General features: G+C 50.6%; 402 protein-coding genes, 15 tRNA genes, 2 rRNA genes, 8 pseudogenes, 2 CRISPR repeat arrays and 2 riboswitches (1 of these 431 only partly in view). Of the genes and pseudogenes, 63 read left to right on the top strand and 364 right to left on the bottom strand.

The genetic code is table 11. The features are described 5' to 3' along the window. Positions 1–327: 327 nt before the first annotated feature. The 14 genes from GCWU000342_RS00010 to GCWU000342_RS00070 all read right to left on the bottom strand — a co-directional run bounded on the left by GCWU000342_RS00010 (position 328) and on the right by GCWU000342_RS00070 (position 14654). Positions 328–400: transfer RNA gene (locus GCWU000342_RS00010), tRNA-Ala, on the bottom strand. A gap of 91 nt (positions 401–491) precedes the next feature. After that, positions 492–565 (bottom strand) — tRNA-Ile (locus tag GCWU000342_RS00015). Between the two features lie 3 nt (positions 566–568). After that, positions 569–686: ribosomal RNA gene (rrf, locus tag GCWU000342_RS00020) — 5S ribosomal RNA — on the bottom strand. Between the two features lie 190 nt (positions 687–876). Beyond that, positions 877–2412, bottom strand: a 16S ribosomal RNA gene (locus tag GCWU000342_RS00025). A 370-nt stretch (positions 2413–2782) separates the two neighbouring features. Next, positions 2783–4168 (bottom strand): DUF4026 domain-containing protein, encoded by a 1386-nt coding sequence (locus GCWU000342_RS00030; protein WP_006905054.1) that lies wholly within the window; start codon positions 4166–4168, stop codon positions 2783–2785. A 187-nt stretch (positions 4169–4355) separates the two neighbouring features. Beyond that, the gene (locus GCWU000342_RS00035) at positions 4356–4907 is read right to left on the bottom strand and encodes a LemA family protein (RefSeq protein WP_006905056.1); all 552 of its coding nucleotides are present in this window, start codon (positions 4905–4907) and stop codon (positions 4356–4358) included. A 72-nt stretch (positions 4908–4979) separates the two neighbouring features. Further along, entirely contained in the window at positions 4980–5954 is a 975-nt protein-coding gene (locus GCWU000342_RS00040; RefSeq protein WP_242649952.1) for a DUF3137 domain-containing protein, read from the bottom strand. A gap of 129 nt (positions 5955–6083) precedes the next feature. After that, positions 6084–6293, bottom strand: a complete 210-nt coding sequence (locus GCWU000342_RS10065; RefSeq protein ID WP_083790693.1) for a hypothetical protein — start codon at positions 6291–6293, stop codon at positions 6084–6086. Continuing rightward, positions 6265–7887, bottom strand: a complete 1623-nt coding sequence (locus GCWU000342_RS00045; RefSeq protein ID WP_045000010.1) for a malolactic enzyme — start codon at positions 7885–7887, stop codon at positions 6265–6267. The genes GCWU000342_RS10065 and GCWU000342_RS00045 overlap by 29 nt, the downstream gene beginning before the upstream one ends. A gap of 56 nt (positions 7888–7943) precedes the next feature. After that, the gene (radA, locus tag GCWU000342_RS00050) at positions 7944–9323 is read right to left on the bottom strand and encodes a DNA repair protein RadA (protein WP_006905060.1); all 1380 of its coding nucleotides are present in this window, start codon (positions 9321–9323) and stop codon (positions 7944–7946) included. Between the two features lie 155 nt (positions 9324–9478). After that, positions 9479–9892: a hypothetical protein gene (locus GCWU000342_RS00055; protein WP_045000429.1), complete on the bottom strand. Its 414-nt coding sequence runs from the start codon at positions 9890–9892 to the stop codon at positions 9479–9481. 73 nt (positions 9893–9965) lie between these two features. After that, entirely contained in the window at positions 9966–12401 is a 2436-nt protein-coding gene (locus GCWU000342_RS00060; RefSeq protein ID WP_006905062.1) for an ATP-dependent Clp protease ATP-binding subunit, read from the bottom strand. Between the two features lie 60 nt (positions 12402–12461). After that, positions 12462–14282, bottom strand: coding sequence for a hypothetical protein (locus tag GCWU000342_RS00065; protein WP_006905063.1), 1821 nt, complete (start codon positions 14280–14282; stop codon positions 12462–12464). Between the two features lie 138 nt (positions 14283–14420). Then, the gene (locus GCWU000342_RS00070; protein WP_006905064.1) at positions 14421–14654 is read right to left on the bottom strand and encodes a hypothetical protein; all 234 of its coding nucleotides are present in this window, start codon (positions 14652–14654) and stop codon (positions 14421–14423) included. A gap of 153 nt (positions 14655–14807) precedes the next feature. Between GCWU000342_RS00070 and GCWU000342_RS00075 the strand changes: the two genes are divergently transcribed. Continuing rightward, positions 14808–16043 carry a 6-phosphofructokinase gene (locus tag GCWU000342_RS00075; protein WP_006905066.1) on the top strand — a complete coding sequence of 412 codons (1236 nt, stop codon included), beginning with the start codon at positions 14808–14810 and terminating at the stop codon, positions 16041–16043. A 4-nt stretch (positions 16044–16047) separates the two neighbouring features. Here GCWU000342_RS00075 and GCWU000342_RS00080 read toward each other — a convergent pair whose 3' ends face one another. The 14 genes from GCWU000342_RS00080 to GCWU000342_RS00150 form a co-directional block, all read right to left on the bottom strand. Then, positions 16048–17016, bottom strand: coding sequence for a DUF6320 domain-containing protein (locus tag GCWU000342_RS00080; protein ID WP_006905067.1), 969 nt, complete (start codon positions 17014–17016; stop codon positions 16048–16050). After that, positions 17013–18287, bottom strand: coding sequence for a hypothetical protein (locus tag GCWU000342_RS00085; protein ID WP_044961374.1), 1275 nt, complete (start codon positions 18285–18287; stop codon positions 17013–17015). The genes GCWU000342_RS00080 and GCWU000342_RS00085 overlap by 4 nt, the downstream gene beginning before the upstream one ends. A 220-nt stretch (positions 18288–18507) precedes the next feature. Then, positions 18508–19869 carry an NCS2 family permease gene (locus GCWU000342_RS00090; RefSeq protein ID WP_045000012.1) on the bottom strand — a complete coding sequence of 454 codons (1362 nt, stop codon included), beginning with the start codon at positions 19867–19869 and terminating at the stop codon, positions 18508–18510. Between the two features lie 401 nt (positions 19870–20270). Then, a complete protein-coding gene (locus tag GCWU000342_RS00100) occupies positions 20271–21878 on the bottom strand; it encodes a CTP synthase (protein ID WP_006905071.1) in 1608 nt (535 codons plus the stop codon). Positions 21879–21882: 4 nt separating this feature from the next. Further along, positions 21883–22248 carry a preprotein translocase subunit YajC gene (gene yajC, locus GCWU000342_RS00105; RefSeq protein WP_006905072.1) on the bottom strand — a complete coding sequence of 122 codons (366 nt, stop codon included), beginning with the start codon at positions 22246–22248 and terminating at the stop codon, positions 21883–21885. A 207-nt stretch (positions 22249–22455) separates the two neighbouring features. Beyond that, complete coding sequence (tgt, locus tag GCWU000342_RS00110; protein WP_006905073.1) at positions 22456–23592, bottom strand: tRNA guanosine(34) transglycosylase Tgt; 1137 nt, start codon at positions 23590–23592, stop codon at positions 22456–22458. A gap of 123 nt (positions 23593–23715) precedes the next feature. Further along, on the bottom strand, positions 23716–24813 hold the full coding sequence (aroC, locus tag GCWU000342_RS00115; protein ID WP_045000015.1) for a chorismate synthase: 1098 nt from the start codon (positions 24811–24813) through the stop codon (positions 23716–23718). Between the two features lie 173 nt (positions 24814–24986). Beyond that, complete coding sequence (locus tag GCWU000342_RS00120; protein WP_006905075.1) at positions 24987–26033, bottom strand: lactonase family protein; 1047 nt, start codon at positions 26031–26033, stop codon at positions 24987–24989. Beyond that, complete coding sequence (locus tag GCWU000342_RS00125) at positions 26030–27271, bottom strand: peptidase U32 family protein (RefSeq protein ID WP_006905076.1); 1242 nt, start codon at positions 27269–27271, stop codon at positions 26030–26032. The genes GCWU000342_RS00120 and GCWU000342_RS00125 overlap by 4 nt, the downstream gene beginning before the upstream one ends. A gap of 9 nt (positions 27272–27280) precedes the next feature. Next, positions 27281–27925, bottom strand: coding sequence for an O-methyltransferase (locus tag GCWU000342_RS00130; protein ID WP_006905077.1), 645 nt, complete (start codon positions 27923–27925; stop codon positions 27281–27283). Between the two features lie 4 nt (positions 27926–27929). Next, positions 27930–29645: a ribonuclease J gene (locus GCWU000342_RS00135; protein WP_044961371.1), complete on the bottom strand. Its 1716-nt coding sequence runs from the start codon at positions 29643–29645 to the stop codon at positions 27930–27932. Between the two features lie 302 nt (positions 29646–29947). Next, entirely contained in the window at positions 29948–30220 is a 273-nt protein-coding gene (locus GCWU000342_RS00140) for a DUF1292 domain-containing protein (RefSeq protein ID WP_006905079.1), read from the bottom strand. Positions 30221–30393: 173 nt separating this feature from the next. Beyond that, positions 30394–30837, bottom strand: a complete 444-nt coding sequence (gene ruvX / locus GCWU000342_RS00145; protein WP_006905080.1) for a Holliday junction resolvase RuvX — start codon at positions 30835–30837, stop codon at positions 30394–30396. Beyond that, positions 30830–31099, bottom strand: a complete 270-nt coding sequence (locus tag GCWU000342_RS00150) for an IreB family regulatory phosphoprotein (RefSeq protein ID WP_006905081.1) — start codon at positions 31097–31099, stop codon at positions 30830–30832. The genes ruvX and GCWU000342_RS00150 overlap by 8 nt, the downstream gene beginning before the upstream one ends. 278 nt (positions 31100–31377) lie before the next feature. Here GCWU000342_RS00150 and GCWU000342_RS00155 point away from each other — a divergent pair. Further along, positions 31378–31450: transfer RNA gene (locus GCWU000342_RS00155), tRNA-Ala, on the top strand. 166 nt (positions 31451–31616) lie between these two features. Here the strand turns inward: GCWU000342_RS00155 and GCWU000342_RS00160 are convergent. The 6 genes from GCWU000342_RS00160 to ftsH form a co-directional block, all read right to left on the bottom strand. After that, positions 31617–32252, bottom strand: a complete 636-nt coding sequence (locus GCWU000342_RS00160; protein WP_006905083.1) for a hypothetical protein — start codon at positions 32250–32252, stop codon at positions 31617–31619. A gap of 4 nt (positions 32253–32256) precedes the next feature. Further along, a complete protein-coding gene (locus GCWU000342_RS00165; protein WP_006905084.1) occupies positions 32257–33090 on the bottom strand; it encodes a metal ABC transporter permease in 834 nt (277 codons plus the stop codon). Continuing rightward, positions 33087–33797, bottom strand: coding sequence for a metal ABC transporter ATP-binding protein (locus GCWU000342_RS00170; RefSeq protein WP_006905085.1), 711 nt, complete (start codon positions 33795–33797; stop codon positions 33087–33089). Before GCWU000342_RS00170 ends, GCWU000342_RS00165 begins: the two co-directional genes overlap by 4 nt. Positions 33798–33857: 60 nt before the next feature. Continuing rightward, positions 33858–34868, bottom strand: coding sequence for a metal ABC transporter substrate-binding protein (locus tag GCWU000342_RS00175; RefSeq protein ID WP_006905086.1), 1011 nt, complete (start codon positions 34866–34868; stop codon positions 33858–33860). A 62-nt stretch (positions 34869–34930) separates the two neighbouring features. Continuing rightward, a complete protein-coding gene (locus GCWU000342_RS00180; protein WP_006905087.1) occupies positions 34931–35335 on the bottom strand; it encodes a Fur family transcriptional regulator in 405 nt (134 codons plus the stop codon). A gap of 142 nt (positions 35336–35477) precedes the next feature. After that, positions 35478–37490: an ATP-dependent zinc metalloprotease FtsH gene (gene ftsH, locus GCWU000342_RS00185; protein ID WP_083790695.1), complete on the bottom strand. Its 2013-nt coding sequence runs from the start codon at positions 37488–37490 to the stop codon at positions 35478–35480. Positions 37491–37814: 324 nt separating this feature from the next. Between ftsH and GCWU000342_RS00190 the strand changes: the two genes are divergently transcribed. After that, complete coding sequence (locus GCWU000342_RS00190) at positions 37815–38426, top strand: YdcF family protein (RefSeq protein ID WP_006905089.1); 612 nt, start codon at positions 37815–37817, stop codon at positions 38424–38426. Between the two features lie 96 nt (positions 38427–38522). Here GCWU000342_RS00190 and GCWU000342_RS00195 read toward each other — a convergent pair whose 3' ends face one another. The 11 genes from GCWU000342_RS00195 to GCWU000342_RS00245 form a co-directional block, all read right to left on the bottom strand. Then, complete coding sequence (locus GCWU000342_RS00195) at positions 38523–38852, bottom strand: hypothetical protein (protein WP_006905090.1); 330 nt, start codon at positions 38850–38852, stop codon at positions 38523–38525. A 229-nt stretch (positions 38853–39081) separates the two neighbouring features. Further along, positions 39082–40821: a RecQ family ATP-dependent DNA helicase gene (locus tag GCWU000342_RS00200; RefSeq protein ID WP_006905091.1), complete on the bottom strand. Its 1740-nt coding sequence runs from the start codon at positions 40819–40821 to the stop codon at positions 39082–39084. A 233-nt stretch (positions 40822–41054) separates the two neighbouring features. Next, positions 41055–41453, bottom strand: coding sequence for a hypothetical protein (locus tag GCWU000342_RS00205; RefSeq protein WP_156784447.1), 399 nt, complete (start codon positions 41451–41453; stop codon positions 41055–41057). A gap of 103 nt (positions 41454–41556) precedes the next feature. After that, a complete protein-coding gene (locus GCWU000342_RS00210; protein ID WP_006905093.1) occupies positions 41557–42927 on the bottom strand; it encodes a sodium-dependent transporter in 1371 nt (456 codons plus the stop codon). A gap of 4 nt (positions 42928–42931) precedes the next feature. After that, the gene (locus GCWU000342_RS09810; RefSeq protein ID WP_006905094.1) at positions 42932–44374 is read right to left on the bottom strand and encodes an AAA family ATPase; all 1443 of its coding nucleotides are present in this window, start codon (positions 44372–44374) and stop codon (positions 42932–42934) included. A gap of 49 nt (positions 44375–44423) precedes the next feature. Then, the gene (locus tag GCWU000342_RS00220) at positions 44424–45092 is read right to left on the bottom strand and encodes a nitroreductase family protein (protein ID WP_006905095.1); all 669 of its coding nucleotides are present in this window, start codon (positions 45090–45092) and stop codon (positions 44424–44426) included. Positions 45093–45240: 148 nt separating this feature from the next. Continuing rightward, on the bottom strand, positions 45241–47748 hold the full coding sequence (locus tag GCWU000342_RS00225) for a glycoside hydrolase family 3 protein (RefSeq protein ID WP_045000441.1): 2508 nt from the start codon (positions 47746–47748) through the stop codon (positions 45241–45243). A 41-nt stretch (positions 47749–47789) separates the two neighbouring features. Next, a complete protein-coding gene (locus tag GCWU000342_RS00230; protein ID WP_006905097.1) occupies positions 47790–48719 on the bottom strand; it encodes an alpha/beta hydrolase in 930 nt (309 codons plus the stop codon). Between the two features lie 5 nt (positions 48720–48724). After that, complete coding sequence (locus GCWU000342_RS00235) at positions 48725–49405, bottom strand: nuclear transport factor 2 family protein (RefSeq protein WP_006905098.1); 681 nt, start codon at positions 49403–49405, stop codon at positions 48725–48727. Positions 49406–49463: 58 nt separating this feature from the next. After that, a complete protein-coding gene (locus tag GCWU000342_RS09815) occupies positions 49464–53342 on the bottom strand; it encodes a DEAD/DEAH box helicase (protein WP_049921427.1) in 3879 nt (1292 codons plus the stop codon). A 164-nt stretch (positions 53343–53506) separates the two neighbouring features. Beyond that, positions 53507–53929 carry a flavodoxin gene (locus GCWU000342_RS00245; protein WP_006905100.1) on the bottom strand — a complete coding sequence of 141 codons (423 nt, stop codon included), beginning with the start codon at positions 53927–53929 and terminating at the stop codon, positions 53507–53509. A gap of 839 nt (positions 53930–54768) precedes the next feature. Between GCWU000342_RS00245 and GCWU000342_RS00250 the strand changes: the two genes are divergently transcribed. Continuing rightward, positions 54769–56304 (top strand): AAA family ATPase, encoded by a 1536-nt coding sequence (locus GCWU000342_RS00250; protein ID WP_045000445.1) that lies wholly within the window; start codon positions 54769–54771, stop codon positions 56302–56304. 50 nt (positions 56305–56354) lie between these two features. Here GCWU000342_RS00250 and dapB read toward each other — a convergent pair whose 3' ends face one another. The 3 genes from dapB to GCWU000342_RS00265 form a co-directional block, all read right to left on the bottom strand. After that, the gene (gene dapB / locus GCWU000342_RS00255; protein ID WP_006905102.1) at positions 56355–57116 is read right to left on the bottom strand and encodes a 4-hydroxy-tetrahydrodipicolinate reductase; all 762 of its coding nucleotides are present in this window, start codon (positions 57114–57116) and stop codon (positions 56355–56357) included. A 15-nt stretch (positions 57117–57131) separates the two neighbouring features. Then, positions 57132–58025: a 4-hydroxy-tetrahydrodipicolinate synthase gene (gene dapA, locus GCWU000342_RS00260; protein WP_006905103.1), complete on the bottom strand. Its 894-nt coding sequence runs from the start codon at positions 58023–58025 to the stop codon at positions 57132–57134. A gap of 211 nt (positions 58026–58236) precedes the next feature. After that, a riboswitch (Lysine riboswitch) is annotated at positions 58237–58408 on the bottom strand. A gap of 206 nt (positions 58409–58614) precedes the next feature. Continuing rightward, the gene (locus GCWU000342_RS00265) at positions 58615–59103 is read right to left on the bottom strand and encodes a cob(I)yrinic acid a,c-diamide adenosyltransferase (RefSeq protein ID WP_006905106.1); all 489 of its coding nucleotides are present in this window, start codon (positions 59101–59103) and stop codon (positions 58615–58617) included. 346 nt (positions 59104–59449) lie between these two features. On the opposite strand from GCWU000342_RS00265, the gene GCWU000342_RS00270 reads away from it, so the two are divergent. Both GCWU000342_RS00270 and typA read left to right on the top strand, forming a co-directional pair. Further along, positions 59450–59911, top strand: coding sequence for a flavodoxin (locus GCWU000342_RS00270; protein WP_045000020.1), 462 nt, complete (start codon positions 59450–59452; stop codon positions 59909–59911). A gap of 388 nt (positions 59912–60299) precedes the next feature. Continuing rightward, positions 60300–62132, top strand: a complete 1833-nt coding sequence (gene typA, locus GCWU000342_RS00275; RefSeq protein ID WP_006905109.1) for a translational GTPase TypA — start codon at positions 60300–60302, stop codon at positions 62130–62132. 211 nt (positions 62133–62343) lie between these two features. On the opposite strand, the gene GCWU000342_RS00280 is transcribed toward typA, so the two are convergent. After that, positions 62344–62703: an arsenate reductase family protein gene (locus GCWU000342_RS00280; RefSeq protein WP_045000022.1), complete on the bottom strand. Its 360-nt coding sequence runs from the start codon at positions 62701–62703 to the stop codon at positions 62344–62346. A gap of 298 nt (positions 62704–63001) precedes the next feature. Here GCWU000342_RS00280 and GCWU000342_RS00285 point away from each other — a divergent pair, with 298 nt between their 5' ends. The 3 genes and pseudogenes from GCWU000342_RS00285 (at position 63002) to GCWU000342_RS10815 (ending at position 65004) form a co-directional block, all read left to right on the top strand. Then, a complete protein-coding gene (locus GCWU000342_RS00285) occupies positions 63002–64105 on the top strand; it encodes a P-loop NTPase family protein (RefSeq protein WP_006905112.1) in 1104 nt (367 codons plus the stop codon). Positions 64106–64185: 80 nt separating this feature from the next. Further along, positions 64186–64635, top strand: a pseudogene (locus tag GCWU000342_RS10810) (alpha-L-rhamnosidase N-terminal domain-containing protein); the annotation flags it as partial. A 36-nt stretch (positions 64636–64671) separates the two neighbouring features. Next, positions 64672–65004 carry a family 78 glycoside hydrolase catalytic domain gene (locus GCWU000342_RS10815; protein WP_408640208.1) on the top strand — a complete coding sequence of 111 codons (333 nt, stop codon included), beginning with the start codon at positions 64672–64674 and terminating at the stop codon, positions 65002–65004. On the opposite strand, the gene GCWU000342_RS00295 is transcribed toward GCWU000342_RS10815, so the two are convergent. Beyond that, the gene (locus GCWU000342_RS00295) at positions 64985–67636 is read right to left on the bottom strand and encodes a cation-translocating P-type ATPase (protein WP_006905114.1); all 2652 of its coding nucleotides are present in this window, start codon (positions 67634–67636) and stop codon (positions 64985–64987) included. The two genes, GCWU000342_RS10815 and GCWU000342_RS00295, sit on opposite strands and share 20 nt — an antisense overlap. Before the next feature lie 245 nt (positions 67637–67881). Next, the gene (locus GCWU000342_RS10070) at positions 67882–68052 is read right to left on the bottom strand and encodes a hypothetical protein (RefSeq protein ID WP_207635015.1); all 171 of its coding nucleotides are present in this window, start codon (positions 68050–68052) and stop codon (positions 67882–67884) included. On the opposite strand from GCWU000342_RS10070, the gene GCWU000342_RS00300 reads away from it, so the two are divergent. The 6 genes from GCWU000342_RS00300 to GCWU000342_RS00325 all read left to right on the top strand — a co-directional run bounded on the left by GCWU000342_RS00300 (position 68045) and on the right by GCWU000342_RS00325 (position 73438). Then, positions 68045–68410, top strand: coding sequence for a helix-turn-helix transcriptional regulator (locus GCWU000342_RS00300; RefSeq protein ID WP_006905117.1), 366 nt, complete (start codon positions 68045–68047; stop codon positions 68408–68410). The genes GCWU000342_RS10070 and GCWU000342_RS00300 overlap by 8 nt on opposite strands. A 348-nt stretch (positions 68411–68758) precedes the next feature. Beyond that, positions 68759–69778: an anaerobic sulfite reductase subunit AsrA gene (asrA, locus tag GCWU000342_RS00305; protein WP_006905119.1), complete on the top strand. Its 1020-nt coding sequence runs from the start codon at positions 68759–68761 to the stop codon at positions 69776–69778. After that, positions 69779–70570, top strand: coding sequence for an anaerobic sulfite reductase subunit AsrB (asrB, locus tag GCWU000342_RS00310; protein ID WP_006905120.1), 792 nt, complete (start codon positions 69779–69781; stop codon positions 70568–70570). Positions 70571–70580: 10 nt separating this feature from the next. Next, positions 70581–71567, top strand: coding sequence for a sulfite reductase subunit C (asrC, locus tag GCWU000342_RS00315; protein WP_006905121.1), 987 nt, complete (start codon positions 70581–70583; stop codon positions 71565–71567). Positions 71568–71646: 79 nt separating this feature from the next. Further along, positions 71647–72660: a FecCD family ABC transporter permease gene (locus GCWU000342_RS00320; protein ID WP_006905122.1), complete on the top strand. Its 1014-nt coding sequence runs from the start codon at positions 71647–71649 to the stop codon at positions 72658–72660. Further along, on the top strand, positions 72653–73438 hold the full coding sequence (locus GCWU000342_RS00325) for an ABC transporter ATP-binding protein (RefSeq protein WP_006905123.1): 786 nt from the start codon (positions 72653–72655) through the stop codon (positions 73436–73438). Before GCWU000342_RS00320 ends, GCWU000342_RS00325 begins: the two co-directional genes overlap by 8 nt. Before the next feature lie 46 nt (positions 73439–73484). Here the strand turns inward: GCWU000342_RS00325 and GCWU000342_RS00330 are convergent, their stop codons facing one another. The 4 genes from GCWU000342_RS00330 to GCWU000342_RS00345 all read right to left on the bottom strand — a co-directional run bounded on the left by GCWU000342_RS00330 (position 73485) and on the right by GCWU000342_RS00345 (position 77334). After that, positions 73485–73889: a PIN domain-containing protein gene (locus tag GCWU000342_RS00330; RefSeq protein ID WP_006905124.1), complete on the bottom strand. Its 405-nt coding sequence runs from the start codon at positions 73887–73889 to the stop codon at positions 73485–73487. Then, complete coding sequence (locus GCWU000342_RS00335) at positions 73886–74128, bottom strand: type II toxin-antitoxin system Phd/YefM family antitoxin (RefSeq protein ID WP_006905125.1); 243 nt, start codon at positions 74126–74128, stop codon at positions 73886–73888. Before GCWU000342_RS00335 ends, GCWU000342_RS00330 begins: the two co-directional genes overlap by 4 nt. A gap of 138 nt (positions 74129–74266) precedes the next feature. Further along, positions 74267–75607, bottom strand: a complete 1341-nt coding sequence (locus tag GCWU000342_RS00340) for a sodium-dependent transporter (protein ID WP_006905126.1) — start codon at positions 75605–75607, stop codon at positions 74267–74269. Positions 75608–75681: 74 nt separating this feature from the next. Beyond that, complete coding sequence (locus GCWU000342_RS00345; protein ID WP_006905127.1) at positions 75682–77334, bottom strand: tryptophanase; 1653 nt, start codon at positions 77332–77334, stop codon at positions 75682–75684. 382 nt (positions 77335–77716) lie between these two features. On the opposite strand from GCWU000342_RS00345, the gene GCWU000342_RS00350 reads away from it, so the two are divergent. After that, positions 77717–78391 (top strand): helix-turn-helix transcriptional regulator, encoded by a 675-nt coding sequence (locus GCWU000342_RS00350; protein ID WP_044961277.1) that lies wholly within the window; start codon positions 77717–77719, stop codon positions 78389–78391. Positions 78392–78441: 50 nt separating this feature from the next. On the opposite strand, the gene GCWU000342_RS00355 is transcribed toward GCWU000342_RS00350, so the two are convergent. The 9 genes from GCWU000342_RS00355 to GCWU000342_RS00395 all read right to left on the bottom strand — a co-directional run bounded on the left by GCWU000342_RS00355 (position 78442) and on the right by GCWU000342_RS00395 (position 88744). Beyond that, positions 78442–78876 carry a hypothetical protein gene (locus tag GCWU000342_RS00355; RefSeq protein WP_006905130.1) on the bottom strand — a complete coding sequence of 145 codons (435 nt, stop codon included), beginning with the start codon at positions 78874–78876 and terminating at the stop codon, positions 78442–78444. A gap of 76 nt (positions 78877–78952) precedes the next feature. Next, positions 78953–79912 (bottom strand): ABC transporter substrate-binding protein, encoded by a 960-nt coding sequence (locus GCWU000342_RS00360; protein WP_006905131.1) that lies wholly within the window; start codon positions 79910–79912, stop codon positions 78953–78955. Between the two features lie 190 nt (positions 79913–80102). Continuing rightward, a complete protein-coding gene (locus tag GCWU000342_RS00365) occupies positions 80103–80690 on the bottom strand; it encodes a uracil-DNA glycosylase family protein (RefSeq protein ID WP_006905133.1) in 588 nt (195 codons plus the stop codon). 210 nt (positions 80691–80900) lie between these two features. Further along, positions 80901–82787, bottom strand: a complete 1887-nt coding sequence (locus GCWU000342_RS00370) for an alpha-amylase family glycosyl hydrolase (protein WP_006905134.1) — start codon at positions 82785–82787, stop codon at positions 80901–80903. A gap of 11 nt (positions 82788–82798) precedes the next feature. Next, positions 82799–83635, bottom strand: coding sequence for a carbohydrate ABC transporter permease (locus GCWU000342_RS00375; protein WP_045000026.1), 837 nt, complete (start codon positions 83633–83635; stop codon positions 82799–82801). Between the two features lie 5 nt (positions 83636–83640). Beyond that, entirely contained in the window at positions 83641–84528 is an 888-nt protein-coding gene (locus GCWU000342_RS00380; RefSeq protein WP_006905136.1) for a carbohydrate ABC transporter permease, read from the bottom strand. Between the two features lie 69 nt (positions 84529–84597). Next, the gene (locus GCWU000342_RS00385; RefSeq protein ID WP_006905137.1) at positions 84598–85872 is read right to left on the bottom strand and encodes an extracellular solute-binding protein; all 1275 of its coding nucleotides are present in this window, start codon (positions 85870–85872) and stop codon (positions 84598–84600) included. A 93-nt stretch (positions 85873–85965) separates the two neighbouring features. Further along, on the bottom strand, positions 85966–87714 hold the full coding sequence (locus tag GCWU000342_RS00390; RefSeq protein WP_006905138.1) for a glycoside hydrolase family 13 protein: 1749 nt from the start codon (positions 87712–87714) through the stop codon (positions 85966–85968). A 7-nt stretch (positions 87715–87721) separates the two neighbouring features. Next, entirely contained in the window at positions 87722–88744 is a 1023-nt protein-coding gene (locus tag GCWU000342_RS00395; protein WP_006905139.1) for a LacI family DNA-binding transcriptional regulator, read from the bottom strand. 400 nt (positions 88745–89144) lie between these two features. Between GCWU000342_RS00395 and GCWU000342_RS00400 the strand changes: the two genes are divergently transcribed. Continuing rightward, positions 89145–90362, top strand: coding sequence for an iron-containing alcohol dehydrogenase (locus GCWU000342_RS00400; protein WP_006905142.1), 1218 nt, complete (start codon positions 89145–89147; stop codon positions 90360–90362). A gap of 201 nt (positions 90363–90563) precedes the next feature. Here the strand turns inward: GCWU000342_RS00400 and GCWU000342_RS00405 are convergent, their stop codons facing one another. The 8 genes from GCWU000342_RS00405 to nudC form a co-directional block, all read right to left on the bottom strand. Continuing rightward, positions 90564–91970: a Sapep family Mn(2+)-dependent dipeptidase gene (locus GCWU000342_RS00405; protein WP_045000457.1), complete on the bottom strand. Its 1407-nt coding sequence runs from the start codon at positions 91968–91970 to the stop codon at positions 90564–90566. Positions 91971–92111: 141 nt separating this feature from the next. Then, the gene (locus tag GCWU000342_RS00410; protein WP_006905144.1) at positions 92112–93428 is read right to left on the bottom strand and encodes an ATP-binding protein; all 1317 of its coding nucleotides are present in this window, start codon (positions 93426–93428) and stop codon (positions 92112–92114) included. 250 nt (positions 93429–93678) lie between these two features. After that, positions 93679–94206 carry a folate family ECF transporter S component gene (locus GCWU000342_RS00415; RefSeq protein WP_006905145.1) on the bottom strand — a complete coding sequence of 176 codons (528 nt, stop codon included), beginning with the start codon at positions 94204–94206 and terminating at the stop codon, positions 93679–93681. Between the two features lie 67 nt (positions 94207–94273). After that, positions 94274–94372: riboswitch (THF riboswitch) on the bottom strand. 279 nt (positions 94373–94651) lie between these two features. Continuing rightward, the gene (locus GCWU000342_RS00420) at positions 94652–95239 is read right to left on the bottom strand and encodes a GNAT family N-acetyltransferase (RefSeq protein WP_006905147.1); all 588 of its coding nucleotides are present in this window, start codon (positions 95237–95239) and stop codon (positions 94652–94654) included. A gap of 48 nt (positions 95240–95287) precedes the next feature. Further along, positions 95288–95800, bottom strand: coding sequence for an NUDIX hydrolase (locus GCWU000342_RS00425; protein ID WP_156784449.1), 513 nt, complete (start codon positions 95798–95800; stop codon positions 95288–95290). A 35-nt stretch (positions 95801–95835) separates the two neighbouring features. Beyond that, complete coding sequence (locus tag GCWU000342_RS10330; RefSeq protein WP_156784450.1) at positions 95836–96006, bottom strand: hypothetical protein; 171 nt, start codon at positions 96004–96006, stop codon at positions 95836–95838. A gap of 159 nt (positions 96007–96165) precedes the next feature. Beyond that, entirely contained in the window at positions 96166–97524 is a 1359-nt protein-coding gene (locus GCWU000342_RS00430) for an MATE family efflux transporter (protein ID WP_006905151.1), read from the bottom strand. A gap of 177 nt (positions 97525–97701) precedes the next feature. Beyond that, on the bottom strand, positions 97702–98325 hold the full coding sequence (gene nudC / locus GCWU000342_RS00435; protein ID WP_330360256.1) for an NAD(+) diphosphatase: 624 nt from the start codon (positions 98323–98325) through the stop codon (positions 97702–97704). Between nudC and GCWU000342_RS10620 the strand changes: the two genes are divergently transcribed. Continuing rightward, the gene (locus tag GCWU000342_RS10620; RefSeq protein ID WP_169304650.1) at positions 98326–98664 is read left to right on the top strand and encodes a hypothetical protein; all 339 of its coding nucleotides are present in this window, start codon (positions 98326–98328) and stop codon (positions 98662–98664) included. Between the two features lie 93 nt (positions 98665–98757). Beyond that, on the top strand, positions 98758–99396 hold the full coding sequence (locus GCWU000342_RS00440; RefSeq protein WP_006905154.1) for an HAD family hydrolase: 639 nt from the start codon (positions 98758–98760) through the stop codon (positions 99394–99396). 12 nt (positions 99397–99408) lie between these two features. Here the strand turns inward: GCWU000342_RS00440 and GCWU000342_RS00445 are convergent, their stop codons facing one another. Then, entirely contained in the window at positions 99409–100686 is a 1278-nt protein-coding gene (locus tag GCWU000342_RS00445; RefSeq protein ID WP_006905155.1) for a dihydroorotase, read from the bottom strand. A gap of 288 nt (positions 100687–100974) precedes the next feature. Here GCWU000342_RS00445 and GCWU000342_RS00450 point away from each other — a divergent pair, with 288 nt between their 5' ends. From GCWU000342_RS00450 to GCWU000342_RS09820, 3 genes are all read left to right on the top strand, one after another. Continuing rightward, positions 100975–101226 (top strand): hypothetical protein, encoded by a 252-nt coding sequence (locus tag GCWU000342_RS00450; protein ID WP_006905156.1) that lies wholly within the window; start codon positions 100975–100977, stop codon positions 101224–101226. Beyond that, positions 101223–102299, top strand: a complete 1077-nt coding sequence (locus GCWU000342_RS00455) for an ABC transporter substrate-binding protein (protein WP_006905157.1) — start codon at positions 101223–101225, stop codon at positions 102297–102299. The genes GCWU000342_RS00450 and GCWU000342_RS00455 overlap by 4 nt, the downstream gene beginning before the upstream one ends. Before the next feature lie 308 nt (positions 102300–102607). Further along, positions 102608–103996 carry an ATP-binding cassette domain-containing protein gene (locus tag GCWU000342_RS09820; RefSeq protein ID WP_006905159.1) on the top strand — a complete coding sequence of 463 codons (1389 nt, stop codon included), beginning with the start codon at positions 102608–102610 and terminating at the stop codon, positions 103994–103996. 44 nt (positions 103997–104040) lie between these two features. On the opposite strand, the gene GCWU000342_RS10715 is transcribed toward GCWU000342_RS09820, so the two are convergent. Next, the gene (locus tag GCWU000342_RS10715; RefSeq protein WP_242649953.1) at positions 104041–104157 is read right to left on the bottom strand and encodes a manganese efflux pump MntP family protein; all 117 of its coding nucleotides are present in this window, start codon (positions 104155–104157) and stop codon (positions 104041–104043) included. Positions 104158–104276: 119 nt separating this feature from the next. Between GCWU000342_RS10715 and GCWU000342_RS00465 the strand changes: the two genes are divergently transcribed. The 3 genes and pseudogenes from GCWU000342_RS00465 to GCWU000342_RS10075 form a co-directional block, all read left to right on the top strand. Further along, positions 104277–105749 carry a 4Fe-4S dicluster domain-containing protein gene (locus GCWU000342_RS00465; RefSeq protein WP_006905160.1) on the top strand — a complete coding sequence of 491 codons (1473 nt, stop codon included), beginning with the start codon at positions 104277–104279 and terminating at the stop codon, positions 105747–105749. A 172-nt stretch (positions 105750–105921) separates the two neighbouring features. Beyond that, positions 105922–106257: an IS3 family transposase gene (locus GCWU000342_RS00470; RefSeq protein ID WP_049921432.1), complete on the top strand. Its 336-nt coding sequence runs from the start codon at positions 105922–105924 to the stop codon at positions 106255–106257. A gap of 279 nt (positions 106258–106536) precedes the next feature. Next, positions 106537–106800, top strand: a pseudogene (locus tag GCWU000342_RS10075) (IS256 family transposase); the annotation flags it as partial. Positions 106801–106906: 106 nt separating this feature from the next. Here the strand turns inward: GCWU000342_RS10075 and GCWU000342_RS00480 are convergent. The 27 genes and pseudogenes from GCWU000342_RS00480 to GCWU000342_RS10345 all read right to left on the bottom strand — a co-directional run bounded on the left by GCWU000342_RS00480 (position 106907) and on the right by GCWU000342_RS10345 (position 135200). Next, positions 106907–107533 (bottom strand): hypothetical protein, encoded by a 627-nt coding sequence (locus GCWU000342_RS00480; protein WP_045000030.1) that lies wholly within the window; start codon positions 107531–107533, stop codon positions 106907–106909. A gap of 52 nt (positions 107534–107585) precedes the next feature. Next, on the bottom strand, positions 107586–108617 hold the full coding sequence (locus GCWU000342_RS00485) for a carbohydrate kinase family protein (RefSeq protein WP_006905165.1): 1032 nt from the start codon (positions 108615–108617) through the stop codon (positions 107586–107588). A 124-nt stretch (positions 108618–108741) separates the two neighbouring features. Then, positions 108742–110994, bottom strand: coding sequence for an anaerobic ribonucleoside-triphosphate reductase (nrdD, locus tag GCWU000342_RS00490; RefSeq protein WP_242649954.1), 2253 nt, complete (start codon positions 110992–110994; stop codon positions 108742–108744). Between the two features lie 353 nt (positions 110995–111347). Continuing rightward, a tRNA-Leu gene (locus tag GCWU000342_RS00495) sits at positions 111348–111430 on the bottom strand. A 295-nt stretch (positions 111431–111725) separates the two neighbouring features. Further along, the gene (locus tag GCWU000342_RS00500; protein WP_006905168.1) at positions 111726–115253 is read right to left on the bottom strand and encodes a glycoside hydrolase family 2 TIM barrel-domain containing protein; all 3528 of its coding nucleotides are present in this window, start codon (positions 115251–115253) and stop codon (positions 111726–111728) included. Between the two features lie 157 nt (positions 115254–115410). Then, positions 115411–116238: a carbohydrate ABC transporter permease gene (locus GCWU000342_RS00505; RefSeq protein WP_006905169.1), complete on the bottom strand. Its 828-nt coding sequence runs from the start codon at positions 116236–116238 to the stop codon at positions 115411–115413. Beyond that, the gene (locus GCWU000342_RS00510) at positions 116231–117121 is read right to left on the bottom strand and encodes a carbohydrate ABC transporter permease (RefSeq protein WP_006905170.1); all 891 of its coding nucleotides are present in this window, start codon (positions 117119–117121) and stop codon (positions 116231–116233) included. The genes GCWU000342_RS00505 and GCWU000342_RS00510 overlap by 8 nt, the downstream gene beginning before the upstream one ends. 193 nt (positions 117122–117314) lie before the next feature. Then, the gene (locus GCWU000342_RS00515) at positions 117315–118661 is read right to left on the bottom strand and encodes an ABC transporter substrate-binding protein (protein ID WP_044960626.1); all 1347 of its coding nucleotides are present in this window, start codon (positions 118659–118661) and stop codon (positions 117315–117317) included. A gap of 131 nt (positions 118662–118792) precedes the next feature. Next, complete coding sequence (locus tag GCWU000342_RS00520) at positions 118793–119728, bottom strand: AraC family transcriptional regulator (RefSeq protein WP_006905173.1); 936 nt, start codon at positions 119726–119728, stop codon at positions 118793–118795. 385 nt (positions 119729–120113) lie between these two features. Beyond that, complete coding sequence (locus GCWU000342_RS00525) at positions 120114–121193, bottom strand: hypothetical protein (protein ID WP_006905176.1); 1080 nt, start codon at positions 121191–121193, stop codon at positions 120114–120116. 224 nt (positions 121194–121417) lie between these two features. Then, positions 121418–122893 (bottom strand): carbon starvation CstA family protein, encoded by a 1476-nt coding sequence (locus tag GCWU000342_RS00530; RefSeq protein ID WP_006905177.1) that lies wholly within the window; start codon positions 122891–122893, stop codon positions 121418–121420. Between the two features lie 240 nt (positions 122894–123133). Then, on the bottom strand, positions 123134–123979 hold the full coding sequence (locus GCWU000342_RS10935) for an HD domain-containing protein (protein WP_334290458.1): 846 nt from the start codon (positions 123977–123979) through the stop codon (positions 123134–123136). Next, positions 123968–124546, bottom strand: a pseudogene (locus tag GCWU000342_RS10940) (Maf family protein); the annotation flags it as partial. The gene GCWU000342_RS10935 and the pseudogene GCWU000342_RS10940, both read right to left, overlap by 12 nt. Before the next feature lie 213 nt (positions 124547–124759). Next, the gene (locus GCWU000342_RS00540) at positions 124760–125269 is read right to left on the bottom strand and encodes an NUDIX hydrolase (RefSeq protein WP_006905179.1); all 510 of its coding nucleotides are present in this window, start codon (positions 125267–125269) and stop codon (positions 124760–124762) included. A 143-nt stretch (positions 125270–125412) separates the two neighbouring features. Continuing rightward, positions 125413–126495 carry an iron-containing alcohol dehydrogenase family protein gene (locus GCWU000342_RS00545; RefSeq protein ID WP_045000472.1) on the bottom strand — a complete coding sequence of 361 codons (1083 nt, stop codon included), beginning with the start codon at positions 126493–126495 and terminating at the stop codon, positions 125413–125415. 89 nt (positions 126496–126584) lie between these two features. After that, positions 126585–127193, bottom strand: a complete 609-nt coding sequence (locus GCWU000342_RS00550) for an FKBP-type peptidyl-prolyl cis-trans isomerase (RefSeq protein ID WP_006905181.1) — start codon at positions 127191–127193, stop codon at positions 126585–126587. 27 nt (positions 127194–127220) lie between these two features. Continuing rightward, positions 127221–128309 carry a serine O-acetyltransferase gene (locus GCWU000342_RS00555; protein ID WP_006905182.1) on the bottom strand — a complete coding sequence of 363 codons (1089 nt, stop codon included), beginning with the start codon at positions 128307–128309 and terminating at the stop codon, positions 127221–127223. Between the two features lie 306 nt (positions 128310–128615). Beyond that, positions 128616–129335, bottom strand: a complete 720-nt coding sequence (locus tag GCWU000342_RS00560) for a sulfite exporter TauE/SafE family protein (protein WP_006905184.1) — start codon at positions 129333–129335, stop codon at positions 128616–128618. Between the two features lie 77 nt (positions 129336–129412). Continuing rightward, complete coding sequence (locus GCWU000342_RS00565) at positions 129413–130396, bottom strand: helix-turn-helix domain-containing protein (RefSeq protein ID WP_006905185.1); 984 nt, start codon at positions 130394–130396, stop codon at positions 129413–129415. Positions 130397–130713: 317 nt separating this feature from the next. Then, the gene (locus GCWU000342_RS00570; protein WP_006905187.1) at positions 130714–130905 is read right to left on the bottom strand and encodes a hypothetical protein; all 192 of its coding nucleotides are present in this window, start codon (positions 130903–130905) and stop codon (positions 130714–130716) included. Positions 130906–131215: 310 nt separating this feature from the next. Then, entirely contained in the window at positions 131216–131644 is a 429-nt protein-coding gene (locus tag GCWU000342_RS00580; protein WP_006905189.1) for a type II toxin-antitoxin system HicB family antitoxin, read from the bottom strand. A gap of 31 nt (positions 131645–131675) precedes the next feature. After that, complete coding sequence (locus tag GCWU000342_RS10945; RefSeq protein WP_045000032.1) at positions 131676–131849, bottom strand: type II toxin-antitoxin system HicA family toxin; 174 nt, start codon at positions 131847–131849, stop codon at positions 131676–131678. A gap of 430 nt (positions 131850–132279) precedes the next feature. Next, the gene (locus GCWU000342_RS00590; RefSeq protein ID WP_242649955.1) at positions 132280–132501 is read right to left on the bottom strand and encodes a hypothetical protein; all 222 of its coding nucleotides are present in this window, start codon (positions 132499–132501) and stop codon (positions 132280–132282) included. A 601-nt stretch (positions 132502–133102) separates the two neighbouring features. Then, entirely contained in the window at positions 133103–133363 is a 261-nt protein-coding gene (locus GCWU000342_RS00595) for a phage scaffolding protein (protein WP_006905193.1), read from the bottom strand. A gap of 143 nt (positions 133364–133506) precedes the next feature. After that, positions 133507–133650: a hypothetical protein gene (locus tag GCWU000342_RS10335; protein WP_156784452.1), complete on the bottom strand. Its 144-nt coding sequence runs from the start codon at positions 133648–133650 to the stop codon at positions 133507–133509. 857 nt (positions 133651–134507) lie between these two features. Further along, complete coding sequence (locus tag GCWU000342_RS10340) at positions 134508–134837, bottom strand: transposase (protein ID WP_006905198.1); 330 nt, start codon at positions 134835–134837, stop codon at positions 134508–134510. 162 nt (positions 134838–134999) lie between these two features. Continuing rightward, positions 135000–135200 carry a hypothetical protein gene (locus GCWU000342_RS10345; RefSeq protein WP_049921435.1) on the bottom strand — a complete coding sequence of 67 codons (201 nt, stop codon included), beginning with the start codon at positions 135198–135200 and terminating at the stop codon, positions 135000–135002. Positions 135201–135354: 154 nt separating this feature from the next. Further along, positions 135355–137055: direct repeats of the CRISPR family, unit length 33 nt; unit sequence ATTTCAATCCACGGGTCCCGTGAGGGACCCGAC. Positions 137056–137163: 108 nt separating this feature from the next. Between GCWU000342_RS10345 and GCWU000342_RS00610 the strand changes: the two genes are divergently transcribed. Both GCWU000342_RS00610 and GCWU000342_RS00615 read left to right on the top strand, forming a co-directional pair. After that, positions 137164–137502: a transposase gene (locus tag GCWU000342_RS00610; RefSeq protein WP_006905209.1), complete on the top strand. Its 339-nt coding sequence runs from the start codon at positions 137164–137166 to the stop codon at positions 137500–137502. A 29-nt stretch (positions 137503–137531) separates the two neighbouring features. Next, entirely contained in the window at positions 137532–138407 is an 876-nt protein-coding gene (locus GCWU000342_RS00615) for an IS3 family transposase (RefSeq protein WP_006905210.1), read from the top strand. 53 nt (positions 138408–138460) lie between these two features. Continuing rightward, a CRISPR array of direct repeats spans positions 138461–140031; the repeat unit is 33 nt; unit sequence ATTTCAATCCACGGGTCCCGTGAGGGACCCGAC. Positions 140032–140220: 189 nt separating this feature from the next. Here the strand turns inward: GCWU000342_RS00615 and cas2 are convergent. From cas2 to ybaK, 22 genes are all read right to left on the bottom strand, one after another. Beyond that, positions 140221–140511: a CRISPR-associated endonuclease Cas2 gene (gene cas2, locus GCWU000342_RS00620; protein ID WP_045000475.1), complete on the bottom strand. Its 291-nt coding sequence runs from the start codon at positions 140509–140511 to the stop codon at positions 140221–140223. Positions 140512–140516: 5 nt separating this feature from the next. After that, complete coding sequence (cas1c, locus tag GCWU000342_RS00625; protein ID WP_006905216.1) at positions 140517–141548, bottom strand: type I-C CRISPR-associated endonuclease Cas1c; 1032 nt, start codon at positions 141546–141548, stop codon at positions 140517–140519. A 1-nt stretch (position 141549) separates the two neighbouring features. After that, positions 141550–142209, bottom strand: a complete 660-nt coding sequence (gene cas4 / locus GCWU000342_RS00630; RefSeq protein ID WP_006905217.1) for a CRISPR-associated protein Cas4 — start codon at positions 142207–142209, stop codon at positions 141550–141552. Beyond that, entirely contained in the window at positions 142199–143056 is an 858-nt protein-coding gene (gene cas7c / locus GCWU000342_RS00635; RefSeq protein ID WP_045000048.1) for a type I-C CRISPR-associated protein Cas7/Csd2, read from the bottom strand. The genes cas4 and cas7c overlap by 11 nt, the downstream gene beginning before the upstream one ends. A 16-nt stretch (positions 143057–143072) precedes the next feature. Next, positions 143073–144887, bottom strand: coding sequence for a type I-C CRISPR-associated protein Cas8c/Csd1 (gene cas8c, locus GCWU000342_RS00640; protein WP_006905219.1), 1815 nt, complete (start codon positions 144885–144887; stop codon positions 143073–143075). Between the two features lie 7 nt (positions 144888–144894). Then, positions 144895–145611: a type I-C CRISPR-associated protein Cas5c gene (cas5c, locus tag GCWU000342_RS00645; protein WP_006905220.1), complete on the bottom strand. Its 717-nt coding sequence runs from the start codon at positions 145609–145611 to the stop codon at positions 144895–144897. Between the two features lie 3 nt (positions 145612–145614). Continuing rightward, positions 145615–146427, bottom strand: a complete 813-nt coding sequence (locus tag GCWU000342_RS00650; protein WP_156784454.1) for a hypothetical protein — start codon at positions 146425–146427, stop codon at positions 145615–145617. A gap of 37 nt (positions 146428–146464) precedes the next feature. Further along, the gene (locus GCWU000342_RS11030; RefSeq protein ID WP_006905222.1) at positions 146465–146617 is read right to left on the bottom strand and encodes an IS3 family transposase; all 153 of its coding nucleotides are present in this window, start codon (positions 146615–146617) and stop codon (positions 146465–146467) included. Continuing rightward, positions 146601–148070, bottom strand: a complete 1470-nt coding sequence (locus GCWU000342_RS10355) for an IS3 family transposase (RefSeq protein WP_169304652.1) — start codon at positions 148068–148070, stop codon at positions 146601–146603. Before GCWU000342_RS10355 ends, GCWU000342_RS11030 begins: the two co-directional genes overlap by 17 nt. 11 nt (positions 148071–148081) lie before the next feature. Beyond that, positions 148082–149791, bottom strand: coding sequence for a CRISPR-associated endonuclease Cas3'' (locus GCWU000342_RS00665; RefSeq protein WP_006905224.1), 1710 nt, complete (start codon positions 149789–149791; stop codon positions 148082–148084). A 201-nt stretch (positions 149792–149992) separates the two neighbouring features. Continuing rightward, positions 149993–150065 (bottom strand) — tRNA-Lys (locus tag GCWU000342_RS00670). 30 nt (positions 150066–150095) lie between these two features. Beyond that, positions 150096–150168: transfer RNA gene (locus GCWU000342_RS00675), tRNA-Gln, on the bottom strand. Positions 150169–150248: 80 nt separating this feature from the next. Then, positions 150249–150322, bottom strand: a tRNA-His gene (locus GCWU000342_RS00680). A gap of 32 nt (positions 150323–150354) precedes the next feature. Next, positions 150355–150428, bottom strand: a tRNA-Arg gene (locus GCWU000342_RS00685). A gap of 25 nt (positions 150429–150453) precedes the next feature. Continuing rightward, positions 150454–150524, bottom strand: a tRNA-Gly gene (locus GCWU000342_RS00690). Positions 150525–150549: 25 nt separating this feature from the next. Then, positions 150550–150624: transfer RNA gene (locus GCWU000342_RS00695), tRNA-Pro, on the bottom strand. Positions 150625–150731: 107 nt separating this feature from the next. Continuing rightward, positions 150732–151043 carry a rhodanese-like domain-containing protein gene (locus GCWU000342_RS00700; protein ID WP_045000055.1) on the bottom strand — a complete coding sequence of 104 codons (312 nt, stop codon included), beginning with the start codon at positions 151041–151043 and terminating at the stop codon, positions 150732–150734. An 83-nt stretch (positions 151044–151126) separates the two neighbouring features. Next, positions 151127–151603, bottom strand: a complete 477-nt coding sequence (locus GCWU000342_RS00705) for a metallophosphoesterase family protein (RefSeq protein ID WP_006905226.1) — start codon at positions 151601–151603, stop codon at positions 151127–151129. Continuing rightward, the gene (gene rdgB / locus GCWU000342_RS10360; RefSeq protein WP_045000057.1) at positions 151581–152189 is read right to left on the bottom strand and encodes an RdgB/HAM1 family non-canonical purine NTP pyrophosphatase; all 609 of its coding nucleotides are present in this window, start codon (positions 152187–152189) and stop codon (positions 151581–151583) included. Before rdgB ends, GCWU000342_RS00705 begins: the two co-directional genes overlap by 23 nt. 23 nt (positions 152190–152212) lie before the next feature. Continuing rightward, positions 152213–153910 (bottom strand): lectin like domain-containing protein, encoded by a 1698-nt coding sequence (locus tag GCWU000342_RS00715; protein WP_006905228.1) that lies wholly within the window; start codon positions 153908–153910, stop codon positions 152213–152215. Between the two features lies 1 nt (position 153911). Next, entirely contained in the window at positions 153912–155069 is a 1158-nt protein-coding gene (locus GCWU000342_RS00720) for a THUMP domain-containing class I SAM-dependent RNA methyltransferase (protein WP_006905229.1), read from the bottom strand. 135 nt (positions 155070–155204) lie between these two features. Next, a complete protein-coding gene (gene ybaK, locus GCWU000342_RS00725) occupies positions 155205–155690 on the bottom strand; it encodes a Cys-tRNA(Pro) deacylase (protein WP_006905230.1) in 486 nt (161 codons plus the stop codon). Positions 155691–155887: 197 nt separating this feature from the next. Here ybaK and GCWU000342_RS00730 point away from each other — a divergent pair. Further along, positions 155888–155961: transfer RNA gene (locus GCWU000342_RS00730), tRNA-Arg, on the top strand. Between the two features lie 290 nt (positions 155962–156251). Then, positions 156252–158165, top strand: coding sequence for an NAD(+) synthase (locus GCWU000342_RS00735; RefSeq protein ID WP_006905232.1), 1914 nt, complete (start codon positions 156252–156254; stop codon positions 158163–158165). A 135-nt stretch (positions 158166–158300) separates the two neighbouring features. Here GCWU000342_RS00735 and GCWU000342_RS00740 read toward each other — a convergent pair whose 3' ends face one another. Next, positions 158301–158678: a desulfoferrodoxin family protein gene (locus tag GCWU000342_RS00740; RefSeq protein WP_044960664.1), complete on the bottom strand. Its 378-nt coding sequence runs from the start codon at positions 158676–158678 to the stop codon at positions 158301–158303. 80 nt (positions 158679–158758) lie between these two features. After that, positions 158759–159298, bottom strand: a complete 540-nt coding sequence (gene rbr, locus GCWU000342_RS00745) for a rubrerythrin (RefSeq protein WP_198015606.1) — start codon at positions 159296–159298, stop codon at positions 158759–158761. A gap of 355 nt (positions 159299–159653) precedes the next feature. Between rbr and GCWU000342_RS00750 the strand changes: the two genes are divergently transcribed. After that, complete coding sequence (locus GCWU000342_RS00750; protein WP_006905235.1) at positions 159654–160085, top strand: DUF5684 domain-containing protein; 432 nt, start codon at positions 159654–159656, stop codon at positions 160083–160085. A 261-nt stretch (positions 160086–160346) separates the two neighbouring features. Here GCWU000342_RS00750 and GCWU000342_RS00755 read toward each other — a convergent pair whose 3' ends face one another. The 4 genes from GCWU000342_RS00755 to GCWU000342_RS10365 all read right to left on the bottom strand — a co-directional run bounded on the left by GCWU000342_RS00755 (position 160347) and on the right by GCWU000342_RS10365 (position 163605). Next, positions 160347–161891 carry a hypothetical protein gene (locus GCWU000342_RS00755; protein WP_045000059.1) on the bottom strand — a complete coding sequence of 515 codons (1545 nt, stop codon included), beginning with the start codon at positions 161889–161891 and terminating at the stop codon, positions 160347–160349. Between the two features lie 171 nt (positions 161892–162062). Further along, complete coding sequence (locus GCWU000342_RS00760; protein ID WP_006905238.1) at positions 162063–162896, bottom strand: exodeoxyribonuclease III; 834 nt, start codon at positions 162894–162896, stop codon at positions 162063–162065. Between the two features lie 17 nt (positions 162897–162913). Further along, positions 162914–163393 carry a methylglyoxal synthase gene (locus GCWU000342_RS00765; RefSeq protein WP_044960673.1) on the bottom strand — a complete coding sequence of 160 codons (480 nt, stop codon included), beginning with the start codon at positions 163391–163393 and terminating at the stop codon, positions 162914–162916. Between the two features lie 62 nt (positions 163394–163455). After that, a complete protein-coding gene (locus GCWU000342_RS10365) occupies positions 163456–163605 on the bottom strand; it encodes a hypothetical protein (RefSeq protein ID WP_006905240.1) in 150 nt (49 codons plus the stop codon). A gap of 206 nt (positions 163606–163811) precedes the next feature. On the opposite strand from GCWU000342_RS10365, the gene GCWU000342_RS09830 reads away from it, so the two are divergent. Then, on the top strand, positions 163812–164441 hold the full coding sequence (locus GCWU000342_RS09830) for a 4'-phosphopantetheinyl transferase family protein (protein ID WP_169304653.1): 630 nt from the start codon (positions 163812–163814) through the stop codon (positions 164439–164441). A 281-nt stretch (positions 164442–164722) separates the two neighbouring features. Here GCWU000342_RS09830 and asnB read toward each other — a convergent pair whose 3' ends face one another. The 21 genes from asnB to GCWU000342_RS00880 form a co-directional block, all read right to left on the bottom strand. Continuing rightward, entirely contained in the window at positions 164723–166606 is a 1884-nt protein-coding gene (asnB, locus tag GCWU000342_RS00775; RefSeq protein WP_006905242.1) for an asparagine synthase (glutamine-hydrolyzing), read from the bottom strand. 342 nt (positions 166607–166948) lie between these two features. Continuing rightward, positions 166949–168310, bottom strand: coding sequence for a CapA family protein (locus GCWU000342_RS00780; protein WP_006905243.1), 1362 nt, complete (start codon positions 168308–168310; stop codon positions 166949–166951). 191 nt (positions 168311–168501) lie between these two features. Further along, positions 168502–170778 carry a DEAD/DEAH box helicase gene (locus GCWU000342_RS00785; RefSeq protein ID WP_006905245.1) on the bottom strand — a complete coding sequence of 759 codons (2277 nt, stop codon included), beginning with the start codon at positions 170776–170778 and terminating at the stop codon, positions 168502–168504. Between the two features lie 232 nt (positions 170779–171010). Next, positions 171011–171592 carry a hypothetical protein gene (locus tag GCWU000342_RS00790; RefSeq protein WP_045000061.1) on the bottom strand — a complete coding sequence of 194 codons (582 nt, stop codon included), beginning with the start codon at positions 171590–171592 and terminating at the stop codon, positions 171011–171013. A gap of 36 nt (positions 171593–171628) precedes the next feature. After that, positions 171629–172189: a hypothetical protein gene (locus tag GCWU000342_RS00795; protein ID WP_156784457.1), complete on the bottom strand. Its 561-nt coding sequence runs from the start codon at positions 172187–172189 to the stop codon at positions 171629–171631. A 150-nt stretch (positions 172190–172339) separates the two neighbouring features. Then, complete coding sequence (gene nagA, locus GCWU000342_RS00800; RefSeq protein ID WP_006905249.1) at positions 172340–173533, bottom strand: N-acetylglucosamine-6-phosphate deacetylase; 1194 nt, start codon at positions 173531–173533, stop codon at positions 172340–172342. A 163-nt stretch (positions 173534–173696) separates the two neighbouring features. Then, the gene (locus GCWU000342_RS00805) at positions 173697–174518 is read right to left on the bottom strand and encodes a sugar phosphate isomerase family (RefSeq protein WP_045000066.1); all 822 of its coding nucleotides are present in this window, start codon (positions 174516–174518) and stop codon (positions 173697–173699) included. Between the two features lie 133 nt (positions 174519–174651). After that, complete coding sequence (locus GCWU000342_RS00810) at positions 174652–175317, bottom strand: response regulator transcription factor (protein WP_242649984.1); 666 nt, start codon at positions 175315–175317, stop codon at positions 174652–174654. Between the two features lie 37 nt (positions 175318–175354). Next, positions 175355–176893 carry a sensor histidine kinase gene (locus GCWU000342_RS00815; protein WP_006905252.1) on the bottom strand — a complete coding sequence of 513 codons (1539 nt, stop codon included), beginning with the start codon at positions 176891–176893 and terminating at the stop codon, positions 175355–175357. A 231-nt stretch (positions 176894–177124) separates the two neighbouring features. Continuing rightward, complete coding sequence (locus tag GCWU000342_RS00825; RefSeq protein WP_006905254.1) at positions 177125–178174, bottom strand: ABC transporter substrate-binding protein; 1050 nt, start codon at positions 178172–178174, stop codon at positions 177125–177127. Positions 178175–178221: 47 nt separating this feature from the next. Continuing rightward, positions 178222–179010 carry an ABC transporter ATP-binding protein gene (locus GCWU000342_RS00830; protein WP_006905255.1) on the bottom strand — a complete coding sequence of 263 codons (789 nt, stop codon included), beginning with the start codon at positions 179008–179010 and terminating at the stop codon, positions 178222–178224. Further along, complete coding sequence (locus tag GCWU000342_RS00835; protein WP_006905256.1) at positions 178989–179768, bottom strand: ABC transporter permease; 780 nt, start codon at positions 179766–179768, stop codon at positions 178989–178991. The genes GCWU000342_RS00830 and GCWU000342_RS00835 overlap by 22 nt, the downstream gene beginning before the upstream one ends. A 261-nt stretch (positions 179769–180029) precedes the next feature. After that, the gene (locus tag GCWU000342_RS00840) at positions 180030–180989 is read right to left on the bottom strand and encodes an aldose 1-epimerase family protein (RefSeq protein WP_006905258.1); all 960 of its coding nucleotides are present in this window, start codon (positions 180987–180989) and stop codon (positions 180030–180032) included. Between the two features lie 32 nt (positions 180990–181021). Next, the gene (locus GCWU000342_RS00845) at positions 181022–182590 is read right to left on the bottom strand and encodes a lactate racemase domain-containing protein (RefSeq protein ID WP_006905259.1); all 1569 of its coding nucleotides are present in this window, start codon (positions 182588–182590) and stop codon (positions 181022–181024) included. A gap of 33 nt (positions 182591–182623) precedes the next feature. Beyond that, positions 182624–183484 (bottom strand): triose-phosphate isomerase, encoded by an 861-nt coding sequence (locus GCWU000342_RS00850; protein WP_006905260.1) that lies wholly within the window; start codon positions 183482–183484, stop codon positions 182624–182626. A 56-nt stretch (positions 183485–183540) separates the two neighbouring features. Further along, positions 183541–184695 carry a class II fructose-bisphosphate aldolase gene (locus GCWU000342_RS00855; protein WP_006905261.1) on the bottom strand — a complete coding sequence of 385 codons (1155 nt, stop codon included), beginning with the start codon at positions 184693–184695 and terminating at the stop codon, positions 183541–183543. Positions 184696–184710: 15 nt separating this feature from the next. Continuing rightward, entirely contained in the window at positions 184711–185874 is a 1164-nt protein-coding gene (locus GCWU000342_RS00860; RefSeq protein WP_045000493.1) for a diphosphate--fructose-6-phosphate 1-phosphotransferase, read from the bottom strand. Positions 185875–185951: 77 nt separating this feature from the next. Next, a complete protein-coding gene (locus tag GCWU000342_RS00865) occupies positions 185952–187217 on the bottom strand; it encodes a glucose-6-phosphate isomerase (RefSeq protein ID WP_006905263.1) in 1266 nt (421 codons plus the stop codon). Between the two features lie 441 nt (positions 187218–187658). Then, positions 187659–188864, bottom strand: a complete 1206-nt coding sequence (locus GCWU000342_RS00870; protein ID WP_006905265.1) for an ROK family protein — start codon at positions 188862–188864, stop codon at positions 187659–187661. Between the two features lie 77 nt (positions 188865–188941). After that, positions 188942–189730, bottom strand: a complete 789-nt coding sequence (locus tag GCWU000342_RS00875) for a sulfite exporter TauE/SafE family protein (protein ID WP_006905266.1) — start codon at positions 189728–189730, stop codon at positions 188942–188944. A 10-nt stretch (positions 189731–189740) separates the two neighbouring features. After that, positions 189741–191027 (bottom strand): enhanced serine sensitivity protein SseB C-terminal domain-containing protein, encoded by a 1287-nt coding sequence (locus tag GCWU000342_RS00880; RefSeq protein ID WP_006905267.1) that lies wholly within the window; start codon positions 191025–191027, stop codon positions 189741–189743. Between the two features lie 388 nt (positions 191028–191415). Between GCWU000342_RS00880 and GCWU000342_RS00890 the strand changes: the two genes are divergently transcribed. Further along, the gene (locus GCWU000342_RS00890) at positions 191416–191796 is read left to right on the top strand and encodes a hypothetical protein (RefSeq protein WP_006905269.1); all 381 of its coding nucleotides are present in this window, start codon (positions 191416–191418) and stop codon (positions 191794–191796) included. A gap of 128 nt (positions 191797–191924) precedes the next feature. Here GCWU000342_RS00890 and GCWU000342_RS00895 read toward each other — a convergent pair whose 3' ends face one another. The 5 genes from GCWU000342_RS00895 to GCWU000342_RS00915 form a co-directional block, all read right to left on the bottom strand. Next, positions 191925–194582, bottom strand: a complete 2658-nt coding sequence (locus GCWU000342_RS00895) for an ABC transporter permease (protein ID WP_006905270.1) — start codon at positions 194580–194582, stop codon at positions 191925–191927. A 3-nt stretch (positions 194583–194585) separates the two neighbouring features. Further along, complete coding sequence (locus GCWU000342_RS00900) at positions 194586–195269, bottom strand: ABC transporter ATP-binding protein (protein ID WP_044960713.1); 684 nt, start codon at positions 195267–195269, stop codon at positions 194586–194588. 283 nt (positions 195270–195552) lie between these two features. After that, positions 195553–196629: a sensor histidine kinase gene (locus GCWU000342_RS00905; RefSeq protein WP_156784458.1), complete on the bottom strand. Its 1077-nt coding sequence runs from the start codon at positions 196627–196629 to the stop codon at positions 195553–195555. Next, the gene (locus GCWU000342_RS00910) at positions 196629–197324 is read right to left on the bottom strand and encodes a response regulator transcription factor (protein WP_045000070.1); all 696 of its coding nucleotides are present in this window, start codon (positions 197322–197324) and stop codon (positions 196629–196631) included. The genes GCWU000342_RS00905 and GCWU000342_RS00910 overlap by 1 nt, the downstream gene beginning before the upstream one ends. A gap of 53 nt (positions 197325–197377) precedes the next feature. Beyond that, positions 197378–197860, bottom strand: a complete 483-nt coding sequence (locus GCWU000342_RS00915; RefSeq protein ID WP_045000499.1) for a GNAT family N-acetyltransferase — start codon at positions 197858–197860, stop codon at positions 197378–197380. A gap of 261 nt (positions 197861–198121) precedes the next feature. Here GCWU000342_RS00915 and GCWU000342_RS00920 point away from each other — a divergent pair, with 261 nt between their 5' ends. Further along, positions 198122–198556, top strand: a complete 435-nt coding sequence (locus GCWU000342_RS00920; RefSeq protein WP_006905276.1) for a LytTR family DNA-binding domain-containing protein — start codon at positions 198122–198124, stop codon at positions 198554–198556. 59 nt (positions 198557–198615) lie between these two features. After that, a complete protein-coding gene (locus GCWU000342_RS00925) occupies positions 198616–199062 on the top strand; it encodes a DUF3021 domain-containing protein (protein WP_045000072.1) in 447 nt (148 codons plus the stop codon). Positions 199063–199194: 132 nt separating this feature from the next. Here the strand turns inward: GCWU000342_RS00925 and GCWU000342_RS00930 are convergent, their stop codons facing one another. The 31 genes and pseudogenes from GCWU000342_RS00930 to GCWU000342_RS01065 all read right to left on the bottom strand — a co-directional run bounded on the left by GCWU000342_RS00930 (position 199195) and on the right by GCWU000342_RS01065 (position 222522). Next, positions 199195–200160, bottom strand: a complete 966-nt coding sequence (locus tag GCWU000342_RS00930) for an ECF transporter S component (RefSeq protein WP_006905278.1) — start codon at positions 200158–200160, stop codon at positions 199195–199197. A 308-nt stretch (positions 200161–200468) separates the two neighbouring features. Continuing rightward, positions 200469–201335: an acyl-CoA thioester hydrolase/BAAT C-terminal domain-containing protein gene (locus GCWU000342_RS00935; RefSeq protein WP_006905281.1), complete on the bottom strand. Its 867-nt coding sequence runs from the start codon at positions 201333–201335 to the stop codon at positions 200469–200471. 122 nt (positions 201336–201457) lie between these two features. Then, positions 201458–202570, bottom strand: coding sequence for a DUF2804 domain-containing protein (locus GCWU000342_RS00940; protein WP_006905283.1), 1113 nt, complete (start codon positions 202568–202570; stop codon positions 201458–201460). A 154-nt stretch (positions 202571–202724) separates the two neighbouring features. After that, a complete protein-coding gene (locus GCWU000342_RS00945) occupies positions 202725–203510 on the bottom strand; it encodes a hypothetical protein (RefSeq protein WP_045000074.1) in 786 nt (261 codons plus the stop codon). 134 nt (positions 203511–203644) lie between these two features. Beyond that, positions 203645–204823: a DUF4241 domain-containing protein gene (locus GCWU000342_RS00950; RefSeq protein ID WP_083790741.1), complete on the bottom strand. Its 1179-nt coding sequence runs from the start codon at positions 204821–204823 to the stop codon at positions 203645–203647. A 628-nt stretch (positions 204824–205451) separates the two neighbouring features. Continuing rightward, positions 205452–206036: a hypothetical protein gene (locus GCWU000342_RS00955; protein ID WP_242649956.1), complete on the bottom strand. Its 585-nt coding sequence runs from the start codon at positions 206034–206036 to the stop codon at positions 205452–205454. Positions 206037–206325: 289 nt separating this feature from the next. Further along, positions 206326–206850, bottom strand: a complete 525-nt coding sequence (locus tag GCWU000342_RS00960; protein ID WP_006905287.1) for an IS3 family transposase — start codon at positions 206848–206850, stop codon at positions 206326–206328. Between the two features lie 72 nt (positions 206851–206922). Next, positions 206923–207108 (bottom strand): cupin domain-containing protein, encoded by a 186-nt coding sequence (locus GCWU000342_RS10950; RefSeq protein ID WP_334290459.1) that lies wholly within the window; start codon positions 207106–207108, stop codon positions 206923–206925. Continuing rightward, positions 207109–207276 carry a cupin domain-containing protein gene (locus GCWU000342_RS10725; RefSeq protein WP_006905288.1) on the bottom strand — a complete coding sequence of 56 codons (168 nt, stop codon included), beginning with the start codon at positions 207274–207276 and terminating at the stop codon, positions 207109–207111. 36 nt (positions 207277–207312) lie between these two features. Continuing rightward, on the bottom strand, positions 207313–208590 hold the full coding sequence (gene msrB / locus GCWU000342_RS00970; RefSeq protein ID WP_242649986.1) for a peptide-methionine (R)-S-oxide reductase MsrB: 1278 nt from the start codon (positions 208588–208590) through the stop codon (positions 207313–207315). A gap of 161 nt (positions 208591–208751) precedes the next feature. Then, positions 208752–209357 carry a class I SAM-dependent methyltransferase gene (locus GCWU000342_RS00975; RefSeq protein WP_006905290.1) on the bottom strand — a complete coding sequence of 202 codons (606 nt, stop codon included), beginning with the start codon at positions 209355–209357 and terminating at the stop codon, positions 208752–208754. A 90-nt stretch (positions 209358–209447) separates the two neighbouring features. Then, the gene (locus GCWU000342_RS00980; RefSeq protein WP_006905291.1) at positions 209448–210200 is read right to left on the bottom strand and encodes an alpha/beta fold hydrolase; all 753 of its coding nucleotides are present in this window, start codon (positions 210198–210200) and stop codon (positions 209448–209450) included. A 24-nt stretch (positions 210201–210224) separates the two neighbouring features. Beyond that, a complete protein-coding gene (locus tag GCWU000342_RS00985; RefSeq protein WP_006905292.1) occupies positions 210225–210917 on the bottom strand; it encodes an acyl-CoA thioester hydrolase/BAAT C-terminal domain-containing protein in 693 nt (230 codons plus the stop codon). Beyond that, a pseudogene (locus GCWU000342_RS10955) lies at positions 210914–211060 on the bottom strand (DNA-3-methyladenine glycosylase I); the annotation flags it as partial. The pseudogene GCWU000342_RS10955 and the gene GCWU000342_RS00985, both read right to left, overlap by 4 nt. 63 nt (positions 211061–211123) lie before the next feature. Next, the gene (locus tag GCWU000342_RS00990; RefSeq protein ID WP_006905294.1) at positions 211124–211540 is read right to left on the bottom strand and encodes a hypothetical protein; all 417 of its coding nucleotides are present in this window, start codon (positions 211538–211540) and stop codon (positions 211124–211126) included. Positions 211541–211633: 93 nt separating this feature from the next. Beyond that, positions 211634–211852 carry a hypothetical protein gene (locus tag GCWU000342_RS00995; RefSeq protein ID WP_006905295.1) on the bottom strand — a complete coding sequence of 73 codons (219 nt, stop codon included), beginning with the start codon at positions 211850–211852 and terminating at the stop codon, positions 211634–211636. 99 nt (positions 211853–211951) lie between these two features. Then, positions 211952–212233, bottom strand: a complete 282-nt coding sequence (locus tag GCWU000342_RS10675) for a hypothetical protein (protein WP_207635016.1) — start codon at positions 212231–212233, stop codon at positions 211952–211954. 204 nt (positions 212234–212437) lie between these two features. After that, positions 212438–212710, bottom strand: a complete 273-nt coding sequence (locus GCWU000342_RS01005; RefSeq protein ID WP_006905297.1) for a type II toxin-antitoxin system Phd/YefM family antitoxin — start codon at positions 212708–212710, stop codon at positions 212438–212440. Positions 212711–212723: 13 nt separating this feature from the next. After that, positions 212724–213218: an imm68 putative immunity domain-containing protein gene (locus tag GCWU000342_RS01010; RefSeq protein ID WP_006905298.1), complete on the bottom strand. Its 495-nt coding sequence runs from the start codon at positions 213216–213218 to the stop codon at positions 212724–212726. 243 nt (positions 213219–213461) lie between these two features. Then, entirely contained in the window at positions 213462–214052 is a 591-nt protein-coding gene (locus GCWU000342_RS01015; RefSeq protein ID WP_006905300.1) for a hypothetical protein, read from the bottom strand. Then, positions 214049–214906: a MerR family transcriptional regulator gene (locus GCWU000342_RS01020; protein ID WP_006905301.1), complete on the bottom strand. Its 858-nt coding sequence runs from the start codon at positions 214904–214906 to the stop codon at positions 214049–214051. The genes GCWU000342_RS01015 and GCWU000342_RS01020 overlap by 4 nt, the downstream gene beginning before the upstream one ends. A 518-nt stretch (positions 214907–215424) precedes the next feature. Then, the gene (locus tag GCWU000342_RS01025) at positions 215425–216267 is read right to left on the bottom strand and encodes a YwqG family protein (RefSeq protein WP_006905302.1); all 843 of its coding nucleotides are present in this window, start codon (positions 216265–216267) and stop codon (positions 215425–215427) included. 29 nt (positions 216268–216296) lie between these two features. Continuing rightward, the gene (locus GCWU000342_RS01030) at positions 216297–216701 is read right to left on the bottom strand and encodes a hypothetical protein (protein WP_006905303.1); all 405 of its coding nucleotides are present in this window, start codon (positions 216699–216701) and stop codon (positions 216297–216299) included. Positions 216702–216890: 189 nt separating this feature from the next. After that, positions 216891–217367, bottom strand: a complete 477-nt coding sequence (locus GCWU000342_RS01035; RefSeq protein ID WP_242649957.1) for a hypothetical protein — start codon at positions 217365–217367, stop codon at positions 216891–216893. A 117-nt stretch (positions 217368–217484) separates the two neighbouring features. Further along, positions 217485–217904, bottom strand: a complete 420-nt coding sequence (locus GCWU000342_RS01040; RefSeq protein ID WP_045000076.1) for a hypothetical protein — start codon at positions 217902–217904, stop codon at positions 217485–217487. Positions 217905–217960: 56 nt separating this feature from the next. Next, positions 217961–218233 (bottom strand): hypothetical protein, encoded by a 273-nt coding sequence (locus GCWU000342_RS01045; protein WP_006905306.1) that lies wholly within the window; start codon positions 218231–218233, stop codon positions 217961–217963. Between the two features lie 146 nt (positions 218234–218379). Beyond that, positions 218380–219639 carry an ATP-binding protein gene (locus GCWU000342_RS01050; protein WP_006905307.1) on the bottom strand — a complete coding sequence of 420 codons (1260 nt, stop codon included), beginning with the start codon at positions 219637–219639 and terminating at the stop codon, positions 218380–218382. Between the two features lie 317 nt (positions 219640–219956). Further along, a complete protein-coding gene (locus GCWU000342_RS01055; RefSeq protein ID WP_006905309.1) occupies positions 219957–220412 on the bottom strand; it encodes an SMI1/KNR4 family protein in 456 nt (151 codons plus the stop codon). A 40-nt stretch (positions 220413–220452) separates the two neighbouring features. After that, positions 220453–220629 (bottom strand): RhuM family protein, encoded by a 177-nt coding sequence (gene rhuM, locus GCWU000342_RS10105; RefSeq protein WP_330360271.1) that lies wholly within the window; start codon positions 220627–220629, stop codon positions 220453–220455. A gap of 252 nt (positions 220630–220881) precedes the next feature. After that, positions 220882–222072 (bottom strand): ATP-binding protein, encoded by a 1191-nt coding sequence (locus GCWU000342_RS01060; protein ID WP_006905311.1) that lies wholly within the window; start codon positions 222070–222072, stop codon positions 220882–220884. A gap of 75 nt (positions 222073–222147) precedes the next feature. Next, positions 222148–222522, bottom strand: a complete 375-nt coding sequence (locus GCWU000342_RS01065) for a recombinase family protein (protein ID WP_006905312.1) — start codon at positions 222520–222522, stop codon at positions 222148–222150. A gap of 181 nt (positions 222523–222703) precedes the next feature. Between GCWU000342_RS01065 and GCWU000342_RS01070 the strand changes: the two are divergent. Beyond that, positions 222704–223057 (top strand): annotated as a pseudogene (locus GCWU000342_RS01070) (transposase); the annotation flags it as partial. 238 nt (positions 223058–223295) lie between these two features. Here the strand turns inward: GCWU000342_RS01070 and GCWU000342_RS01075 are convergent. The 18 genes from GCWU000342_RS01075 to upp form a co-directional block, all read right to left on the bottom strand. Continuing rightward, positions 223296–224195: a DUF6630 family protein gene (locus GCWU000342_RS01075; protein ID WP_006905314.1), complete on the bottom strand. Its 900-nt coding sequence runs from the start codon at positions 224193–224195 to the stop codon at positions 223296–223298. 312 nt (positions 224196–224507) lie between these two features. After that, a complete protein-coding gene (locus GCWU000342_RS01085) occupies positions 224508–225023 on the bottom strand; it encodes a hypothetical protein (protein ID WP_045000078.1) in 516 nt (171 codons plus the stop codon). 70 nt (positions 225024–225093) lie between these two features. Beyond that, positions 225094–228477, bottom strand: a complete 3384-nt coding sequence (locus GCWU000342_RS01090; protein ID WP_006905317.1) for a hypothetical protein — start codon at positions 228475–228477, stop codon at positions 225094–225096. Continuing rightward, positions 228467–229816, bottom strand: a complete 1350-nt coding sequence (locus GCWU000342_RS01095) for an SWIM zinc finger family protein (RefSeq protein ID WP_006905318.1) — start codon at positions 229814–229816, stop codon at positions 228467–228469. The genes GCWU000342_RS01090 and GCWU000342_RS01095 overlap by 11 nt, the downstream gene beginning before the upstream one ends. A gap of 514 nt (positions 229817–230330) precedes the next feature. Next, a complete protein-coding gene (locus GCWU000342_RS01100) occupies positions 230331–230687 on the bottom strand; it encodes a hypothetical protein (protein WP_006905319.1) in 357 nt (118 codons plus the stop codon). 386 nt (positions 230688–231073) lie between these two features. Beyond that, positions 231074–231703 carry an acyl-CoA thioester hydrolase/BAAT C-terminal domain-containing protein gene (locus GCWU000342_RS01105; RefSeq protein ID WP_169304654.1) on the bottom strand — a complete coding sequence of 210 codons (630 nt, stop codon included), beginning with the start codon at positions 231701–231703 and terminating at the stop codon, positions 231074–231076. Between the two features lie 354 nt (positions 231704–232057). Next, the gene (locus tag GCWU000342_RS01110; protein WP_006905323.1) at positions 232058–232462 is read right to left on the bottom strand and encodes a hypothetical protein; all 405 of its coding nucleotides are present in this window, start codon (positions 232460–232462) and stop codon (positions 232058–232060) included. Positions 232463–232664: 202 nt separating this feature from the next. Beyond that, positions 232665–233072 (bottom strand): hypothetical protein, encoded by a 408-nt coding sequence (locus tag GCWU000342_RS01115; RefSeq protein ID WP_006905325.1) that lies wholly within the window; start codon positions 233070–233072, stop codon positions 232665–232667. 20 nt (positions 233073–233092) lie between these two features. Then, entirely contained in the window at positions 233093–233659 is a 567-nt protein-coding gene (locus GCWU000342_RS01120; RefSeq protein WP_006905326.1) for an SMI1/KNR4 family protein, read from the bottom strand. A 191-nt stretch (positions 233660–233850) separates the two neighbouring features. Beyond that, positions 233851–234693, bottom strand: a complete 843-nt coding sequence (locus GCWU000342_RS01125) for an AraC family transcriptional regulator (protein ID WP_006905327.1) — start codon at positions 234691–234693, stop codon at positions 233851–233853. A 246-nt stretch (positions 234694–234939) separates the two neighbouring features. Beyond that, positions 234940–235866 carry a cysteine peptidase family C39 domain-containing protein gene (locus GCWU000342_RS01130; protein ID WP_156784459.1) on the bottom strand — a complete coding sequence of 309 codons (927 nt, stop codon included), beginning with the start codon at positions 235864–235866 and terminating at the stop codon, positions 234940–234942. Between the two features lie 391 nt (positions 235867–236257). Next, complete coding sequence (locus GCWU000342_RS01135; protein ID WP_006905329.1) at positions 236258–237715, bottom strand: ATP-binding protein; 1458 nt, start codon at positions 237713–237715, stop codon at positions 236258–236260. Continuing rightward, positions 237693–237923 carry a helix-turn-helix domain-containing protein gene (locus GCWU000342_RS01140; protein ID WP_006905330.1) on the bottom strand — a complete coding sequence of 77 codons (231 nt, stop codon included), beginning with the start codon at positions 237921–237923 and terminating at the stop codon, positions 237693–237695. The genes GCWU000342_RS01135 and GCWU000342_RS01140 overlap by 23 nt, the downstream gene beginning before the upstream one ends. Positions 237924–238269: 346 nt before the next feature. Continuing rightward, the gene (gene guaA, locus GCWU000342_RS01145; protein WP_006905332.1) at positions 238270–239814 is read right to left on the bottom strand and encodes a glutamine-hydrolyzing GMP synthase; all 1545 of its coding nucleotides are present in this window, start codon (positions 239812–239814) and stop codon (positions 238270–238272) included. Between the two features lie 80 nt (positions 239815–239894). After that, positions 239895–241379, bottom strand: coding sequence for a TrkH family potassium uptake protein (locus tag GCWU000342_RS01150; protein ID WP_044958390.1), 1485 nt, complete (start codon positions 241377–241379; stop codon positions 239895–239897). Between the two features lie 14 nt (positions 241380–241393). Beyond that, complete coding sequence (gene trkA / locus GCWU000342_RS01155) at positions 241394–242794, bottom strand: Trk system potassium transporter TrkA (protein ID WP_006905334.1); 1401 nt, start codon at positions 242792–242794, stop codon at positions 241394–241396. An 8-nt stretch (positions 242795–242802) separates the two neighbouring features. Next, entirely contained in the window at positions 242803–243333 is a 531-nt protein-coding gene (locus tag GCWU000342_RS01160; RefSeq protein WP_006905335.1) for a shikimate kinase, read from the bottom strand. Next, positions 243333–243962, bottom strand: a complete 630-nt coding sequence (gene upp, locus GCWU000342_RS01165) for a uracil phosphoribosyltransferase (RefSeq protein WP_044958410.1) — start codon at positions 243960–243962, stop codon at positions 243333–243335. Before upp ends, GCWU000342_RS01160 begins: the two co-directional genes overlap by 1 nt. Positions 243963–244369: 407 nt before the next feature. Here upp and GCWU000342_RS01170 point away from each other — a divergent pair, with 407 nt between their 5' ends. Continuing rightward, positions 244370–245755, top strand: coding sequence for a uracil-xanthine permease family protein (locus GCWU000342_RS01170; protein WP_006905338.1), 1386 nt, complete (start codon positions 244370–244372; stop codon positions 245753–245755). Between the two features lie 18 nt (positions 245756–245773). On the opposite strand, the gene GCWU000342_RS09835 is transcribed toward GCWU000342_RS01170, so the two are convergent. Then, complete coding sequence (locus GCWU000342_RS09835; protein ID WP_006905339.1) at positions 245774–246721, bottom strand: hypothetical protein; 948 nt, start codon at positions 246719–246721, stop codon at positions 245774–245776. 149 nt (positions 246722–246870) lie between these two features. Between GCWU000342_RS09835 and GCWU000342_RS01180 the strand changes: the two genes are divergently transcribed. Further along, complete coding sequence (locus GCWU000342_RS01180; RefSeq protein ID WP_044958382.1) at positions 246871–247473, top strand: cytidylate kinase-like family protein; 603 nt, start codon at positions 246871–246873, stop codon at positions 247471–247473. Positions 247474–247485: 12 nt separating this feature from the next. Here GCWU000342_RS01180 and GCWU000342_RS09840 read toward each other — a convergent pair whose 3' ends face one another. The 13 genes from GCWU000342_RS09840 to GCWU000342_RS01245 form a co-directional block, all read right to left on the bottom strand. Then, on the bottom strand, positions 247486–248604 hold the full coding sequence (locus tag GCWU000342_RS09840) for an alpha/beta hydrolase (protein ID WP_006905341.1): 1119 nt from the start codon (positions 248602–248604) through the stop codon (positions 247486–247488). A gap of 27 nt (positions 248605–248631) precedes the next feature. Continuing rightward, on the bottom strand, positions 248632–250809 hold the full coding sequence (locus GCWU000342_RS09845) for a hypothetical protein (RefSeq protein ID WP_006905342.1): 2178 nt from the start codon (positions 250807–250809) through the stop codon (positions 248632–248634). Between the two features lie 370 nt (positions 250810–251179). Then, positions 251180–251989, bottom strand: coding sequence for an acetyl-CoA carboxylase carboxyl transferase subunit alpha (gene accA, locus GCWU000342_RS01195; RefSeq protein ID WP_006905344.1), 810 nt, complete (start codon positions 251987–251989; stop codon positions 251180–251182). 204 nt (positions 251990–252193) lie between these two features. Next, positions 252194–253096, bottom strand: coding sequence for an acetyl-CoA carboxylase, carboxyltransferase subunit beta (gene accD, locus GCWU000342_RS01200; protein WP_083790703.1), 903 nt, complete (start codon positions 253094–253096; stop codon positions 252194–252196). A gap of 158 nt (positions 253097–253254) precedes the next feature. Next, positions 253255–254562, bottom strand: a complete 1308-nt coding sequence (locus tag GCWU000342_RS01205; RefSeq protein WP_006905347.1) for an acetyl-CoA carboxylase biotin carboxylase subunit — start codon at positions 254560–254562, stop codon at positions 253255–253257. Next, positions 254562–254981, bottom strand: a complete 420-nt coding sequence (locus GCWU000342_RS01210; RefSeq protein WP_006905348.1) for a 3-hydroxyacyl-ACP dehydratase FabZ family protein — start codon at positions 254979–254981, stop codon at positions 254562–254564. Before GCWU000342_RS01210 ends, GCWU000342_RS01205 begins: the two co-directional genes overlap by 1 nt. 2 nt (positions 254982–254983) lie before the next feature. Further along, positions 254984–255430 carry an acetyl-CoA carboxylase biotin carboxyl carrier protein gene (gene accB / locus GCWU000342_RS01215; protein ID WP_006905349.1) on the bottom strand — a complete coding sequence of 149 codons (447 nt, stop codon included), beginning with the start codon at positions 255428–255430 and terminating at the stop codon, positions 254984–254986. Position 255431: 1 nt separating this feature from the next. Next, a complete protein-coding gene (fabF, locus tag GCWU000342_RS01220) occupies positions 255432–256673 on the bottom strand; it encodes a beta-ketoacyl-ACP synthase II (protein WP_045000084.1) in 1242 nt (413 codons plus the stop codon). 546 nt (positions 256674–257219) lie between these two features. Beyond that, positions 257220–257948: a beta-ketoacyl-ACP reductase gene (locus tag GCWU000342_RS01225; RefSeq protein ID WP_006905351.1), complete on the bottom strand. Its 729-nt coding sequence runs from the start codon at positions 257946–257948 to the stop codon at positions 257220–257222. Next, positions 257945–258844: an ACP S-malonyltransferase gene (locus GCWU000342_RS01230; RefSeq protein ID WP_006905352.1), complete on the bottom strand. Its 900-nt coding sequence runs from the start codon at positions 258842–258844 to the stop codon at positions 257945–257947. The genes GCWU000342_RS01225 and GCWU000342_RS01230 overlap by 4 nt, the downstream gene beginning before the upstream one ends. Continuing rightward, positions 258832–259776 (bottom strand): enoyl-[acyl-carrier-protein] reductase FabK, encoded by a 945-nt coding sequence (gene fabK / locus GCWU000342_RS01235; protein WP_006905353.1) that lies wholly within the window; start codon positions 259774–259776, stop codon positions 258832–258834. Before fabK ends, GCWU000342_RS01230 begins: the two co-directional genes overlap by 13 nt. Before the next feature lie 4 nt (positions 259777–259780). Then, positions 259781–260002, bottom strand: a complete 222-nt coding sequence (locus GCWU000342_RS01240; RefSeq protein ID WP_049906773.1) for an acyl carrier protein — start codon at positions 260000–260002, stop codon at positions 259781–259783. A 443-nt stretch (positions 260003–260445) separates the two neighbouring features. Continuing rightward, complete coding sequence (locus tag GCWU000342_RS01245) at positions 260446–261528, bottom strand: Cna B-type domain-containing protein (protein ID WP_044958364.1); 1083 nt, start codon at positions 261526–261528, stop codon at positions 260446–260448. Positions 261529–261767: 239 nt separating this feature from the next. Here GCWU000342_RS01245 and GCWU000342_RS01250 point away from each other — a divergent pair, with 239 nt between their 5' ends. The 4 genes from GCWU000342_RS01250 to GCWU000342_RS01265 all read left to right on the top strand — a co-directional run bounded on the left by GCWU000342_RS01250 (position 261768) and on the right by GCWU000342_RS01265 (position 266204). Further along, complete coding sequence (locus GCWU000342_RS01250; RefSeq protein WP_045000089.1) at positions 261768–263438, top strand: recombinase family protein; 1671 nt, start codon at positions 261768–261770, stop codon at positions 263436–263438. Between the two features lie 107 nt (positions 263439–263545). Next, positions 263546–263914, top strand: coding sequence for an EXLDI protein (locus GCWU000342_RS01255; RefSeq protein WP_006905357.1), 369 nt, complete (start codon positions 263546–263548; stop codon positions 263912–263914). 246 nt (positions 263915–264160) lie between these two features. Then, complete coding sequence (locus GCWU000342_RS01260; protein ID WP_045000091.1) at positions 264161–265156, top strand: IS30 family transposase; 996 nt, start codon at positions 264161–264163, stop codon at positions 265154–265156. Between the two features lie 31 nt (positions 265157–265187). Continuing rightward, positions 265188–266204 carry a site-specific integrase gene (locus GCWU000342_RS01265; RefSeq protein ID WP_006905359.1) on the top strand — a complete coding sequence of 339 codons (1017 nt, stop codon included), beginning with the start codon at positions 265188–265190 and terminating at the stop codon, positions 266202–266204. Between the two features lie 52 nt (positions 266205–266256). Here GCWU000342_RS01265 and GCWU000342_RS01270 read toward each other — a convergent pair. From GCWU000342_RS01270 to GCWU000342_RS01330, 13 genes are all read right to left on the bottom strand, one after another. Beyond that, positions 266257–266327: transfer RNA gene (locus GCWU000342_RS01270), tRNA-Gly, on the bottom strand. Between the two features lie 205 nt (positions 266328–266532). Beyond that, positions 266533–266775 (bottom strand): GlsB/YeaQ/YmgE family stress response membrane protein, encoded by a 243-nt coding sequence (locus GCWU000342_RS01275; protein ID WP_045000093.1) that lies wholly within the window; start codon positions 266773–266775, stop codon positions 266533–266535. Between the two features lie 237 nt (positions 266776–267012). Then, positions 267013–267627, bottom strand: coding sequence for an NUDIX hydrolase (locus tag GCWU000342_RS01280; protein ID WP_006905361.1), 615 nt, complete (start codon positions 267625–267627; stop codon positions 267013–267015). Between the two features lie 4 nt (positions 267628–267631). After that, entirely contained in the window at positions 267632–268672 is a 1041-nt protein-coding gene (locus GCWU000342_RS01285) for a 3-deoxy-7-phosphoheptulonate synthase (protein WP_006905362.1), read from the bottom strand. Between the two features lie 294 nt (positions 268673–268966). Beyond that, positions 268967–270883, bottom strand: coding sequence for a glycoside hydrolase family 2 protein (locus GCWU000342_RS01290; protein WP_045000095.1), 1917 nt, complete (start codon positions 270881–270883; stop codon positions 268967–268969). A gap of 141 nt (positions 270884–271024) precedes the next feature. Continuing rightward, positions 271025–272353, bottom strand: coding sequence for a carboxylesterase/lipase family protein (locus tag GCWU000342_RS01295; RefSeq protein WP_006905364.1), 1329 nt, complete (start codon positions 272351–272353; stop codon positions 271025–271027). Between the two features lie 9 nt (positions 272354–272362). Next, positions 272363–272812 (bottom strand): D-aminoacyl-tRNA deacylase, encoded by a 450-nt coding sequence (gene dtd / locus GCWU000342_RS01300; RefSeq protein ID WP_006905365.1) that lies wholly within the window; start codon positions 272810–272812, stop codon positions 272363–272365. A gap of 386 nt (positions 272813–273198) precedes the next feature. Then, complete coding sequence (locus tag GCWU000342_RS01305; protein ID WP_006905366.1) at positions 273199–273780, bottom strand: MptD family putative ECF transporter S component; 582 nt, start codon at positions 273778–273780, stop codon at positions 273199–273201. 17 nt (positions 273781–273797) lie between these two features. Continuing rightward, entirely contained in the window at positions 273798–274499 is a 702-nt protein-coding gene (locus GCWU000342_RS01310; protein ID WP_006905367.1) for an energy-coupling factor transporter transmembrane component T family protein, read from the bottom strand. Next, positions 274496–276004 carry an ABC transporter ATP-binding protein gene (locus GCWU000342_RS01315; RefSeq protein WP_006905368.1) on the bottom strand — a complete coding sequence of 503 codons (1509 nt, stop codon included), beginning with the start codon at positions 276002–276004 and terminating at the stop codon, positions 274496–274498. Before GCWU000342_RS01315 ends, GCWU000342_RS01310 begins: the two co-directional genes overlap by 4 nt. 8 nt (positions 276005–276012) lie before the next feature. Continuing rightward, a complete protein-coding gene (locus GCWU000342_RS01320) occupies positions 276013–277737 on the bottom strand; it encodes an ABC transporter ATP-binding protein (RefSeq protein WP_006905369.1) in 1725 nt (574 codons plus the stop codon). After that, positions 277738–279489: an ABC transporter ATP-binding protein gene (locus tag GCWU000342_RS01325; protein WP_045000097.1), complete on the bottom strand. Its 1752-nt coding sequence runs from the start codon at positions 279487–279489 to the stop codon at positions 277738–277740. A 58-nt stretch (positions 279490–279547) separates the two neighbouring features. Next, positions 279548–280189, bottom strand: coding sequence for a TetR/AcrR family transcriptional regulator (locus GCWU000342_RS01330; protein WP_006905371.1), 642 nt, complete (start codon positions 280187–280189; stop codon positions 279548–279550). A gap of 262 nt (positions 280190–280451) precedes the next feature. Here GCWU000342_RS01330 and GCWU000342_RS01335 point away from each other — a divergent pair, with 262 nt between their 5' ends. Together GCWU000342_RS01335 and GCWU000342_RS10960 are read left to right on the top strand one after the other, a co-directional pair. Then, positions 280452–281753, top strand: a complete 1302-nt coding sequence (locus GCWU000342_RS01335; RefSeq protein WP_006905372.1) for an IS30 family transposase — start codon at positions 280452–280454, stop codon at positions 281751–281753. Positions 281754–282006: 253 nt separating this feature from the next. After that, positions 282007–282402: a transposase gene (locus GCWU000342_RS10960; RefSeq protein WP_083790705.1), complete on the top strand. Its 396-nt coding sequence runs from the start codon at positions 282007–282009 to the stop codon at positions 282400–282402. Between the two features lie 552 nt (positions 282403–282954). Here GCWU000342_RS10960 and GCWU000342_RS01345 read toward each other — a convergent pair. Next, on the bottom strand, positions 282955–283740 hold the full coding sequence (locus GCWU000342_RS01345; RefSeq protein ID WP_156784460.1) for an endonuclease III domain-containing protein: 786 nt from the start codon (positions 283738–283740) through the stop codon (positions 282955–282957). Between the two features lie 113 nt (positions 283741–283853). Further along, a complete protein-coding gene (argC, locus tag GCWU000342_RS01350) occupies positions 283854–284789 on the bottom strand; it encodes an N-acetyl-gamma-glutamyl-phosphate reductase (RefSeq protein WP_006905375.1) in 936 nt (311 codons plus the stop codon). Positions 284790–285180: 391 nt separating this feature from the next. On the opposite strand from argC, the gene GCWU000342_RS01355 reads away from it, so the two are divergent. Then, on the top strand, positions 285181–286455 hold the full coding sequence (locus GCWU000342_RS01355; protein WP_045000099.1) for a chloride channel protein: 1275 nt from the start codon (positions 285181–285183) through the stop codon (positions 286453–286455). Between the two features lie 146 nt (positions 286456–286601). On the opposite strand, the gene GCWU000342_RS10380 is transcribed toward GCWU000342_RS01355, so the two are convergent. The 31 genes from GCWU000342_RS10380 to GCWU000342_RS10820 form a co-directional block, all read right to left on the bottom strand. Further along, the gene (locus tag GCWU000342_RS10380; protein ID WP_006905378.1) at positions 286602–286847 is read right to left on the bottom strand and encodes a hypothetical protein; all 246 of its coding nucleotides are present in this window, start codon (positions 286845–286847) and stop codon (positions 286602–286604) included. After that, positions 286828–287055, bottom strand: a complete 228-nt coding sequence (locus GCWU000342_RS01360) for a hypothetical protein (protein ID WP_006905379.1) — start codon at positions 287053–287055, stop codon at positions 286828–286830. Before GCWU000342_RS01360 ends, GCWU000342_RS10380 begins: the two co-directional genes overlap by 20 nt. Positions 287056–287489: 434 nt before the next feature. Continuing rightward, positions 287490–288284: an SDR family NAD(P)-dependent oxidoreductase gene (locus tag GCWU000342_RS01365; protein WP_006905382.1), complete on the bottom strand. Its 795-nt coding sequence runs from the start codon at positions 288282–288284 to the stop codon at positions 287490–287492. Positions 288285–288452: 168 nt separating this feature from the next. Further along, on the bottom strand, positions 288453–288785 hold the full coding sequence (locus GCWU000342_RS01370; RefSeq protein WP_006905383.1) for an AzlD domain-containing protein: 333 nt from the start codon (positions 288783–288785) through the stop codon (positions 288453–288455). After that, positions 288785–289585: an AzlC family ABC transporter permease gene (locus GCWU000342_RS01375; protein ID WP_006905384.1), complete on the bottom strand. Its 801-nt coding sequence runs from the start codon at positions 289583–289585 to the stop codon at positions 288785–288787. The genes GCWU000342_RS01370 and GCWU000342_RS01375 overlap by 1 nt, the downstream gene beginning before the upstream one ends. 31 nt (positions 289586–289616) lie before the next feature. Then, complete coding sequence (locus tag GCWU000342_RS01380) at positions 289617–290693, bottom strand: SseB family protein (protein ID WP_006905385.1); 1077 nt, start codon at positions 290691–290693, stop codon at positions 289617–289619. A 7-nt stretch (positions 290694–290700) separates the two neighbouring features. Then, entirely contained in the window at positions 290701–292092 is a 1392-nt protein-coding gene (gltA, locus tag GCWU000342_RS01385; RefSeq protein ID WP_006905386.1) for an NADPH-dependent glutamate synthase, read from the bottom strand. Then, positions 292092–292982, bottom strand: coding sequence for a sulfide/dihydroorotate dehydrogenase-like FAD/NAD-binding protein (locus GCWU000342_RS01390; RefSeq protein ID WP_006905387.1), 891 nt, complete (start codon positions 292980–292982; stop codon positions 292092–292094). The genes gltA and GCWU000342_RS01390 overlap by 1 nt, the downstream gene beginning before the upstream one ends. A gap of 266 nt (positions 292983–293248) precedes the next feature. Then, entirely contained in the window at positions 293249–294208 is a 960-nt protein-coding gene (locus GCWU000342_RS01395) for a TIGR03943 family putative permease subunit (protein WP_006905389.1), read from the bottom strand. A 98-nt stretch (positions 294209–294306) separates the two neighbouring features. After that, positions 294307–295482 carry a CobW family GTP-binding protein gene (locus GCWU000342_RS01400; protein ID WP_006905390.1) on the bottom strand — a complete coding sequence of 392 codons (1176 nt, stop codon included), beginning with the start codon at positions 295480–295482 and terminating at the stop codon, positions 294307–294309. A 188-nt stretch (positions 295483–295670) separates the two neighbouring features. Next, entirely contained in the window at positions 295671–297437 is a 1767-nt protein-coding gene (argS, locus tag GCWU000342_RS01405) for an arginine--tRNA ligase (protein ID WP_006905391.1), read from the bottom strand. A gap of 225 nt (positions 297438–297662) precedes the next feature. Then, positions 297663–298181 carry a QueT transporter family protein gene (locus GCWU000342_RS01410; RefSeq protein ID WP_006905392.1) on the bottom strand — a complete coding sequence of 173 codons (519 nt, stop codon included), beginning with the start codon at positions 298179–298181 and terminating at the stop codon, positions 297663–297665. Positions 298182–298237: 56 nt separating this feature from the next. Next, positions 298238–299842, bottom strand: coding sequence for an MBL fold metallo-hydrolase RNA specificity domain-containing protein (locus GCWU000342_RS01415; RefSeq protein WP_006905393.1), 1605 nt, complete (start codon positions 299840–299842; stop codon positions 298238–298240). Further along, the gene (locus tag GCWU000342_RS09850; protein WP_049921446.1) at positions 299839–300399 is read right to left on the bottom strand and encodes an HD domain-containing protein; all 561 of its coding nucleotides are present in this window, start codon (positions 300397–300399) and stop codon (positions 299839–299841) included. Before GCWU000342_RS09850 ends, GCWU000342_RS01415 begins: the two co-directional genes overlap by 4 nt. A gap of 106 nt (positions 300400–300505) precedes the next feature. Further along, positions 300506–302599, bottom strand: coding sequence for a DUF2207 domain-containing protein (locus GCWU000342_RS01425; protein WP_045000101.1), 2094 nt, complete (start codon positions 302597–302599; stop codon positions 300506–300508). A 13-nt stretch (positions 302600–302612) separates the two neighbouring features. After that, positions 302613–302951 (bottom strand): LemA family protein, encoded by a 339-nt coding sequence (locus GCWU000342_RS01430; protein WP_006905396.1) that lies wholly within the window; start codon positions 302949–302951, stop codon positions 302613–302615. Between the two features lie 105 nt (positions 302952–303056). Continuing rightward, a complete protein-coding gene (gene clpX / locus GCWU000342_RS10110) occupies positions 303057–304649 on the bottom strand; it encodes an ATP-dependent Clp protease ATP-binding subunit ClpX (RefSeq protein WP_156784502.1) in 1593 nt (530 codons plus the stop codon). Between the two features lie 270 nt (positions 304650–304919). Beyond that, positions 304920–305531 carry a ribosome biogenesis GTP-binding protein YihA/YsxC gene (gene yihA, locus GCWU000342_RS01440; protein WP_045000517.1) on the bottom strand — a complete coding sequence of 204 codons (612 nt, stop codon included), beginning with the start codon at positions 305529–305531 and terminating at the stop codon, positions 304920–304922. Further along, complete coding sequence (clpX, locus tag GCWU000342_RS01445; protein ID WP_045000103.1) at positions 305531–306778, bottom strand: ATP-dependent Clp protease ATP-binding subunit ClpX; 1248 nt, start codon at positions 306776–306778, stop codon at positions 305531–305533. Before clpX (GCWU000342_RS01445) ends, yihA begins: the two co-directional genes overlap by 1 nt. Positions 306779–306854: 76 nt before the next feature. Then, a complete protein-coding gene (gene clpP / locus GCWU000342_RS01450) occupies positions 306855–307436 on the bottom strand; it encodes an ATP-dependent Clp endopeptidase proteolytic subunit ClpP (RefSeq protein ID WP_045000105.1) in 582 nt (193 codons plus the stop codon). A gap of 77 nt (positions 307437–307513) precedes the next feature. Next, positions 307514–308842 carry a trigger factor gene (gene tig, locus GCWU000342_RS01455; RefSeq protein ID WP_045000107.1) on the bottom strand — a complete coding sequence of 443 codons (1329 nt, stop codon included), beginning with the start codon at positions 308840–308842 and terminating at the stop codon, positions 307514–307516. 108 nt (positions 308843–308950) lie between these two features. Next, positions 308951–310324: a phosphoglucosamine mutase gene (glmM, locus tag GCWU000342_RS01460; protein ID WP_006905402.1), complete on the bottom strand. Its 1374-nt coding sequence runs from the start codon at positions 310322–310324 to the stop codon at positions 308951–308953. A gap of 106 nt (positions 310325–310430) precedes the next feature. After that, positions 310431–312380, bottom strand: a complete 1950-nt coding sequence (locus GCWU000342_RS01465) for a TRAP transporter permease (RefSeq protein ID WP_006905403.1) — start codon at positions 312378–312380, stop codon at positions 310431–310433. 13 nt (positions 312381–312393) lie between these two features. Continuing rightward, a complete protein-coding gene (locus GCWU000342_RS01470; RefSeq protein WP_006905404.1) occupies positions 312394–313368 on the bottom strand; it encodes a TAXI family TRAP transporter solute-binding subunit in 975 nt (324 codons plus the stop codon). A 136-nt stretch (positions 313369–313504) separates the two neighbouring features. Next, positions 313505–314323, bottom strand: coding sequence for a sigma-70 RNA polymerase sigma factor region 4 domain-containing protein (locus GCWU000342_RS01475; RefSeq protein ID WP_006905405.1), 819 nt, complete (start codon positions 314321–314323; stop codon positions 313505–313507). A 134-nt stretch (positions 314324–314457) separates the two neighbouring features. Further along, the gene (locus GCWU000342_RS01480) at positions 314458–315345 is read right to left on the bottom strand and encodes a DNA/RNA non-specific endonuclease (RefSeq protein WP_006905406.1); all 888 of its coding nucleotides are present in this window, start codon (positions 315343–315345) and stop codon (positions 314458–314460) included. A gap of 172 nt (positions 315346–315517) precedes the next feature. After that, positions 315518–316714, bottom strand: coding sequence for an aspartate aminotransferase family protein (locus tag GCWU000342_RS01485; protein WP_045000112.1), 1197 nt, complete (start codon positions 316712–316714; stop codon positions 315518–315520). Positions 316715–316727: 13 nt separating this feature from the next. After that, positions 316728–317642, bottom strand: coding sequence for an acetylglutamate kinase (gene argB, locus GCWU000342_RS01490; protein WP_006905409.1), 915 nt, complete (start codon positions 317640–317642; stop codon positions 316728–316730). 35 nt (positions 317643–317677) lie between these two features. After that, complete coding sequence (gene argJ / locus GCWU000342_RS01495) at positions 317678–318904, bottom strand: bifunctional glutamate N-acetyltransferase/amino-acid acetyltransferase ArgJ (protein WP_006905410.1); 1227 nt, start codon at positions 318902–318904, stop codon at positions 317678–317680. Positions 318905–318941: 37 nt separating this feature from the next. Beyond that, positions 318942–319421, bottom strand: a complete 480-nt coding sequence (locus GCWU000342_RS01500; RefSeq protein ID WP_006905411.1) for a GNAT family N-acetyltransferase — start codon at positions 319419–319421, stop codon at positions 318942–318944. A gap of 12 nt (positions 319422–319433) precedes the next feature. Beyond that, positions 319434–319565, bottom strand: a complete 132-nt coding sequence (locus GCWU000342_RS10820; protein WP_006905412.1) for a hypothetical protein — start codon at positions 319563–319565, stop codon at positions 319434–319436. Between the two features lie 280 nt (positions 319566–319845). On the opposite strand from GCWU000342_RS10820, the gene GCWU000342_RS01505 reads away from it, so the two are divergent. The 3 genes from GCWU000342_RS01505 to GCWU000342_RS01515 all read left to right on the top strand — a co-directional run bounded on the left by GCWU000342_RS01505 (position 319846) and on the right by GCWU000342_RS01515 (position 323294). Beyond that, on the top strand, positions 319846–321078 hold the full coding sequence (locus GCWU000342_RS01505) for an argininosuccinate synthase (RefSeq protein ID WP_006905414.1): 1233 nt from the start codon (positions 319846–319848) through the stop codon (positions 321076–321078). A 234-nt stretch (positions 321079–321312) separates the two neighbouring features. Next, positions 321313–322020 (top strand): LytR/AlgR family response regulator transcription factor, encoded by a 708-nt coding sequence (locus tag GCWU000342_RS01510; RefSeq protein WP_006905416.1) that lies wholly within the window; start codon positions 321313–321315, stop codon positions 322018–322020. Between the two features lie 197 nt (positions 322021–322217). After that, positions 322218–323294 (top strand): GHKL domain-containing protein, encoded by a 1077-nt coding sequence (locus tag GCWU000342_RS01515; RefSeq protein WP_006905417.1) that lies wholly within the window; start codon positions 322218–322220, stop codon positions 323292–323294. A gap of 333 nt (positions 323295–323627) precedes the next feature. On the opposite strand, the gene GCWU000342_RS01520 is transcribed toward GCWU000342_RS01515, so the two are convergent. From GCWU000342_RS01520 to GCWU000342_RS01575, 14 genes are all read right to left on the bottom strand, one after another. Further along, complete coding sequence (locus GCWU000342_RS01520) at positions 323628–324806, bottom strand: ABC transporter permease (protein ID WP_006905420.1); 1179 nt, start codon at positions 324804–324806, stop codon at positions 323628–323630. Beyond that, complete coding sequence (locus GCWU000342_RS01525) at positions 324796–325572, bottom strand: ABC transporter ATP-binding protein (protein ID WP_006905421.1); 777 nt, start codon at positions 325570–325572, stop codon at positions 324796–324798. Before GCWU000342_RS01525 ends, GCWU000342_RS01520 begins: the two co-directional genes overlap by 11 nt. A 23-nt stretch (positions 325573–325595) precedes the next feature. After that, entirely contained in the window at positions 325596–325742 is a 147-nt protein-coding gene (locus tag GCWU000342_RS10390) for a hypothetical protein (protein WP_006905422.1), read from the bottom strand. 22 nt (positions 325743–325764) lie between these two features. Beyond that, positions 325765–326523 (bottom strand): SDR family NAD(P)-dependent oxidoreductase, encoded by a 759-nt coding sequence (locus GCWU000342_RS01530; RefSeq protein ID WP_006905423.1) that lies wholly within the window; start codon positions 326521–326523, stop codon positions 325765–325767. Between the two features lie 11 nt (positions 326524–326534). Beyond that, positions 326535–327833, bottom strand: a complete 1299-nt coding sequence (locus tag GCWU000342_RS01535) for an aminotransferase family protein (protein WP_045000113.1) — start codon at positions 327831–327833, stop codon at positions 326535–326537. Between the two features lie 2 nt (positions 327834–327835). Continuing rightward, entirely contained in the window at positions 327836–329278 is a 1443-nt protein-coding gene (locus tag GCWU000342_RS01540) for a hypothetical protein (RefSeq protein WP_006905425.1), read from the bottom strand. Continuing rightward, entirely contained in the window at positions 329265–330428 is a 1164-nt protein-coding gene (locus GCWU000342_RS01545; RefSeq protein WP_006905426.1) for a zinc metalloprotease, read from the bottom strand. The genes GCWU000342_RS01540 and GCWU000342_RS01545 overlap by 14 nt, the downstream gene beginning before the upstream one ends. After that, positions 330422–332269, bottom strand: a complete 1848-nt coding sequence (locus GCWU000342_RS01550; RefSeq protein WP_006905427.1) for a YcaO-like family protein — start codon at positions 332267–332269, stop codon at positions 330422–330424. The genes GCWU000342_RS01545 and GCWU000342_RS01550 overlap by 7 nt, the downstream gene beginning before the upstream one ends. Beyond that, on the bottom strand, positions 332266–333606 hold the full coding sequence (locus tag GCWU000342_RS09855; protein ID WP_006905428.1) for a HesA/MoeB/ThiF family protein: 1341 nt from the start codon (positions 333604–333606) through the stop codon (positions 332266–332268). The genes GCWU000342_RS01550 and GCWU000342_RS09855 overlap by 4 nt, the downstream gene beginning before the upstream one ends. 20 nt (positions 333607–333626) lie before the next feature. Beyond that, positions 333627–334712, bottom strand: a complete 1086-nt coding sequence (locus tag GCWU000342_RS01560) for a M50 family metallopeptidase (protein ID WP_006905429.1) — start codon at positions 334710–334712, stop codon at positions 333627–333629. A 377-nt stretch (positions 334713–335089) separates the two neighbouring features. After that, positions 335090–335230 carry a hypothetical protein gene (locus GCWU000342_RS10395; protein WP_156784462.1) on the bottom strand — a complete coding sequence of 47 codons (141 nt, stop codon included), beginning with the start codon at positions 335228–335230 and terminating at the stop codon, positions 335090–335092. After that, positions 335218–336033: a class I SAM-dependent methyltransferase gene (locus GCWU000342_RS09860; RefSeq protein WP_006905431.1), complete on the bottom strand. Its 816-nt coding sequence runs from the start codon at positions 336031–336033 to the stop codon at positions 335218–335220. Before GCWU000342_RS09860 ends, GCWU000342_RS10395 begins: the two co-directional genes overlap by 13 nt. 298 nt (positions 336034–336331) lie before the next feature. Next, positions 336332–338026: a glutamine--tRNA ligase/YqeY domain fusion protein gene (locus GCWU000342_RS01570; RefSeq protein ID WP_242649958.1), complete on the bottom strand. Its 1695-nt coding sequence runs from the start codon at positions 338024–338026 to the stop codon at positions 336332–336334. A gap of 124 nt (positions 338027–338150) precedes the next feature. Further along, on the bottom strand, positions 338151–339119 hold the full coding sequence (locus GCWU000342_RS01575) for a rhomboid family intramembrane serine protease (RefSeq protein ID WP_006905433.1): 969 nt from the start codon (positions 339117–339119) through the stop codon (positions 338151–338153). A gap of 357 nt (positions 339120–339476) precedes the next feature. On the opposite strand from GCWU000342_RS01575, the gene GCWU000342_RS01585 reads away from it, so the two are divergent. After that, positions 339477–343763 carry a 2-hydroxyacyl-CoA dehydratase gene (locus GCWU000342_RS01585; RefSeq protein WP_006905435.1) on the top strand — a complete coding sequence of 1429 codons (4287 nt, stop codon included), beginning with the start codon at positions 339477–339479 and terminating at the stop codon, positions 343761–343763. 120 nt (positions 343764–343883) lie between these two features. On the opposite strand, the gene GCWU000342_RS01590 is transcribed toward GCWU000342_RS01585, so the two are convergent. Continuing rightward, positions 343884–344915: a glycosyltransferase family A protein gene (locus tag GCWU000342_RS01590; RefSeq protein ID WP_169304655.1), complete on the bottom strand. Its 1032-nt coding sequence runs from the start codon at positions 344913–344915 to the stop codon at positions 343884–343886. Between the two features lie 392 nt (positions 344916–345307). Here GCWU000342_RS01590 and htpG point away from each other — a divergent pair, with 392 nt between their 5' ends. Further along, positions 345308–347482 carry a molecular chaperone HtpG gene (gene htpG, locus GCWU000342_RS01595; RefSeq protein WP_006905437.1) on the top strand — a complete coding sequence of 725 codons (2175 nt, stop codon included), beginning with the start codon at positions 345308–345310 and terminating at the stop codon, positions 347480–347482. Positions 347483–347711: 229 nt separating this feature from the next. On the opposite strand, the gene GCWU000342_RS01600 is transcribed toward htpG, so the two are convergent. The 3 genes from GCWU000342_RS01600 to GCWU000342_RS01610 all read right to left on the bottom strand — a co-directional run bounded on the left by GCWU000342_RS01600 (position 347712) and on the right by GCWU000342_RS01610 (position 349451). Beyond that, positions 347712–348341, bottom strand: coding sequence for a M48 family metallopeptidase (locus tag GCWU000342_RS01600; protein ID WP_156784464.1), 630 nt, complete (start codon positions 348339–348341; stop codon positions 347712–347714). Next, complete coding sequence (locus tag GCWU000342_RS01605) at positions 348328–349041, bottom strand: YoaK family protein (RefSeq protein ID WP_242649959.1); 714 nt, start codon at positions 349039–349041, stop codon at positions 348328–348330. Before GCWU000342_RS01605 ends, GCWU000342_RS01600 begins: the two co-directional genes overlap by 14 nt. Positions 349042–349184: 143 nt before the next feature. Then, on the bottom strand, positions 349185–349451 hold the full coding sequence (locus tag GCWU000342_RS01610; protein ID WP_242649960.1) for a glyoxalase: 267 nt from the start codon (positions 349449–349451) through the stop codon (positions 349185–349187). Positions 349452–349685: 234 nt separating this feature from the next. Between GCWU000342_RS01610 and GCWU000342_RS01615 the strand changes: the two genes are divergently transcribed. After that, positions 349686–350411: a helix-turn-helix transcriptional regulator gene (locus tag GCWU000342_RS01615; RefSeq protein WP_044960568.1), complete on the top strand. Its 726-nt coding sequence runs from the start codon at positions 349686–349688 to the stop codon at positions 350409–350411. Here the strand turns inward: GCWU000342_RS01615 and addA are convergent. From addA to GCWU000342_RS01670, 12 genes and pseudogenes are all read right to left on the bottom strand, one after another. Continuing rightward, positions 350372–354319: a helicase-exonuclease AddAB subunit AddA gene (addA, locus tag GCWU000342_RS01620; protein WP_006905444.1), complete on the bottom strand. Its 3948-nt coding sequence runs from the start codon at positions 354317–354319 to the stop codon at positions 350372–350374. The two genes, GCWU000342_RS01615 and addA, sit on opposite strands and share 40 nt — an antisense overlap. A 29-nt stretch (positions 354320–354348) precedes the next feature. After that, entirely contained in the window at positions 354349–357960 is a 3612-nt protein-coding gene (locus tag GCWU000342_RS01625) for a PD-(D/E)XK nuclease family protein (RefSeq protein WP_045000121.1), read from the bottom strand. Between the two features lie 4 nt (positions 357961–357964). Beyond that, the gene (locus GCWU000342_RS01630) at positions 357965–358933 is read right to left on the bottom strand and encodes a homoserine O-succinyltransferase (protein WP_006905446.1); all 969 of its coding nucleotides are present in this window, start codon (positions 358931–358933) and stop codon (positions 357965–357967) included. A gap of 43 nt (positions 358934–358976) precedes the next feature. Continuing rightward, positions 358977–361004 (bottom strand): NAD-dependent DNA ligase LigA, encoded by a 2028-nt coding sequence (gene ligA, locus GCWU000342_RS01635; protein ID WP_006905447.1) that lies wholly within the window; start codon positions 361002–361004, stop codon positions 358977–358979. Between the two features lie 78 nt (positions 361005–361082). Next, positions 361083–361880, bottom strand: a complete 798-nt coding sequence (locus GCWU000342_RS01640; protein WP_006905448.1) for a pseudouridine synthase — start codon at positions 361878–361880, stop codon at positions 361083–361085. Between the two features lie 31 nt (positions 361881–361911). Further along, positions 361912–362955, bottom strand: coding sequence for a YesL family protein (locus tag GCWU000342_RS01645; protein WP_006905449.1), 1044 nt, complete (start codon positions 362953–362955; stop codon positions 361912–361914). 203 nt (positions 362956–363158) lie between these two features. Next, a tRNA-Arg gene (locus tag GCWU000342_RS01650) sits at positions 363159–363232 on the bottom strand. A gap of 269 nt (positions 363233–363501) precedes the next feature. Then, positions 363502–363852 (bottom strand): annotated as a pseudogene (locus GCWU000342_RS10965) (IS3 family transposase); the annotation flags it as partial. A 2-nt stretch (positions 363853–363854) separates the two neighbouring features. Further along, positions 363855–364178: pseudogene (locus GCWU000342_RS10970) on the bottom strand (4Fe-4S binding protein); the annotation flags it as partial. Positions 364179–364188: 10 nt separating this feature from the next. Further along, positions 364189–364647 (bottom strand): hypothetical protein, encoded by a 459-nt coding sequence (locus GCWU000342_RS10735; protein ID WP_006905453.1) that lies wholly within the window; start codon positions 364645–364647, stop codon positions 364189–364191. 37 nt (positions 364648–364684) lie between these two features. Further along, positions 364685–366010: an MATE family efflux transporter gene (locus GCWU000342_RS01665; protein ID WP_242649961.1), complete on the bottom strand. Its 1326-nt coding sequence runs from the start codon at positions 366008–366010 to the stop codon at positions 364685–364687. Between the two features lie 260 nt (positions 366011–366270). Then, complete coding sequence (locus GCWU000342_RS01670; RefSeq protein WP_045000123.1) at positions 366271–366690, bottom strand: hypothetical protein; 420 nt, start codon at positions 366688–366690, stop codon at positions 366271–366273. A 60-nt stretch (positions 366691–366750) separates the two neighbouring features. On the opposite strand from GCWU000342_RS01670, the pseudogene GCWU000342_RS01675 reads away from it, so the two are divergent. Beyond that, positions 366751–367191: pseudogene (locus tag GCWU000342_RS01675) on the top strand (transposase); the annotation flags it as partial. Between the two features lie 77 nt (positions 367192–367268). On the opposite strand, the gene GCWU000342_RS01680 reads toward GCWU000342_RS01675, so the two are convergent. After that, positions 367269–368156, bottom strand: coding sequence for a nucleotidyl transferase AbiEii/AbiGii toxin family protein (locus GCWU000342_RS01680; RefSeq protein WP_006905457.1), 888 nt, complete (start codon positions 368154–368156; stop codon positions 367269–367271). Continuing rightward, entirely contained in the window at positions 368153–368740 is a 588-nt protein-coding gene (locus tag GCWU000342_RS01685; protein ID WP_006905458.1) for a type IV toxin-antitoxin system AbiEi family antitoxin domain-containing protein, read from the bottom strand. Before GCWU000342_RS01685 ends, GCWU000342_RS01680 begins: the two co-directional genes overlap by 4 nt. A gap of 250 nt (positions 368741–368990) precedes the next feature. Here GCWU000342_RS01685 and GCWU000342_RS01690 point away from each other — a divergent pair, with 250 nt between their 5' ends. Further along, positions 368991–369227 (top strand): type II toxin-antitoxin system PemK/MazF family toxin, encoded by a 237-nt coding sequence (locus GCWU000342_RS01690; RefSeq protein WP_006905460.1) that lies wholly within the window; start codon positions 368991–368993, stop codon positions 369225–369227. A gap of 63 nt (positions 369228–369290) precedes the next feature. Here GCWU000342_RS01690 and GCWU000342_RS01695 read toward each other — a convergent pair whose 3' ends face one another. The 5 genes from GCWU000342_RS01695 to aroD all read right to left on the bottom strand — a co-directional run bounded on the left by GCWU000342_RS01695 (position 369291) and on the right by aroD (position 372552). Then, the gene (locus GCWU000342_RS01695) at positions 369291–369497 is read right to left on the bottom strand and encodes a hypothetical protein (protein ID WP_006905461.1); all 207 of its coding nucleotides are present in this window, start codon (positions 369495–369497) and stop codon (positions 369291–369293) included. Positions 369498–369632: 135 nt separating this feature from the next. Beyond that, positions 369633–370154: an SMI1/KNR4 family protein gene (locus GCWU000342_RS01700; RefSeq protein ID WP_006905462.1), complete on the bottom strand. Its 522-nt coding sequence runs from the start codon at positions 370152–370154 to the stop codon at positions 369633–369635. Between the two features lie 607 nt (positions 370155–370761). Beyond that, positions 370762–370959: a hypothetical protein gene (locus tag GCWU000342_RS01705; protein WP_156784466.1), complete on the bottom strand. Its 198-nt coding sequence runs from the start codon at positions 370957–370959 to the stop codon at positions 370762–370764. Between the two features lie 68 nt (positions 370960–371027). Continuing rightward, positions 371028–371777: a shikimate kinase gene (locus GCWU000342_RS01710; protein WP_006905465.1), complete on the bottom strand. Its 750-nt coding sequence runs from the start codon at positions 371775–371777 to the stop codon at positions 371028–371030. Further along, positions 371770–372552, bottom strand: coding sequence for a type I 3-dehydroquinate dehydratase (gene aroD, locus GCWU000342_RS01715; protein WP_006905466.1), 783 nt, complete (start codon positions 372550–372552; stop codon positions 371770–371772). The genes GCWU000342_RS01710 and aroD overlap by 8 nt, the downstream gene beginning before the upstream one ends. Before the next feature lie 279 nt (positions 372553–372831). Between aroD and GCWU000342_RS01725 the strand changes: the two genes are divergently transcribed. After that, entirely contained in the window at positions 372832–373737 is a 906-nt protein-coding gene (locus tag GCWU000342_RS01725; protein WP_242649963.1) for a shikimate dehydrogenase family protein, read from the top strand. Between the two features lie 41 nt (positions 373738–373778). Here GCWU000342_RS01725 and thrH read toward each other — a convergent pair whose 3' ends face one another. Next, on the bottom strand, positions 373779–374378 hold the full coding sequence (gene thrH / locus GCWU000342_RS01730; RefSeq protein WP_006905469.1) for a bifunctional phosphoserine phosphatase/homoserine phosphotransferase ThrH: 600 nt from the start codon (positions 374376–374378) through the stop codon (positions 373779–373781). Positions 374379–374647: 269 nt separating this feature from the next. On the opposite strand from thrH, the gene GCWU000342_RS01735 reads away from it, so the two are divergent. The 4 genes from GCWU000342_RS01735 (at position 374648) to GCWU000342_RS01750 (ending at position 376545) form a co-directional block, all read left to right on the top strand. After that, complete coding sequence (locus tag GCWU000342_RS01735; protein ID WP_006905471.1) at positions 374648–375145, top strand: CYTH domain-containing protein; 498 nt, start codon at positions 374648–374650, stop codon at positions 375143–375145. A 99-nt stretch (positions 375146–375244) separates the two neighbouring features. After that, positions 375245–375328, top strand: a tRNA-Leu gene (locus GCWU000342_RS01740). 27 nt (positions 375329–375355) lie between these two features. Next, positions 375356–375439: transfer RNA gene (locus GCWU000342_RS01745), tRNA-Leu, on the top strand. Between the two features lie 236 nt (positions 375440–375675). Then, on the top strand, positions 375676–376545 hold the full coding sequence (locus GCWU000342_RS01750) for a nitroreductase family protein (protein WP_006905472.1): 870 nt from the start codon (positions 375676–375678) through the stop codon (positions 376543–376545). A 303-nt stretch (positions 376546–376848) separates the two neighbouring features. On the opposite strand, the gene GCWU000342_RS01755 is transcribed toward GCWU000342_RS01750, so the two are convergent. From GCWU000342_RS01755 to rd, 10 genes are all read right to left on the bottom strand, one after another. Next, positions 376849–378507: a TRM11 family methyltransferase gene (locus tag GCWU000342_RS01755; protein WP_169304657.1), complete on the bottom strand. Its 1659-nt coding sequence runs from the start codon at positions 378505–378507 to the stop codon at positions 376849–376851. A gap of 442 nt (positions 378508–378949) precedes the next feature. Next, positions 378950–379735 (bottom strand): YhfC family intramembrane metalloprotease, encoded by a 786-nt coding sequence (locus tag GCWU000342_RS01760; protein WP_169304658.1) that lies wholly within the window; start codon positions 379733–379735, stop codon positions 378950–378952. Positions 379736–379775: 40 nt separating this feature from the next. After that, entirely contained in the window at positions 379776–381089 is a 1314-nt protein-coding gene (locus tag GCWU000342_RS01765; protein ID WP_169304659.1) for a DUF5808 domain-containing protein, read from the bottom strand. Positions 381090–381160: 71 nt separating this feature from the next. Then, positions 381161–381535 carry a GntR family transcriptional regulator gene (locus tag GCWU000342_RS01770; RefSeq protein ID WP_006905476.1) on the bottom strand — a complete coding sequence of 125 codons (375 nt, stop codon included), beginning with the start codon at positions 381533–381535 and terminating at the stop codon, positions 381161–381163. 287 nt (positions 381536–381822) lie between these two features. Then, complete coding sequence (locus tag GCWU000342_RS01775) at positions 381823–382860, bottom strand: branched-chain amino acid aminotransferase (RefSeq protein WP_006905477.1); 1038 nt, start codon at positions 382858–382860, stop codon at positions 381823–381825. A 99-nt stretch (positions 382861–382959) separates the two neighbouring features. Beyond that, the gene (locus GCWU000342_RS01780) at positions 382960–384132 is read right to left on the bottom strand and encodes an endonuclease/exonuclease/phosphatase family protein (protein WP_006905478.1); all 1173 of its coding nucleotides are present in this window, start codon (positions 384130–384132) and stop codon (positions 382960–382962) included. Between the two features lie 497 nt (positions 384133–384629). Beyond that, the gene (aspS, locus tag GCWU000342_RS01785) at positions 384630–386438 is read right to left on the bottom strand and encodes an aspartate--tRNA ligase (RefSeq protein WP_006905479.1); all 1809 of its coding nucleotides are present in this window, start codon (positions 386436–386438) and stop codon (positions 384630–384632) included. Positions 386439–386539: 101 nt separating this feature from the next. Next, positions 386540–387820 carry a histidine--tRNA ligase gene (gene hisS / locus GCWU000342_RS01790; protein WP_006905480.1) on the bottom strand — a complete coding sequence of 427 codons (1281 nt, stop codon included), beginning with the start codon at positions 387818–387820 and terminating at the stop codon, positions 386540–386542. A gap of 293 nt (positions 387821–388113) precedes the next feature. Next, a complete protein-coding gene (locus tag GCWU000342_RS01795; RefSeq protein WP_156784467.1) occupies positions 388114–390651 on the bottom strand; it encodes a thioester domain-containing protein in 2538 nt (845 codons plus the stop codon). Between the two features lie 368 nt (positions 390652–391019). Continuing rightward, the gene (gene rd / locus GCWU000342_RS01800; RefSeq protein WP_006905483.1) at positions 391020–391181 is read right to left on the bottom strand and encodes a rubredoxin; all 162 of its coding nucleotides are present in this window, start codon (positions 391179–391181) and stop codon (positions 391020–391022) included. Positions 391182–391537: 356 nt separating this feature from the next. Between rd and GCWU000342_RS01805 the strand changes: the two genes are divergently transcribed. Further along, entirely contained in the window at positions 391538–392914 is a 1377-nt protein-coding gene (locus tag GCWU000342_RS01805) for an MATE family efflux transporter (RefSeq protein ID WP_006905484.1), read from the top strand. 115 nt (positions 392915–393029) lie between these two features. Then, positions 393030–394034 carry an aldo/keto reductase gene (locus GCWU000342_RS01810; protein ID WP_006905485.1) on the top strand — a complete coding sequence of 335 codons (1005 nt, stop codon included), beginning with the start codon at positions 393030–393032 and terminating at the stop codon, positions 394032–394034. Positions 394035–394183: 149 nt separating this feature from the next. Here the strand turns inward: GCWU000342_RS01810 and GCWU000342_RS01815 are convergent, their stop codons facing one another. From GCWU000342_RS01815 to GCWU000342_RS01845, 7 genes are all read right to left on the bottom strand, one after another. Further along, positions 394184–395905: an ABC transporter ATP-binding protein gene (locus tag GCWU000342_RS01815; protein ID WP_045000131.1), complete on the bottom strand. Its 1722-nt coding sequence runs from the start codon at positions 395903–395905 to the stop codon at positions 394184–394186. Further along, positions 395902–397632, bottom strand: a complete 1731-nt coding sequence (locus GCWU000342_RS01820; RefSeq protein ID WP_006905487.1) for an ABC transporter ATP-binding protein — start codon at positions 397630–397632, stop codon at positions 395902–395904. The genes GCWU000342_RS01815 and GCWU000342_RS01820 overlap by 4 nt, the downstream gene beginning before the upstream one ends. 290 nt (positions 397633–397922) lie before the next feature. Next, positions 397923–398609: a precorrin-2 C(20)-methyltransferase gene (gene cobI, locus GCWU000342_RS01825; protein ID WP_006905488.1), complete on the bottom strand. Its 687-nt coding sequence runs from the start codon at positions 398607–398609 to the stop codon at positions 397923–397925. A 164-nt stretch (positions 398610–398773) separates the two neighbouring features. Next, positions 398774–399286: a nitroreductase family protein gene (locus GCWU000342_RS01830; RefSeq protein ID WP_006905489.1), complete on the bottom strand. Its 513-nt coding sequence runs from the start codon at positions 399284–399286 to the stop codon at positions 398774–398776. A 127-nt stretch (positions 399287–399413) separates the two neighbouring features. Next, positions 399414–401549 (bottom strand): YhgE/Pip domain-containing protein, encoded by a 2136-nt coding sequence (locus GCWU000342_RS01835; RefSeq protein ID WP_006905490.1) that lies wholly within the window; start codon positions 401547–401549, stop codon positions 399414–399416. After that, on the bottom strand, positions 401542–402162 hold the full coding sequence (locus tag GCWU000342_RS09865) for a hypothetical protein (RefSeq protein WP_006905491.1): 621 nt from the start codon (positions 402160–402162) through the stop codon (positions 401542–401544). Before GCWU000342_RS09865 ends, GCWU000342_RS01835 begins: the two co-directional genes overlap by 8 nt. A gap of 56 nt (positions 402163–402218) precedes the next feature. After that, positions 402219–404357 (bottom strand): YhgE/Pip domain-containing protein, encoded by a 2139-nt coding sequence (locus GCWU000342_RS01845; protein WP_006905492.1) that lies wholly within the window; start codon positions 404355–404357, stop codon positions 402219–402221. A gap of 208 nt (positions 404358–404565) precedes the next feature. On the opposite strand from GCWU000342_RS01845, the gene GCWU000342_RS01850 reads away from it, so the two are divergent. Further along, positions 404566–405528 carry a DMT family transporter gene (locus GCWU000342_RS01850; protein ID WP_006905493.1) on the top strand — a complete coding sequence of 321 codons (963 nt, stop codon included), beginning with the start codon at positions 404566–404568 and terminating at the stop codon, positions 405526–405528. Positions 405529–405587: 59 nt separating this feature from the next. Here the strand turns inward: GCWU000342_RS01850 and udp are convergent, their stop codons facing one another. The 7 genes from udp to hisA all read right to left on the bottom strand — a co-directional run bounded on the left by udp (position 405588) and on the right by hisA (position 414569). Beyond that, positions 405588–406367, bottom strand: coding sequence for a uridine phosphorylase (gene udp, locus GCWU000342_RS01855; protein WP_045000540.1), 780 nt, complete (start codon positions 406365–406367; stop codon positions 405588–405590). 14 nt (positions 406368–406381) lie between these two features. Beyond that, complete coding sequence (gene hemZ / locus GCWU000342_RS01860) at positions 406382–408283, bottom strand: coproporphyrinogen dehydrogenase HemZ (RefSeq protein ID WP_006905495.1); 1902 nt, start codon at positions 408281–408283, stop codon at positions 406382–406384. A gap of 177 nt (positions 408284–408460) precedes the next feature. Next, complete coding sequence (locus GCWU000342_RS01865; RefSeq protein WP_006905496.1) at positions 408461–409093, bottom strand: MBL fold metallo-hydrolase; 633 nt, start codon at positions 409091–409093, stop codon at positions 408461–408463. Between the two features lie 10 nt (positions 409094–409103). Then, on the bottom strand, positions 409104–411476 hold the full coding sequence (locus GCWU000342_RS01870) for a RelA/SpoT family protein (RefSeq protein WP_006905497.1): 2373 nt from the start codon (positions 411474–411476) through the stop codon (positions 409104–409106). Between the two features lie 80 nt (positions 411477–411556). Continuing rightward, positions 411557–412483, bottom strand: a complete 927-nt coding sequence (locus GCWU000342_RS09870) for a GNAT family N-acetyltransferase (RefSeq protein WP_006905498.1) — start codon at positions 412481–412483, stop codon at positions 411557–411559. Beyond that, on the bottom strand, positions 412480–413697 hold the full coding sequence (locus GCWU000342_RS01880) for an LL-diaminopimelate aminotransferase (protein ID WP_006905499.1): 1218 nt from the start codon (positions 413695–413697) through the stop codon (positions 412480–412482). The genes GCWU000342_RS09870 and GCWU000342_RS01880 overlap by 4 nt, the downstream gene beginning before the upstream one ends. Positions 413698–413759: 62 nt before the next feature. Continuing rightward, positions 413760–414569, bottom strand: a complete 810-nt coding sequence (hisA, locus tag GCWU000342_RS01885) for a phosphoribosylformimino-5-aminoimidazole carboxamide ribotide isomerase (RefSeq protein ID WP_006905500.1) — start codon at positions 414567–414569, stop codon at positions 413760–413762. A 233-nt stretch (positions 414570–414802) separates the two neighbouring features. Between hisA and guaB the strand changes: the two genes are divergently transcribed. Further along, a complete protein-coding gene (gene guaB / locus GCWU000342_RS01890) occupies positions 414803–416275 on the top strand; it encodes an IMP dehydrogenase (RefSeq protein WP_006905501.1) in 1473 nt (490 codons plus the stop codon). A 270-nt stretch (positions 416276–416545) separates the two neighbouring features. Here the strand turns inward: guaB and GCWU000342_RS01895 are convergent, their stop codons facing one another. The 13 genes from GCWU000342_RS01895 to mtaB form a co-directional block, all read right to left on the bottom strand. Further along, positions 416546–417058: a phosphatase PAP2 family protein gene (locus GCWU000342_RS01895; RefSeq protein WP_006905503.1), complete on the bottom strand. Its 513-nt coding sequence runs from the start codon at positions 417056–417058 to the stop codon at positions 416546–416548. Further along, positions 417051–417749: a peptidoglycan recognition protein family protein gene (locus tag GCWU000342_RS01900; RefSeq protein ID WP_006905504.1), complete on the bottom strand. Its 699-nt coding sequence runs from the start codon at positions 417747–417749 to the stop codon at positions 417051–417053. Before GCWU000342_RS01900 ends, GCWU000342_RS01895 begins: the two co-directional genes overlap by 8 nt. A gap of 139 nt (positions 417750–417888) precedes the next feature. Continuing rightward, entirely contained in the window at positions 417889–418227 is a 339-nt protein-coding gene (locus tag GCWU000342_RS01905; RefSeq protein WP_006905505.1) for a DUF3837 family protein, read from the bottom strand. Positions 418228–418435: 208 nt separating this feature from the next. Continuing rightward, complete coding sequence (locus GCWU000342_RS01910; RefSeq protein ID WP_044961049.1) at positions 418436–418996, bottom strand: CarD family transcriptional regulator; 561 nt, start codon at positions 418994–418996, stop codon at positions 418436–418438. 413 nt (positions 418997–419409) lie between these two features. After that, positions 419410–420858: an aminoacyl-histidine dipeptidase gene (locus GCWU000342_RS01915; protein ID WP_006905509.1), complete on the bottom strand. Its 1449-nt coding sequence runs from the start codon at positions 420856–420858 to the stop codon at positions 419410–419412. A gap of 4 nt (positions 420859–420862) precedes the next feature. Further along, positions 420863–421219, bottom strand: a complete 357-nt coding sequence (locus GCWU000342_RS01920; protein WP_045000133.1) for a PqqD family protein — start codon at positions 421217–421219, stop codon at positions 420863–420865. 193 nt (positions 421220–421412) lie between these two features. Further along, positions 421413–423305 (bottom strand): OPT family oligopeptide transporter, encoded by a 1893-nt coding sequence (locus tag GCWU000342_RS01925; RefSeq protein WP_045000135.1) that lies wholly within the window; start codon positions 423303–423305, stop codon positions 421413–421415. Between the two features lie 307 nt (positions 423306–423612). Further along, positions 423613–424308 (bottom strand): tRNA (N6-threonylcarbamoyladenosine(37)-N6)-methyltransferase TrmO, encoded by a 696-nt coding sequence (gene tsaA, locus GCWU000342_RS01930; protein WP_045000546.1) that lies wholly within the window; start codon positions 424306–424308, stop codon positions 423613–423615. Between the two features lie 44 nt (positions 424309–424352). Further along, positions 424353–424880, bottom strand: coding sequence for an adenine phosphoribosyltransferase (locus tag GCWU000342_RS01935; protein WP_006905513.1), 528 nt, complete (start codon positions 424878–424880; stop codon positions 424353–424355). A gap of 118 nt (positions 424881–424998) precedes the next feature. Next, positions 424999–427263, bottom strand: coding sequence for a glycogen/starch/alpha-glucan phosphorylase (locus GCWU000342_RS01940; protein WP_334290460.1), 2265 nt, complete (start codon positions 427261–427263; stop codon positions 424999–425001). A gap of 24 nt (positions 427264–427287) precedes the next feature. Continuing rightward, a complete protein-coding gene (locus GCWU000342_RS01945; protein WP_006905515.1) occupies positions 427288–428370 on the bottom strand; it encodes a LacI family DNA-binding transcriptional regulator in 1083 nt (360 codons plus the stop codon). Continuing rightward, positions 428371–429885 (bottom strand): 4-alpha-glucanotransferase, encoded by a 1515-nt coding sequence (gene malQ, locus GCWU000342_RS01950; protein WP_045000136.1) that lies wholly within the window; start codon positions 429883–429885, stop codon positions 428371–428373. A gap of 132 nt (positions 429886–430017) precedes the next feature. Then, positions 430018–431370: a tRNA (N(6)-L-threonylcarbamoyladenosine(37)-C(2))-methylthiotransferase MtaB gene (gene mtaB / locus GCWU000342_RS01955; RefSeq protein ID WP_006905517.1), complete on the bottom strand. Its 1353-nt coding sequence runs from the start codon at positions 431368–431370 to the stop codon at positions 430018–430020. Between the two features lie 150 nt (positions 431371–431520). On the opposite strand from mtaB, the gene GCWU000342_RS01960 reads away from it, so the two are divergent. Continuing rightward, positions 431521–431757, top strand: coding sequence for an HPr family phosphocarrier protein (locus GCWU000342_RS01960; RefSeq protein WP_006905519.1), 237 nt, complete (start codon positions 431521–431523; stop codon positions 431755–431757). A 139-nt stretch (positions 431758–431896) separates the two neighbouring features. Here GCWU000342_RS01960 and thiI read toward each other — a convergent pair whose 3' ends face one another. The 17 genes from thiI to holA form a co-directional block, all read right to left on the bottom strand. Next, positions 431897–433102 carry a tRNA uracil 4-sulfurtransferase ThiI gene (thiI, locus tag GCWU000342_RS01965; protein WP_006905521.1) on the bottom strand — a complete coding sequence of 402 codons (1206 nt, stop codon included), beginning with the start codon at positions 433100–433102 and terminating at the stop codon, positions 431897–431899. Between the two features lie 114 nt (positions 433103–433216). Further along, entirely contained in the window at positions 433217–434371 is a 1155-nt protein-coding gene (locus GCWU000342_RS01970) for a cysteine desulfurase family protein (protein ID WP_006905522.1), read from the bottom strand. 8 nt (positions 434372–434379) lie between these two features. Continuing rightward, positions 434380–435120, bottom strand: a complete 741-nt coding sequence (locus tag GCWU000342_RS01975; RefSeq protein WP_006905523.1) for an RsmE family RNA methyltransferase — start codon at positions 435118–435120, stop codon at positions 434380–434382. 79 nt (positions 435121–435199) lie between these two features. After that, positions 435200–436156, bottom strand: coding sequence for a 50S ribosomal protein L11 methyltransferase (locus GCWU000342_RS01980; protein WP_006905524.1), 957 nt, complete (start codon positions 436154–436156; stop codon positions 435200–435202). A gap of 315 nt (positions 436157–436471) precedes the next feature. Then, positions 436472–437356, bottom strand: coding sequence for a sugar ABC transporter permease (locus GCWU000342_RS01985; RefSeq protein ID WP_006905525.1), 885 nt, complete (start codon positions 437354–437356; stop codon positions 436472–436474). Beyond that, entirely contained in the window at positions 437356–438699 is a 1344-nt protein-coding gene (locus GCWU000342_RS01990; protein ID WP_242649964.1) for a carbohydrate ABC transporter permease, read from the bottom strand. Before GCWU000342_RS01990 ends, GCWU000342_RS01985 begins: the two co-directional genes overlap by 1 nt. Positions 438700–438789: 90 nt before the next feature. Then, positions 438790–440028: an extracellular solute-binding protein gene (locus tag GCWU000342_RS01995; RefSeq protein WP_207635018.1), complete on the bottom strand. Its 1239-nt coding sequence runs from the start codon at positions 440026–440028 to the stop codon at positions 438790–438792. A 357-nt stretch (positions 440029–440385) separates the two neighbouring features. Continuing rightward, the gene (gene dnaJ / locus GCWU000342_RS02000) at positions 440386–441570 is read right to left on the bottom strand and encodes a molecular chaperone DnaJ (protein WP_006905530.1); all 1185 of its coding nucleotides are present in this window, start codon (positions 441568–441570) and stop codon (positions 440386–440388) included. 7 nt (positions 441571–441577) lie between these two features. After that, positions 441578–443452: a molecular chaperone DnaK gene (gene dnaK, locus GCWU000342_RS02005; protein ID WP_006905531.1), complete on the bottom strand. Its 1875-nt coding sequence runs from the start codon at positions 443450–443452 to the stop codon at positions 441578–441580. A gap of 61 nt (positions 443453–443513) precedes the next feature. Beyond that, entirely contained in the window at positions 443514–444230 is a 717-nt protein-coding gene (gene grpE, locus GCWU000342_RS02010) for a nucleotide exchange factor GrpE (protein ID WP_006905532.1), read from the bottom strand. Positions 444231–444602: 372 nt separating this feature from the next. Beyond that, positions 444603–445211 carry a DUF3267 domain-containing protein gene (locus tag GCWU000342_RS02015; RefSeq protein WP_006905534.1) on the bottom strand — a complete coding sequence of 203 codons (609 nt, stop codon included), beginning with the start codon at positions 445209–445211 and terminating at the stop codon, positions 444603–444605. Between the two features lie 13 nt (positions 445212–445224). Continuing rightward, positions 445225–445512: a GNAT family N-acetyltransferase gene (locus GCWU000342_RS10405; RefSeq protein WP_156784469.1), complete on the bottom strand. Its 288-nt coding sequence runs from the start codon at positions 445510–445512 to the stop codon at positions 445225–445227. Then, positions 445509–446579 (bottom strand): heat-inducible transcriptional repressor HrcA, encoded by a 1071-nt coding sequence (gene hrcA / locus GCWU000342_RS02020; RefSeq protein WP_006905536.1) that lies wholly within the window; start codon positions 446577–446579, stop codon positions 445509–445511. The genes GCWU000342_RS10405 and hrcA overlap by 4 nt, the downstream gene beginning before the upstream one ends. 212 nt (positions 446580–446791) lie before the next feature. Further along, a complete protein-coding gene (hemW, locus tag GCWU000342_RS02025) occupies positions 446792–448081 on the bottom strand; it encodes a radical SAM family heme chaperone HemW (RefSeq protein ID WP_083790714.1) in 1290 nt (429 codons plus the stop codon). Between the two features lie 174 nt (positions 448082–448255). Then, positions 448256–450070 carry a translation elongation factor 4 gene (gene lepA / locus GCWU000342_RS02030; RefSeq protein WP_044961070.1) on the bottom strand — a complete coding sequence of 605 codons (1815 nt, stop codon included), beginning with the start codon at positions 450068–450070 and terminating at the stop codon, positions 448256–448258. A 175-nt stretch (positions 450071–450245) separates the two neighbouring features. Beyond that, complete coding sequence (gene rpsT / locus GCWU000342_RS02035; RefSeq protein WP_006905540.1) at positions 450246–450509, bottom strand: 30S ribosomal protein S20; 264 nt, start codon at positions 450507–450509, stop codon at positions 450246–450248. A gap of 154 nt (positions 450510–450663) precedes the next feature. Next, the gene (gene holA / locus GCWU000342_RS02040; RefSeq protein WP_006905541.1) at positions 450664–451668 is read right to left on the bottom strand and encodes a DNA polymerase III subunit delta; all 1005 of its coding nucleotides are present in this window, start codon (positions 451666–451668) and stop codon (positions 450664–450666) included. Positions 451669–451825: 157 nt separating this feature from the next. On the opposite strand from holA, the gene GCWU000342_RS02045 reads away from it, so the two are divergent. Then, positions 451826–452248, top strand: a complete 423-nt coding sequence (locus GCWU000342_RS02045) for a hypothetical protein (protein WP_006905542.1) — start codon at positions 451826–451828, stop codon at positions 452246–452248. A 54-nt stretch (positions 452249–452302) separates the two neighbouring features. Here GCWU000342_RS02045 and GCWU000342_RS02050 read toward each other — a convergent pair whose 3' ends face one another. From GCWU000342_RS02050 to GCWU000342_RS02085, 8 genes are all read right to left on the bottom strand, one after another. Beyond that, on the bottom strand, positions 452303–454963 hold the full coding sequence (locus tag GCWU000342_RS02050) for a DNA internalization-related competence protein ComEC/Rec2 (RefSeq protein WP_006905543.1): 2661 nt from the start codon (positions 454961–454963) through the stop codon (positions 452303–452305). Positions 454964–454980: 17 nt separating this feature from the next. Further along, complete coding sequence (locus GCWU000342_RS02055; protein ID WP_006905544.1) at positions 454981–455907, bottom strand: GerMN domain-containing protein; 927 nt, start codon at positions 455905–455907, stop codon at positions 454981–454983. Then, the gene (locus GCWU000342_RS02060) at positions 455904–457403 is read right to left on the bottom strand and encodes a sensor histidine kinase (protein ID WP_006905545.1); all 1500 of its coding nucleotides are present in this window, start codon (positions 457401–457403) and stop codon (positions 455904–455906) included. The genes GCWU000342_RS02055 and GCWU000342_RS02060 overlap by 4 nt, the downstream gene beginning before the upstream one ends. Before the next feature lie 74 nt (positions 457404–457477). After that, positions 457478–458167 (bottom strand): response regulator transcription factor, encoded by a 690-nt coding sequence (locus tag GCWU000342_RS02065; RefSeq protein ID WP_006905546.1) that lies wholly within the window; start codon positions 458165–458167, stop codon positions 457478–457480. An 8-nt stretch (positions 458168–458175) separates the two neighbouring features. Then, positions 458176–458820, bottom strand: coding sequence for a helix-hairpin-helix domain-containing protein (locus GCWU000342_RS02070; RefSeq protein WP_006905547.1), 645 nt, complete (start codon positions 458818–458820; stop codon positions 458176–458178). A gap of 76 nt (positions 458821–458896) precedes the next feature. Then, complete coding sequence (locus GCWU000342_RS02075; RefSeq protein WP_083790717.1) at positions 458897–460378, bottom strand: bifunctional folylpolyglutamate synthase/dihydrofolate synthase; 1482 nt, start codon at positions 460376–460378, stop codon at positions 458897–458899. After that, complete coding sequence (locus GCWU000342_RS02080) at positions 460344–461183, bottom strand: DegV family protein (RefSeq protein ID WP_006905549.1); 840 nt, start codon at positions 461181–461183, stop codon at positions 460344–460346. The genes GCWU000342_RS02075 and GCWU000342_RS02080 overlap by 35 nt, the downstream gene beginning before the upstream one ends. Before the next feature lie 172 nt (positions 461184–461355). Next, a protein-coding gene (locus GCWU000342_RS02085) for a cold-shock protein (RefSeq protein WP_006905550.1) crosses the window boundary here: on the bottom strand, positions 461356–461373 show its 3' portion. Its footprint extends 186 nt past the window's final position; 18 of the gene's 204 nt are visible here — the last part of the coding sequence; its start codon lies off the right edge, out of view; its stop codon occupies positions 461356–461358.

Below are 461373 nucleotides of genomic sequence, written 5' to 3' on the forward strand. Positions count from 1 at the left end.
GGAGGTGATCCAGCCGCACCTTCCGATACGGCTACCTTGTTACGACTTCACCCCAGTTATCAGTCCTGCCTTCGGCAGCTCCCTCCTTGCGGTTGGGTCACTGACTTCGGGTATTACCAACTCCCATGGTGTGACGGGCGGTGTGTACGTTGGAACCGAAAGGGTTTGTTAATTCTCGGATGTCTTGATATTTGTCGACCCTTCTGTTGCAATCTCCATCTCATTCGCGAACAGGTCCGCTCATGATCTGCAGATCCAGAAGGTCTTTTTATCAATTCTTCTATCTGTATGAAGTTTTCAAGGTACCGTGACCGGAAAACCGGTCAGTGGAGATAAAGGGATTCGAACCCTTGACCCCCTGCTTGCAAGGCAGGTGCTCTCCCAACTGAGCTATACCCCCATGGGTACTTCTATGAAGCAACAGACGATTTCGCTATATGCTTTTTATCTTCTATTGCTATGTATCTCTTCAACGCTTTTCGCGTTGAGAATGGGCTTAAGTGGACTCGAACCACCGACCTCACGCTTATCAGGCGTGCGCTCTAACCAGCTGAGCTATAAGCCCATAATTCGGCAGCCACCTATCCTCCCGGGCCGTCTCCAGCCGAGTACTGTCGGCCGCCTGAGTCTTAACCATCGTGTTCGGGATGTTAACGGGTGTTCCCCTCAGGCGCATCGCCACCGAAAATATAAAGTTATCCTTGAGCCGCAATAACAATGAAATACGCTGCGTTGAATGCTTGCATTCATAAGCAGTGGTTTTTCATTGTTGTCGGGGCGAATGCCCCGGCTTGTGGACGAAGTCCACAAGGTGCGCTCAAACACTTGCGTGCCTGATAACTCAACAATGAAACAACTCTCTACTCGATCTCTTAGAAAGGAGGTGATCCAGCCGCACCTTCCGATACGGCTACCTTGTTACGACTTCACCCCAGTTATCAGTCCTGCCTTCGGCAGCTCCCTCCTTGCGGTTGGGTCACTGACTTCGGGTATTACCAACTCCCATGGTGTGACGGGCGGTGTGTACAAGACCCGGGAACGTATTCACCGCAGCATGCTGATCTGCGATTACTAGCGATTCCAGCTTCATGTAGTCGAGTTGCAGACTACAATCCGAACTGAGACGTTATTTTTGGGATTCGCTTGGCCTCACGGCTTCGCCTCCCTTTGTTTACGCCATTGTAGCACGTGTGTAGCCCAAGTCATAAGGGGCATGATGATTTGACGTCATCCCCACCTTCCTCCGGGTTCACCCCGGCAGTCTCCTTAGAGTGCCCAGCGTCACCTGCTGGCTACTAAGAACAAGGGTTGCGCTCGTTGCGGGACTTAACCCAACATCTCACGACACGAGCTGACGACAACCATGCACCACCTGTCTCCGATGCTCCGAAGAGAGACGACATTACATCGCTTGTCATCGGGATGTCAAGACTTGGTAAGGTTCTTCGCGTTGCTTCGAATTAAACCACATGCTCCACCGCTTGTGCGGGTCCCCGTCAATTCCTTTGAGTTTCATTCTTGCGAACGTACTCCCCAGGTGGAATACTTAATGCGTTTGCGACGGCACCGATACCCTTCGGGTACCGACACCTAGTATTCATCGTTTACAGCGTGGACTACCAGGGTATCTAATCCTGTTCGCTCCCCACGCTTTCGAGCCTCAGCGTCAGTAATCGTCCAGTAAGCCGCCTTCGCCTCCGGTGTTCTTCCTGATATCTACGCATTTCACCGCTACACCAGGAATTCCGCTTACCCCTCCGACACTCGAGCTGAACAGTTTCCAATGCACTACCGGGGTTGAGCCCCGGGCTTTCACATCAGACTTGCTCTGCCGCCTACGCTCCCTTTACACCCAGTAAATCCGGATAACGCTTGCTCCATACGTATTACCGCGGCTGCTGGCACGTATTTAGCCGGAGCTTCTTACTCAGGTACCGTCATTTCTTTCTTCCCTGCTGATAGAGCTTTACATACCGAAATACTTCCTCACTCACGCGGCGTCGCTGCATCAGGCTTTCGCCCATTGTGCAATATTCCCCACCTGCTGCCTCCCGTAGGAGTTTGGGCCGTGTCTCAGTCCCAATGTGGCCGGTCGCCCTCTCAGGTCGGCTAATGATCGTCGCTTTGGTGGGCCTTTACCCCGCCAACTGGCTAATCATACGCGAGCCCATCCTATACCACCGGAGTTTTTCACACAACAAGATGTCTTATCGTGCGCTTATGCGGTATTAACAGTCGTTTCCAACTGGTATCCCCCGGTACAGGGCAGGTTGCTCACGCGTTACTCACCCGTCCGCCACTCGAAATAAAACCGTCACTCCGAAGAGATCGTAATATCATTTCTCGTTCGACTTGCATGTGTTAAGCACGCCGCCAGCGTTCATCCTGAGCCAGGATCGAACTCTCATGTTAAAAGTTCTGCTTCTCTCACCTTGCGGTGACAGAAGACTTCTCCCAGAATGAATTAGCTTGGCTAATCCTTTACTGTTTTTAGGTCCTCAGATTGCTCTGAGATTCGCTTTGATTCTCTTAGAATCTTTCAAGGTTGTTTCATTGTTCAGTTATCAAAGAACTTGTCGCGCCAAGGCTCTTGCCCTTTTGCGACAGTGATGTAAATATAAGGCTTTCTCGCCGGATCGTCAAGGACTTTTTCCAAGTTTTCCGCTTTTTCCCCCTCTCTCCCCTTTACCTACAAGATCTTGTACCGGCTCTTGCCGCGCCCCTCTATTGATTCTCTCCCGGGTGCACAAGTGTATTCTCATTTGCCGGCCTGTTCCCGTCTCTATAAATCTAGAAGGTATGCCGTCTCCGGAGCGATGGAATGATCTTCCGTGTGAATCCTCCAATCACTCACAGACTCTAATGAATATACTCCCTCATCTCCCTCATGAAGATTCGGAATATTGTATGGTTCCTGCGTCAATCTGGCTCTGAAACAATCTCCCTCCATAGAGAGGGCCTCAAACCAAATATGTTCGCGATTCTCCTGATCCGGTTTGCCTTCGCTGTCCACTGTCTCAAGTCCCAGCTTGAGCAGGATGACAATGTCTTGTCTTTCTTCCTGTTTTTCCCGCAGCATCTTCACAACATAGGGAAACCGTTCTCTCGCCAAGGAGCTCATCCTCTCCGTCTCCTCATTGCTCACGAAAAAGATGGGGTTATTCTCTATTTTTTCGGTGAACTCTGATGGCCGTCTTAAGCGGTCCTCCTTTCGATCCTCTTCACTTCCATATAGGAAAATGATATTTGTCTTGGAATTATGGGATTCTCTTCTGTCATCAAGGCCTCCCAGAATAGTTTCCGGATAGTACCGCAAACCCTCGGTCCATTTTCTCGAGCTTACAAGGATTGACTCTCCATCACAAAAGCGTCCTATTTCCAGTACTTCTTTATTCCCTCCCTCTTCATGGTCATCATCCACTTCTCCTGCTTTTTCCCGATCGAGTAAGCTACATGCATAATTGGTTATTAATGAACCATGCGTCCTGTATTCATCCCGATTGGAACCGAGAATTTCCAGTTCATGGAGCCCACACCTGCACAATCCATGCGTATGAAGCCATACTTCTGTTTCATCGGAGACAGCTTGCACGGTATATAGACTGTCGGGGGACGGCAAGACCCTTGAAGCAGCTGCCAGCTCCACCCATCTCCTGTTCAAGAGTCTCTCGGCACTTTCATCAAAGAGAGCAATCATTGCCGGGGCCATTGCATAGACCAGCTTGAGCTGCAAGTGGTATGCCTTTTGGGGATCCCCCGCAAACTTCATAAATACGGTTAATACCCACCCTGCTTTTAGAATCTCCTCCTTCTCCCTCTCTGAAAAATACTGGACCTGCCATCGTATAAGGCCGTCCCGAGAGAAATCGCCCGGAAAAAATCCCACAGCAAAATCCAATCCCTGGTATGACACAAGGGCTTGTCCGGGGCCGTCTGCACCCGGTAAATTCCTATGCTTAAGCTCTATGCCCTCCAGGGCCTCAATATTTGCGAAAATGTCCTCAGTCAGTGCAGTCAGTACATCGTCTTCCGTCAGCAAAGCTGACATATAGGAATATTCTTCCCAGTAGGCGAGGGGAGCTTCTTGACGCGAATGCGCGGACCTTTCCGGGTCTGTCTCCTTGGTCTTTTGAGATAAGCCTTGGACCATTTTCTTGAAGTAACCCATACCGCCTCCTTGATATCTCGAATGAACGATTTCATATGCCTTCTGTCTCAGATTCTATCAATCTTTCCGATCGGCCACAATCCTGTCTGCAAAACCCGGATCGGCAATCAAAAAGCGGCACAGACCTCTGATCGAAGATCCATGCCGCAGGCCTAAGCCAATAGAAATGCTTCTTGCGAAGGCACCCCTAGTCGATGTTGTAGTCCAGATCCTTCAGATCCTTCTTCCCTTCCAGATCCTCCTCCAAGAAGTCGAACTTGCTCATCCCCTTGAAGCCGGCGACAAGAGAGGTCGGGAAGCTTACGATTGCCTGGTTCATTACCCGCACATTGCTGTTGACAATCCGCTTGGATGCGGCCAGCTCATCATTCTCACTGGCGATCTCCTTCTGCAGAGTCAAAAACTGCTGAGAGGACATCAGATCCGGATAGTTCTCCGCTACCGCGCGAATCTGACTCAGCACATCATTCTGATTTGCCATGGCGCGGTTCGTCTCCTGAATGCTGGCTGACTGACGCAGACCGACTAACTCCGTAAAGACCTTCTCCTCGTGCTTGGCATAGGCCTTAGCGACCTTCAGCATCTCAGAGATGGTGTCATAGCGCTTGGCAAGCGTGATATCAACCGTCTTCTTCGACTCCTCGATAGAGACAACATAGCGATTCAGCCGATTGCTCTGACCGATAAACCAGCCGATAATAATAACTGCTGCAAGGATAACGACAACTGCAAAAACCATTTTAAACTCCTTTCATACATCTGACACCGGCCAATGACCGATTCTCTTTCCCTTCGGCAGGACGGGCATCTGTCACTGAAAAATCGCCGTGAAGCTCTGGATAAAATCTATCTCGCCCCTCAGCTTCTTGTATTCCTCCATCAAAGAGAGATGGTCGATCTCCTCCAAAGTCCTGGGGAGAGGGAAAATATCACGGTCCGTATAGCGGGAAATATAGAGCTCATGATCCTCGATATAGATGGCCGTCTGGCTCTGGGATATATTCTTATCGAACCAGTCCAGCACAGTCGGATTGAGGAAATTTCGCGCCGCAAGTTCATCCGTGCAGTATATATTGTAATTCTCGTTGTGGCGAATATCCTCCGTGTCAATCTTCATCTCACCGGCACGGGTCCCGGGATAATCCTGCACTTCGCGTTTTAAAAAAGCGCTTGTCCTCGTCGGGACGACACGGATATGCCCGTCAAATGCTCCGGGAAAACGCATCTGATAGACCTGACCCCGAAAGTCCTGTACCGTCTCGGTCGTTCGGTGCTCCCCGTCGCTGCTGGTTCTCTCCTCCGTGTGATAGGCATAGACATTGGCCACGGCCAGGTCGCTCTCATTGTGAAAGGATATCTGGCGATAGCTCTTGTAAGTTCTGGAGCTCGGGATCACTGATCTGATCGAGTCAAGAGGAAAATCCGAGTTGACGCTGATCTCTCCCTCCGGGAAAATCTCCTTGACAATCGGATTGAGCATATTCTCAACATAGAGATGCTCGTTGTCCTCCTTATCTCCGCCGAAGAGCTCCTGGCGCTTCTTGTATCGGGGGTAGAGAACGAAAAAGGCGATGACGGCGGCGGCAATCAACCCTTGATAGCGAAACAGCATAAATAAAAAGACACCAATGACGACACAGATGATCGTATACATCTTCCACTGGAGATTGCTGTTCATCTTCTCCCGCAGCTGTTTCAGCTTCTCCTGATAGTCCGGCGATGCCTCCAGCCGTCGAATTCGCTCCAGCTCCTCTTCCCTGTCGGATTGCATAAATTCTGATGCCACACTTCCTCCAATCTCTCTGCGAGCATTCCACAATAGAATCATAGCATTTCTTCCATGGTTCAACAATTGCCGAAGGGCAAGACGATCTGTTTTGTCAACATTCGTCGCGAATTCAACATTGCCGTCTCCCTAATTGACCAAGATCGGCAGGACCGCCAGAGCCGGTGTTGCGGACTGGATCAGCTTGGACAGGTCATTGCCAAAGCTGTCCTGAAACCAGCCCCGCTTCTGAAGAATGCAGCCCAGCGCAATCAAGGCGATAATCGGAATGATCGACTCAATCGAAACAAGAATAACATCGCTGCTCCTCCTAGTATCTGGGCTCCCACTTGAACTCACGGACTGCCTTTTCCATATCCTTCTCCCTGGCGCGAGCCAGGCCCTGCTCCTGAGCCTTCTTAGCCACAGCCTCCGCCACCTTGGTGGAAACCTCAGGCACGTACTTAAAGGGAGGAAGTACAGGAGCGCCCTCCTGACGGATATCAGTAATCCCGCTGAGTGAGTGCGCCGCCGCTCCAATCATTTCATCCGTCAAAAGACTTGCTTCAGAGGCCAGCATCCCAAGTCCTAATCCCGGATAGATCAGAGCATTATTTGCCTGTCCGATGGTGTAGTCAACCCCCTGATAGCGCACATTGGCAGAGGGGATTCCGGTCGCGACAAAGGCTTTCCCCTCAGACCATTTGATCAGATTCTCCGCGCTTGCCTCTGCCAGCCTGGTCGGATTAGACAAGGGGAAAATAACCGGGCGATCTGTATTTGCGCACATTGCCCTGACAATTTCCTCCGTAAACCTGCCCGGCTGCGTCGATGTTCCGACCAGAATCGTCGCCTTAACCGTTTTGACTACCTGCAGCAGGTCAGTCATCTGATCGGCATTCTCGAAGTCACTGCGCTTTTTGGCAAAGGGGCGCTGCTCGGGAGTCAGATCCTCCATGTCATCAAAGAGAAGCCCCTGCTTGTCTACCATAAAAAAGTGCTGATAGGCCTCTTCCTCTGTCAGACCGTCGACCACCATCTCACGATGGACACGGGCGGCAATTCCAGCCCCGGCACTTCCCCCGCCAAAGCATACATATACCTGATCCGTCAGCTTCTGCCCGGAGATCTCCATTGCCGTGAAGATTCCTCCCAGCGTCACGATTCCGGTTCCCTGAATATCGTCATTAAAGGTCGGAATGACATTTTTGTACTTGTTCAGGATATTCGCGGCGCTGCCGCGGCCGAAATCCTCCCAGTGCAGGTAGAGCCTGGGGAAGAGTTTTTCTGCCGCTGTTACAAACTGATCGATAAAATTGTAGTAGCGATCCCCGCGAACGCGCTCGTGGCGGTTTCCGAGATAGTTGGGATTTTCCGCCAGTTCTCTGCGGTTGGTGCCCGCGTCAATCACAATGGGGAGAACGCTGGCCGGGTCGATGCCGGCGGCCCCTGTATAGACCATCAGCTTTCCGACAGAGATATCAACTCCGTTTGTCCCCCAGTCTCCGATGCCCAGGATTCCCTCCGCGTCAGTGACGACAATCAGGCGAATTTCACGATCGCCGGCGGCATAGCGCAGGGTGCTCTCAATATTCTCCGGATGGTTGATATCCAGATAAGCTGCGTACTGCGGATCCACAAAAAGATCGCTGTAGCCCTCGATGGTATCAGCGATGGTCGGGTCATAGACAATGGGGTTGAATTCTTCCAGGTGCTGTGAAAACAGATAATAAAACAGAGTGCGATTGGTGTTGAAGATTTCCATCAAAAAGAGGCGTTTCTCAAGATCTGTCCCCTTCGTCTGCATCTGCTGGTAGGTCTGTCGTGCCTGCTCTTCAATCGTCTGCACGCGCGGCGGCAATAAGCCGACCAGTCCCAGCTTACTGCGCTCCTCCTCTGTAAATGCCGTTCCCTTATTTAAAAAGGGATTGTTTAGGATTTCATGTGCCTTCATGGCTGCCTTCCTTTCTTGAACGCTGAAAAACATGTTCCCGACATTTTTTCTAACAGCTACATCATAGTAGATGGAAGAATCGCGCGCATGGCCTCCTGCACATTTTCGACTCCGACCAGGTCCAGCTGACTGTATTTCCCGCGAATTCCGCTCAGATTAACCTTTGGCATGATGATCCTGGAAAAGCCAAGTTTAGCCGCCTCGGCAATTCTCTGCTCTGCCAGGTTGACGGCACGGACTTCTCCGGACAGTCCCACCTCCCCAAAGCAGATGAGATCATCAGGAACAGGCATTTCCTTATAGGAGGAAATGATGGCCAGGACAATTCCCAGATCAACCGCCGGCTCATTCATGCGAATGCCCCCGGCGATATTGATATAGGCGTCGGACTCTGCCAACCGCAGCCCGGCCCTCTTCTCGATAACCGCCATCAGCAGATTGACCCGGTTGTAGTCGCATCCGGCGGCCGTGCGGCGGGGCATATTGAAGTTACTATGGCAGACCAGAGCCTGAATCTCCACCAGAATGGGTCTGGTTCCCTCAATGGAACAGGCCACCACAGAACCGGAGGCCCCCCTGGGCTTCCCATTCAGCATAAAGGCCGAGGGATTGGCTACCTCCTGCAGGCCGTTTTGGCACATTTCAAAGACTCCGATCTCATCTGTAGAGCCAAAGCGGTTTTTCACCCCGCGCAGGACGCGATAAGCCGCGTGGCGGTCTCCCTCAAAATACAGAACCGTATCCACCATATGCTCAAGAACACGGGGACCGGCCACAAGTCCCTCCTTGGTCACATGCCCTACAATGAAGACGGTGATGTTCATTCCCTTGGCGATCTGCATCAGAACTGCTGTGGATTCTCTGACCTGAGAAACCGATCCCGGCGCGGAGCCGACAGTCTCACTGTACATTGTCTGAATGGAGTCGATCACAAGCACCCTGGGGCGGCTGCGATCAACCACAGAGCGAATAATGTCCAGGTTGGTCTCACAGAGAAGGGAGAGCTGATCGTCAAATGTCCCCATGCGGTCGGCGCGGATCTTAATCTGCTGCAGGGATTCTTCCCCCGACACATAGAGGACATCCACCTTTCTGCTGCAGAGATTGCGGCAGACCTGCAATAGCAGGGTTGACTTTCCGATTCCCGGATCCCCTCCCACCAGAACCATGGACCCCTGGACAATACCGCCGCCAAGAACCCGATCCAACTCAGGCATCCCTGAAGAAATCCGTTTTTCATCCGAAGAAATAATCTCAGACAGATGTGTGGGTCTGACATCTCTTTTCTCTCTTTGGGCCCTGGATGAGGTCTTCTCAACAACCTCTTCGACGAAGCTGTTCCAGGCGCCGCAGACCGGACACTGTCCCAGCCACTTTGGAGACTCATTGCCGCACTCCTGGCAGAAATATACGGTTTTACTTCCCTTTGCAGCCATCTTTCACTCCTCATCATCAAAAGCAGGGGCTCGCTTAAGCTCTTTTTTATTTACGCAAGCGGGCATTCTCTTGTCATGAACAAACAGAGCACTGATCTTTTGTGGAGATCGGTGCTCTGCTCATCATCTTCTCACGGGAAGGCCTCTTGCTTGTCTTATGCCTTCCTGACTACTACCTCGACTTTGTCCTTAGCCTCAAGCTCTGCGGACAGGGTTAACTTCCCGCCCAGATTGGTCTTCATGGAACCGGCATCCTTGCCGTCGATCTGAATGTCATACTCGCATCCCGCTTCCAAACCCAAAGTGATCTCCGCGTCCTGGGGACCAGAGACCGTGAAGCTGACCTGGTCAGCGGCCACCCGCATATGCTCCACATTCGTGCCGGGAACAGACTCATAGGCAAACAGGCCATTGCGCTCCAGCTTGGTGATCTCTTCCCAGGTCTTCACCTTATAGACGTCGCCCTCTACCTTGAAATCATCCTGCTTGGACTTGACCTTCAAACCGGCATCTCCAAAACTGATGCTCCCATCCTCTTCCACTCGAATCAGTGTAGACATAATTTCCAGCCTTTCTCTAAATGTTTCTGATTTGATTATAGCCAAGCCCCGGACGAATTTCCAACGAATTCAAGGACTTTTCTCAGGCATTTTCAAATACAATCCGACCCTTTTTAGCCCTGATCACAACCGTCCCGGAGGGATCGATCTCCCCGGCCAGCAGAGCGTCTGCCAGCCTGTCCTCAATCTCCGTCTGTATCTTGCGGCGCAGAGGACGGGCGCCGTACTTGGGCTCATAGGCATTCTCGACAATATACTTTTTGACAGAGTCACGAACCTTCAATTCCAGATGCATCTGTTCCCTGCACTGTCTGGTCAGGTCTCCCATCATAATAGATACGATCTTCTTCATGTCTGTCTTCGTCAGCATCCGAAAGACGATGATCTCGTCGATTCGATTGAGAAATTCCGGCTTAAAGAGGCGCTTCAGCTCCTCCATGACGCCGGATTTCATATTCTCATAATCCTGCGCCTCCGACGCCTCCGCCCCGAAGCCCAGCTTCTTTGGGTCCACAATTCGCTGAGCTCCCGCATTGGAGGTCATAATGATAATGGTATTCTTGAAGTCCACCTTGCGTCCCTGGGAATCCGTCACATGACCATCATCCAAAATCTGCAGAAGAATGTTGAACACATCCGGGTGCGCCTTTTCAATCTCGTCGAAGAGGATGACCGAATAGGGGTTGCGGCGAACCTTCTCAGAGAGCTGTCCTCCCTCCTCATATCCCACGTAGCCCGGAGGAGAACCGATGATCTTGGCCACACTCTGTTTCTCCATATACTCGGTCATATCCACCCGGATCATGGCCTCTTCGGTCCCGAAGACCGCCTCCGCCAATGCCTTTGAGACCTCTGTCTTCCCGACTCCGGTCGGTCCTAAAAAGAGAAAGGATCCGATCGGCTTTCCGGGAGTCTTCAGACCCAGGCGGCCGCGTCGAACCGCCCTGGCAACCGCCTCCACCGCTTCTTCCTGGCCGATCACCCGCTTGTGGATGGTCGCTTCCAGTCTGCGCAGGCGGCTGGCCTCCGACTGGTTTAGCTTAGAGACCGGGATTTTCGTCCACTCCGCGACGACCTCAGCGACTGCGCTCTCCGTCAGGACTCGCTTTTTCCTGGCAGAGCTTCTCTTCTGGCGCTTCTGTGCCGCTTCCAACTTTGCCTTGACCTTCTCCGACTCTCCTCGTATCGCCCTGGCCCTCTCCATATCTCCTGCCTTTAAGGCCGCAAGGAGCTCTCTCTCCTGCTGCGCTAAAGCCTCCTCCATCTGATAGAGAAGAGGTCCTCTCTCATCCTCAGTCAAGCGCAGCCTGGCTGCCGCTTCATCCATCAGATCGATTGCCTTGTCCGGCAGGAAACGATCACTGATATAGCGGGAGGCCAGACGCACACAGGAGCGAACCGCTTCCTGACTGATGCTGACCTTGTGATGCTGCTCGTAGAGAGGACGGATTCCATCTAAGATTGCGATGGCCTCCTCCTCACTCGGCTCTTCAACCATCACCGGCTGAAAGCGGCGCTCTAAGGCCGTGTCCTTTTCAATGTGTCTGCGGTACTCCTCAATGGTCGTGGCGCCGATCAGCTGGATTTCTCCGCGGGCCATGGCCGGCTTCAACATATTGGAAGCGTCGATTGCCCCTTCCGCGCCGCCCGCGCCAATCAGGGTGTGGATCTCATCGATAAAGAGAATGATATTCCCGGCGCTGATCACCTCGGCGATAACCCCCTTGACCCTCTCCTCAAATTCGCCGCGGTACTTGGATCCTGCCACCATCCCGGATAAATCCAGAGAGAGGAGGCGCTTATGGCGAACACTGTCCGGAACTGATTCTGTGACAATACGCTGCGCCAGCCCCTCGACGATCGCAGTCTTGCCGACCCCCGGCTCCCCGATCAGGCAGGGATTATTCTTACTGCGTCGGCTCAATATCCGAATCAGACGGCGGATCTCCCCCTCTCTGCCGATCACCGGATCCAGCTGCCCCTGCGCCGCCATGGCTGTCAGGTCTCTGGAATATTTCTCCAGGACGGACTCCGCCTGCGCGCTCTCCGTATTCCCCCTGGCAACCAGCTCCTCCCGGTAGATCTCCCCGTCCTCTCCCATCGCGGTAATGATATCGGAAAAGAGCTTCTGCGGATCGATGTCTACAGCATTTAACAGGCGGGACGCCGCGCAGTCGGGCATGCGGATCATGGCGACAAGCAAATGCTCCGTCCCGATCTCCTCCACGCGGCTGGTATTCGCCTCCAGCTGGGCCTCCTCCAGGAGCTGATTCAGCTTGGGCGTATTGCCGTCCTGCTCTGCGAGAGCAGTTCCCTCTCCCCCGCCAAGCAATTCCTGCATGAGGCCGATCAGACGGTCCTCATCTACCTTCTGCTCCTGCAGGGCCATGGCGGACAGGGTCTTATCATGCAAAAGTCCTAAAAGCAGATGCTCCGTCCCGATGTAGTGATGTCCCAGGCGCTTTGAGATGCGCCTGGCATAATCCAGCGCGGCCTGAGCCTGTGGGGTAAATTTCATCTCAACCTCATTTCCTGTCAAAAGAGAGCGCGCTGATTGTAATCAGACACGCTCCTCAGATTAAAGATCATTTAAATCCATCAGCTGAAGTTCCGGTAAGCTCTCCTCTTTCTCATCTCTGCTCGCCGCCTCTTCTTTGGCCTGCTGCTCCGCCTTGCGCCTCGCATAGGCGACCGCTGCCTCAACCGCCTCTAAGACGCCGTCGTTAGAGCCTTTGTTCTCAGCGACCACAGAGATGCTGCCGGGATCTAAGTTGGTCGTATCCCCGATATCGAGCGGATCCCTGGCCTGCTCCTCCGGTTCATTCGCAGTATCGTCTTCCTCCTCAATATCCATATCATTTCCAAATCGGGCAGAGATCTTGGCGAGTCTGTCCTTGCGCTCCTGCTCTACCCTGGCAAAAAGAGCGGACTCTGACGCTTCCTCTGACAGCTTTTGGTCTGTTGCATCCGGGCCCGGCCCTGCTTCCTTCAGATTCTCTGCCTCCCCGGAATTTATGTCTTGTTTTGTCTCCGCCTGATTGACACCGTCTATTGCTGTCTTAGTCTGGCTGTCATCGCCCGGCTCTCTCTGGCTGTTATTATCCGGCTCTGTCTGGCTGGCATCGTGCCTGTCATCGTCTGACTTCGAGGCCGCCTTCTCCTCAGACACAGCCCCTGACCGATCCTCTGTCGAATCGGGATCCTCTGCCCCCTCTTCCGCGGGCTCATATACCAGAGTATCCTGGGCCAGGAGGCTCTCATTTTTTGCCCCTTCCCCTCCTTCTGGCCTTGTTGCCGCATTCTCGGCCGGGACAGTCTCACTTCCCTTCTTCTTATGCCGCAGGGCGGTCAGCAGAGAGGCCAAAAGCAAGAGCAAAAGAACAAGAGGTCCCGCGATCTTGGCAGCCAGGGGCAGTGCCCTGATATGGTCCGCGAGAGTATCCTTCGCGGCAGCCGCCTCCTCTGTCTTAGGAGCTTCTTCTTCCTGTGCCGCCGGCTTGATTGCGCTGTTGATATCCGCGACAGCGCTAAAACTTCCATTTCCCGGATCCAGACGGAACCATGAGCTGTTCCCCGTCTGATCCTTCCCGTAGACATATATGTTGCCGGAGGCGTCTGTGTAGGTGGGATAGGTGATCCCATTCAGGGTCAGAGTCGCGCTTGTCAGTCCGCTGACCCCTTCTGTCACCGTGAGAACCAGATACTGATTGGCGTCGCCCAGCTGATAGAAGGGCTCCACCGTCCCGTCCTGATGATAGATGAAGAAATGTCCGTCCTCATTCAGCTTGTCGGACTCCTTGAGATAGACCAGTGTCATCTGCAGGGTCGGATTGGTCAGGACCTTGTAATTATAATTATTGATGGTCTGACGGGTCTGACTGAAGCCAAAGGGCAGAGTCTGTCCCTGGAATTTCTCTGAAATCGTGTAGTTCTTACCATTATAGTTCAGATCGGGCTCCGACTGCTGCGTCTGCGCTTCCTGCTGACGCGTATTCTCCTGGCTCTTATCCTCCTGTTTTTTGGCTGTCACATGCACAAACATGCTGCACGCCGCAAGGGAGGGGTCTGCCGCAGTCACCTTGAGACCTGCGGCTCCCTGATCGACCGCGCGAAAGGTGATGGTTCCCGAGATCCCGTTGAAGCTGATCTTATTGCCCGCCCTGCTGTAGCCAGCGGCATTGATCTGCTGCGGATCCAGAAGCGTATTGTCATAGGTAAGAGTTAAGGTATCTGATTCAGAGGCACGCACCCGAACCGTAATCAAATCGCCGGCCTTGGGATTGGAATTGGATACATCGATATAGGTACTGCCCGCCGCATTCACAGGGATCCCCCCTGTGGACGCTACTGTGGCGCTGACAGCCAGCGCAATCGCGACTTGTGCGGCTCTTCCTCTCATGGTCTTCTCCTTATAAGCGATAGAATGCGCTCTTTTCCGGCATTCCACGGTCTGAAATCAAGGGCAAATCGCCCGGGCACCCGTGTGCCTTGTTCTAACAAATTATAAGGAAATGCCCCTGCATCGTCAAACGCACCCTCACCGGCCGCGAGCAGTCAAACAGACAAAAACCCCCATCTGCGTGAGCAAAAAGAGACTGACCAGCTGCCATATATCCATGCTGCTGATCCTCTGGTCAAAAACCCAGAGACCGACGCTGACGAGGACAAGTGACCAGAGAGCTGCCAGAAGTCCCAGAGCCGCGAGTCTGTCCCGGTTCCCTGTCAGCTTCTCTTCTTTTCTGTTTCCGTGGTTTCCTGTTTTCATATTCATATCTGCCTCATTTCGTATTTGCTGAGGCAAGTATAATATCTATCCTATACCATTAATGGGATATTTATCCCCCTTGTAAATGCCCTCCTCTTTTTTTATGATGAAAATCAGAGCAAGACGAATCCCTTCCACGGCCAAAAGAGAGGAAATCCTATGAGAAATTGCATCATCGCCCAATCCGGCGGACCTACTGTCGCCATCAATGCCAGCCTGGCGGGCTTGCTTGACGCCAACGCAAACCGGTCCTATTTCGGCCGCTGCTACGGCGCTCTAAATGGGATCACCGGCATCTTGGATGATCGTCTTTTAGATCTGTCCCGGATCATGTCAAAGACTCCCGATTTCACAGATCGTCTGATTCACACCCCGGCTATGTATCTGGGTTCCTGCCGATACAAGCTGCCGGATCCCGACAGCGAAGAAGGGGAAAGGATCTGCAAGCGAATCTTCCTCCTCTTTCAGAAATATGACATTGATTCCTTCTTCTATATCGGCGGAAACGACTCCATGGACACAGTCTTAAAGCTCTCCCGCTTCGCCGAAAAGAACCGCTCGTCGGTCAAAATTCTGGGGATCCCCAAGACCATCGACAACGACCTTGCGCATACGGATCACACGCCGGGCTTTGGCTCCGCCGCCAAATACATAGCGACCAGTCTCCGGGAAATCGCCTGCGACGCCTACATCTATGCCGTCAAGTCTGTCACCATCGTTGAGATTATGGGCCGCGACGCCGGCTGGCTGACCGCGGCCTCTGTCCTGGCTCGAACGGATAGCTCCCCCGCGCCTCAGCTGATCTATCTGCCGGAGGTTCCCTTCGATCTCGCAGCCTGCGTACGGGACACGAAGAGCTTGCTGGAACGGGAGAACAATATCATTATTGCCGTCTCTGAGGGGATCCGCGACGCCCAGGGGAACTATCTGAGCGCCAACCAGGCTGTCAGAGACAAATTCGGTCACGCCCAGCTGTCCGGCACCGGCAAGGCTCTGGAGACCGTCATGAGAGATCAGCTGCACGTCAAAACCCGTTCCATCGAACTCAATGTCCTGCAAAGAGCGGCTGCCCACTGCGCTTCCGAGACTGATCTGACCGAGTCCCACGACCAGGGCGCTTACGCGTTGACGGCCTCGATGGAGGGCAAAAGCGGACAGATGATGACGATCCATCGAATCGAGGGGACCAGCTATCAGACCAGAATTGCGTCCTCTCCCATCGATCAGATTGCCAATAAGGTCCGGTCTGTTCCCCTCGCCTGGATCAACGATGCCGGCAATGATGTCAGACAGGAGATGATCGATTATCTGGCCCCTTTGATCAGCGGCCAGCCCTCTCTTTTCTATAAGAACGGCCTGCCGGATTATCTGGACCTGTCACACCTGCGGGGATGATTCGTCATATATGAAATCTTCTCCGCAGCTCCGCCAGCGCCCTCCGGCCTCCCAGAAGCAGAGTTCCCAGGAATACCAGGATGGGAAAGAGAAGGGCGATCTCCGACAGGAGCTCCTCTTCCGCCAGACCGAGCCAGTAGAAGACCATACTGAGGAAGCCGAGGGGGAGCATGAGGATCTGAACGATCAGATAGCTCTCCCAGTTTCGGCGATTGACCAGCATCAGAATCAGCAGGGACAGCTCAATCAGCAGGACAGCAATGGGATAAGAATAGCTAAAGGACCACTGAAAGAGACCATATTGCAGGTCGATGAAGAAGAAACAGACCAGCCCTCCGAAAACGCCCCCGAAAATACGCCGCATATAGCCCAGGTCCTTGTAGAAAAGATAGAGCATCCATGCCATAAAGAGAAGGGACTCCAGGACGGTCAGACTCCAGCTGAAAGCATGATTGAAATAATGGTCGATCAGAAGCGACAGGGAGCTGACAAGCAGAGCGGCAAAGACAAGAGCCCGCAGGACGATTGCGTACTTCTTCTGGCGGATCACTACATTGGGATAGGCAAGCAATCCCCCCTCTCTTCTCTCCCGCCGCCGCTCCAGCTTGTGCTCAGCCAGGCGAAGCTGTCCCTTTGTCGTCAGCCTGCCCTCTCTGATCTGCTGTCTGAAGCGGTTTCGACTCTGTTTTATCTGCTTCCTGGCCTCTTTTGTACCGACCCTGTGGTCGGCCGCGTTCTCGCGAATCGCCTGTATCTCCCTGTCTCTTTGCCCGCAGGCAGCCTCAAACTCCTCCCTCTTTCCCCTTAACTCTTCCTCCCTGGCGTCAAGCCTCTTCTCGTCCTCCTTCAGCAGGCGGATACGGGCCGCGTCGAGCGGATCGAGCTCTTTTATGGGGCAAAGGGCGCTGCGGCAGAGCGGACAATACTCCAGTTCATCCAGAATTTTAATGTCGCACTTCTTACAGTATTTCATTCATTTCCCCCGTTGCACTCCAGGGCAAGTTCAATCCCGTCACGGGCGATCTGCCGGAAAATATCTCTCTGTATCCCCGTTCCCTCCCACCGGCTGCTGACCGAAAAGACCAGCGTATCCTGGTATGAGGTGATGGTCGCCTTTAACCCCTGCCCTCTGGAAAAGGCCAAAAAGCAGTGGAAGGCGCGAATATAGGAGCGATACTTATCTTCAACACTAATATTTCCAATGTTTGTAATCGTCGTGGTATTGGCCGCCGCCGTCCGATTATAGATGAAGCGCATGGCCAGATTTTTCAGGGGCAGAGGGACTGCGCGCGCTGCCAGATAGTCCTGGTTCGAGACATTGTAGGAGAAAATCGCCTCCAGATTCTCCCTGGTAATCTGACTGCGCAGGCTTTTATGAATCATCCCGGCAATTTCCGCGAAGCTGTAGTCCTCCTTCTGCGGGAGGAATTCCGCAGAGACCATAACGAAGAAATTCTTGGTGGTCTCAGACGCGAAAAAGGGCCGCAGATTCACCGGGACAGCGACACGAAGGGGTCTGCCGCTCCTGACCAGCCGGTGATAATCCTCCCGGTAAACCGCCCATACATATGCGGCAATCAGATACTCATTGATGGAAACCCCGTATCTGTTTCTGGCCACCTCCCTGATCTGGCCAAGAGACATATAGCCGTGAAAAACTCCCATGGCATCGGCCGGCAGCTTGCGCCCCCGGATCAGATAGGCCTTGCCCGACTTGTATTGATTCTTGTGCGCCCTGCGGTAATTGCGAAGGAAGGCGTCCTCACGATCCAAGGAGGTCTCCGGAGAGAGTCCGTCCCCCTCCCTTCGGAGTTCTTCATGAGCCAGACGCAAATACTGATAGACGATCTCTCTTAAAAATCCAATCGCGCCCACCCCGTCCGCCAGGGCATGAAAGACCTCCAGATTTATCCTGTCACGAAAATAGCTGACTCGAAAGAGATAGGAATTATTGCGGCTCGTATGGATCAGTCGGCAGGGATAGGCGTGTTCCTCCTTGACGCGCGGAGCCGGCTTGTGATTCTCCTCCAGATAATACCAGAAGACACCCCTCCGAAGGCGGACATGAAAGCCCGGGAATCTGGGTGTCACCAGGTCGACTGCCTCCTGCAGCGTCTCTGCGTCGACAAGCTCTTTAAGGCAGCAGGAAATCCGATAGGTATTGGTCATCTGGTCACTGGCAATCACCGGGAAAATATTTGCCGTATTGTCCAGTTTCTCCCAGGAGCGCTCTCTTTTTCCCATGCTTTCTTCCCCTTTTCCTCCTTCGGAACATAAGGTCACATTCCCGTCTAAGAGCAGGTTTTTTGCTGTAAAATCTTCTGCTGTCGCAAGCACCATTTTATCAGATATGGAAAGATCCCGCCCCCCAAAAAGGGGACGGGATCTGACAAACAAACTCTCGAAACAATTTCTTTACAGACTCTTCACCGAGGATCAAAGGGTCTTTCCCCGGGGCAAGCACTTACATAAATCCGTACTTGAGAATAAAGAGCAGGCAGAGAATATACATGAGGGGGGTGATCTTCTTGGCCTTGCCGCAGACCAGATTGATGATCACGTAAGAGATGACGCCGACAGCAATTCCCTCGGAAATGGAATACATCAGAGGCATAGCAATCATGCACAGATAAGCGGGCACTGCCTCGGTCAGGTCGCTGAAATCAATCTCCACCACAGACTCAATCATGAGGAAGCCGATATAGATCAGAGCCGGCGCGGTCGCGAAGCTGGGGATGGTCGTGAAAATGGGCGCAAAGACGATGGATACCAGGAAGAGAAGGGCGGTCACAACAGACGCCAGTCCGGTGCGGGCTCCCTCAGCGAAACCGGCAGAAGATTCAACGAAGGTCGTCGTGGTGGAAGTACCCAGAACAGCTCCGACAGAGGTCGCGATCGCGTCTGCGGTCAGAACCTGCTTAATGCGGGGGAGTTTCCCCTCCTTATCCAGCATGCCAGCCTTGTTGGCGCAGCCGACAACCGTTCCCAGCGTATCAAAGACATCGACAAAGAGGAAGGCAAAGATGACAACTGCGAAATCCAGCGGTTTAAAGCTTATTCCCTGCATGTCAAAGGCCTTGCCGAAAGTCAGGCCGATGGATGTGATATCAAAGCTGGAATAAGAGGGAATCAGAGAATAGAAGCCCTTGGCCGCGTCCACAGTGTAGGCCCCGATCAGCTGACAGATAATACCGATGATCCAGGTGGCAAAGATTCCGATCAGAAGAGAACCCTTTACCTTCTTAATGGCCAGGATGAAGATAATCATCAGGCCGATCAGGGTCAGAAGAGCCGAAATGCCAATTGTATGAAAATCAACATCATGAAAATTTACAATGCTTACCAGATTGGAATCATCATTGACAACAACCTTGCCGTTCTGGAAACCGATAAAGGCGATGAAGAGACCGATACCGGCAGATACTCCCTTCTTCAAGGTCACTGGAATGGCATTGAAGATAGCTTCCCGAATATTGGTCAAAGACAGGACAATAAAGATCAGGCCCTCAACGAAGACGGCCAGAAGGGCGAGGTGCCAGGAATATCCCATCTTACCGCATACAGTGTATGCGAAGTAGGCATTTAATCCCAGACCTGAGGCCAGCGCAAAGGGATAGTTGGCAAAAAGAGCCATAACCATGGTGCCAACAAAGGCAGACAGGGCAGTCGCCATCAAAACCGCGTTGGCATCCATGCCTGCCGCGGAGAGGATGGAGGGGTTGACGGCCAGGATATACGCCATGGTCATAAAGGTGGTAATTCCTCCCAGCACCTCCGTCCTCACTGTTGTGTGATTGTCCTTGAGCTTAAACAGTTTTTCTAACATCCTTTGATTCTCCTCCTTTGGATATACGGTGTCCCCGGCACTGTCCGGAGTTGCAGAGAGGGCTCCGATGTCAAGATCCCTGTCCACGTCATGGGAACAGGCCGGTCAGCACTCGCCTGCACAGCCTGTGTACACGCAACTGCCATGAATGAAGAAAGCACCTTATTCATAGCGAACAAGATGCCTTCGTAATGAACGAGTCTATTATATGCCATGGCTGGCTGACCCGACAAGGTAAATTTAATAAAAATTTTATATTTTGTTCGTCTCCTGCCGACACGCCGATTGGCCCGGCGCATTTCGGGAAATCCTCCGCCCGCAGGCCCCATCTGACAAAACCGCAGGATCCTTCTTTTGACCCGCAGGATCCCTTTTTGAAAGGAATCTGTCACCTGAACCTGTCAGTCTCCCAGACTCGCCTTGATAAAGCTGGCAAAGAGAGGATGCGGCTTATTGGGACGGGACTTGAACTCCGGGTGGAACTGCACGCCCACATGGAATCTCCTGCTCTCATCCTCAACCGCCTCAACGATCAGGCCATCCGGAGAGGTGCCGCATATGGTCAGCCCCGCCTCCTGCAGAATATCGCGATATTTATTGTTAAACTCAAACCTGTGGCGGTGGCGCTCCTGAATCAGATCCTGCCCGTAGGCTCTCTTGAGGACGCTTCCCTCCGCGATCTTACAGGGATAAGCCCCCAGGCGCATCGTGCCTCCCTTGCGGACAATGTGCATCTGCTCTTCCATCAGATCGATGACATTGTTCTTGCCATTCTCATTGAATTCTCCGGAATTGGCATCCGAAATCCCTGCCACATTTCTGGCATACTCGATGACACTGATCTGCATTCCCAGGCAAATGCCAAAGTAGGGAATATTGTTCTCGCGGGCATAACGGCAGGTCTGTACCATCCCTTCAATTCCCCGCTCGCCAAAACCGCCGGGCACCAGGATACCTGAAACGCCAGCGAAGATCTCGGCGGCGTTCTCCCTTGTCACTTCCTCCGTATTGATCCACTCGACCTCTACCTCGGCATTATTGGCATAGCCTCCATGATAGAGGGCCTCGCGAATCGACAGATAGGCATCGTGAAGCGCCACATACTTACCGGCGATCGCGATCCTCGTCGTCCTCTTGGGATGCTTCACCCGGTCAACCATCTGACTCCAGGCGAGCAGCTTCTCATTGTCCTCAGACAGGTCATTGCCAAGGCCCAACTGCCGGCAGACCGCCTGGTCCAGGCCATTGCGGTGCAGCATCAGGGGCGCCTCATAGAGACAGTCCATGGTGGAGTTCTCCACGACGCAATCCTTGGGGACATTGGAGAACATGGCGATCTTGCCGATGATGTCCTCTGTCATGGGCCGATCCGCGCGACAGACAATGACGTTGGGATTGATGCCGATCCCCCGCAATTCCTTGACAGAGTGCTGGGTGGGCTTGGACTTCAATTCATCCGACCCCGACAAAAAGGGAACCAGGGTCACATGAATAAAGAGACAGTTCTCAGGTCCCTTCTCTAAAGAGATCTGACGAATCGCCTCAAGGAAGGGCTGGGACTCAATATCGCCGATGGTTCCGCCGATCTCAGTAATCAGGACGTCCGCTTTGGTCGTCTCCGCGCCCATGTAGATGAAATTCTTGATCTCATCGGTGATATGGGGGATGATCTGCACCGTCTTCCCCAGATAACCGCCTTCTCGCTCCCGGTTCAAGACGTTCCAGTAGGTCCTTCCGGAAGTCAGATTGGAGTACTTGTTCAGATTCTCATCAATAAAGCGCTCATAGTGTCCCAGATCCAGATCCGTCTCCGCGCCGTCCTCGGTAACATAGACTTCCCCGTGCTGGAAAGGACTCATTGTGCCCGGATCTATATTCATATAGGGATCCAGCTTCTGAGATGCCACCTTATAGCCGCGCATCTTGAGCAGGCGTCCCAGAGAAGCCGCGGTAATTCCCTTGCCGAGACCGGAGACAACACCGCCTGTCACAAATACATGCTTGGTCATTCGATCAATCCTTCTTTCTGCCGAACAGTCCCTTCTTCTCAGGCTGCTCGATGGGATTTTTGCTCTCATCCGCCGCCCTGGCCGCATCCTCAGGCTTCTCTACCTGTGAAATTGCCGACTTTGACATGGGAATACGACAGTTCTTGTTGCTGCCGAACTCGACAATGACCGTCTCCTCGTCAATATCAATAACCACACCATAGAAACCGCTGGTCGTCATGACAGTATCTCCAACTGCCAGAGAACTGAGCATGGCCGTCTTCTGCTTCTGCTCCTTCTGCTGGGGACGGATCATCATAAAATACATAAAAGCGAAGATAATGACGATCCAGATGATCATGGTAATGGAACCACCGTTTGCTGCTAACATTCTGTTCTCCTCCTAACCAAAATATACTGCCATTGTATCGGAAGCATGGGCCTTTGACAAGGCAAGATCCGCTCGAATTCTCCTGATAAGCCCCGGTATAAGCCGCTCGAATTCACCTGGTTATAAGCCCCGGTATAAGCCGCTCAGATTCAGCCGATATAATTCCTGATATACCCTCACTCTCCTTACGCAGGCCTCCTCAATCAGTCACTTCCTCTCATTTCCATCCATATCGGCCAGCGTCTGCCTCTTGAATTCCGCGAAGCGGCCCTGATCCAGGGCATTTCTGATTTCCTCCATCAGATGGTTATAAAAATAGAGATTATGCATGACGCAGAGCCGCATGCCCAGCATCTCATTGGCCTTCATCAAGTGGCGGATATAGGCTCTGGAATAGGTCTGACAGGTTGGGCACCGGCAGCCCTCCTCAATGGGCTTCATGTCCTTCTCGTACCTCGCGTTTTTGATGTTGATCTTGCCCCGGTGAGTATAGAGCTGACCGTGGCGGGCATTTCTGCTGGGATAGACGCAGTCGAAGAAATCCACTCCCCTCTCGACCGCTTCTAAGATGTTCTGTGGTGTACCGACCCCCATCAGGTAAGTGGGCTTGTCCTGGGGCAGATAGGGAACCACCTCGTCCAGGATCCGGTACATCTGCTCATGGCTCTCTCCAACAGCCAGTCCTCCGATCGCATAGCCCGGGAGCTCGAGTTCAGCGATCCGCCTGGCGTGTTCGATGCGAATGTCCGGGAAAATTGCTCCCTGATTGATCCCAAAGAGGATCTGCTGGGGATTGACCCTCCCCTCCAGAGCGTTGAGCCGCGCCATCTCCTCCTTACAGCGAACCAGCCAGCGGTAGGTTCGATCGACGGACTTTTGCACGTAATCCCGCTCAGACAGGGCGTCCGGGCACTCGTCAAATGCCATGGCAATCGTAGAGCCCAGATTGGACTGAATCCGCATGCTCTCCTCAGGTCCCATGAAGATCCTGTGCCCGTCGATGTGACTGCGGAAAGTGACTCCCTCCTCCCGGATCCTGCGAAGACCGGCCAGGGAGAAGACCTGGAAGCCGCCCGAATCAGTCAGAATGGGCCGGTCCCAGACCATGAACCTGTGCAGGCCGCCCAGCTCACGGATGGTCTCATCTCCCGTTCTGACATGCAGGTGGTAGGTATTGGACAACTGAATCTGACAGCCCAGTTCCTTCAAATCCTCTGTGGAGACGGCTCCCTTGATGGCGCCGACCGTACCCACGTTCATAAAGAGAGGGGTCTCTACTGTCCCGTGCACCGTGGTGAATTTTGCACGCTTGGCCCGGCCCTCTGTCTTCAGCAATTGATACATATCTCTTCCTCACCACCGCATCGAAAAAGTCTCTGACAGCGAAACAATGGAATACAGGTCTCACGAGAATTCCATTGTCGTGAAGCATCCTTCGGATCCGACAAGATCCTCCGATTCCAAAGCTCACTTGTCCCGGTAGAAGCTCGCGATACGATCCATCCGAGCCGTCATGTTCGCAAAAAGCAGGTCGACCAGGGTAACGGCCGCCATGGACTCGACGACGACAACGGCTCTGGGAACGATGACCGGATCATGGCGTCCCACAATCTCCATGTCGATCTCCTCCCCCGCCTCGTTGACCGTCTCCTGTCTTTGGGCAATGGAAGGGGTCGGCTTTACGGCTGCCCGAAAGATGATCTCATCCCCGTCGGAGAAGCCTCCCAAGATACCTCCGGCGTGGTTGGTCTTCTTGATGACCCTCTGACCATCCATGGCAAAGGCGTCATTGTTGTCACTGCCCCTGGACCGGGCGACGGCAAATCCGTCTCCCACTTCAAATCCCTTGACCGCTCCGATGGAGCAGATGGCCCTGGCCAAAGAGGCGTCCAGCTTGTCGAATACAGGCTCTCCCACGCCGGCAGGTACCCCTTTGATGCGACACTCAACCACGCCGCCGGAGGAGTCCAGATTCCTCATGCAGTCGGCCAGATAGATCCCAGCCCTCTCTGCCGCCTCGTGATCCGGCATATAGAGCATGTTTTTATTGATCTCCTCCGCGTCGAAGCTCTGGCAGACGACCGGGCCAATGGCCTTGGTATAGGCGCAGACGAAGATGCCCAACTCAGCCAGGATCTTCTCCGCAATGGCGCCGGCGGCCACCCGGCCAATGGTCTCTCTTCCGGAGGACCTGCCTCCGCCCCGGTAGTCCCGGAAGCCATATTTGGCGAAAAAGCCCCAGTCGGCGTGTCCGGGCCGAAAGGCGTGCGCGATGTCGCTGTAGTCCCCGGAGTGCTGATCTTGATTGCGAACCAGAAGGGAAATGGGCGTCCCGGTGGTCTTTCCCTCGAAGACGCCGGAGAGAATCTCGATCTCATCGTCTTCTCTTCGCTTGCTTGTGAACGCAGACCGCCCGGGTCTGCGCCGATTCAAGAGGACCTGAATGTCCTCCGCGCTAAGGGAAAGCCCCGCGGGAACCCCGTCTACAACACAGCCCAGAGCCTGACCGTGAGACTCTCCCCAGGTCGTCACCCGAAAGTATTTGCCAAATGTAGATCCTGCCATACACATCTCTTTTCTTTGAGCCGCAAGAGCAGCCACTGGTGACCCGCTCTCCAGAAATATTTACTGGCACATTTTAAATTGGGCTGAATCCGAAACTCTCCGCAGTCATTTGATCGTCATGAGCAACGGAATAGGGGAACCGCAAAGCGGTTCCCCCTGAAGCCTTACCAAAATCACCTGATTTCATGGATCAGAATGCAGTTGGGAGTGGACAAGGCAATGGGTTTATTTTTCATCAGTCCGTAGTTCTTTTCGTGATTGAGATGAAAACTGCGGATCTCATCGCTGTCGTGGTTTAATACCAGATAGTAATCGCCCCCCGGCAGAAGGGCCAGCTCCTTGGGATAGTCCCCGGAGATATGGGTTGTGAAGATCCAGGTCAGCCTGCCCTTGTCATCAATCGCATTGCAGGCGACGGAATTTCTGGCGTCGACAGAGACATAGAGATACTTGCCGTCCGCGGAGAGCTCCAGGTCGGCACAGGCGGCGTTGCCCGCCTTGGTGAAGAGACGCAGCTCCTGGACCAGGTCAAACTGGGCCCCCCGGTCTTCTCTATAATCGAGAACCATCACCGTATTGGTCGTCTCGGTCAGGATATAAGCCTGCTTGCCATTGATACCGAAGGCCATGGTACGGGGAGCAGAATTCATGGGACAGCGGATGATGTTTTCGAGCTTTAACTTGCCCCTCTCGTAGTCCACCTCGTAGATCTTGACCTGATCGATGCCCTTGTCCACGGCGCAGAGATACTTCTCGTTCGGAGTCAGAACAACGCTGGTGACGTGGGGATCCTCTCTCTTCTCGACGGAGGAGAAGCCCAGTCGCTGATGGAAAATACCGTCGGCGATATCACCGACCGATCCGTCGGCATTGATCCGCATCATGGTCACGCGGCCATCGTGAAAACCGCCGACAAAAGCATAGCGCCTCTTGGAATCCAGGCAGAGGGAATGTCCCCGCATGCCTCCGATCCAGTTAGTATTGATGAATTCCAGGTCCCCGTTGCCATCTATATGGTAGGCGGACAGGCCCTGATCCACAGTCGCGTAGAGATACTGCCCGTCTGAGGAGATACGCACATCAGAGACATTGTCTGCCTTGACCTTGGACCGCTCCCTAAGAACCGCGCTGTCGGGATCCAGGTCATAGACATGAATCCCCATCGGATCCTTCTGCGTATAAATACCGACATAGGCCACATACTTCTTGCTTGTCATCATCCTTCTCGCGCCTCCTCCTGTCTCCGCAGGATATCGTATTGGTCGACTGTGCCTCCATCGACCCCAATCCATATCATCTGCCTGGGATGGGGGCAGGACTCCTGGGGCTTGCCCTCGCTGTCGGCGATCGATGTCACAGTCACCTCTACATTATCCCCATTCGGCTTCATGATTTCAATGCTGTCTCCAAGGCAGAACTTGTTCTTCTGTTCGATAAGAAAGGTCCCGTCCTCCCGAATTTTCTGCGCCTGTCCCAGATAGGTGGCCCCCCTGACATAGGAATTTTCCTCGTAGATCTGGTCCTCCTCGCTGGGCTTGCCGAAGAAAAAGCCCGTCGAGTACTGGCGATAGGTGCAGGAGCGGATCTGCTCCCGATACCAGTCCATGTGCTTTTGGTACAAACCCGGATCCTTAAGATAGTCGTCAATAGCCCTGCGGTAGGTGCGGGCTACCGTAGCTACATAGAGGGCGGTCTTCATGCGTCCCTCGATCTTAAGGGAGTCAATGCCCGCATCAATCATCTCCGGGATATGCTCGATCATGCACAGATCCTTGGAATTCATGATGTAGCTGCCGCGCGCGTCCTCCTCGATGGGCATATACTGACCGGGCCGCTTCTCCTCCACCAGGCTGTACTTCCAGCGGCAGGCGTGTGTACACTCGCCCTGGTTGGCATCCTTTCCCGTCATATAGTTAGAGAGCAGGCAACGGCCGGAATAGGCCATGCACATGGCCCCGTGAACAAAGGCCTCGATCTCAAGATTCGAATCAATATGATCCCGGATCTCCCTGATCTCCGCAAGGGAGAGCTCCCTGGCGGCAACGACGCGGGTCGCTCCCAGGGAATGCCAGAAGTTATAGGTTCCCCAATTGGTGTTATTGGCCTGGGTGGAGATGTGAATGTCGATCCCGGGGCAGACCTCCCGGGCGATCATAAAGACCGCCGGGTCCGCGATCAGGATGGCATCCGGCCTGATCTGATCCAGCTGCCTGAAATATTCCCTGACCCCGTCCAGATCCTCATTGTGGGCATAGATATTAGCGGTGACATAGACCTTGACCCCCCGCGCGTGGGCGAAGGCGATGCCATCCTCCATTTCCTTTAGGCTGAAGTTTCTGGCATTGGCTCGAAGGCCAAACGCCTCCCCGCCGATATAGACAGCATTTGCCCCGTAGATGACCGCCGTCTTTAAAACCTCAAGACTGGAAGCGGGACAGAGCAGTTCAATAGGTCTCATGAAAAGTCCTTACTGTTTGACGCGCACGCTGACCGAGAGACCGTCGCCGACATTGAGAATGTCGGTGACAAATCGCCCGTCGTGGGTCAGCTCCCACAGGTACTCTCGCATGCGCTTGTGTATGGTTCGATTGCGCCGGGTCACAGCAAAATGGGACTCGATGATATCCCCCTCCTGCAGGACATTATCCGTGACGATGACACTGCCAGGGCCGGACAGACGGATCAGCTGCGGCCAGTAATTGATGTACTGGCCCTTGGCCGCGTCCATGAAAATCAGGTCATAGGGGCCTTTTAATCCTGGCAGGACATCCCGGGCGTCTCCCTCCAGAAGGGTGATCTCCTCCTCTAATCCCATCCTGCGAAAGTTCTCTCTGGCGGCAGAAATTCTCGGCTGATAGTTCTCAATCGTAGTGATCCTGCAGGATACAGGATTATAGGTTGCCATAAAGGATGCCGAAAAACCGACCGCTGTCCCGACTTCAAGAATCCCAGCCGGACGACGCAGGGCGAGGAGGGTGCGAAGATACTGCTGGGTATCCCTGCGAATGACGGGCACATGGTCCGCCAGGGCCCTCTTTTCAACCACAGCCAGGTCAGCGGTCAGATCCGGGTAGAGAGAACTCAAATAGCCCTTCAGCCTTCTCTCATCCATCGTCTTACACTTCCATGATAATGGGCAGAATCATGGGACTCCTCTGGGTCTGCTTCCAGACAAAGGCGGAAAGAGCGTCCTTGATCTGATTCTTAATCTCTGCCCAGTCGGAAATGCCATCCTCCTCGCACTTTCTGACCGTCGCGTTGAGGACTGCCCGGGCGTCTTCCATCAGATCCTCCGCCCCGCGGACATAGACGAAACCGCGGGATACCAGATCCGGTCCGGCCACAATCTCACCGGAGGCGGAATCCATGGTCATGGCAACGATAATGATGCCATCCTCGGCCAGCTTCTGCCGGTCGCGCAGGACGATATTCCCGACGTCTCCGACACCGAGTCCATCGACCATAACCGCGCCGGTCTGAACCTTGCCGACCACCTTGTGGAAGTCCTCGTTGATCTCGAGAACATCGCCGGTCTGAATCATGAGAACATGATCCTTTGGAACCCCAACCGCCTGAGCCAAACGCCCCTGCGCCATGCGGTGCTTGATCTCCCCGTGAACCGGGACAGAATAGGTGGGCTTGACCAAAGAGTAGATCAGCTTGATATCCTCGGCGCAGGCATGACCTGAGACATGGACATCCTGGTTGACAATCTCAGCCCCCTTGGCGATCAGCTCGTTCATGATGCCGGAGACAGACTTCTCATTGCCGGGAATCGGATGGGAGGAGAAGACAACGACATCGTTTGGAGTAATCTGTACCTTGCGGTGAATCCCATTGGCCATACGGGACAGAGCCGCCATAGTCTCTCCCTGAGATCCGGTGGTGATCAGGCAGATCCTGTTGTCCGGATAATTGCGGATATCATTGACGTCGATCAGGGTATTATCCGGAATGTCCAGATAACCCAGGGAAGAGGCAATCCCAATGATATTGACCATGGATCTTCCCTCGACGACCACCTTGCGGCCGTACTTGTAGGCGGAATTGATGATCTGCTGCACACGGTCTACATTCGAGGCGAAGGTGGCGATGATCAGGCGCTGGGTCTTGTGCTCGGCGAAAATGGTGTCGATGGTGTGGCCAACCGTCTTCTCGGAGGCGGTAAAACCGCTCCGCTCGGCATTTGTGGAATCACAGAGCAGGGCTAAGACCCCCTTCTTTCCAAGCTCCGCAAAGCGCTGCAGATCTATGGGATCGCCAAAGACGGGTGTGTAGTCCACCTTGAAATCGCCGGTGTGCACAATGGTTCCCGCGGGGGAACTGATGGCGAGCGCTGCCGCGTCCTGAATGGAGTGATTGGTTTTAATGAACTCAACCTTGAACTGTCCGGCGGTAATTGTCGATCCGAATTTGACCACCTTGCGCTTGACCTTGGAGAGCATGTGCTTCTCCTCCAGCTTGTGCTCGATAATAGCCATCGTCAGCCTGGTGGCATAGATAGGGGCATTAATCTCATTTAGAACATAGGGAATGGCCCCGATGTGATCCTCATGTCCGTGGGTGATAAAGAAGCCCCGGATCTTGCTCTCGTTTTCCTTCAGATAGGTGATATCCGGAATCACCAGATCCACGCCGTACATATCGTCATCGGGGAAGGCCAGACCGCAGTCCACCACAATGATGTCGTTGCCGTACTCAAAGGCGGTGATATTCATGCCGATCTGTCCAAGACCGCCCAGAGGGATGATCTTTACCGTCGGTCCATTGGCTTTCTTACGTCCGCGTCCCCTTGCGCTCTTTACCTGGGGCAGGTCTGACTGGTCCTGCATCTCCGTTTTTCTGGGGCGCGTACTGCGTCTTGGCGCTGTTGTCCTGCTCTCTTTTTCCTGGCTGCTCTCGTTTTTCCCGCGGCCCCTTGCGCGGCTTCCCTGCTGCGTCTCCTGTCCCTGCTCGGCGCCCTCTCTGTGCGGCGCTCTGCGGCGATAAGGCCTGGCAGCCTGTTCCCTGCTGCTTTCCTTCTTCTTTTTCATCTCTTCTGTCATAATTTAATCCTTTCTTATCATCATTCGTCCTGTGTCACACCCGATTTGGACCGCTTGTCATAAATTTATGGGCGCGATATCAGGGCATCTTATTCTCTGATAAATTCCGTGTCATCCATCAGCTCTTCAAAGAGCCTGGCGATCGCCTGATATTCATCCTCATCCTCGACGGGACAATAGGTAAGGTCATCCGCATCCTCCCCCTCCTCGCGAAAGATAAAGGCATCCGCGTCTCCTGCCGGGTCCTCTGTCAGCAGAAGATATTTTCTGCCGGCCAGAACCGTCTCCTCTAAGACATAGAGCTCCTCTGTCTGTCCGGTCTCAAGATCTGTAAAAGTAATCGTGGGGATTTTGTCTTCCATACAGCCCTCTCTGTCCTAAATCGTCTCTTGTCCAATTCCCTGAAGAGATGGAGATCCTGCGTACTCTCCCGCAAGCTCTGTAAGGCAGACCATAAACCCATCCCAAACACACAAAAAAGAGTTCCGGGACGGAGCTCTGTGATCTCTATTCTATGCAGAAAGCAGAAAATCTGTCACTGGCGCAAATCTTCCAAATAGCGCTCCAAAATCAGCTGGGCGGAGAGCTCATCCAGGTGTCTCTTGCGTTTCCCGACAGGGACGCCGCTTTTTCCCAGGATCTCATCCGCTTCTATCGTAGAAAGCCTCTCATCATACATTTCGACGGCAATTCCGGTTCTCTGCGCGACCTGATCGGCGAAGTCTCTCGCCATCCCGGCCCTCTCGCCCTCACTGTCATCCATATTGACAGGAAGTCCCACCAGAATCAGACGAATCTCTCTGTCTCTGGCAATCTGATCTATTCTGGCCAGTGTCTTTCGCAGCTTGTTCTCGCGCTTTCGCCAGACAGTCTCCACCGCCTGCGCTGTCAGGCCGAGCGAATCCGTGCAGGCCACTCCAACCGTCTTGGCCCCGTAGTCTAAGGCCATGATATGATCTGCCAAACGAGGCTTAGTCATGATCCTTCAATTCACTGAGAATATAGGATCTGAGCAATTCCTCGACGATCTCGTCCCTCTCCACCTTCATGATGAGACTTCTGGCGCCCTTGTGGCTGGTAATGAAGGTGGGATCTCCAGACATAATATAACCGACGATCTGATTGGAGGGGCTGTACCCCTTCTCTACCAGAGCGTCATAAACAACCCGAAGGATCTCCTTCGTGCTCACCTCATTATCCTTTGTCAACTTGAAATACTGCGTATTTTCTAAATTCTGCATATGAATCACGCACCTTACTGCTTATGATCAAGCATCGTCCTGTCAATTCTAATACACCTGCCCCGAGATGTAAACCTTCCTCCGCGGCAGTTCCTGCCGGCCAGCCCCAGCCATCCTCAGGCTTTGCTCCCGCCAGGCCATCGCCAGAATTTACTCCGCCAAACCATCCAAAAAAATCTCGAAGAATTCGCCGGCCCATCTCAAAAATTCGCCCGGCCCACCCCAAAATTTAGCTTGTCGGATAGGGACGACTCTGTTATTCTAAGTGCATCCGATTCGGGGGCGTAGCTCAGTTGGGAGAGCGCTTGAATGGCATTCAAGAGGTCATGGGTTCAAGTCCCACCGTCTCCACTATGATTTTTAAGACTTTAGAGCGCCATTGATTTTTTTGAGACTTCACCAGCTTGTGGGGTCTTTTTTGTATGCTATTGTCGGCGGCTTGTAAACGTATTTTGATCTGACCGGTCATTGTCTTTGGACAAACGTCATAGGAGAAATCATTCCCCAACAGCTTCATCTACCAGCTCAGCTCCGCGTTTTTTAACCTGCAGTATTTATTTTGGCCCCCGTTTTCCTGATAGGTCTCAAAGACCCCGGTGACGCAGATCTGTGTATTTTCCCCGGGATACTCGTCCGGATACCGGTGACTTCCGTCTCCCCAGACAAACTCAATTCCATTCTGACAGCAACCCTGCGCGTCCTTAATAATACAGCAGTAGTAATTGTTCCCGTCCACGGAAACGACATTTAAAATTCCGGCAATTCGAATGCGCTTTCCCACAAATCTCTCCGGCTCCGTCATCATCTGAAAGACGTTGGCGTAGACCATGTCGGCTCCCATCGTTGTCAGGTCACAGTCCAGCTTTTCCCTGTCTGCGTTTGCCTGCGACTGATTGCCAGTGTCCCCGGACCCGGAGGACTCTGTGGTCTGACTTTTGCTCCCCGGCTCAGGGTCCTGAGCTTTTACCGTATCATCTGCCGCGTTTGAAGAGTCCTTTTCCTTTTGGATTTGCCCCTGGACAGTATCCTCCACCTTATTCCCGGTTTTCCCGCGGCTGACTGCCCGGTTGGCGCCACAGCCTGTAAGCAGAAAGAAGGCAGACAGGACTGCAATTATTTTTATCGTGAATTTACATTGATACCGATGCGTCATCCGATCAACCTCTGATCTTTCCCACGACAAGGTGTAAAAAGAAAACTCCCATATCAAACAGAACGATAGTTGCCCCAACCGGCGTAGAAGCCAGAATGGAGAAGACAATTCCAAACGCGGCTCCCAGCACAGATAAGACCGCCGCGTAGATCACCGATCCTCTGAAGCTGCGAAATACCTGCATGGCCGAGAGAGCCGGAAATACCAGGAGGGCCGTAATCAAAAGCGACCCGACCAGATCCATTGCCATGACGATAATCACCGCGATCAAAACCGCGATCATCGTCTGATAGGCCCCCACCCTGATCCCGGACGCGGCGGCAAAGTCCTCGTCAAAGGTCACCGCGAAGATCTTATGATAAAAGAGAACGAAGATCGTCACCGTGAGCAGGGACATCACGAGGCACATCTGCACCTGGGCCCGGGTCAGCGTCAGAATAGAGGTGGAACCGAAGAGGGTTGTGCAGACATCTCCTGAGACATTGGCGGAGACAGAAAAGACATTCATCAGCAGATAGCCTGCCGCCAGTGTTGAGACAGATACGATGGCGAGTGTCGCGTCGCCATGGATGCGCTCACTTGAGCCAAAGCGCAGAAGCACCAGGGCGCAGAGGATTGTAACCGGCATGACCAGAAGGCTGTAGTCCGACAGCTTTAAAATCGCAGCCACCGCCATCGCCCCAAAGGCCGCATGCGACAATCCGTCTCCGATATATGAAAACCCCCTGAGTACAAGAATCACCCCGAGAAGGGCGGAACACATGGCAATCAAAATCCCGGCAATCAGGGCGCGCTGCACAAATGGAAAATTCAGGTAATACATCAACATACCGATCATAAATCCATTGCCTCTTCTTCCCATGCCTGCAGTGTTTTCCAGTACAGGCTCTTCTGATAATCCTCCCTTGTTCCGAAGAAATGCTGTTTCCTCCCGACATGGAGCACATAACCTGCATACTCCATGGCCTTTAAATCATGTGTAATCATCATGATTGCGACTCCGGCCGCGTGAAGATCTCCCGTAATCTGGTACAGCTGGTTCCTTGCCGCCGGATCCAGTCCCGCAACCGGTTCGTCAAGAATCAGAACCTTAGACGCCGCGCATAGAGCTCTTGCCAGCAGGGTTCTCTGCTTTTGGCCGCCGGACAGATTACGATAACTGCTTTTGCGCATGTCCCACATACCCACTTGTCTGAGCCTTTCCTCGCACCGGTCTTTTGCCTCTCTCGAATAGAAGAGGCGGCGGTTCTTCACGGCGGTGCCGGACATAGCCACTTCCCACACGGTCGCTGGAAAATTCTTCTGGTGAGCGCTCTGCTGAGGCAGATACCCGATCTCCTCCGACTTGAGCCCGTCACCGATCTCGATTTCTCCGGATACCGGATCCAGTAAACCTAAAAGCGTCTTCATCAAGGTGCTTTTGCCGGCGCCATTCATCCCGACAAGACACAGGTAATCCCCTGGATTCAAGTCAAAGCTCAGATCCTTTGCGACAGCTTTTCCACCATATCCCACAGACAGGTGTCTGCATCTGATATACGACATCGATCGCCTTTCTCCTTTGCCTTACTCCTTTATCCTACCCCTTGTCCTCACTTCTCTGTTTTAATTGAGGGCCGCCTTTAAAACTTCCAAATTGTTTTCCATAGACTTCAGATAGGTCTTTCCCTTTTCAATATCATCTCTTGATACCGACTGCAGGGAGTCCATCGCCATAATCTTCTGGTTCTTCTCTCTCGTGTTCTCCCGGATGGTACTGGCAATCTTCTGATCAGACTTCTCGATGGTCAGAATGACCGGTAAATGAAGCTCATCCGCCTTTTTCGCCAGGAAGCTGATCGTCTGAAAGCTGGCCTCTGTCTCGGCGCTGCATCCGACAAAGGCAGCGTAATACTTGAGGCCGTAATCGTCAATCAGGTAGCGAAAGGGAAAGCGGTCTCCAAACAGGAGGACCTTATGTCCTGATTTCTTGATCTCGTTCTCATATCTTTCATCCAGTTCTCTGAGCTTATTCACATAATCCTGCGTATTTGCAGCGATCGCATCAGCGTCAGACGGATCTATTTTCTTCATTTTGTCTGAGATCAAAGTCACCAGAGTCTGGGCATTTTTCAGGGACAGCCAGACATGCTCATCATACTCCGGCTCCTTCTGCCCTTCCTCCTTCTCTTCTTCCTCTGTCTGCATCCCCTCTACGACCTCTTCTTCCTTCTTGCCGTCTCCGAGGGCCTCTAACATATTGACCGTCTCTATCGAGTGATTGGACCTGTCTTTCAGCGCGTCTTCCACCCATCCGTCGGACTCTCCGCCCACATAGATAAAGAGATTGGCCCCCTCGATCTTGGCCATGTCCGACGCGCTCGGCCGGTAACTGTGCAGATCGACGCCGCTCTCCATCAGATAGGATACATCAAATTTATCCTGAAGTTGACCCACCAGGTTCATCACCCAGTCATACTGCGGATATGTCGTACAGACGATCCGGTACTTTTCCTGCCCGGCTTCCGCGGATTTTTTCTCCCCATCTGTCCCCTTTGCCGCAGAAAACCCGCAGCCCGTAAATACAAGCATGGCCAAAACAGGCACAAGCAGCAGAGATACCATCTTTTTTTTCATTTGTCTTACAGATCCTTTCTATTTCCTCCATGTCGTTCCCAAAAATGTCGGCCAAGGTCTATCTACCCTCGGCAGTTCCTGCAATATCCGGACAGGCCGCTGTTGTCTATTGTCACCTCAAAACCGTAGGCCTCCTGAACCTGGCGCAGGAAGTCCTCCGCAAACAGGTCTTCCAGATGGATGACTCGTCCGCAGACTTTGCACCTGGCATGCAGATGGCGATGGCAGGACTCCCCCTCCGCGGCGCTCTGATAAAACAGACGATCTGTATCGTCCGGGCGAAAGGCAATCAGACGGCGATCTCGGGTCATCCGGTCCAGAGTTCGGTATATCGTAGCCCGGTCTACCGTCTTATCCTGTTCTCTCATATCCCTGAGCAGTGTCCCGACGTCAAAGGCCTGTTCCGGATGCCTCTGTATATAGTCTTCGATAACCTGAACTCCCTTGGAGTGATATCGTCTCTGCATAGCTCCTCATTTCGCGACTCATTTGCGTTTTTTTATCATAAAAAGCAGCCGCGCATTTGTCAAGGCGGGTCTGAAAAAAGGGCCTCTTCTCAGCTGAGAAGAGGCCCAGATACCTTGGATTCAAAAGATTTGCTTCCTTTTCTCACACTTCCTCCTCATCCGGAGTGCTGGAGGTTGTCCCATCCATGTCCACAGGCTCCTTCGTATCGACGGATTCCTTCTCTCTGTCGATGGAATCCTCTGCTGCGTCAACTGACTCTTTCGCTCCGTCGATGGAATCCTCTCCCGCATCAATTGGCTCCTTTGCCATGGGGATTCCCCTCCGCTTAGCCGGAGCATTGAGGATCTGCATGAACTCCTCTCCTGTGATGGTCTCACGGAAGTAGAGATACTCAGCCAGTTCATCCAGCTTGGCCTTATTGTCGGCGATCAGCTTGCGGGCCTTGTCATGCTGCTTTCGAACCAGTTCCACGACCCTGTGGTCGATCAGTGTCTGTGTCTCCGGAGAGCAGGCCAGAGAAGTATCTCCTCCCAGATATTGATTGGTCACGGTCTCCATGGCCACCATGCCGAATTCATCCGACATTCCGTAGCGGGTAATCATGGCCCTGGCCAATTTCGTCGCCTTCTCTATATCATTGGAAGCTCCGGTCGTCACGGAATGAAACTCGATCTCCTCGGCAGCTCTGCCCCCTGTTAAGGTGGCAATCTGGTTCTCCATCTCCTCCCTGCTCATCAGATAGTGATTTCCCTCATCCTCTACCTGCATGGTATAGCCCAGGGCTCCGGAGGTGCGGGGTACAATCGTGATCTTTGTCACAGGCGCGGAGTGAGACTGCAGGGCAGCGACCAGAGCATGGCCGATCTCGTGGTAGGAGACGATCAGCTTCTCCTTGTCGCTTAAAATGGCATTCTTCTTCTGATAACCCGCGATGACAACCTCAATGGACTCCTCCAGATCTTCTTCCGTCGCGAAAGAACGCCCGGCGCGGACAGCCCGAAGAGCGGCTTCATTGACCATATTGGCCAGCTCGGCCCCGGAGGCTCCGGCTGCCATACGAGCGACCTTATCGAAGTCGACATTGTCTCCGATCTTAACCTTCTTGGCATGCACCTTGAGAATATCAATTCTGCCCTGCAGATCCGGCAGTTCAACAGGAACTCGGCGGTCAAAACGTCCGGGACGGGTCAGGGCCGGATCAAGAGCCTCCGGCCGGTTGGTTGCCGCCAGAATAACAACGCCCAGATTATCCTCGAAGCCATCCATCTCCGTCAAAAGCTGGTTTAAGGTCTGTTCTCTCTCGTCATTGCCCCCGAAGTTGCCACCCTCTCTCTTCTTGCCAATAGCGTCAATCTCATCAATAAAGACGATACAGGGCGCTTTCTCCTTGGCCTGGCGGAAGAGGTCTCTGACCTTGGAAGCCCCCATGCCGACGAACATCTCCACGAATTCGGATCCGCTCATGGAAAAGAAGGGGACATTTGCCTCGCCGGCAACCGCCTTGGCCAGCATGGTCTTACCGGTTCCCGGAGGGCCCACAAGAAGAATTCCCTTGGGCATCTTGGCGCCGATAGCCGTATACTTATGGGGATCATGCAAGTACTCCACGATCTCCTGCAGGTTCTCCTTGGCCTCCTCCTCTCCGGCTACATCATCAAATCGTATGCCGTCAGAGCTCTTGACATAGATCTTGGCATTGGACTTTCCCATGCCGAAGCTGAGCGAATTACCGCCGAGCGCGCCTCCCATGCGATCCATCATCCTGCGGGAGAGAAGCTCTCCGATAACCCAGAAGATCATCAGAGGCAGGATAAAACTCAGAAGGAAACTCATCACCGGGCTGGTCTGTGTTCGAATCTGACCGGAGAACTTTGCTCCGGACTGATAGAGGCGGTCGGTCAGGCCCTGATCATTGACCAGACCGGTCGTGTATTTATTGCCGCTCTTATCCGTAAAGGTGATCTGATTACTGTCAATGTCAACCTGGTCAATCTGCTTGTCATTTGTCATCTGAATAAAGGTGGAGTAGTCCACATTCTTAATCTGCGAAGACGACAGCCTGGGCAATACCATGGTGTTAATGACAATCACAACCAAAAGGATCACCAGATAATAGACAGCCAGGGGCAGCTTTGGTTTCTTCACTTCGTTCATAGGCATTTCTCACTTTCTTCCGGACAGGTCACCTCCACAGGGAAACTTGCCTCGCCCGCAAAATATTGCATGACTTCCTGATAGATTTTGCTCCATGTCAACAATGAATAATATCCTCTGCGCATATCCATCGCTGTGAATCAAATTCCCGCGTAATAAATCCATTTCCCGCGGATCATGCATCGGCTATGATTAGCACTCTACTACTTTATCTGCTAATAATCTAGTCTTTGCGCGTAATTTATAGAAAGTTAAGAAATTATGATAAGATGAGTCAAAGCTCTGCTAAAGCTGTCATTCTCAAATTGTATTCTGGGAGAAAGCATGACCCTCTTAGCTATTTTCATCTATATCCTTTTTTCTCTGCTTGTCTTCGCCTTTGCCATTGCGACCGGCACCATGCTCTTCGCCGCCCGCAGACTGCAGCCCGACAGGATTACAGGCCATATTCCGGATACTCTGATTCTGCTGGGCTGTAAGATCAGAACCAGATCCATTGAGAGCCGTATCCGAACCGCGGCAGACTGGATGAAGGATCATCCCGACACCATCTGTATCTGTTCCGGCGGCCAGGGGAAAGACGAGGATATCTCCGAAGCCGAATACATGAAAGAGGGGCTGACAGCACAGGGCATCGACTGGAAGCGGCTTCCTATGGAACGCAATTCAACCAATACCAGGGAGAATCTGGCCCTCTCTCACCGGGTCATCGCCTCTCTTGGCCGAGGCGATTCCGCCATCATTATCACTTCCGCCTTCCACTGCTATCGGGCTGTCTTCCTCGGCCGCAGAGAGGGACTGCACTGTCTGGCTCTTCCCGCCCCCAATCCCAGGAAGAGTTTTCTCTTCTTCTATGCGCGGGAGGTCGTCGCCATCTGGGTCACGTGGCTGGGCGAATTCTTCTTCAGGAGCAACTACAGACGTCCAAAGTCATAACAGCCCTGAAACATAGCGCATTCTACGATCAACGCAAAAGAGGCCTGACATTTTGTCAAACCTCTTTGCGTCTTCTTGCATAACCTATTTCAGCATCTAGTTCTTTGGGGATAAAGTGCGGATCAAGTTGGCAAAGATGAGGCCAAGAACCGCAAAAGACACAACAGACAGATTCATAAAATGATAGAAATCAATCAGTATCCAAATAACGATCAATGCCGCGGTCAAAATCATAAATCCCTTCTTTTGCATCTTCCGCAAAGCCAGAGCGATGAGCAGAAAGGCAAGAAGAACTCCAACCGTATTCACTCCCAATTGCAAGGTTGCATGATAGGTTCGCGCCGCAATCGATTCCGCGGCCTTACTCCCCATATCATAAATAATGCATATCACTGGAATGATCATTCCTAATACAAAATCAACCATACTCCCTCCTGTCTACTGTCGGTCAACCCCATAGCACGATCCATACCACCCTCTCTCCTGGCTATTATTGCAGGCTGACTCAAGTCACCGTAGCTACCCAAAAGTTGATAGTTATCCGTCGGTATATGTCTTATATAAAGAATATTCTCAAATCCAGCGAAGTTCAATTCGCATTACAGATAAATTCCCCTCTCATTTCTTGTTGATAATGCTATATCACCTCTACTGATTACATGATCAGTTCCTGAAAGCGCCAGCCGAAATTCTCATACTTTGCCTTTGTCATGCCCGGAATCTGAAGCATCTCCTCCTGATTCCCCGGCTTCCTGCGGCAGATTTCCTTTAAGGTGCGCAGGTTACAAATCATATATGGGGCAACGCCGTTCTCCCTGGCAATCTTCTTGCGCATATGGTCCAACTGATCCAGGAGCTTTTGATCCTCACGGGAGAGGCCGTCGCCCCCGGGCGCCGGCCCATAAGCCTTGCCTCGCGCTAGGTAGCCATAGGCTCCGCGACGAGAGCCTTCCCGGCTGATATCCCAATCCGAGCCCTTCCTCCCGCGACCGGCAAGCTCCCCCTGATTACCGGCTCCCTCGAAGTCGTCAAAATCCGCCGCATACCTGGTCAGATCCTCCCAGTCCATACCGGCAAAATCCCGGCCGCTCTTGTATCTCCCCCCTTTTTTTCTCTCTTTTGTCCCAAAATCCGCAACTCTCTTTGCCAGAGCCTGATCTTCGTTCTCATAGAAGATATGGCGGCAGGAGGAGCATTTTTTGCAGTCGCCGGAAGGCTTCTCCCCAAAATAGCGGAGAATATAGGAGCGCAGACAGCCGGTCGTCCTGGTATAGCCCTCCATAGCCCGAAGCCTCTCCCGGTCCTGATCCTGAGCCATGAGAATATCCGCATCAGACATTCCCTCCGGATACTCCTTGTGTTCAAGCAGGTACCTGGCAATAACGTAGTCCTGGGCGTCTGCCAGGAGGATGGCTTCCGCCTCCTCCCCATCACGTCCGGCGCGCCCCGCCTCCTGATAGTAATTCTCCATGCTCTGGGGCATATTGTAGTGGATCACCCTGCGCACATCCGGCTTATCGATCCCCATGCCAAAGGCATTGGTCGCCACGATCATCTGAACCCGATCAGTAATAAAGTCCTCCTGGCTCTTAGCCCTCTCCTCCGGTTCCATACCGGCATGGTATCTGCCCACAGAAATGCCCTCCTGGCGCAGAGCCTCATAGACCTCCTCCACCTTCTTTCTGGTGGAGCAGTAGATGATAGCGCTCTCCTCCTTGTGTCGGGTCAGGTCCTCCACCAGCCAGGCCAGCTTATTTTCAGGATGACCCACAGCAAAGAAGAGATTAGGGCGGTCGAAGCCGGTCACCAGAAGCCTGGGCTCACGCAGTTGCAGGTTTTTTGCGATATCCTCCCGAACCCGCCTGGTGGCGGTCGCCGTGAAGGCGGCGACTACCGGTCGTCTAGGAAGACTGTTCGCGAAATCACGGATTCTCAGATAGCTGGGGCGAAAATCCTGCCCCCATTGCGAGATGCAGTGGGCTTCATCCACGGCGATCAGGGAAATCTCCGTCGTCACGGCAAAGGTCATAAACTCCGGGTGAAAGAGTCTCTCCGGCGCCACATAGACCAGGTCATAGCGCCCCTGGGACGCGTACTCTAAGGCCAGGGCTATCTGGTGTTCACTCAGAGCTGAATTGATATAGGCCGCGTGAATCCCGGCAGCGTTGAGCGCCCGCACCTGATCCACCATCAGAGAAATCAGAGGAGAAATGACAATGGTCACTCCGGGCAGTATGAGGGCGGGCAGCTGATAGCAGACGGACTTGCCGGCGCCGGTGGGCATGACGGCCAGGACATCTCTCCCCTCCAGGATAGCATTTACCATCTTCTCCTGGCCCGGGCGAAAGTCCTCATAACCCCAAAACCGCTTCAGTGTACGCTCCGCTTGATTCATACGACATCATCCTTCTCTCATCTTCTTTGCCTTTCCCATCTTCATACCGAAAGGGATCTCTTGCGCTGTCATTGAGTACTGTAGCACGCTCGCCTCACGAGCATATCATTGTTATGAACGATAGTATGTTCATGAATCAGAAAGTCCCAGCGGTAAACACCACCGGGACTCTCAAAGCTTTCAAAATAAGTGCCGTCAGATACCGGCAATCACGTCATCCGATACTTGCAAAATCAGGAAGTACTCCGTCCCCTGATATGCAGGCTGAGTCTGGTCAAGACAGCAGCATACGCGAAGTCAGGCGCAAAGCTGATGAACCCGAAAATGTAGGCGACCCGATTACTTCCGTCTGATGTCAGGTAGAAATAGATTGCGGCGCACACAAAGGTAATCGCCAGCAGCGAAAAAACCATCTTCCTCAGTTTCTTGATATGCTTTTCCAGAGGACCCGCAAGGCTTTCTGCCGTATAGATCAAGATCAATATGGAAAGCGTCATTTGCAGGCCAAGCAAAACACTGCCCAATTGATAAATCCTCTCCGCTCTCATGCCATTGAGAAAATAGAAGTAAACCAATGTATCAAAGAGGGAGAAGATAAAGACGGCCTTCGACATAATTTTAAAGTTTTTCAAAAAATCAATTTTCATATGCGCATACCCGGGCGAATGCTCATCGCAGGATCCCCCTGCCGCAATCGGATCCGAATCAGAGGCAGTCTCCTGACCAAAATCAAGTCTACTTCAAGAACACGCTGATTAATCCATACGCCAGAATCAGGCAGACGATCACCGGCAGGGCATAGGTCATATAGCCCCGCATCCAGCCGGCCACCTTGATTCCCTTTCCCTCATTGGCCTCAGCTGTGAACTTCTTCCAGCCCCAGCCGTAGCGGCTGACACAGAAGAGAATAAAGATGAGCGCGCCGCCGGGCAAAAGGATATTGGACACCAGAAAATCCTCAAGGTCCAGAATCGTCGTTCCCTTTCCCATCGGCTGAATGAAAGAGAGGATGTTGTAGCCCAGAGCGCATGGCAGAGAGAGAACTCCGACAATAATCATATTCACCATGCCGGCCTTCTGCCTGGACCAGCCGGTCAGATCCATGCAGCATGCCATGATATTCTCAAAGACGGCGAGAACCGTAGACATGGCCGCAAAGGACATAAACACAAAGAAGAAGCTTCCCCAGAGCCGCCCCAGAGCCATGTGATTAAAGACATTCGGCAGGGTGATGAAGATGAGACTGGGCCCCTGATCCGGCTGAATCCCATAGGCAAAGCAGGCCGGGAAAATGATCAGGCCGGAGGTGATCGCCACGAAGGTATCCAGAACTGCCACATTGACAGCTTCGCCCATCAAAGACCGCTTCTTGTCAATGTAGGAGCCAAAGATAGCCATGGATCCGATTCCAAGACTCAGAGTGAAGAAGGCCTGGTTCATGGCGCCGACAATTACATTGAAAATTCCCGCCTGCCTGATGTGCTCGGCAGAGGGCATCAGGTAGAACTTCAGTCCCTCTTCCGCGCCGGGCTGGAGGACAGAATTGACAGCTAAAACGATCATCACCAAAAGGAGGGCCAGCATCATCCACTTGGTCACCCGCTCCAGACCGCTCTGCAGACCTCCCATATTGACAACAAAGCCGAAGACCACGACCGCTAAGACGGCGATCACATTGGCTGCGGGATTGCCGAGCATGGAGGAAAAGGCATCTGCCGTTCCCTCCGCAGACAGGCCATCAAAGCGCCCCTGCGCCATATAGACAAAGTACTGGAGCATCCAGCCGGCCACTGTCGTGTAGTACATCATGAGCAGGTAGTTGCCCAGCATGGCGAATGTCCCGTGGATGTGCCATTTGCTTCCCGGCTTCTCCAGCTTCTGGTAGAGCCTGACCGGGCTCTTCTGCGCGGCCCGTCCCAGGGAGAACTCCATTGTCAGAACCGGCACTCCCAGGATGACCAGAAAGAGCAGATAGATGAGGACAAAAATCCCTCCCCCATACTGTCCGGCCATATAGGGAAACTTCCACACATTGCCGATACCGATGGCGCATCCCGCCGAAATCAAAATAAAGCCCAGGCGGCTTCCCAGTTTTTCTCTTTCCATTCCCTTACTCCCCTTTCAGCGTGCTCTCTGAATCCGGATCTTCAGTCTCTCTTTGACCATCCTCTTCTGTCATGACAGCCGGCGGATTCGACAGATCCATTTCCCCGGAGTCATCCGCTTCGGTCTCAGCAGTCTCCACTTCCCCGGAGTCATCCGCTCTGGTCTCAGCAGCCTCTACTTCCGCACCCGTCTTAGCTGTATCCTTTTTCTCACCCGGCTCATCCCTTAAGTCCTCCGGGAGGATCTGTCTCATCTCCTCCGCGCTCGGGTGCTCCATCCCCGCGATGCGGCGGGCCTGGTTGGTGATGACGGTCTCGAAGAGATTTCTGGCCTCTCTGGCATTGGCAAAATTCTGCAGATTCTGCGCCTTTTTCAAGAGCAGCAGGCTCTTAACCTCTTCTTTGGCCTCATCTGCGAGCACATACTCATACTTCCTGCAATTTCCCTCAAAGATGGTCAGAAGCTCCTCAATACTGTAATCCGGAAAATCGATGTACTTATTAAAGCGGCTCTTGAGTCCCGGGTTGGACTCCACAAAATGCCTCATGGGGCCTGTGTAACCGGCGACGATGACCACCAGATCATCCCTGTGATCCTCCATGGCCTTTAAGATGGTCTCGACCGCCTCCTGACCATAGTCATTGGTCCCGTCGCCAGGGGTCAGGGCGTAAGCCTCATCAATAAAGAGAACTCCTCCCAGTGCCGCCTGTATCTTTTCCTGGGTCTTTAAAGCCGTCTGTCCGACGAAACCGGCCACCAGACCGGACCTGTCGCACTCCACCAGCTGCCCCTTGGAGAGGACGCCGATCTGCTTGTAGAGGCGGGCAATGATGCGGGCAACCGTCGTCTTGCCGGTACCCGGATTCCCGGAGAAAACCAGGTGCAAGGAGACCGGAGCCACCTTCATCCCGGCATCTTTGCGCATCTTCTGCACCTTGACGAAGTCGTAGAGCTCCTTGACGTCGTGTTTGATGGATTCTAAACCGACCAGGGCGTCCAGATCCTCCATGGGGTCCGTCTCTTCTTCCTCCTGTTTGGCTTTCGCGCCCTCCATTTCCTTCGTCTTTTCCTGAGAAACGGCGTTTTTCTGCCCGGCGGCGCCGACAGCTTCTTCCCCCGGAGCATCCTGTTCCCCGCTTAAGACAGCTTCCGTCCCGGTCTCCCCCATCTGAAGCTGATACAAATGATCCGCATAGCTGGGTCCTATTGCGGTCTTTCCCAACGGATCCTGTCCCTGATCCAGCTTCCCGAAGCGATCCTGCACCTGTTTTAAGGCCTCCTGGGCCTGCCGCAGGGCCTCCTGCGACTGAACCAGGCGGTCGGCGGAGCTCAGCAGATCCCCCGCCTTTTTCTTCAGTCGGTTGGAAGGGCTGAAAAAATCGCTGTAGGTTGACTTGATCGAACGTCCGCTCTTTTTCTCTTCCTCTGAGCCAAAATGAAGTTCCATAACTCTCCTTGTTCTCATTTGAACTGGGAATAAACGCGCCCGACCGGGCTTATACCAGTGTCACCTCATGACCGCTGGCCGCCTCAAAGTGATAGCGGACAATCCCCTTGTCCAGTTTGGTGTAAAAGCCAAACTTCGTCGAGAGCCGGGCCATCTCTCCCGTCTGCTCAAAGACGAATTTCTGCTGATTCATGGCTGTCGGGGCCAGCAGCGCAGCTTCGACCCCTCTGACATACCAATCTGCCGCCTCCTGGCGCCTGGTCTTTGATACGGCGTCAAAGTCCTTGCTTTTGCTGGCCTTCCCCCGTGTCATTCCATATCCGATGGCGATCACGGCGTAGAGCTTCTGATCGGATCCCACCTTGGCCTTGCAGGCCTTGCGGTTAAAGGATCCGGCAACCCAGCAGGTATTCAGGCCCATCTTCTGCGCTGTGAGTACCAGCTCTTCTCCGATATAGCCCAGACGCTCCATTGCCCCGTCCTGCTTTTTTGCAACCAGGGCGATATAGTTCTGAACGCCGTCAAACCTGCCATTGCGATTCATAAAAGAATCAAAGCAGGCCGGATCCCCGTAGATGATCTGCACATGGGAAATTCCGTCCTCCTGATTCCTCTCCTCAATGACGCGCTCCAGCTCCGAGCGCACATCCTCAGGGATCGGTCTGCCGGAATACTGACGCACGGAGTGACGCACGCGAATTGCCTCTATTGTGTCCATAGCCTTCTCCTCGTCTCCTATCTTCCATCAGGTCTTTTGTCCTGCGAAAACAGTCAGGCAAATCCCTGTGATTTTGCAAAAGTTTCCTCACAACCTTACTGTTTCTCAGCAAAAAAAGCAAGATTACAGCCCGTCCTCCGCCTCGCTGTCAGCGCTCTTCGCGTCTGTGCGCGCGATCCTTCGCGCGATCGGCCTCCGATGTCAGCCTCTTTATCATGCGGATCAGGCGGGAGGCATCCCTGAGCAGGTCCTCTCTTCTCACACGCCCCTGAGCCAGCCCGGCCAGAGTCCTCTGATAGTCCTTCCTGCTGCCCGGCATAAAGAGGTCGTTGCCCGCCGCGGCGACCAGAGCCGGATCCGGAGACGGATACTTGCCCCTCTTGGGGGCCGTCCCCCTCTCAATGAGCCAGTCCGTCATAACAATGCCCTCAAAGCCAAACTCGGACCTTAAAATGTCTTCATTTAAGGCCCTGCTGCAGGAGGTATGAACCCCGTTGAGCAGGTTATACGATGTCATCAGCGCGCAGGGCTGGGATTCCCGAATACAGATGTCAAATCCCCTTAAGTAGATCTCCCGCATGGCCCGTTCAGAGACCATAGAATTGTTCCCATAGCGGTTGGTCTCCTGATTATTGGCCGCGAAATGCTTGATGGTTGTCCCGCAGCCCGGATTCTGCTGGACGCCCCTGGTAATGGCCGCTGCGAATTTGCCGGAGATCAGCGGATCCTCGGAGTAATACTCGAAGTTGCGTCCACAGCGGACATTTCTGTGGATATTCAAAGCCGGCGCCAACCAGAGATGAATCCCGAAGCGCTCCATCTCATCACCGACAATTGCCCCCCAGGAGACAGCTAATGGCAGATTCCAGGTCTGGGCGATTGCCGTCCCGATCGGGATTGCCGTTGCGAACTGATCATATACGGTCATTCCGGATTTGCGGATCCTGCGCATGGCCCGATTGGAGCTGCGCCGCATCCACCAGAGAACCACTTTGGGCAGCAAAAGCCCCATGCTGTCTATCATCGGATTTTGACCATAGCTGCTGACGGTTCCGCCCCTGTTAACCACATAGTGGGGGTTTAAGCGCAGACCGGCCGGCCCGTCCGCCATGATCAGAGATTTCAGTCCCTTCTTGCGCAGACGATTGCTTGTTTCGCCTGCCGCCCCGGACACATGCACAGAGGCCTCTCCGATTGCCGTGAGATAAAGGGTATTGGGGTTGAAGTCTCCCGTCGTCAGAAGGGCCAGCTCCTCGTTGCTCAGACTCTCAGCCAGAGGGTCCGTGTCCTTTTTTCTCTCATAGGAAATTGTCCGACAGGCAATCTCTCTTCCACTGATCTTAACAAGAGGAAGCTCCTTTGGCAAAGGCTCCCTGTCCGCCTTCTCAGGTTTCCAGTCAGTAAAGTCAACGGTTCCCAGCAGATTTTTCACCCTGCGGGTAATGCAGGTATGCTCCAGTTCCACTCCCATGATCAGGCGGGTATCCCGACTGTTTGTCCCCATGCGCAAGAGATACAGTCCCTTTTCCAGCAGATAGCACTCCCTCTCGCTGTCATAGCTCGCCAGGTCGGTCAGCTCAAACTCCAGGTGCAAAAGGGCCTCTCCTTTTGGAGGCAGCTCCCCGCTCTTGGCAAATGCCGCCAATTCCTGATAGGGCTTATCCAGCTTCCCGTCGGGCGAAGAGAGGTAGATCTGAACCGTCTCCTTCCCCGGGTAATCTCCCGTATTTTTCACCCTGACCTCAAGCGAGACATGACCGGTCGGATCCACAGAAACCCGCTCCTGTCCCAGACGAAACTCGCTGTAGCCAATTCCATAGCCAAAGGGAAAGAGAACCGGCTGCCCTGCCGTGTCATAGAAGCGGTAGCCGACATAAATCCCCTCCCGATAGCGGGTGTCATTCTTTTTGGCAAAATCTCCGATCTTTGGATCTCCTGCCTGACCTGCCCAGCTGGTTGTCAATTTTCCGGAGGGATAATCAATTCCCAGAAGAATCCGGGCACAGACCAGGCCGGTTACAGACCCCAACTGAGAGAGCAGAAGGATATTCTCCACCTGATCCGCAACAGGGCTTAAATCCACCGGCCCTCCGACATTCAAGACCAGCATAAAGTGCCGGTATTTGGCCTGACAGGCCAGAATATCCCGGATCTCAGTCTCGGTCAGAAGGAAGTCTCCGGGCAGGAATCTGCGGTCGCTCCCCTCCCCGGAGACCCGGCTCAAGACATAGACCGCCGTATCCCCCTTGCCTTCCAGCGAAAGATCATAGGTCGGCTCCGGCATAACGGCTCCCATGCCGTAAATCGCAAGAAACTGACGGGCCTCCCTGGCCTCTTTTCTCAGTCGCCTGATCCAGGGCGGGACTGCCTCTCTTCTCACCCGATCATAGGCATCTAGCCAGTCTTTGGTCGTAATGATAAAGCCGGCGCGCTTCAGCCCCTCCTCGATATTAACGTCAAAGCGGGAGTTGACGTCTCCGGAACCGGTCCCCCCCTTGATCGTTCTGCGGGCGCCGGAACCGTAGAGGGCAATCCTGCCGGGTTTCTCAAGGGGAAAATCGTCCTTCTTTTTCAACAGGACAGCGCACTCTGAGGCCTCCTCCAGAATGGACTCCAAATGGGCCTTCTCATAGTCATTCAAACGCAGTGCAGACATTCTCTTCTCCCTCATTTCCTCTTACCTGATCCGGCGCGGTCTCATTTCCTGTGGGGCCGCATGTCCTCTCCTATGACCTGTCCCAGAAAGGCCCCCACATAGCGGCGATAGCGCTCCGGGTCTTTGAGAACACTCTCGGCGTGACCCGCCCCCTCAAAGAGATGTACTTCGCAGAGTCCCCCGGTCGCCTCAGCCATTCGCTGACTGTTTTCGGGAGGAATAAAGCCATCCTCTTTCCCGTGAATAAAGAGGATGGGAATCTCATTTTTCTTCAGGCTGTCAATGGGCCTGGCTTTCTTTAAGTCAAAGCCAAAAAGCAGCCTCCCCATAGCCATGGCCGAATCAAGAACAAAGCCTGGGATACGGGCAGCGGACATGGCTTTCCTCAAGACATTTTCAATATCCGCAAAAGCGCAGTCGGCAACTGCGAAAGCGACCTCTGGCCCGGCATAGAGACTTGCGATCGTGGTCGCGCCGCCAAGAGACTCTCCGTGCAGGCCCAATATGATATCGTCCCCATAGCGCTTTTTGCTGTCCCTGATCAGGGCAAGCAGATCTTCCCTCTCCCGAATGGAATAGGAGCAGCGCGATGGCGCATTGATCCCGTGGCCGCGCAGGTCATAGATAATACAGTGAAAGCCCAGGCTCAGGTAGACGGGGATATACTTCAGATCCCCTATGCGATTGTCCGTGTGGCCGTGGGAGAGAATGACGTATTTCTTCGAGTCCGGATCTTTGGGATTGACCACAAACATCGCGTGAAGCAGATAATTTCTGAAGCCCCTGACCTCATATTCCGTCTTCTCCAGTTCATCCCAGAATGAGGTGTCATAGTGGTCATCCTGCCAGGCCTTGGCCTCCCGGAGCGACTGCCTCTTGATCCCTGTGATATAGAAGGCCAGGCCGGCGGACACAAGGCAGAAGGCCACCAAAACAATCGCGATAATCAGTGCAATGATCTGAAATAACATACGCTCTATTCTCCTATATAAATCCATCGCCCATTTTCACGCCGAAGCCTGGCGACAAAATGCCGATGGAAGTTTCCGCCCATACCGTATATTCTGGCTCTCTGCAGGCTGACCCCGGTCACTGTCGCATAGCAGTCATCTCCTCCGGGCGAATTTTCGGAATCCAGATCAGATTCCTCTGTTCTGTCGTCGATATCTTTGTCATCTTCATCTCTGTCGTCTGTATCCGTCTCCCCGGCTTTCGGTTCCCGGTCAAATACCAGATGCACCTGGACCTTCTGCAGATCGATTCTGGAGTAGGAGACGTCTCCTCTCTCCAATTCTCCCAGGAAATCATCCAGCTTCTGATCTCTGCCGTTGACCCCGCTCATGCGGACGTCCTTGTCCATCAGCTGGCGAAGAAGATCGATGTCCGCCTTACATAAGGCGTCCATCATGCGGCGATAGGCCCAATAGGCCTCCTCTTCGGTCGGAGTCAGCTCCTTAACGAAGCTGTCATGAAATGTCTTTTTTTTGGCCATTCCTCTCTCTTCACCTGCTCTTTCATCCATCGAAGCTCTTTCGATCCGCCTGATCGCAGCCGTCGCTTTCAGCTGGCGGCAGCCGGTAACCCTTGCATATTTTATCACACCCCGTGCGGCGCGGCTCTGCCCCGGCAGAGGCCGCCCGGTATTTTTCGTCTGCATACAAGGATCCGCTTTCCCTCTTCATCCGACAGATATCCCCCTCTTCACCCGCAAATCATCATCCCAGAAGCTCCAGCAGTTCCTCTTTGGACAGCTGTCCAAGGGATTCCGACTGGCCGCTTAAGATGGCGTCCGCCAGATCTTTCTTCTTCTCCTGCATCTCCAGGATACGGTCCTCGATCGTCCCCTTGGCGATCAGGCGAAAGACGGAGACGTCCTTTGTCTGGCCGATCCTGTGAGCCCGGTCCGTCGCCTGGTTCTGCGCGGCCAAGTTCCACCAGGGGTCATAGTGGATGACCAGGTCTGCCCCTGTCAGGTTTAATCCGGTCCCCCCTGCCTTTAAGGAGATGAGAAAGACCGGCGTCTCGTCGTCATTGAAGGCATGTACCAGGCGCAGGCGCTCCTCTTTGCCTGTCGCCCCCGTAATTTTATAAAAGGGGATTTTTGCTCTGGACAGATCCTCTTCCAAGAGGGCCAGCATGGAGGTGAACTGGGAGAACACCAGCATCTTATGTCCCCCGTCAATGGCCGAGCCAATCAGGTCCAGACAGGCCTTTCGCTTCGCCGACTTCCCCCTGTAGCCCTCTACGAAAATCGAGGGATCACAGCAGATCTGCCGGATCTTGGTCAGCTCCGCCAGTACCTGAATTTTGTTTCGATTGTAGGCCTCTCCCGCGCCGGCGATCATCGCCCGCATCCTGGCGACCTGGGCGTCGTAAAGCCTGCGCTGTTCTCCCTCCAGACGGGCGTAACGAACCTCCTCGATCTTAGCCGGAAGATCCTTTAAGACATCCCTCTTTAATCTGCGCAGGATAAAGGGTCCCGTCATCCGGCGAAGCCTGGCGATCACTTCCTGATCTTCTTCCCTGGCTATCGGCAGCTCGAAGTCTGTCCGAAAGTCCTCATAGCTGTAGAGAAAGCCGGGCATGAGAAAGTCAAAGATCGACCAGAGCTCCGACAGACGGTTTTCAATCGGTGTTCCGGTCAGCGCGAAGCGGTGCCTGCTCTTAATAATCTTGACCGCCTTGGAGACGGCCGCCTGGGGATTTTTGATATACTGCGCCTCATCCAGAACCTGGAAATCAAACTCAATCTTCTCATAGAGGGAGATATCCCTCTTGAGCAGGTCATAGGAAGTAATCAGAACATCCGCCTGACGACAGTCATCTAAGAGCTTCCTTCTCTGACCGGCGAAGCCGGTCACCGGCACGACTGCAAGCTCAGGGGCAAAGCGCGTGAATTCCTCCTGCCAGTTATAGACCAAAGAGGCCGGGCAGATCACCAGCGAGGGGCCGCCTGCCGAGAGATCTTTTGCCCTGTTGGGCGACTCTTTCTCAGCCGCCAGCACCGCGATCATCTGCAGGGTCTTGCCCAGACCCATGTCATCGGCCAGAATGCCGCCGAAATGATTGGCCGCCAGGGTGCGAATCCACTTATAGCCATAGGTCTGATACTTGCGAAGGACCTTTGACAAGCCCCGGGGCACTTCGAAATCCGATTCCTCCACCGTCTTGAATTCCTTGATCAACTCGCGGAAATTGCGGTCTCTGTCCGCGGCGACCGCGTCGTGGTCCTCCAGCATCTTATTGATATAGAGGGCGCGGTAGAGAGGCAGATGCATCTTTCCCTCCGTGAAATCCCCCGGTTCCATACCTGTATCCTCCATGAGCCGAGTCAGCATCTGCATGGAATCCTCCTGTTCCAGGCGAACAAAGGACCCGCTCTTCAGCTTGTGATAGGACTTCTTGCGGCGGTAGGCCTCCAGGAGCTCCAGCAGCTCTTCTGTCGTCAGTTCATCCGAAGAAATATCCAGATCCATGAGACTGGATCTGACAGAGACTCCGATTCGCACCTGCGGCATGCTGCGAATGGTTAATTTGCGAAAGGCCTCGGATCCCTCTACTCTTCCCAAGCGTTCCAGGCGGGCAAGGCCGGAATCGAGAAGTTCATAGACGGCGTCATCCGTCGCCTCTGTATAAAAAGCGGACCACCTGCTCTCATATTGTGGAAACTCGCTCTGCAAAAGGGCCAGAGCCCTCTCCTCCTGCTGCTGATCCCTGCCGCTGTCATAGGCCTCCCTGCGCTCTTTTGCCGGCAGCAGGGAAAAACTCCTGTCCCCGTATGAGACCTTGCCGTCTGCCAGCAAAAGACCGCCTTCAATATCCAGACGAAAGGAGAATTCGGCCTTCTCTGGCAGAATGCCCATGGCCGAGAAATCCGCCGATTCCTGAATGCTGATGCGGGGATTTTCCTCCAAATGAGGAAGTACCCGATAATAGAACTCCGCTAGATGCTTCTTTCCAAAACACAGGCGCAGATATCCCCCCTCCGCCGCGTTCATCAGGGGAGACAAAGATTCCTCATCCTCCCCGGCGAAGCGGACCATTGTCCCATCGTAAATCGCATAGGAAGCCTGTCTTCCCTGAATTCGCGTGGGCAGATTTCCTGTCAGAATCAGTCCCTGAACCTTCTCCGCGGTGACCTCCCCCTTGTCTTCGATCAGCTGATACAGGTCCTCCGGCCGAGCCCACTCCCTCAGCTCCTCACGCATCCCCGTCTGATCATCAGGCGTAAGATAGCTGACCTCGACATATATCCTCTCTTCCGGCGGCAAGGCGGCGAGATAGAGGCGGCTGATCTGCTTCTGATTTAATCGATTTAAATCCAGGAAGGGATCGATCCTCAAACGGATCTGGGGAAAATGCTTCCCCGCCTGCAGGCTTTTGGACCCGGGCCCCTGCATCCTGCCCCATATTTCCGCGGGCTGTCCTGTCTGCAGATAATCATAGAGGAAATCCGCCGCCTCCCCTTCCAGTCGAATTTCACGCGTCAGACAAAAAGAAGGAGTCTTATCGTAGGAATACGCTTTGCGCAGACGTTCCTCCAGACCTTCGTTGGCTTCTACCTGCCTTCGGATAAAGTCATAGACCCTGGCGGAAGCCTCTGTAAAGGTCTCCTGATGAAAATGCAGCGCGTCCTTCTTCCCCAGTGGCAGAGATCCGCCTGATGTATACTGATCCACCAGGTCTGTCAGATTCTTTACAACATAGAGTCTGCCGACCCCGATGCGAAAAGACAGAGCAAATCCTCTCTCATCCTCTGTCAGGCGCGGAAGCAGGCGGACCCTTGGGATCGCCTCTCTCCCCTCGTCTCTGCGAACAGCCGCGGAATCGGAAAAAGCGGACAGAAAGCGGTCTCCCTTCTCATCTGTGGCATCCCCGGGATTATATTGCCTGATATAATCCTGAAGCAGATAAACCGCCGCCATCTCATGGGGGCAGACGGACAGAGTCCAGTAGCTGAAGATGTGTCTGTGACAGCAGCCGCACTCCATATCCAGAAAATGATCTCTGGAAAAACGAAAGTAGACCTTGCGGGCTTCTGTGACCATCCTCCTTGCGTCAGCCGCTTTTTTGGGGGCTTTTATCCGGGGCTCATACAGGGTCTGAAACTCCGCCCACGCCGAATCCGCCTCCCCGTCCTTTCCGTAATGCATCCTGAAAAAGTCGACCCGCATGCTCCCCTCTTCGAGGATCTCATTGGCCTGACGCTTTACTTCCGGAGACACCTTGAGATCGGCTGTCATTTTGCGAAGGTGAAAGAAGGTCTCCTCATTTCCCTGCACCTCCTCCATCTCCACAAGCGCCGGGATCTGATCCGCATCGGGGGAATCGCCCTGCCTCTCCTGCCAGAGGAAGAGAACAGCCGCCATGTGGGCGCAATTTTCACCCGCCTGTGCTCTGGCGCAATTACAGCCCATAGAAAGCATTCCCTCTAGAAATCTCCGGATTGAGACATCATAGACGCGATCTCCCAGGACCCTGGCCATACAGCTGTCTTTGGTAGATGCAAAACCCTTGACCGCCTTCTTGCCATATAGAACTCTGCCCTGTTCCAACGCGTCTTTTGAGAAATACTCCTGCCAATTTGCCGTCATCGCGCACCTCAACTCTTTCTCGGCCCTCTTGGAATCTATTATTTTAGCATACTTTTCCTGACGCAAAAAACCTCACAGAGCCTGTATCAAAAGCTCTGTGAGGATTTTCACGCATTTCGTATTCCCTGGTTCTCCGGCCTAAAAAAGGCCATCTTAAAATCTCCTTATACCAGAGCCGCTCCAAGCGCCTGGCAGGCGGCCAGAGCCTCATCATCCGGAGCGTCGTTGCAGATGACAGGATCACAGGCCAGAGAAATACCGGCGCTCTCGGCATCGGCCTTCCAGTCATCCATCCAGATGCCGCCGCCCCAGCCCCAGGAGCCGAAGAGAGCGGCTTTCTTGGCGCCAAGCGCTCCCTTGACCTCATCCCACATGGGCTGGAATTCCGTCTCCTCCAGTACTTCCGCGCCCATGGAAGGACAGCCAAAAGCGAAAGCGTCATAAGAGGAGATCTGCGCCGGGCCAAAATCCGCCGCCGCGATGAGTTCCGCCTGCCCTCCGGCCTTCTGTACCCCATCGGAAACCGCCTGCGCCATCGCCTCTGTGTTCCCTGTTCCGGACCAATAAACAACTGCAACCTTACTCATGATACTTCCTCCATTCTGTAGACACTGATTGTCCGATCGGGATGCTTTCTGACAGGACCCTCTGCTCTTCTCCGCTCGTCGGATCAGAAAATCCTGGCCCTTTATTGTTAGCAATCCCTAACCTAAAATCATTATAGAACAGGGCGCGCAAAAATGTTAGCCTTAAATAACTTTTCAGGTACAAAATCAAGTACACAATCTGCTATGATGGGAGGCAGATTTGGAGGACAGCTATGAGCAATCTCTTCGATATGATACTGGAACGGGACGGTCTGCGCTTCAGCGACTTCCTGGATGATGACGGCAAGGATGAAATCCGCTCTTTCTGGGATGATATTGTTGGAGACCGAGGATCTGTAACCGACGCGGAGATCGACTCGGTCTTAAGCACCTATAAGGGGCTGGGCGTCATTGTCCCGGCCGACGGAATCAGCAGCGACCAGGAGAAGGAGCTTAAGGTACTTGACCGGACCTGGGAGGCCGGCGCCAGAGGGCATAAGCCGACCCGTTCTTCCATCGCCCACTGGCTCAACGGAGGCTATGACAGGCCCTCCATTGAGGACACCGAAGAAGCCGGTGAACTGGTAAATGGCTTCAAGAAGGGCCTGGTCGACAAGACTTCCGATATCGTCGGCGCGGGCAAGGAGGCTCTCCGTTCTGTCAACGATAAGGCGGATGACCTTCTGGAGGCACTGACCCAGAGCATACAGGCTTCCAGCGCCGCGGGCAAGGACAAAAAGGCCGGAGCGGCTCTGACCGGGGCCAAAGCAGTTCCAACCGTGAACAGGACACAGCCAGAGGAAGCCGGCAGTCATGCATCGACATCCCCCGATCCGACGATTCCGCAGATTCCCGAGTCAGCCGGCTCAAAGGGGGAAGTCTCTTATCAGCTTCTCTATCAGACCAACCGCCAGGCGGACGAGAGACATCCCATCATGATCCTGTCCGACCCCATGAAGCGCATTCCCCATCACCAGGTTGGGGCCTTCACAGACCCATCCCGCCAGACGGCATTTGAGATGGTCTACGAGGGATCCGCCTGTTCTGTCAAAATCCTGCAGTTAGACCGGCGCTTCGTCAACCTGCTCTTTTGGCTGGGGACAGGTCATATCGCTGTCAGGCTGTCCGGCCGCCACTTCACAGCCTCCCAAGAGACCCCTTTGCGTGACCGGCACGGGATGGCCCATGTCAGCGGCTATGCCGTCTACAAGATCACCGCTGTCGACCTCAATGCCAACAGCATCCTGCAGACCGCCAACAACGACTTCCTCCAGCTGGTCATCCGCCGCATGCTGGCCTCCAATCCAAAGGAGGCCCTGCCTAAGGAAGCCGCAGAAGAGATGGATCTGTCCGATCAGACCATGCTGATGACCGACATGCCGGCTATGACCGACTATATTAACTGCGCTCAGGACGCCCTGCCCTCCAATATCTTAAACTGGGCACGCCGCCAGATCGCCATGGTCAAGTCTGAATCTGTCAGCGCGGAGGAGCAGAAGCACGCCCAGCGCGCTCTCTCCATTATGCTCAATATCCAGTGGCAGGGGAGTTATTTTCCCCCCATCGACCCAACAGAGGCCAGGCAGATTCTGGATGAAGAGCTCTACGGGATGGAGCAGGTCAAGCAGCGTATCGTAGAGACCATCATCCAGATCAACCGCACCCACACGCTTCCTGCCTATGGTCTTCTCTTAATCGGCCCCGCGGGCACGGGCAAATCCCGGGTCGCCTATGCCGTGGCCCGCATCTTAAAGCTGCCCTGGACCTCCCTGGACATGAGCGCCATCCGGGACACGGAGGCTCTGACCGGATCCCCCCGTGTCTACACTAACGCCAAGCCGGGCAAGATCATGGAGGCCTTCCAACAGGCGGGCTCCTCCAATCTGGTCTTCATCATCAACGAACTGGACAAGGCCGGAATCAACGCGAGCAGCGGCAACCCCGCGGATGCTCTTTTGACCCTGTTAGACAACATCGGATTCACCGACAATTACATGGAGTGCATGATTCCGACCTCCGGCGTCTATCCCATCGCCACGGCAAATGACCGCGAGCTCATCTCCGCTCCGCTTCTGACCCGATTTGCCCAGATCGATATTCCCGACTACAGCCCCGCCGAGAAGAAAATCATCTTCCGCGACTACTCCCTGCGCAAGACAATGGATCGCATGGGTCTGTCCAAATCCGAGGTGGTCTTCACAGAGGATGCCATCGAGGCCATCATCGACCGCTATTCCAATGTCTCCGGCGTCCGCGACCTGGAGCAGGCCGCCGAACACCTGGTCGCCCATGCCCTCTACCTGCTTGAGACAGATTCCTCCGCGAATGACCGGGTCGTCTATCGGGCGGATGATGTGAGAGAATTACTCTTCTAGGGCCTGGCCGACTTTCTTTCTCTGACCGCAGGCCAATTTGGTATTTGCGCTCAGTCAGCCGCGATCACGTCCGCCATATCATAGTGACCTGCCCCCTTGCCAGCCAGGAACTTAGCCGCCTCAATCGCGCCCTTGCCGAAGACGGCCCTGGAATACGCTGTGTGACGGAAGGTGATCAGCTCATCCATCCCGGCGAAAATGACCTCGTGCTCTCCGACAATACTGCCGCCGCGAACGGCGGAGATGCCGATCTCTTTGTCATCTCTCGCCTGACGGCGCTGGCTCCTGTCATAGACATAGTGATAGACATTGCCCTGCGATTCATTGACCGCGTCCGCCAGGGCGATGGCCGTACCGGACGGCGCGTCCAGCTTTCTCCTGTGATGCTTCTCCACAATCTCCACGTCAAAACCGGCCTTGCAGAAGACGTCAGAAGCCCGGTGAAGCAGATCGATCAGAGTGTTGATTCCCAGCGACATATTAGCGGACTTTAATACGGCCACATGCTTTTCGGCCTCCCGCACATGATCCAGCTGTGCCTCGGACAGACCGGTGGTGCAGAGAACCAGAGGAATTCGCTTTGTCACGCAGTAATCAAGCAGGGCATCCTCCGCTGAGGCATTTGCAAAATCAATGATCACATCCGCCTGGACCTTGCAATTTTCAATGGATGAAAAAACCGGATAGGGATTCACAGCCCCGGAGACTCGGTCCACACCAGCCACAATCTCGATCTCAGGATCCTCCGCAATCAAGCTGTCGATGATCCTTCCCATATGGCCGTTAGAACCATGCAGTATTACCTTCACCATGCGATTTTCCTCCTCTCACAGATCAATATATGCCTCGAAGGCATCCAGGGAAGCCTTCAGACGGGCCGCGTTCTCCGGCTCCATCTGACACATGGGAGCCCGCAGGGGACCGCAGTCGGCGCCCAGCATATTCATGGCTGTCTTGACCGGGATGGGATTAACTTCGCAGAAGAGAGAATTCACCATATCCAAAGACTCCAGCTGCATCCTGGCCGCCCTCTTCACATCCCCGTCGAAAAATGCCTGCACCATATCGTGGGTGTGCTGAGGAGCAATGTTGGCAATGACGGAAATGACGCCGAGTCCACCGATGGAGAGCAGGGGAACCACCAATCCGTCCTCCCCGGAGTAGAGTTCCAGCTTGCCATCACACAGACGCATCGTCTCAGAAGCCTGGGACATGTTTCCGGTCGCCTCCTTTAAGCCGACAATATTCTTCCTGTCATGGAAGAGCCTGGCCATGGTCTGGGGCAGAACATTTGTTCCGGTACGGCTGGGCACATTGTAGACGATGATGGGAAGCTTCGTAGCATCGGCGATTGCCTCGTAGTGCTCAATCAGTCCCTTCTGAGTCGCCTTATTGTAATAGGGCGTGACAACGAGGGCGGCATCAGCGCCTGCCTTTTCTGCCGCCTGGGTCAGCTGGATGGCCGTCAGGGTAGAGTTGGAGCCGGTACCCGCGACGACAGGGATTCTGCCCGCGGTGAAGTCAACCGCGGCCCTGATCACATCCTTGTGCTCCTCCTCGGAGAGCGTGGGACTCTCTCCCGTCGTCCCTGTAATGATAATTGCGTCTGTCCCATGGTCAATGTGATAGTTGATCAACTCTTCCAGCTTGGAATAATTGACCGTCTGATCCTCATTCATAGGAGTAATAACAGCGACTCCGCTTCCGGTAAAAACAGGCATATGCCCTCCTTTCCTCCCGCTCCGGTCACTGCCGGACGAGACTTGACCATAGAATACCCTCTATACAGGCATTCTTCATTCATAAACAGTTGAGGACACGATCCATGAAATCCCCATGTCATGAAAAACAATAGAATACACGTTCCGCGAATCCCCCTGTTATGAAAAAATAAGACCGGCTGGGGCACAGCCGGTCATCACTCTCATAATGATCACTGATAGCGCCCCATCTTATCAGATGACAGTTACAGCCTTCTTCAAGCTGCACCCAGGGAATCATCCGCAGCAATGACCCCTTCGGCACAAATCCCTTTTGCCGGGCTTCATCTGCGTCTGCCGCATCTGCCCGGTTACTCATAATCTGTGCAACCTCTACCTTGTGCTGTCGATTCTTCGACAGAATTCAGTTGTCAGCCGAGGATTGACTCGACACTAGAAATATACCCTCTGATACCAGATCATGTCAACCGTCAAAAGATAGGGCGGCCACTCCACAGGATCCCGAAATCCGGTGACGGAAATTTCTTCCTTAAAAATCATAGCTATTCCACAGGCCCCCGGGATCCGGGAAATGCTCACTGACTCAGATTCATCCGGGCAGCTTCTCCGGCACAATATCATAGACCGTATCTGCGATCTGTCGTATCTCTTCCGGAAGACAATCCCCTGTCATAATGACAGAGGCCAGTGGAGACTTGGCAGAAAGGACTTCTACCAGAGCTTCTGCCGGAACCAGCCCTCTCTCCACGATGCCGAGCACTTCATCCAGAACCAGCAGATCACACTCGTCCACCGTCAGAACCTTCTTGGCGAACATGAGGGCATTTTCATAGTTCTTCTTCTCCTCTTCCTGTTCCTGGCTGGTCAGGTCATCGTAGCCCTCAATATTCTGCTCAAAGCGAAAGACCTTGATCTCCGGCTCCAGACGGCTGAAGAAATCCGCGCTCAGCTGACCCTTAAGAAATTGGATCATTGTTGCACTGCCACCTGCAGAGGCCACCTTGATGGCATTGCCGATGGCGGCAGAAGTCTTGCCGTAACCCTCACCGTAATAGACGGTTATCTTTCCTTCCTGCATATTCTCTCCTGTCAAATGAATCACACCATATACTGTATTAATCTTCGCGCTGCTTTGCTCCTTCGAGAATCACACAGCGGCAACAGGTATTTGCAAAGAATTTGTATAAATTTTATCACAGAGATCCCGTGAGAATCAATTGACCGCAACCGCCTCTTCTCAAGACCGTTCATGACCGTCCCTTGCGACTTGTCCCCCAATTGATTTCAGTCAACCTGTAGCACAGATAAAGAAACAGGGCTTAAACCTGTAAAACAGGGAGGTATGGTATGATGCTTTAGATGAAGTATGATATGATACTTTAAATTATGAAAGTGAAATTTGTATTGGTAAAGAGGTAATTTTATTGAAACCCGTCATTGTATATTATTCCTATTCAGGAATCACCAGAAGATTAGCAGAAGATATTGCATTGATTACGGATGGAGATTTGAGAGAATTACAACCGCAACAGCCTTACTCCTTCTCATATAATACAGCTGTAAAAGAAGTGAGAGAAGAAATTGAAAAGGGATATTGTCCTCCTCTTATGCAGGGAGCAGAAGCGATTGGGAATGCGGAAGTGATTTTTGTAGGTTCTCCTAATTGGCTTAAAACATTTGCGCCACCCGTTCGGTCCTTTTTAAGAACGGTTGATTTAGACGGCAAGACAATTATTCCCTTTTGTACACATGGCGGAGGCGGTTTTGGAAGAATGATTGAAGATTATAAAAGGGAATGCGAACATTCTATTATCAAAGACGGCATCGCATTAAAGGGAGATTACAGTTTTGACGAACTCAAAGCATGGTTAGATCATAATTTGTAACTCCCTATTTTCCCAATTCAATATCCTAATTTGAGAAACAGCAAATCAGTCGGGTTGCTGTTTTTCTTTGTCTGAAAACGCAGACACAGCGAAAAGAAGAAAACAAGAATCGTCTCTCCTCCAGTCTAAGTTAGATTTCCCTTCCACTGATCTCAGTCACTCTTCCTGTGTCTCAGATACCATTTCTTGAAGTTTCACAGGATTGTGCTAATATAGGAAGGTCGATTTTACAGGAGTCTTTCCTATATGATTCCCTGCTGAAAGTCATTTCCTGCGAAGGACTGATTCCCGGATGCGGATTCTTACTCTGAGATACGAATTTGACCTTCCGGCATATCTGTAAATCGATCTTCGATTATATATCTGCCCTGCAGAGAAAGAGGTCACAATGATTGAGTCCAGAGACGACATCCGAAACGTAGCCATCATCGCCCATGTCGATCATGGGAAAACCACCCTGGTTGATGAGCTCTTAAAGCAGTCCGGCATCTTCCGAGAAAATCAGGAGGTTCAGGAACGCGTCATGGACTCCAATGATATTGAGCGTGAGCGCGGCATCACCATTCTGTCCAAGAATACCGCCGTCACCTATAAAAATACCAAGATCAACATCATCGATACTCCGGGCCATGCCGATTTCGGCGGCGAGGTGGAGCGTGTCCTGAAAATGGTCGACGGAGTGATTCTCCTGGTTGACGCTTTCGAGGGCGTCATGCCCCAGACCAAGTTCGTCCTGCGCAAGGCTCTGGCCCTGAGCCTTCCCATCGTTGTGGTTGTCAACAAGCTGGATCGTCCCGACGCCAGACCTCTGGAGGTCGAAGACGAGGTCCTGGAGCTTCTCATGGATCTGGACGCCTCCGAAGATCAGCTGGACGCCCCCTTCCTCTTCGCCTCTGCCCGCGAGGGCTACGCCATCGCGGACCTTGACGATGAGAAGAGGGATATGACCCCCCTCTTTGACGCAATCATTGATAAGATTCCCGCCCCAACCGGTGATCCCGACGCCAACACACAGATGCTGGTATCTACGATTGATTACAACGAGTTCGTCGGCCGCATCGGCGTCGGCAAGATCTCCAATGGCTCTCTCAAGCTCAATCAGTCCGCCGTCGTCGTCAACCATCACAATCCCGATGCCAGACAAAATGTCCGCATTACCAAGCTCTTCGAATTCGACGGTCTCAACCGCGTCGAGGTGGAGGAGGCAAAAATCGGCTCCATCGTGGCTATTTCCGGGATCGCCGACCTGCACATCGGCGACACCATCTGCGGCACAAACGGCGAACCTGAGGCCATTCCTTTCCAAAAAATCTCTGATCCCACCATCGCCATGAACTTCATTGTCAATGACTCTCCTTTGGCCGGACAGGAGGGCAAGTATGTCACCTCCCGCCACATCCGGGACCGTCTCATGCGCGAGCTCAACACCGATGTCTCCCTCCGCGTGGAGGATACGGATTCCCCCGATACCTTCAAGGTATCCGGCCGCGGTGAGCTGCACCTGTCTGTCCTGATTGAGGAGATGCGCCGTGAGGGCTTCGAGTTCGCCGTCTCCAAGGCAGAGGTTCTCTATAAGAAGGACGAAAAGGGCAAGAAATTAGAGCCCATGGAAATCGCCTATATTGACGTCCCCGACGAATTCCAGGGCGCGGTGATCCAGAAGCTGTCCGCCAGAAAGGGAGAACTCCGCGGCATGAATCCCATCCAGGGCGGTTACACCCGTCTGGAGTTCAAGATTCCTTCCAGAGGTCTGATCGGCTATCGGGGAGACTTCATGACTGACACCAAGGGCAACGGCATCTTGAACACTGAGTTTGCCGGATACGAGCCCTACAAGGGGGATATTGAGTACCGGGCCACCGGCTCCCTCATCTCTTTCGAGACCGGCATCTCTGTCGCTTACGGCCTCTTCGCCGCCCAGGACAGAGGCACCCTCTTCATCGGCGCCGGCGAGAAAGTATACTCCGGCATGGTCATCGGCCAGTCTTCCCGGTCTGAAGACATTGAGCTCAATGTCTGCAAGAAAAAGCACCTGACCAATACCCGGTCCTCTTCCGCTGACGAGGCCCTGACCCTGACCCCTCCCAAGATCATGTCTCTTGAGCAGGCCATCGATTTCATCGACACGGATGAGCTTTTAGAAGTCACTCCCAAGTCTCTGCGCATCCGCAAGAAGATCCTGGATCCCCTACAGAGAAAGAGAAGCGGGTTTAAGAAGTAATTCTGCATACAAAGAGGATCATCAGCGCCTGGCTTATGAGCCTTCTCTTGTTCTAAATTAAAATCGACCGTCATATTCGCAAAACATTCTTATTCTAAGAATACGACGGTCGATTTTTTATTGTAATAGATAATCTGTAAAAAGTGCCCCTGTCATTATGGCTGCAGGATACAAAGAGCGTGCATTCCTTCAGAATCGTTTTACAGCGTTATCAACGACTGATTCTCTCTTCCCATTCCTTCTCGCGAAAGCCGGTCAAAACGAAGTCTTCTCCTACCAGAATGGGGCGCTTACAGAGCATCCCATTGGTCGAAAGCAGCTTGATCTGATCCTCCGGACTCATTTCCGGCAGTTTCTTGGACAATTCCATCTGCCGATAGAGCTGCCCAGAAGTATTCCAGAACTTCTTGATCGGCATACCAGACTTCTGTATCCAGGCGGTCAGTTCCTCTTCCGTGGGATTTTCCTCTACAATATGACGATCCTCATATGCAATTGCTCTGCTGTCCAGCCACCTTTTCGCCTTCTGACAGGTACTGCACTTCGGATACTCTATGAATAACAGCGCCATCTTCTCCTCCTTGTTTTCCTGCAAATGATCATTGCTTTTACCCGACCATTATAGCGAAGATACTCGGTGTCTGCTATTTGCCGAACGACAGTCATCATGATCTGCCTGCATCTGCCACACTGTCTGCAAGCTTCTCTATCCGATTCTTTCTCTCACGGAAAGATGCTTTCGAAATATAACAATATATAAATCCTTTTCCAACAGTTCTCAATTATATAATAAAATATAAAATTAATATTGAGATATTATAAAATATAAAATAGAATTAATTTGGCAAAGGTATAAAAAGGAGGACATCATGAACAACCCATTTGATATCACCTTTGGACGCGTTCCGGAAATCTATATCGATCGCGAAGAAATTCTTGCTACGACTGTGCGTTCCATCAAAAATCACAGTCCCCTCTGCCAGACCAACATGATCTATGGAATGCGGGGATCAGGCAAAACAACCTTCATGACAGATCTGACAAATATCCTGTCTCAGGAGAAGAACTGGATATGCATCAACCTCTCTGACTCTGAGAATCTCATTCAGGATCTCTCTGATTACCTGGACTATATTGTGCATTCCCGCCTGGGCGGGCGCAAAAAAATAGAGGGACTCGGTATCGGCGCTCTTGGCTTCTCAGCCTCTGTCTCGGCCAGAGAGGCTGAACCCTCAGCGAAAGTCAAAATCGAGATGAATTTAGCCAGGCTTAAGCAAAAAGGGATCTCTCTTCTTGTCACCCTGGATGAAGTGACCAACAGTCGCTCCACCCGCGAGTTCGCCTCCTATGATCAGGTTTTAATTCGCTCCGGCTATCAGATCACACTTCTTTTGGCCGGTCTCCCGGAGAATGTGAGTGACCTCATCAACCATGAAGTTATGACCTTCCTTCTTCGAGCTAACCGTATTTCTCTCTCCCGCCTAGGCGACTACGCTGTCATGAACAGCTACCGCCACATCTTCACTGACGGCGGACGCAAGCTGGATGAAGACACTCTCCTCCATATGACCGCACTGGTCCATGGCTACGCCTATGCTTTCCAGCTGCTGGGGCATCTGCTCTGGGAGAACAGTTCCAAGGGAGATCCGATCAATCTCGATCTCCTGGAGACGATTGGCAGGGATTTTCGAGACCTGCTCTATCAGAATGTCTATTTCATTCTCTACCGCAGACTGACTGAAGTAGAACAGTCCTATCTCCGTATCATGAGCGATGAAAAAGACCGGCTGGTACCCAGCGCCTATATTAACAAAAAGCTTGGAAAGGGCAGTTCCTACTGCAATGTCTACCGAAGCCGACTCTTGGAACGGCAGATCATTGAAGCTCCCAGATTCGGTTATGTATCCTTCTCTCTCCCCTTCTTTCGGGATTTTCTGCTCACACAAAAGAAATTGGAGGAGCTGTCCTATTAACTTACAAATATTTGTTTTTACATTAGGAAGCATGCCCTGTTTTCTCCCATTCCTTCTCTCTAAGGCAAAGGGTCAGCCGCGCCCGCCTCTACATCACAGCGCATGGAGTCTATGAAGCCGCGATCAATGGCTCTGCCGTCAGCGACTGCCGTATGGCGCCCGGCTGGACCAATTACCGAAAGAGACTGCAGTACCAGATCTACGATGTAACGAATCTCCTTGAGGATACCAATCAAATCCAGGTCACCGTTGCCAATGGCTGGTATAAGGGAATTCTCGGTTTTTACTGCCAGCCCAACCAGTATGGCGATCAGCTTGGACTTTTTGCGGAGCTTCACCTGCAGTACGAGAACGGGGACAAAGAGGTCATTGCGACAGATGAAAACTGGACCGTTCGAACAGGCCAGATCCGCTACAGTGAAATATATATGGGAGAGACCATCGATACGGATTCTCCCGAAATTCTCGAAGGCAGCATAAGTACTAAGGACTTCGACTCTTCTGTTCTCACCGCGCAGGAAGATGAGCCTGTTCGGATCACGGAACGCATTGCCGGCATCCGAAAAATCACCACGCCCAGAGCTGAGTCCCTCATTGACTTTGGTCAAATTGTCACAGGTGTCGTCGAATTACATGTCAAAGCCTCCCGGGGACAGGTCATCCGTCTGCACCATGCCGAAGTTCTCGATAAGGATGGCAACTTCTACCCGGATACCCTGCGACAGGCCAAATCAATCGACACCTTCATCTGCAATGTGAACGGCCATTACTACCTCTATGGAACCAGAAGCGAAACTGCTTTCATCGGTCAGGCATTTGGCACTGCACTATCCAAACACCTTCCGAAAGAGCTAAGGCTGTATCTCTCATTAAATTCACCTATTCTCTTCTGTCCCTGATCAGCTTGACCAGCTGGATCAAAAGGGTGGGCAGAAGGGCCAGGCCAAGAATTTCCAGATACTGGTTCTGACTCAAAGCCACGACCGAGAACAGGCGCATGACCGGCGCCAGAAAGAGAACCATAAGAACCAGAGTGAATCCGAGGACAAATGCCCCCAGGCTGTACCAATTTCCGGCAAAGCCGATCTGAAGCAGGCTGTGACGGCTTCGGCAATTGAATCCATGCAGAAGTCTGGCCAAAGTCAGAGTAGCAAATGCCATGGTAGAGGCGGCTGCGGCATTCTCTGCGGAGGATCCGGTCAATCCCAGCCAATAGGCGGCAATGACACAGACCGCAATCAATCCCCCCTGGCCGATCAGAAGCCTCACAAAATCCCGCGTGAGAATCCCCTGTTTCGGATCGCGCGGCTTTCTTCTCAGGACATCCGGGTCGGACGGCTCCATTCCGATGGCCAGGGCGGGCAGAGAATCCGTCACCAGATTGATAAAGAGCAGCTGTACCGCCGCGAAGGGAATGGGCAGAGCCAGCAAAGAGGTGTAGAGAACCGCAATGATGGCGGACAAATTACCGGAGAGCAGATAGAGGACGGCGTTGCGGATGTTGTTATAAACCGTACGGCCATTTGCCACCGCCTTAATAATCGTGGCGAAATTGTCATCCGCCAGAATCATGGATGCCGCATCCTTGGAGACTTCGGTTCCGGTGATTCCCATGGCCACACCGATATCCGCCTTCTTAAGCGCAGGCGCATCGTTCACTCCGTCACCGGTCATGGAGACAATCTTGCCCTTTCTCTGCCAGGCGTCTACGATACGAATCTTATTCTCCGGGGAGACACGGGCATAAACAGAAATCCGCTCGATCTCCATGTCCAGTTCTGCGTCGGACAGGGCATCCAGTTCCTGCCCTGTCCGAGCTTCATCTTCCTCGGCAAAAATCCCGATTGCTCTGGCGATGGCGGTCGCCGTGACCTTGTGGTCACCGGTGATCATAACGGTGCGAATTCCGGCCGCCTTCGCCCGGGCAACCGCCTCCATGGACTCCTCGCGGGGCGGATCCATCTGGGAGATCAGGCCCAGGAAGATAAAGTCCCGCTCATTCTCCCGGGACAGCTTCTCCTCGCTCTCCTTGTAGGCGAAGGCCAGGACGCGCAGACCCTGTGCAGAGAAAGCTTCATTCTGCGCCAGAATCTTTCCCCGAATCTCCTCTGTCATGGGATAAATCCCGTCCTCCAGACGGATAAAGACGCAGCGATCCAGGAGAACATCAACCGCTCCCTTGGTAAAGACCGTCTGTCTCCCATGGATCAGATGCTTGGAAGACATGAGCTTGCGGTCGGAGTCGAAGGGAATCTCCTCCAGACGGGCCGCCATAGAGCGGAGGAGATGATCCGACAGAGCCAGTTTATCCCCATCCAAATCCAGGCCCTGAATATTGCGGTACATAGACAAAAGCGAATACTCCGTCGGATCTCCGATCCCCTCCCCGTCGACAATCGCGGAATCATTGGCCAGAACAGCCGCGTAGAGCAGATAACGATGGAGCTGCTTGCTGACGTCAAGTTCTCTGTCCCGGCAGATCCGATCTCCCACATAGATCTCCTGCACAGTCATTTTATTCTGCGTCAGGGTACCGGTCTTATCAGAACAGATGACGGAGACACAGCCAAGCGATTCCACCGCTGCCAGATTCTTGATGATCGCCTGTTCTTTGGCCATCTTCTGTGTGCCCATAGCTTGAACGATAGTAACGATCGAAGACAGGGCCTCCGGAATCGCCGCAACCGCCAGGGCTACGGCGAAAAGAAGAGAATTCATCAGGGCCATGCCCCGCCACATGCACAGGCCAAAGACCAGAATTGAAATGACCATAATTGCGGCAGCCAGTTTCCCTGAGAAATCATCCAGGGTTGCCTGCAGAGGTGTCTTCTTCTCTTTGGTATCATTCATGAGTCCGGCGATCTTGCCGATCTCGGTCTCCATACCTGTCGCGGTCACCATGACATTGGCGCGGCCGTAAGTAACCAGACTGCCCGAATAGACCATATTGATCCGGTCTGCCAGAGCGAGCTCTTCCTTGATTACAGCATCGGACTTATCGACATTGGCAGATTCGCCGGTCAGAGAAGACTCATTGACCTGAAGAGAGAAGTTCTCCAGGATACGACCGTCCGCCACCACCATATCTCCGGCCTCATAGGAAACCATATCGCCCGGAACCAGCTGAGCCGAATCAATCTCCATCTTCACTCCGCCGCGAATGACCTTGGCCCTTGGAGAAGACAGAGCTTTGAGAGACTCCAGAGACTTCTCCGCCTTGACATGCTGAATGGTCCCCAGAACCGCATTCAAAACCAGGACAGAGACGATGACCAGCATGGACTCGACGTCCCCTGTAAAAGCGGAAACCAGAGCCGCGACAATCAAAATAAGGACCATCAAATCCGCAAACTGTTCCAGAAAGATCCGCAGGGCAGACTTCTTTTCCGCTTCCACAAGAGCATTCGGGCCGTACTCACACAGACGCTTTGCCGCCTCTTTCTTACTCAGTCCCTTAGAGCTGCTCTCAAGCAGGCGCTCTGTCTCTGCGCGGTCCTTCTGATACCAGGCCATGGCTACCTCTTCTCCCATATATCTTTGAACTCAATCTATTCTAACCGCTTCCCTTGCTCCTGCCCAGTCCCATTTTCTCAAAGCTCTCCAGATCTTTAATCTCAAAAGTTCCCTCATTTGCAGAATATGACTTCTCCAGTCGTAAGAGGCGAAATCCATCGAAAGCAAAAAGACCGGCCACTCCCCGCCGGTGCTTCGTGCGCCGACGGGATCTGTTGTGGCCAGTCCTCTTCTTCTCTCAATGCAGCAATGATTTTACGGTGTCATTCAAATCCTGTCTTCTCAAAGCTGTTGATACAGCCCTTCTCTCTGCGGTCGGCAATCTCCTGACGCATCTGAGGCAGTTTTTCCTCCAGATCAAATCTGGACAAGAGAACAAACATAACAATTAAGGCAAGCAGGGGAATCACAATGGAGAAACCATAAATGGCCATCTTCGTCGCCAGCGGGGCAACCGCCGGCATGTCCATGGAAGTCTTTGAGGCCATGCAGTTTATCTCAAGAAATGTCTGTGAGCCCATTCGCGTGGGAGATGTCGCCGAGGCCATCCATAAGTCCCGCTCCTATCTGACCAAAAAGTTCAAGCAGGAACTTGGATTTGAAGTCTCCTCTTTCATCATGCGCTGTAAGCTGGAGGAAGCCAAGAGCCTGCTGACCTATACGGATAAAAGTCTCAGCGAAATCAGCAGCTACCTCTGCTTCTCCTCCCAGGCCTATTTCCAGAATGTCTTCAAAAAGCAGCAGAAAATTACTCCCCTGCAATATCGAAAGACGACCCAGATTCTCAATTGAAATTTGCATTCTTCCTCTCCCGATCCGCTCTAAATTCATATACCTGCATTCGATTGCCCTTCCGTTCACGTCACAACTGCTCTCAGACAGGCTGATATAAATTTTCACCAAAACATACTTGGAAATGTTGTACTAAAAACATACACAAGATATTTGTCCGGATATACTTGTTGTGCTACATTTTGACTGTATCTCGATTATCTTCTTTATGGGAGAAGAGGATAAAAATGCGCCGGCATACCGCGATAAAGATACAGGCATCTATTAAGTTGTGAAAACAGCGGTCTTCCAGGACTTCTCTCCGACAGTCTTCTCCTGCTGTTTTCCAGTTCACGAAAGGAGACACAGGTGGGCTTTCAACTAACTGCCGATGGCTTTGCCAAAACCATCGACGCTCTCAAAGAGCACTATCTTATCTATGCTCCCGTTCTCAAGAAAGGTACCGGCCGCTTCACTGACACCGATATTGTCCGCTATGACTTTGTCAATGAGGCTTCTGAAATCGAACTGGAACGGAAATCAGACTATGCGTTTAAGGAGTTTCTAACCCCTCTCTCCGAGACCCTCCTCTTTTTCACCGAAGATCAGGTCAAGGCCGCGGATATTCCAGACAAACCCGTCTTAATCTTTCTGCGCAGCTGTGACCTGCATGCCGTCAGACGCCAGGATGACATGTACTTAAATAACGGCTGGACCCCCGACTGGTTCTTCAAGCGCCGCCGCGACCTGGTCAAGTTTGTTCTGATTGGCTGCAAAAAGTCTTATCAGAACTGTTTCTGTGTTTCCATGGGCAGCAATCGATCCGAGGACGGCTATGTCTTCTCTGTAGAGACGGACGGCGACGGCTTCGCCTGCGATGTTCCTGACACTGGCTTTGTCCCCTTCTTTGCCGCCGGACAGGCCGCGGATATCAAGCCTTCTTATGTGACGAAAAACGACTTCGAAGTTCGCGTTCCTGATCAGGTTCCAGGCGCCATCTTAAAACATGCCCTCTGGGATGAGTACTCCTCCCGCTGCATCGGCTGCGGCCGCTGCAACTATGTCTGCCCCACCTGTACCTGCTACACCATGCAGGACATTTTCTATCATGAGAATGGAAAAGTGGGCGAGCGGCGCAGAGTTGCTGCCGCCTGCATGGTCGACGGATTCACCAATGTCGCCGGCGGCGGCGAATACCGAAAGAGCCAGGGAGAGCGCATGCGCTACCGCGTTCTGCACAAGATTTCCGACCACAAGAAGCGATTTGGAGAGAATATGTGCATCGGCTGCGGCCGCTGTGACGATGCCTGTCCCGAGTATATCTCCTACTCCAACATTCTGAACAAGGTCACCGATGCGGTAGAAAACCTCGGAAAGGAGGTACAGTAAATGTCTGAGAACGCTTATCTCCCCTTCCCGTCCAAAATTCTTGATGTCATCAGGCATACGGCCAAGGAGTATACCTTCCGCATGGAATTCATCGGCGAGGTTAAGCCCGGTCAGTTCTTCGAGGTCTCTGTGCCCAAATTCGGTGAAGCGCCCATTTCCGTCTCTGGAATCGGCTCAAACTATGTGGATCTGACCATCCGCAGGGTCGGCCGGGTCACCAATGAGGTCTTCGAGTCCTATACAGGACAGAACCTCCTTCTCCGCGGTCCCTATGGCAACGGCTTTGATGTCGATCTCTACCGTGACGGCGAGACGGTCGTCGTCGCCGGCGGCACCGGCGTCTCCCCTGTCCGCGGCGTCATAGACGCTTTGGCCGGTATGGAAAACGCCAAAGACAAGTTTGTCATTGCCGGTTTCAGAAGCCCTGACGATATGCTTTTTCGCGATGATTTGCAGCGCTGGGATGACGCCCTGAACCTGACACTGACGGTTGATGGTGCGCCGGAGGGCTACAAGGGTAATATCGGCCTTGTCACAAAGTACATCGCCGACCTTCCCCTTAAGGATATCCCCACTGCCAAGGCAGTTGTCGTCGGTCCTCCTCCCATGATGAAGTTCACCATTATCGAGCTTCAGAAGCGTGGCTTTAAAGACGATCAGATCACCGTATCCTACGAGCGCAAGATGTGCTGCGGGCTCGGAAAATGCGGTCACTGCCGTGTCAATGATAAGTACATCTGTCTGGATGGCCCCGTATTTAACTACAGCCAGGCCAAAGATATGATGGATTAAGGAGGGCAAAATGGGAACATTAGATGTAAATGTCGGCAAGATGAAGAAGAACGCCTTCCGCTATTCCAAGGTGAGGGGCGAGACCGCCTCCCGTGTGCGCATTCCCGGCGGCGTCATTGACTCAAAATCCTTAGGACGTGTGGTTGAGATCGCGGAAAAGTACGGCAAGGGTGTCATTGATATCACCAACCGCCAGGGAATTGAGATCCCGGGGATCAAGTTCGAAGATATGGATGCCGTCAACAAAGAGATCCAGCTGGTCATTGACTCCTTACATATCAACCAGGAGATTCCCGACACCGGCTACGCCTCCTCCGGCACCCGCAATGTCGAGGCCTGCCCGGGCGCAAGACTCTGCCCCTTCGGCTGCTATGACACCACCGCTTTTGCTCAGAAGATGGAGAATACCATCTTCCCCAATGACCGTCACGTTAAGATCGCCTTCACCGGCTGTTCCAACGACTGCGCCAAGGTTCGCCTGGCCGACTTCGGCATCATCGGCATGACAGAGCCTCAGTATGACTCTGACCGCTGCGTCTCCTGCGGTCAATGCGTAGACTACTGCCAGCGCCGGTCCGTCGGAGCCCTCAGCGTGGTCAACAATAAGATCGTCCGTGACACCGCCAAATGTGTGGGCTGTGGCGTCTGCGTCCACTACTGCCCCACCCGGGCCTGGACCAGGTCTAAGGAGCGCTACTTCCGCCTGGTTCTCCTGGGCCGCACCGGCAAGAAGAATCCCCGTCTGGCGGAAGACTTCATCAAGTGGTGCGATGAAGAGAGCATCCTGAAGATGGTTAAGAACGCTTACGCCTACATCGAAGAATATATCGATCCCAATGCGGTAGAACACAAAGAGCATATCGGCTATATTGTTGACCGCACCGGCTTCGAGAAGTTCAAGGAATACATCATGGACGGCGTAGAGCTCGGGCCCAAGGCCGAAGTTGCCGATACCCTCTACTGGGGCGGCAAGCACTATAATCAGTACGGCGGCTGAAGCTGTCTTTGACCGGACAGGAATTATTTTCTATCCCAAATTATTATTCTATCCTTATCAGAGCTGACAGAGGTAACGTATGAGAGCAGGAAAAGCACAGACATTCAAGGAGACGCCTGTCTTTTTCCTGCTCTTTCTGATGCTCCTTTGCGCCTGTCTGGCCTCCATCGCCCTGGGCAGTGTCCCCATTTGTCTTCCCGACCTTCTGGGCGTCCTGTCCGGCCGCATTCGTGAGGGCACTGAATATACCCTCATCTGGCAGATCCGCATTCCCCGAACCCTCGCCTGCCTGGGAGCCGGTCTCGGTTTGTCCAGCTCCGGTCTCATCCTGCAGAACGTCATGAACAATGCTCTCGCCTCTCCCAATACCATCGGTGTCAATTCCGGGGCGGGATTTGCCGTCATGCTCTCCATGGTCTTCTTTCCCACCGCCATCGAGGTCAGAGGTCCCTTTGCCTTCATCGGCGCTCTGGTCACCGCGCTGCTCATCTTCGGTCTGGCCTACCTGACAGATTCCTCCCGCATCACCGTCATCCTGGCCGGCATCACGGTCTCGGCCTTCCTGGGCGCGGGGATGAGTCTGATCAAGATCTTAGACAGTGACCTTCTGATCAATATCAATACCTTCCTGGTCGGCAGTCTCTCCGCTATGAGCTATAGTCAGATTGCCATTCCCCTTGTCATGATCGTCATTGCCTTTCTCATTACCGCCCTCCTGTCCAAGGGGCTCAATATCCTCTCCCTGGGCGATGACATCGCCTCCGGACTGGGGATGAATGTCTCCCGGATTCGCCTGATCTTCCTGATCCTGGCCTCTCTTCTGGCTGGAACCGTTATCTCCTATGCCGGGCTCATCTCCTTTGTAGGCCTGATCGTCCCCCATATTGCCAGGAAGATCTTTGCCAACGACAACCGTCTCCTTCTGCCGGCCTCGGGTCTGCTTGGCGCGGTCTATGTCCTCCTCTGCGACCTGCTCGGCCGCACCCTGATTGCCCCCTATGAGCTCCCGGCCGGCATCATTATGAGCTTTATCGGAGGCCCCTTCTTCCTCTATCTCCTGCTCAGAAAGAAAGGGGGACGCCGCCTTGGATAAGAATCAGATGCCCTGTGAGCTTCAATTTACGTCCGCCGATATTTCCGTCGGCCATACGCCCATCCTGCATGATCTGTCCCTGTCTATTCCCCGGGGTCAGATCACGGTTCTTCTGGGGCCAAATGGCTGCGGCAAGACCAGTCTTCTCCAGTGCCTCAACGGCATGTCTTCCGTCAGCTCCGGTTCTCTGACCTACCAGGGAGAATCCCTGATCGACATGCCTGAGCGCAAACGGGCAAGAAAGATCGCCTTTCTCCCCCAGGTTCGCTCCATTATCCCCAGCATTCCGGTGCACACCCTGGTCGAGCACGGGCGCTTTCCCTACCAGGGCTTTTCCCGCAGGCCAAATGCCGAAGACCGCAGACTTGTCGACCAGGCCATGAAAGCCTGCGGCATCCTGTCCTTCGCCGATCGCAGTGTCGACACTCTCTCCGGCGGCATGCGGCAGAGGGTCTTCCTTGCCATGGTGCTAGCCCAGGCCACCCCTCTGATTGTCCTCGACGAGCCGACGACCTATCTGGATCCGAAATCCCAGAATGAAATCATGGATCTTGTGACTTCTCTGCGAGACCGGGGCAAAACCGTCATTATGGTCCTGCACGACCTGGCCCAGGCCGCCCGCACTGCCGACCATCTGGTCATCATGTCCGACGCGCGCAGGGTGATTGCCTCCGGGCCAAAGGAGGAGGTTCTGAATACTTCCGCCATCTCTGACGTCTTCGGCGTGTCCATGCACAGGGTTTCGATTGACGGGGGATGGCATTATCTCTTCTTCTAGTCAGATATGCTATTCTCACAAGTGACGATCGTGACTGCTGTTTCGATTAACCGGCAAGTTCTTCCGGCGTAAGTACAGCTAAGCCTGCTTTTCTATAGTCCCTCACGTTTCTTGTTACGATACAGTCCATCTTCAAACGCAATGCCGTTTCAGCCATAACTGCATCCTCATAATCACTCATTTGAGATATAAGCGCTTTCTTACAGTCCACTCCCAAGGTGTCCGCAAGATCAAACAGCGTCAGTATCTTTGATATGATTTCTCTTGTTTTCTCATCATCATGCGTGAGTCGGTGGGTCAAATAATAGATATCTGTCACAGATTTTGCTGACAGAAAACCATCCATTTGTCCCTCTGCTGCCAGACGAAAAATTGCTTCTGCAGAACGATTGAATGGTTCTCTCGATTGGAGCGCATCAATGATGACGCAAGTATCAACCAAGGCTCTCATATCTTTTCCCGTCTTTCCCTCTCCGCCTCTTCCAAAGTCATATCCTTCGGCAAAATGCCAAACAGAGATTCCGCTATTTCCATTTTGTTTTGAAAAGGACTTGTTAATTTGGCGATCATCTTCCCGTTTTTGGTGATATAGACATCCTCCTTTTCCGCCATCAACAGGTATTTCCCCATATTTTTTTTCAGTTCTGTAGCTGTAATTGACATTGTTCCTCCTCCCTGTGAAACATTCATTCTCTTCCTTAAAATCAGTATATAATAATCGCACGATAATTTTCAATTTATCGTGCGATTATCTTCTATCATATTGAGTTGATTTTACGTGGAATACTTACAGCTTGCGGCCTCTGCCCTTTTAAAAATGACAGGTCGTCAGCCAATCCCTCCCAGGCGGATTCCGGCAACCAAGGCAAGAATACAGAGGAAGCAGTAGACATATTTACCCAGAGGAACGAACCAGGGGCCGATCTTTCGCTTAGAGCCCATGGTTACCTGTTCCATGACGAAGTCCCTGCCGCAGAACCAGAAGAACATGAGGGCAGCCAGGAAAGCACCCGTGGGACAGATGTAGTTGCTGACGAAATCCATCCAGTCAGAGACAATGCCCTGAATGGCGATCGCGACAACGACACCGATCACTCCGACGGTGATAACAGCCGGAAGCCTCTTGAAGCGGAGCTTCTCCTGCAGGGTTGCTACCGGAGCCTCATAGAGGTTGATCAGAGAACTGATCCCGGCGAAGAGAACACAGGTGAAGAAAACCATGCAGATGATTCTTCCGCCCGGCATTCCGTTGAATACATTGACCAGCCAGATGAACATGAGACCGGGGCCGCCCTTGGACAGGTCTGCGCCGCCGGCAGCCATGGAAGGAATGATAACGCAGGCGGCCAAAAGAGCAGCCAGGGTATCAAAGACGGCGACAATGCGCCCGGAGGAGACCACATCTTCCTTCTTGGAAAGGTACGAGCCGTAGATTACGGTTCCATTTCCCGCAACAGACAGGGAGAAGAAAGCCTGACCGAAGGCAAAGATCCAGAGCAGAGGATCCGTCAGCCTCTTGGGATCAATGGTAAAAATGTAGTGATAACCGGAGATTGCTCCCGGCAAGGTTGCAATATAGATGCCAAGTCCCACAAACATGAAAAAGAGGGCAGGCATCATGAACTTATTGGCTTTCTCAATACCGCCGGCAACCCCCAGGGCCATAATCAGGAAGTTAAAGATCAGGGCAATCACAAGCCAGACGTTGTTGCCCATAGTAACTGCTGTTCCCCCAAAGAGACCGCCGATCTGATCCATATCCTGCCCCAGAGAAGACAGATGTCCGCTGTAGGCCAGGAAGAAGTACTTGATAATCCAGCCGACAACACAGGAGTAGCCGATGGCAAGGGCCAGAGATCCCAGAACCGGAATCAGGCCGATGGCCTCTCCGATTGCCCGCTTGCCAAAGCGCCTCTCGGTCGCCATGCCGAAGGCCCCCATGGGGCCGGCTGCGGCAGAGCGGCCCAGAGCCATCTCTCCGATCACACCGGTCTGACTGACCAGAAATACACAGATAAAATAGGGAATCAAAAATGTCATTCCGCCCCAGATGGAAACCATAATCGGAAATCTCCAGATATTTCCCATGCCGACGGCGGAACCGATACAGGCCATGATGAATCCTGCCTTGGAAGAGAACCCGTCACGACTCGCTCCTGAATCACTCATATGCTTACCCCCTTGCCGCGGCCCCTCTCTCCTCTTTGCCTCCCCCAGGCAAGGAGGAGAAGCCGCAGGTTATCTTATTGATCGCAAAGTTCTTCCCTGCTGGGCTCATAGGGCTCAAGCCAGGCGTGGAAATGACGCATGGGAAGGGTTCTTCCGAAAGTAATCTTCAGATTTGGAATCGTGTCACGATCCTTATAGAGCTGTGCCGCAGCGGCAATGATGTAATCCATGTGCTGCTTGGAGTACTGGCTTCTGTTGATGGCCAGGCGAACCACATTGCAGACCTCAGCCTTCTGCTCCGGAGTCTTCAGATCATACTCCATGGAGAAGTCCCCCAACTCAGAGCAGCGGATTCCATAGCGATGGATCATCTCAAGAGAGAGCGCCTGTCCTGCGAAGCTCTCATGGTCTCTCTTATAACCGAAGAACTTGTCGACATCAATGTAGACCCCATGTCCGCCGGCGGGAAGAACCACCGGTACGCCTGCCTGATGCAGTCCCTGAGCCAGGTACTCGCACTGTCTTACACGCTCATCCTGGTACTCAAATCTCTGCTCCTCATAGAGGCCGACGCAGAGAGCCATGATGTCATGTCCGGACATTCCGCCATAGGAATCATTGCCGTAAGCAGAAATCTGACGAACCTTGAGCAGGTGTCCGATATCTACCTTAACACTTCCATCCTCGTTGAATTCAGAGAAGTTCTTCCAGAAGTAACCCTTGTCGCGGAAAGCCAGAAGACCGCCCATGTTGGCGTGTCCGTTCTTCTTCAGAGACGCGGATACCACATCGAAGTAAGAGAACATCTCCTTGGCGATCTCAGCGATCGACTTGTCCGCGTAGCCCTCCTCATTCATCTTGATGAAGTAGCAGTTCTCAGCCCAGCGTGCTCCATCCATAACAAAGGGGATGCCGTGCTTGTGAGCAATTGCGGAGACAGCTCTCATATTGGCCATAGAGACGGGCTGGCCACAGACGGAGTTATTGGTTACCGTCGTGTAAATGAGGGGAACATTTTCAATGCCGACAGAATCCAGAAGCTGATTGAGCTTGTCAATATCCATATCGCCCTTGAAGGGATTCTTCTCATACTTGCCGCCCTCGGGAATCTCAAAGAGAAGCTCCTTGTGGAAGAGATTGCGGGGCACGCTTCCCATCTGCTTGATGTTTCCCTCTGTGGTGTCAAAATGCGCATTGGACGGAATTGTGAAGACCTTGCCGGGATAGCGCTTAGCCAAAAGGGGCTTGATGACATCAAAGAGCAGAGCCTCAGCACAGCGTCCCTGAGGAACAATGAAGGTGTTGGGTCTCTCCAGCTGATAGGATCCGCCGTTGATGAAGCCGCCCTCCGTATCAACCAGATAGAGCTCATCCATCATCTTCTCCACATCGTCCTTGTCAACGCCGCTGCGGAGCAGGTCAATGGCCCTCTTTTGCTGATCTCCTCTCTCCCAGACATCGCGGAAGGCATCCAGCAGAACATAGTAGCCCTTGTTTCTTCCGTAGGACTCATCGCCCAGGAACATAGCCCCCCACTGGGCATCGGTCATGGATGTTGTGCCGGAATCAGACAGGCAATCCACATAGAGCATCCCGGCCGGGAAAGCAAACTCATTGTAATGGGTGGCCTTCAGAGCCCGTAATCGCTGCTCTGCCGTTACGGTTGGCAGATTGCGGACGACGTGTGTAAAAGACTTTGGCGCTTCAACATTCAAAGGATATTCCATAATTATACCTCCTGTAAATGCAGTAGAATAGGCCTTTTCGTATTCTACTGTCAAAATAGCTCAGATACCCCGGTCATCGACTCCCCCCTTTGGTCGAACCGACTGGCGGACGGTATAGGTTCCCTCTATCTGCCTGATCCCTCCCTTCTGCAATCATCTACGTGTTTTCTTTCAAAGGCCTTATTGACTTTATGAGATTATTTTATCACTGTCGGCAGTTTTTTCAATTCGTATCGTTTGATTTATGTACTATATACGATATTTTCTCTTTATTTTTGGCTATTTTGACGATCTATTTGCTTGAAAGATTTGAGTATGAGAATATTTTTGCATTATCCGGGAGATTTTGTTATGGTGGATAGACAAGAAAGGCGGCGCTACCATGAAAGAAAACAAGCTTGACCAATATCGACAGTTAGTCTCCTTCCTGGGACAGGTTCTTGGCCCCGACTATGAAGTTGTTCTCTCCGACCTCCATTCTATCCTGGCCATCAGCAACGGTCAGGTGAGCGGGCGCTCGGTCGGTGGTCCCTTAAGCGACGTCGCCCTCAGGATCCTTAAGACCAATCGACAGTCGAAAGACTCCTGCACTCTCAATTACCAGGGGCGGGGGATCAACGGAAAGCTCCTTCGCTGCTCCACCTTCTTTCTGAAGGCGCCTGGCGGACGCCTGGAGGGACTCTTATGCATCAACTTTGACGACTCCCGCTACCATGAGCTCGCCCAAAGCGTCTTTTCCCTCTGCCATCCGGATGCCTATCTCCAGCAGAATGTCCAGATCAGCCAGGTCTCCCAGTCCGGCTCGGAGACCTTCTACTCTGACCTCTCCACCCTCATCGACGACATGTTCGCAAGAGTCACCTGCTCCTCAGACCTGCCGGACCATCGCCTGCCTTACCGGGACAAGCTCAATATTGTCTCTTCCCTCTACCAGAACGGGGTTTTCTCCGTCAAGGGAACCATTCCTGAGGTCTCTGCCCGTCTCGGAGTCTCCTCCGCAACCCTCTACCGCTATATCAGCAAGGTCAAGAAAGAGGCAGACCCTGCCATACCATAAGGGAAAATGCCGTCATGAAAACATCATGGCAAAAGGGTCTTCCATCTTACTTATTTCTTCCTGCGAAAGCGATCCAGGAAGGAGCCTGCTGACATGGATTTTGCATTCGGATCCGCTGCGCATACGTAATCATAGAGATTATTCTCCTCGCCATCCCGGATTCGCTTCATCACTCTTTGCACCGGCCAGAATATGCTCGTTCCAATCTGTACCTGAATATTTAATTCGCCCTGCGGATCACTGTCATCCGTCTTCCAGCTTCCATGATAGACCCGGTTCATGGTCTCACCCACATAGCTTCCAATCGCGAAAATAATGGAACCGCTGTTCCCCTCAAACAGCTGGGGATTTTCCTGGATCCAGCGCTCGATCTCCCGGATCGATTCCAGAGAGTAATCCGCCCTGTATCCTGTTTTACTGAGATTTCCCGCTGCCCACTCACTGGCCGTGTGAATATCTTCCATCAGCGTGTGTTTCTGTGCCATATCATGCTCCTCTCTCCATCTCCGCCGTCGCCAACCCCATGATAGAGACTGGACTTATTTGAAAGATGATATGCTCTTATTTCGATCCCTCCTGTTTTGGGAAAAGGATATCCGCAACTCCCTCATAGGCCTTGCCCCAATTGGCATTGGGCTTGATCTGATAAAGGAACTTATCCATCATGTGAAACTTCCCCTGCTTTACCGCAGTCAGGCTCTGCCAGGCAGGATCCGATGAAAGGGTCTTTTCAACCGCCCGCTTGGCCTTATCCGTATCTGACCCCATTGTCGTGGCAAAGATATCGTCCGGATTCGACGCGACGACCGCCTCCATAGAAAAATCACCCTTGATAGAGGAATCCTTGTCAGCCACATTTTCCGCGCCCAGGTCCTTAAGGATCTCACCCAGGACAATCTCATTGCTCCCCATGACCTTAATGGCGCCGGAGCTGGCCACACGAATGACAAGAACTCTCGGATGCGATCCGTCCGCCCGTTTCTTGACCTGAGCGATCTGCTCCTGTACCTTGATCCCATTCTGCTCATACAGATCCGCCCTGCCCGTGATATCCGTCATGATTTTCAGCATGGACAGGTAATCGTCGAAGGAATCCACCTTGAAGAAGGCAGCCGGGATGCCTGCCTGTTTCAATTGATCATAGAGCCCCGTCTGAGCGTCAAATTTGGATGACCCTATGATAAAGTCAGGCTTTTCAGAGATCAGCTGTTCTAAATTGGGATGATACTGGTCTCCCAGATTTACAACATCATTTCCCAATTTGAGATTGGGATTGGTCCAGGAATCCTTAACTGTCGCTGATACCGTACCGCCGGCAGACTGCCAGACATCCACGAAAGATCCCATAAGAACTGCCACCTTTTTCGGATTCTTAACAGTGATCTCATGACCGAGAGAATCCTGAAACGTCACCTCCCTGTCCTGTTTTGCCGCCTCCTGATTGACAGCCTGCTGTCCTGCCGGCTTGCCACAGCCTGCCAAGAGAATGGCGGACATTGCCAGGGCCAGGAGCACTCTCATCTTTTTCACTTTCTCTCTCCTCTTCTAATCTCCGTCGGGAATTTTATCCTGATATGTATCTTAGCACAGGCCCTTCTTTCCGAATACCGCTGATTCCCCTGCCGTCTCCCCTCTTGCTGCCTGTTTTCCCTCAGTTTTTCCCGTTCTTTCGGCGAAAGCTATCTCCTCTCTTCGGATGCTTCGCAGAAAATCATTCCCCCAAAATCTCTGCCACACGTCGACGCAGAACAGGGACCACTTCCTTCATGAACCAGGGGTTCTTTCCCTGCCAGCGGAAATTCAGGGGAGACGGATGCACAATTGGGAAATACTTGGGCAGGTACTCCTGATATGCCCGCACTGTCTCGGTCAGGTTGCGCTTGGCATCCTTACCCAGATAATAATCCATCGCGTATTTGCCGATGATGATGGTCAGCTGTATCTGATCCATATAGGCAAGGATCTCCTGGTGGTACTCCTGGGCTATGAACTTGCGCGGGGGCTTATCTCCGCTTCCGGAGGCGGATTTCCCCGGGAAATAGAAGTCCATGGGCATAATGGCGATCCTCTCGGAGTAGAAGGTATCTCTGTCGATTCCCATCCAGTCCATCAGTTTCTCTCCGGACTTGTCATTGAATGGAATCAGAGACTCCTCCACCTTCTTGCCCGGCGCCTGCCCGATGATGAGAATCCTGGCCTCTTTGTGCAGTTGATAGACCGGTGGGATATCTCGCCTGGTATATTCCGCGTTGCGGGGATCCTCTTCTAATCGCTTCGTAAGTTCTTCGACGCTCTTCATCCCTTGCCCTCCTTTCCTCTTTCACGGTTAATTTCCCTATAAGTCAATTTAACTTAATATATGTTATATCATCTTTGAGAGCTTCTTTGATGTATCTGCAACAAATATGTGAACCGCAATAGGAACTTCTACATTAAATTTAAAATAACCCGGACCATTTGGGGGCCGGGTTAAAAAACAGGAGGGTCTAAGCAAAACTATGAAAGAATTTTAGAAGGACGGATATACATCTATCACCGTTCCTCCAACTCCTTTAAAATTCGCACCTGTAGACCATTTCTTATCATTGAACATAGCTTTAAACTCAAAAGACGCATTCTTTGGTATTCTCTCCGTCTCATAAGTCCAAACCTCGGAAGAAACGTTCAACATACTGCGTCCGCTATCCCAGGTTAAAGGATAACTATTACCGCGCAAATACATTGTGTTCCCGTATCCAGCATCGCAGTGAACCCTAATTGTGGTCACAACTCTTTCCGGCTCTCTATATTCAGGAATTGAGTCCTTCACAAAAACAAATGCCGTTTTCGCTGGAATCTGGACTTTTATCTGCTTTCCTGTTATTCCGCCAGATTGCACATTGACTTGATCCTGTGTATTCAAGTAATTCTGCAACTGATCACCTACACACAGGCTACTCTCAGTTCGAACAGGAATTGTTCTTTCCTCATTACTTGTTCCATTATTGATCATAGTAATAACTTCTTGACCACTCACATCATCTCGTCGAGAATAAGCATAAATGTTATCTTCACACCACATTTCTCTCTGTGTACCAGTCTGCAGACACTTATAGTTTTTTCTTAACTCGCAAAGCCTCTGAATCGTCTGATACATATTACCGCTTTCATCAAAACCTGGCATCATTTCTCTATTCTCTTTATTTGCAATTCCAGCCCACTCTGTCGGTTTTCCTCCTCCAAAGCAATTCTGCTCTGTTCCGTAATAAATATCTGGTATTCCACGCACGGTAAACATGAATGTCATTGCAAGACGAAGCTTCTGATAATTGTCGTCTGCAAGACAAAGGAAGCGGTCGCGATCATGATTATCGACAAAATTCACAAGATGGTTAATATCTTTATACTTATAATCTTGATCGAAAATCCCCTTAACATTTTTAAAGCTCGCGTCATGAGCAAACACTTCTCTGGATTGGAAGAAAAGAGGGAAGTCCAGTAAACCCCACTCTGAATTCGAAAAGGAGCTCACATAATCTACATCCCCAACAAACACTTCACCAAATGATGGAACACCTAATTTTGCTTCAAACTCACGAATAAAATCTTTTGGCAGAGAACGAGCCGCATCTATTCGCACTCCATCGGCGCCAGTATCATGAACCCATTGATAATAAGCGTCTTCAATCGCTTTTCTTGCTTCTGGATTCGACTGATCTAAGTCATCAAGACCACCCAAGTCATAATTCAATACCTGATTTTCATTATTCCAATCATCAATATCACCATTATGATGATACCAGGCCGGATTATTAAAAGGTGCTGCAGGCTGATATTCCATCGAATCATAAGTGGACGAAGATCCCTTAAAGTAATCTGCTGTATGATTTGGTACAACATCCAAAACGACCTTTAGCCCTTTTTGGTGTGCCTCTGACACAAGATCAATCAGATCCTGTTTACTTCCGTAATGCGGATCCGCTTTATTATAATCATGTGTAAAGTAACCGTGATATCCAGACTCATTTCCATCTCGGCTAAGAAGTTCATTTTCAGATGGTGGAGAAATCCATATTGCTGTCACTCCTAAGTCTTTAATATAATCCAGCTTCTGTCGAATTCCTTTCCAATCGCCTCCCTGTGTATACTTCAATTGTCCAGGACGATATTCATACCCCTTTTTCCCATTATTTGACGGATCTCCATCATAAAATCGATCCGTTAAAATCATATAGATAATATCGCTCTCATCTAAAACCTGACTACGTTCCGTCATAGACTTAATCTCAGATGAGCGATATGCATCTGCCGCTGTAAATTCCGCCTTATTCGTCGCATATGCGGTACTGGCAGGAATCCCTGTAACAAGTATCGTTCCTATAAGTACACAACCGACAATTATTTTAACTTTTTTCATTGTGCATCTCCTTATCCCTTCAAGCCACCTGCTTGAAGACCAGACACAAAGTATTTTTGTAGGGTAATAAAAATCACAAATACTGGAATTAAGCTAAAAATTGACAGAGCAAAGACACTGCCCCACTCTGTAAACTGGTGCTCACCGAAGAATCCTGCTATCGCAATTGGCATTGTCCTCTTTTCATCTTCATCAATAACGGTTAATGCCCATTGAAATTCATCCCATGAAGTAAGGAAGTTGAAAATGCTCACGGAAGCGATTGCTGGCTTAGAGAGCGGTACAATCACCTTAAAGAAAACAGCAAAGACATCTCCTCCTTCGACATACACCGCTTCATCATAGTCCGTCGGAATATTTTGGATATAGTTCATAATCATGAATGTAGAGAAAGGCATCACCCAAGCTACATAAAACGGAACCAGCCCGAGATCCGAATTTGTCAGATGCAGATAGTTGGCCAGCTGAAACTGTGTAATGATCATTGTTGTTCCCGGAATAATCATTGTCCCGATAACAAGACCAATGAGGAGTTTCCGTCCCCGAAAGCGAAATCTTGCCAGACAGAATGCCAGCGCAGACGCAACAAAAGCGGATACTATCACAGTCAGGCAGGCCACCAGAACACTGTTCAGAAAGTTTCTAAAAAACTTTGATTGACTCAAGACCTTCTGAAAGTTGACCAGAGTAATCTGTTCTATTCTTGGGAAGAAATGTGGCGGAAATTCATAGAGTGCACCATTGGGCTTGAGGGAAACCCCAAGCATATAAATCATGGGCATAATAGAAAGCATCGCTCCAATCACCAAGAGGACATAGATCACTACTGTTCTCGTCTTCCTTTTCATCTTGCTCACCTCCGATCCTTATTTCTCATTGCTTTAAACTGAATCAAAGCCAGGAAAACCAAAATCAACGCAATAATGAAAGAAAGAGCGGATGCATAACCATATTCTCCATTTCCGAACGCCTTATAATACATCCAGGTCAAAACCATTTCCGTCTGATGCATGGGTTTTCCGCCTGTGATCATCTTGACCGGTGTAAAGGTATTAAAGCCTCCGATTGTTAATACAATCATTGCAAACATGACCGTTGAGCGAATTCCTGGAAGTGTAATATAAATAAATTTCTGCCAGGGACCGGAGCCATCCATTTCCGCCGACTCATACTGCTCCTTGGGAATACTCTGCAAAGCGGCTAAAAAAACGACCATGTTCCAACCAATTCCCTTCCAGATTCCAAGGAGAATCATCACTGTCATCGCTCCTGCTCTGGAGTCCAGCCAGGCGACATTCCCCGTCATCAGGTGCAGAACGTTTGTTAGCAAATAGTTCAATAGTCCCTCGGTATTGAAAATATACCGGAAAACCAAAGATACGATGACCCATGATGTAATAACCGGTGTGTAGTAAATGACACGAAAACTTACACTAAATTTGGGAATAGAATTGATAAAGATCGCAGTTAAAAGCCCTAATGCCATTTGCCCAGGGACTGTGAATAAGGTGTAAAGCAAGGTGTTCTGAAGAGAGATTAAGAAGGTCTGATCCTTCAGAACTCTAAGATAGTTCTGCAACCCACAAAAAGCGTGCCCCAGGTCAACATCAAATCCCCATGAGAAGAAGCTCATATAGAAGAGTTTTGCAATGGGATAAATTGTAAATAGCAAGAATAGTATCAACCCTGGAAGCAAAAGAACCATGACCTGCTTTCGATTATGCTTTATCTTAATATCCATGCTTTACCCCTATCAAAGGAGGAGACACTCTCTGCGTGGAGCTCCTCCTTCTGATTACACCGTGATGAACTACTCCTGCAACATCTTGTCAATCTCCGCTGCGAGCTTGTCCAGACTTTCCTGTGCGTTTGCGCCGTCTTTAATAATCGATGTCATAACTGTCGTCATCTGATTATCAATTTCTGTCCACTTTGCAATAGGAGGGCGCGCCTGCGCCGTTTCAATCGCCTTAAGGAAAGGCGCAAAGTCTGCTTTCTTAACAGAATCATTCTCAAGCGCTTTTTTGTTGGCTGGAATTTGTCCACAAGCCGCCATTGCAACCTGGGCCTCTTCTCCGCTCATGAATTTCATAAATTCCCAGGCGCCTTCCTTATTTCCACCCTGGAACATCCCAATGTCTTCACCGCCGAGAACGGAGATTGAACCTCCTTTACCAGCCGGCATGGTTGCGGTTCCATACTTGAAGTCCGGATAAGAGCCCTTCAACTCCGCAATTTTCCATGGCCCCTCCAAGAGCATAGAATATCGCCCTGTGCCAAAGCCATCTGTCATTGGAATATCTCCACTGTTAAAACCAGTAAAGCTCTGCTTTTTATAGAGATCCGCCAGCTTCTGGACAGCCTCGACTGTCTCTTTGCTGTTCAAATACCCACTGGCCTTCTTGTAATCCTTGTCCATAACGAACCCGCCATTGCTCCAGATATAAGGAAGAAGATTCCACCCCGCCAGGGCCGGTTCATCCAAACCCCAAACCTGCTGCCCTTTTTCATCTTTTCCTGATAGCTTTTCGGCATCTGCATACAACTCATCCAAGGTATTTGGCGCCGTCAGCCCTGCCTTTTCAAAGGCCTCCTTATTGTAAAAAAGAATTTTCGAGTTTACATTCAGGCCAATCGCGTAATAATTCCCATTAATCTTTGCCGTGGACATAGAATTTGACAGAATCGAATCGTTGACTGTTTGGAAATCCTGCATTTCCTTATCCACCGGAACCAGTATGCCCATCTTCTGGAACTCGGGAACCCAGGCAATATCAAGCCTCGCCACATCCGGTAAATTTTTGGAATTTGCGCCAATTAATATTTTATTGTGAAGGTCCTCCCAGCTATATGCGACAGCCTGCACCTTATACTCCGGATGCTCCTGCTCAAATTTAGGAATCAAGGTTTCGCTTAAGACTTTGCTTTCTTTTGATTCCGCACTGTAGTTATGCCAGAAAGTAATTGTAGTCTTTTCCTTTGACGCATCTTTTTTATTGTTCTGACCCGAGGATCCACATCCTCCAAATGCCGTTGCCAGCATGGTCAATGATAAAACAACACTGCATACCTTCTTCAGCTTCATATTCTTCCTCCCTGTGAAATTAAGACTTCTTCCTCGAAAAAAGAATTTCCTGTGTTATTCCTCTACAGATGATCCGTTTTCAAAAAGTTTTCCCTATATTGCCCTCCATATTTCAAGAGAATATGCCGATACGTCTGACGTCTCCATCCCCTTTTGAGCATTTTCTCCATCTGCTGGCATGAAGAGGATTTTCTCCCATCCATCCGTATCAAACGGTATCTTTCCCCAATCATCACCTCCATTCAAAATAACCAAGTAGGATTCCTCCCGGTTAAAACGATAAAATCCCAACATTCGTCCCACAACAAAGGCACTTTGAAAACGTCCGTTCAAGAGGACTTCATGACTGCTTCTAAAGTGAATCAGTTCTCTATACCATCTCAGCAGATCTTGATTTTGTTGATCTTCTTCCCAATTCATACAAGCTCTGCAAAGAGGATCCGTATCAGCTGTCATTCCGACTTCATCGCCATAATAAACAGCCGGACACCCGACAAATGTCATCTGCAACGCAACTGCTATTTTGAGTTTCCTGAGATCCCCGCCGCATGCAAATAGAAATCTATCCGTGTCATGACTGTCGATCAGGTTGTACATCTGCGACATTTTCTCAAACGGATATAACATCATCATATGATTTAGGCGACTGTTAAACTCTTCCGTTGAGATTGCCTTCGACCCCAACCAGTCTACGAGTGCATCACGAAAAAGATAATTCATGGCACTATCTAGACGATTCCCGTGAAGCAGTCGATCAGCGTCTCCCCAGGTCTCTCCCAGCAAGAAAGAATCCGGACTCACACCTTTTACTTCAAATGCAAATCGTTCCCAAAACTGTGTGGGTATCTCATCAGCCACATCAAGACGCCAACCATCAATCTGAAATTTTTCAATCCAGTATTTTCCAACAGCTATAAAATAGTCCTGTGCCTGGCGATTCGCCAGGTTTATCTTTGGCATCCATCGATAAAAGCCCACACAATCATACTTTGGCGCACCTGATTCCAACGGGTATTCCTGAACAAAAAACCAATCCCGGTATTTTGATGCTCTTCCCTTCTCCAAAACATCTTGAAAAGGTCCCCAGGCATAACCGCAATGATTAAAAACTCCGTCTAAGAGGACTTTCATCCCTGTCAGATGCGCCTGCCCAATAAGGTCCCTCAGGTCTTTTTCTTCACCAAAATCCGGATCAATCCTGTAATAATTCACCGTATCATACCTGTGATTGGATGTTCCCTCAAAAACCGGATTTAAATACAGACAGTTAACTCCCAGCTTTTCTAAATACGGAAGTTTCTGCCGAATGCCTGCTAAATTGCCTCCCATATAATTTTGCCTTGTTGGCAAGCTTCCCCAAGGCTCGAAGATATGATTCCCCACTTCTTGCTTTTCTCCCGACTTCCAAAAACGATCCGGAAAAATCTGGTAGAAAATGAATCGCTGTTTCTCAAAATTCACATACTGAAAATCACTCGGGTTTGGCCAGAGGAACTCAAAAAAATTCCCTGTTGTTTTCTCTTCCTCCTCGCAAAATTTACTTGCTCCCAACCAGGTTGAAGAATGATCAGAAAAATCGATTTTAAATCGGTAGCGAATATAAGCCGCGATCGGCTTGATTTTTATATGGCACTCAAATTGGTCGCTCACTCCATCGCTGTAATACCTCCGCATAGATTCTCTTTGAATTTTTTTTTCGCTTTTATCCCCTCGCTTCCAATATTCCAAATAAATACCTCTCACATCATCCTTCGCTACCCGGATTCTGATCGTAAGCTCTGTTCTGGAATTTGGATAAATAAACTCTTCTGTGGGGCGAAATACAACCGCCGCTCTGTTCATATCACACTCACGCCTCCTTTCTTGCAGTAGTATGCCTTTCGATCACTCGGGTTGGGATCAGGATATGTCTGTATTTATGATCCCTCTCTTTAATCTGGTTCAATAGTATGTCAGCCGCCTGAGCACCTGCTTCATATGTATCTACATCAATACAGCTGATTGACGGATCAAGAAATTCCGTTATATCTGTATTGTCAAAGCATAAAACTCCGACCGCTTCGGGAAGAGAAATTTTAAGATCTCTTGCCTTGTGCACAACTGATGCCGCTATTCGGTCATTGCTGCAAAGACACGCCACGGTCTTCTGTTCTGTTGGATTTATCTTTCTCAAAAACAATTCTATTTCCTGCGCTTCATGTCCCCCTTCAAGCACAGAGTAGCGATCTTTTGAAATGGATTTGCGCTCCATTTCTCCAATAAATCCATATATTCTCTCCTTCTCAAACAGCTGGTTTTTGGCGTTCGTCAGGAAACAAATCTGATGATATCCTTTCGTCAAGAGATGTTTTGCTGCAATTTGTCCCGCCTGGATATTATCAATATCAACCCAGGTAGCCAGTTCCGGTTCATCCTGTTTTCCAAGAATCACAAATGGGAAATCTGCCTTTCGCAATTCCATCAATAAATGGGTATTCGCCAGTTTCTCCGGAATAATAAGTCCATCCAATTTTTTCCCGCTCACCAGACGGAGAATCGACCTGTTTTTTTGCTCTCTCAAATCCGCATTCACGATCATCAGGTTATATCCTTTCTCCTGTGCGACCGCCTCCAGCGCAAAGACTGTTCGATTGAAAAAGCGATTTGAATAATCTTCCGGACTCCTGGTATCCACAGCAAGACCAATCACATGCGAAGTGGCTTTCGCAAGCCCCCTGGCTAAATCATTCGGAACATAGTTTAAATCGCGCATTGCTTTGCGAATTTTTTCACTGGTCTCCGGGGATATTACGCTCTTATGATTTAAAACCCTGGATACTGTCGAAGCTGACACTCCCGCCAATTTTGCTACATCGCGAATTGTTGTTCCCATATATCTCCTTTTTATGTTCTTGTTATGCAACCGGTTGCATTATTTTTGAAATAAAAGCGCTGGCAAATATTCTGTCAGCGATACATTCTTCTTTTTTCATCCATTTTTAGCGATTTCTAATCCAATAAATCAGGCCTTGGTATTGAAACCGTTTGCATGATTTATATATATCACCTAAAAATCATCCTGTCAATTTCGATTGATGACTTTCTTTTATTTATCTTAATATTCGTGCAAATTATCCAAATAATCCAACCTGAAATTGGTGATTATAAATAGGTCTTTCAATGCCGTATTGAATTTCCTTCCCGATCCGATTACAATACTTTTGTAGGACTTGTTAAAGATTTAACAAGAAAATTTTTTCACTGTCAGGTTAGAAGAAAGTGGGGAACAAAAAATGCAGAGATTTACTTTACCAAGAGACTTGTATCATGGTCCGGATGCCTTAGAGGCGCTGAAGACCCTGGGCGGCAAGAAAGCCATCCTCTGTGTCGGCGGCGGTTCCATGAAGAGGGCCGGTTTCCTGGACAAGGCCATCTCCTATCTCAAGGAGGGCGGCATGGAAGTAGAGCTCATCGAGGGTATCGAATCCGACCCCTCCGTTGAGACCGTTATGAAGGGCGCTCAGAAGATGTCTGAGTTTGAGCCCGACTGGATCGTTGCCATGGGCGGCGGCTCTCCCATCGACGCGGCCAAGGCCATGTGGATCAAGTACGAGTATCCCGATACGACCTTTGAGGATATGTGCAAGGTCTTCGGTCTTCCCAAGCTGCGCACCAAGGCTAAGTTCTGCGCCATTTCCTCTACCTCCGGCACCGGTACCGAGGTAACCGCCTTCTCTATCATTACCGACTACGAGAAGGGAATCAAATATCCCCTCGCCGATTTCGAGATCACACCCGATGTCGCCATCGTTGATCCCGCTCTGGTTGCTTCCATGCCTCAGAAGCTGATCGCTCATACCGGAATGGATGCAATCACCCATGCCATTGAGGCCTATGTCTCTACCGCCAACAGCTATTTCACCGATCCTCTGGCTCTGGTTTCCGCCAATACCATCAAGGAATCTCTGGTAGCTTCCTACAATGGCGATCAGGATGCCCGTGCTAAGATGCACGACGCCCAGTGCATGGCCGGCATGTCCTTCTCCAATGCCCTCCTTGGCATTGTTCACTCCATGGCACACAAGACCGGAGCTGTTTTCGCGGACTACGGCGCTCACATCATCCACGGGGCGGCCAACGCTATGTACCTGCCCAAGGTCATCGCTTTTAACGCCAAGGACGAGACCGCCAAGAAGCGCTACGGCCAGATCTGCGACTTCATCGGAGTCAGCGGTGCCAGCGATGACGAGAAGATCGCCAATCTCATTGCCCTTCTTCGCAAGATGAACGATGAGCTTAACATCCCTCACTGCATCAAGAACTACGGCGCGGACTCCTATCCCACCGAGCAGGGCTTTGTCCCGGAGAAGGTCTTCCTTGAGAGACTTCCCGAGATCGCCAAAAACGCCATTGCCGATGCCTGCACCGGCTCCAATCCTCGTATTCCAAGTCAGGAGGAGATGGAGAAGCTGCTTAAGGCTTGCTACTATGACAGAGAAGTGGATTTCTAAATTTATTTCTGCTTTCCGGAAGATTCAGGCACACGCGAGAGACAAACTCTCGCGTGTGCTTTTTCGTTATATAAAAAACCTCCCTGCCGGAACAATTTATGTTCAGCAAGGAGGCTTCAAATCGGATTGATGACAATCGCATGCTCTTTGACAATCAAATACTCACAGAGCGTCCCCTGTCAGATTTTTACATGATTCACATCAGCTGCAGAGCCTTACAATGGCCTCTGCGTAGACCTTGGCGGCAATCATGATGTTGTCAATATCGAAGAACTCATCGGCTCCATGCATGCGGGTATCCCGACCGGGGAGGACCGCGCCAAAGGCGACGCCGTTATCCACATCGTGCACATAGGTCCCGCCGCCGATAGCCAGGCACTGACCCTTCAGCCCGGTAACGTCTTCATAGGCGGACAGCAGGGTGCAGATGAAGTCACTGTCCGCGGAGACTGCATGAGGAGGAACCATCCCGTCAGATACAAAGGCGAAACCGGCCTCCTCCAGCTTCTTCTGAGCGATCTTCTCACAGTTCTCCTCATTGGAAGAGAGAGGCGTTCTGGCGTCGAACTTAAAATAGAGCCTCTTCTCATCACACCGAAAGAGATCCAGCGTTGCGGTCAGGGGACCGGACTCGGCGTCCTCATTGGCGATACCCAGGGCAGAACCGTCCGTCACGCCGTAGGGAAAGAGTTCCGGAATCTTCCGGTAGAGCGCTGTACTCTGGCACTCTGCCAGAGGAAGACGATTGATCAGAAGGACTGCTGCCAGCCCGGCATTGCGTCCTGTCTGCGGTGTAGAGGCATGGGCGGATTCCCCGATAATCGTCAGCTCCCTGTCACCGGTCTGATGGATCTCAACTCCGCACTCTTCTTGAATCTGGGCAACAGCCGTCCTGACGACGGGCATATCGAGCTCCAGTCCCTCGAAGGCGACAACCGCCTTCTGCGGAACTGCATTGATGGCGATTCCGGCATCCAGCCTGGTCACTCTGGGCTTCACCTGGGCAGAAGCCGCATCCAGTTCCCTGGTAAAGGCGGCCTTGAACTGCCCCAGCTCCACATTGATGATGGGGAAATCCGCGTCAGGGGAGAAAGTCATAGGAGCCGGTTTCTGACTGGCATAGTAATGTTCGATATCTTTCGTCCCGGTCTCCTCCTGAGAACCCACGATCAGACGGACATTTTTAGTCAGAGGCGTCTTCGTCTCCCGGATCGCCCGCATCGCGTAGGCGGCACAGAGCATCGGCCCCTTGTCATCACTGGTGCCGCGGCCCCAGAGTTTACCATCCTTCTCGATAATCGTGAAGGGATCCGTCACCGTCCAGCCCTCACCGGCAGGGACAACATCGGAGTGAGCCAGCATGTCCAGATTGGCTGGCAGGCTTGGATCAAAGTCCGCGTAACCGATGTAGTTCTCCATATTATGGGTGGCAAAGCCATAGCCTGCAAAGAGTTCCAGCGCCTTGTTCAGGGCCTTGCAGGGCTCTTCTCCAAAGGGCATCCCCTCTTTCGGGGAAGATTCCACAGAGGGAATCCGGCACAGGCTTTTGATATCGTCCAGTAAGTCCTGCTGATGGGCATCCAGCCACTCGTTGATTTTCTGATTCATATTCATTCCTTTCTCAACTGTCACAGGAACATATCTGCCCTTGAGAGGCCGATACGTCCCCTTTTGATTCCTGCAATCCCAAACAGAGATCACCTTACGCTTTCACCGGATCCGCTTTCCCTGTTCTGCTCTCCCGCAGACTCAGGTCTTACTCTTCGGAACCGATCCCAAAAGATAATCAATAAACTGCTGAGCCGTTCTGCCGGAGAATCCCCCATGACTGAGTTCCCATACATTGGCTCTGGAGCGAAGCTCCTCCCGGCTGATGGTCAGTTCCGGATAACGGGCCGCAAGGGTCTCTACAATATGGATGAATTCCTTCGGCGAAGGCTTGAAGTAGCCAATCTGCAGACCGAAGCGGGCTGACAGGGACAGCTTCTCCTGAACGGTATCATTCTTGTGGACATCGTCATCCTCGTGATCCGTCTTGTCCCTCCAGGTCTCGCGAACCAGGTGCTTGCGGTTGGAGGTGGCATAGATCAGGACATTCTCCGGCTTGGGCTCCAGACCACCTTCAATAATCGCCTTCAGATACTTGTACTCCAGCTCACTCTCCTCGAAAGAGAGGTCGTCCATGTAGATGACAAAGCGGTAGTTGCGGTTCTTGATCTGATTGATAATCTTGGCCAGGTACTGAAACTGGTGCTTATAAATCTCGATGATACGAAGCCCCTGACTGTAGTAGGCATTCAGAATTGCCTTGACTGAGGTGGACTTACCGGTACCGGCGTCGCCGTAGAGGAGAACATTGTTGGCCTTACGGCCTGCGACAAACGCCTGCGTATTATCGACCAGTTCCTTCTTCTGCATTTCATAGCCGACAATATCCTCCAGATGAATATCCAGGGTATTGGTAATTGGAACCAGAAGCTCGGTCTCCGGATCCTCTGAGACACGAAAGGCTTTATTAAGGCCCAGCATACCTACACCATAACGGCCATAGAAGGAAGTGACTGCCTGATAGAGTTCCCGGTCCGTAGCAGCTGCGTCGAAAGCGGCAGACAGCTCCTGTACCTTGTCAGAGACATTCTTGTTGTAGATCTGCGCCTTCTTCTCGACAGCCTGAAAATTTGTCAGAATAGAGAAGACCGAAATGCCCAGCTTCCTCTCAAGGGGAGCGAAGTCGTAATCAAAGAGCTGTTTGAAAATATGCAGGTCATTTTCCACAAGGGTGTTGACTGAGCCATCCATAACCCCCTCTTTCTCCGCGACAAGGGTGAATGGGGTCTCCGTCATAGCCAGCAGATAGGCCAGGTAGTTCTGCCAGAGGTTCTGATTAAAGCCGTAAACCGTGGCCAGATCCAAGAGGCGATGCACCTGCTCTAAGATCTCCTGCGAAGCCTCCTCGTCAGAAAGCTTTCCCTGATCCAATCTGCGCATGGCATCCGCGATTCGGAAGAGAATGGAATCTCTGGAAATCGATCGGTAAATGATCAGTTTGCTCGTCAGTTGATACATGTTCACCTCCAAAGCTTCTAAAAATCGCCCCTATTATAGCACAAGTCCCCTCCAGCCCGGCTGAAAAGAGACTTGCTGACCTATATAGCGTATCGTGACGCCGAGCGCATTTTATCGAGCGCATTTTATGGAATAAAACATCCGTCTTTGAAACAAACCTCGTGATTCCATGATTTAAATCTGCTGCTCCGGAAAAGGGGAACAAGATCTTAAAAAGTAAGCTTCAAAAGTCTGCTCCTCTCCTACCTCTCTATATCCTTGATCCCCCGACCAGACTTGCCCTCTTAAAATGAACCAGTAACTGCATGGCCGCAAAGAGCATCAGAGTCTGTACCGGCAGCATCACCAGCTGTTTTAGAATCCTGCTGGTGACGACAGCGACAAAGCCCCTGCCGTAGAGCATAGAGAGAAAGATCCCGTTCAATAGAATATTGGCGATGGTCATGCGGAGAAATTCACAGAAAAAGCAGCGGATCAGGCTTGGCTTATGCCCATAGAGGGTGAGTCCCGCGATCACACCGCCTACGGCCGCCGTCAGGGTAAAACCGGGAAAGTAAGGTCCTGTCGGCTTGATTAGATAGCCGCCCAGGTCAGAGAGGGCTCCTACCAGCCCCCCGACAAAGGGGCCAAAGAGAGCACCCGCCATGGCATTGGCCAGGAAGCTGAAGCGAATCTCGATCAGCTGGGTAATAGGAATCTTAAAGAAACCCAGGACAATGGAAATGGCCACCAGCATGGCGGCCGTGGTCAGAACACGGATATCCCTCAATTTAGACATAAAAAGACCTCCTTCGCAGTATTTCCTGAACCGCACCGGAGGCAGATCATCTTCTTCACTTCGGAGCAGCAGCGGGATGCGAAACCATGACCGCGAGGATCCCCTCTTCGTCCCACTGACAACTCCCTGTTCAGGAGGCACTTAACGCCGTGGTTTCTACTCTGCAACTAACAATTTGACAGAGACATCATAACAGGCAGACGAGTCTCTGACAAGAGCTCAGACCATACATCTCCCTCACCAGGCTACGCGCCGCCCGCCAGGCACACCAAACCACTTAGCATCCATTGCCAGTTGAAATCACCCATCCGCCGGAGAAAATACCGTCAATCGCATCCGGCTGGCAGCCACAAACAGACCGCGTCCGGCTGACAGCCACAAACAGACCGCATCCGCTGGCGTCCCCCGTCATCCAGAGGCAGTCGGCATACCGGATCCGATTCTTTCAATCGGAGGCTCTCATCCATTGAGGCCATGGAATGATCCCCTCTTTCTCCTGCCTGTGATCCGCAATCATCTTCTCCATCCAGACCATGTCATACCAGCGGCCGAACTTATAGCCACACTTGTGAAAACGCCCCACCATCCGATAGCCCAGGTGTTTGTGGAAGTCCACGCTGTTCAGAGTCAGATAGGGATCTTCCCCAACCGGATAGGCGATGCAGGCGTTGGCATTGGTTACGCCCATGGCGGCCAGCTCTCTCTCCAGCCTCTCATAGAGGGCCCTGCCCAGCCCCTGACCACATGCCGCCTGGTCCAGGTAGATCGACATTTCTACAGAGTGATCATAGGCCTCCCGATGAATAAAGGCAGAGGCATAGGCATAGCCCAGGATCTCCCCCGCTTCTTCTGCGACATAATATGGATAGCGGTCCATAATCGCACGGATTCGATCACAAAAATCAGCAGGAGTCGGCAGCGCCAGCTCAAAACTGATCGCTGTCTTCTCCACATAGGGACGGTAAATCTCAAGCAGACGCGGCGCATCCGCAGGGGTCGCCGGGCGAAGTTCGATCGAATGATTCAGATTCACAGACACGCATCCACCTCCCGCATTGCGTCCATCACGGCAGTCGCTCTCTCAGACAAATGCCCGCTTCATGCTCTCATAGTGCAGGAACCTCCCCTGTGAGGCGAAGCCCCGGATCTGTTCATAAGTGGCCAGAAGGAAACCGTCGGTTTCCTCTTCCTGCAGATGAACCTCGGACGCGTCAAAATCCAGAACGAACTTGTAGACGTCTACAAAGTAGTTGTTGGCCTCATGAGGATCCTCCCTGTGATAATCAAAGAGAAAGCCCCCCTCGGCCCCCCGCACATCAATGCCGGTCTCTTCCAGGAGTTCTCTTTGCACTGCCTCAAGACTGGTCTCGCCCGCCATCACACCGCCGCCTGGGATCTCCCAGTCGCCGGGCGCCCAGGCCTTATCCCTGGCTCGCTTGGTGATCAGATAGCGGCCTGCCCTGTTCTGAAGAATTCCGAGCACTGTCAGATGGTAGTCTCCCTCAGCCATGGTCCAGTCATTTTTCTTCATGACCCGTCCGGTCAGCTTCTTGTCTCTGTCGTAGACGTCCCAGTATTCTTCTTTCTCTGCCATAAATACTCCTTTTCCTGTCATACCGCGCCTTACTCCTACAGGGTCCACAGAACCACAAACCACAGAACCAGCATTCCAAGAGCAATGGCATACATGGCGACCATGTCCCAGTATTCTCTTCTTGTTCGCGTCTTCTTATCCCGATTGCCGCCGAAGCGGCCGATCAGAGCAAAGAGAATCGCTGAAAGAAGCGTCGCAATTTTCATATCGCTTTTCCTTTCCTGTTTGCGCCCAAAACATTCGCGCCGCAGCATCGCCTCCGAATTTCCATATCACTACTGTACGATCCTGCACAGGCGTCTTGCTTCCTCATTCTGCCGACTTCCCATTCCCTGCACAGCAAATACTCACACCGCGAGCATTCCCTAATGCCGCATGGTCCGCATCCAATCCCCGTGCAGGTAACGCAGGCCGAACATGGTCACCCGCACGCCCCAGTCAATCAACATGGCAATCCACACGCCGATGATTCCCATCCCAAGCCCCACACCCAGAAGATAGGAGAAAATGATTCGGAAGGTGAACATAGACGCGATCGATACCACCATCGTATAGCGGACGTCATTGGCCGCCCGAAGGAAATTGGGGAAGGTAAAGGACATGGGCCAGAGAGCCATGGCAAAGCCCGTATGAATCACGACCAGGATCCAGGCCAGGTGTCTGGTTTCTTCCGTCAGCCCATAGAGGGATAAAAGGAAGGGCAGGGTCATCAGAAGAAGGACGTCCCAGAGGCCATTTGCCAGATAGGTGATCTTCATCAGCTTCTTCAGATAGTATCTGACCTGTCCCACATCTCCTGCCCCCACACACTGTCCGATGACCGTGATCATGGCTACATTCATAGCCTTGGCCAGCATGATAGAGACCGCATCCAGGTTGTTGGCGACCCCGTTGGCCGCAATCTGACTGGTTCCAAAGACCGCGACAATGGCAATCACAAGAACACGGCCCAGCTCGAAGACGCCGTTTTCCACCCCATTGGGAATCCCGATATAGAGGATGCGGCGGATGGTCTTCATATGAACCCTGAGCCTCTCTCTGACAAAATGCACCTGGCGCTTCTGATCTCTGAGCAGCATGCCCAGCATCAGGCAGGCCACGGCTCTTGAGAGCAATGACGGGACGGCCACGCCGGCCACCCCCATGTGAAGAATGAAGACCCCGATGGCATTGCCCCCGATATTGATGATATTCATGACAAGAGAACTCACCAGAGTCACCCGGGAGTTCCCCATAGAGCGAAAGAGGGCCGCATTGCCCTCATACATGGCCAAAAAGGGATAGGAGAAGGCGGAAATCAGAAAATAGCTGCTGGCATTGGCCATGACGTCCGCGTCGATCCTCCCGAAGAGCAGGCGCAGGATGGGCCCGTGCAAAAACAGAGCGAAAGTCATGATAAAGAGGCCTGCGGTCAGAACCGTAATCAGGAGCTGATTGGCCGCCCGACAGGCCTGATCCTCCCGTCTGGCCCCCAGGTATTGAGATACGACAACCGCGCCTCCCGTGGCCAGAGCCGTCATGACAGAGATGATAAGCTGATTGACCATGTCAACCAGAGAGACTCCTGAGACCGCCGCCTCTCCCAGAGAGGAGACCATCATGGTGTCGGCCATTCCCACGGTAATGGTCAGAGCCGTCTCTAAGACCAGGGGCCAGATCAGGCGGAAGAGATATTGATTTGTGAAGAGCTTATTTGACCCGACAGGGCCGATTGGATTCGACACGATCTTCTCCTCTCCTTCGTTGACTGCAAGTCCCTGATTCCTCCTGACCTCAGATTTATTCCTCTCCTTCCCCGGATTCCAGAAATCTCCAAAATTGACTCCTGTTCAGATATGCTTCCACTTCAAAAGTCTCCTCCCGGGAATTGACCGCCAGCTGTTTCCGGAAACGATTCCTCTTCAAAACCCCCTCCCCTCTCCTCCGGAGGGCTCCCTTCCATCTCTGAAGGTCAGCATCATCTCATTGGTCAGGGACAAATGATCCGGCTGTCCCTCGATCTGCCCTCTTTCAAACCAGGCCGCTTCACTCAGTTCCTCCTCATCCATCCGGATGGCGTCATCTCCGTCCAGATCGCAGTAGAAACCGGCCAGAAGATCATCTGCAATGCCCCAGGGCTGGGATTTATAGTAGCGGATATTCTTAACCGTAAGTCCGGTCTCCTCCATAACCTCCCGTCGAACCGTATCCTCGAAAGTCTCACCGATCTCCACAAAACCGGCTACCAGCGCATAATAGCCAATCCCCCGATTCCGGTACTTTGTCATCAGGATCCTGTCCCCATTTGTGACAGCCACGATAACCGCGGGCATAATCTTTGGGTAAACAGGATTGCCGCAGTTAGGGCAGATCATCTCCCTCTCTCTGCTTCCCATCTCCATACGGCTTCCGCAATGACCGCAGAAACGGTTATGATCATACCAGCGTGCCAGCTGATAAGCTGTCACAGCGGCGAAATACTGGTATTTCTCTCCTCTGCCCTCCGCCCGGATCCGGTGAAGCCGCTCGTAATGATATCCATCCAAATGAAGAAAGTCATCCTGTGTCCCCTTCCCGCCGTCTGTCATTATATCCTGATCGATCTGTGTCTCCGGGAGAATCCGATCATCTTCATGCAGGCGCCGTCTGGGGCAGGCCAGGTAGTGATCCCGGCCATCCAGGCTGAAAAGGCGAATAAAGTCCGTCTCCGGGCCAAAATCTCTGCGCCGGGGCAGAAGAATCCGGCGGGAAGGCCCTTTTCCATCGGCAGTCTCCTGCGCGAGAAGCAGCTTGTCTTCCTTAAAACAATAGATGGGACTGTCGGGGGGGCGGGACTGGTTCCCGGTATAAAAGTATTGTCAAATCGATGGGGAGCGATGTCCTGAATCATAATTGTTCAACCTCAGATCTATTCATTTCCTCACATCATCCCAAAGAGCACAATTATCGTGTATTATACCACAAGAAAGGAGACCCCTATGCAGACCAATCTCATCTTCGATATGGACGGCACCCTCTGGGACTCTGCTTCCAACGTCGCCAGATCCTGGACCCATATCATCGCCAGACACCCCAATCCCGATCGGACCATGACCTCGACAGAGGATATCAAATCTGTCATGGGCCACACCATGGAGGAGATTAACGACCTTCTCTTTCCAAAAACAGACGCATCCCTGCGCAGGCAGATCATGACAGAGTGCGCCGCCTATGAAAACGCCTATCTGGCCAGACATGGCGGCAGGCTCTACCCCCATCTGGAGGAAACCCTTCAGGAATTACGCCTGGACGGTCACCGGCTCTTTATTGTCAGCAACTGCCAGTCCGGCTATATTGAGGCCTTTCTTTCCTATTACGGCTTCGGCAAATACTTTGAGGACTTTGACTGCTTTGGCAATACCGGTTACGACAAAGATGTAACGATGCGCCTTCTGGCGGACCGCAACGGCCTGGGCAATGACTTCTACTACATCGGCGACATCCAGGAGGACTACAATTCTACCGTCAGGGCGGGAGGCCGGTTCATCCATGCAGCCTACGGCTTCGGAAAGGTGGACGCTGATGTTCCAAGCATCCAGGCGATCTGCCAATTACCGGCGCTCCTGCGGCAGATCTAGTCCGCAGATTTCTCAGCCCACCAATTCTCCCCCGCAGATGGTCATCTTGACTCTGCCGGTCACCTTCCAGCCAATGAAGGGCGAATTCCTGGCCTTAGAGCGAAAATTATCCGTAATCTCCCACGTTTCATCCGGATCCAGGACAACCAGATCTGCCGGCTTTCCGACTGCAATCTGTCCTGCCTCCAGACCGTAAAGTCTGGCCGGATTGACAGTCAGGGCTCTGAGAACGGTCATCAGAGGCACGCCCCCCTCCCGCACCGCATAGGTATTGACAAGAGCGAACGCTGTCTCCAGGCCAATCATGCCGCTGGGAGCCTGGGCAATGGGAAGCTCCTTCTCTTCCCTGGCATGAGGCGCATGATCAGTCGCAATCATATCGATGGTCCCGTCACGCAGTCCTTCAATCAGCCCCCGTCGATCTTCCTCGGTTCGCAGGGGGGGATTTACTCTCGCCAATGCCCCTCTGTCTCTGACCAGTTCTTCCGTAGCAGCCAGATGCTGAGGCGTCACTTCTCCATAGACACAGATTCCCTCTCTCTTGGCCTGGCGCAGGATATCGACGGTCACCTTCGAAGAAATATGCTGGATGTCCAGTTTGGCTCCAACCTTGCGGTTTAACATGACGTCCCTCGCCACAAGGACATACTCCGCCTCATCAGAGGCGCCTTCCAATCCAAGCTCCCTTGCGACCGGCCCGGCATTTACTCCCTGACTCCCGATCAGAGCAGGATTCTCCTCATGCAGAGAGATGGGAACATCAAACATCTTCGCCTGGATCAACGCCTCCCTGAGCAGCTTCTCGTCCGCAATCGGGATCCCGTCATCGGTGAAGCCGACCGCGCCGGCCCCATAAAGAGCAGCGAAATCGACCAATTCCTGCCCCCGCATCCCCTTGGTCACGTTGGCCGTCTGCAGGACGTGGATGGGCAGTTTCTCCTCCCTTTCAATCAGTTCCTCCAATACCGCAACCGAATCAACCGAGGGGCTGGTATTGGCCATACAGATCACCGTCGTGTACCCGCCGGCTGCGGCAGCCGCCGCGCCGGTCACAATATCCTCCTTATAAGTCAGACCGGGATCCCTGAAATGCACATGCACGTCGACGAAGCCCGGCGCCACAAGCTTACCCTCCAAATCAATGATTTCATCAAAATCCATATCCTCATAAAAGAGGCTTCCGACCGGAGCAATCTCAGCAATCCTGCCCTGATCATCAATGACAAGATCCCGCTCATCGTCCAATCCACTGGCCGGATCCATCAAATGTCCATATCGAAGTAACTTCATCCTCTGCTCCTCTCAGACTCACTCCAGGATTTTCCGCTTCATTCCTGCAGCACCCCAGCTCCTCAAACAGCAATCCAAAACAGTAGAGTACACACCAGGAAAAGCATATTCCCTGATGAACTGATTCTATTTTACTACGGCTCGCTATGGCTGGGGGAAGAGAAAACCGAAAAACGCGCACCCCTGTTTGATGGATGGCCGTACTCTCGATCAATTGCCTGCGCACTGTTTCACATTGCTTTATTTCTGCTATAATAAAATTGCTGTTTTGCGAAAGGAGATCGTCCTATGGCACAGGATAAGCAAAAAGCAATCGAGCACGCCGGCAGAATCAACGCAAATATCCTTCGCATGATGTCTGAGGTCAATGAACTCGGAATTGAGATTGCCTATAATGGGGCCCTGGACGGTGCTCCCGACTGGATTGACCACTGCCTGGATGCCCTGGAAACCGCCAGCGATATCTTAGAGCAGAATCTGGATCTGGACAATTCTGTTGCCTTTGGTGATCTGGATGAAGAAGGGAAGGAAAGCAAATGAAAAAGAAACTACTGACATTACTCCTATCGACCGCTGTCGCTGTCACCGCCCTGACCGGCTGCGGCGCCAAAAAGGCGGATCAGGCCGCGGACCAAAAGGCAAACAGCCAGAACCAGCAGACCGATCAGAAGGCCAAACAGGATGCCTCTAAAGATGCCAAACAGTCCTCCGGCGCCATCAAGACCATCGGCAGCGGTTCCACCCGCGTCGGTTCTCTGCTTGGCCCCACCTCCATGGGTCTGGTTGACATGTTCCATAACACGGAGAACAATCATTCCAAGGGATCCTATACCTTCACCCTGGCCTCACAACCGACCGATATTGTCTCCAAGGTAGCCTCCGGCGATTTAGATATCGCTCTGGTCCCCGCCAATCTGGCTGCCACCCTCTACAACAAGACCAAGGGCGGCGTCAATGTCATTGACATCAACACCGGCAATGTCCTCTACTGTGTGACCGGCGACAAGTCCGTCAAGTCCATCAAAGATCTGGCCGGCAAGACCGTCTACACCACCGGCCAGGGCGCTTCTCCTGAGTATGTTCTCAAGTATCTTTTGGAGAAAAATGACGTCAGGGACGCCAAACTGGAATTCAAGTCCGAGGCCACCGAGGTTGCAGCCGTCCTGGCTCAGGATTCCAATGCCATCGCTGTTCTCCCCCAGCCTTTCGTCACGGTTGCCGAGACCAAGAATAAGTCCCTTTCAACGGCATTTTCTCTGGGCACCTCCTGGAGCCAGGTCTCTGACTCCTCCCTTGTGACCGGTGTTACCATTGTTCGAAAGGACTTCCTCAAAAATCACGCCGACGCTGTCAAGACCTTCATGGAGGAGCACTCCGCTGCTGTTGAGTCCGTCAACAATGATCCCGACTCCGCCAAGCTGGTCAGCGATTACGGAATCATTGAGAATCCCACCATCGCCGCCAATGCCATCCCCCACTGCAGCATTGAATCCGTCGTCGGCCAGGAGATGAAGACCTCTCTCTCCGGCTATCTCAAGGTTCTCCACGACGCCAATCCCCAGTCTGTCGGCGGCAACCTGCCCGCGGATGACTTCTACTATCTGGCTTACTGATGCCGGCAGGCGCAGATCCGGTTCACATTCCCATATTCTGTTCCCTGGCTTCTTGCTCTTCATTCCGTCATCTACAGGGACGTGAGGATCAGGGATCCCAGCATACAGATCACGGCAATTACAATGAACGCTCTTGCGGAAGTTGTCATAAGGCCCTCCTCTCTGTAACTAGCTATGTTATAGCGGGGAGGGCTTAAATCTACCTTAAATCGCGTCCGCTTTTTAGGGCGGCAAAGAGTTTCTTTGTACTATTTTGTACTATCATGAAGCATTTGAAAAATCCGGAATTCTCATCATAAAATAGACCCATGAAAAAACATTCTATCCTACGCAAGGCAATCTATATCTTCATCTGGCTTCTCCTCTGGCAGGCGGCAAGCCTGATGATTCACAATGAGATCCTTCTGGTCGGTCCTCTTTCTGCCGGAAGGGAACTGCTTCGCCTGTCTGCAAACCCCATATTCACCAAAAGCGTCTTATTCTCTCTCCTGCGAATCGCGGGGGGAATCTTTCTCGGCAGCCTGCTGGGCCTGTCGGCCTCCTTCGCTTCCTGGCGAAGTCATCTGGTTCGAGACTTCCTCTCCCCTTTTGTCACTATGATCAAGGCTGTGCCTGTAGCTGCCTTCGTCATTCTCCTTCTGATCTGGTTCGGAAGTGACAATATCGCCCTGGTCATCAGTCTCTTAGTGACCTTCCCTATTCTCTATATCAACAGCCTGCAGGCTCTGGATGCTCTTGATCCGCAGATGCAGGAAATGGCTGCGGCTTTTCGTCTTCCCCGCTTTAGCCGACTGCGCTACATTCTTCTGCCCGAAAGTCTCCCCGCTCTGCTTTCCGCCTTTTCCTTAGCCATCGGCATGGGGATCAAGTCCGGCGTTGCCGCCGAAGTCATCGGCCAAACATCCTTCTCCCTGGGCAATGCCCTCTATCGGTCCAAGATCTACCTGGAGACCGGTCAGCTTCTGGCCTGGACCGCCGTCATCATTCTCCTCTCCTGGCTCCTGGAAAAGGGCTGGATTGCCTTGCTTCGGGCAATCATCCTACCGAAGCAAAGAAAAATGCATGCAAGTCCTTTTCCCTCATTCGTTCCCCCTTCCCGCAAGATCCCGTCCGGCGCAGTTAATCTCTATCCCCTCTGTCTGGATCATATTCGCATCGGCTATGAAGATCTGACTATCCTGGAAGATTTTTCCTATTCCTTTCTCCCGGGCAGGACCTATGTTCTGACCGGACCCTCCGGTTCCGGCAAGACCAGCCTCCTTATGGCTATATTAAAAAAAGCCGGACACGCCGGCATTGTCTTTCAGGAGAATCGTCTTGTCTTAGACTTCTCCGCAGAAGATAATCTCCGCCTGCTTGATCCCGCGCGCATCAGCCGACCGGCCGCCGCCCGTCTCCTGGCTCCTCTCTTCGACTGTGAGGATTTCCACCCGGAGATCCCCGTCTGTGATTTCTCCGGCGGCATGCAAAGACGGGTGGCGATTGCCCGAGCCTGCATCTCGGCCGCCCCTGTCCTCCTCTTCGACGAGCCCCTGACCGGGCTGGATCAGAAGAATGCGCAGAAAGCCCTGCACTATATTTCGAATATGCGATCCGGCAGAGCAGTCATTTTCACCGCCCACAGAGCAAATCTGCTGCGGGAATATTTCCCTGATCTGGTAGAGATTGCCCTGCCCGCACATGAATCTATTCCGTAATGGTCAAACAGATCTCCCGTATCCTCCCCTCCTGTATCTGACGATCATCTCTTCCTGAGCGAAGGTTCCTCCGCTTCCTGATCCTCCTGCCTATGAATTCCCTCCCAGATCATCTTGATGCCAATATAGCCCAGAAGAAAAAGGGTCGTAACTGGTTTCATCCGCAGGATATTCTGTTATTTTTTTATCAGATGCATATGCAAAGATACACGTATATCTCATTTCATCGAGATTCCTATGCTATAATGCAGTTAGGTTTAGATTTTATGGGAGGAGACTTATGGTTAAGAACGATCAGAATATCAACTCGCTCAAGCACCATATCATGGAGGAGATCGCCAGACTGGCCTGGGCCGACCAATTAACTCCGGAGAATGAGGAGAAGGTGACCTATGAGATCAGCCCCGGTCCCAAGGCCAAATACCGCTGCTGCGTCTACAAGGAGAGAGAGATTGTCCGGGAACGCATCCGCCTGGCCAAGGGCCTCTGCCCCTCTCCCAACCGCGAGAGCAACAATATCATCCAGGTCATTGACCCGGCCTGTGACGACTGCGCCATGCAGACCTATACCGTCACGGACAACTGCCGCTTCTGCCTGGGCAAGGCCTGTATCAATTCCTGTAAGTTCGGAGCGATCAGCGAGGGAGACCTGCGCATGCACATCGATCCGGCCAAGTGCAAGGAGTGCGGGCAGTGCGCTAAGAACTGCCCTTACGAGGCCATCGTTCACCTGACCCGTCCCTGCAAGAGGGCTTGTCCGGTCGGAGCAATCACCTTCGACGAGTACGGATTCTGCAAGATCGATGAGGAGAAATGCGTCTCCTGCGGTCACTGCATCCACTCCTGTCCCTTCGGCGCCATCGGTTCCAAGACCTATCTGGTCCAGATCATCAAGGCCATTAAGGCAGGCAAGGAAGTAATCGCCATGTGCGCCCCCGCCACCGAGGGGCAGTTCGGCGAGGAAATTACCATGGCTTCTCTTCGCAATGCCCTGAAGGAAATCGGCTTCTCCGACATGGTTGAGGTCGGTCTCGGGGGGGATATGACAGCCGCCTATGAAGCTCTGGAGTGGTCCGAAGCCCGCAAGGAGGGCCGCAAGATGACCACCTCCTGCTGCCCGGCATTTATCCGCATGCTGCAAAAGCACTTCCCTGACCAGTATAAGGAGAATATGTCCTCGACGGTCTCTCCCATGACGGCTGTCAGCCGCTATCTCAAGGCCACCCACCCCGGTTGCGTGACGGTCTTCATCGGCCCCTGCATCGCCAAGAAAGCGGAATCCCAGGATACTTCCGTTCCCGATACCGCCGACTGGGTCATTTCCTATGGAGAATTCCGCGCCCTGCTCCGCTCCAAGGGAGTAGAACCCAAGCCGGTTGACGACCCCTATCAGGAGGCCTCGATCTGGGGCAAGCGCTTCGCCAGCTCCGGCGGTGTCGCCAACGCTGTTATTGAGTGCATGAAGGAGCGGGGTGAGGACACTGACGACATTAAGCTTATGCGCTGCGCCGGTGGTGACGAGTGCCGCAAGGCTCTGACCCTGCTCAAGGTGGGCAAGCTGGACGCCGATTTTGTCGAGGGGATGGTCTGCCCCGGCGGCTGTGTAGGCGGCCCCTCCAAGCACAAGACGGAGATGGAGATCAACAAGGCCCGGGCCGCCCTTTTGCATAAGGCGGACGACCGCAAGGTTTTGGAAAATCTGAAACACTATCCCATGGACAAGTTCTCCATGCACCGGGACGGACATATGTAAGCAAGAGAATTTATGCTGCGCAGGCATTTCATTGTCATAGGGAGGGGGAAGATATTCAGAGTTATAGGACAAAATGTGTTGATGAAAACCCCTACAAGCCCTTGTAAATGATATGCTCCCCATATGGTAGACATTGGAAATATCCAAAATCCACCATATGAGGAGCATTGTCATGTCGAGAAGGAAGTACACGAAAGAATTCAAGCTTAAGGTATTGAAAGAACATGAGGAGCAGGGAGTATCTTTTTGGAGATTAGGAAAGACCTATGGCATAGAGGCAAGTATCATTAGACGCTGGTGGCATGTCTTTGATGCATGGGGCGAGGAAGGCTTCTGGGGAATCATGAAACGTGAAATGTACTATGGGCGTAAGTTCAGAACGAAAGAAGAACTTCTTAAAGCAATTGAAAAATATATGACCTATTATACGGGCAAACGTGTACAGAGAAAACTGAAAGTCATGACCCCAATGGAATACCATGAAATAAAACTGTTGGGGACAGCATGAAAACTGCCCGGCATTAATGCCGGACAGGAAAACTTTTTTGTTTTTCAATTGTCTACTTGACGGGATGCACACCAGTAGAAAGGCTTCGAAGGGATTTAATCTTCCTAAAAACAGAGGAACTGAAGGGGGGATTAAATGGATCAGATCAATTGTCCTATTTGTAGAATGAGATGAGTAAAATCTTGAAAGACGAAAGCGGGCTCACAACGATGGTTATGTAGGAGATGTAAAAGCTCATTAACACATGTCATAGACAATCGCTCTAAGGAACTTCAACTCTTAAGAGAGATGTTAAGGAACCATAGAGGGCTTTCGATCGAGAGATGAATAAAAGCGGTTTACTGGTGGTGCTATATGCATTCGCCAGAACCGCTTTCGTTATCTGAGATATTAAATACAATGCCCACAGATAAGAGCATTGCCGCCATATATAAAAAGATGAGTGAGAAGCAAAAACTAGAAAAAAGTCTTTCGATATGGGGCGATGCTATCGTCTGGAGCGACTTCCATAAGGTGGGTAGCTTCTATGATCAATGGGATTAGCTATCAACACGTTTTGTCCTATAACCCGATATTCAGCCGTTGACAGGCTGAATATCCTCCCCTTTTATGCTATGGTTTTGGGTCTCCCGGGTTCGTTGCTGCCCGGTCAGTTATGAAAATTCTCTTTGAGGACAAGCTCATCTTTTATTTTCTGGAATTCTTTCTCCCAGTCTTCGGAAGAAGCCTGCGGATTTTTCTGATAGAATTCCTCCTCCAGATCCCGATTCATCTTCTCGATTGGAAGCTGCTTCTGATACACCTTCTTTTGATACTCCCAATACTGGTCTTCACTGTCGAACTGCTTCAGAATCGCCCTGTAAATCTGTACGGACTCCGGCGAAACATTTGCCGAATGAAAGTTTTCTCTCATTTCATCAATATATTTCTCCAGCTCACCATCAGACACATCGTAGTTCTTTCGGATCGCCTCATGGTAGAGACTGTTGAACTCCTTACAGTAGACCAGAGCACTCTCGCTTGCCTCTTTCTCTCCCAGACCTATCGCTAAATAGAATTTCCTGCTCTGCTCATATTGATCCCTTTGAACAGACACGTGTTCTCCTCTCAGGAGGATCTCTCCTGTGTCTCCTTCTTCGATATTTCGACGAAGGGTCTTCGCAAAATCCCCTACCTTTGCAACAAAGAAAAAATCATCACGACTCGCAATAACAATGCCTCCAAAAAGCAAACATCCAATCAGAATTCCTGGCAAGATATACTTCTTACACTTCATGATCTTCTCCCCTCCCTCCTTCAATGTGTCCACAGTGACATCATTGGTGATTTCATCTCAAGAAATATTCTTCCCCGTCTGCTTGGTGCGTTTTTTTCTTCCATTCCATTAGTTGCCGCTCTGTCAGAAACCCTTTTGAAGCCCCCTTCTCTCCGATTTTGTAGGAGGCAAATACGATGGCATTTTGCAGCGCATCATAGGGGCTATGTCCATTGATATAGAAATGTATAAAGGATGCAAACAGTGAATCACCAGCTCCAATTGTGCTGACAATCTCTCTTGTGTTAACGGCCGGATATTCTTTGATTTTGTCATCCTCGCGCACATAAAGCAAAGCGCCTTTTTCCCCCAGACCAACAACAATAATCTTATGATCGTATTGTTTTATGATTTGATCCAAAAACGCATATTCTTTTCCTATTATCTTTTCATTACTGAAAAACAAAATATCAGACAGCGCCATGAATTCTCTATTGTATGCGTCCTTGACATCACCGATCACATGTACATCCGTTGCAATTACCTGATTCATTTCCTTTGCTTTTCTTAAAATCGGACGAGCAAAATTAATGTTACATGGTATCACTACATCTGCTCTGGTCAAAGCCTTTTCTATATTTTCTGCTGGATACTCTGCATCTTGAATATCCTTCAGATCAAGGTTGATTTTTCTTCGACCATCTTTATCATAAAAAATAACTGACTGTGGAATCTCATCAATACTGTCAATAACATAACTTGGATCTATTTCTTCCCTTGTGAACTCCTCTTTAATTACCGCCTTGTATATATCTTTTCCGATGATTGAAAAAATATCCACCTCATCACCTAAGGTTTTTAATGCTTTCGAAACATTGTATCCCACCCCGGAAACCGTTGTTTCAACTCCAAAAAACCTGTAATCAATTGGGGCATATTCAATCGGAAATTTATCAATTGCCACAGTAGTTTCAATGTTAATCAAACCTGCCAAGGCCACTTTTTTCACAATCTCTCCTCCCCGTAGATCAGCTTGCTTTTTTATATAATATTCATTGTTTACCTTCTTCGTCAAACGCGCACAAAAAGAGGGATATCCTGCCATCTTTGACTGGCATATCCCTCTTTTCCTTTATGATCCTTGACCTGTCCGGCCTCCTGAAGAAAAGACCGTTCCTAACTTTTCCTCTGCATCATCCCTGTGGCATATCAGCCATGTATATCTTCCCTTACAGATGCAGAACCCGGTCCGCAATCTCAGCTGTCCTTCCCTGGTTCCAGAACTGGGTGCCGATATAGCCGCAGGTCCTTCTGGCCACATGCATCAGAGCCTGATCGGTATTGCCGCAATTTGGACATCTCCAGATCAGCTTGCCTGTCTCATCCCTGACAATCTGAATCTCCCCGTCGAATCCGCAGACCTCGCACATATCGCTCTTGGTATTGAGCTCCGCATAGACAATCGTATTGTAAATATGCTTCATGACTGCCAGCACGGCAGGGATATTGGACTGCATATCCGGGACTTCGACATAGCTGATGGCCCCGCCCGGAGACAGTACCTGGAATTCGGCCTCCTTGGACAGCTTGTCGAAGGCATTGATCTCCTCTGCCACATGGACATGATAAGAGTTGGTGATATAGTTCTTATCCGTGACATGGGGAATCTTACCAAAGCGCTTCTGCAGACACCTGGCGAACTTGTAGGTGGTGGACTCCAGAGGCGTGCCGTAAACAGAGTAGTCGATGTTCTCGATCTTCTTCCACTCGTTGCACTTGTCATTGAGCAGCTGCATGACGGCCAGGCCAAATTTCTTGCCCGCGTCGGAAGTATGAGAGACATGCCTCATATAGTAGACGCATTCGGCCAGTCCCGCATAGCCCAAAGACATGGTGGAATAGCCGTCGTAAAGAAGCTTGTCAATGGTCTCCCCGGGCTCCAGACGGGCCAGAGCGCCGTCCTGCCAGAGAATGGGCGCCACATCCGAGGGCGTTCCCAGAAGACGCTCATGGCGAAGCCGCATGGCCCTGTGGCAAAGATCCAGCCGATCCTCCATGATCTTCCAGAAGAGCTCTTCGTCTCCCCCGGAGGAGCAGGCCGCGTCGACCAGATTGATGGTGACAACTCCCTGATTGAAGCGTCCGTAGTACTTGTGCTTCTTCTCATCGTAATTGCCGGCCTTGCCGATATTGCCAACCCCGGCATCCGTGAAACGATCCGGTGTCAAAAAGCTCCGGCAGCCCATGCAGGGATAGACATCTCCCTTGTACTCAAGCATCTTCTTCTCGGAGATATAATCGGGCACCATGCGCTTGGCGGTGCACTCCGCAGCCAGCCTGGTCACATAGAAGTACTTGCTTCCCTCCTCCACATTGTCATCCTGCAGGACATAGATGAGCTTGGGAAATGCCGGCGTAATATAGTTGCCTCTGCGGTCCTTGATCCCCTGGATTCTCTGGCGGAGCATCACCTCAATGACCATAGCCAAGTCATCACGCTGACGGCCTTCAGGTACTTCATGCAGGTACATGAAGACTGTGACGAAGGGAGCCTGACCGTTGGTGGACTGGAGGGTAATCAGCTGGTACTGGATGGTCTGGCAGCCGGACTCAACCTCCTTGCGAACCTCTTTCTCCACCAGCTCGTTGAACTTATCCTCAGAGATCTCAACACCGGCCTCTGCCAGTTCCTCACTCAGACGGTTTCGAATCTTCCTGCGGCTGACATCGACGAAGGGCGCCAGGTGAGACATAGTGATGGTCTGTCCGCCATACTGGCTGGATGCCACCTGGGCCACGATCTGCGAAGCGACCGTGCAGGCCGTCGCGAAGCTGTGGGGCGTGTCGATATGGGTGCCGGAAATGCAGGTCCCGTTCTGCAGCATATCATCCAGGTTTACCAGACAGCAGTTGTGCATATGCTGGGCGAAATAATCGGCATCGTGAAAATGAATGATCCCGTTCTTATGAGCCGCCACAATATCTTCCGGAAGCAGATAGCGGTTGGTGTAGTAGCGGGACCACTCCCCGGCCATATAGTCACGCTGGACAGACAGAACGGTCGGGTTCTTGTTGGAGTTCTCCTGCTTGACCTCCTCATTCTCCCGCTCGACAACACCGGCGATCTTCTGATCGATTGCGCTCATCTTGCGCATCTCGTTATGCTTGTAGCGATAGGTGATATAGAGACGGGCCACCTTGTGCTTGCCGCTTCCCATGAGGGCGTCTTCCACCTTATCCTGGATCTCCTCAACTGACAGGTCGCGACCGGTATTCTCGGCATCCTTCATAATGCCGTAAGCCATACCTGCAATCTCGCCCTCAGTCAGCCGCTCAGAGACAATTCCCTCCTCGTTATTGGCTTTCTGAATCGCCTTGATGATCTTGTCCAGATCAAAGGGCACGCGCTCCCCGGAGCGCTTCATCACATAGACCATGTGATTGCTCTCATCCATGTTTCCATCCAGACTCTCGTCGTACATTTCTTCCTCCCCGTTTTCGTCCAAAAACTGTATCAATATCATAATCAATTTGTCGTACGAGAATCATTATAGGGGCTTGCCGATTTCTTGTCTATGTACAAGTATCACAAAAAAGCACTAGATATTGTATGCGTTTTTTCTTTTAATACATCATATTCCTATATTGACCTCTTTGCCCTCATATGTTATGTGTCGCATAAATTGTGCGTTAATTTGACGCAATTCTGGATATTGCCTGCTTGAACAGGTATCGATTCTATAGCCATCGCCACAAAAACAGCCACCCGCGCTTGCCTTCGCTCTCGATGAGCATCTGCAAGACAGGTGACTGCTTTCGTTGCTGTCATAAAATATACGGCCGATGGGACTTGAACCCATACATCGGAAAGATACAAGAACCTAAATCTTGCGCGTCTGCCAATTCCGCCACGGCCGCCCTTAAGAGGCCTCTCATAAGACCTCCTCTATCGTATTGGATTTTTTCCTATAATTCAATCCCTGCCAGGCGCAAAATCTGGCCGTCAAGAGCAGCTGCTCATCTCCCCGGATCCGCCAGAGGCGGATCCTGTCCCCAGACATGCCTCAAATACGCCGGACATAAATGGCACCTATCCCCAGGCACGGATGCTGTCCTCAGACCTGACCCAAATATGCCAAACATAAATGACATCTGGCCGCCGGGACGAAAGCTGCTGTCCAAGACCTTCCGAGCGCAAATGAAATCTGTCCCCTCAAATTCCCCGGAAGATAAAATTAAACTCCAGCTTCCTGCTGTTGTCGATGCAGTATTCCGGATGTACAAGAGCGCCCCAGCTGTCATCGCCTCCAACGCCCATCTGGGCCTTGGAAATCCGAATCCAGGTCTTATCCACCCGGGGCAGCTCATAGGCGTGCTGGGCACAGTCGATCATATCCGGAGAATAGGGCAGAGCTGAGAAATGGAAGGGACTGTCAGCCATCGCAAAGAGGACGCCATGCCCCTCTGTATCCATACACTCAGCCCAGCGGACGTCAATCTTATTGCCGCACTCAGAGGGACGCAGATACCTGGCCATGTTGTCCGCCACCCGATTGGAGAAGAGATCAAGCTTTCCATGCGGACGGTCCGCATAGGTCTCCTGGGGTCCTCTTCCATACCAGCGCAGCTTCTCATAATCGGCATCCATGGTAAAGAGCAGGCCGAACTCCGGCAGCTGACCGATCTCCGCTGTCGGCTCCATCTCCAAATGGCAGGCCACGCTGCCATCGGAATAGACCTGGTAGCTCAAAAAGCAGTCCCGGCTCAGGCTTGTGGCCAGGTGATACGTGTAGGTCACTCTGACAGAATCCTCCAACTCCTCAACTCGATAGTAGTCAGCCGCCCTGCCGTGTTCCTTCATCATAGAGGAAAAGCTGCTGGCGATCTTCCACTGGCCTGACCGGAAGGGCTGCATATTCCCCAGATCATTCTCTGTCATGGGGCGCCAGAAATTGGGGCGGGAAATATCGCGAAAGAGCATTTTATCCCTGTAGCAATAGGAAACTATTCCCCCGAAGCGCCCGGAGAAGAGGACAGAGAAATCCTCTCCGTAAACGCCGGTATTCATCCAGCCCCTGACGATACGAAGCTTGCTCTTTCCATCTCCAACCAGACGCTGTCTGCCCTGTGGCCGTTTTTTTTCAGCCGCATTTTCTTCTTGATTTTTCGCTACAGCTTTATCAGGCAGGGCTTCGCCGTTTCCCAGTTCGCAGCCACTTTTTATCTCACAGCCATCTCCTGACACGCAGCTGTCTTTTGGTGCATATGCCCTCTTCGCCAGCAGGGCGCTGCTGTCAAATGCCCCGTAGACTCCCTGTCCATAGGCAACCTCGTGTCCTGCTTTGGCCCAGGCCCTATCCTCCCTGAGCCGGAAAGAAATCTCCTCCACATACTCTCCCTCTTCCTGAGGAATCGGAATCGGAAGCTCGATGCTCTTCTCTGACATAGGAGCCAGAGAAAGCTGCAGGGGCATTTGCGCGATCAGCTTGCCCTCCCTCTTGAGCACAGCGACAGACTCGTACGCAGAGAGATCTGTGAAGAGGTTGTCATTGCAGATAGTAACCTGTCTGTCACAAAAGGTCAGCCGGATACTGCGGTAGTTATACTTGACCTCCTGCATCTTGGGGGAGGCCCCATGTCCCTCTCCCCCGTAGACAATGCCGTTACCGGAGAAAGAGTAATCACAGGGGCGATCGCCGAAGTCGCCGCCATAGGCCTCATAGTCCTCGCCAAAGCGATTCTTAGTCGTAATGGACTGATCCGCGAAGTCCCAGATAAAGCCTCCCTGATAGCGGGGCTCTGTATCCGTCAGATCCGTGTACTTATGCATCGCTCCGCAGGAGTTGCCCATGGCGTGGGCATACTCACAGCTGATGTAGGGCTTATCTGTCTCCTTTAAGGTCTGCCGGATCTGATCCACAGAGTAATACATGGTTGAATAGATGTCTGTCGTGTCCGGATAGCGGCTGTCATGAGTCACCCCCTCGTAATGAACCAGGCGGGAGGGATCCCAGCGCCGAAAATGCTGACTCATCTCATAGAAAACCGAACCGCCGAGAGACTCATTCCCGCAGGACCAGATCAGGATACTGGCATGGTTCTTATCCCTCTCGTACATAGACCTGGCCCGGTCCATCACCATGGCATAGGCCTCAGGCCGGTCTCCGGGAATCGCGGCCGACAGGTCGTTGGCTCCAATTATAATGGACTCCCAGACCCCGTGCGTCTCCAGATTGGTCTCGTCGATCACATAGAGACCCAGCCGGTCGCAATAGCGGTAGAAGACCGACTGATTGGGATAATGACTGGTTCGGACCGCATTGATGTTGTTGCGCTTCATGATCAGCAGATCATTCCATATATCCTCTTTCGAGACTGCCCTTCCCCTGACGGAGCTGAACTCATGCCGGTTGACCCCCTTAAAGACGATTCGCTTCCCGTTGAGACACATGATCCCTTCTCTGAGCTCAAATCGGCGAAAGCCCACCGGCTCCTCAATCAGTTCCAGCAGCTGCCCGTCGTAATCTAAAAGACGGATCTGAAGGCGGTAGAGATAGGGATCCTCGGCGGACCAGAGTCTCGGCTCATCTAGGCTCAGACTTGCCCCGCAGCGTCTGATCCCAGCCTTGCCCGCTTTCTCATCCACTGCCTGTGCGCAATCGTCGCTCTGTTCTTTTTCTCTTCCTGTACGCGCGCAATCGTCAATCTGTTCACTTGTCCTGCCTGCACGCGCGCAGTCGTCGCTCTGTCCACTTGCCCTGTCTGCCTGCGCGCAGTCATCGCTCTGTCCACTTGCCCTGTCTGCACGCGCGCAGTCGCTTCCGGCTCCGGCACATTCGCTGACTTTTAGCTCCCCGCAGACCTCCCGCTCTTGATCCATCAATACAAGCTCTGCGACAGCTCCCGGACAAGCCCCCTGCAGCTTCATTTCCACGTTCAGACTGCCGGTGGCAAAATCGTCCGCAAGACTGCTGGTCAGTTTGAGATCTCTGAGATGGAGCCTTGGAACCGTATAGAGAAATACCTCCCGGAAAATGCCGGAAAAGCGAAAGAAGTCCTGATCCTCATACCAGGATCCTGCAGAGAAGCGGAAGACCGCGACAGCCAGCTTATTCTCCCCAGCCAGAAGATAGGGAGTCAGGTCGAATTCAGAGGGAGTGAAGGAATCCTCCGAATAACCCACATAATGCCCGTTACACCAGAGAGCGAGGGCGGATTCCACCCCCTGAAAGCTGATGTAGACTGGATTCTTCACAAGTGCCGAATTCTCTACAGATGCCGCATTCTCCCGCAGAGTCTCTCCCTCTTTGCGATCGCCCGCGGGCCTCTCAGACGAAAGGGACAGCCAGTCCTGGGGCAGGGTAAAGTACTTGACATAAGAGGCCACCGGATTATCAATGGAGGGAATCTGTCCCGGCATCAGCTCCTCTTTGCCGTCCCAGGGATACTGGGTATTACAGTACTGGGGAACTCCGTACCCTTCCATCTGAATATGGGCCGGTACCGGGATGGTCTTCCAGGCATGGCAGTCTGCCTCCATACGAAAGAAATTCCTGTCTGCCGCCGCCCAGTTGGGGGCAAAGGCGAAATTCCAATCTCCATTTAATGAATAGCAAAAGGAAGAACGGTCACTCTTCATCTCCTCTTTGCTGGCGTAGAAGCGGTGATCCGAATGCGCTTCCAGGCGGTTCTGCTGAAAAATCCCGGGATCAGCCACGATATTGTAATCAAACTCCTTCATAAGTCTCCTCGTTCTTGTCTCCTGATCTTCTGTAGACGTTCTTATCTTCTGAAGACGCTTTCATCTTCTGATCTTGGGAAGATTGACATCCTATGATTGACATCTTCCGATTAACATCTTTTGACTGACATCATCTGATTGGTTTCTGTGCCGGTCATCACTTGACCGCCCCTGTAATTCCCTCAGCAAACTGTCTCTGCAGCACGAAGAATACAAGCAGCGTGGGAACCGTGCAGAAGAGAACCCCAATCATCAGAAGACCGTAGTCCACCGTGTACCCGCTGGCCAGACTGGCAATTAACATGGGCATGGTCTGCGCCCTGTTGTCTGTCATAACGACCTTGGGCCAGAGATAGGCGTTCCAGGCATTCATGAAGGTGATGACACCGGCTGCGGCATAGGTGGCCTTCATAACAGGCATATACATACGGAAGTAGATCTGCAGTTCTGAGAGCCCGTCCAGTCTGGCCGCCGCCATGATATCTCTTGGGAAGTTGCGGGAGTTCTGGCGAAAGAGCATGATCAGAAAGGGGGTGGACAAAGTGGGAAGAATAAAGCCCCAGACAGAGTTGAGCAGACCTGCGGAGGCAATCATCCGAAAGAGAGGAATCATTGTCGCCACCTGGGGAACCATCATAGCTAAAAGCAGAACTCCAAAGAGACGGTCCTTGCTGGGAGAATGATAGAGTTCAAATCCGTAACCTGCCAGAGAACAGATCAGAATCGCCAGGAGGGTCTGTACCACGGCGTAGAGAAAGGAATTTCCCAGACCGCCGAAGAGATCCGCTCTGGCAAGCAAATGATGGAAATTGATCAGGGCCTGATTTCCGAACCAGAGTTTGCCCTTCGCCACATCTAAGCTTGTATTGGTGGCCGCTGTGACCATCCAGAAGATGGGAAAGACTGAAAAAAGCGACCAGAGGATCAGGAAAATATATGTGGGAATCAGTCGCCGCTGCGTCGCGGAAGCATATCTCTTAGTCACGGGAATCACCTACTTTCATATTAATCAAAGACAGGATTGCCACCAGAACGAACACCAAAAAAGACATGGCAGATGCATAGCCAAAGTTAGAAACGCCCTGTCCAAAGGAATTGTTGTAGATATAGTGAGACATGGTGATCGTCGCGTTAGCCGGGCCGCCCATGGTCAGATTCATGGACTCATCAAAGAGCTGCAGGGTACCATTGATGGACATAATGCTTGTCATAATAATTGTCGGTTTCAAAAGAGGTACCGTAATATGCCAGAATGTCTTCCAGTTCGAAGCCCCGTCAATCTTAGCCGCTTCGTAAACCGAGTAGTCGATGTTCTGAAGACCGGCCAGATAGAAGACCATATTATAACCGGTCCATCTCCAGATCAAAGCCAAAATAATCACTGCCTTAGCCGTTTTGGGCGTTCCCAGCCAGTTGATATTGGCGCTGATCAGATGCAGATTCATCAGGACACTATTGACCAGACCCTGAGTCGCGAAAAGAGCGCGAAAGATCAGTGCATAAGATACCAGAGATGTTGCACAGGGAAGAAAGATCAAGGTTCGAAAGAGACCCCTGAACTTCAGATTCTTGTTGTTCAGCAGCTGGGCCAGCAGCATGGCCAGGATAAGCATAATGGGAACCTGGATAATCAGGTAGAGGAAGGTGTTTCCCATCGCTGTCATGAAGATCTTGTCCTGGAACATCCTGCTGTAATTGACGGTCAGCGGATTCGCCCAGGTCATGTTGGAACTGGAACCGGTTCGAAATGACGTAATCAGGGCCTGCACCATGGGGTAAAAACTCATGATAAAAATCAGGATTGTCGCCGGTGTCAAAAACCACCATCCGGCTCTGCCCTGCTTTCTCTCAACACTTCTGCTTCTCATAGTAAATCCATCCTCTCTGTATGAAGTACTCGGATGAGGCTTCCTTCTGCAAGTATCCGACTGTCATGAGCAAAAAGGGAGCCGTGAAAAAACTGAGATCAACCACCATATACGCGCCTTCGTTCCAATATGACTGCGAGATATGATCGATGTCCTTTGTTTTTTCACAGCCCTCTTCTATCCTGCGTGAAAGTTACTTGGCGCCACCCTGCATCGTGAAGTTCACCTGATCTTCCGCGGTCTTTAAGGCCTCCTTAATATCTGTCCCCTGGCTGACCTGCTGAATTGCGGTGCCGATCTGTGTCCGCGCCTCATACTCATACCTGGATTGTTCAACAACCGGAACCTTAGCCCCCATCCCAACAATGGTGGAATAAATCGGCTGGTTATTGAAATAAGCGACGCCGTCATTATAAGCGCTTGACTTGCCTGCGGAAATACAGGTAGTGATCACACCGCCATCCTTCAGAGCTCCATCATAGGTCTCCTGTGAGCCCTCTCCTCCACCAAAGGTGTAAGCAAGGAAATCCTTGGCCAGATCCGGCTTCTTGCAGTTAGCTGTGATATAGAGAGATGAACCGCCATTGGCCGCATAGCCATCCTTGCCGCCGGCCAGAGTCGGCATAGTAGTAATCTCCCACTTGCCGGAATTGTCCTTCACCTGTTCAATGGTGGGAATAATCCAGTTGCCGTTAATCACACCGGCCACCATATCGCCCTTGATGGTCTGATCCGTATAATCTGTCCAGTTATTTGCCAGATACAGAACATGATGATCCTGCATCTTCTTGATGGTCTCCATAACCTTGATCAAAGTCTCATTGTTAACAAAGTTGGGCTTGCCGTCCTTAAACCTGGACTGTCCCTCTGCCTGCATCATCATGTAGGGAAGATCATTGCCATCCGCATTCTGGGAGAAGAGATACTTGCCGGTCTTGTTGTAGACATCCTCTCCAATCTCAATGAAGCGATCCCAGGAAATTCCAGTCAGATCCTTGATGGTGTATCCGCACTGCTGGAGCAGATCAACACGGTAGGCGGAAATGACCGTTCCGTTGTCGACGGGAACTCCATAATGTTTGTCTTTGATGGTAGAGAAGCTCAGCTTCTCCTGACTGAAATCATTCCAGTTGATCTTGGCATCATTCACATCCTGCCAGGCATCCGGATAGGAATTGACGAAATTCTCAATGGAGTGATCCTGGAAGAGCATAATATCCGGAAGCGCGTCATACTTCTTGGAAGAAGCCGCCAGAGTGACAGCCTGCTCATTATCACTGGACTGAGTCTGTTCAATCACATTCAGTTTAAAATCCTTGTCCTTCTTCTGATAAGCCTTCTCTGCGGCCTTGAGGGCAGGAATATTGAAGTTGGCATCCCAGGCATAAACAGACAGGGTGTGGGCATCCTCAGCTGATGTATTGGCTCCCTTGTCGCCGGAACCGCTGTCAGACGTCTTGCCTCCTCCAGATCCGCAACCGGCAAATGCGGTCGCAGCCATGGTTCCCATCAATAAAAATGACAGTAACTTGCGTCTCATACAAACCCCTTTCTCTGTGAAATTCGCACAAATCTCGCTGGTGAATTTCCAATCTTTTTAACATATTCGTATAGTATTTCATCGAAAGGGGAATTTGTTTTGATATCTGATTTGTTTTTTTGCAAATTCAACTATTCGTAATCCCAACCCTTGAGCACCTTGACATTGAAGTCTGCGATCCGTCCCCGGTGACCAGAGATTTCCTGCTTCCAGCGCAGGGGCTGCATTCCCGTAATCCGCTTAAAATTACGATTAAATGTAGAAGGAGTCTGATATCCAACCTTTCCGGCAATCTCCTCCATAGACAAATTCTTTTCGTTGATAAGAGTGCAGGCGTTTTGGATACGGATCAGATTGAGATAATCCATAGGCGGCACCCCCATCACCTCTTCGAAGGTACGGCGAAAATGACTTTCGCTGAGCCCGCAGGCCCGGCTGATCTGGGCCGCTTTCAGATTCTGGCTGTAGTGGCTGCCCATGTACTGCAGAGCCATCTCAACCGAACTGTTCATCCGTATCCCCTGCCCTACGCCTCCGCTTTTAATGTCAAGACGAAGCATCTCTATAATCAGAGCATAGAAGGCTGCATTGACCGCCTCCTCATAGTACGGCTTCTTTTGACGAAATTCATCCAGGATTTTCAAGACCAGGCGTCCCGCCTGGGGATGATTCTTCATGGTGCGAATCGTTCCACGGTGGTTCAGGGCCTGCGTATATTCCATCTTCTGCCTGGAATCCATCTGCAGCTTCTCCCCCAAAAAGCCATCGATATCCACAAAAAGGTATTCCCAATAGCACTGATTGCCGGATGCGCTTTTCGTCGTGTGGGGGATATGGGCCGGAATCATTGTGTACATTCCGCCGCCGTAGGGAAGAACCCGATCCTCGATACGCACTTCCCCCTTGCCCTCATGGCAGAAACCAAGTTCAAAGTAATTGTGAAAATGCTGGGTATCCCCCGTATCCCAACCGTACTCTCTTCTCCAGCTATCACCGTAGAGCGGCAGAATATAAGAGCCCGTCGGCATATTGTAGTAGCGAAATTCAAGTGCTGTATGCTTCTTCATCCCCGCCTTCTCCTGTCTTTATCGCGGTAAATCCCGGTCTCATCATTTCAGATCACAGGATAATTATAACTCTCTTGCTCCTCCCGCCCGGCAAAGGCTTTGATAAAACTCATTCTCATTAAAAACCTTTTGATTACTTTATTTTCTTGAATATGTTTTTATCTTCCTTAAAGACGCTTATCAAAGCTTTTGGAACAGAAAAATCATAAAAACCCAGCCGCTGTTTCTGACAGTTATCCCGAGGAGAAAACCTGCAAATACAGCAGCTGGATTTCAACAGCAATGAACCGCCTGCACTTGATCTTTATTGAGATCCGAATCTGTGTTTTCGATCTTTCACAGTCGAACGCTCACTCTCAGCCCAAAAAATCATTGTGCCACATTCCTAACTGTAATTCTCCAGAAGAAACATGGACTTGATAGCCACTACCTCCTCATACTCCTTCTGGCTCACCTTGACGTCAGCATTGAGCTTCTTTAAATCTTCCTTCATCTGCTCGTAGGCCTGTTCAACCGTCACAGCTCTTCCCTCGCGAAGAACACGAATCATCCGCTCCAATGTAATAGGATGCGCATAGGAGGCCGGCAGAGGGAATTTCCTGTCATAGCCGGACAGATAGTCCGCCATGGTCTGTTTTGCCGTCTCCCAGACTTCTTCCGCCCCTCTTCTGGTCATATTCCCCCAGGGCAAGATCTGGCTGGACATCACCAGGAAGACCGCAGAGAAACCGAAGAGCAGGAAGTACATGGCAAGCCCCATTCCCCTGACGAAGGCATAGATCCCGAAAAGAAGAGCTGCCAGCCCCAACAGGGCGATTACAATCGCAAGAGCACGATAAGACGGATTGATCCCCTCAACGATACGTTTTCTTCTGGCAGACAGGGTCAATCCCTCTGACAGCTCCGGCTTCTTCTCGAGATAATCTTTCGCTCTCTGCAACTGCCGCACTGCCTCTTCTGCCTGAGGGCTGAGTTCTGACAGATAGCGGGCACGCTCTTTTTCCTCCGCTTCTCTGATCTTCTTCTCCCCCTCAACCGTATAGATGGGAATATCGGGATGTTCCTGGCAAAAAATCGCCAGAAAGGAATCCACCTGATCCTCATACTTCATGCGGCTGACCCGCTCGCTCCCATCTCGAAGGACGACAACCAGATAAGCCATAGAGCCAAAAATTCCCTTGCCGCTGAATCCCCCCTTGGACATGGCCACCCTCTTATAGACCCGGGCAATATCCTCATAGCAGATATAGCGGCTTCTGTCGCGGAAATAAGTGGCAAGATAGATGGCCCGATCCCCCAGACCACAGACCCCGATCCGGCGGCATTTCTTAAGGTCTGCCTTCAGGACATCCCTGGCCAATTCTTTCATTCCATCCCTTCGGGGAGCAAAGAGCACATGCTTCGGGCCACCCTGAAGAGCTTCTTCTTTTTCCTCCGGTATTTTCGGATTACAACACTGTCCCATAATATTCCTTCCTGTAACAACAGAATATGCATTCCATAAGTATTCTATTACTTTGAGTCATCAAATGCACATACTGCGGCGATTTGATCGAAAAAAGAGACCCTCAAGCACCCTGCTCAAAGGTCTCTGTCAAACGATTGAAAATACGCTCCGCGAATATTCAATTGTCATGAGCAATGGAATACACGCTTCGCGAGCATTCCATTGTCATAAATCAACAAATCTTATGCCCTACTCTGCTCTTTTCTCGCTGCTCTTAAGAAGATAGCGAAGAAGATCACAGCAACAATAATACCTGCGGGATAAGCCACCATGGTATTCTGCTTCAGTGCCGGAATCAGTCCCAGGCACTCCGGAGCCATCACGAAGTAGGTGATGGAAACGGCGGACATGAAAGTCGCCGGCAATGCGCAGATCCAGAAGTTCTTCTTCTCCTTGGCCAGATACATAGCTGCTGCCCAGAGGACAATCATAGCCAGAGTCTGGTTGGTCCAGCTGAAGTAACGCCAGATGACCGTATAGTTGATCACACCGAAGGTATTGCCGAAACCGAGGATAGCGCCCACACCCAGAAGAGGCACGCAGAGCATCAGGCGGTTCTTATATTTCTCCTGGCTGACACCGAACCAGTCGGAAAGGGTAAGCCTTGCGGAACGGAAAGCGGTATCGCCGGAGGTGATGGGGCAGGCCACAACACCAAGCATAGCCAGGACGACGCCGACAGGTCCCATGGTCTTGATGCAGACATCATAAATGGCTGCGGACTGACCATGAGCAAGAACAGCGGCAAGTCCTGTGTTAAGACCACCGGTAACCTCGTAGAGAGAGCATCCTGCGGCGGCCCATATCAAAGCAATAATACCTTCGGCAACCATGGCTCCGTAGAATACGAAATGACCCTGACGCTCACTCTTTAAGCAGCGGGCCATCAGAGGAGACTGGGTGGCATGGAAACCGGAAATCGCGCCGCAGGCAACCGTGATGAACATAAAGGACCAGATCGGCGTTGCCTTGGGATGCATGTTATAGAAGTGAGACCAGATCTCAGGAATCTGATGTCCGCCGGTGAAAATACCGATGGCGACACCGATTGCCATGATAATCAGGCAGATACCGAAGACCGGGTAGATCTTGCCGATGATCTTATCAATGGAGATGAAGGTCGCGATAAAATAGTAGGCCAGAACAATCGCCAGCCAGAAGGTGGTCTGCGCCAGAATTCCGCTTGCCCCCTTCTCCTTGACCAGCTGCACAATCAGGCCTGCGGGGCCGACAGCAAATACGGTTCCTACCATGACCAGAAGAACGACGGAGAATACTCTCATCACATTCTTCATGCCGCCGCCCAGATAGATTCCGGTCACCTCAGAAATAGAAGCGCCGCGGTTTCTCTCGGAGAGCATTCCGGAGAAATAGTCGTGGACACCGCCGGCCAGCATGGTACCGAAGGTGACCCAGAGGAAGACCACCGGACCCCAGAGGGCACCCTGCATGGCTCCGAAGATGGGCCCCAGACCCGCGATGTTGAGCAGCTGGATCAGGAAAAGTTTCCACTGCGGCATCACCACATAGTCGACGCCGTCATTGATCTCAACTGCCGGCGTCTCCCGGTCATCCGGTCCGAGGGTCTGATCTACCAGTTTACCATAGGTAAAGTAGGCGGCGATCAGAATCGCCAGACACAACAAAAAGCTAATCATTTCGTTCCTCCCTTCAGAAAAACAAACCTAACCTTAGGCATTTTGCCTATGTTTTTCTCAAAAACTATTATACTCTTTGTCGAAAAGGATGAAACATAAAATTTTACTTTTTGGGGGGATTCTCGGGTAGTTTCGGACAAACTTCCGTTAATTTCGGTTAATTGTTTTTAATTTTGTACATTTTCCTCTTGTTCCCCCGCATGTATCTTTATTTTATTTTTTTAAAAAACAATATATGCCTCACGGATTAATCCTTTGCTGTCCGCGCAGCTCCTCACGGTCGTCTCTGAGCTTTCCCTCCGTCAACCCCGGGACAATAAAATGCGCATAGGCATAGTTCCAGACCTCCCTGGCTCCCTCCCCGGAGCGGGCGTTTCTCTCCAGGACCTGGCTGAGACTGACTCCGTGATCAAGCCAGGACTGACTCCCGTTCATGCGGTTTAACATCATAGGCTGGAAATTATCACAGGCCCGGGCAAACCTGGCCTCCGGGCTCTCCCAGGCCTCGAATTCATCCCAAAGACCGCGGAAGAACTCTTCCTGATCCGGCGGCAGAATATGGAAAATACGGTCCGCCGCGTCCATCTCTCTCTTCTTCTGGCTCTTTTTCCCCTCCTCATCATAGGCATAGGTATCTCCCGCGTCGATTTCCACGACATCGTGGAGAAGGATCATGAGCAAAACCCTCTCCATATCCACTTCCTCGTTGGCGTACTCCCGGAGAACAGCCGCCATGATCGCCATATGCCAGGCATGCTCCGCGTCATTTTCCCGACGCGCGTGATGGCCGATATAATTCTGGCGGAAAATACTCTTCTCCTGATCCAGCTCCCGCAAAAAATCGAACTGCAGGTCCAGGCGGGACCTGGCTTCCTTCCCGTCTCCCCGTCCGGCTCTCCCATCTTTCTGTTCTGCAGCGGTCTCCCCCGCTTTTTGATCCACAGCAGCTCCCCTCTCTCTCTGATCTGCGACCTCTCCCGTTTTCTGATTTGTAGCGACCTCCATTTCTTTTATCTCACGGCTCTTTCCTTCACAGGCAGCTTCTCTATCAGCTTTTCCTTCAGGCGCTTTCTTGAGCTGCTTCATCTCCCGATAGAGTCTTGAGAGCGGCAAGCCGACGACATTGCTGTAATCCCCCTGTATCCCCGTCACAAAGCGGGCCGCCCCGGACTGGATTCCATAAGCTCCCGCCTTATCCATAGGATCCCCGGAAGCGACATAGTCGTCAATTTCTTTATCTGTCATCTCCGCAAAATTAACGTGTGTCGTCTCGTGAAAATGCCTTTCTACCCGCTGATCCCCCTTGATCAGGATCAGGCAGAGACCGGTGCAGACCTGGTGAGCTGTCCCGGACAACAGGGCCAGCATCCGCTTCGCGTCCTCCTCATCCCTGGGTTTCCCCAGAATCTCCCCATTCTTGACAACAAGCGTATCCGCCCCGATGATCAGCCTCTCTCTGTCGGGTTCTTTTTCCAGTCGTCCGGCGACCTCCCTGGCCTTGGCGGCTGCCAGCTCTTCCACACGGACCCCGGGATCTTGCGCGTCGGAACGCTCTTTTCCATATGCCGGCATCACCTCAAACGAGAGCCCCAGCTGTGCCAGAAGTTCTCTTCTTCTGGGCGACTGACTGGCCAGGATAATCCGATCAAACATTTCTCTGTTCCCATTCGTGTTCTGAACCTTCATCGTCTTTGCTCTATTCCCATTCGCGCTCTGAACCTTCATCGTCTTTGCTCTGTTCCCATTCGCATTCTGAACCTTCGTCATTTCTCCGACCCCTGTCTGCATGGCCATTTCTCTTTCGCCAACAGATAAATTCTCTCAATCAGCTTCTCTGTATCTCAATCAACTTCTCTGTATCATCCTTCAGCGCTCTCCTGTGCCAACTGCCGGATCATACGCCAGTCTCTTGCCATCCAGGGCGGCCTCCAGAAGCCGCCCGTCGACATCATAGACCAATTTCAGAGAGAAAAAGGCCTGATTCCTTTCCAGGAGATCAAAGAAAATTCGATCTCCCTCCCAGAGATTCAACTGGCCAATCTCATTCTTTTTGACCCATTCCAATTGTCCCTCGTCACAGTCGTGCATCTGTCCCGTCCAGGCGTCCGCCGTAAAAAGGGACATGTACTCGGCCCTGCCGTCATAAATGAAGGTGACCAGGCCCCGATAACGGTATGAGGTCAGGGTTAGTCCGGTCTCCTCCCTGCACTCTCTGAGCAGGCATTCTTCTGGGGATTCCGTCCCCTCGAAATGCCCGCCGATTCCAATCCACTTGTCCCGATTGACATCCTTCTCCTTCTTGACCCGATGCAGCATAAGATAGCTGTTATCTCTCTCAAGATAACAGAGGGTTGTCATTGCATTCTCACGGGGCATCTTTCCCTCCGATCCCTTTTCCTACGGCATTTTCGATCTGTTTTCCTCTGTTTCGATCTGTTCCGCTGTTTCGATCTGTTCCGCTGTTTTGCCGTACCGCTGGGTGCCCTTTTTCGCCCTTGATATTTCTTACAAAATTCTTTTTATTTAAGTCCAGCTATCCTCCTGAGCACCTGCTCGTTCGCGTCGAATGGGCAGATCTCTCGCTTGGCCGGCGTATTCATCACAGCGGTCAGACAATGGGCAAGGACTTCCTGGCTGACCTGAGGCACCTGACAGATCTGTCGGAAGAAAGCGTCCAAATCCCCAGGGCTCGCGAATCCCGCCTTTTCAAGCAGGTGGTCTCTCATCTGCGCGGGACACTCTCTCAGATATCCTGCCTGAAAGTAGCCGACGGCAATTCCGTGCGGAATTTGCGCCTCCAAAGTCAGGTTATAGGAGAGCCCGTGCGGCACCGTGGTCCCGGCCTGGGCTATGGACATGCCCGCAAGGCTGGAGGCCAGCATCAGGCGGCTGTAGCGCGCATCATCCGCCTCTTCAAGCCCCAGAAGGAAGTTCTTACTCTCCGCCCAGACCTCAAGACCCCGATCGACCAGCATACGGGTGTAGTCATCCGCCCCGGTATTGGCATAGGCCTCTATCAGATGCGCCAGGGCATCTGTGGCCGTGTTGGCGATAAGACGCTTCGGCGCCTTTGCCAGATACTTGCCGTCGACTAAGGCAAGATCCGGGAAGAGCACATAGGGAATGGACCCCTTCAAGCCCTGCTCCCGGCGGGTCAAGACGGAAACTCCGGTCAGCTCTGATCCCGTCCCGCAGGTCGTCGGAATGCAGACCAGGGGCAAATGGCTGTTATCCTGTCCATTTTGGTAAAGCTTCTCCTCCTTCCAATTAGGATGAGCCAGCATAAGGGCAATCGCCTTGGCCGCGTCCAGAGGGGAACCGCCCCCGATTCCAACCACAAAGTCGCAGTCAGCGACATCGGCCGACCTGCAGGCCTGCATAATCGTCCGGGTAGATGGATTCTCCTCCACCTGATCGAAAATCTCATAATCCATCCCCGCGTCAGACAGTATCTCTGTCAGATCCGCCTGCGCCCCGGTCTTCTTGGCAGAGTGCGCCCCGGTTACAATGAGCGCCTTTTTCCCCAGAGCAGTGATTTCTTTTGCATGCTTTGCGACGACGTCGCTCTCTTCATAAAGCCTGGCAGGCATATAGAATTTCATGGCATTTTCCTCCTGAGATATGAAAAATCGACTGTCTTCTCGCGCCTGCGTGAACCTGCAGACGCGATATATGACAATCGACTTTTGCATCACTTGATTTCCTGAATGGTGACTGTGAAGGTGGCTTCTGTACCAGCCAGAGTAATCGGCCTGGACGTGTCCGCCTGCCCATCCTGCTTCATGGCGTAGCTTGACCTGTAATTGGCCGGGAAGGTGACATGTACGTCGAAGGTCTCTCCCTTCTTATGTCCAATGACCTGATCCTCAAAACCGGAAATGAAGGAGCCGCTCCCGAGTTTGAGATCATAGTCGCCGGTTCCCCCGTAGAAGGCCGTATCCCCCACCTTACCGACATAGTGGATCACCGCCGTATCTCCCTTTTGAGCCTTGTAACCGGGGTCCGTTTTGGCGGAATCCGTCTGGTTCGTATCTGAACCGGAGGTCTTCTGGTCTTTCGTCTGACTGCTGTCCTTCTGCTCCTTGTTCTGGCCATCCTGGCTCTGGCTCTCTGTTTCGCTTCCCTGCCCGGACTTGCCGGCGCCGGAAGTACCGCTGCGGCTGAGCCCCCAGAGGAGCAGGACGACTGCCAGCACAATCACGGCAATCAAGACCAGCAGCTTTCCTGTCTTCACCTTCTTCTCACGCTCTTTCTCTGCGGCCCTTCTTTCTCTGGCAGCCCTCTTATTCTCCGGATTCATCTTCTTTTTTCCTCACTTTACTATGTATTACCAGTTGAGCTCATTTAAGAGCTCTCCCTTGCCATTCTTATAAATCAATTCCTGATTCTTAATCGTAACCCTGGTCCCCTCCGGTATGGAGTGGGTGATAAACGCGTTGGAACCGATCACGGATCCCCTGCCGATCACGGTCTCTCCACCCAGGATAGAAGCTCCGGAGTAGATCGTCACATGATCCTCAATCGTCGGATGACGCTTGGTTCCGCGCAGACTCTGCCCTCCGGAGGTGGACAGGGCTCCCAGGGTAACTCCCTGGTAGACTTTGACGTGCTCTCCGATGATTGTGGTGGATCCGACCACGATGCCGGTGCCATGATCCATAAAGAAGTACCTGCCGATGGTAGCTGCCGGATTGATATCAATTCCCGTAACAGAATGGGCATATTCGGTCATCATGCGGGGAATCAGGGGCACGTCCAGCAAAAAGAGCTCATGGGCCATGCGATTGACTGTCGTCGCCAGAAGGCCGGGATATGAGAGCACAATTTCGTCCTTGTTAAGGGCGGCAGGATCCCCCTCCAGTGTCGCCTGCAGGTCTGTATCCAGGTATTCGCGAAGCTTGGGTATACGGGAACAGAACTCCAGGACAATGGATCTTGCCTGCTCCTCAAAGAGGTATTCCTGTTCCGCCGCACAGACGCTTCCATCCCCATAACCGCTCGCGCAATAGCTGGCCTTACCCTGTCTCTCCCCTTCCTGAGGAGAATCTGCATCTGGTTTTCCTGTCTTCTCCCCCGTGAAGAAGGAGTCCCCTCTATCCTGTGGTCGGATCCTGTCAGCTCCTGGGATGCCGTTCTGGCCGGACTGATAGCGAAGGACTATGTCGACCTGCTTGGTCAGCTTATAGATAACGTCCTCGATCCAGACCGTCAGATTGCTGGCCATATTGTAAACCTTGTAATTGGTATCCCGATAATAACCCGGGTAAATGATTTTTAACATACTATGGACGATCTCCCGGATCACCTGCGGGTCCGGTTGATTGAAAATCGCCATCTTATCAATATCCCGGCCCTTCTGATAATCCGCCAGGATCGACTCGACCACCCCGGTCACCTTCTCTTCATATAATTCCATGAAAACTCCTTTTTGCCCCCATCTCCCGTCTGCTTTTCTTCAGAGATTTCAAGCCCCTGTTTTCTCCCGGTATTCTATGCTTTTTATTATATGCAATTTCCCGATCCTTGACCAATCATCCGCGCATGAAGGAAATCGGTCGGAAAAATTACGTCGTGTGACCTGTTTAGCCAAGAGCCGATTCTTATTGTCCCCCTGGCTGATACCGGGAAAATCGACTCTTTCGAACTATTCATCTCGCAGCCGGATCCCATCGTCCCTCTTGCTGTCACCGGCGATAGCGCGTCATGTAGCCTGCTCTTTCTTCTAAAGCAGGTTTGTAATGAGGAGGGAAATTCCCGAAATAAAAAGGAAGAGTACCACCAGATACTTGACCGTCCTCTCATTCATCCTGGAGGCAACCTTCATCCCTGCGAAAACCGCTGCAAACATAAAGGGATAGAGCATCAAGGACCTGGTAAATGTCTGCAGGGTAATAATTCCATAGACCAGATATAGAACGATGCGAATCGTCGTCTCCACCACAAATACCATATTCAGATTTGTCTTGAAAGTCTCCGTATCTTCTACATTGTTTCCCATGCCGACCGCCACCAGTGTCCCCACGCCGAACATCCCGAAGATCAGACCCGCGAAGATCTCGAAAATGACGCGAACAGGCCCGCGAAGGGGATGGGATACATTGCTCCGAATATCCAGAAACATCTTCACAGACATCCCAATCACTACCAGGGCGAAAAAAATCTTGACCAGATGCGCGTCCAGGTAGCGAAGAAGATTCACACCGGTAAAAGATCCGATCACAACAACAATCGCTGTCGGAAGCCAGATTCGATAATCCAGCCTGGACCGGTTCCGCAGCGCCAGAATCAGGTTGGAGGGATAGGTTAAAAGCAATTCCACAGGGGAAATATCCACATTATTAGCTGTATAAGACGTTATGGTATCAAATACCAAAGTGTTGCCAAATCCAACCAGGCCTTTGACAAACATGGCCAAAAGGGTGGCAATGATAAATAACCACATATCTTATATCCCTCTTCTATATGACATGACGCAAACTGATCTCTAAACAAATTATTTTTGTGATTGCGAGAATCGGGCTATCCCTTGCGTCCGACGAGTCTCATAATCCCCATAATCGCGCCATACAGCACGCCGGCAACCGGCCAGATAATCCAGCTTCGATCCCACCTTCCGCTAATAAAGCTAAAGGCAAGATATCCGGCGACCGCAAGACTCCAGTAAATTGTTGCGATCGGAGCGTTTCTCCGACTTTCTTCTTTCCGGCTCCTTGTGTAGTCTCCCTCTTCCAGTAGCGTATTCATACTGTCCCAGATGACGCTGACCCTGACAATCATAAACACTCCAGTTGCGATGATTGCAAGTGTAGCACATACCGCGCCGACAACCCGAATATGATCTCCCTCAAACGCTGCGGCAAGAAAAATCGGGATTGCCGCGAGCACACAGAGAACGATCCCGATTGTCAGCCACTGATGGAAGGTTTGCCGAAACTTCTCTCTCTTCTCCCGAACCATCCCCTCTACTCCATATTCAGTATCAAGCGCTGCCGTCCCCAGGTACTCAAAGCGATTGCCCCCGAGTCCTGCAGTCACAAAGAGCGCCACCGCGATACCAATAAGAATCAGAAGAACGGAAACTCCTGCTGCTGCCGTCTGACTCTCCGTCATTGGAAGCCGCCCTTCCTTCTGCAGCGCGGCGAGAATCAGCAGCAGGATCGGAGACAGGATACAAAGCATTACACCCGTCGCTATCCGAATCGAGAATTCTTTTTTACAGGTAAGGAAATCAACGGCTTCTTCCATACTTACTCTAACGGCCTCAGACTCCGTGTCCACAGGTACATTTGTTCCTTCCGGCGCACTGATTTCGTCCTTCAAAAGATAATCCGTGCTCACGGCAAAAACCTCGGACAGTCTGAGAATTTTATTCATATCTGGTACGGATCGTGCACCTTCCCATTTGGAAACAGACTGCCTGCTGACATCCAGCTTCTCGGCAAGTTCCTCCTGTGACCAACCATTCTTCTTCCTGAGATCAATAATTTTATCGGCAAGTATCATAGCAAGAGCTCCTTTCTTGTGTTTGATGGGTAAATCATAGCAATCATGGCGGTTGCACACTATAAAGCAGCCTTGACAATTTTGCTACTCACCATTGTAGAATGCCAAAAACGTGGTTGTCACCCTGCAGAGTCAGCCTTCTTCTCTCCCTATATTGTCTGGGTGGCGTATATCTTCCTTTTGTTTTCCTCGGATGCAAGCCTATGTGTTCTATATTGATCAGGTCTCATCGTTGGCCTCTCTCTTCCTCCCGTTGAGACCAAATAAAACCGCCGGGGGATTCTCCTCAGCGGTTATTGGACGCTCTGCGCAATTGATCAGTCAATCTTAATTGTCCCGTCTACGTAGCCATCCATCAACTTCTTGATGACTGCCGCCTGCCTTTGTCCTCTCTCCTCACAGGCTTTCTTAAATACCTCTGCCTGCCCTTTGTACATACGGAAACTCTTTGTAATGTATCCATTCTTCTGATCCCATCTCTGCTGTGGGGTTAATCCGTCCTTACTCATTGTTTGCTCCTCCTGTCTCTTAGTAGATCGCTTATAAAGTAAATCTAAACAAATCTCCATAATCCGATTCTACAATGATCTTGAAGATCTTTCTGCCCTTAACAGCCACATTGTCATAGGCATCCTCAACATTTCTGAACTTAATCCCTTCGTCCGTATCATAATTTACTAATATACAAGGCTTGAAGTAAAGCGAATGGTTTTCAATCGTCGTCTCCCCGCCTTTCATCTCATGTAAAATGTGTCTTTTGTTATGCTTTCACTTTCTTTCTAACTATACTTTCTCTTTCTTGCTAAGTTATGAAACTATTTATTTTGCGGCCAGTTTCTGCGCAAGAGCATCCTGAAGAACCTGAGAAAAATTAATACCGAGAGCAGTTGCTTCATCATCCATCCAGGCGGGAATAGTGCAGTTTTTTCTTACGGACAGGTTGCGATACTTCCTGCGATATCCGGCAATATCTGCATCAATATAGGTTAACATGCCATCGGAAAAATCAATTTCTCTATCTGCCTTCTCCCTGGCAATTACAACGGCTTTCTTGGCGGATGATGCATCAGGAACAAAATTATCTTCGTCTTGTAGAGTCATCACAAACAAGCTAATTGCGTCTCTCGCCATAGAAATTGCATCAAACTCATCACTCCCCTCTGTCACAATATCAAGATCGGGGACATATGCCAGATATATATCATCGTATTTTTTAATTAAAGTCGGATAAATTACTTTGTCTCTCATGCATTCTCTCCTTCCTCATAGATAACGGATTCTACTCGAGCCTCCACTTTTTGAGAATTGACCTTGCCAATCTTTCGTTTACTTCTCTATGTCTCGGAATGACTTCTCTGTCTTTCCCCCTCACATAGATGTCATGATTTCCTCCGTGAGAAGAAAATTCAAACCCAGCTTCGGTCAATTTTTTGATTAAGTCTTTTTGCTTCATCTTCTCCTCGCTTTTCACGCTTATCATATGCGCGTATAATGCGCATGTCAATATTTGGGGTCACCCGCACTCTTCGTTTCCGTTCTTTTCGCCGTATGTGTATTATCAATGAGACGTAGAAAATACAATAACAGATTTTACACACGAGGATAATCAAATTTTTACATGATATGGTTTCATATTGTTTTCAGATACATATACAGAACCTTGTAACCAACGAAAACCATTTTTAATCATTTGTTTACGAATTATCTCATACGCATTGTTCCAGCTTTCTGTTGGGTAATAAATTTTAAGGGCATTAGTATCAAGGTCAAAAGTTATTTGTTTTCTTGTATTCCAATGTTTGATTCCCTTATTGAAGCTCTGATTTCTGCTAATATATCCTCATTTTCTGTCGGATCACCCTCGTCAATCCAATTCCATGCGCTCAAATAAGACAAAACTCCGTGTTTTTTTCTAATGCAAGCATGCCTAATTGCAAGCAACAAAATAAAGATTCGCCGCCTATATATATAAACCGATAAGGCGTATCGCTTGTGTTTTCGATTTTTCCTGCCCGATTATCAAAAGCCCTATCCGCCGCCTCTGCTAATGCATGCAATATATCCTGCAAGGCGTCCTTACGAACATCAATCACATTTTTATACATTCTTCTTCTCCTTTTCAATATTGATTGCCCGGATGAGATTTTCAATATCCTCGCTATCATCTCCTGTGCTGGATTCCGGCACGCAAAATATGTTGCTAATTTTTGATCAATTTTTGTTCTGGCTCAACTATGTCATAATCCCCCGATGGGCCTTCTCTTATCCTTGCTGATAGTCACGGTATCTGACGTCTGAAAAAGACATCAAGCATAACCCCCAAAACCACATCTACTTACTCTTTACGGCAATCCCTGCAGAGGGTTGGATAATTCATGTTATCACAGAGACGGTTTCTGACATTCCTGTACATCGTCTCCATATCCATCTCCTTTACCTCCTCCTTTTCATTTGTTACTTTTGATCTTACACTCTCCGTGATGACATTATTGGCATTTTTAATAACCGCGCTCTCTTTCTTTGTCTCTGTCGCGTCTTTTTACTTTGTCTCATCCCTCAATATTCCATAATCTGCTCCATCTTTTTCCTCTACCTGATTATCCCACTCTTCTGCGGAAAAATAATCAAAAATAGAGTCAGCAACAATCCATCAACAGGTGCAATCTCTTGCTTTTTTGATGGATCTGGCGTTCTTCAAAAATGGGATCACACCCCGTGTGCGGGGGCACTTGCCTTGATGTCTTCCTGCAGCTTAGTAATCTGTCCCTTGAGATCCCCGATGCTGACGCCGTCAAACTTAGCCAAGATTTCCTTTGCTGTATCAAGCTGAGCCTTGTAGTTGTCCCTATCTCCCTCTACCTTAGCCAGCTTCGCTTTCTCGGCGGCAATATCCTTGCCATTCATGGCAAAGATCTTGTCAATGACATCCTGCTCCAATCCCAGTGCTGTAAGTTCCTCTTTCTTCATGTTTCTTGCTCCTTTCGGTGTTAAGTTGTTTTAAGCCTGTAACTGCTCGCTTCCGACTGACTGTTTTAGGTCTTATCGACTGACCAATAAAAAAGCACCCAGCCGAAGCTAGATGCTTGATTACCCGTATTTTGTCCTACTAGTCACTCTTCCGCGTCAAGAACATTGTCCTCATAAATGTGATCATAAATCCTCTGTACTCTTCGCCCGATCTCGTTATAGTCCTCGTAATCGGGACCGACAAAACCCTTTCTATCGATGAATTTATAGATTACCCTCAAGGTCATATCCAAATTATCCCGATTAATAAAATTTACGGCCTCTGGAATGTTGTTCGTTATATACTTCCTATCTTCTTCTCTGATAATCATTATTTCGATTCCCTTGGATTCACCTGAATTAATCGTTTTTGTACTATGCTGATCGTTACAACGGCCTTCTTTCCGTAGTATGTCCTGCGTAAATCATTTCGTATTACCTCGTCTGGATCAATTTCATCCAGCTTTAACAAAGCACTGCGTACCTTATCCACCGTAACCCCTAATCTCATACCCTTATGAGAAGTAGACGTCTACCCAATCACTCGATCAATGAAGTGTGTGGCATATGACTTGATCTCCACACCATCAACTATAGTCATCCCGACAAGGTTCTCTTCAACCTCTTTTGCAGTCGCCTTGTATACCGTAAAGCTGATATGTAATGGCCTCCTGTTAAGAGGAAAATGACAGGAAATCACATTTGTCTTAACTGAGCACATTCTGAAGAAGCTCCAGACGAATCAGTCCCCGGCCTTGGCCACTCTGATATACGTGGATTCGGATTACTCCTTACCAACAGGTCAATGGTCTGCCGTGAGCCCTGCCATCTAGCAGCGTGGATCACCGTTTCCAGTGCTAACATAGCTTTTTTGCAGGTAGCTCAGACCCATCATGAAGCTGAAGCTCCTTCAGGGTGTTCAGTTGGTTCAGCCGCATGGCGGCTTTGATAACAGCACGACAGTTCCGTCAAGTCCCTGCCGCCGCAGGCAGTGCATCTCCGATGCAACCTTGACGGAGATGGAGGGATGTTATAGTCCTCATGAGGTCTCCCCCGTCATCGTGCCCCCATATGAAGCATGCAAGCTCCCTGGCAATGGATGTCTTTACGATATTGGTGTGTTCTTTCCCCTGTTGAGGGTCAGCCTGTAATAGCGCCGGTGCAGACGTTCGTTTGCCTTGTCAGCATAAGCGATGACTTCCGGCGAGTTACCATACTGGCGCTCTTTCAGCCCTTTGGATTTATACCCGACGGTACCACGGCCATAAGACTGTGCTGCTTCCACAAGAAGCCACCGCACATGTGTGTTTTCAGACTTTGTGATCGATAGCCGGTTGACACCGTCGCCACTTGAAGCCTCTCCAGGAACCAATCCAATAATATAGGAGGCAAATTGCGAGGCTTTCCAAAAACGCTTGAAGACGCCAACTTCCACGATGACTGCCAGGGCCGTCTGTGTCTTGATGCCGAGGAAACAACAGAGTTTCTTTACGCTGTCACGGCAGGCATCCTGGCTGGCCAGCTCCTCGATCCGCTTGTCGATCCGTCCTAGGATATCGGTAAGTTTGTCATAGGTTGCCAGGTATTCGGTGAGGATTTACTTATACAGTGCTTCCGGTGCCAGGCTGCGCAGCCATTTAAGATGGGCGACAGTCCAATGGCTCCCCGAACCGGGATAAACAAACCCACGGCGCAGGCAGAAGGCAAGGATCTGCTGCTTGACCTTCTTGAGTGCCAGCTTGTGGTCGTCCCTCATCCGGATGAATTCCTTGACCTGTTCCTCATCAGCTGTTGGCACATAGACCTCATGGTAGAAATGGTGGGCAAGGCACCGGGCAAACGCTTCGGAATCACGTTTATCCGTTTTCTTCTGGACAGGTGATTTTGCCATTGTAGAAGGTGCAAATAAGATGTCAACTTTATTTATACAGCATCAAATCGTCTGTCAAAGCATTTCAATCCACGGGTCCCATGAGGGACCCGTCCGCCATAACACGTGAGGGGGAGTGGATGCCGAAATTTCAATCCACGGGTCCCATGAGGGACCCGACACCATCATTTGTCCTTTAATGCTCTCGTAATCTATTTCAATCCACGGGTCCCGTGAGGGACCCGACTTCCTTTGGCATCGGTCTTAAATACCCATGTACATTTCAATCCACGGGTCCCGTGAGGGACCCGACGTTGGACGGGAGGGAGCTTGCGGTCTCAATCATTGATTTCAATCCACGGGTCCCGTGAGGGACCCGACTTTCACGTCTAAAAAATATTGTCCAACTAAGATAATTTCAATCCACGGGTCCCGTGAGGGACCCGACGAGACCGCCAGACATTAGACTACTCGTTTTCAATATTTCAATCCACGGGTCCCGTGAGGGACCCGACTAAAATCTGCTCTGCCTGTTTTTCATCCACAGCATTTCAATCCACGGGTCCCGTGAGGGACCCGACCTCGATCTCTCCCACCGCGTTGTCTATGATCTCACATTTCAATCCACGGGTCCCGTGAGGGACCCGACCTTGATAGCGGTATCTCTTTGTTGATGCGTCCGTATTTCAATCCACGGGTCCCGTGAGGGACCCGACCGTCCCAGTGCCCTTTCTCAAAAGCCTTCCTCGTATTTCAATCCACGGGTCCCGTGAGGGACCCGACATGGTCCGTCGATGGGCTGTATATCGGATATAAATTTCAATCCACGGGTCCCGTGAGGGACCCGACTATTTCTGATGCTCAAGGTCGTTTCAATTCACTAATTTCAATCCACGGGTCCCGTGAGGGACCCGACCTGCGGCCATCCTGAATCACTGATCCTTGCAGAGATTTCAATCCACGGGTCCCGTGAGGGACCCGACGAGCCGGCCGCACGATTAGCCCGCTCTCACTCTATTTCAATCCACGGGTCCCGTGAGGGACCCGACGCCCTCTCCGCTGGCTATCCGTTTCTTGTATTCATTTCAATCCACGGGTCCCGTGAGGGACCCGACCATTGAGATCAGTGACGTGTCCGGCCACTTGGCCATTTCAATCCACGGGTCCCGTGAGGGACCCGACACTGTGAATCATCTTCATTTTCAGTCTCCCTGTTTATTTCAATCCACGGGTCCCGTGAGGGACCCGACAAAGTTTTTTGCCGAGCAGCAGGCAGAGCCGACAATTTCAATCCACGGGTCCCGTGAGGGACCCGACATCAATGAATTTATTTAGGACGATACCGACCTGTATTTCAATCCACGGGTCCCGTGAGGGACCCGACAACAAAGATCACGTTGTCCCTGTTCATGATAGAATTTCAATCCACGGGTCCCGTGAGGGACCCGACGTCATAGACACAGATTGGTCAGATGGTGACGGAAATTTCAATCCACGGGTCCCGTGAGGGACCCGACCGACTACAATCGGACACACGGTAGTGCCGATGCATTTCAATCCACGGGTCCCGTGAGGGACCCGACCAGAAGGCGTCCCTGTGCCTACACACTCAATCAATTTCAATCCACGGGTCCCGTGAGGGACCCGACGCGTTATGAGGATCAATGCCGATGCCCTTGAAATTATTTCAATCCACGGGTCCCGTGAGGGACCCGACAGATTGCGGACCGTGTTGATGATCCCATCCACTATTTCAATCCACGGGTCCCGTGAGGGACCCGACGAAAAGATCCATTACGGCGAAGATTACACTGTGATGCTGTATAAATAAAGTTGACATCTTATTCTCAAGGATTTCATTATAATTTAAGAGAATAAGGAGGCGTTTACGGTGGCAACTAACAGACAGTACGATCAGGAGTACAAAATCCAGGCAGTTAAGCTGGCAAAAGAGATTGGCCAGGCAAAAGCTGCACGTGAACTAGGCATCCCCAAAAACACGCTCTATACATGGATACGCGCTAATAGGCTCGGAAATCTGGATCTTGGAGCGGGATCCCAGACCCCCAAAAGTGCTATGACCCTGAATGAGGAGCTGATCACCTTACGTAAGCAGGTCAAAGATCAGGATAAGGAAATTCGTCGTCTTAAAGAAGAAAACGAGTTCCTGGAGGAAGCCAGCGCTTTTTTTGCCGCGAGCCGTCTGAAGTCAGCAAAAATGAAAGACTGAAATATATCACTGTTAAGACAGAAGGCGGCATGATTAAAGGGAAACTTACATTCTACTGTCGGATGCTCCATGTGAGCCGCCAGGCATTCTATAAATACCTGCAACGTAAGGATCGGCCTTGGAAATATCAGAAGCTGGCCGATGCTATGCGGGATATCCTAAAGGAAGATGAATGTAATGATACCTATGGTCGTTCCAGGATGCGTGACGCTCTTCTGCAGAAGAAGCCGAAGGATATCGATATCCCGAGTGAGCGGACCGTCTATCGAGTAATGGAAGAAATCGGCATCAGTCATCGTCCAAAGCGTAAGCCAAATGGAATAACGAAAGCCGACAAGGCTGCTCGTAAATCGGATGATCTGCTCAAGCGGGATTTCAGGTCAACAGAGCCACTGACAAAATGTGTTACGGACATAACCGAAATCAAGGCAAGTGATGGTAAACTCTATGTTTCTGCTATGTTTGACTGCTTCGATCTGGCTGTCTTAGGACTGGCAATGGCTACCAACATGAAGGCCCCGTTGTGTGCCCGAACCCTGAGGAATGCTCATAAGGCTTACCCGGAGATCGAAGGTGCGATCTGCCATAGCGATCGCGGAGTACAGTACACCAGTGATTGCTACCGTAGAGCCGTCCAGGACTGCCATATAACACAGAGCATGAACAGTGATGGTGGCCGTTGCCATGATAATGCTCGTTGCGAGAGCATGTGGGCGAGAATGAAATCTGAACTCTTATATGATCGCTATGATACCGAGAAGATGACTGTAACAGAGCTAAAAGAGCTTATCTGGCGTTACTACATGAGCTACTGGAATAACCGTCGAATCTGTTCCGCAAATGATGGCCTTCCACCCATGGTCAAGAGACAACAATACTATTCATCTTTACAGGAATCAGCTTAGGGTTGTAAATCCTTGAGGAAAATCTGTCAACCATTATTGACAATATCACTGATATTTCAATCCACGGGTCCCGTGAGGGACCCGACGATCATCCTTGGGGTAGTTAGCCCCAAGGGATCCCATTTCAATCCACGGGTCCCGTGAGGGACCCGACGCCGCATTGTCAAAGCTTTCGCTATCCTCACGCATTTCAATCCACGGGTCCCGTGAGGGACCCGACGCAGGATTCGTCTGCACCGCCGATACAAGGGACATTTCAATCCACGGGTCCCGTGAGGGACCCGACGCCCAAAAGCCTTTGATCGCATCAAGTCCAGATCATTTCAATCCACGGGTCCCGTGAGGGACCCGACTGCTTCAAGGCATCAAGCTTTGTCTTTGTCGCTTATTTCAATCCACGGGTCCCGTGAGGGACCCGACAATCACCCCCTTTGCATACTCGTACTGACTATCATTTCAATCCACGGGTCCCGTGAGGGACCCGACGGACTCGCCTAAAAGATCCTGCTTTTGCTTGAGCATTTCAATCCACGGGTCCCGTGAGGGACCCGACGTTTGTCCAGATCCATATCGTCGGACTCGATTATTTCAATCCACGGGTCCCGTGAGGGACCCGACGTTTGTCCAGATCCATATCGTCGGACTCGATTATTTCAATCCACGGGTCCCGTGAGGGACCCGACGAGAAAGCGCCCGATCTCCGTCTCAAGCTTGATATTTCAATCCACGGGTCCCGTGAGGGACCCGACATTGACGGCAGGCATCTCTTACACATCAGAGGGACATTTCAATCCACGGGTCCCGTGAGGGACCCGACTGCTCCGCCAGTAATAAACTGCCTTACGTTATACCATTTCAATCCACGGGTCCCGTGAGGGACCCGACCTCCGTGTATGGGTGTACTTTAACACGTAAAGTAATTTCAATCCACGGGTCCCGTGAGGGACCCGACCTGTTGGGCAAAAAGGACTTATCATCAGTATCCGTATTTCAATCCACGGGTCCCGTGAGGGACCCGACGCTCGCGGATATCGACACTGTGATGTGTCTGAATTTCAATCCACGGGTCCCGTGAGGGACCCGACCCTACAGATTTCACCATTCTTTCCCTTATTCATAAAAATTTCAATCCACGGGTCCCGTGAGGGACCCGACTAGTTCATAATTTCGTCAAGAGACGAGATCATATATTTCAATCCACGGGTCCCGTGAGGGACCCGACTTGACTTGCCACTTCCGGGCGTTCCACGCAAAAATTTCAATCCACGGGTCCCGTGAGGGACCCGACAAATTTAACGATTCGCTATCAGCGTGCCAAATGTATTTCAATCCACGGGTCCCGTGAGGGACCCGACTTCTCCAGCTGGTAGAGATCCATGAGCGACAGTTATTTCAATCCACGGGTCCCGTGAGGGACCCGACGTTGTAAAATCTCCCTATTGGGAGGTACAAAATATTTCAATCCACGGGTCCCGTGAGGGACCCGACCTTTCCGTTCCTGCATCTTCCGGATCACAGACGCCTATTTCAATCCACGGGTCCCGTGAGGGACCCGACATCAAGGAAAGGAAGTCATGAACATGAAGATTACATTTCAATCCACGGGTCCCGTGAGGGACCCGACCGCAATCATGTACAAAAATATAGATGAGAAAATTATACATGATTGACAATTCCCTTCTTTTACATAAAGTCAAGAAAGGAAATAAGTAATAATCCACAAAAGATTACTTTATATATTATCTAAATTGTCATTTATTTATGTGCGAACATCCCAGCAAATTTATGTGAACTATATGTTCGCACACACAACTTAGATTGATAAATAATCATGCTCGGCATCATAGGATTTATGTTTACCATACTGCTCTACACGGGTTGTTCCAGAATTACCCAGATTATAGAAGCGGATGTTATCATCTTCTCCCATCAGTTCACATAATATGCCCTTAAGCATTCGATATTGTGTTGAATCTACCATACATTCAAACACGGACCACTGGACCCGTTGTCCATAATTTTGACAGGTTTTCGCAATTTTCCGCAGTCGTCGTCTTCCTTCAGGAGTCTCTGTATTCACATCATATGTTATTAAGACCAGCACACACATCACCTCCACACAAAAGGTGGATATCCATCGATATCACCTCTAATGAACCTTGCAAGCAGCATCGCTTGAACATATGGGATCAACCCCCATTCTATTTTTTCTTTTAGATAAGGATGCATAATTTTATCTTGCTTCTTTTTTTGCCATGCAATTTGTATCCTCTTCCTGCTTTCACTATCCAGTAGAACGGCTCCACTATCCTGATGTATAAAATCGCGATCAACAACTTCTCCATTATTCACTATTGAAAGAACAAACCGATCCGCAAGGCATGGACGTAATTCCTCAACCAAATCAAGGGCCAGCGATACTCTTCCTGCACGATCTGTGTGCATAAACCCGACATATGGATCAAGCCCAACAGTTTCCAGCGCAGACTGACACATACTGGTCACCATCATATACGTATATGACAATAAAGCATTTATGTTGTCTAACGGAGGTCGTCTGTTGCGCCCATGGAAGAAAAAATGATCCTTATCACGCAATATCAAATCGTCAAAAGAGAAAAAGTAATGTGTTGCTGTTGCCCCTTCCAGGCCTCGTAATACGTCCTTACTCTCCACTGTCACAATCTTCCCAACTGCCTCATACATCTTTTCCATTTGGTCACGAAGTTCGACAGTATTTACACGATCTGGATGATCTCTTACCGCCCTGCTAATCACTTGCCGCTGATTCATAACCTTCCCTACGACCATGTTTCTCGCAATATGACAGCTTCTGCGTTCATCATCTGCTATTCGATATTGTTCTCGCCGCAGCAAAACATTCCCTGATATCCTGCCAACCGGTTTTGCCATAAATCGTCCTGTAGGTGAACAAAGGACAAGATCAATATGCTCTTGTGTACATTTCCCAATCAGCGCAGGCGATGCTCCAGCATATGAAAAGATATAAATCCCCTCCAAGATATGAAGAGGAAATCTTCCTTTTACTTCATCTTCCACTTTAACAACGACATTCTCTCCGTCAAGCGAGGCATAGGCATTTTCTGTTGTGATATATAGTGTATTTAACAATCTTCTCATATCAGTTATCACCACAGATCCTTGTTAAATAGGTCCCAACAGATTCTTTTTCCTGTAATTCCGGCATGCAATTCTCATGCAGCGAGCAAGCGTAACAACACTTCTTCTTCTTGACTTTTGGCGTATAATTTTTCTTGGAAAGATCGTGCATTTCTTCTACTGCACTAATCACTTCATCCCGCAATTGCTCTGACAATTCAACCAACTGTCTTCTGCGATTTTCTCCATAGAAAAGAGCCGCCTCTTTCAGATCACAAGCATACATCTCTTCAAGACACATCGCCTGTGCGCATACCTGCACTTCATCACAGTGCGTTATTTTTGCCCTCCCTCTTTTATACTCAACGGGATATGGCAACCATTTTCCTATCTCTCCTCTCAAAGGAACCCCGGCTTCTGTCTTGTGAAATTCGATGACATCACATTGTCCTGATAGCCCAAGCGCTCTAGAATGAATCGATACACCGCGATCAATAATCAAATTTCCTCTTCTCTCGCGACTTGTCTCATCATGTACGCGCTGATGAAAAAATGCTCCATCAACGGTCTTGGCATTTTCTCTCCATTGGTTTTCGATATGAATTAATGCCCATTGCCTTCTACAAAAGACAAAATGCTGCACCCCGGACAATTGTAGAAAGTCGTCTTCCTCATACTCCATTAATAATCTCTGGCTCCAGTCCCGCTAATGGCATAACCTCAATATCATAATCTTCAATGCTCGAAGGGGTCGTTACACCCTCTTTTATCTCAATTTTCACTGACCGGTGAACTTTTGCAGACGAATACTGCCCCTCCTTACAATTATGCTTCCACCAATATACTTTAATTATTTCCATTGAGCCGTCTGGTCTTGCTGAAGAAGCATCATTTACAAATAATGTCCTCAGACACTCCTTGACTTTTTCTGCGTCTTCCTCTGAAAAACCAGTTTTTTCAGCAAGCTGTACGTTAATAGCTCCTTTTATCAAATATACACCGTATTTCACATAGTGCTTCATTCCCATTGTATCTGAAGTTCTTTTTTCTGCAGTTTCTCCGTTGACACTTTTAGTAATCTGCATAGATTCAACTTCTACTGGAGACACACTCACTGCCTGATGTATAGATACTGGCCCTCGAATCCCAAGAGACTCACCGCCACTCTCCTTTTTCTCATTTTTGAACGCGAACACTTGTCCAAATGATCTTACATCAATCCATTGTTTACAAGCTTCTTCCGCATATTTCTCACGCCCTAGCGCTTTAACTTCTCCCAAAACCTTTTTTGCTCGATCATGCAAACTCTTGCAGTCATCATCTCTTCTATCCTCCGATTGAACAAATAGCATGTTCCCCATATCCTGCATTCGATTTCGGATCTTTCTCTTAATACAGACATCTGAAATTTCCCCATACCCATCATAGTCTACTCGGGGTCGATTCTCGTTTAATGGATCTCCATTAGGGTTCGCATTTTTAACTTCCGCAATCACAACAAAATCTATCTTATTCTGCAAAGTACCCATGATTATTCCTCCTTGATCATCCTTCCACTTCTTCATCATTCTTTTTTGCAGAGTACAAACTCTTTCTCTGCAAATAATACCCCATCAGATATGTATCCCCTAATGGCTTGTTCCATTCTTCCTTAGGTGACTCATAAATTTGTTCCAGAATCTGAGCTATCAGATTTTTGTAAAATATCTTAATGCCATTACTTTTAAGTCTTGGGAAATACGCCCGCTCCATTTGTCGATCCAGTTCACCTGCATAGTGTAACGGTTGGCGACTGTATACTGATTGGAGTCGTATCGCACTCGGTTCCCTCATAGTTCCTTGCTCATAGGTGTCTCTTTCTATCTTTTCGTAAACTGCTAACAATCTGCCAAATTGATAGCTTCTGTCACATCTCATTTGGTCTAATTCCATACTAATTTCCTTCCCTCCATGATCTATGTGATATTTTCGTATTACTGCACAAGCAATACTCAATAAGTTTCTTCGCGTATTCCTCCCATACCGAATTAGACTTGATGCACGTTGCTCTAAAGATTGTACTATATCAACAGGGAAAAAGGTTTCTCCCATCCTACAATGAGCCAGTCGATCACATTGTGCTTTCAATACTTTCTCAGCAATTCTTATCTTCCCCTTCCCTGTTCGATCTTGCTCATTCCCATAAGCAAACTCTACGATACTTTCTATTGATGGCGCGCGAATCACTTCCTTCAAATCAAAGTACCAGCAACATGACTGATCCCATTTTACAAGATGTTCAAAGTAATCCATCGTCGCCATTTCTCGGTATGCTGTTATAGCAAGCCTTCCGGGTATAGCAGCGTCAAATTCCACTATAACAACTTCAGATGCAGGCAGTTTCTTAGTCTCTGTCTTATATCCCCACAAAGCGTCTGATAATTGTTTCTGATAATTTGATGGTTCGGTGCTAGTCTCATCTGGAATTCCAAAAAAATCCAAAACTGACTTCTCCAAAGATGGAACCTTGACCCCTTCAGGGGACCAGCACAAGAAGGATCTCTTTCCTATGACGACACCCTGGTTCGTAATAAGCCATTTTAAGGCGTTATGTACTTTTTGTGATGCCTCATAACTCACTGTCATTGCTTCATCTGCAGTGCAAAATCTGCCCCGGTAGGTAAAATTGTCAGTGTCATTAGAAGAAATCAATCTTGCTTGACTCTTATATGAAAACACTCCTCTCATATGTAGATTCGCAGATTTAGCATAATTCCCTGTCACCATACAATATTCTTTTTTTGATTTCATTATAGATTCAGCAAAGCAAGAATACTTTTTCATTAACCCTATGTCTTTCCAAACACAAGGTTCATCTCCAGCTCCAAGAACACGCCAAATGACAAGCATATCTAAACACGTTTTGTTGACATTTCCCTCCTTATCAATTTTTACAATCCCTGATTTAATTAAATCAGGGATCAATGTTTGTCTACTGATATATTGATATACCGCCTCGACTTTCAGATCAGTCCATTCTGAGTTTCTCCAAGCATCTAATTGCTCACAGAATGCTTGGTGCTTTTCATTTGCTACACCTTCCATTACAGTCAAATACTCAACTTTGTCACATAATGGATGTGCGGCTATACCACTTGTCCGCGATGCCGACTTCTCTGTAACTGGGATAATAACCTTTCCTAAGTTACTATCTCGTTCCGCAACGCTTATAAAGTATCCATTCTTATCAATAGTAACCTCTAAATTTGCATTCGTCACAATATGCCCGACTGGCGCCAGTGGCTCCCTATCACCCTCATATTCCCCTACTAAATCCAAATTATTCTCATACGTAGCAAGTGCCTGTTGAAATAACCCCATATCTCCATCACCCCTCTTCAATTAAGATATTGCCCCGGCTGTCAGAGAATGTCTTCATCTCAGCCTTACGAATCATCTTATGTTGAGGGCAATTTTCCGGCCTTAAAAATTCGATAATTCCTTTTTTCATTACTGGCCTCCAAAGATTAACGGTAATTCTTCCCTGAGTATCCTTTGAATATGCTTCGTCAGGATATGTAATTCCATGATACATAACTCCAAAATCCCACTCATTAATATCATCATATACAGATGACCCTTCTCCAAATTTGCGTGGCTCCACATATCCCTGACACTCTCTTGTTCCAAGAAAAATATCTCTTCTTCCTCCGCGTTCTACCATTCTCCTTGCTATGTTGTGATGTTTGTTTTCATTTCTATCCTTCATAAGTTCTGGACGATTACCATTCCATTCAAAATGAGCCCGAACCTGATATCTTACATTCTTCAGATATGTGTAGAAGGAGAGAGTGTTCCCGCCGTTCATCTTGATCGGGCGAATCCCCTTTGTTTCGGTTTGAATCGGATTCATAACACGAACTTCATCAATATACCAAATAAAAGTTGGCTTCCAATAAATTGAGGATACTATTCCTTTTAATGCCTCATATGTTGGGATCTGATAGCTGCATTTCTCTCCGCCAACTCGCATAACAGGATCCGAAAACAGAGCATACCTTCCATAAACTTCAAACTCAACAACATTCGCATGTGTTATTTTCATCTCTTATACCCTCAGATATCCATTCTTCTGTTCATCAAACACAACACCCGTATCAGGCTCGTAAAAACCTTCTGCCAAACAATAGACATCTAAATTATTACTCATTCGAATAATTGCATTCCTACTCTCCAAAGCTTTTTTCTGGTAAGGATAGAGTGTCACGGTATAGTTTCTAGCTTCCCGAAGAAGTTCCATCGGATTTAATTCTACATTTTCAGAGCAAAGGTCTGCAATTATTTCTTTCCCTTTTTTGTAAGGAACAATTACATCCAATGTATCATCCCCAAATATACTAAAATACTTGCCAGCTAGGCGAAACGCCTGTTTTAAAAGTTGATACTCTTTTCCAGGCATCTTCTCATTTCTACTCAGTAATGAGAAAACTGTATAGCTTTTGTTTGGGATTAAATTATCTTGATATCCCTTAAGCTTTCGCATTGCTTGATAGAGATACCGATAATATGTGTCAATTGCCTTCTTGGAAGAAACTTCACTGTCAAACTTACCCGGAAATTGCTCGTATTCATAAAGCAATTGTATCGTGGCATCTTTTCCTCTCTGAATATCATGCAAATAGTTGAGATTTTCATCCATACAATTGATCATATAAACTGGTCTTATAGAATCACTTTCATGATTACGATTGCAACGCCCCGCTGCCTGCACTATGGAATCCATTCCAGCCATGAATCGGATTACCATCTCAAACGAAATATCTACTCCCGCTTCAATCACTTGTGTGGAAATACAAATAACAGTACCCTGTTTTCCCTCTTTAATGGTGTGCATCCCGTCAAGTAGACAATTGAAAAACAAAAAAGTTTTCCTGTCCGGCATTAATGCCGGGCAGTTTTCATGCTGTCCCCAACAGTTTTATTTCATGGTATTCCATTGGGGTCATGACTTTCAGTTTTCTCTGTACACGTTTGCCCGTATAATAGGTCATATATTTTTCAATTGCTTTAAGAAGTTCTTCTTTCATTCTGAACTTACGCCCATAGTACATTTACACGTTTCATGATTCCCCAGAAGCCTTCCATAGGCCCGTTATCAATACAGTGCGCCACTCTTGACATGCTTTGAGTCATCCCTGCGTCCACGACTTTCCGTCGGAACTCTTTTGATGTGTATTGGTATCCTCTGTCACTATGAAAAATAGGGGTTGCTCCTGGAGCGCTCTCTATAGCCTTATTAAACGTTGTGAATACAAGCGAATTATCATTGTGATTGCCATAAACATAAGCAACTGGTCGCCTGTCGCACAGATCCAGTATAACACTCAGATAAATCTTCCCTTTCCTCTCATCTTCACCGGTGCCATATTTGAATTCACTGACGTCTGTAACCCATTTTTCATTCAGTTTGTCAGAATGGAATTCCCTGTTCAAAATGTTTTCTGCTATGTATGCCGGATCAGAGGCCGGTTTTGTGCAGCAGTTATAGCGATGTTTTATGATGGAGCGGATCTTCTTTTTTCGGCATATACGGAGAACGCGCTTGTCGTTAACACGGATATCGTAATCATGCTCCAGCGTGTCACGAATACGCCTGTATCCCATATCCGGATGCTCCTCATGGATCTGATTCACTTTTTCGGCTATACGCTTGTTAAGAACGTCATTTTCATTATCCGGCCTGCTTTTCCATTTGTAGTATGAAGTCCTGGTGATATGCCCGAGTCTGCACAAGCGACTTACAGGATAATCCGGATGTTCCTCGATAAGCTCTTTTATTGTGATATAGATATCCAGATGCCGTGTCCGTTTCAGCGTCACCTCCTCTCGACGGCATTGAGTTTTTTTTAAGAAGTTGATCTCCATTTGCTGTTGCTTGGTCTGCGCTTTAAGCAGCCTGTTTTCTGCTTGAAGTCTTTCCGTTTCGGTCAGTTCTTCCATCGGCTTGCTCCGGCCGCGGCGGTCATACAGTCCTTCAACACCTCGTTCTTCATATTTCTTTACCCAAGTATAGACTTGGCCATAAGAACAGTCATACTCCTTTGCTGTAAGCGCATAGTTCATGGCGTTGGCAGTACAGTGCTCCACAATCGCTATTCGCTCATCCAGAGTCGTTTTCCTGCCCTTGTTATCTTTAACCATGAGATAATCACCTTTCGGACGTGATTCGGTCAATTCCTCATGGTTATTATATGCCTTCACCCAGCTTCCGATAGTACTCGGTGCCAAAATCCCATGTTTTTTTGCAAGTGACTGCCGGGTTATTCCTCCGGCCATGTACTCCTTTACAACCATCTCCTTAAAATCTGCGGAATAGTTGCACAGATCACTGTTATGTGCTTCTAAGCCTTCCTCGCCCCATGCATCAAAGACATGCCACCAGCGTCTAATGATACTTGCCTCTATGCCATAGGTCTTTCCTAATCTCCAAAAAGATACTCCCTGCTCCTCATGTTCTTTCAATACCTTAAGCTTGAATTCTTTCGTGTACTTCCTTCTCGACATGACAATGCTCCTCATATGGTGGATTTTGGATATTTCCAATGTCTACCATATGGGGAGCATATCATAATTGCGGTTTTCACCTCTTCCAAAACACCACGACGATGTTCCATACACATTGCTGCCGAAATGTGATAGCACTGATATTTACTGGAAAGAGTCCTGAATAGCTGCTCACTCTCACTCTTCTTATTACAAACAATCAAAAGACTCTTGGTTTTAGCAATTACGTTTTCAATTTGATTTGGTAAATCTTCCAAACGACATGGTGGCAAACTCTCAATTTTTGTGCGAACAAATGGTTTCCATACGTGCGGATCATATGGCACCATTTGCCTAATATTCATCGTGATCGGATAATTAGCTTCTTGAAATGCAGGTTGCGTTGCAGAACAGAACACAATTGTCGCACCACACACCCCAGATAAAAACTGAATCATATGATTAAACATTGTCAGTAAATTATTGGGGACACTCTGCACCTCATCAATGATAATGACAGCATCGCACAAAGCATGGAATCTTCGAATACAACTTGTTTTCCCTGAAAACATCGTGTTTAGAAACTGTACTAAAGTTGTTATAATAATTGGCGAATTCCATGTCTCTATCAACAATTCACTTGTGTTTAGACGATCTCGATCATATTCTTCCGGTTGAACTACATTTGAATGATGCTCAAGAATCAGACTTTGGTTCTCAATATAGTCACGAATCACCTTTGCATTTTGTTCCAAAATACTTAGGAGAGGTGATACAAAAATAATTTTTGATTTATTCCATTTCTTAGCATGTGCCAAAGCAAAGCGTAATGAGCATAATGTTTTCCCTGCGCCAGTCGGAATATTAAGTTCAAATAGCCCTGGTGTATTTTCGGCCGCTTTTCTACAGGTATCTGATATCAACTGTCTGCTTCGATTAATGGCGCTATTATTGGGGAATTCTCTTATCTTCTTTTCCGCATAAAAAAGCTGATCTGACCATACCTTCTCCTTATCCTCCAAGTCATGTGGATAAGAAACATTATTCATAAATTCTGCCGTATCCGTCCGATCCCCGTCTATCACAGCTGACTGAACCAATCGTGCAAGCGCGCCAAAATAAAAACATAAAGTGCTCTGTTTTTTTAATATGTCTAATCCATCCTTTTCTAAAATTCTGTCAATTTTCTCTTTTAACAAACGCTCTATCTCGCAATAAGACGCATCATAGCAGGCAACTAGCTGGTCTGCGCTTACACACTTTTCAAAAAAATTACGTCGGATTTCACCATAGTGACTTGACTCATCGCAAAAATTCCCCACTCCTCTAATTCGATTGTCAAATCCACTATCTCCATCCTCGTCAATGCAATCGAACTGACCATGATGAGCCCCTATTGCATATCCAATGATCTCTGACACAAGATTATCCAGACTCCGTTTTCTTTTTGCCAACAGATCTTCAAAAAGAAGCCTTACACCTGAAGATGAATGTGTAACTGCTCCTCTTCGCACATTTTCATTATTAGACGCAGCTATGATATAGCTACGAAATTGAGGTGAAAATTTACCACAATCATGCAATAAACCTGCTAAATATGCACATTTCCCTAATCCAACGATCTTGAGATATTCTTCTGCATATATCGCTGTACTTCTACAGTGTTGCTCTACAGTCTGTACATCATATGTTCCATCCGGACGCCTTCTTATATGCGCAGGATAGCCATCATCATGCCACATACATCCCCCTATTCCTGATTCTGTGTACCTAAAAACTGCTGACATTAACTTACGAACTATTGTAGCACTTTAATCTAAGACAACAGGATAAAACAACCATACACATACTACTAAAGTATCCAATTCGTAAATTCCCGGAAAACGTGACCAAAGATATAACCGCAAAATAAAAAAAAGTCCCCAAAACAGGGACTTTCATTATGAGCCATGCGGGACTCGAACCCGCGACAACCTGATTAAAAGTCAGGTGCTCTACCATCTGAGCTAATAGCTCCCGATATGTTACGCCCAGTTGCCTGGGCAACTGGGCTAGCAGGATTCGAACCTGCGAATCTGGGAATCAAAATCCCATGCCTTAACCGCTTGGCAATAGCCCAAGGTCGTTGTGTGAGACCAGCGGGAAGCTCCCAATAGTATGAGCGGATGTCCCTCAGGACACCCGACCTCGCCACAACAGGGTGGATACAGGGATTCGAACCCTGGGCCTCCAGAGCCACAATCTGGCGCGCTAACCAACTGCGCTATACCCACCATATATGATTGCTTGATTCTCGCGAATCAAATGTGCCAGGAGGGACTCGAACCCCCGACCCACGGCTTAGAAGGCCGTTGCTCTATCCAGCTGAGCTACTAACACATGCGGTATGATTGCTCATACGAAAAGCGGGTGATGGGAATCGAACCCACGTATCCAGCTTGGAAGGCTGGTGTTCTACCATTGAACTACACCCGCATGTGTGACAGTCGGTGACCATCAATCGGGGTGACAGGATTCGAACCTGCGACCCCCTGGTCCCAAACCAGGTACACTAGCCAAACTGTGCCACACCCCGAATTAAGCGTGCAGGTCTGACCGCGACGCAAAAAATAGTATATGGTAAGACCCCATCCTTGTCAATACGATTTTTGCCGATCTCGCCCCCTGCTGGAGTGACTATGCTCACTCCCTTGGCCCCCGGTAATCTGCAATTCCGCCAATATTCTTCACTTTGCTAAATCCCTGCTTCTTCATCCATTCTGCCGCCTTACCGCTTCTTCCCCCGCTGAGACAATAGACGAAGACGGGGTGGTCTTTCTCCTGAACAAGTTCGCCGATACTTGTGATCTGAGACAGGGGATGGTTTATCGCCTTTGGGATATGCCCCGAGGCATATTCCTCCGTCTCCCTCACATCGATCAGGATGGCACCCTCTGTCTTTTTGTATTCTTCAATCCCCGCATTGATATCTGTTTTCTTCCCAAATCCAAACATATTCTCTCCTAATATAAAATGACTGCACCGAAATGCCATCTTGCAATCTGCTTTCATTTCGAAAAACGCCTCAAAGCGGCATTTCACAGATAATTCTGCGCGAAATGCAAATCCCCATTTTTATCTACATCACAGACAATAAAGGAGGGCTTTCTCCCCGGCTGTCTGGGGAGACTGATGCTCCCCGGATTAATCAGGGTAACCCCATTGACGCATTCCATCGTCGGATAATGGGTGTGCCCGAAGACAGCGTAATCGCACTTGTGCGCCGCTGCCACAATGGCCAGATCCTCCAGACCCCAGCTGACATGCTCATGGTGGCCGTGGGTCACATAGAGCCGGTGCCGGCCCAGGGGCAGAACCAGATCGTTCGGCAGATCTGTCCCAAAATCATTATTACCCCGGACGACATCCAGAGGGCAGTCCGCCATGGCCTGCACCTGGGGCTGACAGGTCAGAATATCTCCGCAGTGAATCAGGCGGTCCGGACGCACTCTTCGGATGACCTCCCGCAGATTTTCATGCCTTCCATGGCTGTCACTGACGATGAGCACGCGCATATTCCACCAATTTCTCCCGCATAGCCCTGAGAGCCTTTCCCCTGTGACTGATCCGGTTCTTCTCCTCAGCAGACAATTCCGCGGAGGAAATATCATAGCCCTTCGGCCAGAAAATAGGATCATAGCCAAAGCCGTTTTCCCCGGCCATCTTTTCTCCGATCCAGCCCTCCATGTTCTTTCGGATAACGATTTTTTCTCCATCCGGGAAGACAGCTGCTATCGCGCAGACAAAGCGGGCCGTTCGCTTTTCCCGCGGCAGGCCTGCCAGCTGATCCAGAATATATTGATTTTTCACCTGATAAGAGCTGTCGCGCCCCATGAATCTGGCAGAGTAAATGCCCGGCGCCCCATCCATTGCGTCTACTTCCAGTCCCGAATCATCTGCCAGGATGATCGCCTTGGGCGCCAGAGCGGCGACTGCCTCTGCCTTAATCACGGCATTTTCTTCAAAGGTGTTTCCATTCTCCTCTATGTTCAGGTCGATCCCGGCCTCCCTCATGGAGCAGATCTCATAGGAAGCCCCTGCCATAATCTCCCGAATCTCCCGCATCTTATCCTGATTCCCGGTTGCAAAAATAATTTTCATATATTTCATCTCCATATATTTTTTTACTGATCCCGCCTGGCCGCAGGATTGCTGTAAGCCTTGAGGCAGAGGTTGGCGGAAATTTTCTTCTCTGTGCTCTCCCACTGGCTCCCGTCCTTGGAGATATAGCCCTCTCCGTCTTTCAAATCAATATTGGCTGTCCGATTGTCTCCGGTCCGGTACTCGATCGCCATTGGCTGCGTCGCGCCCGGCGTATCTAATTCTACGACAACGGCAAATTTGCAGTTTGCCCCGACCTCCTTTGGACTGTCAAATCGAATGGTATAAAAGCCCCGATCCTGCAAGAGGCCGGACGCCACCTGGACACGGTTGTTGAGCCCTCCGCTTCCTCGTATATTTGAGACGAATGAGACCTGGTAGCGAGTGTTCTTCCCAAGGGCATAAAAGCCCGCGGCCTCGACCTGGCTGTCCTCCCTGGCCGTGTAGAAATTCGCCGCGACGATTTTTCCGCTCCCATAGCCCACCTGGCCGATCCAGCCGGCCAGATCCGACTGATAAATTTCTTTGAAATTGTCACTGTCCTCAACATCAGCGTAAGAGGCCGCCTGACTTCCAATGGTTGTGTCCTCATAAGACACATAGAAGACTCCGGACTCACCGAAATCCTTCCCCCAGGAATTCTGACAGATCCAGGCCCCGTCCTCTTTTGCATTGCCCTTGAAATTCTCCGCCTTGTGATTATCATCCCAGCCCACAATAATCACATCGTGGTTGGGACGATTCTTCCCCGTATAACAGTAGGAATTGCTCTCCTTGGAGTAGAAGCTGGCGGAAGAAATATCCGCATCGGCGATGTCGACATAGAGAGAGGACGTCATCCCTCCCCGCTCATAAACAGCCTTTTTGATGTCGGACAGAGAATTCTGATCCGGAAAACGAACCCCCTGCACATGCCTGTCCAGGCGATCATCGCTCGTTTTCTTCGGCCCCTTCCAGGATAAGAGATAGGAGGCGGCCATCTCATAATCCCCTCCCAGCCTGCTGTCCAGGCCAAACGCATTGTTATTCACCATATCTGTCACCGAGTACTGCTCCTTAGTCTGCGGAAGCAAAGAGGACTCTAAGGCCCCGATAGCCGCGTCTGCCCAACACTCGGAAGCAGAACCCTGATCCCGGATCTGACTGACCATCTCTTCATCCCGAAGATCAAATCTAGTCGGCAGAATCACCTTGCTGTTGCCCTGTGAAGAAATGTTGACGGTTCTGGCATTCAAATCCCAGTCCACCTTGTAGCCGCACCAATTCGCCAGATCCTGCAGCGGAAGGAAACAAACGCCGCGCTCAAAGACGGGGGCATGGCTCAGCTTGACCTTTTTCTTGTTGTAGGTCGCCTCAAGGCTGCCCTTAAAAAGTGAAGCAGAGCTCTTTCCCCTCTGATAACTGACGCGCCCGTCCTCATGAACGCTCAGATGCGCGCCGAAAAGCTCCGGAACCAGGCTGCTTGAGACCATCAGCTCCATCTGCTCATCCACAAGAATATTCCGAAAAGCCCCATTGATATTCTCCCCGTCCAGGCTCGCCTTGATACTGCGGGAAGAATTGATCTGGGCGGCCTGCATGGGGTAGAAGGCACTTGCCTCCTGCCTGACATTTTGATAGTTCCCTACCTGAGAGCCCTGGTCTACACTGTCTGTGAACTTGAGTCCGCAGAGCAGCGCCAGCACCAGGGTAAATGCTATATATCTGCGGGAATATCGCATCTTAATTCTCCTGCTTCTTCCGCCTGGGCGGCTTGGGACCCAGATACTGATAGAAATAGGTCTTAATCATACCATTGTATATCTTTCGATTCTTATCCGCTTTCCGTCCCAGGTATTTCTGCGCGTCCTCATAGGATGTGATGATATACATAGACCAGTCATCCAGACTGCGATAAGCGCGGCCGATCGCCGCATAGAGCTCCGGCAGGTCCTTCTGATCCTCCAACCGCTCGCCATAGGGCGGGTTGGTCAGAATAAAGCCGTACTTCTTGGGATGGGATGTATCTCTGACATCTCTTTGCTGAAAGTGGATCAGATCGGCCACTCCGGCTCTGCGGGCATTCTGACGGGCGATTTCCACCATCCTGGGATCCAGGTCATAGCCCTGCAGATTCGTCCTGACGTCCGGATTGATCTGTCCCCTGGCATCGGCGCGAAGGTCTCTCCAGACCTGCGGATCAATCAGATTGGTCCACTGTTCCCCTGTAAAGGACCGGTCCAATCCCGGGGCAATATTCGCCGCCATCATAGCTGCCTCAATCAGAATGGTCCCGGATCCGCAGAAGGGATCCATCAGAATCCGGTCCGCATGCCAGGGAGTCAGCATGAGAAGCCCCGCCGCCAGGGTCTCAGATAAAGGCGCTTTCGACGTGAGCGTGCGATAGCCCCGCTTATGCAGAGGAAGTCCCGTTGAATCCAAAGTCACCATCACCCGGTTTTTCATGATGAAAATGCGCAGGGGATACTCCGCTCCCGTCTCAGGAAAATGTGAGATCCCATAGACCTTGCTCATCCGCTCCACCATGGCTCTCTTGACAATGGACTGAATATCCCTGGTCGAAAAAAGCTCTGACTTAACCGAAGTCGCCTTGGTTACCCAGAATTTGGCGTCCTTTGGCAAATAGTTCTCCCAGGCAATTCCCCTGATCCCCTGAAAGAGCTCCTCCCAGCTTCTCGCCTCAAACTCGGCGACGACCAGCAGAATGCGCTCCGGCGTTCGCAAGTGAATATTAGCATAGGCCAAAGCCTCGTAATCTCCCTCAAAAATAACTCTTCCATCCTCGACCCGGCTGATCTCATAACCCAGATCGTAGATCTCTCTTTTTAAAACAGCCTCCATTCCAAAATGGCAGGGGGCCGCGATCTGTAATTGTTCCATGTACTCTCCCGCCCTGTAGACGTATCCGCGGAATTTTACCTCTCAGACAGCTTTTACCCCATCCCGTGCATATGCCCGAGCCCTGTGGACGCATCCGCAAACCCCCACCCCTCAGACAGGGCATCTGAATGACCTTCACTGATCGACTGTGACGTCCGCAAAGGAAAACCGAATCAACTTTTTCAAGGAGGAAGGAGCAAGCTCTACCTGAAATCCCACCTTGCCCCCGGAGAAGAGAATTGTCTCATATTGCTCAGCCGTTTCATGCAGCACAGTTGGAAAACTCTTCTTCATTCCAATCGGGGAACATCCGCCGTGCACATAACCGGTCAGAGGAAGCAGTTCCTTCTGCGGCAGCATGGCAAGAGACTTCTCCCCCACCACTTTGGCGGCCTTCTTGAGATCCAGCTCCGCGCAAACCGGAATGACAAAGACATAGTGCTCTTTCGTCTTTCCGACAGTAACCAGGGTCTTGAATACCCGGTCGGGATCCTCTCCTAGGGCCTCGGCAATTTCCTTCCCATTGGTCAGCCCCAGCTTCTCATAATTGTAGGCCTCATAACGCAGCTTCTTTTGCTCCAGGAGCCGCATTACATTTGTCTTCTCATCCTTCTTACTCATCTGACCCTCAAATTTCTGTGCTTTTCACTGTTCTATTATATGTGCCTTCCCGGACAGGGTAAACCATCATTCTGTTTTTTCTGATGGCAAGTTCACATACGATAGAGCAGGCTGTAGCATACGATAGCGCAGGCGCTCCCTTGACAATCCGACGGGTCTATGTCATAATCCATTCTGTTGTCGACGAGACAGCTTATGTGTGTGTAGCTCAGCTGGATAGAGCACTAGTCTACGGAACTAGGTGTCGGGGGTTCGAATCCCTTCACGCACGTGTGATCAGAGCACTGTAATCTCTTAAGATTGCAGTGCTTTTTTTTCAAAATAGAGATTACAGGGTAAGACGTATCAATAAAAATCAATCAGCGCCTGCCTGAAATACCTTGGATTGCTTCCTTTCCCTGGATATATTCTCGAAGATCCTCTCCATAACATATTGGCCTATACCTCCCCTGAATATATCCACCTGTCCCGGCCATCAGAATATATGCGTCTATCCCTTGTCAACCTCTTCACTTTCGGCCAAAATAGTTGAGAATAGCAACATCTTCCAAGGAGCACCATATGAAAGACGGATTTGTCAAAGTCGCTGCGGCCTCCCCTGACCTCAAGGTGGCGGCCTGCCATTACAATGCCGATCGGATTCTGGACCAGATCGCTGAGCTTGCCCTGGCCGGGGCTAAAATCATGGTCTTTCCGGAACTGGCCATCACTTCTTACACCGCTTCCGATCTCTTCTTACAGGAGGCCCTCATTGATCAGGCCAAAGAGGAACTCGGGCGTATCGCAAAGGCAACAGAAGGCGTAGATGCGCTCATTTTCATCGGCCTGCCCTGGGAGCACAAGTGCAAATTATATAATGTCGCCGCTGTCTTGAACCGCGGGAATCTGCTCGGTCTCGTCCCCAAGAAGCATCTGCCCAACTACAATGAGTTCTATGAACTGCGGCATTTCACCCCGGCAGCCGATGAGATCGACCTGACCGACTGGCAGGAGGATCAGGTTCCCTTTGGCACCAATCTCCTCTTCGCCTGCCGGGAGCTTCCGCACCTGATCGTATCCGCCGAGATCTGCGAGGATCTCTGGGTTCCCGCGCCCCCCTCCACATCACACGCCGAGGCGGGCGCTACTGTCCTGGTCAACCTGTCTGCCAGCGACGAAATGACCGGCAAGGCCGCTTATCGCCGCCAGCTGCTTATGGCTCACTCTGCCTCCACCGTCTCCGCCTACATCTATGCTTCATCCGGGGACGGAGAATCCACCCAGGATCTGGTCTTCGGCAGCCATAAGCTGATTGTGGAAAATGGATCTATCCTGGCTGAATCTCCCCGCTTTGTCAACGGGACCCTTCTGTCTGAGATCGATGTGAACCGTCTGGCCGCGGAGCGCCGCCGGATCTCCACCTATCCCGCAGCTGACAGAGACGACTATCTGACCCTGCCTTTTTCCCTGGATCTGACTAAGACCGGTTTGACCCGCACCTTCCCATCGGCTCCCTTTGTTCCCTCTGACAAAAATCTTCGCGCCAAACGCTGTGAGGAAATTCTGACCATCCAGGCCATGGGACTCAAGAAGCGGCTGCTCCATACGCGGGCTAAATCCGCCGTCATCGGTATTTCCGGCGGTCTCGACTCGACACTGGCTCTTCTTGTCACCGTCAAAGCCTTTGATCTGGCCGGTCTGAACCGCGAGAATATCATCTGCGTCACCATGCCCGGCTTTGGCACGACAGATCGTACCTATACCAATGCCTGTCAGCTGACCCGCCTGCTCAAAGCCGCTCTGAAGGAAGTGGATATCAAGGCGTCTGTCAGCCAGCATTTTGCCGACATCGGCCATGATATCCGGGTTCATGATGTCACCTATGAGAACAGCCAGGCCCGCGAGCGAACTCAGATCCTCATGGACATCGCCAATCAGACCGGCGGTCTGGTCATCGGAACCGGAGATCTCTCAGAACTCGCTCTGGGCTGGGCGACCTACAATGGCGATCACATGTCTATGTATGGCGTCAACGCCTCCATCCCCAAGACGCTGGTTCGCTACCTAGTCGCTTTCTATGCGGACAGCTGCGGGGAAAATGCCCTGGCAGCCATTTTGCGTGACATTTTAGACACGCCGGTCAGCCCGGAGCTTCTGCCCCCGAGAGAAGGCCTTATTTCCCAGAAGACAGAGGACCTGGTCGGCCCCTATGAGTTACATGATTTCTTCTTGTACTATATGCTGCGCGCCGGATTCCCTCCCTCCAAGATCTACCGTATCGCCCGGATCAGCTTTTGTGACCGCTACGATTCCAGGACGATTCTCAAATGGCTAAAGACCTTCTACCGGCGCTTCTTCGCCCAGCAGTTCAAGCGCTCCGCCCTGCCGGACGGGCCAAAGGTCGGATCTGTTGCTCTCTCCCCCCGCGGCGATCTGCGCATGCCCTCTGACGCGTGTATGGAAGTCTGGGAGAAAGAGCTGGATTTACTCAACTGAAAAGCCGCCCCGTCACGCATACAGATAAGCACTGTATGCGTGACGGGGCGGTTACTTCTTATTTATCCCTGTCTCTCATTCACTTTTCTGGCGAGAGCTATGCGCAAGAGACCCTTCCTGCCACATTACCTTCTCTTAAGCCTCTGCCTTCCAGAGACCATGCAAATTGCAGTATGCATAGGCAACAAGAGCCTTCTCCCCGTCGGCCAGCTTGAACTGAGCACAGGGAGCCTGGCCAGCCGCAAGATCCTTCTTCTGGTATCCCTGGGATGTCTCAAGAAGAATCCACTGGATCAGATGTTCCTCCGTCATAGGATGGTCAACGGAACCGACTTTCACTGTAACGGTATCTCCATCGACACTGACAACGGGAACATGTTTCTCCTGTGCCGCGTCTGTGGTATTGGCAGTCAGTTCTGTCATTTCCTCCCCGCAGCACTTGGGCGTGCATGCCGTCTTCTCTCCCAAAAAACTCACAAAGTTACCGCATGACTTACATCTGTAAAATAACATTGTCCACTCCTTTATCCCTCAGCAGATCATTTCCTTATCCTTTTGGGGCTGATCCGCTACCATTCTGTCAGACACAAAATTCAATAATTCTCTTCACGAACCTCGAAGAAGGCCTGCGGATGATGACAAACGGGGCAGACCTCAGGTGCCTCGGTTCCAACACAGATGTGTCCGCAGTTACGGCACTCCCATACCTTAACCTCAGACTTCTTGAAGACCTCCTTCATCTCCACATTGTGGAGAAGCTTGCGATAGCGCTCCTCATGCGTCTTCTCAATCGCGCCAACGGCTCTGAACTGGGCTGCCAGATCCGCGAAGCCCTCTTCCTCCGCATCCTTAGCCATGCGCTCATACATATCGGTCCACTCGTAGTTCTCACCCTCGGCTGCGGCCTTCAGATTGGCCTCTGTGTCGCCCTGCAGTCCCAAATGACGGAACCAGAGCTTGGCATGTTCCTTCTCATTGTCCGCCGTCTTCTGGAAGAGAGCCGCAATCTGCTCAAATCCCTGCTTCTTGGCCACGGACGCGAAGAAAGTATACTTATTCCTGGCCTGTGACTCTCCGGCGAATGCCTCCTGAAGATTCTTTTCTGTCTTTGTTCCTGCGAAACGGTTTGCCATAATATCCTCCTTTGTATAATAGATGTTTGTTCCCTTTTCAGGAACTGTTATCATTATTATATCCTTTTTTAGAGTATCCGCTTCAATATATTTATATCTTTTTTGTGTTAATTTTGGAACAAGGGTGAAATGTTTGCGAGGACTTTCAGGGAAATCTCCATTTAATCCATGAGAAATATTCTCTGTGAACAGACTTGAAAGGACTTCTGTTCTAACTCGAGTAGAGAGAACATAATTTATTCATATATATTTGTTAGAATCGTCACATTGTTGACATAGGGGCACTCAGCTATCTATCTGTCACGATCCTATTGACTTGCTGATTTTTCAGCACCCACACAAAAAGGAGTTATGAATGTACAATTACGCTTATTCCGCTTATGACACCGGCATGGCAGCCGCTCTGATCGCCCTCGCCGCCGCCTACTGGTTTGTGGGCCTCATCCTCTATGTGATCACCGTCATGGCCATGTGGAAAATCTTCACCAAGGCTGGAATCGCAGGATGGAAATCCATTGTTCCTCTTCTCAACACCTACGAGCTCTTCAAGATTGCCATGGGCAACGGCTGGCTCTTTCTCCTGCTTTTCGTTCCCATCGTCAACATTGTCATGGGCATTATGCTCTGGGTAAAGCTGGCCAGGGCCTTCGGTCACGGCGCCGGATTCGCAGTAGGCCTGATCTTCCTCAACACAATCTTCATCCTGATTCTTGGCTTTGAGTCCTCCAGCTACCAGGGTCCCCTGGCAGATCAAAAAGAGGTTGGATCCTTCGAGCAGACAATGTGATAACGAAGGTAGGCGAACATTCCGCCTGTTCTCCATAAATCAAAAGGTATTTCAAGAAGAATGCCCTCGTCCGGATCTCTTCCGGCCGAGGGCATTCTTTTTGACAAACGAAACAGGCTCCAAGCATAATATTCTGTTTGATAAATGGAGCAGGCATAAAGCATGACATTCCGCGAATGATGGGACAAAACGTGTGGATAACGAATTCCTTCTATAGTCCAGTATCTACATTTTTAGCCGGACAATTAAATTATCACAGGATCAGAGCGAAAACTCCCTGTAATTTTTGGCCGCAAGATCTGCCTTTGCCGATGCCAAATCCACATACTCCGTGGAGAAAAGGCTCCCGGCATGATCTTCCAGATCAGATGTGGATATGGCGTCGTTTTGAATCGAGAGATTGCTGTATCCATAGATGCAGAAGGTCGTCTTCTCCACATCGGTCCACTGATCGCTTGTAATATCTTTGCTGCTCTCTTTTTTCACCAGCTGATAGATATTCATGATATTGATCTGTCCATTGCGGTAATAGATAAAGGTCTTCTGGCGCTTGATGCTGTAGCTGATCTTATGGTAGTCTCCGTCCTGATCCTGGTTCGCCGACTTGGCCAGATCGTCAATCCTGGCTGTCACCTCTGAAATCCCACTGATATCCTTGATCTCCTTCAATCCGCTGACCGTCAGAGACACATTTTCTTTGGCCAGCTTCTTGCCATTCTTCCTGGCGCTCTCCAGGAAATGATTGCTGAGGGGCAATTCGACCTGATCTCCATTGGACAGGTGATCATAAACCTTCTCCACTGTGTAAATGCTCTGATCATAGTCTAAGCATCCGTAGCCATTGTAGCCGGTGAAGCGAACGGGATATTGAGCCAGAATCTGCTCCGCTGTCATATCCTGCATCTGCGTCAGGCCACTGACCGTATAGGTCTTCGTCTCATCGGCAATGGGAGAGGACTCATAATCAGAAGTGATCCGAAGTGTGACCACATCCCCGTTTTTCAGATCATTCTCCCTGTCGAAGACAATATTGGTTCCCTCCAGATATTTAATTGCCTGCTGGTACTTGGGCTCGGACTCCAGATCATCGGTATTTCGATTGATCATGTCCTCAATCTGATTTTTCTTAAGGCCAACCTTCTTCCCGACCAGGCGGATCATCTTCTCGTTGACCTTATCGGCATCATAGCTTAAAACCCCCTGACTGTCATAGCCCTCGAAACGAACATCGAAGACGTCGCTGATCTTCGTCTTCCTGTTTCTGGTCCAGATCAAACCGCAAATTACCAGCAAAAGGATAAGCAAAAGCGGGATGATCCAGCGCAGATGCCATCTTGGCCCTCTCTTGCTCCGGCCTGTCTCATCCGGATTGACAGGACCCTGTCCTCCTTTGTCTGATGGATGATCCGTCAGTTTTCCTGTCTGATCCGCAGGTAAAAACCGGCTTTCCTCCGGATTCTCCTCTTCTTCCTCATAGCTGCGCATCTGCTCAGGAGACAAGCGCATGGAGGCTGATGTCTCCTCTTCTGCCATTCCCTCAGACGCTGCCCGGATCAGGTCTTCTTCGTCGGGCAGATTCCCTGTCGATGTACCCATTTCAGACGAAGCCTTCTGATCCATCGATATATCCGTTTCAGACGAAGCCTGCTGATCCGCAGATATATTCACTTCAGACGGATCCTGCTGACCCGCAGATGTATTTACTTCAGACGGATCCTGCTGACCCGCAGATGTATTCACTTCAGGCATGTCCTGCTGATCCGCAGATGTATCCGCCCCGGACGAATTAGCCTTTTTCTCTTCCATCGCGTAGACCCTCCTGCCTATATGGCAACCCTTTTCCTCCAACAGCCAGCCCCGGACTTTTTCAACAATCGCACGATAATCGCACGATTCCCTCACAGGAAATTGAATCCGCCCTCCATGGACAGGCAATGATCATAATCCGCGCAGTCCGCGGAGATTCTCTCTGATCGGTCAGACATCAATCTCCAGAAGAAGCGGACAGTGATCCTGTCTGGCCCCGGAATCAATCATTTCAGAGGAATTCACCCTGTTTAGGATTCGATCCGATACCAGAAAATAGTCGATTCTCCAACCGGAATTATTGATTTTACTGCTCTTGACCCTCTGTGCCCACCAGGAATAGGCGTCCGCCAGATCCCGGTGCAGACAGCGGAAGGAATCCGCAAAGCCCCGGTCAAGGAGCCTGGTAAATCCCTCTCTCTCCTGATCCGTAAAACCCGCGGACATATGGTTGGCATCCGGGTTCTTCAGATCAATCTCCTCATGGGCTACATTATAGTCTCCGCAGGCAATGACCGGCTTCCTCGCGTCAAGCCCCGCCAGATAGTCGGCATATCTGGCGTCCCATTGCTGGCGATCATCCAGACGTCTTAAACCGTCACCGGCATTTGGCGTATACACAGTCGTGAAGAAAAAATCCGCCGTCTCAATGGTCAGGATACGCCCCTCGACATCCATGGTGTCCGGCGCTCCAATGGACGGCTTCGTCACTTCAAGCACAGGTCCGGCATCCCGCCGGGCGAGTATCATAACTCCCGCATATCCCTTGCGCGCCGGAGGCCTGGAAGAGATATAGTGACAGTCATAATCACTGAATAGCTTCTCTATTATCTCCATCTGCTTTTGATTGGGCCCGGCCTCAGGCAGTTTGGTCTCCTGAATGGCAAAGTAATCCGGCCTCATCCCGGCAATCTTCTCGAGAACAGCCGCGCTCATCTGAGCTCTGGCTGATGTTCCGGTCAGAGCCGCATTCAAAGAATCAATATTCCATGATATAAATCTCATTGTTACTCCTGTATCGCTTACCGATCCGCCATCTCCTTAACCCGATCCTCCACATTCTTATGGAAGTTAAGGACATTGTGAGTATACTCCTCATTCATATACCTGGATGTGATCATAAAATCTGCCGTAGAACGATTGTTGGCAATCGGAATATCATACACCTCCGCAATACGAAGAAGCGCTTTCACATCAGGATCATGAGGCTGCGCTGTCAGTGGATCGGAAAAAAAGACCACCAAGTCGATATTGCCCTCAACGATTTTGGCTCCAACCTGTTGATCTCCACCCAGAGGACCCGAGTTATAGGCTTTGACCGGGAGGTCTGTGTTCTCAGCGATCAACCTGGCCGTCGTTCCTGTCCCGCAGAGGAAATGCCTGGAGAGCTCGGAGACATGCTCCTTACACCACTCAATCATCTCAGGTTTCTTTCCGTCATGCGCAATCAAAGCGATCCGCTTCTGCCTTGGAATTGTAAAGGGGATATACTCATGATTCATCAAAGTTCCTCCTGTCATAAAACACGGTTGTTTCTAAATCATAAATGATTTTTCTCTAGATTTTAAGCATTTTTCAAAGGCGCAAATATCTGCTCCGCGTATGCCTTCCTGCTTCCCCCGATCAGGACTTCATTCAATTGATCTCCCTGCAAAGACGAAACATCCCCTCGAAGCAGCTGTATCCCCTCTTCCGAAAGCTTCCTCTTACCCATATTTATCTCACCTTGCTCGCACTGAAAATACCAACTGTTGTTTTTATCCCTGAGCTTCTTCTGTCCCTTTCAACTGTGGTAACATTTTAACATAGCCGGTTGGCCTTCATTGACCGGATATGTTAACAGAAAGTGTCTCCCGAATGAGCCTGATTATCCTATATATAAAAACTTTTCCCCCCCTTCCCCGCAAGGGAGCTGACGCCATGATGCACCGCTGGGGTCTGAACCTGTTAAGTCATGGTCTCCGCCAGATCTACGGTCTTACCCTCTCTTCTCGTGCCTTAGAATATCGCGGGGACCATGAGGGCCTGGGCCCCGGCTCCGGCAATTCCGGACACATTCTTCTCGGTCCCCATGGCAAGCCCCGTCTGTCAGATCACCCTCAGATTCACTTCAGCTTGACCAACTGCCCCGGATTGGTCGCCTGCGCCTTCTCTGACAGCGAGATCGGCATTGACGCGGAAATGCCCCGCGGCGTCAGCCCAGCCCTCTTATCCAGGGTCTTAACAGAGGAAGAGGCAAAAATGCTTGCCTCCTCTGATCACCTGTCCTTCTCCCACCTGTGGACCTGTAAAGAGGCTCTGGCTAAGTGCACCGGACTTGGACTCAACTCCGATATTTACCGCGTCAGCTTCCGACTCTCTGCCGCCGCCGCAATTCCCCCTGCCGCAAAGTATCCTCCTCTCTTTTATCCCCTCCTGCCCGTTCGTTTTCAGAGAAAAGACTATTATCTCGCCCAGGGACATCTCCCCGACGGTCACATCATAAGCCTGTGCTCAGCAAAGGTCATTGACAGCATAAAAATTTTGCCTGTTCAGCAGACAAGGCAGTGAACAGGCAAAATAACATTGTGACGGTATGGCAAATCTGATTGTACCCTATCCCCGGCGGCATAATGCCGAATTAAATCTCAGGCTTTCTTCTTGGGCGACATGACGCCGAAATAGATCGCAAGCGCTTCCCTTGCGCTGCATGGCGCCAAAAAGAACCTCAGACGCTTTTCTTGGTCAGGCATGATGCCGAAAAGGCCTCAAGCGCTTCCCTTGTGCAGCATGACGCCGAAAAGAACCTCAGACGCTTTTTTCTTGGTCAGGCATGATACCAAAAAAAGTCCTCAGGCGCTCCTCCTGGGCTGCCAGTCGATAAAATATGCCTTATACCAGGTAAGAAAAGTGAAAATCGTCCAGACCTTGCGGCGGCCATTGACCTTTTTGGCATAGGTATCATCCAGAAGTTTTAAAATGGCAGCCTGATCAAAGAACTCCCCGGCAAAGTCCATGGCAAAGAGCTCGCGAACCTGCTTATAGTAGGTCTCTGTCTCAAGCCAGGCCTTGATGGGGGTTGGAAAGCCCATCTTCTTGCGGTTGAACCACTCCTTGGGCAGGTGACGGGAAGCCGCCTGGCGGAAGGCGAACTTGGATGTCTTTCCCTTGATCAGATAGGGGGTAGGCACCTTCTCAGCCACCTCTGCCAGCTTTCTGTCCAGGAGGGGCACGCGAAGCTCCAGAGAATGAGCCATGGACATCTTATCCGCCTTGAGAAGAATATCCTTGGTCATAAAGTGGTGTATGTCGTTGTACTGCATCTGCTTAGTATTGGACAAGCCGCGAGACCGGTCGAAAATCGGGTCCAGAATCTCCCTGACCGACTTGGACTTGCGATAGGGTGCGGTCAGCAGGGCCTCCGCCTCGCTCTCCTCCATGATCTTGGCCTGACCGACGAAGAAATTGCGGGGCTCATCCAAGCTTCGCACGATCTCAAGCTTGCCCCGGAAATTCCTCTTGCTCTTCTTCAGAAGACGCAGAAGTCCCTTTCGAAAAGGCTTGGGCAGGTGCTTTAAGATATTTGCCAGGACAATCACTGCCTCTACCTTGGTGTAAGGGCCGTAATCCTGATAGCCTGCAAAGAGCTCATCCGCCCCCTCCCCGGACATAACCACCCTTAACTCCCGGCTGGCCAGTTCAGACAGGAAATAGAGGGGAACGCAGGAGGGATTGGCGTCCGGCTCATCCAGATACCACTGAATCTTTGGGAATGCCTCAAAGGCCTCATCCGCGGATACCACGCGGGAACTGTGATTGATATGGAGATGGTCCGCCAGCTTCTCGGCGTACATAGCCTCGTTGTAGGTCTTGTCGAATCCGACCGAATAGGTCTTATCCGGCCTTAAAACCGCCGCCACGAAGGAGGAATCCACGCCGGAGGACAGGAATGATCCCACCTCGACATCCGCAATCCGGTGGGCGTTGACCGACTCGACCACGGCGTCATCGATTTCATCGACGATCTCATCCAGGGACTCTCTCCCCTCCCTGAAATTCATGTCCCAGAACTTGCGGATCTGCATCTTGCCATCTTTGAGTGTGAAACAATGGCCTTCCGGAAGTTTATAGACCCCTTCAAAGAAGGTCTCCGTGTCCATAGCCGAATACTGGAAGAAGAGGAAGGGCTTTAAGGCCTTTTTATTCAGCTTTCTCTCAAAGGCCGGATAGGGAAGGAAGGACTTGATCTCAGACCCGTAGAGGAAATCACCGTTGTCGAGCAGACTGTAGTAGAAGGGCTTGATCCCGAAATGGTCTCTTGCTCCGAACAGCTCCCCCGTCTTCCTGTCATAGATGACGAAGGAGAACATGCCGCGCAGCTTTTTGACCACATCGGTTCCCCACTCCTCATAGCCGTGGAGAATGACCTCCGTGTCCGCCTTGGTAGAGAAGCGATGTCCGGCCGCGATCAGAGTCTTCTTTAAAGCGGGGAAGTTGTAGATCTCCCCGTTGAAGGTAATGACCTTATCCTCATTTTCATTGTAAATGGGCTGGTTGCCCCCCTCTAAGTCAATGATGGACAGGCGGCGAAATCCCATGGCCGCCCTGTCGTCTATGAACTGACCGGCGCTGTTCGGCCCCCGATGAACGATCATATCCATCATATCCGTCAGGACCTGCTTCCTCTGTTCAGGATCAACCAGAGACCGACCTACATATCCGGCAATACCACACATAGCAATTACCTCTCCTCGCCGGAGTCCCGGCGAAATCACTCAAAAACAAATCTGCTCTATTATACATGATTCTTTTTCTTTGGCAGCTAACTTCTCCCTTGATGGACCTTCTTTCCCTTTTGATTGGTATTCTTCCCCTCTCGTCCTTTCAGACTCCGGTAAACAGCTGATCTTATCTTCTTTCGCTCGTTCCGTCAGAACAGAGCTCTCATATTTTCGCTCGATCTTCTACTGGTCCCTTGATTTTCTGTCGACCCCTTGATTTTCTGTCGACCCCTTGATTTTCTGTCGATCCCCTGATTTTCTGTCGATCCACTGATTCTCTGTCGATCCCCTGATCGTTTAGCGATTCTTCCAGACAGACCCCTCCCCATCGGCGGATACCGTCTTCTGAACTGCTTCATAAGCTGCCTTAATCGCCTCCCGCTCACTGTCGTCGACCTGGTCCTGATTGGGGCCTCCCTCCATGTAATCCGTGCAGAGCAGGGTTTTTATATCATAGAGCTTAGCAGAAGACTTACTCTTAGCTGCCGTCTTTTTGCCTGTGCTCTTTTCTGTCCCGGATTTCCCGCTTGCGGCATTACCAGCCGCATCCGCGGCGGCGCCCTTCTCCGTCCTCTGCACCCAGACCGGATGCGAGAGCACATCCTCGATCATCAGCTGGCCGGAGGCATCCTTCTTGAGCACCGCCTCAATGATTGTCCCCCGCTGACTCTTATCGTTTCCCATGACCTCCTTCACCTGATTGGAGAGAAGATTTCCCATGGAATAGATGATGAACTTGTCCTGGCCATCCCTTGTCACTTTTTCTGTGGCCTGTACCACATGGGGATGCCCCCCGAATATCAGGTCAGCCCCCCAGTCAATCATCTTATGATAGAGCGTCTGATCCGCCTTGGAGACCTTCTCCGAGTATTCCGTGCCCTTGTGGGGGATGACAATCACAAGATCCGCCTGCTGCCTGGCTGTCTGGATCTTCTCCTTGACATAATTCTCATCCAGCATCTGCATATATTGCTGCCTCTGCACAGCCGTAACCCCCTTGCCGGCTCCGTTTTTGTTGTTATATCCGTAGGAAAAGCCCAGAATAGCGACCTTGATCCCCTTCACTTCCCTGATCAGGATACTGTCCTTGTCGTCTTTGATCCCGATTGTGGAAATGCCAGCGTCCTCGAAGGCTTGCCTGGTATCTAAAGCCCCGTGGATTCCCTGGTCCAAAATGTGATTGTTTGCCAGATCCATCACATCAAAGCCCGCGTCTTTGATCGCCGAAACGACCTGACCGGGCGCATTGAAATTGGGGTATCCTGCCGGCTTGACCTGCTCAGTCACCACTCCCTCGAAGTCGCCGATCGCCAGATCCGCCGAAGAGATCAGAGCTTTGACAGAGGCATAATTGGAGCTGAAATCATAGCCGTCCTGTGTCTTGCCTCCCTGAATTAAGCTGTCGTGATAGATGATATCTCCGCTTGCGGTGATTCGAATCCTCCCGTCATCCGCCGGCTCCTTCGGAGCTTCCTGGTCGGAAATGCCCGGATCCGGATGTGTGGCCAGAAACTGTCCCAGAATTGACCGGACATAGAAGAACATAAAGAAGAGGATGATTACCAGTGTCAGCAGGAGAAGAATCAGATTTCTTCCCAGGCGAAGACCCCTGCCCATCCCCCGCTCTCTTTTCTCTTCCGACTCCTTATACTCTCTCATGACATCTCCTGACTGCTTCTATGTCCCCTTAACCAATCGCTCTAAGGCGCCTCTTTACAGATCTTTTTGCCCCTTTGCGCTTTCATTATTTTATTATAATTTCTCCGGCCGCGAAAGTCGAAGACGACACCTGTCCCGGTCTGTCCCCGCTCGTATCCTCTGTATTCACTGCGCCCTTTCTTCATCCGCCTCTACATGGGATCTCCGCAATCTTCTGCTTCCTGCTCCATCGTGCCCCGGCGCTTTTCCCCGTCCTCCTGCGCTCCCACTCCATGCGCTCTTCTCTCCTCCTCAATAATATCCTGTATGATCGGCTGATGATCGCCTCTTCGATTCTCTTCTCCCATGACTGAGCTGTCCGCGTAGTTCTCAAAGATGTCCCGCTTCCTCTCCAGGAGGTCTCGGATTCGCTCATCCACGGTCCCCTCGCAGAGGAGGTGACGTACCAGGACATTGCGCACCTGCCCCATGCGATAGGCCCGACCGATGGCCTGTTCCTGCAGGGAGGGTTTGATCTGGGGCTCGCAGAAAATAATCACGCTGGCCGCCTGTATATTGAGACCGGTTCCGCCGGCTTGAATCTGACAGGCTAAAACACTGCCCGGCCTTGCGTCGCGAAAGCGGTCGATGATATTCTGACGCGTCTCGGCATTGACCGAACCTGTAATCAGGGGCAGACATTGGTCACCCAACAGCTTCTGTACTTTGGATAAGGTATCGAGGAAGAATGAGAAAACCAGAACCTTCCGTCCCTCCTCGGCCGCCGCGCGGCAGATCTCCAGAAGGCGAATTCCCTTGGCCGACTGGTCCGCTTGCCTGGTCTGCCAGCCCACCCGGCGCAGGCCGGGAAAACTCCCCTTTGGATCCATGAGAATCTCGCAGTAAGCATCCCTGTCCTCCTTAGACATCGGACACCAATCGTCCTCCTCAATCAGATCCGGCAGCTCCCGGAGGACATCTTCGCGCTTGCGGCGCAGATAGACCGGTGCGATCATCTCGCGAAAGGCAGGCGCGTCACACATATAGCTGTATTTCTGCGCCTCATGACCCAGCTGCGGGTTCAGCCAGAGCAAGAGACTGCAGAACTCATACACATTGTTCTCCAGGGGCGTCCCCGTCATAAAGATCAGGCGATCCGTCAGCTCTGTCAGCTTCCTCGTGTAAATACTTCGCTTGGCCTTGGGATTTTTTACATAATGGGCCTCATCCACCACCATCAGATCAATGGAAAACTGATCAGGGAGCATCTCCCACAGTTCATCCATCGTCTCATAGTTGCTGACCGCTACGCCTCCCTCTTCAATCCAGACCCTTCCGGCCTCATCCCTGCTCCTGCCATGAATGACCAGGGGCGAAAGGCTGCTGTACTTGCGAATTTCCCGCTCCCAGTTGATCAAGAGTCCGGCCGGGCAGACGACCAGAAAATGTCCCTGATTTCTCCGATGATCATCCTCAGAAAGCGCTGATGCCTTTATTTCCCCCTCCAGGCCGCTCTCAAGGGAGGCCATGGCCGCAATCGCCTGCAGGGTTTTCCCCAGGCCCATTTCATCCCCGAGAAAGGCCTTTTTCTGGTGCAGTATATAGCGGGCTCCAAATTCCTGATAGGCGCGAAGTGTCGTCTCCTCCCTGAGCAGGCTGGTATCCAAAGCTTCCCCGCGAACCTCGTCCGCCAGCTGCCGCGGAAATGTAAGATCCCCCGTCGCTATCTGAAAACCCGTATCGGCCTTCTCCAATGCGGCGTAATAGGCCGCCGCATTCTTCTGATAATCCTCAAGAATGGTCTTTTCCTGCGCCGCGGAGACGGTGACAAGCTCCTCTCTCAGGCGCTTGCAGCGATCACGGTAGCCATCCTCCAGGAGCTTGTTTAAAAGATCATATCCCCTAACCGTGGACTCCTTCTTAGACCGCGAGGCAAGAAACCAGTGCAGACTCCCCTTGACCAGGATGGCGGACAGGCATTGCTCCAGGGACGCATGGGTATCCACATAGAGTCTCTTTGCCTCCTGAACCGGTCCGACCAGGTGGATACGCATATACAGAGACTGGATTACATCCAGCTCCTCCTGATCAGGCGCGTCCGCGTGCAGACGCACGGTATTGACCCTGGCCATACCTGCGATGAAGCTGTCTGCCGCCTGGCGAATTCGCCGCCTGTTATCCTCCCCGATCCCGGAGATGCGCTCCAGCTCAAAATTGGCATAACGGGAGATCTGACCGATATTCTCAATGCCGGCCCCGCGCAGGACTGACACCCGAATATTCTTATCCACATCTGACAGCCGCTCGATCGGGATCGACTCCAGCTCCTTCTTTGCCTGGACAAGACGCAGGGACTTAAGGCGGCGCTTTAATTCCTCGATCTGTACCTGGTCCAGATCCTGTATCTGCTTCAAACTCTGATCCAGCTCCCTGACCTCTGAAAGGATGAATTTCATCTGTCCGAAATTTGGACTTGCGATTTTTGCCATGGCTTCCTCTTGCTCTTATCTCAGATCCTTCCGATCCCCTTTCCTATGATACACATATTCCCATGTGAATCAAAAGCGGCGCGAAAAATCCCGGTGAAACAAAACAACAGGATACACGCGCCGCGAGCATCCCATAATCGCCAACAAAAATCCCGCCGGACAAAACTGTACGACGGGATTTTCGATCACGATATATCTGTTTTCGGTTGAGTTCTCACACTCCGCCTGCACCTCACAGGACATCATTATTGATCAATACGCTGTAGTAGGATCCCTTATTAAAGAGCCCCTTGTCCTTGACTCCCCAGGCTACTGCGGAGGCTGCCAGCCGGTCTTTCTTTCTTCCCTTCATGCCGCGGCTGGTCAGGACAATCCCCTCAGAATAGAGCTCTGCGTTTAAATACTCATACAGCAGATCCGCCTTCCCCTGACTGACCAATTTAGTCAAAAACTCCGGATTGGTATCCAACCAGCCATCCGGACTGGAGTCGGAGCATTTGGCGTACATCTCGCCTCCGCCCAGAGATTCCGCGCAGACCGAGCGAATTTTGGCCAAAATATCCTCACCGATCACTCCGTCCCTGATGGAATAGGCATAGTAGGCGCAGACAAGACCGTCATCCTCCATTTCCTTGAGCAGATACAAGTTGGAAACGCCTCGCTTACTGTATTTTTTCCACTTGCCTCCTATCGAAGAAAAGACCCGATCGGTGTAGGGGCCTGCGGATCCGTTCTCCAGAGCCTGCTCAAGGGTCTGCAAGTCAAGCTCTTTCTTCTGCCAATTGTCTACAAGATTATAGCGTATCTCTGTCATCATCTCCTCCTTAATGCTGCATTTCCCTTAACTGACCTAAGACTCCTTTTGGGCCAGAGGAAGCTCCTCCTGATAGACCTGCTGTGTCTGCGCGTTAAAGACAAGTTTGAAATCTCTGCCCAAATAAACCTCAACGGGGCAATTCTTCCTCTCCAGCTTCTTCGCCCAGCCTGTCACATCATCCCGGATTTTAACCTGAAAATCCAACAGAAATTTCCCCTCCGGCAGAAGAATGGCAGGTGTCAGAATCTTGTTATTGAGAAGCACTGGAAAAGCCTTATCCGTCTCAGCATCGCGCAGCTTAACTTGAACGAACTGACCGCAGGCATCCTCGACCTCGAGATAGAGCTTAGATACGCCCTCCGCATGCTCAATGGATCGAATCTTCTGGAATGCCGTCCTCTTCCGCTTCTCCACAAAGCGAAGCCGAATCATGCTGACACAAAACGCAACCCACAAAACAAAGATGATGATCCAGGGTTTCTCTGTGAGCAAAGCTATCATCATATCATGCAAGTCTCTTTTCTCCCCTCTTACATTCCACCAAAAATCATCCCCGATCATGCCGACAGGAGCCATCACCAACAGTACCATCAAAGATCATCTCTGACAAGGACACTTGAAATTATCTTTGACTATGCCAGCAAGAATCATCCCCGACAGCGCTATCAAAGATCATCTATAGCTATAAAAACACAAGAGCCGGGGCAATCGGCACTTGTTCTCTCCGAAAAACAAATTAAAAAATCATACTGGATTCCCATCCGGACCACAAGATTTCCGATAGACAATTTCCCCTGATACTACGGTCACTTGCACCCGATATGTATCGTCCAGGAGAACGAAATCCGCGTCCATCCCCTCCTGAATCCGTCCCTTCCGATCCGCGATTCCAAGAAGGTCTGCCGGGTTGCTGCTGAGCAGAGGAATGATCTCCCCCGGGGACCTTCCTGTGAATGCAAGCAGATTGCGAAAAGCCTGCGCCATCGTCAGCGTACTTCCCGCTCTGACGCCGCTGGATACCAGCTTGGCGTCCCCGTCAACGACGACGACATCATTTACCCCCAGCTGATAGTTCCCGTCCGGGAGCCCGGCGGCCATAATGCTGTCCGTAATGGCAGCCACCCTGTTCAGGCCCTTACATTTGATCAGCATACGAACGGTACCTGGATGTAAATGCCTTCCGTCGCAGATGGCCTCGCAGTAACAGTCGCTCTCCAGGGCAGCCCCCATCAGACCAGGTCTGTGCTGGTGAAAGAGGATCATACCGTTAAAGGTATGCGTGATCGCCCTGGCCCCACTTTCGATTGCCTCCATACTCAATTCATAGCTGGCCCCGGAATGTCCGATGGCAACCGGAATGTCCCCCGCGATCTTCTTGAGCATGGGCATGACTCCGGCTACTTCAGGAGCCAGAGTGATGTATCGGATGCTTCCCTCTGCGATTTCTCTGTAGTGATTCAGAAGATCTTCATCTCCCTCCCTCAGCAGGTCCCTCGGCATGGAACCCCTGTATTCCTCTGACAAAAAGGGCCCCTCCAGATGAGCTCCTAAGAGCTGGGCTCCATAGCCCCTTTCTCTGCTGACATCCCGGATCACTGCCAGGCATCGATCCGTCCTCTCAATGCTGTCTGTGACAATGCTTGCGTTCCAGGCTGTAACCCCCTGCGTTGCAAAAAACGCCGCGATTTTCTTCAAGCCCTCTTTATCCGCAGCATTGACGTCAATCCCGACGGCCCCATGGGTATGAAGATCAATAAAGCCGGGAACCAGCATCATGCCCCGTCCGTCCAGGACTTCCTCTCCCCCGGCGGACTCCATGAAGGCGGCCTCTTCATCCGGACGAATCCGCTCGAATCTGCCGTTGGAAATCCAAAGACTTCCCCAAAAGAAGTCTCCCTCTCGATAAATCCTCACATTTTTTACCAGTCTTCTTCTCATTCTTCCTTATCCCCTGTCCTATAAGGATCCTTCCAGATTTCTTTTGGCCAAGATAAATTCATTCTCAGGCCTCTGATTCGGCATCTGATTTGGGTTTCTTCACCTCTGTCTCCTGCCGCAGCCTGTCCTTTTTTAGCTTAGAGGGACCGCATCCCTCTGGGCATTAAAAAGGCTGCCTGGCAGCGTTTTGGTTGGCAATAATCAAAGCATCCGCGTGTCCCTGCAGCAGCGTGGCCGGGAAGTGCCCGCTGACCTGCCCGTAAGCGGCCTGGCGGATCACAGCTCTGTGCCAGTCGCGAAAGACGCCCAGTCTGACCTTCCTGGCCGCGAGAATCTCACAGATTCCGATGGTAACGGCCCGTCGAGGCATGGCGTCGATTGCCCCATTCCTGTCGCCGATCGCGTTAGCCGTCCGTGTCTCCTGGCTGATATCCAGCACCCTTGTCGGAAGCTTGGCGAACTCCTCTGCGGGCAGGTTGTCCTCTGCCTCATTGAAGGCCAGATGACCATTGATTCCAATTCCGCCAAAGCAGATATCAACTCCTCCCAGCTCCTCAATCAAACGGTGTATCCTGCCGCAGTCCGCGGGGTCCGGAAAGATTCTCTGCACAGGGGGCATGACCAGGTCCGGATTAATTTTGGAATAGACTTCCCGATTCATAAACCCTCTGAAAGAGAGAGGATCTTCAATGTCAATATAGCTGTCATCATCATTGAGATACTCATCCATATTGATAAACCAGCAATCCCTCAGAGAAATCCCGCGCCGGTTGACCAGGCGGACAAAAATCGGATACTGGCCCACCGGTCCCACTGGGCAGATAAAAACCGTCTTCTTGCCCGCCTGATTGTTCTTCTCAATTTCGTCTGCCATTTCCAGGGCAATTTCATAGAAGACCTCTCCGGAATCCCCTAATTTCAGAATGGGGATCTTCGCGCCCTCTCCAAGCCTCTCCTCAGAAATCTGAAAGTAATTCCCGCTCATTTTTCCTCCTTCTCTCATTCCCTCTGCCCATGACCTGTCTCTTCTTTATTTCCTCTCACCCGTGGCAGAGCCCCGTTTTACTTCATTCTGCCTATGGCCGGTTCCCTTTTCCTTTTCCCTCACTCATAGCCTGTCACCTGCGAAAGAAGCTCTCCAGATTCATTTGACGGATCAGCTCCACAATCTCCCTGCTCCTGTGACAGCCAAATTTGTTGAGCAGGCTCTTGATTTGCGTCTTGACTGTCACGAGCTCCACATTCCGCAGCTGGGCGATCTCCCTGACCTTCTTGTCCTCCAAAAGAAGGGAGACGATCTCCTTTTCCGTCGGCGTCAGCTGCGTCACGTTGTTGAGCAGAAAGACTAAAGAGTGCTCGCTTTTTCGCAGCCTGGTGTACTCGCGCATAATGGACTGCTGAATCCGGCTGTCTAAAACCGAAACTCCCCGGTAGGCCTTTCGGATATGATCCAGGAGAACCTGATCGTCACAGCCCTTGATCACATAATCCACCGCCCCGGTTCCCATACCGGAATTAATCATCTCATCGGCTTCATGCGCCGTCATAAAGACAATTCGAATCTGCGGATGCCGCCCGTGAATGGTCTCCGACGCGTCAATCCCTGCAGTCAGCGTCTCCATCTCGATGTCCATCAGTATGATATCCGGCAGTTCTCCTGCCTCCTCGACCAGGCGGCAGATTTCCGACCCGCTTCTGGCCGCAGCAAGCAGTTCCATATCCGGCTCCGCCCCGATGATCTCGGCAAAATCCTCCCGCAGAATCGGAATGTCTTCCGCCACCATCACTCGAATCTTCCTGCCCTCTGACATCATTGGTCCCTTAATTTCCTTCCTTTTTGCCGGCTGCCCTCATCTCCGGCTTCCTGCCTGCCGTAAGCGCGGGCAATAAGATCATAAACGTGCTTCCTTCTCCGCTCTTGCTCTCCATGCGGAGATGTCCCATGTGCTGACGCACAATTCGATTGGTGTAAAAAAGCCCCATCCCCCAGCTGGAATCCTTGCTCTTACTGGTTAAAAAAGGCTGAAAGATCTTCCGCCGCATTTTATCTGGAACCCCGATTCCATTATCTGTGACAGCGAACACAACCCACATTCTCTCCGCTCGAATCGTCAGGCTGATTCTGGCCGGCCCCTCAATCCCCGCGGTCGCCTCGCAGGCATTGACCAGAAGATTATAGATAGCCTCCGAAAATAAAGAGAAGTCGACCAGGACCCTGTTCCCGGTCTGGAAATCTCTCCTGATACTGACACCGGGATATTTCTCATGAAATTTGCTGATCGCCGCGTCCGCGACTTCCCTTGCATTCGTCAATGCCAGGATCAGATGCTTGCTGTTGATTGTGGCGTAATACTCATCGATGTGCGCTTTCATGCTGTCGTTGAGTCTGGCCATCTCCTCTTCATAGTCCTTCAGCTGCCGCAGGTCTGGCTTGTCCTTGCGCAACTCCCTTCGCATGCGCTTGTGAAGAACCTGCGCGGAGAGTATCTGGTTTTTCATGCTGTGCGCGAAGACAGATATCCCCATATCCGCCGCCGAAAACTGCTTCTCCAGCACCGCGTATTCCCTCTCCTCCGAGTACTGAAAATGCTCATAGCGCACAATCCCCCAGGCTCCGATCAGCGCCCCCGCAATGACAAGAAGGATCAATATATCCCAGCCCGTGCTGCTCAGGGAAGGACTGATATAGTTGCTGATTCCCAGATTCAGATATTCCGTGATAAAGAGATTATAGATCTGCGCCGGGTCCTTGGTGGCAAAAATCAGATAGACAAGCATTTGGCTGACGATCGCGATGAGAATATAGAGGAAATTCTTGCGAAAGACCGGAATCGATATCTCGTAGTACTCATACAGAAGAATCCCGAATGACACAAGAAGCTCCGCCACAATCCAGGCAAAGGAGCACCGCACCAGAAGAGACAGCATGTGAATCTGCCTGTAGATCATCCACTTGTAAATGTCCGGATAGTAGAGCATGGCCAGCAAAAGTGTCGGCGCCACGGCAAAAAGGTATATCTTGCGGCGCTGATCGCGGATGTATCGGTTCATACTCAGGGCAAGGGCCGTCATGACGAGAAAACAGGGGACCATGAGCCTGGACACACTGGTCAGATAGCCGAGATGATAGAGATTGACGGGAAGCTGGTGCATCCAGCGCATGATCCGCTCATTGAGAAAGAGAAGGCGCACATCTCTGGACGCCAGCCCTCCCATGATGGCAATGTAGAGAACAATGCATGAGACGTGCAGGAGATTGGCGACATTCATGACGGAAAGGACCAGGGGAAAAGAGTGCCTGCGCATGATCGTCGTAAAGAGCACTACAAAGGTACTGATTGTCACAACAATGATCAGCATTGCTCACCTCTCCCGCTCTCTTTTCGCCTTTCCTGAAAGCAAAGGGATTCACGCTTCGCGAACCCTCCCTGAAAACAAGGGAATTCACACTTCGCGAGCCCTTCCTGAAAACAAAGGAATTCACGCTTCGCGAGCCCTCTCTTGTCATAAACAGCGACGGGTGCATACATAAAAACCGGAGTCCCAGAAAGCGACTCCGGCCTGTGCGCATCCGTCAAGAAGCTCTCCGACTTACTTGGAATTCTTAGATGCTTCATATCCCTTCTGCATGATATCATACAGGACATATTTATCGGTCTCAACCTTTTCCTTGATGCGTCCGTTCCCGATAAAGACATTCTGCTGGGTCTCATAGACCTTCTGCAGGGCCGCCTTGTCACCGGCGATCTGATTGATCGTCGTCCAGTCGCCCTCCTTGGTCGAAGCGAGCAGGGTCTCTTCCGGAGCGTCAATGTGCTTTGCCACAGACTTGGCTACGTCGTCGATATGGTCCGCGCGGTAGATATGCGCCTTGTTGATGGCCTGTGAGAAGCGAACGAGAACGTCCTCATTCTTCTGCGCATAGGCCTCCGTCGTGATAAAGCTGGACGGGAAGGTTGCCTTGTCCAGGTAATCCGCATTGCTTCCCAGACTCAGGTACTTATCCCCCATGGCTTTCTTTAACGTCACCGTATTGGGACTCCATGTAGCGCAGGCATCCACCTTATCGGATACCATGGCTGTCGTCATGCCGTCCACTGCCATCTCAACTAAATTGACGTCGCTCTCCTTGAGTCCGGCGGACTCCAGAATTGCGCGGAGGATTACTTCCGAAGAGGTGCCGGAGGCAACCGCGATCGTCTTGCCCTTTAAGTCCTCCTTCTTGTTGATCCCGTGCGCCTTGTTGGCTACCACCTCGTCTGCCAGGGAAGTGGTGCTGTCCATCTGGAAGATCTTAGCTTTCCCCTCGATGCACAAGGCGTGCGCCCCATGGCCGATCTGAGAAATGTCGATGTCCCCGGATGCCATCGCCGTGATCTCCGCCGGTCCTCCCTGGAACTGCACGGGCTTTACATCCAGTCCCACTTCCTTGAAATACCCCTGGTCCATTGCCGTAAAGAGAGAGGACGCAGATCCCAGATTTGGCATATAAGCCACGCGGACTGTTGCCGGCGTATACTCCTTCTTGATCCCCTCCGTCTTGGTCTGGGACTGATTATCGGAAGACTTTTGACCTCCGCATGCCGTCAGAACCATCGCGCCGGCCAGTGCCAGCGTTGCCAGAATTCGCTTTGCTTTCATTGTGACCCCCTTTAAAAGTTGTGTGACGCAACAAGGCTTCCCGATCCTTATTTGCGAACCTCCAAATACTCCTCGTATACCTGACCCCAGATATCGTTCTTCAGCTCCAGAAATCTCGGACTCATCTTGGTCGCCTGATCTCTTGGATATGGAATGTCGATATCGACGATATCCTTGACCCTGCCGGGCCTTGCAGACATAATTACCACCCGCTGTGCCAGGATGATCGCCTCCTCCACATCATGCGTGATAAAAAAACAAGTCTTCTGCTCATGTTCCCAGGTCTCCAGGAGCTCCGTCTGCAGCTGCACCCGGGTCTGCGCATCCAGGGCTCCGAAGGGTTCATCCATCAGAAGAACCTCCGGATTGACCGCGTAGGCCCTGGCAATCGCTACCCTCTGCTTCATGCCCCCTGACAGCTCCTTGGGATAGGAATGGGCAAAGTTCTCAAGCCCCACGGCCCTGAGATACTTCTCAGTGACCTGCTCCATCCTTTCTTTGGGCATCCCCTGCAATTTCAGGCCGAATTGTACGTTTTTTTCGACGGTAAGCCAGGGGAAGAGAGCGTACTGCTGAAAGACAATGCCTCTTTTGGGACTGGGCCCGTCAACCTCCTTTCCGTCCACCAGAATCTCCCCGCTCGTCGGAGTATCCAGCCCCCCGATCATGTTCAAGAGGGTGGATTTCCCGCATCCGGAGGGACCCACGACGCAGACAAATTCCTTATCCTGAATGGATAAATCGACGCCATTTAAGGCGACCACCTCTCCATTTCTCGTTTGAAATTTTTTGACGAGATCCCGGATCTCTACCTTTACTGAATTGTCTCCTGCCATCCTGTGAATCTCCTCTCCAGTCCCCTGACAATCTTCTCAAACGCGATTCCAATGACTCCCAGAACGATAATTCCCAGAAGGACAATATCCATCTGATAGTAACCGCTCGCCTTCTGAATCATCATACCCAGACCTCTGTCTCCGCCGACGATTTCTGAGGCCATCAGCGTAGTCAGAGAGGTGGAAAGGCCAAGTCTCGCCGCGACCAGAATATAGGGAGTCGCCGCTGGAATCGTCACCTTGAAGAAGATGTCGCTCTGCCTGGCGCCCAGCACCCTGGCTGCCTTAATCAGGGTCACGTCCACACTTTTAACCCCCTGGTAAACTGTGACAACCTGAACTAAAAAGGACGCGATGACGATAACGGTGACCTTTCCCATGTTCCCGACGCCCAGGGCGGCCGTAATCAAAAAGACATAGGCGAGAGGCGGAATATTGCGCACGAACTGGATCCATGGCTCGACAATTTTCTGGAAGGGTTCATACCAGGCCATGAGAAAAGCAATGGGAATTGCCAGCAGAAAGGCAATCCCGAAACCGGTGAGCACCCGGGACAGAGATGCCCAGACATGCTCCCAGAGAATCGTGCTGTGCACCCCCTTCTCCAGAAAGACCTGCCAGACCTGTTCCGGATTGGCAAATATAATCGGCCAGCGAGAGGAGGCGAACAGCCACAGGGCAAGAGCTACCCCCAATGAAATCAAAAGCCACACCCACTTGGGTATCAGATTCCACCGGGTCTTAGATTTATGCTTCATTTTATCCCCCTGTCAAAGACAAAAGACACGATTCCTCATCCTTATACCCATCCCCAAAATGAGAATCAGATCATCTGATGTCTTCAGTATATGCGCCGGCCAGAGGAGAAATAAGTATGAAAATTTTTCATACCTTTTGCAGCGCTGGGAGATTTTTCAGTTGATAGTAAAGTTCGTTTTTGCGGCTGACAGCATCGGGAAATTTTTCAGTTTTCAGACGCGATTCCTTCATCGACCGGTTTACAGACACTTCTCCAATAGTCAGCTCCCGGGAAGCAGGATGTCAAATCCGGCGGAAAAAGACAGCCCCTCCTTGAGACAGACTTCTCCATACCGGTCGGACAGGTCTCCCTCGAAGCCCGCGGAATCGCTCCTTCCAAACCAGGGCTCCAGGCAGATAAAGGGCTGACTGTCTCCTGGGACAGACCAGATTCCAAAGTCAGGAAAATTCCCGCAATTCAGAGTCAGATACAGGTCCCCATTCGGGCGGAGAATACTGGCGGAAGAAATCTGCCCCTGCTGAAAGATCAGCGCGTCTTTGTCAAAGAGCTCACTTGTCAGGGCAAGTCCCTCCTTTTTCTTCACAAGCTGGTAGCTGTGACTGAGATCGACCGCGCCGCTGACCGGATCAGGCAGGTAATAGGACAGACTCTCCTCCCCCGGTCCCGCGAGGACAAGCCGGTAGTCACTGCTTCTCTCTCCCTCCTTCAGGGGCAGGGCAAAGCCCGGATGTGCCCCGATGGCAAAGTACATCTCCTTTTCGTCGCGGTTACACAGCTCCAGCCGGACAGACAGCTTCCGTCCCTTGAGTTGGTAGATGACATCCAGGCAAAAGCGGAAGGGATAGATCTCTCTTGTGACCGAATGATCTGTCAGGCGAAGGTGAAGGCTGGATCTTTTCTCCTCCACTTCCGGCGGTTCTGACTTCTTTGCTCCTCTGACCGGCTCCGCACCATGGGCTCCAGGGGAATCTTCGACGAGGGCAAAGATCTCTTCTCTGGCAAAGCCATGTCTTAACATCCGGTAGATCCTGCCCCGATAGCGATAGCTGTCGTCGATCAGCTTTCCCACGAGGGGAAAGAGGAGGGGGGCATGCCATCCCCAGACAGTTGGATCCCCCTGCCAGATCAGTTCTTCACGTCTTTGTTTGTCATAAAGACTGCATAGCTCTGCCCCTCGCAGCGCAACTTTGACCCGGAGGAATTCGTTCTCCAGAAGCATTGTCCCTCTTTTCCTCCCTAATTGATATCGGTTCAATCACGCAGTTCTCTCCCCGCCTGATCCGCCTTGATCTGATTGACATCATGCTCTCCATAATGCAGATCTCCCGGCCTGCGCCCGTACTCATCCATGGAGTCCAATTTGCTGTCCGCCATGCACAGGTGAACCGCGGCCTTCTTAAAGGTCATGGGAAGGGCCAGTATATTGGGGTTTTCTCCCACATACTTCTTCCTGGCGTCCGCGAGGGCCTCCTCAAAGCTGGCTCTGGTCTTTAACCCCATCGCCCTTGCATAGCCGGGTTCCTGGGCCCCCACGATGTAAATCGCGCTCGTGTTCATCTCCGCAATATGGCCGCAGGCCATCATGGAGAAGCCGTGGAAGGGATGGAAGGCGTTCGCGAAGCGGTACTTGCGAATATACTCGGCATTTGTCCCGTAGTACTCGCCCAGACGATTCATGTCCGGAAGAATATTCATCTGATCATGCTGGAAATTCTCAAAGAGCTCCCGCAGATAGGGCCAGCGGCTGTCATTGAAGAAACCGTTGCAGAGGGAGGAGCAGATGATCACGCAGTGATCGCTCATAATCCGCTTAAAGCGCAGAACCTGTGCCGAAAGCGCCTGCATCATCATGATGGGATTGGTCCCCATGCCGTCTCCGTAGTGGAATTTCTGCGGCATCCCAAAAACCAGGACGTCGTACTTCTTCCTGGCCCAGTGCACATAGGTTCTCTGATCCGCGAGCTTCCAGCTCTCGGGCATCATCTCCCTCGCGTAACCGGAATAAATTGCGATCTGGCGGGACATGGTGTCCAAAACGGCGTCGCAGCAGAAGAAGGGATGCCCCATCTTATACTCCATGTGCATGCTGATCTCGTCGAACTTGTCGCGCATGAGAGAGCCCCCGTTGACAGGGGTGAAGTCCTCCCGGTGCATGACCGCGGGCACATGATGGCTGGCAATCGACCTCCAGTTGGTGATCCCTGTGGCGGAGTGCTTATATCCTCCCGAATAGCCCCCATAGGGATTCCCCTGCACATGCCCGACCAGGATGGGGATATCGCACTCGAAGACATACCTGCTCATGCTGACAGGATCGCCGCGCCTGGTGACTCCCAGATCCACCATGTGCTCCGCGTCCTCGGAATCATGGCTGATTATCTGACCCGTATGCCAGAAGTCCCCATAGAGTTCCGGCCCGAATATGGCCAGGGCGTCCGCCTCCGTGCTCCTGGGATGAAGGCCGTTACTGATGATAAAGAGAATATGCTCCTTTTTGACCCCGGCAGCATACAGCTCCTTCAGCATGTATTTTACAGCGAGCTTGCGGTGGCTGGTCGCCTGCTCGCCTCCCTTGACGCGATCAGGAATAATGAATACCACCGTCTGGCGGTCAGCGGGCTTCTCATTCTTTTGAACCAGGTCGGTCAAACAGTCCATCCCGATCGGGTGGGCCAGACTCTTTTGATAGGCTTTCTCAAGCTCCTCCTCCGGGATACAGGCCGGATCCTTCACGGTCTCGCCGGGGATAAAGATATCTGTGCTGTCCGGCAGACTCGCCTCCATGGTTCCGGCCCCGTATTCAAACGCAATATGCTTCATACTTCCTCCTTCTGATCTTACACTCTCTTTTGCCTACTGATCTTCTCCTCCCAGATAGAGCCTGACAATTTCAAGATACTCCCGGGGGTAAAAGCCGATCTCCCCGGAAAAGCGGGTGAGGGCGATCAGGCCTCCGTCAATCTCCGGAATGGCGGCAAGCATCCTCGCGTTGTCTGTCTTTAAGCCGCCCCCATACACCAGGTCCAGTCCCTTTGTTTTCTCCTTAACAAAGCGGGCGATCTTTTGAATATAAGCCGCGTCGGCCGGTATTTTGCCCGGACCGATGGACCAGATCGGCTCATAGGCGATGGTGACTCCGGCTCTGTCTGAGGGAGAGATGCCCGAAAGACCAAGCTCCAGCTGCTGCCCCAGGACTTCCTCCCAGCGCTCCTGCTCTTCGCTCTTCTCTCCGATGCAGTAGAGCACCTTCATTTCCCTCTTCAGGGCGCAGAGAATTTCCTGATTCAGGACCCGGTTAACTGCCTCCTTCGCCGTATCCCCTGTCAGGCCGCCGCCGGCAAGAAGTCCCATCTTGTCATTCCTCTCTTCACAGTGGCCGATGATCGTGTAATCAGCCCCCAGAGCAAGCGCGGCCGCCGCGGGGCGGTTGCTGGTAAAGGCTCCGAAATTGCCGCCGGGTAAGACGTCCTCCCGATAGACGCTCTGACAGCCCAGGATCAGTCTGCTCCCGGGTTTTCTGGCCTCAGCCGCAGAAAGAATATGCGCCTCCGGGAAGAAGACCGCAAATTCCGTATCCTTTCCATAGGCCTCGATTTCATCCTGAATCCCCTCGACCACGGCCCGTCCCCAGCCGGCAATGGGGGCCAGACGGTTGACTCCCCCCTCCTTTGCCGGCACATCAAAGCGCTTGAGATTTAAAAAAATATGCTTCATACCTATGATACCTCTATGACACCTCAATATTGTCTCCGTAAAACCATTGTCTATATTTAAATTCCCGCCTTTTGATAGCGGTCGGCCATCTCTTCCAGACTCACCGGGATCACCTCAGAGGCATTGCGGTAGCTTCCGAATTGGACGAGAAGAGGGGCAATGGCAGAGATGGTCCCCCGATAGAGGCAGTCGTCGACCAGTTCCACATCCTCATCAGCGAGCTCTCCATAGAGAATCGCGTCCATGATGCCCGACACATAATTCCGGGGGTCCACATTGGCCGGGTTGGCGGTCAGCTCCCGATAGACGCAGGCGACACTCTCGCTCTCCCTTAATTCCGGGTGATCCTGAAAAAGCGCGAGGACATTTCTGGTGCTTGCCATGCGAAGGTCGGTATCTACATTGATCTTATTGATCCCGCAGCGGCTTACGTCGACCAGCTGATCCACATCGATCCCGTAGGCATTTTCCATCCTTCCCCCCAGCTCGTTGATCTGCCTGACAAATTCCTGCGGAACTGTCGAGGAGCCATGGCTGACCAAAAAGCCGTCGATGCCTTCATGGCGCATGCACTCCTTGGTGGCGATGGCAATTTCCCTGCGGATCTTAGCGTCCCTGCCCTTATTCGCCCCGTGCATGGTTCCGTAGCTGATCGCCAGAGCGTCCACCCTGGTTTTTTTGAAAAAATCGACTGCCTGCAGGGGATTGGTATAGGTTGAGCTCGCGGAGAAGACGTGATCCTCCACGCCGGCAAGAACGCCCAGCTCTCCCTCGACCGTAACGCCCAGAGGATGGGCATATCGGACCACCTCTCTGGTCAGCTCGACATTCTCCTCGTAGGGAAGACTGCTGCCGTCGATCATCACGGAGGTGTAACCCCCCTCAATGCAGGCCTTGACCGTCTCAAGACTCCTGCCGTGATCCAGGTGAAGGGCAATGGGAATGGGACTCTCCTGACCGAAATCCCTGACAATGTTTCCCACATTCTCTGCGCCCTTTTTCTTGCTCTCTATGGATCCATGCATGAAATCGACTTCTCCGCCCATAAAGGCGTTGGAAGCCTCCGCCCCCTGCAGGATACAGGCGCTCTCCAGGAGCTCATGGATCTGCACGGCGGCAGCGATCTGACTGAAGCTGTTCATATTAAAGGCCGCCTGACCGTACCCCTTGCGGTCCGCCGCCTCTAAGATACATCTCATTGGAACCAGCATATTCTCCTCCTCTCCTCAGTTAAAGGAAATCATCTCCGGCAGATCCGCTCCCAGAAGCGGCCTGCACCAGTCCATAAAAGCCTCGGTAACCCCGTTGCCCCTTGCGTTGATATAGGAATCAGGCACTGTTCTCTCCGTCATCATCACCTGGTCGATGTCCACCAAAAAGGCCTCCACCCGATAGGGGCGATCGCAAACGCGCCGAAATGCCACCATTTTCCCGGTCGTTCCGGACAGCACCTCCCTGCAGGCAAGCGCCCCTGCCTCAATCGCCTCCGCCCGATCAATCGGGCTCTGCAGCTTGATGGAGGCTCTCCCGATCAGTCCCGGCTTCTCGCTGCGAGCCTTATAGCCCAGCCTTCGGATCACAAGATTGGCCAGATGCGCCCCCACGTCGCCGAAGTAGGTCGCCCTTCCCACAGTAAAAATCGGTTCCACCACAGGCCTGCCGGAGGCATCCTTCAGGCCCTCGCTGGCGACAACGACGATCCCTTTTTTGACCTTCAAAAGCCCTTCGACATCCTCGATAAAGGCGTTCTCATCAAAGGGTCGTTCCGGCAGATAGATCAGATCCGGTCCCGGTCCTCCCTGATCCGCCGCCAGGGCGGAGGCCGCCGTGATCCATCCGGCATTTCTCCCGGAGGCCTCGATGACAGAGACATGGATGGGCAGGCCCCTGACATCGGCGCAGACCTCCCGGACACTCTCGGCGATGAACCTGGCCGCGCTCGGGAAGCCGGGGCTGTGATCTGTGACGGCAATATCATTGTCCATGGTCTTGGGAATTCCCATCACTTTGATCTCAAGCCCCTGCTTCTGGCAGGCCAGAAAAAGCCTGCCGCAGGTATCCATGGTTCCGTTGCCCCCGTTCATGAGCACATAGCGGATCTGATGTCTCTTCAGGATCTCCGCCATTCGCATGTATTCCGCTTCGTTAAGCTGGTCTCTGGAGGTCCCGATGGCACTTCCCGGAGTCACAAGCAGCTTCTTTAGATCCGCCTCCGCGACCTCAGTCAAATCGATCAGTTCTTCCCTGATCAGCCCTCCGGTTCCGTTCCTGGCTGCCAGAATCCGTCCCCTCTTCAGTCTCTTTTTAGCCTCTGTCACTGCCCCGTAAAGAGAGCAGTTGATTACTGCTGTCGGCCCCCCGCCGTGCATGATAAGCAAATTCTCATCCATTCCCTTTTCCTGATCCACTCTGTACACAAAAACTCTCTCCTGTTTGATTTAAAATAAAGTCCCCCGTCTCTAACCGTTTATTTTTCTTCTAAAATCTGAAACATTCTTTTCTTATAGGCCTCTACCCCCGGCTGATTAAAAGGGTTCACTCCCATCATTTCACAAGAGATATAACAAGCAAATTGGAAAAAATAAAAGAGTTGACCAAATCCGTAAGCATCCAACCGGTCCAACTGAAGAATGGATACCGGCAATCTCTCGGCATGCGCCTGAACAGTTGCATCAAAAGCTGCCCTGTTAATATCAGCAAAATCCTTCTCATCCAAATAATCAAAGGCATCCGGCAGTCCATCTGCATGGATCATCAAACTGTCATCCGCTTCTTTTACGTCCAGAAAAGTCTCAAAGAGCATGGGCATACCTTCCTGGATAAATTGACCAATGGAGTGCAGTTCTTCTGAAAATTCCCCTGTCACCGGCAAAATCCCCCGATTATCCTTCCCCTCGCTCTCCGCAAAGAGCTGTGTCCACCACTTGTAGAAGAAACGGAAACGCGGCTCAAAAGAAGAAAGCATCTCCACCTGATAATTCTTCTGATAGCATAAATTGCGCAGGCAGGCATATTGGTATGCCATATTGTCTTTCCCTCGCTTCGCATGTAAAAGCATCTGCATCATATGCGCTCCCGCAACCAGAGATTGAATATCAATCCCCGCAACCGCCATAGGCAGAAAGCCAACATTGGTCATAGCCGTGAATCTTCCGCCCACTTTGCTCGGAAAATCGAAGAAATCATATCCCTGTTCTCTGCTCAGTCGATCCAGAGAACTTCCGACTGTTCCACAAGTAATGATTCGTTCATGTGCCTTCTTCCCGTACTTTTTGTCCATTAACTCTCTCAGAATCCGAAAGGAGGAGCCGGGCTCCAGAGTCTCAAAATTTTTGGCGATACATTCAATGTAACAACTTCTGTTCTCCAACTTACTTAGAATTTTCTTTAGCTGCGTTGGATTTAATGTGTTCCCGGCATAAATAATCTCCGGATCCACTCCCTCTCTCCTCGGAGCAATTGCTTCGACCACAGAGCGAGCCGCATTATTGGAGCCGCCCACGCCAATCAGAACAAATGTGTCCGCATTCTCCCGTATCTCCCCAGCCTTGTCCAAAATGCGATTCAAAACGTCTTTTCCTGCGCAAATCCGGGTATCAAGCCAGTCCTGGCTGTCCGCATATTTGGCCTGTCCTTCCTGAACTCTTCTCAAACAATCTAGATTTCGATTTAAAAATTGCTGATAATCTTCTTCCCATCTCTCCCCTGATATTTTTATATTATATGAAAGCATTTTCCCATCCCTCAAAATACAAGTTCTCTCTTTTTAATCCTTTCAAAAATCTTGCATCTATTTATTAAATCTTTTTATTAATTATAGGTTCTCTTTTTTATAGATCAATATCGGAAATATCCATAGTTTCACTATCCCAGGCTTGTGGATTATGCTGAATTTTCTACCGAAACATTATCCCCCGCAAATACTGATCCGCTTAAAATTTTTTAATAGGCATCGATCCCCATAAATCTCTTCCTCGACCACACATTGCGTAAAAAAGGATCCCTGTGACCTTTTATCACCTGGATCCACTCTCTATTCTTTACCGTTCATTAAATTTATTTAATTTTTACCTGCCCTTGCTGGAGATAAATCTTCACAGTCCTCCAATTATATTCTTGTAAAAACAAAATCCCCTCTCAATGATAGGAAAGTTTCAATCGAAACAATCAGCGATCAGATATTCAAGAAATTCTTCTGAATACATCCGAGGGCTGCCCCCAAGGCTCCGTCGTAGGAATCGTATTCGCGAAATCGTATCTCAACATCCTTTTCATTCATTCCAAAGAAATGCTCTCTTGCATAAGCCACCAGTCTTTCTCTGTTGGTCTTCCACGTCATCATATAAGCATCAACCACAACCGCATTTGGATTGAGCAGATTGACAACATTGGCCATGGCAAGAGCCTGCCCATGAATACAGCTGTCAATCAGTGCGTCAATTTCCTGGTCTCCCCCCATCTGCAGCTCGAGAATCAGCCGCATGGTCAGTTCCTCTCCCGCGTCCAGCCTCTTGCGCAAAGCTGCCAATCTTCCCTCTGCCATTTCCCTGCGGCAGAGCTCAAAAAGGGCCGACTCTGAGGCGAGCTGGTCTGTCGTCACAGTCCTCTTTTGCCCCTCGTGATCAGAGGACAAGAGAACCGTCTGTCCCAGTTCTCCCGCTCCTGCGCTGTCCCCGGAGAGAACCAGATCATTCATAAGAATGGGACAGGCGATCCCTCGCGAGACAAAAAAATAGGCAAACATCCCCGGCCGTTCTTCGCGCAGCAGCATCTCATAACCTGTGGCCCGAAGACGCGTGTTGTTATCGACGCTGACCGGAACTGAGAATCTCCTGCCCAGGTCCTCTCCCAGCGTTTTCCCGTTCCAGTCCTCTCGAAAGGTATAGCGGATCCGTCCCCGGTCCGTGTCCACAAATCCCGGCACTCCGATTCCGATTCCGATCAGTTGATCCCGATCAATCCGGTGCAGAAAATGCTCCACCAGATTTTCGAGCTCTGACATCATTTTCCCATAGCTCTCGGAGGCTTTCGGATTCGTCACGCTCTCAACAGCCTCTCCGCGCAAATTGACCAGAATCACCCGGCTATAATAAGGTCCCAGCTCAATGCCGATGGCGTAGGCCGCCTCCCGGCGAAATGCCACTGCCAGGGGGCGTCTTCCCGAATTTTTGTTCCGGCTCTCCTGTGAAAGCGGCTCTGTGATGACAAGACCCTCACGGATCATCTCATTGATGCTGTTCGTGATGGTCGGCAGGGTCAGTCCCAGTTCCCTCGCAATCTCATTGCGCAGGGCATGCTCCATTCGAAAAATCTTGTTTTTAATCAGGATGCGATTCCTGCGCTTAGTCTCTTGCAGGCTGTTTCCGCTCTCAACAATCATCGCCCTCACCTCTTCCCGGCAGTCTCACAGAAAAACAGTCTTCTTTAGCACGGATACCCGACCGGGGTGCTTATGATTTACATATGTGTGTACTTAAAGATGTTGTAACAGCCAATGGCTATGATAACAAGAAGGAGAATATTAAACACCTTTTCAACGCCACTGTTATTGAGTCTTTTGGTGATTGCCGCTCCCAGGAGAGCTCCGCCCACACCGCCGCAGATCATGGCAATCAGATAGACTGCGGTAAAATCGGGAACAGTTCCCCTGATCAGGGAGCTGATCAGACTCGTCGTCTGAGAAAAAATGATGATGTAAATCGAGTTCTTGGCCGCCTGCTTGGCGTCCATAGAGAAAAAGTAGTAGAGAACCGCTACATTCATAGGTCCTCCGCCAATTCCGAGAAAGGCAGAGACAAGGCCCAGGATAAGACCGATAAGAACCGCTGGCAGAACATGATTCACCTGCAGGGCTTTCACACGGCTCTTGAAAATAACATAGAGCAGGACTCCGGCCGTCATTATGGTCAGGCAGGTCGCCTGGATGGCCCCGAGTACACTTTCATTTCCGAAGCCTTTTCGAACCAGATCAAAAAGGATCTGTCCCAGGAGTCCTCCGACTACCGCGCCGACAGCGAGCGCTGTACTCGTCTTGATCTTAAGCTGAACTCCGTTGTTTCTGTTTCGAATCAAAGAGCACACGGACATGGCTAAGACGGTACAGCCCGAGCAGAAGCTGACCGTTGACACAGGCAAAATTCCAACCATATCCAGCAGCGGCTTGATGATCACCCCGCCGCCGGCCCCTACAACAGCTCCGACAGACGATGCAATAAAACAAACGGCAAAGAAAAAACCAATCAGCATTTTCTATCCCCTATCTCTGATAGACCGGCGGCTCTGTCCTCGCCGTCCTGGCAAACTCCGCTCTCCTTAGGGTCACAAAATCCATATAAGTCACCCGGTGAAGCAGATCACGGCAGGCATTGTAAATGGAGCCGAAACAGTCCCTGCAGCCCTCCTCCGGTACATCGACAATTACCAGATAGGACTGGGTCCCCTCTTCATCCACCTTGAGTAAAAGATCGATCACGGAAATCTCAGGATGTTTTTTACCAAAGGCAACCAGACGCCTGCGAATGGCCTCCACTTCTTCGCTCTCTGCGGGGTAACCCAGAAGAATCTTCTCATCCTTTTGGACTGTCTTAGACGCAACCCTGGCCTCTCCGAACTCGCCCTGATAGCCGGAAGAATTCACGATATTTGCAATGGTCTTTGGATCGACGACAAAAAATTTAGGGCCGTAAGGATTCACGATGATGCTCTCTCCCTCCTCCAGCATATCCACCAGCTGAGGAAAATGCATGACCATGGTTTCTCTCTTCCAGCCATCACCGCATTGCCCGGCCATTCCTTCCAATGCTACCCAATCCGTATAGACCGGCAGGGCCGAACTTCCGTCATTCAAGCTGACCCGATAGACCCCAAAGGTCATCCCCTTTTCAAGCGTAACCTCCCCGCCCTGGCCCTTTGGCATACTGCCGTCCATGCGCACAGGAAGCAGATAATGACTCCGCACCAGTTCGCGGAAGAAGAGATTCCAAAAATCTTCCTCACGGCTGTGCCGATCAAAAGCCTGGATCAGGCCCAGCAGATATGGATTTTCTACCGCCTTGTTCACGTCCACCTCGATCTGGTAGGGAATATCGGTAATGACGGCATACTTCCAGTCGAGATCCAGGGCTTTCTTCCCGGAAAAATACAGTCTTGCCGTCCTGGTGTCGGCGCTGACATCTCCCTTTTTCTCTAAGATCTCTACTTTTTCAATCACCGGATGGGCAATGTTGCCGTCTCGATACAGAACCGTCACCAGTTCACCTGCCTGAGCCTGGCCGACGAGGTCACCCTCGACATAGAATTCCTCTCCAGCAGCGATTTCCAAGCTCTCCGCCATCAAAGTAAAGCGCTTGCTCCTCTCTTCCCCCGTCGCTGTCTGCGAAAGCGGTTCCTCTGCTCCTCCTCCGGCTGCCCGCGAGAACGGTTTCTCCGTCCCTTCTCCGCTTGCCCGCGAGAATTGCCCCTGTGAAGCAGAGACGTTTCTGTCCTCGTTCGATTGGCCTTTTCCCCCGTGAAAGAGTTCCTTCTTTAACTTATCAAAAAACATCGTTCGTCCTCACCCATTCTCATATTACGGATATTCACATCACAAATCCGACTGACAGTATACTTGCTCTTGCTCATAGAGCCCCTTTATTAACCGCATTTGCATGGACAATCATGAATTCAACCTCTTGAATACAGGCTCTGCAGGCCTTCCATGTCCATAAATAAACAGAGACTTCCGTTTCCATTTTACTATATTTTGATCCGGCAAAGAGACCCTTTTGCGCCCTCTTTTTGATCGAAACTCCAATTGCAGTCCACCTCTCTACCGCATCTAAGCCACCGCTCAAAATAGAGGTTCTCACTTGCTGCCGACAGAAAAACATATTATTCTTCAATTAACCTTTCAGGTGAGGTCGAGCGGCCGTTCTGTGAATTGTGAGGCAAGCATGAAAAAGTATTTTCACCAATACACCCCCATTCTCGTTCTCCTGGGAATCGCCCTCTTCTTCTTTTTGACAGGAAGCGGTTTCGATCTGATTTTAAAGGCAGTCTGGAATCATATATCCGGTTTTGAGATGGATGACATGGGGGGCTACACCCTCCTCTTTTCAACGCCATTGATCGCAGTCGGTTTCTTCTTCAGCCTCCTTCTGCGGGGACTCTCTCTGCTGCTTTTGATTACGTCTGGGATCACTTTCTGCGTCATAACTTTTGTGCACCTGTATCGGAACAGCCACACATCACGGGCATCTGATGAAGAAGATTCTTTGAAAAATGACAGAGACAGCACTTCGTCTCGTGAAGATCCAACACAGCAGAACCCGTAAAACATTCGGCCATACCATAGAACACCCAAATCCGTTCAGGCACAGTAATGGAGCGGGATCCCCGGGGATCCCGCTCCGACATGTGACATAGAGCCATCATTGTAATTACTTCCAGATCAAATCTTCTCTCAGACCACCTCTTCCTTCAGCGCGTCGATCAGATTCACTTTCGACACCTTGTGCTCCGCATATCGCATGGTAATCAAGACCACGGCAAAGACGACCGCGACAGCGATCAGCATTGCCTGCCAGGGCAAAAAGAAGGATATTGGGCGCAGGAACTCATTCTGTACAATCAGCCGATAGAGCAGATAGGAAATGCCGACGGAACAGGGCAGTCCCAATCCCAGCGCCCGTGCCCCGTAACCGATACATTCATAGGAAAGCATCCGTACCAGTTGTCTGCGGGACATGCCGACCGAGCGAAGCATGGCAAGCTCCCGCTGCCTCAGGATAATCCCCGTCGACATGATGTTAAAGACATTGGTGATGGCGATCAGGGAAATCAGGATGATGAACCCGTAGGCGAATACCTTGATGACCAGAATCGTCGCCTGCGTGGTCTGCGCATTCGCAAGGCGGTCATAAACAGAGCCGCGATAGCCTAGCAGCTTTCCCTCCATCTTCTCCAGTTCTTCTACGGTCTTGCTGTGATCTCTTGTCTGAAAGGCCAGAGTAACGCCCCCACTTCCATTTTCACTGCTGTTTCTTCCCAGAACAGCCTCCATAGCAGACACCGGATAATATATGCCGTTGACATCCCGCTCAAACCAGAAACCTTTCGTGATCCCCGCTCCGATAGTCAAAGGCAGGATATCAAAGCGTGCGTCCTCTCCTTGCAGATTAAGCATGCGTTTCCCTGAGATCTGCAGTGGGAATGCCTCTTTTTTCATCAATGGCGGCGTCTCCTCTCCCTTAACATCCTTGAGATAGAAGCGGTTTAAAAGCAGACCCCTGGGAGCGGAAGTATTCATATACTCTTCTTGGGACAAGCCGTTTTCCTTGAGCAATTGGGAAAAAGACTTGTCATCTATGAAGTTCAGCTGGCTATCAAATTCATATTGCTCTTGCTGCCCATTTTCCTGCGACTCCTGTCCATTTACCTGTTTTTGCTGCCCATTTTCCTGCGACTCCTGCCCATTCATCGACTTCTTCTGATAATCCTCACTGAAATTAGCCCGATCCGCACTGAAGCTGCTGATATTCTGCGGGCTCAGCTTAGCCGCAAATCCAGTAACTCCCTCAATTTCCCGGTACTGCTTCCAGAGATCTGCCGTCTGTGACGTCATGTGATCCACAGAGTAGAAATAGAATACGTCCGGACCATTTCCTGCTCTCTGATCTATCACTTGGATCGAGTAGGCAGAATAGGCAGAAGCCGATACGAAGATCACCACACTGGAAAAGAGGGCCAGGACGCAGGTTCGGCTCCGTCTGCGATTGCGCCGATAATTCTTCTTAGCCATCATAGCTGCGAAATTCTGATGAAACCTTTTTCCGGTCTTCAGGTCTTTCGCTTTTAGCTCCATATCCCGGCTCTGTCGAATCGCCTCTATCGGCGACAGGGCAGCCGCCCGTCGGGCCGGCAGTATAGCAGACAAGAGAACTGTGAGCAGACAGATGAGAGCAGACAGGGCAATCCCTGCTCCCGACAGGACCATATGAATGCGAACCGGTGTATTCATAACGAAACGAGAAATCAGGTCCTGCAAAAAATGAAGGGTCAGACCGATTCCAAGGCATCCGATGACAATTCCGGACAGGATACCGACCAGAGACAGAATTCCCGCCTCATAGAAAACCGATGCCCGGATCTGCCTTCTGGTTGCTCCGATCGACCGAAGCATACCGTACTTTCGGGTGCGCTCACTCAAAGAGATGGAGAAGGCATGATAGATCAGTGAAAATGATCCAAAAACAACCATTACAAGAAGAACAATCACAAATCCATAGAGCATGATCCGCCAGCTCTCTTTGCCGATCACCCCATAGAATTGAAGAAGATTCTTGTGTATTTTCGCCTTTTTTAACAGATCCGGATGCTCATTCATCCAGGCATGAATCTTCTCCGGCTGACGGATGGTAAGAGCTACCGTATATCTTCCGTCTCCGGCAGCTCTACAAGTCAGAGCCGTATAGCCCGGACAGAAATAGGATTCCAGATCTGCAGAGGGTTTCTTGTAAAAGCCGACCACCTGGTAGGTCTGCTCATGAAGATCAACCAACTTTTCCTCTGCTTTATTTGCATCCTCCCCCTCTTCCCTGTGACCAAGCGACGCATTGGCCAAAGCTCTCTGCCCATTCACGCTTCTTGTCCCGACCTGCAGGGTCAGAGCATCCCCCAGCTGATATTTGACGCCCCCCTGCTTCTCCAGGTGCTCCGGCAGCAGGATCTGGTCGGCCTTATCCGGCATCCTTCCCTCTGTCAGGTGCAGGGCGATCAGATCCTTCAAGTTGTCTTCTGCTGACTGTATGTACAGATAAGGCTTCTCATCATTGGTCGAATGAATATTGGCCCAGCCAACCTCTGTGATACGGCTGTACTGCTTCACTCCATCCAATTGACTCAGACGTTCTGCCTCCTGGGCATTCAGATCTGACCGAATGAGATCATAACTTCCGTTTTTCTCTATCTCCACCTCCCGCAGATAGCGAACTCCACTGACGGCTCCCTCAATCACTGCCGTAAGCAGGGACATGGAAAGAGCGATACCGACAATTGTAGCTGCCGTTCGCATTCGATTCGCCCGCAGAAATTTCCAGACCAGTTGACGAAAGATTCTCATGTCCTACCTCCTTAATATCTCATCCCTTACAATACGGCCATCTTCAATCGAGAGCATACGGTCCGCCTGCAGGGCAATATTCTCATCATGGGTAATGACAATTAGGGTCTGCTGAAAACGACGATTCGATTCCCTTAAAAGGGTAACAATCTCCTGGCTCCTGGTAGAATCCAGATTTCCGGTGGGCTCATCGGCCAGGACAAGGGCAGGCGAGGTAAGCAGGGCTCTTCCGATGGATACGCGCTGTTCCTGGCCTCCGGACAGCTGATTTGGCAGGTTATGGCGTCTTTCTTCCAGACCCAGATTGTGGATCATTTCTTCCAGGGCCTTGGGATCCGGCTTACGTCCGTCCATCAGAAGGGGGAGACTGATATTTTCCTCCACATCTAATTCCGGGATCAGATTATAAAACTGGTAGATCAGGCCTACCTGTCTGCGCCGGAAAATGGCCAGCTGCTCGTCATTTCTGGCATAGACATCCTGCCCGTTGAGAAAAACCTTTCCCTCGGTCGGTCGATCCACACCGCCGAGGATGTGCAAAAGGGTCGATTTCCCGGATCCGGAAGGGCCAATAATACTGACAAACTGTCCCTTGGCAACAGAGAAGGACACTCCATCCAAGGCCTTCACCTGTTGATTTCCTTTTCCATAGATCTTGGAAAGATTTTCAACGCGAAGAATCTCCATATATTTCTCCTTTCCTGCGATTGCAATCGCTCTGAATCTCTGTATCATGCTTTCTGTATTCAGTATAGAAACGCAAAATGACAGGTCAGTGACAGAAAACCAACGAATTCTGTCACTGACCTGTCATTTCCCCGCAGTTCGCAGGCAACTGTTAGAAATCATTCCACCGCAGAAGACTGGCACAGAAAGGTCTTAACTTGTGAAAGCGCAATAAGATCCTGACCGATCCCTTCTTCTCAGGGCTTACGCGCAAGGGCTCTGACTTGTGAAAGAGCCTGACTTATCAAATAACCTGCTTATAAAACCGGATCGTAAACATCGCGCCGCCGCCTTTTTCCTTCGGAATATTTTCAGCCTTAACAGTGCCGTTCTGGGCGAGAATAATCTCTCTGGCCAGGGCCAGTCCGATACCGACGCTCTGAGACGAGGCATTCTTTCCCCGATAAAAGCGGTCGAAAATCCGCGCCTGATCCTCCAAGGAGAAGCCCTCCCCCTGATCCTGAATGACGATCCTGGCCGCAATGGGAGAATCCTCAATGGACACACAGATCTCTTTTCCCTCCGGCGTATGCTCCATGCAATTCTTTAAAATATTGCCGACCGCCTCAAGACTCCAATCCATATCTCCAAGAAAACTGCCGTCACCAGAAATAACCAGTTTCTGTTCCTTGAGTTCCATGGGAATGCGAAGGGGCTCTGCTGCCCTTGTAAGCATTTCCCTCAGCAGAACAGGCTCTCTCTTGAACTGCACTGTCCCCGAGTCTAATTTGGCCAACTTGAGCATGGCCTCCACCAGATATTCCATGCGCAGGAGGCAGCGTCTCATCTCATGCATTTGACGACTGCGAGATTCCATAGCGCTTTCATTCTGATCCTGCATGAGATCCATATTCATCTTCTGATTTCCTCTCATCAAAAGATCCATATTCAGATTCAGGGCGGTCAGCGGCGTCCTCAACTGATGGGCGATATTTGCCAGAGCCCGGCTCATCTTCTGCTTCTCGATCTTTTTCTGATCCGCCTCGGTTCGAAGCTGCACCGCCATCTTCTCCAGTTCTCCTGTCAGAATCGCAAAGGCTCCCTCCTCAGAACTATCAATAGACAGACTCGATTCTCCCCGCAGAGTTCGGTCAACCAGATCACTCAGGCCGGCCAGTTCCTTATCGATAGCCCGTACATGGTGATACCAGACAAAGATCAGGACAAGGTCTCCCAAAAGCGCCAAAAGTCCAGGGAAGAAACTTCTGCTGACCAGACAGATGATAAGCAGGCTGATGGCGGATATCAGCAGCATCAGGCAGAAAGATTTTCGATTGTGTCTCCCCCGAAGGGCAAACGGGAACTCTCTTACTTCTCTCATCATTTCCCCCCAGCCGATTTTGTGGAGTCCTCCATGCGATATCCCAGTCCCCGCACCGTTCTGATCATGGTCGGGTTCTGCGGATCACTCTCAATCTTCTCCCGCAGCCGTTTGATATAGACCGAAAGCGTATTGTCATTGACATAATCGCCGGCAAAATCCCAGGCCGCCTCTAAGAGCTGACTGCGCGAGAGAATCCTGCCCCGATTCTCCAGAAAAATACCCAGAAGCCGGTATTCCATGGCCGACAAGCTAAGCTCCTGCTCTCCCTTGAAGACGCGGCCGCTGTCAAGATCGACGCGAAGATCCTGAACTCGTTCGATATTTGACTGCCTTTTTGTATGGCGAAGCACATTTCGGATGCGGGAGACCAGCTCCCGGGGACGGAAGGGCTTGGCAATATAATCCTCTGCGCCCAGGTCAAAGCCCGTCACCACGCTGTTCTCATCCCCGGAGGCAGTCAGAAAAATAACCGGCGTCTGATAATCTCTCTTGACCGCGTTGCAGACGGAATAGCCGCTGCCATCCGGGAGCGTAATATCCAAAAGAACCAGATCATACGGCCTCTCCTGTAATTTTTGCAGAGCCTCCTCCTGTCCCCCGGCAGAAGTCACCTGCATCTCCTGCCCCCGCAAAAAGTCTTCCAGGGATTTTACAATCGCCGGATCATCCTCCACAATCAAGACATGTATCATTTCATTCCCCTGCTTCCTACTACCCTCATAAATCCAATTTCGTGTAATCGAACTCATAAATCCAGTTTCATGTAAATGGAAGTATCCATAGGGCTGTTGTTATAGCTTTCGATCTCATAGAAACCATACTTCTGGTAAAGATGAATCGCACTCTGCAGAAAGGGAAGGGTGTCTAACAACATATTCTTATACCCGATCTCGCGCGCGTCCTGAATCAGTGTTTCCAGCAAAAATTCACTCAGCTTTCTCCCCCTGAATTCCGGCCTGATATAAAGACGTTTCATCTCACAGCTGCCATCGTCTATTTTTCGCAGACCAATACAGCCTGCGATTACCCCATCGCAATAAAGCAGATACAGCCTTCCCTCCGGCATACCGTATTTTTCTTTTAAATGCCCTGTTTCTTCTTCATAATTCTGAAGATCCAGATATTCCTGAAAAGAGGGATCATTTGCAACCAACATATTGGTGTACTCTTCAAACAGGACTCTTACTTCTTCCGGTCGGTCATATCCATATACAATCTCTATATTCACGCGATTCGTACCCTTTCCTTCTTCGTCTGAATCATCTTCCCTACTCCCCAACTCTTTATCCCATATCATCAACAGACCATCACTTACTGTCATCCATTCACTCGACAGATTCTGAAATCAATTTCTCATCCATAACATCACTCGCATCCTTCTTCAAATGCATCTTAGCACAAAATTTGGACATCTTGGCATAAGCTGCGAGACAGGTTTTCATTCTTCCTGTATGATCGCATTATCAGGAGAGAGAAAGGAGCAGCTGACATGAAGGTCCGCGTTGAAATAGGCGAACAACATCAACCGCCCTATGCGGTCATCTACACAGATCGCATGACGGACGATATACAGAAGATGATTGATCTGCTTGGAGCGAATCGCGCACCGATTCTTGCGCGAGCAGAGGATCAGAAGGTCTTTCTCCAACCGGAGGAGATTTACATGGTTCGGGTTGAGGGTGGTCAGACCGTCATTTACACCGAAAAGAAGGCTTATTTTTCCTGCGCCCGTCTCTGTGAAATCAGAGCTCAACTTGGCGCCGGATTCCTGCAGATTTCAAAGCAGACCCTGGTGAACCTCTCCTGCCTGCAGGGTCTTGAAACAGGATTCAGCGGTACCCTGCTCCTGAAACTCAGGAACGGTCTTTCGGACTATGTATCAAGGAAATATCTGCCGGACTTCAAGAAGCAGTTAGGACTGTAAGTCCTATCCCTGGCAATCAAGAGATTCTTTGCCTCAGAGGCAAAACAAGGAGGTTAAAAATGAGTACAAATCTGAAATCTGTCTTACGCAACACGCTTGTCGCAATCGGCATCTCTGCCATCATATTCTGTATCGTCGGAGTCGCAATGGATCTCGGTTGCAAGGGCAACTTCAGCACTTCGAACTACTTCTTCACCAAGATGGCCCTCGGATCTCTTCTCATCGGACTGGGCTTTGGACTGCCGACCTTCCTCTATGAAAATGACCGTCTTCCTCTTTTCCTGCAGTCTGTCATCCATATGGGAATTGGCTGCGCTGTCATGCTGATCAGTGCATTTGCAGTCGGCTGGATCCCGATAAGCAGCGGAATCTACGCTGTAATCTTTCCTCTTCTGGGTGAACTTGCCATTGCCCTGCTGATCTGGCTTGGCTTCTATCTTCACAACAGAAAACTGGTCAAAACCATGAATGAACAAATATCGAAAAGGACGAAAACAGAGCTTTAAAACAGACTCTTTGTCGAACTCACGAAAAAGGACCGCTTGTGGCTCCTTTAAAGCTGCCACAAGCGGTCCCTTCACGCGCAAAAGTATTGAAACCTTCCCTATGCTGCCAAATCACCACATCAACAGGCAGGATCAAAAGGTGTCCTTACCTCCCATCTGTTCGAAGCTGCTGGCATTCCTGTCACTCTTAACAATATTGACAATCGCCGGAATCGCGCCAAGCGCGGAGAAGAGGTAGACCAGTCCCAGATCCATCCAGTAACTTTTGAGATTGATATATCCTTCCTTCATGATATCCGTAAAGTAGCGGAAAGCAGTTAGGATATCCACCTCTCCCCCGGTCCATTTTGAGAAGGAAATTGCCCAGTCCAGCCGATTGGCCGCATAGACCATAAGTGCAATCACCGCAAGACTGATGACAATCCCCTTCCTGCTGATTCGATTTCCAAGCAGTCGATAGCCTTTCAGTACGCAGAATCCCATAATAATTCCAGACAGCATGGACACATATCCCAGCTGACCCAGAAGGACAATGGAGGCCGCTCCGATCAGTGATCCTAAGAGCGCTCCGATCACGCCCCCCACGACCGTCTCTTCCTTCAGCGAATCCCTCTGATTGCGAGTTGTAATCTCACCGGCTTTCGTGGAATAACAGTCCGGGCACAGGAGCAGGAACTGATTCCCCATCCGATAATGCTCTGTCATGGTTTCTCTGCCACAGCTTTCACAGCATTCCCGATAGCCTCTGATTCCAAGCTGTTCTGTGATGTAATCCAGAGCAGTTCGGATGTTCTCCACGCTTTTTCCCAGCGTCAGCTTCGCGCGAAGTGGAAATGAAACCGAAAAACCCTTGACCTGCGCCCTGCCATAGAATACCTTAGAATCCTTTACGATTTCTCTGATATCTTCCTTTCTCGGCTGCATGCCGCTCTGCGACAGAGAAAAGCAGGCCATGTAGCTATAGGCATTGCTTCCATTATAGGGAACCAATCGAACGTGATAGCCGTGATATACTCCACATAACTGGCCGCTGGCCTGATCTGCTTTTAGCCCGACCACTTCCTGAAGTCTGTCTGAAATTTTTGTTCTCGCGCTCATTCGTCACTTCCTTTTCATGTTTTCTCATCCGATACAAAAGAATTCCCGTCGATCAGCCATTCTAATGATCTACTCAATCCGGTACTACAAAGATAAATTACAGATTCTTCCGCATTCATCTCTCCATTTCTATCCTTTACCCCGATATAGCAGGACAAAAGCTAGAAAACTAAATTAAGTATAATATAATTCCATCTCCGTGCCTAGATATATTGCAACTCCAGAAACTTTTCTGTCAGCTCCGGTGCATGAAAAAACCTTCTGTCTCCATGTCTTCAGCGATTTCAGCCGACCGGCTAAATCAAATCTCACTTCCAAACCTCATTCACCCAGAAGAGCAATTCCCCCCTCAGGATCTCCCGATCCCTGCGGCACTCTTTGGGATGCTGCCGCTCCGTCCTGAAGATCAGCTTGTAGATCCCCGGCAAGTCCATCGCAGTCACCGCATGACTGATGTAGTCCAGCGCGACATGTCTGACCGGATAGGCAAAGGCCCTCTCCCGCAGTTCCCGCTCTATCCTGCAGGCACTCTCATAGGAGGGCCAGATCTCGTCATGCTTCGATGAAATCAAAAGAATCGGCCCCTTGATTCTGTCGACAGGAATGATTGTGTCCGGTCTGACTTCCTTGTCCCGGTTAAAGTCAATGATATGAACTTCCCATTCCCGCAAAAACGCCTTCATCACAGAAAATTTCCTGCTTTGATAAGGCGCATAGGGAATATCCCTGCCCTGATAACTCCAGCAGGAGGTTCCCGACGGCCTCCTGGACTTTCCTGCGCCTGTGAGTCCTTCGCTCACAAAGTAGGAGGGCACCCTTGCGATCACACAGGAAATCTCCGAAAACATGGACGCTGCCAGAAGAGCCATCTCACTGCCCTTGGACATCCCGTCGATGCCAATCTTCTCATAGCCCTGTCCGCGCAGCCAGCGGATGGCACTTTCCACATACTCTATCGGAATACGAGACAGTTCCTTTGGCGTATCCTGTGTTCGAAAGAGGGCAAGAGCAAGGGCTGAAATTCCGTTATTCCGGTAGAATTCCGCTTCTTTTCGCGTCAGACTCAGCCCTCCATTGGAGCCGGACATGACAATCAGAGCCTTCTTGTCGGAATCTCTTCCCTGATAGAAGATTCCCTCAAAGCCGTCGCTCTCTACTCTCAGATGAATCGGCATAGCCTGCCTCCAATCACACCGGACTCTCTAAATGCCTGCGAAGCGCTTGCCGTCTGCTCTTTCTCCATGTCTTCTGCTTTAAAGCACCGCGCCTACTCGAATACAGTCTCTTTCGTGCCCTGTCAAAAGCGATTATAGATATGCTCTGCCGAGCAGAGTACATCTTTGAGAACAATCTTCCTTCCGTCGTCAAGAATAGCCGTACCGCTCATTTTCCCGAAGACCTGATGCTGGTCAGAGCAAATGAACTTCCTGTCAATTTTGGCTCTCCTGTCGATGATCGGGACAAAATCCATCTCAAAGCGCCCGTCAGAGGACGTGTAGCGCCATTTCTCCAGATAGCGGATCGCATCTCTGCCGCCTCCGCCGCGCCGCTTTCCCTCTTTGCCCCTGTCCCGGATCGGGTCCGATCCATGGTCGCCCGGGATCAAAAACATGATATCATCCAGCTTATGAGCTGCCCCATCCCAAAAGAGAACATTCTCACTCGCCGCTCTCGTATTCCCGAAGCCATAACCGATATTAAACCCGAAGCTGTGCCCATCCATATCACAGCTGCAGGTTCCCCAGTACCAGGTGTTCTCGTAAGTCCACACTCCTCTTCCCCAGTCCAGGGTTCCGAAATCCGTCCTGGGGTTGAATCTGTAAATCCTCCCGTCAAACAAAACCTTGCCGGAAGCACGCATGCAGTTGATTTTCTGATTGTAGTAGAAGGCGTGTTTCCGATTCCAGGGCGTGGCAATCACCATCGTATCCATGTCCGGCTCATCGAGGAATATATTGCATTTCAGGGACTTTCCATGATAGAAATTTCTGAAATTGCAGATCAGATGTCTTCGCCGTCCTCTCCCGGAGGGAAGGTTCGAAATCTCATAGGACAAAAAGAGCCTGTCATCCCGGTAGAGACAGTTCCCGCAGGAACTTGTCTCCGGCATTTTAAGCCTTCCCATAGGCAACAGGTTGAAAATGGTCTCCGTGTGCTCAAAGGGCTGATCCGTAAACTTGAGAAAACTGGCCGACTGCAGTCCCATATAACCATCATCGGACATAGTAAGGGCCAGACCGAAGTCCTTATTCAGGATCAAATAGTAATCCCACTCCTTGATCCGAAATGCCGGCGCCTTGATATCCTCCCTCCGATAGGTCTGAAGCTGCCTCCTTGACCAGCCCGGCTCGGCGATGTTTCCATAGCTATCCAAGAGATTCTGACGTCTGGTAACCTCATGATTTCTCATATTATCCCCCCTGAAAACGACAGCTGATCAACATATACCCACAGCACGCGATGCTTCTTAAAAGAGCCTCCCCAATCAGCAAGGAAACCATTGATCCTTGATCATTCTCTTCCCCAGATGATCGTTCCCATCTTTCATTATGAAAAAGAGCTTTCTATAGCTCCAACCCATCCTCAGGAATTACGATATCCGCGTGATAGGAATGAATATGATCATAGGCCGTCCTGTGCCAGTCATCTGTCACGCTTCCATCCTCATTTTCGAAGAAAGTAGAATTCATATAGCGGATCAGGACGAATTCGCAGGTCTTCTGGTCAAAGCCATTGCCTCTGCTGAAATCAATGACTTTCCCGGTATTTCTGGCAAGGACAGCCTCCAGAATCGGCAGTGTCAGTTCGTTGACCGGGACTTTCATATCCGGCAGGTCCAAAAATCCTCCCTTATCCTTTGTGTGAACTGTCAGATAACTCAAAGTTCCATTGGTACCGCACTTGACCCGACGGATCTCTGACAGCTTCACCTGATGCTTGGCTCCGATGAGGATACCATCCTTGATAGAAATCTCTTTCTCTGCCAGACTGAATGCAATCTTCATATTGAGACTGTCAAGATTGTCCGGAAAGCTCCGGGGCAATTTGCTCTCCGCATGGGCAATCAGAAGCGATTTGGTCTCCCTCACATTATGACATCCGTCGTCAGCAAGCACATCAGTGTGAATCTCTCCGATATCCTTTCCCTCCGAATCGCGAAAAGTCACCAGGTAATCCCGATTTGAACTACAGTATGTAAGAAGAAAAATAGAACCAAGCTCCGCAAACTTAATGTCGAGAGATTTCTTCCCGTTGGCTGACTGATATCTGACTCCCTCTCCATCAATATGCAGCTGATATTTCCTCTGGATATTGTAAGTAATTCCCCTATTTTCAAAAACTCGCTTCACTGTTCTTCCCCTTCCCGGCCACGGTTTGCCTTTTTCTGTCAGACATAAGCCTCTTGGCATCCATAACCGGTCCGCTCTTGCTTATATCCCTCTAAAATACATCATTCTCAGGAGACTGACTCCCTTCTCTCACATTATATATTCACATTTGACCTCAAATCCAGAACAATTTCCCACTCCCGCAATTCCGGGACAATATTGCTGTCCAGAAGCGACTGAATCAGCCTTTCCACCTCTTCCTGCTTCAGGTGATCCTTCCCATAGATCAAAGTTCCATCGTTTTTCCCCTTACTGCCCGTACCCACTTCAAAATGATACTCTTCTGAGCCATTATCAGAACAGATCTGCACGAAATGACACATGCGATCGCTATCCTCTACTGAAATTGGCGTCGACGGCTTCAGGATCATAAAATCTGCATCGCCCCCTCGTATGGCGCCTAACTGCTCTTTGATCTTCGTCATTGTAACTGCTGTCTGCTCTTCCCCATCTACCTCCAGTGTCCAACCCTCGTGGTTTTCCTCCGGAGAATCCTCTGTTTTGGCATCAGCAAAATCTTCTTCAACATCAATAAAATGAATATAGACCCCGGTCACTTTTCCCGCCGCGTCATAACCGAAATAAGCGGGATAAACACCGTCACCCCAGCCGGAAGCAAAAACCGGCAGATCGCAGTCTGTTCCCGGGACCTTCCAGTGAAACCAATCCCCTGTTTTACTCTGGTACTTCGGATATTGCCTATAACTCTCCTCCAAAAGGTCACAGAAGAGATCATTAAAAGGATCGATGCTATGATCCCTGTCCCATCGCTCTTTCCAGTAGCAATTGAAGGCTCTCTGCGTCGCCAAGTCCGCAATACAGGCCAGGCCGCAGTCAACGCCGAAGCCAAAGAATCCCTCCTCTTGACCTCCGTCATTCTCTGACGTAAGCTTTTCATCTCCTGTCATCGCAAGCTCATAACGGGCCGGCTTCTTTCCACTGACTTCGACCTTGGCACAAGCATAGCGAATTCCGCTGCCGTCGCTGTTACATACAGCGATCCTGACAGGATAGATCCCCGACGGAATCGTCTGTAGATATGGCTTGGCCTCATCAAGGTCAATGCAGGGATCGCAGGCGATGATCCGACCGGTCTCAAACCGCACCATGCCCAGATCCAGGACACCCATATCCGCTTCCCCGATCCTTTTCTTTTTAAAGTAAGACTCCAGGTCGGTTTTGCAGTCAAACCTGCGCCGGATCCGCTCCCATTGGTTCAGCCACTCATTTCCTGAATTCTCTTCTATTGTTTCCGGCGCTTCATTCCCCTTCATCTCATCCCCTTTCGCATCATGATACGATGCACCCGCTTGAGATATATCGCTTTCCGAGGACGTTTCCCCCACAGAGCAAGCCCTCTTTGCCAGAGTTTTGAGACGTCTTTTCCGATAGACCAAACCCATAGTAAGAGGGATCACAAAAAAGGGAAGATACAGTATCACGCCAAACAGGGCAAGGATCTTATATTGTCTTGTCCCATGACTGTTCACAGCAAGTTGATTCGCCGCCTCTGCCATACGGTCAAAAATGATTCCGCCAGTCCAGAGATACACTGCAACGAACTCCACCGCAAGAAGGACGATGAAAATAACCACGGTTCCCCTTGCAACACAACTACAGATTTTCCTTCTTTCTTCAGGGGACAGCTTCTTTGCTTCAGGCACCTCTTTAAACCATTTCTCAGTGCGCTCTTCTTTCGTCATAGCCCCTCTATCCCCCTGTCACGCTCTTCCATGCCCGCATGATACGACGATTGCTTCTTGCTTTCAGATATTTGCCGGATGATCCCCGCCAACTCTCTTTCTCTATCATCATTTCGAAAAGCAATCTATAAGCACGGCCCGCTCTCCATACCGGCTCTTTTGCTATTTGTCTAAAAACTAATCGATTTTCTAAAAAATATTATTTTTTCTTCAAATCAATGTCTATCCTCTGATCCTTCCTGTCATATCGAATCGAAATGTCAAAGCCACCCGCATCTCCATTCCAGGCAGATGCGGCCTGCGTCAAACCATATTTCTTTTGATAGGAATCTATGATCTCCTTTGCTTCCTTCTCATCGGCCTTCACATTCACCATGGCAGATTTTATGTTGTTGTCCTTATCACAAAATACATCATAGGATGTCACCTTCATATCCTCACCGACAATATCCCTCACCTCACCGACTTCCTGCGGCAGTTTAAAAGCAATCAGCGCGCTTCTCTTCGTGAGCTTAATGTCACCGCTGCCATCCTGCATCTCTACCCTTTCCGGTTTTGGATTTAGCTCCATCTGATAAATGGTAAACAAAGACAATGCCAGCAGGATCACCGTCGGGATCAGCAGGATTCTTCTGCCTTCTCTTGTTGCCAAGAGCCTGAAAAACCATTTGTACTTTGTAAGGTTACTCATGTGAAAATCTCCTCCTCTATAACAGGTTACGATACCGGATGGAACATTTCTGATACCCTTGCGGTATTCTTTCTCTGGAATCATCTGTAACATAAAGTCACTTCTTTTCCATATGATTATTATGCCATAATTTTCTCCCGCACAGAATCCGAATGATCGTGGACCGGTATTATGATATTGTGCAATAATATTCGCAAAAATTGAATCGTAGAAAATCATTTGAGACTCACCCAGAATGACTGCGCCAAAACATTCATTCACAAGGGTGAACTCTCCTGGCCCAAAAACAAGATGTCGCAAGTCTTACTGCTTTACGATTTGTTTTATGAAATTTTGATAGGGGGTGCGGACATTTTTTTAGACAACCACACCCAACTCCTTTCTATACTGAAGAGGACTGAGCCATGCTAAGTTCACCCTGATAAGAGTTGTATTTACATCTCCTGCGTATCTTGATAACAAGGGATTCCTCCTTCATGATTCTGTGGACGATCTTTTCAGAAACGATGGTTCCCTTCTGCCTCAGAAGTTGATGGATTTTTCTGTATCCATAAACACACCTGTTGTCCTGAAAAACCTTGATGATTCGGCTCCGCAGTTCGCGGTATTTATCATCTGTCCGTAATGCGGCCTTCTGATAATAATAGCTGCTTCTGGGGATTTCCAACTTAAAGCAGAGTTTTGGCAGTGAGTATTTATTCTTCAGGGCGCCGATGATCACTGCCTTCTCTCTGTTCTTGAGAACCGTCTGATCGACGCCGGGGTCTTTTTTTAAGACATTGATTGTCTCCTTCAGGATATCGATCTCCATCTGCATATCAAGCATTTTTTCTTTCAGATCCTCGATATTGTCCGCCGCCTGAAGAAATGTCAGTGCGACGATAATCTGCTCCTTGGTGTACCGCATCTGTTCTCACAAGGGTATCATGGTGTCCAGGTTTTTGTCCGCACCCCCAAGCACATTCAAAAAATTGTGTTTTCATTCGCCTATAGGATCGTAATCTGCCGGAACCGGTGCAACGATACTCACAAAAACTATATCCTCTGTTCCTGTGTTCTTTGCGCCGTGACATGCACCTTTAGGGGAAACGATAACCTGTCCTTTTTTTAATGGAATCTCTTTATCCGGTTCGGGATAGAATATACCTTCTCCCTGTAAAATGATTCAGATATCATCAGAATTGTGGTGACGGTGCTTCTGCAGGGTCTGTCCCGGTTTAATCACCCACACCGACCCTCCTGTAGATTCTGTTTGGTAAAACGGTGTTTTCTTTGCAGTCTCCTTGTCTTCCTGTTTTACCAAGTCCATTTCATAGATTCTTTTTTCTTCCATTGCTATATACCTCCTTGTATTGATTTTTGGTTATTCTTACTCAAAGAGCTTCCGATACTCCCCATACCCTTGTTCTTCCAGTTCATCATAGGGAATGAACCGAAGTGCGGCGGAATTGATGCAATAACGCAGCCCGCCGGACTCGCGGGGACCATCATTGAACACGTGACCCAGATGGGAATCCGCGCCGCTGCTGCGTATTTCTGTCCGGACCATTCCATGGGAAGTGTCCACGGTCTCTGTGACAGCATCTTCCGCGATCGGCCTGGTGAACGCCGGCCAGCCACACCCGGAATTATACTTGTCCATGGACGTGAAGAGCGGTTCGCCGCTTACAATATCTATGTAGAGGCCCTTTTCAAAGAAGTCGTCATATTCACCGGTGAAGGCGTATTCCGTGGCAGCGTGCTGCGTTACCTCGTAGGCCAGGTCGCCGATCCTCGCCCGCAGCTCCTCTTCGGATTCTTTCGCGCTGTTTTGCTGAAGATCAAAGTAGCTGCTCGGGATATGACAGTAGCCGCCGGGATTCTTGTCCAGATACTTCTGGTGACACTCCTCTGCGGAGAAGAAGTTTTCCAGCGGGAGCAGTTCAACTGCCAGCCTGGCTCCGGCTTTCTCTTCCTCCGCCCGATAAACCGTCTCGATCTCCGGAAGCTGGCCTTCTTCCGTATAATAGATCCCCGTCCTGTACTGGATGCCCCGGTCATTGCCCTGTTTGTTGACGGAGAGCGGATCAATCACCATAAAGTAGTAATTCAGCAGATCAGTCAGGGAAATGACCGAAGGATCATAATCGATCCGCACTGTCTCGGCATGCCCGCTGCTGTTACAGACGTCCTGATAGCTCGGAGCCTCGTCCGGCCCGTTTGCATAACCTACTTCTGTTCGGATTACGCCGTCAAACTGATCGAAGAACTTCTGCGTTCCCCAGAAGCATCCGCCTGCAAGATAGATTGTTTTCATGTTTTCCGGTATCTCCATAGTGGTTTCTCCTGTCACGATCTCTCCGGGCCAGGTGTTGATCCCTCCGAATTCGCAGATGTTGGTATATCCCATGTCCGCAAGCTTTTGCGCTGCCTGCTTGGACCTGTTCCCGCTCCGGCAGTAAATCAAGATGATCTGATCCAGATCCGGGAGTTCTTTCGGCCGCTCCGCTTCAATGCTCTCATTCGGGATTAGAATTGCGCCGGGAATATGGCCTGCATCGTATTCATCCTGTCTGCGTACATCTACAATCACATGCCCGTCATCCCGGGCCATCATCTGCTTTGCCGTCTCTTGATCGATCTGATGATAGCTCGCGCCCTCTTGCACCAAACTGGCAGTATTTTCAGAACAACCAGTCAGAAGAAAAATGGTCAACAAAATCAAAAACAACGGTCCTGGATCACCTATGCGCCATTCTTCCACTATTGCTCTCGTCTTTTTCATTCTATGTTACCTCGTTAAATCCCGAGTTATCGGAATCAATCCTTTCACGCTTCCCGCACGCACTCGGTATAAAGCATGCTGATGCGGGCGGACATCAGTTTTGCATTGACAACGCGCCAGCCGTTCTCCGACAAAAACGCCTGATACTCCTCGGCATTCCACTGATGCTCGAATTTAACCCCGGCAATCACAAGGATCTTTGACCACAGCCTGCTGCCGAGACTGGCTCCATGACCGACAAAGGTCGGCGCAATGAGGATGCCCTTCGGCCGCAGCACACGGTCGATCTCTTTCAGTGCTTTTTCCGGCTCCGGCATGACATGAAGCGCGTTCGCGATCAGCACCACATCAAAGGAGTTATCCTCATAGGGAAGCGCCTTCGCATCCGCCACTTCAAATGTCAGGTTGTCCGGGCAGGACTTCTTTTTCGCCTCGCGGATCATACCGTCCGAATAATCCGTTGCGATCATCTTTTTTGCTGCCGGGGCCACATGTCTTGCGAGAAGACCTGGTCCGGTCGCAATCTCGAGCACCTCTTTGTCTTTAATGACCTTCGGAATGCGGGAATACATGAGTTTATATGTCTTCTCATCCGAGCGCATCGCCAGTTCATAGATAGGTGCGTACAGATCCCAGATTTTCTTCTTCATATCACTTTTCCTCTCCAGCCAGTTTCATGGCACAAATCAGATACATGAGCGCCCACCCGTCTGTAATAGCAGGGTGGGTGCATTTTGTATTCATCGTAATTCATGAATCATTGCTGCAAACATTTCCGGCTTCAGCAGAACCAGTCCCCCATGCCCCAGCTTCGGAAGCACTTTAAATTCTGTCTGATCGAAAATGCGTTTCATATAAGCAATGTCCGCTTTCCGTTCTTTTTCTTCTCCGTCCGCATACCAGTAATGAATTTTTGTATTCAATGGTGGAATTGGTGAGGGGATCTTATAATTGTTGCAGGAGTCAAACGTACGCCACAGGGTTTTACTGCTGCTGCTCTTCAGAACATCCGCCACATACTGAAGATCCTCCTCAGAATATTCATCAGTTGCAAATGCTTTTCTGAGAAGCTTCATACCTCCGGCCCTTCCGATCATCATCATAAGATAATCCTTCAAAGCAATAAAACGCGTCACGATCCATGGCAGCTCATAGGGTGTAATCCCGCCGTCCATAATACAATGCCGGATCGGAATCTGCTGCCTCAGCATGGCCATGAGCGCCACGGAGCCACCCATAGAGCATCCGTATACAGCATAAACTTCCGTAAGCCCTTCTTCTTTGAGCCAGAGATTCAATTCCCATGCGATCTGCTCCACACTCGTGAAATCGCTTTTCTCTTCTTCGTCGTAGCCCGGAAGTGCCGGAACAATCAGATGATAGTCCCTTTCCAACAACGGAATCACCCGTTCAAAATAGTCCCACCGCACGACGGACGGATGGATCAGGACTATGATTTCTTTATTTTCTTTTCCAAATTCATGTATGGTCATTTTCAGCGTCTCCTGTAAAACATTTTACATGTGCAGCCAGTCCATGATCTCCCGTCTGAGATCTGTTATTGTCTGCCTGCATTCCCCGGGATATTTCCTTCCGACCCGAAAGTACTTATTGTAACCGGTATCAAAAGGCAACAGTATATGCAAAGCATACCGGTACACCAGCTTTTTATGCGGATGCTTAAACGGATGCTTTTCCAGTCTGTCTATGATCTCATCGCATGCCTGTGCCGATGGCCAAAGTGAATCCTCTAATGCTCCGCAGACCAGAACCGGGCCATTGATCTTTTCGATGGGGATCATGCTCTCATCCCCGGCATTCCGGTAAGCCTCCTCATAGGCAAAGCGAAAGGTCAATTCCCTTGCTCGTATGCTTTTCAATACCGCTCTCCATCCGGGTACTTTCGCATAGGCGTAAGGCAACTCGTCTCCTTTGAACGTCCACGAGGATGCTTTCACCCATGATATTCCCGGGCCGATCCCCATATTCACCCGTGATGAAGGTGACAGGGCGGTAACACCATTGATCTCTTCAGAATAAGAGGCCGCCGCCTCTGACATGGTAAACTTGTACGGCATGCCGCCCCCGCCCAGAACAAGCAGCGCTTTGCTGTCGAAATTATTTTTGTCCAGACAATAGAGATGGCCGTAAAAACCGTCCTTATCTACCGTAAAGCTTTGCGTCCATTGATCCTTATGCTTCACTATCATTTCACCTCATGGTCCCGCCGCTTATTCACAGTCGGATGCATGTTATTGCTTTTCAGGTAACAGGGGCAGTCCTTATCGTGGTCATTGATGATCCCGCAGGCCTGCAGATGGGAATAAATCGTGACCGGCCCGACATGCTTGACGCTTTCAGTTTTACCAGTTTCACACTGCTCTTCACCTTCTGATTCATTTCGACATACTGGGACTTATAGTTCTTTTAATTCTAAAAATTGCCCTACAATCACATAGTTTTGAAGATCCTCTTTGCTTAACCCTCTCGTGATAAACAAATCATCATAAATCGGAATAGACTTACTTACATCTTCACTTTCAATATGAAAAAACCCTGTTTTTAAATCAATACCAACATAAATGTCACCATTAAGTGTATAGGCAACAATATCATTTATATTACCTGCATTTTCATAAAAATGTTCCTTTGAGTTTAAATGTACAACTTTCTTAAATTTTTCATTGTCATAATTTTGTGTAGGATATTTATCTTGAAAATATGTGTTTAAATCGCTCCCACTTATTCTATTTGGTTTAAGGAACTTAGATTTCTTTTCATATAATTCTTTCCAAAATCTTAACTTCTTTTCATCCACTTTGGATGTAATCATGGCATAAAACACCTCCACAAATTACGATTTATCCATCTGCACCCCCTGCCTGTGAAATGCACCCCCTAAAATGGATTTGCACCCCCTTGATTTTCAGGCAGCAGGGCAATCGCTGAATTGTATCAAATCCTCGACATTAATTTCTATCGTAGTAGTGTCTTTGATACAAAGCCTATCTGTAGTTTTCAGGCAAGAGAGGCGTGAAAAAGCTTGAAATAAAAGCGTGTTCGCTCCGCGAGATATGCCCGCCGCCGCGACCGAAGTCTTGCGGGATGCCAGTCTTGTTCTGTAAGCTGTCTGTGCCATCGCCATTTTTGCACCCTCCTTCCTATTATATTTCTACTATCGCTGAAATGTATGGCTATCGCTGAAAAGTGTGTAAACGCTGAAAGGTATAATAGCCTCCTGCGATTATTTCCCAATCAACACTGCAAACTCCGAGTCGAATTTCTTCATGCGGTTCTCCTGATTGAAGAAGTGAAGTCCCCATATCTTGTAATCGTTGTCATCCACAAAAATGGTGGCTGGTACAGCCTCTGTTTTTAGCTGGAGCAGGAATTTTTCTTTAAAGTCTGCCACAAAGTCCTTGCTGTCAGCGATCTTTGCCGCTTTGAAAAGCACAACCGGTTTTATGCTGAAACGGTGATCCTGAAACACTTTCAGTCGATATTGACTCAGGACAAGAGCCTGCAAAGCCCGCTCCATTATCGTCAAATCTGAGCGTAGCGTGATGATATCCTTTGAGTATCTGTCGTTCCTGTCATGAAAGGATTCATAAGAAACGCAGAGATAGATAGAAAAAAGAGCCGGAGTGCGGCATTCGGGTTTTGCAGATGGTTTGCGATGTAGTCCGTAATTTCGTTCAGGTCTTCCTCAAAGAGAGGAATAAATGACAGCTTATACTTTTACGTGTTCATTAATCCTGCTCCTTGCTCTGCCAAAAACTTCTGATGCAGAGTATCGGACAGAAGTTTGTTCTGCAGCAGCATCAGCCTCATCCAGTTTCTGTTCGATGTCATCTGTGAGTGCGGAGTACTGCTCAACACTCATAAGAACCATCGTTCCGTAACCATTCTTGGTAAGAAACACAGGCGCATTGGAATTAATAACCGTTTCTTCAATCTCCGGGAATTTATTTCTGAGATCCGAGACGGGTCGAATGTTAATCATAGGACCCTCCTATCTATCGCTTGTTTCTCTCATGCAGTTCCCTGCGCAAGGTCTCCACATCCTCCGCCATCTCCAGGATATCGTCACCTAACATTTCATATAAGTCATAGGAAATCGGATCAGCTGTAAAATCCGCAAGAGCATTGTCCATTTTGTCATATTCCTCTGCGCTGGCAGTGATTCGAATATAGCGGGATGGCGTATCTTCACTTTCAAACAGATCGTGGAGATTTACACCGCCACTGATATTGCACTCTAACAGGATGGCGGCAAGATCGGTTATGACGTCTATTGCAAAATGAAAATCCATCTCCATACCAAGGGAGTGCATGAAACATAGAGGCTCTGCGGTCCGGTGAAAATCCCAATTTTGCTTGTTCAAACCAATCTTATGAAAGATTTCACCAAGGGAAATCTCCTCTTTCTTCTGGTCTTCCAAAAATGCCACAAGATTCAAGCTGTCATCGGAACCGCCAATAAAGTTGTCCCAGTATTTATCAATATACATATGTGATCTCTCCTCCAGGGGCTTTCTTTACTGAACTTGATTTTATTGAAGTCCTGTCATTTCACTTATGCACAGAGGAAAAATCAAGCATCTTTTATTTTGAGGTAATTATAGAACTGTTCATGCAGCTGTCGCATTTCGTCGGGCGCTTTTACAGCGTGCTGGTACATAAAATCAGCAATCTCATTTGCTGTCCCCCGATCAGCTCAAATTTTTATTCCTAAAATAGGATATCAGACTTCACTATAGACATAAACGCAATTTTTTCGCGTTCTCTGCCTGTAAATTCTCTACTATTGGCTTGGATAAAAGTAAAACCTTATAAGAATAGTAGTAGAAACTATAGAACAGATCGTCCGGAAAGAGATTATCGTCCCCGTATCTTTCTGCATCCGCTTCCTCGTCATATTCCTCCGACCACAGATACTCCTCCTTGAGCATATCAGAAAAATGCGGGAGTGGATCGTCGTGATGATATTCAAAGGAGTCACAAATAGACTCTGCAATATACAGAAAGAGTTCCAGCAGCTCATCAAAGAGTATTGCTGCAATATCATTTGTCTCCCTTTGTTCATATGCCTTTCGAAAAATCCGAAGAAGAAATACCATTGCAAAAGGTGTTGCATGTAATAAAGTGCTCTGGTGTTCTATATTTATGGCTATCTCCTCCCCGTCGCACATCACATCATCCAAATTATCCATTCGGGATAGGGTGTTGAGGTACTTGGGAAAATCCGTCGCCCTGCCGTATATCGTAGGCAGTCTGTTCCAGGGAATATCACTGATCTCTATGCTTTCTATATATTTTCTTGTCTCTTCATCAACCGTTCTCAATTCGTAATCTCCTTGTATTTCAGGAATTGTTCATTTGCCTCCAATAGTTTTTCATAATACTCATCATAACTCTTACTAAATTTTCTTATCAGCGGGATTGCAATTTCATAATAATTATTGTCCTGCATATATTTTTGCAGTTTCTCCTGTATATGCCCCCATATACTATTCTGATACTGTTCACTATGTTTATAAGTTTCATATTGCATAATAAATGTTTCGTTCTCTTTCATCCATTCTTCAACGTTTCCAATAAGCTTAACCTTATCTTCGCTGATTTTTTCTAGAGCGTACATGTCAAAAGGCGAACTTGCTTCATCAACAAATTTTTGCTCTTCTTCACTCAGTTCAAAAGGGGCAAGATTATCTAAATATGAAACATATTTTTTAAATGCCCCTTCTCCGTCCTCAGACAGGGGTTCATCAAAAAACGGTTTATATGCAGCAAAAAACAAATGTCCAAAAAAACCAGGAAATGCTCTTTCCAGTCTCTCATAAATAGATTCTTCCGCCTCCATCAATGCAATTTTTTCTTTGACATATTCCTGTCCTTCTCCCCTTATTATGAGTTCAAGTAGCTCTTTTCTTTTCTCATCATTTTCTAATTGATGTTGCTTTTTCCTTAATACAGAAGCTAGTGAATTATCCGCAGATGATAGGTATTTCTCTATATCCGATACACTGACACCCAGTTTTCTTAAAATTGATACCTTCATTAGAATATCCAAATCTTTTTCACTGTAATCTCGGTATCCATTTTCTGATTTTATAGGCTTAAGAAGCCCCTTATCCTCATAATATTCAATTGCCTTTCTTGTCAAAGCTGTTTTCATTTGAATTTCATTTCTCAACATAGCCTGCTACCTCCTTCACTTTAGAAGATAACATGGTCCCCAGCGGGCAGGTCAACTTCGTGATGCTCCTATCTTCCCAAAGTGCATCTTTCTATGTTCTTTTTAGCAATTTACTATCAAATGACTTTTCTTTTGGAAATCCCCTATAGACTCTTTTTATAATTCTCATTCTCATCTTGTCTTCCAGCACCTTTTTAACGATAGCTACTGGGCAAATCTTTTATTTCAATATACGGTTGCTTTGAAGAATGCCCTTTGATTATTTCTTCATGAAGTTCCTGAAAGATGCTGTCTTCATCAATCACCATCTTCTATTCATAGATACCATATCACAATCCCGCAGTTGTCTGGAATAAGGAATCCACACATTGGCCGGCCAGGAGTGATGATTGAACTTCGCGGGATTCCAAGAACCGTATCCAGCCGATATAAATAAATATACCATTTGGGCAGAAAAACACCCCCTTCAAAAAAGGAGAAAGTTCCATCAAAGAAACTCTCTCCCCTTTATCTTCTCGTTAGTAACAGTCCCAACTATATAAGCACTCGGTGAAGTCCAGATTATGCAATTGCTCTTTTGTCGCAAAGAAATTTCCTACGCCGCAGTCGCCCCACAAGATGTAATAGTCGTCAGTTCCAAACTCGGAATCCAGCTGGAACAGCAACTCGGTGTAATCTTGAAAATCCTCATAACATCTAGGATCTTCCTGTGTGAAATGGCCGTAGCCACCTATCTGCGTGTGATTCGAAATATCAAGTTCTTCTATAATATAATCAACATCTTCATCGTTGACATCGTATGTCTCATAACCTACTTCCGTCTGCCGGTCAGCAATATACTCATTCAACTTCTCAACGAAAAGTTCTTCAAATCTGAAGTCGTTCGGCATAACCCACTGGCTAGTTTTTTCAAATGACATGGCAAATGGCGCACCATCATTAATCGGAGTGATAAGCTCGTCCTCTTTCTTATCCTCCTGCGGTTTATACATCTCTGTCAGTTCCTCTTCAGTAAAATGTTCTCCTATCGCCGGGTAGTAAATAACCCTTTTCTTCCTATCTGAGGTGGGCTTTCTGTAGTCGTTACCTAGATTGTAATCTCCACCAAAGATCCAAAACTGCACGATGCCCTTAGATGGGTAAATGCTGTTTTCAGGCAGCTCCTCGCAGTTTATCTGCGCCAAATACATCAGCTGCTCACCCCTATCGGTAGTAGGGATGGCCTCAGTCTTCGGCAAGTAGAACCAACCTGCAACATTGCTGCTTGTCAGAGGAGTCTTCGTTTTAGAAATCAGTTTAATCTTTATGGTTTCTCTGTTCTCGATCTTCTTAAATTCTTCGATGAATGTTTTTACTGTCATAGAATATCCTTTCTTATTATCACTGCGATTTAGTACACTTCGCAAACCACTTCTGGATTATCTTGAAATTCATCGTTAAAGCTAACTAGCAGATACAGTTCACCTGCTGGAGATTCTCCCACATAGTAACCTAATGCAAATGCATCGTAGCACCCGCTCTTATCGAACATTACGTCAGTCAGCGAGATACATTCGACATTCTCTTTTGGAAATTTTTCCTTTATAAGGCTAAGCGCCTTATCGTCTAGCTCAGTGATTTTGGCGGCCAGTCTTTTCATAAATACGTCCGGGACGGATTTTACATCCTTTTCGCTGTATCCAGAGAAGCTAAAATGCAACTCCTTATCGTACTTGCGGCTTAAAAAGTATATTCCTGCCGGTGAGCTTTCCCATGATTTGCCCTGCCAGAGGGCGAGGAGTTGTTGCTTGTTCATGATGGGTTCCTTTAGGATTATTTCACTATGCTATCGCATTCCAGATTTCCGAGCCTTCATTACTGAACCATTTTTTCTGTCGGCAGCGCTTACCACACTTTGGGCATTTTGTATAGCCTGCCTTTATATTGCCATAATGCCTATTTCCTCATATTTTTTCTTTAGCAGTTCCGTATCCTCCGTAATCGGTCAAAGGTTTTTATCCTTGATTGGTGGAATTATAAAAAAAGTATCCCCCATCTTTATTCTCGCGTAAAGTATTCCATCTTTATAAGAATATCCTTCAAACGGAGGATAGCCATCTAAGGTCTTGAGTACTTCATCCGGCAAACAGCTAAAATCATAATCTCTTAAAGCAGCTGACCCTATTAACCGCTCGGTCATTTTTGTCCTTATTTCATTTTCATACTTTGCACAAAACTCGTCCTGATTCAATCCATAAAGGTCAACATCCCCTTCATCGATTTTATAATACCTGTCATATCCGGCAATCCAGGCAATAAAAACACTCAGCAGATATTCTTTAAGCTCCGGACAATAGCCTATTTTGAAAAAATATTCTCCATTGACTTTTGGGTTTTCTATGGTTATTTTTCCTATATACATTCTTGGATCAATCCCGGTATTACAAATTATAGTTTTCTTATCTGAATTTGATTTTCTCATCGTTTGTTTCAAAAATCTACAAGATACATGAAATAAATATATTCTCGCTTTGATATTGTAAGGAAATACAGTACATATTTGTGGTGTGCATGACGGGAGGATTTCTAAATGTATAATTTATTTCTCGACACGATACACCATATCTCCGCTATTCCAAATGTACATAATTGCTGACACCGGAGCCTTTCCATCTTCCCAAAGCCATCCCGTATATGTTGTCGTGTTACCAAAATAGCCTTCTTTGATTATTTCAAACTCCGAGCCTGCATACTCATCCATAAATTGCTGTAATTCAATAGCTTTTCCGTTAAAGCAGCCTCCACCCAAAGTTTTATTAAATATCAGTACATTGCATAGGTCCACATCACAATTTTTAAAGCACACTTCACCCGGAAATGCTTTTTCTTCACCATCCACAAGTTGGAATATTTTATGTACTTTTAATGTCAAAGTCTTGTTGTGATATTTTATCTTATTCACCCTACTGTCATGAAGGCTGAAAAGTATGTTGCTGTTTCTATCATGTATATAATCCATATTATTCCTCATAAGATCAAATCGACAAAATAGGATTTACATATAAATCAGAGTTGCTATTCCTCTCTATTCCCCCAAATGTATTTATGTGGAGCACACCACCCGCATATACAATCTAAGAGATCTGCAATCCACTCTTTAGACAAGCCATCCTCTAAACTGTTGTGATATTTTAAAAGTAGCTTGTATGCCTGCCCTTGTTCAATGCCTAAATCCTTTATTTTAATCAAATTATCATATCCCTGCTCGTGACGGGCATCATAATTCTCCTCTGTAATATTAGTAGAAAGTTGCTTTATTTGATTAAATAATTCATCAGATAAGCTCATTATTTTTCACCTTAAAGATCTAGTTGTCTAACTGCTTTTTTACTTATTCTTTTTCCCGCTTTTCAGCGGTATTTTAGGACAAAACCCAACAGGCATCAGGCTTACCTGCGGGCTAGAAAATGTATCTCATCGGAATCACTTGTGTTTTAAAACTGCTCTCCTTTTTCAATAAAGGAAATGATATTCTTGTGAAAAATCCCATTTCTTTTTTGCAGCAGGCGGTCCAACGTCATCACATACTTCGGAAAAGAATCCCTGATCTGTTCTAAAGGCCTGTATTCCCGTTCTTCTGTAAGATTTATGCCATTCTCATCAACGTTTCCGTTATCAATATATCTGGCCACCTGAACGTAGGAATAATCCATATTTATATCTCTTAAAATGAAATCCACTTCAAGTTTTCCTATCCTCCCGACACTAATGGCGTAGCCGCGGGACTTCGCATAATTGTATATGATGTTCTCCAATACCGGACCATATTCGATCCTGTTATCCGTATTATTGGCAAAATAGAAACTCAAGTCTGATAAGTAGTACTTTTCCTCGCCGCGCAAACTCTTCCTGCTCTTCATGTCAAATCGCGAACACTTGCTGACAATCTTTGCATTTTCCAGGATAGAGAGGTAATTATATACCGTTTCCTTTCGAACAGTCATTTTCGTCGTACTTTCAAGATATTCACATAGACTTTTTATTGACATCGTTGCGCCAAAATTGTTGATAATGTACGTTTGAATCGTCGTAAACAGAAGCCTGTTTTTTATTCTTTTGTTCTTGCGAATGTCCTTTTCATAAATCTCATCAATAACGCTTTTGGTATAAAGTCTTTTATCGGCGAAGGAATCGAGTCTTACAGCAAACGGAAATCCGCCTTCCAGCATATATTTGTCAAATTCATCCTCCGGATTGGCTGCAATTTCCTTCCCATAAAATTTTTTCATCTCCAAATATTCATCAAATGTCAGCGTTGACATCTCGTACTCTATGTAGCGCCCGGTCAGTTTTGTGGCGAGTTCTCCTGATAAAAGATAGCTGTTGCTGCCTGTAATAAAGATAGAGTAGTCGCCTTCCTCACGATACGCATTTATAGATTCCTCAAAGTCCCTGACATTTTGGATTTCATCCAGGAACAGATATTTAAGTCCGTTTACATTCTGGCATTTCTCATCTATGACCGCTTCCAGAGCCTCCACTGTCCTGATCCGCTTATATGGTCTTCTATCCAAATGGATCTCCACTATATTTTCATCAGGAATCCCCTTCTCTCTTAATTCAGTGACGATCATTTCAAGTAGAGAAGATTTTCCGCAGCGGCGTACACCGGTTATCACCTTAATGATTTCTCCCTCATCATAAAAGCTACGTATTTTTCCCAGATACCTGTCCCTGAAATATAGCCTTGACATTTCGCACCTCCCTCGTGTGATGTAATATATTATATGCGTCTAAACCGAACTTGTAAGCAAATATTTTCATTTAGTTCGGTTTAGACACCAATTTAATCATGCTTTTCCATCACTTTCAAGAGAATACCTGCATGTGTTGTTTTGTTTAAATCATCCACGAAATACAAAATTTATCATTCCAAATATTGTTTTTACAACACTTATGCTCAATGTCACTAATTCTGACGTTTATATGTCTCCTTTTGATCAATTATTTTCTTAATATATTCCAGGTCTTGACGTATTGTAGATATACCACTAATTACATACCCCTTATATCAGATATTGTATCCAGAAAAGCTTTCTACCTGCTCTACTAGATCTAAAATAAGCTCCGAAAAGCTCTCTGAAATTTCCTCAAGGTCAGCATAGTCATTGTTAAATCCACGCACTTTGCCGCTTTCCAGGTCTATAAATACGATGCTTCCATCGCCTAAGCCTCCGATAGGAAATGCCGGGCCGTGTTCACATTCGCTCATATACTCCTCGTATGCCTCTTCAAAGATTGTGTAATTTCCCTCCAGCTCCCTCAAGTCAAAAATCCATGGTTCTGCCAAATAGCAACCGCCTAGGTTAAGTAATAGCCAGCGGTACTCTGATGGTATGGAGGCATAATTTGCTTCAAACTTTTTTATATTCTCCTCTGGCTCTGGTCGGATAGCTTCTGTGAACACGCTTGCTTCGTAAGCCGCCTTAATTCTGTCACGGTGTTTCCCAAAATCAACATTGCACATTTTGATCTCCTAGTAACTCACAAGTCCCTCAGATCTTGGCTCACTTGCGAAATTGTACAGCTCGCTCATTATTCACCGTGAATCCAACCGCAATAATCATTTGAAGATTATAATGCTTTGTATCTCGAGTCACCTGACGTGAACCTTCGATTTGAACTATCCGGAAATTCCAGATAGTTGCATCTTCCTCAAGCTCTGAGTCGGAATAAATCTTGATGCTTTTGCGAGTTTAATATAGTTCTCCAAAGAATTTACATTCTTCTCAATTGGATTCATAGCATTGATGCAAGATTGATCTACTGCTGTTCTTTAATGTAGGTATGCCGCTTTTGTCATCTTCCGCATTCTAGAGAAGAAACTTGATGAGAAGTATAACTGTGAAGAGATCATTAATACGCTCCGATCGATGATGATGTATCGTCATGGAGAAAAGAGAGGATATCTGCCCACCTATTTCGATTGGGCTATTTTATGATAGCAGCCAATCGGCCACATCAATAATCTGTATTCCTTCATAATCTGTCATCCCATGTCTGGTTCTGGCGAGAAGCAGCTTCGGATAAACATCCTTTATCTGCAACAATGAGCTAACTTCTCTTTCAAAAGTATTTTCACCCGATATATTCTCAGAAACCTGGATGTACAGCTTCTCACTGCGTCTGATCGCGACAAAATCAATTTCCTTCTGATATAATCTCCCGGCATACACTTCATATCCCCGGCGCATAAGTTCTATCGCCACAATGTTCTCAATCACCCTGCCGTAATCCATATTTCTTGTTCCTAATTTAGCATAACGGAATGTGTGATCGCTGAGATAATATTTATCATTGGATGTTAGATATTTCTTTCCACGGATGTCATATCTGCGGACTTTATAGAATGCGAATGCATTGCAAAGATACTGCATATATGCGTTCACTGTTTTATGATTTATTTTGTCCTTATTGCCAGATAGGGTGTCTGCAATGCTTCTTGCCGATGAAAGGTTTGATATGTTATCCATCATATATTCTGATATCCGATCCATGAGAGGAACATTCCGGATCTTATATTTTTGCCTGATATCTCTGACAATCAGAGTGTTATAGATATCCGCGATATAATCAAACTTCGCTTCCTGCTTGCGGTAGAGATAAGAACCTGACATACCGCCTTCAATAATGTATCTATCAAATGCATCATAGACATTATCCAGTCCATAGTATTTCACAAATTCGGCGAATGAAAACGGATAGAGTTTAACCTCAAATGTCCGGCCGGTAAACAATGTAGCAAGATCTGAACTCAGCAAAAATGCGTTTGACCCGGTAATATATATGTCGTACCGTTCCGATGCATGCAGCCCATTAACCGCTTTTTCAAAGTCCTCGCACATCTGTACTTCATCAATCATCACATAGTTTGACGTTCCATCCTGGTACTTGTCTGAAATGTAATCATACAATGCGCGATACGTCAGCAGCTGATCGTATTCCGGGAGGTTGAAATTCACATGGATGATGTTCGCTTCCGGCTCATTCTTCTGCACATAGGATATGAAAGTCTCCAGCAGCTTGGATTTTCCGCAGCGCCTTACACCTGTTATGACCTTTATATCAGGGGTACCTTTTGTCTCGACGAGTTTTTCAAGATAATCGTTCCGTTCTATAAGCTTCATCTCTCTTCACCTCGCCGTTATTATATCATTTCTATTTCCCATTTTCAATTTATTTTTTATTTTGGGAGATAGAATTCATTTCTGCTTCTTGGATCTGTATTTCGTGCCTTTTCGTCTTACGCCTTCTTCTGTTACTTCCAAATTACTGCGAGCCGCCATCTCAAGCTGGACTGCCTCAAACTTTTCTTTGGATATGATTCCGGTATGGTGATCTCCGATCATATAACGCCTTTCAGAATTTCCGGAATCCGCTATTGCGACATCGTCGGTATATTGCATATTTGTGAGAATCGTTTCTATCGTGTGTTTGCTCCAGAGAACCTTATCCTTCGGTGTTTTTATATTTCGCACTTCCAGTCTCCGTTTTATTCCTATGATGCTTGCCCCTTCCAGATACCAGTCAAATATACTGCGGACAATTTGAGCTTTCTCCTCATCAATTGCCAACATTCCGTTTTTATCTTTATAGTAGCCATAACAGGGACGACTGTATCATCCCGACTGACCGCTTGCCGCTCTTTTCTTAAGTCCCCACCTGATATTCTCGCTGCGCCATTCATTTTCTGACTGCTCACAGGCTTCTATCACGATAACGTAAAATAAATTTCGCAAATTCAATTAAATAGACGAAGCCGCGGCTCAGAAAGCCAAGGCAGTCGCTGATCGCTTGAAGGAACTGAAACTATCCAGAGCTGCCGAGATCGTCGAAAACGGCGTTGATGAGACGCTTGCCTATATGTACTTCCCAAGCCAGCATTGGCTTCGAATCCGGACGAACAACACGATTGAACGCGTCAATCGCGAGATTAAACGTAGGACCAGGGCAATCGGAGCCTTTCCTGACGGCCAAAGCGCGTTAATGCTCGTCTGCGCCAGACTGCGTCATGTAGCCGGATCTGCCTGGGGAAGCAAACGATACCTGAACATGCAGCATTTATTCGATCAGGAGCTTCAAGCTGAAACTGGTCGCGAAGCTGCCGTTTAACTTGTGCACAGCCGATGTCAAATGAATTTGCGAAAGATTATTGACACAACCATAGATTCGGCGAAAAACCAATCACACCTTAAGAGGAGTAGCGCCATGTCTATTGTACCATCTGTGTCCGACAATGAGCAGGAAATTTCAAATTCCATCACCAGACCAAAAATGAAAAAATGCTACTCTCCTTATACCGTAATTAATCAATACTGATTCACGAATCCTTTGCCTGGTATTCTTCCCTTCACAGATCCCTGCCAAGTTTGATCTCGTGGCCGATCTCTGCGGCCAGATCCGTCAAAAGCTGCATTTTATCTGCCGCCGCAGGGAAGAGCAAGTAGGAGTCGCTGTCGATATCGAGTCCGGCAACCACAAAGCCGGCCTCTTCCCAGTGCTCGTCCAGAGCTTTGCACCAGGTTGGGATATCTGCCTCAGGCTCCAGCCAGTCCTCCTCCAAAGGCAGGGAGAAATGCTCCGCCAGTTCCTGCATTTGCCCAAGGAACTCCTCTTTGTCTTCCTTCCAGTCCAGCTCAAGCATTTCGCCGGCCTCTAAAAACTCGTCAACCAGGCCGAAGAAGAGGATTTCATCAAGGGGTGCATCCCTGTCGATTTCACGCTCCGCAAAGCGATCGGCCTTCTCGACCACATATTCATAGGGATTATGAAAGGCCCATTTGAGTTCCTTCTGTAGGGATATCTTCGCTGTCATGGCATTGGTCAGCCTTTGGTAGGCTTCCGGATTTACCGGATTGCGCCAGCACATGACCGGATTCCAGGCAGCCAGATCCGGCGCCTGATTCTCATCCAGCAAACGCATGAAGATCTCCAGAGTCTCCTCAGCGCTGACACCGTCCTTGCCGTAGATAATGGTGTCGTCTGGATTCTTCTGATCCTGCGTGCTGATCTCCAGATGAAGGGCAGAGGAATCCTCCTCCCGGATCGCCTGGATAAAAGTCCCGACACGGCCGCGGACACTGACAGGAAAAGACTCTTTTGCTGTTAGAATCAAAAACTCCTCCGTGCCTCTGCAGACATCCTCAAGCCCCTTTTCCAGCGCCTTCTTGCGAAATCCGACTCTGGCCCCCTCACCCGTGTCCATGGACCAGTCGCTGTACTTCTTTTCAATAAATCCAAACAGAGCCATTTCCTCACCTCCTGAAAGCAGCCATAGGGTCTCTTATGAAAAAGAGAGAGCAGGCCTCTCGACTTGCTCTCTCCCATCTTATCTGAACCGACTCTCGATCAGCTGCTGCACCTGACCCAGGGGAATGTTATTAATAATTCCGTAAACGGACATTCCAAGCAGCAATAATGCCAGGAGAATCCCCAAGAAATACAAAATGAGGTTATGAACCTTCGCTCTTTTAATGACTAGCATGACAAAGCTATAGATCAAGAAGGCGATTACAATAACAGCTATAATATAATTTGGCAACATGCTCATGACACTTCACCCTTAGCGGCAGAACCTGCCCCAGAAAGCCACCCATCCGCTGTGCTCATTTCTCTGATCAACATAGGTAAAGGTCTCCTCGTCATACCAGTCAAGATTCACGATATCGCCAATCGTCTCCGGAACAAAGAAGTTGAAAAACTCCTTCTTAATGGCGCTTCCATACTGTAAATAGTAAGAACCTACCATCTTTATGAAGTTGGTCTTCTTCACCTCATTCGGTCTGTAGATATGCACCTCACCCGACTGGTTCAAATCAGGGCTTACCTCAAGGAATGCCAGGCTTAAGTCACTCTCTCTGTAACCGACAATAAAACTTCTGTACTTATAGGAAACCGTACGAAGGACTGCAAAGTTGGCGCCGCGAACATCCTCGGAGTATGCATATACCAGTTTATAGTCTGCACCGGACTCCACATTCTTATCGAAGATTTCGCGCATCTTGGCCTTGTTTCCATCACTTCTGGCCTGATCTAAAGGTACTTCCTTTTTCCCCAGAAACATATCAAACAGTCCCATTTTACTCCTCCTGTTCATTTACGATGCTTTTCTTTGTTTATTTTAATATAAGTTCTTCCTTTTTAATATATTAAAAACAATCATTTTCCTTACCCAATTTCCCCAGCAGGCTCTTTGCCTTCTTTACCGCCGTTGACTTGGCAGTGCTGTTTGCGATTTCGGAAAGCCCCTTCCAGATACCATCTTCCTCCGGAATGTATCCCCGTTTTACCGCCTCCCTCAAATAACCTGCATAGTATATCGCAATATCAAGAACCCGATTGACCCAGACCGGCGGTTTCTTCTCTTTTAGCGTTCTTGCCCCGGCATGAGAAATACACTCGCTTAGCATGACCCAAAAGACACTTAGGAGCTCATTTTCCTTCTCAATGATCCGTATCAGCTTAGCTGGGCTGATCGCCTCATGAGCCAGGAGCTCTCTTGTGATATCCCGAAGGAGCTCACAGGACAGATCTCCTTCATTTACCAGTCGGCGGACAAGACTCTTTGCCCCGTAAATGCTCTCTCCGTCCTGGGCCAGGCTTGCCAGGGCAATCGTCAAAAAGATCTTCGAGTAGGGAGTTGCTCCTCCGTCAAGAGGACCATTTTTCCCCTTGCGCCAATTCCTGAACCTGCTTACAACAAGCTTTTTTCTGTCGGGATCGTAATGAAGCCATACTTCTCTTCCCTCTCCGGCGGCAACTTCTTCGCCCTTCTTAAGTTCTATGCCCGAGAGCTGTCCCTCCTCAGAAATGCCGTAGAACCATCCGTAAAGAGTTACCTGATACCGGCAGTCAGAGATATCCGGCAGCTGCAGGTAAAACTGAAAGGCCTTCTCCTTTTTTCTTACCTCCATACTCTTGACACAAAATGTCACCTGATCTTCAATTGGCTCTTTGCCCTCATGCGGAATGCGCCAGACTTGCTCGAAGTCCACCGGACGACTTTCTGCCTTTTTGCATGCCTCTGCATCCCCGGCCGGCTCAGGTGCAAGAGTATTGCGTCTGTCGATGACTTCCCTGGCATAGCTGACCGCCTTCGAGGAGCCCGTCCTGGCGGCCAGTTTCTCAACAGCCCTCATCTCTAAGAGTTCTTGGGGCGCCAGATCTTTTTGTACAGCCAGAACCATCTCTTCCAAATCATCTCTCAAAAACTTTACGAGCTCGGCTGTACCTGCCAGCATGCGCGGCGCGGCAAGGGATGCCGCGACCAGGTCACATGCCGCTTGCCAGAGCAGGCTTAACAGCCCCTCATTTGCCAGATTCTCCATGGCCAAAGCCAAACTTGCCAAATTGCAGGGCTCACCCCCGGTCCAGTCCAGATAGGAAGCATCTGCCAACTGCGGCAGAAGAAGGCCTCTCTCCCAGGCTTCATGCGTTGCCCGAATCACATCGGCGGCATTTTTCTCCGTCAGATTGCCCCAGACGGCAATCCAATTCATAAGCGCTCCCTTGGGAATCGGCTTTTTTCGCCTTGCGATCTGCCTTAAAATAAGGCCCTGCCCGTGATATACCTCCCACTCTCTGCGCACAGCGGTCAGGGAGAAATCTCCCCGATTGGGAAAGATGGAAAAGAGGTCACTGTAGCTGTAGGAAAAACGATTGGGCAGTAGGCTAAGGCTTTGGGGCATGGCAAAATCTATCCTCCAGTAGGGCGTCTTTCCCGGCACAAATGCAGGCTCTACATAGGGATCCTCTAAGTAGGCAGCAATGATTTCTCCCGCCATAACCGCATTTCCCCCTGCATCCTGCAGGATTTCCCCGGAGGGAAGCTGAATTTGCAGATGCAGAGACTCCAGCCTCTCTATACTTCTTCTCGTCTTCTCTTCTGCCAGAAGTTCCAAATCCAGTCTTGTCAGAGCCAGCTGTAAATCCGGCTCTGAAACATATGGAAAATGCTCCCCCTCATATCGTTCGAGCCTCTCAAGAAGATCTGTCAGACGGATGCTCAGATCCTCAAAGCCCGGTGTACTCAAAAGGCAGGGCCATTGGTCAATCGTGGCAAACAAGACCGATCTTCTTGCATAGAGGAGTTCTCCGTATCCCATCCGGGATACTTCTCTCTCGCCATTCCAATCTCTGATCATGCGATCCGGACAGCAATCATATCCCAGCCCCTTCACCCAGCAGGCCAGAGCCAGAAGGCCGCCGGAACCATCGGTCGGGATCCCGCCAAGACTTATTTTGGCCGCCTGCGGGTTCTCATAGGCAATGCGATTTGCCAGCGCCAAAAATCTCTCGAAGCTGAGATCCTCTACACACTGCCTTCTTGCTGCAATCTCCGCCAGAAGATCTGTCAGCTTCTCAGGGGAAATCTCTCCGATCTCAAAGCTTGGAACCTCCCAGAGTTTTGGTGTCTTTTGCCAGAGCCCCCTCAGTCCCTGCCGATGATCCTCCACTTCGACGCTTAATCCCCAGGCCTGCTCCAGCTTTGCAGCAAGTCGGGCAATTCCTGGATCCTCCTGCTGCTTATAAGGTAAAATCCACTCCACAAATGCCTCCGCTGACATCGCCTTCTCTCTCTTGAGAGCCGATTGCAGAATCATTTTTTTGACTTTTTTCGTCTTTGCGGAAGTACAGGAAATCAACAGGGGATAGAGGAAATCCTCCGAAGCGCTCTCAATGAGAATGGGGGCAAATCTTTCCAGAATTGGTGTTTCTCCAAGACTCAGCAGGGGAAGGATGCTCTCTGCCCGAGACCTGATCTCATCATCGGACAAGCCGATTTGCTCAAGAACATTGATAAAAGCCTTTCTGTCGCCCGGCCTCTGGGCAATCTGCAGGCCATAGAAAACCTGTTCCAAAGCCTGATCTCTGTCAAGTATCCCATTCTCTACGCCCCAGATCAGAACTTCCGAAAAAGGTCCTGTCGCCGGCACATTTACAGAAATACCCGCTTCAATATGTTCGCAAAACCTTCTTAAAAGTTCCTCTTTTTCCAGGACAAAATCATCGTCAAATGTATAATCCTTTTTGCGGATCCCCAGAATCACAGCTGCCCCGGCTGCCCAGTCCTTCATATAGTCCACAGACTCGGGTATGGCAAGATTCATCTGATGAAGCAGTTTCAATGACAGCATTCCCAGACGGGACATGGAATGCTCCCAGCTTCTCCTGTTTGCGCTGGATGTGGCATTGATAAAGTTGATGGCATAGCTCTTTCCGCGAGCCTCAATCGCTCTTAGAGCAACTTCACTGGATCGACTGACAACATTTGCGGCTCGCCTGGCATCTACACCTACACGGATGGCAAAGATAGCGAGCTTGTCCAGGTCTGCATCCACCACAGGGACAAATCCATAGCTGTTTGGGGACAGCTGCTTGATTTCCGTCCACTCTCCGGATTTGAGTCCTTCTCTCGCGATCTTTTCTTCATCCTGCTTTCCTGTCCCGAGCTTTAGAATATCGTCAAAATCCGTCTCCTCATATCCCAGAGAACGATAGATTTCCACTGCTTTTTCAAGTTTACTTGCCATAGGATATTCCCTTTTTCATTTTTACTGCCAGAATGTGCTTGCAGGGACCCCTGCTGTTTTGATGCCGCAGGTACCAGCTGCAGGTGCACTTTGCATCTTCTGCTCTTCCGTCAACAGGATAAATGACCCTGTAATCCGCATCGCCGGATCTCACATGCCATATATTGTCTTCTATATATGTGGTGCTTTCCATCAGCTTTTTTGCAGCCAAAAGCCTGGGATTATCCCCTAATATTCTGTCCGGATCATCAGGCAATTCCCTGTGGAAAAAGGCATTCTCTCGAACGTCAAAGCCGAGCTTTCCCGAGACTGCCAGAAACCCTATGGCATCCTTCATATCCTCTTTTTCGATTCCTATCGATTTGGACATGCCATCAAGATCAAGTTTCGGCTCGAAATTCAACACATCATCAATCCGATCTGCGTATTCTAGTATTTTAGGATCGGAAAGAGAGTCAAGAAGCGCCCCCTCGCCTGAATAGCCCTCGTAACTCTTGGCGGTTACGCCCAGGGTTATATTGGCGCCCGGCATACAGACTTCAAGCATCATCTGTCCGGCTTCATCAGGCGCATAAAAATAAACAGCATTTACATGACGCATGATACGCTTTAGGGCGCTGAGTCTGTGAAGGCCATATATATAAACACTGTTTTTTCCCTTCACGGATTTTAAGACCACGCCATTTTTTGTCGCCGTCAACCATCCGGCCTGCTCCTTTCCCGTAGCAGGCGGCAGCATGGCAATAAAGGCCTTTGCCTGCATCCCCTCCACATGGAAGCGGTATTTCATTTTCTGATACAACATGGCCGTGTTGCCCAGGGCTCGAATCCAGCGATCCGGCATTTTTACCGGGCGTTGGAACAACATCTCCGTCAGCGCAGATCCGTCATCAGACTGCCTGCTGTGAAATGTCCTCCAGCCATCGCCGCCAATTCGGAACTTCAGGCGGTCCTGGTCTCTTAGCTGCAACAGGGATTTTCGCAATTCATTTCCAATATCCACATTTGTCGTGCCATAGAGAATCTCCCCCTCTAAAGCGCTTTGAAAGAGATCCATTCTCGCATAAACGCCATTGCAGGCAGAAAAACACTCCGCCCTGAGTCTGTCTCCCTGGGCGGAGAGAATCGGATCCTTCTGACCCACCGGTGCATACTTGAAGTATCTGCTGCTTACAATGTCTGCCAACACCAGGAGTCCCCCCGAGACCACCAGGGGATTCGCAAGCTCTCCACTGAAAAATAACGGATTCTCTTCCACCCCTTTCGGTGTGAGAGCCGGCGCTATGGATAAGGATAAATTGCCGTCAGTAAGACTTGATCCCCTCTTAAATCCCCTCATGATCCCCCCTCTGCAGCAGATGTATTTATATTGCCCCGGATCTTAATATCTGAGCCTGTAATCTTTCTTAAGCATCATTGTAACAGAAATCCATCTGGCATCTTATAGCTTTATTGCCATATCGTACTTTCTTTTTTGGGTACAGCATACTTCCTGCGCTTTTGAATGCCCATAATAATGAAGATGATTCCGCAAATCATCAAGTTTTCTTGTGGATAATGTCAAGCACTGTTCGCAAAAGTTACCATTGAGGTCTGCAGTTGATCAAGCGGCTGTCTGGGTTAACAGTGTTGCCAGTAATTCTATACGCCTCTATGACAACTTTTGCGAACAGTGCTTGACACCATCTTCCAGACCGCCAGGTCTCGAAAACAAAGCAAGCAGCCAGACGCCTTCACAGTTTCACGTCTGACTGCCATGTATTCCGCACCGGATGATGCGGTATCAATATTTGTCTCGCCATGTCATTTCTGCTCGGCCTATGCCGCTGAAATTTTTCATAGGCCGTTTTGTTCTATACCTCTTCCCATCCTCCTGCTTGCACATCATATTTTGCAAACTCACCGGTATCCGTAAATTCAGATGCTGTCATTCCCACTTCAAATATACAATCAAAGTCGTTTGAAGTTGAAAAATACAATGCACTGTCTGTCAAAAACGCTTCTCCAAAATCGGGATGTTCAAATATTTTTCCGCCACTGCGATACCCTACCGATTTATACTGATATTTTAACAAACGGTTTTCCAATGCTGATTGTTGCTCAGGTGTAAATTTATCAATATTTTCCTCTTTTTCAAAAAAATCCGCTTGTGCTGATTGCTGTTCTTTCTGTTTTGTGCCAACAGTGAACAAAGAAATTGTATAACTCATTTATCATCTTCCTCCTCATCAATATTATAAAGTGCCTATCATGATTTCTACAAGACCACTCACCAAAACGGCGACAGGCTTTCTAAACAATTTACCTAGCTTATTATCCTTCAGGCAATAAGTATCTCTCGTGAAACTCGCTCAATTCAACAACTCCCTTTTGGACCTGCTTTTTCTTCCATTCAATATTTGATCGCCCTTCTTGTATCAGAAGATATTTGCAATCCACTCCCGGACCGTAGCTACATGGTCATTGATCCATCCAGTGTTCAGAGGCTTAAAGATACCCTTTCCCTTGTAAATTGATGACATCGCTTTTTTCTAAAAATTTATTGCTTTCTTTGACATTGAATTTTTCCATCCAAATGCCGGAGGAGGTCCAACATTTACAGCATGAGGCTTGAATTAATCCATTCAACTGCTATCCTTCCCATTTCTGCACGCTCCCTGTAGCAGGCTTCCGGATCTTCTTTCTCTGATTTGATGAAATACTTTATTTCCTTACCGCAGTATTCCATCATCATGTGGCCCATATGATCAAAGGACACATGCTTATATTGATACTTGAATTCATTTTCTCTAAGCCGTTGCATGATTTTTTCACAACTTTCCTCAGATGGCCAGATCGTATCAACCTTCGTTGAAAACATCAGGATCGGAGCCTTGATTTTTTCGACAGGAATAACAGACTCATCTGCTACTTTTTTGCCTGTATTAATCGGAAGAATATTATACTCATGTGCCTTGAGAATCATTCTCATTGCATAAAATTTACGCTTGTTGTATGAAGTAAACGGGATTTCTTTGCTCTGATAGATCCAGCAGCTGTGTCCGGACGGTTGACCAGAAACAAGCCCTTCGCTGTAAAACCATGATGGTGTCTTTACAATCACCGTAAAAAATACCGGAAACTGAACAGCCGCTGCAAATGCAAGTTCTGCGCCCTTAGATAGACCTTCAATTCCTATATGTTGATACCCGATCCGCTTCAGATACTGTACAGCGTCTTCAATCAACTCCAACGGTATTCTGTCAAGAGACTTTTTGGTGTGCTTTGTTCTAAAATATCCCAAAGCGAGCGCCGGTATCCCATTATCAATCAGATATTTTGCCGATTTACCAGCATGCTGAAGACCACCGTCACTTCCAGTAAAAACAATTATGATTTTTTCCTTATTGCCTGATTCATACAGTAGGCCGTCCCTTATTCTCGATTTTCTTGAAATCTTCGATAAAAGCTTTTATTTTATCGTTCATAATATCGCCTTTCTTAGTGTACAGTGGTTTGTAATAGTGTGTAATTTAGGTATAGGTTTCGGCCGAATGATACCGATTAACCGCATATATCTAACGCGTCCCGTCGCTGCGCTTTAGTATGCTTCGCAGATTACTTCTGAATTGGCATCAAATTCCTCATTGAAGCTAACTAGCAGATACAGTTCGCCTGCTGGAGATTCGCCCACATAATATCCTAGTGCAAATGCATCGTAGCATCCATTCTTATCGAACATTATACCAGTGAGCGAGATACCTTCGATATCCTCTTCGGGAAAATTTTCCTTTATCAGGCGCAATGCCTCCTGATCCAGCTCGGTGAGTTCGACACTTAACCTTTTCATTAATGGGTCGGGGATAGATTTTACATCCCTTTCGCTGTATCCGGAGAAGCTAACGTGCAAGTCCTTATCGGACTTGCGACTTATAAAGTATATTCCTGCTGGTGATCTTTCCCATGACTTGCCCTGCCAGAGGGCGATGAGTTGTTGTTTGGTCATATGATATCCTCTGTGCTTATTGATTATTCAATATGTGCTATCGCGGTTTATAGCTCTGAATCTTCATCGGTTAGCACTTTCTTCTGCCAGCAACGCTTACCGCACTTTGGGCACCTCATATATCTGTCTCTACCTCTATGCGGAGCTAAGATCACCTTGTGCTTGTGCATTATATTCATAATCTTTGATATCTCTCACTATTTTAAATCCAGCTCAGCCCCTCAACATTTTTCAGCACCATAGTTTCCCCAGTATAGTCATTTTTTAATTCGACTTCATTTTCTTTGACTTTCACATTATTATACCAACCACCGAGACCAGCACTTTTCCCAGTGTGTATGTTGATAAGCCTGCTCGTTATAGGATCCCAAGTGTGCTCCTCCACCGTTTCTGCAAGCAGATAGTAAGCATCTAAAAATATCAGATTCCTTCCATACATCCAAAACGGAAGCTTAACATCTAAAAGTGGTAATTTTGCAGAAAAAATTTCATCGCCATGCGGAGGCACTGTTTCGTAGTGAAAATCTATCTCACTGCCAAAATATGCGATAGTCGCCCCTTCACAACCGATATTTTGAGGAACACCTTCCTTAGCTAGTATAAACTCCATGGTGTCTCCTTATATTTCGCTTAGTACACACTCACCAGTTCTTTCCAAAAAGCAAGACTACTGTCAAAAGCCTCGCGTTCCATCAATTCCACAAACTCTTTTTCAGCATGCTTCCAAACAGCGTATTGAGCAGTTCCCATCACTCTTATCAATTCTTTGAAATCGGAAGCAATAGGCGCTATCTCCTCATAACTCATGTCACTTGTGAATGCATATATTTCTCCAGATTTACATTCTAATAAAATAGTATAGGGATCTCCATTTGCAATAATTATTAAGTCCTTTTTATGAAGAACCGAATATTCCTCATATTCCAAATTGCGGTTAATTAGCCAGTTGAGGCTCATTTCATCCCCATATCCGAACTGGTAGCTGAGAAAGCCGAAATTCCCCCAATTGTAACTTAAAATATTTTCTGTAAATACCGAATCTAAATACTCTATTTCAAGTTCAGATTTTAATTTCTCGATTTCGGACGGAGTAATTTCCTTTTTTCTAAGAATAATTCCATCTGTTATTTCAGCATCAAGTCCCTCTGTTTCTTTCATTATTGAAGATATTATTTCGTCGATTGTTAGTAATTGCATCTACAGTTACTTCCTCTGCTTTATGACTTCATTGGAATGCTTGTTTTCTGATCTGCCTCACGTGTCAAGATCATTCGCCATCAAATCAACACTCGGAGGACTCAGTCCTCTTCGGTATAGAAAGGAGTTGGGTGTGGCTGTCTAAAAAATGTCCGCACCTCCATTTGATGATTTAGACAAACCGGGATTTCTTAAGCTTTCGTTATTGGAATCCAAAGTTCCATTTTATAGTCTTTGTTATCCATATCACCTTCATAGTAATATTCAAAATCAGGGCTTCCCGAATGAACATAACCATATTCAGGGAAGAATACTTCCATAGCATATTTCCACCCATTATGAATACACTCCGGAACACTTCCTGTTAATTCTACAATGGCATATTCTGCTTCTTCAACTTCCAGAATATCTAAGCCCATATTTTCTGCTTTATTAGCATCTTTAACGATATAACCTGCCATATAATTGATAGTGCCTGGGCTTTCTATATCGTGACAAACACCTACACTTTGTCCCTCTCCCAGACTTGCTAATTCATCATGACTATATTTTCCATATAGTTTATCCCAAACGCTCGGACATAATGATGAATTGATACTTTGTTCATTTATGCCTGCAACTATAAACGCTTTTTTCTTTTGAATTGTAATTTTCATACTTCTTCCTCCTCTGACACTTAGTGCTAACTGCACCCTGGAAACTAGTTTGAATGGTTTCCCGTTTCTAACTTCTGAAGGAGTATATCCATGAATGTTTTTAAAAGCAGTTGTAAAAGAATCAGGTGACTCATAACCATAATTCATAGCAATATCAATAATTTTTTTATCTGTCTCTCTAAGTAATATAGCTGCTTCGGATAATCTTCTATTTCTAATATATTCGCTTAGGGTCATATCGGTCAAAATTGAGAATAAACGACTAAACATTGCAAAAGAATAACCCGATAAATAAGCAACTTGTTTCTCATCTATTTCATCATTTAAAACCCTTTCAATATAATCGATTGTATCATTGAAAGGTTTAATGAGATTCATGCAGATGCTCCCTTCATTGAAATAACAGCAATTCTATTCTACTCATTTACTAATATCATAATATCCAAAATATTTTTCGCTTTGTAATGTTCAATAACAAGTTTGTCCCAAAATTGATTCCATCCAAATATTTCTCCCTCATCTTCCGGAAGAACTAATGAACATACTCTGTAAAAGCTTATTTTTCTAATTCTACTCTTTGAACAGCCAATCGTCCCTAATTCAGTTCTTTAATATCGATCATAATTATATCCTTTCATAATTGATGGATAGTTCTCTAAATTCATTATCCCATCTTGCAATCTCTTCCAGTGTTTTAGCTAATTCTTTATAGTCTTCTCCAACAGAGTTTATATGAGCTTGTCCAAAAAGAATTGCTAATTTCTCTTTTATTTTTGATCGTCTCAAATCATATTTTTCTAAGAATTTACATAAATACAAGTTCCTAACCGATGCCAGTTTAAAACTAAAATATTGGTGCAACTTTTTCTGCTCATCATTCAGTCCATTTTCTGCTACTACTTTCGCATAATTTGAGATAACCCCTTCCTCACCAAATTCATATCGTTTTTTGATAACAAGAGAAGTCTCATGATAAATCTCTTCATCTGTTGGAAATCTTAATTTTCTAAGGTTCCCCCACATAGAATATGAGCCTCTTTTATATGCTATACTTTCAGCTTTCCAAGCTTTCAGAAATTCTGCAAAATTTACCTTCAAACAAGCAAAGCCTGCCGGATCGTGAAGATAGATATCATTATCTGTCAAATCATAAACTGATACAAAATGATCTACCCCATGCAAGACCTGGCAATTGGGGTTATAAGTTAAATATCCCATATCCAGCGGTCCGACAATGACAGAGCCAAAAGCTAATAATCTCTCTAGCTGCACTTTAATAACATCAGAATTAATTTTACTTGAGTCTTCCAGGTAGTAGTCATCATATTCAAATCCAAGAATTCTCAAGCAATTACTAATAGATTGGTCAGGTGATCCATTATCGAAAAAAACTAATGGATGCTTTTCATCCTCATGAGCAACATTTGCACCATTTCCCATAACCATTATTGCTTCTAAAAACTCTGGCCGATATTCAAATCCATAAGAATCAAGTGTCATAGCTAGAGAATTCGTATAACAAATTGATACTTCACCAAAATATTGATCCAATTTTGTACCTCCTTTGCATTTATATCTACAGCATAGAGGCCTATTAAAATGTATTCCCTATAATTCTTGTACAAATATTATAGGGTTTATCTCTGCGAATTCTAATTTGTCACCCACTATTTTCACAAAAGCCTCCCACCAGAATGATGGAAGGCTTTTGAAATAATTTTCCTATCTTATTGCCCTTTGGGCAAATAAACATTGCTCGTAAAACTCGCTCGATTCGACAACTCCCTTTAGAACCTATTTTTCTTGCTTTTCGTATCATATTGATACACTTTTACTTCTTATCACTCTCTTTCCTTAGCTGCTGTACCCAAATTGTACCCAGCGACTCCTTAAACTTTGCAGACACTGTCTGCAAAATAAAACCTTTCTCATCGCCTCCTGCTTACTTATTCGCAGAAACAATTTTGATATATCGCCTATTCTTTGTAACTGCCGTCATCCTAACCTTGTCCATATCTACCAGCTGCACCAACAATTGTCTGGTTCGTGGTGCCTTCAGACCAATCATATCTGCCACCTCTTCGGCGCTGTATTCTCTTCCAGTTTCCATCTTTTCAAGAATTTCTATCTGCCTTTTAGTCAATGACTCCTGAGAATCTGCTGATTTTTCTGCTGATTCTGCTGATTTTTCTGCTGATCCTTCTATTAGCTGTGTTCCATAGTTGAGATTTGGGAAAGTTACGATGAATTCCGTGTGATCTGAATAAAACTCCGGTTCCTTTCCCGGGATGAAATTGGCCGCGTTCTCGTAGCCATCTAGTATCTTTCCAAGACCACTTCCGGAACGCTCCATGTACCCCAGTCGATCAAAAATATCCGCCAATAACGGATTTCTTCTCCTTGATGGAATACGGTCTATATTCCTGTCCTGTACCTTGGTTCCATCCACCATTCCTCCAGGAGAATAAATCTCCATGCGGTCATCGAAGATATCCACATGAACTTCACTGCCATGTTCCATGTAATCACGATGAACTAGGGCATTCACTAATGCTTCGAAATAACTTCGATGAACATATTCCGGGAATTCCAGCCTGGAGTTATCCGTCTTCTTCCAGATTGTCTTGGAATTGTTCTTGATAAAGGATTCCACATCCTTCAGAAGGGAAATCAGGCTGCCGCTGAATTCCTTGTGATCCAGGGCATCTACAATTCCGCCACTCTTCGTTTTTCCACTCCATCTGGTGCAGAAGACTCTGGAATATCGAATGGGAGATTCATCTGCAAGGAGAGCTCCGGCATTCGTCAGTCTTCCATCAGATCCGACGAGGCCAAAGGACTCATATTCCTTTTCATCCATGCTTCTGCCGGTCCATATCTTGTAATGCTCTCTTACCTTTGAAAAAGAATAGTCTGAAGCTTCGTACTGCGATATAAGGGAATCAAAACTTGAGTTCTTTCCCCGAAGCACCAGCTTTCTCAGATCTGTTGGAGTTGCCGGAACGCTCTCATTTCCAATACGTACAAACGCTTCCGTGGTGCCATCAGCACAATAGTAATAAGGCGTTTCTTCGCCTTTTTCTACATCCAACACGATGAGCTTCTGTCCGTCTTTGGTCTTATAGAAACTCAGGTTAAAGTCGGGAAGGGGATTGAGCCGCTGCTTGATGATCTCACTGATCTTCTCCGCATCCCCTTCAGCATCAGCAAGTCCTATAACCTCATCCTCATCTGAAATTCCAAAGATCAGAGCACCGCCAGTAGTATTTGCAAACGCGCTGATGCTCTTGCACCAGCTTTTCGGCTTTCTGGTCTCCACAGCCTTCTTTTTATCATATTCAGTTGCTTCGCCAATCAATTTCTCTAAAATTCCCGATTCAATCACGGCTCTGCTGTTCATCCTGATACTTTTTCCCCTGCAATTTTTGTAACAATTCCTCATACTTCAGCTGATAGGAGATCAACCTCGGGATATATTCCGGAGGTTGACGTCTGCCTGCTTCCCAGTCCTCAAGCGTCCGAAGAGGAATTCCGGTATGCTCAGAAAATTCTTTTCTGTTCATACCAGCACTGGATCTTAAATCATGTATACTATCCGCTACCTTCATAGTATCCTCGATTACTTCTGTCAATTCGCAATGCGTGGTTTTATAATATCACTCCACATGAACCAAGACAACAAAAAAGAGTGACTCTTCTGAAAAACAGTGGAGTATCAGTCCAGTTCCAGATGCATCAGCACGAGCTCCTGCCATTTGGAATCTCTTGTCCGGAATCCCGATGCACAAGGTCTCGATGACATCAATCGCCATGATGATTTTTGTATTGCCGCCGGTTTGGTTGTCACCGTGACAACACAATTTGAGCCAATAAGACGAAAATAGAGGTAATGGATGTAGAATCCATTGCCTCTATAGAATACGTACCACTTGATAGAAGTAGTGCAGATATTCGTTATTCGAACTCAATCGTTCCCGGCGGCTTGGAGGTAATGTCGTAGAATACCCGATTGACGTGATTCACCTCATTGATAATGCGTGTCGTCACCTTCTTCAGCACTTCATAGGGAATCTCAACCACATCCGCGGTCATAAAATCCACGGTATTGACGGCGCGAAGGGCAATGGCGTAATCATAGGTTCGCTCATCTCCCATGACGCCGACGGACCTCATATTGGTCAGGGCCGCGAAATACTGACCAGCCGTCCTGTTGAGACCTGCCTTCTCCATCTCCTCACGATAGATGGCATCTGCCTCCTGCACAATCCTGACCTTCTCCTCAGTAATAGCACCGATGATGCGGATGCCAAGGCCGGGACCCGGGAAGGGCTGACGCATGACCAGTTCCTCGGGAATACCGAGATGAAGACCGACCTTGCGGACTTCATCCTTGAAGAGATCACGAAGGGGTTCGACAATCTCCTTGAAATCGACATAGTCCGGCAGACCTCCCACATTGTGGTGAGATTTGATGGTTGCGGACTCTCCGCCCAGACCGGACTCCACCACATCCGGATAAATGGTTCCCTGCACCAGATAATCTACCCGGCCAATCTTTTTGGCCTCTGCCTCAAAGACACGGATGAACTCTTCGCCGATGATCTTACGTTTTCTCTCCGGTTCCTCGACGCCTGCCAGTTTCTCGTAGAAGCGGTCCTTGGCGTTGACGCGGACAAAATTGAGCTCATAGGGGCCCTCCGGCCCGAAGACCGCCTCGACCTGATCTCCCTCATCCTTGCGCAAGAGCCCATGATCGACGAAGACACAAGTCAACTGCCTGCCGATCGCCTTGGACAAAAGAACCGCTGCGACAGAGGAGTCGACGCCGCCGGAGAGTCCGCAGAGGACCTTGCCGTCGCCGATCTTCCTTCGCAGAGACGCAATGGTCTGATCCGCAAAATCATCCATTCGCCAGTCCCCGGAACAGCCGCAGATCCTGAGAACAAAGTTGGCCAGCATCTGCCTGCCATATTCGGAGTGAAGCACCTCCGGATGAAACTGGAATCCATAGAGCTTCTGATCCTCCCTGGCAAATGCCGCGTTGGGGCAGTTGTCCGTGTGGGCGATGACAGAGAATCCGGGGGCCAGTTTCGTCACATAGTCATTGTGGCTCATCCAGACCACTGACTCTTTCGGCACTTCCGCAAAGAGAGGGTTCTTCGTCTGGTCCAAAGCCATATGGGTCTTTCCGAACTCCTTCTCATTGGCCCGCTCTACCTTACCGCCCAGAATATGCATCATGAGCTGAGCGCCATAGCAGAGTCCGAGAATGGGAATCCCCCACTCAAAGAGTTCCCTGGGGGCGCTGGCCGCATTTTCCTCATAGACACTGTTAGGGCCGCCGGTCAGGATGATCCCCTTGGGATTCATCTTTTTAATCTGCTCCAGAGGCGTCTTATAAGAATATATCTCACAGTAGACATTGTTCTCCCGGACACGGCGGGCCACCAGCTGATTGTACTGTCCGCCGTAGTCGATTACGATAACGCGTTCCGGCATATTTCTTTCCTTTCTTGACCTAAGGTAACCGGAGGAATAAACCTCGATCAATTCTGTAAAAGAGCTCTCGCCTTTCTAAACTACCTTCCATCTTCCATTCTCCGATAGGAATTTCTAAGTCCGATGGCATTTCTCCAGAGCCTGGGATAGAACAGAAGGAGCATAGGCCAGATCTCCAGGCGGCCGGCCAGCATGTCAAACATCAGGATGAATTTGCTGACCGGCTGCATCCATCCAAAATTGGCCGTGGGCCCTACCAGAGACAGACCAGGCCCGATATTGTTGAAGGTGGCCGCAACCGAGGTGAAGGCCGTGACCAGATCCGTGTTCTCAATCGCGCAGATCCCCAGAAGAGAAGCCAAAAAGATCACAATGTAGACCGCCAGATATATATTGACAGACCGCATGGTGTCGTGCTCCACCGGATGTCGGTCCATATAGACCTTCTCCACATTCCTGGGATGCAGGTAGAGGTGCATTTCCTTCTTGATGGACTTAAAGAGGATCCATATGCGGGAGACCTTGATTCCGCCTCCGGTCGATCCGGCACATGCTCCGATGAACATGAGCAGAACCAAAATCGCCTGAGAGAGCTTGGGCCAGAGGTCAAAGTCTGTTGTGGAATATCCTGTTGTCGTGATAATGGATCCCACCTGGAAAGCCGACTTGGTCAGAGCATCGAAGAAACCGGCTGTCATAGGAAGAATATTGACAGTGACCACGAGAACCGCCAGCAGAACAATTCCCAGATAAACCCGCACTTCTTCCATGGCCAGAGCCTTTCTGGCCTTCTTATCCGCCAGAAAGTAGTAGAAATTGAAGTTGATTCCGAAGAGAATCATAAAAATCGTAATGATCCACTGGGACAGGACATGGTAGCTTCCCACAGAGGAATTCAGGATCCCGAAACCGCCGGTTCCGGCCGTACCCAGGGACAGGCAAATGGCATCAAAAACAGGCATACGGGAGAGAACCAAAAGAATGATCTGCGCAAGGGTTAAGACCGCATAGATAATGTAGAGCAGTCCCGCGGACTGGCGCATTTTCGGCATAGTCTTGTCCACCTCCGGTCCCGGGCTCTCCGCCCGCATCAGGTTGATGGGAGAACCGCCCACCATGGGGATGATTGCCAGCATGAAGACCAGGATTCCCATACCGCCTACCCAATGGGTGAAGCTTCTCCAGAAAAGTGAAGTATGTGACAGGGCTTCCACATCACTCAGGATCGAGGATCCGGTTGTTGTAAATCCGGAAATCGTCTCAAAAAGAGCGTTGGTATAATCCGGGATCTCTCCGGTGATAACGAAGGGGAGCGCTCCGATCGCGGAGAGGACAAGCCAGCTTAGAGCCGTTGTAATGCAGCCCTCCTTCAGGTAAAAGGTATTGTTCTGAGGTCTTCTCATACCTAAGAAACTGCCCAGTAAAATACAGATCAGCCCCAGACCCGCATAGATAACCCCCTGCTGTTCCCGGTAAATCAGAGCTACCAGACAGGGTAAAAAAAGAAGGAGCCCTTCTATCCGCACAATATGGCTGAGGACATAGCGAATCATTGAACCATTCATTACATCATGCCCCCTTATGCCAAGATATCACAGATTTCCGTGTAGCCGACATTGGTCGTAATAATCATGACCGTGTCTCCTGCATGGATCATATCATCTCCGGATGGAAAAATCAGATGTCCCTTATGATTGATAAAGCAGACCAGAGTATTGGGCTGCAGCTGAAGATCGCGCAGAGGAATATTGGTGATGCGCTTATCGTCATCGACCCGGAACTCCAGGGCCTCCACCCGGTTGTCAAAGAGATGATAGAGGGTCTCTATGTTGGATGTGCCGGAAGCCCTCTTGGCCCTGACATAAGCGATAATCGCGTCGGAAGTCAGATAGCGGGGACTTAAGACAGATCCCAGATCCAGATCCTCGACCACCGCATCGAAGGTAGTCCGGTTGATCTTCGTGACCACCTTGGCCCTGGTCTCCTTTCTGGCATGAAGAGTGAGCATGATATTCTCCTCATCCATCCCGGTCAGGGGGACAAATGCCTCCGTGCCCCTTAATTGCTCCTCCAGAAGAAGGTCCTCATCCGTTCCGTCTCCGTGAATAATGACGGCCTCGGGAAGAAGTTCTGTCAGCTCGTTGCAGCGGTCCAGATCCTTCTCGATAATCTTGACCTCAATGCCCATATTGAGCAGCTGCGAAGCAAGGTAATAGGCTGCTCTTCCTCCCCCTACGATCATGCAGTTGCGAATGGGCTTGTTCTCCACGCCAACGCTCTTCATGAAGCTCCTCGCGCCCCTGGGAGAAGCTACGAAGGTCAGGGTGTCTCCCGCAGACATGATGGTATCGCCTCTGGGAATCATCACATCCCCGTGGCGCTCAACTGCTCCCAGGACAACATTTCCCAGGTGATTCTTTCCGAAATCAGCCAGCGACTGCCCGTCCAGGGAGGAGCCTGCCGGGATGCGCAGCTTAATCAGTTCCGCCTGCCCGCGGGCGAAGGAGTTGACCTCCAGGGCGCTGGGCAGATATAGGATGCGGGAGGCCTCCCTGGCCAGTTCCAGATCAGGATTGATCACCATGGCAAGTCCCAGACGCTCGCGAAGAAAAGCGATCTCCGCGGAGTACTCGGGAGAACGGACGCGGGCAATAGAGGCGACATCGGAAGACCTCTTTGCAATCGTACAGCAGAGCAGATTGAGCTCGTCAGACCTGGTCACCGCGATAAAGAGATCCGCCTCCTGAATTCCCGCGTCATCCAGTTTTGAGAAAGAAGCTCCATTGCCAACGATTCCCATAATGTCCAGGCGGTTGGTCAGATCCTGCACCTTGTTGCGATTGGAATCAATAATCGTAATGTCATTGCCTTCTTTGGACAGCTGTTCCGCCAGGGTTGACCCCACCTTACCGGCTCCGACAATGATAATCTTTAAAGCCGCCGCCTTGACGGCAATCTCCTGCATTTGATTTCGAAACATGGAACTATTTACTCCTGCCCGCCCTCTTGGGCGAATGCCCCTTCAATTTGTCCGACAGCACATTCGACGGTAGCCTCTATATCAAGATAATCCTCGTCAACCACGATGTCCGCGTACTGCTCATAGAGAAGAATTCTCTCTTCGTAGAGATCCCGAAGGGTCTGCCCCGGCCGATGTACAACACCTCTTGCCTCCAGGCTCCCCAGACGAGCCTCAACTCCGGCATAGGACAGGCGCAGGTAGACAACGAGACCGATTTCTCTCAAATGAGCCATGGCATTTGCGCCATATACCGCGGACCCCCCGGTAGCAATGACCGCGTCCTCTGCCTGGAGGGAGGCAAGTATGCGGTCTTCGATCGCGTTAAATCCCTCGATGCCCTCCTCCGCAATCGTTTCCCTGAGAAGCTTTCCTGTCTTCTCCTGAATCACCAGATCCGTATCGACGAAGCGCTTTTTGAGCACCTTTGCCAAAATAACGCCGACCGTGCTCTTCCCGCAGCCCGGCATCCCGATTAAGACAATATTGCTTTTCGTCATTACTTGGTTCCGAAGATGCGGTCGCCGGCATCGCCGAGACCAGGGCAGATATAGGCGTCTTCATTCAGTTCGCGGTCTACGCAGCCGACATAAATCTGCACGTCAGGATGCGCTTCATGCAGGCGCTTGATCCCCTCGGGAGCTGCCAGAATGCACATGAACTTGATCTTCTTCCCCCCGTGCTGCTTAATGAAATCAACGGCCTCAACGCCGGACCCGCCGGTAGCCAGCATGGGATCCACAACCAGAATTGTCCTCTGCTCAATGGGCGCCGGCAGCTTGCAGTAATACTCATGGGGCTCATGGGTCTTGGGATCTCTGTAAAGGCCGATATGGCCCACCTTTGCCGTGGGAACCAGGGTCAGGACTCCGTCTACCATTCCAAGGCCGGCCCTTAGGATGGGAACAATCGCCATCTTCTTACCGGAGATATAGGGTACCATAGCCTTCTCCAGGGGCGTCTCTACCTCCCTGTTCTCCATGGGCAGGTCCCGCAGGGCCTCGAATGCCTCCAGCATGGCGATCTCCCCGACCAGAGTTCGAAACTCATTGGTGCCGGTGTGGATATCGCGAAGCATGGAAATCTTATGCTTGATGAGGGGGTGATCCATGATAATTACATGATCCATATCTGCCATTTTCTAAGCCTCCAATTGCCTGTTGCATGTTCCAACAAATTTTAAGTTTAAGTGTCTTATAAGTCAATCTGTACTCCGCGCTGAATATTCGCCACCACACTCCTGGCTGAATATTCTGTCACATCATTTCATTATCATTTCATTATAGTAACCCTATATCAGTCACTCTTCGCCCATGCGTGAGCATTCTATCCCTTTCTATCCCTTTAGTTCTCTAGCGATCTTCAAAGGCACCCTCTTCGCCCATGCGTAAGCATTCTGTCACATTATTATATAAATCGATCTTCGCCCCACCTGAGTCAGTCACATCATTTTTTGATTGTGACTTCTGCTCAAAATGCATATACTGTAGAAGATTTGGAATTCTTTCGGCCTCAGCTTATGAAAGGGGACACATTATGAATCAAAAAAGCGCTATCAAGGACGCAAGACAGCTGGGCATTCCCAAGATGCTCATCCTGGGTCTGCAACACATGTTTGCCATGTTCGGAGCCACCGTTCTGGTTCCCATCCTGGTCAACAACTATTTTCAGGGACAGGGGATGAGCGTGCAGGTCACCCTCTTTGCCGCCGGGGCAGGGACCCTGCTCTTCCACCTAATCACCAAGCGCAAGGTTCCAGCCTTCCTGGGCTCCTCCTTCGCCTTTCTGGGCGGTTATGCCGCTGTGGCAGCCTTAAATACCGGCATGTATGCCTCTATGCCCATGCACGAGAAACTGGCTTATGCCAACGGCGGCGTCGTTGTCGCCGGCCTTCTCTACCTGGTTCTGGCCGCTGTCATCAAGGTCGCAGGCGTCGAGAAGGTCATGCGCTTCCTTCCTCCCGTTGTCACAGGCCCGATCATCATCTGCATCGGCTTAAGCCTCGCCCCTTCCGCCATCAGCAACGCGTCCACCAACTGGCTTCTGGCTGTTATCGCCTTTCTTGTCGTCGTCTTCTTCGAGATCTGGGGACGGGGTATGTTCAAGATCATTCCCATCCTGATGGGAGTCGTCATCGCTTATTTCTTCGCTCTTGCTTTCAACGCCCTTGGCATGACCAATGCCGATGGCTCCGCCATTCTTGACTTCGCCAGGGTCAGCTCCGCCTCCCCTGTTGCCCTGCAGCCCTTTTACCTCTGCAAATTCGACATCACAGCCATCCTGGTAATGGCCCCCATCGCCATTGCCTCCATGATGGAGCATATCGGCGATATATCCGCCATTTCCGCGACCGTCGGCCAGAATTTCATCACTGATCCCGGCCTAAACCGGACCCTGGTCGGCGACGGACTGGCCACCGCCTTCTCCGCCATTATCGGAGGCCCCGCCAACACCACCTACGGCGAGAACACCGGCGTGTTAGAGCTCTCCAAGGTACATGACCCAAGGGTCATCCGCCTCGCCGCCCTCTACGCCATTATCCTCTCCTTCTCCCCGAAGTTCGCTGAGGTAATCACCACCATGCCCGCCGCCATCATCGGAGGTATTTCCTTCATCCTCTACGGGATGATCTCTGCCATTGGCGTGCGAAATGTCGTCGAGAACCGGGTCGACTTCACCCGCACCAGAAACCTGATTATCGCGGCAGTGATCCTGGTGTCTGGTCTGGGCTTCTCCAATGGCCTGACCTTCCAGATCGGCAGCGCCCACATCACGCTTACCTCCCTGGCCATCGCCTCTATCCTCGGCATTGTCATGAACGCCATCCTCCCCGGCAATGACTACGTCTTCATGGAGGGCGATATGTCTGAGGTCAAGAATGACATCATGCTGGACGAAGAAAACCGGGAACACATCCGCTGATTCCTCTCTTGTTCAGATTCATGAGCAGAGTTCCGCCAGTTTGGCATTGAGCGCGTCATTTCTGGCCTGCGCCCCGATATCATCACCCAGGCTCTGCTCTAAGACACTGATTTCCCCGCAGATATCCAGCCCAAGAAGACGGCGGCTGGCGTAACAGAAGGCGAGCAGTTCCTCTATTTCCCCGATACTCGTTACCCCCTGGCTCCAATTGCAAAAGGCATCTCCAAGGCGCAGTACGTCCTTATCCAGGGAGATGTAGAGGGGACGACCCTCCTGCTTTCCGTCCGGCCGCTTCCTCTCTTTTTCCCTTTGCCTGCCAGAGTTCTCTTCCTTCGCCTGTCTGCAGGACTCGACTTTGGAATCCGCCTTCAAACGCTCTCTTACGTCTTCCTCCACGACCAATTTCCATGGATCTCTTCTGGCGTCGAAGTCCCCCGGGGCTTGGGCGCCCTCTTTTATGGAATTTCCGTTATCATTTATGGAATTTCCGTTATCATTCACAGCCTGCCAGGAGCGCAGGAGAACAACGCGGGGGTCGACCGGCTCCTCTTGAGCGATCTGCCGAAGGAGAATGTCCTCGATTCCATATAGATAAAGCTTTTTCAGATGGGGCAGGCGATAAAGGGCCTCTCTGACCCAACCGCCGCAGGAAGTCACCTCCCCAAAGGAGGGTGCCTGCATATCCGGATGATTATCCAGGAGCAGGAGCTCGAAGTCCTCCTCAATTCTCTCTAAATAGAAGAGGCTCAAATAGTGATAGTTGCCTGAGTCCAGAAAATGCACCGGCGTCTCATATGCATTGCTCTCCTCCAGACGTCTCTTGATCTCTATCTTGGCGCCCTCATCGCAGTAGCAGTTGGTCCCGGGGATATCGGTCATGTCAAGGAAGTTAGCATTTGCCCCCAGACAGAACTCCTGGCCCTCATAGACACCGGACATACTCATGACTGTAAAATCTGCTGTCATTGTTCTCTCCCCGATCTTGTTGTCACCGCTCTCTTCTTGACTCTCACCCTGATCTTGTTGTCACCGCTCTCTACCCGATCTTGTTTGACATTATTTTCGGTCAGATTAAAATAAAAGTACAGAAAAAGCATTCTCGAAAGGGGGCATCTATGTATCCTGTAATTACCATTTCCCGTGAATTCGGCAGTGGCGGACACACGATTGGAAAGAAAGTCGCCGAGAAGCTTGGGATCCCTTTTTACGACGGACAGATTGTCACCCGTGTCGCTCAGGACAGCGGCTATGCCGAGACCATGATTGAGGATCAGGGGGAGTATTCCAGCGGCAGCAACAACTGGTTTGACGTGTCTGCGGCCAGTGCTATGTACTTCCAGAGTCCTCAGGATGAGATCTTCCTGGCCCAGCGCAGAGTCATCTTAGACTACGCGGCCAAGGGCCCCTGCGTCATCGTCGGCCGCTGCTCCGACTACATTCTGCGCAACACCGATATCCGGTCTCTGAACGTCTTTATCCACTCCGATATGGAGCACCGGATCGAGCGGATCAAGGACCGCTATGAGGTGATTGAGAACGTCAATCCCAAGAAGCGGCTGGAGAAAAAAGACAAGCAGCGCAAGACCTACTATCGCTACTACACGGACCAGATCTGGGGTGACTATCACAACTACGATATCAATCTGGACAGCGGCAGCCTGGGCGAGGATAACTGCGTTAACATCATCTGCGATATGGCAAAGGCCATGGACAGGTAAAAGGCGTCTGTTCTACGTCTGCCCGGTCTCCTTCTCCCAGAATTCTGTCGCCTCCTCAAGCCAGCCCTGGGCCTGGGTTCCTATGCCCAGTCCGATCCCGTGCGGCAGGCGAAAGTACTTGTGATAGAGACAGGGGATATGTTTCTCCTCCAGGGCCTGGGCCATCACGTCCGCGTGATGGCTGGCCGGAGTCAACACGTCCATGGCCCCGGAGAACATATAGGTGGGCGGAAAACTCTCTGTGATCCACTTCTGCACACACACAGAATCCCGCTTGGCCTTCGACTGCCTTATGCCAAAGTAATACAGGTTGGATCGCTCTGTGAAGTAGAGCCCGATCAGTCCCTTCCATATGTTCCAATAGGGATGATCCATCCAGTGATTGATATTGGTCCAGGGATAGCCCATGATAATGGCTCCGGGTTTGGCTGTCCCATAGGCCTTCCATCCGTATTTCTCCGTTCCGTAGAGCCCCACCAGGTTCCCTCCGGCGGAGAATCCGATCAGGGCGTAATCCTCGGGATCCACATCAAATTGATCCGCGTGCTCTGTCACATAGGAGACCGCCCGGGCCAAATCCTGTGTCGGCGCATAGGAGCGGGCGGCAAAACCGGTTCGATATTCCAGGACAAAGCAGCTGTAACCCAGCTCGTTCAGGCGGGCCGCGATGGCATATCCCTCCTTGTCCGTACACAAGTGCGCGTATCCCCCTCCCGGACAAATGATGGCGAACTTGCGCCGATCTGATTTACCGCATTTATTTATGCATTTCATCTCCTCAGCTGATTTATTCTTCGCCCCGGAACTCTCGCTGTTTGCAGGAATCACTCGGCGATTCTGTCGAATCCGGCTCTTGTCTTCCCAATCTTCTTCTGTATCTCTCAAAAAGACAGACAGGCGCACCTGTCCCAGCTTTCTCTCTCTGGCAATTTCATCTAAAGAGAAAAGGGGAAACTGCTGAAAGCGTCCCTGGCCCATAAGCGCTCTGATCCGCTTTCGCCCGCGCTCCGTGTCATTTCCCCTGCGGTTGATCCACTCCATGCGCAGCCCTGATCCCACTGTCAGGAGGGCTGATCCGGCCAGGTAAGTCAGGATGAGTTTTTTCAGTTTCCCCTGATTCTTCCATTGCATCAAGCTTCCCTCCTGCCTTCTGAGCGCTCAGACAAAAATATCTCCGATCTCGCTCCTCTGGGCTAAAAGTCCCGCCAAAGTCGCCTCTCCCCAGGAATAATTGCTCAGATAAGAGCCTGTAAAGAGACTCTTATGCTCCTGCTCCCCCTCCAGATACTCGTAGAGATCACAGGAAACGCGCTCGGGGACGATTCGCCGTTTTCCATCGACGCTCTCCACAATATCAGCAATTCCATACTCCTCCAGGAGATTCTTCAGGCGCAGGGCCACCTTCCGATAGCGGGAAAGTGTTACCGCTGTGACAAATTCATCCTCCCAGAGAAAGGAGACGGCCTCGTCTGAGGAGATAAAGCCTCCGCGTCGATCCACCAAAAGGGCCAGAAGCTCCTTGGATTTCTTGTTTCGAAAGGCGATGGGCTTGCCGCCCACAAAGACGTCAAAATAACCGAAGGTGCGGATGAAAACCTCTGACACTTCCCTATCCTGCCCCTTATCTATCGCGAGAGTCCCGTCATTGGCACTCTGCCGGTCCAAAGGGGCCGCGTCCTCTCCTGCCCTTCCTCTGCCTCCCGCAAATCCTCTTCCGGGCTCATTCATACGATAGAGCATGATATAGCGGGGCTTCTTTCCGTCCTTGTCTCTCTGGGAGCAGATCGCCTTGATCCGCCGGTCCTCTCCCCGATTGAAGTCGAAGTAGGTAAACTCACCCTCGCCGTCCTCCAGGAGCTTCTCAAAATCCTCCAGAGACGCCTCGGAATAAATTGCCAGATCCTCCAGGGGGATTCCGTCCTCAACCAGCTTCATCCAGCGCTCCTCGCTGACTCCGAAGAATTCCGCCACATTTTCAGAGGCATAGAGAGGGCGGACATAATTATTTGGCATGACCTCAAAGGCCGCCACCCCATCCGTGAAGTTCTGAATCAAGCCCTTCATATTCTTGCGCAGGCGCTCATTCTGGCTGACCAGGCTGGCCCTGGTCTCCTCGTCAGGGCTGCGGCGGACACAGAGGAAATTGCTGATCTCGTTGAACTTGATAAAAATCGCCTTATACAGCGCCTTCCCCTCACTCCTGCCGTGAAAGCTGATCTGAGGAGGCAGTTCTCCCGGAAGGAGCATCTTCTCACGGGACTCTCTGAGCAGAAAGCTTCTGACCGCATCCTGATCCTCCTCCGCGACCGTCTGTCTCAGCCAGCGGTCAGCGGCGTCTGTAGTCTGCATGGCGATATTCTCGAAGCTCGTAAAGGCGGAACCCGGACCGGAGTGCAGGCAGGTAACGGTGTTCTCGCTCAGATCATACTTGAAAATCTCCTCATAGACATCGGAGAGGGCGCGCAGATAGCGGATATCCTCCTGCTTTCTCTTGCGGCGATATTGCGCCGTGATATCCATGCAAACAGACTGGAACTCCTCGGTTCCATCAGCTAAATGGATCCTGGTAACCCAGCCATAGACCCGGATCCTGCTGCCGTCAGGGGCCAGGAGGGTCATCTCCCCCGCCACCGGGCTGTTGAGGCGGCGAACCAGATTCAGATAGGAGGAGAAGCGCTTCCTTTCCTTCATGGGAACCGTCAGCAGAATGTCATTCATATAAGGGGCGACTTCTTTCCTTAAGCTCCTGTCGTCCGGATCAATATGCATCATCTCAAGCATACGGCGATTCACATAGGTCACCCTGGGCTGTTTCTCACAGGTGTACTTGAGAAAGCCGCAGGGTATGGTCTCATTGAGAAAGCGTAGATCCTCGTTTGCCCGCATGAGATCTGAAATATCCGTGATGAAAGCCTCTCCCTTGATTTTGCCCTCTCTCTCGCAGGTCCACAGGCTTTCGCGGACATAATGGATCTGTCCGGTATCTGTAATCAGGCGATAGTCCAAATGAAGCATTTGGCCCGGCATTTGTCCTGCCCTGGCCAGAAAGTCCTGATACTTGGCCAGATCCTCCGGGAAAATACCTGTCCGCGCAAGGACCTCCTCCTGCTCCAGGACTCTCACATGGTCAAGAGTTTTCTCTTTTGAAGTCAAATCTGAACTCAGATCTGAGCTCAGATCGATTGAATAAACCCGATCGGGGTCGTTTTTGATCTGATTAACCCGATCAGGTATATCCACTATCTCCTCCTTGTCTCCCGAAAACAAGTAGCTTCGAGATCCGCTGATCTCCTTCATCTTCTGATCGCATTGACCCTGCCCCTGTAAATCCGGCATTCAAATCTCCCATTCAAACCGCCTATGTTCTCCCTTACTTTAACACAAATCTCATATGCGGATCATCCTGTCAATCGGGCAACAGATGACCAGCATTCGCCGACAATGCAGGAAATCATCAAAAAACTGGAGTCTTATGATATTTTTGCGGACAGGATCAAGCATTATCGTGTGGATAAGATGAAAGATCTGTACGTTGTCGATGCTGTGCATGAGGGACAGGAAACCTTCAAGAACTTCAATATGGCAAAGTCGTTTGTCAAATGCAGAATGAAGTGAGACGGCTGGCAGAACAATATCTGAAATGTTGAGATTAGGCCAATCCGTTTTATTCCATAGTCTAATTTGGTTTACTGATCGTTTTCATTGATCAAATATTTTTCTTACCCTGCGCCTGCTGCCCGATCCCGCGAAATCGCATATAGCGATGATTCAGCAAATCCGGATCCGCTTCCAGGCGCTTGATCTCCTCCAGAAGAGCTCTCTTCATCCTTGCGTAGAATTTATCGCTGCCGAGTTCCCGCTCTAAAATAATGCGGTCCGCAACGCCCAGATCTCTGGCGTCCTCTGCGGTCAGACGCAGGTTTGCCGCCGCCTGGTCGGCCCGCTTGGCATCCTTCCAGAGGATGGAAGCGCAGCCCTCGGGAGAGATGGCGGAATAATAGCTATTCTGCAGCATCCAGACCCGGTCTGCCAGTCCCAGACCCAGTGCGCCGCCGGAACCGCCCTCGCCGATCAAAACAGAGATAATCGGGACAGACAGGGTGGACATTTCCATCATATTTTCGGCGATTGCCAGCCCCTGGCCGCGCTCTTCGGCTCCGATCCCGCAGAAGGCTCCGGCGGTATCGATCAGACAGATGACCGGTCGTCCGAACTTCTCCGCCTGTTTCATGAGACGAAGGGCCTTGCGGTATCCCTCCGGCTTTGGGCCTCCGAAGTTACGGAGCTTACGCTCTTTCAGATTGTGCCCTTTCTCAATGGCGACCACGGTTACCGGCTGATCCCCCAGGAAACCGATGCCACCGATAATGGCGGGATCATCGGCATACCTGCGGTCTCCGTGAAGCTCTATAAAGCTGTCCAGGAGCCCACCGATGTAATCCAGGCTGGTGGGACGCCTGGCGTCTCTGGCTTTCCGCACGCGATCATATGGAGTTAAGGTCTCTTTTTTTGCCATTTTCTTCTCGCTTTTTCAATCCTGATTTCCAGCTGACTCCCGGACATCTCCGGCCCCTGCAAGGCTCTGAAATCAACTTGTTCTCAACCCGGTCAGCCCGCCAACATTTCCCCGCATCGCTTTCCTAGCGACAAGATTTCATGTTCTCTCTCTTCTCTATACTCTTCTCTGAGCTTTCCTCTGCTCCCTTCTCAATGCTCTTCTCTACACCTTCTCTGCGCTTTCCTCTGCACTCTTCTTTGCGCTCTCCTTTGCCTCGACGCCACACCCGTGCATCAAAAGGATCTGCGCCAGTCCCTCTCTCTGCTCTCTTCGGTCCATGATGGCATCGCAGAAGCCGTGCTCTAAGAGGAAATCCGCCCTCTGAAAGCCCTGAGGCAGACGTTTTCTGGTGGTCTGCTCAATGACGCGGGCTCCGGCGAAACCGACCAGAGCGTCCGGCTCGGACAGGATCAAATCTCCCTCCATTGCAAAAGAAGCGGTCACTCCTCCTGTAGTGGGATCCGTCAGAACTGTGACATAGAGGAGTCCCGCGTCTGAATGCCACTTGACTGCTGCCGAAGTCTTGGCCATCTGCATAAGAGAGAGAAGCCCCTCCTGCATACGGGCTCCTCCGGAGGCCGTAAAGCCTATGACTGGCAGGTGCTGCCGAATCGCATACTCAAAGAGACGGGTGATCTTCTCACCCACAATAGACCCCATAGACCCCATCATGAAATAGGGGTCCATGGCAAAGACAGCCGTGAAAATTCCCTTGATCCTGCCAACTCCCGTGATAACCGCTTCCGTCTCCCCGGTGTCTGCCCTCACCTTCTCCAGTTTCTCGTCATAGCCCTCAAAGGCAAGGGGATTCTCTGAAATCAGATTCCCATAGAGTTCCCGGAAGCTCCCCTTGTCCAAGAGCAGACGCAAACGGGCTCTGGCTCTGAGGCGAAAATGATGGCCACAGGGACAGACCTGCTCGTTTTCCTGTAGGACAGAGAGCGGGATCTCCTTGTGACAATTAGGACATTTCCTGACTGCTTCACCGCTGTCTCCCTCTGCCTCATAGGCCGTTCTCCCTCCAAACTCAAGTGTGTTTTTCGGTTTTCTAAAATGCAGAGCCATACTTTGTCTCATTTCCTTATATCAGCTGATATTCCCTTGTCTGCGCCATGTTCCCATCAAAGAAAACAATCCACATGATCTTACGCATCACTTCCCTGTCATAAGAGGCCATTTGCATCGTCTCTCACCCATGGGTTCAAGGCATCAGTTTCTTCGGTTTACTTATTCCCGAGGAAGGTCAGATCATAATTCCCTGAAGTAAAGCGCTCATCCTCGACAATCTTGAGCTGCTCGTTTACGTTGCTTGGAATCCCATCAATCACCAGTTCACAGAGGGCCGCCCTCATCTTGCGCAGGGCCTCCTCCCGGCTTCTTGCATAGACAACCAGTTTGCCCATGAGGGAGTCATAGTAGGGAGACATGGTCATTCCCTGAATCAGGCAGGTATCAAAACGAACATTGAGCCCTCCGGGCACATGCAGCATATTCAGCCGTCCGATCCCCATGGCATTAATGCGGCATTCAATGGAAGAACCCGTCAAACGTACCTGCTCCTGGTCAAAATCCAGTGGGATGCCTGCCGCTATGCGGATCTGCCACTTGACGATGTCGACAGAGGTCAGCATCTCGGTCACACAGTGCTCTACCTGCAGACGCAGATTCATCTCCATGAACCAGAAGCTGCCCTTTGTGTCATAGAGGAACTCCATGGTGCCGGCACCTACATAACCGATCTTCTTGGCCGCCCTAGTGACCAGCCTGATCATCTTTGCCCTCTGCTTATCAGAGACAGCCGGGGATGGGGTCTCCTCCAGAAGCTTCTGATTGCGGCGCTGCAGGGAGCAGTCTCTCTCTCCCAGACAGACCACATGCCCCTGCTCATCAGCTAAGATCTGCAGCTCAATATGACGGGCCGGGAAAATATATTTCTCCAAATAGAGGGCCCCGTCGCCGAAAGCTGTGACTGCTTCCTGGGTGGCCTCAGGGAAGGCGCGGGTCAGTTCCTCGTCACTTCGGATCAGGCGAATGCCTCTTCCACCGCCTCCGGAACAGGCCTTAAGCATCACCGGATAGCCGATCTTATTGGCCAAAGTGATGGCTTCGGCCAGAGTCGGCACTGCCTCGGTCCCGGGGATAACCGGAAGACCGGCATCGTCCACCAACTCTTTTAAAATGGCCTTGTCGGCGAACTTCTCCATGGACTCCGGATCCGGACCGATAAAGACAATGCCGTTCTCCCGGCAAAGTCCGGCGAAATGGGCATTTTCTGAGAGAAAGCCATATCCCGGATGTATGGCCTGGGCACCGGTCATAAGGGCAGCCGATATGATCTGGCTCTCATTCAGATAGGACTCCGTCGCTTCGGGCCCGCCGATGCAGACAGCCTGGTCTGCCAGAGCCACATGGAAGGCCTCCCGGTCTGCCGTGGAGTAGACCGCAACCGTTGCGATCCCCATCTCCTTGCAGGCGCGGATGATTCGCACCGCAATCTCACCGCGGTTGGCAATCAGGATCTTCGAAAACATCAGACGCCTCCTGTGATGGCAAAAGAAAAATCCGCGGAAACGCAGAGGCGGTCTTCCACCTTGATGGTTCCGCTGCAGAAGTAGAACATTCCTCTGGATCTGGTGACATGGCATCTGGCCGTGACTCGATCACCGGGCCTAACCGGAGCGCGGAACCTGACATTGTTCAGTCCCGTGTAAACCGGCAGTTTGCCTTCTTTTAGGCCCTCTTGCATGAGAACACAGGCCGACTGGGCCAGGATCTCGCAGAGAATCACGCCGGGCACGATGGGATTTCCCGGGAAATGCCCCTTTAGGAAAAACTCGTCCCCGGTCACATGGTAATGAGCGACGGCTTCCCCGTCGATCAGCTCCGCGTCATCCAGCAGAAGCATATGGTCCCTGTGAGGGATCATCTCCATAATTTCTTGACGATTCATAATCACTCCATGACAAAAAGCGCTGTTCCATATTCAACCAGCTGTCCATTGGAGGCGCAGATTTGTTTGATCACCCCATCCTCCTCTGCGGTCACCTCGTTGAGCAGTTTCATAGCTTCGACGATGCAGAGTGTCTGTCCCTTTTTGACATGATCTCCGACGGCAACGAAGGGCTTGCCGTTCTCCTCCGCCGCCGCGTAGAAAATACCTACCAGAGGCGAAGTGATCGTCTTGCCTTCGGATGCAGCCGCATCCGCTCCCTCTTTCTTCTGCATTTTCCCTGTATCACAAGCTGCCGGGTCACCGGCGGTGCCAGCCGAAGGAAGGACGGAAACAAGCTCGCTGCCGCGCTCTAATCGAACTTTTGTCTCATCATTGGTGATCTCAAGACCGGTCAGATCCAATTCCTTCATCAGACCGGCATACTTTCTGATTTCCTTCTCGTTCATCTTATTTCACCTTTCTGAATGCCAGGCAGACATTATGGCCTCCAAAACCAAGAGAGTTGGATAAAGCCAGGGTCAGATTCTCCTGCAAAGCCTGGCCTGCGACATAATTGAGATCACAGTTCTCGTCCTGCTCCATCAGGTTAATAGTAGGAGGAACAATTCCCTCCTCCAGGGCAAAGAGAGAGGCCAATGCCTCCACAGCACCGGCGGCCCCCAACATGTGACCCGTCATAGATTTGGTAGAGGAGACCCAGGGCTTTCTGGCATTTGCGTCGCCAAATGCCGCATGAACCGCCTTGCACTCCACCAGATCATTCATAGGGGTTCCGGTTCCGTGCGCGTTGAGATAGACATGATCTGCCTCCGTATAACCCGCCTCTCGCATGGCATCTTCCATTGCCTTGGCAGCGCCGCGGGCATTGGGCTCCGGGGAAGTGATATGGTAGGCGTCACAGGTGGTTCCATATCCACAGATCTCACCGTAGATTCTTGCTCCGCGGGCTCTGGCGTGCTCATATTCCTCAAGCACCAGTGATACTGCACCCTCTCCTATGACAAAACCATTGCGCCGCTTATCAAAGGGCAGAGAGGCCGCATTGGGATCCGTGGAAGTGGACAGAGCCTTCATGTTGGCAAAACCAGCAACAGATGACGGGCAGACAGCCGCCTCGGTTCCACCTGTGATGACAGCATCGGCATAGCCATGACGAATCAGGCGCATGGCCTCTCCGATCGCGTTAGAGGCTGAAGCACAGGCAGTCACTGCCGGCATGGCCGTCCCTCTGCAGTCGTGGCGGATGGCAATCATACCGGCTGCCATATTGCAGATCATCATAGGGACAAAGAGGGCGGAGACACGCCTGGGGCCTCGCTCCATAAGATTTCTGTGCTCCCTCTCGAAGGTCTCGATGCCGCCGATTCCGGTTCCGAAGAGAACAGAGAACCTGTCAGGATTGACCTTGCCCTCGATTGCGGAATCCTCTGCCGCCTGCTGGGCCGCGGCCACGGCGAACTGGGTGAAGCGATCCGTTCTCAAGATCTCCTGCTTCTCTAGATACTGTCCGGGGTCAAAATCCTTAACCTCTGCGGCCAGAGTCGCCTTGAAGCCTTCCGGATCGAACTGGGTGATCCTGGCAATACCATTCTTACCTGCCTTCATGGCCTCCCAGGTCTCGCTGACACTGTTTCCCAGAGGGGTGATGGCTCCCATCCCGGTTACTGCCACTCTTCTATCTTCGCTCATTGCTTCCTCCAAAATAACTTCAACTGATCTGTCTCTTCTGTCTCCGTGATGATCACGGATTGCTCCGCGCTTCGCGCTCTCGCAATCCTCCCTACATTCGCATTCCCGCCCTGCTTCGCATGGCTTCATGCTCATGTAGAGCACGTCTCGAATCATGAGCGCCTGAGCACGCAAGCGTCTCATGCGCAGGGAAATTTCAACGATTCTATCTCTATGATGATCACAGATTGCTCCGCGCTTCGCGCTCTCGCAATCCTCCCTACATTCGCATTCCCGCCCTGCTTCGCATGGCTTCATGCTCATGTAGGGCACATCTCGAATCATGAGCGCCTGAGCACGCAAGCGTGTCATGCGCAGGGAAATTTCAACGATTCTGTCTCCGTGATGATCACGGATTGCTCCGCGCTTCGCGCTCTCGCAATCCTCCCTACATTCGCATTCTCGCCCTGCTTCGCATGGCTTCATGCTCATGTAGGGCACATCTCGAATCATGAGCGCCTGAGCACGCAAGCGTGTCATGCGCTCATGATTCTTTCCGCTTGATCATCACATCCCGATTCCGCCGTCGACACGCAGTACTTCTCCTGTGACATAGGGGGCATTAAGCAGATAGGACACGGCGTCCGCCACATCCTGAGGCCTTCCCATCCGCCCCATAGGAATCATCTGTACCATAGGATTCTCTTTCTGATCCCGTGTCATATCTGTGGCGATGAAACCCGGGGCAACTGCATTACAGCGAATCCCTTTCGCTGCCAGCTCCTTGGCCACCGTCTTGGTCAGGCCGATCAGTCCCGCCTTGGAGGCCGCATAGTTGGCCTGACCGGGATTTCCCATCAGACCCGTGACAGAACTGACATTGACAATGGCCCCTTCTCTCTGGCGCAGGAAAAGACCGGATGCATGTCGGATCATGTTAAAAGCGCCCTTGAGATTGGTATCCACAACCGCGTCGAAATCCTCTTCCTTCATGCAAAGAATCAATCCGTCTCTCGTAATCCCCGCATTATTCACCAGAATCTGAAAGCCTTCGAAGTCCTCTCTGACCCTGCTTACCAGTTCCTTGGCAGCAGCGAAGTCCGCCACATCACACTGATAAGCTCTGGCCTTTACGCCGTAGTTTTCCTGGCAGAAATCACAAACCGCCTGGGCCTTGTCGGCATTTCCTGCATAGACGGCCGCGATATTGGCCCCTTCCGAGGCCAGTCTTTTGGCAATGGCCTCTCCCAGTCCTCTGGAAGCTCCTGTCACAAGAGCCGTCTTCTCCTTGATCATGCATTCTCCTCCAGCATCTCCCGATAGGAAACCGCCTTGACATCAACGGAAATTCTATGAATCATGTTGGTCAGCGTTCTTCCAGGGCCAATCTCCACGAATGTATCAACGCCCGATTCCATCATATTGCGAACCAGCTGCTCCCAGCGAACAGGATTGCAGAGCTGTGATGAGAGAAGCTCGGTAAAGTTCTCCCCATAGGGTTGAGCTGTCACATCCGAATAGAGGGGTATGGCCCCGATCGGACTCTTCTCCAATTCCTCATCAATTGCACTGGCGAAAGGCTCTCTGGCTCCCTCCATGAAAGGAGAGTGGAAAGCGCCGGCCACCTTAAGAGGCACAGCCCTTCCGCCATTCTCCCAAACCTCTGCCATAAATTTCCTCATCTGATCCGCCTGGCCCGCAACAGAAATCTGACCTGGACAGTTATAGTTAACGGGATAGACCTGGCCGAAATGTCCTGCCAACTCTTCCACTTTCTCGGAGGACAGCTTTAGGACAGCCACCATAGAGGTCCTGACCCTGTCGGCGCAAGCCTGCATGAGTTCCCCGCGCCTCATAACCAGCCGAAATCCCGCCTGAACAGAGTAATACCCGGCAAATGCCGCAGCGACAACCTCTCCCAACGAAAAGCCGGCGACGCAGTCGGCCTGCAGGCCTCTCTCGGCAAGGGCCTCGGCCGCCGCTAACTCCATGACATATAGACAGGGCTGTGTATTGCTGGTAACCCCCAAATCCTCGGCACTTCCCCCGAAGCACATAGCCGAGGTACCGGGCCGGATTTCATCACAGACAGCGAAGATTTTTTCTGCCGCTTCGGAAGTCTGCGCAAGATCTGCTCCCATACCGGGGTACTGATCCCCCTGTCCGGAAAAGACAAATGCTACTTTAGCCATGCGCTTGCTCCTTCCAGAACTTTCTCTGCGCCAGTTACCACATCGGTAATGATGTCGGCTGCCGGCTCTTCCCTCTTGACCATGGCTGCGATCTGTCCGCAGAGAAAGGATCCCTCATCGAGGTTGCCGTCCTGTACAGCCTTGCGCAGGGCGCCGGTACCCAGCGCTTCAAGCTGATCCTCAGGCAGATCGGAGAACTCTTTTTTGGCATATTCCCGGGCGAACTTGGTGCGAAGACTCCTGACGGGATGCCCCAGCTTCTTTCCTGTCACCATAGTACACAGGTCATTGGCCTTTAAGACTTGCTCCTTGTAGACAGGAGAAATGGTGCATTCTTCCGCAGAGAGAAAACGAGTCCCCATCTGTACGCCGCAGGCTCCCAGCATAATAGCGGCCGCAAAGCCCCGGCCATCGGCAATACCACCGGCTGCCAGAACAGGCAGGTCTGTGGCGTCCACAATCTGCGGAACTAATACCATCGTTGTCAATTCACCCACATGACCGCCGGACTCTCCCCCCTCAGCGATGAGAGCCGCGGCCCCGATGCGGGTCATAAGCCTGGCCATAGCCACAGAAGCGACGACGGGGACGACCTTAATGTCTGCTTCCTTCCAGGCCTTCATATACCTGGCGGGGTTGCCGGCGCCGGTGGTGACAACAGGTACTTCCTCCTCGATGACGAGCGCGGCAATGTCTGCCGCAAAGGGGCTCATCAGCATGATGTTGACGCCAAAGGGCTTATTCGTCAGTTCCCTGGCAATTTGAATTTGCTCGCGGACATAGTCTGCCGGAGCATTTCCCGCTGCAATGATGCCCAACCCACCGCCATTGGAGACGGCGGCGGCCAGCTTTCCATCTGCAATCCAGGCCATACCGCCCTGAAAGACGGGGTACTCGATGCCAAGAATCTGACAAATCTTAGACTGCTTCATGAACTCAACCCTTCTTGGACTGGATGAACTTATCAAGATCGGCGATCGTTGCAACCGGTTCTTCCAAGTCAATCTCAACACCGAGTTCATCCTCAAGACTCATAAGCAGATCAACCGTATCCAGTGAGTCAATCCCCAGATCTGCAAAAGTACTCTCCGGTTTGATGGTAGACGGATCCACACCGATGCGGTCGGCAACTACTTTAGCAATAACGTCGAAATACATGTTCAAATCCTCCATATGAAATCTGTTTTCGGTAAGATGACCACTAAATTCCTGACAGCTCATTTCCATATCAGCCGGGAAAGAGACGATCCTCTCGATGCAGGGTATTCCTCGCATTTTCACCAAACAGCCTCATCAGCGGTCAGTCTTTATCTTAGATATTCCCTGTTCCCCTCGTGCCCCTTTTCTGTTCCAAAAGCGTTCCAAAAGTAGGGCTATTCTGTGAAATTTGAACAGCTTTTTGATCTTATAACATTCCATTTACTCCCTCTCTTTCTTCCAAATATTCTGTCTTACAAGTCGCAGTTAGAGAAAAAAGGGTTGTATTTTAACCCAGTCTGGAAAAAGCGCAACAAAATAACCCTGCAAGTCATGGCAATGACTTGCAGGGCATTATGCAGGACGTATATCACGAATACTCTTTTACATTACACCTTCCTGTCTTATTTCATTCTTCTTTTCTTTCCGAACAAGATACTGATACCTGTCAGACTCAGAAGCAGAATACTTCCGTAAATCGGAAGGCTTCCCAGATCACTTGTCTTAGGTGCCTTGGAGGTCTGCCCTGTCTTTACCTTAACAACTGTATTCGGCTTATCCAGAGTCTTGGACTGCTCCGGTGTTTCGGGCTGCTCCGGTGTTTTGGGTTGCTCCGGATTCTTAGGCTGCTCCGGTGTCTTCGAATTGATCTCCGTATTGGTGATTAGAATCCTGTAACCAAGCTCACTGGAGTAACTGGTTTTGTAACCCTCTACGGGATCCTCTTCCACCTTGTAGTCGATCTCATGACCATCCACAGGATCATATCTGCGCAGACCGCCATCAATTACATATTTCCAGTTATTCGCCCTGCTCAGTGTTGCAGTCTGTTTCACCCGGCCATCCGCCAGCAGCCGAATGGTCGCGGAAGCGCCCTCTTTTCCGACCCATTTCTTAATTACTTCAAAGCCAACTTCCTCATTATTGGTATTGGTAATCACAAAACCTGACTTGGCATCCCCTGTAATCTTTGTATCATAGGTAGCCCCTTCATTCTCGTTATCTTCCAGTTGATAATAGGCTTCCTTCAGCTTGTAGGCAATCTCATGACCATCCTTCTCATCGTACTTAGGCACATTTTCAAAGACATGAGTCCAGCCATTATCCCTGATCAGGTCTACACTGCCTGCCTGCTTATCATCTCCCATCAATATAACATGAACTAGTCGAGCCTCTTTCCCAATCCATTTCTTGGTCACATGAACCGAAAAGGTCTCGACATTGGTATTCTTAATCTGAAAGCCGTCTTTGCTGTTCCCCAAAACGATACTCTTATAGCCGGGGATCGGCTCCTCTTCCACGGTGTATCTGATATACCCCGTATCATCCGTTTCAGGAATATCTTTAAAGCTGCTTTTCCATGAGTTCGCCTCATTCAGGACAAGTCTTCTGCCGGTATCCTTTCCATCGCCAAGAAGCTTAACTGTAGCAGAATCTTTCTTGGGTCCCACCCAGATCTTTTGAACATCTACAGAAGTTTTGTTCACAGCCTTTCTTGGAGTATTTTCCTGGGCATACACCCTTGCACCTGAAGACGGGAAGATACTCCCAATTGCCAAAAGCAGGCACAATAATATCCCTATAAGCTTGCTTAATTTCATTCTTTCCCCCTTCTCTTTCCTATGAGATATTTCTCATATCTGCAGGATCTCTGTCCTGACCCAGCCAAAAGGATTAACCTCTTAGGGACAGAGAAAATAAAAAACTTGGAAAGGAGGTAATTCTCATGTCAAATATGAAAAGAACAGGACAAACAGCCCTTTATGAGCGTTTAAGTCGTGATGATGAAATGCAAGGAGAAAGCAATTCAATCACCAATCAGAAGCAGCTACTTGAAAGCTATGCGAAAAGAAACGGCTTTGTAAATATCTATCACTATACCGATGACGGAGTAAGCGGAACAACCTTTGATAGACAGGGATTTCAAAAGATGATAAAAGCAGTAGAGGAAAACAAAGTATCTACTGTGATAGTAAAAGATATGAGTAGGTTTGGCAGAGATTACCTCAAAGTAGGCTTTTACACCGAAATACTTTTCAAAGAAAAGGGAGTAAGGTTTATTGCTATCAACAACGGAATAGACAGTGAGAAACAAGCAGAAAGCGACTTTACCCCATTTCTAAATATTATGAATGAATGGTATGCAAGAGATACCTCAAGAAAAATACAATCCATCTTCAGAGCAAGAATGGAAGAAGGCAAAAGAGTATCGCCAAGCGTTCCATACGGCTATTTTAGAAACCCAAAGAACAAACAGGAGCTACTTGTCGATAAAGAGAGTGCAAAGGTCGTAAAACGCATTTACAGGCTTGTAATAGAGGAATATGGAGTAACACAGATAGCAGATATACTAACCAAAGATAAAGTCCTTATCCCATCAGCCTATGCCCAAATACATTACCCCGAAAATAACCATAGCTCCAAGAAAAGAGGAATAGAAGACCCGTATTTTTGGACACCAACTACAGTAGGCTATATCTTAGAAAAAAGAGAATATATGGGACATACCGTACTTGGTAAAACAATATGCCTTGATTACAAAACCAAGAAACGCAGAAAGGCAAAAGAAGATGAACTGATTATCTTCAAAAATACCCATGAAGCCATCATTGACGAAGAAACATGGAACAATGCGAGGAGGCTAAGAAAAACAGTAAGAAGAAGTCCAAAGTACGGGACAACATCACACCCATTTACAGGACTTTTAATCTGTGCAGATTGTGGAGGAAAATTAAGTTACAGAGAGCCGGCAGAACATAAAGCAAAGAAATATGATAGTGATTACTCTTTTGTATGCCAACATTACAGACACAGAAAAGGAACTTGTAGTATGCACTATATCAAAGTAAAAACAGTGAATGAAATTCTATTAAAATCAATCAAAGAAATCACAGACTTTGCCAAAGAAGAAAAGCAAGAATTTCTAAAAGTGATGAACAAATTATCCGATGAAAAAAGGGAAGAAAAGTATCAAGATGATAAAACGAAATTAGAAAAATTATCTTCAAGAAATGAAGAACTAACAACCCTTATTACAAAGCTATATGAAGACCACGCACTTGGAAAAATTCCTGTAAAACACTTTGATAGATTATTTAATACCTATGATACGGAGCAACAAGACTTAGAAAATCAAATACAGTATTTTGAACAAGAAATAGAAAGCTATCATCAGAGAAAAGTTGACAGCGATAAATTCCTAAAAATGATAGAGAAATATACCGACATTGAAGAACTGACAGTAGCAATGATAAATGAGTATATAGAAAAAGTTGTAGTATACGAAGCCACAGGAGGAAGAAAAGGCAAAGATAGAAAACAACAAGTCGATGTGTATTTTAATTTTATAGGCAACTGTCAAGTGCCACAGAAAGTTGATATGGAAAAAATGGCTTGAAAATGGTAAAATGTTATTAATTATTCAGAGAGAAAAATTGGAATTTGTTTTCCTTGGGTTCCTTGATTTTCACTTTTGTCCAATTTTTGAATATATGGAGGTAATTTATGGAATATAAAGAAATAAAATTAAACGTTTCAAATAATAAAATCAGAGAATATAAGCAATTTGAAGGCATGAAATTATATTCTGATTTTTTCAAATCTGAAAACGGAAGAAAATTAACTAATAAAAGAGTATATGTTACAAGAAAACAAAATTATGTTTATTATGAAAGAACGGATGTAAATTGGAATTATTGGTCAAATAAAGATAGTTATAATCCAGATTTTATTCCAGATAATGTTGAACATGATATTATTTTTGAGATTTCTTCAGAACTAAGCACCTTTAGTAAACATTTAGGAAAAGAACTGATTGAAAAAATAGAGTTAAAATATAAAAATGGAGAGATTTTAGAAATATTAGACATTTAATCCACTGGTTTAATTAGAGTAATTATTAAAATATAAGATCTTTATACTCATATATTCAAATCTCCGTTTGTCGAAGTAAAACAATTAAATAAAAACAATAATATAGCAACTTACAAAACAGTAAATCAAATTGGTTTACTGTTTTTTCTTTGCTTGAATATACACTCTAAGTGCAACAATTAAAAAATGACTCATAGCCTTGGTATAATGGTGTTTGCTAAGACATCCAAAATCCAAGGAGGAACTATGAGTCATTACAAACATCTTACACCAATTGAGAGAGAAAAGATATTTCTTCTCCACTCTCAGAATAAAACATTGACCTATATAGCCAAGACTATTCATCGTGATAAGTCAACAGTCTCCAGAGAAATAGCTCGCAACAGCTATAAGGGAGCTTATTCACCAAGTGTAGCTCATACTAAATATTTGAAACGTCGTACCAACTGCAAACCTAAACTCAAACTCTCTAATCCTAAAATATTCAAATATGTTAGAGATAAGTTTCTAAAATTAAAATGGTCACCTGAACAAATATGTGGTCGGCTAAAACTGGAGAAATCCGAGCGATATATCAGTTATGCAACAATATATCGTGCTATATATTCTGGAATGTTTGACACTGACAAGGAACGTGCTTCGAATGGTAATCGTGGTGCCATCCGCAAACTTCGTCATCGTGGGAAATCACGACATGCACAATGGTACATTGAAAAACGCGGGAAAATTCCAATCAGCAACAATATTTCAGATAGACCTAAGGAAGCTAATAACCGAATCCGCATAGGAGATTGGGAAGCCGATACGGTTATTGGCAAGAGAGGCGGGGCTTGCCTTGTTACTCTGGTTGACAGAAAGAGTCGTTTTCTTCTAAGTTCTAAAGCCAAGAAGAAAGATTCTGTGTCTGTAAGAGATACTATGATTTCCTGTCTTACAGGGCAACCTTGTCACTCAATTACACCTGATCGAGGCATGGAATTTGCGAAACACGCTGAAATTTCCCTTGCACTCGAAAAGGTTAAATTTTATTTTCCGCTGCCACATCATCCTTGGCAACGAGGAACAAATGAAAATACAAATGGACTTCTTAGAGAGTATTTTCCTAAGAGTTACGACCTTGATGATGTGACAGAAGAATATATACAAAGCAAAGTGGATGAAATGAACAAACGACCACGAAAATGCCTTGGATTCAAAACACCCTATGAAGTCTATCATTCAATCGTGTTGCACTTAGCTTGACAATTCAAGCGAAAAAAAAAGGAGGTGCACTATGGCCACAGCCAGGAAATTACCCTCAGGCAACTACAGAGTCCGAATTTATCAGTACACCGATCAGAGCGGGAAAAAGCACTATAAGTCATTTACGAGTAAAACAAAGAAGGAAGCAGAGCGAAAAGCAAGCATCTGGCAGACCTCAATCAGTCAATCTGCAGGCCGAATGACAATGGCAGAGGCGGCAGAGGCTTACATTGATGAGCGAAGGCCAGTACTCTCTCCCTCGACAATCCGGGGGTATGTAACTGCGTGTAAGCAGATTGAGCCAATTGAGGCTGTTCAGGTCAACGAAATTACACAGGGACAAATCCAGTCTTTTATCTCTAGCTTTTCAAAAACTCATGCCCCAAAGACTACACACAATGTGCACGGCTTCATATCTGCCATAATGCGCCGCTTTCGGCCTGATTTCAGTCTTTCTACTAAACTACCGCAGAAATCCCCGGACACGATCTACATACCCTCAGAATCGGATATACAGAGACTTCTCAAAGGCGCCGAGGATGATCCCATCATGTACCGGGCGCTCTTATTGGCAGCTTACGGCCCCTTACGCCGATCCGAGATTTGCGCAGTGACAAGTAACGACCTCGAAGGGAACGTGTTACATGTCCACTCTGCCATCGTTGAGGACGAAAAAGGGCAGTGGCATGAAAAGCTGACGAAAACCAATGCCGGGGACAGGTATATATCTCTCCCTCAAAGTGTTACAAAGGCTATGCAGGGCATAAACGGGAAGTTGGTAGACATCTTTCCGAACGCACTACAAAGACGCTTTCTGCGGCTTCTTCGTGATACAGGCGTGACGCACATGCGTTTTCACTCTCTCCGGCACTTCTGCGCCTCTCAGCTTCATGCGCTTGGAATGCCAGACGCTTATATCATGCAGCGTGGTGGCTGGGAATCTGATGGAGTTTTAAAAAGCATTTACCGCCATGCACTGACCGATTATGCAGCTTCAGAAAACGACCGAATTAACGTAGCTTTTGACGCCATGATTAAATATGTATGACACGAGATATGACACGACATAGAAAAACCCGCTGTATAAGCGGGTTTTAGAGAGCAAGATACGGGAGTCGAACCCGCCTCCTCAGCTTGGGAAGCTGATGTACTACCGATGTACTAATCCTGCATGTCAATTGATAGGTACATTATACCCATTTGACATATTCACTGCAATCACAAAATAATCTTGCAAAAACCGTCTTGCAGCATCTTGCAAACCAAAGTGGAGTGAAACGCTTATTTCCACTCTGAAGGGCTCCAAGTGGATTCTGATTCCTGCTGCCTGCCAGCCGAACAATCCACCGAAAGGGGCAAAGGAGACCAGCTCCCCGTCAGCGATCCCTATGCCCAAAGATCAGCCGGCCGACCCAGATGACAACTACTGCCCCCACGACGCCGACGACAATATGCCCCAGGAAAGAATAGGGCATGATGTCCAAGGCCCTGAAAATCCAGTTGCCGACTGCACCACCGACCAGACCCAGGATGATATTGCGAATAATCCCTCCCTTAGAATCCATAATCAGCCCGGCCAGCCAACCGGAGATCGCTCCGACAAGAATACTTACCAACATATTTTTTCCCTTCTTCCACTGAATCCACAGCCCAAAGTGGAATCCAAAATGCGACACTAAAACTACAGTACAACATCGAAACTATCGTACAAAACGAAAACTACAGCGCAAAATAGAATCCACAGTACAAAACCGAAACTACAGTACAACATAACGACCTGTGAGAAAGCTGTTTCCCCGCAGAGATTCAAGCGCAGGTCAAAAGTCATAGGTTTTACACGTCAAAAGTCATAAACTTTACATGGCGCGAACCCGATCCAGGAAATTCTTCAGGATCCGCCCTGTCGCTCCCCAGATCAAATGCCGGCCAAAAAGGTAAAAGGGCATAGACTGCCTTCTTCCCTGCCAGCGATACTCCTGTCCGATCATGTCTGTAAATCCCTCATCCGGGATGGGCTTCATGGCGATACTGTGCATGACAGGCTCTGCTGCCAGAAGTTCCTTCAATGACAGGACAAATACTTCAGCCACCTCATCTTTCGAATAGGTTCCCTGATAATCCTCCAGTTGAACCAAAAAAGCCCACATGGGCGCTCCGCTGGGGCCAAGCGTCCCATCGATCTGAGTCAGGAGATGAATCTTGTCTCCAGAGATCAAAAGCTCCTCTTTTGTCTCCCGAAGAGCAGCTTCTGCGGGACTCTCCTTTCCCTCAATTCCACCGCCCGGAAAACAGATCTCACCGGGCTGGGTCTGCAGATCAGAGGAACGGACTTCAAAGAGAATTCCGGGGCCCTCCTCTGTCACAAGCAGGGGAACGGCCACCGAGGCCTCCCTCTCCTGTTCAAATCCAAGCAGCTTGGGCCGCTCCTTTGACCAGCAATCCAGGAAGCGATCCTGATTCCACTCTTTCATCTCGTCACTCCACCAGGTCTGCCAGCTCCATAATCAGTTTCTCTGTCTTATCCCAACCAAGGCAGGGATCCGTAATCGACTTGCCGTAGACGCCGCCGTCAATGCTCTGCGCCCCGTCCTCCAGATAGGACTCAATCATCAGTCCCTTGACCAGGCCGCGGATATCTGTATTGACGTGACAGGAGTGCATGACGTCCTTGGCAATACGGATCTGCTCCAGGTATTTCTTGCCGGAGTTATTGTGGTTGCAGTCGACGATAATGGAAGGGTACTTGAGTTCCTCGTGCTCCTCATACAGATCAGCGACGCGGCGCAGCTCCTCATAGTGATAATTGGCGTGGTTCATCCCGAAGCGATCCACGTAACCGCGAAGAATGACATGGGCATAGGGATCCCCCTTGGTGCTCACCTCCCAGCCGCGGTACTGAAAATCATGCCCGTGCTGGGCTGCCACGATGGAATTCATCATGACGGAGAAGTCACCGGATGTAGGATTCTTCATCCCGACCGGGATTCCCAGACCGGAGGCCACCAGGCGGTGATGCTGATCTTCCACAGATCTGGCGCCGATCGCCACATAGCTGAGCAGGTCAGATAAATAGCGGTGATTCTCTGGATAGAGCATCTCCTCCGCGCAGGTAAAGCCTGTCTCCTCTATCACGTGCATATGCATCTTTCGAATAGCAAGAATCCCTGCCAGCATGTCCTCCGGCTTATTGATATCCGGCTGATGCAACATACCCTTATAGCCGAGCCCGGTTGTCCTGGGCTTATTGGTATAGACTCTTGGGATCATGAGAATCTTGTCAGCGACCCGATCCTGTACCTTCTTAAGGCGAACCATATAATCAAGGACGGCAGGCTCATTGTCCGCAGAACAGGGACCGATCACAAGCAGAAGCTTATTCTCCTCCCCGCGCAGAATCGCGGCGATCTCCTCGTCACGCTTCTCCTTATCCCTTGCCCTCCCCTCTGAAAGGGGAAATTCTTCCTTAACCTCCTTGGGAATAGGCAATTTCCTGCGGAAGTTCATATCCATATCCATCGTAATCACTCCTAGTTCTCTGCATTACTCCTCGGGCTGTCCCGAAATCTCTCACAGTGTAACAGATATCGACCTGTCGTGCTATCCCGCTAAAAAGCGACGTCTCTTTCAGACCTCCAAAACACCGTCTCTCAGACAAACTCACACCGTCTCTCAGACAAACTCACACCGTCCTCAGGCAAATTCACGCCGACTTCATACATTCACAGATAACCCTATAACAGATGACTTTCGTCGCTATCATTCATCTCATCTTTCATTATCTTGCATTCCTTCTATTGAAGAAAACCGATTTTAGCCGACGGATTTTTTATCTGATTTCGAGCATGCCTCATGAAAGGCCTCCTGCAGATCGCCCGCTAAGGCCCGCATCAAATCCCTGTCCAGCTTGCAGACAGCCCTGTCATAGGTGAAAACCCCATTAATCTCCCCCTCCACATCGGAGATCTGGGTGTAAATGCTTCCCACCAGACCCTGCTGACGTATCGCCGGAAGGATGATATCCCGATAGAGTCTCTCAACTGCCTCCTGCAGCTCGGCGGGATTCTTCTTGTCCGATCCGTAGCCATAGCGCTTCTTTTGCATGCAATGCCCCTCCACTGCCAGGGTGTATCCCCCGCACTCGGAGAGAAAGAGCGGTTTATCCTTGGCTTGCAGGGTATAACTCCTGTGATAATTATGCTGGGAATCGAAGTCACTGAGCTTTTGCGCGTACCAGCCTGAAGTGGCGTCGACCAGACGCCCGGGGTCTTTTTCCTTGACCAGACGATAGAGACGATCCGCGTCATATTGCCCCCATCCCTCGTTGAAAATCGTGTAGCCGATGATAGCGGGGTGATTGCGCAGCTGGTCGATCGTATCCGCCAGATGCTGTTCAAAGAAGGCTCGACGCTCGATCTCATCCTCCCCCGGCAGGCGCAGGGCGTTTGCCTCATCATCTGCCCGGTTCAGCTTGCCATAATTGGGCAGGGCCGTATCACGCATGAAATCATATTTACCGCTGTTGACCATATCCTGTAAAATCAGCATGCCCATGGCATCACAGGCATAGTAGAAGCGTTCCGGCTCCAGCTTGATATGTTTTCTCAGGCAATTAAATCCCAGCTCCAGCGCTCCCTGGATATCCTCCAGATAAGCGCCGTTTGTCTCCGGCAGATAGATCCCCTGGGGCCAGTATCCCTGATCCAGGAGCCCGTGCAGATAGACGGGCTCTCCATTGCAGCAAATCTTTCCGCCCTCCATGCTGATGGTTCGAAGCCCCAGATAGGTCTCGATCTCATCCTCTCCAATCTCAAGGCGAAGACGATAGAGAAAGGGGTCTGCGGGCGACCAGAGATGAGGCCGGGCAAAGTGTATTAAAATGGAACCATCAGAGCATTTTTCCTGGGATATACTCTCCCTTGCTTCCTCCTTGGATATACTCTCCCCGGTTTCCACCTTGGACATGCTCGTCTTGTCTTCCCCCTTGGATATACTTTTCCCCATCTTCACCCTTGATATGCTCTCCCCGGTTTCCTCGCGGGATACGGGCGCGAGCAGGTCTGCCCGGTCGATAGATATGATCTCTCCCGAAGCGTCATAGGCCCGGATCAAAGCGCTCTTTTGGTCCGAAAGGATCTCCAGCCGATCCGCATGGCGCTCTGGAACCGCCTCCATCCAGACCTCCTGCCAGATACCGGAGACAGGCGTATACCACATGCCCTTGGGCTTCTTCGACTGTTTGCCATATGGGTAGACGGGAGACAGAGAATCTGTCGCAATCACCTTTAGAACATTGTCCTCCTCCAGGGCGTCTGTGATATCGAAGCAAAAGGCCAGATAGCCTCCCCTGTGACTTCCCACCAGCTTTTCATTGAGGAAGATCAGGCAATATTGATCTACCGCCCCGAAATGAAGAAGAATACGCTTTTTTCTCATGGGAGAGGAAAAGGTCTTCGAATCTTCCTCCTCCGGCTTTTGCGGCGTGAGCGGGCAGGGAATCAAATCGCCCCTCCGATTGTGCCAGCCTAAGCGCAAAGGAAAATGCAGCTCATAAGAGAGGTCATCCCGGATCTCCCCCTCATAACCGCTTGCGGCCGCCTGGGGTGGAAAGGGCAGTCGAATGGGATTTCCGTCCAGCGTCCAGTCCTCATTCAAAATGCGATAATTATCCCGGATCATCTGGGGTCTCGGATACTTCATTCGCTCCAGGATTTCATTTTGATCTGTCATATTCCCTCTCTCATCTCTCTCACGACATCCAATCATCTGCCGTCCGGCAAGCCGACACAGACAAGCCATCTTCCGCCGTGTGAGCCGTCACAGACAGGCCATTTGCTGCCATGTGAGCCATCACTAACAAGCTCATCCGCCCTAGCCAAAGTCTCTGATACAGGGATCTTCCCTGCGATAGGGTTTCCAGTCATCAGAGCCGCAGCCCTCTCTGCCGTTCGGGTCTCCGTACTTGATGAAATTGCACCAGGCGCAGATCATAGCGTCGGAAATCTCGTAATCCCACTCCTCAAACGGTCTCCAGGACCTGGCTAAGGTCCCGAAAACATACCAGAGTTCCGCGGAATGAAATGCCCCTGCCCGATCTCCCGGCAGAGTCCGATTAAAGTAATAAATGTAGGTCTTCTGCTTAGAAGTCTCCTCCCGGGCCAAAGCCCAGTCAATACAACCCTGATAGAGCTTTCCTCCCGGGCGGCCGACGGCGCGCCTCCTGACCAGTATGTCATTGGCGTTGGATCCCAGCAGGTAGGGGATATCCGCAATCCTTCCGGCGCGGATATTCTCATCATAGGTTCCGGGGAGTACATATTCGTCACACATAGGAGAGAAGGGAAGCCCCTTAATCTTACCGATCACCGTTTGCGTCTTCTTGCAGAGAACCTCCGCCGGCAATTCACGCATCTGACTCAGGCGATCACAGCGACAGGATCTCATCAGCATCTCCCCGATCCGACAGGCTTCTTCCCGATGCAAATCACGGGCCAGGCCATTGTTCACACCTCCGCCCGACTGCATAATCGCCCGGGCAAACAGTCCTCTTGCCAGAGGAGAATTACAGATGGTTTGAACACTCACTGCCCCGGCGCTCTGCCCGAAGACGGTCACCCGATCCGGATCCCCGCCGAAGGAGGCGATATTCTCTTTCACCCAGCGCAAGGCGGCAATCTGATCCAGGATCCCGTAGTTTCCGGTCGTCTGCGCGGGATCCTCCAGGGCCAGCTGAGGCAGGGCAAGAAAGCCAAGGGGGCCAAGCCGGTAATTGATGGTGACTAAAATAACACCCCGCTTGGCAAACTCAGCTCCATCGAATTCAATCTCAGATCCGTAGCCTCCCAGGAAAGCGCCCCCGTGAATCCAGACAGCGACCGGATAGGCTCTATCTTCTGCCTTCTTCTTAACCGGAGTCCAGATATTTAAATACAGGCAGTCCTCAGACATGGGAGGCAGAAACTCCGGATCGGCATAGAACTCCTTCTGATAGAATGCCTTGCCCTTTTGATTCTGCACTGCCCGATTCTGAAAAACCACTGCCTGCCGGATCCCTTCCCATGCTTTCGGAGGCTCCGGTCGCTTCCAGCGCAGATCTCCGACTGGAGGCCTTGCATATGGAACCCCGCGAAAAACCGCGTAGGACAGAGTCTCCTCTCCCTCCAGCAGCCCCTCATTCACTCTCACTTGTCTGGTGTTCATGGCTCTTCCTCATCCCAGGTCTTCACTGTCAAGAACAATGGTAAATGGTCCGTCATTTAAGAGCTCGACCTTCATATCCGCCCCGAAAATCCCCTTCTCAACTCCGGGGATCGACTTTTTGCACTGGGCAATGATGTACTCGTAGATGGCTTCCGCCGATTCCGGTCCGGCGGCCCTGGTGAAGGAAGGACGGTTCCCCTTTCTGCAGTCTGCATAGAGGGTAAACTGACTGACTAAAAGCAGCTTTCCATCCACGTCCTTTAGGGAGAGGTTAGTCTTCCCCTCTTGATCCTGGAAGATGCGCATCCCAATCAGCTTGTGAACCATCTTGTCCGCAAGAGACAGACTGTCCGTCTGACAGATTCCAATCAGAACCAAAAATCCTCTGTCGATCTCTGCCTGCTTCTTCCCGTCTACTGTGACGGAAGCATGGGTTACTCTTTGAATAACGAATCTCATAGGACAAGTACCTCTTCCTGGGTTTTCAGAATTCTTTTCCTTCAGATGTCTCTATTATAGTGTTCAATCTTATTTAATGTTTCGATTTTAGATAAATTTTATAAAGCCCGATCCTTCGTGAGGCTCTTCTTTCGTGACATATGCACGATTAGTCTGAGATCCGCTTCAAAAGCCTGCGCAAAACTAAAATGGTTCTACAATAAATGTTGGGGCGAATAGATGTTTCCATTCGCCCCTAAGTGTATGATTGGATAAAAAGATCCCCCGAGCGCCAAGCAACAAACAAAACACTCGGAGGAACCATGCATAGTCATTCTACTGCATCTCTATTAGGTTTAAAAGACGTTAAGATTAGAAAGGTGGTGAATACAGATCATTATATAAAGCTAAATCATTCCTGCTTTTTCAAAATGCTTCTTCAATAGTTTCTTGGAAATTACTGCTCCAATCAATCCGCAAATGGCTATTACAATAAGCATTATTACTGTAGTCATAGGAGAAACGATTTTGGTTAATGTTCCTAAGTATTCACTCCCAAACATTTTTTCATAAGATTCAAGTGTTTGATCCGCATAGAAAAGAAACGGTACATACATTCCACCAAAGCCGGCAAGAACACAAAATATCATATATCCAATTGTTAATCCTTTATAATTGCCAACCCCTTTTGTTCTTGCAATCAACATGGCTATAATTCCAGCCACTATGCAACTAATTATATATGGCGGATAAAAACCTATAATGCTTGTAAGTACACAAAATAATAAAATCATCCATGGATTTTTTGTTTTTACCGGTACTAAGAAATAGGCAATTGCTCCAATAATTGACCATATCGGAACTACTAATAGCATTGTGTATGGCGATATGAACAGAAAAGATAACACTCTATATAAAACTTGTGAGCATAACACCATTAGTGCTGTAATAATTAAATCTTTAATTTGAAATTTCTTTTTTTCTTCCATAATTATTCTCCTTGTTTTTAAATATTTTTTATTTTCATAATGATGATGGCTAGATAAAATACCATCATTATTACTAGCAATAACATATCAAGCATACGAAATTTGACTTCTGTATAACTAGTTTTTTTACACGAAACTCCAAGTCCTCGTGTCTCAACAGATGCCGACAACTCAGTTGCAGTACATAACATTCGCATTAACATAGGAATCAACATCATTTCATAAACTTTAAAAGGATGTTTTAAAAATCCAAAGAAAGAAATATCAATCCCTCTCGTCTTAATTCCCTGCTTTATACAAGCAATATCCTGTTTTAGAGTAGGAAAAAATCTTAATATAACAGCTAATGGAATGTTTATATAATATGGGATTTTCATATTTTGCAAGGAAGCTAATACTTCAGATATTTCACTTGTTCTAATCATATTTATAGCTGCAAGTGTCAATGTTATAAAACATAGGACAAAATAGTGTATTGTAGTTGAAATAAATAATGGACTTATTTCCGCTACCATAAACAACACTATATATAAAGCTAAAAATTTAAAACAAGTTTTGTATATGCCGCTTATCATTCCATATGCAAATACTGACAAGAAAAGTAGAACTTCATACTTTTTACCAGTCAAAGTAAATACTAAAATCCCTATAATTAAAACTTGTAACAACTTAATTCTTGGATCATATCTTATTCCATTTTGTTTACAAGATTTGCTCATTCTTCATATCCCTCGCTCTGTAGTAAAAATCTTTTTATTGTTTCAAACTCACCACTTTTCTTTAAACTGTTCCTTTTGCTAACAGTATTATTTTCTATAAAAACTGCTTTAGTTGCTACTCTACTTAAAAACTCTAAATCATGAGAAATAACAAAAATCAGTATTCCTTTTTTACGAAGATCATTAATTGCTTCAGATACGATTTTCATATTCTCATAATCAAGCCCACTGGTTGGCTCATCAAAAATCATAATTTTTTTATTTGAAGCTATTGCAGCCGCAATAGTAACTCGCTGCTTTTGCCCTCCTGATAAACTTTGCGGATGCCTATTTCTGAATGATGAAATATTCAATAAACTCATCGCATTTTCTATTTTTTCATCATTTTGCTTAATACTATTCATAGAACTGAGCATTAACTCAGAAACAACAGAATCGGAGTACAGTTGATAATCTGCATCTTGCATCACAAAATATACACTTTTATATAACTCCTTTTGCTTCGTAAATTTTCCTTCAATAAAAAATTGTCCACTTCTTGCTTTTAGTAATCCTGACATTATTTTCCCTAATGTCGTTTTGCCATTTCCGTTGTGTCCAACTATAGCTACTGTTTCGCCAAAATTCCCTTCTAAATTACAATTACTCAAAACGGAATGATTAACATCATAGGAAAAAGATAAATTTTCCACTTTAAAATCTGCGTTTTGCTTATTAACAATAAGATTATCCTTTAGTTCATATTTAATATTACTTAACTTAAATGTTCGAAGTTTATATGCTCTAATATCTGAATCATTCAAGTTATCAATATCATTTTTCTTTAATTCTCTATCAATTTTTCCATCTTTCATTATTAAGCATTTATCTACTAAATTTTTTAAGTAGAACAATCTATGCTCTGAAACAATTACTGTATGTCCCTGTTTCTTTAACCACTCCATAATTTTTTTCAATTTAATAATTGAATGAATATCTAAATTTGCAGATGGCTCGTCAAAAACATAAATCTTGGGATTCAAAGTTTTTGCAGCTATAATCGCTATCTTCTGTTTTTCACCACTAGATAAAGAAAACATATCCCTATCCATAAGATTTTCAGCTTCTAAATCGTGAAATGCACAATTCACTCTATCTATCATTTCATCTCTATCTATTCCATAATTTTCAAGAGCAAATGCCACTTCCTTGGTACTATTCGTTGTAAAAAATTGACTTCGTGGATTTTGAAATATAGAAGCAATATTTTTCCCCATTTCTCCGGGAGTGATCGTTTTTATATCACTTCCTAACACTTTCACAGTTCCAGTTAAAACCCCTTCAAAGAAATGTGGAATTAAGCCGTTTATCAATCTTGTAACAGTTGTTTTCCCTGAACCAGACTGACCAGTAAGCAAAATAAATTCTCCTTCTTTAACTTTGAAATTTATATTTCTGAGACTCACTTCTGTTTGTGTTCCATAACTGAAACTTACATTATCAAAATCAATAACTACATCTCCCATTTCATCACCTATATTTTCCAACCAATAGATTGTTTTCTAATTTCGATGAAATGTTTATATACTCCATCTTGACTAATTAGTTCCTTATGATTCCCTTGTTGTACAATTTCCCCTTTATCAATAACAATAATTTGATCTGCTCCTCTTACCGTAGATAATCTATGTGCAATGCTAATGAGAGTTTTATTTCTTGTTAACTCATTAATTGCACTAATTAACATATGCTCGTTTTCAGGATCTACACTTGAAGTTGCTTCATCAAGAATAATGATTGGAGCATCTTTAAGGATTGCTCTTGCAATAGATATTCTTTGCTTTTCTCCTCCCGACAACGTTGAACCGCCCTCACCAACAACAGTACCGTATCCATCACTAAGGCTTGTTATAAAATCGTGGCAACAAGCTTTCTTGCAAGCCTCCACCACCTCATCATGTGTTGCGTTTGGATTTCCAAATTTTACATTATTCTCAATCGTGTCATTGAATAAATAAACCTTCTGAAATACCATACTGATATTTTGTAATAGGCTTTCAGAGGTAAAGTCCTTAACATTATGTCCTCCAATAAATACTTCACCTTTATTAACATCCCAAAATCTTGCTATAATATTACAAAGAGTTGTCTTTCCAGAACCTGAAGCACCGACAATAGCCAAACTGCTATTCGACTTTATCTGCAAATTTATATTCTTCAAAATCTCTCTTTCCCCATATCCAAAACAAACATCTTTCAATTCAATGTCATAGGAATTCAAGTCAATTTCTTTTCCGCCCTCATCAAGCGAAGGTATATCTGAAACATAGTCCAATCGATTAAGTTGTGTTGCGAGCATTCTGCTTAAAAATGCTCCATCATTAACCAACTCCAATTCCATAAAAATTAGAAAAGCAGATACTATAAACATAAGAGTATATGAAAGTGGAATCAGAGATTTCATATATAGAATTATTGCAACAAACACCAATACACAGCTCGCAACTTTAAAAATCATTTCATATAGTTTCATTAAATAAGCTGAACCCTCAGTAACCTCAATATCAACTTTACATTTACTCATAAACGCTTTTTCAACTTTATTTTTTCCATCAGTTCCTTTTTCAAAAGAACGAAGTACTGAAATTCCTCTAATATACTCAATTGCATCAGTAACAAGCATTTCTTGTGAGTCTTGCATGATAGGAGAATATTTTTCGGTTTTCTTTGCGATTAATTTAAGAACGCCCATACCAAAGATGATTGCAATTAAAGATACCATCCCTACCGGAAAACAAAAGATCAATAACATGGTAGTCATACTAAAGGCATGAAAAAAACCTCCTACAATAAAGTTCATCGCAAGCATCGCCATACCCTCTAAGTCGGAAATAGTTGTTGTTAGAACCGCTTGGATTGTTCCTAAGTTTTTTTCTGAAAAATACCCCATTGGAGCTTTTTTCAGTTTTTCCCCTATTTCAATCCTTTTATCCTTAAAAATTTCATAACCTGATGCACTTAATTTTCTATCACAAAGATATTGAAAAATGAATCTGCCGAATATACTCACAACTACAATTGCTGTTGCCTGCATAATAATAGTCATATTCAACTGTTCAAGATTAATCATAATCAGTAAAACCGCCAACAGCATCAAGGAAGCGAAGAATGATTTTAATCCACTAAATATAAGACCAAGAATTACATTTTTTTTATACTTCCCTGATATTTTTAATATACGTTTTACAATGCTAATCATTTACAACGCCTCCTTTTCGTTATCTAATCCGCCTACATAATTTTTCCACAAGGAAGCATATACTCCATCTTTTTTTACAAGGGCTTCATGAGTTCCATTCTCTACAAATTCCCCATCTTTCATAACAAGGATTGTATCAGCATTTGTAATAGTAGAGAGCCTGTGAGCAACCACTATCAGAGTCTTTCCTTTAATGAGTTTGGTGATTGCACTTTGAATGAGATATTCATTTTCAGGATCTGCAAATGCAGTTGCTTCATCTAAAATAATTACCTTAGATTGTTTTAACATTGCTCTTGCAATCGTAATTCTTTGCCTTTCTCCACCAGACAAAGAACCTCCTGCATCACCGACTTTTGTGTTATATCCATTTTCAAGTTCCATAATAAAGTCATGGCAAGATGCTGCTTTAGCCGCCTCAATAACCTCATCATCACTTGCAGTTGGTTTTCCCATTTTTATATTTTCTTTTATACTTGTATTAAACAAGAAATTGTCTTGAGCAACATAGCTTATCTCATTTGTTAGCTGTTCAAATGGAATTTCGGGTATTTTCTTTCCACCATAATAGATACTTCCATTGGACGGATCCCAAAAACCAGCCATAAGTTTTGCTATTGTAGATTTTCCAGAACCTGAATTTCCTACCAATGCGGTTACTGTATTTGGTTTTAATTCAAAGTTGATATTTTTTAGCACAAGTTCCTTATCATATGCAAATGAAACATTTTCAAAACGATAGAGAGTGTCATCAAAGATTACCTTCTCTTTTGGTCTTTTAAGTTCCTCTTTCGATAGAAATTCCTCTATTGCGTCTAAACTTGCCTTAACCATGTTGAATTGCTCAGAATATTTACCGATTTTCATTAAATGTGCAATAAAACCAATAGGCAGTATAATGCACACAATAAAGCTTGATAACGATATTTTTGAATTCATATACAGATATGCACCAATCGGCAAAGTTCCTAAAAGTGTGGATGGCATAACTGCTTGAACAAATGCTGACCATAACCAACTTTGCTTCCACCAAGCAAGTGTACTATCATGAAAGAAGTTAATTGCGTTCGTAAATTTTTCATAAGAAGAAGCACTGTGGTTAAAAGCTTTTATAACCTCAATCCCATTAATATATTCAACCAAAGTACTATTCATATTATTTTGAGCTGTAGTATATGTTTTGCTTCTAAACTCATAATCCTTCATCATACCTATATATCCAAGCATTCCTAAAGGAATTGTAAGTAACGAAGCCAACCCCATCCTATAGTCCAAAGCAAAAATCAAAACCAAAAATAAAACAGGAGATACTATACTTGATGTTATCTCCGGCATAAAATGAGCCATTGAATCTTCCAGCTTAGACACTGTATCTACAATTAAATTTTTAAATTTACCTATAGGAGTATCTATCATTACACCCATAGGTACTCTTAGCATTTTTTCAGCTACTAAACTTCGTATATTTTTTAAAATATGAAATGTTGCTTTATGTGAAGTTATTGTTGAGGATAATGTAAAAATTCCCTTTAAAATTTGTCCACATAAAGCAAAAAGTGTTAGATACAATACAGTTCTAAATGACACTTCAGATTGATATATTTTTTCTATCAATTTTGCTATTGCTAAAAAAGGAATCATTCCAAACAGTTCCCCTATGGTCGCTAACAAAATTGATTTGTATAATTGTTTTTTCTCGCCATCGGCGTATTTAAGCAACTCTGAAATGGCATTTTTATTGTTACTTTTCAAGAAAATATCTCCTCCAAACAAAAAGTTAATTAGTTATCGCTAACTTTTTGACAAAAAATTATCTATTATTTTTCTTCATTAAGCCTTGCCAACCATAATATTGAAAAATAACAATGCTTCTAATATATTCGCCAACATTATCATGCGGTATATCATGAAGAACACACTCGCATAGAGATGTAATATAGCCTTTTGTAATGACATGAACTTCAAACTCTTTAATCTCTGTGATAATTTGCTCTTGTTTAGCGTTGAAAAGAATAAGCTTCATATTTTTAGCTGTATATCTTTCAGTAATATCCTCAATAAAGTTTTCTACTTGCGACCCTTTGCTACACGCAAAAATCAGCTTAAAGTTATCAAAATGCGCATACATATAATCAACAAATAGCATTGTTTCCAAGAATAAATTTTCTATAATCGCTTCATCATCGACTAAATCAGAGTCTATCCTAATAGTTTTTTGTTCGCTCCTTTTTTCAACATCAGAAACAACATCTAATGTGTAATTATATTCCTCTTCAATTAGAGCAAAAAATAATGCTTCCTTATTTTTGAAATGACGATAAATAGCTCCTGTAGTTACTTTTGCTAATTTAGCAATTTCAGCTACCTGTGCATTTTCGAATCCTTTGCTTAAAAATTCCCTTTTAGCACATTCTAAAATTCTATTTTTTGTTATATCAGAGCAATAAGACATCTAACTTTTCCCTCTCATTTTTTGATAAATATATTATCTTTAATAATTATATTATCACTTTTCCAGTTTTTAGTCAATATATCACCACTCCTATTGTCATCGTTAAATAAAAAGGTGAATTGCAATCTGAGTTTCTACCCCTTCCTCTTAACCGCTAGAAGTTAATCCTTCCGAATGTCAAGTAGATCTTAATTCTTCCGAAAGAACTAAAATAGCTACTGGGGTTCTTGTCCTGTTGCTCTGATTAGAACAGGAGGATCAAATGGCTAAATACAAACAATTAACTCATGAGCAACGAAAACAGATTGAAACAGGACTACAACAACAGGGTTCTTTTAAAAAGATCGCAGAGACCATTGGCAAAGATTGCTCGACAATCTCAAAAGAGGTTCGTTCCCATCTTATCTGCCGAAAAACAGGAGCCTATGGGAAGCCCTTTAATGACTGCTCTCTTCGTAAAAAATGCCAGCAGATAGATATTTGTCCAACTTGTTCCGCAAGCAAAAGACGTCCCTTATACTGTTCTTTTTGCGGCAGGTGCTTACATACCTGCATTTCTTACCATAAGCAAGTCTGCCCTAAACTGAGCAAACCGCCCTATGTCTGCAATGGTTGTAAACAACAGCGACTCTGCACCTTAGAGAAAAAATTTTATAATGCTGCTCTCGCGCAAAAAGAATACGAAGATGTCCTCTCTGAGTCCCGTCAGGGGATTGCTCTGTCTGACGAAGAACGCGAACGAATAGATGCTATTATTTCTCCATTGATCCGCCAGGGACAATCTCTACACCATATCTATCTGGAGCATAAGGCAGAACTTATGGTAAGCGAGCGGACACTATATCTGTATATGGACGCAAATCTTTTCTCTGCGCGCAATATCGACATGCCGCGCAAGGTGAGAATGCGTCCCCGGCGCAAGAGACCCAATACGATAAAAATTGACACCAAATGCCGTCAGGGACGAACCATGAAGGATTTGAATGCCTTTATGGCCTCACACCCCGACACACCTGTTGTTCAGATTGATTCTGTCGAGGGCACAAAAGGTGGTGCTGTTCTTCTTACCATTACTTTTGTCACAGCCGGACTGCAAATCGCCTTTCGTAGAGACCATAATGATGCTCAGTCTGTGATCACTGTCTTTAACCAATTATATGCGACGCTTGGGGCTGGCTCCTTTAAAGAGCTGTTTCCTGTGATCCTCGCTGACAATGGAAGTGAATTCTCTGATCCTAAAAGAATTGAATTTGATGAGCATGGAAACCGAAGATCCTATGTCTTCTACTGCAACGCTTCTGCTCCTTACCAGAAGGGAAGCTGTGAAGTCCACCATGAAATGATTCGGAGAATCCTTCCAAAAGGAGTTGATTTGACTGCCTATCAGCAGGAACAAATCAATCTAATGATGAGTCATATCAATTCCTATCGAAGAAAGACACTTGAAAATAAAAGTCCCTATGAAATGTTTTCCTTTCAGTATGGGGAGAAGCTCTTAAAGAAAATCGGACTCAGGAAGATTCCACCTGATGAAATCATCCTGAGTCCCAGACTCTTTAAGTAAACGCATATCTGTCAGAACACCTGGAACAAGAACCTACCCAGTTCATGTTTTAGGGGTGGAACTTAAAAGTTCCGAATTTTTCGGTTTGAGCTCGACCCCTGGTTAAGATACGCGTTTTTCGGAAGCAACTGCTTCCTTACCTCATTTATAGCCATTTCCATCCTGCTTGTACAGAGTCTACCAGCCAAAAATAGAAGTTTTCATTGCAATCCCGGTGATGCTGGAAGTCACTGCTTCAAACTAGAACCTCGTTTTGCAATCGCCCCTTCTTTCTCGGTTTAAGAAGCTGCCGCTTGAGCAGCAAATCGCCTGCTCTCGCATGATCTTTTACAACGAAGATCTACGCAAGGCGCATCACTTAAAGGAGTGGTTCTACAGTATCTGTCAGAACAGGAAGTACTCTGAACAAAGAAGACAGTTCCGTCTTTGGATTCAGGAAGCAGAATCTTGTCGTGTCGCTGAGTTTCATAAAGTGGCAAAATGCTACCAGAACTGGGCCAGAGAGATTTGTGCTGCCTTTAAACACACAGACATTACAAACGGAACAACAGAGGGGTTCAACAACCGAATTAAGGTCTTAAAACGAACCTCCTATGGAATCCATCGCTTCGAAAGGCTTCGGACTCGCATCCTGATGGCAATGAATTAGTAACTGAAAACAAGCTTGGCGCTCAGGGGTTTATTTGTTATGCCATAAAAGATGCTGACATACCATGGAACACCTAAATCCGCCCAAACACAGTATTAGGGCGGGCTCCCGAAGGATCCCGCCCCAACATTTGACATAGAGCCACTAAAATAGAATGCCCGCCAGGCGAGCATTCTATTGAAAAAAGAAAGGAGATAATGAAAAAGATTGCAAGACTAATTGTTCGTCATCCGAACCCAGTCATACATGGCCAGAGCACCAACCGCAACGATGAATACAACTGCAAATCCCATCAGCATACGCTCACCCCCCTAATTCCAGTGGGCCCGATTCTGCTTGTTGAACCAAATGCCCAATCCAATCACAAGAGCCGTTACCAAACTGCCAATCATTAAGGAAATCACATATGTTTCGTTCATAGGCCTTTCTCCTATTCACTTGGTGCTTTTTAGCTGTTTCTATTATAGCATCGCTTCTTAGGCAAAAAAGCGTTTTTCTGTATTTTTAGCGCTTTGCACAGTTTCCCGGGTGAATAATTGTATAACTTTTCGATTATTTCTCTGCTGTCAGAACGGTCTGTCCGAAGGCACAGACATCATTGAGAATACACGCCTCACAGCGAGGAGACCTGGCCATACAGACCGCCCTCCCATGATCCACCAGACGGTGACAAAACTGGTTGGCCTCCGCGTCCGGCAGGACCTTCCAGAGCTCTTTTTCCACCTTGGCCGGTTCCTTGATATCTGTCACCAGGCCAATTCGATTGGAGAGACGGATACAGTGGGTATCTGTCACAACTGCCGGCTTTCCGAAGACATCTCCCAGAATCAGGTTGGCTGACTTTCGGCCCACGCCGGGCAGACGGAGCAGTTCTTCCATTGTGTCAGGCACCCGGTCCTGATAGACCTCATGCAGCATCGTCATACAGGCCTTGATATCTCTGGCCTTGGAGGGCCCAAGACCACAGGGATGCACGATCTTCTCAATCGCCTCCACCGGCGCCTGGCTGATCGCCTCAACCGTCGGATAGACCGCATAGAGCCCGGGGGTCACCTGATCCACCCGCTTGTCCGTGCACTGGGCTGCAAGACGCAGACTGATCAGAAGCTGCCAGGCATCCGCGAAGGTCAAGGTCGTCCTGGTATCCGGATAGATCCTCTTTAAGCGGTCAATACAGGTCAAGGCCAGTTCCCTTCTTCGATCCAGATCTCTCTTCTGGGCAGGAGTCAATTCCTTCTTATGATCCGCTTTTTTTCTCTTCCCAAGGCCCTGGCTTTTCTCCTTGGTCCCCTTTTTTATCTCTTCTCCCTGTCTCTTTGCATCCTGATCTGCTCTCATATACGCTCTCTTAATAATTGTCTTCTCAATTCTTATCTGCTTCATTTGTGTCTGCGCAGCTTCCCAAATTTCCGCTCTCCACGCTTTTTCCTGTCTTTTCCTGTCTGATGAACTCACTCCAATCCCAGAGTTTCATCCAGGCCCAGCATAATGTTCATATTCTGCACGGCCGCACCGGAGGCTCCCTTGCCCAGGTTGTCAAAGAGAGCCGTCACAAAAGTCTGCTCCTCTCCTCCCCCGACGATCAGCTCCAGGTGATTGGTCCCGGCCAGATGATTGGCATAGATCGTATCCGGCTTCTTCTCATAGGGGCGAACCCTCACAAAGTGCTCGTCCCTGTAGTAATCTGCCAGCCGCTGGCAGACCTCTGCGGCTGACGGTCTTCCATGCAGGAGTCGGTTTTGCAGCAAAAGAGTGGATGCCATTCCCTGCGCATAGTCGTCCACCACCGGCAGAAAAACCGGATCATAGATCAAACCCGTGACTGCCTTCATCTCCGGCAAATGCTTATGCCTTAAATCCAATCCATAGAGACCGGGAGCAGACAGACTCTCATCCCTGTTCTTCGCCTCATAGGCTTTAATCATCTTCTTGCCTCCACCGGTATAGCCGGTCAGAGAATAACAGGTCAGAGGGTAATCCGCAGGCAGAATTCCCATACGAATCAGGGGGGCTGTCCCGGCAATCAGGCCTGTGGCATGACAGCCCGGATTTGCCAGCCTCCTTGCCCCAGCGATCTTCTCTCTCTGCTCTCTCGACAGCTCCGGAAACCCATAGACCCAGCCCGGATCCGTCCTGTGCGCGGTCGATGCGTCAATCACACGCACCCTGTCGTTTTCAATCAGAGAAACCGCTTCTCTCGCCCCCTCGTCCGGAAGGCAGAGAAAAACGATGTCGGCCGCATTTAAGAGCCTGCGCCTCTCTTCTATATCATGCCGCTTGTCTTCATTGATGCGAAGCAGGTCGAGATCCTCTCTGGCCCCGATACGATCATAGATCTGCAAGCCTGTCGTTCCGCTCTGCCCGTCAATATATACCTTCGTCTTCAAGCTCGTCCCTCCTTCGATATATCAACAATGGAATATCTGCTCCGCAAAGATGCTATGACCTGAAATCAAACGAATAATACTACAGATCTGAAATCCTGCGCCCGGCAGAAATCCGTTTTTTGCCTCCTCTGAATGTACTTCACTCATTTGATCTGTCCTTTTTCTCTAACTCTATTTTTACAATCGTCTTTCCTGCCTGCAGAAAATTCGATTGTGCACGTCTTTTATTCTAACACATTTTTCTCCCGGGCCTGCATATTTTCCTCCCGGGCTCGACTTGCAGTTATTTTCCCTTCTTTTTATACTGGATACAGGAATGACCGGGAGACTGTGCTTGGAGATACCACAGTCTCTTTCCCTGTCATTTGCCATGTCGTTGAGGGAGGACCATATGAATCGAGATCATCTGCAGAAAGCTGTTCACATCCATCTGGACAGGGTCTGGATCACGCTCAAATGGATTATCTTCGCTGTAATCTGCGGTATCATCGCGGGGATAATCGGGTCTCTTTTTGATATCGGCATTGAGCTCGCGACAGACCTGCGGGTCAGCTACCCCTGGCTGATCTACCTCCTTCCCCTGGGCGGAGCCTGCATCTTCTTCTATTATCACCTGCTTGACGGGGACAACTCCATCGGAACCAACCTGGTCATCTCTTCCATCCAGTCCGGGGATCACATCCGAAAGCGGATGATTCCCGCCATCTTTTTCTCCTCTATCTTCTCCCACCTGCTGGGAGCTTCTGTCGGACGAGAGGGGGCGGCCCTGCAGCTGGGCGGATCCATCGGTTACAATCTCGGCAAGACCTTTCGCCTGCCCAGACACAACCAGCATGTCATGATCATGTGCGGCATGTCGGCTGTCTTCTCCGCTGTCTTCGGAACACCGGTCGCCGCCGCCATCTTCGCCATGGAGGTCGTCTCTGTCGGCATCATGCACTATGCCGCCCTGGTTCCCTGCGTTGTCGCCTCTTTCGTGGCAAGAGGCATTGCCATTTTCTTCTTCCGCATTCCAAACGCGGGCTATCCGCTGGGAAATATCCCCGAATTTACTCTCGCCAGCGCTCTTCCTGTCCTAGGCCTGGCTGTCATCGCCGGACTCGTCTCCATTCTGGAGTGCGTCAGCTTCCGCAAGGTTGAGGTCTGGTCTGAGCGCCTCCTTGCCAACCGCTATCTTCGCGCCGTCCTTCTTGGCACAATTCTCCTGCTTTTGACCCTCCTGGTCGGCAAGCCCACCTATAATGGCCTTGGTATTGACAGCATTGCCGCTGCCGCCGCGGGAAACGCGCCGGACCTTCTCTGGTACAGCTTTCTCCTCAAGATCCTCTTCACCGCCCTCTCCCTGGCCGCGGGCTACAAGGGCGGAGAGATCGTCCCCACCCTCTTCATCGGATCTGCCCTGGGTTACGCTTTCGGCAGTCTGGTCGGCTTCTTTCCCGCCCTGTGCTCTTCCGTTGCAGTCGGAGCCCTCTTCTGCGGAGTCACCAACTCTCCCATCACCTCAATCATCCTCTGCATTGAGCTCTTCGGAATCCGCGGCCTGCCCTACTATGTCCTGGCCATCGCCATTTCCTATGCCGCCTCCAGCTACTACGGTCTCTACTCCGCCCAGAAGATCGTCTACTCCAAGTACCGGAGCAACTACATCAATACAGATGCCAAATAGAATGCTTCGAGCAGATGTCAAATTGAGTGCTTAGAGCAAGCGTCTGCCGGGCAAAAGGAAACATCAGCCCCTGATCCCCATCTTACGGGACACAGGAGCTGATGCTGATTCATCAAACCTGACTGATTCAAATTGCAATACGCCGACTAGTCTTCCTGGGCATCCTCCTCATCTTCCTCCCCTAAGTCTTCCAGGGGATGAGCAAAAATCAAATAGAGAATCGCCAGAAGGCAGAAAAAGCGAATGCTTGCAGCATATTCTGAAATGAGCATTGCCCCCTCAGAACCGGATAGATCCAATCGTATGAGATAACATATTATGATCACTAGCGGACGCGACAGGAGGCATAGTCCCATAAGAATAAAAGCAATTCTATGCTGATACTTTTTCATGTCCTTCCTCCATTTCTACATCATTCATATGCTCTTTCGCGTCTGATCGACACGCCAGATAGGCCAGTACCTCACTAATAGCCAAACATGCCCAATAGTCTATCTTTGCTCCTTCTCCTGTAATCACTCGAAAGATCAAATCCATTAGAACCCAAATGATCGGCATAGTAATAAGCGCTCGTACTTGTTTTTTCTTTAATTTAAGCATGGCCAGCTCGATTCCATCTTCTGGACCAGGAGAGATTCTCTCTTATTGGTCGTTGATGATTGCTGCTGACCTATCTCCATTCCTGAATCGATGAGAACTGAAAACGATGTAAAGAGCCCCCATACATTCCTCCTCACACCTCTATGTTACGATTCTGTTTTCCTCTAATTCGGATGTTAGCATGTGCGAACTTTTGTGTCAACGATATGTTTTAATCGCGTATCTTTTGTGTTTTCCCTTTAATGCAAAGCTATTGAAACTGCTGGTTCCAGCCAAAAGCATCTGTATGGTCAACACTTTTTATCTGTAATCCGAAAGGAATTTTAAATTTCAGATCCTTTATCTTTATCGAGATGCCAAGAAAATATAAATTCAGCCGCTGTTCCCCTCTTACAGGACACAGCGGCTTAACATCTCCATCTCAATTGATTGATTTACTTGACCGTCTTCATCCACAAGTTAAGAACCGCTTCCGTTGGAAGCAGGGGCAAGAGCAGATGCATCATCGTCGCGGGAAGACCGGAGCAAGACAGGGCTAAACCCTTGCGGCTGGCCCACAGAGCATCCCTGACAACCCTCCTGGCTCTTGACGACATGGGAAAGGATCGGATCACCAGATCGGAATCCGGACTCTCTGTGCTCTTTGCCCCGTCAATGAACTCGGTGTCCTTAATCCAGTAGGGACAAACCGCCGTCACTGCAATGTGCCTCGGCTCCAGTTCCTTGCGCAGGGCTCTCGCGTAGGCGTAGAGGAAGGCCTTGCTGGCGGCATAGACATTGAGCCCCGGAAGGGGCAGGAAGGCGGAGGCAGAGACAATCTCCAAGATCCGGTCTCCCTCCTCCATGAAGTCCAGGGCCAGCTGACTGACGGCGACGGCCGCCTTGCAGTTGAGGTCGATCATCCTGGCCGCCTGATGACGGTCGACACTGGCATAAGACCCGATTTTTCCGAAGCCGGCACAATTAATCAGAAGACCGATCCGCACCTGGTCCGCCGCAAGCATCATCTCAAGCGCATCCAGATTCTCCTCTTTGGTCAGGTCCATGGGAACCAGACGGCAGGCCTTCTTCAGGCTCTGCGCAACCTCCCTGAGGCGGTCTTCTCGTCTGGCCAGAAGCCAGATCTCATCGATCCTCTCCTCGGATTGATCGATCTGTCTGGCAAATTCCGCCCCCAGACCGGAAGAGGCCCCTGTGATCAGAGCAATTCTCTTTGTCCTTCTCCTCATATTTTTACCCCTCCTGTCATCTCCCTTTTCTGATCTCCATTGTACCCTGAATCAGACAGGATTCAACCAAATTGTATGGAACGATTCTCTGCCTGGCGCCAGATAACTATTTTATATTTCAGATCAGATAAATTCTCTTTGTCTCAGATCCGATGCATTCTCTTTGTCTTAGATCAGCTGCATTGCCCTGGCAAGATCCATTCCCCTCTCCGCGAGGAAGACTGCCCCGCAGGCTGACAGGGCCACCAGGAGCAGACTCTTCTTCCGATAGGCCATCCAGAGGGCCACGACGAATGCAAGCAGGCCTGAGATCGGCGAAGCGGTCGCTGTCAAAATAGCGGGAAAGGTCATGGACGCAAGCGCCGCGTAGGGGACATAGTAGAGAAAGGACTTGAAAAAGGGGCTTCGAATCTCCCTGGTAAAAGCCAGAATCGGAAGCGCGCGAATGGCATAGGTGACGAGGGCCATCAGAAGAATGTAGATATAGATACTGTGTCTCATCACTTTTTCCTCCCTTTTTCTCCGCCGTTCCCTGTCGAGTCAGCAGGCACTTTTTCTCTGTCCTCCTCCGCAGCGTCGGCGTCGGCTTCCTCCTGGGGCAGGGGACGGATCCAGGCAAAGAGAGCAGCCGCAAAAACGGTGACGATAATGACGCTCGTCCCGGAGGAAAGCCTGGGAAGCAGCCCGGATACCAGTCCCAGTGCACCTTCCAGAAGCTCAGGCCCGTAGGCCAGAGCGGCCGAAAGACTCATGGCCGCCAGAACAAGTCCTAAAAGCGAATGATCCTTCTCCATCGGAGGAATAATAATCGCGAGAAACATGCCGTAAATAGCCACAGATAAAGCGGAGAGAATCATGGCCGGCAGAAGCTTGCCCATGACGGCGCCTGTGGCGGTTCCCAGCACCCAGCCGGGAATCGCCACCGCCATGGCTCCCAGGTGAAAGTCCGGCCTCACGTATCCGGGTCTGGTGATCGAAATCCCAAATATTTCATCCGTCACACCGAAGGACATGAGAAGGCGCTTATACAAGGGAGCGTCCGGCTCCATCCGCTGAGCCAGGGAGAAGGACATGAGCATGTAGCGCAGGTTGATGACCAGCTGGCTCAAAAGGATTTCCAGGTAACTCCCGTCTCCCAGAATGATTCCCAGACCGGCAAACTGGCCGGCCGAGGTGACATTGGTCGCCGATATGATCACCGCATCCATTCCCCGCATTCCATCGGCGACCGCCGTCATGCCAAAGGCAAAGGACACGGCAAAATATCCTAAAGCAATGGGGATGCCGTCACGCATCCCCATTCGAAAGTTCTCTCGATTCAAGGCTTCCACCTCAGTCTTCTCCCTGACCGGGACGCAGAATATCAACAACCGCCGACAACTCCGCACTGTCCTCCACATGCTCCAGGAGGACCTCATGGTGGAAGGAGATCCCCTGATCTCCGACGGCGGTCACCTCGGACAGCGGGCTCTGAGACAGGGTCTTTCCGATCTCGACAGAGAAATATCGGCCGACCTTCTTCTTCCGATCCCAGGTCAAAAAGACGCTCTTGGCACAGGGGACGATCAGATACTTCTGCGGCATGTCAATGCGGACAATATCCAGATCCTCTCCCACGGTCAGGGCCATTGAATCAAAGTCCTCCAGGAGGTAGGGGTAGAAGCGCTCTCCCCCCTGCAGGCGATAGCAGGACTCATAGAAGGCGTCGATGGCTTTCACCCCGCCCTCCGTAAAATGCCGGATGCTATCCTGCGGATCCTCCAAAAAAGCTTTTGCCAGAAGGCCAAGGTCTACCTGCTGACGCATGAAATAGTTGAACTGGCTCTCTGTCATGGCCTGCTGATTTGTAGATCCATCGGGCTTTGTCACCGTCACTTCGATGACGATTTCCTCTTCCTCTTGCTCCTCATCTGCCCGTGTGACCTTGCCCTCCTGTATCGGCTCTCCCTTGTCTGTACGGAAGTTCATGTCCTCCTCGTCGTAGCTGCTCTCGCCCCGGGAGACAGAGAGAATCTTTTCGATCAGAATCTTCTGCAAAACGATCTTCTCTGAAAAGGGATTGACAATAATCCCGGCAATCTTTGCCTGCATAGTCAACTGGCAGGCCCCCAGGAATGGCACTTTGGTCAGAGCGTCTGACTTTGGCGCCCCATCCCCGGAGGGAAGGGAATTGACGGAGGTATACAGAGGCAGCCAGAAGGCCTTCTGCTCGTCCTGCAAAAAGACCGGGTGCGCATTCCCCTCGTCGTCCACAGTCGAAGGTGAGATCATATCGATTCCCGCAAATTGATCCAGCATGGCAAGGAAGGTCTCCCTGTCGCCGCGGTCGGAAAAAGCCCGAATGATATCCAATGTCTTATGGTCGTCAATGGCCAGAGCCTTGAGACGATCCTTAATCCGAATTGCCATTTTACACTCACTTATTCTTAAAGTATTGATCGATACCCTTCGCGGCTTCCTTGCCGGCGCCCATGGCCAGAATGACGGTAGCCGCTCCGGTCACCGCGTCTCCGCCCGCGTAAACCGCTTCCTTGGTGGTTGCCCCGAACTCACCCTCCGTCACAATACAGCCGCGACGGTTGGTCTCCAGCCCCTTGGTTGTATGGGAAATGAGGGGGTTTGGAGAGGTTCCCAGAGACATAATCACCGTGTCACAGCTGATTTCATACTCAGAGCCCGGAATTTCAACGGGACGACGGCGGCCGGACTCATCCGGCTCACCCAGTTCCATTTTGATAATCCGACATCCCTTGACCCAGCCCTTTTCATCGACCAGAATTTCCGTGGGATTCTGAAGGAGGTCAAAGATGATCCCCTCTTCCTTCGCGTGGTGCACTTCCTCCGCGCGGGCCGGAAGCTCCTCCTCAGAGCGGCGATAGACCACATGCACCTCAGCACCCAGGCGAAGGGCCGTGCGGGCCGCGTCCATGGCCACGTTGCCGCCTCCGACCACAACAACCTTTTTCCCGCGGGAAATGGGGGTATCGTAGTCATCATCGTAGGCCTTCATCAGGTTGTTGCGGGTCAAAAACTCATTGGCCGAGAAGACCCCGTTGGCCTGCTCCCCGGGAATTCCCATGAAGCGTGGAAGACCCGCGCCGGATCCGATGAATATCGCCTCAAATCCCTCTTCTTCCATCAGCTCGTCGATGGTAACAGAACGCCCGATGACGACATTCTCCTCGATTTTGACGCCCAGTGCCTTGACGTTCTCCACCTCGTGACGAACCACCTTGTCCTTTGGCAGACGGAATTCCGGGATTCCATAGACAAGCACGCCGCCGGCCCTGTGCAGGGCCTCAAAAATCGTGACGTCATAGCCCATCTTAGCCAGATCTCCGGCACAGGTCAGACCGGCAGGGCCTGCCCCGATCACAGCGACCTTATGCCCATTGGGCTTGGAGTGATTCTCCGGCATAATCCCCCGGGCGGCGGCAGTATCCGCGGCGTAGCGCTCCAGCTTGCCGATGGCCACAGGCTGACCCTTGATGCCCCGGACACAGACGCCCTCGCACTGGGTCTCCTGGGGACAGACGCGGCCGCAGACAGCGGGCAGGGCCGAGGACAGTGAAATCGTCCGATAAGCCGCTGCAGCGTCTCCCGCCTTGATCTCCTGGATGAAAGCAGGAATATTGATACTCACGGGACAGCCTGCCACACAGCGGGGATTCTTGCAGTTGAGGCAGCGATTAGCCTCAAGGATCGCCTCTTCTTCTGTGTAACCCAGACATACCTCTTCAAAATTCTTAGCGCGAACCGCCGGCTCCTGCTCGGCGATCGGCACTCTTACCATCATATCCTGTGCCATTATCTGTCACCTCCGCAATTGCCGCAGCCGCCGTGATGTGTCTTGCCTTCCTTAAGGGCAAGCATGGCCCTGCCCTCTGCCGTCTTATACTGCTGCTGGCGCACCATAGCCGCATCCCAGTCCACCTTGTGGCCGTCAAACTCGGGCCCGTCCACACAGGCAAACTTAACTTCATCTCCAACCAAAATACGGCAGGCTCCGCACATACCGGTTCCATCCACCATAATAGGATTCATGGACACTTCCGTGTGAATGCCGAGCTCCGCAGTCAGTTTGCAGACGAATTTCATCATGATCATAGGGCCGATGGCAACGCAGTGATCAAAGCGGTCTCCCTGATCCCAGAGGGCCTGCAGCTGATTGGTTCCCATCCCGTGAAAACCATAGGAGCCGTCATCCGTGCAGACATAGAGGTGTTCCGCGACCTCCTTCATGTTGTCCACATAGAAGAGAAGATCCTTGTTGCGGGAGCCCATAATAACGGTTGCGGGAATCCCATGCTCCTTGAGCCACTTGACCTGGGGATAAATAGGCGCCGTTCCGACGCCGCCGCAGATAAATACGATCTTCTTCTCTCTTGTCTTGTCGAGATTCTCTTCCAGACAGAGGACTGAGGGACGACCCAGGGGACCGATGAAGTCCTCAAATGCCTCTCCCGCTTCCAGAAAGGACATGCGCTCCGTCGAAGCGCCCACCGTCTGAAAGACGATGGTAATAGTTCCCTCTTCGCGGTCATAGTCGCAGATCGTCAGGGGAATGCGCTCTCCTGTCTCGTCAATCTTGGCGATGATGAACTGGCCCGGCAGGCATTTGTGTGCCACACGGGGCGCCCTGACCACCATCTCAAAGATCTTGTCGGCAAGCTTTGCCTTACTCAGGATCTGATACATAGTTTTCCTCCCAAATGATCCCCGGGTAAAATGGGGATACCTGTGCCAACAACGGCGTGCTGCCGTCAGCCATAAGGATACCATTTCAGCCCCTCATTATCTACGGATTGCGGCTGACTTTGCCCACTTTTTCGAGGACAATATGAAAAGTGTCATAAAAAGAGAGCCCGTCATTTCTCACGAACTCTCCTGATCTTCCGTTCCTTTTATTCTTCCTGATTCGCCATCGAATGAGCTGCCTGCCCGGGGCGATCATAAGATCCGGATTAAGAAAAGTAAACCAGCTCGTCCTCAGGCCTGTCTGCCGATTTAATTGAGACGGGATAGAGAACCGGACCCTTGCCGGAATACTCTTTGGCGAACTCATACCTGATTTCCGCTGTCAAATCGATCCATGACTTGTGTTGAATCTCATAAGCCTTGTCATACTTTGCTTTCATGCCCAGAAACTGAACGTCTTCGATACAGCAGGTCATGGCAAAGCGGCCGGGCACGAAGACATTTCTCCGGTTCCTGCCCTCTCCCTCCTGGGGATTATAGACCAGGGCCGTGAAATGCACCCTCTTTCCGTCATACTTGTCGGGATGGTCCATGCAGTCCATAAACCAGAGCGCGTAGTCGGCATCGGTGATCTCCAGAGGATCGGCGTTGAGATCAAAGGGAAGGGCCTCTTCTGCCTCATCCACGCTGCCGTCCGCCCGCTCATAGACCAGCTGGGCCTTGCGGTTTACAGCCTTGACCGCTGCCCGAAACTTGGTCTTTGGGGTCTTGTCGTCACAGCGGTTGAAGATCACGACATCGGCATGAAAGAGCTGTTCCATGATCATAGCCCGCATATTCAGTTGATACATCTCAAAAGTCCCCGCGTCCACTGTCGCAAGAGACTGTACAATGATCCATCCGGCGGGCAGCCGCATCTCATAGACGGGGCCTGTCTCCCAGGTTCCGTTGTACTCGATAAAAACTAAATCGGGCTTGTACTGAGCATTCAATTCCACCAACTTCTCATAGGTGAAATCTTCTTCCTTCTCAATCCAGACCAACTCCCCGCCAATTGACGCCAGCTTTGCCTCGTCATACTCCTCATCTCCATCCTCACAGGCGATCAAAAGGAGGCGGCTTCCGTTCTCTGTGAAGTTGTTCTCAAAAAGGGTCTCTCGTATCAGGCTGGTCTTTCCGGAATCCATGAATCCGCTGAAAAAATAAACGGGAATTTCTGTCGCCATATGGGCTCTCCTCTCTCAGAACACATTTCTTTGGCCTCTTTGGCCCGGACTCTTCAGACTCTTTTCTCTGCCCAAACTGTCATCTCATGCGAGACCAATCATGCGAGACCGAAGACTTCCTCCAGCTTCTCTTCCCTGACATCCGTGCCGATCACAACCAGACGTCCGGTATAATCTGGCTCACCGGTCCTGATCTCATACTCCCCGTCGACCAGGTCAAAATAGAGCCAGGTGCCGTCTTCACAGGGCACAATCCCCTTGGACCGGACAATGTAGCCATAGTCCTCGGTCTTTGCAAAAGCCCTCATGGCGTTTTCAATCGTCTCCCGGGCAAAGACATGCGGCGTCTCCTTTCCCCAGGTCGTAAATATCTCATCCGCATGATGGTGGCCGTGCCCGTGGTCATGATGGCAACAGCCGTGCCCCTCCCCATGCTCGTGATCGTGGTGACAGCCATGGCCTTCCTCATGTTCATGGTCGTGATCATGATGGCAGCAAGCATGGCCCTCCCCATGCTCGTGATCGTGGTGACAGCTATGGCCTTCCTCATGTTCATGGTCGTGATCATGATGGCAGCAAGCATGGCCCTCTCCGTGCTCGTGATCATGATGATGGTGTTCTGCCTCCTCCTGCTCATGATGCAAGGATGCCAGGGCCTGTACCTCCAGGGAATCCTTACCCTCAATCGCGGACAAAAGCACCTTGCCGGTCAGCTGATCCCAGGGTGTGGTAATTACTGTAGCCTTTGGATTATGCTCCTGAATCTGTCTGGTGCAGAACTCCAGCTGCTCGGGACTGGCCTTCTGACTGCGGGAGAGAACAATCGTCGTCGCGTGCTCAATCTGGTCAATAAAGAATTCCCCGAAGGCCTTGAGCTGCTTGGAGGCCTTGAGCGCATTGATCACGGTCACCAGGGCTCCCATCTGACAATCCATGGTCTCCGCCACTTCCATGACAGATACCATAACGTCCGACAGCTTGGCCACACCGGAGGGCTCCACGAGAATCCGGTCCGGATGATAGGTCTCAATAACCTCTCTCAGATTCGCTGTAAAATCGCCGACCAGCGTACAGCAAACGCAGCCGCCGTTAATCTCAGACACGGTGATTCCTGTCTCCTTGAGAAAACCGGAGTCGATGCCGATCTCACCGAACTCATTCTCAACAATAACGACCTTCTCATCCTTTAAGGCGTCGCCGATCAGCTTCTTCATGAAGGTCGTCTTGCCCGCTCCCAAAAATCCGGAAATAATATCAATTTTGGTCTTAGCCATTTTTCTTCCTTTCTCAGGAAGGAGAACACGCAGCGACAAGCAGGCTGTGCGCTCTCCTCTTCGTCAGCTCTCTGCGTCCGCCTACCGCGGAGTCGGCAGATAAGTTGTGCTCCATCAAGTTAGCCACCAGAACCTCTGGTGGCTAATCTATACTTCTATCCTATCACCTCTGTCAAGTGTCTTAATCTTTACATGCGCTCCGGCGCCGCAAATCCCAGGAGGTCGATGCTCTTCTCAAGGATCCTCTTCGTCAGTGAGAGCAGGGCAATCCAGGAGGCCTTTTTCTCCTCATCCTCCTCAGACAGAATTTTCGTCTCGTGATAAAAACGGTTGAAGGCATTGGAGAGCTCATAGATATAGGCGCATAACTTGTGAGGCGCCAGCTCCTCATAGGCAGTCCTGAAGTTATCTCCGAAACGGGCCGCCAGCTGCATCAGATCCTTTTCGCTGGGCGAAGCCGGAGGCAGAACGCGAAGGCCCTCCAAGGAATTCTCCTCCTCATAGCGCTTCAAAATCGACTTGATGCGCACAATGGTATAGAGAATATAAGGGCCGGTGTTACCCTCCGCGGAAGTAAAGCGGTCCAGATCGAACACATAGTCCTTGGAGGCCTGGTTCGAGAGATCCCCGTATTTTAAGGCGGCCAGACCGACGATCTCCGCCGTCCTGCCGGCTTCCTCTTTCTGCATATGACCGCCCTCCAGGATCTTCTCCAGCATTTTTGCGTTGACGTCGGCGAGCAGATTCTCAAGGCGCATGACCCCGCCGTCTCTGGTCTTAAAGGGCTTTCCATCCCTGCCGTTCATGGTTCCAAAGCCCAGGAATACCAGCCCGGTCTCCGGGGGGACAATTTTCGTCTTTCTGGCTACGCGGAAGCACTGGGTAAAATGGAGCTCCTGGCGCTTATCCACCACATAGATGATCTCATCGGGCTGATAGCGCTCCTCCCGCATAACCAGGGTGGCCAGGTCTGTCGTGTTGTAGAGCGCTGAGCCATCCGACTTCAGAATCATACAGGGAGGCATCTCCTTTGTGTCTGACCCCTCCGCCACATCGACGACAAGGGCCCCCTCGGAGAGATAGGCGAATCCATCCCTCTTCATTTTCTCTACCATAGCCGGAATATAGGGCTGAGCATCGGACTCTCCCATCCAGAGATCGAAGCTGACCGACAGCTTCTCATAGTTCTTCTTTAAATCGCTGACAGAGACACGAAGAATGTGTTCCAGAAGAGCCTGATAACCCCTTCTCCCCTGCTGCAGTTCATTGGTCGCCTGCATGGCAGCGGCATGGTAGCCCTCATCCTCCTTGGACTTGCCTGAGGCGCAGGGGTAGATCTCCTCCAACTCCGAGATGGTAAATGGCGCCTCCTCAGGGTAGGCCCCCTGATAATCCGCATCGAAGTAGACTAGGTCCGGCTTGCGCTCACGCAGCTCCGTGATAATCAGACCCATCTGAAGACCCCAGTCTCCCAGATGAATATCCCCCAGGACCTGATTACCCGCGAAACGGGCAATCCGCTTGACTGCCTCGCCGATGATGGCGCTGCGCAAATGTCCCACATGCAGGGGTTTCGCCACATTTGGCCCGCCATAATCGATAATAATGCTTCTGGGATTCCTCTCCTTCTCAAGACCCAGGCGCTCCTGATCTGCCGCCATCTGATTGGCATAGTCCGCCAGAAAGTCCCCGGAAACCCTGATGTTGAGAAAGCCCGGCTTGACGGATTCTGCAGACGCAAACATCTCATCGCCAGACAGGCAGTCCGCTATTTCATCCGCGATCATAAAGGGGGCCTTGTGGTAGGTTTTAGCCCCCGCCATAGCGCCGTTGCACTGGTATTCGCACAGGTCCGGCCGGTTGGATACGGTCACCCGGCCCAGCTTGCGGTCATATCCGGCCGCCTCAAAGGCGTTCGCGACCCGCTCGCTAATCAGTTCAAGAAGCTCTTGCATAGATCATCCTCACATCCATTGGTAGGGGGCCCTTTCATCAGCCCCTCATCAAGCGCAAAATCAGGCACAAAGCATCATGCCTGTTATCCCACAAAATCTGTTAGATTCTAGCATAACCCGCCCCTTTTGTCACAGAGCCGGGGCCTTCCCTTACTTATCTCTGTAAGCCCAGGGCATTTATTCCTTATCTCGGCAGGCCAGGTCCACCTCTTCTTCATCTCAGCCTCACTCATTCCTGCTGAAGTCATCTGTTTTAAAAATAATATTGCGATACTTCCAGAGAAGGACTTTTAAGAGCCAGCCCAGCAGGCAGACCGAGATCAGCTCTCCCGCGCCGACGGTTAAGGCTAAAAACCAGAAAGCATCTCCCAGGCCGCCGGCATACTTTAAGACCAGAGGAATGATGATGGCGTTGGCGATCACCGGGGGCAGGGTCGCGAGAAAACCCTTCTTTCGAAGCAGGTAGCTGAATACCGCCGCGATCAAAGTCGCCAGACTCCCGAATACAATATCGGCCAGTCCCGCCCCGGGGACAATGATATTGGCGATCAGGCAGCCGACAAAAAGCCCCGGAACCGCCGCCGGCGTAAAGACCGGCAGGATACAGAGGGCTTCTGAAATACGAACCTGAATGGCCCCGCTGGCCAGTCCGAAGGCGGAAATAAAGACGGTTAAAACGACATAGATCGCCGCAATCATAGCCGCCTGAACGATAAACAGGGTACTGAGTTTCTTTTTGTTCATTTGTAATCTCCTTAGTTTTGTTTTACGTGTGGATGGTTTCGAACACACGGCAGGGACTATCTGTCCCACTTATTGCTCAATGCATCGATCTGATCGGCGAACTTGCCCAGATCCTTGTTGGCCCCTCCCTCAGACCGGCGAATGACTGCCATAAGCCTCTCTCCCGCAGCCACAAGGCGACCGAAGACGGCAGAAGTCGTACGCGCCTTCCCCGGGGCCTTCTCCCTCTTGACATGGCTTCCGACGGCGACCTGATCTCCTGTGATCAGGTCAAAGCTGTCCCCGGAATAGGGAGCATAGCTGTCATAGCCGTATGTCTCCTTGATCGCGGCGGCAAAGGCATCCGTCACCTGATCCTCTCCGTGTACGACAAAAACCCTGGACGGAGCCTCCTTAAACCCGCCAAGCCACTCCAGAAGCATGTTCCGGTCGGCGTGGCCGGAGATGCCGGGCAGCTCGCAGATCTGAGCCCTGACCTCCACTTCCTCTCCGAAGAGTTTGATGTGTCTGGCTCCATTTAAGAGGTTGTAGCCCAGGGTTCCCGGAACCTGATAGCCGACAAAGATCACGGAGGACTCCGGCCTCCAGAGATTGTGCTTCAGATGATGGCGGATCCGGCCAGCCTCACACATACCGGACGCGGAGATGATCAGCTTGGGTTTCTCATCGAAATTGATGGCCTTGGACTCCTCAGAGGAGACCGCCACCCGCAGCCCCGGGAAGGCGATGGGATTGATCCCCTTCTGCACCAGCTCCAGGGCCGCCTGGTCAAAGCACTCCGAGACAGACTTGTTGAAGACATTCGTCGCCTCCACCGCCAGAGGAGAGTCCATATAGACCTCGAAATCGGCGTAAGGAGCGGGAATCAGCCCCTCCTCCTTGATCCTTCGGATATAGTAGAGCAGCTCCTGGGTTCTTCCCACGGAGAAGGCCGGAATCACGATGTTTCCGCCCCTCTTTAAAGTGTCCAGTATCACCTGGGCAAGCGGGACCGCGAAGTCCTGAGGCTTGTCGTGAACCCGGTCCCCATAGGTGGACTCTATCAATACGTAATCCGCGTCTGTCACGTGCTCCGGATTCTTGATCAGCGGCCGGTCATGATTGCCGAGGTCTCCGGAAAATACGATCTTGCGCTCGATCCCATTTTCCCTGAGCCAGATCTCAATGAAAGAAGACCCCAGCAGATGTCCAGCGTCATTGAATCTGACTTGAATCCCCTCGCTGACCTCTATCTTGCGTCCATAGGCAATTCCCTCAAAGAGCTGCAGCGTCTTTTCCGCGTCCCTGCTTGTGTACATAGGCTCTACCAGCTGTCCCCCGCTTCGCTGCGCCTTGCGGTTCTTCCACTCCGCCTCCTGCTCCTGAATATGGGCGGAATCCTTGAGCATAATATTGCAGAGCTGCCTGGTCGCCTCTGTGGAAAAGATCGTTCCCCGAAAGCCGTGTACATAGAGCAGGGGCAAAAGGCCGGAATGATCGATATGGGCATGGGTCACAAAAATATAGTCCAGATCAGACGGATTGACCGGAATCTCCTGATTCTCATAGATATCCGCCCCCTGTTCCATACCGCAGTCCACAAGGAACTTCTTATCCCCTGCCTCCACATAGTGACAGGATCCGGTCACCTCATGCGCGGCTCCAATAAATGTAATTTTCATCCTTCCCCCTCTCTGCTCCCCTTTTCGGAAGTTCCTGTTCTCTTGTCATGCCTGGTCAAATGGATTTCTACTTCCCTCTCATCCCTTTCATAAAACCGCTCCTTTTCACCTTCCTCCCGGCCGACTTGCTCCAGGTAATCAAATGCCGGCAGATAGCAATTGGCCCGCTTCCAGACCAGGCGCTCCGGGATCTCCCTCCCCTCAAAGCGGCTCTCATCCATATTGTGAAAGAGGTCCGCCATCTTAGTTCTGCGGGCCAGGGGATTGACCGCCAGTCTCTTGATATAGTCCAGATAGGGCATGCTCTTGTCATGGGTCAAAAGTTCCACCGCGTCCGCGATTTCATCTCCAAAGATCGACCGGATGTCCTCGACGGTCGCGGAAGAATCCTCTACCGTATCGTGGAGCCAGGCAACGCATTTCTCCTTGGGGTCGCGAAGAAGCGAGGCCACTGTGCGCGGATGCTCGATATAGGGCACCCCGCATTTGTCTGTCTGTCCCGCGTGGCACCTCCTGGCATAAGCCTCTGCTGCTTTGACCAGTTCCAGATCGGTCATGCTCTCACCTCGTCCAGAATCTACGTTTGCTGCTACCATTATAGCCGAAAGAAATCCCCCTGTGTTTCTCCATCGGGAATTTTCACAGGGGGTAACCGGTTTTGATCTACCAGGAAGAACCGCCGCCGCCGCCGGAGCCGCCCCCGGAGAAACCTCCGCCGGAGCCGCCCCCAAAGCTTCCGCTGCCGAAATCTCCCCAGGAGGAGGAATCGGATGCCGGAAGCGTGACAGACGCGTGATAGATATCGTGATTGACCGCGTTCATCAGGCTGGAAAAATAATAGTAGTCCCAGAAGGCATCTCCCCTGTCAGCACCCGCCAGATAGGACGGAGCAGGCATGGTAATGTCCTTGAATTTGTCCATCCAAACCTTCGATACGCCCAGAACATAGGCAAAGGGGATAATGTTGTAGAAGTACTGGGGATTCTCATCCACCAGCATCTGCAGGCGATCTTTCTCAGCTGTCTGCAAAAAGGTCCGGAAGCCCAGGATCCGCCCGTAGATCTCATCTCCCTTGCTCGTGCGCTTGGGCATGAAGTGCATAAAGAAGGCGATGATCAGAGTGGCCGTGATTGCGACCAGAAGTCGAAGCAAAAGTCCTCCGGTAAAATAATTGAAAAAGCCTGCCAGAGAGGATAAAAAGCTCTTCCCCGCATAGAAGATCAGAGCCAGAAATATCCAGGAGCTGGCAATGCGCCACAAAAGGGCCGGAATACTGAGTCCGCTGACCCCGCCGACACTGATGCCTCCGATCCTGACCAGTCCGGCGACATGGACGGCAACAAAGCTCATAATCGCCGCGACAATCAAGCCGCTGATGAAAGAGGCCAAAGTCGAAGCTCCCTCCGCGTTAAGCCCGCTGAAAATGGCCACGAAGGAAATCAGAGCCACGAAAATCAGAAGGATCGCGTCGATCAAAAACTCCTGGTTCGTGTAATTCTCCTCCTTTACCTTGGAGTGTAGATTCTCCTGTCTCAGAATCTCCTCGCAGGTCTCATGAAAGCTGCCCTTTAAGTCGGAATGCTTGACCTTGCTTCCGGATTTAAAGAAGCCCTGCATGAAGAGCCGCTCGCTCTCGTTGCTCCCCTTGTAGTGGGATACGCGCTCAAAGCTGATATTTTTCGTAAGGCCCCCGGAAAAGGGAAGACCCCCTCCGCTTTCTCTCTTCTTATCCCGGATGATCAGATAGCCTTCATTGGCCAGGTAGGGGATCAAAGAGGGAATATCCGACATACTGACCTTGCCGTGATAGGCCATGGCTACATCCAGACTGTTGTAGCCCTCCGGCGGGTAGAACTGGACACTCTCCACAACCTTTCTGTCATTGCCGAAGATGAACCAGAAAATCACCGCCACAAAAATGCCTAAAAGGGCAAGTCCGATGACCAGAAAGAGACTGTAGTCCACAGGATAGGTGTAATAGCCCTCCGGCAGAGTCATACGGACGGTAAAGCCCTGATTGCTCTTCAGCTGGCGCATCAGCTTACCTTGGACCGTATTTCCCTTGATCTGATAGAGTGTGTCTCCCGTTCGGCCGCTTCCATATCCTCCGGAGGTAAAACCAAGGCTCTTCGCCTGGTCCTCGGTGATCTCCTTTGGCATCGTAATCTGAAAGCTGACATTGCCGATCGTTGTATTCCAGCTGGTTCCGATCAGATTATAGTAAAATTCATCCGCTCCCTTCAGAGTATCCTTGCCCAGCTGATAGCGGTAGGAAATGGTATAAGTCTTGGGACCGTAGACATAGGTGCCTGCATCCCCCATCTTAATCCTGACCTTTCCATTGGACCTCTCCACACTGGACTTGACATTGGCCCGGACATCCGTCACCCTGGCCCGAAAGCTGCTTGAGCTCCCGTCCTCTCTCCGATAAGTCCCCGTCGTCGGAATCGTGCGGATCAGACCATGCTTTTGACTTGTAAAATAGGCCGCAAAGGTCTCTTTGACCTCATAGGTATTATCCTCCTTCACCTGGACATCTACGTGATAGGAATCCATCACATAGCCATCCGCCAGGCCGTCGCTGCCATCGTGACTCGGAATCAAATCCTCACTGGGAGACAGGTCCAGCTTGTCCGTATTCCCAAAGACATTGTCCGCGGCATGGGCGGGCATGCCGAACAAAAGACACGACTGCAGCAGGAGTCCGAGAGCAAGGATAACAGCGCCAAGCCCTCTTCTGCGCATTCTGTATTTCATCCCGTCTCTCCTTCTACTGTTCAAAATCATTTCCCGCATAGAGTTTGGCCGGGGGCAAATGAAGCATATCGGCGATCAGATTGCCCGGAAAGGTCTCAATTCTCTGATTGTAGCTTCTGGCGCATCCGTTGAAATAGCGAACGGCGTATTCCAGATCCTGATCTTCCTTCTTCTTCTCTTCCTCGGTCATCCCCTCCGCCTGCTTGCTCTCATAAGTCCTGCGGACAGACTCCATGGTGGCCAGAGCTTCCTCTGTCTGTTTGCGCAGACGCGAGATGCCGTTATAGCTGACCACATAGGCCACGATCGCCGCCAGAATGATAAGGCCGACAATTACAGCGATAAATACCATTTCATTTCCTCCTCGTCTCCCGCATCATAATACACAGACGCCTCGTCTGCAATTCTTACGCTTTTCAGAGACCAAACCCGCATAGCTTTCAGCAGCTGAATCTGATCAGTCCTGACCCTCCTGCGACTGAGGCAGCACCGTTCGCATCGTCACCCTGGGGCCTCCCCTGTGCTCGATGTAGTCCTCTGTAATCTCCACCTCTCCGATGTCCGGATCCTTGGGGATCTCATACATGATATCCATCATGTACTCCTCGATGATGGAGCGCAGGGCTCTGGCTCCCAGTTCCTCTTCAGCCGCTTTTCTCGCGATGGCGCGGAAGGCTCCGTCTGAGAAGGTCAGCCTGACTTCATCCAGGGCCAGGAGCTTCTGATACTGCTTGATAATCGCGTTTTTCGGTTCCGTCAGAATGCGGACGAACATATCCTCATCCAGCTGTTCAAAGGCCGTGACAATGGGAAGTCTCCCCAAAAACTCCGGAATCATGCCGAAATTGCGCAGGTCCTCGCTCCGAACCTTCTCCAGGATGTGGATATCCTTACCGACATCCCCTCTGAGCTCTGAAGTAAAGCCCATGGAGGAACGCTTGGAGAGCCGCTCCTTGATAATGTCCTCAAGGCCCGGAAAAGCGCCGCCCACAATAAAGAGAATATTCCTTGTGTTCACGGTCGTCATGGGCACCATTGCGTTCTTGGAAGAGGCCCCCACGGGTACCTCCACTTCCGCCCCCTCTAAGAGCTTGAGCATCCCCTGCTGCACGCTCTCTCCGGAGACATCCCGCGAGTGGGTGTTCTTCTTCTTGGCCAGCTTGTCGATCTCATCGACAAAAATGATCCCCTGCTCTGCCCGGTCTACGTCGTTATCAGCGGCGGCGAGAAGCTTGGAGACCACGGACTCAATATCGTCTCCGATATAGCCGGCCTCCGTCAGAGAAGTGGCATCCGTGATTGCTAAGGGCACATCCAAAAGTCTGGCTAAGGTGCGAACCATGTAGGTCTTTCCGCTTCCGGTCGGCCCGATGATCAGAATATTGGACTTCTCGATATCAACTCCGTCCAGATCCTCAGGCGTTCCCAGTTCTCTCTGATTCTCCTGCTCGGAGGCGATGCGCTTGTAGTGGTTGTAGACAGCCACGGAGATCATCTTCTTCGCCTTGTCCTGTCCCACCACATACTGGTCCAGCTGTTCCTTGATCTTATGTGGGGCGGGGATATCCTTGATATTCAGTGTGGGATAGTCGTCCTCATCCTTCTGCCCGTCGGCCCCGCTCTTCTCTCCCGGCTTCGTCCGCTTCTTGATCCTGGGGCCCTGGCCCATTCCCATCATGCCGCCATTGAAGAGGTCGCCCAGATTAAACATGCCAAAGCCGGGAAAACCGGCAAAGGGATTGTTCGAATTCTGTCCGGGGTCCTGATTGGGGCTGGTCTTAACTTCCTGGCCCGGGTCCTGATTGGGGTTTTCCCTGTCTTCTCCGGTATTTTGTTCCGGGCGGTCCTTAGGATCCGGGGTTTTCTCCCCGGAATTTCCTGCCGGGTTTTCATCAGACCCTTCAGACCTCCTGTCAGCGGTCTGCTCCGACTCCTGCCCCTGTGTCAACTGATCCTGTCGCAGGGGGCTTCCGTCCGGGTTGACCACATCTGACTCCAGAGCATCCCGATCGGGACTTTTCGGATCTGTCTTCCCGGAGACGCCCGGCATCATCTGCTGCAGCAAGCCGGGATCCATGGGAAAGCCCATCCGCTCGATTGTCTCAAGGCTCTTTTGCATACAGTCGGCGCAGATGGTCAGATTGCCCGGCAGATGGATCATCTTGCCGGCGACGGAAGAATTGCGGTGGCATACACTGCAGATCTCCTCATAATTCTTGTCATCAGACATATATTCCCTCTATCTCCTACAGATATTTCTTTACTCTTTCTCGTTTTCATCCCGCAGAGCGAGACCGGCCTCCGATCAATCCAACTGTCTTCATTCTGCCTCTTCATTCCCTGCCGCGTTCTCGATCACCTGGTCCATCAGGTCCCAGATATCCTCTCTTCCCTGTTTGGTCAAAGCGGAAAAGGGGATGATGATGGTATCCTCATCCGCCTTGAGCTCCTCTTTCATCTGCCTGAGCTGGCCCGGGATCTGCGATCGCTTGATCTTATCCGCCTTGGTCGCGATGACAATGGCCTGATAGCCCATATACTGAATCCAGTCGAACATCTGCTTGTCATTGGCATTGGGCCTGTGACGAATATCCAGCAAGAGAAAGACCGCCGCCAGCTGCTCTGACGTGACCAGATACTTCTCAATCATCTTCCCCCAGGCCTCCTTCTCTTCCCTGGAGACCCTGGCAAAGCCGTAGCCGGGCAGATCAACGCAGTAGATCTGATCGTTGATCCTGTAGTAGTTGATCGTCTGCGTCTTGCCCGGCTGAGAAGAGGTCCTGGCATAGGACTTGCGGTTCATAAGGGCATTGATCAGAGAGGACTTGCCCACATTGGATCGTCCTGCAAAAGCCACTTCCGGCAGCTGATTTTTGGGGAGAGCGGATGTGACTCCCGCCACCGTCTCCAGTTCCACACTGCGGATGACCATCATTGACTCGCTTTCTGGGCCAAAAGCATGTTCTCATCCACCATCTGATCCGTGACGGTCAGCTCCTTGACAGAGTCATCGCTTGGAATCTCATACATGGAATCCATCATGACATTCTCCATGATGGAACGAAGCCCTCTGGCTCCGGTCTTGCGCTCGATCGACTTTTTGGCGATTTCTCGCAGGGCCTCCTCCGTGAAGGTGAGCCTGGTGTCATCCATGGCAAAAAGAGCCTCATACTGCTTGACGAGACTGTTCTTAGGCTCTGTCAGAATGTGTATCATGTCCTCTTCTGTCAGCTGATTCAAGGCCACGTTGATGGGCACGCGGCCGATGAACTCGGGGATCAGGCCGAACTTGACGAAATCCTGAGGCAGAACCTGTCTTAAGAGATCTCCGATCCTCCGATTCTTCTTGTCTACGATATTGGCTCCAAAGCCCATGGAACCGGCTTCAATCCGCTGCTCGATGATCTTCTCCAGTCCGTCGAAGGCGCCGCCGCAGATGAAGAGAATATTGGTGGTATCAATCTGGATCAGCTCCTGTTGCGGGTGCTTGCGCCCTCCCTGGGGCGGAACAGAGGCCATGGTTCCCTCGATGATCTTGAGCAGGGCCTGCTGCACTCCCTCTCCGGAAACATCCCTGGTAATGGAGACATTCTCAGATTTCTTGGTAATCTTGTCGATCTCATCAATATAGATAATTCCAAGCTGCGCCTTCTCGACGTCATAATCGGCAGCCTGGATCAGCTTGAGAATAATATTCTCCACATCCTCGCCGACATAACCGGCCTCTGTCAGGGTAGTCGCGTCCGCGATCGCGAAGGGGACGCCAAGAGTCCGGGCCAGGGTCTGCGCGAGCAGGGTCTTTCCGGAGCCGGTGGGCCCCAGCATTAAGACATTGGACTTCTGCAGCTCAACGTCAGTTTTATCCCCCCTCATAATCCGCTTGTAGTGATTATAGACTGCCACGGAAAGGACCTTCTTGGCCTCATCCTGACCGATGACATACTCGTCTAAGAAGGCCTTTAGCTCCTTTGGCTTCTTCAGGTTAATCTCAAAGCTCTCCCTCGGCTTGGCAAAACGCCCTTCCTCGGCAAAATCCTCATCGATGATCTCCGCGCAGATATCGACGCACTCGTCGCAGATATAGGCTCCGTTCGGGCCGGCAATCAGCTTGCGCACCTCCGACTGGGTCTTGCCGCAGAAAGAGCAGCGCACCTCACCGTCTTTTTTCTTGTTTGCCATCTTGCTCCTCATTGATAAAGACATGGCAAGGGCATCCCTGACGGGCTACCCTTGCTCTTGCTTCCTGTGTTTCGCTTTAGCGGTGGTCAATAATCTGATCGACAATCCCGTACTCCAGAGCCTCTTTGGCGTCCAGATAGTGGTCGCGCTCTGTATCCGCCGCAACCTGCTCATAGGTCTTTCCGGTATTGTCCGCCAGAATCTGATTCATCTTGCGCTTGGTCTTTAAAATGCTCTCTGCGGCGATTTCAATCTCCGTCGCCTGGCCCTTGGCCCCGCCGGAGGGCTGATGAATCATAATCTCCGCGTTGGGCAGGGCATAGCGCTTGCCCTTGGCGCCGCCCGCCAAAAGGAATGCCCCCATGGAAGCAGCCATTCCGATGCAGATGGTTGAGACATCCGGTTTGATATAGTTCATCGTGTCATAGATGGCCATCCCGCAGGTCACCACCCCTCCGGGGGAATTGATATAGAGGTGAATATCCTTATTGGGATCCTCAGACTCCAAAAAGAGCAGCTGGGCCACAATCAGGGAAGCCGTCGTCTCATTGACGTCTTCGCCCAGGAAGATAATCCGGTCCTTGAGGAGTCTTGAATAGATATCATAGCTCCTCTCTCCTCTGCTGTTCTGTTCAATTACATAAGGCATTGATGCCATAGAAATCCCTCTCTTTCATAAGAGACGAAAATGCCCCCACAAGGGAGCATTTCCACCTCTGTCTGCCTGTGATGCGATTACTCCTCTTTCTCGGGCTCTTCTTTCTTGTCCTCTTCCTTCTTCTCTACTTCCCTGACATTGTCGTAAATCAGGTCAACCGCCTTCTGGATCGCCAGATCCTTCTTCATATTCTCACGCTGGGACTCATCGACCAGCTCCTTGACCTTGTCCAGCTCCATCTTGTAGCTGTCAGCCATCTTCTTGAGTTCTTCCTCGACATCCTCGTCAGAGGCGACAAGTCCCTCCGCCTTGGCCAAAGCCTCGAGAACCAGAGAGGACTGAATCCTGCTCAGTGCATCCGGGCGGGCCTGCTCACGGAACTGGGCCATATTCATACCGGTAAACTGCAGGTACTGCTGCATGGACAATCCCTGCTGAGCCATATTCTGAGAGAATTCATTCATCATCTGATCCAGCTGGAAGTCGACCATGGGATCCGGGATCTCCATCTCAGAAGCCTCCGCCAGCTTGGCGACAGCCTCATCCTGCTGGGTCCGCTTTGCCTGCTCCTTCTTGCGCTCCTCCAGCTTCTTCCTGACATCCGCCTTGTATTCATCGAGGCTGTCAAACTCGGAAACATCCTGGGCAAACTCGTCGTCCAGGTCCGGAAGCTCGGTTGTCTTGACCTCGTTGACCTTGACCTTGAAGCTTGCCGCCTTGCCTGCCAGACTCTTCTCCTGGTAATTCTCAGGGAAGGTGACATTGACCTCAAGCTCATCTCCGGCCCTATGGCCGATCAGCTGATCCTCAAAATTGTCAATGAAGGAACCGGAGCCGATCTTGAGATCGTAGTTCTCTCCCTTGCCCCCGTCAAATGCCTGTCCGTCGACAAAACCCTCAAAGTTGATGTTGGCTGTGTCACCCTTTTCAATGGCGCGATCTACGGTGACGGTACGGGAATTCTTATTGCGCTCCAAATCAATCTCCGTATTCACTTCATCATCTGTGACGTCCGTATCGATCTTGGTCACTTCGATTCCCTTGTAGTCAGCCAGCTTTACCTCCGGCTTCACGGCGACCTCGGCCGTAAAGATGAAGTTCTTGCCCTTCTCAAGCTGCTCAATATTGATCTTGGGCTGTGAGGCGATCTCTAAGCCGCACTCGTCATATGCCCTGGGATATTCCTTTGAGAGCAGGTCGTTGGCGGCATCATCATAGAAGACCTGGGGTCCGTACATCTTCTCAACCAGCTGTCTGGGCACCTTGCCCTTGCGGAAACCGGGAACGGAAATCGACTTCTTCTGCTTCTGATATGCTCTCTCAAGAGCCTTCTCAAGCTCAGCCGCATCGACCTCGACGGTCAGCTTCGCCATATTCTTCTCTAAATTCTCAACCTTAACGCTCATTTCCTGCTCCTCCTTGTCAGCCGCCGAAGCGCACGACGGGACACGTGTATTCCACTGTTTCCTCAGCACCTATCGCGAATCCGCGTATAAGTGCACAAACAAATGGGATTATAGCATAGGCCTTTCCTCTTCTGCAAACCCTCTGGACTGAATCACACGCACGACAGAATCGACATATTTCCGGCAGGTCTCCTCATTTACAGCCTCAACCATAACCCTTACCAAGGGCTCTGTTCCCGAAGCTCTGACCAGGATTCTCCCATCGTCTCCCAGAGCCTGTTCCGCCGCTCTGACAGCGGCCAGGACCTCTTCATCCTTCTGGGCGGCCTCCTTGTCCGTCACACGGACATTCTCCAGAACCTGAGGATACATGACGCAGTCCCCCGCCAGTTCTTTCAGGCTCTTTCCCTGCTCAATACAGGCCTCCATAATCTTTAAGGCTGTCAGGATACCGTCGCCGGTCGTCGCGTGCCGACTGAAGATAATGTGGCCGGACTGCTCCCCGCCCAGGGAGAAGTGATTGGCAGACATATTCTCATAGACATAGCGGTCTCCGACAGCCGTCTTCTCGTAGCGGATCCCGGCCCGGTCCAATGCCTTGTAGAGTCCCAGATTCGACATGACAGTGGTCACAATGGTGTTCTTGTGCAGCTGTCCGCGCTCATTTAAGAATCTGCCGCAGACATACATGATCTGATCGCCGTTGACCAGACAACCGTTCTCGTCGACAGCCAGACAGCGGTCCGCGTCTCCGTCGAAGGCAAAGCCGACCTCGCAGCCCTCGGCGATCACATAGTGCTGCAGGGCCTCGATATGCGTCGAACCGCACCTGTCATTGATATTGGTCCCGTTCGGCGTATTGTTGATCACATGAGTATCGGCTCCCAGGGCATCAAAGACAGATTTCGCCACACTGGAGGCGGACCCGTTGGAGCAGTCAATCGCGATCCTGCGGCCCCTGAAGGATCTGGTCTCCGTCGCGATCAGATAGCCCATATAGCGGTTTCGGCCGGCGGCGAAATCGACGGTGCGGCCGATTTTAGTCCCGGTGGCCAGGGGGAGTTCTCCCATCTTCCCGTCCAAATAGGCCTCAATCTTCTCAATGATATCATCGGACAGCTTCTCTCCCGCCCCGTTGATGATCTTGATCCCATTGTCATAGTAGGGGTTGTGCGAAGCGGAAATCATGACTCCACAGTCAAAGTCCTCTGTCCTCGCCTCGTAGGAGACAGAGGGCGTCGTCGTGACATGCATCAGATAGCAGTCCGCTCCCGTCGAGGTGATGCCTGCTGCCAGAGCGTACTCGAACATATAGGAGGACCGCCGGGTATCCTTGCCCATGACAATGCGGGTCTCCTCCCCCTCCTTCTTATTCCGGCTGTAATACCAGCCCAGAAACTTGCCGACGCGAAACGCGGCGTCAGCCGTCAGCACTACATTGGCCTCACCCCGATATCCGTCCGTTCCGAAATACTTGCCCATAAATCTACCTCACGCAAAAGAAAATCAACATCTGATCATCGCCGGGCGGTCGGCATATCCTCTTCTCGCCGGCTCCACATAAAGGCGAAGGCTATTATAACATTTCCTATGCGCCTGCCATAGCTGCGCCGCCCTTTGAGCTCCTGGAGGCCAGGTACTGGATCAGGACACAGACCGCTATGACCACGATGCCGATGATGTCCGTCAGCGCCCTGGGATCGATCAGCATAAGGCCTCCGAGGGCAAAGAGAACGCGGACGACAGGATGAATTCTAGCCAGAAGATACCCCTCGAAAGCAGAGGCGACGCCGAAGATCCCGATCAGGGAGGTCACCGTTATCTGAATAATCGTCGGCACCGTCGTATTGATCAAAAGCAGGGCCGGGTTATAGCAGAAGACATAGGGCACGATAAAGATGGCAATGGCCAGTCTCGAGGCGTTAAATGCCGTTTTCATGGGATTAGACCTGGCGATGGCGGATCCCGCATAGGCTGCCAGCGCGACCGGGGGCGTAATATCCGCGACAATACCAAAATAGAACACGAAGAAGTGGGCCGCCAGAGTCGGCACCCCCATGCGGATTAAAATAGGCGCCGTGGTCGCCGCCATGATGGCGTAATTGGCAGTCGTCGGCACCCCCATGCCCAAAACGATGCAGACAAGCATGGTCAAGAGCAGGGCGATGATCAGGCGGTTGCCCGCCAGCCCCACAATACCGTTTACAAGTTCATTTGCCAATCCGGTCATGGTGATAATGCCGGAAATAATGCCGGCCACGCCGCAGGCTGCTCCCACCGTAATGGAGGACTGGCCTCCTGCCATAAGAGCATCGACGATCTTGCCCGGCGTAATCCGATTGTCCTTGTGAAAGAGAGAGACCAGGATCGACAACAGGATACAGATGGCCGCCGCTTTCTGCATGGTCATCACATTGGCGGATACCCAGTAGACCAGCATGACCAGGGGGAGAAGCAGATAGATCTTCTTAAAGAGCTCTTTCACCCTGGGCAGGTTTTCAGGCTCTTCTCCCTTGAGGCCCAGCCGCTTGGCCTCCAGGTGCACAGTGATGAAAATCCCCGCGAAATAGAGAAAAGCCGGAATAATGGCCCGGCTGATGATATCAGAGTAGGGGACCCCGACAAAATCCGCCATCAGAAAGGCCGCCGCTCCCATAATCGGCGGCATGATCTGGCCTCCCGTCGAGGAAGCCGCCTCAACGGCCCCCGCGAACTCGGGGCGATAGCCGGTCTTTTTCATCATAGGGATGGTGACAGATCCAGTCGTCACGGTATTTCCTACCGAAGAACCGGATACCATGCCGCAGAGAGCGGAGGAGATAACCGCCACCTTGGCGGGGCCTCCCGAGAAGCGACCGGCAATGGAGTTGGCCAGGTCAATAAAGAAGCCCGAAATCCCTGTTCTCTCCAAAAAGGCGCCAAAGATGATAAAGATCACAATGTACTTGGACGCGACATTGACGGGCGTCGCGAAAATTCCCTCTTTCGTGTAGAAGAGATTGCGGATCAGATAGCGGACACGGCCAAAGAAGTCCGGATTGGTCAGACCATAAAAAGCCGCGTAGAGGATAAAAAAACCGGCCACTAAAAGGATGGGAATCCCGACACAGCGACGGGTCACCTCGATCAAAGCGGCAACAGCGACAATCCCCACCAGAATCTGAAGAACTGTGAAATGCGTTCCCTGGAGAACGATGCTCTTTGCGTTAAACGTGAAGTAGAGGTAGGAACCGGTCCCCAGAATGGTGAAAATCAGGTCATACCAGGGCATGTGATTCTCTCTCTGCTCACCCCTTTTGGCCGGATAGACCAGGAAGCCCATCATGATGATCAGGGCCATAAAGGAGGTCAGACGAATTTCCTCTAAAAATGTCGCAAACAAAGTCACATAAATGCAAAAAAGGGAAAAGCCCACCATAACGCACTTGATAACCAGACCGGGCCTGCCGGTCCAGATGCGGGTGTTGGACTCTCGGTCATACTTCTTCATCACGGCGTCGACTTCCGCGGACGACACCGTCTGATTCATATCGCTCATCGGGACTCCTCTCTCACTCTTCTGACTTCACAATGACGCCGTGTTCCGCGTAGTACTTAGCCGCTCCCACGTGGAAGGGGATATCGATCCCCTGCGTTGCAGATGATACGGACAGTTCCTTGCCCTTGGCATTTTCCCTGGCGATGTCCTGGCTGTGGTCAAAAATGGCTGCCGTCAGCTTGTAGACTGTATTCAGGTCCAGATTTTTTGAGACAAGAACCGTGGCCTTGATAGTCACCGTCTCGATCGGATCATTCTGCTTGGGATAGGTCCCGGCGGGCAGGGTCTGCGCGGCATAGAACTTGTTATCCGCCAGCAGACGGTCGCGGGTCGTTCCGTTAATCGGGACGATCTTTACCCCATTGGTTGTGGCCAGCTCGGTAATTGCCGTAACAGGAGCGCCAGCCACAATAAAAGCGGCGTCGATCTTGCCATCCTTTAAGGACTCCTTGGAATCCTCGAAGGACTGGTACTGGGGGCGAATCTCATCCAGGGAGATATCCGCCGCCTTCAGGACGTCTACGGCGTTGAAATAGACGCCGGAGCCGGCCGCGCCGATTGAGACGCTCTTGCCCTTTAAGTCAGAGACTGACTGGATCTTGTCGTCCATGGTGATGATCTGAACCGTCTCATTGTAGAGGGCCCCGAGGACGCGGAAGTCCCGGTTGGCGCCGGAGGACTCAAAGAGACGGGTTCCATTCCAGGCATAGGTCATGACGTCGGACTGGGCAAAGCCGAGCTGGTAGTCCCCATCAGAAATAGACTCAATATTGACCTTGGAGGCGCCGGTGGATACCGCCGTCACTTTAACGCCGGCGAAATTGGTCATATACTGAGATAAAACGCCGCCAAAGCTATAGTAGGTACCGGCGGTTCCGCCGGTTCCGAACATGAGGCGATTCTGGCTGCCGCAGGACGCCAGAAAAAGCGCCGCAGCCAGTCCCATGGCAAGCAGGCAGCCCGCGCGCGATCTCTTCTTCCTTGTCATACTCTCTCCTCTTCTTCATGTCAATCCGTGGCTTCTTCACGTCAATCTACGGCTTCTTCACAGCAATCCATGGCAATCAAATGTCCGCTCCGCGCACAGAAGATTTTTCCCTCTTCTTTCGGACGCAAAGCCCCTGTCATGAGGAAAACTTTGACTTCAGCCAATCCAGGCCGTCTGACAGGCGCTCTCTCCATGCTTCAAGACCAAGAGCGGCGCCCTGTCCCCCTGTCGTCCTCTCCTGATTTTGTTTTGGGTTCTCCCAGAACAAACCCTTCCCCGAGAGCAGCTCCTCCCGATGCTCCTGAATCAGAGGCAAAAGATCCTCTCCCCGATAGCGATCCCTCTCCTGATCCCTCGCAAATCCCCAGAGCAAAAAGGGTATGGGGTCTACATCCGCGGGAATGCGCCCCTGCCGAATCCAGTCAGAAGCCATCTGACGCAGTTTATTGCAGGCCGCTGTCAGATGTCTGCCCACAAGCTCCTCCGAAATCCCCATCGCCGCGGCGATCTCCTCCGGACTCATCGACAGCTCATAATAGAAAAATCCGGCGAGAGATTCGGGCAGATTCATAATACGCAGGGCCGTCACAAGGCGGTTTCCGGCCCTCTCGTAGGGATTGTTCCTGTCATCCTCCCCGCTCTGTGGCAGGCAAACCGAGGACAGAAGCTCCCTCTTGGCATAGCCCTGGCTCACGGTCTCTTTCTGCGCGAAAATTTTGCGGTAATCCTCCTCGTGTACCTGAGCCAGCATGGTCATTCCGCTCGCGGCCACGATGCGGTCCATCAGCTCTCCTGGGCCAACCCCCTCGCCAAGCATGGAGAGATACTGCTGGGCTCTGGCATAAGAAATCAGCAGAAGATCCAGCGTCAGCCGCTCATCCCTCATCAGGTAGGCGGCGGTATAATAGGCTCGGTCAATGGTCATCGAATACAGATCCGAGAGACTCTGCACCATATGAAAGCGCTCCCTTTCAAAAACATGCACACAATAACTTCTCTATTTTAGCACAGAAAAATTCCTCTCCTGAAAAAGATTTTCTGTCCTGCCAGGCCCGGACCTGTCAGCCGCATTCTCTCCTCTTTTCCCTCTCAGTTCTGGAAGCTTCCTGTGCTGATCTTCGGCACGGTAAAGCCCCTGGAGAAATAGTCTCCGTCCGACAGCTGATAGCTCCCGTCGGGATGACTGCTTCCATCCCTGTAATCGATTTCGATCCCGGGCTGCACATTGTAACAGAAGACGCAGAAGCTGACGCTCCTGCCGGCGTCTGAGACAGAGTAAGCCTCCATGAGCACGCCTCTGGCGACAAGCTCATTTTCCCTGAAAACGGGAGTCACCCGGTAGAGAAGGGAATTCCCTGTCCTCTTGACATAGGAAGCCGCCAGGTCCTCGAAGGGTTCCATCCCGCTCACATTCATATAGCGGGTTCCTGTGATCAGATTCTTGGGATTGGCGTTTTGGCCGGTCAGCTGATAACCGATCAAATGACAGCGATTGTAGAGATAGCGGTCTTTGATAATATCAGCGTATTTAATGGTATGCCAGCCGCTGGGCTTGACAGCTCCGATCTCCCCTCTTTTGGCTGTGGGCATGAGCTGCGGATTGATCTTTGCCCAGGCCACCCCGCAGCGTCCCATAGAATCAAGCTCAGAATAGGACTGGCCCGAAAGACCGTCTGTTTCCTCCCTGCTGAAGTAGGGCCGATTCCTGTGCATGACGGCAAAAGCGGACCCCTCATAGGCGGGAATGTCCGCCGGATCAAACTGGTCCCTGCTCTCCTCTTCGCCTGTGCCTGATTGACCTGACAAATCCTTCGTCTGTCCCTGCCGGCCGTCTTCCTCCCTCGAAATCTGGCTGCTGCTTTCCCTCTCGGATTGACCGGCCCTCAGCGCGGTTGAACCGCAGCCATTCAGGCCGACCAAACCGGCCAGCGCCAGTACGATCAGAAGTCCCCATCGCTTACTTCTTCCGCCAATCATGAACAAGCTCCCTTTGAATCGCTTTTCTTTGAATCGTTTTTTCTCTGAACTGCTCTTTTTCTCTGAACTGCTCTTCGAATCGCTTTTCTCTCTGAATCACTTTTGACAGTATTCCTTTTTCGAAAGCACTCCTTTTCAAAGATGAGCGCAAGAGAAGCGTGTGCGCGGGCCGTCAGCGAAAGGAGTCGAAAACACGGATCAATTTCTCCTCTAACTCGTCAAAGTCTCTCTCCTGAAAGATCAGAGGCGGCAGCATTCGGATGACATCCCTGCCTGCCGTCAGAATGACCAGCCCCTCCTCTAAGGCCCTGGCCGCCACCTGCCCCGGTTCTAAGGTCGTCACAAGCCCGCGCATAAAGCCAATGCCCCGATAGGAGCTGATGAAGTCATAGCGATCTGCCATGCCCTGGAGTATTGCTTCGAAATACGGTGACAGGGCTGTCACATGCTCCGGGATTCTCCGCTGTCGCATCAGACGGATCGAGGCGGTCACTGCCGCGCATGCCAGGGGATTTCCTCCATAGGTAGTCCCGTGGTCTCCGGGGACCAGAGACGTCTGAGCCAAGTCCTGGCTGACACAAAAAGCTCCCACTGGCAGGCCGAGTCCCAGGGCCTTGGCCGTGGTCAGAATATCCGGGCGGATTCCATAGTCCTGATAGGCGAACATTCGCCCGCTGCGCCCCATACCGCACTGAATCTCATCGACGATCATCAGAATGCCGCGCTCATCACAAATCCGGCGGATCCCGCGCAGGAATTCCCTGCTGGCCGGGATGATCCCTCCTTCTCCCTGCACGGTCTCCAGGATAATGGCGCAGACCCCTTCCTCCAGCTGGTTCTTAACGGACTCCAGATTGTTAAATTCAGCATAGCAGACCCCGTCCATCAGGGGATAAAAGGGGGTGCGATAATGTTCTGTTCCTGTGACAGATAAGGCTCCAACCGTTCTGCCATGGAAGCTGTGCTTCATGGCTATGATTTTCTGACCGGCCTTCGGGTTTTTCAGATAAGCATGCTTTTTGGCAGTTTTTAAGGCTCCCTCGATTGCCTCGGCGCCGGAGTTGGTGAAAAAGACCCGGTCCATACCGGTGACCTGAGTCACTGCCTCTGAGGCGGCCGCAAGCTGGGGCGTATAATAGAGATTGGAGCTGTGAATCAGCCGTTCCAGCTGCTCGTGCAGAATACAGTTATATTCCGGGTCACCATATCCCAGAGCCATGACCCCGATCCCAGAGCCCGCGTCCAGGTATTTCTTCCCGTCCGTATCATAGAGATATACCCCCTGCCCGTGGTCAAAGACGACGGGAAAGCGATTGTAGACATGAAAGAGGTTCTCTTCTGCCCTGTTAATGTATTCCTCCTGCTTCATACCGGTCCTCTCCTTATATTTTGTCAGCTGATACGGCATCATCAGAGAGCATGGCCGTGCCAACTCCCTTGTCGGTAAAGATCTCAAGAAGGAGGCAGTGGGCCAGGCGGCCATCCAGAATATGAACTCTGTTGACTCCGTTCTCAACCGCCTCAATACAATTGTTTATCTTGGGCAGCATCCCGCCTGTAATACAGCCGTCCTTCATCAGCTTGCGGGCCTCAGAGACGGTCAGCTCTGAGATCAGCGTCCTGGGATCATTTGAGTCCTGATAGACTCCTTCGATGTCAGTCAAAAAGGCCAGCTTCTCTGCCTGAAGCTCCCTGGCAATCGCGCAGGCAGCCGTATCCGCGTTGATATTATAGGTATCATAGTGATCGTCATACCCGATCGGGCAGACAATCGGAAGGAAATCCTTCTGCAGCAGATCCAGCAGAATCTTCGGGTGAACCTCCTTGACCTCTCCCACATAGCCGATATCCTGCCCCTTGGACAATTTCTTTGTCACCTTGAGCAGACCGCCGTCCTTGCCGGAGATTCCAACGGCGTGAACTCCCTGCTCCTCAACCATACGGACCAGTGACTTGTTGACGCGATTTAAGACCATCTCTGCGATCTCCATGGTTGGCTCATCCGTCACACGCAGACCGTTGATGAAGCTCGGCTTCATGCCGACCTTGCCGACCCAGCTGCTGATCTCCTTGCCTCCTCCATGGACAATGACAGGCTTAAATCCGACCAGCTTCAAGAGAACCACATCCTGGATGACGTCCTTTTTCAGCTCCTCATCCAGCATGGCGCTGCCGCCGTATTTAATCACAATCACCTTGCGGTTAAAGCGCTGAATATAGGGGATTGCCTCGATCAATGTCGCGGCCTTGTCCTGAATCTCTTCGATCTTCTTGTCTGAAATCGTGCCGTTTTCCATCTGTGTCTCTCTCCTCGAATCATCTCTTGCAGGTCCTATGATCGGTAGTCCGCGTTAATGGTTACATAGTCATGAGTCAGATCACAGCCCCAGGCCGTGGCCTCATGGTCTCCCTGTTTCATGTCGCAAATCGCCGTTACTTTTGGGGCGGTCAATATATCTGTCGCTTTTGCCTCGCTGTAATCAAGGGCGAGACCGTCCTTGACCAGCTGGATTTTTCCCTTTTCAGACGAGAAATAGAGGTCTACCCGATCCGGATCGAAGTCCACACCGGAATATCCCAGAGCGCAGAGTATGCGGCCCCAATTGGCGTCATGACCATAGATGGCCGCCTTGGTCAGGGAAGAGGTCACCACCGACTTAGCCAGAATTCTGGCCTCCGCGTCAGAGCGGGCATTTCTCACCTTGACCTCAAAGAGGCAGCTCGCTCCCTCTCCGTCCGCGGCCATCTGCCGGGCCAGAGAGCCGCAGACCGCTGACAGGGCCTTGACAAACGCCTCATAGTCCTCATTTTTCCTGTCAATTCTTCGGTTGTCTGCCTGTCCATTGGCGAGAAGCAGACATGTGTCATTGGTCGAAGTATCTCCATCCACGCTGATCATGTTGAACGTGTCCGGCACAACCGTTGCCAGGGCCTGCTGCAAAAGGCTCTGCTCTATGGCGCAGTCGCTTGTGATAAAACAGAGCATGGTGCACATATCCGGATGGATCATCCCGCTGCCCTTGGCCATACCGCCAATAGTCACCCTTTTCCCATCTAAAGTCAGCGTCACCGCAGCCTCCTTGGGAGAAGTGTCTGTTGTCATAATGGCTCTGGCTGCCCGATGACCGGCCACAGGGCCGGACTGAAGGTCAGAAGCCATAGCCCCGATTCCTGCGCAGATCCGATCCAGGGGCAGATCCATCCCGATCACACCGGTAGAAGCCAGCAGAACCTCCTCCGGCGCAAGTCCGAGGGCCCTGGCGGCACAATCTGCTGTCTTCCCGCAGACCCCAAGCCCCCGCTGACCCGTGCAGGCATTGGCGATTCCCGCATTGACGACAATGGCGCGGGCTGTTCCCTTCTCCCTGACAATCCGCCTGTCCCAGAGAACCGGCGCTGCCTTGACCACATTCCTGGTAAAGACACCCGCAGCCGCGCAGGAGCTGTCAGAGACCAGCAGAGCCATATCTACTCTCTCCCGGTACTTGATCCCCGCGGCAGTATGTCCGACGCGAAAGCCACTGGCAGCGGCAACGCCGCCCTCGATCACCTGATACATTGGCACCTCCTCTCCTGCCCTCTGATAAAACAATGCTCTATGCCAGACCCGACTGCCTGTTAAAGCGGGTGATATTCTCCCCGTTCAGGATAAACGCATAGGAATGAATATCTTCCCTTCGACTCCAGCCCTCTTCCCGCCAGAAGGCATTGCCCAGTTCGTTGGATTGAAAGGCAATCAGAATCACCTTATTGATGTGCTCCCTGCGCAGAGCCAGCATGGCGGCTGTCACCATGGCCCCGCCGATTCCTCTCTTGCGGCAGCTGTCAGCGACACAGACGTGATAGAAGCTTCCCTCTCTTCCATCGTGTCCGCACAGGACCGTTCCCACAATTCTGCCATCCATCTCCGCCACAATGGAAGTCGTCGGATTCCGGCGGATAAAGCGGGCAATCCCCTCTCTGGAATCATCGATGCTTCGCAGACCGAGCCCATGGATGCTCTTCCAGAGAGCAAGAACCCGATCATAGTCCTCTTCCCTCATGGTGCGAATTGTGTAATTGATCTTCGCTTCCATATTCTATCCTATTCACTCATACCATACGTTCATGTCGACATTCCCCTTGCCCTCCTGCTCCACCCTGCGGTAGAAGGCCAGGGCGGCCGCTGTAGCTGTGTCCCTGGAGATGTGCGCCAGGGCCAGACGGCCGCTGGTCGTCACTCTATGAAGATCCTATGAATTTTATTTCAGGGCTCTTCAGGCCTGCTTATCTTACACCTGTCTCTGCCCTCTTTACAAGTTCATTCTGCATATTCTTGCATTTTCACCAAATTTTTCTATCCGTATTTCTCCTTGTCATTTCATTGATTCGTCATTTTACGCTCAAAATATGTATTTTTATTCTTAAAATATGTATATTTTTACACTTGCTTGATCCGCTGATTTTCCTGTATATTTAGTTCAGTTCAAAAGAAAAAGCTGTCAAGAAAGGACATGTATCATGGCGAAAGACAAGGTTGTTCTCGCGTACTCCGGCGGTCTGGATACGACCGCAATCATCCCCTGGCTCAAGGAGAACTACGGCTACGAGGTCATCTGCTGCTGCGTTGACTGCGGTCAGGGAGAAGAGCTGGACGGACTGGAAGAGAGAGCCCGCTACTGCGGCGCGTCCAAGCTCTATATTGAGGATATCACCGACTCCTTCGCCGAGGACTACATCATCCCCTGCGTTATGGCCGACGCGGTCTATGAGAATAAATATCTTCTGGGTACCTCTATGGCGCGCCCCGGCATCGCCAAAAAGCTGGTTGAGATCGCCCGCAAGGAGGACGCCGTCGCCATCTGTCATGGCGCCACCGGCAAGGGCAACGATCAGATCCGCTTTGAGCTCTCCATCAAGGCTCTGGCCCCTGACATCGAGATCATTGCCCCCTGGCGTGATGACAAGTGGACCCTGGAGTCCCGTCAGGACGAGATCGACTATTGCAAGGCCCACGGCATTGACCTCCCCTTTGACGTTGACGAGTCCTACAGCCGTGACCGCAATCTCTGGCATATCTCTCACGAGGGGCTGGAGCTGGAGGATCCTTCTCTGGAGCCGGATTACAAGCACCTTCTGGTTCTGTCCAAGACCCCTCAGGAGGCTCCCGACGAGGCGGAGGAAGTGACTATGACCTTCGAGGCCGGCGTTCCCACCTCTGTCAATGGAAGGCAGATGAAAGCGGCCGACATCATTCGTGAGCTCAACCGTCTGGGCGGCAAGCACGGCATCGGCATCATTGACATCGTGGAGAACCGGGTGGTCGGCATGAAATCCCGCGGCGTCTATGAGACTCCCGGCGGCACCATTCTGATGGAGGCTCACCGCCAGCTCGAGGAGCTCTGCATCGACCGCGCCACCATGGAGGAGAAGAAGAATATCGGCAACAAGCTGGCTCAGGTCGTCTACGAGGGCAAGTGGTTCACTCCTCTTTCCGAGGCCCTGCGCGCCTTCGTACTCTCCACCCAGACCTATGTGACCGGCCAGGTCAAGTTCAGGCTCTACAAGGGCAATATCATCAAGGCCGGTACGACTTCCCCCTACTCCCTCTACTCTGAGTCACTGGCCTCCTTCACCACCGGCGACCAGTATGACCATCATGACGCCCAGGGCTTCATCACCCTCTTCGGCCTCCCCCTGAAGGTTCGCGCCCAGATGCTCGAGCATGTGGAGAAGAAGGCCAAGTCTAGGTAAAAGCGCTTGATCTTTTATGGGGATCATGGTATTTCCAGGCAATCATGAAGGCGGGGGCCGCCTTCATATGTGATCTGATTTGAACTTGTCCGTATGTGATTTGTACTTGTCCGTATGTGATCAGGTTTGAACCGCACCGGGCTTTTTTATATAATATACGTGTGCGGGCGCAGATTCTGCGCCTGTATTCATCACAGGGGAGGTTGTTATGTGAATACCTCATAGGGGGCATCAATGGATACTTTTTCTCTGACGATCTGTGATGACGATAAAATAACTCACGAAGTTGTTGCGAAATATCTGCTCAAATTTTATAAAAAGAGAAATGTCGAGCTGCAGCTGCAGCATTTTTATAATGCCAAAACACTTCTCTCTCATGCCGAGGATCAGCAGACGATCCTGATGGATATTGATATGCCCGAAACAGACGGTATTGCGGCATCTGAAAAACTGACCCTGCTCAATCCGAATGTGAATATTATTATGCTGACTTCAAAGCGAGAGCGTTTCAAGGACGCTTTCCGGATTGGGGCCACCCGTTTCGTCACCAAACCCATCGAACTCTCTGAGCTGTATGAGGCCGTAGAGAGCGCGCGCAAAAAACAGAGGACCTTCCCCGACCTGCTTGTAGAAGTAAACGGCCGCCAGTGGAAGATCAATCAAAAAAAGCTCTATATGGCTGAGGCATACCGCAATAAGACAATCCTGTATCTGAAAGACCGAAATATCTCTGTCAATCTCACCTTAAAAAATCTGGAAGCCAGGCTATGCCCTGACTTATTTCTCAGGGTACATAAGAGCTTTCTGGTTAATATGACGCATGTCGCCGATATTCAGGATCGGGTGATCACCTTAAACAACGGCATACGGGCCATGGTATCCTTTCGCAGGGAAACGGACGTCAAAAAGAAGCTCTTTGAGAATGAAGCATACTGGGGGTAACTGATGCAATATGTGGAGTCGGGAGCAATATTGCTATTGACTGTTTTTGAATATCTGTCCTTCTTTTACACCTTCTTTGAGAAACGAGGGTTCCGCAAAAAACAATAATATATCTTCCAGTCACTGCCGCCCTGCTGGGTTCCTTTTTTCTGGCCATAACGCGCTGCCATCGCCTTTCTCAGCTTCTGATCGCCGGAATGATCCTGGGTGCCTTCTGCATTTATTTCTTCCTGATCATTGATTTTAAGACCTTTTTTCAGCTCTTTATCGTCGCCTTCCCAATTTTGGAGATTGCCGGCTCACTCATCCGGTACATATGTAATATCGCCGGCGTGCGGGATGATATCGGAAAGACCCTTCTGACTCTGGCGATCATCGTATCGATGATATGGGGACTTTATGTTGCAAAGCTTAAACAGATGCTTCCGAACAGCTTTATCCTCCCCCTGAAATTCAACTGCATCTATGCCATGCTCCTGTTTGTGATTACTGTCCTCTACTCTTTTTTCACCTCATTTATCGAGAAAAATTATACGGGGCACATATTGTGGCTGGGGCAGATTCTGCTGGTCCTTGGCGGCATCATCATCCTGTACTCCTCATTTTTTATCATCTACTATATCAACGCGAAGATGCGGTCTGATTACGAGCGCTTCGTGACCGAAAAATACATTGAGCAGCAGCGCATCTACTTTGAGCAGCTGCTGGAAAAAGAGAAGGAAACCCGCCAGTATCGGCATGACACCATCGCTCAGCTGGTGCAGATACAGTATTACCTTGAGCATCAGGAAATCCATACCGCGAGGTCATTTACCAGGGAAATGCTGGATGAGATCACAAATATCAGCCGGCAAAATATCGATATCGGCAATGAAATAGTCAACACCATGCTCAACTACTATCTTGCCCCATTGAAAGCGCGAAAATACAAAATCAACATCAAGGGCTTTATGAAAGAGGAGCTTCAAGTCAGCGGCCGCGACCTCTGCATCATCGTGTCAAACCTCCTGAAAAACGCGGTTGAGGCAGTCGAGGTCATGAATCCGGACGAGGGCTTCATAGATATCGAAATATACTCCAGACAGACGACCTGGTATATGAAGGTCATAAACAGCACAAGCAATCAGCAGATCTGCGCGACGACCAAGGCCGACACCGAAAACCACGGCTTCGGACTCTCAAACATCCGCAGATCGGTCGAAAAATATGAGGGGCTTTTTCACACCAATATCAAGGACGGTGTGTTCACAGCAGAGGTATGGCTGAGGGCCTGAGCACAAGTATGACTGAGAGCCTGATGCGGTCAGACGTTTAGCACGATTTTTTAACGTTCGCCTTTTCTCAAGAGAAAAAAAGATCCCCTCTCTGTAAAATAAAAGCGTAACAGGAAATACGCATATTATAGTAAGGAGGGATCATCATGTTTTTAAGCTGTCTTATTGATGTTATTTTGGGACTCTTGCACTGATTACTTTTGAATGTAACGTTATTGAGCAATACCATTGAGCATTCCACACACCGCGTACTGAAGAGTACGCGGTGCTTTTCATTCTTTGACAGGCGCGGACGATTGTCCCCTTTCTCTGACGCAGGCTCACTGACATTTTTTACCTGTTAAACATCACTCTTTCACTGTTAAACATCTTCGCCAGCCCCATTGTCATAAGAATCACACAGACAATATTGCTGATCGTCGCCACCACACAGTTGACCGCGCGAAAGTCCTTTGCGAAGATCGCGGTCAGACACTGCACGCTGTTAAAAAGAGGAATCACATACATTGCTGTTGTCGTCTCCGTGTATGGAATAAACATTCCCGAAAAGCCAATCATGATAACCGCAAATGTCAGGGGCGCGATGCTTGTGCTCGCCTCCCTGATCGATCTCGCGTTTGCTGAAATCAGGCAGGTTATGGCAATCATGACAAGAATGGTCGATAGAACGACAAGCAGAAGGAAAAAGTAATCCTTCCCCCCGTACATGGACGCCTTTAGCTGATCACTGCCAAAGATCTTCGGCATGGACAAAATGATTGCCAGGCAGCTGAAGATCCCGCTTGCCATAGCCAGAATGCCAAGTGACAGGATCTTTCCTATGGCGAGATCCGACCGCTTCACCGGCGTTACAAGCAAGGTTGTAATCGTTCCCCGCTCTTTTTCTCCGGCAATCGAATCCGGCGCCAGAGACATACACACGCTGAACAGGATTGTCATAATCAGCATCGGCAAAAGACCCGAAAGCGTCTTCGCGATGCCCTTCTCATCACTTGCCAGATCATATTGGCCTCCCCCGGCATTGATATCCAGAGCATTGAAAAGGGAGGACTCATAGCTGTTAAAATAAGACTGCAGATATGCGTAGGCCGCCTTGCTCTTGTCATTGCCCGAATTATAGTAGATGCTGATCTCTTCCGCCTTTGTTGGCCGCCCTTCCTTTATCGCCTTCATGCTGCTGTCAAACGTATCTGAGAAAACAACTGCCGCGTCTAATTTTTCGCTCCTGACTTGAGATTGATACTCCTTTAACTGACCGGCCTCTCCCATGCTTTCCATCTCAACATTTTTCAGGCTTTTTAGTGTGGCCAGGCTCTCCGGCAGATGGTACACAGCGATATGGTAGCTTGTCTCCTCTTTTTTCTCGCTGCCATTGATATAAGCTCCCAGTAAGCTGTACATCAGAAAAATCATAATCCCCGGCATGAATACGGATACAAACAAGAGCCTCTTATCCGTGATAAAACGGGTCAGTTCCTTTTTAATAATCGCATTGATATTCTTAAGTCTCATCGCCCACCTCATTTAAATAAATTTCAAAAAAAACCTCCTCCAGACTCTTTTCCCTGGTCAGACTCTCCAGAGTCCCCTCTCTGACCAGCCTTCCCTTCATGATAAAGCCGACCCGGTCGGCCAGCTTTTCTACCAGGTCAAAAATATGCGTTGAAATAATAATGGTCTTCCCACGAGCCTTTTCTTCCCGCAGAAAATCCATAACTGTTCGCGCGGTAATCACATCTAATCCGTTTGTCGGCTCATCAAAAATAATAATTTCCGGATCGTGAACCAGAGAGATTGCGATGGAGACCTTCTGCTTCATTCCGGTAGACAAATCGGCGACCTTACTCTCCGCGAAGCGACTGATCCCGAATCGCTCAAAGAGCTTATTCTTTCTCTCATCTCTTGTTTTCGCGGGCACATGATTCAATTCCGAGAAAAAATCAAAGAGATAATTCGGAGTGAAATAATCCTCTAATTTCAGTTCTGACGTGAGAAAACCGATCTGCGCGCGCACCGCTTCCGGCTCTTTCGAAACACTGCTTCCATTGATGCTGCAGTCTCCCCTGTCCGCTTTTATCAGCGCGGACAGAATGCGCAGGCTGGTTGTTTTGCCCGCGCCATTCGGTCCCAGCAGGGCATAGATTTCTCCCTGGTTCGCCGTAAAACTCAAACCTGACAGGGCGATTTTTTCCCTGCTTTTGCTTTGGTCCAGCCGCTGCTGTTTTCGCGAAATCCTGTATTTCTTTTCTAAATCATGCGCTATAACGATAGCTTCCATACAAATATCTCCTTCTCTTTTGATCAACCCTTTCTGCCATATCTGGCGAAGACAATGATAATCATAATTACCACTAAAACCGCGCTCGCGATTAACACCTTTGTGTTCCTCAAGAGCAAGTTCACCAGTACAATCAATACGAGCAAAAAAGCAAGTAATCCCTGATTCATGTCAATCCTCCTTATCAAACTCTTATTTTGCCAGATAGCCTCCGTCAACCGCCAGAGCCTGTCCTGTGATCATAGACGCCCTGTCGCTCACGAAAAACAAAACCGCGTTGGCAACATCTTCAGCCGTCGCGTATCTTCTCAGTGGTATTTCCCGCATATAAGTCCTGTACCTGCCGGATTGCATCAGCATCTGCTCATTTTTTTCTGTGAGCACAAAGGTGGGAAGCACACTGTTAACCCGTATTCCATACTCCGCCCACTCCAGACACAGGGCGCGCGTTAAATTAATTAATCCCGCCTTGCTGGCGCAATAGGGGGCACGCTGCAGATTCGCGACCTCTCCGTGCTGAGACGCGATATTTACAATGGCTCCTCCTTTCCCCTCCATCATCAGTTTCCCGATACACTGGCTCATAAAAAATGCCCCCTTTAAATTCACCCCTAAAATATGATCCCAGTTTTCCTCAGTGACATCTCTGGCGTATCCCAGGTAGTTAATTCCCGCATTATTGACCAGAATTTCCGGAACCAGCCCTCTCTCGCTTATTTTTCTTCCGAGAGAACGAATCTCTTCAACTTTGCTAATGTCACAGGAGAGAATAATATATTGATCGCCAAATTCACGGCCTACCCTCTCTATGAAGGCCTCCTCTTCTCGAACCGCCTTGTCTAAGTCTGTCCCTATGACCAGGGCTCCTTCTCTTAAAAACATCCGGGTCATTGTCTGCCCGATCGCGCCGAGCGCGCCGGTGATTACGCTCACCTTCTTCTCCAATAACATGGTCCGCCCCCTTATCCGATGCTCTCAATCACCTTGTCGAGCGCTCTGACAGCTCTGGCTATCTCCTCTTTCGTGAGCTCGTAGGGTGGCATCAGCATCAGCCCGGCAGTCCTGCCGGGACATTGAAAGATATACAGGAGCATTCCCTGCCGCAGCGCAAAGGACTCCAGCAGACCAAGTTCATCCATGGATACCGGCTTTTCCTCATTATCCACCAGATCAATCGCAATCATAAGCCCCTGTATCCTGATCTCTCTGACACGGGGCTGGCCTTGTCTTAAGACCTCTAATAATGTCCTCCACTGATCCGATTGCCGGTTAATTGTTCTGATCATCTTCTCATCAATCAGCCGAAGGGTCTCGCACCCGATCGCGCAGGCAATCGGATTTCCGTTCTGTGTCGAAAAATGATTGATATACTCCTTCTTTGACGCGTACGCGTCTGCTATTCTCCTGTTGATCAGCACGGCCCCCATTGGCATAATCCCATTCGTGACCGCCTTCGAAAGACATAGAAGATCCGGTTTTACAGAAAACTTCTCAGACGCGAATTTACAGCCGGTTCGGCCGAATCCTGTAGCGACCTCGTCCGCAATCAGGACAACCCCATATCGCCTGATCAGATCAAAGAGCCTTGTCTGATACCAGTCCGGCAGGCTGATAATCCCACCCGATCCCATAACCGGCTCCAGGAGGACTGCGGCGACATCTTGCTCCCGAAAATTTTTCTCCAGGTCCTTCAGATACTCCTCTCTCTCTTTCTCTTCCTTCTCAGCGCCATTGGTTCCCGGGAAAAACGGCGTTCGTAAGAATCGGACTCCTTCCATCAACGGAGCGTATTCCACCGTCTCCCTTACCATACCGCTGACAGACATAGCCGCACAGGTCGTTCCGTGATAGGACATGTCAAAAGACAATATCACCTTCCTTTCCGGCTGCCCGCTGATATGCATATATTTTCGGGCGATTTTCACTGCGCACTCCACCGCCTCAGAACCTGAGCAGGCATAGACCAGCCTGACAAATCCCCCGCCCGCATAATCAATCATTTCATCCGCGAACTGGTCTGTTATGGGCGATGACGCGCTGATCAGGTTGACATAGTGCAGGGTATGACACTGCTCCGCAATGATCCTCTCATATTGCCGCAGGCCATAGCCCAGGGGCACATTCCACAGTCCGCTGTTCAAATCAAGGTATCTTCGCCCGTTTTCATCCAGGACATAGCTTCCCTCTCCTCTTTGGATGAGAATACTCTGGCTCTGTTTGTTCACATTGGACAAAGGATAGATCACACTGTTTTTTGCCATACTCATCCTCCTAACATATGCAGATCCTGCAGCTTTGAAATCACCTGTCGATACGCTTCCTGAATTGACCTTTTCTCCTCCTCGGTCGCGTATCCGAAGGCCCTGGCGCACGCCTCGATATCACAGCCTCTCGCCGCGATTTCACTCAATCGGAAGAAATTCTCATTGACCCGAAAGACCTTTGCCCTTCGAATCGAAAAGAGAATGTACTCCCTCTCTCCTGCCCTTTTCTCCATCAGAAAGCTGTCCTCATCCAGGATAAACTCTTTCGATTGACACAGATCCTTCTGATTCAGAGGAGTAACCACTCTGATATCATCCTCCGGCCTTAAGATCCTGGAATTGAAAATAAACTTCAGAGCCAGCAATGACTTATACAGATAAGAAAATCTCATCTCGTTTGTCATCAGCTTGCAAAAGTCCTCCTGCGACAAGAATTCCGGAAGGGCGATGCATTTGCTGCAGCTTTCCCGGCTCCCGCAGTTTACGCAGTCCCTGTGATTCGCCGCCGCGGACTTGTCCCGCTTGATTCTGACGGATAGGCGAAAGAAGGGCTCCCCTGCCGTCCCGGCGCAATAGTCAGAAGTCAGACAGGGATACAGGCCGCTTCTTTTCACCCGCAGCCGCTGCATGGAATCCACCGAGCAATTGCTCGAATTACAGAAGCGGCACATGTCAATCATATCCGGCTTCCACATTCTGTTTTGCCTGACCAGGCCTGTCCTCGCGTATTCCCTCATATCCGCGAGAAAGGCATCCAAATCTTCTCTTCTGTAGATTCCCACATACGTGTTCATCTCAGCACCGTCCGGCGGCTCCCGATATTGGGCGTATCCGGTAAAAAGAAATCTCTTTTCACTCTCCCCTCCGTTCATCACGAGTCGACTGCAGCCCTCCTCTCTGATGATCTGTGTCGCATTTGACGCAAGATAACCGGTACGACTGACCCGGTTAAAATCCATACTGCCCGCCCCTCTGACAAAGAGATTGTGGTTCATACCGACGTAACCCGCGATCCCCTTCAAAAGATCCTCTGAGATATCTTCCATACAGATATGTTTTGTGACCATATTTTCTCTCTGTGCCGACGGATAAAGACCCGTCAGGAAAAATCTGGTCCCTCTCCAAAGCGCGGAGTCATCATATTCCCTGTCCAGGCTTTCGATCGGATACATGTGTATCTTCAGGTCCGCGCATTCTGTGGATAAAATCACAGAAAAGTCCTTGACATAGCGGGTATTGGACGGATTCACCAGGATGCCGACATGATTCATGTCATAGGCCCGAATTTCTTCAATCAGCTCATACACATTGGGTAAAAGCTCTATTTCCAGTACCTGTGCGCGATAGCTGTCTTGCAATTTCTCCCGGACCTCTTCTGTGTGGCGGTCTTTTCTGAGAGCGTAAAGACCATTTTCCTCCCTCACAAAATTAATAAGCAGCATTCTCTCCAATGTAATTCCTCGCTTTACTGTAATATCTGACACAAAAACTGCCCTCTCCGGCAAGAACGACAATCCATAATAAGATCCGGCCAATCTGCATGCCAGTGTCTGACAGCTTCAATAATTCCAGGTAGGTCATCACGGCCCTGGCGAACAGATACCAGAGGCAGACGCTATAGGCCAGACAGGCAGCCCCATACAGGGCCAGAAGGCTCTTCTTCTTCTCTTGCAGCATGGAATAGGACCCATGTCTCAAGAGAAAGAGCATCGTGAGCGAGACCGATTTATCATACAAATAGTTGATCCCACTGATGTTTCGAATCAACCAGTAACCGTCAAATTTAGCGAATGGAATCAGGTTTACGATGAAACTGCCCAGGTTGAAGGCTCCAAACATGAGCAGGCAGGACATAAGCCTCTCAGCTTTGGCAAAGGCCGGAATCAAACAGAGGGAGAAGAAAAAAAGCTCCAGATTCATCAGGACACCTGCCAGGGAGGTGACGATCCCATGCATTCTCTTAGAGCTCCGATAGATATCGCTCACATCGGAATAAAATGTCGGAAAGCCAAAGTAAAGCTTCAGCCCAAAGCGCCCGTACATTCCCGTAAATTTCCAACAGGCGGCGAGATGGCCTGTCTCATGAAAAATTCCGCTGATCAGATAAATCAGATACATCGCAATCACCGCAGACCATCGCGTCTCTGTAACGACTGTGGTGACCGCGCGCAGATAGACCGGATAAAAGAGCTTAACCATGGACAGCATCGCGACAAGAGAAAGAAAAAGCAGGGCCAGACCGCCCTTTGAAATAAAGCCCGCCCAAAAGCCGATCCATTTTTTACAGATCCTGCTGTTCCCAAAGCTCACAATCGAACAGTCAAACACATTCCTCTTTTCTCTTCTGACATCAGCGCTTTTTCCGATGAAACCAAACTGCTCAAACTTGGACTGCAGAAAGCGCTTTTCCTCCGGACGAAGAGAGGGCATCTCCTCTCCCGCCGGAACCGGAATCACTTCTTCTCCGATCAGATCATAGAGAAACCGCGTTTCCCTGCTGCCCAGTTTTACATACTTTCCCGTCCCGCAGTTCTTCACCATGAAACAGTCGTCTAACAAAGTAAAATCAAGCTTCTTATTTTTACTCAGCATATCCCCAGAGCCCTTATCTCTTCATTGCCCCTCTTGCGGCTTTTCTCCTGACTGCGGACATACTTCTCGGTCAATTCCAGAAGCATCTGATAGCTTCTTGTTCTGTAATCCCTGTCATAGCCGCGATACTGTTTTACCAGCGCCTGCTTCGCGTCCTTGAAATAATCATCCAGGCGGTTCACATACCGCTCGTCATATAGTTTTCGAAGACAGCTAATTACCTCTCTGTGGCTCATCACGTAAACCATTCCCTCCAGATATGACCTGACCGCCCTGAAATAGGTCATCTCGTCCTCAGAGATTTCTCTGTCCTCCAGAATTCGCAGGATCAGCTCCAAAAGCTGAAGGGCTCTCTCATAGTCCTCCTCGTATACATAGAGCATGGCCTTGAAATAGAGGAGATCGACACCATACTTTGAACCTGTACACGATTCCTCAAGATGATATCCCGCGAAATCCGTCAGCGTGTTGCTCTGCAGAGCATGCTGGTAATAGCTGATATCACTGATCAGATAGGAGACATTCTTCTCGTCGATCAGCTCGGGATGATAGACCAGCTTCTGCACGTGATAGCGCGTATTATCCGCCTCAAAATCATTTTTTGTCGCCACATTCATCTCTGAAAATCCCGGCACAATGATGTGATAGCTCGGAAAGCCAAGATAAGACGCGTCGTGAATGAGAAGATCATATCCCTCCTGTCTTATGATATTGACAGCGTAGGAAAGCATTTCCTGATTATCGGCTCTTGTAAAATCCCTTGGCTTTACAAAGGGATAGTCATAATCCTCTCCAAACAGTTGATAGGGATAGGCGGCATCCCCTGTCTTAAAGCTGTTCTGCAGGTTATTGACATTGCTCACATTGCTGTTGCTGAACAGGAGATAGGATTTCTTTGAAAATGTTTTCAGGTCAATCCCCTGGGTTGCCTCTGTAAAGAGACGTTCCATCGCGATGTGATAATCAGGATGCGATCCCATTTTCACACCGAACCAGCCGCTGTTTTTATCCGCGATCACCAAAACGCACACCGGATACCTGCCGCCCAGAGAGCCGTCCTTGATATAGATATTAAAGTTTCTGTTCCTTTTTACCGTCTGGTACATCCTGTAAATATCTTCATATTTTCTGATGTAGGATTCGGGAATGTCCGGGAGACACAGCTGTTTCATAATCAGTTCCTTTTGGACGCGCCTCTCGAAAATTTCTGACAACCCCTGCACCAGAGCCTCCTCGATCGTGTTTCCCGCGCACATTCCATTGCTCCCGTAGAACATGTTCTGCATGAAATACGGAATATACACGTCCTTTTTTTCACAGACAGAAAAATAGGGTACACAGAGAAAATCTCTTGTGCGATGCACATTATAATCAAGCTTCTGATATCTTCTGAGCAATTCTGACTTATCGCACTGCCGCTCGTCGTCTGTTCTCGTTTGAAAAAAGAATCTGAGAAAGGCGTTTTCCTCCCGGATAAGCTCCTCCGCGGACAGGAAGCTCTCATCCGTGAAAATGTAATGGTCATTTTTCTTCTCGTGAAGGACATTGTTAAAAGTCGCGTTCGCTGCCATCTTGTTATTTTGAAGGCGCTCTATAAATTCAGCATAGGCACTCGCTCTCGCGAATTCCTTCGACATCCCCTTCCCATTACTGCCTGCGGATGAATCCTTAAGAGAGAGTCTCAGAGAGCAGGTGTTGATCTCCTGATTCTCCAGAACCGATTCCCGGGTCTCTATCTTGAGCTCAGACAAAATACCCCGGATCCGCTGAATTGTCATATCCGGCGTGGTGTCCTTGTGTTTGGACGCGCTCAATTCTCTTAAATTTTGGTCTTGACTCATTCTCCATTCCCCCTTCCTCTCATGTAGCGGATAATCCTTTTTTTGCCATTCCACACCAACATTTCTACGGCGGTAAACAGCAGGAGCAAGACGCTTACCACTGTAATAACCGTTGTAAACTGGACCAGCAGGTCTCCGGGATGATTCATTGGTTCATGACGCGCGACCGTCTGATTGAAGTAATTCATCCCAATGCAAAATAAAGAGAAGACATTGGCGCAGAGCAGGGCAGACCTTTCCTCCTCACTGATGAGGGCTGAGGCGATGAGCGCATAGAGAAGCGTCAGGGCCAGCGCGGCTCCGCCCGTATGCAAAAAGATGCTTCCAATCCAGTAAATAAAAACCAGAATCAACAGATTGCGAAAAATATCTCCCCTTCCTCTTGCGCTCTTGGCGTCATAGAGGTCTGTCGTTATCACGTTTTTGATATTGGAGATATTCTCTGACTCTATGATTCGGTTCTTATAATTCAAATTTCCATATCCTGTCAGGAGCTTAAAGACCTCCTCCGACAGACCCGCTGCCATTTCCATCAGCTCAAAGCTCAGTGACGGGGCAATGCCGCCGACTTTTTCCATGTCCGGATCAATATAGAAAAAATCACTGAATCTCGCTGTCCCCCTGCCCAGATAGGTCGGGCCGAGAAGCTGCCTGGTTCCGTTCATAATTCCACACACATAAGGACAGTTTAATTTCTCACAGGCCTCATCCAGCCATCTGGATATGTATATCGGCGAGTCAAAGGACTTTACAACCACATCCGGTCTTGTATTGACAAGCAGGTCCTCCAGGGCTTCTTTACAATCCACCCTTTGATGGATCGGATAGATTTTTGTATTCGGATTTATTTTTTTCAGCTTGCTCCCAAGGACTTCTTCCTTTGATTTTCCGATATCGTCCGTGTCGTACAGGAGCTGACGGTTCAAATTGCTCTCCTCAACCACATCGCTGTCCACAAGGAAAACATGACCAATCCCCAGGGCCGCCATGTTCCAAGCAACATGACTTCCGATTCCTCCACAGCCCAGAATCAGAACTCTGGCACTCTCTAATTTATTCCTGCACCCGTCCATATGCAGAAAGTACTCAAAGGATGACTCCCTGGAATACCGGCCACAGGCCTGAATCGGAAAGGGAAGCAATATCTGCACTTTTTTCCACTTGTCGATTTGCTCCTTCCCATAGCTGCGGACCAATTCCTCCTCGTCAATTCCCTCCTCTCTCCTCAGATCATCGATTTGCTCTCTCGGATAAAAGGTCTTGTCGACATAGGGAAAATAAACTTCATCGGAAGCATTCATGATGATTGGCTGATATCGGTTTAAGTAGAGTTTCATACATGCCCTCATCTGAGAAATCAAGGTATCAGTACCGCGATCGCGGAAAGCGCCATCATCGGAATATACAGCGTGCATAAGAGACCGTAGATACAGAAAAATACTCTCTCCTCCTCCGCGATATTCATCTGTCTCACCTTGACGCCCGCTTTCATTCTGCTGATTGCGCGGTCATCCCTGCGTATCCATTTCATGAAAAAAGTCCCGAAGAATTGGGTGACCTCTTCAAGACTCCTCTCATACAGGTGAGGAATCCCCAGAAGGTCCTGCAGGACAAAGTATCCGTCCAGTTTGAAGAAAACGACCAGGTTTGCGGCTGCTAAAAGGATATTGAGCATGGCATTGACCAGGAGAATCGATCTTCCCGCGCCTGTCAGAAATCTCCCGGCAATAAGCGACAGACCTCCCAATAAGCAGTTCATCAGAACTCCCGCAAACAAGCACTTCATTCGGTCTCTTCGCCTTGGCAGTAATCTCGAAAAGCTGATGTTCGTATAGGCTACGGGATAGAGCCCGTAGATCATCAGCCCAAGATCCGGAACAGAGACTCCAAGATTCCTGGTGACGGTCAGGTGAGCGAACTCATGCAGCACAGTGATCAGAAAAAACAGTATGAAATAGAAGTAAAAGGGGCATTGAAGATACAGGGTCGGCTGTAAAATCGCCTCCCTGTCGTCTCTCCACATCCATAGACCAAGGCCTAAAACCGGCAGAGACGTGTAGAGAAAGATAAAACTCAGTATCTTCAGCCGCCATGATTTGGTCTGTGCGAAAGAATTTCCACTGATCAGCTTTAACTTATATCGAAGGAATCCGACGCGAAAAAAGCGCCTGTTTTTCCTTTCCATAGCGCCTTCTGGAATCAGCACTCCCATATTCAGGAAAATCTCTGTCAGTCTGTCGATCTGTTCCTCGGAAAAGTCCGGACAGCTTCTGACGATATCCTCGCGGGTTTGATTCTCTTCAATTCCCCTGATCAGCTGGAACTCTTTTTCTCCTATGACATAGTTTTTCTGTTTTGCCTCTACATATACAGAATATCTGCCCTGGCCAATCTCCATAATATTCAGGCCGCGCGAAAGTCTATATCTTTTCTCTTCACTCATATTGTTTCATAAAAGGGGGCTGTGAAAAGCGAAAGCAAATGCCCTTCGTCACTTCACAGCCCCGCAACTTCATTCAATCATTCACAGCTGAGGGTTTCAGGTCTTCAGGTCGCAGCCATAAGGACACCGCCGACAACAATCACTCCATAGCAATAGCCTTCCCAGAAGTCATCCATCATCTGCTCTTCTGATTCCATTTCTTCGATAAGAAGATTCATGTGTCCCTCCTTTCCGGTCAGGTGAATGTAACAATCACGCCGATCGTTACACCTACAGCTGATGCAACCAGATAGAAGTCCTGATTTGACATCATCTGCTCCACATCTTCCATTTCTTCAAGCTGCAGTTTCATAGTCTTTCCTTTCGAATCGCCGAAATTAACATGCCAAATATGCTGCACCTGCAACAACTGCAATCGATGCCCCGCCTGCCGCAAAGCCGGCAACAGCTCTGCCGCTTACAGGAGCCTCAAGTGACTCAACTTCTTCAATTGCGAATTCTTTCATCATTGCTTCCATGGCGTCTCCTCCTTTCTCTTTAGAATTACGAGCTTCATCCTTTCACTGCCGTCAGCAAAACTCTCTTTCCCGGCGATTTGGAAATTTGTTCTGCCAATCAGCCGCTGAAGCTCGTCCTCCAGTATCATTTTTTTATTTGATACAGCCGAATACAGTTGTAAACGGCCAATGGAGTCTTTTTTGATGGACAAAAACTGTCCATATGCCCGACCCAGCATCCGATCGATCCTCTCATAGCTGAAACAGATCTGATCATCCAGGACAATAGGTCTGATCCGTGGCTCTGACAGCTGCTCGTAGTCTCTGATATCGAAGGCGAAGCACCCTCTCTCTGTCAAAAGACCTTCCAGCCTGCCAAAGAGCTCTGCCGTCTTCTTTGGGTCATCCATGAGAATACAGAGCGTTATGGCAGGCAGAAAAATAAAATCAAACTGCTCTTTTAAGTCCAGGGAAAAAACATCCTGCCTGAGCACATGGATTTTTTTGGCAATTGGGGCGGGCAGCCTCTTCTTCTTGTCCTCCAGAATCGAGAGCATGTCCTCCGACACATCTATGCCGGTAATATCAAAGCCATTTTGAGCAAACGGAATCGTCATTCTCCCATTTCCGCAGCACAGCTCTAAAACCTTATTCCCACTCTCCATTGCCAGGGAAAGGAATAGAGAAAGCTCCTCCTCCCCTGCCTGAAAGGTGTCATAGATCTCTGCAAAGGGCTGCGAATACGGGTCCGACGGAATGATGACATCGGAAAACTTTCTCTGAATTTCGTCAAAAAAATGATCCTCTCTCATAGCTGTCACCATTTCATCTGCTTCTCTGTCTGCTGATTCCTATCATAAACACTTTGATTTCCTTGAAAAGACGCACAAAGCCCACCGTCAGGGAAAGAGGATGAACGTTGGAATATAGATGATCGCTTCAATAAAGATGAACATATAAATCAAAAAGTAAATCAAAAAACGTCCAATAAAAAAGACATCCGAGTTTCTCAACTCAGATGTCTCTTGCCGTGTTTTATATTTCCTTTTTCTGCTTTCCTTTCAGAAGCCTGTCTCTCCCATCCTTAAGCTTCTGTTTCTCAGCTCTTTCAGCCCCTGTAAGTCACTTCTGCCCCGGCAGCCTGTAAGAGGACTTGAGTCCCACAATCCGGTTGAAGACCGGCGCACCCGGCCTGGAATCTCTTAAGTCTGCCACAAAAAAGCCCTGGCGGACGAACTGAAACTTCTCCTCTGCCTCCGCCTCTGCCAGAGCGGCTTCCACATAGGCCTCCCGCACAGTCAGGGAATTGGGGTTCAAATTGAGAGAGCCATCCTCATTGTAGACGCCCTTATCTTCATCAATGATGTTCTCATAGAGGCGAACACTCACCTTTTTGGCTGTCGCCGCATCCACCCAGTGGATGGTTCCTCTGACCTTGCGGCCGTCGACGGAATCGCCTCCCCTGGTCGCGGGATCATAGTTACAGTGGATTACCGTCACCCTGCCATCCTCATCCTTTTCGCAGGAGGTGCAGGTCACATAGTAGGCGTTCATGAGGCGAACCTCATTGCCGGGATACATGCGGCGGTATTTTTTAGCGGGGACCTCCATAAAGTCGTCCCGGTCGATGTAGAGCTCTCCGGAGAAGGTCACTTCTCTCTCCCCCAGCTCCGGGTTCTCCTTGTTGTTGGGCACGATCAGGGTCTCCGACTGTCCCTTGGGATAATTGTCGATGACAAGCCTGACGGGATCGAGAGCCGCCATCATGCGCTTTGCCTTGCCCTTTAAATCCTCGCGGATACAGTACTCCAACTCCGGGTACTCAATGGCGGAGTTGGCCTTGGAGACTCCGGTCAGTTCTACGAACATGCGGATGGATTCCGGGGTGAAGCCCCGCCTGCGCAGGGCGGCGATTGAGACCAGGCGGGGATCATCCCAGCCGTCCACAATTCCATCCTCCACAAGACGCTTGATATAGCGCTTGCCGGTGACGACATTGCGCAGGTACATCTTGGCAAATTCAATCTGTCGCGGGGGCATTTCAAAGCCGCAGTTGTCTACGACCCAGTCATAGAGGGGCCTGTGATCCTCGAATTCCAAAGTGCAGATGGAGTGGCTGATTCCCTCAATGGCGTCTTCAATGGGATGGGCGAAGTCATACATGGGATAGATACACCAGGTATCGCCCTGACGATGATGCTCCATATGGGCCACCCGATAGAGAATGGGATCTCTCATGTTGATATTGGGAGAGGTCATATCAATCCTGGCGCGGATCACCATAGCGCCGTCCTCGTATTTTCCCGCCCTCATATCCTCAAAGATCTGAAGACTCTCTGCTGCCGGCCGCTTGCGGTTAGGATCATCTTCCCCCGGCTCTGTCAGACTCCCTCTGGTCTGCCGGATCTGATCCGCATTCAGATCAGAGGCGTAGGCCTTGCCGTCCGCGATCAGCTTCCTGGCGTAATCGTACATCTGATCGAAATAGTCAGAAGCAAAATAGAGATGGTCTTTCCAGTCCACCCCCAGCCAATGAATATCCGCCTTAATTGCCTCGACGAACTCATCCTTCTCCTTGGTCGGGTTGGTATCATCAAAGCGCAGATGAAATTCTCCCCCATATTCCTGAGAGAGACCATAGTTGAGAAGTATGGACTTGGCGTGCCCGATGTGCAGATAACCGTTGGGCTCCGGCGGAAAACGGGTTGTCACATGGTCATAGACTCCATCCGCCAGATCCCTATCAATCGCCATCTCAATAAAATTGCGGGAAACTTTCTCCCCAGCCCCTTCTCTTGCCGTCATCTCTTCTGCCATTTTCCTGTCCTTACCCATTCTTCTCTACTGTTTCTCTCTGAAAAGCGCTCCACGATTATTCCGTTGCCCCGGATCGCAGTCTTAGCAGTGCAAGACTTTGTCCCCGCCATCACAATGTCTTTCTCTAAATCACATGCTTGTGGTTAAAGAGGTGATCCTGACAGTACTCGTAATTTCCGTTGCACTTGGAGCAGAAGCGGAATTCCAGCTCGGGATTCGTGATCTCCGTCCTGCCGCAGACGGCGCATTTATGTCTGCTGATCGGCCCCCGCGACTGGGAAGCACTCCCCGGATTCTGACTGCCGAAGCGGCCTCTGTCACTATTGTCAGACGGCTGTCTCTGTCCGCCCGAGAAGGGGTCCTGCCCCTGGTAGTGAAAACCGGACCAGGGAGTTTTATTCCCTGCCCCTTTGCCAAAGCCTCTCTGTCCAAAGGTCGGATTAGCGGACCATTTTTTCTTCCGATTGCTCAGGAAGAAGATGAAGAAGTTAAGCAGAGACGCGATAATCGCCACTCTTCCGCCCCAATCAGTCGCCAGCAGCTCATACAGAGTCAGGCCCGCGTAGACAATGGCCAGCCAGCGCATCTTGATGGGAATCACAAAATAGAGATATACCTGCATATCCCCATAGAGGACGGCAAAGGCCAGAAAAATCGACATATTGATATAGGAGGTCGAGAAGAAAGTCCCGATATTGGAGATGTTCTGACCCGGGTAGAGAATTCTGGCCACCCCGTAGAGGAGAAAAGCGCCGATGACCGTGAAGAGAATTCCGCTGAAAATATAGACGTTAAAGCGGAAGGTTCCCCAGGTCTGCTCTAAGACCCGTCCCAGCTGGTAGTAAAAGAGCATCATGATCAGGCCCCAGAAAATACTGTAAGAGGGCGGAATCATCACCCAGGTGATCAGACGCCAGATCTCGAAATGGTAAATGATCCTGGCGGGCTCTAAGGTCATCATAGCAATAAAATTAGCCCCGCTTGAGAGAGAGGCAAAATATAAGATATAGCCGATGATATAGCCGCCGATCAGCCAAAGAGTCAGGTTGGGAATCGCGTAGCGGCCCAGCCTTCTCTCCAATTTATCAAGCATAGTTTTCTCCTTGCAGATGAAGAGGAAAAGTCCCTCTTTCGTTGGATTTCACTATTATATGAAACCCCAGATTTACTGTCAATTTGACGACAAATCCGGCTATCTGTACCTCATATTGTACTTTGCTTCCATTGTGCCAAATTCAAATCGGAATTATAATGATCCCTGTTTACACCATGGGAGTATCGTATGTGACTTTTCATCTCCGAAAGAACCCACAGAGGACATTTTCGAAGATTCAAGAGCCTCTGATTCAGCGGCGCGACCGCGAGACATTGGCAGAAAGGCATACGGAGCGATTGGGACAACGCACATGGTCCCTGCCCGAATCGCTTACAAAGACACAAAGGAGTAACAATGGCTAACGAGAAATTCTGCAAACTTGGAATCGACATCGGTTCCACCACCGTCAAAATTGCCCTCCTGGATGAGGAAAATCATCTCCTCTTCTCTGACTATGAGCGCCATTTTGCCAATATTCGCCAGACCCTCAAGGACCTGATCGAGAAATGCTTCGCCGTCACAGGCGACGTCCGGGTATCTCCTGTCATCACCGGATCCGGCGGACTGACCCTGGCCAAACACCTGGGCATTCCCTTTGAGCAGGAGGTTGTCGCTGTGGCGACCTCTCTGCAGACCTTCCTTCCGAAAACGGATGTCGCAATCGAGCTGGGCGGTGAGGACGCCAAGATCATCTACTTTGAGAACGGAAATGTCGAACAGCGTATGAACGGCGTCTGTGCCGGCGGTACCGGCTCCTTTATTGACCAGATGGCCTCTCTGATCCAGACAGACGCCTCCGGTCTCAATGAATATGCCAAAAACTACAAGTCTCTCTATCAGATTGCCTCCCGCTGCGGCGTCTTTGCCAAGACTGACATCCAGCCCCTGATCAATGAGGGGGCAACCAGGGAAGATCTGGCGGCCTCGATCTTCCAGGCCGTCGTCAACCAGACCATCTCCGGCCTGGCCTGCGGCAAGCCCATTCGCGGCCACGTCGCCTTTCTGGGAGGTCCTCTTCATTTCCTGGACCAGCTGCGCCAGGCCTTCGTTCGCACCCTGCATCTGGATGAAGAACACGCTCTTATGCCAGACAATTCCCACCTCTTCGCCGCCATGGGAAGCGCTCTGAACTGTCACGAGGATCTTGTCATGGACCTCGCGGCCATCAGGGAGAAGTTAAGTCACAAGATCAAGATGGAGATCGAGGTCGCCCGCATGGAGCCCCTCTTTGACAGTGAGGACGACTACAATGACTTCCTGAAGGCCCATGGGAATAATCATGTTCACACGGCCCCCTTAGAAGAGTATCACGGCAGGGCCTATCTGGGCATTGACTCCGGTTCCACCACAACCAAACTGGCCCTGGTCTCTGAGGACGGGGACCTGCTCTACTCCTTCTATTCCAACAACAAGGGCAATCCCCTGGAGACCGCCCGCAAGTCCCTGGAAGAGATCTACGAGAAGCTTCCCTCTGACGCCAGGATTGTACATGCCTGCTCCACCGGTTATGGAGAGGCCTTAATGAAGTCCGCCCTCAAGCTGGAAGAGGGCGAAGTAGAGACCGTGGCTCACTTCTATGCCGCCCAGCACTTCGACCCTCAGGTTGACTGCATCCTGGATATCGGCGGCCAGGACATGAAGTGCATCAAGATCAAGGACAACATGGTTGATTCCGTTCAGCTGAACGAAGCCTGTTCCGCCGGCTGCGGCTCCTTCTTGGAGACCTTCGCGAAGTCCCTGAATTTAAGCATCCAGGACTTCGCCAAGGAGGCGCGCTATGCCAGACAGCCCATTGATCTGGGCACCCGCTGCACCGTCTTCATGAATTCCAAAGTCAAGCAGGCACAAAAGGAAGGTGCGTCCGTAGCGGACATTTCCTCCGGTCTCGCTTATTCCGTCATCAAAAACGCCCTCTTTAAGGTCATTAAGCTCTCTGACGCCTCTGACCTGGGGCAGCACGTCGTTGTCCAGGGCGGCACCTTTTACAACGATGCGGTTTTCCGCGCCTTTGAGCGCATTTCCGGCGTCCACGCGACCCGACCCGACATCGCCGGTATCATGGGCGCCTTCGGCGCCGCTCTCATCGCCAAAGAGCGCTATCGCAAAGATCAGACCACGACCATGCTCTCCATCGATGAGATTCGCGCCCTGACCTATACCACTCACATCCGCCGCTGTCAGTTCTGCAACAACCACTGTATTCTGACCGAAGACCTCTTCAACGACGGACGCGTCTTCATCACCGGCAACCGCTGTGAGCGCGGACTTGGCCTGGAGAAGAATCCGGACCACATTCCAAACCTCTTCGACTACAAGTTCAAGAGGATCTTCCGCTATGCCCCCCTCAAGAAAGAGGAGGCGACCCGCGGCACCATCGGTATCCCCAGAGCCCTCAATATGTATGAGAACTATCCTCTCTGGGCCACCTTTTTGACCGAGCTGGGCTTCCGCATCCAGGTCTCTCCCATGACTAACCGCAAGATCTATGAGCTTGGAATTGAGTCCATTCCCTCCGAGTCCGAGTGCTACCCCGCCAAGCTGACCCACGGCCATATCCAGTGGCTGATCAACAAGGGGGTCGACGCCATCTGGTATCCCGATGTCCCCTACGAGCGCAATGAGTTCCCCGATGCCAACAACAATTACAACTGTCCCATCGTCACCTCCTACGCGGAGAATATCAAAAATAACGTCGACGAGATCAGCAGCGGTAAAATGCGCTTCTTAAACCCCTTCGTCGCCCTCTCCTCCGAGGAGATCATGACGGATCAGCTGATCAAGTACCTGGCCGTAGAAATGCCTGAGATCCCCGAAGAGGAGATCCGCCGCGCCGCCCACGCCGGCTGGCTGGAAATGGATCGTGCCCGCGAAGATATCCGCAAAAAGGGCGAGGAAGTTCTCGACTATCTTCAGAAAAACAAGCGGCGGGGCATTGTTCTCGCCGGCCGTCCCTACCATGTCGATCCTGAGATCAACCACGGAATCGCCGATATGATCACCTCATACGGCATCGCCGTATTGACGGAGGATTCTGTCTCCCACCTGGGACATTTAGACCAGGAGCGGCCCGTCATTGTCATGGACCAGTGGATGTATCACACCCGCATGTACGCCGCCGCCAACTTCGTCAAAAAGCACGAGAACCTGGATCTGATCCAGCTCAACTCCTTCGGCTGCGGCCTGGATGCCGTCACCACCGATCAGGTGGCCGATATCTTAACCGGCTCCGGCAAGATCTACACCTGCCTCAAGATCGATGAGGTCAACAACCTCGGGGCCGCCCGGATCCGCCTCCGCTCCCTTCTGGCCGCCATCCGCGTCCGCGAAGAGCGCAGGGAGACGCGGGAAGTCAACACCTCTGCTTACGAGCGCGTGGTCTTCACCAAAGAGATGAAGAAGAAGTACACCATCCTCGCTCCCCAGATGAGTCCCATCCACTTCGACCTTCTCATGCCCGCCTTCAACGCCGCCGGCTACAATCTGGTGCTTCCGGACGTGCCCGCGAGAACCTGCGTTGACGTCGGCCTCAAGTACGTCAACAATGACGCCTGCTACCCCTCGCTGATCGTCGTTGGCCAGTTCATGGCAGCCGTCAAGTCCGGCAAGTATGACATGGATCAGACCGCCATCCTGATCTCACAGACCGGGGGCGGCTGCCGGGCCTCCAACTACATTGGATTCATTCGCCGCGCCCTGATCAAGGCCGGCTATCCCAATGTCCCTGTCATCTCTATCAATCTGAGCGGCCTGGAGCCAAACCCCGGCTTCTCCTTCACGCCCTCCCTCATCCAGCGGGGACTCTACGCCCTGGAATTCGGCGATATCTTCCTCCGCTGTCTCTACCGGGTCCGTCCCTATGAGCTGGTAGCGGGTTCCGCGGATGCTCTCCATGAGAAATGGGCTGCCCGTGTCAAGGACTTCGTCAGCGCGGATAAGAAGATTCTCTCTCATCGCAAGTACAAGCAGATGTGCCGGGATATCATTCATGATTTCGATACCCTGCCCATCCATGAGGACATGCGAAAGCCCCGCGTCGGCATTGTGGGTGAGATTCTGGTCAAGTATCACCCTGTCGCTAACAACGACCTGGTTTCTGTCCTGGAGCACGAGGGCGCTGAGGCAGTCGTTCCCGATCTGACCGACTTCCTCCTCTACTGCTTCTATAACACCAACTTCAAGGCTGAAAATCTCGGTTTCTCCCAGAAATCCGCCAGACTGGCCAATATGGGGATCAAATTCTTCGAGTGGCTAAGAAAGACCGCCCGCCAGGAATTTGAGAAATCCAGCCGCTTTACTCCACCGGCCCATATCGAGGAGACGGCGGCGAGGACGACCGAGATCGTGTCTCTGGGCAATCAGACCGGCGAGGGCTGGTTTCTGACCGGCGAAATGCTGGAGCTGGTCCATGACGGATGCAAGAACGTCATCTGCATCCAGCCCTTCGGCTGCCTGCCCAACCACATTGTGGGCAAGGGCGTGATCAAAAAGATCCGACACCTTCATCCTGACGCTAACATCTCCGCCATCGACTACGATCCCGGCGCTTCTGAGGTTAACCAGCTCAACCGCATCAAGCTCATGCTGGCTACAGCCAACAAGAACCTGGAAGCGGAGCTTGCGGCTCAGCAGAAAATGGCCTGAAACATTTCAATTAGAGCCTCCGCGACCGTATTTCCGTCGCGGAGGCTCCTTTTTATGGATAAGCTATGTTGCTTATCAGCAAAGGGCGTCTGACTCTAAAATCAGCGAATGATAGGAAGCTTAGAGTTCCAGTAAGCCCGCATCCAAATAGGTCATGGCAAGCGCCTCTCCCAGGGCCGTCAGGGTCCTGACCACGTCCAACAGCTTCACATTGGCCCGAATCCCTGATAAGGTCAGCTCCTCATCCATCTCCGCCTCTGTCTCATATCGGAAGGGACAGAGGCCTTCAGCCGCGAGGAAATCCATCCGATAGGCCTTATTGGAGGCTGTGATCAAAAGCCCCTCTTCCTCCAGTTCCCGCCTGATCTCGCGCAGGTTCTCACTGCCCCGGTAGACGGCTTCCTGGTGTCCGACCCGATAGGCCATCCTGGCCTGATCGGACAACCCCCTCTCATAATCTCTTTCCTGCCTGCCTTTCTGTCCGGCCTGCTCATCCTCCACAAGATTTGAAGTGAGCTCCGAAGTCTCATTGCCCGGCATCTTCTTCGGGCCGGCGATCCTCCCCTTGTCATCCGCCTCAGTTTTGCCACTGTTGATTGTCCTCTGCGCACAGTAAAAGGAAGTATCAGCCATTCGGACGTCATAGTCAACGATATCTCCTTTTGCATTGACAAAGTCCTCCTCCATCCCATAGATGATCAGGTCTGACTGCTGCCTGCGTGCAGAATCCCGCAGGGTGGCCAGAAGCTCTTCGTCATAGTGATACATCGGCTCCAGCAAAAGGAAGTACTTTGGTCTCTTTTCGGACTGAATCTCATCAAAAGTTTCGGCTCCCATCTCAGCCCAGCGCTTCCTGGCCACAGCAAAGAGTCGGTTCTCCCTTTCCTCCGGATTCGAGCTCGGCCTGTCTTCCTGACCCGAATTTGATCTCAGTTCTTCCTCTGAAAGACAGGCGATCCGATCCGGATGCTTCCTGCTCCATTCCCTGGCAATTTCTAAGCTCTCATCTTTGGAAGAGAGATCCGCGATCACCAGTCTCCACCCGTCCTCAGTCTGGGCCAAGAGATCCCGAATGGCCCCCTCCATGTACTCTGCCCCGTCATGAACCGGCATCAAAATCAAAAAAATGGGATCGCCCATACCTGTCTCCATTCCCGCCTTCTCTCTCCCCAAATCCTTGCCCCTCAGTATAACACCTGGCGAAGAGATAAGCCTTGCCCTCGGATAAATATTTTCCGCGTCGGAATTATTTATCTCCAATCCTCTCCCTTGACTCAGCAGTCTGCATCAGCTCCCTGTGGCAATTTGGGATGTGGACTTACAGAGAAAGGCTCTGAATTCACCTTTTCTATCCGTCACTTTTCTATCCGTCATTCATATGTCATCGTTTCTATGTAATCTGCACTCTCTTCCTTTGAGTTATAATCAGCACTCACTTCTTTCGAGTGCTATTGACATCAAATTAATAGAAAACTAAAATAGGAAAGGTAGTCGGGAACAGGGCCGTTCCCCTCAAATTTAATAATCAAGGAGCAATAATATTTATGAGCAGTAAACAAGGATCTCTTTCTATTACATCTGAGAACATCTTTCCGGTCATCAAGAAATGGCTCTACGAAGACCATGATATTTTTATCCGCGAGCTGATTTCCAACGGCTGCGACGCCATTTCCAAACTGCACAAGTTAGACATCATGGGAGAAGTTTCTCTTCCTCTGGATTACAAGGCCAAAATACAGGTTACGGTAAATCCCGAGGATAAGACCCTGACCTTCGTGGACAACGGCATCGGGATGACAGCTGAAGAAGTAGATAAGTACATCAACCAGATCGCCTTCTCCGGCGCGACAGACTTTCTGAACAAGTATAAGGACAAGACCTCTGAGGATCAGATCATCGGTCATTTCGGCCTGGGCTTCTACTCCGCTTTTATGGTGGCTGATACCGTGGAAATCGACTCTCTCTCCTGCCAGGAGGGGGCGACAGCGGTCCACTGGGTCTGTGACGGCGGCACCCAGTATCAGATGGACGAGGGCGATTACGATCAGGTCGGCACGAAGATCACCCTGCATCTGAATGAGGACTGTCTGGAATTCTCCAATGAGTACAAGGTTCGCGAGGTGATCGAGAAATACTGTTCCTTCATGCCCACGGAGATCTATCTGAACAAGGCAAATGCCCCCGAGGAATATGAGACTATTGACGCTTCGGATCTGCGCGAGACGGATCAGGTTGTCGAGGAGATCCACGAGGATGCCAGGTATGAGGAGAAGGAGAAGGAAGACGGGAGTAAGGAAACCGTAGAGGTCTCTCCCGCCAAGGACCAGCGCAAGATCGTAAAGCGCCCTGTCCCCCTCAATGACATCAATCCTCTCTGGGCCAAGACCCCCTCCGACTGTACCGATGACGAGTACCGCGACTTCTACCGCAAGGTCTTCATGGACTACAAGGAGCCCCTCTTCTGGATCCATCTCAATATGGATTACCCCTTCAACCTCAAGGGTATTCTCTATTTCCCCCGGATCAACTCAGAGTATGAGTCCATTGAGGGAACCATCAAGCTCTACAATAACCAGGTCTTCGTCGCCGACAATATCAAGGAGGTCATCCCCGAGTATCTCATGCTCTTAAAAGGGGTCATCGACTGCCCTGATCTTCCCCTGAATGTCTCCCGGTCTGCCCTGCAGAATGACGGATTTGTCAGAAAGATCAGTGACTACATTTCCAAAAAAGTAGCGGACAAGCTGTCCGGTCTCTGCAAGACCGACCGCGAGAACTATGAGAAATACTGGGAGGATATCGCCCCCTTCATCAAATATGGCTGTCTCAAGGACAACAAGTTCTGCGACCGCATGAATGACTATATTCTCTTTAAGGATATTGAGGGCAAGTTCCGCACCCTTCCCGATCTTCTGGTCAAGCCCAAAGAGTCCGAAGCAGAGACTTCCGCGTCCTCAGATTCTGCAGAGGATACCTCCTCTGAAAGCAAATCCCAGGATGGTCAGGATACAAAAGGGGATTCTTCTGACGGGTCAAACGATTCCGACAGGTCTGACGACTCTGACAAGCGGCCTGAGGCAAAGGCAGAGACTGAGGAAAACGCGCCCAAGGAGCCCGAGAAAAAGACCGTCTACTATGTCACCGATGAGCAGCAGCAGAGCCAGTACATCAACATGTTCAAGGACCAGGGCATGGACGCTGTCGTACTCAATACGACCATCGACTCCTCCTTCATCACCCAGTTGGAGCAGCGAAACGAACACTACCAGTTCCGGCGCATCGACTCCGGCCTGACCGATTCTATGACGGAAGATGTCTCCGATGAGGACTTAAAAGAGGCAAATGAGGCCCTGACCGCTCTCTTCCGCAAGGCACTGGGCAACGATAAGCTCTCTGTCTCCGTCGCCAAATTCAAAGATGACTCTGTCTCCTCTCTGCTCACCCAGGAGGAAGAGAGACGTCGCATGCAGGATATGATGAAGATGTACGGGATGGCCGGTATGGATCCCAGCATGTTCCCCAGCAATGAAACGCTGGTTCTCAATGTAGGCAATGAACTGGTCGACTACCTCTTCAAGCATCCGGACGCGGATCGGGCAGAGGATTTCTGTCATCAGCTCTACGATCTGGCAGTTCTGGCCAACCATCCCCTCTCCCCGGAGGAGATGACCGCCTTCATCGCAAGATCCAACCGGATCATGCTTGCGCTGGCGAAGTAAGCGCCTGACAGCTCTGCCGCGCAGTTGAATCAGGCAAAAGACGTCCGGATCCGCATTCATAATGCATCTTAAAATCCGGGTGACAGATAAAATATCTTATTAGAAATCCCCGTGGGACTGACTGGTCGACTAACTCGACCACAGTGACAGTCCCGCGGGGATTTTTGCATGGGAATCAAACATTGCGTCTACTGTATTTACTCTGCTGTATTTGGCTCTCTTGTATTTTTTATCTGCGCCTGCTCTCTTTCTCAGGCAGACGGGCGATCAATCGTCCTCCGTGTTCCTTGAGCCAGGCCCTGCTCCCGCGGTAATCCGGGCAATAATTCTCCACGATCTGCCAGAAGGCAGCCGAATGGTTCATCTCAAAACGATGCGCCAGCTCATGGACGACGACATAATCCTGTACCTGATCTGGACAGAGCATGAGCAGGCAGTTAAAGTTGAGATTTCCCTTAGATGAACAGGAGCCCCAGCGACTTCTCTGCCTCCGAATCGCAATGCGGTTGACCTCGGCCCCCATCTGACGGGCATAATGATCCGTCTTTTCCCTGAGAATCTTCCTGGCTCTTTTGGTCAGTTCCCTCAACTCCTCTTCACTGTAGGCGCTTTTCTCTCCCTGCCCCTGCTCTGATTCCTCAAGGTCAGACTGCCGTCTTTTCAGCTCCCGCAGCTTCTTCTCGATCCAGTCCTCATGATCTCTGACAAAGCGCAGAATACCCCGGTCAGAAATCTCCAATGGGGCCCGCACCAGGATATCTCCATTTCCCTGAATTTCGATCGCGAGGCTCTTTCGCCGACTGCGAATCACATCAAAAGTCCTGGCATTTGCATCTGTACATTTCCTATTCCACCACATGATCTGCATCCAAATACATTAATCCAAGGGCAACCGTCAGAAGAATACAGCAGATCCAGATCGACTTCACGCCCAAAATCACAGAGCAGTTGCCGCCGACGCCGGCTCCGATTCCAAAAATAAGGATCACGGCGAAATAATAGGACGCCTGCTCCATCTGCTGGGCCTTATGATCCTGCATGTAGGCAGAGACGGCCGCGATCCCAGATCTCAGGTTTCCAATGCACATAGTAGAGGCATAGGAGTGACCGGCCACCTTTCGAAAAGACTGAACCTGCATGGCGCAGGAAAAGCTCACCAGGGAACTGGCCAGGATATTCATGGGGCCGATCGGCATAAAACCAACAGCAAAGAGAATTGCTATTTCAAAGAGGAGAATCGCCTGCCTCCAATGGATCCGCCTGGCGTACTTGTATCGATGCTGCACCTGCTCTGCCAAAAACACCCCAAGAGCAAAGGCAAGAATTGGGAACAGATAACTGGCAGCCAGGCGAAACTCGCCCCCCATCAAATGCGTGAACATCAGGACAATATTCCCTGTCTCGGCATTAGAGAAGACGTGATCTCTGAGCATGTAGGTATACGCATCCTGGAATCCTCCGGAAAATGCCAGAAACGCCGCCAGGATAAAGGCCTCTGACATCTGTTCTCTCTTTGTCAGTCTTCGTTTGATTCGATTTCTGCGACTGCTTTTCGACATCTGATTCTGGTCCTGTTCTCTAACTCCCGCGCTTATCTGTCACTCTATCACGATGTCACTGTCTCACCGTTCCCATCGCTTTCCCAGGGGGACAGCTCTTTCCCGCTCAATTCCCCTGATCGCTTTCTCAGAGAGTCCCCTCTTCATCCCTCGACAATAAGAAATCTCCCGTCACCCACAGCGAAGACCTCCGGGATATCTTCCAGGTCCCTGAGCTGCGGGTCGCTGACGTCCATATTATCCGCCAGATACTCCAGGGCCTCCTGTCTGGATCCGACGACAAGAGCACACACCTCATCCAGAAACTCATCCGCCTCCTCGGGACTGGTCGCGACCTCTTCGGGAAAGAGCTGCAGCTGATTAGCCAGAAAAGCCTCCAGAACCTCATCGTCAAAATTGTTCATACTCATGGTTTCTTCCTCGTTCAAACGACCGGCGCACCTGATTGCCGCCTGCATTGCAGAAATAATTATAGGACATCCTCTCAGGCCAGTGCAATCAACAGGGGCAAAGATCAGAATGAAACGGATGGCATAGTTGCACCACCTTCTGATCTTCTGCTATCATAATATGACACAAAATATTCACATTTCGATCTTATTCCTCGGATCCCCGTCCATAGATCTCACTCCCGGAGACCATCCATGTCCTTTGTATTTTCAAACATCCCAATCTGCGGCAAAGATACGATTGAGCAGTACATCATGACCCTGATTGCCGGGGGAGATCTTGGCTACAGAGAGAAGCTGTCCTCCCTGGCGGATCCATCCCAGCCATTCTCCCCTCCTTCAGATGATTCCATTTTGCTCTGGAGACATCTGGCGATCTCCCACCTGCTCCTAGCCTCACGCGCCGCCGCGGATGGGGGACTCCCAGCGCGAACCGCGGCAGATCTCGTCAGCTGCTACCGGCAGGAAATTTCCGACGCCGCACATATTGATCAGCTCAACCGGATCTACGATCATATGATCGATGACTTCGTCCACAGAGTACATGCCCTCCGGCAGGCCTCCGTGCTCTCGGCTCCCATCCGTCAATGTATGAGCTATATAGACTCTCGTTATGATCAGAAACTGACCGCAGACCTCATCTCCTCCAGGGTCGGATACAGCAGCTCCCACCTGTCCCGCAGGTTCAGGGAGGAGCTTGGACTGTCTCTGACAGAATATATTCTGAAGGTGCGCATGGAACACGCCATCCGCCTGCTCCGTCTGTCGCAGCTCAGCATCGCGGACATCTGTGAGGCAGTCGGTTTCCACTCCCAGTCCCACTTCAGCAGACAATTCCGCAAGTACACAGGCACTGCTCCCGGCCTTTTCCGTACGACCGGTTATCTTCCGCCCAGATCCTCTTTTGAGAGATCCAGATAGACCAGACGCCCCAGGGCAAAGGAATACATACAAACCCCGCCCAGGCAAATCGGTTTTTCTTCGCTTGACATAGCGCGCAGGACAGCCTGCGCGTAGAGCAGGAGCTGCGCTTGATATCGTCCGACCAGCTCGCTCTCATCTTGCACCCGATCGGTCTTGTAGTCTAAAAGGAAGATCTTTCCGTCCTCGATGAAGAAGAGATCAATGATTCCCTGCACCAAGATCATATTCTCTCCGACAGCAGCCGCGTCCGTTTCTGATTCTTTCGACGCGGCTGACGGCTGACGCCCCATCAGCCTGTCGATTTCCTTGGGCCTTAATCCCATGACAAATGGCTGTTCCCGATAGAGCCTCCCCTCGACGGCTGACCGGTGAATGCGGTCCGCCATATCCTGCTTTAGGAAGCTCTGAATCCGATCCGGCAGAACCAGTCCCAATTCTTCTTCAGACAGCCTGCCATCCGCCCTCATTTGATCCAATTGCTCCCCCAGTGAGTCGGCGTAATCCTCCCTCGCGAAATCCAGACACTCCATAACCCGGTGCATGGCAGTACCGCGCAGAGCCCCGGGATGAATCTTCTTGTTGTTCTGTCCCCTCTCCTCTGTCACAGCTCTCGCAAATTCGGGAACATATCTGTCCTCATCAACCGGTCGGAAGATCTCCTGCCCCTCTTTCTCTCCCATGCCCAGCTGCATGGAGGCATGCTTGATCTCAGAGACGGAATACTTGCTCTTATAATTTTGACTCGCGGCATAGGGATATCGATAGGCAAAGACCCTCCGCAAATACTGCAGCAGAGCCTCTGTTCCGGGGAGATCTTTCAAGTCCTCCAGGTGATTCGCCGGCGTGCCGTCGCAGTCTGCTCTTCCCGGAGACTCTGCCTGCTCCTGCCCCCATGTCAGCGCCCCGTCTTCTCCCGGGATGTAACAGTGGATGCTCTGCCGATAGAGCTCTCCATAGGAAGCTAACGACGGAAGGATCCAGTCCAGATAATTTTTCGCTCCCATCCGTCTGTGATAGGGGAGCACATAGCCATCCCCCTTGCCGCGGGTCGCCTCCCACTCCTGGTCAAGCCTCTCCTTGAGACGGGACAGACTTCCGCTCAGGATCAGCTTCTCTTTGGCCCGGGTAAGAGCCACATAGAGTACCCGCATCTCCTCCGCCAGACTGTTCTCTTTTCGTTGATCACTCACTGCTCTGTGGAAGAGACTGTCTGACATCGTCCTTTTGGCGGCGTTTCTTGTGCGCAGGGAAATGCCAAGATCCATCTCAATCAACATGTCTCCGCTGCTATCTCGCATGTTGAATTTCTGTCCCAGGCCACAGACAAAGACAACCGGATACTGAAGTCCCTTGCTCTTATGGATACTGGTAATCCGAACCGCGTCGTCCTCTTCACCGATCAATTCCGCCGCTGACAGATCGACGTTATAAGTGCGCAGCTTCTGAATATAATTCATGAAGCGGTAGAGTCCCCGATAGGAGGATCCTTCGAACCGGATAGCCTCGTCGACCAGCTTAAGCAGGTTTGCCCGTCGGATCTGTCCCCCCGGCAGGGCGGTCACATAGTTCAGATAAGCCGTCTCATCCAAAAGCTCCTCGATCAGACGATGAATCGGAGTATATGGAATACGGGCCCGCGCCGCCTCCAGGCGATCGCAGAAATCCAGGACTTTCTGCGGAAGGGAAGTATCCAGCTCCAGCAGATGGCCGGGGCGCTGATCCGAATCCTCCTTCTCCCCCGCAAGAATCCCGCGGCTGTAACTCTCCATGGCCTCAAGAGACTCCCAGAGACAGGCATTCTGAATATCCCGGGATTCGTCACCGCGATCCTGACCGGTCGTAAGTCTTGGATAGGCGGACCGAATCAGATAGAGCTGGTCTTCCGTGAAGGGCTCCCCAAAGACATGGGACAGCATCACCGCCGCCAGACTCCTGTCGTCCTGGCGATTGTTCAAAAGAGAGAGCAGAGCCAGAAAACGGGATACCTCCACCGTATCAAAATATCCCTTGCCGGAGGTGATATGGGCTGGAATTCCCATTTGCGTCAGTCGATCGACAAAAACCTGTCCGTTGGAGCCGGGGCTTCGGAGCAGGATCACAATATCCTGATAGCGAAGTCTGCGAAGGGGATTCTGATCTCCTTCCTCTGCCTCCTCGTTGACTACCTTCTGCTCCTTCATCAGCCGCTGAATACGCTCTCCTATCATATTGGCCTCAAGCTCGGCCTTATCCTCCAGGCCAAGAGCCTCCAGGGCCTCCATGTCCTGCTCACACAGGATAAGCTCCGCCGAATAGGGATCCTCTGCCTTGCCAGAAACAGCCGCGGCCGTCGCAGGATAGTCCGCTCCCAGATGCAGTGCCACATCCTCATGATAGGCGACTCCCCCCAGATCCTCCTGCATAACGCGATAAAAGATGTGATTGGCAAAATCCAGGATCTCCTGTCTGCTTCGAAAGTTCCTGGACAGATCGATCCGCTGCGATCTGACTGTCTTTTGGCTCTCCGCGGTCAGCTTGTCATAGGACTTGAGCTTGCTGTTGAAGAGTTCGGGCCTGGCCTGACGGAAGGAGTAGATGCTCTGTTTGACATCCCCCACCATGAAGGTCTTATGTTCTCCCTGATCCGACCCCGCAACAGCGGAGAGAATCGCCTCCTGCAGGTTGTTGGAGTCCTGATATTCATCGATCATCACTTCGGCGTACTGGCGGCATAAGTTCTCCGCAGTCTCTGTCATCGGATGGGCAGGATCCGCGGGATCGCGAAGAATGCGCAGCGCATAGTGCTCCAGGTCAGCGAAGTCGACTACGTTCTTCTTTCTCTTGCATGCTTCGAAAGAGACCGCATACTCTTTCGTCAGATCCAGCAAGGTCTTCAGATAGGGCGCCATAACAGAGAGCTTGTCAAACTCCGCCGCGGGGTCCCCACTGTAATCCCTGCGGAGCTGCTCGAATACCTTTTTGGACTGATCGCGCAGGTCCTTCGCCCTTGCCTTGAGCTCCTCATCTACCCCCTTTCGCTTGCCTGACAGTTTCTTCCACTGGATCCCGGACAGGATCAGGGCAATCCGGCTGAAATCCTCAGCTTCGCGAATGCTCTCGCAATAGGCCAGATCCGCTTCGATTGCCTCCTGATAATGGGGGCCCCCGGGAAGACGGCTCAATTGCATGGCCTCCTCCAGAAGATCCTCACAGGCTTCTGCCTGACTCTTAATTCTATTTGTCAGCCCCTGTACCCAGGGCATCCGCAGCATATCCTCGGGGCTTTTGACCCGGTAAGTGTCAGAGCAGCGATCCAGCCATTCCATGGGCCAGGGGTCCGCGTTCGCGGTCCCGTAGATGGACATAAGCATATCCGCAAGCGCGTCATCTTTGCCCCGTCTGGCATAGAGGTCAACCAAATCGATAAAGGCCTGATCTTCCATCTCATAGTGCTCATCCATGAGTTGATCCATGACCTCCTGGGCTATCAGACGGATCTCCCCCTCCTCCGCAATGCGAAAATCCGGCTCCAGATCGATCTCATTAAAGTGATTGCGAACCACATAGGCGCAGAAGGAGTCGATAGTCGTAATCTGCGCGGAGTGAACCAGGGTGAGCTGCCTCTGTAGATGGGACAAAAGGGCCTTCTGCCTGTCAGTCGGATCAAGCTGACTTCTGGCCTCATTCACGGCCTCCTGGATGGCCCGGCGAATCTTCTCCTTCATCTCATGTGCCGCCGCCCTGGTGAAGGTCACAACCAAAAGCTGATCCACGTCCAGAGGGGCATCCGGGTCCGTCAGCATACGGATGATACGCTCCACTAAAACCGCAGTCTTCCCGCTTCCCGCGGCGGCAGAGACCAGAAGATCCCTGTCTCTGGCGCGAATAACCTGGCGCTGCTCCGGCGTCCACTTTGTCTCAGACATTGCCTTCTCCTCTTACTTCCGGTTCTCTGCTAAGACCGGTCTTTAGCGGCTTCATCCAATCTAGGAAGCTCTTTATCTGTCTCATTCCCCGGCTCTTTTTCCATCTTTTCCCGAATCAAGTCCAGAGCCTGACTGCCCTTGTAATTGGCCATGCAATGAAAGCGCATGCCCTTCAAACCGTCCTCAAACCCACAGACGGCCCTGAACGCGCAGTACTGACATCCATTCTCCTTACCCAGTTTATAGGGATTTTTCTCAATTTTTCCCTCTAAGATATCGCGGCCGATCTGTTCGATTTTATCGTGGACGAAGCTGCCCAGCAGTCTGATATCTTCTTCTGACAAGGCATCCTCACCGGCTGACAGCTTACCGTCCTTATTTCGCCTGGCGCTGATCACATGGGAAGCTCCCGCCCCCTCTGCGGCCAGCTTTTCATCGAGCGCGTTGACGACCAGATCCTCCCGGTTGTAGATCCCGCGAAGCTTGAGCTCGTCAAGGATGTCTTCTTGGATCTCCTCCGGGCCCGCTCCCTCCCTGCTCTTAACCCAGGGCTCGTCAATGTGGAAATAGAAAAGACCGGCCGGATGGGCTTTCTTTTCCCCCCTCCCCAGTTTCTCCAGGGCCGCCGACATGTAGAGCACCAGCTGGATCTGCAGGCCATGGTAGAGGCGGGTCAGATCCAGCTTCTGATTGCCGGACTTATAATCCATTACCTTGACATAGATCCCCTCCGGCGTCCGCATGCAGTCTACCCGGTCAATCTTGCCGCTAAGCTGCAGCTTCTCTCTTTCTCCCAGCTGAAAGCGCATAGAAGACAGCTGGTCCCTTGGACCGAAGGACATCTCAAATTCCTCCGGCACAAAGTCACCGCGTGTCACCTGCTCTCTCAGTGCCCAAATGCTGCAGCGCAGGACAGATTTCATCCGCCGGATCACCTGCGCCTGCCGCCTGTTCTCTAAAAGCTCAGCCCTCTCCATCTGCCCTACGGCATTTCGAAAGGCCTCCTCTAAAAGCGCCTCCGCGTCAGAATCCGAGATCTCCTTCCAGGACAGCTTCCTCTCCTTCATGCGCTTGGAGAAGAACTCAAGGGTCTGATGATGGAGGTTTCCCATATCCAAAAAATCAATCTCCGGCTCCTCCTCCTCCTGCAGGAGGAGACCATAGCGTAGGTAGTACGCGTAGGCGCACCTGCAAAACTGCTCCAGGCGACTGACGGAGCCCTGAATCAGGTCCCCGCTCACACGCTTGATCAGGCGCTCAGAGAGCCTGTCCTGTCCCTGCTCAGAGAAAGCGGTCTTAAAGAGCTCCTCTGCCCTGTCAGTGAAATTTTTGTCCTCCTTCAGCACCTCATAGATTGCGCAGGCCAGTTGTCCCTCCTCCCGCGAGGGCTCTTTCTCAGACAGGCTGCGAAGGGCATCCGGCAGATAGTCCAGAGCCGCCGGGGCTGTCACCAGCCGCTGCAGATCAGCTCTCCCCTCTAAATTCTCCACCCCAAGCCCCGGAAAGAGCCTGCAGATCAGACCGATGAGATAGGACTCCCGCAGGGCGCTGCCGTCACTGCTTAAGCGAGCATAGCTGACGACCAGCTGCTCAGAGGGCTTGGTCAGAGCCAGGTAGAGGTAGAATCTCTGCATAAATGCCCGCTCCCGGTCACCGGGCGCCAGATCAATCTGCTTTTCCCTGAGCTTCTCCCTCTCCGCCTGAGAGAAAAGGCCGCTTGATTCGGCCGACCTGGGAATTGCGGCGTCAGAAGCCCCCAGGACATAGAGGGTCTTGATGTGCTCCAGACGGGTTCGCTCCAGATCCCCGATCACAACGGAATCGAAGCTGGGAGGAACGGTTCCCACGGAAATGGCCCTGAGTCCCGCCTCCAGGAGCTGGGCGAAATCACTGAGAGACATCTTCTCCTCTCCCAGAAGATCAGACATCTTCTCTAGGGTCTCCATCACCAGTCCAAAGACTCTGCTGTGAATTGAGGCAGCTATTTCATCGCCTTCGGCGCGGCAGGCATTTGCCCTGGCCTCCAGTTTTTCCTCCACCTCATGCGCCTGCAGATAAGCATAAATTGCGAGAGCCCGATCTCTGGTCACAGCATTTTCCTCGCACATGGACTGACGAAAATCACTGATGTCCGCGACAATGCCCTTGCGCAGCTGCTCGACGCGAAGCATCTGCTCCTGGCTGAAATTCCTGACTCTGCCGCTGAAGGGACGGCGGTAACGGGCAAAGCCGCGGATACGCCTGGCGTGAATATAACGTTCCAGCAGGTCCGCGTCAGACGGATCGATTCCTGCCAGGCCGCTGCGCAGCTGCTGCATCAAGCTCTCCTCGCTGAAATCCTCCGTGAAAAGAGACAGAGAGGACAGAATAAATTCCACCAGAGGATGAAAGAGAATGTCCTGCTCCTGGTCCAGGTAGTAGGGCAAATCCATCTTATCGAAGATCTGCCCGGCATAATCCGCGTAATCGGACAGATTCGCGCAGACAATGGCGAAGTCTCGATAGCGACCACCCTGATCACGAATCTTTTTCCTGATCTCCTCTCCCGCAAATGCCAGCTCATCCCGAAAGCTGGCCGCGCGTCCCAGGCGAATCTGCCTCATTTTCGGATCTGACTCCCCTTGCGCGCGGCTCGCATTCTCTTTTGCATCTGACTGTGCGCAGCTCGCAGTCTCTTTTGTGTCTGCCTGCGAACAACCCGCAGTCTCTTTCCCGTCTAACCCCGACAACTCTTTCCCGTAAGGTCTGCTCTTTGGGCGAAATAAATTGGCCTCCAGATAAGCCAGCATGGGGGCGGAGGCAAAACGCGGATTTCCTGTCAGACAGACCGGTTCCTCAATAGGACAGCGGTTTTCCCCCGCCAGGCGCACTAAGCCCTCTCCCATCTCCTTGGTCATGGCAAAGAGTTCATAGTCCAGATGAGAACCCGTAATCCGTTCTCCGGGATCCATGGTCAAGGTCACATAAATCGAAGAGGCCAGCCGCATCATCTGTGCCAGGACCTGCTTCTGGATCGGAGTAAAGCCGGTAAAGCCGTCGATGGCAATCACAGCATCCTTGATCAAAGCTGACTGATCCATCAGCTGCGCCAGGCGTTCCAGCACCTCCTCCGCCGTGATATAGCGGCCCTCGATCGCCTCTCGAAAGGCCCGGTAAATCACGGACAAATCCTCCGCTTTCCTGCGAAAGGAGCTTCCCATATCTGTCAGTTCCGCCAGATCCGCGAACTCTTTTGGACCGATCCCGTACTGGGCCATTTCGGTCAGCAGGGATTTGATCTCATCAATATAACCGGGCCTTCGAACATTTCCCCTCAGAACAGTCAGTTCCTTTTCATGCTCCTGGGCCACCCTGCGCAAAAGCAGGTTCTTTCCCGTGTCCTCAAGCACATCGTCAAGCTTGGTTCCCGTCTCTTCAAAGACCCGGTAAGCCAGACGGTTAAAGGAGAGGACATCCACATTCATGATGATCTTTTGAGAGGATCTGGCAACCAGCTCCCTCTGTGTCGACATGGTAAACTGCTCCGGCACAATCACAATAAAGTGGCGCTTAGGCTCTTCTTTGGCCCGGCGCAGAATTTGATCGAACAGGTAGGTTGATTTCCCGCTTCCGGCGCCGCCGATTACCATGCGAAGTGACATGCTCTCATTCCTCCTTGATCAGGTCTGTAAGTGCCTGCGATGTCTGGACGATGACCCGGTTGGCGTCAATGAAATCATAGGGAGTCATCTGATAGACATAATAGTTGAGCCAGTTGCTATAGAGGGCATTGGCATGACTGCGCCACTGCAGAAGCGGTCGTTTGGTCGGGTCGTCAGCCGGATAGTAGTTGACGGGGATCTGCGGACGCATCCCCTTTTTGAGATCCCGCTTATACTCCCTGTCCAGCGTCATGCGGTCATACTCCAAATGACCGAAGTCGAAAATCTGCTTGCCGTCATTGGTCATGCAGAGCAGGATACCGGCCTCCGGAGAATCAGACACAACCACCAGATCCTTACAGGCGCGGATCTCATCAGAATGACACTCCGTCCAGCGGGATACCGGAGCCATGAAGAAATCGTCAAATCCTCGAACCAGCGGGATCTTGCGGTTTTCTACGCGCTGGGGATAGACGCCGGACAGCTTCTCGGACAGTTCGTACTTTTTGATCCCGTAGTGATAGTAGGCTCCGGCCTGGGCCCCCCAGCAGACATGAAGGGTGGATGTCACATGTGTCTTGGTCCACTCCATAATCGTACAGAGCTCTTTCCAGTAATCCACATCCTCAAAGGCCTTCATCTCCACAGGCGCTCCGGTGATGAGAAAGCCGTCGAAATTCTCTTCTTTGATGTCGTCAAAATGCAGGTAGAAGTTATTTAAATGGGACCTGGAGACATGGCTGGCCCTGTGGCTGGCCGTTGTCAAAAAGGTCACGTTGACCTGCAGGGGAGTATTGGACATACTGCGCAGGATATCCAGTTCCGTATCCTCCTTGAGCGGCATCAGGTTCAGAATACAGATCTCAATGGGACGGATATCCTGGTGCAGGGCCCGGTCCTCATCGACCACGAAAATATTCTCACGCTCCAGCCGCCTCTTGGCGGGGAGATCATTCTGTGTACGAATGGGCATAGATGAATCCTTTCGTTAGCGCTCTCTTATATAACCGGAGGATTTATTCTCTCTTGAATTTCCCCTCGATGAGGGCCTTGAGCCCTTCCTCGTCAATCACAGGAATCCCCAGGCTTTTGGCCTTGTCCAGCTTGGATCCCGCGGCCTCACCCGCGAGCAAATAGTCTGTTTTCCCTGAGACGGAGCCGGTACACTTGCCCCCGTTCTTCTCAATTAAAGCCTTGGCTTCCGATCTTTCCATGCCTGGAAGCTTTCCTGTGACAACAATGGTCAGACCCGCCAGAGCCTCTGTTTTCTCCTCCTCCGGCATTCGCATGGTCAGCCCCAGAGCTCTGAAGTCAGCCATCATCCGCCGCTTATCTTCGTGAGCGAAAAAATGCACAATATCCGCCGCGGTCTTCTCTCCGATATCGGGAATCCCCTGCAGGTCTTCAAATCCGGCATGCATCAGATCCATCAAATCAGGATAGACGGCCATTAAAGCCGCGGCAGTCGAAAGGCCGACATTGCGGATCCCGAGGCCTGCCAGAAGACGGGTCGGTCTCTGGGATTTGGAGTCCTCAATGGCTGCCAGGATCTTATCCGTATTCTTCTCTTTTCCCAGGATTCCCCGGCTGATCAGGCTGTCCCTGTGCTCTCTCAGGCGATAGATATCCACATAGGAGGTCAGGTAGAAAGTCTCGCTTCCCGTGATCTTCTCCTGGCAGAGGGCGTCAACCAGCGTTTGTCCAAGGCCGGCGATATCCATGCAGGATCTTCCCGCGAAATACGCGATGGTCCGGGAAATCTGAGCCGGACAGGAGGGATTGACACAGCGAATATCCGCCGTTCCCTCTTCCTGCTCCAGCTCCTCTCCGCAGACAGGGCAGAACTGAGGAGCTTTAAAGACAGCTTTTGGCTCCTTCACACAGCCGTTCAGCTTCGGAATGATCTCTCCGGACTTAAAGAGCTTGTAATGGCCGCCAATCCCGATTTTCATCTGTCGGATATAGTCCTGATTGTGCAGAGTCGCCCTGGAGACGGATGTTCCGCAGAGTCGGGCAGGTCCGCCCGTCTTTACGTCATGAAATTGTCCCGTAAAGGTCAGCTTCCCCGTTCTCCCCACATCGACCAGGATCTGGTCCATCTCTACCACTCTCTCCTCCGGGGGATACTTATAGGCGATGTGTCCCGCGGAGTATTTGGCCCCGGCCGGAAAATCCTTTCGGTAGGCAATCTGGTCAATTTTGACAACCGCTCCGTCGATGTCATAGCCCAACTGATCGCGCATCTTCCCGATCTCCTCGATAGCGGCGATGACCTCTTTGGCATTGTCCGCCCTCTTGTGATAGGTCACGGGAAGCCCCATGGCCGAAAGGCGATCCAGGTTGTCCAGCTGACTCCTCATGAAATGAGGCTCTCCGTCCTGGACATTGAAGATAAAGAGAGCCAGGCCCCGCTTGGCGGTAATCCCGGGATCCAGCTGGCGAAGTGTCCCAGCCGCAAGATTCCTTGGATTGGCCGCAAGGGGCTTTTCATCCTTCTCCTGTCTGGCATTATAGGCCTCGAACCTGTCCCTGGTCATGTAGACCTCCCCCCGCAGCTCCAGATAGGGATCCGTGATCGGAAGCTTGTCCGGCACCTGGGGGATTGCCCTGGCATTCTGCGTGACGTCTTCTCCAATATGACCGTCTCCACGGGTCTCAGCCAGCTCCAGTCTGCCCTTTCTGTAGCGAAGAGTCATGGAGAGTCCGTCTATCTTCTGCTCTACGGAGAATATCGCGTCTGGATGCATCTCCTGCACCTTTTTGACCCAGTCGATCACCGATTGAAAATCAAAGACATCCTCAATGGAGAGCATAGGCACATTGTGCTCTACCTTGACACCTGCCTCCCGCTTCGTCGTCCCTCCGATCTTCTGGCTGGGCGAATCCGGCCTGACCCAATCGGGATGCTCGGCCTCCGCCGCCTTCAGCTGCTGCATCAGCTGGTCGTACTCGTAGTCTGAGATCTCCGTTTTATCCTGATTGTAATAGAGATCCATATGATAGTTGATCTGATCGATTAGCTCCTGGTATGTCTCAAAGGTCATGGATGTCTCTCCTCTGCTTCTCTGTCTCGCCCCTGGATTCCTGTCTATTCCCTCGGTCTATGATTCAAGAGATCATCATCAGGATCTGATGTAGCGGCTGATCGATGGAGAAGCGGCTAAAAGTCGATTCAGTTCCTCTCGTTCCCTCCGGCCGATCTTCCGGTACTCTCCCTCCGGGATCCCATCCAGGCGCAGATTCATAATCCGAACCCTCAGCAGGTCTGTGACCTCATAACCCAGGGTATGGCACATGCGGCGGATCTGACGGTTGAGTCCCTGGGTTAGAATTATGGTAAATGTCCGGTCGCCGGTCTGATGGATCTGACAGGGACGAGTCGTCTCCCCCAGTTCCTTTAAGTAGATCCCGGCTCTCATCCGCCTGACAAAGGTCTCGCTGATACCACGATTTACTGTCACCTGATACTCTTTCTCGTGCCGATTGGCCGCCCTCATCATGCGATTGACAATATCCCCTTGATTGGTCATGAGAATCAGCCCCCGGGACTCCTTATCCAGGCGGCCAACCGGATAGACGCGGCTGGGATATCCGATAAAATCGACAATGTTATTCTTTTCCCGCTTTTCTGCCGTACAGACAATTCCCCTCGGTTTATGAAAGAGGAGGATGATTTCCTCCTCTTTTCCCTCAATGATTCTTCCATTGACCGCAACCCTCTGTCCCGGAAGAACCCTCTGTCCCAGCTCTGCCGTCTGACCATCGATCGTGACCTGGCCCGCGCGAATCCGATGGTCCGCCTCCCGCCTGGAGCAGACCCCGGCATTTGTCAGAAACTTATTCAGGCGCTGACCCGAAGCCGGATCCGCTTGCTCCGGGATCCGGTCCTTTGCTCCGGGTCTCTTTTCTTCTGATGTCATTTCTCTATCTCTTTCTCCTGACAGTTCTCCGTCATCTCCCGGACGAGAGGAAGTCATGCGGATCTGCCCACATGCGCTCCTTTTCGGCAATCCTCCTGGCCTCGGAACTGTCCAGAGCCCTGGCCAGGTCAGCCTCATCCTCGGCGCTCGCCCGGACCAAGTCCTGATCTCGTGACGGCCCTGGCGCAGTCTGTGTCGCCCGCCCGTCCTCGGCGCTCGCCTGAGCCAAGTCCTGATCTCGTGACGGCCCTGGCGCAGTCTGTGTCGCCCGCCCGTCCCCGGCGCACACCCGAGCCAAGCCCTGATCCCTGTCGGCATCAGATTCCTCCGGTTTCTTCTCCCGATAGACCTTGCCGACGCCCGACACAGGGGGCCAGCGCATCTCCGCCTCCTCTCTCATATGAGCGAAACTGGCGTCCTCATCCGGAAATTCATCCAAAATGGGAGCCGCGGGATCCACATAGCCCTCCGGCATCAGCGGCTGAAAGAAGACCACACAGCGGTCCGCGACAAAAAGCGTCAAAAGGGACGGAATCAGCATGGCCACCACGGCAAATTGCGGGAGGAAATAGGCTAAAAGAAAGGGAGCGACAAAGAGAATCAGGCCCAGAAAGGCTGTGGGAAAGTGAAGTCCCATCAGAGCAAAGGAATTTTTGATCCAATTGCGGTTGGTCAGTTCAAAGCGAGCCAGCATGGGAAAACCAAAGAGCAGACAGCCAAAGAGGAAAAAAGCCATCAGAAGGCTGAATGCCTGCAGACCCCGCATGGGCAATCCCGTCAAAAGGCGGCCTGCGGCGAAAAAGTCAAAGGTCAGAAGGGCAAAGAGGGCCAGGCTCGGGATCCAGATCATGGTCGCCTGCTTGAAATTCTCCTTAAAGGAGTGAAAAAAGCCCCGGATCAACTTCACGTCGTGCCCCTGAACCAGTTTCATGGACACATAGTACTTGGCTGTAATGGCAGCCCCGGCCGTAATAATGGGCAGGCTGACCGCCAGAGCCAAGAGATTCAGAAAAAAGACATCGACATAGCGGTTGAGGGAAGTCATCAGTTTTCCCTCAGGTGAGAAAATCCCCATAAGTCTCTCCCAAATGAAGCTTAAAAACTACATCCCCTATTCTAACAGATTCCATCGACTACCGGGGCAAATCCGCATCGTTCACCGGGACAAAGCTCTAAAACAAATTCGACCGGCTACCCATACCGCCGCTGATCAAAAGCAGGCGGCACAGGGCAACCGGTCTCATATCCCTTAAACTATTTCCTGTCTTACAGGAGCAATGTAGACGACTGGATTCGAACCAGCGATCTTCGGAGTCGGAGTCCGATGCGTTATCCAGCTACGCTACGCCTACAAACCATCCGAACGGACTTGCTTATAGTAACGCTAGCCTCAAGCAAAGTCAATCGCCTCCTCCTTTCGTCACTCCTCCTTTCGTTACTTCGAAACTTTTCAATGTAAATGCAACACACTGTTGCGTTTACTCTGGAAGGTCTCTGTGTTGCAGTTAGTCTGACAAATGACTTGTCCAAAGCAGGTTTATCAGGTGCAATGGGATCTACCTTATTGAAGAAATGATATTGTCAATAATGGTTGGCAGATTTTCCTCAAGGATTTACAGCCCTAAACTGCTTCTTGTAAAGATGAATCGTATTGTTGTCTCTTGACCATGGGTGGAAGGCCATCATTTGCGGAACAGATTCGACGGTTATTCCAGTAGCTCATGTAGTAACGCCAGATAAGCTCTTTTAGCTCAGTTACAGTCATCTTCTCGGTGTCATAGCGATCATATAAGAGTTCAGATTTCATTCTCGCCCACATGCTCTCACAACGAGCATTATCATGGCAACGGCCACCATCACTGTTCATGCTCTGTGTTATATGGCAGTTCTAGACGGCTCTACGGTAGCAATCACTGGTGTACTGTACTCCGCGATCGCTATGGCAGATCGCATCTTCGATCTCCGGGTAAGCCTGGTTATCGGACAGATATATTTACAGAATGCCCGGTTATCTTTATATACATAAGCCAGGGCAATGCCAACCGCATAGTAGACTGTATTTCCGATAACAAATGCCCAGAACATAATGCGTTCCATATTTCCGACCTTTGCCAGAAAAAGAACCGCTACAAATATCAAAGATGCCGCAAATATAATGTACCTGATCCAGCCAATCCTTTTTCTCGGCTTTGTCGAAAGCTTGTAAGGCAAGAAATCCAGTACCATCGCTGTCCAACAGGCATATCCGCACCAGCCCCTTCCAAAGAGCAGAGGACCGAATATCTTTGCGACAGCAAAGCACTTTTGCTTAATAAACAGAGATATCTTCCCCTCTATACCTGGGCGCAACAAACAGCAAGAGCGAAATCTGCGGGATATTCCATTCACCGGGCAGATAGATGCTACAGTCAATACGATCTCCCTTGACGTTTTCTGCTATGAATGCATATCGACCGATTTCCTCATTTGCTGAAACCCGCTGGGTATCTCCAATCGCTGTATCCTTAAAAAAGGTATGGAACTCCTGCCAGATGCTCTCTGCATCCTCTGCCCTCAATTCAACCTTGACTGAATAACTTACCCCCGCTTTACAGCGTTTTTTCATGCCGTTTTCATCGGGTCGGCATGTTCTTGTTCTTCCCTTATCATAGAACCAGTCGGCATTTTCCAGTGCAGCTATCTTAGCTGATATGGTCTCCTTGAATTCTTGGATCACCTGAGATAAATAACTGCAAGCCTCTTCAAAAATCTCAAAATCTTTCACCATAAGTCCTCCGTTTTCTCTACCACAGCTCTTGTCAATTTCACCGAAGTGTATGCATCCATTTTCTGCTTCTGAACATAAAAACGGATACTATAAGCCGGACCAGCTCTTCCTGCGATAAGATGAAGTAGACCCAGACGATCGGAAGTCTGAAATATAATCCTGTAAGCAGCGCCAGCGGTACGCCGATCAACCAGGTCCCCATCATATCAATCATCATGATATACTTTGTCTTTCCTCCGCTCCTGATAACGCCTCCCCCAAGTATCATGTTTTGAACCTTTACAGGCATTAAAATCGCAAAGACCACCAGGATATTCGCGCCAATCATGCGAACATCATCTGATACCTTAAACAGCTGAACATATGGATTTTTTATCAGAATCAACAGCAGCGAAAAGGTCAGCGATCCTGCCAGTCCCAGACCACATAACTTTTTGGATTCCTCATAAGCCTCATCATACTCGTTGCATCCTAGTCTTTTGCCGATCAGAATCCCGGCAGCCTGCGACAGACCGCTCAGCGCTCCCATGAATAATCCTTGAACAGTGCCGGTTAATGACATCCCCGCAAGTTCCTCCGTTCCCATGTGCCCATAAACGTATGTGTTAACGCTTTGTCCCACTGTCCATAAAAATTCATTTAAAACAATGGGCAGCAGCATCATAAAGTACTGTGAATATCCCTCCTTCCCGAGCTTTAATGAAATATGGATTCGTCCATATAAGCTGTAAAAACACAGGATGGAAATCAGCGCGCCGGCCACCTGGGAAATGACACTTGCGTAAGCGGCGCCGGCTATTCCAAGACGCGGCGCACCAAAATTCCCGAATATAAAGCAGAAATTTAAAGCAGTATTGAGCAGAGCAGTGAAAGCGCCGATATAAAGTGGCCAGATTGACTTATCCCGACATCGAAGAGCCGTCCCTAAAATAATACAGATGCCCAGCGGAATGTATGTCCAGCAGATAATCCCCAGATATTTACTGCCTTCTATGATTACCTGCGCTTCTGTCGTAAACATTCCCATAAACGGATTCTTAAAAAGGCTAAAAACGGACAAAAAAGTCAGACCAATTACCATGACAAGCAAAAAGTTAACGCAGATGCTTTTTTCCTCTGCCTCTCTGTTATGGCTGCCCATATACTGCGAGATCATGATACCCGTGATCGTACTGATTGCCCCTATGACAAACGCATAAATAAAGCCTGGCTTTCCGGCAATTTCAACCGCAGCAACACTTTTATCCCCCATCTGACCGACCATAACCTGATCGATCATGGAAAAGGAAGATTGCAGCATGGATTGTAAGGCTACAGGTATGGAAATGCGCAGAACCTTTTGTAAAAAGTTCTTATCTGACATCGTATTGCTCCCTCTCATTTCTGTTCCATACTATTTCAAAGCCGCCCATTCCACAACAGGTTAATCGCATTGTTTTTCGAGAGGTGTTGACAGGGTGCATTTTCTACGAGGGGTGTGCATATGATATCGATGCACGGTGCAAGTCACTCTTTAATTTTCTTATTAGTGTTTGTTCATGCATAGAACCATCTAACCCTTAAAAGGACATTCGGATAACAGCCTGTGCATTATTCTTACCTGATCTTCCATCGCTTGGTGTTTTAGCAAAGCTTTTCGCCCTTAATTGGCGGGATACTGAAAAATGTATCTCCTATCTTTACTCTCGCATAAAGTATTCCATCTTTATAAACATATCCATCAAAGGAAGGATACCCATCCAATGTCTCGAGTACTTCATCCGGTAAATAACTAGGATCATAATCTCTTAATGCAGCTGACCCCTTCACTCGCTCTGTTACTTTCGCATTGATTTCTTTTTCATACTTTGCGTAAAACTCACTCCGGTTTGTTTCGTAAAGCGAGAGATCGCCTTCATCGATTTTATAGTACCTGTCATATTCAGCAATCCAAGCAACATAAACGCATAGCATATATTCTTTTATCTCAGGACAATAAACTATTTTAAAATAATGTTCACTATCGATTATTTTGTTTTCTATGGTTATTTCCCCTGTATACATTCTCCTACCATTCCCCATATTACAAATACTAATTAAAGACCATCCTATATGATTTTTCCTGAATCCAAAAATGTCTCTATCTTGGTTGCAATCGGGGTAGATCAGGATGAGTACCGCGATATCCTGGAGGCTGCCGAAGGCATGAAGGAGGACCGCGAACGTTGGAAGAACTTCCTTTTATGGTTGAAGGAACGCGGTCTATCCGGCGTCAAACTATTCGTTGGTGACAAGAAAGTCGAGGATAGCATTGAAGAAACCCTTACATTTATCGATTTCCCAAGTCAACACTGGACCGGGATCTGCACTTCATATTATCTAAACCGGGAGATCAGGCGACGGGCCAGACCGATTGGAGCCTTTCCAGATGAAAATAGCGCCTTGATGCTTGTCTGCGCCAGACTTCGGCATGTAGCCAGTTCTGACTGGGGCATCAAGTGTTACATGAACATAGATCACCTCCGTGAGATGGATGCTGCTCTGGATGATACACTGGCCGGGTAATAGCCGCATACTGAGTGGTCAAAGATGAATTTGCGAAAGAACCTTGCCACCACGAAGGTTCCTAAAAATCCACGTTTTTATTTCCAGTACCCATCTTGCGGATTCCATTCAATAACTGGTTCGTATACATGAGTCAGGAGTGGTGTAACAAATATTTTAATCCGAGTCATTGCATCATTCATGGGAATCTGAATCAAAGCCTTTTTCTTTTTCAGGAACGAGTTCCACCTAGTCTGATGCATAGGATCATGGAGGAAATCATCGCTGAATGCAGCTGTGTCCATAGTCATTTGGGTTTTTCGGTTCGTGAATGTTTCCCTGACGGCATTGTGCAACTCTTCATAGCTGAATGAATACTTTTGTGACAGCACATAAATATCATAGAAATCTTTGTAACGGCTGTTCAGGAAACCGTTTTTGACGATTGCTTCCAGCTTCTCAGCAATCGAAGATTCCAGAGAATAAGCATTCACCTTAGGAGCTTCCATATCCAGGATCACAGGAAATTCCATCTCTATGGCATCCGGGTAAATCACATCACCAAAGCCGATATCAATTCCGATCGGAATCCTTGTCCGGTCCAGGTAAGCGACTGCCGAGATATGCAGTCCATGATACTCTTTAAATTCAGTGATATCTTCCACCGAAATGGAATCAAGATCAAAAACAAGGGAATCATCAATATCCTGCGCTAATATATCACGGAAGACAGACTTCATTTTCTCGGCACTGTTTGAGATACATCTGGCCAGAAGATCAACATCTGTCGTGGCACGCTCATATTTTCTGTCGAAGATGGCATATAGAAAGATGCCGCCTTTCAGGACAAAATGGCCGGCATAGGGAGATACTGAGATCCGGTATATCGCCCGTTCAAGACCATAGTAGACAAGTGCAGCCTGAAATGTACAGCCGGAGCTTACGGCGAAATTCTTCAGCTTTGCCTTGACAGAATCTGCATTCATGAAACAAGCACCTCCAGATAAGTTCTTACAATCGATTCGCAGCGCAGCATTTTGGCATAGGTATACAGCCGATCGATCTGCCGGTCCTGCCTTTTCAGATAATTGCGTAGAACCTCTGACGTTTCCTCGATTCCTATCTTGTTACGGTAGTAAATGATATCAACGACAGTCTTTTCGATATCAAAGATGCGGAAGGAATCGCCGCCCTCAGTAATCTCAGTAACACCGGTGTCCATACGGGAAGGATCAAAATAGAATATCTTGATTTCCGGCCAGCTGGGAAGGGTACTGACTTTCTTTTTCCGATCGATCGCAATATCGACTACATCCGGAAGGAAATTAGTAAGCCCATAATATCGGGCGGCACTCATTAGGCAGATCACACCATCCGGAACATATGCAGCAGCGTTAATAAAATCATTCTCATCGCCTTTATATGAGAGGTTTTCGTATGTGGTCCTGTTAATGCGGTGCAGCTGACCGTTTTCTTCCATCCGGCCGATCTTATAGTAAGAATAACCCCTGTCTTTCAGCTCACCGGTCGTGTAGTATTTCTGATTTTCCTCAAGCGCGATCACAACCATCACCTCCTTGTTTCGGAGTATACATAATCCTGATAAGAATTTTAATTAAATTCGGTAGATAAAAATAATTGCAGAAAATAATTGAAAATATAGATAGGAAGTTCCGAGAACCATACCGGTCTTAAATGCCAGACAGCTACGGCAGGGCGATGAAACGTACGGGCACAATGGTACTTCTGTCCAGCCACAGCCCCGGATGGAACCGGGATCACGCAATGGGGACAGCTGCATCTATTCCCCAACGGTAACAATGGTTCCAATGACGACGTCAATCAAGAAACCGCATCTGAAATCACATTATATTCTCAAGTTTTCAGATTTCATCCGGTATCGGTCGATGGTGGAGGCGGAGCAGGTGCAGACCATCGACAAGGATCGATTGATCCATCGGATCGGACATCTGGATGCCAGGGATATTGCAGGAATCAAAGAAGCCGTGAGGAATTATTTCGGCTTCGATATTCCTGATTGTATCGAGGCTCCGTGAACTATGAAAATTCAATAGTAGTCTAACATTATTTACGTTACCCCAGGGTTTTATTCATAGCCTTTATATTGATTTTCGTCTAACCATTTCAGCCATTTTAAGGGCCTCTTGAGCTTGATATGAATTTTCTCCATACCTTTGCTTTATATCTTCAATTCTTTCTTCGATAGTTACTACATCTCCTGAAGGATCTGTTGTAATATCCATATAATTCAACAACCTAAGCTCAGCCGAATCATAATCTTCTTGAGGGATGCCATGATAGTACACTTCTTTCTTCCGTAGTTTTCCCCCTTCTTCTGCATTTTCAAAATCTTACTGTTTGGGGGTGCGGAGTTCTTCTCTATAGTCTGTCTCTTCTAAGATCTGCCTGACAGGATTCTCGGTTTACAATTCAGCTTCAGATTAATCTTTCAAGAGTATTTCTTCAAATTCTTCCGCTGATACCAGCATAGAAAGAAACTCTTTAAAACTATTGGCAAGTACTTGAATTTCATAATCATATTCTTGAAAACATGCCGATACTTTAGGCTCTTCACCTTCTCCGCATTCACGATAATCTAAATAAATCATTTCATGCCCACCTGATTCTGTATCGGCAATGATAACACCAATATCTCGTGGGTATCCCCATTCTTTAAACCAAAACTCATTACCATATTGACCAAAAAGGGAGTTCTTTTTGGTACTTCCTATTCCTAAAAAACCTGTAATACCAATTTCACTCACTTCATTTCTTTTGGGATTTCCCTTTATCCAATACTTTTTTATTGGTTTCCCACCATTTTGAATTTTCATAAGCTCAATATAAGTTTTAGGGAACTTATATCCCAGCTCCTTTTCACTGAATGTAATCATTTCATCCGTAAGTGATTCTTCCACATAGTTTTCGGTATAATATTTGCTCGTTTCCCAAAAGTTTTCCATGGTAACCCTCTTAGAAATTCAAATTTATCTGGCTCCATTATATCAATATATTCATCGTCACCTAATCACTTTTCATGTGACCGTCCTATAAATTTTTCAATTTCTGATACTCCTATTGGGCGCCTATCTTATTTCAAAAGCTTTTTTATTTCCTTGTCATTCTGCTTTGTAAAGTCAGAAAGTTCATAGGATCGTATACGTTCCTTAACCATGTTAGAAACAACAAATCCATTCTTAACAAGTGCTGCAAGTCGGTTAATAACGGTCTTATTGGTTACATTAAGATCTTTACTAACTTCAATATCACATACCAAACATGGTCATAAATAACCACTATTTCACAGTATACAAATGATTATTTTAGAATCGAGCCCATCACTGTACTCACAAGATATCCAAATCCAACCGCTGCAACTGCACCTACAGCAAGGGAACTGATAACCTTCGCAATGATTTTACCGACGCTTTCTTTTTTTCTATTGCAATACCGTCACTCTTTCCCATTTTGAAATCACCCTCCTCTACACTCACAATGTAGCCACAACAAGCGTTAGCTAAGCATTCTCAATCCATACTTGCTGTAGCATACTGTATTTTCAGTTGAAAATCAGAGCTGCGAAGCTGCTGAACCTGCCCATGCACCAGCTTTTGCTGCTGTCACAGCCTTTGTTGCGGTACCGATGCCCTGAAGATCGATATACTTATCGTTGCATATCTCGTCTTTCATTACTTTGTAAATGTCTTCGTCAGTAAGCAAACCAAGTTCATTCTCCATAACACCCTGAACATTCTTCAAATCTTTCACAATGTGCAAGCCCACTTTTGATGTGGGAAGTTTGAGTTAATCTCTCTTGCGTATAAGCCCAAAACTTTTTAATCCCCCTTGCGCTCTCCGTTCTTACTTTTGCGCTCCGCTCTGAGTCTTTGGTCGGTCTTGGGTCGCTTTTGTGTTCTATCCCCGGTTGCTCTGCTTTCACCGGATCCCCATCCCTGGCCCTGTTTTAGATCTTGCGCTCCGGCTCCTCGGATCCCGTCTTTTCGCCTTCCTCCCCCGGGCTCCCTGATCTCAGTTTTTTCTCTGCTTTGTTCACGATTTTGCTCTTGGACATAGCCCCGCTTTGTCATACGGCGGACAATTTCATCCACCACCATGCGAACGGTCCGCCGATTGACGGAAACCCTCTCGTCACAGGCCTTCTCATAATAGGGCATTCGCTCTCTTATCAGTCCGGAAATGCCCTTGATCGTCTTCTTCCCCTGCAGGAGCGGTCGGGAGGTATCCTTCTCCACCCTCCTTAAGATGACATAGGGCGAGGCGGTCAGGAGAATGCAGATTCCGTTCTCCTTCATAATGCGGATATTCTCCTGACGCATGGGAACACCTCCGCCGCAGGAGATAATCTGATGTTTGCCCTCTGATATTCTCGCCAGGGTCTCAGACTCAATCCGTCGAAATTCCTCCTCGCCCCTCTCGGCAAAAATCTGCGCGACGGGCATTCCCTGCTCTCGCACAATCATCGAATCTATATCCACAAGCTCCCAGCCGATCCGCCTGCGCAGGGCGCGTGCAATCGTCGATTTCCCAACTCCCATGAAACCGACCAGATAGAGATTCTTAATCATTCTGGTCCTCCGGTGCGGAATAGCGGTGCAAAATCTCCATGACCGTCCTCACATCCTCAATCGGAAACTGCCCCGGCGCCGATGAGGCGCCCATCGAGGCGAAGGTGACGCAAGAGCCGAAGAGTTCGCCTCCGACGCGTGAAATCGCCCCCAGCCGTCCCATGGCCATGGAAATCAGAGGCGTCTGCGTATTTTCAGAGAAGGTAGACGAAGCGTCCAGAAGATGGAGGACATCCCCGCTGCTGTGAGGCATGACAGCGATCTTGACCAGGTCTGCCCCGCTCTCCTCCATGGTCAGCAATGTTGAAATCAGATCCATGGCGGAGGGAGTTTTGTGAAAATCATGCTGACTTGCAATCACTCTGGCGCCTTCCCTCTGCAGCGAGGAGATCAGGTCCTTTTCTCCCTCTTTCTTAAAGAAGTACTCCACATCGATCAGGTCTGCCACATGGGAGGTTGCGACCGCCATCAGACTCTTGGCAAATGCCTTCTCGTCCAGTCTGGCTCTCCCCCCCTGGCTGCTGGTGCGCAGGGTCGCAAGGAGAATGCAATTCTCACAAACAGGTTTTAAATCCATAAGCAGCTGGCGGATCACATTGGTATTGGCCGGATCCTCAAGGTAGTCCAGACGCCACTCGATCATCTGAACGCCCGCCGAAACCAGACGCCTTGCTTCCGCAAGAATCGCCTCCGGGGCAGACTCTGTCACGGAAACACAGATCACCGGAACTCCTTTTCCCAAGGCGATATCTTTGATCACAAGCTCTCTACTCATATTCTTCCCCCCCCTGCTCTAACCTGTCAGCTCTTTTAGATTTTCCCCCGTCGCGCCTTCCTCATCCGTTGAAGACACCTTCTCAAACAGACGCTTTGCGGTTAGATCCATCATAAAACAAGCTTCTTCTCTCTGCAATTCCCATACATCTTTATATGAATTTCCCCTGCAAATTCATATAAATCACCCATATGCATGATTCGATCGAAATCGCGTGCGAATTGAATTGCTTCATCCGGATCACATACGAATTGCCCAATCCATACAAGGCGTTGTAAAATGCCTATCATGAATACAAATTTTCACATGCATAAAAATATTGTTCCGTCGATCTCCGGCCGGACCCGTCTGGCCTGCCTCCTGGGCCACCCGGTAGCTCACTCCATGAGTCCGGCCATGCACAATCTCGCCGCCCAAATCTGCCATGAAGACCTGGCCTATCTGGCTTTCGACACAGACGCCGATCATCTTCCCCTCCTCCTCGATGCCTTAAAAGAGATGAATTTCCTGGGCGCCAACCTGACCATGCCTTTAAAGACAGCGGTCATTCCCTGTCTGGATGAACTCTCTTTGGCCTCCCGCCTCTGTCATTCCGTCAATACCATTGTCAATGACGGGGGACGGCTCATCGGCCACAGCACAGACGGGATCGGATACCTTGACTCCCTGCGCGATGTCGGCTTTGACATCACCGGCAAGACCATGACACTCCTCGGGGCCGGCGGAGCCGCCCGCTCGATTCTGGTCCAGGCAGCCTTAGACGGCATCCAAGAGATTCGGGTCTTTAAGCGCCGCAACCAGACCTTCGAGGCAAGCCACAGCTTCCTGGCGCAAGTTGAGAGGGAGACGGGGACTCCCATTCGGCTTCTGGATATTGCCGATTCAAAGGCTCTGGCCCGATCCATTGCCGGCAGTCAGCTTCTGACCAACGCGACCAGTGTGGGCATGGCGGAGGATCCGCGCAGCCTGGTCGACGCGGACCTCATGCACCCGGGACTCTTCGTCTCCGATATCATTTACCATCCCCTGACCACCCCCCTCCTGGCCCGGGCTAAGGAGAGAGGTCTGGCACATGCCAACGGACTCTACATGCTTCTCTTTCAGGGCGCGGCCTCCTTCAAGCTCTGGACCGGCAGGGACATGCCCGTCGAACAGATCCGATCCCTTTTTACGGAGGCGACCTGAGTTCTGTCGACGATGACTGCGGAGATCGGGAGCTCTTTCTCCTACAGGGCCGCGTGAATGATCTGATAGAATTCCTCATAGGTCTCAATCGCCGGATACTGGGGATAGTCCCTTTTTATCTGGTCGGTCGTTCGAAAGAGAATTCCCAGGGAAGAGGCCGCAATCATATCCAGATCATTGAAGCTGTCGCCGGCCGCGATGGTATCAAAGCCCATCTCCTGCAATTTGCGGACGGTGATCAGCTTGGAGGGCTTGCAGCGCATCTCATAGCCGCTGATCTGTCCTTTCTCATCTACAGTCAGGCGATTGCAGAAAATACTGGGATAGGCAAGCTTCTTCATCAGGGGCATGGCGAACTGCTCGAAGGTGTCGCTCACAATCACAAGCTGCGTCTCTGCCCTCAGCCGATCCAAAAATTCTCTGGCTCCCGGCAGAGGCTCGATCCTGGCGATGGTCTCCTGAATCTCTTTCAGCCCAAGGCCATGTTCGCGCAGAATTCGGATGCGAAACTTCATCAGCTTGTCATAATCCGGCTCATCGCGGGTCGTCCGCGCAAGCTCCTTGATTCCGGTCTGCTCCGCAAACTCAATCCAAATCTCCGGGACTAAAACTCCCTCCAAATCCAGGCATACAATCTTCATCTCTTAACCGTCTTTCCACAAATATCAACAAGAGGCTCATCAAAGGCAAGCCTGCATCAGATAATGCATCCTCTGCATATTGAGCACAATTTTATCATAAGGAGCCATTTGCCACAGTATGATTTGTGATAAAATTCTTGTGTCAACTGCGAAAAGCGCAAACAGCCAAGAAGAAATAATACGCCTATAAACATACCATCTCACAGCGAAAAACGATTCCTGACCGCAACGATCAGAAATCTTAAGGCGATTGCATACGAGGAAATAAAATGGAAATAGAGCGTAAATGGATCGTGACCGACTGGCCCCGGGGACTCTCTCTCCTCTATGAGCAGACCATGCGCCAGGGATATCTGTCCGTCCGCCCCACCGTCCGCATTCGCGAGGAAAAAATGTCCGATGGAGAGACGCACGATATTCTCTGCTTCAAGAGCGGATCGGGAATCGTGCGACGGGAAATAGAGATTGAAATCAGTCCGGATCAATTTCAGGAGCTGGAAGAAATGATCGCCCTCCCTCTCATCCCTAAAATCCGGCGCACCTATGCCCTGTCTGACGGTCTGAAACTGGAGGTCAACCATGTCGACTGCGGATCGGACACCGAATTCTGGTATGCGGAAATCGAATACCCGACGGAAGAGGCCGCCAGGAGCTGGCAGCCCTCGCCTCTTCTGGCCTCTTACCTGGGTAAGGACGTATCAGAAGAGCCCGGTCAATCCATGGGCGCTTACTGGCTTCAGACAAGGGAAAGGCCTTCAACAGGCTGAGTCTCCCTTTCCCGGGTCCTTCCCTTTGCCCGCCTTTGCCCGCAAAATATTTTTTCTGTTGACAAGGCTTCAGATATCCTGTAGTATCATCTGTGTTGCGCAGGAGTGGCGGAATTGGCAGACGCGCAGGCTTCAGGTGCCTGTGGCAGCAATGTCGTGTGGGTTCAAGTCCCATCTCCTGCACTTCGTCATCTGCTTGTCAGATGATATGCGGAAGTGTCGGAACTGGCAGACGAGCAAGACTAAGGATCTTGTGGCAGCAATGTCGTGTGGGTTCAAGTCCCATCTTCCGCATTTCATCAGAGTCCCGGGTTTGAGCCTGGGGCTTTTTTCTTTGTCGAAGTAAGTTTTCTGATTGCGTTGCGTATGGATTTTTCTTTGTGTGACATAGGAACTTTTTTACAGGGAGTACTGGCTTTTTCCTTCCTTTCCCTTCCTAAAAGCGCGTTTTTTCAAGCGAAAAGTGCGGATCCATCTTTCATTGTGTATAATATTTTCAGGAATACGTTTCGATTGATGGGAGGTTACCTATGAATTACGAAGAGCTCATTGAAAGGCGCGAATCCATCCGCAAATACCACGATAAGGCTGTTTCGGACGCTCTGATCGACGAAATCACTGCCTATTTTACTGACAGTGAAAAGCTGATCCCCGAGCTTGAAGTCAGCCTCACGGCCTGCAAGGGCATGGCGGATCGGCTGGAGGGAGTTGTCGGCTACCAGGGCAATGCCTTTCACGCACCCCTCTATTTTGTCATCGCGTCCGCTGAACACGAGCACATGTACATGAACGCCGGCTTCCTGGGAGAGAATCTGATTCTCAAGATGACTGACCTGGGTCTCTCCTCCTGCTGGCTGACCATCGAAGATGTCAAGGCTGCCAGGGCCGCTCTCCGCTGGACCTCTGATCTCATTCCCGCCGCCATTATCGCCTGCGGCTACGGATTCAAGGAGGAGGAAGGTCCTCGCCTGGATATCAAGACCATGTCTGATGTCAAAGTATCCTCCCGCAAGGGGCATATCGCACCCAAGATCTCTCTGCAGGAGATCGCCTACAAGGACAAATGGGGTCAGATGGTAAAAGACTGGACTTCTGACGAGGTTGACCCGGACCTGGGCAAGGGACTCTACGCGGCAAGCCTCGCTCCCTCTCTTCTTAACCGTCAGGCCTATCGCTTCATCGACACCGGCAAATATCTCTATCTGATCGCCAAATCCGATGATATCCAGTCCGATGAAGACCAGAGACTGGATCTGGGCGCCGCCATGCTCAACTTCCGCATCGTCTACAAGCAGTACAATGCCCTCTCCAAAAACTGGTCCTTTGGGGCGGATAAGACGGCGGCGGAATTGGGCGCGCCCGAGGAGTATGAGACGGTAGCGACCTATACTCTCTTCTGATCTCTGATTCACAGACGGATACTCTTTCCCGCGAAATTTGAGGCGAAAAATTTAAGGGGCACAATTTGAGGGGCAGTGAAGAAATGAGTTTTCATTTCTTTACTGCCCCTCTCATACCTGTGCCGGAAAATCTTTCTGAGATCCGCAATCCTATGTCCTGAATCAGGTCAAGACAATCATCTTTTTTTTAATGGAAACGACAAATGTCGTAATGGGGATCAACAGATAAATATTAAGTATGACATAGGCCATAACCATACCGGGATTGGCCTGCAAATAGATACAAAAAGAGACGGCCGCTTTTCAGCGCCTTAAAATCACATAGATCCTCCGTCTCTCTCCCATGTCGATCTCCCGTTCCAGGCGGAACTGGTCATGCAGACGAATCTGCTTTCTCACCAGATCTCCCTGATCGGTCAGCAGCATGATCCGTCCATCCCCGGCCAAAATCCCAACAGCCTGATCAAAGAAGGCCCGATAGAAACGCTCCCGCTCTTGCCTTTGTCCAGCCTCCATCTGCGGCGCTTCTGTCAGAATCTCATCAAATGGATAATCGTGTCTGAAATCAAAAAAGCTGCGGTTGATATACTGAACGCGCAGACCGGCCGCGGCCGCGTTTTCTCTGCCCTCCGCAACTGCCTTCCCATAGGTGTCCAGGGCATAAGAATCCGCCTCCTGCCTCCCCAAAGGCAAAATTCCAAGCGTATAGGCCCGCTCGATCAAGAGGCTTCCCACCCCTGCCAGAGGATCGATGACCTGGTGGTCTTTGCGCAGATAAGGCGCAAGCAGTTCTGTCATCTGGGCCGCCTTATAGGGGGCCATGGATGTTGGCTCTGCATGCAGCCGATAGGCAAAGCGCTGATCCTGATAGAGGGAGGGCTTCAGATAGACCCGATATGTTCCGTCTCGCTTTGCCGCCAGAAGAATCTCCAGCTGATAGTTTCCCGGGACATTGATCAGACGATGATTTGACTTCTCCTCAATCTGCGCTGCCAGAAGGCGGATCCAGCTTGCGTCAGACCCCTCCTGCTTTTCCTCAGCTCTTTTCTTTTCCTTTCTCACCGGCTTCATCCATGAAACGCGAAAGCGATAAGAAGCTTTTCCTGTCCCCACCTTCTCCTGTCTCTTATCCCTCTCATCCCGAGCATAGATCTCATCCAGAATCGGCAGAAGCTTAGACCTGCAGATAGCCTCCGCAGCCCCTTTTCTGTCGATAACAGCCCCCTTTCGCAGAGGGAGATAGAAGAGAAAATCCCGATATGTCCGACAGGCCAGCACCTGCTCATAGTTGTTCTCTGCCACCCTGACCCGCAGCCCTCTCGGAACAATCCTTGAAGCCCTCGGATCCTTCAGAATTCCATCCACTCTCTTTTTCAGGAGATCAGAAATATAGGGCTGGCATTCCAGAAGGATCTCCCTCTCACTTGCAATCCCCCTCCAATGAAGAGAGGATTCACTGATATCCTTCCTGTGCAAGATCGCCTCCAGTGCCTGCCGCTCCGCCCGAATATGAGCCAGTTCCTCCGGGGACCACTGTTTCTCCCGCAGCTGATCCAGACGCTTTTTCATCTCACCCATATAGGGGGAACAATCCGTCAGGGCAAGCGCCTTGAGATAAATGCTGCGGACAAAGAGGGTTTTCTCCTTCAGATATGCCCTCCACAGGATCCCGCCAATCCGGCCGGACCAGTCCTCATCAGCTTCCGATAGAAGAAGATCTCCCGCCAGATTCGCCGCATTCTTGCGGACCTTGGCATCCTCGTTCTCGAAAAAGGAGAGCCAGTCCCTCTCCTTCCATTCCCCGCGAATCTGATTCTTATATGCCTGTGCCCCTGCGCCTTTCTCCTTTGTTCCTGACTTGGACTTCTCCCGCAGGATCTCCCGAAGCAGAGACAGATTTTGCCGAATCTTTCTCTCCTCTCGGATATCACTTAAGATTTCATTGATATTCTGCCCGCTCATTGCGTCTCCCCTGTCAGCCATCCTCTTTTATTCAGTATAGACGATAAATGCGTCTATGTGCTAATTGCCCAGTGGCTATGTGATAATTGACCTATAGATTGCATGCAATATATCTGTTTCTTGTGAGTTTGCCCAAGAGAGCTTTTTGTGGCAGCAATACCGACAAGGACATAACGTTTCTCCCCCGATATTTTTGTCTATATTCTCCCTTGTTGCATTTTCTTAGCCCTGCTATATTATACGTGACCTAAGAAATACACCCCCTAATCGTATTTCTTAAGTCACTTCCCCTTTTATATTATTATACCCCCCTTTTTAAGGTAGCTGATCCCCCTCAGCTGCCTTATCTTTTTGCTCTCTTTTGCCCTATAACCCTAATGATGGTATTACAGGACAAGAGCTGTCGGCCAAAACCTCTGTATGCCCTGTCTGTGCGTACCGGTTACAAAACAGACATCCTCCTCTTAACTCTCTTCCAGAGTCTGGCCGTCAGAAGAACCACTGTTATCACCGCCAGCAGAAGGATGATTTCTGTTACAACTGTCCCCATCCAATGATTGACAAGTACGGCCAGGGTATCAAAGAGAAAATGCAGGCCAAAGGCCAATATAAAATATTTCTTTTCTCTCCTGGTCACAGCCAGCCAGACGAAGACGGACAGGCAGATCTGCAGAGAGATGGCGCTGATCCTCTCCACAGCTCCCAGCAGAAAAACCGGTGCCGGCGACACAATCAATTTTTGCACTGCCTCCTGCATCTGAACCTGAGCGGTCTGGGGCAGTTTCTGGATCAGACCCTCCATCATCCCCCGGTTAATCATGAAAGAGTAGGCCAGATTATTGATCATGGTGATGGTCAGCAATACAATCGCCTCAATCCCTCCATGCCCAGCCCCATACATGAGGGCATTTGACGGATTGTTCCACTGTTTCTTCATGAGAAAACGCATAGCCAGATAGCGGCCAACCTCCTCAAAGAGGGCTGCCATCACTCCTCCATATATCCCATAGGCAATGAAATTCTCTCCAATCGGCTCATGCAGTGGCGATTGAGCTACCAGCTTGTGAACGCCACTCTCCAACACAAAGGCGAAGAGAATCATAACAGCGGCTCCGATCCCGGCAGATATTAAATCCGCCCCTTTTCTGCGCCTGAAGAAAATAATCAAAGCCAGGGGAATCATAAGAGCAATTGTCCCGGAGACAGCCATAAAAATCATTGATAACATTGAAACTTGCGCATGCATACGTTCTTTCCTCGTATAATCATCACTGCAGCTGTCTGTACAGCTCCTCTGTCAATCGGTCATTCTCCCCTGTAATGTAGTAGGTCTTCTGATCCGCGCGGATCCGCAGGATGACCCTGGCATCCCTTCGCACAAAGAGTTGACAGCCCTTCTCCTGACCCACGCGAAAGGTTCCCTTGAGGTATTCATCTGTCGCTGATCCGTTCGTCCTTACAATGGGCTCCGGCATCTGCTCTAAGAGCTCCGTATCTCTCACATCCGTTTTCCTGATCCTCTCATTGACAATCAATTGCCGGCAAACGACCTCATCTTCCTGGACCTGCGCCCTCATGGGCAGGGTCTCCTCCACCGCAAAGAATCCCAGAAATACAAACACAGCAACTATGACAAGTCCTAAAAAGGCCATGGCCCACTTCCCCGCAGGCCTGGCCAGATTCATGGTCGAGCCGATTCCGACTCGCTTCTCTACCATGTTGCGGGAGTCCTTCGGATTATAGTAGAACATGCCCCAGATCCAATGTGCGTCGTCATCATCGCCAAGGAACATCTGCCCCTGATATTTCCTGTCAATCTGATACATCCGATATGCCAGCAGGGCAATGACCAGAATGACCAAGAGGAAATAGGCTATGAACCCCGCAATGCTGGCAAATTCACCCAGACGCAAATTTCCCTGATTCACAGTATAAGCCGCGCCAATCGCCAGGGGCAGACAAGTCGAAAGAATCATCAGTTCAAGCATGGCCTTTGCCATGACTTTTTTTCTGGCCCGGTTATAATTGGCATTCACTGCGCTGTCAGCTGAGATCACCCGATTGCGCAGGCGGTCCATGAAAAAGGAAAAAAGGGCAATCAGGCACTGACATCCCATAAGGGCCCAAAAAGCAGGCTTTAAATCCGGCTGGCTTTTCCCCAGGCAGACCGTCAGGACCAGGTTAACCAGAAGCACTCCTGCAAATGGCAGGGGATGAAGGCCGTGAACCCTGCCGCTGTTGGTCAGATCCGCGTAGACAATCTGAGGCCTATTCTCCTCCTTCTTATAGAGGGCCTTAATTCTTCGAATCGTTCGATTCCCGCATCCATAGAGGAAAAAGGTTAAAAACATATCCAGAAAAATCAGCAGCATCCAAAAGATCTCTGCCAAAAACATTCTTGGCAGCAGGCAGATCAAAAGAACCAGGACTGCCTCCGCCGCCAGGGTCTGCCAGCATCTCCTGCGTATCCGCCGAATGATCGGTTCAATTTGCCTGTGAAACTCCTGGTTGGGCCAGCGCAGTTCCACAGGGATGCTCGCGCCGAAAATCACGTTTTCTCTGCCGGCTTCAGCCCAAATCATGAACCATCTTGTCAACAGAGATACCGAAATAAAAGGCAACAGGAAGATTAAATTCCAGAGACATAACAGCTTCATGATTCCACCTCCGCATAAATCTGATCGACAACCTGAATGAAATCCGCCCTCTTCATACCAGACAGCCTGGCCTCTGAAATGATCCGTTCCAGTTCCCTCCGGTTGACTAGGGACAGCCTTTTACTCTCAGTCATCTTCTCTCGGACCCGGGCCCCTCTCTTTCGTTCGGTCACAATATAGCCCTCCGCCTTTAGGGTCTGATAGGCCTTACTGACCGTCATGACATTGACGCCAATCTCCGCCGCCAGAGCCCGCACCGTGGGCAGCTGTTCTCCAGCCGCCAGCTCTCCGCTGGAAATCCCATAGACAATCTGATTTCTGATCTGCTGATAGATGGGAATGTCAATCCCCTCTTCAATGCGAAGAATCATTGCTATCCCTCCTTTCTCTAATTTCTATTTGTATCATATATGATAATACAAATAGTTTATTTGTCAAGACCTGCCACTGACTAAATAATCCACATGCCACTGACTAGACCATCTACAATCCACAGACTCCAAACGACAAGCTGTTTCATGAATAAAGAGACCGTGATGAAATGAATTCTCATTTCATCACGGCCTCTTTGAAAAGCTTTTTATTTTCTTGTTCTTACGCGCTCAGATAAATCCGGCCCGCATCAGGGTGCCAGAGAGGGAATCCGCAAATGCTGCTGTCAGCAGACTTCAAAAATCCAGCCCTCCGGCGCCTCAATGATTCCCTCCTGGATTCCGAGCAAGGTCTGGCGCAGTTTGGTCATCCAGGGGCCCATCTCCTCCATGCCAGAGGCAAAGCAGATATCCTTGCCGTGGTCATGAATCTTGCCGATGGGGCTGATGACGGCTGCCGTTCCGCAGAGTCCGCACTCCTTGAACGAGCCCTCTCTCACTTCCTGAATCGTCACCGGTCTCTCATCGACCTTCATCCCGAGATAGTGCTCGGCAACATACACCAGGCTTCTTCTGGTGACGGAGGGGAGAATGGAATCTGACTTTGGAACAATCAGATGATCGTCCTGGTCAATCAAAAGGATATTTGCGCCGCCTGTCTCCTCCAGGTATGTGCGCGTCGCGGGATCCAGGTAGATATTCTCCGCGAATCCCTCCCTGTGCGCTTCCATAATCGCCTTGAGAGACATCGCGTAGTTGAGACCTGCCTTGATATTCCCGGTCCCATGGGGAGCCGCGCGATCATAGTCGGTGATTCTGACATAGATCGGTTTGGCGCCGCCCTTGAAATAGGGGCCGACCGGAGTCGTAAAGACACGATACTGATAGTCATCTGCGGGCTTGACACCAATGACCGGACTGATACCGAACATATAGGGGCGGACATAGAGCGTTGCCCCTGATCCGTAGGGGGGAACCCAGGACTCATTGGCCGCGACAACCTGGCGGATGGAATCTAAGAACTGATCTTCTGAGAGAGGGGGCATCTCCAGGCGAACCGCGGAATCGTGCAGGCGTCTGGCATTTAAGTTCGGGCGGAAGCAGACGACGCGGCCGTCTTTGGTCTCATAGGCCTTGAGTCCTTCAAAGACTGTCTGCGCGTACTGCAGAACGCCCGCGTCCTCACTCATGACGATATTGGCATCGTCCACAAGAGCGCCCTCATCCCACTGACCGGTCTCCCCGGTGTAATTGGCGACATATCTCTTATCGGTCTTCATATATGTGAAACCGAGATTACTCCAATCCAGATTCTGCTTTGCCATATCTTCCTCATTTCTCAGACAGATCTCCTGTAACGTGCCTTTTATTATAGATCAAACGCACACAAAAATGGGGGCGAAAATGCTTCGCTCCCATTCCTTTTATTCTCTCAGCCGGGCCCTGAGGACAACCGGATTGTGGTCTGAGGCATGAAAATTCAGATCCTGGGTCTGCGTACTCTCTACCGTCACATTCTCAGAGCAGATAAAGCCGTCAATAATGTAAAACTGAAAGTCCTTTTGATCCGCCCCGGCCAGTGGATGATCCAGACTGCGACAGGATGCCGTCCCGGAATCCATTAAAAGCTGCATACCTTCCCCGAAATCCGCGGAATTAATGATTCCCGGCTCCCATTTTCCCTCATGGAGCGGGAAAGCGGAGGAATCCACATTTGAGAAAATCTGATTGAAATCTCCTCCTGCAATCACATAATTCCCAGCTTCGGTCTCCTTCTCCAGCAGTTCTCTGAGCACCTTTGTCTGGGCCAGCTTCCCCTCCCCGTCATCGTAAGCCTCCAGATGCAGGTTGACCAGAACCAGTTCTTTGCCATTGGATACCGGAATGCGGTGAACCGCCAGACAGCGCTTTAAGTTTCCCAGGCGATTTGGCCAGGAAAAGGGGTTGGGCAGAGAGGTCCGGCTGGCATCCCGAATCTGATATCTGCTCAGCGTCACAAGCCCTGAATTCACCTTCCCGATCGGGGGCAGGGGATAGGGGATGAATGCAACTTTAAAATTATATGCGAATGTCATCTGTCCCCGGGGCATGGCCTGACCCAGAATCTGACTTTCATCTATCCCATAGGACCGGTGCGAATTGACATCGACCTCCTGAAACAGGGCAAAATCAGGATTTATCTTCTTTACCTCAGTGACAATTTCATTGAGATTCTCCTTCACCCGGTCCTGGCTGGCAGTCTTGACTCCCTTACCCCCGTCCATGAAGAAGTCCGCGTTGTCTCCCAGGGCTCCGTACCCCACATTCCAGCTGAGCACCGACAGCAAGTCCCCGGCCTTGAGCTCCTCTTTCGTCCCTTTCTGATTCTCCGCACTTTTGTCTGTCTTCTCGCCCGCTTGATTCTCGGTCCCGTTAACAGCAATGGTCTCTCTGGCATCCGGCCTATATTCTGTCACCGTCAGATAGGCTACAAGCAGGCAAAAGGCGATCAGCAATGTCAGAGGAATCCCGACTAAAATCCCAATCACCCTTCGGATGATCCTGTGACCCTGCCTGGATTCCCGGTCTCTTTCTCCCCTGCGAATTCTTCCCCTCATATTTTCTCCTCAGATCCCCTCATGTCCCTAATCACTTAAAAGAAGCTCTTTTCTGACGCATCGATAACTCGCATGTTTCTACGCACCGGTAAGCTATCCCTTTCTACGCGCCGATAACTTGTCTCTTTCTACTATAGCATAGGCCTCATCAGTCGTGTGAATATTATTTTCACCACTCTATTTGATTAGAAAAGCAAATTCTGCCATTTCTAATTCCAAGTGCAGTAAGCTTTCGCCTTGCACTGCCTCACTTATTTTGCGTTTTCCTGAACAAAAGGTAAGCGCAAAATAAATGAAAGCGGCTCAATTCCCATCCGCAGGGGCTTGAGCCGACTTTTATCAACACATTTTATCTTGTATTTTTCGCCTGTTTACCTATCCCCCGTCTGTTTAGCCATTCTTCATCTATTTGACTATCCCTCGTCTGTTTGACCATCCTTTGTCTGTTCAACGAACGATAAGGGGCGAACAGATCCTTCCGTAAATCGGTCTTACTCTCATTCCTTGATCTTTTCCTGGCCATCGGAAAGCGTCTTCAGATACAACTCCTCCAGCTGCTTATCATCGACCGGGCCAGGCGCCTGGGTCATCAGGTCAGAGGCGTCCTTGACCTTGGGGAAGGCAATCACATCGCGGATCGAATCCGCACTGGTCATAAGCATAATCATCCGATCCAGGCCGAAGGCCAGACCGGCGTGCGGGGGAACCCCATACTCAAAAGCTGTCAAGAGGAAACCGAAGCGGTCACGGGCCTCTTCCAGAGAAAAGCCCAATGCTTTGAACATGCGCTCCTGGATATCGTCCTGGTGAATTCGAATGGATCCTCCTCCCAGCTCGACGCCATTTAAGACAATATCATAGGCCTTGGACCGAATCGAGCTCAAATCCCCACTCTCCAGCTTGTCCAAATCCTCCTCGTAGGGCATGGTGAAGGGATGGTGCATGGCCAGGAAACGATTCTGCTCATCAGACCACTCGAAAGCAGGAAAATCGACAACCCAGAGAAAGTTGAACTGGTCCTCGGGAATCAATTCCAATTCTCTTGCCAGAGTCAGGCGAATCTGTCCCAATACCTCTACCGCGGTCTTGAAGCGGTCCGCCGTAAAGAGAAGCAGATCACCTGCCTGCGCGTCCATAGCCTTTATCAGGTCGCTCATCTTCTCTTCGCTCATGAACTTGGAGAAGGAGGACTTGACCGTGTCGTCAGACCTGCACTGAATATAAGCTAAGCCCTTTGCCCCGCAGGCTTTTGCCAAATCGACCAGTTTATCGATCTTCTTGCGTCCCATATCCCCCTGTCCTCTGACATTGATGCCGCGGACGGTTCCCTTGGACGCAAGCGCAGACGTAAAGACGCTGAAGCCGCAGTCTGCAACCACATCGGATACATCTATCAGCTCCATGCCAAAGCGGGTGTCCGGCTTATCGGAGCCAAAGCGCTCCATTGCCTCCTGCCAGGTCATACGTGGAATGGGATCGGGGATCTCGACGCCGATCGCGTCACGGAAAACATTCCTAAGGAGCCTGGAGGTTGTCTCAAGCACATCCTCCATATCGACAAAAGACATCTCCAGATCCACCTGGGTGAATTCGGGCTGACGGTCGGCGCGCAGATCCTCATCCCGAAAACAGCGGGCAATCTGGAAATAGCGGTCGAAACCGGATACCATCAGGAGCTGCTTAAAGAGCTGTGGGCTCTGGGGCAACGCGTAGAAAGAGCCGGGATGAACGCGGGAGGGAACCAGGTAGTCTCTTGCCCCCTCCGGCGTGGACTTCTGAAGCATGGGCGTCTCAATCTCCAGAAAACCGTCCTCCGCCATGTATTTTCGGATCAGATTTGTCACCTGAGACCGCAGGATCAGATTCTTCTGCATCTCGGGACGGCGCAGATCCAGATAGCGGTACTTGAGGCGCAGCTCATCCTTGGTCTTGATCCCATCCTCAATGGGAAAGGGAGGAACCTCAGACTCACTCAACACGCGAATTGACTCCGCGGCCAGCTCAATGGATCCGGTCTTTAAATTCTCATTGATCGCCGCTTCCCTCTTCTGTACCCTTCCGGTGACAGCAAGCACATACTCACTTCTGACTCCGCCGGCCCTTGCAAAGCCCTCGCTTCCCACAATCTTCTCATCAAAGAGAATCTGCATCAGCCCGGACCGGTCGCGCAGGTCCACAAAGATCAGACTGCCCAGATTGCGCCGCTTCTGTACCCAGCCCATCAGGGTAACCGTCTGTCCGATATTGGCCTCTGAGAGCTCCGCGCAGCGACAGCTGCGGTGCAAACCCTGCATTGATTCTGCCATTGATATCCTTCTTTCTGTGTCATGCGGACAATCTGACCGCAAGTATTCCCTTGTCATGAACTGTGGAATGCAGGCTCAGCAAACATTCCTGTCGTCATGAATCAAAACGCAGAGGAATCCGATTCATCGCGGTTATAAAACTCAACAAATTCCTCATATCCTTCGGCGGCCAGCTGCTCCTTCTGGAACCTCTTGTTCTTGTTCATGCGAACAAGGAGCACCTGGTCTCCTGCCTCTCTGGCCTCTCTGGCCTGCTTGATAACAGAGACCAGTTTCTGAACCGGGTACTTCTTCTCCACCAGGTAAGCAACCTTCCTGCCGCCTCCCGGGACTTGAAAATCAGACTCTAACAAAAGCATGATAATGCGCTCAAAGCCGATTGAAAAACCGCAGGCCGGCGTGTCCTGGCCGGTGAAGCCGCCGACCATCTTATCATATCGGCCGCCGCCGCCGCAGGAGCCCCCGAACTCCGGAATCGCGATCTCAAAAATGGTCCCGGTATAGTAGCTCATCCCCCGCACCAGGGTGGGGTCGAAAACCAGGGTGAAATCTGCCTCCTTCGCTTCATTTACAGCAGTCGCTATCTCCTTTAGAGAACGGGCAACCTCCTCGTCCAGGAAGCTTCCCAGAGCAGCCAGCAGATAGTCGACCCCGTCGACCAGGTCTTTTTTGTCCGACAGACTCTCAAAGAGTTCCAGATACTTGTCTACAACCGCGTCATTATAGTCCTCTTTTAGTTTCTCCGCCACACCGTCCAGACCAATCTTATCCATCTTATCCAGGGTGATGAAGATCTCGTCATAGTCGGACTCGGGGAATCCGGCATAGGAGGCCATAGCCTTCAAAATACGGCGCTCATTGATCCGGATTTCAAAATTCTTGAATCCGATTCTTCCTATGCAGGTCGTCGTGGCTAAGATCAGCTCGATTTCAGCCAAGTTCGACGGTTCCCCTAAAATATCGATGTCGCACTGGGTGAACTGGCGAAAGCGCCCCCTCTGTGTGTGCTCCGCCCGCCATACATTCCCAATCTGCAGAGCCTTAAACGGCTTAGGCAGGTCGTTGGCATGGTTGGCATAAAAGCGGGACAGGGGCACCGTCAGATCATAGCGCATCCCGTAATCCACGATGTCCTCCTCGGTCTGAGCAGTATCCAGATGCAGCTTCTCCCCTCTCTTGAGAACTTTAAAAATCAACTTCTCATTCTCACCGCCCTGCTTGTTGCTCAGATTGGCAATGTTCTCCATACAGGGCGTCTCGATGGGTGTAAAACCGAAACTGCGATAGGTCTCCTTGATGATCCCTGTCACATAATCGCGAATCTCCTCCTCGCGGGGCAGGATATCCTTCATTCCGTTGACCGGCTTCTTGCTCAGAGCCATGTTCTTCCTCCAGTTCTTCTGCGTCTCAGGCAGCCTTCTTGCCGCGCTCCAGTCTGTTTAAGGGCGGCGCCATCACTTCTTCCTGGCCTGCTTGCGCTTTAAGGCCGCAAGCTGCTGCGCCATCTTCTTCTCCGCAGCCTTTTTGCTGTCACCGTTTTTTCTGCCGAACTTTCCCATGGGCCGCCTTCTTTCTATGTCATCAGATCTGGAAATCTCAACTATTCTAACACAGATCAGGAGCCTGTGTGAAAAATTACCTGGCCCCTTTCACGTCGATGGAATTTCGATAGAATTTATTTCCTGCCGCGAATTGCCAGAAGGACTGCCATGCTTCCCAGAGCAAATGTTCCGCAGATAAGGAAAATCCATAGCTGCCCCAGGTCTCCCAGTCTGGGCGCGTAAACCTTCCCCTCCGTCCGCGGGATCTCAGGCTTGATCGGACGATCAGACACCGTTCCTAAATCCGCGATTTCTCCCGGCCTGTTTGGATCCTGCCCGATCGCAAAGCGCAGGTTCACCAGCTCATATCCCCGGTTCTTGTCGCAGGATAATTCCATCAGACGATAATGTCCCTTTGGAAGGGCTCCCAGCTGATCGTCAATCCGGGCCATATTGCCATATCTTCCCAGGCCAAACCAGGTTCCGGCATCCTCTGTCATCTCAGAAACAGTCAGCGGCTTGTCCTGCTTGATCTGCCATTCTCCGCTCTTTGTCTCTTTTGATCCCTGGTCCAGCTGAATCCGATCAAGGAAGCGATCGTTGGCATTGGTCTTGTGGCTGTGCGCGATATGGCCGGCCCTGCTGTCAAAGCTTCCGTCTGCCCCTGTCATAACAATATGTTTCTCTCCCGTCTCCTCCCGGATCAAAAGGAAGGGAACCTGGATTTTCTCCTTACTGTCTTCCTTGATCTTACGAAGAAGGAGATCGGAGCGAATGGGTCGATTATTCTCGGCAAAGGTCAGCTTTTTCCCGTCAATATCGGTCTGGCAGAGTTTTCCCCCCTGCAGATCCCTGCTGATTTCAACTGTCTTCTCCTGTCTCTCACCAAGACAGTAGTCCTGATTGACCAATCTGAACTCGCCGCCTGTCTTCATTGTCTCCTCGACAATCCCATATTTTCCATAGGGCAGGCTCCTGTCATATCCGTCGCCATCATCATCCGTTGTAGCCAGATAGACTTCCTTCGCCTCGCTCTTAAGACCGTAGAGGCGCATTGCCTCCTCCTGGCTGTATTTTTTGCAGATCATTTCCCGGATCTTTGCCCCCGGAGCAAAACGCTCATCCTCACTGTAAATTCCATCTCTGTTGAGATCCACCGCTACCGTTTTCGCTGAGCGATTATAGATGGAGAAACGAATCCCCTCCAGGCTCATTGCCGCCGTATAGTCTCTTCCGTCCGGATAAGAGGTCTCCCTCTTCTCCAGAAGAATTCCGCCGCGCAGAATCTGCTCCCGCTGGCCATCGATCAGCGGATGAACCGTTTTCACCTGATGGTCGCTCCCACAGACCGTCTTGAGTAAATATAGCTTGGGATCAAGGGCATAGATCGCTCTTCCTTTGGCATCACGCGGAGCCTTCTTCTCCTGAATCAGATAGGAGCCTAAAGGCAGGACCTTCTTCCCCTGGTATTCCAGCAGGGGATCGCCGGACACATAGCAGCGGGGATCCTGGAAGTGAATCTCTCCCTTTTCATCTGTTCTCATCAGCCAGAGGTAAGTGGCCTTCTTATCCTTAGCCGCCTCTGCCGATGGCAGATCCTCCGGGTAAAAGCGAATCGAATACTCTGCTCCGAAAAGGCTGCCGTCCCCCTGTCCCTTTTCGCTGAGTTGAGCGTCCTTCTTGCGCCAGAGGATATCCGGCACATCATAGACAGGCTCGTCCTTCAATTCCATAGAGCCGATTTCATGGACATTCCCTCCGGCCTTGGCCGTAAAGGAGTATACCCTCTCATCTGTGCGATAAGATCCATTGGCAGGCCCTCTGCTCTCGCGAACAAAATACTGCTTTCCGGGCGTCAGATTCTGAAAGGTCCCCTCATATCGCTGGGATTCCCCTTCCCTTGTCAGACAAATCTCCTGTAATTGCTTCCTGCAGGCAGCATCATCATAGAGCCCGTAGCAGACCCCTGCCAGAGAATAGCAGCGGTTCTTCTCTGTCAGCGGATCCGCCGCTGACCTTTTTCGAATGACAAAAGAGGTCCCGGGTACTTCCTCCTCTTTCGGCGCCTGCCAGAAATAGAGCAGATCCTGTCCCTCTGCATCTTTATTGTGGCAAAGAAAGGCCCTCAGCAGATTCTCTTTTGGCGCCGGCCTGGATTTTACCAGCTTCCAGTAACGTTCTGCCTGTTCCTTTCCTCTGGCATTGAGGTCGACTGACCAGTGGGGATCGCCCATAGCCCTGGCCAAAGTCACATGGGAGATGACCAGCTGTTCCTCAGGGGACAGACCCAGCTCTCCCATGGCATTGGTCCGACTGCCATAGCCGTAATAGAGTACTTTCCTCACCTGCTCATCTCTTTGCTCACTGACCCGAAAGCTTGTGCCGATTCCCGGCGTGGACTTATTCGGATTGACACAAAATCCGTGATAATCGCTCCCCCCTCTTTGCAGGATAAAGTCATTCGTCCAGTTGCCTTTCCCCAGGCCGGCCTGCTCATAGCTGACCTCTTTGGCATAGGACTTGAGCACCGCCAGATCTTCCACGGCAAATACCCGCCCAAACCGCCTTCCCGCTCCTCGCAGCGGAAGAGGCAGAATCGTCCCCAATACCGCCAGCAATAAAACCAGACAGACCACTCGCGTCCGTCTCCTTCTACAAATGCTATTCTTCATACTTCCTCCCATTGTGGATCGGCAGATCCGATCAATCACAATCTGTCACGAGAGGTAAGGCAAGAATAGCCCTTGTATCATCCCTGCACAAGAGACAGGCTCAACAAAGAAAAGAGCTCTTTTTCTCTCTTTTTGATATTTTGCAGGATTCCCTGCAAACGCTATTTTCTGCTCTCAAAACGATCAACTCTTCCAGCTTCCGTCCGGGTACAAAGGTACAATAAAAAATGGAATCCGCTTCCGCAAATCTTTAAAACCACAGATAAGGGGCCGTGAAGAAATGACTCTCTCATTTCTTCACAGCCCCTGAGATCTTCAGATTCGATGGGATTTCTATCCCACTTCATCCTCATCCATCAAATGTCCGATTAATCAGCTACAACAAAAGCATCCTTTGACGCGCCGCAAACAGGGCAAACCCAGTCATCGGGGATATCTTCAAAGGCGGTTCCCGGAGCAATGCCGCCATCGGGATCACCGACCTCGGGATCATAGATATAACCACAGGGCTCACATAAATACTTATCCATATCGCATTCCTTTCTGTCCACACGCAAGGTGAACTTCCCATAAATCTACTGTAACTAGGAATTGTTACTGGAAAGCATTATATTTGATCTCCTTTTTAATTGCAAGCAATTTTTATTGCTCTCTTCCCTGCTGAGACGCAGCTAACAGGCACTTACTGACAAGCTGCAGTCTCACCCCCATAATTCAGCTGCTGACATGCAGCAGTCCCGCACTTCCCATCATTCAGCTGCCGGTTCGCTTGAGAAATCCCCCTGTCCCAATTACAATTAAGATTACTCTCCACCGCAAGACATCAGTGCGGGTCCTGGTTCTCTATAGCCACAGAAGATTTGACAGAAGAAATAAAGTGAAGACTATGACCCATCAAAAGCAAACAAAATCCATCCAGAAAAACCTGACCCAGGGTCCCATCAACCGCCAGATTCTGACCTTCTTTCTCCCCCTTGTCATCGGGGCTTTCTTTCAGCAACTCTATAACACCGTCGACGCGTCCGTGGTCGGACAATTCGCCGGGACAGAGTCTCTGGCCGCTGTCGGCGGTTCCTCCGGCATGATCACCCTCTTTTTGTTCACCTTCTTCATAAATCTGGCAACCGGAGCTACTGTTGTCATCTCTCAGCATTTTGGAGCCGCAGAGACAGATAAAGTAGATGATGCCCTGCACACCGCCTATGCTTTTTCCATATTGGCGGGTCTTTTTCTGGGTATCATTATGCTCTTTTTAACCGATCCCTTCCTGCGTCTTTTACAGACGCCGGAGAATCTGATGGAGGCCTCCGCTCTCTATGTCCGAACCCTCATGGTCGGACTGATCTTTACCCTGACCTACAATATGGGCGCCGGAATCCTGCGGGCCATTGGCGACTCCCGCCGCCCCCTCTATATTCTGATCGCCGCCACTGCCATCAACATTATCCTTGACCTCTTCTTTGTCGCCTTCCTGCACATGGGCGTTTTTGGCGTCGGCATCGCGACTGATATCTCACAGGGCATTTCCGCCCTTCTGGTCAGCTGGCTTCTGATCCGAAAAACACCCGGACTCAGACTTTCTCTCAGGCGACTTCATCTGAATCCGCAAACTCTGGCCAGAATTCTCCGCATCGGTCTTCCCACGGCCATTGCCGGCAGCATGTTCACCATTTCCAACATGATTCTTCAGGCCTCTCTCAACCAGAAGGGAGTAAACGCCATGGCGGCCTGGACCGCTTATGCCCGTCTGGATGCCATCTGGTGGATGATCGACGCGTCCTTTTCTGCCTCCATCACTACTTTTATCGGGCAAAATTTCGGGGCGGCAAAGCCGGATCGAATCAAAAAGGCGAGCAGAAATGTTCTCCTCATCGAACTGGCCTTCGCTCTGATTCTCACCGGTCTTCTACTGATCTTTACTCCCTCTCTCATGCTCCTCTTTACCAGAGACGCGGAGGTGATTCACCTGGCGGAGGACATTTGCCGCTGCATCGCCCCCTTCTATGCCATCTATGCCTTCTCTGAGGTCCTCGGATCCATTCTGCGGGCGGAAAATAAGGTGCTGATCACCACCCTGATCAATCTGCTCGGCATCTGCGGCTTTCGCGCGATCTGGCTCCTTGTCATCGTCCCCGGAGGCAGCGTCAGGCAGCTCTTTTCCTGTATGCCCATCTCCTGGGCCATTATCTCCGCCTCTATAACCATCTACTATCTGCTGCAGCAGCCCGGGATTCTGCATCGGCTGGAGGGCAGATCCAAATGACAGACAGAAGTCATGGGCTAGATCGAAATAAAATCAGAAGACCCGGCCGCATACCAGAGTCCTTCATCTGCTCTATAATAGAAGGGTCAAAGCAGAAAAAGACAGGAGGAAACATATGTCACACACCTATCAGGCAGCGGATAACCGCTATGAAAAGATGCTATACCGCAGGGTTGGCGCAAGCGGTCTTCTCTTTCCCGCCATCTCCCTTGGCTTCTGGCATAACTTCGGGGAGAACGACAACCCCGATAACATGCGGGCCATGATGCGAACTGCCTTTGATCTAGGAATCAGCCAATTTGATCTGGCCAACAACTATGGCCCCCAATACGGACGCGCCGAGAAAAATGCCGGCAAGTTCCTGGCAGAGGATTTCAAGCCCTATCGGGATGAACTCGTCATCAGCTCCAAGGCCGGATATGATATGTGGCCCGGCCCTTACGGCAACTGGGGCAGCCGCAAGTATCTGATCGCCAGTGCCGACCAGTCCCTGAACCGTCTGGGGCTCGATTATGTGGACATTTTCTATCACCATCGTCCCGATCCCAACACCCCCCTGGCGGAGACCCTGGACGCCCTCAAGTCAATTGTGGACGCGGGCAAGGCAATTTACGCCGGTATTTCCAACTACAATGCGGAGCAGACAAGAGCAGCTGTCAGATACGCCAGGAAGATCCATCTGCCCCTGATTGTCAACCAGTCCCGCTACTCCATCTTCGACCGCAAGATTGAGCGCATGGATTTGCCCGGACAGGCCGACGAGGACGGCATAGGCATCATCGCCTTCTCTCCTCTGGCCCAGGGCCTGCTGTCCGACCGCTATTTAGACGGCATCCCTTCCGACAGCCGGATCGCCCACGATGGCCGCTATCTCAAGAGAGAGGATCTGACCGAGAATAAGCTGTCTGCTGCCCGTCGCCTGCAGGAGATCGCCAGGGACCGCGGGCAGTCTCTGGCTCAGATGGCTCTTGCCTGGGACCTGCGTCTTCCCCAGGTCTCCTCTGTCATCATCGGAGCCTCCAGTCCCGCGCAGATCAAAGAGAATGTAGACGCTCTCGCGCGCCTGGACTTCTCCCCCGCGGAGCTGACCGAAATCGACGAAATTGCCGCAGGAATCTAGAGATGTTATAAACCCACAGGAATCTGACAGGCCTCTTCGTCCTTTTTTATCCACATCCGAAAAACCTTTTGGGGATCTTTGCGCGCGCTGCCAGGCTGCCCGCAAAGATCCCCTTCTCCGCATTCTCCTTCGTATGTAAATTTCTCTGTTCAGTATGTAAATTTCTCTGTCAGACTGGATTTTTCAATCAGCCTCTGGTAGAGCGGCGACTTCTTCATAAGCTCGTCGTGCGTACCCGCTGCCTCCACCCTTCCGGCGTCCATCACCACGATCTGATCCGCCTTCTCGATGGATTTGAGCCGATGAGACACGATGATGACGGTCTTATCGGTAATCAGCCGGTTTAAAGCCTCCTGGATCTTCCGCTCGTTTTCCACATCCAGACTTGCGCTGATCTCATCCAGCAGCAGTATCGGCGCGTTTTTCAGGAGCGCGCGGGCAATCGAGATCCTCTGTCGCTCTCCGCCTGAGAGCTTGCTGCCGTTTTCCCCGATGAGGGTGTCATATCCTTCGGGCAGCCTGAGGATAAAGTCCTCGCAGTTCGCGAGCCTGGCCGCCTGCCGCACCTCCTCATCCGTCGCGTCCAAACGGCCCATACGGATATTGTCCAGTACAGAGCTGTTGAAGAGGATCACATCCTGAAAGACGAAGGAGACCTTATCAAAGAGCGCGTCTGTGGATATCTCCTGAATGTCATGGCCATCGATCCTGATACTTCCGCCGTCATAATCGTAGAGCCGTGAGATCAGGCGCAAAATCGTTGACTTGCCGCATCCGGACGGCCCCACAATCGCCGTAACCTGATCCTGCTTTGCCACAAAGCTCACGCCATTGATCACCTTTGTTTCATCGTTATAGGCAAAGCGCACATCTTTTAGTTCAATGTCAAAATGCTCCAGCTCAAGGTTTTTTCCCTGCTGCGTCGGCGTGTTTCTGAGTTCTCCTATCCGCTTGATTCTGGCGTCCAGATAAAAGAACTCGGCGAAAAAGTCCTCCATGACTCCTACCGCGTCCGTCAGACGCATGGAAACCAGTAAAAAGCCGATCACATAAATCATCTGGACAGCGTTGATCCGCAGGAGCGCCGCGGAGACTGCCGCGACAAATCCGATGCTCAGCTTCATGACAGCTGTGGACAGGAGGATGGGCATGGACTGCATAAGCTCTGTCCGCACCCGCAGCCGCTCGGCGGCGTCTAAAGAAGCTGATACCTCCTGGTAATTTTTGTCCTCATAGCGACAGCTCTTGATTTCCCGCTGCAGCTCGATCGCCTCCTGGAATGCCTCTGTTGTCTCGCGCATTTTCCAGAAGTATTTCTCTGTCCATCGCTTCTGTGCCCTTTGTGACAAGAGCATGAGCACGAGTCCCACCGCAAGCGGAATCAAAGCGGCCAGGCCCAGGAGCGGATTGGATGCCAAAAGAAGCACTGCCATTACGGTCAGGAAAAAAACATAGGCGATGCAGCGCGGAATGGAGTGACTCATAGCGTGTTCCAGATCCGTCACATCCTGCATGATCGTCTGGGCCAGATCGCTCAGATCATGCCTTGAGAAATAGGACAGAGGCAGCTTTTTGATCTGATCCGCAATCTCTAACCGCAGGTTGGTGGCCTCCTGATAGGTTCCGTTAAAGGTCAGCACATATTCGCGGTCAATGAGGATGTACAGCACTGCCAGCGTGACCGCGATGATAGCCAGATAGTACCAGGCGGGCCTGATAACGCCCTTGAGCACATTGTCCCCATAGTACATGGCGATCAGCATCAGGGCCATATAGCCCGCGTTTACAAAGAAGGAAGCCAGGGCAGCGCGGCGCACCATGCGGATACCACTGTCTGTCAAGCCAAAATTTCGTTTCAATATCGTCTTCATTCGCGCACCCTCCATTCATTCGCCTGCATAAAGTCTTCCTGCAGCTTTTGATAGACGGAGTTATGTGCCATCAACTCACTGTGGCTTCCTCTCTCCACCAGCTTCCCATCGTCAATGACAAGGATCTCGTCCACACCTGTGATAGAGCTGAGTCTGTGCGCGATCATGATGACCGTCTTTTTCTTCATGAGATTTGCAAAGGCCAGCTGCAGCTCATACTCATTTTCCGGATCCGCCGCGGCGGAGGCTTCATCTAAAATAATGATCTTTGCATCCTTTAAAATCGCCCGGGCGATGGCAATGCGCTGCACCTCTCCGCCGGACAGATGAACCCCCCTGGCGCCAATCAGGGTGTCCTCACCCTTTTCCAGCTTGTTTAAGATCTCATCGCACTGGGCCAGGTGGAGGGCCTCCATCACCTCCTGTCGGCTGCTGTCAGGCCGCCCCATCCGCACATTTTCATAAATGCTCTTCTTGAACAGCTTCACGTCCTGAAAAACGTTTGCGATGTTTTGTGCCAGGGCGCCCTCCGTGTATTCGCTGAGATCATGCCCGTCAATTAAGATATGGCCGTCATCCAGCTGATAAAAACCAGAAATGAGCTTTACCAGCGTTGATTTCCCGGAGCCTGAAGCGCCTACCAGCGCATAAGTCTTGCCCTCCTCCAGCTTGAGGGAAAAATGCTTTATCACCTTCTGATCCTCATAGCCAAAGGTCACATCCTGAAACTCTATCGAGCTTCCCTCCATCGTCTCGCGCTGACCGGTCGAAAGCTTTTTCTCATCCATCTCGGAAAAAAGCTTTTCAATTTTTTCAATACAGGCACTGGCCTGATAGGTATACATGCCCACATACATCACCTTATTCAGGGCCATATAGAGGATGCCATTGAACAAGGCATAAAATAAAAACTTACAGAGCTGGACCCTCGGATCATCCCCGCTCCCATAGCCAAAGAACAGCGCGACAAGGAAGACCGCGTTATAGAAGACCTGAAAGAAGACATACCAGCTCCGGCAGCTCATACTGTACTTCAGAGCCAGGTCCGCGTACTCTGTCACAGATCGATAGAATTCCTTCAGCGACTGCAGACTGGTCTTAAAGATCTTCAGTACATGAATCCCTCGCACATACTCCACAGCGCCGGAATTCATCTTATCGGACGCCGCCATATACTGATTCATGAAGTTCTGGTCCCCCATCATCTTACGGATGAAGAGTATCCCCGACAGAAAGCTGACGGTAAATAGCAATCCTATCCGCCAGTCCACATAAAAGGCCAGGGCAATTCCGAGCAGGGGAGCGAACACAGCGGTGGTCAAATCCGGGATCAGATGCGCCACACTGGAGTGGGTCAGCGCCGTGTTGTCATCCATAATCTTGCGGACGCGCCCGGACTCATTCTTGTCATAAAAGCTGAAGGAAGCGTTCATCAGATGCCGAAGTCCCTGCTTCTTCAGATTTGTCTCCAGTCGAAAGGCCAGTATATGCGTAGACCAAAGGGCCAGAAAATAGACCAGGGCATTCGCAATTAAAAAAATCACGACATCCATGGCCAGGGGAACCGCTCCGGTCATATCGACATCAACAATTACTTTTCGCAGAAAGCGATAGAGATAATAATAGCTGGCAACAGAGAGTCCCGCGGCAAGCAGTGCCATCAGTATGCCGACATAGACAAAGCCCATCCTCTCCGGCGCATACGTCTTTAGTTTTTTGTAAATCATACGAATCCCTTTCTCTCTGGCAGACCGAAGGCAGACACAATCCTCCCCTCTGATCAACTGGAAATCAGCTCAGTCTTTATCGATACCATTAAAAAGTTAGTAGTGACTAACTTTTATCTATATTTTACTTGCAAAACAAAGTCAGCGCAAGTGTTCGATGTCAATAAACGACTGTTTGCCGTAATCATACGTCTGCTCGGCGTATTGGCACAAAAAGAGATTCATATGGGAATCACATGTGATTTATATGGAAAATAATATGGAAAAATGCTGGAGAATGGCGATGATCCTTATTCCTTGACAATCACCGTCAGCATATAGTCCCCGGGCAGCTCGTGAATATCGTTAAAGACCTCCTCGCCGGGAAGTCCGCAGTCTTTGACCGCGTAGACCCTGGCGCCTGGCAGCTTGTCGACGGCCTCAGCCAGCTTCTCCGAACAGGGCCCGGCCTTCATCACAATCTTGCTGCCGGGCAGAGCCAGTCCCTCTGCAAGATGACTCTTTCCATTGAGCAGATGGACCTCCTCATCATCCAGGCAGAGGGGAATATTTAAGCGGGCCGCAGCCGCCACAAAAGAGGGAATCCCATTGACTAGACTCGTTTGATATCCCTCCTCCTCGGCATAAATCTTAAGGTAACAGAAGGTGGAATAGATACAGGGGTCTCCGATGGTCAAAAAAACCAGCTTCTCTCCCGCTTTCAGATAGGAGCGCAGAGACTCATAGTTGGCCTGAATCTGCCGATCCCGCAGATCCTTATCCCGGGTCATGGGAAAGTCAAGGCCAAGCAGGCATTTGCCGGCCAGAGCAGGTACCGCCCCCAGCGCGATCTTGTAGGCCCGCGCCTCCTTAGCCTCCTTCTGGGGGAGAATAACGCGATCCGCCTCCTGAATCATGCGAACTGCCTTTAGGGTCATCAGCTCCGGATCGCCGGGACCTACGCCCACCCCGATCAGCTTTCCTCTTCTTTCAATCATGGTCTTCCTCAGTGCTCAAAATTAAACTTCATCCTCTGTTCTCTCTGATCCCCGCATAGAGTTCTAATCCCTGTGCAAGGCTCGGATCCCTGCACTGAGCTCGGATCCCTGTGCAAGGCTCAGATCCCTGCATTGAGCTCTGATCCCTGCACAAAAAGATCAGGTCACAGATAGGATACGGTCTCGCTTAAGTCCTTGCGGCTACTATGGTTAGGCAAGGGCCCCGCCCCATCCGCGGCATAGCCCAGATCCATCAGCATCAGGACCTCCTCCTCTTCCGGAAGATCATAGAGCTCTTTTGCCCGATCGGGATCAAAGAAGTTAATCCAGCAGGAGTCCAGTCCCTGCTCTGTCGCCTCCAGAATCATATGCGTCGCGATAATGCTGGCATCCTCGACCCCCGAATCGCGCTTCTCTCCCGGATAGGTGAAGACATTTTTCTTATCGTAGGTGACCATCAGGGCTGTTTTCGCCCCATAACGGCAGGGCGTCAGCTGATCAAATTTGTCCAGAGCCTCGTCAGACTGGAGCACATATACATGCTGCTCCTGCAGATTCTTGGCCGTCGGCGCAAGCCGCCCGGCCTCAAGAACAGCCTGCAGCTTATCCGCCTCGACGGGCCTGTCGCTATATTGCTTGCAGGAATAACGCTTCTCTGCCAGTTCTAAGAAATTCATAGTATCCTCCTGATCATTTGTAAAAATACTCGCGCGGTTTCACACACAGGTCCTCTCCTGTCAGAGCGTACAAAAGGCGAAGCTCCTGTGTCTATCTTACGTTTTCCTTGCCGCAAAGTCACTGCCCCTATGCCCACAGGTCGGATCCCGCCTTGGACGCCTCGATCTTATGGGTCAGACCTCCAATGATCCTGCTGATTCCAAGACCAATCACAAGAGCCGGAGGCACAAAACCAAGCAGGTGCAGCAGGTCGATGGCATAGGCATTGGAATAGAAGCCTCCGACGCACTCCCGCAGGGCATTGATTCCATAGCGGAAGGGCATGAAGGGGTAGAGAATCTTATAGATCCGCGGCAGAACCTCAATGGGAAAGGTTCCTCCGCTCCCTGCCACCTGGACGACCATGATCACAACGCCGACGGCCTCTCCGACTGCCCCAAAGGCATAGGTCAGGGCATAGAGAAGAAGGGTAAATACCAGACTGGCTACTGCCGCCGCCAGCCAGAAGAGAAGGCGAGACTGAGCCTGAATCCTCACGTAAAAGAGGGTCCCAAGGACAATGATCAGGGTCTGTACCTGCCCCAGGAGAAAGAAAATCAGATAGCGACCCCAGAACTCGTGCCTTGGCTTAACACCCGGGATCTCCCCCGGATGCTTCTGGCGGGGGCGAAGAATCGCCACCTGAATCAGGGCCCCGACCCAAATGGCCAGAATGACATAGAAGGCCGCCATAGCCGAACCGTTATTTGCAATGGGATAGGCGGATTCACTTTTCAGTCCCACCGGGGAAGAAATGAAATCCGCAACCAGATCCGGATCAGACTCAATCAGCTTGATCAGCATGCTGTACTGATCAGAAGAACGCAGCTCAGAGACCTGGTTGATCAGGTCGCGAAGCTTTCCCTGCATCTGGGACAGATGATCTCTCGCTGTAATCAGATCTCCTTTGGCCGCCCCGGATAAATCCGGATAAGACGCGAGGATCTTATTCACAGCGTCAATATTCACGCCGGCATCGCTTAAGAGTCTGCCCGCCTCCGCCATGGAATTCCTGATCGAATCCATGGAGGCTGAGATCTTTGGCTTGACCTGACTCTGGTAATCCTCGAGGATCTCCCGACTGGATGAAAGCAGCTGCCCGCAGTCATCCGCCGCCTGTTTAGACAAAGTCAGGGTGGACTGGCCGCTTCTTGCCGCCGCCTTCATGCCCTCCAGCCGGTCCCTCAGGGTCTGATATCGCTGGTTGAAGGTGTCCAGTCTGGCCTGAAGTCGGGCAGGCAGATGAACCGCTGAGAGAGCCCCGTTGATCTGGCTGTGCAGGCCGTCTAAAAGCGTCTCCAGCTGATTGATTTTGGGCTCCGCCAGCTCCTGGCCGTCCGCGAGCTGATTCTGCAGGGTCTCAAGGTAATCAGAGACTCCGGCAAGCTGCGACTCGATATAGTCAGCCGTCTTTTGTCCTGCCTGAGAACTGCCGGACGACTGAGATTGCTGACTCTCAGCCCTCTCCTTTGCCGCCCTCAATTTGCTCCTGGAGTCCCCGCTGATCCGCTGCAGCTCTTTAGAGAGCGCCTCACTTGCCTTCTTTACCTGATCCGCCGAATCCGCCAGAGAAATATACGCGTTGATGACGCCGATACTTGTCGTCATATCCGAATCCATCTGTTTGAGATGTTCTAAAGCCGCATCCGTCAGAGGAGTCTTCCCGTCCGTATTGGAGATATACTTTCCGGCGGAGAGCAGACCCTGAGCCAGAGAGCTGACAAAGGCCTTGTTGACCTCCTCCTGCACCGTCGTCTTGACCTTTCCGGTAATTTTAGGGGCGATGGCATTTTTCTTCTCATTCTCGTAGTAGTATATCTGAGGGTGATTGAGCTGACCTCCGATGAAAGAGAGCATATTCGTCGAGAAGTCCCTGTCAATGACTAAAGCCGCGTAGTACTGACCGCTGGTCACTCCCTCCCTGGCCGTCTCAGCCTTGTCTACAAAGACCCAGCCGATGGACTGGTTGCTCTTTAGCTTGTCGATCACAATATCGCCAATGTTGAGCCTTGCCCCGTCCAGATCTGCCCCCTGATCCTCCGTCGCCACGGCAACCTTTAAGTTTCTGGTCGAGGCAGACCCGTAAGGATCCCAGTTTGACAGGATATTAAACCAGGCATAGAGGGAGGGTATCACAGCCAGGCCCATGATTACCACCAGAGCAACCACGTTGGTCCAGATCCGCTTTGCGTCCCTGCGAAAAACCTTAAACACATTACGCATGGGATTCCTCCTTTGTCGGAGCCTTCTCTTTCGTCTGCCCGTTCTTCTGTCCCTTCGCCCCGCCGCCTTTTTCTTCCGCCGCTCCGGATTTTTCCCGCAAGAAATTCTTCTGATCTTCCCTGGAAGAGATCACTTCATCCACCGTAACCAAAACCTCTTCCTCTTTCTCCTGCCCCCTCTCGGCGGTCTTTTTCCCCTTTCGCCCGATCGCTTTATTTTTAACTTCGACGAGCTGCTCCATCTTTCTGTTTTTGGCCTCCGCAATATATCCAACCTTCTCCTGCAGAGACTCCAAATGGGGCTCCAGGTATTTCCCCTCGATCAGGGACTCAGGCTCCCCGTCCTCTCTGTCCTCCAGATCAATCAGCTTCTGCTGGAGCTCAAAATCCGTGTATTCCACGAAAATCAGATAGGCGGCGATCCCGAAAAGGCTGACAATCCAGAGCATCAAAAAGATAAATCGGGAACCTCCGATCGTAAAGCTCAGGATCAAAAAGGCCAGCGGCAGGATCAGATTGATCCGGATGCCCAGTCGGATCCTGCTGACATTCGCCTCGTGCTTGTCCCTGAGCTCGCTGATATATTCATAATAGAATTTCTCGTAGTCCTTCATGATCCATTCTCCGCTTCAAACGATATGTCCCTGCACCACTTCAAATCATATATCCCTTACATCAACTCCGTATCGTCCATCCGCGCCTCCATAAAGTGAAGGAGCCTGGCAGTGGGCTTATGCATCCAGATTCCAATGGCCAGAGCCACCAGAATAAAGACAGAGAGCTTTCCTAAATAGATAAGAATGTCCGTCCTGTAGAGCCCGGCCACACACTCCCGCAGGGCGTCGATCGCGTAGGGGAAGGGAAAGAAAATATAGGCATTCTGAAAGAAGGTCGGCAGAAGCTCGATGGGATAGGTCCCGGAGGAACCGGCAATCTGAAGGACGACGATAACCACTGCCGCCGCCTTGCCCACATCTCCGAAGGCATACACCAGGGAGTAGATGAGCAGGGAGAAGGTCAATCCGGTGACGGCACAGACCGCCCAGAAAAGGAAGGGGTGAAGACACTGTATTTTGAGCACAAAGAGATCTCCCAGGACCAGCAGAACAACAAAGAACTGCTCCAGGAGCCCGAAGATCAAATAGCGGCCCAGATAGAGCTGATGCGCCCTGGCATCCGGATAGTACAGAGGATTCGGATGCGTCTTCATGACCGCCGCGAGCAAAAGACCCATAACCCAGATCGCCAGGACAGAATAGAAGGGGGCCACGGCCGATCCGTAATTCTCTACCGGATAGATCGCCGTCGATTTGATCTCGACCGGGTCCGCGAAGAAGCGTCCATAGGCCTGCGGATCGCCGGAAAGGGTATTGATCAGCGCCTTTACCGCGTCATTCTCTCCCGCTCCCTTGACGGCGTCCAGGACAGCGGAGATTCGATTGTCCAGAAGGGTCAGAGCCTGCCTAGTCTGAATCAAGCTGACATTTCCAGCGTTGACGGTGCCCGAGAGAGCCCCGAAGACGTCTCCCATTCCTCCCAGGAGACTGGACATCTGATTCATGCTGACCCTGGCATTCCCTATCGTCCTGGCCGTCTTATCAAGGGCAGACTCGATCTCAGCCGGCAGACTTCCTGTCAGCTCTTCTGACAGATTTTTACTCTCCTGCCTGAACTGGTCCAGCTGCCGATAAAACTCCGCCTTATCCTCCCTCTCCTTTTGGCTTAACTGGGCATCTGTCTTTCCGACCCATGAGGCCTGATTCTTGGACTCCAATTCCTGCAGATTCGCCTTGATCTTATCCAGCCGGTCGACGAATCGGTGCAGCTTCGGAGCCAGGTCCGCCGGAAAGGCAGCCGCCAGGGCGTGAAGCTGCCCATCCAGCTTATCTAATTTGTCCCTGTAAGTCTGAAGGGCCTTCTGGATACTGTCCATATCACTGCCGCCGCTTAAGTCCTCAAGCCCCTTCTGCAAATCACTTGCATTGGACACTGCCATTGCCTGCAGATCGCGCATGCGCCTGCTGTATTCCTCCAGAGTCAGCTGAGCCTGCCCCGCCGCCTCCTGGGCCTGACCCAGGCCTGACTGCGCCTGGCCCAATGCCCCGTTGACGTTCTCTGATGCCTTGTCCGCCTGCCCAAGGGCTCTGTTGGCGGCCTCATTTCCGGCGATCGCCATATCCAGCTGGGTCTGATAGCTGGCGATATTGCTCCGAATCTGCTCAAAGCGGGAAATCAGTCCATCGATTCCTCCCTGCTTCTCAAGATCCTCCGTGAAGTGATTGGTGTCTGTAAAGACCTTCTGGACCATCATCTCAACAAACTTCTCGTTGACCTGGGACTGGATACTTGTCACTACCGTATCCGTGATCTTATTGGCCACAGCATTTTTCTTCTGATTCTGATAGAAGACCAGCTGTGGCTTGTCCACCCCCTCCGTGAAAATATGGGTCATCTTCTCGCTGAAGTCCTCCCCCACAATCAGAGCCCCGTAGTAGTCGCCTGACTCCACGCCTGCCCTGGCTTCTTTCTCCGAGCCCAGAAAAACCCAGTCGATCTTGTCGTTATGGCGGAGCTTGTCGACAATCTCCGCGCCCATATTCTGCTCTTGTCCCGCGCTGTCTTGATCCCCCCGGTCCAATGAGACCACTGCAATCTTAATGCCTCTGGTATTGCCATAGGGATCCCAGTTGGAGTAAATGTTGGCCCAGGCATAGAGACCGCCGAGGACGCAAACCCCAAGAGCGATGATAAGAGTGAATACGCTCCTTCTCAGTTCCCTCAGATCGTGTCGGAATATTTTAAAAATCATAGCTCATCCTGTGATGTTTGAAATCATATTAAAATACTGATTTTTTCATTTTAACACCCTGGAACCTTCAGGCGGTAAAAAACTGCCGAATCTGGGCTCATATCATACAGGGGACAGGGATTGTATACGAGATAAGGCAGCAACTGAACCCGGGGAAGGACAGCAATTGCGCATAGGGCAGGGCGGCAATTACATATGAGGCAGATTTATGAGTCGAGCTCTGCTGTTTTATAGCTTTTCCTACGATATAATGAAATACATGACAAATCCAAAGATCAACCAAAAACTCCTCGGCGCTTTTTCTGCCGTCGCCTCCGGTATCTGCTGGGGTCTCTCCGGTTCTATGGGGCAGTATCTCTTCACGTATCAGAAAATGCAGACTCCCTGGCTGGTTCCCATCCGCCTCTTTCTGGCGGGACTGATCATGCTGACCTACTGCCTGGTCAAGTACGGGCCAAGGAAAAGCTGGCAGCCCTTTACCAACCGCAGGGACGCCCTTTTAACCCTGGTCTACGGGATCCCGGGCGTTGCCCTCTGCCAGTTCCTCTACTTCCTCTGCATTCAGCTCTCATCCGCCAGCATGGGAACGATCCTGCAGGATCTCTCCCCCGGCCTGACCCTGCTTTTGGTCTGCCTTTTGTCCCGGCGCAGACCTCATCGCTTAGAGCTGCTCGCGATCTGTTTTGCCTTCCTGGGCGTTCTATCCATTGTCAGTCACGGAAGACCCGGAGAACTCAGAGTCTCTCCCCTTGCTCTTGCCGCCGGTATCGGCTCTGCCATCGGAATCGCCGTCTACAACCTGGTCGGAAAATCCATCCTCAAGAAGTACCCGGTCGCCATCATGCAGGCCTGGGCCTTCTTCTGGGGCGGTATTGTCATGGCCCTGATCTTTCAGCCCTGGCATATCCCCTACCGGCCAAATTCGATTGGATATTTGGGGATTGCCTTCGTCGTTTTGGTCGGCAATGTCGCCGCCTTTTCCCTCTACATGACCGGCCTGAACCGGATCGGCCCCGTACCCGCCGCTCTCTATGCCTTTTCAGAACCCGTCACGGCGGCTGTCGTCACAGGAATCTTCTTTCAAACGCCCTTCAGCCTCTGGGATGGCCTTGGCTTCTTACTCATCCTGATTATGATGATCTGTATCTCTTATCGTCCCAAACAGGCATAAGTGAGAGGAAGTCCGGCAAGCAGCAGTGCTTGCCGGACTTCTTTTACAGACGCTTCCTGTTACAGACGCTTCCTGTCCTCTGCAATTACCGTTTGCAGTGCCTCTGTGGCACAGCGCGCAGCCAGGTCGGTGTCATAAACGACGGGATTGGAAAGCCCTGCCTTCTCCCGCTCCTGGTTGGCCATAACAAGAAGAACCGAGGCCACCCGGACCCCAAGGGCCTGGGCTACTGTATAGAGGGCGGCCGATTCCATCTCACTTGCCAGACATCCAAGCCGCTTCCAGGCCTCCCATTTATTCTGCAGCTCATAGGAGACTGGGCTCTTCTGGGGGGAGTGCTGTCCATAGAAGGAATCCTTGCACTCGACCACACCCGTGTGGTATCTGACTCCCATTTTCTCAGCGGCGGACCGCAGCGCGCAGAGCAGGGTGAAGTCGGCCACCGCCGGATACTCGATAGGGGCGTATTCTCTGCTGCATCCTTCCATTCGGACAGCTCCTGTCGCCACAATCAAATCTCCCCCCAGGATCTCCTCCTGCATTCCGCCGCAGGTTCCGACCCGGATGAAGGTATGGGCTCCCGCCATGACCAGCTCCTCCATGGCAATCGCGGCAGACGGACCGCCGATTCCTGTGGACGTCACGGAGACCTTAACTCCCTTGAGCTTACCCGTATATGTGGTAAATTCCCGGTTCTGTCCGACCCTGACGCCATCCTCCAGATAGCCCGCAATCTGTTCACATCGGCCGGGATCTCCCGGCAGAATAACATAGGGTCCGATCTCCTCTGCTCCAACCCCTATGTGATACTGCTTGTTTGGATCCTTCGCGTAGCGCATATCCTGCTCCTCTCTCAATCCTCCTCAAAGAAAAGTCTTCTCTTCCGCTCGATCATCTGATCTACCCGGGCGATGTATTCCTCCACATTCTTGACATTCTCACAGCGGTCGGTTTTCCCATTTGCCAGGATTTTCTTGGAATCAGCCGCGCAGCCCAGGGCCACGATATCCTGCTGTTCCTCCATAATAGCGATATTATAAATGCCCTCATAACCCTCTTTGGCATAACCCACATTCTCCTGATTGCCGGCGATGTTCTTCTGCCGGTAGAGATAGTAGGGAGATAATCCCATTTTTTTTGCATAGGAGGCTGCCAGTGCCATCAGTTCATCAGAGGATTCCATAACATACTTTGCGTACTCCTCCCAGCGCAGGTTCAGACGGGCCGTCCTCTTTAGGGCGAGGGAGTGGATCGTCAGATTCTCAGGCCCCATGGCCGCTATCTCCTGTAAGGTCCGCTCGACGTCTGCCCTGCTCTCCCCCGGCAAACCGATGATGAGGTCCATATTAATATCGTCAAAGCCCTTAGACCGGGCCAGGCTGTAGGCCGTTCGAATCTGCTCCGATGTGTGATGACGGCCGATCAGCCTTAATGTCCCATCCTTCATGGTCTGGGGGTTAATGCTGATCCGGGTCACCCCATGCCCTCTTATCGCGTCCAGCCTGGCCTCCGTGATGGAGTCCGGCCGTCCGGCCTCAATGGTCCACTCCTTGAGTTGACTGGTATCCAGCCTCGACTCAATACAGGTCAGCAGGCGATCCAAAAGCTCTGCCGGAAGAGAGGTTGGCGTTCCTCCCCCGATGTAAATACTGTCAAGTACTCTCTTCTTTTCCTCCTGAAAGTCTTCTCGCACATAGTCGATCTCCCTCTCAAGAGCCGACACATAGTCCGGCATCAGAGCGGCATATTTTTTCTCCGGATAAGAGGTAAAGGAGCAGTAGAGACAGGTAGAGGGACAAAAGGGAATATTCAGATAGAGACTGTAGCCCTTCCTCCCGTCTTCTGCTCCTCCCATCCCTCCTGTGTGGATCCTTCTTAAAACCTTGCGCTCCCTGCTGACGATCTCCATACAGGTCGCAAGCTTCGCGTCAGAGACCATGTAGGTCTCCTTCATCCAGCGGGCCGCTTCTTCCTCTGAGGCGCCGGAGGCCAGTTTGCCCAGGAGAATCTTGGTCGGCCGAATCCCCGAGAGCGTTCCCCAGGGCAGATCTTTCCCCAGATCCTCAGACAGGGCCAGATAGATCAACCGCTTCAGGACATTTTTTTGCTCGCGGCGAAGGAGAATATCTCTCTCTTCGGCACAGGGCATAGCCTCTGGTCTTTCCTTTACAAAAGAAGACAGCGTCTCCTCACAGACCTGGCCGGAATTCGCTGACCAAAGAGCGGACAGGGCAGGGTCCGCAGGAAGTCCCCTTTCATCGGCCAGGGCCAATTCCCTCATCATTTTCTCCGCCTCTTTGCCGTCAGCTTCCCAGCGAATGCGGATCCTGTCCTCGCGGATATCGACGAGAAGCACAGAGGCAGGCTGTCTCTCCAGAGTCTTCCGCAGCTTCTCCTGAGCCCTTGACAGCTTCTCCTGCAGGGCCTCAGGGCTTCTCTCATGATGATTGGCATGCCCCTTCTCCTCTGTCCATGCTCCCCTTGCTCCCCTTGAGACAGGATCGGCGGCTGTTCTCTTCTGCTGAGCGCCCTGTCTCTCTGCGACTTTTTCCTCCCAATATGCCAGCTTCTCCTCGGCATCCGCCCTCTGCAGACGATAGCTTTTCAGGGCCTCCGCCGCTGTCTTTCCTCCCTCTAAGCTGTGCGCCAGATCTCTCGGATAGAGAAAACCCAGCTTGGCCCCCGGGAGAAAGGACCGAACCAGGTTATAAATATCGTATTCAAAACCGCTGGTATTCAACCGGACATAGATCATAAGATAAGCCTATCCTCTGTCATGCTTTCCCTCTTCTGTCTCTGTGTTCCTTCCATACACATGTCCAACCGCATAGGTCTGAGACCCTTGATACAATCTTTGGCAGCTGTCGATTTACAGTCACTCTGATTCCATGCATGCAAAGATCTCCAAACAATTCTGTACTGTCTTATATTTTTACAGCAGATATGGATTATTCACTCTCTCCTCCCCGATCGTCGTCTCTCCCTCGTGTCCGGGCAAAACGCGAGTGCCCTCAGGCAGGGTCATCAGCTTTTCTTTTACGCTCCTGACCAAAAGAGCCACAGATCCTCCCGGAAAATCTGTTCTCCCCAGAGAACCCGCAAAGAGACTGTCCCCGGAAAAGAGAACATTTTCATAGGGAAAATAGAAACAGCAGCCACCCTCTGTGTGCCCGGGCGTAGCCAGAAGACGAAAATGCAGACCGGCCAGGTCTTTCTCCTCCCCGTCTCTCATAAAGAGGTCGGCGTGAAAGACCTGACTATGAGACAGGATCCAGGAAGAAAGATTGTAATTGGGATCGGCCAGAGTCCTCTTCTCTCCCTCATAGGCGATCACCGGCACCCGGTCCTTAAGCTCCCTCAGCAGATCCTCGATTCCCCCGGCATGATCGGCGTGCCCGTGGGTTAAAAGAACAGCGGCAAGCCGCAGTCCTTCCTTTCTCAGATGCTCCGCAAGCTGCCTGCCGGCCGCACCGGGATCGATAATCAGGGCCTCTTTTTCTCCTTCTTTATGAATGATATAACAATTGGTCTCTACAGGGCCGACGACAAATTGTTGAATCAGCATATCTCTTCCCTCAGCCTCCCGTCGTCCGCTCGATGTCCACAACAGACTCAATCTGCCGCAGCTTCTCCGTCAGATTGCGAAGCTCCTCCTTGCCGTGAACCTTGAACTGGATTGTGATGGTCGCCACCCCCTGCCTGGAGGTATTGGAGTGCAGCTGCTCGATATCAATATCCGCCCCGGAAAAGACCCTGGACAGATCCACCAGAATTCCCACCCGGTTGTTGGCGTAGATCTTAATGACCGTGTCATAGAGCTTGCCGCTGGGATTAGACCAGCCGTCCTCCCATTCCGCTTCAATCAGGCGGTTTTTCTCCATGTCCGGCAGATTGATCATATTGACGCAGTCGGTCCGGTGGATGGAAATGCCTCTTCCCCGGGTAATATAGCCGACGATCTCATCGCCCGGCACCGGACTGCAGCACTTGGAGAAGCGGACGGAAACATCATGCAGTCCCTTGACCACGATCCCGCTCTTATGATGCCTGGTCTGCGTATTCTCCGGGTGCTCGTGAACCGAGCCGGAAGCCCCCTCCGGCAGGTCTCCATCCGCAGGGGTCTGCGGCTTAACCGAGGCTAAGATATCCTCATCGGTCAGAATTCTGGGATGATCCTTGCGGTAGTTCTCAAGAAGACGGTTGATCACCTGTCCCTCCTTGAGCCCTCCGTGTCCCACCGTGGCCAGAGCATTGTTCCAATCGTGGAAGCCGAAGCGGCGAAGTACTTTCTGCTGGTATTCCGGCCGGTTAATGGCATTGAAATCAATGTCATGGCTCTTCGCGTAAGCCATGAGAAGCTCCTTGCCCCGCTGGATATCCTCATCCTTGGACTGGGCTCGAAACCACTGATTGATTTTATTCCTGGCCTGGGAGGATTTGACCAGCTTGACCCAGTCGCGGCTGGGCCCCCTGGAATTCTGAGAGGTGATGATCTCAATTCGGTCGCCGTTTTGGATGCCGTAATCGATCGGCACCAGCTTACCGTTGACCTTGGCTCCCACCATCCGATTCCCGACAGCCGAGTGAATTGAGTAGGCGAAGTCGACCGGGGTCGATCCCGCAGGCAGGTTCTTGACATCACCGGTCGGCGTGAAGCAGTAGACCGTGTCGGAGAAGAGGTTTAAGTCGCTCTTGATCAGAGAGACAAATTCCTTATTATCCGTCATATCCTGCTGCCACTCCAGGATCTGCCTGAGCCAGGACAGCTTCTGTTCCTCCTGATTGGTCGTGGCCCCCTCTCCGGACTCCTTGTATTTCCAGTGAGCGGCAATACCGTACTCAGAGATCCTGTGCATCTCCCAGGTGCGGATCTGAATCTCAAAAGGCTGCCCCTTGGGCCCGATGACCGTCGTGTGCAGGGACTGGTACATATTGGGCTTGGGCATGGCAATATAGTCCTTAAAGCGGCCGGGGATTGGTGTATAGTGCTCGTGAATAATTCCCAAAGAGGCATAGCAGTCCTTTAAGTCATCGACAATAATGCGGACCGCGAAGAGATCATAGATCTGATCCAGCGTCTTATGCTGATTGACCATCTTCTTGTAGATGGAGAATAAATGCTTGGCTCTCCCGTAGATCTTGGCCTTAATCCCCGCCGCGTCAATCTGCCTTGTCACCAGGTCCGCCAGGGACTGAATGTACTCGCTTCTCTCGCTCTCACGCTGGTTCAGCTGCTCCAGAAGATCATAGTAGGCATCCGGTTCCAGGAACTTGAGCGCCAGGTCGTCCAGCTCGACCTTCACCTTGCTGATACCCAGCCGCTGCGCCAGAGGGGCGTAGATCTCCATGGTCTCGCGGGCCTTCTCCTTTTGCTTGGCGGGCGTCATGAACTTTAGAGTGCGCATATTGTGCAGGCGATCCGCCAGCTTAATCAGAAGGACACGGATATCCTTGGACATGGCCAGGAACATCTTCCGCAGATTCTCCGCCTGAATCTCCACCTTATCGGCATCATAGGACAGCTGCCCCAGCTTGGTGACCCCATCCACCAGAAGGGCGATCTCATCGCTGAACTCCCTGCGAACGTCATCCAGACTCATGACCGTATCTTCTACGACATCGTGCAGAAGACCTCCGACGATGGTCTCCTTGTCCAGCTCCAGATCCGCTAAGATCAGTGCTACAGACAAAGGATGAATAATATAGGGTTCACCGGACTTGCGCTTCTGATCCTTGTGGGCCTGACGGGCAATCCCATAGGCCTTCTCAATCATGGAGATATCTGTATTGGGATGATATCGGTTAATCCGGGCCACAAGCTCTCTGTAGATCACCTCCGGATCCACGAAGTCATCCGTGGCGATGACGCGGGCCGCCTGCGCACGCAGGATCTTCTTCTCGATTTGTTCCAGCTGCTCTCTGGATTCCAAATGCGTCATGTCCGCCATAGACCGACTCCTCTCACAAGAGTAAACCGCGCCGGACTCCTCCGACGCAGATCCCTATAGATGTCCATTATTATAGAAGATCAAAGGGACAAATGCCAATGATCCCCCTCATTCTCCCCTCCAAAGGGTCCCCTCTCCTCCCTGACAAAGTTAAGTTTCTCAAGCAGGCGCTGTGAGGGCAGATTATCCGGGTGGACATGCGCGACAAGTTCCCTCAGCCGCAATTTCTCCCGCGCGTATTGACAAATACCCTCCAGCGCTTCTTTAGCATATCCTCTGCGACGGCAGGACGCGTCAATCAGATAACCGACCTCTGCCTGGCCCTCCCCGCAACGATCGGTTGGCTTGAGGTCAATTCTTCCGACAACTCTCTCCTGCTCAGCTCTTTCCTGTTTGTCCGCATCCCTCCTGCCGCCATCCCTCTTCTTAACTTCTCTGTCAATCAGCAGAAATCCTCCCATCCCACAGAGGGGATAGAGATAATCCCAATAGGTTTGAATCAGCTTTTCCGTTGCCCTGCGGCCGCCCAGAGGCTCTATGAAGTCTTCCATCGCTCCGCCGGTCTTTTGCGCTTCCATATGCTCTTTTGCTTCAAGGCTTCGGTACAGGCGAAGCAGGGCCGGGTAATCGGAGGGAACCATCTCCCGAATGATCAGTCGCCTGGTTCTTATGATCTCATCCGGAATTTCCATCCCCCTGCGATAGCTTCTGAGAATATCCTCTTCCTCCAGGGCCTCAAAGCTACATAGGACCAGGTCCGCGGACAGGTCTTCTCCCTCCGACGCGACGCCGATGACCGGAATTTTCGCCTCCCGCATCGCCAGGATACTGGCCTCTTGTCTGCAGATCGCAAGATCAACTCCCCCCTTTGATATACAAGAGGAGACCTCAAAGAAGGCCTCCTCAGGATGCAAGGGCAGGTGACCGCACCGAATCAGAAAATCGTCCATGGTCGGATCCTCGTTTCGGTCAAAGTCCATTGCGATGATCAATTGTTCTCTCTTCATACCTTCATCTTCCCGATGCGCTCTACCGCGCGAAGGGTATTCTCATAGCTGCCGAAAGCAGTCAGGCGGAAGTAGTGCTCCCCGGAGGGGCCGAAACCGGATCCCGGTGTGCCGACGATGTTCACCTCCCTCAGAAGGTAGTCAAAGAAATCCCAGGAGCTCATATTGCCGGGCGCCTTGAGCCAGATGTAGGGGGCATTGACCCCCCCGTACACCTCAAAACCCGCCTCTGCCAGACCATCGTGGATGATCTTCGCATTCTTCATATAGTAGGCGACCAGCTCGCGAATCTCCCTCTGCCCCTGATCGGAATAGACCGCCTGGCCGGCCCGCTGGGTGATATAGGGAGCGCCGTTGAATTTGGTTCCATGGCGGCGGGCCCACATGTCGTGAAGACTGATTCCCCCCTGTACAATATCCCTGGGAAGAACTGTGAATCCCAGACGCACTCCGGTAAATCCCGCGTTTTTCGAGAAAGAGCGCAGCTCAATGGCACAGGCTCTTGCCCCCCGGCACTCATAGATCGAATGCGGAACATCCGGCTGGGAAATATAGGCCTCGTAGGCGGCGTCAAAAATAATGAGAACTCCATTTCTGTTAGCCCAGTCTACCCAGTCCTGCAGTTGATCCTTTGTCAGTGTGGTCCCGGTCGGATTATTGGGCAGACAGAGATAGACCACATCGGGAATCTGACTGGGGAATTCCGGGACAAAATCATTTTCCGCCGTCACGGGCAGATAAATAATATCGCTCCACTGCTCTTTCTTCGCATCCCAGTTCCCGCAGCGGCCAGCCATGACATTGGAATCCACGTAGACCGGATAGACAGGATCCGTGACGGCGATGCGGGTGTCCTGGGAAAAGAGCTCCTGGATGGCTGCGGAGTCCGACTTGGCCCCGTCAGACACGAAGATTTCATCGGCAGAGACGTCGACGCCTCTGTCCTTGTATTCTCCGGCAATGGCATCGCGCAGAAAGTCATAGCCCAGATCCGGCGCGTAACCGTGGAATCCCTCTTCCGTTCCCATCTCATCGACGGCATCGTGCATGGCCTTAATGATTGTCGGGGTCAGAGGACGGGTCACATCCCCGATTCCCAGGCGAATGATATCCGCCTGGGGATTGGCCTCTGCGAAGGCCGCCACCTTCCGGGCAATGTCCGAAAAGAGATAGCTTCCGGGCAGCTTCTGAAAATTGCTGTTAATCTTGTACATATTTCACCTCGTATTCATCTTTACGGTATCAATGGGTTTTCATCAGATCATCTGCCCTTGCCCTATCCTCTTGGTACCCGACCGGGTATATCAGGGGATGGCATGCGATATTCTCTAACCCTCTCGTATGACAGCTTTCCTCCAAAGAGGTCCAGTGCGGATCCCACTGTAAAATCAACCCTTCCCTGTCCGATTCTTCCTATGTTCTCGATATCCCCATAGCTGTGAATCCCACCGGCGTAGGTGACGGGGATCCCTTTCCAGCCCGCCAGAAGCTTTAGCAAATCCTCTGCGGGTCCGGTCTGCATGCCCTCCACATCCGCGGCGTGAATTAGAAATTCGTCGCAGTAATCTGCCAAATGATTCAAGAGTTTTTCTTCCACCGGCTCCTCCGTCAGAGTCTGCCAGCGATCAGTGGTCACATAATAGCGGCCTTTTCTCTTGCGACAGGACAGGTCTAAGACCAGGTGTTCCCTGCCGACTGTCTCCACAAGGTCCCTGAGCCGGTCATAATTGACCTGTCCCCTCTCAAAGACATAAGAGGTCACAATCACATGGGAAGCTCCGGCATCCAGATAGACCCCGGCATTATCCGCGGTGATGCCGCCGCCGATCTGCAGTCCGCCGGGATAGGCTGCCAGAGCGGCCAGCGCCTCCTGCCTCGTCTGCTCAAAATAATTGGAGTCACGGGCATTTAACAGGATGATATGTCCCCCCGTCAAATGATCCCTCTGATAGAGCCGGGCGTAATCCGCCGCCGACCTGTCAGAGACATAGTTCTCACAGGCCCTGTCCCCTTGATCCTGCAGGGAGGATCCGACAATCTGTTTGACCTTTCCGTTATGAATATCAATACAGGGGCGAAACCGCATCTCTCCTCCTCTTTGCCGACAAAACTCTCGGGTCTTAGATTAGCAAATTTAAGGGGACAAGTAAATTCAAAGCGCTCCCGCCTGACTTTACCAAATGCAATTCACACACAAATCTGACCCATGTGATTCAACACCTCCACACCCGAATGTGATTCATTGACCCGCCCCCGCGATTTTGATAGTATAATTGACTAAAAACACAGGCAGAGGTCAGCAGAAAGAGAGGACAGTACATGGGTACAATTATTGGTGAAAGCATTACGTTTGATGATGTCTTACTGGTGCCTCAATACTCAGAAGTAACACCAAACCTGATTAATCTTCAGACCAGACTCACCAAAAAGATCAGTCTTAACATCCCCATGATGAGCGCGGCCATGGATACGGTGACCGAACACCGCATGGCGATTGCCATGGCCCGTCAAGGCGGAATCGGTATTATCCACAAGAACATGTCCATCGCCCAACAGGCCGAAGAGGTAGACAAGGTGAAGAGGTCAGAGAACGGCGTCATCACCGAGCCCTTCGCCCTGACCCCGGATCACACCCTGGCTGATGCTGATGCCCTGATGGGAAAATATCGCATTTCCGGCGTCCCAATCACCGAGGACGGCAAGACCGGCAAGCTGATTGGAATCATCACCAACCGTGATCTCAAGTTTGAAGAGGACTTCACCAAGAAAATCTCCGAGGTCATGACCACCGGCGACCAGCTGATTACCGCCAAAGTCGGCGTCACCCTGGCAGAAGCCAAGGAAATCTTAGGCAAGGCCCGCAAGGAGAAGCTGCCCATTGTCGATGATCACTTCAACCTCCGCGGACTGATTACCATCAAGGACATTGAAAAACAGATCAAATACCCCAACGCAGCCAAGGACGAGCAGGGGCGTCTTCTCTGCGGCGCCGGAGTCGGCATTACGGGCAACATGATGGAACGGGTCGAAGCTCTGATCGCCGCCCATGTCGACTGCATCGTCGTTGACTCCGCCCACGGCCACTCCAAGAACATCATTGAGGCGGTTAAGAAGATCAAAGCCGCCCATCCTGACCTCCAGGTCATCGCCGGCAACATCGCAACCGGCGACGCCGCCAGAGCCTTGATTGAAGCGGGTGCGGACGCCGTAAAGTGCGGCATCGGACCCGGATCGATCTGTACCACCCGCGTTGTCGCCGGTATCGGCGTTCCCCAGGTGTCAGCAATCATGGACTGTTACGCTGTCGCCAAGGACTACGGCGTCCCGGTCATTGCTGACGGCGGCATCAAGTTCTCCGGCGATATGGTCAAGGCCCTTGCCGCCGGCGGTAATGTCTGCATGATGGGTTCCCTCTTCGCCGGCTGCGACGAGGCTCCGGGCGAGTATGAACTCTATCAGGGGCGCAAGTTCAAGGTCTACCGCGGTATGGGATCTATTGCGGCAATGGAGAACGGTTCTAAGGATCGCTATTTTCAGGAGGGCGCCAAGAAGCTGGTTCCTGAAGGCGTCGAGGGCCGAGTCGCCTACAAGGGTTCCGTCGAGGATACGATCTTCCAGATGATCGGCGGCATCCGCTCCGGTATGGGCTACTGCGGTACTCCCACGATCCCGGAGCTCCAGGAGCGGGGCAAGTTCGTCAAGATCTCCTCTGCCTCCCTCAAGGAATCTCACCCTCACGATATCCACATCACCAAGGAGGCTCCCAACTACACCATAGACGATAACCTGTAATTGCCTGCGTTATCTGTCGGACAAAATGTGTCGATAAATCCCCCTCAAGCTCCTGTCAGTCAAGGGCTTGAGGGGGATAAACCGTGAAAATCAGATTTATATTGACTCTTTAGGAGCGAGACAGCCGCAGCTGCCTCGCTCCTTTTTCTGTTACATCCGTGAAAAAACATTCCACAAGGGAAATCGATTTTATAATCCATCGGACTGGCTGTCGGGGCGTTTTGTCTTATAACTCGAATATTGATTCGTCATATATAGGACAGCCTTCGATTACATCCGGCCGGGGAAGATCAGGAAAAACCCCAGGCCGCCTGAAATGATCCCGATCAGGGCTCCGGCAATCACATCCCTGGGATAGTGAAGACCTGCTATTACCCTGAGAACCGCAAGGAACAGACCCATGACCAGGAAGAGAAGACCCAGCCAGATATTCTGCTTCAGCATGGCCACAGCGATGATAAAAATTGAGAAGACATGTCTGCTCGGAAAGGAGTCTCCTCCTCCCTTTCTGTCTGCAATCGGCTCAAACTTCATGGTCTCATAGGGCCTTTTGGCTCCGATTTTCTTTCTCAAGAGACTGACAACCGCAAAGGCGACCCCTGTCACCAGGATATTCTCATAGAGAGCATGATATTGCTTGTTTAAGAGGAAGACCCCAAGCATAGCCACATAGCCCACAATTGCGGCATGGGTTATAGTGCGCATGGCATAATCCACGATTTGAGGGCCCTCGGCGTATGAGCGAATTTTATTCAGAATATCCCTGTAGATTTCTTCAGTCATCGCTCTTCTCCTTGATCGCATTCTCTTTGATATAGGTGTTTAAGTCTGTCTTGAACTGCTTCCAGGCATCCGGATGTTCGACAAAATACTTGGGACAGAGTTTCCCTGTCACATCATAGTGGCGGATGACCTGATCCGTGTCCAGATCAAAGCGCGCCATCAGATAGGCCGTCAGCCGCACAAGGGAATCATAGGTCTTGCGGTTGAACTTCCCGGACGCGTCCGGATGGCATACTTCAATTGCAATGGTATCCCCATTTCTCTGATTCGAGGCATAGGCAATTTCTGAGGTCGGAATACACTGGACGATCTCCCCTTTCAGCCCGACAATAAAATGAGCGCTGGCCTGGGTGACATGAGAATCCTTAAGCCCCTCAAAATAGTTCCGGTTGTCCATAGCCGAAGACCCCGGATTCGCCGTATAGTGTACAACAATGCCTTTTACCTTGCCCAACTTCTTCCCCGGTCTGCTGTTTGGATTCACTGTAAGCAATTCCACAGCCATCTCTGGCCGGGCGGAGTCAGGAAGCTGAGGCCTGATCTTATGAGGACGCAGGCTAAGAGGATCCAGCCAAAGCAAAAGCAGAGCGACAAGGACCGCCGCCAGAAGAAAGACCCGCTTTCTTCTGCTCTGCCTTCTTTTCGCCTGATTTCCCCTTTGATATCTTTTCTGTGACGTCGTCTGATTCATAGCTCTATTATATCGATTTCAAACCCCGGCATTCTTAATTTTGCCCGAAAGGTCATCGCAGAACATATGCTCTGTAAGCACAGTTTATTTTTCACCTGTATGCACAGCGCACGGATTATTTTGCATCTGCCTGTACGGCTTACTTTGCGTCCGGCGGAAAGGGGTTGACTCCGCTTCTTGCCCACTCAAAAAGTCCCTCCATGACCTGATCATGCGCGTCATCCTCTACCCGATAGCGATGAAGCAAAAAACAGAGGTACTTGTCCGGATCATTCGCCGGAAGAAATTCCTGCGGATCCAGTTCCTTCACCAGGGCATCCTTCAGTTCTCTGGGACTCATATTTCCCTTCAGATCCACTTCCGGGTGACCGGCGGAATACAGACCCAGGGCATAATAGAACTCGTAGTTTCCCACGATGACAGAGAACTGCCGCCTTACCTTCAGATCAACTGCCTGTTTTGTCAACAGTGGCACCATCCGTCTCCTCCCTTCTTTGGACGCCTATAAAAAGCCTCAGAAGCAGCTTCCACTGTTTCTGAGGCAAGACAGACGAAATAAGGCGTCACGTGCTCATCTGTTCCGCTTTTTCCCGTAGGTCAGCCCGAAAAGCAGAAGAAAGAAAAACATTCTTCCGGGCAATCCTCTCTTTCTCTCCGCCGCATCCCCTCTTCGCGTAAGATTCATCTTATATCCTCCTCTTGCGCGTCTTGCGCTTATCCATCAGCTCTCTGGAAGGATCATCCCGATCCAGTATCTCACAAAACTTTATCTCCAGTGCCTCCTGGCTATCCTTCAATATGAAAGCCATCTCATCAAAAAGTTTCTTCTTTGCTGCGGACATCGTTCGCTCATCCTGGGACATGGTCTTCTTTCCCTGCGCAATCCGCATGTGATTGCGATAGTAAATCGTCTTGATCAGCCGTGCCATCTCCATCGGATCCTGGTTCAGAAGAATCTGCCTGTAATACTCCGCCCTCTGCCGATCTCCTTTAATTTCGATCAATTCCAGATCCGCCAGCCTGGAAAAAATCTCCTTCATGGTCCGCTGACTGGATACCGACCGAACCCTCTGTCTGTTACTCTCTACCGGGGTAATAACGTGACTTCGATTTTCAAAAACAGGATTCAGGTCATAATACTCCCGTTCTGTCCCCGTACCCATCAGATCCTGCCGAATGATGGCCTTGACCTGGCATACCCCGCTCGCCTCATGAACCAGAAAATCATCGACACAGTATCGTTTCATTTTTACCGGCTTTCTCGCGGGCGCAGTCACCGCGCCAAGAAAACACCTTACAATGTGAACAGATAACCCCAACCAAACAATGGAATACAGGCTTTGCGAGTATTCCACTGTCATGAATCTTTTGATTCACAACAATGAGATGTCCACAAGGGACATCCTGCTGTCTGGGGCTGTCAAATGCAAAGTCACAGACCGCTCCCCTCTTTGGCGCATCTGCAACCAGCCATTTGATACTTAAAAAATAAACCTGATTGCATTATAACATCTGAATCGGCTTTTGTGTCATTCCTGATAAATTCTTCTGACTGCCTTCTGATTTTCCCCTCTCTTTGCCAGAAATGCTGAGAGCGCAAAAAAACTGAGCCGAAAAATAAATTTTTTCTTCGGCCCAGTGCTAAATGCGATTTTATGACTCAATCTCTGCAGGCAATCACACGGACGATGAAGTCATACATGCGCTTCGATGAAGAAATGGACAAGTGTTCCTGAGGCGTATGGATATCATAGATATTGGGTCCCATGGAGATGGCGTCCAGATGGTCGATCTTACCGGCCAGGATCCCGCACTCCACGCCGGCGTGAATCGCCTCTATCTTCAGCTCTTCGCCGAACATCTCCCTGTAGATGGATGCCATATCCTGACGCAGAGCAGACTCCCTGACATATTCCCAGGCGGGATACCTGCCGCTGATGTCCGCCCTGGCTCCCAGCGACTGAGCGATCAAAACCATCTTGTCTGTCAGGGGCTCCAAGGCAGATGCCACACTGGTGCGCACCGCATAATTCATATAGAGCCCCTTCTCATCCAGATCGCAAATTCCAAGATTCAAAGAAGTCTCTGTCAATCCCTCAATATCTGTAGACATGCGCTGCACGCCGTTGGGTTCTGCCAGGATCAGAGCCAGAACCTTTTTACTGGCGGCAAGAGTCAATGGGGCAAGAGAGGAATCGCTTTCACAGACATTTGCCGTAAGATCGGGATCCGTGACTATATACTCACTCTTTGCACCCTTGATTTGCTCTTCGACGAGGGCGGCAAAAGCAGCCTGCTGGCCTGCAGGAATCAGAACCTGAGCCGCAGCCCGGTTGGGGATCGCATTGTTCTTGGAACCGCCGCTCATCGTGATCAGGCGCAGCTCCATCTTCTTAGAAACTGCCAGCAAAACGCGTGCCAGCAGGTGAATGCCGTTGGCTCTCCCCTTATGAATCTCCACACCGGAATGACCGCCGGTCAGACCGGTCAGCTTCAGGGCGATGCACTCGCCCGCAGCCTGCGCACGCTCCGTATCCATGTGAATCTCCGCCTTGCATCCGCCGGCGCAGGAAGCTAAGATCACACCTTCTTCCTCAGAGTCGATATTCAGGAGTTTATGCCCCTTCAGCATAGAGACGTCAATTCCAAAGGCACCATCCATGCCGGTCTCCTCTGCCGTTGTGCAGACGAATTCCAGACGGGGATGTTTTAAGCTGTCGTCATCCAGAATTGCCAGAGCATATGCCACGGCAATTCCGTCATCGCCTCCCAGCGTCGTTCCTCTGGCCCGAATGAAATCGCCGTCAAGATAAAGATCCAGGCCCTCCTTTTCCATATCCTTAGGGCAGTCATGCGTCTTCTCGCAGACCATATCCATATGCCCCTGCAGGATGATAGGGCTGACATCCTCGTAACCCTCAGATGCCTCCTTGATTATGATGACATTGTAATACTGGTCCTGGTAATACTCAAAACCATGCTCTTTGGCAAAGGCAACCAGGTAGTCACTGACCGCTTTCTCCTGATAGGAGGGACGGGGAATTTGCGTCAGATCCTCAAAATAGTCAAACACCTTATTTTCAGCTAAGCCGCGCAATACTCTTGCCATGATCTTATCCTCTCTTCTTGATCTTATTCTCGTAGACAATAAAGCCCTCTCTGTGCAGGGTCTTGATGTATTGACTCAGGCGTTCATAGAGGGGCTCTGCCTTCTGTCCAAACCTCTCCTTCACCGCCTGCCCAATCTCCTGTACACTCCTGGATCCATCCATCTGCAGCCAGATAAATGATCCGAAATCGTCCAATCTGATATGACTGACACGGGGTCTTCGAAAAAACCTCTGGGCGATCCAGTGGCTGATTCCCTTATGCACCATATCGACCTCGACCGCATTTCCCTTTTGGCGCCAGTCCACATTGGCGTTGCGCCGGGGATAATAATCCAGGAAATTCTCTTTCTGCTTTGCCATCTGACCTCCTTGACAATCAAATATACGCCCTGTGAATACCCGCATCCCATAAAGGGATTTGCTATGCCCGATTGACACAGGAAGCGTGATACAGGCTTCCTGAATGGCCGACCGTCGTGAATGAATTATGGCACCCGGCCATGTGTAACACCGGATGCCATAGACGAAAAGTTCCATTTACTTGGACATATTCTTACTTGATCGCACTCTTCGGCTTACGGTTGACGAAGAGCACCAGAGTTACCGTTAACAGCGCAAAGAACACAACACCGCCGATTCTCCCCAGAGAGAAGGTCTTTGAAATATCAAGCTTGACATTGAACACCGCAAGAAACGCCAGGAGAATTCCAATGATTCCCTCACCAGCGATCAAACCAGAGGAGTAGAGCAGGCCATTCTCCACCTTGTCCTTGCGCTCTGCCTCGTCCATCTTCTTCTTGTCAAAGTAAAGACGCACCAGTCCGCCGACCATCATGGGAATTGACAGGTAGATCGGCAGATAGAGACCTACAGCAAAGGCCAGAACGGGGATCCCCAAAATCTCAACAACAATAGCAATGAAGACGCCGGCGAATACCAGAGCCCAGGGCAGATTGCCGTTCATAACGCCCTCGACAACCAGCTTCATCAGAGTTGCCTGGGGAGCGGGAAGTTCCTTTCCTCCGTAACCCCACGCGCTGTTGAGCAGGTAGAGGACGCCGCCGACAGCCACTGCTGACGCAAACACACCAATCAGCTCACCAATCTGCTGGCGGTAGGGAGTTGCTCCGACAATATAACCGGTCTTCAGATCCTGTGAGGTATCGCCTGCGATGGCTGTTGAAATACAGATGATGGAACCAATCGCAATCGCCGCAATCATACCCTGTGTACCGATATTGCCTGTTGCCTTCAGGACAGAAGTCGCCAGAAGCAGGGTCGCGATGGTCATACCGGATACCGGATTATTGGAAGATCCGATCAGACCAACCATACGGGAAGAGACCGTAGCGAAGAAGAAACCGAATATGATGACGATAATCGCCCCGATCGGATTCAGGGGAATGGCTGGAATCACCACCATGAGGATGGCAAGAACTACAATAGAGCCGATGACAACCTTCATACTGATGTCCTTGTTCTGACGGTTGATCTCACCTGCCTTGACTCCGATTCCCTTGACCGCATCGCGGAAGGTTTTGACAATCAGGGGCAGGGACTTGATCAGGCTCATAATACCGCCGGCGGCAACAGCACCTGCTCCAATATACTTGACATAGTTGGACCAGATGGCGTCAGGACTCATCTCTGACACCATCTTGGTTGCAGGGAAAATCGGACTGGCAACACTGGCTCCAAAGAGAGCGATCAGAGGCATAATCACGAACCAGGCCAGCATACCGCCAGCTGTGATATAAGAGGAGACCTTGGGTCCGCAGATATAGCCGACACCCAAAAGAGCCGGAAGAACATCTGCGCCGAAACCAGCTCCCTTATAGCCTTTGACCTCCCAGGACACTTCACTGGGGAAGAGCACAAAGCCGTCGGCAATGAGCTTGTAGATGGCGGCAATTCCGAGACCGGAGAAAACCGTTACGGCCTTGGCGCCTCCCGTCTCTCCCGCCTCCAGGACATCTGCACAGGCAGAGCCTTCAGGATAAGGAAGTGTACCGTGCTCCTTGACAATCAAGGCTTCGCGGAGCGGGATCATAAAGAAGACTCCCAGGGATCCGCCGATCGCGGCGATCACTGCAATGGTCAGAAGAGAGGGCGCTGTTGTTACTCCCTCCTTGGCCCAGAGGAAGATGGCAGGCAGGGTAAAGATCGCTCCTGCCGCTACAGACTCACCGGCAGAGCCGATAGTCTGAACCATATTATTCTCCAGGATCGAGTCCTTGCGGAGAATGAAGCGGATCACACCCATAGAGATAACGGCCGCCGGAATAGACGCGGACACGGTCATTCCCACGCGCAGTCCCAGATATGCATTGGCTGCGCCAAAGAGAATAGCCATCAGAATACCGATGACAATAGAGGTGACGGTCAGCTCAGGTGGATTCTCATCCGCTGAGACAAAGGGCTTAAAAGCCGGTTTTGGTTCACTCATTTTCTTAACTCCTTTTCCAATTGTGTCGTCGAACCGCATGAATCGACAGGCGCTCTTCTTATTTCTCTGCCGTTTTCCCGCACTAAATCAATAATCTTCTACACTTCGCAGAAATAAAGCACTCAGATAAATAAAAGTGCACTTTGAATTTCAAAGTGCCTGTCCTGCTCTCATGCTGTTCTTAATACATTATTTTAGTTTTTCCCTCTCCATTTTGCAATCATTATTTACAAAGCGATAACCTGAGTTTTACGAATTTTGTATTTTTATATCTCCAGCTTTAGAGATTTTATATGACTTCTCCCCATCAAGTCGCAAAAACAGCTGTTGGATTGACATTAAGTACATATAAATTACGATGTTCCACCCGAAAGGTCAGGTCAAATCCTCCATATGCCAGACGAAACTCCCTCTCCTTATCTCTGTCATAAGCAGGTCTTGGATCCTGCCGCAGAATCTCAATCATAGCCAGGTAGGCCTCACGGGCAACACCTGCCTCTTTGGCCATATCCTCCGGGAAGTCCACAGACAGTTCTTCCCAGACCAGGTGATCTGTAAATCCGCCTGCCGCTTTGGGATGCGCATCGGCATAAGCCAGGTAAGGTTTGATGTCATAGATAGGTGTTCCGTTCATAAGATCTGCCCCCTGCAAGAGCAGACATACCCCCTCCCGTCCCCTCTCCGTCCCGATCAGACGCACAGATGAGAGGCCAATGGGATTCGGGCGATAGGGAGAACGGGTTGCGAAGACACCCATACGCCGATGTCCCCCCAGACGGGGAGGCTTGACCGTAGCGGTCCAGGGTCTCCTGCGATTCGCAGAGAAGCCCCATAGCAGCCAGAGATAATCGTATCCCTCGATTCCGCGCAGAGCAGCCTCGTTGCGAAATTTTGCTTCAAAGACCAGACGGCTGACAGCATGTTCCAGAAGGCCAGCCTGTCGGGGAATGCCAAATTTGTCGGCAAATCCATTTTCAATATGGGCAATTTGTCTGAGTTTCATATCCATCTGACGATGATTCCGAATCTGATTCCCTTTTCCGGAACTTACTTACCCGGATATATAACGACAGAATCCACATCATACCTGGCCAGACGTTCGCGCCCCTTAAGGCCTGCCAGTTCCATGAGGAAGATAATCTTGCTCACCTGACCTCCCAGGCGTTCCACCAGTTTCGCCGAGGCCTCAATGGTACCTCCGGTGGCAATCAGATCATCCACCAGAACGACCCTCTGACCCGGCCGGATGGAGTCGGTGTGCATCTCAACCGTCGCCTGTCCGTACTCCAGTTCATAGGACTGCCTGACCGTCTCACGGGGCAGCTTTCCCGCCTTGCGCACAAGGACAAAGGGCTTGCCCAATGCGTAGGCGATGGGAGCCCCAAAGACAAAGCCGCGGGACTCCGCGCCACAGACAACATCGAAATCCAGGCCATCCAAAAGTCTGATCATCTCGTCAATCGCCAGATGAAAGCCCTCCGCATCCTGCAGAACGCTTGTGATATCCCGGAACATAATTCCCGGCTCCGGATAATCCGGAATGGTCGTAATGTAGTCTTCAACCGTCTTGCGCATAAGTCCTCACCTCGCTGGATCTCGCCGCCTTTGATCCGATTTTCTCCGGACCAGGAACTCTCCTGCCCGGGCACAGAGACCAGTATAAGCCTAAAGACGAAAATCGTCTAATCTCCAATCAAACAAGATGCCAGATATCCTGATTGTACTGGGCAATGGTGCGGTCTGATGAGAAGAAGCCTGCATGGGCAATATTAACCACTTCCTTCTTCAGCCAGTTCTCCCGATCCTCGAAGTCAGTCAGAAGGCGGTTCTTGGTCTCAATATAATCTCTGAGATCCAGCAGTGCCATGAAGTAATCCTTGCCTGAAATCTCACGGTGCAGCCGCTCTAAGCTCTCGGCATCGCCGATCGCCCGCATCTGATCGCCAATGATAAAGTCCACCAGCTGCCGGATCTGGGGATCCGCGTAGTAATCAGCGACATGATAGCTTCCCTGCGCATAGGCGTCAATAACATAGTCTTTCTTCTTGCCGAAGATATAGATATTGTCCGGGCCAACCAGTTCTCCAATCTCCACATTGGCCCCGTCTTCGGTGCCCAGAGTCAGAGCACCGTTTAGCATAAACTTCATGTTGCTGGTACCGGAAGCCTCCTTGGAAGCCAGTGAGATCTGTTCAGAGATGTCCGCAGCGGGAATAATCTTCTCCGCCTTGGTCACATTGTAGTTTTCCACCATAATCACCTTGAGATAAGGAGCAACCTCCGGATCATTGCAGGTCAGCTCCTGCAGACAGAGCAGAAGATGAATGATATCCTTGGCAATGATATAGGCCGGTGCCGCCTTGGCTCCAAAAATCATAGTGATGGGGCGATGCGGCAGATTTCCCTTCTTAATCTCAAGATACTGGTGAATGGCAAAAAGAGCATTCATCTGCTGGCGCTTATATTCGTGCAGACGCTTGATCTGCACGTCGAAAACAGAAACCGGATCAACAACGACCCCCTGCGTCTCCTTCAGGAAGTCACTTAACTTCTGCTTGTTCTCCCTGCGAATGGCATCTAAGCGCTCATGAACTTCGGCATCATCAACATAGGCCATAAGTTTCTCAAGTTCTGTGGCATCCGTCTTAAATCCATTCCCGATCAGAGTCTGAATATAACTGCTTAAGGCAGGGTTGCAGGCCATCAGCCAGCGGCGGAAGGTAATTCCATTGGTCTTATTATTGAACTTTTCCGGATAGATCTGGTAGAAATTCTTGAGTTCTGATTCCTTGAGAATCTCCGTATGCAGAGCCGCAACACCATTGACCGAGAATCCGTAATGAATATCCATGTGAGCCATATGAACCCGGTTCTGATCATCAATCAGATAGGTGCTGGCATCTGTGATCTTCTCTCTCACCTTCTCATCCAGACGGCGAATGATGGGCATCAAATGGGGGACAACCTCCTCCAGATAATCGATTGGCCATTTTTCCAGCGCCTCGGCCAGGATGGTATGATTGGTATATGCACAGGTCCTGGAGACGATCTCTGCCGCCTGATCAAAGTCAATGCCGCGCTCGATCAGCAGACGAATCAGTTCAGGGATAACCATAGAAGGATGTGTGTCATTGATCTGGATCACGACGGCCTCATCCAGATGGTGCAGGTCGACGCCTCTCTCCTCCGCTTCCATAAGGATCAGCTGAGCCGCATTGCTGACCATAAAGTACTGCTGATAAATACGCAGCAGCTGGCCATCACGGTCACTGTCATCCGGATAGAGGAAAAGGGTCAGGCTCTTAGCCACATCCCACTTGTCAAACTGAATTCCGTCGGCATGAGGCAGATTCTCATCGACACTGTCCACATCAAAGAGACGCAGACGGTTGACCGCTTCATTGCCATAGCCCGGGACAAAGATGTCATAAAGCGTCGACTGCAGATGGAACTTGGCGAAAGGGACCGTAAAGCTGATCTTGCTGCGCTTCTCCCAGTGATCCTTGGACAGCCAGGGATTTGGCATCTCACACTGTTTATTTTGGCGGAATTCCTGGCGGAAAAGCCCCAGGTGATAATTCAGGCCCACGCCATCTCCCGGCAGACCAAGGCTTGCAATGGAATCAAGGAAGCAGGCTGCCAGACGACCCAGTCCGCCATTTCCCAGAGAGGGTTCTTCTTCCAGATCCTCCAGATCTGCCACAGCAAGACCTCTCTCTGCAAGAAGCTCATTCATGGGCTGATACCAGCCCAAATTAATCAGATTGTTCGACAGAAGTTTTCCAATCAGAAACTCTGCTGAAATATAGTAGAGCTTCTTTTTCCCCTGAATCAGAGGGCGGCTCTGCAGTTCCTCCTGTACCAATGTCATCGCGGCATCTGCCAGCTGACTTGGATTTGCCTCCTGAAATCCTACTCCGTGCAGCTTTCTTAAGCTGGTCTCTAAATTCTCTCTCATCATTTGTTGATCCATCTTTTTCTCCTAACTGTTATGCTCATATTCTCTGTCCGCGGCAGATCCGTCTCTGTCTGTGACAGAATCCGCCTCCAGAAGACTCGCTGTAAAGAGCTGCCTCTCGCAGACCCGCTCTCCTTTGATCTGCCGGAAAAGCAGGTCTACTGCCGCCCTGGCCATCGGCTCTGTCGGCTGTTTTAAGGTTGTCAGAGGCGGAATGATATAGCGAACGGATTCGATCCCATCGAACCCCATCACCGAATAGTCCTTCGGGATGCTCTTTCCGGCATCGTAAATTGCCTTATAGACGCCTAAGGCCATCCGGTCTGAAATAGCGAAAATCGCACTGAAATCAGCTTTCGACTGGATCAGACGCCTGGCTGTCTCATAACCGCAGGCCTCCGTATAGCCCTCTGCCCCGGGATCAGCAAATCCGACCAGAGCGGAATCATAGGGGATTCCCGCCTCTTCTAAAGCCCGACAGTATCCGATACGCCTTAGGCGGGCAACCGTCGTGTCTGCCTCATGGCCGGCAATCAGGGCGATCCTTCGATGCCCCCGTCGAATCAGATAAGAAATTGCCCGGTAGGTCTCCTTCTCATCGTCGATCGTGACCGAAGCCGCCTTGCCCAATCCCGCTTCCTCTTCTACCGCGACGGAACACAGGACCGTTGGGACAGGCACCTGCTTGAGTTCCTCCTCCGGATAGCTCATGCGGCCGCCCAGAAAGATAATCCCCTTGAGGCGACGCTCCTTGACCAGCTGCGCCGCAGCCGCCACCGTGTCTTCTTCCTCGCGCAAACTGTGAAAGAGGAAACTGTAACTGCCCTTGCGCAGGCATTTCTCAATGCAGGTTATCATCTCCTGGAAGAAGGGATTGCCAATGCCCTTTACAAGAAGAGCAATGGTATTACTGTCTGTCATCCGAAGATTTCTTGCACTGTTATTGGGAATATAATGGTACTGACGAACGATCTGAAGGATCCTGTCTCTCGTCTTGCGATTAATCGTAGGGTCATTATTGATCGCCCGTGAGACTGTGCTGATGCTGACCTTACATAGCCTGGCGATATCCTTGATGGTCAGGTTCTTCTCATCGTCTTTCCTCATTTATTCCGTCCGGTCTTTCTGCGAAACCAGCCGTCCGTAAGTCGCGGTCAGAGTATGGATATATTCTGCCAGCCCAGGACTCAGGGCCTCTTCGGTCACTCTCCACATCCAGTTGCCCCCCAGAGTAGATGGTCTGTTAATTCTGGCTCTGTTGTCAAGTCCTAGATAATCCTGCAGAGGAATGATGCAGCTGTCAGCCACAGATTCCTGTGCCAGACGAAGCATTCGCTCCGCCAGATCACGCTCATCAGTCTCCTCTGTTCCCAGATAAGCAAGAAACATCTTCTTATCCTCAGGGCACAGATCCCGAATCCAGCCGACCAAAGTCTCATTATCATGCGTGCCCGTATAGACCACGCAATTTCTGTCATAATTATGGGGCAGGTACAAATTGGCACCGCCAGTATCCCGGGAATCAAAGGCGAATTCCAATACCTTCATATTGGGATATTCTGTTCTGGCAACCAGCTGGCGAACCGAGTCTGTGATAAATCCCAGATCTTCGACCAGGATAGACACATGTCCCAGAGTCTCCCAGATTTTCTCAAAGAGAGCAAGCCCCGGCCCCGGCATCCAGGAACCATGTACTGCGTTCGGCGCCCCCGCCGGGATGCGATAATACTCGTCCAGACCGCGGAAGTGGTCAATGCGGATCACATCATAGAGTCTCATGCAGCGCCTGATCCTCTCAATCCACCAGGAGAAGCCATCCCTCTTCTGCCCTTCCCAGTCATAAAGAGGGTTGCCCCAGAGCTGTCCTTCCGCGGAAAATCCATCCGGCGGACATCCGGCAACTCCGGTTGGCTGACGGTTCTCATCTACCTGAAAAAGCCCGGGATTGCACCAGAAATCAGAACTGTCATGAGCCACATAGATGGGAATATCTCCAATGATCTCTATTCCCTTGCTGTTTGCATATGTCTTAAGGCGAAAATACTGATCCTGAAAAACATACTGCAGGTACTCGTAGAATAGAATTTCCCTCCGCAAGCCCTGCCTGGCCTGCTCTAAAGCCTGAGACTCCCGATTGCGCAGAGGACCCTCCCATTCGGTGAAGCTTCTTCCGCCGTGGGCGTCCTTTAAGGCCATGAAGAGGGCATAATCTTCCAACCAGAAGGCATTGTCTTCGACAAAGCACTGAAAATCCGGCATCTTCTCTATCTCGCCCCGCTCAAAGGCCCGGCGCAGGAGGGGAAAGCGCCTCTCATAGAGAGCCGCATAATCAATCTTCTCAGGATCCGACTCCAGGTTGGCGCTTTGGCACTCCTCCTCAGTCAGGAGTCCCTGTCCAATCAGCTCCTCCAGACTGATGAAATAGGGATTACCGGCGAAGGTCGAGAAGGACTGATAAGGGGAATCTCCATAGCTGGTCGGTCCCAGGGGCAGCAATTGCCAGTAGCTCTGTCCCGCCTCCGCCAAAAAATCCACAAAGCGATAGGCCTGCCGGGAAAAACAGCCAATTCCATATTCACCCGGCAGACTGAATACGGGCATTAACACACCACTTCGTCTCATAAACAAACTCCTGCTTTTTGATATCCTTCGAAACCATTGCTGACAAAATATAGCATGTACTGAAATCGTTTTCAATACCGCCTGTAAACTTCGTGTAAACTATCCAATCAAGGCCCTCCTTTTTTGAATAGTTTACACATGGACTTCTTCCATCTGAAGGATCTGCGTCCCCGGAATCAACCCTGACGCTCTGCCCCGGATCAGCTGATTGCGCAGGTCTCTTCCGTCCGCTTTGACGGCTGCGCGCACGTACTCTCTGGTAAAACCGGTCCAGTACTCTTCCCCGCGCAGGATCTCTTTCACCTCCATCAGGACTTCTGCTTCTCTTCCGATTTCCTGCCTGCGAAATTCTGCAGACATGCGGTCTGCCAGAGCCAGAAGAACATGACTTCTCCTGGACTTGGTCTCCTCATCCAGTTGCCCCGGCATCGTATCAGCAAGGGTCCCCCGGCGGCGGGAATACTTGAAGATATGCATTTCATAGAAACGGATCTCTTCCAGAAAATGTCTGCTGGCCTCAAATTCCTCCTCTGTCTCCTGGGGAAAGCCAACAATCACATCTGTCGTGATGGCTGGATGGGCAAAATTCTCGCGCAAAAGAGCGACTGCCTGTCGGAAATCCTGCGTCGTGTACCTGCGGTTCATCCTCTTTAGCGTCTCATCGCAGCCGGACTGCAGGGAGAGATGAAAGTGGGGACAGATCTTTTCCACCCTGGCCAGGCGCTCCGCGAATGCCCGGTCGACCAGGCGGGGCTCCATAGATCCCAGACGGATCCGCCGGATTCCTTCCACCCCTGCCACGGCCTCCACCAGTTCCATCAAATGCCCCCCGCCGGCCATTTCCTCCGACGCGACTTGGCGGTTATAAGAGGTCATTCCATAGGAGGAAAGGTGGATCCCATTTAATACAACCTCCTGATATCCGGAAGCTGCCAAGCCGCGAACCTCCTTCAGAACGTCTTTTGGACTGCGGCTTCGGATTCTGCCCCGGGCCAGGGGGATGATGCAGTAGGAGCAGAACTGATTGCACCCGTCCTGGACCTTGATGAAAGCCCTGGTGTGCTCTGCAGTTCGGGTCAGCTGAAGCCGCTCATAGTCAGGCTGCCGACTGTCTTCAGCCAGCTCCTTTACCCTGCGGTGATCTCTGCGAAACTCGTCGATGGCCCGGACCAACTGGGTCTTCCGATTATTTCCGATAATAATATCAATGGACAAATCCTCCTCCGCCTCCCCGGCTGAAGTCTGTACATAGCAGCCGGTCGCGACCACAATGGCATCCGGATTCTTCCTGCGGGCCCGATGGATCATCTGTCTGGACTTGGCGTCGGCCATGTTCGTCACAGAGCATGTATTGATGATATAAACATCTGCCTGATCCTGAAAGGGGACAATTTGATAGCCCGCTGCCTCCAGCATTTGCTGCATTGCCTCCGTTTCATAGGAATTGACCTTACAGCCCAGATTGTGTAATGCTGCTCTTCTCATATCCGCTCTTTCTTTCGCTTTCCTTTTTTAACATTCGCGCTTATATTCTTCTCTCCCAAATATTCCCGCTTTATTGACATCTCTTCCGCCGGGTCGTAAGATGAACACGAATATTCACTTGATATCCATGCAATTGAGGAGGTTGCTACTATGAGCAATACACTGATGATTTCTCTCAACTCCATCGACAAGGTCAAGTCCTTCGTCAATACAATCGGCAAGTTTGATTCCGATTTCGATCTGATCAGCGGCCGCTATGTCATTGACGCCAAGTCGATCATGGGAATTTTCTCTCTGGATCTCTCGAAGCCCATCGAATTATCTATCCACGCGGAGGATAATGTCGACGAGATTCTTGAGGCACTAAAGCCCTACGTCGTCGAGTAATCGCATTCGGTCGGTTCCATCTTGCGCCGCCGAAAATATTTCTGTAAGAAAGAACAGTCCCGGGTCTGACCCTCAGGGCTGTTTTTCTTTTCTCTGCGCTTCTGATCCTCTTTGGCCCCCCTGTCGGCCTCTTTCTCTCTCACTGCCGAAGAGAGGGAGATCCATCACAGATTATCGTCTCGGTCGTCTCGATTGCCTGCCGGTATAAGTCCTCAATCCTCTCCGCCAGTTTGAGCTCACTGCGCTCAATGATCTCCAGTCGTGGCTTGGTGACAGGATGCCTGGCCACAAAGATGGTACAGCAATCCTCATAGGGAAGAATGGAGGTTTCATAAGTGTCGATCTTCTCGGCGATGGACACGATATCCTGCTTATCAAATCCGATCAAAGGGCGATAGACCGGCAGCTGACATACCGCATTCGTGCAGAGTAAAGACTGCATGGTCTGGGAGGCCACCTGTCCGATCGACTCGCCGGTAATAAGACCCATGCAGGCATTTTCCCTGGCGAAGTGCTCCGCGATCCTCATCATATAGCGGCGCATAATGATAGTCAGCTCATCGTGGGGGCACTGCTCATAGATATAGAGCTGAATATCTGTGAAATTGACGATATGAAGGCGGATGGGACCTGCGTATCGGGCCACCTGCTCGGCCAGATCAATCACCTTCTGTTTGGCCCGCTCGGAGGTATAGGGCGGAGCGTGGAAATAAGTCGCGTCTAAAGTAACGCCTCGCTTTGCAATCATCCACCCTGCCACAGGAGAGTCGATTCCGCCCGACAAAAGAAGCATGGCCTTGCCGTTGGTTCCGACAGGCATACCGCCGGGTCCCGGGATCATTCTGGCGTAGAAATTGATCTGCTCACGGATCTCCACGTTTAATTCAAAGTCCGGATGATGTACATCAACCGTCATTTCCGGATAAGCATCCAGAATCTTCTCTCCGATCATAGCGTTTAAATCCATGGTATGAATCGGGTATTTCTTGTTGGGGCGGCGGGCCTTGACCTTGAAGCTGACATGACGATCGGGAAAGGCCTCCCCGATATAGCGAACAATCTCCCCGGCCGTCTCATCAAAGCTTTTGATCTCTGTCAGAACGCAGGGACAAATCCAGATAATGCCGAAGATCCGGGTCAGGGCTCCGACCAATTCGTCATAATCATAGTCGGACAGGCAGCGGATGAAGATGCGTCCTGTCTGTCTCTCAACCGCAAATTCTCCCTCGCAGTCGCGCAAATTGCGCTTGATCTGCCTCTCCAGCGCCTCCTCGAAAACGTGACGGTTCTTGCCCTTAATGGCAATCTCTCCATATTTAATCAGAAATGCTTTGTACTGAACCATGACTCCATCCTATTCTTCTCTTTACATTCCTTCTTATAACCGTTCTTCCTGCGATACAATAATTCTCTTTCGCATCGTCCCTCTTGCCATGTGACCGGCTGCCCCTTCGTATGACTAATGTCTGCGAAACCTTGCCAGCACTGGCATCAGTTGTTCCATGCAGTCACAGGCATAATCAATCTCCTCCATAGTCGTATATACCGATAGCGAGATTCTGATAGTGGAATCAAGTAAATCTCTGTTCAGACCAATTGCCTGCAGGGTCCTGCTGATTCTTGGATGATTGGAGGAGCAGGCGCTTCCGGCGGATACATAGACCCCCCTCTCCTCCAGAGCGTGCAGCATCACTTCCGCCCTGACTCCCGCAAGAGATACAGAGATAATCTGTGGAGCGGAGTCACGGCCGGTACGGCCGTTGACTGTCAGGCCGGGAATTTGGGACAAGCTCTTTACCATATGCTCCTTCAGGGCATAGAGACGGTTCTGCTCTTCCTCAAGATTGGCGCAGATCTTCTCGGCCGCAAGCCCCAGCCCCGCAATGGCCGCCGTATTCTCTGTGCCGGATCGCAGTCCCCTCTCCTGGCCGCCCCCAAGAAGAAGAGGCTCGACTCTGCATTTGTCCTTGATATATACAAAACCACTTCCCTTGGGGCCATGGATCTTATGCCCGGAAGCCGCCAGGAGGTCGATCCCCATATCCTTGGGGATAATTTTCACCTTTCCGTAGGACTGAACCGCGTCTGTGTGGAAGAGACAGTTGGGATTGACCGCTTTGATAAGAGGTCCCAGTTCTTCCAGGGGCTGCAGAGTGCCAATCTCATTATTGATCTGCATGATACTGACTAGGATGGTATCGGGGCGAATACGACTTCGCAGCTCCTCGAGATTGATCCTGCCATCTCCATCCACCTTCAGATTCTCAATCTCAAAGCCCTCCTCTGCCAGAGAACGCATACTCTCATATACGCAGGCGTGCTCGAAGGGAGAAGTCAGAATATGCCTTCCCGCCCTGTGATTGGCGTGAGCCGCTCCCCGAACAAGCAGATTATTCCCCTCTGTTCCGCCGGAAGTGAATACAATCTCCCTGCTCTTTGCCTTCAGGGTTCTGGCAATCCTCTCTCTGGCCTCTTTCAAATAGGCTTCCGCATCCATCCCCTTTTGGTGCAGGGCGGAGGGGTTCCCATAGTCCTTCCTCAGGACTTTGACCATGAGATCCACCACCTCCTGATCTGTCTGCGTGGTGGCCGAATTGTCCAAATATACTTCCATACAAGCCTCTATCTGCTCTCACATGCCATCATGACCATGGTCATGGCCGCAATGGCCGCCGTATCGGTTCTTAAAATCCGTCTGCCCAGGGAAATGACTCTGATATTGTCTTTTCCTTGAGCCGCCTTTATCTCATCTGCCGCGAATCCACCTTCCGGCCCAATAAATATGCCAATGCCTCCTGCATGGGCTACAGCCGTCAGGGCTTCGCCAGTCGCCTGCATGCCGCGGGCATTCTCATAGGGAAGAAGGACCAGATCCGCGTCACCCGCGTCATCCAGGGCTTTCTGATAAGGTGTGACCGGGGCGATCCTTGGAATGATGCTGCGTTTTGACTGTCGGGCTGCGTTTGCCGCAATCGCTTGCCAGCGTTCTCTCTTTCTGGCTTTCTTCTTCTCGTCCAGCCTGACCACGCAGTATCTGGTCTCCACCGGAACAATCTCATAAACCCCGAGTTCAACCGCCTTCTCAATGACCGTCTCCATCCGGTCCCCCTTGGGAATCGCCTGAAAGAGACAGATCTTCTGGGCGAGTTCCGTGCTGGCAGCCTCCTCAACCAGCTTTACAGTCATCTCCTCCCGATCTACCATCAGGACATGACCATAATAATCCCTGCCGCCGCGCACACTGACACGCACTTCCTCTCCGGGACGGATGCGAACGACTCTCCCTAGATGCCTGGCATCCTCTCCCTGAATCGTGACGATCTCATCATTCACTTGCCGCGCGTCGACAAAGACCTGCTGCATTCTTCTCCACCTGCTTTTCCAGCACAGGAGATCCCCCAAAAACGGATCTCTTTATTGTTCTGCCATTCTGTATCACGAATCATTCCGGTCGCCTGGCAATGATACTGCGCCACTCACCCAGGGCATTGACCTCGACAATTTCCAGTTTCTGATTCCTCAGGGCATCTTCCACCTCTTCTTGCTTGAAGTCAATAATTCCGGATGTGATAAGAAGACCTCCCGGTCGGAGCCGATCCCGAAGATCCGGCCCCATCGCCGTGATAATATCCGCCAGAATATTAGCGAAGACAAGATCATAGCAGCCCTCTCCCAGTTCCTTCCGCAGTCCGGTATCCTCCGCCAGATTTCCGATATAAAAGCGCGCCGGGTCAAAGCAAAAACCATTGGCCTCCATATTCTGCGCGACCGCATCCTTACAAATCGGGTCGATATCCGTACCCGCCAGCGAACCGGCGCCAAGGCTTGCGGCAACTACAGAGAGAATCCCGGAGCCAAAACCCACATCCAGAATAGCATCTCCCTTCTTCAGATAATGACGCATGGCCCGGATACAGAGTTCGGTACTCTCATGCCTGCCGGTTCCGAAGGCAATGCCCGGATCAATGCGAATCAGGGTCTTCCCTTCCAGGTCTGCGGGAGGGTTCTCCCAACTGGGGACAAAGAGAATATCCTCAATGGAAAAGCTGTGGAAGTACTCTTTCCACTTGTCCTGCCAGTCCTCTCGCCGGATCCGTTCCTCACGGATGGTCAAAGAACCCATATCCGCATATGCTCTGGCCCCTTCCAGGGCACTTCGAACTCTCCTGAGCAGTTCGGTATGATCCCCCTCTGCGTCCAGATAGAAACGGATGCGGCAGGAGCCGTCGTCCTCCGGCAGATCCGGCTGTAACTCCTCGAAATTGCCCCCCTGTATGCTGTCATCAACCGGAAGCAGATCATCAATCTCAAGGGAATCGATCCCTTCCTCTGCCAAAAGGCAGCTGACAATCTCCTCCGCCTCCTCCCTCGTCTCAATCGTATAGCGAATATAATCCATATTCTCTCCTCTTCGGCGGAAAAAGCCTGACGCCGCGAATCTTCGCCCGCCAAAGCGACAATGGAATGTATGCTTTGCAAGCAGCTGCTTGTCACGACATGTGCGCCGTGCGTACAGTCGATTGTCACATGTCACGACATGCATGTTCTGCAACGACTTGATTGCCGGTTATCATAAAAACAGCACACGGAAGCCCTCTCACAGGAGGGCATGTCCGTGTGCCATACTAGCATAAAATGTAACTACTGTCGATAATTCCATTGGCTGGCCAGCAGCCTGATTCCAGCCTGATTCCAGTCTGCTTCCGGTCTGTCTTTATCCTTTGACCGCTCCAGACATTCCCTCAACATAGAACTTCTGCATGAAGACAAAGAGAATTGCGATTGGAACGGAAATCACAACAGCTCCGGCTGCAAAGCAGGTATACCACTGATTGATATATTCTTTCTGCAGCATGTTCCAAAGACCGATGGCAACCGTAAACTGATCGGAGTTGGCTCGCACAATGACCTTGGCAAAGATGAAGTCAACCCAGGGGCCGATAAAGGAGGTCATGATCGTGTAGATAATGATCGGCTTGGACAGGGGGATGGTAATTCTCGTAAATACCTGCCATTGGGTCGCGCCGTCCACAATTGCTGCCTCGTCAACCGCACGGGGAATCATGTCAAAATAGCCCTTCGTAATCTGGAATCCCAGACCGGTTCCGGCTGAGTAGACAATGATCAGGGCCAAACGGATCATGGATCCATCGGTCAGCCCCATTGCCTTCAGGATATAATACTCGGCAATCATAGCCATAAATCCCGGGAACAATCCAAGAATCATAGCCAGATTCATGTAGGGCTTACGAAAGCGAAAGCGCATACGGGACAGGCAGTAAGAAACGGACAGGACGAAGAAGGTCGAGACAATGCAGGTGCAGATCGCTATGATCAAGGTATTTCCGAACATGCGGGGAAAGTCCAATACATTACGGTCTGTGAACAGCTTGACATAATTGGCAAGCGTGTAACCCTTTGGGAAAAAGGTGCTGACATAGGAGCCCGGTTCTGCGCGGAAGCTTGTCAGTACGATCCATAAGATCGGCAATATCCATATTGCCGCCAGCACTGCCAGAAACAGGTGAACAAGGAGATTGTTGATGCGCTTGGAAAGACTCTTTCGATTACGCTTTACTGTAACTGTATTCGTATTCATCACATGAACGCCTCCTCGTTCTTATAGGATTTCGATCTGCGGTAGGTTACGAGTGTAACGACCGTCAGGATAACAAATGTCAGGATACCGATAACCGCGCCCAGATTGTAATACTGCTGGTCAATGGTCAGCTTGTAGAGCCAGGTTACCAGAAGATCCGTCTGTCCGGCTGTATCTCCTACATAGGTAGGACCACCACCGGATAAGAGGTAGATGACATTGAAGTTATTGATGTTGCCCACAAATGAAGTGATCAGATAGGGCGTCGTCACAAACAGCATATAGGGCAGGGTAATCTTCATAAAGATCTTGACCGGACCCGCCCCGTCCATGCGTGCCGCTTCATAGAGTTCGCTCGGAATATTCTGAAGAATACCTGTAACCTGAAGCATGGTGTAGGGGATACCTACCCAGAGATTGATCAGGATGATCGTAACCCTGGCCCACATAGCATCTGTGAAGAAGGGCAGGGGACCGCTGATCAAGCCATGATTCTGCAGGAGAACATTGATTGCGCCCGATGGCTGGAGCATGATATTCATAATCATCAGTGAAACGAACTGCGGAACCGCAATTGAGAGCACAAAGCAAAAGCGCCAGAAGCCCTTTGCCTTTGTCTCCTTGCGGTTGATGATCATGGCAAGAATCATTCCCATGACATAATTTAAGAAGGTCGCAACCAGTGCCCAGACAACGGTCCAGGCCAGGACATGCCAGAACTGCCTTCCTATATTACCGCCGAAGTTCAGCACGCGTTGGAACTGGGTCAGGCCGTTCCAGCCGAATAACTGTAAGTGATTATCTTCCTTGGAATAGGAGGTGAAGGCCATGCTGATCATGTAAACCAGAGGCACAATATTGAATACCAAAATACCGATGCATGGCAGAGACATCAGGGTGATGTGCAGGTTCTCATCGAAGAGAGATCTGATATCCTCAGCGAACGTCTTGACATGGACATTGTTTTCTCTTTGCAGCTGCAGACGATATGCCTGCTTGATCTGCATAATCCACAGGAGAATAAATCCTACGATCACAAAACAGGTCACGATCCCGGACAGAAGAATCAGCTGTGAATTATCCCCAGCTGAGTACTCGTAGATCTGCTTTGCTTCGTTCCAGACCTTCTGCTGGGCCGAGTTACCGAGTGAAGGCAGCATAGATAAAGCATAGCCTCCGGAAGTAGCCATATAGAGCACAAAAGCAACTTCCAGCAGAAAAATAAGACCGCCCTTGATCTTCTGCCCCTTGAGAAATATCCCAAGTCCCATGAAGGGGATAGATAACTTCGTCTGTATATCTCCGGCGGCAATCGCCTTCGAGAGTGGAATTTTACTTTGCATTTTATTTTCCATACAATTCATCCAATTCTATAAGAAAAGAGGAATGCGGCTGTAATGCCAACCGCATTCCTTCCATCAGTAAATGCAATGTTATTGAACGGCAGCTGTATTCATGGCCTTATTCATGCTCTCTGTCTTCTCGGCGGCATTGTCATGCGTAACCGTACCGGCAATGATCTCCTTACCCATAGATTCTGCGGGCGTCCAATACTGGCCCATACCGGACTGCAGGGGCTGAACAATCGCGCAACTCTCGATGGTACTCATCTGTACCTTGGACAGATCATCGGAAACCTTCAGCGTGGTATCGGAAGGAATTACCTTGCGAAGATCATAGTGATCCTGCTGTGCCTTGGAGCTTCCCAGGAAGGCTGCCAGAGCAACCGCAATCTCAGAATTCTTGCTGTTGGGGTTGACACCGATTGCCTTGGATCCTGCGAAAGCCTTCATCTGCACTTCCTTGCCGTTTAAGTTGAACTTGGGGGGTACGGCAATTCCTACATTTTCCTGGCCGAGAGCATCTACAACAGCCTTATAATCCCAGGCGCCTGAGAAGAGAGCATTAATTGTTCCGTCTCCCAGGGTACTTGCTGACAGACCATTGGCATCTTTGAAGTTGGGGTTCTTAGCAAGATCAATCAGGTAATTGGTGACTGCTGTCGCCTTGTCTCCGCTAAAGTCAATACCAGCCTTGCCGTCTGTTCCGTCCTTGCCGAACAGGGTGCAGCCATTTGCCACATAGGTAGAGGCGAAATACCATGAATTGGATAAGGGGAAGCCAACCTTACCCTTCTTCAACATGGTATCAAGGTTCTTAGCGTCGTCTGCGGAGAAGACACGCTTGTCATAATACATAAACCAGGTATTGCCCGTGAAAGGAACACCGTAGATCGAATTGTTATAGGTAACCGTGCTGACGGTCGTCGCATCGTTATTCTTCTTAATTGCCTCAACCGTTGATCCTCCCAGCTCTGCCAGAGCGTTGGCCTTGAGCAGGTCGGGAATCTGATCATTGGCATACATGAATACATCGGCTGCCGCTCCCGGATCTGAGGCTACAAGATTCTTGGCATCACCCTCAGGACATACGCCGGTATTAAAGGTAAGCTTCCACTCCGGATGTGCCTGCTGGAAGGCGTCCAACTCCTTCTTGAGCCAGTTGCCCTGCTCCTCGGACTGATCCTCTGATGGTGACCAGACGGTAAGCGTTGCTTCCTTTGATTCCGTTTTCGTATTCTTGTCTGACGTCTTACCGCCAGCGCAGCCTGTCAATGCAGAAACCCCCATCAACGCGGCCAGGCCAAGTGCTGCAAGTTTTTTACTTTTCATAGTTCCCTCCATAAAAGCACATATCTTGTAAACGTTTCCAAGCGTTCACACAACTTACACTCATATATTATGCAAAATGCTCACACATTTCAACTATTTTTTTAAATCCATCGTCATTATGTCTGGTAAAACCTGGATTTGGTCGGTTTTATCCCGAATTCAGTACTTCAAACGGGCCAAAAAGCGCCTCCTGACTTCCTGATCCGATCAAAAAGGGCGATCCTCCCGAAGGATCCCGCCCCAACATTTGACATAGAGCCAAAAAAGAACACAGCCGCTTCCTCTCGATAAAGTCAAGAGGAAGAAAGCTGTGCTCTCTGTCTTTATATAAGAATCCTGACACAGGGATCCTGTCAATTATTCCATCGCGTCGTCGAACTTATCCTTCATCTCCTGCATCTTCTCCCGAAAGCCCTTCTTTCTCGGCTTGGGATTTGACGCTGACTTAAGACTTGCTCCGGAGAGCTCATCGAAATGGCGAAGCGCCTCCTTGGCCTCCTCTGTCAGATGGGTCGGCGTCTGAACAACCAGTGTGACATAGTGGTCGCCGCGCACATTCTTGTTGCGCAGAGTGGGAACGCCCTTGCCCCGCAGGCGAATTCTCGTATCCGTCTGTGTCCCGGGCTTCACCGTGTAGATCACCTTGCCGTCAATGGTGTCGATCTCGACATCGCTTCCGATCGCCGCCTGGGCGTATGTGATCGGAGCGGACGAGTAGAGATCGAAGCCGTTTCTCTGGAAAATAGGATGCCCGGAAACCCGGACCTCGACCAAAAGATCCCCTCTGGGGCCTCCGCCTGTCCCCGGCTCACCCTTGTCGCGAATACGAACGGACTGTCCATTGTCAATCCCGGCGGGTATATTGACCTGTATCTTCTTGCGTCTTGTGATATATCCGCTCCCGTGACAGTCCGGGCATGGGCTCTCGATCACCTGCCCGCTGCCTCCGCAATCGGGACAGGTCGTCACATTCTGCACGGTTCCAAACATGGACTGCTGGGTCATAACGACCCGGCCCTTACCGCCGCACTTGGAGCAGGTTTTCTTTCCTGTTCCCGGCCTGCAGCCCGAACCATGACAGGTCGGACACTCCTCCTTCAGATTCAGATCCAGTTCCTTGACCACGCCGAAGACTGCCTCTTCAAAGCTGATGCGGACAGACGCGTGAACATTTGCCCCCTTATGGGGACCGCGCTGGGCGGAGGATCCGCCGAAGCCGCCAAAGCTCCCAAAGCCGCCAAAGAGATCTCCGAAGATATCTCCAAAGTCCATACCGGAGAAATCAAATCCGCCGGCTCCACCGGCTCCGTTGCCCTCGAAAGCTCCCATACCGAACTGATCGTACTGGCGGCGTTTGTCCGGATCCGAGAGGATGGCATAAGCCTCTGAGGCCTCCTTGAACTTCTCCTCTGCCGCCTTGTCTCCCGGGTGAGAATCCGGGTGATATTTCTTGGCGAGCTTGCGATATGCTCTTTTCAGAGCTGCGTCGTCGGCATTTCTGTCGACGCCCAGCACCTCATAAAAATCTCTTTTATCTGCCATGATCTAATTAAACTTCCTTGAAATCCGCATCGACAACATCATCATTGCCATCCGCAGTATTTCCTGCCTGCGCGCCGGCCTCAGGACCGCCTGTGGCCTGCCCCTGCTGGGCTGCTGCCTGCTGCTCGTACATCTTGGAGAAGACCTTCTGGGCAGAGCCCTGCAGCTTCTCAAGAGCAGCCTTGATCTCGCCCACCTGCGCGTCTGAGAGCTCCTCCGGCTGCGTATACTGATTCAAGAGATCCCGAAGAGCCTTTATGTCAGCCTCAACAGCGGACTTATCAGCCGCGTCAAGCTTGTCTCCGACCTCCTCTAAGGCCTTCTCCGTCTGGAAAGCGAAGGAATCCGCCTCATTTCTGGTGTCAACCGCCTCCTTGCGCTTCTTGTCCTGAGCCTCATACTCCTGAGCCTCCTTAACGGCCTTCTCGATATCCGCATCAGACATGTTGGAACCGCCGGTGATCGTGATATGCTGCTCCTTGCCGGTGCCGAGATCCTTAGCGGATACGGTCACGATGCCATTGGCGTCAATGTCAAAGGTAACCTCGATCTGAGGTACGCCATGCTGTGCCGGGGGGATTCCGTCCAGACGGAACTGACCCAGAGACTTGTTGTCTCTGGCAAACTGGCGCTCACCCTGTACGACGTTGATATCTACCGCGGTCTGATTATCCGCTGCTGTGGAGAAGATCTGGCTCTTCTTGGTGGGGATGGTCGTATTTCTCTCGATCAGACGGGTCGCAACGCCGCCCATGGTCTCGATCGACAGAGAAAGGGGAGTGACATCCAGAAGAAGGATGTCACCGGCGCCGGCATCTCCTGCCAGCTTGCCTCCCTGGATCGAAGCGCCGATTGCGACGCACTCGTCAGGGTTCAGGTTCTTCGAGGGCTCCTTGCCTGTCAGCTCCTCAACCTTCTTCTGTACAGCCGGAATACGGGTAGAACCGCCGACCAGAAGGACCTTGGACAGGTCGCTCACGCTAAGACCTGCATCGCGAAGAGCATTCTGAACCGGAACCGCTGTCCTCTCAACCAGGTCATGGGTCAATTCATCAAACTTTGCTCTGGTCAGATCCATATCAAAGTGCTTGGGCCCCTCCGCCGTTGCCGTAATGAAGGGCAGATTGATATTGGTCGTCGTCGCGGAGGAGAGCTCCTTCTTGGCCTTCTCAGCGGCCTCCTTGAGCCTCTGCATAGCCATCTTGTCTCCGGAGAGGTCTACGCCCTCGGCATTCTTGAACTCAGAGAGCATCCAATCAACGACCGCGTTATCAAAGTCATCGCCGCCTAAATGGGTATCCCCATTGGTAGAGAGAACCTCAATGACACCGTCTCCGATCTCAATAACAGAGACATCAAAAGTACCGCCGCCCAGATCATAAACCATGATCTTCTGCTCTTTCTCGTTGTCCAGTCCGTAGGCCAAAGCAGCTGCCGTCGGCTCGTTGATGATTCTCTTGACATCCAGGCCCGCGATCTTTCCCGCGTCCTTGGTTGCCTGACGCTGCGCGTCATTAAAGTATGCCGGAACCGTGATGACCGCCTCTGTCACCTTCTCACCCAGATAATTCTCAGCATCGTCCTTGAGCTTGGAGAGAATCATCGCGGAGATCTGCTGGGGCGAGTACTTCTTGCCGTCGATGACACGGCCGTTATCCGTTCCCATATCTCTCTTGATCGAAGAAATGGTCTTCTCCGCGTTGGTCACCGCCTGTCTCTTGGCCGGTTCGCCGACCAGACGCTCTCCGCTCTTGGTAAATGCCACGATTGAGGGTGTCGTTCTGGACCCCTCCTTGTTGGGGATGACGTTTGGCTGTCCGCCCTCCATAACAGCGACACAGCTGTTTGTTGTTCCTAAATCAATTCCAATAATCTTGCCCATAATTTTTTCCTCCTGAAATCATTTTTGAATTATAAAAATCAGATAATCTGTACCAGTCTCTTTAGTTGGCCACCTTGACCATGCTGTGGCGGATGACCCGGTCGTGAAAACGGTATCCCTTTTGCAATTCCTCCACGATCTCGTTCTCACCGGCGTTCTCGTCATCCACATGCACCACTGCATTGTGAAGATCTGGATCAAAGGTCTGCCCCAAAGCCTCAATAGGACTGACTCCCAGATCTGTCAGAGTCGTGATCAGCTGTTTATAGATCTTATCCATGCCCTCCGCAAAGGCATCTGCCTCTCCTTCCGGCAAGAGACTCAGTCCGCGCTCGAAGTTGTCGACCACAGGGAGAATCTTCTCGACAATAGCCGAAGCGCCCATCTCAAAGCTGGCATTCTTCTCTTTCTCCGTTCGCTTGCGGAAATTGTCGAATTCAGCCATCTGACGGGTCACCCGGTCTGTGAGCTCGGCGATCTTCTCGTCTCTCGGATCCTTCTTCTTGTGAAAGATTCCCTTCCCGCTCTCTTTTTGTCCGGGGTCCGTCTCTGACGCCGCTTCCTCTGCCTCCTCAGTTTCCCTGGTCAGGGAATCTGTATCCGCATCCGTCTTGGCATCCACATCTATATCGGAGGCTTCTCTCTGATTCTCCGCTGCAGCGGATTCTTCCTCCGCCTCCTTGATATCACCGGCCTCTTCCTGCTTCTTCGCTTCTTCTCTGGCCTCTCTTACGGCTTCTTTCACAGCCTCTTCATTGCTGCTCTCTGGAGTCTTCATCTCTTCAGCCAAAAAACTACCACCTTTCTCGGGTCTGCAACCCTGGGATTTGTTTCAATTAGCACTCAATATTGGTGAGTGCTAATATCTTCATGCACTAAGATAACACCCCTCACAGATCGTGTCAACTTAAATTTGCAAGTTTTTCACTGAAGAAAAATGAAAACGTAAATTCTATTCTTCTAAAAGGGTGAGGACAAAAACTTGGGCGCTGCAATGCCCCTGGGAGAACAGATGAAGTATTCGAAAGAGCAGATGATGGTTGCGCTGACATTGTATAACGCAATTGGATCGTTAAATGTCGCCATACTGACACCGGGATATCCCTCAAATCCTATACCTCTTGTTCCCCGTATCACGAAAAGCTGCTGATCAGCCTCCGAGTGAACTCAAATATGCATACAAGCCATCCTGTGAATCGCAGATGACAGCACCTTTGGGGACTTTTCTCATAACATTTATTACATCCATATAGTCAGGCGCCGGAGATATAAGCCCCATGAATGCGGATACCATACATATCGTAAGCAGTGGTTTCATTGTTATTGGAATAAAAATAAACCCTATTAGAGGAATGATTCCCAAAAGGGCAGGGGCTAAAGACATACAGATAAACCGCCTTTTTGTAAGAGGATGATATGAAATGGCCCATGCCTGCATTTTACGAACACACAGCCCCACCCACACCGTAGCTTCTTTCGGATAGCAAACTGCGTGCGCAAACTCGTGAATCGGTAATGCTATCATAAATCCAATCAAAAAGGCCGGGACAAGGTATATTGGAGAAATCGGTGCTTCCTTGCTTGTAAATGCCTTTAAGAATACCGCCAACATGCAAATCATCATTGGAGCTATACCAAACGGCAGGGACTTGCCAATAAATCCTTCAGCATCACGAATCTTAACCGCATTCTGCTGAACCGGCGGACTTTGATGCGATGTTCCAAATTCTTTTTTATTTCCTTCCCAAACGATCGCCATCTTAACCTCAGAATCATACCCTTAAAATGATTTTGACATCTCCTGCCAATCTTCCTTCTTCATCAGGTGATCTATGGCGCAGCATTTCCTTCACAGCTTCCGGCATGATACCCTGACCCTGAAATGCTTCTCCAAACCAGTATTCCCGTTCGGCACTCGCCATATATCCTGCAATCTGAAATACAGCAAACGCTTCGTCTCCGATGACTCCCGCATCATGTGCTACTTCTGCAAAATACAGCTTCTCTGCATCATCCGATGACAGAAAAGCTGTTGCAGCAACAAACTCTATTCTCTTTATTCCCGGGCATCCTCCATGATCTCAGAGAGCTTGCTCTTGAGCTCTTTGAGACTGCCCATCACCTTGGCATAATCCATTCGCTTGGGTCCCACGATACCGATCGTCCCCCTGACTCCGTCACCCAGGTCATAGTTGGCTGTCACAACCGAGCAGTCCGGCATGTTTCCGATGGGAGATTCGTTTCCAATATAGACCTGGATCCCCGTCGAATCGGGATTGTTAGCGCTCTGCTCCTGCACGTCATTGATCAGCTCCGCCAATTGTCCCTTCTCCTCAAAGGTAGAGATGAAGGTCGAGGCCTTTTGCGCGTCAGACAGCTCCGGGTATTTGAAAATATTGGTGGCTCCGGACGTATAGATCTCCAGTCCGTCATCCTCACGCAGCGTCTCCGGAATGGTCTTTAAGACCTCCGCCACAATATCCTCGTGAATTCCCGCCTGCTCCTGCATCCTGCTGATCGTAGTCAGATTGATTTCCTGCGCGGTCAGCCCATTCAGGCTGTTGTTGAGCAGCATATTGAGCTTCAGGAGATTCTCACCGCTCAGAATGCTCTTGACCTCAATCAGGCGGCTCTTGACCATATTGCCTCCCATCATGATGACGGCCAGGATCTGGTGCTCATTAACCTGAGAGAGCTGGAGGAACTTAATCCGGTTCTTGCTCACAGCCGGCGCGGAGATCAGGGAGGTGTACTGCGTAGTATTGGCCAAAAATTTGGCAACCTGCTGTAAGACCTTATCCATCTTCTCCGTCTTCTGGATCACGAAGTCTTTGAGCTCTGTGACCTCCTGGTCCTTCTCCGCCATCAGATGATCCACATAGAAGCGATAGCCCTGATCCGTCGGGATCCGGCCGGCCGAGGTGTGGGGGCGAATGATGTAGCCCATCTCCTCTAAGTCGCTCATCTCATTGCGAATCGTAGCGGAGCTTAGACTGACGCCCTCTAACTTGGAAATCGTCCTTGAGCCGACCGGCTCTCCGGACTCCAGGTAATTCTGAATAATTGCGTGGAGGATCTTTGACTTGCGCTCGGAAAGCTCCTCAATACCCTGCCCGGAATCTGCCATAGATTTCTCCTCTCTTTTGGCACTAGCACTCGATTCTCCTGAGTGCTACAACTCCTTTTATTGTAGGGACAGGGCCCTTGCCTGTCAACATGAGGGGATGAATCTATTGCTTTTAGGGAGACAAATTACTGCTTTTGTGCGACAAATTACTGCTTTCGTGAGATAAATTTGCCGCTTTGGGGCTGTTTTGTTTCTGTTTTAACGCAAAAAATTTAACACAAATATTCCGCCAGCACCTGGTTAGAAATATCCGTACCTGCCTTTGTAAGAGCAATCATCCCTCCCTGTCGGCGCAGGAGGCCCCGCTTGCTCTGGCTCTCCAGAGTGGATCCATAGACGCTGCCGATGGGGAGTCCGAAGGCGTTGAAAAAATCAGTCTCCCGTATGCCTTTAGTCTTGCGCAGCCCCAGAAAGAGAAATTCCTCCATGGCCTCCCGGCGGGTCAGCTTCTGAACCGTTTTGGAATCAATCCAGGGCGCGTCCGCCAGGACTTCATCCAGGTCCAGCTGTTGACCGGGATCATATTTTTCCCAGAGGTCAATATAGCGGTCTGTCTCAGGGATATTGGAAAAGCGCAGATTTGGATAAGCGCAGCTTCTCTGTGCCGGATCCTTTCGCATGAGCAGATCCATGTCCGAATGCCTGTCTATGAGGGAATCACAGAGTAAAGACGCCGCCCCCACACCAAATCCAAGGTAGGGCTTTCTCTCCCAATAGCCCAGATTATGACGACAGGCATAGCCCTCCCTGGCATAGTTGGAAATCTCGTATTGTCTGTATCCCTTTCCCGTCAGGAAGGCCCTCGCCATATCATAGAGCGCGTACTCCAGGTCACTGTCCGGCAGCTCCAGCGTTTTTTCGCCCCTCTCTCTCCTGGCGATATCCCCGGCATATCTCTCATAAAAGGGCGTACCCGGCTCTACAATCAGAGAATAGGCGGAAATGTGCTCCGGCCGGAGCATGGTCACCATCTGCAGGGTTCTCTTGAGCTTATCCTCGGTCTGCAGGGGCAAACCCGTCATAATATCCACATTGACATTGGAAAAACCGGCTGCGCGGACATGTTCAAAGGTACGCAGAAAATCATTCCAGCTGTGAATTCGTCCCAGCAGGGCCAGCTCATCGTCATTGGACGACTGCAAGCCGATCGAGACGCGGTTGATCCCCATCCTTTGATAGGCCCTCAGCGCCTTTGCCGTCACGGTCCCCGGGTTTAGCTCCAGACTGACCTCAGCGTTCCTGGCCAGAGAAAAGTTCCTGTAAACTGCCGCAAAGATCTGCTCCATCAGAGAATAATCCAGCCAGGAAGGAGTTCCTCCCCCCACGAATACACTTGCCACCTGCTTCCTGCCGATCAGTCTGCCCCACCAGTCGATTTCTTTGACCAGGGCGCCGGCATAAGCCGCCTGCTCCTTCGGGCTCCCCGGATGAGAGTTAAAATCGCAGTATAAACATTTTTTCACACAAAAGGGAATATGTATGTAGAGCTCCAAAGCTTCCACGCGCCCTGCTCCTTCTCTTGATGTATCCCGACCGCTGTTTCAGACAGACCTGCCGCAAATCCATGTCGTCGCCGGATGCGCGTCTGTTCCTCAGAGAGCGGCATCCGATCCTCGAAGAGCGGCACCCGATCCTCGGAGAGCGGCATCCGATCCTCGAAGAGCGGCATCCGATCCTCAGTCGTCCGAATCCAGCTTGAGAACCGCCATAAAGGCTTCCTGCGGGATCTCCACACTGCCCACCTGCCGCATGCGCTTCTTTCCCTCCTTCTGCTTCTCCAGAAGCTTTCTCTTGCGGGAAATATCTCCCCCGTAGCACTTGGCCAGGACATCCTTGCGCATGGCCCGGACCGTCTCTCTGGCAATTACCTTCCCCCCGACTGCTGCCTGAATGGGAATCTCAAAGAGATGCCTGGGGATCTCCTTTTTGAGCTTCTCGCACATCTTTTTCCCCCGCTCGTATGCGGTGCCTGAGAACACAATAAAGGAAAGGGCATCCACCTGTTCCTTATTGATCAGCATATCCAGCTTGACTAAGTCTGACCTCTGATAGCCCTTCATCTCATAGTCGAGGGAGGCATAGCCCCGGCTCCTGGACTTCAAGACATCGAAGAAATCATAGATGATCTCATTGAGAGGCAGGGTATAGCGAAGCTGAGCCCTGCCCTCCTCAATATACTCCATGCTGATATACTGGCCGCGCCGCTCCTGGCAGAGATCCATAATGGCTCCGATATAGTCGGATGTGACCATAATCTCCGCCTCGACGACAGGCTCCTCCATGTAGTCGATCTCGGATGGATCCGGCAGATTGGATGGATTGGTCAGCTCCATCTGGCTCCCATCCGTCTTATGGATCCGATAGACGACGCCGGGCGCAGTCGTCACCAGATCGAGCTTATACTCTCTCTCCAGGCGCTCCTGAATCACATCTAGATGCAGAAGACCCAGAAAACCGCAGCGAAAGCCAAATCCCAGGGCCGCTGAGGTCTCCGGTTCAAACTGCAGGGCAGCGTCGTTGAGCTGGAGCTTCTCCAGAGCCTCACGAAGTTCCGGATATCTGGCGGAATCCGCCGGGTATATCCCGGAATAGACCATGGGCTGGACCTTCTTATAGCCCGGCAGGGCCTCTTCTGTCGGCCGATCCGCCGAGGTCACCGTATCGCCGACCCGGGTCTCCCTCAAATCCTTGATCGAGGCGGTAAAGTAGCCTACCATACCCGCCTCCAGTTCCTCACAGGGAATAAACTGACCGGCGCCGAAGTAGCCCAGCTCAACCACTTCGCAGCTGAAACCGGTCGCCATCATACAGACCCTGTCTCCAGCCTTCATTGAGCCCTCCATCAGGCGTATGAAAACAATGACTCCCTTATAGGAATCGTAGAGAGAGTCGAAGATCAGAGCCTTCAGAGGCGCCGTCCTGTCTCCCTGGGGGGCCGGGAGATGATGAACGATCGCCTCCAGAACATCCTCTACATTCAGACCCGTCTTGGCGGAAACCAAAGGCGCGTCCTGACAGTCCAGACCGATGACATCCTCCACCTCCTTCTTCACCCTCTCGGGGTCCGCGGATGGAAGATCAATCTTATTGATGACTGGGATCACCTCCAGATCATGATCCAGAGCCAGGTATACATTGGCCAGGGTCTGGGCCTCAACCCCCTGGGTCGCGTCAACGACCAGAACGGCTCCGTCGCAGGCCGCCAGGGCGCGGGAGACCTCATAATTGAAATCCACATGTCCCGGCGTGTCGATCAGGTTGAAAATGTACTCCTCCCCATTCCTGGCCCGATAAATAACCCTGACCGCCTGTGACTTGATTGTAATGCCCCGCTCTCTCTCCAGATCCATCGTGTCCAGAACCTGCTCCTGCATCTCCCGCTTGGTCAGTGTTCCGGTCATCTCGATGATCCGGTCCGCCAGGGTGGACTTGCCGTGATCAATGTGGGCCACAATACAGAAATTGCGAATTTTACTCTGGTCGATTCCCATGGATTTGCTCCTCATGCGCCGCGGTCATGATCCCTCGACGGCATTTCCCGCTCCTGTTCTCATCATCCGCCCATGCGGCGAACAAAAAGAGAGTCAACAGATGACGGGCTGTTGACTCTCTTATCCTTCATTCCTGCGGCATCGGTGTATCTGACGCCTCTTCTCGTCCGATTGATTAAGCGAGCTTGTTGACAGCCTTGCTGAGACGAGAAACCTTGCGTGCCGCTGTATTCTTGTGATAAACACCCTTAGAGCATGCTCTGGCGATCACGCTGGTAGCCTCTTTGAGCGCTGCAAGGGCCGCGTCCTTATCCTCAGCCTCAACTGCCGCGTCGACCTTCTTGATGTAGGTCTTCACCTCTGACTTGATTGCCTTGTTGCGGGCGGTCTTGGTAGCAGTTACGAGTACTCTCTTCTTTGCGGACTTAATGTTAGCCAATTTAGATTACCTCCAATGTAAATCGAATGTTTCTTATAGAAAAAATCCTTAGTTACATTGTAGCCGGACACGGACAGTTCAATGTAAACATACTCGTACATGATACTGTCCGGGCCTGCTCCTGTCAAGGATTAATTACGGGCAGGCGCGTGCCTCACCTGGCATAGCGCATCATGAGGACTTCCACTCCCAGTCGGTCTGTAATTTTCCCGGTCTTGATTCTCTCCTCCATGTCAGAGGCGTCCGCCAGCAGCTGTCTGATCTGTTCCTGGCTATAGCTTTCTGAGCTGCGGCGGATCTTTCCGACAATATAAGGGGAGACGGCGATTTTCTGTCCGATCTCGCGATCTGACAGATGATCTGATGACATCTGCCGCACCGCCAGCATCTGGATGAACTGGCGCTCAATCAGGCTGAGGATACGCAGGGGCGGTTCTTTGGCCGCGATCATATCCGCGTAGTGCTCCAGGAGCAGCTTTCCGTCCCGCCTCGCCATGGCGTCGATCAGATCAAAGACACGGTTGTTGAGCGGACGGCTTGTGATGGCCCTGACATCATCGAGTTCAATGCGTTCTCTGTCCAGGCAGTAAGTCACAAGCTTCTCGTACTCCCGCTCCATATTCTCCATATTCTCGCCGCTTCGCAGAAAGAATTCCCGCCACGCCTCGGGTGACATGGTCTTCTTCTCCTTGGACAGGCGGCCTCCGATCCACTGCATGAGGGTTCTCTCATCGGGCTTTAAGAACTCACAGGCATAGCCATACTTCGTTATGGCCTTAAAGGGTCTGGTCGATTTCCTGACGGCCTTCTCGACAAAGATCAGCACAGCCGTCTCGGGCACAGTCTCAAGATAAGCCGCCAGTTCATCGTTGCTACTGTTAAAGAAGCCGGATTCCATAATCAGAATGCAGCGATGGTCCGCGAAAAAAGGCATGGTCTGCGCCAGATCAATCAGCCCTTTCAGGTCGCAGTCATCTCCCTCCATCCGGCTGAAATTCATGCTCTCCTGGCCGCCTGTCAGGGCCCTGACCAGCCGATCCCGATACTGGAGCTTGAGATAGTCCTCTTCTCCATAGAGCAAATAGGCTCTGTGAAATTGTCCCGTCTTAATATCCTGATTGATGGTCTGCATGAAAACAATTGTAAAATCCCGCTCCATACAAGTCAATCTGCGGAATGCGCACTTAAGTTCGATAGGCATCGGAAGGCAAAAGCGCTTATAATAGTAAAAAATTCAGCTGACAAAACAACAGCCATAATCTGTCTCTGCCGCGTCCAGCGCGCCCTGCGGACAATGGCCCTGTAAGGAGAATATCATGTCACAAACCGTCACAAATGCCCACGAGGCCTGTCAACTCGCCCAGGACTATATCGATCGGCTGGCTCCCGCCGAAAATCTCTTCTATCACGCCTGGGTCTGCCACCGCTATTATATCTTTGACTTTCTCCCCCGAGATTTGGATCCGACAGAACTGACCGCGCAGGCCCAAAAGAAAGGGGAATTTTGGACCAGTCTCTTCCACAGAAATCCATCCGGTCACTCCGCAGACAATACCGCCTGCCTTCTGTCCGGCAAAGAGGGCTATACCGCTTACAGCTACGGCAAATTCGGCCCTGTACTCGTCGACAAGTCCTCGGGCGAGTGTTCTATTCACCCCCTGGATGATCCGAAGGGATTGGAGCATTACCGGACCTTGATCGAACACGCGCAGGTGATCCGCGAGGATCAGCTGATCTAATCGTTTTATCGAGCCAGACTTTCTCCCATGCGAATCGGTGTCAAGAGGCGAATTTCACGGGAAGCGGACCTGATATTTCCAGTCGCTTCCCTTTCTGCGCAGGGTCATCTGCCCCTGATACATAGTTCGATCGATCGGACAGCCGATCTCCTTCATCCGCTCCAGAGTCTCCTTTCCCGGATGTCCATAGCGATTTCTGATCCCGGCACTGATCCAGATCAGATCCGGCCGCAGCCTTTGGAGAATCTCCCGGCTGTTGGCTCCCTTGCTCCCGTGATGGGAGGCCTTATATAAAGAGAGCTTCCCCTCTCTTTTGTCTCCAGAGAACATGCCCTTGCGCAGCAGGGTTTCTTCCTGCTGTGTCCCAATATCTCCGGCGCAAAAGGCAGAGAGTCCCGGCATGGTAATCGACAGGATCAGACTGTTCTCATTGGCCCCCCTGGCCAAATGATCCCTGCCCGGTCCCAGGCAGCGCACCAAAAGGATCTCCTTCTTCTCCCCACCGCCCTCTATACAAAGCTGGTCCCCCTGATCCCAGAGCAGGACCCGGCATCCATTTCTCTTTGCCAGAGCAGTAAGCCTTTCATAGGCGGGATTTCTCCCCTCATCGACATAGGGCATATTGGCCGAAAAGACAAGATTCTGTATGGAATACCCTTCCTTTAGGGCCTCTTCCAGGCCGCTGATATGGTCCAGATCGGTGTGGCTGACAAACCAATAGCGGATCTGCCGAATGCCCCTGGCTTTGAGAAAGGGAAGAATACGCCGCTTTCCCAGCTGATCCAGACTGGTCGATCCCCCGTCAATCATGTAATGGCCTCCTCTCCCGTCACAGAAGTACAGACCATCCCCCTGTCCGACGTCTAACATGGTAAATTCAGCTCCTGCCAGATAGGGAAGGCTTGCAGACCAGAGGATCGGCGGCGACAGCAGAAGGGCAAGGGCGACCCCCGCGGAAATTCTCCCCTGAATCCGCCGCTTTTTTGTTTGACTCTTTGCCCTTCTCTGCCCGGGATAAACAGCCCATCTTTTCTCTCTTCCATACAGCAAATAAAAGAGGCTCCCGTAATAGACAAGGATCAGCCAAATCGGGGGCTTGCCTGTAATCATCCTCGCTCCGGGCAGGTGCAGACTCAGATCCGAGCTCCATTCAAAGAAGTAGAGCAGGCAGTGGCTGACTCCCAGGCAAAGATCCGCCGGCGCTTTCAGAAACCCGAGCTCTGCCGCCAGACCCAGAAATCCTCCCAGCAGACCGCTCGCCAGGACCAGTCCCAGAAAGGGCAGCAGAAGCAGATTGAGAAAAATCACATAGAGAGCTATCTCGCTGTAGCAGAAGGCGAGCAGGGGTAAGACAGCCAGCTGGATTCCCAGGGCCAGGATTATCTGCCCCAGGATACGCTGGGTCAGGTTGGGCTGATAGGACCCGGATACACGGTCGCGCCCCCGATTCCAGGGCAGTTGCCTTTGACGCATTCGAAAAAGCTGATGCTGTCTCGCCTTAAATTTCTCTTTACAGTCGGACCGGTAGCGCTCCTGCATCGGCCTGGCTACAAGCTGCATACCTAAAATCGCCGCGAATGAGAGCTGAAACCCCGGGTCGCCTATGGCCATGGGATTTGGGATCAGAATCACAAGCGCCGCCAGCGCCAGCGCGGACAGAGAATCGTAGGCCTCGCCCAGACATTTCCCCAGAAGAACAAGCAGATACATCCACACCGCTCTCTGCGTGGAAACGGCATTCCCGGTCATCATACCGTAGAAAATGATTCCCATACCGGAAATAAGGGCAGCCAGGGTCAGATTAAGGCGCAAGCTCCTCAAAAGCCCAAGGAGAAGGGAAGCCAGGAGGAAGACATGAAGGCCGGAAATCGCCAGGATATGCGATAGACCGGATCGGGTGAACAGATCCCTGACCTCCGCGTCCAGACTGCTCCTTGCCCCCAGCGCCATGGCGGAAAGAAGCCCCGCCTCTTCCGCCGGCAGATTCCTGTCAAAGACCCCTGCCAGCCCTGACCGCAGGCTCTCAAGCAGCTGCCTCAAATGCCAATAGGGATGACCGGCCCCCTCTGCAAGCAAAACCGGATGAGAGGCCTTCTTAAAATGCCCGTAGATCTGCCTGCTGTATTCATAGGCTCTTTCGTCAAAGCCCCCCTCATTTGGCGCAGGCTGTCCCGGACTGTATAAAGCGCTGAGGCGGATCCTGTCTCCCAGTTGAAGGCGCGTCCCGCTTTGATCGATGGTTTCGGCCAAATCATCGACATAAATTTTCCCCAGTTCCCACTCTTTTTCATGATCCCGGGCTGAAATTTTCACCTGTCCCAGGAGTGCCCGAATGCCTTTTTCCCTCGGCTCAAGGGCATAGATTCTCCCCTCAGCGATGATCTGCTGTCCCTCTGTCAGTTTCTGCGCGACCCGCAGCTGATGATCCAGGAGGGCCTGGCAGCGCGTGAATCCGATCAGGAAGAAGGCAGAGACCATCAGTCCCGGTCCGATCCGTCTGACCGCTTTTCTCATGTTGATAAGAGAAGATAAGACCGCGGGCCTGCCGCCCTCGATCAGGGGGCAACCCGGGATAAAAAGGACCGCTGCGACAGCGGGCAAAATAAGCGCAATCAGTAGAATCAGAACTGCCTGGCGCGCGCAAGGCGCACGCGCAATAAAAATTCCCGCAAGTAAACTCAAGGCCATGATGACCAGAGGCCTGGCTCTAAGCATAGGCCACCTCCCCGCTCCTATTCGGCGTTGGAAGTCACCATATTGAAGTTGGGCGTATAAGAATTGGACAGCTTGTCCCCTCGGAAGATGGAATTCATCTCTCCGTTGATCGCGATCTGTACACTGGATATCTCGTTCAGCTCACATAAAGAGTTGACGATCGAATATATCACGACCTGCTGTGATATTTTATCTGTGGCATTGAGGAAATTCTCATCCAGATTCAGATAACAGACCCCGCGATTTACATTGATATTGAGCAGTTTGGTGCTGTCCGGAATCGGACTGATGGCGTCATCCGTGTGAGGACTGGTCATCAGATATTCCATCACCAGCTTCTCCGGTGAAATGTTGCTGTTGTAATAGATCTCTCTCTTCTCTCTGACCAGGCTCTGCCCGTCCTTGCTGGCATAGTAGAGGGTAAATGTCCGCCGAACCATAGCGTCCTCCGCGTCGCCCCCGAAATCCATAAATGTGTCGGCATTCATGGCGCCAATCTCACTGCCGTCCGCGTTTGTCAGAGCCTTTCCCTGTACCGTAAAGGTCACTGAGCTGATGTTGCTGATCTGCAGGAGGGTCTTGACGATCGCAGACCGCATGAGGACCTCGTTCGGTCCTGTGATTCGCTCATAAGCTGTATTGAAATCCAGGACCAGGTGTCCCCCATCCAGGCGATGTGAAATCACTTCCAGATCCCTGGGCATGACACTGACTGCACTTCCTGTATCCGGAGCCTGTTTCAGGGCAGTTAAAAGCTCACTGATCTGCCCCTCCGTGTCTTTGGCCTTGAGCTTGTAAGCGCTGATCTTTAAGCTGTTCCCGGCCACATCCATATAGTAGATCTGCTGCGTCCCCGCGTCCCCGCCGCACGCTGTCAGAAGTGTAATAACCATACTCATCATCAGAGCGAGAGAGACGCATTTCTTCCGGATAGATCTTCTCATTCTCCGCTCCTCTCCTCACGGATCTCATCTGCCCGTCTGGCAATGACATCCTCCTCGGGATCTACGATATAGGTCAGAGGAATACGAACATCAAAGGTCGTTCCCTGTCCCAGCTCAGAGGCCACACGGATCTCTCCATGGTGCATGCGAATCGCGTTTTGCGTAATTGCCAGACCAAGACCGGTACCGCCGATCTCCCTGGAATGCGACTTATCCACCCGGTAGAAGCGCTCGAAGATACGGTCCAGCGAATCCTGCGGGATTCCCATTCCATTGTCCTCAACCGTCACAAAACAGTACTGGTGATCAGCATTTAAAGAGACGTGAACCCAGCCGCCGGGATTGTTGTACTTGACGGCATTCTCCACCAGATTTGTAATCGCCAGAGAAAACTTGGTCTCATCGATCTCACAGAAAACCGGACGGAAGGACTCGAGGACCAGCTCTACTCCCTGCCGGTCCGCGATCGGACGAACCCGGTGCAGAATGGATTCGATCAGCTCATTCATATTGACAGACGCGATATTCATGCTGATTCCCGTCTTGTTCATACGAACCAGAGAGAGAAGGTCATTGATAATCTTGGTCTCCCGGTCAATTTCATGACTCATATCCTGCATGAATTCCTGATAGAGCTCGAGGGGGGCTCCCTCCATACTGTTAATGGAGTCCGCCAGGACCTTCATGGATGTCAGAGGCGTCTTGAGCTCATGAGAGACATTGGAGACGAACTCCTGCCGGGAAGCCTCCACAGACTGCATGCGGCCCAGGAAATCATTGAAATGGCCTGCCAGCTCCTCCGCCTCCGCATAGTCTAAATCCTTCAGGCCCGACGAGGCACTGCCGTTTTTCGTCTTATCCAGGGCCTCTTCCATGGTCTTGAGAGGGCGAATGGTATGCTCCGCGGTCCAGGCGGCAAGTCCCAGGAGAATGAAGCCTAAAATAACAAAACCGATGATCCCGGGCACGGTCATCTGGTCCAGGGACTGGTTCATGTAGTCCATCGAGCGCACTACCATGAGCACTCCGCGAACAGGCGCGTTGTCGTCCGCCGTGCTGCGGATGGGCAGGGTAACCGTCAGGAAATTATTCTGTTTATCATAGTAGCTGAGAGCCTCTCCCTTGAGAGAGCGAATCGCGTTCGCCCAGACCAGCGTCCGTCCGCTGTCGATGCCGTTGGTATCCTTGATCACCCGAAGGTTATCATCAATCAGCAGAATACGCCCTCCATAGATCTGACGAACCGTATCCAGCTGGCTGTTGATCTCCGTGTCCGAAGGATCCGACAGATAGTCCTTGTCCAGGATTCCCCCGGTCAAAACCTGCATCTGCGAGTGAATCTGCACTTCTTCAATGTTGATGGTATTCTGCCGATAGGCATAAAGATAGAGATAAAAAGCGACGGTATAAGGGATCAGTCCCGCCAACAGAATCATGAGAATCAGGCGCAGTCTGAGCCTGTGAAATTGATCCCGGAGTCGTCGAAAAGCATTCATGAGATTAGTATAACAGGGAAAAAATCAGGGGACAATGTCAAAGACTGAAATCGTATCAAATCGATAAGGAAGTCTCAGGCCTGAAAATAATAGCCCACCCCCCACTTGGTGTGCACATACCTGGGTTCGCTCGGGCTCGGCTCGATCTTCTCTCTCAGGCGGCGGATGTGTACGTCCACCGTCCTCGCGTCCCCCGGATAGTCACTGCCCCAGATCGTGTGCAGAAGGGAATCTCTGGAGTAGACCTTGCCCGGATGATTGACCAGGAGCAGGAGCATATCAAACTCCTTGGAAGTCAAGTTGATATCCTCTCCCGCAATCCGAAGGCTTCGACGATCCGTGTCCATGCTGACGTCGCCGGATTTGATCACATTTCCGCTGTCCTCTTCCGCCTCCCGGCTCCTGACCCGGCGCAGAATGGCCTTGATTCTGGCCTTGACCTCCAGAATATTGAAGGGCTTTGTAATATAGTCATCCGCGCCGTACTCCAGGCCCATGATCTTATCCATGTCGTCGCCCTTGGCTGTGAGCATGACAATCGGCACGTTGGAGAACTCACGCACTGCCCGGCAGACCTCAAAGCCATCCATCCTGGGCAGCATGACGTCTAAGAGGATGAGATCATAGTCTCCCTCCCTGGCCTTGTCTAGAGCCTCCTGACCATCATAGGCGCAGTCGACCTTCATCTCATCTTGCTCCAAGGAGAAGCGAATCCCCTTCACAATCAATTTTTCATCGTCGACCACCAACACCTTTTTGGCCATCTCATACCTCAATTCACAGTGATCCGATCCTTGATTTTGGCGTAAACCGCCGCCTTCAAGCCAGGGACCTTCATGATATCCTCTCTTCTGGCAAACGCTCCCTGCTTCCTGCGATAGGCAATAATCGCATCCGCCTTGCCGGCTCCGATCCCGGGCAGACTCATCAGCTGGTCCCGGTCAGCCCGGTTGATATTGACCTTGGATGAAGATCCGGATCCTGTCTGAGCATTCTCCGAAGACTGCCCCTCCTCAGACGAGTTCTGCCCCTCTCCCTGTCTGGGCACCCGATACATGGCGCCGTCTTCCAGACGCGCGGCCTGATTTACCTTCTCTGTATCGGCGTCCCGGCCAAAACCGCCAGCCGCCTCCAGGAGGTCCTTTAAGCGGCTGTCCCTGGGAAGAGAGTAGACCCCGGGGCGCTCCACTGCCCCCTGAATCTGAACCCAGATTCCACCGGTGTCTGTCCTGTCGCCCTCCGTCTGATTTGTCCCGGAATTCTCCCCCCTGCCTGTATCTCTGGCCTGCTCTTTCGAATCGGCCCCCTCTTCCCCCTGTTTTATCTCTCTGGATTGAAGGAAGGATCCTCTTGCGCAGGACGACAGGCACAGGGCCATCAGAAGAAATCCGCACATCAAATACCTGCGTATTTTCATCACACACCTCCACAGAGGTGCCCAATGCATCATCTACGTCCAACATTGTATCGAAAAAAGGTCCGTAAGGAAAGCGCTAAATGTCGCTTTCCCTCTTCTGCGCCGCCTCCGGTCTGAATTCTTCCGGGGAATCGGCCAAGAATGCCTTGACCTGACCCACAAAATAAAGAGATCCGAAGAGAACCAGAGGGCTCCTGATTCCCTGTCCCTCTCTTCTCTTGCAGATGTCCGCGGCCAGCTCCAGGGCCTCTGAGACAGAGCCTGCCCTGTGAGCGCAGCCGCCTCGGCCGCGAATCAGAGCAGCCAGCCTCTCTGCCTGCAGAGCCCGGTCACTGTCCACCGTTACCGTGACTACTTCCGCCGCCAGCGGGAGAATCTCCTCCAGCATCAGGTCGTACTCCTTGTCCGCCAAAATCCCGATGATAAAGACACAGGTCGTATCCGGATAAAAGCCGCGCAGGCTCTTGGCCAAAGCGTCCACTCCCTGGGGATTGTGGGCGCCATCGATCAGGATCTGCCTGCCTCTGTAGCTGACTCTCTCCATGCGCCCCGGCCATGAGACCTGAGCCAGACCGCTGCGCAGAGCCCTGCAAAACGCCTGATTCTCCTCTCTTACAGAATCCGGCGCGGTCGTCGCACTCCCGCGGGCCCTGTCTGTCTTTCTCCCCTTCTGACAGGTCACTCCCATCTCATGCAAGATCTCCGCCGCCAGAATCGCGCAGGCTCCATTGTAAAGCTGGTAATGCCCCTCCAGAGCCAGATCCTCCCTTTTCAGTCCCCTCGCCAGAAAAATATCCTTTGCCCTGCTCTTTGTCACCTGCCAAAAGGGAATCCCCTCTTGCCGGCAGCGCCTTATGATCACCCGGCTGGCCGCCTCCTCCATAGGACCCAGGATACAGCGTGTGCCAGAGCGAAGAATCCCCGCCTTATTCTCCGCGATCTCCTCCGGGCGATTCCCCAGAATCGCCGTGTGGTCTAAGCCGATGCTGGTAATGATGCTGATCAGGGGAACTACAGAAGAAGCACGGGTCGAGTCGTATTTTCCCCCCAGGCCAGTCTCTAAGATAACAAAATCACAGACCTCTTCCCTAAAGTAGCAGAGCCCCATGCAAAAACAGATGTCAAACATGGTGGGCGGCAGTTCCATGGGCAGCTCAAGAATCTTCTCTCCCAGGCGCCGGACGGCGTCATCGGAAATCTGCCTTGTAATCACTCGAGGGGCAGTCGCCGCATCGAATGCGCCTCTTCGATTCTCCTCTGTCTCCAGAATGCGGATTCGCTCGTTGAAACGCAGCAGATGAGGCGAGCTGAAGAGCCCGACCCGAAAGCCCTGTGCCGCCAGAATATACGCCAGGATCGCCGCTGTCGATCCCTTGCCATTTGTGCCGGCGATATGAATGACTCTCTGCCCCTCTTCCGGATGCGAAAGGCGATCCAGCATTTCACGGGACACCTGGTATCCTGTCGCCCTGCCGAATCGCCTCATTTTCTCTATCTTATCTACAATTTCCTGATAAGTCATATCAACCAGCCATGATGATACCGCCGTCATTGGCATACATAGAAGAGACTCCCGCGGTATCCAAAATCAGAATCTTCTTAAAATGCGCCAGCTTCTCCACCTGGGCCTTGACCATCTGCGCCCGCTCGGGACAGTTGCAGTGAGCAATGGCCAACACGCGATTCTGAGGATCCGGCGTGACCTCCATGAGGCAGCGAACCATCTTCATCAGCGCGCGCGTCATTCCACGCTCCTGACCAAGCTTCTGAATGGAACCCTCCTCTGTGGATCCCATCACCGGCTTGATATTCAGTGCCTTGATGATCGTAGCGGCCAGGCCTGAGAGACGACCGGACTTGCGCAGGGTCTCCAGCGTCTCCAGGACAAAGAAGGTGTGCTGCTTCTCAATATAGTCCTGGGTTTGGCTGACAACTTCTTCAAAGGGCAGACCCTCTTCCTCCAGTTCCTCGATCTTCAAGCCGATCAGGCTCTCTCCGATGGACGCGGACCTGGAATCAAAGACGTGAATCTTCTTTGCGTCCCCGTATTCCTCCTCATAGAGTTCTTTCCCCAGACTGGCACTGGCGTAAGAACCGGATAACTTGGATGAAAGCGTGACAATATAGATGTGGTCTGACTCCCCTTCCATCCACTTCATGTAGGCATCCGGAGATGGGCAGGCAGACTTGGGCTCGTTGGAGCTGGAGGCCACCTTGGCCAAAAAGGTCTTCTGGTCAAAGCTCTCATCGTCCACAATCTCCTCATTGTCCACGCGAAGAATCAGAGGAATATTTACAAAGTGCCCGCCGGCTCTCATCTCCTCTGATAATTCGCCGCAGGAATCAACTAAAATCTTATACATCCTCACCCTCCTGTGCTGAGCACGGAGATTATCGATCCGTCACAGTGATACGAACCCATTCTACAACAGATTCCGCAAAGAAAAAAGAGAAGCGGCCTGCCGCTTCTCTTCTCCTCTGTGACCACGAATGTGAGCAGAAGTCACATTTGATGATTCCTCATGGTGATTTGATTTATTCCACAACGGTGAC

Origin of the sequence: Shuttleworthella satelles DSM 14600 (assembly GCF_000160115.1) — a bacterium.
Taxonomy (GTDB): domain Bacteria; phylum Bacillota; class Clostridia; order Lachnospirales; family Lachnospiraceae; genus Shuttleworthia; species Shuttleworthia satelles.

What these genes read in the sequence shown, in the direction of transcription:
- GCWU000342_RS02050 (WP_006905543.1), bottom strand. Translation starts at nt 454,963, where the DNA reads ATGCTTAGAGCCAGGCCTCTGGTCATCATGGCCTTGAGTTTACTTGCG.
- GCWU000342_RS02065 (WP_006905546.1), bottom strand. Translation starts at nt 458,167, where the DNA reads ATGGCCAAAAAGGTGTTGGTGGTCGACGATGAAAAATTGATTGTGAAG.
- GCWU000342_RS00835 (WP_006905256.1), bottom strand. Translation starts at nt 179,768, where the DNA reads ATGAAGCATAAATCTAAGACCCGGTGGAATCTGATACCCAAGTGGGTG.
- GCWU000342_RS09810 (WP_006905094.1), bottom strand. Translation starts at nt 44,374, where the DNA reads ATGGAACTTCATTTTGGCTCAGAGGAAGAGAAAAAGAGCGGACGTTCG.
- accB (WP_006905349.1), bottom strand. Translation starts at nt 255,430, where the DNA reads ATGAACGAGAAGGAAATCAGAAAGTATGCCGGTCTGATGAAGGAATTG.
- GCWU000342_RS01710 (WP_006905465.1), bottom strand. Translation starts at nt 371,777, where the DNA reads ATGATTAAGAATCTCTATCTGGTCGGTTTCATGGGAGTTGGGAAATCG.
- GCWU000342_RS00175 (WP_006905086.1), bottom strand. Translation starts at nt 34,868, where the DNA reads ATGAAAAAAAAGATGGTATCTCTGCTGCTTGTGCCTGTTTTGGCCATG.
- GCWU000342_RS00370 (WP_006905134.1), bottom strand. Translation starts at nt 82,787, where the DNA reads ATGAAAAAAGTTAAAATAATTGTCGGTTGTGTACTTATAGGAACGATA.
- GCWU000342_RS01960 (WP_006905519.1), top strand. Translation starts at nt 431,521, where the DNA reads ATGAGCAATACACTGATGATTTCTCTCAACTCCATCGACAAGGTCAAG.
- GCWU000342_RS01030 (WP_006905303.1), bottom strand. Translation starts at nt 216,701, where the DNA reads ATGAACAAGCAACAACTCCTCGCCCTCTGGCAGGGCAAATCATGGGAA.
- GCWU000342_RS00665 (WP_006905224.1), bottom strand. Translation starts at nt 149,791, where the DNA reads ATGTGGCATGATGATGGCTATCCTGCGCATATAAGAAGGCGTCCGGAT.
- GCWU000342_RS01110 (WP_006905323.1), bottom strand. Translation starts at nt 232,462, where the DNA reads ATGACCAAACAACAACTCATCGCCCTCTGGCAGGGCAAGTCATGGGAA.
- GCWU000342_RS01605 (WP_242649959.1), bottom strand. Translation starts at nt 349,041, where the DNA reads ATGTCGAAAAGCAGTCGCAGAAATCGAATCAAACGAAGACTGACAAAG.
- argB (WP_006905409.1), bottom strand. Translation starts at nt 317,642, where the DNA reads ATGGAAAACGGCACGATTTCAGACAAGAAGATCGAAGAGATTCAGGAC.
- rd (WP_006905483.1), bottom strand. Translation starts at nt 391,181, where the DNA reads ATGGATAAGTATTTATGTGAGCCCTGTGGTTATATCTATGATCCCGAG.
- GCWU000342_RS01065 (WP_006905312.1), bottom strand. Translation starts at nt 222,522, where the DNA reads ATGTTGGCAATTGATGAGGAGAAAGCTCAAATTGTCCGCAGTATATTT.
- GCWU000342_RS00035 (WP_006905056.1), bottom strand. Translation starts at nt 4,907, where the DNA reads ATGGTTTTTGCAGTTGTCGTTATCCTTGCAGCAGTTATTATTATCGGC.
- GCWU000342_RS01210 (WP_006905348.1), bottom strand. Translation starts at nt 254,981, where the DNA reads ATGAATCGTCAAGAAATTATGGAGATGATCCCTCACAGGGACCATATG.
- tig (WP_045000107.1), bottom strand. Translation starts at nt 308,842, where the DNA reads ATGAGCGTTAAGGTTGAGAATTTAGAGAAGAATATGGCGAAGCTGACC.
- fabK (WP_006905353.1), bottom strand. Translation starts at nt 259,776, where the DNA reads ATGAAGCAGTCTAAGATTTGTCAGATTCTTGGCATCGAGTACCCCGTC.
- GCWU000342_RS01400 (WP_006905390.1), bottom strand. Translation starts at nt 295,482, where the DNA reads ATGGCTAAGACCAAAATTGATATTATTTCCGGATTTTTGGGAGCGGGC.
- GCWU000342_RS01905 (WP_006905505.1), bottom strand. Translation starts at nt 418,227, where the DNA reads ATGGTGCCACTGTTGACAAAACAGGCAGTTGATCTGAAGGTAAGGCGG.
- GCWU000342_RS00465 (WP_006905160.1), top strand. Translation starts at nt 104,277, where the DNA reads ATGGTTAAGAACGATCAGAATATCAACTCGCTCAAGCACCATATCATG.
- GCWU000342_RS00875 (WP_006905266.1), bottom strand. Translation starts at nt 189,730, where the DNA reads ATGCTGATTGGTTTTTTCTTTGCCGTTTGTTTTATTGCATCGTCTGTC.
- GCWU000342_RS00545 (WP_045000472.1), bottom strand. Translation starts at nt 126,495, where the DNA reads ATGAAATTCTATATGCCTGCCAGGCTTTATGAAGAGAGCGACGTCGTC.
- yihA (WP_045000517.1), bottom strand. Translation starts at nt 305,531, where the DNA reads ATGGTCATCCGCAGTGTGGAACTGGAGACGGTGGCGGGAGTCACATCC.
- GCWU000342_RS00735 (WP_006905232.1), top strand. Translation starts at nt 156,252, where the DNA reads ATGAAAGACGGATTTGTCAAAGTCGCTGCGGCCTCCCCTGACCTCAAG.
- GCWU000342_RS00705 (WP_006905226.1), bottom strand. Translation starts at nt 151,603, where the DNA reads ATGCGCGTGCTCATCGTCAGTGACAGCCATGGAAGGCATGAAAATCTG.
- ftsH (WP_083790695.1), bottom strand. Translation starts at nt 37,490, where the DNA reads ATGAACGAAGTGAAGAAACCAAAGCTGCCCCTGGCTGTCTATTATCTG.
- GCWU000342_RS01510 (WP_006905416.1), top strand. Translation starts at nt 321,313, where the DNA reads ATGGATACTTTTTCTCTGACGATCTGTGATGACGATAAAATAACTCAC.
- GCWU000342_RS01345 (WP_156784460.1), bottom strand. Translation starts at nt 283,740, where the DNA reads ATGAGAGCAGATCAGGATGCAAAGAGACAGGGAGAAGAGATAAAAAAG.
- GCWU000342_RS00355 (WP_006905130.1), bottom strand. Translation starts at nt 78,876, where the DNA reads ATGGCACAGAAACACACGCTGATGGAAGATATTCACACGGCCAGTGAG.
- GCWU000342_RS01545 (WP_006905426.1), bottom strand. Translation starts at nt 330,428, where the DNA reads ATGCTGAGTAAAAATAAGAAGCTTGATTTTACTTTGTTAGACGACTGT.
- GCWU000342_RS01505 (WP_006905414.1), top strand. Translation starts at nt 319,846, where the DNA reads ATGGCGAAAGACAAGGTTGTTCTCGCGTACTCCGGCGGTCTGGATACG.
- accD (WP_083790703.1), bottom strand. Translation starts at nt 253,096, where the DNA reads ATGGCTCTGCATTTTAGAAAACCGAAAAACACACTTGAGTTTGGAGGG.
- GCWU000342_RS01630 (WP_006905446.1), bottom strand. Translation starts at nt 358,933, where the DNA reads ATGCCCATTCGTACACAGAATGATCTCCCCGCCAAGAGGCGGCTGGAG.
- trkA (WP_006905334.1), bottom strand. Translation starts at nt 242,794, where the DNA reads ATGTTTCGAAATCAAATGCAGGAGATTGCCGTCAAGGCGGCGGCTTTA.
- GCWU000342_RS00590 (WP_242649955.1), bottom strand. Translation starts at nt 132,501, where the DNA reads ATGTATAAAAATGTGATTGATGTTCGTAAGGACGCCTTGCAGGATATA.
- GCWU000342_RS00380 (WP_006905136.1), bottom strand. Translation starts at nt 84,528, where the DNA reads ATGGATATTAAGATAAAGCATAATCGAAAGCAGGTCATGGTTCTTTTG.
- GCWU000342_RS01120 (WP_006905326.1), bottom strand. Translation starts at nt 233,659, where the DNA reads ATGCAATTACTAACAATCGACGAAATAATATCTTCAATAATGAAAGAA.
- GCWU000342_RS01830 (WP_006905489.1), bottom strand. Translation starts at nt 399,286, where the DNA reads ATGAATTTCTTAGAACTGGCAGAGAAGCGTTATTCCTGCAAGCAATAT.
- GCWU000342_RS00910 (WP_045000070.1), bottom strand. Translation starts at nt 197,324, where the DNA reads ATGATACATGTCTTGATTGTGGAGGATGATCCGGCGATTGTAAAATCC.
- GCWU000342_RS00045 (WP_045000010.1), bottom strand. Translation starts at nt 7,887, where the DNA reads ATGAAGGCACATGAAATCCTAAACAATCCCTTTTTAAATAAGGGAACG.
- GCWU000342_RS01275 (WP_045000093.1), bottom strand. Translation starts at nt 266,775, where the DNA reads ATGTTGGTAAGTATTCTTGTCGGAGCGATCTCCGGTTGGCTGGCCGGG.
- clpP (WP_045000105.1), bottom strand. Translation starts at nt 307,436, where the DNA reads ATGGCATCAATGCCTTATGTAATTGAACAGAACAGCAGAGGAGAGAGG.
- GCWU000342_RS00500 (WP_006905168.1), bottom strand. Translation starts at nt 115,253, where the DNA reads ATGAAGGAGTTTGATTACAATATCGTGGCTGATCCCGGGATTTTTCAG.
- GCWU000342_RS00830 (WP_006905255.1), bottom strand. Translation starts at nt 179,010, where the DNA reads ATGGCAGGAGACAATTCAGTAAAGGTAGAGATCCGGGATCTCGTCAAA.
- GCWU000342_RS00720 (WP_006905229.1), bottom strand. Translation starts at nt 155,069, where the DNA reads ATGGAACAATTACAGATCGCGGCCCCCTGCCATTTTGGAATGGAGGCT.
- GCWU000342_RS01025 (WP_006905302.1), bottom strand. Translation starts at nt 216,267, where the DNA reads ATGACAGTAAAAACATTCATCGAAGAATTTAAGAAGATCGAGAACAGA.
- GCWU000342_RS00125 (WP_006905076.1), bottom strand. Translation starts at nt 27,271, where the DNA reads ATGAGACCTATTGAACTGCTCTGTCCCGCTTCCAGTCTTGAGGTTTTA.
- GCWU000342_RS00715 (WP_006905228.1), bottom strand. Translation starts at nt 153,910, where the DNA reads ATGCGATATTCCCGCAGATATATAGCATTTACCCTGGTGCTGGCGCTG.
- fabF (WP_045000084.1), bottom strand. Translation starts at nt 256,673, where the DNA reads ATGAGCGAAGATAGAAGAGTGGCAGTAACCGGGATGGGAGCCATCACC.
- GCWU000342_RS01970 (WP_006905522.1), bottom strand. Translation starts at nt 434,371, where the DNA reads ATGGAAGTATATTTGGACAATTCGGCCACCACGCAGACAGATCAGGAG.
- GCWU000342_RS01770 (WP_006905476.1), bottom strand. Translation starts at nt 381,535, where the DNA reads ATGATTCTTCGCATTGAAGAGGGGATTGACATTCCCATCTATCAGCAG.
- GCWU000342_RS00225 (WP_045000441.1), bottom strand. Translation starts at nt 47,748, where the DNA reads ATGTCTGCACTGCGTTTGAATGACTATGAGAAGGCCCATTTGGAGTCC.
- clpX (WP_156784502.1), bottom strand. Translation starts at nt 304,649, where the DNA reads ATGCCGGGCGTCTCCGGGAAGACAGATCCGAAAAGTCCCGATCGGGAT.
- GCWU000342_RS01395 (WP_006905389.1), bottom strand. Translation starts at nt 294,208, where the DNA reads ATGGCGACAGAAATTCCCGTTTATTTTTTCAGCGGATTCATGGATTCC.
- GCWU000342_RS01765 (WP_169304659.1), bottom strand. Translation starts at nt 381,089, where the DNA reads ATGATTTGGGCTGAAGCCGGCAGAGAAAACGTGATTTTCGGCGCGAGC.
- GCWU000342_RS01585 (WP_006905435.1), top strand. Translation starts at nt 339,477, where the DNA reads ATGGCTAACGAGAAATTCTGCAAACTTGGAATCGACATCGGTTCCACC.
- GCWU000342_RS01625 (WP_045000121.1), bottom strand. Translation starts at nt 357,960, where the DNA reads ATGTCACTTCGCATGGTAATCGGCGGCGCCGGAAGCGGGAAATCAACC.
- GCWU000342_RS00560 (WP_006905184.1), bottom strand. Translation starts at nt 129,335, where the DNA reads ATGTGGTTATTTATCATTGCCACCCTTTTGGCCATGTTTGTCAAAGGC.
- htpG (WP_006905437.1), top strand. Translation starts at nt 345,308, where the DNA reads ATGAGCAGTAAACAAGGATCTCTTTCTATTACATCTGAGAACATCTTT.
- GCWU000342_RS10620 (WP_169304650.1), top strand. Translation starts at nt 98,326, where the DNA reads ATGAAGAAAGTCATCCTGTGTCCCCTTCCCGCCGTCTGTCATTATATC.
- GCWU000342_RS01615 (WP_044960568.1), top strand. Translation starts at nt 349,686, where the DNA reads ATGTCCTTTGTATTTTCAAACATCCCAATCTGCGGCAAAGATACGATT.
- GCWU000342_RS00450 (WP_006905156.1), top strand. Translation starts at nt 100,975, where the DNA reads ATGGCACAGGATAAGCAAAAAGCAATCGAGCACGCCGGCAGAATCAAC.
- GCWU000342_RS02045 (WP_006905542.1), top strand. Translation starts at nt 451,826, where the DNA reads ATGTCACAAACCGTCACAAATGCCCACGAGGCCTGTCAACTCGCCCAG.
- GCWU000342_RS00285 (WP_006905112.1), top strand. Translation starts at nt 63,002, where the DNA reads ATGAACAACCCATTTGATATCACCTTTGGACGCGTTCCGGAAATCTAT.
- GCWU000342_RS00405 (WP_045000457.1), bottom strand. Translation starts at nt 91,970, where the DNA reads ATGAATCAGAAAATCAACGAGTGGCTGGATGCCCATCAGCAGGACTTA.
- GCWU000342_RS00470 (WP_049921432.1), top strand. Translation starts at nt 105,922, where the DNA reads ATGTCGAGAAGGAAGTACACGAAAGAATTCAAGCTTAAGGTATTGAAA.
- GCWU000342_RS00400 (WP_006905142.1), top strand. Translation starts at nt 89,145, where the DNA reads ATGCAGAGATTTACTTTACCAAGAGACTTGTATCATGGTCCGGATGCC.
- GCWU000342_RS00870 (WP_006905265.1), bottom strand. Translation starts at nt 188,864, where the DNA reads ATGATTGTTGAGAGCGGAAACAGCCTGCAAGAGACTAAGCGCAGGAAT.
- tgt (WP_006905073.1), bottom strand. Translation starts at nt 23,592, where the DNA reads ATGTATCAATTGCTGAAGACAGAGGGCCGGGCCAAGCGTGCAAAATTC.
- asrC (WP_006905121.1), top strand. Translation starts at nt 70,581, where the DNA reads ATGGGAACATTAGATGTAAATGTCGGCAAGATGAAGAAGAACGCCTTC.
- GCWU000342_RS00955 (WP_242649956.1), bottom strand. Translation starts at nt 206,036, where the DNA reads ATGTTACAGATGATTCCAGAGAAAGAATACCGCAAGGGTATCAGAAAT.
- hrcA (WP_006905536.1), bottom strand. Translation starts at nt 446,579, where the DNA reads ATGGCAGATTCCGGGCAGGGTATTGAGGAGCTTTCCGAGCGCAAGTCA.
- GCWU000342_RS01425 (WP_045000101.1), bottom strand. Translation starts at nt 302,599, where the DNA reads ATGAAATACAGAATGCGCAGAAGAGGGCTTGGCGCTGTTATCCTTGCT.
- GCWU000342_RS09845 (WP_006905342.1), bottom strand. Translation starts at nt 250,809, where the DNA reads ATGCCGGATTTACAGGGGCAGGGTCAATGCGATCAGAAGATGAAGGAG.
- dnaJ (WP_006905530.1), bottom strand. Translation starts at nt 441,570, where the DNA reads ATGGCAGATAAAAGAGATTTTTATGAGGTGCTGGGCGTCGACAGAAAT.
- GCWU000342_RS01050 (WP_006905307.1), bottom strand. Translation starts at nt 219,639, where the DNA reads ATGTCAAGGCTATATTTCAGGGACAGGTATCTGGGAAAAATACGTAGC.
- GCWU000342_RS01810 (WP_006905485.1), top strand. Translation starts at nt 393,030, where the DNA reads ATGTCACACACCTATCAGGCAGCGGATAACCGCTATGAAAAGATGCTA.
- GCWU000342_RS01600 (WP_156784464.1), bottom strand. Translation starts at nt 348,341, where the DNA reads ATGTGGTGGAATAGGAAATGTACAGATGCAAATGCCAGGACTTTTGAT.
- GCWU000342_RS10365 (WP_006905240.1), bottom strand. Translation starts at nt 163,605, where the DNA reads ATGGGTAAGAGGAAGCTTTCGGAAGAGGGGATACAGCTGCTTCGAGGG.
- GCWU000342_RS10380 (WP_006905378.1), bottom strand. Translation starts at nt 286,847, where the DNA reads ATGAAAAAGTATCAGCATAGAATTGCTTTTATTCTTATGGGACTATGC.
- GCWU000342_RS01725 (WP_242649963.1), top strand. Translation starts at nt 372,832, where the DNA reads ATGCCTATCATGAATACAAATTTTCACATGCATAAAAATATTGTTCCG.
- GCWU000342_RS10935 (WP_334290458.1), bottom strand. Translation starts at nt 123,979, where the DNA reads ATGAAGCAGCTCAAGAAAGCGCCTGAAGGAAAAGCTGATAGAGAAGCT.
- GCWU000342_RS00760 (WP_006905238.1), bottom strand. Translation starts at nt 162,896, where the DNA reads ATGAGATTTATATCATGGAATATTGATTCTTTGAATGCGGCTCTGACC.
- GCWU000342_RS00975 (WP_006905290.1), bottom strand. Translation starts at nt 209,357, where the DNA reads ATGAAGAAGAAAATCTGGGATCTGTACGCACCTATCTATGAACTGGCG.
- GCWU000342_RS00300 (WP_006905117.1), top strand. Translation starts at nt 68,045, where the DNA reads ATGGCCATCTTCGTCGCCAGCGGGGCAACCGCCGGCATGTCCATGGAA.
- GCWU000342_RS01920 (WP_045000133.1), bottom strand. Translation starts at nt 421,219, where the DNA reads ATGGCAAAGCAGAAAGAGAATTTCCTGGATTATTATCCCCGGCGCAAC.
- GCWU000342_RS00100 (WP_006905071.1), bottom strand. Translation starts at nt 21,878, where the DNA reads ATGACCAAGCATGTATTTGTGACAGGCGGTGTTGTCTCCGGTCTCGGC.
- dapB (WP_006905102.1), bottom strand. Translation starts at nt 57,116, where the DNA reads ATGGTGAAGGTAATACTGCATGGTTCTAACGGCCATATGGGAAGGATC.
- GCWU000342_RS01060 (WP_006905311.1), bottom strand. Translation starts at nt 222,072, where the DNA reads ATGAAGCTTATAGAACGGAACGATTATCTTGAAAAACTCGTCGAGACA.
- GCWU000342_RS00170 (WP_006905085.1), bottom strand. Translation starts at nt 33,797, where the DNA reads ATGTCGTATATCAGATGCAGACACCTGTCTGTGGGATATGGTGGAAAA.
- GCWU000342_RS00220 (WP_006905095.1), bottom strand. Translation starts at nt 45,092, where the DNA reads ATGGACACAATAGAGGCAATTCGCGTGCGTCACTCCGTGCGTCAGTAT.
- GCWU000342_RS01835 (WP_006905490.1), bottom strand. Translation starts at nt 401,549, where the DNA reads ATGCGTAATGTGTTTAAGGTTTTTCGCAGGGACGCAAAGCGGATCTGG.
- GCWU000342_RS01880 (WP_006905499.1), bottom strand. Translation starts at nt 413,697, where the DNA reads ATGTACAAGATTAACAGCAATTTTCAGAAGCTGCCCGGAAGCTATCTC.
- GCWU000342_RS01665 (WP_242649961.1), bottom strand. Translation starts at nt 366,010, where the DNA reads ATGTCAGATAAGAACTTTTTACAAAAGGTTCTGCGCATTTCCATACCT.
- GCWU000342_RS00920 (WP_006905276.1), top strand. Translation starts at nt 198,122, where the DNA reads ATGAAGGTCCGCGTTGAAATAGGCGAACAACATCAACCGCCCTATGCG.
- GCWU000342_RS01995 (WP_207635018.1), bottom strand. Translation starts at nt 440,028, where the DNA reads ATGAAAAGTAAAAAACTTGCAGCACTTGGCCTGGCCGCGTTGATGGGG.
- GCWU000342_RS00780 (WP_006905243.1), bottom strand. Translation starts at nt 168,310, where the DNA reads ATGAGAGAGTATAAGGAGTCGGAAGAGAAAAGAGAGCGGGGGATGGGC.
- GCWU000342_RS01100 (WP_006905319.1), bottom strand. Translation starts at nt 230,687, where the DNA reads ATGAGTTATACAATTTCTTTGTTCACTGTTGGCACAAAACAGAAAGAA.
- GCWU000342_RS00235 (WP_006905098.1), bottom strand. Translation starts at nt 49,405, where the DNA reads ATGCAGACGAAAAATACCGGGCGGCCTCTGCCGGGGCAGAGCCGCGCC.
- GCWU000342_RS00595 (WP_006905193.1), bottom strand. Translation starts at nt 133,363, where the DNA reads ATGAAGAAAGAGGAACTTACAGCACTGGGATTGGAGCAGGATGTCATT.
- GCWU000342_RS00230 (WP_006905097.1), bottom strand. Translation starts at nt 48,719, where the DNA reads ATGTTATTTCAGATCATTGCACTGATTATCGCGATTGTTTTGGTGGCC.
- GCWU000342_RS02070 (WP_006905547.1), bottom strand. Translation starts at nt 458,820, where the DNA reads ATGAAAATACGCAGGTATTTGATGTGCGGATTTCTTCTGATGGCCCTG.
- GCWU000342_RS01560 (WP_006905429.1), bottom strand. Translation starts at nt 334,712, where the DNA reads ATGAGTGAAGAGAAAAGATATAGACTTTCGCGCGGCCTGAATATTATG.
- GCWU000342_RS00580 (WP_006905189.1), bottom strand. Translation starts at nt 131,644, where the DNA reads ATGAGAGACAAAGTAATTTATCCGACTTTAATTAAAAAATACGATGAT.
- GCWU000342_RS01805 (WP_006905484.1), top strand. Translation starts at nt 391,538, where the DNA reads ATGACCCATCAAAAGCAAACAAAATCCATCCAGAAAAACCTGACCCAG.
- dtd (WP_006905365.1), bottom strand. Translation starts at nt 272,812, where the DNA reads ATGAGATTCGTTATTCAAAGAGTAACCCATGCTTCCGTCACAGTAGAC.
- GCWU000342_RS10070 (WP_207635015.1), bottom strand. Translation starts at nt 68,052, where the DNA reads ATGGCCATTTATGGTTTCTCCATTGTGATTCCCCTGCTTGCCTTAATT.
- GCWU000342_RS00165 (WP_006905084.1), bottom strand. Translation starts at nt 33,090, where the DNA reads ATGATCGGTATGTTGATGTATTACCTGAATTTTCCATTTGTGCAGCGC.
- GCWU000342_RS10390 (WP_006905422.1), bottom strand. Translation starts at nt 325,742, where the DNA reads ATGAATCAGGGATTACTTGCTTTTTTGCTCGTATTGATTGTACTGGTG.
- GCWU000342_RS01670 (WP_045000123.1), bottom strand. Translation starts at nt 366,690, where the DNA reads ATGTATACAGGGGAAATAACCATAGAAAACAAAATAATCGATAGTGAA.
- GCWU000342_RS01055 (WP_006905309.1), bottom strand. Translation starts at nt 220,412, where the DNA reads ATGTGCAATGTTGATTTTGGGAAACACCGTGACAGAATTAAGGCGGCT.
- GCWU000342_RS00245 (WP_006905100.1), bottom strand. Translation starts at nt 53,929, where the DNA reads ATGAGTAAGGTTGCAGTTGTTTATTGGTCCGGAACAGGGAACACAGAG.
- GCWU000342_RS00130 (WP_006905077.1), bottom strand. Translation starts at nt 27,925, where the DNA reads ATGGATGAGAGAAGGCTGAAGGGCTATTTGAGTTCTCTCTACCCGGAT.
- GCWU000342_RS01795 (WP_156784467.1), bottom strand. Translation starts at nt 390,651, where the DNA reads ATGAAGAATAGCATTTGTAGAAGGAGACGGACGCGAGTGGTCTGTCTG.
- GCWU000342_RS00075 (WP_006905066.1), top strand. Translation starts at nt 14,808, where the DNA reads ATGAGAAATTGCATCATCGCCCAATCCGGCGGACCTACTGTCGCCATC.
- GCWU000342_RS01305 (WP_006905366.1), bottom strand. Translation starts at nt 273,780, where the DNA reads ATGGAAGAAAAAAAGAAATTTCAAATTAAAGATTTAATTATTACAGCA.
- GCWU000342_RS01640 (WP_006905448.1), bottom strand. Translation starts at nt 361,880, where the DNA reads ATGACATCAGAAGAAAAGAGACCCGGAGCAAAGGACCGGATCCCGGAG.
- GCWU000342_RS01915 (WP_006905509.1), bottom strand. Translation starts at nt 420,858, where the DNA reads ATGGCAAGAGTATTGCGCGGCTTAGCTGAAAATAAGGTGTTTGACTAT.
- GCWU000342_RS00810 (WP_242649984.1), bottom strand. Translation starts at nt 175,317, where the DNA reads ATGGTGGCGGAAGACATTCCGATTCTGCGGGAGGATTTTGCCGAGATC.
- GCWU000342_RS00360 (WP_006905131.1), bottom strand. Translation starts at nt 79,912, where the DNA reads ATGAGAGTGCTCCTGGCCCTGGCAATGTCCGCCATTCTCTTGGCAGGC.
- GCWU000342_RS00135 (WP_044961371.1), bottom strand. Translation starts at nt 29,645, where the DNA reads ATGCAGGACCAGTCAGACCTGCCCCAGGTAAAGAGCGCAAGGGGACGC.
- GCWU000342_RS09830 (WP_169304653.1), top strand. Translation starts at nt 163,812, where the DNA reads ATGATGCACCGCTGGGGTCTGAACCTGTTAAGTCATGGTCTCCGCCAG.
- argS (WP_006905391.1), bottom strand. Translation starts at nt 297,437, where the DNA reads ATGCAAGAGCTTCTTGAACTGATTAGCGAGCGGGTCGCGAACGCCTTT.
- GCWU000342_RS01865 (WP_006905496.1), bottom strand. Translation starts at nt 409,093, where the DNA reads ATGCTGATTCAACAATTTGTCGTCGGCCCTGTAGAGACCAATTGTTAT.
- GCWU000342_RS00320 (WP_006905122.1), top strand. Translation starts at nt 71,647, where the DNA reads ATGAGAGCAGGAAAAGCACAGACATTCAAGGAGACGCCTGTCTTTTTC.
- GCWU000342_RS09870 (WP_006905498.1), bottom strand. Translation starts at nt 412,483, where the DNA reads ATGAAGAGAGAACAATTGATCATCGCAATGGACTTTGACCGAAACGAG.
- GCWU000342_RS00950 (WP_083790741.1), bottom strand. Translation starts at nt 204,823, where the DNA reads ATGAAGGGGAATGAAGCGCCGGAAACAATAGAAGAGAATTCAGGAAAT.
- GCWU000342_RS00555 (WP_006905182.1), bottom strand. Translation starts at nt 128,309, where the DNA reads ATGGAATTATATGAAGAGAAGGTGACCGGGGTGGTCGAGTCGATCCTG.
- GCWU000342_RS00210 (WP_006905093.1), bottom strand. Translation starts at nt 42,927, where the DNA reads ATGGAAAGAGAAAAACTGGGAAGCCGCCTGGGCTTTATTTTGATTTCG.
- GCWU000342_RS00340 (WP_006905126.1), bottom strand. Translation starts at nt 75,607, where the DNA reads ATGAGTGATTCAGGAGCGAGTCGTGACGGGTTCTCTTCCAAGGCAGGA.
- GCWU000342_RS01355 (WP_045000099.1), top strand. Translation starts at nt 285,181, where the DNA reads ATGAATCGAGATCATCTGCAGAAAGCTGTTCACATCCATCTGGACAGG.
- GCWU000342_RS01815 (WP_045000131.1), bottom strand. Translation starts at nt 395,905, where the DNA reads ATGAAGACGATATTGAAACGAAATTTTGGCTTGACAGACAGTGGTATC.
- GCWU000342_RS00200 (WP_006905091.1), bottom strand. Translation starts at nt 40,821, where the DNA reads ATGAATCAAGCGGAGCGTACACTGAAGCGGTTTTGGGGTTATGAGGAC.
- GCWU000342_RS00485 (WP_006905165.1), bottom strand. Translation starts at nt 108,617, where the DNA reads ATGGCAGGATATCCCTCTTTTTGTGCGCGTTTGACGAAGAAGGTAAAC.
- GCWU000342_RS00410 (WP_006905144.1), bottom strand. Translation starts at nt 93,428, where the DNA reads ATGTATCAACTGACGAGCAAACTGATCATTTACCGATCGATTTCCAGA.
- dapA (WP_006905103.1), bottom strand. Translation starts at nt 58,025, where the DNA reads ATGCCTGTTTTTACCGGAAGCGGAGTCGCTGTTATTACTCCTATGAAT.
- GCWU000342_RS01535 (WP_045000113.1), bottom strand. Translation starts at nt 327,833, where the DNA reads ATGGCAAAAAACAGTGTGATCTATCCTTTGTCCAATGTGAACAAACAG.
- GCWU000342_RS00150 (WP_006905081.1), bottom strand. Translation starts at nt 31,099, where the DNA reads ATGCAGAATTTAGAAAATACGCAGTATTTCAAGTTGACAAAGGATAAT.
- GCWU000342_RS00700 (WP_045000055.1), bottom strand. Translation starts at nt 151,043, where the DNA reads ATGTTTGGATTTGGGAAGAAAACAGATATCAATGCGGGGATTGAAGAA.
- GCWU000342_RS01910 (WP_044961049.1), bottom strand. Translation starts at nt 418,996, where the DNA reads ATGAAACGATACTGTGTCGATGATTTTCTGGTTCATGAGGCGAGCGGG.
- GCWU000342_RS01680 (WP_006905457.1), bottom strand. Translation starts at nt 368,156, where the DNA reads ATGAATGCAGATTCTGTCAAGGCAAAGCTGAAGAATTTCGCCGTAAGC.
- GCWU000342_RS01975 (WP_006905523.1), bottom strand. Translation starts at nt 435,120, where the DNA reads ATGCAGCAGGTCTTTGTCGACGCGCGGCAAGTGAATGATGAGATCGTC.
- GCWU000342_RS00785 (WP_006905245.1), bottom strand. Translation starts at nt 170,778, where the DNA reads ATGGCAAAAATCGCAAGTCCAAATTTCGGACAGATGAAATTCATCCTT.
- GCWU000342_RS00120 (WP_006905075.1), bottom strand. Translation starts at nt 26,033, where the DNA reads ATGATGACAAGCAAGAAGTATGTGGCCTATGTCGGTATTTATACGCAG.
- GCWU000342_RS01985 (WP_006905525.1), bottom strand. Translation starts at nt 437,356, where the DNA reads ATGAATACGAATACAGTTACAGTAAAGCGTAATCGAAAGAGTCTTTCC.
- GCWU000342_RS00615 (WP_006905210.1), top strand. Translation starts at nt 137,532, where the DNA reads ATGATTAAAGGGAAACTTACATTCTACTGTCGGATGCTCCATGTGAGC.
- GCWU000342_RS01570 (WP_242649958.1), bottom strand. Translation starts at nt 338,026, where the DNA reads ATGGCAGAAGAGATGACGGCAAGAGAAGGGGCTGGGGAGAAAGTTTCC.
- GCWU000342_RS01940 (WP_334290460.1), bottom strand. Translation starts at nt 427,263, where the DNA reads ATGAGAGAGAATTTAGAGACCAGCTTAAGAAAGCTGCACGGAGTAGGA.
- GCWU000342_RS01250 (WP_045000089.1), top strand. Translation starts at nt 261,768, where the DNA reads ATGTCAAATATGAAAAGAACAGGACAAACAGCCCTTTATGAGCGTTTA.
- GCWU000342_RS09815 (WP_049921427.1), bottom strand. Translation starts at nt 53,342, where the DNA reads ATGACGGCAAATTGGCAGGAGTATTTCTCAAAAGACGCGTTGGAACAG.
- GCWU000342_RS00905 (WP_156784458.1), bottom strand. Translation starts at nt 196,629, where the DNA reads ATGAGAGAAGTAAGAGAGTTCCCGTTTGCCCTTCGGGGGAGACACAAT.
- guaB (WP_006905501.1), top strand. Translation starts at nt 414,803, where the DNA reads ATGGGTACAATTATTGGTGAAAGCATTACGTTTGATGATGTCTTACTG.
- GCWU000342_RS01370 (WP_006905383.1), bottom strand. Translation starts at nt 288,785, where the DNA reads ATGAGACACAGTATCTATATCTACATTCTTCTGATGGCCCTCGTCACC.
- GCWU000342_RS00890 (WP_006905269.1), top strand. Translation starts at nt 191,416, where the DNA reads ATGAAAAAGTATTTTCACCAATACACCCCCATTCTCGTTCTCCTGGGA.
- GCWU000342_RS01870 (WP_006905497.1), bottom strand. Translation starts at nt 411,476, where the DNA reads ATGGCGGACATGACGCATTTGGAATCCAGAGAGCAGCTGGAACAAATC.
- addA (WP_006905444.1), bottom strand. Translation starts at nt 354,319, where the DNA reads ATGTCTGAGACAAAGTGGACGCCGGAGCAGCGCCAGGTTATTCGCGCC.
- GCWU000342_RS00375 (WP_045000026.1), bottom strand. Translation starts at nt 83,635, where the DNA reads ATGAAAAGGAAGACGAGAACAGTAGTGATCTATGTCCTCTTGGTGATT.
- GCWU000342_RS00960 (WP_006905287.1), bottom strand. Translation starts at nt 206,850, where the DNA reads ATGCGGTACACCAAGGAGCAGATTATCGTCGCACTGACATTTCTTCAG.
- GCWU000342_RS01850 (WP_006905493.1), top strand. Translation starts at nt 404,566, where the DNA reads ATGAGTCGAGCTCTGCTGTTTTATAGCTTTTCCTACGATATAATGAAA.
- GCWU000342_RS01470 (WP_006905404.1), bottom strand. Translation starts at nt 313,368, where the DNA reads ATGACAAGGAAGAAGAGATCGCGCGCGGGCTGCCTGCTTGCCATGGGA.
- GCWU000342_RS01945 (WP_006905515.1), bottom strand. Translation starts at nt 428,370, where the DNA reads ATGAGGAAAGACGATGAGAAGAACCTGACCATCAAGGATATCGCCAGG.
- GCWU000342_RS09840 (WP_006905341.1), bottom strand. Translation starts at nt 248,604, where the DNA reads ATGCAATGGAAGAATCAGGGGAAACTGAAAAAACTCATCCTGACTTAC.
- GCWU000342_RS01095 (WP_006905318.1), bottom strand. Translation starts at nt 229,816, where the DNA reads ATGAGGGGATTTAAGAGGGGATCAAGTCTTACTGACGGCAATTTATCC.
- GCWU000342_RS09835 (WP_006905339.1), bottom strand. Translation starts at nt 246,721, where the DNA reads ATGACAGCAGATTTTACAGTCATGAGTATGTCCGGTGTCTATGAGGGC.
- GCWU000342_RS01780 (WP_006905478.1), bottom strand. Translation starts at nt 384,132, where the DNA reads ATGAGGGGAAGAATTCGCAGGGGAGAAAGAGACCGGGAATCCAGGCAG.
- GCWU000342_RS01225 (WP_006905351.1), bottom strand. Translation starts at nt 257,948, where the DNA reads ATGATCAAGGAGAAGACGGCTCTTGTGACAGGAGCTTCCAGAGGACTG.
- GCWU000342_RS01610 (WP_242649960.1), bottom strand. Translation starts at nt 349,451, where the DNA reads ATGAGTATGAACAATTTTGACGATGAGGTTCTGGAGGCTTTTCTGGCT.
- cas4 (WP_006905217.1), bottom strand. Translation starts at nt 142,209, where the DNA reads ATGGAGTATGAGGAAGACGACTTTCTACAATTGTCCGGGGTGCAGCAT.
- GCWU000342_RS00895 (WP_006905270.1), bottom strand. Translation starts at nt 194,582, where the DNA reads ATGAGAATCTTTCGTCAACTGGTCTGGAAATTTCTGCGGGCGAATCGA.
- GCWU000342_RS01755 (WP_169304657.1), bottom strand. Translation starts at nt 378,507, where the DNA reads ATGAGCGGGCAGAATATCAATGAAATCTTAAGTGATATCCGAGAGGAG.
- GCWU000342_RS01525 (WP_006905421.1), bottom strand. Translation starts at nt 325,572, where the DNA reads ATGGAAGCTATCGTTATAGCGCATGATTTAGAAAAGAAATACAGGATT.
- GCWU000342_RS00880 (WP_006905267.1), bottom strand. Translation starts at nt 191,027, where the DNA reads ATGTTTTTTGATAAGTTAAAGAAGGAACTCTTTCACGGGGGAAAAGGC.
- GCWU000342_RS00935 (WP_006905281.1), bottom strand. Translation starts at nt 201,335, where the DNA reads ATGCCGATTCATCTGAGAGTAGAGAGCGACGGCTTTGAGGGAATCTTC.
- GCWU000342_RS00070 (WP_006905064.1), bottom strand. Translation starts at nt 14,654, where the DNA reads ATGAATATGAAAACAGGAAACCACGGAAACAGAAAAGAAGAGAAGCTG.
- asnB (WP_006905242.1), bottom strand. Translation starts at nt 166,606, where the DNA reads ATGTGTGGTATTGCCGGATATGTAGGTCGGTCTCTGGTTGATCCTGAA.
- GCWU000342_RS01150 (WP_044958390.1), bottom strand. Translation starts at nt 241,379, where the DNA reads ATGAATGGTTCAATGATTCGCTATGTCCTCAGCCATATTGTGCGGATA.
- GCWU000342_RS01575 (WP_006905433.1), bottom strand. Translation starts at nt 339,119, where the DNA reads ATGCTTGATAAATTGGAGAGAAGGCTGGGCCGCTACGCGATTCCCAAC.
- GCWU000342_RS01260 (WP_045000091.1), top strand. Translation starts at nt 264,161, where the DNA reads ATGAGTCATTACAAACATCTTACACCAATTGAGAGAGAAAAGATATTT.
- GCWU000342_RS02075 (WP_083790717.1), bottom strand. Translation starts at nt 460,378, where the DNA reads ATGCCAATGACGGCGGTATCATCATGGCTGGTTGATATGACTTATCAG.
- nrdD (WP_242649954.1), bottom strand. Translation starts at nt 110,994, where the DNA reads ATGTACGACGAGAGTCTGGATGGAAACATGGATGAGAGCAATCACATG.
- GCWU000342_RS00265 (WP_006905106.1), bottom strand. Translation starts at nt 59,103, where the DNA reads ATGCAGGAAGGAAAGATAACCGTCTATTACGGTGAGGGTTACGGCAAG.
- guaA (WP_006905332.1), bottom strand. Translation starts at nt 239,814, where the DNA reads ATGCCGGAACGCGTTATCGTAATCGACTACGGCGGACAGTACAATCAG.
- GCWU000342_RS01590 (WP_169304655.1), bottom strand. Translation starts at nt 344,915, where the DNA reads ATGGAGACAGGTATGGGCGATCCCATTTTTTTGATTTTGATGCCGGTT.
- GCWU000342_RS01410 (WP_006905392.1), bottom strand. Translation starts at nt 298,181, where the DNA reads ATGAACAAAAAGAAACTCAGTACCCTGTTTATCGTTCAGGCGGCTATG.
- GCWU000342_RS09860 (WP_006905431.1), bottom strand. Translation starts at nt 336,033, where the DNA reads ATGGTGACAGCTATGAGAGAGGATCATTTTTTTGACGAAATTCAGAGA.
- GCWU000342_RS01990 (WP_242649964.1), bottom strand. Translation starts at nt 438,699, where the DNA reads ATGCAAAGTAAAATTCCACTCTCGAAGGCGATTGCCGCCGGAGATATA.
- GCWU000342_RS01005 (WP_006905297.1), bottom strand. Translation starts at nt 212,710, where the DNA reads ATGATTAACATTCGACCCGTCTCGGATCTCAGAAATAAATTCCCGGAG.
- GCWU000342_RS00840 (WP_006905258.1), bottom strand. Translation starts at nt 180,989, where the DNA reads ATGCTTCTGGAGAACGAATTCCTCCGGGTCAAAGTTGCGCTGCGAGGG.
- clpX (WP_045000103.1), bottom strand. Translation starts at nt 306,778, where the DNA reads ATGGCAAACAAGAAAAAAGACGGTGAGGTGCGCTGCTCTTTCTGCGGC.
- GCWU000342_RS11030 (WP_006905222.1), bottom strand. Translation starts at nt 146,617, where the DNA reads ATGTACTATGGGCGTAAGTTCAGAATGAAAGAAGAACTTCTTAAAGCA.
- GCWU000342_RS00060 (WP_006905062.1), bottom strand. Translation starts at nt 12,401, where the DNA reads ATGAAATTTACCCCACAGGCTCAGGCCGCGCTGGATTATGCCAGGCGC.
- GCWU000342_RS00345 (WP_006905127.1), bottom strand. Translation starts at nt 77,334, where the DNA reads ATGGAATATCCTTTGAATGTTGAAGCGCCAAAGTCTTTTACACACGTC.
- yajC (WP_006905072.1), bottom strand. Translation starts at nt 22,248, where the DNA reads ATGTTAGCAGCAAACGGTGGTTCCATTACCATGATCATCTGGATCGTC.
- GCWU000342_RS00425 (WP_156784449.1), bottom strand. Translation starts at nt 95,800, where the DNA reads ATGGCAGAGAAAGAAGAATACTGGGACGTCTACGACAGAGACAAGAAG.
- GCWU000342_RS01090 (WP_006905317.1), bottom strand. Translation starts at nt 228,477, where the DNA reads ATGGCAAGTAAACTTGAAAAAGCAGTGGAAATCTATCGTTCTCTGGGA.
- asrB (WP_006905120.1), top strand. Translation starts at nt 69,779, where the DNA reads ATGTCTGAGAACGCTTATCTCCCCTTCCCGTCCAAAATTCTTGATGTC.
- GCWU000342_RS00190 (WP_006905089.1), top strand. Translation starts at nt 37,815, where the DNA reads ATGACCCTCTTAGCTATTTTCATCTATATCCTTTTTTCTCTGCTTGTC.
- lepA (WP_044961070.1), bottom strand. Translation starts at nt 450,070, where the DNA reads ATGGGAATCGACCAGAGTAAAATTCGCAATTTCTGTATTGTGGCCCAC.
- GCWU000342_RS00480 (WP_045000030.1), bottom strand. Translation starts at nt 107,533, where the DNA reads ATGAAGTGTAAGAAGTATATCTTGCCAGGAATTCTGATTGGATGTTTG.
- GCWU000342_RS00805 (WP_045000066.1), bottom strand. Translation starts at nt 174,518, where the DNA reads ATGAGCGGGAATTACTTTCAGATTTCTGAGGAGAGGCTTGGAGAGGGC.
- dnaK (WP_006905531.1), bottom strand. Translation starts at nt 443,452, where the DNA reads ATGGGCAAGATTATTGGAATTGATTTAGGAACAACAAACAGCTGTGTC.
- GCWU000342_RS01075 (WP_006905314.1), bottom strand. Translation starts at nt 224,195, where the DNA reads ATGGCTCTGTTTGGATTTATTGAAAAGAAGTACAGCGACTGGTCCATG.
- GCWU000342_RS00740 (WP_044960664.1), bottom strand. Translation starts at nt 158,678, where the DNA reads ATGTTATTTTACAGATGTAAGTCATGCGGTAACTTTGTGAGTTTTTTG.
- GCWU000342_RS01520 (WP_006905420.1), bottom strand. Translation starts at nt 324,806, where the DNA reads ATGAGACTTAAGAATATCAATGCGATTATTAAAAAGGAACTGACCCGT.
- GCWU000342_RS01375 (WP_006905384.1), bottom strand. Translation starts at nt 289,585, where the DNA reads ATGGGGATGCGTGACGGCATCCCCATTGCTTTAGGATATTTTGCCGTG.
- GCWU000342_RS01180 (WP_044958382.1), top strand. Translation starts at nt 246,871, where the DNA reads ATGTATCCTGTAATTACCATTTCCCGTGAATTCGGCAGTGGCGGACAC.
- GCWU000342_RS09850 (WP_049921446.1), bottom strand. Translation starts at nt 300,399, where the DNA reads ATGACCGATCTGGAACTGGTCAAAGCAGCAGAGGCTTATGCCAGGAGG.
- hisA (WP_006905500.1), bottom strand. Translation starts at nt 414,569, where the DNA reads ATGCGGTTTCGCCCCTGTATTGATATTCATAACGGAAAGGTCAAACAG.
- gltA (WP_006905386.1), bottom strand. Translation starts at nt 292,092, where the DNA reads ATGGCACAGGATATGATGGTAAGAGTGCCGATCGCCGAGCAGGAGCCG.
- GCWU000342_RS01500 (WP_006905411.1), bottom strand. Translation starts at nt 319,421, where the DNA reads ATGGAAGCGAAGATCAATTACACAATTCGCACCATGAGGGAAGAGGAC.
- GCWU000342_RS00985 (WP_006905292.1), bottom strand. Translation starts at nt 210,917, where the DNA reads ATGATAGTGAAGCATAAGGATCAATGGACGCAAAGCTTTACGGTAGAT.
- GCWU000342_RS00925 (WP_045000072.1), top strand. Translation starts at nt 198,616, where the DNA reads ATGAGTACAAATCTGAAATCTGTCTTACGCAACACGCTTGTCGCAATC.
- GCWU000342_RS00365 (WP_006905133.1), bottom strand. Translation starts at nt 80,690, where the DNA reads ATGAAGAGCGTCGAAGAACTTACGAAGCGATTAGAAGAGGATCCCCGC.
- GCWU000342_RS01515 (WP_006905417.1), top strand. Translation starts at nt 322,218, where the DNA reads ATGATCCTGGGTGCCTTCTGCATTTATTTCTTCCTGATCATTGATTTT.
- GCWU000342_RS01140 (WP_006905330.1), bottom strand. Translation starts at nt 237,923, where the DNA reads ATGAAGGTAGCGGATAGTATACATGATTTAAGATCCAGTGCTGGTATG.
- GCWU000342_RS00065 (WP_006905063.1), bottom strand. Translation starts at nt 14,282, where the DNA reads ATGAGAGGAAGAGCCGCACAAGTCGCGATTGCGCTGGCTGTCAGCGCC.
- thiI (WP_006905521.1), bottom strand. Translation starts at nt 433,102, where the DNA reads ATGGTTCAGTACAAAGCATTTCTGATTAAATATGGAGAGATTGCCATT.
- GCWU000342_RS01085 (WP_045000078.1), bottom strand. Translation starts at nt 225,023, where the DNA reads ATGGGACTGTTTGATATGTTTCTGGGGAAAAAGGAAGTACCTTTAGAT.
- cas1c (WP_006905216.1), bottom strand. Translation starts at nt 141,548, where the DNA reads ATGAGAAGATTGTTAAATACACTATATATCACAACAGAAAATGCCTAT.
- GCWU000342_RS01550 (WP_006905427.1), bottom strand. Translation starts at nt 332,269, where the DNA reads ATGAGTCAAGACCAAAATTTAAGAGAATTGAGCGCGTCCAAACACAAG.
- GCWU000342_RS10945 (WP_045000032.1), bottom strand. Translation starts at nt 131,849, where the DNA reads ATGAAGCAAAAAGACTTAATCAAAAAATTGACCGAAGCTGGGTTTGAA.
- GCWU000342_RS01265 (WP_006905359.1), top strand. Translation starts at nt 265,188, where the DNA reads ATGGCCACAGCCAGGAAATTACCCTCAGGCAACTACAGAGTCCGAATT.
- GCWU000342_RS00750 (WP_006905235.1), top strand. Translation starts at nt 159,654, where the DNA reads ATGTACAATTACGCTTATTCCGCTTATGACACCGGCATGGCAGCCGCT.
- GCWU000342_RS00330 (WP_006905124.1), bottom strand. Translation starts at nt 73,889, where the DNA reads ATGAGAGCCTTGGTTGATACTTGCGTCATCATTGATGCGCTCCAATCG.
- GCWU000342_RS02080 (WP_006905549.1), bottom strand. Translation starts at nt 461,183, where the DNA reads ATGTATAAGATTTTAGTTGATTCCTGCGGCGAATTATCAGAGGAGATG.
- GCWU000342_RS00900 (WP_044960713.1), bottom strand. Translation starts at nt 195,269, where the DNA reads ATGGAGATTCTTCGCGTTGAAAATCTTTCCAAGATCTATGGAAAAGGA.
- GCWU000342_RS01295 (WP_006905364.1), bottom strand. Translation starts at nt 272,353, where the DNA reads ATGAACACCAGACAAGTGAGAGTGAATGAGGGGCTGCTGGAGGGAGAG.
- ligA (WP_006905447.1), bottom strand. Translation starts at nt 361,004, where the DNA reads ATGACCTTTGAGACATACCAGGAGCTAATCGATCAGATCAACTATCAT.
- GCWU000342_RS10725 (WP_006905288.1), bottom strand. Translation starts at nt 207,276, where the DNA reads ATGGAAGAAAAAAGAATCTATGAAATGGACTTGGTAAAACAGGAAGAC.
- GCWU000342_RS01010 (WP_006905298.1), bottom strand. Translation starts at nt 213,218, where the DNA reads ATGTATATTGATAAATACTGGGACAACTTTATTGGCGGTTCCGATGAC.
- GCWU000342_RS01330 (WP_006905371.1), bottom strand. Translation starts at nt 280,189, where the DNA reads ATGTCTTATTGCTCTGATATAACAAAAAATAGAATTTTAGAATGTGCT.
- GCWU000342_RS01925 (WP_045000135.1), bottom strand. Translation starts at nt 423,305, where the DNA reads ATGAGTGAACCAAAACCGGCTTTTAAGCCCTTTGTCTCAGCGGATGAG.
- rdgB (WP_045000057.1), bottom strand. Translation starts at nt 152,189, where the DNA reads ATGAAAATTATTTTTGCAACCGGGAATCAGGATAAGATGCGGGAGATT.
- GCWU000342_RS01125 (WP_006905327.1), bottom strand. Translation starts at nt 234,693, where the DNA reads ATGAATCTCATTAAACCTTTCAATGATACAATCGATTATATTGAAAGG.
- GCWU000342_RS01035 (WP_242649957.1), bottom strand. Translation starts at nt 217,367, where the DNA reads ATGAGAAAATCAAATTCAGATAAGAAAACTATAATTTGTAATACCGGG.
- grpE (WP_006905532.1), bottom strand. Translation starts at nt 444,230, where the DNA reads ATGAAGACTCCAGAGAGCAGCAATGAAGAGGCTGTGAAAGAAGCCGTA.
- cas8c (WP_006905219.1), bottom strand. Translation starts at nt 144,887, where the DNA reads ATGGGGTTATTTCAACAGGCACTTGCTACGTATGAGAATAATTTGGAT.
- GCWU000342_RS01540 (WP_006905425.1), bottom strand. Translation starts at nt 329,278, where the DNA reads ATGCTGCTTATTAATTTTGTGAGGGAGGAAAATGGTCTTTACGCTCTC.
- ybaK (WP_006905230.1), bottom strand. Translation starts at nt 155,690, where the DNA reads ATGAGTAAGAAGGATGAGAAGACAAATGTAATGCGGCTCCTGGAGCAA.
- GCWU000342_RS00765 (WP_044960673.1), bottom strand. Translation starts at nt 163,393, where the DNA reads ATGAATCATGAGTATATCCCCTTTACAATTCCAAGGCAGAAGCGGATC.
- GCWU000342_RS01465 (WP_006905403.1), bottom strand. Translation starts at nt 312,380, where the DNA reads ATGAGCGATATGAATCAGACGGTGTCGTCCGCGGAAGTCGACGCCGTG.
- GCWU000342_RS01690 (WP_006905460.1), top strand. Translation starts at nt 368,991, where the DNA reads ATGGTTCCAATGACGACGTCAATCAAGAAACCGCATCTGAAATCACAT.
- radA (WP_006905060.1), bottom strand. Translation starts at nt 9,323, where the DNA reads ATGGCTGCAAAGGGAAGTAAAACCGTATATTTCTGCCAGGAGTGCGGC.
- GCWU000342_RS01240 (WP_049906773.1), bottom strand. Translation starts at nt 260,002, where the DNA reads ATGTATTTCGACGTTATTGCTAAAGTAGTTGCCGACCGCATCGGTGTG.
- GCWU000342_RS01685 (WP_006905458.1), bottom strand. Translation starts at nt 368,740, where the DNA reads ATGGTTGTGATCGCGCTTGAGGAAAATCAGAAATACTACACGACCGGT.
- GCWU000342_RS01160 (WP_006905335.1), bottom strand. Translation starts at nt 243,333, where the DNA reads ATGACGAAAAGCAATATTGTCTTAATCGGGATGCCGGGCTGCGGGAAG.
- GCWU000342_RS01335 (WP_006905372.1), top strand. Translation starts at nt 280,452, where the DNA reads ATGGCTAAATACAAACAATTAACTCATGAGCAACGAAAACAGATTGAA.
- GCWU000342_RS01115 (WP_006905325.1), bottom strand. Translation starts at nt 233,072, where the DNA reads ATGGAGTTTATACTAGCTAAGGAAGGTGTTCCTCAAAATATCGGTTGT.
- GCWU000342_RS00515 (WP_044960626.1), bottom strand. Translation starts at nt 118,661, where the DNA reads ATGAGACGCAAGTTACTGTCATTTTTATTGATGGGAACCATGGCTGCG.
- typA (WP_006905109.1), top strand. Translation starts at nt 60,300, where the DNA reads ATGATTGAGTCCAGAGACGACATCCGAAACGTAGCCATCATCGCCCAT.
- glmM (WP_006905402.1), bottom strand. Translation starts at nt 310,324, where the DNA reads ATGGGCAAGTATTTCGGAACGGACGGATATCGGGGTGAGGCCAATGTA.
- aspS (WP_006905479.1), bottom strand. Translation starts at nt 386,438, where the DNA reads ATGGCAGAATCAATGCAGGGTTTGCACCGCAGCTGTCGCTGCGCGGAG.
- GCWU000342_RS00280 (WP_045000022.1), bottom strand. Translation starts at nt 62,703, where the DNA reads ATGGCGCTGTTATTCATAGAGTATCCGAAGTGCAGTACCTGTCAGAAG.
- cas5c (WP_006905220.1), bottom strand. Translation starts at nt 145,611, where the DNA reads ATGAAAATAACACATGCGAATGTTGTTGAGTTTGAAGTTTATGGAAGG.
- GCWU000342_RS01290 (WP_045000095.1), bottom strand. Translation starts at nt 270,883, where the DNA reads ATGACAGATCAAAATGAAATCCTGGAGCGAATGAAGTATCCGAGACCC.
- GCWU000342_RS00980 (WP_006905291.1), bottom strand. Translation starts at nt 210,200, where the DNA reads ATGACCATACATGAATTTGGAAAAGAAAATAAAGAAATCATAGTCCTG.
- ruvX (WP_006905080.1), bottom strand. Translation starts at nt 30,837, where the DNA reads ATGACTAAGCCTCGTTTGGCAGATCATATCATGGCCTTAGACTACGGG.
- GCWU000342_RS10715 (WP_242649953.1), bottom strand. Translation starts at nt 104,157, where the DNA reads ATGAAACCAGTTACGACCCTTTTTCTTCTGGGCTATATTGGCATCAAG.
- GCWU000342_RS01480 (WP_006905406.1), bottom strand. Translation starts at nt 315,345, where the DNA reads ATGATTGGCGGAAGAAGTAAGCGATGGGGACTTCTGATCGTACTGGCG.
- GCWU000342_RS00565 (WP_006905185.1), bottom strand. Translation starts at nt 130,396, where the DNA reads ATGATACTTGCCGATAAAATTATTGATCTCAGGAAGAAGAATGGTTGG.
- GCWU000342_RS00825 (WP_006905254.1), bottom strand. Translation starts at nt 178,174, where the DNA reads ATGAAAGCAAAGCGAATTCTGGCAACGCTGGCACTGGCCGGCGCGATG.
- GCWU000342_RS00520 (WP_006905173.1), bottom strand. Translation starts at nt 119,728, where the DNA reads ATGAAGAAGCATACAGCACTTGAATTTCGCTACTACAATATGCCGACG.
- aroD (WP_006905466.1), bottom strand. Translation starts at nt 372,552, where the DNA reads ATGAGTAGAGAGCTTGTGATCAAAGATATCGCCTTGGGAAAAGGAGTT.
- GCWU000342_RS09820 (WP_006905159.1), top strand. Translation starts at nt 102,608, where the DNA reads ATGAAAAAACATTCTATCCTACGCAAGGCAATCTATATCTTCATCTGG.
- GCWU000342_RS01135 (WP_006905329.1), bottom strand. Translation starts at nt 237,715, where the DNA reads ATGAACAGCAGAGCCGTGATTGAATCGGGAATTTTAGAGAAATTGATT.
- GCWU000342_RS10330 (WP_156784450.1), bottom strand. Translation starts at nt 96,006, where the DNA reads ATGAAAATTGCGACGCTTCTTTCAGCGATTCTCTTTGCTCTGATCGGC.
- GCWU000342_RS09865 (WP_006905491.1), bottom strand. Translation starts at nt 402,162, where the DNA reads ATGAAGGACTACGAGAAATTCTATTATGAATATATCAGCGAGCTCAGG.
- GCWU000342_RS01475 (WP_006905405.1), bottom strand. Translation starts at nt 314,323, where the DNA reads ATGGTGCAGAGTCTCTCGGATCTGTATTCGATGACCATTGACCGAGCC.
- GCWU000342_RS00815 (WP_006905252.1), bottom strand. Translation starts at nt 176,893, where the DNA reads ATGCTGATCATTGTTGTGACAATCAGTACCTTTGTAGTGCTCTTTACG.
- GCWU000342_RS00930 (WP_006905278.1), bottom strand. Translation starts at nt 200,160, where the DNA reads ATGAGCGCGAGAACAAAAATTTCAGACAGACTTCAGGAAGTGGTCGGG.
- GCWU000342_RS00525 (WP_006905176.1), bottom strand. Translation starts at nt 121,193, where the DNA reads ATGGGACAGTGTTGTAATCCGAAAATACCGGAGGAAAAAGAAGAAGCT.
- GCWU000342_RS00140 (WP_006905079.1), bottom strand. Translation starts at nt 30,220, where the DNA reads ATGGAAGACAAAATCCCCACGATTACTTTTACAGATCTTGAGACCGGA.
- GCWU000342_RS01900 (WP_006905504.1), bottom strand. Translation starts at nt 417,749, where the DNA reads ATGAATCAGACGACGTCACAGAAAAGATATCAAAGGGGAAATCAGGCG.
- GCWU000342_RS00540 (WP_006905179.1), bottom strand. Translation starts at nt 125,269, where the DNA reads ATGCCCCGTGAGAATGCAATGACAACCCTCTGTTATCTTGAGAGAGAT.
- GCWU000342_RS00530 (WP_006905177.1), bottom strand. Translation starts at nt 122,893, where the DNA reads ATGATTAGCTTTTTGTTGTGTCTGGCGATTCTGATCGCCGCCTACTTT.
- tsaA (WP_045000546.1), bottom strand. Translation starts at nt 424,308, where the DNA reads ATGAAACTCAGACAAATTGCCCATATTGAAAATGGATTTGCCGACAAA.
- GCWU000342_RS02055 (WP_006905544.1), bottom strand. Translation starts at nt 455,907, where the DNA reads ATGAGAAGATCTATCCGGAAGAAATGCGTCTCTCTCGCTCTGATGATG.
- GCWU000342_RS01285 (WP_006905362.1), bottom strand. Translation starts at nt 268,672, where the DNA reads ATGGATATGGATATGAACTTCCGCAGGAAATTGCCTATTCCCAAGGAG.
- GCWU000342_RS01315 (WP_006905368.1), bottom strand. Translation starts at nt 276,004, where the DNA reads ATGGGAGATGTAGTTATTGATTTTGATAATGTAAGTTTCAGTTATGGA.
- mtaB (WP_006905517.1), bottom strand. Translation starts at nt 431,370, where the DNA reads ATGAGAAGAGCAGCATTACACAATCTGGGCTGTAAGGTCAATTCCTAT.
- GCWU000342_RS01390 (WP_006905387.1), bottom strand. Translation starts at nt 292,982, where the DNA reads ATGTATCAGATCCTGAGTAAGGCAAAGCTTGCCGACAAGATCTTTGAG.
- GCWU000342_RS00180 (WP_006905087.1), bottom strand. Translation starts at nt 35,335, where the DNA reads ATGCAGAGACGATATCACTCCAAGGGAGTTCAGGTTATCGAAGACTAT.
- GCWU000342_RS00550 (WP_006905181.1), bottom strand. Translation starts at nt 127,193, where the DNA reads ATGAATCCGGAGAATAAGAGGGCTGCCAGAGAAAGAAGGGCCGCAGAG.
- cas7c (WP_045000048.1), bottom strand. Translation starts at nt 143,056, where the DNA reads ATGGGTACTTTGCAGAATAAGATAGATTTTGTTGTGATTGCGGAAGTT.
- GCWU000342_RS09855 (WP_006905428.1), bottom strand. Translation starts at nt 333,606, where the DNA reads ATGAAACTCTACTTAAACCGATATCAGCCAATCATCATGAATGCTTCC.
- GCWU000342_RS10335 (WP_156784452.1), bottom strand. Translation starts at nt 133,650, where the DNA reads ATGACCTTGAGGGTAATCTATAAATTCATCGATAGAAAGGGTTTTGTC.
- upp (WP_044958410.1), bottom strand. Translation starts at nt 243,962, where the DNA reads ATGGATCATGTAATTATCATGGATCACCCCCTCATCAAGCATAAGATT.
- GCWU000342_RS00570 (WP_006905187.1), bottom strand. Translation starts at nt 130,905, where the DNA reads ATGAGTAAGGACGGATTAACCCCACAGCAGAGATGGGATCAGAAGAAT.
- nagA (WP_006905249.1), bottom strand. Translation starts at nt 173,533, where the DNA reads ATGAGAAGAAGACTGGTAAAAAATGTGAGGATTTATCGAGAGGGAGAC.
- GCWU000342_RS00160 (WP_006905083.1), bottom strand. Translation starts at nt 32,252, where the DNA reads ATGACGCATCGGTATCAATGTAAATTCACGATAAAAATAATTGCAGTC.
- GCWU000342_RS01310 (WP_006905367.1), bottom strand. Translation starts at nt 274,499, where the DNA reads ATGAGCAAATCTTGTAAACAAAATGGAATAAGATATGATCCAAGAATT.
- GCWU000342_RS01415 (WP_006905393.1), bottom strand. Translation starts at nt 299,842, where the DNA reads ATGAAAATTACATTTATTGGAGCCGCGCATGAGGTGACCGGATCCTGT.
- GCWU000342_RS01700 (WP_006905462.1), bottom strand. Translation starts at nt 370,154, where the DNA reads ATGGAAAACTTTTGGGAAACGAGCAAATATTATACCGAAAACTATGTG.
- GCWU000342_RS01045 (WP_006905306.1), bottom strand. Translation starts at nt 218,233, where the DNA reads ATGAGCTTATCTGATGAATTATTTAATCAAATAAAGCAACTTTCTACT.
- GCWU000342_RS00295 (WP_006905114.1), bottom strand. Translation starts at nt 67,636, where the DNA reads ATGGGAGAAGAGGTAGCCATGGCCTGGTATCAGAAGGACCGCGCAGAG.
- GCWU000342_RS00195 (WP_006905090.1), bottom strand. Translation starts at nt 38,852, where the DNA reads ATGGTTGATTTTGTATTAGGAATGATCATTCCAGTGATATGCATTATT.
- GCWU000342_RS01255 (WP_006905357.1), top strand. Translation starts at nt 263,546, where the DNA reads ATGGAATATAAAGAAATAAAATTAAACGTTTCAAATAATAAAATCAGA.
- GCWU000342_RS10355 (WP_169304652.1), bottom strand. Translation starts at nt 148,070, where the DNA reads ATGTCGAGAAGGAAGTACACGAAAGAATTCAAGCTTAAGGTATTGAAA.
- GCWU000342_RS00385 (WP_006905137.1), bottom strand. Translation starts at nt 85,872, where the DNA reads ATGAAGCTGAAGAAGGTATGCAGTGTTGTTTTATCATTGACCATGCTG.
- GCWU000342_RS01170 (WP_006905338.1), top strand. Translation starts at nt 244,370, where the DNA reads ATGAATCAAAAAAGCGCTATCAAGGACGCAAGACAGCTGGGCATTCCC.
- GCWU000342_RS00350 (WP_044961277.1), top strand. Translation starts at nt 77,717, where the DNA reads ATGAAAGAAAACAAGCTTGACCAATATCGACAGTTAGTCTCCTTCCTG.
- GCWU000342_RS00860 (WP_045000493.1), bottom strand. Translation starts at nt 185,874, where the DNA reads ATGGATGAGAATTTGCTTATCATGCACGGCGGGGGGCCGACAGCAGTA.
- GCWU000342_RS00445 (WP_006905155.1), bottom strand. Translation starts at nt 100,686, where the DNA reads ATGAAGTTACTTCGATATGGACATTTGATGGATCCGGCCAGTGGATTG.
- rbr (WP_198015606.1), bottom strand. Translation starts at nt 159,298, where the DNA reads ATGGCAAACCGTTTCGCAGGAACAAAGACAGAAAAGAATCTTCAGGAG.
- GCWU000342_RS01980 (WP_006905524.1), bottom strand. Translation starts at nt 436,156, where the DNA reads ATGGATTATATTCGCTATACGATTGAGACGAGGGAGGAGGCGGAGGAG.
- GCWU000342_RS01430 (WP_006905396.1), bottom strand. Translation starts at nt 302,951, where the DNA reads ATGGTATTTATCGCTGTAATTGTCGGCCTTATCATTCTGGCGGCGATC.
- GCWU000342_RS00755 (WP_045000059.1), bottom strand. Translation starts at nt 161,891, where the DNA reads ATGGAAGAGAAAAAGGCTAATTCGTCCGGGGCGGATACATCTGCGGAT.
- GCWU000342_RS02060 (WP_006905545.1), bottom strand. Translation starts at nt 457,403, where the DNA reads ATGAATGCTTTTCGACGACTCCGGGATCAATTTCACAGGCTCAGACTG.
- GCWU000342_RS01775 (WP_006905477.1), bottom strand. Translation starts at nt 382,860, where the DNA reads ATGGCAAAGCAGAATCTGGATTGGAGTAATCTCGGTTTCACATATATG.
- GCWU000342_RS00790 (WP_045000061.1), bottom strand. Translation starts at nt 171,592, where the DNA reads ATGACAGAGATACGCTATAATCTTGTAGACAATTGGCAGAAGAAAGAG.
- holA (WP_006905541.1), bottom strand. Translation starts at nt 451,668, where the DNA reads ATGGAGCGGGATTTTACAATTGTTTTCATGCAGACCATCAATCAGGAT.
- GCWU000342_RS00395 (WP_006905139.1), bottom strand. Translation starts at nt 88,744, where the DNA reads ATGGGAACAACAATTCGCGATGTAGCAAAATTGGCGGGAGTGTCAGCT.
- GCWU000342_RS00085 (WP_044961374.1), bottom strand. Translation starts at nt 18,287, where the DNA reads ATGGGAAAAAGAGAGCGCTCCTGGGAGAAACTGGACAATACGGCAAAT.
- cobI (WP_006905488.1), bottom strand. Translation starts at nt 398,609, where the DNA reads ATGATTGAAAGAAGAGGAAAGCTGATCGGGGTGGGCGTAGGTCCCGGC.
- GCWU000342_RS00390 (WP_006905138.1), bottom strand. Translation starts at nt 87,714, where the DNA reads ATGAACAGAGCGGCGGTTGTATTTCGCCCCACAGAAGAGTTTATTTAT.
- GCWU000342_RS01360 (WP_006905379.1), bottom strand. Translation starts at nt 287,055, where the DNA reads ATGCTTAAATTAAAGAAAAAACAAGTACGAGCGCTTATTACTATGCCG.
- GCWU000342_RS00995 (WP_006905295.1), bottom strand. Translation starts at nt 211,852, where the DNA reads ATGGCGATGGCACAGACAGCTTACAGAACAAGACTGGCATCCCGCAAG.
- thrH (WP_006905469.1), bottom strand. Translation starts at nt 374,378, where the DNA reads ATGAAGATTGTATGCCTGGATTTGGAGGGAGTTTTAGTCCCGGAGATT.
- GCWU000342_RS00845 (WP_006905259.1), bottom strand. Translation starts at nt 182,590, where the DNA reads ATGAAGCATATTGCGTTTGAATACGGGGCCGGAACCATGGAGGCGAGT.
- GCWU000342_RS01365 (WP_006905382.1), bottom strand. Translation starts at nt 288,284, where the DNA reads ATGAGGAGAAGGACAAAGAGAATTGCTCTGATCACAGGGGCCTCTTCC.
- hemZ (WP_006905495.1), bottom strand. Translation starts at nt 408,283, where the DNA reads ATGATCTATGTCCGGTTGAATACCAGCGGTTTTGAATACGATATTTAT.
- GCWU000342_RS01895 (WP_006905503.1), bottom strand. Translation starts at nt 417,058, where the DNA reads ATGACTGAAGAAATCTACAGGGATATTCTGAATAAAATTCGCTCATAC.
- GCWU000342_RS00335 (WP_006905125.1), bottom strand. Translation starts at nt 74,128, where the DNA reads ATGAATGTTTCACAGGGAGGAGGAACAATGTCAATTACAGCTACAGAA.
- GCWU000342_RS01845 (WP_006905492.1), bottom strand. Translation starts at nt 404,357, where the DNA reads ATGATTTTTAAAATATTCCGACACGATCTGAGGGAACTGAGAAGGAGC.
- GCWU000342_RS00865 (WP_006905263.1), bottom strand. Translation starts at nt 187,217, where the DNA reads ATGCTTTCATATAATATAAAAATATCAGGGGAGAGATGGGAAGAAGAT.
- GCWU000342_RS00855 (WP_006905261.1), bottom strand. Translation starts at nt 184,695, where the DNA reads ATGCTGGTTCCAATGAGATGTATCTTAGAGGCGGCGGACCGCAAGGGG.
- GCWU000342_RS01040 (WP_045000076.1), bottom strand. Translation starts at nt 217,904, where the DNA reads ATGGATTATATACATGATAGAAACAGCAACATACTTTTCAGCCTTCAT.
- GCWU000342_RS10735 (WP_006905453.1), bottom strand. Translation starts at nt 364,647, where the DNA reads ATGGTGAAAGATTTTGAGATTTTTGAAGAGGCTTGCAGTTATTTATCT.
- GCWU000342_RS01530 (WP_006905423.1), bottom strand. Translation starts at nt 326,523, where the DNA reads ATGTTATTGGAGAAGAAGGTGAGCGTAATCACCGGCGCGCTCGGCGCG.
- GCWU000342_RS00415 (WP_006905145.1), bottom strand. Translation starts at nt 94,206, where the DNA reads ATGTCTAAATTGAGGGATATCCGTGTTCTGACCACGGCCGCCATGCTG.
- GCWU000342_RS02015 (WP_006905534.1), bottom strand. Translation starts at nt 445,211, where the DNA reads ATGGCGATCGTTTGGGAAGGAAATAAAAAAGAATTTGGAACATCGCAT.
- GCWU000342_RS01760 (WP_169304658.1), bottom strand. Translation starts at nt 379,735, where the DNA reads ATGTTATCAATGATTTTTATGGCTGTCTCCGGGACAATTGCTCTTATG.
- GCWU000342_RS00090 (WP_045000012.1), bottom strand. Translation starts at nt 19,869, where the DNA reads ATGTTAGAAAAACTGTTTAAGCTCAAGGACAATCACACAACAGTGAGG.
- GCWU000342_RS10395 (WP_156784462.1), bottom strand. Translation starts at nt 335,230, where the DNA reads ATGGAAGCAATGATGAAAGAATTCGCAATTGAAGAAGTTGAGTCACTT.
- GCWU000342_RS01280 (WP_006905361.1), bottom strand. Translation starts at nt 267,627, where the DNA reads ATGAAAGAGTGGAATCAGGATCGCTTCCTGGATTGCTGGTCAAAGGAG.
- udp (WP_045000540.1), bottom strand. Translation starts at nt 406,367, where the DNA reads ATGCGCTACGCGAAGGATCCAAACAAGCAGTATCACATAGGGGTTGGA.
- GCWU000342_RS01935 (WP_006905513.1), bottom strand. Translation starts at nt 424,880, where the DNA reads ATGCGCAAGACGGTTGAAGACTACATTACGACCATTCCGGATTATCCG.
- GCWU000342_RS00080 (WP_006905067.1), bottom strand. Translation starts at nt 17,016, where the DNA reads ATGAAATACTGTAAGAAGTGCGACATTAAAATTCTGGATGAACTGGAG.
- malQ (WP_045000136.1), bottom strand. Translation starts at nt 429,885, where the DNA reads ATGAGACGAAGTGGTGTGTTAATGCCCGTATTCAGTCTGCCGGGTGAA.
- GCWU000342_RS01320 (WP_006905369.1), bottom strand. Translation starts at nt 277,737, where the DNA reads ATGATTAGCATTGTAAAACGTATATTAAAAATATCAGGGAAGTATAAA.
- hisS (WP_006905480.1), bottom strand. Translation starts at nt 387,820, where the DNA reads ATGGCTCTGAGCAAGAAGCCGGTCAACGGAATGAAGGATATCCTGCCC.
- accA (WP_006905344.1), bottom strand. Translation starts at nt 251,989, where the DNA reads ATGGCAAAAAAAGAGACCTTAACTCCATATGATCGCGTGCGGAAAGCC.
- aroC (WP_045000015.1), bottom strand. Translation starts at nt 24,813, where the DNA reads ATGGCAGGATCTACATTTGGCAAATACTTTCGGGTGACGACCTGGGGA.
- GCWU000342_RS01485 (WP_045000112.1), bottom strand. Translation starts at nt 316,714, where the DNA reads ATGAAGCAGGAGGAATACATTAACAGGGCAGAAGAGAACCTCTTTCAT.
- GCWU000342_RS01020 (WP_006905301.1), bottom strand. Translation starts at nt 214,906, where the DNA reads ATGTTGAGAAATGAAATTCAAATGAAAACAGCTTTGACAAGAAAGGCA.
- GCWU000342_RS01230 (WP_006905352.1), bottom strand. Translation starts at nt 258,844, where the DNA reads ATGGCTAAAGTAGCATTTGTCTTTTCCGGACAGGGGGATCAGTACCCC.
- GCWU000342_RS01820 (WP_006905487.1), bottom strand. Translation starts at nt 397,632, where the DNA reads ATGATTTACAAAAAACTAAAGACGTATGCGCCGGAGAGGATGGGCTTT.
- argJ (WP_006905410.1), bottom strand. Translation starts at nt 318,904, where the DNA reads ATGTATCAGGTGATCGAGGGCGGCGTTGCCGCTGCCAGTGGCTTTCGC.
- GCWU000342_RS01205 (WP_006905347.1), bottom strand. Translation starts at nt 254,562, where the DNA reads ATGTTTTCGAAGATCCTGATTGCCAACCGCGGTGAGATTGCGGTGCGA.
- GCWU000342_RS01750 (WP_006905472.1), top strand. Translation starts at nt 375,676, where the DNA reads ATGAATTACGAAGAGCTCATTGAAAGGCGCGAATCCATCCGCAAATAC.
- GCWU000342_RS00940 (WP_006905283.1), bottom strand. Translation starts at nt 202,570, where the DNA reads ATGAGAAATCATGAGGTTACCAGACGTCAGAATCTCTTGGATAGCTAT.
- GCWU000342_RS00990 (WP_006905294.1), bottom strand. Translation starts at nt 211,540, where the DNA reads ATGATTACATCCAAAGTGGATGAAAAGAAGTTAAGATTTTGGAAAGAA.
- GCWU000342_RS00510 (WP_006905170.1), bottom strand. Translation starts at nt 117,121, where the DNA reads ATGAGAAGCAGAAGTGTTGAGAGAAAGCAGGGCAGAGCCGGATGGTGG.
- GCWU000342_RS01735 (WP_006905471.1), top strand. Translation starts at nt 374,648, where the DNA reads ATGGAAATAGAGCGTAAATGGATCGTGACCGACTGGCCCCGGGGACTC.
- GCWU000342_RS00455 (WP_006905157.1), top strand. Translation starts at nt 101,223, where the DNA reads ATGAAAAAGAAACTACTGACATTACTCCTATCGACCGCTGTCGCTGTC.
- GCWU000342_RS00440 (WP_006905154.1), top strand. Translation starts at nt 98,758, where the DNA reads ATGCAGACCAATCTCATCTTCGATATGGACGGCACCCTCTGGGACTCT.
- GCWU000342_RS00850 (WP_006905260.1), bottom strand. Translation starts at nt 183,484, where the DNA reads ATGAAGCATATTTTTTTAAATCTCAAGCGCTTTGATGTGCCGGCAAAG.
- GCWU000342_RS00030 (WP_006905054.1), bottom strand. Translation starts at nt 4,168, where the DNA reads ATGGGTTACTTCAAGAAAATGGTCCAAGGCTTATCTCAAAAGACCAAG.
- GCWU000342_RS01380 (WP_006905385.1), bottom strand. Translation starts at nt 290,693, where the DNA reads ATGGCAATTCGGATTAAGGATCGTCTCAAGGCTCTGGCCATTGACGAC.
- GCWU000342_RS01645 (WP_006905449.1), bottom strand. Translation starts at nt 362,955, where the DNA reads ATGGGGATTTTCTCACCTGAGGGAAAACTGATGACTTCCCTCAACCGC.